Below are 445,701 nucleotides of genomic sequence, written 5' to 3' on the forward strand. Positions count from 1 at the left end.
GCGCGAACAGGTAGAGACCGAGTTTCATCTCGCCGGTCTCGCGCTCGGCGTAGGCGATCCCCTCTCGAACGGTCGTCTCGGTCATTCTGTCGCGGACGGGACAGTACGAGAATATGACGGTTCGTTCCCCTCGCGGGAGACCCGACGAGGGTCCGGCGACCGTCAAACCGTTTCGAGGAACGCCCGGAGCTCCTCGGTCGCGCGCTCGCGCTCGTCCCAGAGGACGCAGTGGCCGGCGCCATCGACGTGCTCCAGTCGTCCGTCCGGGAGGAAGGCGGCGATCTCCCGTTCCCGCTCGCGTTCCGCCTCGTCCGCGTCGGCTTTCAGGATCAGCGTCGGCGCCGTGATGTCGCCGTACGCCTCGGTCGGGTCGACGAACTCGGCATCGGACACGCGGCCGATCTCGGGCCGAAGCCGATGTCTGGCTTCGGCCACCCGGCGCGCGAGGTCGGGCTGTCCGCGCTCGGCGAGGTCGTTGAACATCGGATCCGCTTCGAGGAGTTCCTCGACGCTGTGGTCGCGCCACCACGCGATCTGCTCCTCGATACCGTCGCCCGGGTCCCCCTCGATCAGGTCGTCGTTGACCCCGTCGAGTATCCAGACGGGGTCTTCGAGGACGACTGCTCGCGATCGGTCCGGGCTGTCGGCCGCGGCCATCGTGACCGTGTCTGCGCCCATAGAGTGGCCGAACAGGATCGGGTCCTCGAGCGCGAGGGCGTCGAGCAGTCCGAGCAGGTCCGCCGCCCGCTCGGACGGACCGTACTCCCCGTCGGGGGCGTCGGACCGGCCGTGCCCGCGAGCGTCGTACAGCACGACGTCGAAATCGTCCGCGAGTTCGCGGGCGAGGTCGAGCCGACAGTACCCGTCGTCGGTGAAGCCGTGGGAGACGACGACGGGCGGCCCCGAGCCCCCGGTGCGACAGTAGTGCAACTCGATCCCGTTCGCTTCGACGGATCCCCGTTCCCAGTCCTCTGGGATCTGCGTTGGGACACTCATCTGATAGGACCTCCCGGCCGGGGGAGAAAAATCATGCGAGATTCCCCCGGCCGTGTGGCAGCGCGCCGTCGCCCGGTGTTCGACCGTGATGTCCGCGATTCCAGCGCGTTCAGGACTCGTAGACGAAGCGCTCGACGACCGCGTCCGCCTCGCACGTGGTCCCGTGCCCGGTGGCGTAGGGGCCGAGGAAGACGCCCGTGAACCCGGTGGCGACCTCCGTCGAGAGGTAGCGAGTCGCCGCCGACGCGAGTTCGTCGCCGTCGACGACGAAGCGGTAGTCGTCGGTGTCTGCCACGACGGCCAGGTCGGTCGACGCCCCGACCGGAGTCCGCCCGACCACGTCCGTCGCGTCGCCGATCCGAAGGCGGACGATGGCTTCTCGCCGGCCGTCCCGACGGGTCACGCCGAGTTGGTAGTGGTGGCGTTCGTTGGCGACCACCGCGAGGCCGGCCTCCTCGCCGTCAGCCGGGTCGAACGACAGCGTCGTCTCGGCCCGGCAGTCGAAGGCGGTCTGTCGCCGGCCGACGAAAGTCGACCCGGGTTCGTCGAGGGTCTCCGGACCCCCGCGGAGACGGAGCCCGTCCGCGCCCGTCCGATAGCGGTCGCGGTCGGGGTTGCGGCGGAACTGCCACTCGACGCCCAGCCCGTCCGCGAACTCGGTCTCGGTGTGTTCGATCGAGTTCGGTTCCGCCCGGCGCTCGCCGGGGAGCGGACCGCTCGTCTCGGCCCGGATCGGGTTCCCGTCGTTGACCACCGGCCAGCCGTCCTCCCAGGTGACGGGAGCCAGGAACGTCTCACGGCCGAGGTGGTGATACCGCGGCCACGGTCCGCGCTGGCGGATGCCGAGGCAGACGAGCCACCAGTTCCCGCTGTCGTCCGCTACGAGGTCGGCGTGGCCGACCGCGCGGATATCGGCCCGTGGACGCCCCCAGTGAGTGAGAACGGGGTTGTCCGGACACCCTTCGTAGGGGCCCGTGGGGTCGTCGGCGCGTGCAGAGACGACCATGTGCCCCGCGTGGGTCCCCCCTTCCGCGAGCAGCAGGTGATACGTTCCGTCCCGTTCGTAGATGTGCGGGGCCTCGACGTGGGGATCGCGGAATCCCGTCCAGATCGTCCGCGACTCGCCGAGTTCGCCGGTCTCGACGTCGATCTCGGCCTGTCGGATCGGGTTCTCGGTGTCCTCGTCGTGGTAGGTGAAATAGCAGGTGTCGCCCTCGAAGAACAGGTCGGGGTCGAACCCCGGCGCGTCCACCACCGTCGGGTCGGACCACTCCTCCGTCGGGTCGTCGGCGGTGACGACGACGTGGCCGTCGCCGTTGACGTTCGTGGTGACGAGGTAGAAGGTCCCGTCGTGGTGACGGAGCGTCGGTGCGAAGACCCCACCGGACGAGCCGACCGCTTCCAGAGCGAGCTGGGAATCGCGGGTGAACGCGTGTCCGATGGGGTCCCAGTCGACGAGGTTCCTGCTTCGATACAGCGGAACCCCGGGGAAGTACTCGAACGAACTCGTCGCGAGGTAGAAGGTGCCGTCGACCCGGCAGATCGTCGGGTCGGGATGAAATCCCGGCAGTATCGGGTTCTCGTACCGCATGGACGCCTCTTCTCGAAAAGCGGTATTCGTTCTGTCGGTTCTCCCGAACCGTCCCCGTCCGCTCCCGGACGCGCCGACTCGCACCGACGGCGCCACCGGGGCCGACGGCTTAAGTGGTGTCCGCCGCTCTGTAGGCCTATGACAGACTTGCTCGAACGCGCACGGGAGGCCCGCGAGGCCGCCTACGCGCCCTACTCCGAGTACGCGGTCGGCGCGGCGCTTCGGACCGCCGACGGGAGCGTCTACACGGGCTGTAACATCGAGAACGCCAACTACAGCAACAGCCTCCACGCCGAGGAGGTCGCGCTCGGGTCGGCCGTCCGCGACGGCCACCGCGAGTTCGACCGGTTGGCCGTCTCCTCGGCCGCCGAGGACGGCGTCACGCCCTGCGGGATGTGCCGCCAGTCGCTCGCGGAGTTCTGCGAGGCGTCGTTCGTCGTCGTCTGCGAGGGGCCCGACGACCCCGTCGAGTACGAACTCGGCGAGTTGCTGCCGGAGGCGATCTCCCGGGAGATGGTCGTCGATGAGTGACGAGGACTCGGCGGTCGAGGGGGATCCGGACACCCCCGCCAGCGAGGACCCCAACGACGACGAACAGTACCACCTCGAAGTCTCTGCCGGCGACGTGGCCGACAGCGTCCTCCTGCCCGGCAACCCCGAGCGCGTCGAGAAGATCACCGACGGCTGGGACGCTTCGGAAGTCGTGGCCGAACACCGCGAGTACCGCACCGCCACCGGGAGCTACGACGACACCCCGATCTCGGTCACGTCGACGGGGATCGGCTCGCCGTCGGCGGCCATCGCCGTCGAGGAGCTCGCCCGCGTCGGCGTCGACACGCTCCTCCGCGTGGGGTCCTGTGGCGCCATCCGCGAGGAGGCGTCGGTCGGCGACCTGGTCATCACCGCCGGCGCGGTCCGCCAGGAGGGCACCAGCGACGAGTACGTCCGCGAGGACTACCCCGCGAGCGCCGACGACCGCGTCGTGGGCGCGCTCGTGACCGCCGCCGAGCGGCTGGGCTACGACTACCACGTCGGGGTCACGGCCAGCACGGACAGCTTCTACGCCGGCCAGGGTCGCCCCGGGTTTCGCGGCTTCGAGGCCGCCGGCAGCGGCGACCTCGTGGAGAACCTGCGCGAGGCGAACGTTCTGAACTTCGAGATGGAAGCGGCCGCCATCCTGACGCTCGCGAACCTCTACGGGCTCCGTGCGGGCGCGGTCTGTACCGTCTACGCCAACCGCGTCACCGGCGAGTTCCGTACCGAGGGAGAACGGAAGGCCGCGAAGGTCGCCAGCGAGGCGGTCTCGATCCTCGCCGAGATGGACGACGCGGCCGAGGCCGCCGGCGTCGACCGGTGGCATCCCGGGCTCGGACTGGGCGGGTGAGTGGGCGGAGGGCCGGCGACGTGCGGCCGATCGGCGTCGCCGGTCACTCACCGGCGTCTTCGGCCGTCGACGAGTCGCGGCCGTCGGCGTCCCCGGCGTCGGTCTCGTCGGTGTCCTCGCTCCCCTCGACCGCTCGGGCCGCCACCTCGTCGATCCGGGCGCCGTCGACGGCCTCGACGGTGAACCGGTAGCCGTCGACGGTCACCTCGTCGCCGACCTCCGGGGCGCGGCCGAGCCTGTCGAGGACGAGCCCGCCGACCGTGCCCACGTCGTCGGTGTCGAACTCGGTGTCGAGGGCGTCCTCGGCCTCGGTGAGGACGACGCCGCCGTCGATGACGAAGGCGCCGTCGGCCCGCTCGTCGACCGACGGCTCGCGGTCGGCCACGTCGAAGTCGTCCCGCAGGTCGCCGACGACCTGCTCGACCACGTCCTCGACGGTCGCGAGCCCCTCGAAGGAGCCCCACTCGTCGATGACGGCGGCCATCTGTCGCTGCTCGGCCTGGAACTCGGCGAGCAGGTCGTCGACCGCCCCGGTCTCGGGGATCAGCGGCATCTCCCGGGCGAGGTCGGCGGCGGTCACGTCGTCGGTCATCGTCTCCTCGGCGCGGAGTACGTCCTTCACGTCGACGAAGCCGACCACCTGGTCCGGGTCGTCGGCGTCGAGCACCGGGTACCGCGTGTGGCCGGCGTCGAGGACGGTCTCGCGAAGTTCGGCCAGCGTGGCGTCGGCGGGGACCGTCGTCACGTCCGGCCGCGGGACCATCACCTCCCTGACCGAGAGGTCGTCGAGTTCGAACACGCGCTCGATCATCTCGACCTCCGAGGCGTCGACGTGGCCCTTCGTCCCCGACCGCGAGAGAACCGTCAGGATCTCCTCCTCGGAGAGGGTCTCCTCGGTCTCGGAGGCGGGCGGGACGCCGATCATGCGCGTGAAGTAGTTCGCCGTCCCGTTGAGGACGATCAGTCCCGGGACGAAGATGTAGTAGAAGAACTTCATCGGCGGGGAGACGAACAGGGCGATCTGCTCGGCCCGCGCGATGGCGATGGTCTTCGGCGCGAGCTCTCCGAACACGACGTGGAGGAACGTGATGATCGAGAACCCGATCCCGACGGCGATGAGATGGACGGGCGCGTTGGGGAACGCGGCGCCCAGGACCGGGTCGATCAGCGCCGCGATGGCCGGTTCGCCGATCCAGCCGAGCGAGAGCGACGCGAGCGTGATACCCAGTTGCGTCACCGCGAGGTAGTCGTCGAGGTTGTCGAGGGCGTTCCGCAACAGCTCCGCGCCGGTCCGCCCCTCCGCGACCATCTGGTCGACCGCGCTCGACCGGACGCGGACGTAGGCGAACTCCGACGCGACGAAAAAGCCGTTGAGCGCCACCAGCAAGAGCGCGGCGAGGAGCCGGCCCGTCGAGAACAACAGATCTACCATCGCTGCCACCGGACGGACGGCGAAGGGGTCATCTCTCTCATGGGCGATGTAGGAGCGGGAGCCGATTTAATCGTGGTGGCCGACCGCGGCGAGTCCGCGCGGGTACACCCGTCTGAGCGGAGCGGCGGACTCGGCGCTCGCCGCGTCACTCGGGTCGGCCGCCGTCCTCGACGGCGAGCGCGCCCGCCGTCCCGCTCCCCGGCCGACCCGCCCCGGCTTCGTCGACCTCGAAGCTCCGCAGCAGCGACTGCAGGCGTTCGGCGCGGTCGTTCAGCGCTCCGAGGTTCGTACTGACCTGCGAGACGGAGGCCGCCTGCTCCCGGGCGGCCGCCGACGCCTGCTCGCTCTCCGCCGCGGTCGACCGACCGATCTCGGCCACCTCCTCGACCTTCGACACCGCGGTCTCGGTGCTCGCGGCCTGGTCGTCCGTCGTCGCGCTGATCTCCCGGATGCCGCGGTCGGTCTCCTCGGCGTTCTCGGCGACCTGCGCGAAGGCGTCGACGACTTCGTCGACCACCTCGACGCTCTCCTGCATGTGACGCTCGGCACGGCGCGCCTCCTCGACCGTCGCCGTCGTCTGCTCCTGGGTCTCCCCGATGAGCTGTTCGATCTCCGTCGCCGACTCCCGGGTCTCCTCGGCCAGCTGTTTGACCTCGTCCGCGACGACCGCGAACCCGTCCCCGCCCGCGCCGCCGCCGCTCGCGCGGGCGGCCTCGATGTTGGCGTTCAGCGCCAGCATGTTCGTCTGCTCCGCGATGTCGCCGATGAGGTCGACGATCTCGCCGATCTCGGCCATCCGGTCGTCGAGCGCTTCCACGCGGTCGGCCGTCTCGTCGATCGCCGTTCGGCTCTCGCGAGTGTTCTCGATGGCCGTCCGCGCGGTCGTCTCCCCGTCCTCGGCGATCTCGGCGGTCTCACGGGAGGTCTCGGCGACCGTCTGCGCCGACGCCGCAACCTCTTCGACCGTCGCAGACAGGTCGCTCATCTCCCCGGAGACCGCCTCGAGCTTGTCGGACTGGTCGCTCGCACCGTCCGAGATCTCCCGGACCGACGCGCTCACCGCCTCGCTGGCCCGTTTGATCTCACCGGCGCTCGCGTCGGCCTCCTCGCTGGCGTCGGCGACCTCGGCGGCGAAGGTCTGGATCTCCGCCATCGCCGACTCCGTCTCCCCGATCATCTCGTTGAACGCCTCGGCGATCCGCGTCATCGCTTCGCTCTCGCTCTCGGCGTCCAGTCGGACGTGCAGCGCCCCGTCCGCGGCCCGCGACATCGTCGCGCTGTAGTCGTCGGCCTTCGTTTCGAGGTGGTCGTTCAACCGCTCGACCTCCCGGCGGCGCTCCTCGGCGCGCTCCTGGGCCGCCTCGGCCTCGGCCTTCGCCTCCTCGATCTCGGCCTGCTTCTCCTCCAGGTCCGTTACCTGCCGGGTCTTCTCCTCGGCCTCCCGGAGCCGCTCTTGGGCCTCCTCGCGGGAGCGCTCCGTCGAGTACCAGTGCGACATCAGCGCTGTGGCCAGCGCGAGGACGAACACGCCGTGGATGAGCCCCCAGGCCCACGGATTCGCGATCGCGGCCTCGTGGTTGTACACCCGGCTGGGATTGATCATCCCGAAGACGCCGTGGGTGAGGACCACCTTGCCGATCCCGAGCGCGAACGGGAACCAGTCCTCGTAGACCGCGACCACCGCCATCGCGACGAAGAAGTGAAAGTGCGCCTCGATGAAGCCGCCGGAGAACTGGACGAGGACGATCGACGCCGTCAACAGGCTGACCGTGCCGAGCGCGGTGCGAACCCGTCGAGGCAGCCGGGAGCGGCTCGCAACGGCGACCAGCCCGACCAGCAGGCCGAGTTCCAACAGGACGGTCCACAGGGGGATCGACGGGATGGTCGCCCCCGAGAACGTCGTCTCGGTCCCCTCGAAGACCCCCAGCAGGAACAGGAACGGGACGTGGGCGAGCACGACGAGGAGGATGTTACGGTGGCGCCGCCGCCACGCCTCGTCGGGAATCGTGTCCCCGCTCGGGATGTACTGGACGAAGGTTCGGATACTGGACCGCAGCCCCCGGTTCGCTGCGGCTGGTTCGGCGGCTCCCTCGGCTGGCATACCAAGATCCGGGGAGTAGCTCGGCAAAAGCGCACCGGCCCGAGTCTCAGCCGCTGAAACGCTCGGGCGAGTCCGGACGGTCAGGCGGTCGCGGCTCGCTTCAGGATCTGCGGCGTGACGACCAGGTCGAGCACGGCGACCGCATAGGCGACGAGCTGGGTCGTTCCCTCGAGGAAGAGATACGCGACGACGGCGATCACCAGCGCACCGGAGGCGCCGATGCCGTATCTGATAGCGGGGTTTGCCAGGGGGTTCTGTGACATCGGGCGAGATGTGTAGCGGTCGGTACAAATTCGTTTTGCTGTGGTCGTCGATCGGTGGCCGCCGACGGTCCCTCGCTCGCGCGACGAGCGCGCGAAGCGAACACAGATCCGCGAAACCGACGGGCGAGTCGATCCGGGCGGTCCCGCCGCGATCGAGGCTCGGACACGCAGTGTGAAATTGCCGTTCCGTCACACGGTTTCGAGGAGCGCACGGTACCGACCTCGTTCACCCGAGACGTGACACGACGGGGAGAAAACGGGCGGACAACCGGGTGACCCGGTGGCCTACATGTCGGGCCAGGCGTCGAGCGCGTTGCCGATAGAGGAGACGTCGGCGATCCAGCGGGCGGCGATGCCCTTCTTGAGGAGTTCGGCGGGCACGCCGCCGAAGGTGGAGATGGGGAGGAACTTCACGTCGTGGGCGACGGCCTCCTCGCCGACGGAGACGACGGTGCCCTTGTCGTCGTAGGTCCACTCGGTGAGCGGCTGGCCCTTGACGCGCCGGGCGAGGTTCTCGCCGGCGACCTCGGCGGCCTGCCAGGCGGCCTGGGCGGTCGGCGGCGCGGGGTCGTCGCCGGGCTGGTCGACGATGGCGGCGTCGCCGATAGCGAACACGCGGTCGTCGTCGGTCTCGAAGGTCATCTCGGAGAAGATGCGGTTCGAGCGGTCGTCCTTGTCGAGGTTCGCGTCGGCGACCGCTTCGCGGCCGGTGATGCCGCCGGTCCAGATCAGCACGTCGTAGTCCATCTCGGTGTCGTCGCCGATGTAGACGGTCTCCTCGTCCACCTCGCCGATGAACTCGCCGGTGTGGATGTTCACGTCGGCCGCTTCGAGGCGCTTGCGGAGCGCGCCCTGGAGTTCGGGGTCGCTGTTGGGGAGCACACGGTCGAGCCCCTCGACGAGTTCGATGTCGATGCTGGCGCCGTAGTCGTCGCGGTACTCGGCGATCTCGCCGGCGGTCTGGATGCCCGAGAGGCCCGCACCGCCGACGACCACGGTGGCGGGGTCGTCCCGGGTCGCGGCCGCGGCGGCCTCCGAGACCGCGTCGTGGATCGAGAGGGCGTCGTCGAGGCTCTTGAGCGTGTGGGCGTGCTCGCGGAGGCCGTCGATGCCGAAGAAGGCGGTGCGCGAGCCGATGCCGACGAGCAGGTAGTCGTAGGACACGTCCGACCCGTCTTCGAGTTCGACGACGCGGTCGTCGGTGTCGACGCCGTCGACGGTGGCCTGGCGGAAGGTCGTCGAGGGGGATTTGACCTCCTCGACGGGGATCGTGACCTTCTCGCGGACGCTGGGGTCCCGAATGCAGCGGTGGGACTCGTGGAGGACGAGGTGGTAGTCCACGTCGGAGATCCAGGTGACGTTGGCCCGACCGTCGAGATGGGATTCGAGACTCTTGACCGCACCCGCGCCCGCGTATCCGGACCCGAGCACGACGACGTTGTCGCTCATGCGGCCCACTCTGTAGCCGGGTGATACAAAGCCTACGAATCCGTCCCGAGGAGCCGACCGTTCGACCGCTGTCCATCACGAATATCAAGGATCGACGGCCGGGATCGGGTCAACGCGGGAGAACGACGAGCGATCGAGTGGGGCGGACGCCGCGATGGCGCCGCGATGGCGCCGCGATACTGCCGGGGCGTCACCGCGATCGGGTCAGTGTTCGGGTTCGCCGGCCGGCGCGCGCATGTCGTCGATCGTGAGGATCAGCTTGTTGTTCGTGTCGTCTTTGCCCTCGAGCGTGCCGATGATCTGGAGCTTCGAGAGCGGCGTCGGGCCGACGGTGATGGTGTCGCCCTCGTGGAAGTCGGCGATCGACCCCTGAAGCTTGATCTCGGCGCGACACTCCTCGGGGTGGTGGACGCTGGTGAGGTCGATCTCCTCGACGTTGGCGTCGGGGATGTCGCTGCCGTTGTGGGCGAGGGGCACGTCCGCGGCCTGGTCCATGTCCTGGATCTGGAGGGCGTCGTAGGCGGTGGCCGTCGGCTTGTAGCCGCCCTTCGGACCGGGGACGCCTTCGACCAGCTGGAGGGCCTTGAGACTCTGCATCTGGTTGCGGATCGTGCCCGGGTTCCGGTCGACCTTCTCGGCGATGTCTTCCCCTTTCACCGCGCTCTCGGACTCCCGATAGAGATTGACGAGCTCCTGCAGGATGTTTTTCTGGCTGGGCGTCAGTTCGATTGATGACATACAGAGGTATTGGTCATAGATTTTATTAAAGCCGGCGGTGGCCGACCGCCAGCCGGGCAACATTCGCCGCCTATCTCCCGCGAAATCGAGACAGTCAGTCACTCACACGGAGGATCCGTTCGCGGTCCGACGGTAAGGGTGCCATTTATTGTGTTCGATCGACCACTTCGGTTATGGACGGGAAGCGGGTGCTGGTGACGGGCGGTGCGGGATTCATCGGGTCGAACCTGGCGAACTCCCTCGCCGAGGACAACGAGGTAATCGCGCTGGACGACTGCTATCTGGGGACGCCCGACAACCTCGACGATTCGGTCGAGTTCGTCGAGGGGTCGGTGCTGGACGGGGACCTGCCGACGGACGTGGACGTCGTCTTCCACATCGCCGCACTCTCCTCGTACGCGATGCACGAGGACGACCCCACCCGGGGCGCCCGGGTCAACGTCGAGGGGTTCGTCAACACGGTCGATCAGGCGCGCCAGGACGGCTGTGACACGGTCGTCTACGCCTCCACGTCGTCGATCTACGGCGACCGGACGGACCCCTCTCCGGAGGACATGCCCGTCGCGGTGAACACGGGCTACGAGGCCTCCAAACTCGCCCGCGAGAAGTACGCCGAGTACTTCGGAAACCACTACGACATGTCGATGGCCGGCATGCGCTTCTTCTCGGTCTACCAGGGCATGGAAGACGGCGCCGAGGAACACAAGGGCGAGTACGCCAACCTCATCGCGCAGTTCGCCGACGACATCGCCAACGGGCGCAACCCCGAGATCTGGGGCGACGGCTCCCAGACCCGGGATTTCACCCACGTCGACGACATCGTCCGCGGGCTCGAACTCGCCGCCGACCACGAACTCGACGGCGTCTACAACCTCGGCACCGGCCAGCAGTACAGCTTCGACCACCTCGTCGACCGCCTCAACGAGGCACTCGGGACCGACGTCGAACCGGTCTACGCGGAGAATCCGATCCCCGAGGACGTGTACGTCCACGACACGATGGCCGACGCCACCAAGATGCGCGAGGCGACCGGCTGGGAACCCGAAATCTCCTTCGAGGAGGGCGTCGAACGCGTCTGTAGCCAGTACGACTGACCACTCGGACCGTCCGCGGTCCTGAAGCGGTCGGACGGTGATACCGCCGGCCGCCCCCGACGGTTTTGCCCGTCGCCCCCCTTGCGAGCGTATGGACCGACCAGTACGCGTCTTCGGCGTCCCGATGGACCTGGGCGCGGACAGGCGCGGCGTCGACATGGGGCCGTCGGCCATCCGCTACGCCGGCCTCGCCGCGGAGCTAGAATCGCTGGGGATCGACTGCGACGACGGCGGGAACGTCGCCGTCCCGAGTCCCGAACGGACCGAACCGGACGCCGGCCGCCCGCACGAAGGTCGGGCGAAGTACCTCGCCGCGACCGAACGGGTCTGTCGCGACCTCGCCGACGAGGTGGCCGACGCCGTCGCCGACGGCGCGGTGCCGCTCGTCCTCGGCGGCGACCACTCCATCGCCATCGGGACCGTCGGCGGCGCCGCGCGCGACCGCGACCTGGGCGTCGTCTGGTTCGACGCCCACGGCGACTTCAACACGCCGACCACCACGCCCAGCGGCAACGTCCACGGCATGTCCGTCGCCGCCATCCTCGGTCGCGGTTCCTTCGCCGGCAGCGACTGGGCGGCGGCCCCCACGGTCGATCCCGAGAACGTCGCCGTGGTCGGGCTCCGCGACTTGGACGACGCGGAGCGCGACGCGCTCCGGGAGAGCGACGTGACGGCGTTCTCGATGACCGACGTCGACCAGCGCGGGCTCCCCGAGGTGACCCGCGAGGCCGTCGGGGTTGCCACGGACGGCACCGACGGCGTCCACGTCAGCCTCGACATGGACTTCCTCGACCCGACGGAGGCCCCGGGGGTCGGCACGCCGGTCCGCGGCGGGGCCTCCTACCGCGAGGGGCACACCGCGATGGAGCTGGTCTCCCGGACCGCCGGCTCCGCGCTCGTGTCGCTGGAGATCGTGGAGGTCAACCCCATCCTCGACGACCACAACAGGACCGCGGAGCTCGCCGTCGAACTCGCCGCGAGCGCGCTCGGCAAACGGATCCTCTGACAGGCGGACCGAACCCGGCGTCGAACCGAACCCGCCCCCGCCGCGCTCGCCGACGCGCCACTCACTCCCGGCGCGAGAGCGCGAGCGCGCCGAACAGGACGGCCGCGACGATCACTGCCGGCAGGCCGAATCCGGGCCCGAGGCCGTCGGTCGCGCCGTCGGTGACCGTCGCGGTCCCGTTCGCCACAGTGCCGTTCGGGCCGACGGTCCCGTTCGGGGCGGTCGGCGCGACGGTCCCGTTCGGTGCGGTGGTCCCGGCCGGCGTCGCCGTCGGCGTGTCCGTCCCGCGCAACGTCGGCGGCGGGAGTTCCGTCGTCGTGACCGGTCCGTCCGAATCCGTCGCAGTCGGCGTCGGCGACGGGGTGGCAGTCGCCGTCGGTTCGTCCGTCGGCGTCGCCGTCGGGACCGGCGTCCCCGTGATCTCCTCGGCGGGCGGGAGCGTCACGCCGAGATACTGCGGGTCCCTGGGCGGCGTCGAGCCGTCGCCGTCGAGCAGCACCCGTCCCACGCCGTAGACGGGGTCGCCGCCGATCCGGTAGGGGCTGTCGTCGGCCGGGTAGTCGAAGCGACCGTCACCGTCGTCGTCCCGATGAGCCACGAGGACGACGTTCTGACTGTCCGTCAGCGGCCGGTCGAGCGACACCGTCGGGTCGTGGACACCGGGCTCGAGGTATCCCGAGCGGCCGATCAGGTTCTCGCGGGTCACCTGCTCGTTCGGCGGCACGAAGTAGACCGCCAGGAAGCCGCCGTCTTCGAGCGCGACGCGGGCGTTCTCGACCCGGTCGGCCTCGCTCGAACTCGCCGCCTCGTACTCCTCGAAGAGGACGGCCGTCGCCGCGGCCGACCCCGTCGTCAGCAGCGTCTGCGAGTTCGCGATCTGGGCGATCGAGGCGGTGAAACGGCTCTCGTTCGGTGCGTCGCTCAGGTCGACATCGACGCCGAACGTCCCGTCGTCGTCGACGGTCGTCCGCGCGCTCGTGTCGTAGTCGCGGTCCAGCCCGGCGACCTCGATCGTCAGGTTCGTCCCCGGCGCCAGGTTCGTCTCGCCGGCGACCCGCTGTCCGGATTCGGCCGACCGGACGAGGATGCCGCCGTCGGCGTCGTAGCCGTACTGCCGGTCGGCGACCGCGTAGTCCACCGCCGTCGTCGTGTTCGACTCGACGACGTGAGTCCGGGCATCGAAGGCGTACGTCGCCCGACCCGGACCGACGAATCCGCGGTCGAGGCCCTGCCGGACGGCGACCCGGCGGAGGTCAGCGGTCACGTACAGCGTCTCGTTGTTCGGGTCCGGGATCACGCGTGCGGTCCCGTCGTCGACGCTTCCCGGCACGTCGACGGCGGATTCGCAGTCGCCCGACGAAGTGATCGACAGGTCGACGGCGCCGTCGTCCGCCGCCGCCAGGAAGTTCGCCTCGCTCGTCGAACCGCCCTGGGCGGCCAGCAGGCCGTAGAAGCCGCTGGCGTTCAGCCGATAGACCATCGTGTCGCCGAGCGCCGCTTCCGGGCCGTCGTCGGTCGTCGGCGGTTCCGAGATCAGGCCCGAGGCTCGGGCCGCGGCGACGTCCTCGTCGGCGTCCAACTCGCCGAACCGGTCGCCGGGCGCGCGCAGGAGGGTCAGATCGCCGACCGCCGGCTCGTCGACGGTCAGTCGCTGCGTGGTCGTCCCGGACGCCGTCTCGACGGTCACGTCGTAGGCGCCGACCGGCATCGGCGCGCCGGTGACCGACTCCGTGTCGGCGACCGCCACGCGGTCGTTGTCGCCGGCGGTGTACGCGAGGTTCGCGACCGCCGTCTCGTTGCCCGCGAGGTAGGTGTTGACGTACAGGATCGCCGGCTTGCGCCCGTCGTTGTTCGCGAACGTCAGCGAGACGTTGAACTCGCCGTCGACCGACTCGATCCGAACGGTCCCGGTTCGGCCGTTGGCGATCCCCGTCTGGATGGCCGCGATATCACCCCGAGCTACGTCCGTCCGGGGCGCTTCCGGATAGCTCGCCAGCGAGTGGCCGCTCGCGTCCCGGGACGCGGCCGCGCCCTCGCTCGCGTCCGAACCGGTGGATCCGGCCGCCGCGACGCCGGCGGCCGGACACCCCGTCCCGCCGGCACCGACCCCGGCCGCCGCGGGCTGCGGTCCCGACCCAGCGACCGCGAACGCCGGTAGCACCGCCGTACCGGCGACCGCGAGCGCGAGGACGAACAGTACACCGAACGCCGAATCTGCGCGTCTACCGAGCATAGATGAGTCGTCGGGTTCCCCCGTCGCTGTCGGAAGTCCGCCCGACTCCGGCAAAGTTCTTGTGACCTTTCACGAGCGAACGACGACCTCGACGGAGAGAGCGGCGAAAACCGGACCGGGCGCGTGAGCCGCGTTACTGCTCGTCCGCGTCCTCGCCGTCGTCACCGGCCGCTTCGACGGACTCGGGCACCACGTCGACGCTGGCGACGCTGTCGCCGTCTTCCAGTTTCATCACGACGACGCCCTTGGTGTTCCGGCCGACCTCGCTCACGTCGCCGGCGCGGATGCGCATGATCTGGCCGCGCTCGCTCATGATCATGAGGTGGTCTCCCTCGCGGACGGCCTTGACCGTACTGACGGGACCGTTGCGCTCGTCGGTCTTGATGTCGATGAGGCCCTTCCCGTAGCGGGACTGGCGGCGGTACTCCGAGAGGCGGGTACGCTTGCCGTAGCCGTTGCGGGTGACCGTCAGCAGACACCGGTCGTCGTCCTCGTCGGTGGCGACCATGCCGGCGACGCGGTCGTCGCCCTGGAGGTCGATCCCGCCGACGCCGCGGGCGTTGCGGCCCATCTCGCGGGCCTCGCTCTCGTCGAAGCGGATGGTCATCCCCCGCTCGGTGGCGACGACCAGGTCCTTCGTCCGGTCTGTGACCTCCACGTCGACGAGCTCGTCGCCCTCCTCGAGGTCGGCGGCGATGATCCCCGTCGAGAGGATGTTCTCGAACTCCTCGGCGTTGGTCCGCTTGACGTAGCCGTTTCGCGTGACCATCGCGATGGACTCCTCGGGCTCGAAGTCGTCCGTGTTGACCACGGCCGTGATCTCCTCGTCGTCGTCCAGATCGATGAGGTTGATCGCGGATTTGCCGCGCGCCGTCCGGCTCATCTCCGGAATCTCGTAGGTCTTGAGCTTGTAGACCTGTCCCTGGTTGGTAAAGGAGAGGAGGTAGTCGTGGGTGTTGGCCCGGAACACCTTCGAGACGCGGTCCCCTTCCTTGGGGTCGGCGCCGATGATGCCCTTGCCGCCGCGACCCTGGGGGTCGAAGCGGTCGACGGGCATCCGCTTGATGTAGTCGTCCTCGGTGATGACGACGACCACGTCCTCCTCGGGGATCAGGTCCTCGTTGGTGATCTCGTCGCTCTCGACGAAGTTCGTCCGCCGCTCGTCGTCGTACTCGGCCTTCATCTCCTGGAGCTCCTCCTTGATGACCGCCAGGAGTTCGCTCTCGTCGTCGAGGATCGTCTCCAGGCGCTCGATCTCGGCTTGCAGGTCCTCGTACTCGCTCTCGATCTCCGCGGCCTCCAGCGAGGTGAGCGAGCCCAGTTGCATCCGGACGATGTGGTCGGCCTGGTCGCCCGAGAAGTCGAAGCCCGTCTGGGTGTCGAGGTGCTCGAACTCCGCGTCCAGTTCGTCGAGGTCGACCTCGCCCTGCAGGGCGGCCTTGGCCGCGTCGCGGTCCTCGGAGTTGCGGATGAGATCGACGACGGCGTCGACCTGATTTAAGGCCTTCAGCCGGCCTTCGAGGATGTGCGCGCGGTCTTCGGCCTCGGCGAGCTCGTACTGCGACCGCCGGCGGACGACCTCCTTTCGGTGGGCGAGGTACTCCTCGAGGGTCTCCTTGAGCGTGAGCACCCGGGGCTGGCCGTCGACCAGAGCGAGGTTGATGACGCCGAAGGTCGACTCGAAGTGATGTTTCTTCAGCTGGTTCTCGACCACGTCGATGTTGGCGCCGCGCTTGAGGTCGACGACGACGCGGACACCGTTGCGGTCGGACTCGTCGCGCAGGTCGGAGACGCCCTCGATCTTCCCCTCGTTGACGTCCTCGGCGATGCGCTCGACCATCCGCGCCTTGTTCTCCTGGAAGGGGATCTCCGTGAGGACGATCCGGCCCTCGTCGCGTTCGAGTTCGTACTTCGCGCGGACCGTCACACGACCACGCCCCGTCGCGTACGCGGAGTAGACGGCCTCTCGGCCGACGATCGTGCCGCCGGTCGGGAAGTCCGGCCCCTTGATCGGGCCGGCGGTGCCGTTGCCGCGGCTGTCGCGCGTGTCGACCAGGTCGTCCACGTCGCAATCGGGCTCGTCGATGATCTTGACGACGGCGTCGACGACCTCGCCGAAGTTGTGCGGGGGGATGTTCGTCGACATGCCCACCGCGATACCCGACGAGCCGTTGATCAGCAGGTTCGGCACCTTCGCGGGCAGGACCTCCGGTTCGGTCAACCGGTCGTCGTAGTTGGACTGGAAGTCGACGGTGTCCTTCTCGATGTCCGCGAGCATCTCCTCGGCGATGGGCGCCATCCGCGCCTCGGTGTAGCGCATGGCCGCGGCGGGGTCGCCGTCCATCGACCCGAAGTTGCCCTGGCCGTCGACCAGGGGGTAGCGCATCGAGAAGTCCTGAGCCATCCGGACCAGGGTGTCGTAGATGGGGCTGTCGCCGTGGGGGTGATAGTCACCCATCGTCTCGCCGACGATCGAGGAACACTTCCGGTGGGAGGTGTTGCTCGACACGCCCATCTCGTGCATCGCGTAGAGGATGCGCCGGTGGACGGGCTTGAGCCCGTCGCGCACGTCCGGCAGCGCCCGGCCCGCGATGACGCTCATCGCGTAGTCGATGTAGCTCTGCTCCATCTCGTTCTCGACGCGGACGCGGTCGACCTCCGCGGCCGGCGTCGCGTCGGAGTCGGGTACGTCTGAACTCATCGTGTCACCTCTCGTCGGTCGCTGTCGTCGCTGTCGTCGCTCCCGTCGGCGGTCATATGTCCACCCATTCGGCCTCGGGCGCGTGGTCCTTGATGAACTGCTTGCGGGGCTCGACGGCGTCGCCCATGAGCACGGAGAACATCTTGTCGGCCGCGGCGGCGTCCTCGATGGTGATCTGTTTCAGGATCCGCTGTTCGGGGTCCATGGTGGTGTCCCAGAGCTGCTGGGGGTTCATCTCGCCCAGGCCCTTGAATCGCTGGACCTGCGTGGGGTTGCCGTTACACTTTTCCTCGACGATGCGGTCGCGCTCGGCGTCGCTCATCGCGTCGTAGGTCTCCCCGTTGTAGCGGACGCGATAGAGTGGCGGCTGGGCGGCGTAGACGTAGCCGGCCTCCAGCAGCGGGCGCATGTGCCGGTAGAAGAAGGTGAGCAACAGCGTCCGGATGTGCGCGCCGTCCACATCGGCGTCGGTCATCAGGACGATCTTCTCGTAGCGGGCCTCGTCGATGTCGAACTCGTCGCCGATGCCGGTGCCGATGGCCGTGATCATCGCCCGGATCTCGTTGTTCTCGAGGATGCGGTCCAGCCGGTGTTTCTCGACGTTGAGGATCTTCCCGCGGATGGGGAGGATGGCCTGGAACTCGGGGTTGCGTCCCTGCTTGGCCGACCCGCCCGCCGAGTCCCCCTCGGTGATGAACAGCTCGGCCTCGTCGGGCTCGCGCGTCTGGCAGTCCGAGAGCTTTCCGGGCAGCGCCGTCGAGTCGAGCGCGGACTTGCGGCGGGTCAGCTCCTTTGCCTTCTTCGCGGCCTTGCGTGCCTTGGCGGCCTCGACGGCCTTCTGGACGATGACCTCGGCGGTGTCGGGGTGCTCCTCGAAGTAGGTCCCGAGCCCGTCGTGGACGGCCGACTCGACGATGCCACGCACTTCGCTGTTGCCGAGTTTCGTCTTGGTCTGGCCCTCGAACTGCGGGTCGGGGTGTTTGACGGAGATGACGGCGGTCAGCCCCTCGCGGATGTCGTCGCCCTTGAGGGTCCCGTCGATCTCGCCCAGAAGGTTGTTCTCCTCGGCGTAGTCGTTGACGATGCGGGTCAGCGCGGTCTTGAAGCCGGTGAGGTGGGTGCCGCCCTCGCGGGTGTTGATGTTGTTGGCGAAGGCGTGGATCGACCCCTGCAGTTCGCTGGTACCCTGCATCGCCACCTCGACGTGGATGTCCTGGTCCTCGTCCTCGAAGTAGACGACCTCGCCGTGGAGCGGCTCTTTGGTCTCGTTGAGGTACTCGACGAACTCGCGGATACCGCCCTCGTAGCGGAAGGTGTCGTCGGTGTCGTCGCGCTCGTCGGCCAGCGTGATCTCGACGCCGGAGTTGAGGAAGGCGAGTTCGCGCAGGCGTGATTCGAGGGTCGAGTAGTCGTACTCGTCGGCCTCGAAGATCTCCGTGTCGGGCCAGAAGCGGATCGTCGTGCCCGTCCCCTCGTCGGCGTCCATGTCGCGGACGCGTTCGAGCCCCCCCTGGGGGGCGCCCTGCTCGAAGTCCTCGCGGTAGACCGCGCCGTCGCGCTTGACCTCGACTTCCAGCCGCTCGGAGAGGGCGTTGACGACGGAGACGCCGACGCCGTGGAGCCCGCCCGAGACCTGGTAGGACTTGTTGTCGAACTTCCCGCCCGCGTGGAGGACGGTCATCACCACCTCGACGGCGGGCTTGTCGTACTTCTCGTGGGTGTCGACCGGGATCCCCCGGCCGTCGTCGGTGACGGAGACCGAGCCGTCGTCGTGGATGGTAACCGAGATGCTGTCGCAGTATCCGGCCAGCGCCTCGTCGATAGAGTTGTCCACGACCTCGTAGACCAGATGGTGCAAGCCCCTGTCGTCCGTGGACCCGATGTACATCGCCGGGCGTTTGCGCACGGCCTCCAGCCCCTCCAGGGCCTGGATCTGCTGTGCGCCGTACTCTTCAGGCTCCCGTGACATAGAATCTGTCTACCGGTAGTACAGCGGCACCCTTAAAGCTCTCGCACGCGCGCGAGCGCGAAAATCGACGGGGAAGAGCGCCGCTCGCCACACAGAACGCAGCGTCGAGCGCTGTCCGTCGTGACCGCTGGTCCGGTCGCCGGCGGAGTGTGTGAAAGCGTGTCGAACAGCCGCGGGCACGCCGGGGCGGAGCGATTTCACTTTCACCCCGCCGGCGAACGCCTTTTAACCTGCCCGCCAGTAGGGGGTTTCACGGATGACATCGCATCAGTCGCAACTCGGCGAGGGTGAGGGGATCGCCGAGGAGCTGGCAGAGAGCCAGCGGTCGATCTCCATCGCCGAGTTCTTCGAGAAGAACAAGCACATGCTCGGGTTCGACAGCGGGGCCCGGGGACTCGTGACCGCCGTGAAAGAGGCGGTCGACAACGCGCTGGACGCCTGCGAGGAGGCGGGCATCGCCCCCGACATCTACGTCGAGATCCAGGAAGCCGGGGACTACTACCGGCTCATCGTCGAGGACAACGGTCCCGGGATCACCAAAGAACAGATCCCCAAGGTCTTCGGGAAGCTGCTGTACGGGTCGCGCTTTCACGCCCGCGAGCAGTCCCGCGGCCAGCAGGGGATCGGCATCTCCGCCGCGGTGCTGTACTCCCAGCTCACCTCCGGCAAGCCCGCGAAGATCACCTCCCGAACGAAGGGCGGGGTCGACGCCGAGTACTTCGAGCTCATCATCGACACCGACACCAACGAGCCGGAGATCGACGTCGAGGAGACGACGACCTGGGAACGGCCCCACGGGACGCGCATCGAGATGGAGATGGAGGCGAACATGCGCGCCCGCAACCAGCTCCACGACTACATCAAACACACCGCGGTCGTCAACCCCCACGCCCGGATCGAACTCCGCGAGCCGAGCGAGCACATGAAATACGAGCGGGTGACCGACACGCTCCCCGCCGAGACCGAGGAGATCCGCCCCCACCCTCACGGGGTCGAACTCGGGACGCTCATCAAGATGCTCGACGCCACCGATTCGTACTCGGTGTCGGGCTTTTTGCAGAACGAGTTCACCCGCGTCGGCGGGAAGACCTCGGACTCGGTCATCGACAACTTCCGGGATCGGCACTTCGGCCGGGAGATGTCCTGGACGCCGCCCGAGTCCCACGAACCGGCCGACGTGGCCCGCGCGCTCGACGCCGCGGTCGCCAACAAGGGCGCCGACGCCACCGCCGAGTTCGCCGACCGCGTCGAAGACGCGCTGGACGGCTACGACCGGGTCGCCCACCACGAAGTCGCCGACCTGATCGACGACGTGGCCGACGACATCGAGGACAAATACGACGTGACCTTCGGCTCGACCGTTCGCGAGAACGCCGTCGAAGCCGGCTGGGCGGCTATCGTCGGGACGGGAGACCACGCCGAACTCGGCGGGGAAGACGCCGACGAGCACGAGCACCTCCGCTCGGATCTGTACGCCGTCGTCGACGAGGTGACGACCACCCAGAAGGACGACGCGACGATCCAGGGGGTCGCCGACCGGCTCGCCCCGAAGTTCGGCGACGCCGACGATTCGCGTCACCGGTTCACCCGCGACGAGGTCCGCGAGTTCGTCCGCCGCGCCGCCGACGCCACCGAGGAGTACGACGACGCGACCTTCGGCGAGACGGCCCGCGAGAACGTCGTCGAGGCACTCTGGGAGCGGGCGCGACGCGTCCCGGACGACCCGCCGAACGTGGCCGAGATCGCCGGCGACCGCGACGCGTCGTCCGAGCTGCTCGACGCCATGCGGGAGACGGACATCATCGCGCCGCCGACCGACTGCCTCTCGCCCATCGAGTCGGACCTCATCGAGGAGGGCCTGCGCAAGGAGTACGACGCGGACTTCTACGCGGCGTCGACCCGCGACGCGTCGGTCCACGGCGGCGACCCGTTCATCGTCGAGGCTGGCCTGGCCTACGGCGGCGACGTGGAGGCCGAAGGCAAGGCCGAGGTGATGCGTTTCGCCAACCGCGTCCCCCTCGTGTATCAGCGCGGCGCCTGTGCGACCACCGACGTGGTCAAGGACATCAACTGGCGCAACTACAACTTGGACCAGCCCGGCGGCTCGGGCATCCCGAACGGCCCGGTCGTCGTCATGGTCCACGTCGCCTCGACGAACGTTCCGTTCACCAGCGAGTCGAAAGACGCCGTCGCGAACGTCCCCGAACTGGAGTCGGAGATCGAACTCGCGATGCGCGAGGCCGCCCGCGAGCTGAAATCCTTCCTGAAGAAGCGCCGGTCGATGCAACAGCGCCGGGAGAAACAGGACAAGCTGGCGACGATCCTCCCGGAGATGGCCGAGAAGCTCTCGGCGGTCACCGACAACGACGACCTCGACATCGACGACACGCTCGCGCGGATCATGAACAACGTCTTGGTCGAGCGCAAGCGCGACGGCGACACGGTCCAGCTGGTGGTCGAGAACAACTCCGACCGGGCCGCGGACGTAGAGATCACGGACATCGTCGCCGGCAGCGAGCCCGTCCTCGCCAACGGCGACGCCAGCGTCGTCGAGATGGACGGCGAGTGGTTCGTCAAGTGGTCGACATCGGTGTCGGCCGGCGACGAGGCCACCCTGGAGTACGACGCGGGCGCCGACGCGGAGTTCGACATCTCCGTCGACGGCCTCGAAGAGGAGCGGGTCACTATCGACGCATAACAATGAGCGCAGACACAGACACAGACGCGGACGCGAGAGAACAGCTGATCGACCTGGCCGAGGAGTTCTACGAGCAGTTCGAGGGCGGCGACGTGCCCACGATGCGGATCCCCACTCGGACCAAGTCCAACATCGAGTACGACGAGGACAAGAACGTCTGGGTGTACGGGGACCGGGAGAGCACCCGCACCGCCAAGACCATCTCCGGCGCGGAGAAGCTGCTGAAGGCCACCTACACCATCGACTTCCTGGCCCGCCAGCTCGACCAGGACCGCTCGTCGACCCTGCGTGAACTGTACTACCTCAGCGAGTCGTGGGACGTCGACGAGGCGCAGTTCAACTCCCAGGACGAGTCGAACAACCTCATCGAGGACCTGGAGATCGTCTCGGAGGTCAAACGCGAGGACTTCCACATGCGCCCGGAGGAGTCCGGCGCGAAGGTGATGGGACCGCTCCTCCTCCGCGAGCAGACCAACCGCGGGGATCGGGAGATCCACTGCCAGGACGACGTGGGCCAGGGCGGCTACCAGATCCCCAACAACCCCGACACCATCGAGTTCCTCGACAACGACGCCGAGTTCGTCCTCTGCGTCGAGACCGGCGGCATGCGCGACCGCCTCGTCGAGAACGGCTTCGACGACGAACACGACGCCCTCGTCGTCCACCTCGGCGGTCAGCCCGCCCGGGCGACCCGGCGGCTGACCAAGCGGCTCCACGACGAACTCGACCTGCCGGTCACGGTCTTCACCGACGGCGACCCGTGGTCCTACCGCATCTTCGGGTCGGTCTCCTACGGCTCGATCAAGAGCGCGCACCTCTCGGAGTACCTCGCGACGCCGGAGGCGCAGTTCATCGGCGTCCAGCCCGAGGACATCGTCGAGTACGACCTCCCGACCGATCCCCTGAGCGACTCGGACGTGAACGCCCTGGAGAGCGAGCTGGAGGACCCGCGGTTCCAGACCGACTACTGGACCGAACAGATCGAACTCCAGCTGGAGATCGGCAAGAAGTCCGAACAGCAGAGCCTTGCGTCGTACGGTCTGGACTTCGTGACCGATACCTACCTGCCCGAGCGATTGGACGAGATGGGCGTGCTGTGACGACGACGAGGGCCACCGGCGGCCCTCGACGACGTTCGGTTCGGGTTGCGGGTTGATCACCGGTATCCGCGCCGAGCGGAGCGAGGCGCGGTTCACTGAACCCGAACGAAGTGAGGGTTCAGCCTTTTTCACCCATGTTTTTCGAGGAGCCCTCCCGCAGCGAGCGCAGCGAGCGAGGAAGGGCGACGATGAAAAAGATGGCTGTACTGAACACACCCAGGTACGGGCGTGTCGGGAGTTCCGTGTCGGCTCAGAACTTCGCGGCTCGGAGGGCGGTCTCGATGTGGTCGTAGGGGTCGTCGGAGACGCTGGGGCCGTGGCCGGTGTGCATCTCGGCGAGTTCTGGCGAGACGGTGTCGCGGAGGTACTCGATGCTGTCGATCAGGACCTCGCGGTCGCCCTCGGGGAGGTCCGTCCGGCCGAAACTCCCGTTGGCGAACACCAGGTCGCCGGCCAACAGGATCTCGGCGCTGGCGGCGTAGAGACAGAGATGGTCGTCCTTGTGGCCGGGGGTGTGCAGCGCCTCGTAGCTGTGGTCGCCCAGCTGGACGGCGTCGCCGTCGGCGATAGCGCGGTCGACCAGTTCGTGGTCGGGGTCGAATCCCCACACGTCGCAGTCGAAGGCGTCGACGAGCGCGGCGGTGTTGCCGACGTGGTCGGGGTGGGTGTGCGTGAGGACGACGGCGTCGAGGGCGGCGTCGCGGTCGCGGATCTCGCCGGGGGCGTCGAACTCGCTGCCGGCGTCGACGAGGACGGTGCGCTCGCCGGTGACGAGGAAGGCGTTGCTGGTGAAGACCTGCTGGCCACGGGCGACGTTTTCGATCACGGCCGTCGATAGTCGCGCCGGGGCGGTGAGGATATCGGTTCGCGACCGGTCGAAGCGGGTGGGGGTCCGTGTCGCGACCGCCGCGGTCGGCCCGGTCGAACGGGCGGTCCCGCGGCGTCGACGAGACGGACGAAACCCCGTCGCTTCCTGCTATCACGCGACCGACTCGGACCCACAGGGCTATGTGTGATGAACGATAACGACGCCGTAGAGAGCTGATGACAGGATCGCAAACGCCAGTCGTACTCATCGTCGAGGACGAGCCGGACGTCGCCGAGACGTACAACCTCTGGCTCGCCGACGACTACGAGGTCCGGATGGCCGGGAGCGGCGACGAGGGGCTGGCCGAACTCGACGACGAGGTCGACGTGGTCCTCCTCGACCGGATGATGCCCGGTCTCTCCGGCGACGAGGTGTTAGCGCGGATCCGCGAGCGTGGGTTGGACTGCCGGGTGGCGATGGTGACGGCGGTCGAACCGGACTTCGACATCCTCGAGATGGGGTTCGACGCGTACCTCTGCAAGCCGATTCGGAGCCAGCAGCTCCACGACACCGTCGAGAACCTGCTGGAGCGGTCGACCTACGACGACATGCTACAGGAGTACTACTCGCTGGTCGAGAAACAGGCGACGCTCGAAGCGACCAAGAGCAGCGCCGAACTCGCCGACAACGAGGAGTACCTCGACCTCCGCGAACGGGTCGACGATCTGAAGGAGGGCCTGTCGGACACGCTGGGTGGTATCGACGACGACGAGGACTTCATCGCTACGCTTCGAGGACTCAGCGATGTCGAGGAGTAGTGATTCCGAGACGATGTACGACCTGACCGACGTGCTCGACTTCGAGGCGCTGGAGGACGTTCGACCGGGGTCGAACATCCTCGTCTCCGGCCCCGCGATGAGCGGCAAGGAGGACCTGGCGCTGTCGGTGCTGGCCGACGGCGCCGGGCGCGACCAGGGGTCGCTCGTCGTCACGACCGGCGACCGCGCCGAGAACGTCCTCGAGGACTTCCTCGACCGCGCGCCCGACGCCGACGAGTCGAGGGTCAGCGTCGTCGACTGTCGCGGCGACGGCAGCCGCCGCGGCGAGGCCACCGCCTCCGGCAGCTACGTCTACCACGTCTCCTCGCCCGGCGACCTGACCGGCATCGGGATCGGGATCACCGAGTGCCTGGAGTACCTCCACAACAACGGCGCCGAGAACGGCCGCTTCGCGCTCACCTCGCTGTCGACGATGCTCACCTACACGGACCGAAAGACCGTCTTCAAGTTCTGCCACGTCCTCTCCTCGCGGTTCGACTCCGCCGGCTACCTCGGCCTGTTCACCATCGACTCCTCGGCCCACGACGACCAGACGCTGCAGGTCATCAAGCAGGCCTTCGACGGCATGATCGAGATCCGTGAGGAAGGCGGCCGCCGCGAGGCCCGCGTCCTCGGCCTCGCCGGCCAGCCGACCGACTGGCGAGAGTTCTGACCCCTTCCGGTCCGCCGGTTCTCAGCCGCACCGCTACCGCTCGAAGTCCGTCGTTCGCCCGTCTCTCGTGAACTCGCGCGACGAGGGGGAGCCTTCGTACTTCGGTCGGGGCTCGACCGAAACGACACCGATCAATCGATCGGATAGATCGTGTACGAATAATCGATATTAGGTCCCTCCGATCCCATTGTGGACAAGACTTATGCCCGAAAACGGAAAATGTGCAAGTGCAACGGTCGGAGTGAGAGAGCGTCCGACCGAGCACGTTCGAACCACCGGGGGACGACCCCGAACCAACGAGTATCGCGCGCAAACTAGCCACTGCCAGCCACTGCAGCCACCGACACCACTGGCCCACCACCGTGGTGCTGTCATCGGAGCGGCTACTCTGCCCCGAGTAGCGTTTTTCGACATCGCGACGGGGCGGCGGTCACCGCCGCCGTTCTCCCGTCGAGCGAACCGCCACCCGCCAGCGATGGCCGGGCTTTAATCCGACGAGTCGCGTAGTCGTCGAGCATGGGAACGAGCGACCGGCCGGAGTCCGACCCAGCGGGCGACCCGCGGGCGGACTACGACTACGCGGCCGACGCGGTGGCGCGACCGGGACTGGTCGCGGACCTCGACGAGCGGGTCTCGGGCGAGGTGCGGTTCGACGACTACTCGCGACAGCTGTACGCGACCGACGCGAGCATCTACGAGGTGACGCCCGTCGGCGTCGTCTACCCGGAGTCGACCGCCGACGTGGCGAGCGTCGTCTCCTACTGCGCCGAGCGGTCGATCCCGGTGCTCCCTCGGGGCGGCGGCACCTCCCTCGCGGGTCAGACCGTCAACGAGGCGGTCGTCCTCGATTTCACCCGCCACACGGACGCCGTCCTCTCGGTCGACCCCGAGGCGCGACGCGCCCGCGCCGAACCGGGCGCCATCCTCGGCGAGCTGAACGCCGAGCTGGCCGCACACGACCTGAAGTTCGCTCCCGACCCGGCGTGGGGCGACAAGTCCGCGCTCGGCGGTGCCATCGGGAACAACTCGACGGGCGCCCACTCGCTGCAGTACGGCAAGACCGACGCCTACGTCGAGGAGTGCGAAGTCGTCCTCGCCGACGGGACCGTCACCCGATTCGGCGAGGTGACGCTGGACGAACTGCGCGAGCGAGCCGACGCCGAGGGGGACCTGGAAGCCCGGATCTACGCCGAACTCGCCCGGGTCGTCGACGAGGAGATCGACGCCGTCGAGGCGGCCTTTCCCGAGCTCAAGCGCAACGTCTCCGGCTACAACCTCGACGCGTTCGTCGCCGAGGCCCGCGCGGCGCTGGACGCCGAGGGTGAGGACGGCGAACCGGGGACCGTCAACGTCGCCCGCCTGCTCGCGGGGAGCGAGGGCACCCTGGCCATCGTCACCGAGGCGACCGTCTCGCTGGAGCCGATCCCCGAGACGAAGGGGCTGGCGTTGCTCACCTACGAGAGTCTGTTCGACGCGCTGGAGGACGTCCGACCGATCCTCGAACACGACCCCGCCGCCGTCGAGGTGCTGGACGACGTGTTGCTGGACCTGGCCGAGGAGACCGAGGAGTTCGGCGACCTCGTCGACTCGGTGCTCCCCGAGGGGACGGGCTCGGTGCTGCTCGTGGAGTTCTACGCCGAGAGCGACCACGAGGGGCGCCAGCGGGTCGCCGACCTGATCGCCGACCGGGTGGGCGGCGACGGGGGCGCGAACGTCGTCGGCGCGTCGACGACCGAAGCCGATCCGGCCGAGGGCGCCGCCGAGGCGACCGACGCGCCGATCCGGGCGTCCGCGGCCCGCGAGGCCCACGGTGAGGCCGAGCGCGCCCGCTTCTGGAAGCTCCGCAAGAGCGGCCTGCCCATCCTCCTCTCGCGGACGACCGACGCGAAACACGGGAGTTTCATCGAGGACACGGCCGTCCCGCCGGAGAATCTGCCGGAGTTCGTCGCCGACTTCCAGGCGGTCCTCGACGACCACGACACCTACGCGAGCTTCTACGCCCACGCGGGACCGGGCTGTCTGCACATCCGCCCGCTGATCGACACCAAGACCGTCGACGGCGTGGCCGCCATGGAGTCCATCGCCGACGCGGTGACCGACCTCGTCGTCGAGTACGGCGGGAGCGTCTCGGGCGAGCACGGCGACGGCCGCGCGCGCACCCAGTGGAGCCGGAAACTGTACGGCGAGGACGTGTGGAACCTGTTCCGCGACATCAAGGCCTCCTTCGACCCCGACTGGCTGCTCAATCCGGGCCAGGTCGTCGGCGTCGACGGGGCGGCCGTCGAGGCGGGCGAGGCGCCCGACCGCGCTCGCACGGTCGACATGACCGAGGACCTCCGGTTCGACCCCGACTACACCTTCGACGCGGGGTTCGAGCCGGACCTGAACTGGGACAACGACAACGGCATGGCCGGGATGGTCGAGCTCTGTCACGGCTGCGGCGGCTGTCGCGGCGGTCAGGACACCACCGGCGGCGTGATGTGCCCGACCTACCGCGCCGCCGACGAGGAGGTCACCGCCACGCGGGGCCGGGCGAACATGCTCCGTCAGGCGATGAGCGGCGACCTCCCCGAGGACCCGACCGACGACGAGTTCGTCAGCGAGGTGATGGACCTCTGTATCGGCTGCAAGGGCTGCGCGAAGGACTGCCCGAGCGAGGTCGACATGGCGAAGCTCAAAGCCGAGGTCGAACACGCCCACCACGAGGAACACGGGACCAGCCTCCGCGAGCGCGTCTTCGCCAACGTCGACCGGCTGAGCGCGCTGGGCAGCGCCACCGCTCCCGTCTCGAACTGGCTGCAGAAACTCCCCGGGAGCGGTCTCGTCACCGAGCGCGTCCTCGGCATCGCGCGCGAGCGGACGCTCCCGACGTTCGAACGGGAGTCGTTCGTCGACTGGTTCGCCGGCCGGGACGCGGGCGTTCCCGAGAGCGAGGCCGAGCGGACGGCGCTCGTCTTCCCCGACACCTACACCAACTACAGCCACCCCGAAGCGGGGAAGGCGGCCGTCCGCGTCCTCGAAGCGGCGGGCGTCCACGTGGACGTGCCCGACGACGTGGCCGCCAGCGGCCGCGCGGCCCACTCGAAGGGCTTTCTCGACACCGCCCGCGAGCGCGCTGAGCGCAACGTCGACGAACTCGCGCCCCGCGTCGCCGACGGCTGGGATCTCGTCGTCGTCGAGCCCTCGGACGCGGTGATGTTCCAGCACGACTACCTCGACCTGCTCTCGGGCGCGGCAGCCGAGACGGTCGCGGCCAACGCCTACGGCGTCTGCGAGTATCTCGACCGGTTCCGCCTCGACGGGGACATCGACTTCGACGCTCCCGCCGAGTCGCTCACCTACCACGGCCACTGCCACCAGAAGGCCACCAAGAAGGACCACCACGCCGTCGGCGTCCTCCGCCGGGCCGGCTACGAGGTCGACGCGCTCGACTCGGGCTGTTGCGGCATGGCCGGCAGCTTCGGCTACGAGGCCGAACACTACTCGATGAGCAAGGCGATCGGGTCGATCCTCTACGACCAGGTGGCGGACAGCGACGGCGACCAGGTCGTCGCGCCCGGCGCCTCCTGCCGGTCGCAACTGGACGACCGCGACGGCGAGGAATCGCCGCCTCACCCCGTCGAGCGGCTGTCCGACGCGCTCGCCACCGGCCCGTGACGCGTGATACCGCCCCTCGTACCCGTCCGCCAGACTTTAATAGGGTCATCGCCTGTGGCTAGGTGCAATGGCGACCGGTACGGTTGACTTCTTCAACGACACTGGCGGTTACGGTTTCATCGACACTGACGACGCCGACGAGGACGTGTTCTTCCACATGGAGGACATCGGCGGTCCCGACCTGGAGGAAGGTCAGGAAGTCGAGTTCGACATCGTTCAGGCAGACAAAGGCCCGCGCGCCGAGAACCTGGAGCGACTCTAACCATGGCGAAAGGTAAGGTCGACTTCTTCAACGACACCGGCGGCTACGGCTTCATCGACACCGACGACGCGGACGAAGACGTCTTCTTCCACATGGAAGACATCGGCGGTCCGGATCTGGAAGAGGGGCAGGAAGTCGAGTTCGACATCGAGCAGGCCGACAAAGGCCCGCGCGCGACGAACCTCGAGCGCCTGTAACCGCGGATTCTGCCGCATTCGCGGCACGTCCGTCTCATCGGCGAGCGACTGCGCCGCTGGCGACGGGCGCGCGTCGGCGAACCCGCTGTCGGCCCGGCGCGCACCGCTCACCGTCCGAATATCTTCGGCGAGCGGCCGCGCTCGACCCGGTTCCCTCGGGCCGATACCGTGGGACACAAGAGCCAGCGCGTCGGAGTCCCGAGCAATGAGCGACGCAGACGCGGTCGACACCGACCTCTACCAGCGCGCCCAGGCACTCCTCGAACCCGGCGAGATCGAGCTCGTCGGCGTCATCGTCCACACCGATCTGTCGGGCGACCAGGAGCCGACGCTCCACGAGGCCACCCTGGAGATCGGCAACCACATCGCCGAGTCCGCCGGCATCGAGCCGACCGACACATACGTCTACTCCGGCAACGACGACGGCGAGTTCGGCGTCAACCAGCACCAGGGGCTGACGCTGGACGGCGACGAGTTCATCTGGGAGTGCCAGCAACTGCTCCGCGAGGGCACCTTCGACGTGGTGTTCTACTACGAGGCCGACATCGACCAAGAGGGGCTGGTCGAGGCGCTCCGCGAGGCGGGCTACGACGCCGTCGGGGTCGAGCCGGACTCCTGACCGGCGGATCCGGGCTCGGACGCGGGGGCCGCGACGGTCAGTCGTCGACCATCCGGCTGCCGCCCGGCGGGAGGAACTCCTGGATGCGGTCGGCGCTGGCGACCTTCCGGACGAACGAGTCGTCGACGAAGCGGCCCTTGAACTCCCGGTAGAGCCGCATCGCGATGTCGTTCTGGGCGAACTGTCCCGGCTCGACCTCGATTGTCGTCTCGGTCTTCGGCTCGATGGCCGCCGGCGGCCCGCCGATCACTCGCGTCTCGGGTTCGCAGGTGATCCCGACGGCGACGCCAACCTCCGTGGACTCGTAGTAGGTGCGGTCGCCGCGGATGGCGAACCCGCCCTTCTCCAGGAACTCGCCGCTCTCTGGCGTCTTCGACACCTGGTCGGAGCCGACCTCGTACACGTCGCCGGCGAACTTGCCGTCCTTCCAGATCGACGAGTACGAGACCGCGAACTGCGCGGCCTCGCGCTTGCTCGACTCGGGGATCTCTGCGTCGCCGTCGTACGACTCGCTCGGGCCGGTCGCCTTGAGGATCGTCGCCGGACCGCCGTGGGCCTGCGCGTGGAAAAAGCGGTCGCCGCGGTCGAGGTACTTCTTGACGAGGTCCTCGTTGTCGTCGGCGTCGCGGCCGCCGATGACGAGGAAGCCGTCGCTGGTGTGGAACCAGCGGTAGTCCTCGAACCAGTGCTCGGACTGGCGGACCGGGATCGACGGCTCTGCGAGCCAGTCCACGTCCTCGTCGTCGCCGTCCGATTCGCTATCGCTGCCGCCGCCTCCGCTCCCGCCCGCGTCACCGGCGTCGGCGGCCTCCCACTCTTCTTTCCGTTGCTCGACCGCTTCCAGCTCCGCCCGGGTCTGCGCGATCGCCTCCTCGGCGCCCTCCTTCTTGCCCTCGATGCGCTTGGCCTCCCGGTAGAGCCGGTCGGCGTTCTTCTCGACGCCCTCGCCCGCGTCGAGCGTGACCCGCTCGCCGTCGATCTCGATGGTCACGGTCCCCTCGCTGCCGTCGAGCGAGACGACCGCCTCCGCGGCGGGGATGCCCTGGTCGGCTCCCTCCGCGAAGCGTTCCTCGATGTCGTCCCACGAGCGGTCCTCGGCGCGCGCACCCTGGATCGTCGAGACGATGTCGTCGACCAGATCGTAGTTGGCGTACAGCGCCTCGGCGTTCGCCCGCTCGCGCTCGGCCTGGACCTCGAAGTCCTCGATGGCTCCCTGTTGCTGTTCGATGATCCGCTCGTGTTTGGCGATCTCCGACTCGAAGTCCGGGCGCCCGCGGTCGCCGCCCGTGCCGTCGGCCCCGCTGTCGTCGTCTTCGTCGCTGGCGAACGTGAAGTAGTCGTCCAGCGCCTCGTTGAACGAGTCGAACGGCTCGCCGTACCGCTCGTCGTATTCGGCCAGCGGGATGGGCGTCACGTCGACGCGCTGGCCCTCGATCTCCCCGTCGTCGTCGGTCGGGTCCTCGGCGCCGGGGTCGTCGAGCTCGTAGTACACCCGCGGGTCGAGGTCGCTGTCGGCCAGCCGGTCGTCCAGCCGCCGAACGGCGTCGTACAGCGCCTGCAACTGGTCGTCGGTCGCCTCCTCGATCGGGACGTTGTAGTCGACGCCCGCCAGCGTACACAGCTCCTCGCCGTAGAGCCCGCCGAAGTTGAGCTGCGTGGCCAGCGTCCTGACGAGGTCCGAGTCGGAGTCGCGCATCCGCGCCTCGAAGGCGTCGGAGTCGACGCCCAGCGGGTTGAACCGCGCGCTCGGGAACTCGTACTGGGCGCCCGGCGCGACCGTTCGCGACTTCAGCCGAACGGTCTCCAGACAGTCGATCACCTCGCCGGTCCCGTCGAGGATCGCGACGTTGCCGTCGCCGAACAGCTCCGCGACGATCGTCGTCGTCTCGTCGTCGCGCTCGAAGGTGAGTTCGAGGATCCGGTCGAACCCGTACTGGGACACGTCGAGTAGCTCGGCGCCCTGCATGCGATTGCGGAGCATCATCGCGAAGTTGGGCGGCCGCTCGGGCGCCTCCGGCACGTGGTCCGGGTCGGTCACGTTGACCCGCTTGTCCTCGCCGACCTCGACGAGCAGCTCCGTCCGCCCCAGGTCGTAGTGGCGCATCCGGAACCGCAGCAGGTCGCGGTCGGGGTAGAGGTAGACCTTCCCGACGCCCGCGCCCTCGTAGACCGATAGCTCGCCGGCGAGCGCCGCGAGGTCGACGCTCGTCAGTTCCCGCTTTCTGTCCATACAGGTGGGTCCGCCTTCGGGAGCAAAGGCCTGTCGCACCGCCCTCTTCGCGGACGGGGTCCCGCGCCGCCCCTACAGCCGAGCGGCACACTCCAGCAGCGCCCGCCGGCCGTCCCGAACGATCGGCGTTCCGTGGCCCATCGCGGCGACCTCGAACGGCGGGACGCGCTCGCTCAGGTCCCGGATGCTCTCGGTCAGCGCACGCATATCGTACGAATCGAGCCAGAACGGCGGCGTGAGCCGGCCGTCGTCCTCCCAGGTGAGGTCGCCGAGAAAGGCCGCCCCGGAGTCGTGGACGAAGACGGTGTGGCCGGGGTTGTGGCCCGGGGTGTGGTAGGCGGTGAACCGCCCGATCTCGTCGCCGTCCGCGACGCCGCGGATGTCCATGTGATCGGGCAGCGGATAGATCCGTCGGGCGATCCGGTGGAACAGTCCCTTGTGGTGGAGGATCTTCGGGTCGCTCTCGCCGCTCCCGAGCGCGAGGTCGTCGGCGCCGATGTACACCGCCCCGTCGAACGCGCCGTCGAGCGCCCGGAGCCCGCCGGTGTGGTCGATGTCGTAGTGGGTGAGGAAGACCCGGTCGATATCGCTCACCTCGTAGCCGATATCGCTCAGCTCCGACCCGAGCGACGGTCGGTTCCACGGGAGGCCGGGGTCGATCAGGGTGACGGTGCCGTCGTCGACCAGGTAGCCGTTGGTCGCGAACGGCGGCACCAGCCCGATATCGAGCAACCAGACCCCCTCGGCGAGTCGCTTCGGCATGTACACTCGTCGTTAGCGAGCGAGCGGCAAAACAGTGCTGGCCGCGACCGAGACCGGTTCGCGGACGCGGAAGGTCAAATCCCGGTTTGGGTCTGCACAAGACATTCATATCGCGTCCGCGACTACCCGGTATGAGACACCGGACCGCCCTCGCTCTCGCGCTCGTCGCCCTCCTCGCGGGCCTGAGCGGCTGTTCGGCCGAGGGTTCGCTGTCGCTGACCCCCGTCGACGACCGCGCGCTCGCCGAGGAGGCGAGCCACGCCCTGCCTACGGACGCGCCGCCGGACGAGGACGAGCGCGTGGTGCGGCGAGCGGTCGAGAACGGCACCGCCACGGCGGTCGGCGCGGACCCGCCGGTCGACGAGTCGCTCCCCTTCCGCCACGACGGGCGGTTCTACGCGGTCGACTACGCCGAGAACGGGACCGAACCGGGCTACGATGTCGGGATCCGCATCGACTTCAACGCCTCCTCGGTCGACGGTGCGGTCGTCGACTACGAGGAACTGCCGGCCGTCGACAGGGACACCCTGGAGTTCGTGCTCACCCAGCGGCCGCCCGACGAGGACGCGCTCGAACCGGGCTACGACTTCGGCGTCGGCGCCGTCTACACCGAGAGCGACGCCGAATCGTCGGTGCTGGTCCCGACGCAGGAGTACGACGCGGTCAGGTACGAAGGCGAGGTCTATCCCGTCGACGTGGAGGCCGAACGGACGGAGCTGACCGTCTACCGCTACGAGGCCGAACTGGTCGCCGAGAGCCACGAGGACTACGCCGACTCGCTCCGCGAGCGCTACGAGTTCGAACTCTCCGGGCTCTCCCAGGGGGAGCGTGACCTCGTGAACGGCTCTCTCAACGACACCTACTGGGTGGAGGACAGCGACAACGAAGCGTTCGACGCGCTGGTCGACCGCTTCCGCGCGCAGGAGCCCGTCGAGGAGACCGACTACGGCGGGTCCTACGTCGTCCGCTACGACGGCGAGCGCTACTGGGCCGAAATCGACTACGGGAGTTACGTCGACGAGGCGTAGCCGACCCGCGACCGATAGCCCCGCGCCCCTATCGCCGCTTGCTCACGTACGGACCAGGTCCCACCTTTTTTCCTCGGGGTCGCTTCGCGACCCGCTCGGCAAAAACGTGGGCGAAAAAACCGAGCGCTCACTCCGTTCACGCTCGGTTCGACAACCCGGACGCACTCACAACCGCTTGCTCACGTACGGGCCGTCCTGTCGATAGCCGAGTTTCTCGCGGTAGTACTGCCGGACACCGATGCCCGAGAGGACGGCCAGCTTGCCGTAGCCCGCGTCGGCGGCCAGCCGCTCGGCCTCGGCCAGCAGGCGCTTGCCGTAGCCGCGGTGCTGGTGGCTCCCCTCGTCCTCGCCCGCTGACTGTCCCACACCGACTTCGCTCCCGTAGACGTGGAGTTCGCGGACCACGGCGGCCCCCTGCAACTCGCGCCGGACGGGGTCGTTCGGGAACCGCAAGCGGCAGAATCCGACGAGGACCCCCTTCTCGCGGTCTTCGAAGCTGATGAAGTGCTCTTTCCCGCCAGCGACCTCGTAGGTGTCGGTGGCGAGCGTGACCTCCTCGGGTTCCTCGTCGTGGTGGCCGACCTCCCGACAGCGGATGCAGTCGCAGGACCAGCCGTGGTCGTCCATGCGCTGACGAGCGAGCTGCCGGAGGTTGGACTTCCAGACGCCGCCCTCGATGAAGTCGGCGGGGATGTCCCGCTGGACGCGCTGCAGGCGCGTGTACTCGGGGATCATCGACTTGATCTCGGCGACCAGCTCCGCGGCTTCCTCGTTTTCGAGCGGCTCGAACTCGTCGCGCTGGTACCAGTCGTAGGTGACCGTCCCCTCGACGACGAGGGTGGGGTAGATCTTCAGGAAGTCCGGGCGCCAGTCGGTGTTGTCGAAGATGCGCCGGAAGTCCTCCAGGCACATCTCCTTGGACATCCCCGGCTGGCCGGGCATCATGTGGAAGCCGACTTTGAACCCCGAGTCGCGCAGCCGGCGGTTGGCGTCGATGGCGTCCTGCGTGCCGTGGCCGCGGTGCATCTCCCGGTTGATGCGCTCGAAGGTGGTCTGCACCCCGACCTCGACCTTCGTCGCGCCCAGGTCGAGCATCCGGTCGATCTGCTCGGGGTCACACCAGTCGGGCTTGGTCTCGAACGTGGTCGCGATGTTGCGGACGTCGGCGGTCTCGTTCTCGGCGATCACGTCCTCGACGTAGCTGAACTCGCGCTCGTCGGGATCCTGCGCGAAGCTCTCGTCCTCGGCGGGCTCAGGGTTGCCTTCGGGGTCGTACTCGTTCATCGCCTCTAAGGCGCGCTTGACGAACCACTCCTGGTAGTCGTGGCTCCGGGCGGTCATCGTCCCGCCCATCAAGATCAGCTCCACTTTGTCGACGGGGTGACCGATCTGCCGGAGCTGTTCGAGCCGCAGGCGGACCTGCCCGTAGGGGTCGTAGTCGTTCTGCACGCCGCGGGCGGCCGCCGGCTCGTGGCCCGTGTAGGACTGCGCGGAGGAGAACTCCGAGTCCGGGCCGCCGGGGCAGTACAGACACTTCCCGTGGGGACAGCGCTTGGGCGAGGTCATGATCGCCACCGGCGAGACGCCCGATGCGGTGCGGACGGGCTTGCGCTGGAGTACCTCCTCCAGTTCCTCCCGGCGCTCGTCGGGGCCGAAGTCGATCAGGTCCGAATTTCGGGGGACCTTCGGCGAGGAGTACTTGCCGCAGACCTCCTTTTTCGCCGTCTCCACGTCCTCGCTCTCGATCTCGCCCGAGAGGATGCGGTCGACCAGTTCCCGGCAGGCTTTCAGGAACGCCTCGGGCTCGTCGGCGTCGAGGTCGGCCGCGTCCGGTATCTCGGTGCTCATCGCGTTGTCAGCGATCCGTCCCTGCCGCGAATAAGCGTGTCGCTCGCCCTCGCGGCCGCTGCCCCCGTGCGCCCGGTATGCACACCGCCGGTACCTTCTTATCCGACGAGTCCTGCGTCCCGAACATGACCGCGACCGCCGACGCCGGCGAATCGGACGAGGGTCCGGGCAGGCCACAGTTCCGCGGCTGCGTCTTCTGTTACTCCGCCGAGTGGGCGTACTACGGCGCGAAGAAGGGGATCCGCGCGGTCCGCGACTGACCTGCGGCCGTCCCGCTCGGCCACCGTCAACAGCGACCGAACCGGTTCGGCCCAGCGGCCTTTCCCCGCCGCGCCGTGGTCTAGACGATGCCAGCGACGGACTTCGACGCCGAACGGGCGTACAGCGACGACCAGTTCTCGGCCCGGGGCGTGTTCAAGAGCGACCACCTGAAAGCGGTCTGTGGCTACTTCGAGCCCGGACAGTTCATCCCGGTCCACGCGCCCGACAGCGACGTGGTCGTCCACGTCCGTTCGGGGACGGGCGTCGTCCGCGAGGGCGACACCGACCACGAAGTCGGCCCCGGCGACGTGGTGGTCGTCCCCGCCGGCGTCGACCGCGGCGTGAAAGCCGACGAGGGCGGCCGTCTGGAGGCGCTGCTGGTCACCGCGCCGCCGCCGACCGACGCCGAACACGATCCTGTCCGGGAGGGGTTGCGTCGGGGCGTGTTCGACCCGGAGGCGGCGAAAGCGGACGACTGACGCCTACTCGTCCCAGTAATCCACCTCGGTGTCCAGATCCACCGTTTGCGAGACGTACCGGTCGTCGTAGTTGCCGGGCGCGCCGCCCGCGAACAGCATCGCCGCGTCGCGCTCGACGAGGACAGACAGATCCGGCTCGTTCATCGTCGAGATCACCAGAAATCGGGCGGTCTCGTCGCCCCGAGCCTCGACCTCGTGGGCGTGGTCCGGCCCGCTCGGGAGCGCGACGTAGTCGCCGGGTTCGAGGACGTGTTCGGTCTCCTCGGCGCCGTCTCCCTCTCCGGTTCCGCCGTTCCCGAGGAACAGCGTCAGTTCGCCGCCGAGGACGTAGATCGCTTCTTCGTTGCCGGCGTGGTAGTGCCGGGGCCACGTGCGATTGCCCGATTCGAGTTCGTAGAGGCTGGTGCCCAGCTCCTCGCCGCCGGCCGCGACCCCTAATTGCTTCCGGCGGAACTGTCGCTCGCCGTGGTAGTACTCGTCCCAGTCCAGATCCGATTCGGAGACGACGCGGTCCGGATCACTTCCGTCGGTCATGGCTCGATCCACCGGCGCGACCGACAAAAGTCGTCCCTACAGCTCCAGCGCGACGAACTCGATGTCCTCCTCGATCATGTACTCCCGGAACTCGGCGACGATGGCGGGCAAGGTCGCCAAAATCCCGCGCTCGAAGGCCGCGACGGCGACGGTGTCGTCGATGAACCCCGTGAACAACACCTTGTCGTCGGCGACCTTGACGATCTGGTTGACGTTCGTCGCGTCCATCGCCTCCTCGTAGGACGCCTTCGCGGTGAGTTCGTGGAGTTCCTCCTCGACCTCTCGTTCGCGCGCGTCGGTCCAGACGAGTCCCTCGCGCCGGTGGTGGACGGTCACCTCCCGCGAGTCCGGTGGGACTTCCGCGAAGTATCGGAGCGATTCGCCGGCGTGTCGCTCGGTGATCTCCGCCATGTCGGCGACGACTGACATACCGTCACGAGCGAAATGAGCGGCAAAAAGCTTCGGCCGCGACTGTCGACTGTGATACTCGCGCTCAGGCGACTTCGTCGGCGACGACGTCGATGACCGTGTCGAGGACCGCCGAACGCTCGCCGGCGATGTACTCCAGCTTGCCGTCGCGGGCGGACGTGGCGGTCAGCCCGGCGTTGGGCACCCACTCGCGGGCGCGTTCGGCCACGTCGCGCACGTCGATGGCGTGGTCGCTGCGGATGTGGAGCTCGTCGTCGGAGACGCCGATGACCGCGCTCACGTCGTCGCGGTGGCGGCGGTGGAGTTCGTCCAGCAGGAGCGCGGTCGGCGGGAACTCGTAGCGGTGGGTGAAGGCGTCGGTGTCCAGCACCGCGACCGTCGTGTCGTCGAGCGTCTGCCTGTCGAGGTTGGCCTCCGCGGTCTCGATCTCGGCGTCGAGCTTCTCGCGGAACTGCTCGCTGACGTGACCGGCGAGCCCGCCGGGCCCGTCGCCCTCGCCGAACAGCAGGTCGGTGATCAGCTCGCGCTTGTCCTCGTAGGACTGATAGTACGCCTCCAGCGCGACGGCCTCGCGGACCTCGCGGGTGGCGTCGGCGTCGTAGCCCGCCTCGCTGGCGGCGTCGGCGTACGCCTCGGGGGTGTCCTCCCAGTAGCTCACTGCGGGGAGGTGCTGCAGGTCCTCGCGCACGTCGTCGTTGACGTGGGCGGCGACGTTGGCGGCCAGTGTCGCAGTCGTGGTCTCCTGAGCGCCGTCGGGCGCGACGGCGGCGTCGACCGCCTCTCCGATCTCGGGGTCGACCGCCACGTCGTCGACCAGCGCGCGGCCGGCGCCGTACAGATCGAGCAGTTCGAAGCCGTCGAGCGACTCGCGGGTCGCGCCGGCGGCGACGAAGACGAACAGCGGCAGCTTCTCGTCGTGGCGCTCGCGGGCCTCCAGCATGCGCGTCGCGTCTTTCGTCGCGTCGTCCATGTCGTAGACGCCCTCCTCCAGCGGGCGGCGGTCGAAGTAGTGGTACACCGCGTCGTGCTGGTCGTGCTGGTCGCGCACGAGCGGGAGCGTCGCCCGCTCCAGGGCGACGCCGGCGACGTAGCCGTCGGCGGTCGCCGCGTGGCGGACCACGACCGGTCGCTCTTCGAGCACCGCGCGGCGGACCGCCGTCGCCACGTCGCGCACGTCCCCGGTGAGCGCCTCGACCGTCTCGTCGGCGACGATGGGGTCGACCGCGTCGGGCTCGGCCTGCGCGGTGAGCGCGTCGGCCAGCCGGTCCTCGACGGTCGCCCGGTCGTCGTCCGCGAGCTTCACCAGCGCCTCGGTCTCGACCTGGAGCTCGCCGCGGCGTTCGCGGACCTCGCCGTCCAGGCGGACCACGTCGTCGGTGTCGATCTCGGGGTAGGCGCGGACGCCCGCCTCCTTGAACGCGGCGCACTCCACGCTGTCGGTCTCGTCGCGGATCTCGAAGACCGTCGGGCCGCTGGTCTGTCGTGCGCTCTCGACGACGCCTTCGAGCCGGACGGTCTCGCCGACCCGGTCGTCGAGCGTCTCGATGGCGACGTGACTCGGCTCCGACGGTTCGTCCGCTTCCTCCTCCGTCTCTTCCTCGGCGACCGCGGCGGCGGCGCCACCGCTCGCGGCGGCCGTTCCACCGTCGCTCGACCCGGCGTCGGTCTCGGTCGCAGCGGCGGGCGCCTCCGTCGCGGCGGCGTCGGCGGTCGAGGTCGGCTCGACCTGCTCGTCGCCCTCGTCCTCGTCGCTCTCGTCGGCGTCTTCGGTGGTCGCCGTCACGTCCGCGTCGTCGGTTTCCTCGCTGTCGTCGGGCGAGTCGGCAGCCGAACCGTCGTCGGCTGCCGCGTCCTCATTTCCCGACTCGTCCTCTTTGAGATACGGTGCGCCCTGGTCGGGGTCGTCGACGAGGGTCCCGCGGAACTCGTTTTCGGCCTGGCGGATCGACCAGCCCAGGTCCACGTTCCCGTTGTCTCGAACCTGCTGAACCTGCACGAAGACGGTGTCACCGGACTCCCAGTCGAGGCTCTCGAGCCGTCGGTCGAGCTCGCTTCGGTGGAGCAGTCCGGTGACGCTGTCGCCGATGTCGACGAACACGCCGAACTCGGCGTACCCGTCCACGGTTCCGCGGTAGTAGCGATCGACCGTCAGCTGGTCGGGCTGGTTCCCGCGGAACTCGAAGACGACGTCTTCCTCGTGGAGGTCGCAGATGCGACCGTCGACAGACTTCCCGCAGATGATACACGAACCCATTGGCAGGTAGAAATGCCCCGGGCCTAAAACGGTTGTCGAAACGCGTCCGTCACCCGTCCGCCCCGCTCTTCGTCCGATTTCGCCACGCAAACGCGTTCAGGAGCCGCTACGAGTCGATTCCGGACGCTCGCATTACTCGAACACGCGTCCGTCCTCTTCGAGCGCTTCGATCCCGCGGGCGACCTCCGTGGCCGCCTCCGGGAACAGCGCGACCTCCACTTCGTTGCCGTCCTCGTCCTCGAAGGCGAGCTTGACGCGCTCGTCGCCGAACTCCCGCACCTCCACGCCCTCCACGTCGTACAGTTTCGCCGTCGCGGACTTGTTCGACGGGCCGACGTGCTTGATCGCTCCGTCCTTCAACTCGAACGTGAACTCCGCCAGGTCAAGCGTGAACACACCGGCGATCCGACCGGCGCGCGCTTAAACGACCGTGGTCGGAAGGGCGGCGCGCCGTCCTCGCTCGGTTCGCGGTCGCGCCCGACTCAGGCGAGACTCGCGGCCACGTCGGCCCACGTCAGCCCGGTCACCTCGGAGAGCGCGGCGAACCCCCGGAAGCCGTAGCCGAAGGCGAGCGCCGCGGGCACGGCCGTCAGGACGGCGGCTTTCGGCAACGCCACGTCGTGTACGTCGCTGACACCGACGGCCAGCAGGACGCTGGCGTACGCGGTCGCGGCCACGCGGACGCCCGGATAGGGGAACCCAGCGAACACGCACGGCGCCGCGGCGTAGGCGATGACTTGCACCGTCTCGCTGACGCCCGCGCGGTCGGGAGCCGCCGCGATGAGGATCACCGTCTGGAGCGCGGCGGTCAGGTGCAACGCCGCGGGCGCGACGAGGACGACCGCCAGCGCCAGGAACAGCACCGTCGAGAGGGTCGGTTGGTCACTCAACACCGGGTAGGCGGCCGCGCCGGTCGCGATGCGCGTCAGTTCCTCGACGAGGACGACCGCCCCGGCGAACACCAGCCCCGGCGCCTGGTCGCCCGGCGCCACGCCCGACCGGAACAGTCGACGGGGCCTGACCAGCACCTCCATCCACGCGCGTGCGAGCGCCGCGGCCCCGCGGTCGCGCCCGCCCGACGGGTTCTCGACCCACTGTGTCACGTCACGAGCTACGGACCGGGCCGCAATCACGCTTACTCATCCGTCTCGCGGCGCGGCTCCCGCGCCCGCGACGGTCGCACGCTCAGTACAGGGGATAGAGTTTGCAGTTGGGGGTAGCGGTGCGGTCGGCGTGCGCTGGAGCGCGCTTTCATGCGCGCGACCGGAGCCGCGCGAGGGATGAGCGAGCCGAAAGCGAGCGAATCGGCTGGGGAGGCTCGTGGCCGGCTGCGGTCGCTGTGCGGGGCGGTTGCGGTCCTGGCGGATTGAAAGGGCGAGGCGCGCGTGGCGGCTTCTTGGCGCGGCTTCGCCGCGCCAACGGTCTGAGGGAGCTTCGCTCCCTCGCTATCGCCGCCACGGCTTGCGGCGGTCGGCGTAGCCGACCGCCCTGCTCGCGTTCGTGTAGTCGTCTGAGCGACCCCTATCCGCGCGGGCCGTGCCGAGAGCGCGGATATGTCGCTCAGCGACCGCGAGCGTGCCGAGGGCTTTCATCGCTTGCCACCGAGTGCCGTCGCTGCCGCTCGGTTTCATTTCACAGCACTAACAGCGGAAACAACTACTCCACTCGCAACCCGAACCGACCGTCGTCGATCGGTCGGGCGGAAGGCCTTTTCCGCACCGCCGCGAAGCGCCGTCTATGTCGCGAACCGTCGACCTCTCGGTCCCTCGATGGATTCGCATCCTGTTCGTGTTCTTCCTGCTCGGTGGCGCGTTCGTCACCGGCACCGCTGCCTTGCTGGACCTCGCCGTCCAGACGCTCGGGCTCGCCGAGAACGCCTACGTGCCGAGTCTCGCGCTGGCCGCGTTTGCCTACCTCGTCGTCTGCGCGGTCTGGTTCCGTCGGGCGACCGACGGCAACGGCGACTCCGTCTGGTCGGCGATCCCCGACTCGCAGTACACCGGCCGGCACGCCGAGAGCGGCGGCATCGCTCGGAAGGAACAGGAGGACGCGATCCGGGAGTTGCGGGACGCCGAGGAGTAGCGGTCGCGCTCAGTCGTCGTCGGCGGCGACTCCGGCGGCGCCCTCGGTGTCGACCGACGGACCGCCGGTGTCGGCGGTCGGGAAGTGCCCGATGGTCTCGGCGCGGAACGCCGCCTCGTCGAACGCGTAGTCGCCGTCGAGGAAGTCGACGACCGTCCGCGCGTCCCGCATCGCGTTCTTCAGACAGGTCGAGGCGCCCGGCGAGGGGGTGATGTTGAAGATGATGTCCTTGCCGACGATCTTCGCCTCGCCCATGTCGAGCGAGCGGTCGCTGGTGTCGACGATCTGCGGGCGGACGCCGCCGTACCCCTCGGCACGCTCGATGTCGTCGAGTTCGACGCTCGGGACGACCTTCTGGACGTGCGGGAGGAACTGCCGCGGGCCGACCTCCGGGAGGTCGTAGACGAGGTTTCGGAGGACGTACGGCAACAGCACCCTGTCGGAGAGGATGTTCGCGTAGCTGAGAAACGCCGCGGCGTTCAGCCCGAACACGTCGAGGAAGTCCGAGACCGTCGATATCCGGCCCCGTTCGAGCGTCGGGACGAGCTTGGCCGTCGGGCCGAACCGCGTGATCGACCCGTCGTGTACGTCGGCGTCGCCGTGGACCGCGGCGAACGGCAGCTTCTTCATCTGGAGGGTGTAGACCTTCCCGTTCAGCAGGTCGTCGGCGAGGAAGAAACTCCCCGCGACCGGCAGCAGCACCTTGTCCTGGCCGTAGCCCAGTTCCTTGGCGATCTGGAGGCTGTGGGAGCCGGCGGCGACGACGGCCGCCTCGCACTCGAAGTCGCCGTCCGACGTGGAGATCTCGTAGCCTTCCCGGGTCGGTTCGACGCTCGTGACCTCGGTGCCGGTGTAGACATCGACGCTGGCCTCCTCGGCCGCCCGCTCGACGAACGACTTCGTCGTCTGGCCGTAGTCGACGACGTAGCCGTCCGGCGTCTGGAGCGCGCGCATCGCCACGTCGGGGTCGCGGCCCTCGACGACCTTCGGTTCGAGGTCGGCGATCTCCTCGCGGTCGATGGGCCGGAGCTTCGGGAACAGCTCGCCGAAGCCCTCCTCGCCGTAGCGGCGGTCCAGCTGGGCGACCTCCTCCTCGCCCACGCCGAGGACCATCTTGCTCCGCTTGGCGTGCATCTCCCTGTCGGGGTCGTGGTGTTCGAGGTAACCCGCCAGCAGTTCCGCGCCCTCCTTGACTTCCTCGGCCTTCTCCAGCGTGTAGTTGGTCTCGATGTCGCCGAAGTGCAGCGTCTGGGAGTTGTTCGTCCGGTGTGAGTTGATCGCCGCGACGTCCGACTCCTTCTCGACCAGCGCGATGGAGTCGATGTCCGTGAACTTCGCCGTCGCGTACAGGAGCGATGCCCCACTGATACCGCCGCCGACGATGACGAGGTCGTATCTCTCTGACATTGGTACGTGGTCGCTATCTCCATCGCTGTGCTCCTCCCTGATAACTCGTCTTTTTTCCACCGCCGCTTCGTCGATCATCGAACCGGGATTCGACTCCCGAGCGACTCACGCAGTGATCGAGCCGGCCGGGACAAGTTCGGAGCGGTCGCTCGCCGTCCGGAGAGTACACGGTAGAACACGGTGGGACGGGGATTCGAACCCCGGAGTCCGTGAGGACAACTGCTCTCAAGGCAGTCGCGTTAGGCCACTTCGCTATCCCACCGCGCCCGGAGATTCCGCCCGTCGACCCTAAGACCTGTCGGTCGGTCAGTCCCGCGGGACGCAGGGCGCCCTGCGACCATCGTGACGGGTCCGTCGCCACCTAGTCCCGCGAGACCGAGAGCCCGTCGCCGTCGGCCGACGCGACCAGCCCGAGGTCCGCGACGACCGCGGCGGTGTGGGGCGGCACCCACAGGTCCGCCCGCTGGCGCGCTCGAACCTGCGAGACCAGCGTCGCGAATCCTCCCGGCGTCTCGGCCACGGGGAGCATCTCCAGGAAGTCCACGTCGAGGCCGGCGTCGCGCCCGCGGTCGGTCAGCGTCTCGACCGCCGGCTGGGCGAAGGCGTTCTCGAAGTCGACCGGTTCGGTGAACGCCGCGTAGGAGACGCGGCCGTCGGTCGCCGGGCCGAGGACGACCTCGGAACCGCGGAGCTTCATCGCGGCGCTGTCGACGATGCGGCGCTGGAGCATCGCCGCCGCGGGCCGGGCGACCGCGGCGCTCTGGACGCTCTCGCGGTCGAGCAGGTGCGTGACCGTGTTGCCGACGCGGGCCGACAGCGACGAGCCGACCTGCACCTCGTATCGGGGCGCGTCGGGGTCGTCGAGCGCGGGCGCGAGCATCGAGCGCACCGCTTCCAGCGACGCCTCGTCCGCGCCGGGTTCGGTCGGGTCCTCGGCCTCGACGGGTCGGTAGTTGACGAGCAGTTCGGCCCCGCTGGCCCGAACGGCGGCCGCCACGTCGCGGGCCATCGCGGCGTACAGATCCGTCGCTTCCGCGGCGGTCACCGCCCCGCTGTCGACGAGGTGTTCGAGGACGGTGCCGGGCTCGGCCGGCCTGACGAGCAGGGCGACTGTGGTCATACTCGAAGGGCGGGCCGACTGCACCTTGAAAGCGCCGCTACGACGCCGTCCGGTTCGCGCCGTCGGCCGGCGAGTCGGTCGCGTTCCCGACGGCGTCGTCCTCGACGACCGGCGTCGAGTACGGGTCGGTCGGGTCGGTCCCGAGGCGGAGTTCGGTGCCGTCGTCGACGCCGTCGGCGTCGGTGTCCGCGGCGAAGGGGTGGGTCCCGTTCGCGCGTTCGGCCGCGGCGGACAGCCCGTCGTCGTCGGCGTCGAACTCGCCGCCGGGAACGGTGTAGGCGTAGGGCGAGCCGGGCGGCGAGACGGGCGCGTCGCCGCGGACGTGGTCGTCCAGCCACTCGCGGTGGGTCTCGCCGCTGACGTTCGCGACGACCGAGGCGAACACGTCGTAGGTGACCAGCCCGTCGTGACGGTTCAGTCGGCGAAACACCGTCTGCAGCGACCGGTTACCGTCGGTCGCGTTCCGAATGCGCCCGTCGAGCGCGGCGAGGACGCGCCCGCCCTTCGCGTAGGGGACGTACGTCGTCGACCACGACGAGCGGTCGGTGAGCGTCGCGTTCGCGCCGCGCTCGTTCCCGAACGTCTCCCGGAGTCGCTCGAACTCGTCGGGTCGGTTCGGGGGGACTCGCACCGAGACGACCGCGGCGTAGTAGCTCGCACTCGCCTCGCGGAACCAGGTCATCTCCGAGCCGAGGACGAACGACTGGCGCGTGTGGACGTACTCGTGGATCCAGGTGTTGGGCGGCGTGCCCGCATCGGAGCCGGCCGACACCCAGAAGTCCTGGCGGTCGCCGTCCGCGAGCGCGGCGGTCCCGCCGTGGCGCAGCGGTCGCGGCCCCGCGAAGGCGTTGACCACCGAGTCGCGGGCGCCGACCCGGAGCTGGTCCGAGGCGACCGACAGCACCCGGAGCACGCGCGCGGAGTCGTCGGCCAGCTCCGCGCTCGCCGGCCGGACGAGCCGGATCCGCTGGCCGGTCGCGTCGGCCGTCGACGCCTCGAACCCGCCGAGGTAGACGATCGACGGGCCGGCGAACCCGCGCTGGTCGGCCCCGACGCGGGTCCGCCGGTCGATCCGCGCGTTCGCCTGCCAGGAGTACACCCACCGGTCGAGGCCCGCGTCGCGGTAGGCGAAGTCTGTCCGGGGGTTCGCGAGCGCCCAGTCCCCGGTGTCGACCCAGCGGAGCCCGCCGAACTGTCGGCTCGACCGATTGACCGCGAGCCGGAGGCTCACCGACGGGTCGGTCGTGTTCCCGTCCCAGGTCCAGCGGCCGTTCGGCCGGGCCGCGAACCCCGTCGCGTCGACCACCCGCCCCCGGGAGTAGTTGTAGACGACCAGCGCCGAGACGTTCTCCCGGACCCGGTAGCGCTGAGTCGCCAGGATCGTTCCCGACGCGTTCGGTGCCTGCCGGTAGGTCACGTTCTGGACGACCGCCGGCGCGGTCTCGTTGCCCGCCGCCGGGTCCGCGAGCCCCGACCCGACCGCCCACCGCGCGTCGTGACGGTCGGCGCTCGCTCGAACGCCACCGACCAGTCCCGGGAGGACGCTCGCGACCGCGAGCACCAGCACGACCCCGACGACCGATCGGGACGATGACACACTAGCGGTGTGTGACAGGCTGTCGCATAAGTCTGCTGGCGGCACGGTCCGGCCGCTCGACGCGGCCGACGACGCCCGTCTCAGGCGCCGAACTCCGACTCCGTGACGCGTTCGACGACCGTCTCCTCGACGTCCCGGAGGTCGTAGTCCGGAATGTCGTTCCCGGTCCGCGTGACGTACATCGGCTCGACGAGGCGCTTCGGTCCGGCGGGGTCGGCGCCGACGCCGCTCCCTGGCCCACCGTCGTGTTCGGCTCCCGTGGCGCCGTCGTTCGCGGAGTCGTCGGATTCACCGTCTGCGTCGGCGTGGGCGTCCGCGGCTTCGAGGCCGTAGACCTTGCAGAAGCGGGCGGCCTCGTCGGGGCCGACGGCGTCGTCGCGGACCGCGGCCGCGAGGTCGCGGGAGAGCCACTCGGTCTCGCTGACGCTCGGTTCGTGTACCATCGCCTCGTCGGCGAACCGGACGAGGTACCAGTTGAGGTCGTTCAGCAGCGCGACCGCGGCGCCGAGGCTGACGGTCTCCAGCCCCACCGAGTTCTCGAACGGTTCCCGCAGGTCGTAGGTGGCCAGGGCGTCGCGAGCCGTCTCTCGGGAGAGCAGCTCGTAGCGGAGGTTCACGTCGTCGGACCCGACCAGGCACACCCGCGTCATGGTGACCGAGAGACGCGGGCGCCCCTAAGCGGTTTCGCCTTCCGCGGGGTCCTCGGCAGCGCCGTCACCGCCGTCGGCGACTTCGAGGCGGTCGACCACCGCGCTCGCTCGCTCCGCCAGGCCGTCGGGCTCGCGCTCCTCGATCGCGCCGAGGCGCCCCCGAGTCTCGGGGTAGTCGGGCGCGAGCCGCTCGCAGCCGGCCGGGATCGTCGACTCGTGGAAGGTGCCGATCTCGTCTGCTCGCGCCGTGATGTCCGTCTTGTCGACGGTCAGCAGCGGCCGGTGGACGGGGAGGTCGACGGCGGCGCTCGTGACCGCGAGGTTGGCCGTCGTCTGGCTGGACTTCTGGCCGACGGCCTCGCCGGTGACGACGCCCACCGCACCGTGCTCCTCGGCGACGGCCGCGGCGACGCGGAACATGAACCGACGCAGGACGAGCATCCGCCCCACGTCGACCGCGTCGGCGATCGCCGCGACGGCGTCGCCGGCCGGCGCGATGCGCAGGCGCATGTCCCGGTCGGGAGCGTACCGGGCGAGCGTCCCCGTCGTCGAGACCGCCCGCGCCCGGTGGTCCACCCCGCCGTAGTCCCCCAGATCGACGTACAGCGGGACCACGGGCGCACCGCGTTTCATCAGCTCCCACGCCGCGACCGGCGAGTCGATGCCGCCGCTCATCAGCGCGACCACCGGATCCTGGGTCCCGAGCGGCAACCCGCCCGGACCGGCCCGCTTCTCAAGGAAGACCAGCGCGTCGTCCTCGCGGCAGTCGACGAAGAACTCGGTGTCCGGGTCGTCCAGATCCACCTCGGGGTCGACCCCCGCCGACTCGGCGGCGTCCCAGACGGCGCTGCCGCCCTCCCGTTCGATGTCGGTGCTGGAGAACGGATGGGCGGACTCCACGCCCGCTCGGCGGGCCGAGACGGCGAAGGTCCCGCCGTCGTAGCCCTCGCGGGCGGCGTCGGTCAGCCCCTCGCAGATGGCGTCGAGCGTCGGTTCGGCGCGAACGGCCGGGCTCGCCGAGACGACACCGAAGGTGTCGGCGGCCGCGGCGGTCGCGGCCTCGGGGTCGTCGGTGTGCAGTCGCAGGCGGAAGCGGCGCTGTTCGATCTCGGCGTCGACGCCGCGGTCGTCGAGGACGGCCGCGAGGTTCTCGCGGAGCCGTCGCTCCATCTTCGTGCCCACGTGTTCGCTCTTGGTCCCGATCTCGCCGTGGCGGACCACGACCACGTCGGCGCCCGGCGGGTGCATGGCTACCCGTTGACGACCCCGAATATAGAAAGGCTTCGTACGGCGGCCGCTCAGAACGTCGAGAGCTCGCCGTCGATGACCCGCCGGGTGACGTCGGTCACGTTCGCGAGTTCCTCGTCGATGGCGGCGACGACCTCGCTCTCGATATCGGCAACGGAGACGCCGTCCTCGGTGATCAGCGTCGCGTCGGCGACGTGTGGCTCGTCGATGGGGCTCCCGATCTGGCTCAGCAGGCGGATCTGGAGCTGGCGGATGCCGTCGACCTCCGCGACGACCGACTGGGCGATCTCCGTCGAGAGGAGGTTGTAGATCTTCCCGATGTGGTTGACGGGGTTCTTGCCGCTGGTGGCCTCCATGCTCATCGGCCGGTTGGGGGTGATGAGCCCGTTGGCGCGGTTGCCCCGCCCGACCGAGCCGTCGTCGCCCTGCTCGGCGGAGGTGCCCGTGGTCGTGAGGTAGATGGCGCCCTCGTCGTAGTCGTCGGCGGTGTTGACGTGGACCGTCACCTCGCGGTCGGTGTACTCGCCGGCGACCTCGCCGACGAACTCGCGGACGCCCGCGACGACCTCGCGGTACTCGTCCAGGCCGCCGACGTGGGCGTCGACCGCCGCCGCGGCGACGGTCACGTCGATCCGGTCGCCCTCGCGTTTGCCCATGACCTTGATGTCCTGGCCGACCGCGGGGTTGTCGTCGCTGTACTCGCCGTTGAGCCGGCGCTCGACGTTCAGGACGATCTGCTCGGTCTCGCTGAGCGGCGCGTGACCGACCCCGTAGCTCGTGTCGTTGGCCATCGGGACCGACCCCTCCTCGCCGAAGACCTCCTGCAGGTCGCCGCTGCCCTCGCCGAGGCGCACGTCGACGATCACGTCCGTCCCCACGTCCAGATGCGGGAAGTTCGCCTCCAGGTAGTCGCGCGCGGCCTCCAGCGCGATGGTCTCGGCGGGGATCTTCGTCCCCTCGTACTCCTTGGTCGCGCGGCCGACGATCAGCAGATAGATGGGTTCCTGCACCTCGCCGCCGCCGAACGCGGGCGCCGCGTTGCCCGCGACCAGCTGGGTCTCGTCGGTGTTGTAGTGCAGCACTTTCCCGACGCGGTCGAGATAGGTCTGCGCGAGCGCCTGGGAGACGGTCTCGGCGATCCCGTCGCAGATCGAGTCGGGATGGCCCAGACCCTTCCGCTCGACGATCTCCACTTCCTGGTCCTCGACGGCCCGCCCGGCCGCCGGCTGGACGCTAACGTTCCTGTTCGTCATTGTCTCCGCGTTGGATACCCCCACTCGTATAACTTGCGGAAACCGGAACGCCCGATCTAATTACTCTCATGCATCATCGTCGAGCAGCAGGCCGAGGTAGGAGGTGCGGATCTGGGCGTCAGGGTCGAGATTCAGTTCGGAGAGGACGGCACGGGCGCCCTCGCGCGCGGCCTCGATGTCGTCGTCCTCGGTCTCGGTCTCGACCTCGACGAACTCGCCGAGGCCGTCGACGCTGTCGAGCGTGACGGTGTAGCCGTCGAGGCGGTAGTGCGCCCGCTCCTTTCGCACCGTAGCGGCCGGCTCGAACCCGAGACCGTCGAAGATTCCCACGACCGCCTCGGCGTCGCCGACGGTCGTCTCGTATTCCTCGCGGGACTTCGACTCGGCCTCCAGCAGCGGGCCCTTGTAGGTGATCTTGGTCGTCTCGTCGGCGGACTCGTCGGTTCCGGTGTCCCGGCCGGGCGGGTGTTCTCGGCGGATTCGGAGCGCCTCGTCGGTCTCGGCGAAGTTCCGGTGGGGCGCGTCGTAGTAGGTGTCCGCCTGGACGACGCTGTCGACGAACTCGGCGTCCGCCGCCTCCAGGGCCGATTCGACCGCTTCGTGGTCCGCGCGGACCTTCATCTCGACCTCGTACATGAACGGCTGGACTCGTCTCGGCGGCAAAAGCGCGCCGCTCCCGGGTCGGCATCCATGTTCGATATTGAGGAAATACAGTACGCTCCGGTCGGAGGTCTGCGATCGAGTTTGTCTTCGACGACTTTCTCAACCTGTCTCGGAATCACGTAAACAGCGAGGAACAGAGCAAGGGTCACGACTAGGGGTCCGAGCGCGCCCCGAGTGAGGCTAAATACCGACACGAGATAGAACCCCGCCAGATGGAAAAAGGGGTACGCGGACCGCCGGGGAACGCCAGTGATGTCGGATCGCGCCGCCATCGATATCACACTTCTCTGACGGAGCTACGTATGGGGAATGGTCTTACAAAAAGTCTGTTGGACGAACAGTGTCACTTTCAGACACAAGAATATGTAAGATATAATAAAAACGGTATGCACTATCGAACTCTGTCCTCGTCTAAACACCTCGATCTAGAAACCCAAATCAATCCGAGTTGGTGCATATATATGCGGCACTAGGATAAAATAGTTCAATCACCCCTCCGATCAAGGGTAGAGTTTCAATTTCAGAGAGAACGGGAGAGACACCGAACATCACCTTGTGGTATCTGTTGTCAAACACGTCCGCTTCTTGTCTCAATTCGTCCTCGTACCGACTTTTGTGCTTGAATGTCCAGTATTCTACGAAATCGAAATGACGGTTCAGAAACCATCTAGCTTTTAATGGCGTCAGCATGAATTCACTTTCTCTATAGTATTTCGCAGTTTCCTCATCAAGGAGGTCATCTGATAGATAATGCCCTATTCTGTGGGGTAGATACGAATACCACCACGGTGGGAGGTGGGGACTTTTCGGTGCTAATCTGTTTGGAAAATTAAATATTGCCTCACCTTTCGGCTTGAGAACTCTCGAGATCTCTTTTACTATTCCCTCTGTATCTTTTATATGTTCAAGCACCTGGCTACACAGAACGAAATCGAACGAGTTGTCCTTGAAAGATAATAAAGTACCGTCCGCCAGTATGTAGTTCGTATCATAGTTCGTCTCTTGGAATTTTATATCAATAGATATTGTATCGCAAGAAAGTTTATTCATATCTCCCCCTGTCTTACTACCCACATCAAGAACAGTGTCTGATGCAGAGGCATTCTCAACGAGATAATGTATGCCGCCCATAGCACGCAGTATGGATTCTATCGTATAACTCTGTCGTCTAAAAGAGAATCTTCACACCCGTGTCATCTCGTGTCCAGCACCCCGTCGACCCGCGCCCCGAGCCCGTCGGCGATGGACTCCATCCCGGCGTCGCCCGGGTGGAGCAGGTCGGTGGTCAGTCCGTCGGCGGCCGATAGCGCGCGGCCGTCGACGACGGAGACGGTGCCCGACTCACACCCCGCCACGACCGATTCGAGCGCCTCGCGGTAGGCCCGCGCCCGTTCCCTGTCCTCGCTCTCGCGGAGGTCGGCGTGGTAGGGGAACAGCGTCGCGCAGACGACCGGTCGGTCGGGGTTCGCGCCCACCACCGTCTCGACGAGGTACTCGGCGCGCTCGCGGAACTGTTCGACGGTGAACCCGCGGTTGGCCATGTTGACCGACAGGGCGAGCGTCGCCACGTCCCAGTCGTCTCGTTCGGCGATGTAGTCGGCGACCGCCGGCTCGCAGTAGGCCGCCCCCGACATCCCGAGGTTCACCGGGTCGAGGTCGAGCGCGCGGGCCACTCGCGAGACGTAGTTCAGGTGCGTCGCAGAGGCCGCCGCGCCCTCCGTGATCGAGGTACCGTAGGCCAGGTATCGACGGTCGGGCGTCTCGCCGTCCTCGGGCGGTCGACACTCGCCGGTCACGTCGTGGACGGCGACGGGCGCCCAGGGTTCGAACCGGAGTCGGCAGACCCACGGGTCGAACGTGCCGGCGGCTTCGACCGCGGCGTCGGGGCGCAGGTCGGTCAGCGGCTCGGGGACCGACAGCTCGAACTCCGCGGGTTCCGGACCGAGTTCCAGCGCGTCCTGACCCTGGAAGCTCCCCCAGAACGGGCGAACGACCGACTCCGCCGCCGCCGAGAGCGTCAGCCGAACGGTCTCGGTCCCTCGGGGGACGAACCGTATCTCGCTCCCCGCGGGGTGGCGTATCCGCTCGCGCGCGGCCACGTTCACGTTCGCGGCGACGTCGTTCGGGACGCGCCGGAGTTCGTCGCCGCCCTCAGTCCAGTCGGGGTCGGCCAGTTCGGCCACGTCGTGCAACCGCACCGACGGGTAGTCGTCTCCCGGAGACATCTGTGGATACGCCACCTGTCGCCACCGGCGGGGAAACCGTTCCGGTCGCGGCGCGCCGTGCCGGGAGTCGCTCGGCTCCGCCCCGTCCTCTCGCGCGCGGACCGTTCGGATCGCCAACGGAAATCGGTTTCAGATTAGCCTCAAGTTGGTTGCGTCCTTGTCCGCTGTTGCATGTCGAACTACGAACTCGACCCGCTGCCGTACGACTACGACGCGCTGGAACCGCACGTCAGCGAACAGGTGCTCACGTGGCACCACGACACCCACCACCAGGGCTACGTCGACGGCTGGAACGCCGCCGAGGACACCCTCGCGGGGAACCGCGAGGACGGCGACACCGACGGGTCGGCCGCCGCCATCCGCTCGGTCACGCACAACTCCTCGGGTCACATCCTGCACTCGCTGTTCTGGCGGAACATGAGCCCCGAGGGCGGAGCGGAACCGGAGGGCGACCTCCGCGAGCGCATCGAGGCGGACTTCGGCTCCTACGGGGCCTGGAAGGCCGAGTTCGAGGCCGCCGCCGCCGACGCGTCGGGCTGGGCACTGCTCGTCTACGACAGCTTCAGCGAGCGCCTGCGCAACGTCGTCGTCGACAAGCACGACCAGGGCGCGATCTGGGGCGGCCACCCAATCCTCGCGCTGGACGTGTGGGAACACTCCTACTACTACGACTACGGCCCCGCCCGCGGCGACTTCGTCGACAACTTCTTCGAAGTCGTCGACTGGGACGAACCCGCCGACCGCTACGCCGAGGCCGTCGAGCGCTTCGAGTGAGAGCGTAGCCGCACCGACCGCGACCCCGCGAACCATTCCCGACGCCGCAAACTTCCCCGACCCCGGCCGGATCGGTGGGCATCGATCCCCAGACGCTCGGTTTCGGTCGCGTTCGACAGAGTCGACCCCGGCGATCAGGCGACGGCGTTCGCCGTGCGAGACCAGTCCGCACACGCGTTCGAGAGAGACGAGTTTTTATACCCCGAGTCCAATCTCCCGAGTACGACGTGGACGCGTCGTGGGCTCCGTTGGTGTAGTCCGGCCAATCATTTCGGCCTTTCGAGCCGATGACCTGGGTTCAAATCCCAGACGGAGCATCGAGCGACCGAGTTTTTCGAGGGTGCGAGACGCACACCGCTGGGATTTGAACTACGGCAGACAGACTGCAGGGAGGTCTGGCATCGAGTTCGAATCCCGGACGGCGCATCGAACCGGTACTTCGCTCGCGGAGACGCGTCTTCGGACCGATCCACCGACTGGGGAGCTCACGACGCGAGCGAGAACGTCGCTCGGAAACGTCCCGACCGTCTCCACTCGAAACTCGTGGACGGGTAACGCGACGCTACCGCTGTGAATCGCGGAGGATGAGCGGTCCGATAGCCAGCGTCCGTTTGGCGACGACGCCGATCCGAGTGATGTAGGCGACCAGCAACAGGAAGGGAACGAGCGAGACGGTGAACCCGGCGCCGACGACCCAGAGGACGTTCTCGATGCCCAGCGTCGTGCCGGGGATCGGTCCGCTTCCGGTGAACGCGAGCAGCGAGCCTGTGACGACCAGCGCCGGGACCGACGCGTAAATGATGTACTGCGAGAGGTCGACGAGCGCCCACTGGAAGTACAGCGTCTTGATGTGCTCGCGCGCGGGACCGAACATCGACAGCGTCGTCCGCAGGTCGGTGAGTCGGTCGTCGATCTCGTCGTCGATGGCCGATTCGTGGTCCGAGCCGATGCGTTCGACCTGGAATATCTTCCAGGCGTAGTTGAAGTTCAACGCGGCGAACAGCACCTCGAAGGTGCCGAAGGTGGCGCCGTCGAGCTGGTCGCGGACCGCGTCGGCGTTGCCGATCACGCTGTCGGTGAACTGGTCGACCTCGGTGCGCAGGTCCTCGTCGTCGCTGCCAGCGACGGCGTCCCGGAGCGCCTTCGCCCCGCGCTGGACCGCGTTCACGTGCTCGCGCAGGAACGCCGAGGGGTCGACCGGGACCGGCTCGTCGTACATGTCGCCGACGTACTCCCGGAAGTCCATCGTGTTGCTCATCCGCTGGTGCTGGTCGCCCAGCGGCCCGTTCTCCTGGGAGATGACGACCTGGCTGATCGTCACGACCAGGGTCGTCCCGGTGATGATGGCACCCAGCATGGTCGAGAACAGCGCTCCCTTCGTGTCGCCGCTCTGGAGCGTCGCGACGAAGCCGTCGACGCTGCTCCCGACCGCCACGAAGGTACAGAAGACGACGACCGCGAGCACCCCGGTGATGTGGAGGCGGTTCGCCTTCAGCAACAGCCACAGTTTGAGGGCGCTCTCGTCTGCCCGCTCGCGCATCGTGTCCGCGGTGGAGATCTCGGTGTCGCCCGGCGCGTCGATCTCGGTGTCGGACTCGGCGGGGTCCGCTCCGGAGTCGTCGCCCGTCGAGTCCGGCTCGACGCTCATGACCGGTCGACCGGGCGCTTGAAGACGAGGAACTTCGTCCCGCCGCCGACGTAATCGATGGTCTCGACGAGCTCCCACCCCTCCCCACCGAGGTCGTTCAGCTGGTCTTTCGGGTCGGTGGCTTCTTTCTTCGTCTCACCCCTAGGCGGTTCGAGCGTTTCGTACTCCCAGGTGTCCGGATCCGCGGCCATACCGTATTGTCGAGCGGCCGCGGCAAAAGCCCCGGCCCTGCAACCGCTCGCCGCTCGCGGTCGGGGTCGTCACCCCACCGACCCGGCTCAGGTGTCGCGATCGCACTCCACTTCGGCCCCCGGAGGACGAGCGGCCCGATCGGGAAGCGACACTGGACGTCGGGCCCGGATCGACGGTCGCGGGCCGGCACGGAGCGGTCGAGTCCGAACCGACGCTCAGGCGTGTTCGAGTCGGTACGGCCAGTAGTCGGCCTCGCGCAGGCCCGCGCCGACGGCCTTGTGGAAGTCGGGGAAGTCCTCGAACTCCGCCTGGTCGACGTGTTCGAATATCTCCGAGACGCTGACGACCGTCTCGTAGTCGATGCGGATCGGCTCGTCGCCGAACTCGGAGACGAACTCGGATTGGGAGAGCGGGAAGTCCTCGCCCTCGTCGATCTTCTTGGCGAGCACCGCTTGCCCGTATTTGCGGCGCCCCTCGCTGCCTTCGTCTCCGTCGGGGTCGTGCGGCCAGTCCATACCCGACACTGTGGCCGAATCGGCCAAAAGGATTTCTCTCTCCGCGCGACTCGCCGTGGCCGCCCGGGACAAGAGCCTTGTCGCCCGACCGCGACGCTCCGCCCATGCCAGGCGCACGCATCGCCAGCGGCGACCGCGTCACGCTCCGGACCGTCGAGGCCGAGGACGTGCCCTTCCTCCAACGGGCCGGTGCGAACCCCGAGATCCGCTCCCCACTGGGCAATCCGCTCCGGACTCGCGAGGACTTCGACCTCGGCGAGGACGACGACACCGACCGCTTCCTCGTCTGCCTCGACGACGACGGCGGTCCCGGCGGCGCCGACGGTGACGACCTGCGACGGATCGGCGTCGTGACCGCCGATTCGATGAGCTACCGCCGCCCCGAACTCGGCTACTGGCTGATCCCGGAGGTCCACGGCCAGGGCTACGGGAGGGAAGCCGTCGGCCTGGTCGTCGAGCACCTCTTTCGGTCGTACGACCGGCCCGCCGTGGGCGCGGGCGCGTTCGACCACAACGACGCTTCACAGGGGCTGCTGGAATCGCTCGGATTCACCGAAGAGGGGCGCCGCCGGCAGTTCATGTTCGTCGACGGCGCCTACCGCGACATGATCCAGTACGGATTGTTGCGCGAGGAGTGGGAAGACGGGTGAGCCGCTCGGTCGGCGACGACGGCTCTCGACCCCGCCGCCGCCACCCGGCGGTTGTCCTGCGACAACGCGCAATTTAATCGATCGAAGGGGACAGGGGAACACATGGACTCGATCCCGCTCTCGTGGCTCCCGCTGGTGGGGCTGCTCGCGGTCCCGTCGGCGCTGGCGTTCGCCCTCGGTCTCGAACCCGTCGCGGTGCTGGCGATACTCAACACCGTCCTCATCGTGGTCGCCGTGCGGATCATGTTCGGCTCGACCGACGAGCAGTACTTGCCGGCTCGCCTGACCGGCGACTGATGGCGCCGCTCCAGGTCGCCGCGTCGGTCGGGGGTGAGGCTGGGCTCGCCGTCTTCGCGCTGGTCGGCCTGCTCGGCGGCGCCCACTGTCTGGGGATGTGCGGACCGCTCGTGACGCTGTACGCCGACCGACTGGGCGGGGACGGTCCGGCCGACTTCTCGGCGATCCGCCAGCACCTGCTGTTCAACCTCGGTCGGACGGCCAGTTACGCGCTGATCGGTGCGCTGATGGGTGCGCTGGGGACCGTGCTGTACGACGCCGCCGGAGTCACGGCCGTCGCCGACGACGTGCGTGCGGTCGCCGGCGTGCTCGTCGGCGGGTTCATCCTGCTGACCGGCGCGACGTACGCGCTCACCGGGTCGACTGCCGGCGCCCTCGGCCACGGCTGGACGCCCTCGGCGTTCGAGCGGGTGAGCGGTGCGCTGATGGCCCGCGTCGACCGCTGGGTCCACGGGCCGCGCATCGCGGCGCTGGGCGCCGTTCACGGGCTCCTCCCGTGCCCGCTCCTGTACCCCGCGTTCCTCTACGCCTTCGCCACTGGGTCGCCCGCGTACGGCGCGCTCTCGCTCGCGACGCTGGGGCTGGCGACCGTCCCGGCGGTGTTCGCCTACGGCGTCGCGTTCGGGTCCGTCTCGCCGCGGGTCCAGGGACCGTTGCACCGCGCGCTCGGCGTCGCCTTCCTCCTCATGGGGTATCTGCCGCTCGCGCACGGCCTGATGCTACTGGGTATCCACCTGCCCCACCCACCGCTGCCCGCCTACCAGCCGCTGGGATGACCGTGACCGAGTGTACCCTCTGCGGGCTCCCGACACCCGACTCTCCCCACGCCGCCGACGACGTCGAGGGCGCGTTCTGCTGTCGCGGCTGTCTGGAGGTCGCGCGCACCCTCGACGGGGCGCCCGCCGAGGCCGACCCCGATGCGCTCGACGACGGCCCCGCGGTCGAGGAGGCCGACGGCGAGCGGGCCTACCTCGACGTGTCGGGGATGCACTGCGCCACCTGCGAGTCGTTCCTCGAAGCCACGGCGACCGACGCGACCGGCGTACGCGCGGCGGAAGCGAGCTACACCTCGGGGATGATGTGCGTCGTCTACGACGACGAGGTGACCGACGAAGGGGCCGTCGCCGACGATGTCTCCGACTACGGCTACGAGGCGGCGCCGACTGGGAACGAAGCCGACGGCGACGACCAGGAGGCGGTCGGGCGCCTGCTGGTCGGCGGCTTCTTCGGGATGATGGTCATGGCGTGGTACGTCCTCTTCCTCTACCCCGTCTACCTCGGCGTCGCCCCCGACTCGCTGCTGGTCGACCTCGACGGGCCGGCCGGCGGGTTCCTCCTCGCGAACGTCTGGGCGATGGCGACGGTCGTCCTCGGGTACACGGGCGCGCCCCTGCTCCGGGGCGCCGCAGTGAGCCTGCGGGTTCGCGAGCCGAACATGGATCTGCTGGTCGCCGTCGCGGCGGTCACCGCCTACACCTACAGCACGCTCGCGATGACTCTGGGCCACACGGATCTCTACTTCGACGTGGCCGTCGTCGTCGTGCTGGCAGTGACCGTCGGCGACTACTATCGCGACCGCGTCCGCCGGCGTGCGACCGGACGGCTCTCGGAGGCCGCCGAGGAGCGGGTCGACACGGCGCGGCGCCGGACGCCCGAGGGGACCGAGTCCGTCTCGCGCGACGCGGTGGCGGGCGGGGACGAACTCGTCGTCCGCGGGGGCGAGCGCGTCCCCGTCGACGGCACCGTCGCCGAGGGCACCGCCGCCGTCGACGAGTCGCTCGTCACCGGCGAGTCCCTGCCCGTCTCGAAGGAACCCGGCGACGAGGTGGTCGGCGGGGCCACCGTCACCGACGGCGGTCTGGTGGTCCGCGCCGACCCGGACCCGACGAGCACCGCCGACCGGCTCGTCGAGACGCTCTGGGCCGTCCAGAGCGGATCGCCGGGCGCCCAGCGACTCGTCGACCGTATCGCCGCCGCGTTCGTCCCGCTGGTCTTCGTCCTTGCGGTCGGCACGACCGCCGTCCACCTCGCGCTGGGGGCCGCACCGACGGCCGCGCTGCTGACCGGGCTGACCGTCCTCGTCGTCTCCTGTCCCTGCGCGCTCGGGTTGGCCACGCCGATGGCCGTCGCGGCCGGCATCCGCGACGCTCTCGCGGCGGGCGTCGTCATCACCGACAGCTCGGCGCTGGAGACGGCCCCCGAGGTCGAGACGGTCGCGTTCGACAAGACCGGGACGCTGACCACCGGGGCGATGACCGTCCGCGAGGTGGTCGGCGACGAGGAGACGCTCGCGCTCGCGGCCGCGGTCGAACAGTTCGCCACCCACCCCGTCGCCGAGGCGATAGTCGCGGCCGGGACGCTCCCCGACGACCCTGTCACCGACTTCGAGACCCACCCCGGACGGGGAGTCGAGGCGACCGTCGGTGACCGGACGGTCCTCGTCGGCGACGCCGCGCTGTTCGACGAGCGCGACTGGCCGGTCCCGGAGGACGTGGCCCTCGCCTACGAGGACGCGCCGGCCGACGCCGTCCCGAGTTACGTCGGCTGGGACGGCCGCGTCCGCGGCGCGGTCGTCGTCGGCGACGAGGTGCGCGACGACTGGGCGGCGGTCGTCGACGACCTGGCCGCCGACAGACGGGTGGTCGTGATCACCGGCGACGACCGGGCGGCCGCGCGGCGGTTCGAGACCCATTCGAACGTGGACGAGGTGTTCGCCGGCGTCCCGCCGGAGGCGAAGGCCGCGGTCGTCGACCGCCTCGCGGCCGATGGACCGGTCGCGATGGTCGGCGACGGGAGCAACGACGCGCCGGCGCTGGCCGCCGCCGACCTGGGGATCGCGATGGAACGCGGGACGCGCCTGGCCGTCGACGCCGCCGACGTGGTCGTCACCCGCGACTCGCTGGCCCCGCTCCCCGCCGCCTTCGCGACGACCGAGGGGACCCGCCGACGCGTCCGCGAGAACCTCGGCTGGGCGTTCCTGTACAACGCGGTCGCGCTCCCGCTGGCCGTCCTCGGCGTGCTCAACCCGCTCGTTGCCGCCGTCGCCATGGCGACCAGTAGCCTCCTCGTGGTTCTCAACTCGACGCGTCCGGTCGACGGCTAGCCGTCCCGCTCGCCCGACCCGGGTCGGCCGGTCTCGACGGGGACGCCGACCAGATTGCCCCACTCGGTCCACGAACCGTCGTAGTTGCGGACCGAGGGATAGTCCAGCAGCTCGGAGAGGACGAACCACGTCAGTGACGAGCGCTCGCCGATGCGGCAGTAGACGACGACGCTCCGGTCGGGGGTGACGCCGCGGTCGCGGTAGAGCGCCGCGAGTTCGGCTCGCGATTTGAACCGGCCGTCGGGCGCGACGTTCACCGACCAGACGACGTTGACCGCGCCGGGGACGTGCCCGCCGCGCTGGGCGAACTCGTCCATCCCGGGCGGTGCGACGACGGTCCCGTCGAACTCCTCGGGCAGTCGCACGTCGATCAGCGCCGTCCGGTCGTCGACCGCCCGCGCCACGTCGTCGCGGTACGCCCGGACGTGTTCGAAGGGGCCGGTCGGCTCGTACGTGCGGGCCGTGAACGACGGGACCTCGGTCGTTGTCGGTCGGTCCGACTCGACCCAGTGTTCGCGCCCGCCGTCGAGCAGGTACGCGTCGTCGTGGCCGTAGTAGGTCAACAGCCAGTAGAAGTGCGCGGCGAACCAGTTGGCGTTGTCGCCGTAGGCGACGACCGTCGTCCCTTCGGTGATACCGTGGTCGCCGAGGAGATCCGCGAACGCCCGCGCCGACGGCACGTCCCGCCGTCGGTCGTGTTGCAGGTCCGACCGCCAGTCGAGCCCGACCGCCCCCGGGAGGTGTCCCTCGTCGTAGAACCCGGTGTTCAGGTCCACCTCGACGAGTCGCAAGGACGGGTCGTCGGATCGCGCCTCCGGCAGTCGCTCGGCGACCCACTCCGGGGAGACGAGCGCGTCCGACCGATCGGTTCGTGTCGTGCGTCCGGTCATTGCTGTCGGGCGACCGCCGGGTGGTCCGCGCGCCAGCGGTCACGTGGTGTCCACTCCCGATGGACCTGCCGGGGATAAATACCGGCTTGTCCCGTGACAACCGCCGCCCGGGCCGCCCGCGGGTTGTCCTGCGACAAGACAGGTTACAACCGACCCGAGCCGAACGGCACCCAGTATGAAGGGTCTTGAAGTCGGCACCGCGCTCGCGACCGGAACGGGGGACGGGTCGCTCCTGGCCGCGACAGCCGTGAGCGGGCTCGTCACCGTGCTCGCGGCGGGCGCCGTGTACTTTTACGGGTGGCGGACGCCGCCGGAACCGTCGTTCGAGGGAGTGAGACGCGAAGAGCCCGCCGAGCCGGCGGTCGCCGGCGGTCGCGGCGGCCCGATGTACGAGTCCGAGGTGGCCGAGGCCGAGACCGAATCGGTCGACCACGACGCGTTCGACCCGGTCGGGACGGCGGCGATTTTGGCCGTCTACTTCCTGGTCATCACGCTAACGTGGCTGTTCATGTACTTCGTGGAGTTCCTCGGGAACGGACCGACGGTGGTGGGCTGAGATGCACGTCCACAGGTTCGAGCGGGTCTGGCTCGTCGCCGCGCTCGGCATGATCGTCCTGTTCGTCGGGACGGTCACCTACGGCGCCGTCGTCGCGGGCTACGGGATGGTCGACGCCGAGGGCGGCCAGGTCGACACGACGGATCCGGCCGCGAGCGAGGACTTCCGCGAGCCGGGCGTCTACGAGGGGAGCGAACCCGGTCACTACGACGTGTACGTCGAGACGCGACGGTTCGCGTTCGTCCCCGGGACCGCCGATCCGATCCGGGTGCCGGCCAACAGCACCGTGACGTTCCACGTCGCCAGCGTCGACGTGCTCCACGGCTTCGAGGTCGCGGGCACGAACATCAACACGATGGCGATCCCCGGCCAGAAGGCCGTCGTCACCGCCGAGTTCGACGAGCCCCGCGAGTACGGGCTCGTCTGTAACGAGTACTGCGGCGAGGGCCACCACGACATGGCCGGGACGCTCGAAGTGGTCCCCGAGCCGGAGTTCGACGCGAGCACGGAGGTGCAGTGACGATGGCCCACGCACACGACGAACGGACGGGCGAACCGACCGAACGGAGCGAACTGCCGACCGACGAGCGCCTCGCGTTCGTCGACGAGTACCCGTCGGCCGCACGGATCACCCGCCTCTGTTTCGGCGTCTCCTTCGGCGCCCTACTCGTCGGCGCACTACTGGGGATCGTCCAAGCGCTCCACCGGACCAACGTCTTCCGCGGCGTGATCGAGTCCAGTGACTACTACTCGGTGCTGACCGGCCACGGCGTCCTGCTCGCGCTGTTTTTCACGATCTTCTTCCTCTCGGGCGCGTTCACCTGGGGGACGACTCGGAGCCTCGGCCGGGACCTCCCGAACCCGCGGTTCTCGATGGCCTGGTTCGGTCTCCAACTCGGCGGCGCCGTCGCCGTCGCGACGGCCATCTTCGGCGGCTTCGTCGGCGAGATTCCCTTCGAGGCCGACGTGCTCTACACCTTCTACGCGCCGCTGCAGGCCCACCCGCTATTCTACGCGGGGCTGGCGGCGTGGCTCGTCGGCACCTGGCTCGCCGGCGCCGACTGGATCCGCTCGTATCTGCGCTGGCGGAGCGACAACCCCGGCGAGCGCGTCCCGCTGCAGACGTTCATGGTCCTGACGACGATGCTGATGTGGTACGTCTCGACGGTCGGCGTCGCCGTCGAGGTGCTGGTCTTCCTGCTGCCGCTGTCGCTGGGGCTCATCGACGCCGTCGACCCGCTGCTCACCCGGACGCTGTTCTGGTACTTCGGCCACCCGGTCGTCTACTTCTGGCTGATGCCGGCCTACTTCGCGTGGTACACCATCCTGCCGAAACTCGCCGGCGGCCGGCTCTTCAGCGACCCGCTCGCCAGAGTCGTGTTCGTCCTCTTCCTGATCCTCTCGACGCCCGTGGGCTTTCACCACCAGTACGCCGACCCCGGCATCGCGGAGGGCTTCAAGTTCGTCGCGATGACGAACACGATGTTCCTGCTGCTCCCGAGCTTCCTCACCGCCTTCACCGTCGTCGCGAGCATGGAGTACGGCGCCCGCCGGCGGGGCGGCAACGGCTACTTCGGGTGGATGAAGGCGCTCCCCTGGGCGAACCCGGCCTTCGCCGGGATGGCGCTCGCCGGGCTGATGTTCGCGGCGGGCGGCTTCTCCGGGATCGTCAACGCCGGGATGAACATCAACTCGCTGGTCCACAACACCCTCTGGGTGCCCGGCCACTTCCACCTCACCGTCGGCACCGCGAGCGCGCTGACGATGATGGCGGTCAGCTACTGGCTGTACCCGCAGGTCACCGGCAAACGCCTCCAGCTGTACGGCCTCGCGCAGGTCCAGCCGTACGTCTGGTTCATCGGCATGGCGCTGATGTCCAACGCGATGCACCGCGCCGGCCTCGCGGGCGTCCCGCGGCGCACCGCCGAGCCCCAGTACGACCAGTTCACCTTCGAGGCGGCGCTGGGGTCGATCCCGGAGATGCGCCTGCAGATCGCCGTCGGCGGGACGCTGCTGACGCTCGGTGCGGTACTGTTCGCCGCGGTGATGCTCGCGACCTGGTTCGCCGACCGGGGACGCGGGCGCCTCCGGGTCGACAGCCACCTCCCGGAGCCGGTCTCCGGCCCCGAGGACGCCCCGCGCGTGCTCGACAACTTCAAACTGTGGACGGCCGTCGCGGTCGTCCTCGTCGCCATCGCCTACGGATTCCCGGTCTTCTCGATGGTCGCCGACGGGCCGTTCGACCCCGCCGCGCCCCCCGTCCCCGTCGGCGTCGTCGACGCGGCCATCGGACTCCTCCCCGGCTGACCCATCGAGTCACGTTCCGGAGAGGAAGCTCGCCACGAGCGCCGCTTCGGCGCGCCTGAGCCGGTAGGAGACGGTCGAGCGCGGGCAGTCCAGTTCGGCAGCGAGGTCGTCGAGCGTCGTTTCCCGCGGCGTCTCGTAGTACCCCCGCTCGGCGGCCAGTTCGAGCACCCGCCGCTGTTCGGGCCGCAGCGACAGCGACGCGAACGGGTTCGACGGGGGCTCGGTCGCCTCCTCTAGGTGGTCGAACCGGAAGGCGATCCCCTCCCTGAGCGTCCCGCCGAGCGTGTCGTAGAGCATCCCGACCTTCTCGTCGCTCTCGGTGAGGACTCGCCAACGCTCCTCGGACTCGCGGCGGGTCACCGACGCGAGGACGCCGCCGGAGAGGTAGCGCCTGGCGATCAGCGAGACGGCGTCGCAGCGGGTCGCGTCGGAGACGCGCGTGTACACCACGGCCCGCCGCGCCGACGCCGAGAGCACGTCGCTGTGTCGACGCCCGGCGCAGCCGCGGTCGCTGACCGACAGCAGGTCCCGCTCCTCGTCGGCGACCAGCGCCGCCGCCCGCTCGACCGTCTGCGGGGGGCCGGTGACCGTGTCGAGCCGCCAGACCTCCGACTCGGAGACCGGACAGACCAGCGCCGTCGACCCCGCCTCCGGCGCCGCCGCGAGGGCGTCCATCAGCGGGTCTACACCCGTCTCGTAGGTCAGCGTGAAGGCGAACTCCCGCATCTACCCCGAACTCGTTCGGCCAGTAGCCAGTCAGTTTCGGTCGCGGCGGCGACCGGCCGACGCTGTCGCGTCCGCGTCGCCGTCGGCCGACTGACCGCTGTCGTTGTCGTGTGACAACGGTGGGTTGAGGGGACCGCCGAGAGTACTGGGTGTATGAGCGACACGCCCGCAACCGAACAGTCGATGCCGTGGTTCCTGAAGGCGGTCATCCTCGTCGCGGTTCTCGTCGTCCTCTTCATCGTCGCCGTGGATCTCCTGACCTTCGCGCAGTCGCTCTGAGCGCGGGCGGCACCCGCCCGGGCCCGGCTCAGACCACCTCCAGAACGGCGAGCGACAGGGCGATCTGGCCGAGGCCGGCGACGATCATCAGTACGGCCGCCGCCCGTTCGAGCGCGCCGGCGTACCGGCCGAGCGACCGCCAGGCGTCGACGCCCGCGCTCGCGAGCAGCGTCACCCCGACCAGCGGCGCCGTGGCCCCGATCGCGTATGCGGCCAGGACCGCCGCCGCGCCGGGCGCCGGGAACGCGAGCGCCTGTGCGACCACGCCGAGCAAGACCGGAACCACGCAGCCGGCGGCCGCGAGCGCGTACGCGCCGCCGAACAGACCGAACCCGACGACCGAGCCGGGACGGCCCGGCAGCGCGACGGTCGCCGGCCGCCGGTCCAGCAGCGTCGCCCCGCCGAACGCGACCAGCGCGACGCCTACCAGCGGCTCGAACGCCGGCAGGAGCGAGGTGATCCGTCGGCCGACTGCGTAGGCCGCCCCCGCGAGGACGACGAGCGCGCCGAGCGACCCGGCGGCGGCCGCCGCGGCGGCGGCGCCCGCCGAGTCGTCGCCGCCGCGTTCGAGGAAGTAGCCGACGTACCCCGGCAGCAACGGGAACGCGCAGGGCGCGAAGAACGTCGCGACGCCGGCGCCGACCGCGAACGCCACCGCACCGCTCAGCGGCCCGATCACCCCTCCAGCACCGCCTCGAACGCCGACCGCAGCCGCTCGCCCGACGCGAGCCCCGAGTGTCGCCACTGAACCGCACCGTCCGCGTCTACCAGCGCCAGGTACGGGAGCCCGTCGGCGCCCACGGCCGACATGACCGAGCTCTCGGGGTCGACGGCGACGGGCCAGTCCCCGTCGCGGCGCGCCCACCAGTCGGCGATGTCCGCCTCGGCGAGGCCGCCGCCGACGCGCTCGCTGGTCACGGACGCGAAGGCGATCGCGCCCTCGAACTCCGGATACAGCGCCGTCAACACCTCCATCTGCCGGTCACAGGGGGCGCACCACGTCGCGAAGCAGTCGACGAGCGTCGGCCGGTCCGGACGGGGGACCCGGAGCGGACCGTCCTCGGATCCCGGCGCGTCGATCCCCTCGACGCGGACCGGAAACCCGTCGCTGTCGGCGAACGGGGCGTCGCTCTGCAGGATCAGGGCGCTCCCGCCGGTGAGTCCCGCGCCCGCGATGGCCGCGAGCGCCCGACGCCGATTCATGCCTCTCGCACCGCCGCGAGGTCGTCGATCAGCCGGTCGCTATCGGGAGATTTCGTCCGGTACGCCCGCTCGACGTAGCCGTCGGCGTTGACGAGCGTCGTCATCGGGGTGTGGGTGAACATGTAGCCGTCCATCTCCGGCGCCGCGGTCCGTTCGAACGCGACGCCGAACGCCTCGGCGACGACCCGCTCGGCCCGCTCGGCGGAGGTCGGACGGAGGAACTGCCAGTTGCCCGCCCCGAGCGCGACGTTCCGTTCCCCGGCGTACGTCCGGAGGCGGTCGGCGTCGTCGCGAGCGGGGTCAAACGTCACCGGGTAGAACCGCGCCGCGTCGCCGTAGCCCCGGTTCAGCGCGTGCGTCTGGACGTTCCGGAGCGTCCCGACGAGCACGGGACAGACCGTCCTGCAGTGACTGTAGAAGAACGTCAGCAGCGCCGGCCGGCCGACCCCGCGGAGTCGGACCTCCCCCTCGGCGTGGACGGCCGGGAGGGTCACGTCGGGGACCCGCTCGCCCCACGCGGGGTACGGCAGGTCCGCGCTCTCGAACTGGCGGTCCGGTTCGGGCAGGACCACGTCGGGGTTCCCGCCGCCCGCACAGCCCGCGACTCCCCCGACCACCGCGGTCGACAGCCCGGCGAGGTACTCGCGTCGGTTCACGGATCGACGGGAGGAGCGGGACACCAATCAATGGGATGTTGTAGTCCTCCAACGGCGGCACAATACCGGGCGGAGAGCGACCCCTCCCGACCGGGTCACCGCCCGCCCGACGACCACGCGCCCAGCGTGGCGACGGCGAGGCCGACCGCGAGCCAGCCGGCGAGACCGACGACGCTGGCGGCGACGTTCGCGGCGGGCGGGCCGGTCGAGACGACCCCGCCGGTGGCCGTCGACAGGACCAGCCCGCGGAACGCGCCGGTGGGGCTCAACCCGAGCGCGACGCCGAGCGCGTCGGCGCCGACGAACCCCTCCGCGAGGCCGAGAATCACCAGCGCGTCGACGCCGACGACGGCCGCGAGCGCGACGACGGCGGCGGCCGCGACGGCGGCGCGCCGCGAGCGGGCGAGCGACGAGACGGCCATCGCGAGCGCGAGCGCGACCAGCGCGTAGGCGGCCGTCAGCGCGACGAACCGCGCGAGGTAGACCGGCGAGTCGACCGTGGCGTGGGAGACGAACACGGCCGTCGACGGCTCCCGGACGATCGGGACCGAGACGGCGAGCAGCAGGAGCGGCGCGAGAACCGCGGCGAGCAGCCCCACCGCCCGGCCGAGGAACGTCCCGAGGACGTACGTCGAGCGATCGACCGGGAAGGTCCGGATCGCGTCGAGTTCCCCGCTGGCCGCGTCCGCGAGGACGCTCCAGGTCCCGAACCCGAAAGCGACCAGCGGGACGAGGACCTCGACCGGCGTCGACAGGTCGAGCACGAGCGGGAGGTAGCCCCCGACTCCGCCGGCGAGCGGGAGCGCGACGACGACGAGTCCGTAGACGGCGGCCAGCGCGAGGTACGCGCGCGTCCGGACGACGGTGTCGAACGCCCGCTGGGCGACCGCCCGGAGCGCCCGTAGCCGGTCGCGGACCGTTCGGTCGCCCGCGTCCCCGCCGACGGCCGCCGCCGGCGACGAGCCGTCGGTCGCCGGGCGGTTCCCGACTTTCGACTCCTCACTCATCGGTCCCCTCCCAGGTCCCGGCGCGGACGGTCAGGTCGCCGTCCTCGCCGTGGATGTACTGGTTGACCGCGTGGGTGAGCGTCTCGGAGCCGGTCTCCCGGCGCAGCTCGTCGGGCGGGGCCGCGACCTGGATCGCCCCGTCGTCGAGGACGAGCACGGTGTCGCCGACGCGGTCGACGGTACCCAGCTCGTGGGTCGCGAGCAGGACCGTCCGGCCCTCGTCGGCCAGCCCTCGGACGACCGAGCCCACGTGCTCGGTCATCGTCGGGTCGAGGCCGCTGGAGGGCTCGTCGAGGACGAGCACCGGCGGGTCGCCGACCGTCGCCACCGCGATGCCGAACAGGCGGGTCATGCCGCCGGACAGCGCCCCGACGCGGCGGTCGGCGACCGCTTCGAGGCCGACCCGCTCCAGCACCGCCGCCGGCTCCGCGTCGACTCCGGCGAGGTCGCCGTAGAACGCCAGCGTCTCGGCGAGCGTGAACTGCGGGCGAAAGGCCGGCGTCTGGGCCAGGTACCCGACCGCCCGGTCGCCGCCGGCCGGGAGCGAGACGGACCCGGCGTCCGGCGCGAGCAGACCGGCCACCACGCGCAACAGCGTGGTCTTCCCGGAGCCGTTCGGACCGACCAGGCAGGCGACCGTCCCGCGCTGGGCGGCGAACGACACCGACGAGAGGACGCTCACGTCGCCGAACGACCGGGCGACGCCGTCGACGACGAGCGCCTCGTCGGCCCCGTCGGGGTCGCCCGCTTCCTCGACCGGTTCGTCGCCGTCCGCCTCCCGGTCGACCGGCGCGTCGGAGTCGCCGTCGTCCTCTCCGGGGGCTCGTTCGGTCGTCCCGTCGCCGCTCGATACCGTCTCCGTCGTCGGCCGGTCTCTGTCAGTCATGCGTTCCGTTTCGCACCTCCCGCAGTCGGTCCGGGCGGACGGGGTCGGTCCGCGGCGCGGTGTCGACGGCGCCGCCCCCGCGGAGGCCGGGCACGCTCCCGGCGACCGTCCGGAACAGGCCCAACGCCGGCGCCCGCGAGAGCGTCGGCCCCCCCGGAGCGCGACTGGCGACCACGTCGACGCGCCCCGTCGGGCGGAAGGGCCTGTCGACGGCCCCGTCGCGGTCGCGGTCGAGCCCCGGGACCGGTCCCCAGTAGTTGCCGCGGCCGTCGACCGTCCAGACGTGGACGGGACCGCCCGACGCCACCGCCGGCCGCTCGTTGCCGACCACGTCGTTGCCGACCACGTCGTTGGTCGGCAGCAGCGTCACCCCGCGGAACCCGATCCGGTTGTCCGCGACGGTGTTGTTCGTCACCAGCGAACGCGTGGACCCGAGGTTGAACCCGATCCGGTTGTCCGCCACCACGTTGTCGGCGAACAGCGACGCGTCGCCGACGGCGAGGATCCCCGCCCGGTTGTCGACCGCGCGGTTGTCCACGACGGCGTTGTTCGCCGGCCGGGTCATGAGGACGACCGCGCCCTCCGTCTCGCGGATCGTGTTGTTCGCCACGAGCAGGTCCGACGTGTACATCTCGTGGACGCCGTAGCGGCCGCCGACCATGCGGTTGTCACGGATCACGCTGCCGCGGGCGCGGTGGGTGTAGACGCCGTCGCGGCCGCCGCGGGTCTCCGTGTCCTCGACGACGACGCGCGACGAGATGGGCAACACCCCCATCGACCCCTCGGCGATGGTGTCCGCCCCCCGGACCGTGAGGTTCCGGACGACCGAGCGGTCGCTGTGGCGGAGAGTGACGCCCGTCGACGCGGTGTCGACGCGCACGTCGGCGACGAGCGACTCGTTGGACCCGACGAACGCGACCCCCGCGTCGCTCCGGGCGTAGACGAGGGTGGTCGCGAGGGGGCCGGTAGCGTCCTCCGGCGGCGAGCGGGACCCGACGGACCCGACGCCGGCGATCGACAGCGACGTGACCGCGACCCGGTCGGCGTCGACCCGCAGGACGGTGCCGTTCCCGCCGCCGTCGAGGACCGTCTCCGGTCCCGAGCCGCGGATCGTCACCGGCTTCTCGACGGTCAGGTTCGGGTCGTAGCGGCCCGGCGGCAGTCGAACCGTCGTGTTCGGCGGGGCGGCCGCGACGGCGGCCGACAGGTCGGGGGCGTCCTCACCGACGACGACCGAGACCGGCCGCTGGCGGAGCGCGCGCCGCGCCGCGACGGTGCGGTCGGCCCACGCCGAGCGGTTCCGGACCGACTCGCGGAACGACGCCTCGGTCGCGCGACCGGCCGAGTCGACGGCCTCGGGGAGCGCGTCCCACGACACCGGCCGACCGCCGTACTCGTCGGCGAACGCGCGGGCGTCCGAGCGGTCGGAGAACGGGACCGCGGTGGGGCCGGCCGACGTTCGCGCGCCGCTGTCGACGACGTAGACCGCGCCGTCGGCCCGCACCCAGCCGACGGCGGGGTCGGTGCTCACGTCGAGATGGCCGCCGTCGACGAGCGAGGGACCGGCTCCGGAGAAGTCGGTCACGAAGACGGCGAGCGGGTCGCCGAACTGGCGGCGGGCCGTCCCGCTCGAAAGCTGCGAGACGAGCGACTCGACGCCGTAGTAGCCGACGACGTACTCGTACTGGCCGTAGAAGACCTGCGCCCGCGGGATGTCGTAGCCGCGAGCCTCGGCGGTCCGCACGTCGACGCCGGTCATCCCCATCCGCAGCGTCTCCCCGAAGTCGACCGGTCGCACCTCGCCGCCGCCGGTCCCGACCAGGAACCCGGCGGCGCCGACCAGCACGACCGCGAGCACGACAGCCCCGGCGATCCGTGCGTCCATCGTCAGGCCCGGCCGAGCTGTGCGATGGTCTCGGGGGTCACGTCACCCAACGCGGCGAGCGATCCGCCGTGCTCGTCGGCGAAGGCCTCGGCGTCGCTCCCCTCCGAGAAGGCGATCAGGTCTCTGCCCATCGCCCCCTTGACCTCGGATCCGACGACGAAGGTGACCGACTCGGCGTCGGCGAACGCCCCCGCATCCGGGTGGGTGGAGACGACCGAGTCCCCGCCCTCCTCGGTGACCGAGTAGTCGACTTCGGAGTAGTCGGTGACGTAGAACGCCTCGCGGTCCCACCCCCGGTCGTTGCGCTCGAAGTCGTACTGGAACGCCTCCCAGGTGCTGTCGAACCGCGCCGGGTCGTCGTGGCCCGACGGTCGGTTGTCCGCGTAGAATATCTCGGCGCTCGGGCCCGGATGGTTCGGGATCACCATCCCGCACACGTCACACCGATCCTCGGTCGTCAGGTCGACGGGTTCGGGCGCGTCGCCCGAGTCGGAACTCCCACAGCCCGCGAGCGCCGCGAGCGCCGCCGCACCGCTGACGAGCAGCGGCCGGCGGCGGACCGAATCGACCGCGGCCGTCTCACCCCGATCCGTCTCCCGCCCGTCGCGGGCCTCCGGTCCGCGGGCACGCTCCTCTCCCGTCCGATGAGTGTGTCGGCACATACGTGGCTTCGACCGGCTTCCGTTCGGACGTTCGTCCCGGCGGCGGTTAACACCTCCCAAGTCCGCCCGCGACCGAGAATCGGAGATAGATTGATATTTCTCGAGGATCCCAATACCACGATGTCTCGACGGTCCCGTTGCGGCGGTCGCCGGCCGGGACCGGGGCGCTTAATCGGTTCAAACGCGTAGGGCGGGCGATGACAGACGCCGGAGCGGCCGGTGACGCGAGCGCCCCGGGCGAGTCGACGGGCGGGGACCCCGACGGGAGCGGCGCCGGCTCGGGCGACCCGGCGGCGTTCGCCGCCCTGGGGTCGGAGGTCCGGGACGCGCTCTCCGAACGGGGGTTCACGACGCCGACGGAGCCACAGCGCGAGGCCGTCCCGCCGCTGGTCGACGGCGAGAACGTCCTCGTCGTGGCCCCGACCGGGACCGGCAAGACCGAGACGGCGATGCTCCCCGTCCTCGACGCGCTGGAAGGGGAGGAGCGGTTCGGCATCGGCGCGCTCTACATCACGCCGCTCCGGGCGCTCAATCGCGACATGCGCGAGCGCCTGGAGTGGTGGGGCGAGCGGCTGGATCTCGACGTGCAGGTCCGCCACGGCGACACCACGGACTACCAGCGTCAGAAACAGGCCGACGACCCGCCGGACGTGCTCGTCACGACGCCCGAGACCCTGCAAGCGATGCTGACGGGGTCGAAACTCCGGACCGCGCTGGCCGACGTGGACCACGTCGTCGTCGACGAGGTCCACGAACTCGCCGTCTCCAAGCGCGGCGCGCAGATGACCGTCGGGCTCGAACGACTGGTCGAACTCGCCGACGACTTCCAGCGGATCGGTCTGTCGGCGACGGTGGGCGACCCCCGGGAAGTCGGCCGTTTCCTCACCGGCGACCGCGGCTGCTCGGTCGTCGAGATCGACGTGGGTAGCCGCCTCGACGTGCGCGTCCGCTCTCCGGAGATAACCGACGAGGACGAGCGGCTCGCCGGCGAGTTGATGACCGAACCGGAGTTCGCGAGTCACGTCCGACACATCACGGAGCTCGTCGACGAGTACGAGTCGTCGCTGATCTTCGTCAACACCCGACAGCTCGCGGAGGCGCTCGGTTCGCGGTTCAAGGAGCTCGACGCGAACATCGGCGTCCACCACGGCTCGCTCGCCAAGGAGTCCCGCATCGAGGTGGAAGACGACTTCAAGGCCGGCGAGCTGGACGGCCTGCTCTGTACCTCCTCGATGGAGCTGGGGATCGACGTGGGCCACGTCGACCACGTGATCCAGTACAACAGCCCGCGGCAGGTGACGCGCCTGCTCCAGCGGGTCGGGCGCGCGGGCCACCGCCGCGACCAGGTCTCGCGAGGGACCGTCGTCACGACCCACCCCGACGACACGCTGGAGGCGCTCGCTATCGCCCGGAAGGCCCGCTCGGGCGAGGTCGAGTCGGCCGACATCCACGACGGCAGCCTCGACACCGTCGCCAACCAGATCGCCGGCCTGGTCATGGACTTCGGCGAGATCCGGGCGATGCGCGCCTACGAGATCCTCACGAGAGCGCACCCGTTCCGGGATCTGGGCGAGCGAGAGTTCAAGTCGGTCGTCCGCGAGCTGGCGGGCAACGAGGTCGTCTGGCTCGAGGAGGACGTCGACGAGATCCAGAAGCGCCGCGGCACCTGGCAGTACTTCTATCACAACCTCTCGATGATCCCCGACGAGGCGACCTACAGCGTCGAGGACGTGGCCAGCGGCCGCGACGTGGGCACGCTCGACGAGCGGTTCGTCGTCAACTTCGCGACGCCCGGGGAGATCTTCATCCAGCGCGGCGAGATGTGGCGCATCACCGAGATCGACGAGGAGGAGGAGACCGTCACCGTCTCGCCCGTCGAGGACCCCGGCGGCGAGGTGCCCTCCTGGACCGGCTCCGAGATCCCGGTCCCCTACGCCGTCGCCCAGGAGGTCGGCGAGATGCGCGGGATCGCCGGCCGACAGTTCCGGTCGGGCGCGGACACCGACGCCGTCGCCCGGGAGTTCACCGCCCGCTACGACGGCGACGCCGACACGATAGCGGTGGGCCTCGAACAGCTCGCCGACCACGACCCCGACCATCCGGTCCCCACCGACGACACCGTCCTGATCGAGTTCCGCGGGCGCGAACTCGTCGTCAACGCCGCGTTCGGCCACAAGATCAACGAGACGCTCGGGCGACTCCTCTCTGCGCTGCTCGGTCAGGCCACCGGCTCGTCGGTGGGCATGGAGATCGACCCCTACCGGATCGAGCTGGAGGTGCCCCGGAACGCCTCGGCGACCGACGCGCTCGACGTGCTCGAAGACACCGACCCCGACCACGTCGCCGACCTCGTCGAGCTCTCGCTGAAGAACGCCGACTCGCTGAAGTTCAAGGTCGCACAGGTCGCGACGAAGTTCGGCGCGCTCAAGCGCTGGCGCGGCCGCGGGTCGAGCAATCGCTTCGGGCGCGACCGCCTCATGGACGCCCTCGAGGACACGCCCGTCTACGACGAGGCCGTCCGCGAGATCCTCCACGAGGAACTCGACGTGGAGGGTGCAGCCGAAGTCCTCGAACGCGTCCAGTCGGGCGACCTCTCGGTCGAGTTGCTCGGCGACCGGACGCCGATCGGTCTCGGCGGGCGCAGCGCCGGCCAGGAGCTGCTCTCGCCGGACCACGCCGACGCGAGCGTCATCCAGACCGTCAAGGAACGCATCCGGAGCGACCGGGTGATCCTCTTCTGTCTGCACTGCCGGGAGTACGAGCGCAAGCCCGTCAAGCGCGTGCGCGAGAACCCGGAGTGCCCCGACTGTGGCTCGACGCGAATCGCCGCACTGAACCCCTGGGCAGACGAGGTCGTCTCGGCCGTGAAGGCGACCGAAAAGGACGACGAGCAGGAGAAGATGACCGAGCGGGCCTACAAGTCCGCGAGTCTGGTGCAGGCCCACGGCAAGCGGGCGGTGATCGCACTGGCCGCCCGCGGCGTCGGCCCGCGCAACGCCGCCCGGATCATCAACAAGCTCCGGGAGGACGAGGAGGAGTTCTACCGCGACATCCTCCGGCGGGAACGGGAGTACGCCCGCACCCGGAGCTTCTGGGACTGAGGTGGGGGGTCCGCCGACCGACGACCGGCGGGGACCGTCCGGAACAAGCGGCGAGTCTGTGGCGGACCGCCCCCTTTTTGCACGGTGATGGCTAACAGGCGCGACAGTCAAACCCGTGAGCACAGACCAAGCGATAGATTCGGAGTACATCGAGCGACACCGCGAGGAGATAGACCACCCGCTGTGGCAGCTGTTCATGCGGTTCGGCCACGGCAACAGGCGGTGGTTCGTGGTCGGCGTCCTCGCGAGCATCGGGTCGCGGTTCCTCTCGCTGGTGCCCCCGGTTATCCTCGGGGTCGCCATCGACTCGATCTTCCGCGACACGACACCGTTCTCGCTGCCGTACGTTCCGGGCGGATGGCTGCCCGACACCACGATGGGACAGCTCTGGTTCTCCATCGGCCTCATGGGCGTCGCGATGGTCGGCCAGGCGCTGCTCATCTTCGTCCGCGCGTCCTCGCTGAACCTCTTCTCCCACCGCGTGAAACACGAGGCCCGGACCGCGACCTACCAGCAGATGCAACGGTTGGACATGGACTTCTTCAACGAGGTCCAGACGGGCGAGCTCATCTCGATCCTCTCGAACGACACCAACCGGCTGGAGCAGTTCCTCGACTCGATGATGGGCGAGATGATCCAGCTGATCGTCCTCATGCTCGGGACGGCCGTCATCCTCGCGGCCCTCAACATCGAGCTCGCCCTGGTGACGCTGACCGTCATCCCGTTCTCGGCGGTGTTCACCTACTGGTACATGCAACTCGCCGAGGAGCGCTACGCCGACATCCGCGAGTCGGTCGGCGACCTCAACAGCCGCCTGGAGAACAACCTCAACGGTATTCAGGTCATCAAGTCCTCCAACACGGAGGAGTACGAGGACGGGCGCGTCGAGGAACACTCCTACAAGTACTTCAGGCTCGACTGGCTCGCGCTCCGACTGGGCTTCGTCTACCGCCCGGGCCTGCGCGTGCTGACCTCGCTGGCGTTCATCGCGACGTTCATCGTCGGCGGGATCTGGCTCATCCAGGGACCGCCGGGGCCGTTCTCCAGCGAACTCACCGCCGGGACGCTCGTCACGTTCCTGCTGATGACCCAGCGGCTGGTCAACCCGCTCGCGCAGATGGGCAACATCATCGAGCGATACGAGGACGCCAAGGCCTCGACCAAGCGTATCCTCGGCCTCATGAGCCTGCCCGTCCGCATCCAGGACAAGCCCGACGCGACCGATCTGGGCGACGTCGACGGGCACGTCGAGTACGACGGTGTGACCTTCAGCTACGACGAGGACGAGGTCGTCCTCGACGACATCGACGTCGACGTGGAGCCGGGCGAGACGGTCGGGCTCGTCGGCCCGACGGGCGCGGGGAAGACGACCATCGTCAAACTGCTGCTACGCCTCTACGACGTGAACGAGGGGGAGGTCCGCGTCGACGGGACGGACGTGCGCGACGCGACCCTCGCCTCGCTCCGGGGATCGATGGGCTACGTCGGCCAGGACAACTTCCTGTTCGACGGCACCATCGCCGAGAACGTCAAGTACGGCCAGTTCGACGCCACCCGGGAGGAGGTCGTCGAGGCCTGCAAGCGCGCCGAGGCCCACGAGTTCATCACGAACCTCCCCGAGGGCTACGACCAGGACATCGGCGAGCGCGGCGTGAAACTGTCGGGCGGCCAGCGCCAGCGCGTCGCCGTCGCCCGGACGATCCTCCAGCACCCCGCGATCATGATCTTCGACGAGGCGACCTCGGCGGTCGACACGGAGACGGAGATGCTGATCCAGCGCTCCATCGACGAGCTCGCGGCCGACCGCACGACCTTCATCATCGCCCACCGGCTCTCGACGGTCCGGGACGCAGACACCATCCTCGTCCTCGACGAGGGCGAGATCGTCGAGCGGGGCACCCACGAGGACCTGCTGGAGGGCGACGGCCTCTACGCGAACCTCTGGCGCGTCCAGGCCGGCGAGATCGAGGACCTCCCCGAGGAGTTCGTCGAGCAGGCCAGCGAGCGGGTCGCCCAGCAGGCGCTCGACGCGGCCGAGGACGACTGACGCGATACAACCCGACTCGACCCAACGTTTTACTGACGTGACGCGGTACCTCCAGTTGATGAGCAAGGGCGTCGAACCGACGATCACACTCACCGACGAGGGCGACTGGTGGGTCGCCAGGGATACCGAGTCGGGCGTCACGTCGCAGGGGCGGACGAAAGAAGCCGCCCTGGAGAACCTCGACGAAGCGCTCGCGGGGTACCGCGGCGCGGGATCGGAGCCAACCGACGAGGAGCTTCGAGAGGCGGGGATCGATCCCGAGAACAACGAGTCCGGGTCCCTCGAAGACTCCGATATCTTCGAATGAGCGGTCCCGGCGGCTCGAGTCGTCGATGACGCGCGGTCCGTTCTCCGGGCGAGAGGTCGTGAAGGTGATGGTCAACAGCGGGATCTACGAGTGGGAGCGGACGAACGGTGACCACGCGATCCTCCGCTGGGAGCCGCCCGACGACCACGACTCGGCCGCACGGACGGTCCCAGTCCCGCTCCACGACGAGGTCGGGACCGGAACGCTCCGGGACATCGCCGAGCAGGCCGGTGCGCGGGACTTCGGGCGATTCTGCGAGTGGATCGACCGAAACCGATAGATTCGATGCCGACTCCGTTTCGGTTCGCTACTCCCCTTCGAACTCGGGCTCGCGGTCCTGCTGGAAGGCCGCCAGGCCCTCCCACACGTCGTCGGTGGTGAACAACTGGCCGAAGGCGGAGGCCTCGTACTCCAGGCCGGCGTCGGTGTCGTCGCGGCCGGCGAGCATCGCGCGCTTGGTGAGCTTCTGGGCGATAGGCGGCCCGCCGGCGAGGTCGCGAGCGAGCTCCCACTTGCGGTCGTCGTACTCGCCGGGGGTGACGACCTCGTTGACGAAGCCGTAGTCGGCCATCGTCTCCGGGTCGTAGTCGTTTTTCGCCATGAAGATGATCTCCTTCGCTCGGCCCTCGCCGACGATCTGGGAGAGGCGCTGGGTGCCGCCCCATCCCGGGAGCAGGCCGAGGTTGTGCTCGGGCTGGCCGAATTGGCCGCTCTCGCTGGCGATGCGCATGTCCGCCGCGGTGGCGAGTTCCATCCCGCCGCCGAGGCAGTAGCCGTCGATGGCCGCGACGACCGGCATCCCGACCTCTTCCAGGCGGCCGAACACGCGCTGGCCCTTGCGGGACATCTCGCTGGCTTCGAGGCCGCTGCCGGGCGCGGCGCTGGCGGCGTCGAACCCGGCGGAGAACGCCCGGTCACCGGCGCCTTCGAGGAGCACGGCGCGGATCTCGTCGTCCGCGTCGAACTGGTCGAGCGCGGCGTCGATCTCGTCGATCATGTCGACGGTGATCGTGTTCATCCGCGCGGGACGGTCGAGCCGGATGTGGCCGACCGCGCCGTCGGTCTCGACGACAATCTGCTCGTAGTCGACGGTCTCGCCGTCGTCGTCGTCGCCGTAGAAGCCGCCCTCGTCGGCGGCCGCGCGGAGGCCGTCCGAGACCTCGTAGCGGGCGGCGCCGGTCTCCTCGTGGGCCGATTCGAGCGTCTCGACGAGATCCGGGAGTCCGTAGGCGTCCGCGCGCTTGCCCGGTCCTTCCGGGAAGCCCGCGCCGAGCAGCATCGCCTCGTCGATGTCGGAGACGGGTGCCACGTCGTTCTCGACGAGCTTGCCGACCTCGTTGGCCATGACGGCCAGCAGACGGGCCTCCACGTCGTCGCGACCCTCGTCGGCCGGGATCTCGACGCCGCCGTCCTCGTAGTCGTAGAAGCCCTTGCCGGTCTTCTTGCCGAGTTCCTCCGCGTCGACCTTCTCTTCGAGGAGCGGGCAGGGCTCGTAGGCGTCGCCGAGCACCTCGTGGAGGTATTCGAGGACGTGCAGCGTCACGTCGTGACCGACCTGGTCGCCGAGTTCGAACGCGCCCATGGGCAGGCCCATGTCGAACGACGTGGTGGAGTCGACTTCCGCGACCGTCGCCACGTCGTCGTGGACGAGCCAGCAGGCCTCGTTCATCAGCGGGACCAGTACGCGGTTCACGATGAAGCCCGGCGAGTCCTTGCGGACGCGGACGGGTGTCTTGTCGAAGGCCTCGGCGAGTTCCTCGACCGCGTCGAGGGTCTCGTCGGCGGTGTGTTCGCCCGTGATGACCTCGACGAGCGCCATCCGGACGGGCGGATTGAAGAAGTGCATCCCGCAGAACTGCTCGGGGCGCTCGGTCACCTCCGACAGCTCCGTGATCGAGAGGCTCGAAGTGTTGGTGGCGAAGATGGCCTCGTCGGGCGCGTACGACTCCAGCTCGTCGTACACGTCCTTTTTGATGTCCATGCGCTCGGGGACGGCTTCGATGACCACGTCCGCCTCGGCGACGGCGGGCTCGAAGTCGACGAGCGGTTCGACCCGACCCAGGGCGGCGTCGGCCTCCTCGTCGCTGATCTGGCCGCTGTCGGCGAGCTTGCCGAGCGACCACTCGATGTTCTCGTAGCCGTCGTCGACGAACTCCTCCTTTATATCGCGCATCGTCACGTCGTAACCCGCCAGGGCCGCGACCTCGGCGATCCCGTGGCCCATGTTCCCCGCACCGAGTACCGCGACCTGTTCGATATCCTCGAAGTCCATGACGTGTGCAACCTGGCTCGGCTCCCGTTTCAAGGTTTCTCTCGGCCGTAAACGCTACGCGAGTTGATCGTTGATTACGAAGCGTTATGTGTGTTAGACGGTGACATTGATCGCATGGACTTCGCACTCTCAGACGAGCAACGGCAGGTCCGCGACGAAGTCCGTCGCTTCGCCGACAACGAGATCCGGCCGGTCGCCACCGAGTACGACACCGAGGAGACGTTCCCCCACGACCTCGTCGAGGAGGCCGCAGACCTGGGCCTGGTCGGGGCCAACGTGCCCCTCGAATACGGCGGCGTCGGCTACGACTACCTGACCAACATCGTCATCGTCGAGGAGCTGTTCGCCGCCGACCCGGGGATCGGTCTGTCCATCTCCTCGGCCGCGTTCGGCGCCGACGCCCTCGTCGAGTTCGGCACCGAGGAGCAAAAAGAGGAGTACCTGCGTCCCGTCGCCGAGGGCGAGGCCATCATGGGCTCGGCCATCAGCGAACCCGACGTGGGCTCGGACGTGTCCTCGGTCTCCACGAGCGCCGAGAAAGAGGGCGACGAGTGGGTGATCGACGGCGACAAGATGTGGATCACCAACGGCTCGGTCGGTGATTTCTTCGTCGTGCTCTGCGAGACCGACCCCGACGCCGAGGGCCGGTACAACGGCTTCTCGCAGATCATCGTCGAGTCCGACCGGGACGGCTTCGAGGCCGAGAAGATCACCGGAAAGCTCGGGATCCGGGCCTCCGACACCGCAGAACTGTTGTTCGACGGCGTGCGCGTCCCCGAGGAGAACCTGCTGGGGACCCGCGGCGCTGGCTTCCTGCAACTGATGCAGTTCTTCGACGAGACCCGCACGGCGGTGGCCGCCCAGGGCGTCGGCATCGCCAGGGGCGCCGCCGAGCGCGCCCTCGACTACGCCCAGGAGCGCGAGCAGTTCGACCGCCCCATCAGCGAGTTCCAGGCCATCCAGCACAAGCTCGCCGACATGCACACCGAGACCGAGGCCGCGCGGATGCTGACCTACAAATCCGCCTGGAGCGTCGACCACGCCGACGACCAGCTCACCCAGCTCGCCTCGATGGCCAAGGAGTACGCCTCGCGGGTCGCCGTCGACGTCGCCGACGAAGCCGTCCAGATCCACGGCGGCGCCGGCTACGTCAACGACTTCGACGTCGAGCGGTTCTACCGCGACGCCAAGATCACCCAGATCTACGAGGGCACCACCGAGATCCAGAAGAACATCGTCGCTCGGGAACTACTCGGCAAGGGGATGGTCTGACCCCTCGGACGGTTTCCAGATTCCGGTCGATCCGGACAAACTGAGCGGCGCGCGCTGTCGAGCGTGCCGAACAACAGTGAGGCCGCGAGGCGTAGCCGTGCGAGGGATGAGTGAGCGACCGCAGGGAGCGAACGAATCGGCTGGGGAGGTGTGTGGGCGGTGCCGTGCGGTCGCGGTGCCGTGCGGTCGCGGTGTGGTCCCTGGAGGGCTTTCATCGCTCACCGTCGAGTGCGGTCGCGGGAACCGTCATCGAGCAGACGTGAGACGCGCGAATCGGTACGACAACGGCGACCCGTTCCACTCCTAGAGAGGGTCGGATAATTTAAGCCGCTGGCCAATCGACATCGAATCATGCACTGCGGGCGCGAACGCTCGTCCGGTCGCACGGCCACCGACCAGTCGAACACTGTTCGGCGTTGCTGTTGTTGAGCGCCCGCTCTTTCTCGTCTGCATCGACCCGTTCGACACACCCGCGATCCGACGGACCGACGACCCGAGTTCACCCACAATGTTCGACAGACTCCGCGAGGACGTTCGCACAGCCCGGGAGACCGACCCCGCCGCCAAAAGCTCCGCTGAAGTACTGCTGTACGCCGGCCTCCACGCCGTCTGGGCCTACCGGCTGGCCCACTGGCTGTGGACCCGCGACTCGCACTTCGCCGCCCGACTCGTCTCCCAGTTCACCCGCTTTCTGACCGGCGTCGAGATCCACCCCGGTGCGGACCTCGGTCGCCGAGTCTTCGTCGACCACGGGATGGGCGTCGTCATCGGCGAGACGGCCGAAGTCGGTGACGACGTGGCGATGTACCACGGCGTGACGCTCGGCGGTGACGACCCGCGACCGGTGAAACGCCACCCGACCGTCGGCGACCGGGTGACGCTGGGCGCCAACGCGACGCTCGTGGGCGATATCACGATCGGCGACGACGCGTCCGTGGGTGCGGGGGCCGTCGTCGTCGACGACGTGCCGCCGGGCGCGACCGTCGTCGGGAACCCCGCCGAGGTCGTCGACGGCGACGAAACCGAAGCCGCCGAGACGGCCGACTCCGTGGACGAGGGTCGCGAACCCGAGCCGGTGGCGACCGATGTCGACGCGAGTGCGACGGCCGACGACGCGGATGGCGACGCGAACGACGACGACGAGGCGGCGGCGACGCCGCCCGAGCCGCCGGCCTGTTGTGGCGCTGCGGGCGCGAGCTGATCCGGCGCCACGACGCCACGACGACTTCCGAAACCCCCATGCCGTCCCGTCCCCGACTCCCGGGCGATGACAGCGGACCCGATCGAGGAACTCGCCGCCGACGAGGTGCTCGGGCCGGTCGTCGACGAGCACGGCCCCGTCTCGATAGAGCCGGCCGACGACCTCTTCGAGCGGCTGGTCGTCTCGCTGATCCGCCAGCAGGTGTCGATGGACGCCGCCGCGGCCATCCGCGAGCGCCTGTTCGAGACGGTCGAGGTCACCCCCGAGTCCATCGTCGAGGCCGACCACGCCGACCTCCACGACGCCGGCCTCTCGGAGGCGAAGGCCGACTACGTCGAGAGCGCCGCGAACGCCTTTCTCACTCGCGAGTGGGGCCGCGACGCGTTCGCCGGGATGAGCGACGACGCCGTTGAGGCCGAACTGACCGACATCCACGGCGTCGGCCCGTGGACCGCCGACATGTTCCTCATGTTCGGGCTCGGACGCGAGGACGTGTTCCCCGTCGGCGACCTGGGCATCCGCAAGGGGATGGACCGGCTGTTCGACGACGACATGACTCGCGCCGAGATGACCGACACAGCCGAGCGCTGGCGACCCTACCGCAGCTACGCCAGCCTCTACCTCTGGCGAGCCGTGGAGGGGTGAGCCGTGGGTGACGGCGCCACCGACGACGAGGGGTCACTCCGCGAGCGCGTCGAACGGCTCCACGCCGAACTCGAAGCGACCGAGGAACGGCCAGTCGACCGGACGGCCAGCCGATGGATCGGCGAGGCGCAGGCGGTCGCCGGCGACGCGGCGGATCTGGTCGCCGACGGAGTGGCCGACGAGTCGACCGAGTCGACGGTCCGCGAACGGGTCGGCCACGTCGCCGACCTGCTCGACAAGGTCGAGGGGACGGGCGACGAGGCGGCCGACGAGCGCGTCGCGGCGGCGCGGTCGCTCGCCGACGGGATAGCGGACGGCGGCGAACACTGAGAGCGACGGCGAGCCGACCGGCTACTCCTCGGACTCGATCTCGGGGTCGGACTCGCGGTCGGCCTGGCGAGACACGTCGACCTGGTAGTCGCCGAGGATGTCGCGGCCGAGGATGACGGGGTAGTTCATGTGGCTGCGGTCCTCGACGCTGGCGGTGACGGTGTGACGGGTGCCGCCGACGCCGACGACCACGTCGACGAGCGGTCGGCTCTTGGAGGACTTGTTCGAGCCCGAGCGGACCTTCGTGATCGACTTGATCGGGCCGGCGCCGATGTCCGCCGCCAGCCGCGTGTCGATGCTCGTCCGCGTCGCGCCGGTGTCGGACTTCGCGACGACCGACTCCGAACCCTTCGTCCCGCTGATCAGCACCTCCTCCGTGTAGCCGATGACCAGCGAGTCCGCGGCGCCGGAGGAGACCGACGGCGGTTTGCAGGCCGGCACGGAGTCGTCGAGGAAGCCCGACAGCTCCTCGACTCGCTCGCGGTCGACGCTGCCGCCGGCACGCTCGATGGCCCGCTGGGCGATGTAGGGCGCGGGGCTGGTCCCGGTCGCCTCGAACAGGCCCTTGAAGCCCGCGGTCGGGTTGACTTCGAGGACGTACCAGCCGTCGGATCCTTCCATCAGGTCGACGCCGGCGTAGTCCAGGCCGACGGCTTCGACGGCCTGTCTGGCGGTGTCGATGACCGCCTCGTCGACCTCGCCGGCGGCGTCCTCGACGCGACCGCCCAGGGCGACGTTGGTCCGCCACTCGTTGTCGGGCGCGTAGCGGAACATCGACCCGACGACCTCGCCGCCGACGACGTAGACGCGGAGGTCGCGAGTGGGCACGTCGCCCCGCTCCAGCAGCTTCTGGAGGAACGCGTAGCGGTTGCCGACGCGGGCGTTGACCCGCTCGGTCGCGTCGACCTTCCAGGTGCCGCCGCCGTTGGTCCCGATCGCCGTCTTGTACACCGCCTCCTCGCCGAACTGCTCGCGTTCGAGGTTCAGCCGGTCGGACGACAGCGCCAGCAGCGCGTCGGGGACCTGCACGTCGGCCTCGGAGAGCGCGACCGCCGAGGCCACCTTGTGCATCGACGTGAGCGTCTTCGCCGGCTCGTTGAGCATCGGACAGAGCTGTTCGAAGGTGTTTGCCAGCCCCATCTCCTCGCAGGGCTCGGTCGACTTCGACAGGAGGAGTCGGTTGGCGATCACGTCCACGTCCGGTTCGAGCACCGGCTCGGAGTCCTCCACGCGCAGCGTCGTGTTCTCGCGGCGCAGCCACTCGGGACGGTGGCCCAGCGCGTCGACGGCGTTGAGGATCGCCTTCGTCTCTTTGCTGTTGTGCAGGCTCAACACCCCCACCGAAACTGAGTCAGAAGTCGTCATATCGCTACGTCACCGGGCCGGCCGAAAGTACTAACGGTCCCGTATCGGGCCAGTGCGGCGATCTGACGGTGAAACTGAAAACCTCGGGCGGTCGAGGACCACCGCCGACGCGCGTCCTCGCGCCCCCGGGTCGCCACACGTTTCAACCCCCGGACGCTGGGGACGGTATGGACGAGGCCGAGCCGTTCACCTACGACGGCGGGCGGGTCGACCCGGGTGAGCGGGCCAACGTGCGCTACACCGTCAGCGAGACCTATCTCGGTGACCCCGTCAGGATCCCCGTGACGGTCGTCGTCGGCGAGGAGCCGGGGCCGACCGCCTTCCTCAGCGCCGCCGCCCACGGCGACGAGCTCAACGGCGTCGAGGTCGTCCGCGAGGTGGCCCACGAGTGGGACCTCTCGGACCTCCGGGGGACGCTCATCTGTCTCCCCGTGCTGAACGTCCCCGGCTTCATCGCCCAGGAACGCTATCTGCCGGTCTACGACCGCGACCTCAACCGCTCGTTCCCCGGCAAGGCCGGCTCGACCAGCGCCAAGCGGATGGCCCGGCGCATCTTCGACAACTTCGTCGAACCCTGCGACGTGGGACTCGACCTGCACACCTCCACCCGGGGTCGGACGAACATGCTCCACGCCCGCGCCGACATGGCCGACCCGGCGGTCGCCCGCGTCGCGAAGGCGTTCGCCTCCAACGTCATCATCGACGGCCAGGGACCGGACGGGACCCTCAGACGAGAAGCCAGCGAGCGCGGTACCGCCACGATCACCGTCGAGATGGGCGAGGCACACCGCTTCCAGCGGGAGTTCATCGACCGGGCCCTGGTCGGCGTCGAGAGCGTCCTCGCCGAGTTCGGACTGCTCCCCACCGAACGGGTGCGCTGGCCGGGCTGGCGGACGGTCGTCGAGGGGTCCGGCGACAAGACGTGGATCCGCGCCGACGCCGGCGGGCTGGTCGACATGCACGCCGCCCGCGGCGGCGTCGTCCGCGAGGGCGATACCATCTGCACCATCGCCAACCCGTTCAAGACCGAGCGGACCCACGTCGAGGCGCCCTTTACCGGCCTGCTCGTCGGGATCCTCGAGAATCCCGTCGTCTACCCCGGGAATCCGCTCTGTCACCTCGTCAAACTCGACGGTGACACGCTGGAGGCAATCGACCGCAGCGGCGGGCCGAACTCGCCTCGGGACCCGACCCCGGGGACCGCCGCGGAGTGACCGTCGCGCGCGAGCGGGCGTCGCCGGCCCGCGAGCGCGACCCCTGACAGCCGAGTGGTACGTCAATCGGTAGTGGCGGCGAAAATCCCCGGAACGACCACCGAACCCGACGACCTGTGGACGCGTGTGAACGTGTTCGGCGGCCGAGACGGGGCAGTGTAGAAACTACTATAGCCCCTGCTACCATTGCGCCCGTTGTATGAGCGGAACGTACGACCGCGGAGCGGTCGAGGATTTCGGCCGGTGGCGGGAGTTCCAGCCGGGCATGTGGGCCTGGATCTTCCACAAGTTCACCGGCTGGGTGCTCGTCGGCTACCTCTTTACGCATATCGCCGTGTTGAGCACCGCGACGGGTGGCGAGGTGCTGTACACGAACACGCTCCAGGGACTGGAAGAACTGCTGATCGTCCGGGTGCTGGAGGTCGGCCTCCTGTCGGTGGCCGTCTTCCACATCCTCAACGGGGTTCGGCTGCTGTTCGTCGACCTCGGGTTCGGACTCGAAAATCAGGACAAGAGCTTCTACGCGTCGCTCGTCGTGACGGCCGCAATCGTCGTCGCGAGCGTGCCGACGTTCCTCGCGGGGGTGTAACGCATGGCACAGCACTACTCATCGTTCGAGCGCGGCGGCGTCAAGTGGCTCTTCCAGCGACTGACTGCGGTCTTCCTGGTCGGCGTACTCGCCTTCCACTTCTTCCTCCTGCACTTCGTCAACCACGCCGCGGAGATCACCTTCGCCGGCACCCAGGCGCGGATGAGCCAGGTCGGCTACTTCGCGACGATGTGGCTGTTCCTTGTCACCGCGACGTTCCACGGCGTCAACGGCGTCTACAACGCGCTGGTCAACCAGGGGCTGAGCGGCACCCGCAAGAAAGCAGTCGGGGCCGTTTTGGCGCTGGCGAGCATAGCACTAATCGTTCAGGGAACCCGCGTCGCACTCGCGATGACCAACCTACTATGAGCACGCAAATCGAACAAGAGCAGACAGAGGAGCAGACCGAGGCCGAACCGGCCGAGGAGGCCGAACAGTCGCCACAGGACCGGCGACTCTCCGAGAAGAAGGCCCGCGCCGAGGCCCGCGAGCGCGAGGAGCAGGCCCGCGAGGAGGTCCGCGACGCCGACGACACCGTCCGGATCAAGGTGTTCCGCTACGACCCCGAGGTCGAGGGCAAGTCCGAACCGCGCTTCGACGACTTCTCGGTCCCCTTCTTCAAGGGGATGACCGTCCTCGACGCGCTGATCTACGCCCGGGACCACTACGACTCGTCGCTGACCTTCCGCCACTCCTGCCGGCAGGCGGTCTGTGGCTCCGACGCGCTGTTCGTCAACGGCCAGCAGCGACTCGGCTGCAAGACCCAGATGGCCGACCTCGAAGGGCCGGTCCGCATCGAACCGCTCCCCCACCAGGACGTGGTGAAGGACCTGGTCGTGGACATGGAGCACTTCTACGAGCAGATGGAGGCCGTCGAGCCGTACTTCCAGCCCGACGAGCTACCCGAGGGCGAACGCGAGGAACAGCGCCAGACCCCCGAAAACCGCGAGAAAGTGAAGATGTCGACGCGGTGTATCTGGTGTGGCGCCTGCATGTCCTCGTGTAACATCGCCGCGGGCGACAACGAGTACCTCGGCCCGGCGGCCATCAACAAGGCCTACCGGTTCGCGATGGACGAGCGCGAGGGCGAGATCCAGAAGGAGGACCGCCTGGAGATCATCGAGCAGGAACACGGCGTCTGGCGCTGTCAGACCCAGTTCTCCTGCACGGAGGTCTGTCCGAAGGACATCCCGCTGACCGAGCACATTCAGGAACTGAAACGCGAAGCGGTGAAGTCGAACCTCAAATTCTGGTAACAATGCACGAACACGACGTACTCGTCGTCGGCGCGGGCGGCGCAGGCCTGCGCGCGGCGATCGCGGCACACGAAGCGGGAGCGGACGTGGCGATGGTCACGAAGCTCCACCCCGTCCGGAGCCACACCGGGGCGGCCGAGGGCGGCATCAACGCCGCCCTCCACCCCGAGGACTCCTGGGAACTGCACGCCTACGACACGATGAAGGGCTCGGACTACCTCGGGGACGCCCCCGCGGTCGAGACCTTCGCCCAGGACGCGCCGGACGAGGTCATCCAACTCGAACACTGGGGGATGCCCTTCTCCCGCGAGGAGGACGGCACCGTCTCCCAGCGGCCGTTCGGCGGCCTCAGCCACCCCCGAACGACCTACGCCGGCGCCGAGACCGGCCACCACCTGCTCCACACGATGTACGAGCAGGTCGTCAAGCGCGGCATCACCGTCTACGAGGAACAGCAGGTGCTGGACCTCGCGGTGACCGACCACGACGACGTCGAGGACCGGGAGTGTCACGGCGTCGTCGCCTACGACATCGCCAGCGGCGAGATCCAGGGGTACCGCGCCACCAACGGCGTCATCCTCGCGACGGGCGGTCCCGGCCAGGTGTTCGACCACACCACCAACGCGGTCGCCAACACCGGCGACGGCTACGCGATGGCCTACCGCGCCGGCGTCCCGCTGGAGGACATGGAGTTCGTCCAGTTCCACCCCACGACGCTCCCGTCGACCGGCGTCCTCATCTCCGAGGGCGTCCGCGGCGAGGGCGGCATCCTCTACAACGACAACGAGGAGCGCCTGATGTTCGAGTACGGCTACGCGAACAACGACGGCGAACTCGCCTCCCGCGACGTGGTCTCGCGGGCGGAACTCACCGAGGTCAACGAGGGTCGCGGCATCGAGGACGAGTACGTCCACCTCGACATGCGCCACCTCGGCGAGGAGCGCATCCTCGACCGCCTGGAGAACATCCTCCACCTCGCGGAGGACTTCGAGGGGGTCGACGGCCTCGACGAGCCGATGCCGGTCAAGCCCGGCCAGCACTACCAGATGGGCGGCGTCGAGGTCGACGAGAACGGCCACACCTGCATCGACGGCCTCTACGCGGCCGGCGAGGTGGCCTGCGTCTCGCTGCACGGCGGCAACCGCCTCGGCGGCAACGCGCTGCCCGAACTGCTCGTGTTCGGCGCCCGCGCCGGCAAGCACGCCGCCGGCGGCGACATGAAGGAGGCGGAGATCCAGACCGGACCCAGCGCCGAGAGCGAAGCCGGTGAGATCCCCGACGGCGTCGATGTCGGAGCGGTCGACGCCGGCAGCGAGTCCGTCGCCGCCGACGGCGCCGCGGTCGACGCTGGGACCGTCGTCGAGAGCGAGGTCCAGCGCCAGCAGGAACGGGTCGACCACCTCCTCGAAGACGAGGGCGTCAACCACGCGCAGGTCCGCGACGACATCCAGCAGACGATGACGGCCAACGTCAACGTCTTCCGCCGCGAGGAGAACCTCAAGGACGCTCTCGGGGACATCCGCGAGGCCCGAGAGCGTTACCGCCACGTCGCCGCCTCGGACCCCTCGCGCACGTACAACACCGACCTGATGCACACGATGGAGACCCGCAACATCATCGACATCGCGGAGGCCATCACGGTCGGCGCCCTCGCTCGCGAGGAGTTCCGCGGCGCCCACTGGCGCGAGCAGTACCAGGAGCGCCGGGACGACGAGTGGCTCAAACACACCATGCTCGCCTGGTCGGACGGCAACCCCCGGCTGTACTACAAACCCGTCCTCCTCGAAGGCGAGAAAGAGTACGAGCCGAAGGAACGTAGCTACTAGAGACCGTCTTTCTCGCGGGCGGGTTTCCTCGTTGGCCTTCGCGAGCGGCGCCGACGAGAGGGCGGAGCGCTCGCGCTCCCGGCGCACTCGCGGCTGCTACGCTACCGTGAGAACCGCCGGAAAAACCGCGACCGCTCGCCGTTTAGGACTCGTCGCCGTCTGCGTCGGCCTCGTCGGTGGACCCGGATTCGTCCGCTTCGTCGTCGCTCTCGTCGACGACCCAGTCCTCGCGGACGCGCTTGGTCCCCGAGTCGGTCTCGATGATGAGGACGTTGTAGTCCTCCGTACCGGTCTTGACGCCGGTGACGGTCCCGCTGCTGGTACCGTAGACCGAGGAGTCGGGACCGGCCACGTGGAAGGTGACCTCCTCGCCGCGCTCGACGGACACGTCGCCGAACCCGACGGGCGAGCGCGGAACCGACTGCGCACCGCCGCGGTACAGCGGTTGTGTCCGCCCGCCGTCGTCGCTCGCGGCCGTCGCGTCGGCGGCGCCCTCCGCGTCGGCCTCGCCGACGCGACGGCCGAACCCGCACCGTTTCGTCTCCTCGACGACCACCTGGTCGATCGTCAGCGTGGGGTGAGACTGCTTCCACTCGCCGAGCGCGGTCTCCATCCGCTCGGCCGTCAGGTCGTCGCGCGCGGACACGTCGATCTCGAACGACCGCACCGACCGCTCGCCCGTCCGCGACTCGACGACCAGTTGCGCCTCGAAGACGCTCTCCGATCTGTTCTTCGCCTGTCGCTCGTACTCAAGTTCTGACCCGTCGACAGTTATCATTGGCATGTCGATAGCTCGACTGTTTGTATATTGGTGAGAAGTGAGTCATATATCTTTTCCAAGCCGTTTGGTAGAACCGAACGGTCGACGGGAGCGAACGCCGGATCGAGCGCGTACTCGCGAATCGATCGCTACCGGACTACACGTCGATTTCCGGGAAGGAGAGCGACCGAAAGTGGTTTTTGCCCGTTCTCGCTGGGTGATAGCATGACGTACACCGTCGCCGTCGTCGGAACGGGGCCAGACCCGGAGAACCCGACCGTCGAGGGGTTCGCGATGGGCTACCGCCACGCCGAGTCGTTCGAAAACGACGACCGCTGCGAGGTCGTCGCCTGCGCGGACATCGTCCCGGAGAACGCCGAGGCGTTCGGCCGGACGTTCGACCTGCCCGACGAGAACGTCTTCGAGGACTACGAGGCGATGCTCGACGCCGTCGAGCCCGACGTCGTGACCGTCGCGGTCCCGCCGGCGATCCACGAGGACGTGGTCGTCGACTGCGCCCGTAGCGGCGTCGTCTCGGCGATCCACGCCGAGAAGCCGATGGCACACACCTGGGGGTCGGCCCGGCGGATGGCACAGGCCTGCTGGCGTCGCGACGTGCAGCTGACCTTCAACCGTCAGCGACGGTTCGGGAAGCCGTTCAGGGAGGCGAAACGGCTGGTCGACGGCGGGGAGATCGGCGAGCTCCGCCGGATCGAGACCACGTGGAGCGACCTGTACGACACCGGCGCCCACACGATCGACCTGACCGGCATGTTCGCCGGCGAGGCCGAGCCCGAGTGGGTCATCGCCCAGATCGACTACCGCGAGGAAGACGTGCGCTTCGGGATGCACCAGGAGAATCAGGCGTGGGCGCTCTGGGAGTACGAGACCGGCGTCCAGGGCGTCATCTCGGGCGGGAAGGGCAGCGACTTCGCCGACGCCGCCCACGTGATCCGCGGGACCGAGGGCGAGATCCGCATCGACAGCGAGACGGGCAACATGCTGGAGATCCGCCGCGCCGGCGACGGGTCGTGGCAGGCCGTCGACGTGGACGGCGAGGACCTCCACGGCGCCAACGCCGAGGGTCGACAGTACGGCAGCGAGTACATCGACCGCGCGGCGGGCGAGGTCGTCGACGCGCTGGCGGAGGGTCGGGAGTCCGAACTCGGCGCGAAGAACGGGCTGAAGACCGCCGAGATCATCTTCGGCGCCTACGAGTCCGCCCGCAAGCGCGGCCGCGTCGAGTTCCCGCTGGACGCGGAGGACAACGCCTTCGCGGACCTCGTCGAGCGCGGCGAACTCGAATACGTCCCCGAGCGCGACGACGGTGCGGGGGCCGACGAAGCGACCGACGACTGAGTCCGGCGAAGCGCCCACCCGACCGGGGGCGCCTTTTTGTGGCCCCCTTGCGCAGTCCCCGTCCATGCAGTTCACGGAGTTCGGCGACGGCGACGAGCGCGTCCTGTTCGTCCTCGGGTGGGGAAACCGCACGCACCACGAGAACGTGCGCTGGCTGGTCGACGAACTGGTCGACGCCGGCTACACCGTCGACGTGGGGCAGATCCCCGACCACGGCAGCGACTTCGACGCCGAGTACGTCCGCCCGACCCGGCGACACCACGACGCGACCGAGCCCGACCGGATACTCTCGCACAGCACCGGCGGCCTGGTCGCCGCACACCTCGACTCGCCGGCGCCGCGGACCTATCTGAGCCCCTGGTGGGGGATGGCCGACGCGGGGCTCCTCGGGCGCCTCGTCGCCGCGCTGCCCACCGACCGCCCGGTCGTCCCGGTCCCCTTCGAGGAGGGTGCCCTCGGCGACCTCGCGACGGAACGCCAGCGCCGGGAGGGGCCCGACCGGATCGCCCCGGCGTTCCTGCGGACGGTCGCCGACGCGCAGTCGCGACTGCCCCCGTTCCGAGCGGACAGCGTGGTCTTCTGCTCGCTCCGCGATAGCGTGGTCGGCGTCGACGCCATCGGCGAACACGCCCCAGCCGAGCGGACGGTCCTCTACGACGGCGGCCACGAGTGTTTTTCGTCGTCGTCGCGCGACCGGGCCGTCGAGTGGATCCTGGCCGTGCTCGAGGAGGGGCCCGACGCCCTGGCGGGACCGGTTCGAGTCGGTCCCGAGTCGACCGCCGAGTGACTCAGAACAGCACGTACAGCATGAGGTAGACGACGATGCCCAGGGTAAAGGAGATCAGCCACAGCGCCGCCGCGACGCGGCCGACGGTCGGGTGGCGCGTCTCCCGTAGCTCCGGGACCGAACGCGTGAGCGCCAGCAGGAGGACGTAGATGACCAGCGGGACGCAGACGACGGCGAGGACGATGTGGACGGCGAGGATCCCCGGATAGATCACGCCTTCGACCAGCGGCGGTCCGGAGAAGTCGCTCGGTCCCAGCAGGGCGACGCGGTAGAGGTACGCGACGAGGAAGAGGGCGAACAGGCCGGTCGTCGACAGCATCGCCGCGCGGTGGCGCGCCACGTCGCCGCGGCGGATCGCCCGGACGCCGACGACGATGGTCCCGATCGCCGTCGCGCTCACGACGGCGTTGACGTGCGGGATGGCCGCCAACACGGCGTCGGGCGCTCGCGGCAGGAGGCTCTGGGGGATGGCCTGCAGCGCCGCCGCGAACACGAGCGCGAGCGCGACGACCGAGAGGACACCCGAGACCGCAGGGACGTGCTCGCTGACGTTCATCGGTCGAGGCTCGGGACCGGAGCGTCAATGCAGTTGCGCTTCGCGGCCGCCGGCGCCGCGACCCGCGACCGCGGGAACGCCGACCGCCGGCGCCGGCGACCGCAGGCGGTCAGGGCCAGAGCCCGCGGGCCTCGTGGGCCTCGGCGATCCGCGAGAGCGCGACCGCGTAGGCGGCGTCGCGCCAGGTGCCGTCGCTCGACTCGAACTCCTCGGCGACGGCCTCGAACGCGGCGAGCATCTCGGTCTCCAGTTCCTCGTTGACGCGCTCGGCGGACCACGAGCGGCGGTTGATGTCCTGCAGCCACTCGAAGTAGCTGACCGTGACGCCGCCGGCGTTCGCGAGGATGTCCGGGATCACCGGGACGCCCCGGTCGGCGAGGACCTCGTCCGCGGCGAACGACACCGGGCCGTTCGCGCCCTCGACGACGACGTCGGCGCGGACCTCGGAGACGTTGGCCTCGGTGATCGCGTTGCCGACCGCCGCGGGGACGAGCACGTCCACGTCGAGCCCCAGCAGTTCGTCGTTCGTGACGGTGCGGTCGGCGTGGGCCGCGACCGCCTCCGGCTGCTCCTCGTGAGAGGGGATCGAGCGGGTGTCGAGGCCGTCGGGGTCGTAGGCGGCGCCGGTCACGTCGCTGACGGCGACGACGGTCGCGCCCCAGTCGTCGAGCAGACGCGCGGCGTTCGCGCCGACGCTCCCGAACCCCTGAACGGCGACGGTCGCCTCCGAGAGCGGCGTGTCGTAGTACTCGGCGACCTCGCGGGTCACGATGGCGACGCTCCGCCCGGGCGCTTCCGCGCGGCCCTCGCTCCCGCCGATGACCGGCGGCTTCCCGGTGACGACGCCCGGGATGGTCTCGGCCTCCTGCATGCTGTAGGCGTCCATCATCCACGACATGGTCTCGGCGTCGGTCCCCATGTCCGGCGCGGGGATGTCCGCCGTCGGCCCGATGACGTCGCGGATCTCGTCGGTGAATCGGCGGGTGAGCCGCTCGCGTTCGTCGTCGCTCAGGTCCTTGGGGTCGACGACGACGCCGCCTTTCGCACCGCCGAAAGGGATGTCCATCACCGCGCACTTCCAGGTCATCCACATGGCGAGGCCGATCGACTCCTCGCGGGAGACCTCCGGGTGGAACCGTATCCCGCCCTTGTACGGCCCGCGGACGCTGTCGTGCTGGGCGCGGTAGCCGCGGAACACCTCGACGCTCCCGTCGTCGCGCTCGATCGGGACGGTCACCTCGTGGACCGCGTCCGGGTGGAGAAAGCGCGTGACGACGTTCGGGTCCACGTCGACCAGCGAGGCCGCTCTCCGTAGCTGGCGGCGGGCCGTCGCCAGCGCCGACTCCGGTTCGTCTTCGGGCGCCTCGATACTGTCGACTGTCGGCTGGTCGGTTGTGTCGGAAGACATGGGGGGACCGCTCACTCCAGCGACATCGCGCGGTTCTGGAACTCGCCGTCGCAGTCCGGGCAGTCGCCCGGATGGGTCTCGGCTTTCACGATCTTCCCGCAGACGAGACACTCGTAGGTCGACCTCGACGCCGCGTCGTCGGCGATGTCCTGATGGTGGGGCACGTTAGGGACCACGGCGCGGACTAATATAGTATTAAGTATTTAGAGTATATTAACACATATTAATACGCATAGCGCACGGTGCCGTCGCTCGCTGCCGGCGAGTGCGCGAAAAAATGCCGCCGCGAACGCGAGCGGTCAGTTCGTCCGCGGTTTCACTGGAAGGTGCGTCCGAGTTCGTCGGTGCCGGTCTCGGCCTCGGCGGTGTCGAAGCGCTCTTCGATCTCCTCGTACTGCTCGCGAGTGTCCGCGTCGACGCTGGGGCCGACCTCGCCGAGCGCGTGCTCGAAGTGCTCCATCGTGACCTTCACGTTGCCGACGGAGTCACCGATGTCCTCGGGGTCGACGCTCGCGAGGAACTCGCGGGTCGCGGCCATCGACGCCTCGCGGGTGACCGCCTCGATGTCGGCGCCGACGTAGCCGTCCGTGCGGGCCGCCAGGTCGTCCAGGTCGACGCCCTCGGCGAGCGGCTTGTCGCGGGTGTGGACCTCGAAGATCTTCCGGCGGGCCTCCTCGTCCGGGACGGGCACGTGGACGTGCCTGTCGAGGCGACCCGGTCGCAGCAGCGCGCTGTCGATGAGGTCCGGACGGTTCGTCGTCGCGATGACGACCACGTCCTCCAGCTCCTCCAGCCCGTCCAGCTCGGTCAGCAGCTGGGAGACGACCCGTTCGCCGACGCCCGAATCGGTGGTGTTGCCGCCGCGTTCGCCGGCGATAGAGTCGATCTCGTCGAAGAAGACGACGGTCGGTGCGTTCGAGCGAGCCTTCTCGAAGACCTCGCGGACGCCCTTCTCCGATTCGCCGACGAACTTGTTCAGCAGTTCGGGGCCCTTGATCGAGATGAAGTTCGACTGGGCCTCGTTGGCGATGGCCTTGGCGAGCAAGGTCTTCCCCGTGCCGGGCGGACCGTACATCAGCACGCCCTTGGCGGCCTGCATGTCCATGGCCTCGAACACCTCGGGGTAGTCCAGCGGCCACTGGATCGTCTCACGCAAGCGCTCTTTGGTGTCTTCGAGCCCGCCGACCTGGTCCCAGGTCACGTCGGGCACCTCGACGAACACCTCGCGCAGGGCCGAGGGTTCGATCCCCTTCAGCGCCTGCTTGAAGTCGTCTTCCGTGACTTCCAGGTGTTCGAGCACCTCGGCGTCGATCTCGTCCGATTCGAGGTCGAGTTCGGGGCGGATGCGCCGCAGCGCGTTCATCGCCGACTCCTTGGCGAGCGACTCCAGATCCGCGCCGACGAAGCCGTGCGTGCTCTCGGCGTACTGCTCCAGGTCGATGCCGTCGACGAGGGGCATCCCGCGGGTGTGGACCTGCAGGATCTCCTTGCGACCGTTCTTGTCCGGGACGCCGATCTCGATCTCGCGGTCGAAGCGACCGCCCCTGCGCAGCGCCGGGTCGACCGCGTCGACGCGGTTCGTGGCGCCGATGACGATGACCTGCCCGCGCGATTCGAGGCCGTCCATCAGCGAGAGCAGTTGCGCGACGACGCGGCGCTCCACGTCGCCCTGGGTCTCGCCCCGCTTGGGCGCGATGGAGTCGATCTCGTCGATGAAGACGATGGCGGGGGAGTTCTCCTCGGCCTCGTCGAAGATCTCGCGGAGCTGCTCTTCGGACTCCCCGTAGTACTTCGACATGATCTCCGGGCCGGAGATGTCGGTGAAGTACGCGTCGATCTCGTTGGCGACGGCCTTCGCCATGAGCGTCTTCCCGGTGCCGGGCGGGCCGTGCAGGAGCACGCCCTTCGGCGGCTCGATGCCGAGCGTCTCGAACAGCTCGGGGTGGCGCATCGGCAACTCGATCATCTCGCGGACCTGTTCGAGCTCGTCGTCCAGGCCCCCGATGTCCTCGTAGGTGATGTCGGGCGCGCCGCCTTCGGGCGCGCCGGGGGTTTCGCCGGTGATCTGCTCGGCGGGCTTCTCGGCCACGTCGACCTCCGTGGAGTCCGTCACGACGACGGTCCCGGTGGGTTCGGTGCCGGCGATCTTCAGCGGGATCTTCTGGCCGCTCATCGACGAGAGCGGGCCGAGCCCGAAGCTGACGGGCACGGTCTGGCCCTCGGTGATGGCCTGGCCGCTGAGGTTGTTGCGGATCATCGGGCCGACGTTGCCGCGAACCCGGAGGTTCTGCGGGAGGGCGACGCTGACGCTGGTCGCCGGCTTCACGTCGGCCTTCTCGACGTCGACGTTGTCGTCGATGCCCACGTCGGCCTCCTGGCGGAGCCGCCCGTCGATGCGGATGACGCCGCGGCCCTCGTCCTCGGGGTAGCCCGGCCAGACCCGCGCGACCGCGCGGGTACTCTCGCCGCCCTCGATGACGATGTAGTCGCCGTTCTCCAGGTCGAGCTCCGACATCGCCGCACGGTCGATCGCGGCGAGTCCGCGCCCCGCGTCCTTCTGCTTGAGGGGTTTGACAGTGAGTCTCATGCGTCCACCTCGATGGTGAGGACGCCGTTGCGGATAAACGCTCGCGCGTCATCCGAAAGCTCCAGGTCGTACTGCTCGCCGTCGACGACGACGATGACCGCGTCGTCGAGCACGTCGACCGACGCGTCCCGGCCCGGACCGAAGTCCGCCGCCAGCACCGTCTCCTCGTCGTCGTACTCGTAGCGCCGCAGGCCGACGTCGTCGGCCAGCTGTTGGGTTCCGGTCATACTAACTCATAGTTAGCGCGATAAGTATATAAATCTATCGGTGAATTACCCCCATACGGGGTGGGTTTCCCCCCGATCGGTGGAATTGCGGTTCACACTGACAGCGCTCTAGGAGGTCGGCCCGGCGCACGACCGTCAGGCGGCCACCGGGGCTTTGGTGAGGGCGGCCCAACGGTCGGTATGGAGACGGTTCGCCACCACGGCCGGGAGACGGCCTATCGGACCGCCGGCGATCCGAGTTCGGAGGCCGGCGCGGCGGTACTGTACGTCCACGGTAGCGGTGCGACCCATCGTCTGTGGGCCGCCCAGTACGGACCCGACGGCCCCGCTCGCCCCGCCGCCGCCCTCGATCTGAGCGGCCACGGCGACTCGGCGGACGTGGCCACCGACCCCGGCCCCGAGACCCTCGACGCGTACGCACGAGACGTGATCGCCGTCGCCGAGGAGACCGGCGCGGACGCGCTGGTCGGCAACTCCCTGGGCGGTGCCGTCGCCCTCCGCGTCGCGCTCGACACGGAGTTCGACCCCGGAGCGCTCGTGCTGGCCGGTACCGGCGCGAAACTCGCAGTCGACGGGGGCCTGCGGGAGTGGCTCGCCGGGGACTTCGACCGCGCCGTCGACTTCCTCCACGGGGAGAACCGACTGTTCCACGACGCCGACGAGCGGACGCTCGACCGGTCGAGGTCCCAGATGCGGGCCACCGGCCGGGCGGTCACCCGCCGGGACTTCCTGACCTGCCACGCCTTCGACGTTCGCGAGCGCCTCGGCGAGGTCGACGCCCCCGCGCTGGCCGTCGTCGGCGAGCGCGACTCGTTGACCCCACCCTCGTACCACGAGTTCCTCGCCGAGGAACTGCCGGACTGCGAGTACGTCGAAATTCCCGACGCCGCCCACCTCGCGATGGTCGAACGACCGGAAGCGTTCGGCCGCGCGGTCGGTCGGTTCCTCGACGGGCTCGGCGGCTGAGGCGCCGGGTCGAAGGCCGGGAGCCGACCCCGGGCGAAAACAGGGGACTCAAGACGGCGTCGCCGAAAGGCTCGTACATGCCGGCGCGCGTCGAGCGAACGGACCCGGACGGCGTCGACTACGGACGGGTCATGCAGCTCACCTTCGTCGCCACGATCGTCGCGGGAGCGCCGCTGGTGGCGATGCTCTCGCTCGCCGTCGAGCTGACGACGTGGACCGAACGCGCGCTGTTCGCCGTCCGCGTGGGCGCCGTCGTCTGGATCGTCACTGCCCTGTCCGTCTATCTCTACGAGCGCCGGGCCAACGGGTGAGAACGACTCAGACGCGGTCCTCGACCCACTGGAAGTCGAGCCCGGCGGCGCGGGCGGCTTCCCTGTCCGAGTCCGAGTCACCGACGAACAGCGCCGCGTCGGGCTCGGCCCCCAGCAGGTCCACGGCGTGGGCCAGCGGTTCGGGGTCGGGCTTGACCGTCTCGTGGGAGTCGCGGCCGACGACCGCGTCGATATGCCGGTCGATGCCGTGGAGTTCCAACGCGATCCGACAGGCCGCCGCGCAGTTGAGCGAACAGACGCCCACCGGGACCGAGTGGGGTAGCTCGTCGGCGAGGGCGAGCCGCCGGGCGCTCCGGGCGCCGTCGCGCTCGAACTCCGAGATGGCGTCGTCGACGCGGTCGAGCAGGCCGTCGGCCGCCGCGAGTTCGCGCATCTCCCAGATGTCCGCGTCCGACACGTCGTGGCCGCGCGCTCGCAGGATCGCCGCGCACCGCTCGGCGACCGCCCCCCAGTCCACGTCGAGGCGGACCAGCGTCCCGTCCAGGTCGTAGACGATGGCGTCGTACTCCGTCACGATCCACGGTAGGGATCGAGCCAGCAAATGCGTGTCGACCGGGGACCGGCCGTCGCGGTACCTCCGACGGGCGGGATACGGACGGCGGCGGCTACCCCCCAAGCAGGTCCCGGGCCACGATGTTCTGCTGGATCTGGCTGGTCCCCTCGTAGATAGTCGTCACCTTCGCGTCGCGGTAGAGCCGCTCGACCGGGAACTCCGACGTGTAGCCGTAGCCGCCGTGGATCTGGACGGCCTCGTTCGTCACGTCCACCGCCGCCTCGCTCGCGAAGTACTTCGCGACGCTCGCGGCCGTGCGGGCGCGCTCCCCGCGGTCCTGGGCGGCCGCGGCCTCGTGCGTCAGCGCCCGCGCGGCCCGTACGTCCGTCTCCATGTCCGCCAGCTTGTGGCGGATCGACTGGATGTCGGCGATCGGCCGGTCGAACTGCTCGCGCTCGCCGGCGTACGCGACCGCCTCGTCCAGGGCGGCTTGGGCCAGCCCGACCGACTGGGCCGCGATGCCGATCCGCCCGCCGGTCAGGATCGAGAACGCCGCCGCCAGCCCGCGACCGGGCTCGGTCAGCCGGTAGCGCGCCGGGACCTCGACGCCGTCGAAGACCAGGCCCGTCGTGTCGCTCGCTCGTAGGCCGAGTTTGTCCTCCTTCGGACCGACCGCCAGCCCGTCGGCCTCGGTCGGGACGAGGAACTGCGTCACCGACTCGGGGTCCTCGGCGTCGGTCTTGGCGAAGACGACGTAGACGCCGGCGCGCTCGCCGTTGGTGATCCACTGTTTCTCGCCGTCGAGGACGTACGCGTCGCCGCCGTCGACCGCCCGGGCGACCGTCGACATCTCGGCGGGGTTCGAGCCGGCCTCCGGTTCCGAGAGCGCGAACGCGCCGACGGGGCGGCCGTCGACCATCTCCGGCAGCCACTCCTCGCGGACCGACTCGTCGCCGAACTCCGCGATGCAAGAGGTGGCGAGGCAGTGGACCGACAGCGCCGTCGCGACGGCCAGCGACCCGTAGGCGACCGCTTCGTTGACGACCGCGTAGGTCAGCCGGTCGGCGTCGAACCCGTCGTACGCCTCGGGCACGGTCAACCCCGTCAGGTCCAGGTCGGCCAGCCCGTCCCACACGTCCTCGGGGAACTCGCTCTCGCGGTCCGCCTCGGCCGCGACCGGCCGGATCTCCGACTCGGCGAACTCCCGAACCGCCTCGCGGATCGCCGTCTGCGTCGCCGATAGTTCCATGGGACGCTATTGGAACAGCGGCGGCAAAAATTGCGCGGCCGGCGGAGCCCCGCTCCGACCGACCGACGTAGTGCCCCGAAGGGACCGGTGGTGTGGAGCGACCTTACTCCCCGTCGACCAGCCGAACGTCCAGCTCCGCTTCCAGAGCGCCGATGAGCGAGCCGCCGACGTTCGCCTGGGTCGCTCGGCCCTGTTCGACGGCCAGCACGTCCGACTCGTCGGCGCCGACGGCCTCGGCGAGCTCGGCCGTCTGTAGCCCGGCGTCCTGGCGGGCTTCGACGAGGACCTCCCCGTAGTCGCCGACGAGGTACGGGAGCTGGTCGTCGTCGTAGTCGGCGCCGTCCTCCCAGTGAGAGGCGTCGGCCTGCGCGGCGTCCTGCATGCGCGCCGCGTTCTGTGCCGCCTGTCGCTTCCGGTCGCTGCCATCGTCGCCGTCGTCGGACCCCCGGCTCGGCGTCTCGTCGTGCTGGGCGCACTCCGAGCAGACGCTGAGCGTCGCCCCCGCAACGCTCGCGGTCTGCAGATCCACGTTCTCCGCGCCGCAGAGTTCGCAACTGTCGCTGGCGCTGGAGCCGGCGCCACCGGTCGAGTACTTGGCCATGCTGGGGGGTAGTGGAGCCCCCCTATTTGAATGGCCCGTTTTCCCTCGTCGGGATGACCTGACAGACCGCCCGAAGCGTCGCGCCGGACCGCCCCCGGTCGAGCCCGGTCGGCCGGATCCCAGCGGCCCGTGCGGTCGACCCCCACTGAGCGGCGAAACCGACAGTGATTTTAATGCCCCTCGGGAATGAACGAATGCGGAAAACCGCAAGAGCAGACGAGTGCGTGGGTAGCCAAGCCAGGCCAACGGCGCAGCGTTGAGGGCGCTGTCCCGTAGGGGTCCGCCGGTTCAAATCCGGTCCCACGCACTACCAGTCCGCCCACGGCGGACGACAGTGCAGGTGCATCCCTCAGGGACTGCACCCACGCAAACTTCCGACCGAAGCAAACCGACGAGCCGCAGTTCTCGCGATAGTTCGTACGCTGTGGACGACAGTGTAGGTGCATCCCGCAGCGAGCGTGACGTCGATGGGCCGGTGAGCGAAGCGAATCCGGCCCATCGGAACTGCGCCCGCGGGAGCGTTATAGTAGAATTTGAAAGCCATCGCTCGGATGACCGCACGCTGTCGTGCGGTCGACCGTGCAAACGCTTTCAAATTCTACTATAGGCCGAAGCGCTCACCGAGCGACGGCTGGTTTCATCGCGGCGGAACCGGCGACGCGAGCCGGTCAGTAACTCGCGTCCTCGACGACGTTGAGATCGAAACTCTCGTCGGCGGGCTCGTCGTCGGGCGTGAGGTAGCCCTGGGCGAAGGCGGTGTAGACGGTCCCGCCGTCGAGGGACACGTCGTAGTCGGCGACGACGTCGCCGTCGTTGCTCTCGGTGTCGCCGCGGATCTGGACGGTGTAGTCGTTGGCCTCGACGGCGGTGTAGCCGGACTCGCCGAAGGCGACGCCGTCGAACAGCACCGCGTCGCCGCCGGCGGCCGTCACGTCGACCGCGGGCGCGTCGGGCGACCCGTGGACGACGCGCAGTCGCGCCGTGTTCCCGCCGGGGTCGCTGTTGTCGTCTTCGAGGACGAGCGGCTGGAACTCGGTGTCTTCGCCCGTCAGTTCACCGGCGGCGACGATGGTGTAGTCGCCCGTACCGACCGTGACGGGGCCTTCGAAGGCCACCGTGTCCGCGTCGCCCGCGGCGGTGATGGTGACAGTCCGCTCACCCGTGGGTACCGAGAGATAATCGCTGACGGCGCCGAAGGGCACGTCCGAGAGGGTCTCGCTGTCGTCGACGTACACGTCGACGTTCGGCGCGTCCGGGGACATGTGGGCGACCCGGACCGAGCCGGTCTCGACCAGGCCACCGCCGCCGGCGCCCGAGTCGACGGCGAACGTCAGGTCGAACGGCGCCTCGGCGTCCTCGTCGCCGGGCGTGAGGTAGCCGCCGGCGAAGCCGGTGTAGACGGTGCCGCCGGTGAGTTCGACGGTGTACTCCGCGACCACGTCGCCGTCGTTGGAGTCGGTGTCGCCGCGGACCCCGAGCGTGTAGGTCCCGGCGGGCACCTCGACGTAGCCGGACTCGCCGAAGGGCACGCCGTCGAACAGGACGGTCTCGCCGTCGCCGGCGGTCACGTCGACCGCGGGCGCGTCGGGTGACGCGTGGACGAGGCGGACCCGCGCCGTGTCCGAGCCGACCTCGCTGTTGTCGTCTTCGAGGATCAGCGGCCGGAACTCGCTGTCCTCGCTGGACAGCTCGCCGACCGCGGCGACCGTGTAGTCGGTGTCGGCCGCGACGGTCACCTCGCCCTCGAAGGCGACCGTATCGGCGTCGCCTGCGGCGGTGATCGTGACCGTGTGCGTGCCCGCTGGCAGTTCCATGTAGTCGCTGATCGCGCAGAACGGCACGTCCGAGAGGGTCTCGCTGTCGTTCACGTACACGTCGACGTTCGGCGCGTCCGGCGAGAAGTGGGCCACGCGGACGTTCGCGGTGCCTCCCATCCCCGAGTCGGTGGCGGTCTCCGTGTCGGTGTCCATCCCGCCGTCCATCGCGTCCGTCTCGGTGTCCATCCCGCCGTCCATCGCGTCCGTCTCGTCGGCGCCGTCGTCGGCTTCGGTGTCGGTGGATCCCCCGTCGGAGCCACAGCCTGCGAGACCGACCGCGGCCGATGCGCCGAGCGCTGCGAGCAGGTCGCGTCGCGTCTTGCGTGTCATCGCTAGGGTCGCAGGAAACGAGCGACGTGAAGGTTGTCCGACGTGACACCGTAGCCGGGCCCCGGACTCACCCAATTTCGTTCGGAGTCCGTGTCGAATCGCTGTCTGGGGAGGCGGCGGCCGGCGGTCCAGAGGGCGTCAGTCCCAGGTGACCCAGGCGAGAAAGAGGATAGCGGCGAGTTCGAGGATCTGGACGAACGTCATGGCGCGGCCGGCGACGGGGGCGGCCGAGCGCAACAGCGTCGCCACCTGCGGGTCGATCACGTAGTAGTAGACCGACAGGCAGTTCTCGGCGAGCAACAGGAGGCCGAAGACGAGCAGCCCCAGCGGATGCTTCGACCGGAACTCCAGATAGTTACGGGCCCAGATGCCGACGAGCGCGACCAGCAGGACGACGTTCAGGGTCGCGGCCGCGCTCGCGGCGTCCAGCCAGAGACTCATCCGTTCCTCCCTTGTCCGCGCCGCCGAATATACGTGTTCCTAATTTCGACCATACTCACTCGACCCGTTCGAAGATCCGCTCGACTGTCTCCCAGTTGGCCCGAACCCGGTCGGTCGGCAGGTAGACGGCCCCGTAGTCGTCGCCGCTCTTGTCGACGATGTCGTTGTCCAGCAACACGTCGAGGTGGTGCCTGACGGTCTTGTAGTCCAGATCGAGGTCGTCCGCCAGCTGGTGGGCGTTGCGGGGCCGCTCGTCGATCGCCTGGAGGATCCTGATCCGGTTTCGCCCCCCGCGCGTCCCGGTGAGCACGTACCACAGGGTCCCCTCCATTACCAGTCCGCTACGGAGCGGACGCCGTAAGCGTACCGGAGTCGGCGACGCTCGGGCGGTCCCGTCGCCGGTGTCGACGCGGACGGCACCCCGGTCGTCGCTCACTTCGGAACCGCGTCCGTCCCGCCGCTCTCGACGATGTCCGGCGTCTCGCCCCTGACGATCCCCTCCAGTCGCTCCGTCTCGATCCCGATCGACTCGCGCTCCGCCGCGAGGCGCTCCTCGACGCGACGGTAGGCCTCGCTGTCGGCGAGTTCCGCCTCGCCGTGGTTGGCCTCGAGCGTCGCCTTCTTCGAGGCGAGCGCGAGGAACCGCCTGAGCGCGTCGTCGTAGGTTGCCCGACGCCGCATCTCCTCGACGACGGCGACCAGCTCCGGCCGACCGACCGGCTTGACGACGTACTCGTCGAACGGCAGGTCGACGACGTCGACCGTCGGGTCGACCGCCGTCACCATCACGACCCGGCAGTCGAGGGCCCGCTCCTCGATCCGGGCGAGCACCTCGTCGCCGGACAGTCCGGGCATCCGCCGGTCGAGCAGGACCACCTCGACCGCGGGTCCGAGCGCGTCCAGCGCCGCCTCGCCGTCGTAGACGGCCTCGACCGCGTACTCGTCGGCCAGGAACGCCGCGTACGTGTCCGCGATGACCCGGTTGTCGTCGACGACCAGTACCGTCGGCTCCCCCGTCATCGCCGACTCCGCTCCCCGACCCCCATCGCTCCGCCCTCGCGCGGCTTCTCGGGTCTCATCGAGCGATCTTTCGCCAGTTCTCGCAAATAGGTTGTCCCCCCGTTCACAGAACTGATATCCGAAGCCGAGACCGAGACTCCGCCTAGAACGACCAGTGCCGGAACATCTGCGACCGCCCGGGAAATATATAATATTAAAAACCAACCAAAATCAATTTCGATATTTGCTGCGCAATCTTTATCATGCACCGGGGGCTATCAATAGGTGCGGCACCAGTTCGGTGCCAACCCACCCACCCACCCCCACACCCACCCCACCTTTCTGCGGGAGTTACCGGCCGAGCGACGGCACTGTCGACCTGTAACGACGGCACCGACGAGCGACGGCGCCTCGACGAGCGTCGCGCGCGGCCGCTCGGTGTTGTGTCGAAACCCCTGAGTAGCGAGTCGCTGTACGGGACGATATGGTATCGGCAGCCACCGCCGTTCTCGCCCTGCTGACCGGTTTTCTGACCGGTGCAGTCTTTCGATTTCTGAACGTCCCGATCCCCGCGCCCCCGAACGTGGCCGGTATCCTCGGGATCGTCGGGATCTACCTGGGGTACGTCGTCCTCGGCCACTTCGACGTGGGCGTCGACCTGCTCAGTTACATCTAACCGGAGCGAACGCGCGGCGACGAACGGAGACGGGGCGAGCGGTCAGTCGTCGGCCGAGGAGTGGCCGACCGCCGGCCGCTCGACCTCCCGGTCGGTCTGCTCGCCCTCGATGTCGTAGGGGTACTCCCCGGTGACACAGCCGAGACAGAGGTCGGAATCGGACTTGCCGAGCGCGGCGGCGACCGCCTCGATAGAGAGATACGACAGCGAGTCGGCCTGGATCTCCTCGCGGATATCGTCGACGGACCTGTCCGCCGCGATGAGCTCCTCGCGGCTCGCCATGTCGATGCCCATGTAGCAGGGCGCGACGATCGGCGGCGCGCCGATGCGGACGTGGACCTCCTCGGCGCCGGCCTCGTAGAGCAACTCGACCAGTTGCGAGGAGGTCGTCCCGCGGACGATGGAGTCGTCGATGACGGTGACGGTCTTGCCCTCGACGGTGGACTTGATCGGGTTGAGCTTCAGGCGGACGGCGCGCTCGCGCTCGTCCTGGGTCGGCATGATGAACGTTCGACCGACGTACCGATTCTTCATCAGCCCCTCGGCGAAGTCGACGCCCTCGGGAGCCGCGTCGGCGTAGCCCGAGGCGAACGCCCGCCCCGAGTCGGGAACGGGCATCACTACGTCGGTCTCGATGCCCGACTCCTCCCACAGCGCGCCGCCCAGGTCCCGCCGGACCTCGTAGACGAGTTCGTCGTCGATGACGGAATCCGGGCGGGCGAAGTAGACGTGCTCGAAGAAGCAGTGGGCGGTCTGCTCGGTCTCGACGAGCTGGTAGGTGTCGAAGCCGCTGCCGTCGTCGTGGAGGACGACCAGTTCGCCCGGTCGCACGTCGCGGACGAGTTCGCCGTCCAGCGTGTCGATGGCGGCGCTCTCCGAGGCGAGGACGTAGCCGTCGTCGAGTTCGCCGATACACAACGGCCGGTTCCCCTGTGGGTCGCGGACGCCCAGCACCGTCTCGTCGTGGGTGATCGTCAGCGAGTAGGAGCCGTGGATGCGGCTCATCGTTCGCTTGACCGCCCGGACCAGGTCCTCTTCGAGGAGGTTCCGGGCCAGATCGTGAGCGATGACCTCCGTGTCCCCGTCGGAGGTGAAGGCGTGACCCAGCGCGGCGAGTTCCTCGCGGATCTCGTCGGTGTTGATCAGGTTCCCGTTGTGCGCGAGCCCGAGCGACCCGCTCTTGAATGAGACCGAAAACGGCTGGGCACAGCAGTTGTTGACCGACCCCGACGTGGGGTAGCGGACGTGGCCGATGCCGTTGGAGCCGTTCAGCGAGTCTAAGTCGTCCTCGTCGAACGCGTCGCCCACCAGTCCCATCTCGACGTGCTCGTACTGCTGGAAGCCGTCGTGGGTGACGATCCCGGCCGACTCCTGGCCGCGGTGCTGGAGGGCGTAGAGCGAATAGTAGAGGGGGCGGGCGACGTCTCGGTCGGCGGTGGAGATGCCGACAACGCCGCACTTCTCGTGCATTCCTTACTCGCCCGCTTTGTCCTGCCAGGCGTAGTCCCGTCGCTTGGCCGACTTGCCGAACCCGCAGGACGCACAGACTTTGTTCTTCGAGTGATACGATTTCTCACCGCACCGGCGACACTTGACGTGTGTCGTGGTGTTTTTCTTCCCCTGACTCGGGGTTCCTGCACCAGTCATGGGTTGATCGAGACGACGTTGTCGCCGCGTATAATCGTTGTGTCTTGGTCGTCTTCGAGGACCAGATTCATGTGCTGGTCGTATCCCGAGAGGTCGCCGACGTACTCCTCGCCGCCCTTCAGACGAACCGTGACCTCCTCGCCGAGCGACGCCTCCAGCACGTCCAGCGGTCGTCCACTCATACCCGAACTGCCTGTCGTCGCGTGCATAAACGTACCGCTTGCCCAATCGCCCCACAGACCGGCCCACTCCGCAGTGCTGACCCGGCCCGCTCGGAGCGACACGCCCCCTTCAGAGCCCCACGTCGAACGGCGCGTGCGAGTCGGCCACGGCACCGACCGCGCCCAGGAGGTCCGCCATCGCGTCCAGGTCCTCGGCGTCGATCACCTCGACCGGCGTGTGCATGTACCGGTTGGGCAGCCCGAGGTTCAGCGCCGGCGTCCCGCCTCTGGCGGTGTAGAAGGCGTCCGCGTCGGTGCCCGTTCGGGACCCGGTCGCCTGAAGCTGCACGTCGATCCCCTCTCCGTCGGCCACTTCGCGCACGGCCGTGACCAGCGCCGGATGGTTCGCGCTCCCGCGTGCCACTACGGGACCCTCGCCGAGTTCGACGCCGGTCGACTTCTTCCCCGGGACGCCCGGCGAGTCCGTCGCGTGGGTCACGTCGCAGGCGATCACCGCGTCGGGGTCGAGATCGAACCCGACCATCTCCGCGCCCCGGAGCCCGACCTCCTCCTGGACCGTGCTGACCGCGTACACCGTCGCGTCGGCCCCCGCCTCGACCGCTCGCCGCAGCCCCTCGGCGGCCGCCCAGATCCCGACCCGATTGTCCATCCCGCGGGCGGTCAGCCGGCCGTCTTCTAACTCCCGGACCCGCTGTGCGAAGGTGACCGGGTCGCCCACCTCGACCAGTTCCTCGGCGTCTTCGCCCTCGGCGACCCCGATGTCGACGGACTGCTCGACGATGTCCGGCGCTTCGCCGTCGTCGCCGTCCCGGAGGTGGATCGCGGTCTGGCCGACGACGCCCTCGACCGGACCGTCGTCGGTGTGGACCGTGACGTGCTGGCCCTGGGTGACCGTCTTGTCCGACCCACCGACCCGGCCGATCGTCAGGAAGCCGTCGTCGGTGACCTCGCGGACGATGAACCCGATCTCGTCGCCGTGGCCCGCGAACGCGATCGACGCGTCGGCGTCGCCGCCCTCGTGGACCGCGACCGCGTTGCCGTACTCGTCGACGCGCACGTCGTCGGCGAACGATTCGACGTAGTCGACCCACACGCGCTGGCCCGGCACCTCGTAGCCCGACGGGCTCGCCGTCGCGAGCAGGTCGTCCAGGAACTGCCTGCGTTCGTGCTCCATGCGGAGGCGTTCGTGCGAACGTGCTTGAATCGTGCGCCTGACGACCGGACGGGCGAAACCTTTTCCCGCATAAATTCACTATAAATTCACATGAGCAGAACGTCGATCCCCGTCGATTCCGAGACGAAGGAACGGCTGGACGGGCTGAAGCGGGACGACGAGACCTGGGACGAGTTCCTCACGCGAGTCACGAGCGACGAGGAACCGATGACACCGGGAGTGTGGACGGACGAGCAGGCCGACGAGGCGATGGAGCGCCTCCGAGACGGACGGGACCGGACGGCCGAATGACGTTTCTCGACACCTCGGCGATCATCCAGTATCTGCGCGGCGACACGGCGGTTCGCGAGCACATCGAGGGGCGTGAACCGTGGCTCACCTCGACGATCTGTGTCTTCGAAGTCATCGACGGGCGCCTCGGGAGCGGATCCAGCGACATCGTCGACATCCGTCAGGACTTCGCGGGCGTTCAGGCGCTCGATCTGAACGAATCGATCGCGATCGAAGCGGCGCGACTGCAGGACGAACTGCTGAACGACGGCGACCGGCTCGCGACGGCCGACCTGTTGATCGCAGCGACAGCTCGTTCGACCGGTGACGAACTGGTGGTTGCCGACGGCGACTTCGAAACCGACGCCCTCGAAGACGTGATGCAGGTGACCAATCTGCGCCGCTGACGGGCCGAAATCAGCCGTCTCCTCCGCCCCTACCACGACGTGATCTCGGCGTCCCGCAGCGGGCGGTCGAGCGGGACCGACACCTGCCCGCCGGTGTAGTGCGAGAGGTAGAACCCGACGATGATCTCTAGCGAGCGAGTCGCCTCGCGCCCGGTCGAGCGGTTCTCGGCCGTCCCATCGAGCAGTTCTTCGACGTGGCGGGCGGCGTTGGGGAACGCCCGCTCGTAGTCGTCGTCCCAGGTCCAGGCGCCCTCGATGCCGTACTCGGCCAGGTTTGCCTCGACGTGGTCGCCACCTTCGAGCCGCCAGTAGCGCCACTCCCCGTCGTCGTTGTTGAGGTAGAGCTTCCCCTCGGTCCCGACGAACTGCATCGTCATCGACGAGTCGGCACGCGGGATCGTGCAGTCGACCGTGGCGAACGTGCCGTCGTCCAGCACGACGAAGCCGCCGCCGCCGGCGTCGTCGACGGCCGGGGGGCCGCCGCCGCTCCCGTCGTCCGCCTCCAGCGAGTCGACGGCCTCGTTCTCGCCGGTGATGTACCCCGAGACGCGTTCGGCGCGGGCGTCCAGCAGCGAGACGAGCATGTCCAGCAGGTGCGTCGAGTTCCGCAACAGCTCCATCCGGAACTGCATCGACACCGAGTGTACGTCCCCGAGGATCCCCTCCTCGGCCACGAGTTCGCGCAGCCGCTCCTGTTTTTCGGTGAACCGGAACGAGTGGTTGACGAGCAGTTCGGTGTCGCGCTCCTCGCACACCTCGACCATCTCCTCGGCGTCGGTCACCGAGGCGGCGACGGGTTTCTCGCACCAGATCACGTCCGGATCCGCCGCCGAGCGGGCCGCGTCGACGACGTGGTCGCGGTGGAGAAAGGAGGGCGTACACACCGAGACGGCGTCCAGGTCCTCGGCGTCGAGCATCGCCTCGTGGCCGACGTAGCGGCGCTCGGGGGGGATCTCCCAGGCGTCGCCGAACCGGTCAAGTTTGGCCTCGTCAACGTCGGCGACCGCGACGAGTTCGATATCGTCGGTCGCCGCGTAGCCGCCGGCGTGACTGGCCGTGAACTTCTTCTCACCGATGTCTTCCTCGTCGTGCATCCCGAGGATGCCGAGGCCGGCGATGCCCCCGGCCCCGACGATGCCAGCGCGATATGTCGCCATACCTACCGCATGAAGCGGGGGGGTCTTGGCTGTTGCCCGGCGACCCGTCGGCTCGACGCGCTGTCAACAGGAGTCGTCGTGGTCGGTCAGGTCCGACAGGGTCGTCGCGGCGTCGAGATCCCCGAGCGTACAGTACCACGCGCCGCGCAGCCCGCGCAGGTCGTTCTCGATCGGGTTCGCCAGCCGTTCGAGTTCCCCCAGTTCGAAGACGACGACTGCGTCGGTGTCGACGAACGGGTCGATCGTCGCCGTCCAGTCGCGGTCGGACAGCGGTCCGGGTTCACCCCGGCGCTGGTCGACCCGCTCGACCACGCCGGCGACGTGGGTCACCGCCGAGACGGGCGCGGTACGGTAGAAGGCCATGTAGTCGAACGGCTCGTCGGTCCGGTCGTACGACGCCGGTGCCGGGTAGAACCCCTCGCGACAGCGCTCGAACGTCGCCGGCCGCGTCGCGACGACGCAGACGCGGGCCTCGGGGTCGGCCCCCGCGAACACCGACCCCTCACCGTCGGTCATCGCTTCCCCAGCGCCCGCTCGAAGACCCGCTGGGCGCGCTCGTACCCCTCGTCCCGGTCGACGATCGGGTCGGGGTACTCGGCGGCGAGTCGCTCGCGTTCGTCGGCGGGCAGTGTCGGCCACTCGACGACCGTCCCGGCCGGCACGTCCCGCAGTTCCGGGACGTACCGCTTCACGAAGGTCGCTCCCTCGTCGTACTTGTCCATCTGTGCCACCGGGTCGAAGATGCGCACGTCCACCGAGTCGGTGCCCGTCGAGGCGATCCACTGCCAGTTGCCGGCGTTCGAGGCGGGGTCGTGGTCGACCAGTTGCTCGGCGAAGTGTCGTCGGCCCCGCCGCCAGTCGACCAGCAGGTGCTTCGTGAGGAAGGAAGCGACGACCTGGCGCGGCCGATTGTGGATGTACCCCTCCTCGCGGAGCTGGCGCATCCCCGCGTCGACCAGCGGATACCCCGTCTCGCCTCGTTTCCAGGCGTCGAAGTCGTCGGGATCGGTCCGCCACTCGATCCCGTTGGGGAACGACTTGTAGTTCGTCGATGGCAGGTCGGGCTGGTAGTACAGCAGGTGATAATTTCGCTCCCGCCAGGTGAGTTCGTCGAGGTACTTCCAGGCGTTGTCTCGCGTGTCGCCGGACGCGGACTCGTGGCGCTTGCTCGCGTCGCGGTACACCTCGCGGATCCCGATCATCCCGGCGGCGAGGTAGGGCGACATCCGCGAGACGGCGAGGGTCGGGTCGGCGACCGCCGCCGGGAGGTCGTCGCGGGTGTCGCGATAGCTGTCGATCCCCCCGTCGAGAAAGCCGTCGAACCGGTCGCGGCCGGCATCGTAGCCGGCCGCCGGGAGGTCGATGTCGACGACGGGGTCGTCCGGGATCGGTCCGGGGTCGACCCCGTCGAGGGCCGCGAGGTCGTCGGCGTCGAGTGCGGGCGCCGGCGGCTCCTTCGGGACTTCCTCCCAGGCGTCGCGGAACCGACCGTGGTTCGGGTACCGCTCGTCGAGACGGGCGGGGTCGACGAGCACGAGGTCAGTCTCGCTTGCCGTCTCGACACCGGCGTCGGCACAGGCAGCCTCGACGCGGTCCTCCCGCTCGCGCCGTTCCGGCCGGTAGTGGTCGTTGTAGACGACGGCGTCGGCGCCGACAGCGTCCGCCAGGGCCGGCAGCACCTCGCTCGGTCGCCCCTCGCGGACGATCAGGTCGCTCCCGCGCTCGCGATAGCCCTCGCGCAGCCGACGGACCCCGCGCAGGAAAAACGCCCGCTGTCGGTCCCCCACCCGGTCGAGCAGGTCGGGGTCGTGGACGAAGACGGGGACGACCGGACCGTCGGTGGCGGCGGTCGCCAGGCCCCGGTTGTCGCGAAGGCGCAGATCCCGCCGGTGCCACAACAGGCGCATAGCACCCGTTCAGGACGACGGCGGCTTAGTGGCTTCGACGGGAGCGCCGCGGGCGGGATCGGTCGAGTCCCGAGCGGGCAAAGCATTTGTCCGGTCGACGGAACGATCGGGGTGTGATCCGCGCGCTCGGGAGACGCGGTGCGCTCGCGGTGGCGCTCGTGGTCGTTGCGTCCGTCCTGCTCGGGTTCTGGCCGACGACCGTCCAGCCGGTCGACGACACCCTGAAGATCGACCACGCGCCCGACGACTTCGGCCCCGCCCACTACTACCCCGAGAACGACAGCGTCAGCTTCTGGACGAGCGCGAGCGGGAGCGAGCGCGCAGTCGAGCCGTTCGAAGAGTACGCCTGCCGGTACGGCGAGGACGCGGCGCTGGACCGACTGCGGGACCTCCTCGACAGCCGCTTCCGGACGGGCGACAGCGGCGTCCGGTGGGACACCTGGTCCGACCGGGTCGTCGTCCGCGACGCCCCGCTCCAGGGACCGACCCGGCGGGCGCTCCGACACAGCCTGCCCGGGCGTGTGAACGTCTCGGTCGAGATGTTCGACCGGACGGCTCACTGTTCGTTCCCCGTCGAGATCAGACGGCCGACGGGCGATCAACCACAGCCGGGCTAGCGACCTGCCGGACTACTCGTAGACGTGGACGCTCCCGGTCGCGTTGGCCTCGATGTCGTCCCGGTCGTCGATACCGGGAGCGGGGTCGCGAACTGTTCGGTGGAGTAACTGTTTTGTCCCTGTGTCGAACACTCTAAGACATGGGTAGCTCTATCAATTCGTCCTCTCCGTCTGGTCCTGCTGAGGAGGGGACATCGGATGAATCAGACGGGGAGGGATCGGAACTCGGTGATCTGCTGGCGGGGCGTCTGTCGGATATCGACGTCGACTCGGTCGCAGCGGTCCGCGATGAACGAGAGCGGCGATGAAGGTGTTCGTCGACTCGAACGTCTTCGTCGCCAGTGTAACGGACGAACCGCCTCGTGGCGATGTCGCGACAGCGCTGCTCAATCGTGACTTCGAGTTCTGTACGTCGATTCTGAACCTGATGGAGATCAGGTCGGTACTGACGAAGAAGAAACGAACGGAGCAGTCGGAAGTCGAAGACGTGCTGGAGGACATTTACGGAACGATAGACATCTACGCACCCGAGATCAGCGACCAGATCAGCGCGTACAGTATCCAGCGCGACTCGCTTCTCTATACGATGGACTGTGTATTACTCGCACTCGCCGACGATATCGAGGCGACGCTCGTCACGTTCGACGGCGAACTACTCGACAACGGCGCGGTCAGTCCTGACGAGTTACTCGAACAGGCCTGATTCGCGGTATAGACATCCGGAAGCCCTGAAAACTACTGTCTCTGCTACTCGTAGACGTGGACGCTCCCGGTCGCGTTGGCCTCGATGTAGTCCCAGTCGTAGTCGACGCCGAGACCGGGGCCGTCGGGGACGGGGACGGTCCCCTCGTCGTCGACGGTGTCGAGCTGGTCCTCGTAGTCGCCGGTGTACACCGGCGGGGTGGTGTTGGGCGCGTCGGGGTGGACCAGCGCCATCTCGTAGTAGTTGCTGTTGCGGACGGCGGCCATGCAGTGTCGCTGGGCGGGCCCGGGCGCGTGGAACTCCACGTCGAGGCCGTGGCCCTCTGCGACGCGGGCGCGTTTGATGGCGCCGGTGATCCCGCCGTCGTACTCGGGGTCTGCGCGGACGAAGTCGGTCGATTCGGCGTCGATGAAGTCCGTGAACGGCTCCAGCCCGCGGACGTGTTCGGTCTGGAGGATCGGCGTGTCGAGCTGCTGGCGGAGCTTGCGGTGGGCGTGCTGGGAGACGCCCCCGTCGCGGTAGGGGTCCTCGTACCAGAAGAACTCCTGCTCGTCGAGGGCGCGGCCGAGCTTCAGCGCGTCGGCCAGCGTCTCCAGTTCGCAAGCGGGGTCGTGCATCAGGTCCATCTCGTCGCCGACGCGGTCGCCGACGGCATGGACGGCGTCGAGTTCCCGCTCCAGGTCCCGCGAGCCGTCGCTGCCGCCCCAGCCGTGGATCTTGAAGCCGGGGTAGCCCAGGTCGAGACAGTGCTCGGCGAAGTCGGCGAAGTCCTCGGGGGTTTCGAGGCCGCCGTTCTCGTCACCGTGGTACGTCGAGGCGTATGCGGGGAGCCGCTCGCGGTAGGTCCCGAGCAGTTCGTGGATCGGCGCGTCGTGGTACTTGCCGGCGAAGTCCCACAGCGCGATGTCGACGGGGCCGATGCCCATGCGGTCGTACTTGCGCAGGGCGCGTTTGATCTCCGACCAGTGTTTCTCCCGTTCCAGGGGGTTCTTGCCGACGAGGTAGTCGGCGAAGGTGTTGATCTGGGCGGCGCCCGGGGAGTTGCCGCCGACGTACTCGCCGGTGATCCCCTCGTCGGTGTGGACGGTGACGGCGAACAGCTTGCGCTCGACGCTCTCGCCGGGCTCGTAGACGAGGTTGAACCCGTGCTGGTCGGTCCCCATCTCGGGGATCTCGTAGGCGAACTCGACGCTCTCTATCTTCGTGATCTCCGGGGCCATACGCTCGCCTCGGCGGCCGCCCCAATGAAGGGGCGGGATGCGGCGGGACGCACCGGGAGTCGGCGGCCGGGCGACCGCGGGTCGGCCCAGGGGCCGCAGTCGCCGGGGAAACTCCTTTCCGGTCGGTCGTCGAATCGTCGCCCATGGCGAAGTTCACTCTTCTGGAAGTCCACCTCGACGGCGCCGAGTTCACCGCGAACGCACCGTACAGCAGCGAGTCCGACGAGGACACCGACGGGCTCGGCGGCCTCCCGTTCGGCGAGGACGAGAGCGACCAAGCGACCGAGACGACCGACGACGGCGGGGCCAACCCTTTCGCTATCGTCCTCACCTTCGCGGGAATGATCCTCGGCGTCGTCGCGCTCCGCCGGATCCTCGGCGGGTCGGGCGAGCCGGTCCTCGACGAGCCGGCGACCGAGGAGGCCGACAGCGGCGGGCTGCGAGCGCGGTTCTGACCGCACCGGGGCGGGGAGAAGGCCTATCCCGTCGGCTGCCGTGGGTCAGGTATGGGAATCTACGAGAGCGTCCGGGCGGTCACGACGGCCTCCGGTGACGGCCCCGTCGACTGGGGCGCCGTCGCCGACGCCGCGAAGGCCTCGACCGACCCCGGGTCGATCGCGCTCACGCCCGAGGAGGAGGCCGCCTACGCCGCGGACGTGCGCGACGCTCGCGACCGCGTGCGGTCGGTCGGCGACGTGGCGTTCGACCTGCCGGAGGTCGTCGAGATCCAGACCCGCCACCACTGGATCGACGCCAACGTCGCCACCTTCGAGCGCGTCATGCGCCCGCTCGAGGAGCAGGTGACGATGTTCCCCGGCGCCAGCCGGGTCGTCAACACCGGGACGATGAGCGTCGCGCTCGCCTTCCTCGGCAACAACGTCCTCGGCCAGTACGACCCCCTCTTGCTCGCCGAGGGCGACGACCACGCGCTGTATTTCGTCCACCCGAACATCGAGAAAGTGGCCGACGCGCTGGAGGTCGACTTCGACCGCTTCCGCCGCTGGATCGCCTTCCACGAGGTCGCCCACGCCGCCGAGTTCGGCGCCGCTCCCTGGCTCTCCGACCACCTCGAATCGACGATGGAGGGCGCCGTCGCGGCGCTCGGCGAGGGGAGCCTCGACCGCGACGCCCTGCAGGACCTGGACACCACGATGACCGCCGTCGAGGGCTACGCCGAACTCGTCATGGACCGGGCGTTCGACGACGAGTACGCCGACCTCCGCGAGAAGGTCGAGGCCCGGCGCCGCGGCCGCGGCCCCGTCTCACAGCTGATGCGGCGCCTGCTCGGCCTCGGTATGAAACGGCGCCAGTACGAGCGCGGCAAGGCCTTCTTCGACGCCGTCGCCGACGAGCGCGGCGTCGCCGGCGCCTCGGCGGTCTGGGAGTCACCCGAGACTCTCCCCGCCGACGCCGAACTCGACGACCCGACGCTGTGGCTCGCTCGCGTGGCCGAGTGACCCCGCAGAACCGGTTTCCTCGCCGAGCGGCGAGCCGTCAGCGCCGGCCGTAGTCGCCGGAGCGCCGCGAGCCGTCTCCGTGTCCCGAGCCGTCTCCGTGTCCCGAGTCGTCCGGGTCAGTGTCGTCCGAACCGTCGCCGCCGTCGGTGAAGGGGTTCTCGCGGTCGATCCGCTCGCGCTGGCGGTCGGCCGGCGCCGGGCCGGTCGGGACGACGTACTTCGCGAGGGGGTAGCCGACGAGCAGTCCGAGGACGACCGCGCCGGCCGTCTGGACCGCCGTCGTCTCGATCTGCAGGGTAATCAACCCCGCCGAGAGGCCGACAAGCAGCGTCGTCCCGTAGACGACCCGGCGGTTGAACGCCGAGCGCTCCGCCGCGGAGACGGGGTCGACCATCAGCGCTCGCCCTCCGAACGCGGAGTCGTCCGGGCCATCAGAGATCCCTCGCGGTACTGACGTGCATCGCGACGAACTGCCAGCGGTCGCCGCGTCCGTCCGTCGCCGTCCCGTCGCCGTCGCGCCCGTCCTCGACCGGCGACTCGGGCTCCTCGCACAGTTCGAGCGTGCCGGTCCAGCGGGTGTCGAACTCGTAGCGGATGCGCCGCTCGGTGTTGGTCCACGACAGCGAGACGCGGTCGCCGAACCAGGCGTGGCGGTCGCGTTCGGTGACCCGCAGGTCGCGGCTCCCGACGCTCCAGTCGGTCGTCCGCTCGGTCTGGTCCGCCAATCCGTCGGCGACCGTCTCGCCGCCGACGAGCCGCTCGGAGATGCCGACCTTGACCGCGCCGTCGACCGGGGCGAAGAAGGGGGCCAGCGGCTCCCCGCCGCGGAGCGCATCGTAGTAAGCCCGGACCCGGTCGGCGGCGCCCATCACTGGAACCCTCTGTCGACGTTCTCGTCGATCAGGTCGTCCAGCTCGGAGTCGAGCAGCTGTTCGGCCTCCTCGAAAGTGTCCGCCAGATCCTCGACCCGGTCGGGGCGGCCGTACTGGTCGTACTCCATCGGCCCGTAGGCCGGCGAGTCGAGCGTGTCCATCACGTCCTCGAACAGCGCGTCGGGCGTCGTCGGCGCGTCGGCGTGGGCCTGCACGACCTCTTCCAGTTCGGTCGCAGCGTCCTCGGCCGCCGACTCGTCCTGCATCGGCTGCTGGACGCCGAACATCCCGCCGTCGCCCGGCTCTTCGGGGAACAGCGGGTCGAGGTCGTCGTCGATCTTGCGTGCGACCTCGGCGCCGACCCCCTGGACCTCGTAGGGGTTTCTCGCGTAGGTCTTGAGGTGGAACACCCCGACCGACGGGTGTCCGAAGTACAGGTCCTCCCCGATGCCGCTCGCGCGGTCGCCGCCGGCCGCGCGCCAGCCGCCGGGGTCGGCGTCGCTCTCCACGACGTCCTCCAGGATGTCCTGCCAGTCGCGCACGCGCATGTCGGTCGCGGGTAGGCGCCCCCCGTGAATGAAGGCATCGGTCGCGACCGTCGTTCCGCTCGGCGACCCTCCGACCCCGCGGTGACTCCGACGACCGGACGATTCATAATCGGGGGAACCTGACAGGTGTACGACTACCCGGCGACCGCGCCGACGGCGGCCGCGGAGCCGACCGAGGGGGCCACGACCGTGTCAGAGACCGAACCGACGGGCGAGACGGGCGAGACGGGCGGGGGAGCCGCGGGTGTCGACCGCCGGCAGGCCGCGCTCGTCGCGCTCTGTCTGCTCGGGCTCGTCGTCGCCGCGTTCGTCGCGCCGATCGCGCCCGACGCCGGCGGGTTCGGACCGGAGAGCGGTTCGGGCAGCGGCGACGGTGCCAGCGGTGAGGGCGGCGGTGGATCCGGCGACGACGGGTCCGGATCGGGCGGTGGCGGCGGTGAATCCGGGGAACGAGGCGGCGACGGTGCCGGAGGCGGCGGTGGGGGTGCGGGCGGTGCCGGGGACGGGCCGGGCGACGGCGGAGACGGCGTCATCGCCGAGGACGGCGACCCGATCCCGGTGCCCGGCGACGACGCGCCGCCGACCGAGCGGGGCTGCGGCGTCGTCGTCGAGAACGAACCGGTTCCGGGCGGGACCGTGCGGATCAGCGTCTACGACGACCTGAAACCGGCCGAGGCGGTCCCGGTCTGGTTCGGCGACCGCTTCGTCGGCCGGACCGACGCGACCGGCCGCGTCAGCGGCCGCGCGCCCTACACCCGAAACCTGAACGTCACCGTCCGGGTACCCGGCGAGGACTGCGAGTTCTTCCGGCGGCCGTACGACACCGGCGAGGGCGGCGACCGGAGCGAGCGGTCGAGCGTCCGCGACGCGGCGCTCGCGGGCGTCGGCCCCGATGCGGGAGCCGTCGGGACGAATCCGCGGACGCTCGACGGCGGACCGGCGGCGGCCGCGGGTTCGCAGGAGCGCGACGGGAACGACACCGCCACCTACGCGGTCGGCGGGGCCGTCGACCTCTCGGTCGTCGGCGACCCCTACCCCGGGACCGACGTGACGCTCCTCGCGGAGGTCGAGGACGTACCGATGCGCGAGGCGGCCGTCAGCGTCGACGGCGAGCGCGTCGGCCGAACGACCGCGAACGGGCGCTACGAACTCGCGGTCCCGACCGACGCGGCGGAACTGTCGGTGACGGTCGAGCGCGGCGACTTCTCGGGGTCGACGACGGTCGACGTGTGGGACCTCGACGCCGCGCTCGTCCCCCAGGAGGGGTTGCCCGTCCCCGGCGAGCCGGCGCTGGTGACCGCCGCCGCCGGGCCCGAGCCCGCGGCCGACGCCCGCGTCACCCTCGACGGATCGCGGCTGGGGCGCGCCGACGGGAACGGGACGGTCGGCTTCGCGCTCCCGGCGGACCCGCGCGGGACGGTCGCGGTCGAGACCGACCGGCAGTCGACGACGGTCCCGCTGTGGACCGCCTACGCGTCGACGATGGTCGCGAGCGCGCTCCTGCTGGTCGCCGGCGTCGTCGGGACCGGCGTCGCCGCGCGCCGCCGCGGTCGGAGCGCCGCCCGCCGGGTCGCGACGTGGTGGGCCGCGGTCGCCGTCCTGTTCGTCGGCCTCGCCGTCGGCGAGGGACTCGGACTGCTCGCGTCGGGCGCACTCCTGGCCGTCGTCGCGGCGGTCCGCCACCGACGGGCCGTCGCCTCCGGCGGTCGGACGGCCGCCGAACAGTCCCGCGGGTTCGTCGCCTGGATCCGCGGAACGGCGCTCGCGGTCGCCGACGGCGCGGCGGCCGGGATCGACCGGTTGGCGGCGCTGCTGGGCCGGCTCGCGAGCCGTATCGCCGCGCTCCCGCTGTCGGTCCGTGGGCTGGCGGCCCGACTGTGGGGCTGGCTCCGCGCGCTCCCCGGTCGAGCGCGACGGGCGCTCGCGGCTCGCCTCACCCTCCGCCGCGTCGCGGCCGCCGTCCTCGCGACCGCGGTGCTCGCGGCCCTCACCTATCGGTTCGGTGCGCTCGGGTTCCTCGGCGGTCTGGTCGGTCTCTGGGTCGCCGTCGTCGCCTACCGCCGGTGGACCCGCGACGACCTCGACACCGACGACGGGAGCGCGCGGGAGGACCGCTCGGCGGTCGCGACCGGTTCCGGGGCGACCGGGAGCGACGAGGACGGCCGAGAGCGGCGCACGATCCGGGCGCTGTGGCGGCGGTTCGCGAAGCGGGTCCGACCCCGGAGGTGGCGCCAGTCGACGCCGGGCGAGGTGTCGCGGGCGGCCGTCGAGCGCGGGCTACCCGAGCGGCCGGTGCGCGCGCTGACCGACGCCTTCCGCGAGGTCGAGTACGGCGACCGGGCGGCCGACGACCGGAGCGACCGCGCCCGTGAGGCCTTCGACTCCATCGAGCGCGAGCGGGAGGACGAGCCGTGAACCGCTGGCTCGCGGGGCTGGTCGGCGTCGCGGGGACGGTCGCCATCGGCGCGGGACTGCTGCTGGCGGTCGCGCTCACGCCGGTGACGGCCTCGGCGGCCGGATCCGGCGCGCTGTTCGTCGTCCTGACCGGACTGGCCGTCGCGGCGGTCAAGCTCTACCGGTCGGGCGCCGACGGGGAGGCGGTCGCGCCGCCGCCCTGGGACGAGGGCGGCGGGCTGGTCGACGGGACACCAGAGGAGACGGCCGACCCGGCGGACGTGACCGGTGACGAACTCGCGGCGCTCGTCGGCGACGCCCGCGAGCGCGCCAGGGACGCCGAGACCGTCGAGGAGGGGGTCGCGGTCGTCCGGCCGCCGCTCCGGGAGGCGCTGAATCGGGTGCTCGCGGCCGGCGGGGCCGACACCGACGACGTGGACGAGGCGCTGGCAACCGGCGCGTGGACCGACGACCGCGTCGCCGCGGCGGTCGTCGACGAGCGGGTCGACCTGCCGCGGGTGTCGCTCCGGGCGCGTCTGCGCGCCTGGCTGTTCCCCGAGCGGGTCGTCCGCCGAGGGACCGCTCGCGCGGTCGCGGCCATCGACGCCGCGGCCGAGCGTGAACTCCCGCCCGTGGTCGGGCAGGACGCCCCGCGGACGGCCCCGTCCCTCGCGCCCGCGCTCGGGAGCCTCCAGTGGGCCGCCGACGGACGGCTCCAGCGGGCGGGCGCGCCCGGACGACGCCGGGCCGACGAGGGGAGAGGGACGACCGACGGCGACGCGAACGGAGCACCGGACCGAGGGACCCCGGCTCCCGGGGCGGACGAGGGCGACGACGTCGGGACCGAGGACGACCCCACTCCCGCACCGGACACGGAGGACGGCGAGGACCTGATCGGGGAGGTGTGGGACGATGCGTAGGCGGCGGGTCCGCTGGCGCGGGGCGGTCGCGGCGGCGCTCGTCCTCGCCGTCGCGGGCGTCTGGAACCGCAGCGCCGCGCTCGTCCTCGGCGCCGCCATCCCGCTGGTGTTCGTCGCCTACGGCACGCTGTCGACGGTCGACTCCCCAGCGGACCTGGCCGTCTCCCGGACCGTCGAGCCGACGCCGGCGCCGCCGGGGCGACCGGTTACGGTCACGCTCACCGCGACCAACGAGGGCGACCGGACGCTGTCGGACCTGCGACTGGTCGACGGGGTGCCCGACGACCTGCAGGTCGTCGACGGGTCGCCGCGGGCGGGGACGACGCTCGACCCCGGCGAGTCGCGTACGGTCGAGTACACCGTCGTCGCCCGTCGCGGCGAGTACGACTTCGCGCCGCCCCGAGCCCGCCTGCGGTCGGGCGGCGTCGGGATGGTCGCGACCGCCGATCCCCGGCCGTCGGGCGACGAGCGGCTGGTCTGTCGGCTGGACGCCGACGCGCCGCCGCTGGCCGAGCGCGGCGACGACTTCGTCGGCCGGCTCACCGCCGACCGGCCGGGCCGGGGCGTGCAGTTCCACTCCACCCGGGAGTACCGCCACGGCGACGCCGCCGACCGCATCGACTGGCGCGGCTACGCCCAGCGGGGCGAACTCGCCACCGTCGAGTACGAACGCCGCGTCTCGACGACGGTCGTCGTCGTCCTCGACGCCCGCGAGCGCAACCGCGTCGCCGCCGGCCCCGGCCGTCCCACGGCCGTCGAGCGGTCGGCCTACGCGGCCGTGCGGACCGTCACCGCGCTCGTGCGCGCCGGCCACGACGTGGGGCTGGCCGTCGTCGGCCGGTCGGCGAGCGGCCCGGGCGGACTGGACTGGATCGAGCCCGGCGCGGGCTCGGACCACCGCTCGCGGCTGACGGCGGCCGTCGAGCGCGCCGTCGAGGTCGACGCGGACACACCGGTCGACGCGACCTACCAGTTCCGGAAGGTCGCGGAGCTGGCGGGGCCGCGAGCCCAGCTGCTGCTCGTCTCGCCGCTGCTGGACGGGCTGCCGGTCGAGGCCGTCGAGACGTGGGGGTCGCTGGGGCGGGCGCGGACCGTCGTCTCGCCGGACGTGGTGTCCGCGACGACCGTCGGCGGGCGACTCGACGGCGTCCGGCGGCGGACGCGGCTGGCGCGCTGTCAGTCGACCGGCGCGCGGACCGTCGACTGGCGCCGCGGCACGCCGCTGGCGCTCGCGCTCGAGTACGCCCTGGCGGTCGAGGCCAGGCGCTCGGCGGGCACCGCCGGAGGTGGCGCCTGATGCCGTTCGGTCCGCGCCTCGACCGGCCCACGGCGGTCGGCGACGAGGGACGCCCCCGCGAGACGAGCCTCGGCCTCGTCGCCGCGACGGTCGTCGCGCTCGCGCTGGCGACCGGGTTCGTCGTCGGCGAGCCCACGTTCCTGACGAGCCTGGGACTCGTCGCCGGGCTGGCGACCGCCGGGGTCGCGCTGCTCGACCGCGACACGCTCGGCGAGCGGGTCGTCGGGCACCTCCTCTTTCTCCCGGGCGCGACGCTCCTGGGACTGCTCGTCGCGCTGACTCCCGGGAACGCCTATCTCGTCGGCGGCTACGCGCTCGCCCTGCTCGGGACGGCGGCCGCCTGGGCGGACGTGGCCGACGACGAGGCGCTGGAGGGCGCGCTCTCGCAGGGCATCCTCTCGTACGTCTTCGGCCTGTGCTGGCTGTTCGGCGCCGCGATCGCGGCCGCCGCGGGGTTCCTCGGCTGGCGGCTCGTCGCCGGCACCGTCGCCGCGGCGGACCCGACGGTCGCCGCCATCGGCTTCCTGTTCGTCGTCGGCGCCGTCCTCGGGGCGGTCCGGCTCTCGCTGGGGCGGCTCCCGGTCGTCCAACTGACCGCCCGCACGCGACGCGACGCCGTCCGAGAGCGCCTCGAACGCGGCAAGCGGGCGCTCTCGCTGGCGGCCGCCGCCGCCGCCGGCGTCGGGCTCGTCTCGCTGGTCTTCACCGCGACCGACTCGCCCGCGCTGGCGCTCGTGCCCGGGGCGACGCCGGTCGTCGGAGCGCTCACGTCGGTGTTCGTCGTGGGGCCGCTGCTGGCCGTCGGCGGGCTCGCGCTGCTTTCGGCCGGCGTCGCCGCGGCCGCGCGGCAGGTGACCCAGCGCTACGACGAGCACAAGACGAAGACGGTCGCGGCCGGCGCGGCCGGCGGCGGCTACCTGGTCGTGGTGCTGTTCGGCGTCGTCCCGCAGGCGGCCGGGCTCTTCGTCTTCAGCCCGTTCCTGTTCCTCGCCGGCGTGTTGCTCGCGCCCCTCGGGGTGCTCGTCGGCGTCGGGCTCGCTCTCGTCGCCGTCCGGATCGACCTGTTCCCCGAACGCGCCGGCGGACCCGCGCTCGCCGCCGCCGGCCTGGTCCTGGCGGCGGTCGGCGCCGACTCGATGGGGCTGCCCGCGCCGCTCGTGTTCGCCACCGTCGCCGGCGCGCTGGTCGTCTGGGACGCCGGATCCTTCGGCCTCGGGCTGACCGCCGAACTCGGTCACCGGCCCGACACCAGACGCCTCGAACTGTATCACGGCGTCTTCGCCGTCGGGATCGGAGCGGTCGCCGTCCTCGGCGCGACCGCGCTGTACGCGGTTCGGACGACCACCGGCGGCGGCCACACCCTCGCGATGACCGCCGCCGTCGTCGGGACGCTGCTGCTCGGCGCGCTGTTGCGAGGGTGAACCGGAGACGGCGGCGGAACGCATAGCTTCTTGTCGGTGGGGTCACAGGCGTCGGTATGGCCGATCAGGAGCTGACCGTCGACGAGGCGACCGAGGTGTGTCTCGACGTGGTCGAGCGGGTCGAGGAGGCCGTCGTCGTCGAGCGGTCGGTGCTGTTCGAGACGCTCTCGGCCGTCGTCGCCAGGGGCCACGTCCTCGTCGAGGACGTACCGGGGACGGGGAAGACGGTCCTCGCGCGGGTGCTCGCCGAGTCGCTCGGGCTCGGGTTCACCCGCCTGCAGTTCACGCCGGATCTGCTCCCCGCGGACGTGACGGGCTCGAACGTCTACAACGAGCACGACCGGGAGTTCGAGTTCGCCGAGGGGCCGGTGTTCACGAACGTCGTCCTCGCCGACGAGATCAACCGCGCGCCGCCGAAGACCCAGGCCGCCCTCCTCGAATCGATGGAGGAGGGGCAGGTCAGCGTCGACGGGACGACCCACGACCTCCCCGAGCCGTTCGTCGTGATCGCGACCCAGAACCCCGTCGAGCAGGAGGGGACCTTCCGCCTGCCGGAGGCCCAGCGCGACCGCTTCGCGGTGAAGACCTCGATGGGCTATCCCGACGTGGACGGCGAGATGGACCTGCTGGACAAACGCGCCAGTCGCCGGTCGCTCGCGCCGAGCGTCGACCCCGTGGTCGAGCCCGACACCGTCCTCGCGCTGCAGGACCTCGCCGAGGACGTGCGCGTCGACGACAAGGTCAGGCGGTACATCATCGACATCGCGCGGGAGACACGCGAGGACGGCCGTACCGACATCGGCGTCTCCCCGAGAGGCGTCCAGCGCGTGTTCGAGGCCGTGCGGGCGGGCGCCGTGGTCGCCGGTCGCGACTACGCGACGCCCGACGACGTGAAGCGGCTCGCTCGCGCGACGATGGCCCACCGGCTCGTCATGACGACCGAGGCGACCGTCGAGGGCGTCGACCCCGAACGGGTGGTCGCCGACGCCCTCTCGGCGGTCGACGTGCCCGCCGTCTCGCCCGACGCGCCCGACCCCGGAGCGAGCGCGCCGCGAGGCCGGGACGGCGATGGCGACGCCGGCGAGCCGGACGAGCGGCCCGAACCGTCCCGCGTCGACGGCGGTGACGACGGTCGCGACCGCCGGGGCGGCGAAGCCGGCGACCGTCGCGACTCGGACCCCGGTGACCCCCTGTAACCGACAGCGTTTTTCCCGCGGCCCGCCCCAGAAGCGAGCGTGACTATCCGCGGCGTCGTCGTCGACGTGAGCGAGCCGAAGACCGTCTCGACGCAGTACGGCGAGAGCGAACTCGTCGAGGTGGACCTCCGGCCGGATCGGGGACGGGGCGAACCGACGACGGTGACGCTGTGGGACAAGTGGACCGAGACGGCGACGTACCTCGAACCCGGGATGGAACTCGCCGTCACGAACCCCGAGGAACGCGAGTACCGCGGGGAACAGCAGTTCTCGACGACCGGCGACTCGATGGTCGTCGTCGAGCCCGACTTCCTCGTGGACGTGACCGACGTGCGCTCGTGGGTGCAGTGCCCGCGGATGTACTACCTCAACAAGATCGGCGGCACGCCAAACGCCTACCCGGTCGTCAAGGGGACCATCGTCCACGAGGTGTTCGGCGACCTCCTCCGCGGGCGGGATCTCGACGAGTCCATCGACGAGCGCGTCGAGGAGGCCGGCCTCGAACTCGGGATGCTCGGCCGGAGCGCCGACGAAGTGCGGGAAGAGGTGCGCCAGAACGCCTCGGCCATCGAGGGGTGGCTCCAGCAGGGGACGCTCACCGAGGGCGACGAGTGGCGTTCGGAGATGACCCTGGTCAGCGAGACTTACGGACTGAAGGGGCGGGCCGACGCGGTGCGGCGCGGGATGCCCGTCGAGCTGAAGACGGGCAAGAACACCAAGCGCGAGCCGCGGTTCCACGACAAGGTGCAGGCGACCTGCTACGCGCTCATCCTCGGCGAACGCCGCGGCGAGCCGCCCGACACGGGCACCCTGCTGTACACCAAGAACGCGGCCGTCGAGCGCAACGAGGAGAGCGGCGACCTCTCGCCGGCCAAGGAGTTCTCCATCGGCTCGGGCTTCCTGAAGTTCGTCCTCCGCACGCGGAACGCCCTGGCGGCGATGGAACACGACGCCGACGTGCCGACGGGCTACGAGGCCGACGCCAAGTGCGAGTACTGCTTCGAGCAGGACACCTGCATGGCCGTCTCCGGCCGGCTCGGCCAGGAGTCGAAGGCCGGGGTGGTCGGCTCACCCGTCCCCGAGGAGGAGCGCGACTACTTCGACCGCGTCTACGAGTCGATCGAGCGCGAACGGCGGGCCGTCCACCGCGAGTACGCCAAGCTCTGGGAGCAGAGCCCCGCCGAGCGGGCCGACGACGACCGCGCGCTGGTGAACCTCGAACCGACCGAGCGGACCGAACTCGACGGCGGCCGCTGGGAGCTGCGCGCCCGCGGGACCGGCGCCGTCTCGAAGATCCGCGAGGGCGACCTCGTGCTGGCCAGCGACGGCGACCCAATCGCTGGCGAGGCCGAACTCGCCCGTGTGGAGCGATTAGGACCCGAAGTCGTCGTCACCGCCGACGAACCGGTCGAACTGCACCGCCTCGACGTGTACCCCTCCGAACTCTCCACCGATCGGATGCTCACCGCGTTGCACGACGCCGTCCTCACCCAGTCGCCCGAGGAGAAGGACGTGCTCTTCGGCCGGCGGGAGCCCGACTTTTCGGCCGTCGAGGAGACGTTCGTCCCGAACAACGACGCCCAGGACGAGGCCGTTTCCCTCGCCGTCGGCTGCGAGGACTGCGCGCTGATCCACGGGCCGCCCGGCACCGGCAAGACGTATACGCTGGCACACATCGTGCAAGCGCTGGTCAAGGACGGCGAGCGCGTCCTGCTGTCGGCCTTCACGAACCGCGCCGTGGACAACGCGCTCGAAGCGCTCGTCGACCAGGGGTTCGACGACTTCGTCCGCGTCGGCACCGAGAGCGGCGTCCGCGACGACATGCAGGAGTACCGGCTGGAGCGGGCGGGCGACCCCGACGAGCGCGTGGCGGAACTGCGGGACGCGCAGGTCGTCGCGGCCACGACCGCGACCTGCGGCTCGCGGATCATGCGCGAGCAGGCGTTCGACGCGGCCGTCGTCGACGAGGCGGGCCAGCTCACCGAACCCGGGACGCTGGCGGCGACGAACCTCGCCGAGCGGTTCGTCCTCGTCGGCGACCACCAGCAGCTCCCGCCGGTCGTCCAGGCCGACGAACCCGAGCCGTCGGACCTCCCGACCGACGAGGACGGGAATCCCGCGCCGGGCGCGACGCTCTCCCGGTCGCTGTTCCAGCGGCTCATCGAGCGCTACCCCGACGCCTCGGTGATGCTCGACCGCCAGTACCGGATGGCCCAGCGCATCCAGGCGTTCGCCTCGCGGGAGTTCTACGGCGGGCAGTTGCGCCCGGCGACCGGCGAGGTCGCCGGCCAGCACCTCCGCCAGCTCGACGTCGTCGACGTCGATGCACTGCCCGAGCGCCTCAGCGATCAGGTGGCGTTCGTCGACCCCGACGGCCGCGCCGAGGGCAACACCAATCCCATCGAGGCCGAAACGATCGCCGAGACGGTGGCGGCCTACCGCGAGGCCGGCGTCCCGGCCGAAGAGATCGGCGTCATCGCGCCGTTCCGGGCCCAGGTCGCCGAGATCGGCAAGCACGTCCCCGACGCGGTGGCCGTCGACACGGTCGACCGCTTCCAGGGGTCCAGCAAGGAGGTCATCGTCATCTCCTTCGTCGCCACAGGCTCGCTCGACTCCCCCATCTTCGAGGACTACCGCCGCATCAACGTCGCGCTGACCCGGGCGAAGAAAGCGCTCGTTCTCGTCGGCGACGCCGACGCGCTGGGTACCGACGACACCTACGGTCGCATGGTCGAGTGGGCGCGCTGACCGCCGGACCCCGATCTCACCGCTAGCGCCGCCCCATCGCCGATTTCCACTTCCGCCCCGTGGCTATCACTTTTGACTAGTGAATCGTCGCTCCACTTTCACCGTGTGGCCAGAATTTATATCTAGTTCCGTACCGTTTCAGTTTCACTCCGTGGCGAGGTTTTATTACTAGGGATCGGCGCTCGTCGCCCGCCACCGCCGGAGGGAAGCTATAAGCGGGCGGCGGGCCGCGGGTCGGGTATGTTCCGGCTGGTCGCGGCGAGCGAGGCGATCCGGGGCGCGATCCCGCCCGGGTTGGTGCCGCTGTTCGGGCTGCTCACGGTGCTGGGGAGCGCGAAGTTCCTGATGGTGGCGCTGTCGCTGGCGTACTGGAACGACCAGTCCCGGCGGCGGGAACTGCTGACGGTGGTCGGCGTCGCCTTCGTCGCGGTGTCGGTGACGCTGGCGCTGAAGTACTGGTTCGGACTGCCGAGGCCGCCGGCGGCCGTCCGACGGGTCGCGGTCGATCCCAGCCCCGTCGGGTTCCCGAGCGGCCACGCCATCGCGGCGACGACCGTCTACGGAGGCACGTTGGTCGCGCTCGACCGCTATCGAGACCCGAAACTCCTGGTAGGGACGGGCGCGCTGGTCGCGCTCGTGGGCCTCTCGCGGGTCGTCATCGGCGTCCACTACCTCGGCGACGTGCTGGCCGGCGTCGCCGTGGGGCTGGTGATGGTCGGCGTCGTCGCCGTCGCCGTCGATTACGGGCCGGCCGTCGACCGCGGTCCGGCCGTCGTCTTCGGCCTCGCGGTCGTCTGTTCGGTGCCCGCGGTGATTCTGACGACCGCGCCCGGCGACGCGGCGCTCGCCGCGGGCGGGAGCGTCGGCGGATTCGTGGGCGCGGCCTGGCGAACACGCGCCGAGCGGTTCCGCTCCCGGGTCGAGCGGGTCGCGGTCACCGTCGGTGGCGTCGCGTTCGTCGGCGTGGCCATCGCCGTCGTCGAGACGGTCGAACCGCTGCTTGTCCCTACCGCGGCCGTCAACGCCGCGCTGGTGTTCGGAATCGTCTCGCTCCCGTCGCTGGTCGGCCGGTTCGACGGGTTCGGCAGTTCGACGCCCGCCGACTGAGGCCGATCGGGGATCGTCGGGATCCGACCGGTAGGCTCTCGGCGGCGGCGATACTACGGGCGACCGTGCCAGTCGAACTCCCGCTGGGCGAGGGGACCGTCTCCGTCTCGCTCCCCGACTGCGACGTGACCGTCTGCCGGCCGCCGGGCGGCGAGGCCGTCGACCCGCGAGCGGCCGCCGAAGCCGCCGTCGACGACCCGCACGGCCCGTCGCTCGCCCGCCGCGTCGACCCCGACGACACGGTCGGGATCGTCGTCACCGACGTGACCCGAGCCACGCCCGACGACGCCCTGCTGGACGTGTTGCTCGACGAACTCCGAGCGGCGGGCGTCGCCCGCGAGCAGGTGACCGTGATCATCGGGCTCGGCCTGCACCGACCGATGGACGAGGCGGAGATCGAGGCCGCGCTCGGCGACCACGCCGACCTCGCGGTGAACCACGACCCCGAGGCGACCGTCGAAGTCGGCGCCGTCGACGGCGTCCCCATCGAGATCAACGAGCGACTCACTCGGGTCGACACCGTGCTCGCGACGGGGATGGTCGAGCCCCACCAGTACGCCGGTTTCTCCGGCGGCGCGAAGACCGTCGTCGTCGGCGCCGGCGGCGAGTCACAGATCGGCTACTCGCACGGCACGGAACTGCTCGCCCGCGAGGGCGTCAGGCTGGGACGGGTCGACGACAACCCCTTCCGCGCGTTCCTCGACGAGGCGGGCGACCTGGCGGGCGTCGAGTTCTCCCTGAACGTCACCCACGGCCCGAGCGGCATCCTCGGCGCCGCCGCGGGCGACCCGCGAGCGGTGGTCCGCGACCTCGCCGGGACAGCCCGCGACGCGCTCGCAGCGCCCGTCGCGGACGGCTACGACGCCGTCGTCGCCGGCGTCGGCGCGCCCAAAGACGCCAACCTCTACCAGACGACGCGGGCAGCGACGTACGTGACGCTGGGGGCGCACAATCCGCTGCGCGAGGTGCGAAGCACCTCGGAACGGCCGAGCGGGGAGCGGAGCGACCCGCGAGAGAGCGAGGGCGGCCGGGTCGTGATCCCGGCGGCGCTCCCCGAAGGCGCCGGCGACGGGACCGGCGAGCGGCGGTTCTACGACCGGCTCTCCGCCGCCGAGAGCCCCGAGGCGCTCTACGAGGAGATGCGCGAGGGCTACGAGCCCGGCGCCCAGCGCGCGTTCGTCGTCGCGCGGGCCCTGCGGGACCACGACATCTACGTCACGGACAGCGAACATCCCGAGGTCGTCGACGACTGTCTGATGCACGCTCGCGACTCCGTCGCCGACGCGGTCGACCCGGGCAGCGACGTGCTGGTCGTGCCCGACGCGCTCGACACGCTGCTGGTCTGACCGACCGCGTCCGCCGCTGGTCTCGCGGCGGAGGCCCCCGAATGTTGAACGGAGTTTGAACCCATTCCGACCGCGGACCGAACGGAGTTTGTCGGCCTTTCGATGGGAATTCGAAAATACCTTATCCGGCGTCCGGGCGCGGTCGCTGACGGAGCATGACAGAGCACACTCGACGCACGTTCGTTCGCGGAGCGCTCGCGACCGCCGCGGTCGGCGCGCTCGCCGGCTGCTCGAATCAGGGCGACGGGACGCCGACCGACGACTCCGGCGACTCGATGGACGACGGGTCCACCGACGCCATGGACGGGTCGATGGACGATACCCAGGGCATGGACGACGGCATGGGAACGACCGACACCGAGAGCGGCATGGGCGACGGGATGGGTATGTCCGAGACCGACGACGGCATGGGTGGAATGACCGAAACCGATAGCGGTATCGACGGGACGAGCGGAATGGCGGAGACGGACACCGGGACGGGCGCCATGGGCGGCAACGAGACGATGGGCGGCGGAACCGAGGCCGACGGCGGGATGTAACCGACCCCGGTAGTCACGCGAGTCCCCGTCGGTCAGTTCGCGCCGAGGCCGGGTTCGGCGCCCTCGTCGCCGATCTCCTCCATGACCCGCTCGTGAAACCGCTGGAGCACCTCGCTCTCGTCCTCGGCGAGCACCACGTCCGAGGCCATCAGCGTCGCGAGGCCGAAGGCGCGGGGCGACGGCGACCGGACGCGGCAGTGCTCGACGGCGACCTCGTCGCGGTCGATGGCCGCCAGCACGTCCTCGATGGCCCCGACGTTGAGCTTGTCTTCGAGGATCTCGCGGTAGGTCTCCTCGATCACGGCAAACCCCTCCAGGTCCTCTGCGAACCCGAGCAGCATCTCGGAGTTCATCTGCTGTTCGGCCGCGGACTTCTCGTAGCCCTTGTAGCGTTTGAGGATCATCAGCGCCCGCGTCGCGTCGATCCGGAAATAGCGCTGGAGCAGGTCGGTCCCCTCCAGGCTGGCGCGCAGGTCCGCGCGCACGTCGGCGGGGTGGATGTCGTCGACGACGCCGAGCACGTCGACCTTCCGGTTGAGCGGCATCGACAGGGAGAAGCCGTTGTCGGCGACGGCGACCTGGACGTTGGCGTTGGCCTCCTGTGCGATCCGGTAGGCCAGCAGCCGCGAGAGCCCGTCGTTGAACCGCCGGCCGTAGTTCGAGTGGACGTAGTACCGGCGCTCGTACTCCTCGCGGTCGAGTTCCTCCTCGACGACCAGCCGCTCGTCGGTGCTGACGCTCTCGAAACCGGCGTACTTCACCTGCTCCTCGAACATCCGCGCGACCGCGCGGACGCTGTTCTCGTCGAGCGGGTACTCCCGCAGCCAGTGGCGCACGGCGCCGACGCTCCCCCGTTCCATCTTGTCCAGCAGTTCCCGCTGGAAGGTCAGGATCTCGCGACCGAGGTCGTAGGAGAGGGGCAGCCGTTCGGAGAACCACGACGGGACGGTCGGGCGAGCGCTCGTCGGGTCGACGTACACCTTCGACCCGCGGCGGTAGCGGTACTCGAAGTTCTGGCCGCCGAGGACGAACACGTCGCCGGATTCGAGGGTGTCGAGGTACGACTCGTCCAGTTGCCCGACCCACTCGTCGCCCGAGCGGGTGAACACGTCGCAGGTAAACGAATCGGGGATGGTGCCGATGTTGGTCATGTAGATGACCCGCGCGAGCCGGCCGCGCTTGCCCATCAGGCGCTCGCCGACGGGGTACTCCTCGTAGTGGTGCTCGCCGTCGGGCGCGTCGTTGGTGTCGCGCCACACCTTCGCGTAGACGTTCTTGTCCGCCATCCCCTCGTAATCGGCGGTGAGATAGCGCATGAGCGACTCCCACTCCTCGTCGGTATACGTCCGATAGGGGTACGCTCGTTCGAGGATCCCGCGGATCTCCGCTTCGGGGCGGATCTCGGCGATGGCCATGCCGTAGACGTGCTGGGCGGCCACGTCCTGGGCCCGCTCGGGGACGAACACCCGGTCGACGAACCCCTCCTCGGCCTTCTTGAGCATCACCGCGCACTCGACGAGTTCGTCCCGGTCCAGGGCGACGACCCGTCCCGTCACCGTCTCGCCGAGCTGGTGGCCCGCCCGCCCCACCCGCTGGAGGAGGGACGCGACGGACTTCGGGGATCCGACCTGTACGACGAGGTCGATGTGGGGCATGTCGATCCCCAGCTCCAGGCTCGTCGAGGTCGTCACGACGTCGAGCTCGCCCGATTTGAGGGCGCGTTCGATCTCCTGGCGGCGCTCCTTCGAGAGGCTGCCGTGGTGACAGCCCGAGTTGTCCTCGTCGTAGTCGTCCGTTCGCTCGCGGAGGTTCTGCAGGACGCGCTCGGCGCCCGACCGGGTGTTGGTGAACACCAGCGTGTTGGTGTGGTCGCCGATCAGGTCGTGGAGGTCCCGATAGAAGCGGTCGTTGACGACGCCCGGCGGCGTGTTCACCAGATCGTCGGTCGGACACGTCAGTTCCACGTCGAACTCCCGGGCGAAGCGGGCGTCGACGAGTTCGTAGTCGCGCGGGTCGCCGCCGGGCGTCTCCTGTCCCACGAGGAACTCCGCCATCGCGTCGAGCGGTTCGACCGTCGCCGAGCAGCCGATGCGGGTCGGCGACCCGTCGGCGAGCGCCTCCAGCCGCTCCAGCGATACCGAGAGGTGGGTCCCGCGCTTGTTCTCGGCGAGGCTGTGGATCTCGTCGACGACGACGTACTCCACCGTCCGCAGTTTCTCCCGGAATTTGGGGCTGTTCAGGAGGATGGCGAGGGTCTCGGGCGTCGTATTGAGGATGTGGGGCGTCTCCCGAAGCATCTTCTGGCGTTCGCTGTCGCTCGTGTCGCCGTGACGGATCGCGTGGCGGATCTCGGCGTCCTCGCCGCGGTCGTCCAACTTCTCGGTGATCCCGTCGAGGGGCACTTCGAGGTTGCGGTGGATGTCGTTGGCGAGCGACTTCAGCGGGGAGACGTACAGGCAGTAGACGGAGTTTTCCAGCCCGTCGGCGCGCTCGCGGCGGAACAGCTCGTTGATCACCGCCGAGAAACTCGCCAGCGTCTTCCCCGAACCTGTCGGAGCGGCGATAAGTGCGTTCTCGCCCTCGTGGATGAGCGGGACGGCCTCCTTCTGGGGCGGCGTGAAGAAGCCGCCGTTCTCGGGGACGAACGCGCCGAACTGCTCGACCCACCACTCCCGGACCGGCGGTTCCAGCAGGTCGAGTACGTGGCCGTCGTCGATCTCGACACCGGCGGCGTCGACACCCACGTCTGCCGCGTCCAACAGCTCGCGTCCTCCCATCTCGTCGGCCGGTTAGGCCCGTGTCGGCAAGTGGGTTCCGACCGGAGGGCGGAAGTGAAAACGGCCGTCGAGAGCGTTCGAACAGGCGTTTCCGGGTTCGGTGTTCGCTCTGCGACGCCACGCTCTGCGACGCCGCGCTCTGCGAGCGAGCGCTAGCGCTCCTCGGTGTCTCTGCCGAATCGACATCGGAACGCGTGGACAGCGCCGCCGATCCCGGCGAGCGCGCCGACCACGCCGAATCCGGGACCGCTCCCGGCAGTCCCGTCGTCGGCGTCCGAGGCTGTGGGTCCGTCGCTCGCGGCGTCGGTTTCGGTTTCCGGGGCGGTCGCAGTTGCCGCTCCGCCGGTCGGTGTGTCGGGTCTGCCGGTGGCGGAGGCGGTGGTCGCTGCGCCGTCCGCAGTGGCGGTCCCGTCCGGAGTGGCGGAAGCGGTGGTGCCGTGGTCCGTCTCGGCGGTCCCGTCCTCGCGGACGCTCACGTCGCCGTCGCGGCCGACCGAGACGACCGTTTCAGCGCTGGACTCGGTCCCGTCGTCGGCGATCGCGACGAGCGCGACGCGGTACTCGCCGGGCTCCGCGAACTCGTGGGTGACCGTCTCCCCGAACGCCGTGTGGCCGTCGCCGAAGTCCCAGAGGAATCTGGTCAGTTCGGTGATGCCGCCGTCGCTCTGGCCGGCGTCGAACTCGACGGCGCCGCCCTCCGCGGACCCGACATCGAAGCCGATAGTGGCCACGAGCGTGTCGCCCACGTCGTCGATGTCCTCCCCTCGGACGCTCCGCCGGTGGACCTCGACGATGTCGTCCGTCGCGGGACGGGGCGTGTGTCCGACGCCCTCGTACACCCGAAACGCGGCGTCGATGCCGGCCTCGCGGTAGACCTCCTGGCAGGTCGGGAACCGCTCGGCGACCATGTCCTCGCCGTACACGTCGAGCGCCAGTTCGCGCAGGTCCTCGTCGGTCCACGCGTCGTCGTAGGGGATGGTGTCGTTGTCGTCTTCGGCCCCCATGTAGAGGAACTGGTTCACCTCGTCGAGCGCGTCGGGGTCGAACGGCTCGCCGGTAAGCGATTCGACGTTCGCGACGCCGACGTGATACGGGAGCTCGCGGCCCTCACGCTCGGCAGCGGGGAGGATCGCCATACCGTTCAGCCCGCCGGCGGTCACCGAGACGACCTCCCGGGGGTGGAGCACGGCGAACCGGTCGGCGAAGTTGCCCGACGCCGAGAAGCCGTTGAGCATGATCCCGTCGGCGACGGGGTAGTCCGCCGCCGCGAGTTCCGCTCGCGCGTCTTCGACCATCCGGAGGAGCTGCCGGTCGACCCGTTCGAGCGGGCCGCCGTCGATCCCCATCGTCGTGTCGTCGAGCTGGTGGACGTAGTGGGTCCAGTCGACCGGCTCCGCCTGCGGGCGCGGGAACACCGGGACCACCAGCGGCGCGTCGATCCGGTCGGCGAGCACCCCGGCGCCGCCCTCCGCGCGACCCCGGGCGCGTTCCAGGTGCCGATCGAAGTCGTCGGTCGACGTTCCCGTGTTGTTCGGCTCCACCAGGACCGGCGCGTCGGGCGCCGAACTCACGTGGTCCGGAGCGTACAGGAAATACGGATAGCTGAACCCCGCCTCCGGATCGGCCTCGACGAGTCGCGCGTCGAATCCCTCCGTTATCTCCGGGGCGTCCTCGACCCGTACCGTCGCGTCGTCGGTGGCGAGCGTGCCGCCGTTGGACTCCTGTAAGCGGGCCGTGAGCTCGTGGGTTCCCTCCGAGAGCACCCCGCTGTCGGGGTGGAGTTGCACGTCTTCGACGGTGTCGCCGGCGCCGAGTTCGATGCGGTTCGACGGGTCGCCGACGACGTCCGCGAACCCCTCTCGCCCGACGACCACGAACGCGTCCGCGTCGGTCGCGGCGTACGCGAGGATGAACGACGTCCCGTCCGACTCCTGGTCGTCGAAGCGGATCTCCGGCTCCGGGTCGGACGCGGCCGCGTGAGACGCGCCGAACAGGCTCACGCCGGCGACAGCGCCGCCGGCCAGCTTGAGTGTCGACCGGCGGTCGGTCGACGCCGGTTCCGAAGGCTCGCTCTCCTCGGCGGTCTCCTCGCCTGATATCACGCGACTACTCATCGCAGCAGGTAGCATAAGTTCACCGGTGACAGCGCACTCGAAACGGACAGCTGACAGTTATCCGGCGGCGTGACACAGTCTCGCGGGGTCGGTGGGCGACGGCCGGAGTCTGCCGCCTCACGACGACTGGTACCGCGCGACGGTCACCGCTATCGCGGCGACCGCGACCACGGCTCCGACCGCGAACAGGAGCGTACTATCGGTGTCGTAGCCGTATGGAACGGCCAGATCCGTCGTCCGGTCGAGGACGAACAGCGCGACGGCGAGGAGGGCGGCGCCGACGCCGACGGCTCGACCGATCGGGGACGAACTCGCTTTCCCGGGCATACTCGACCGTTCGGCCGGCCGAGGAAAAGCCGTTTCGGCGGCGGCCGCGTCGTCGGCAGTGAGCCGGTCTCGGCGCGGCCGCCGAGGTTTTGAGGCGCGCGCTCGTCCGGCCGAGTATGCGCGTGACCTTCCTCGGGACCGGGAGCGCCATGCCGACCGGCGACCGGTTCCAGACCGGCCTCCTGCTGGAGTCCGCCGGTGGGAATCTGCTCGTCGACTGCGGCGGCGGCGCCCTCCACGGTCTCCAGCGGACCGACGCGGGCTACGAGGGCGTCGACGCCGTCCTGTTGACCCACCACCACCTCGACCACGTCTCGGACCTCATGGCGCTGCTGAAGGCCCGATGGCTCGCTGGCGCGACCGAACTGACGATCGCCGGTCCGGCGGGCACCGAGGGTCTCGTGACCGACCTGCTCGACGTTCACGAGTATCTGCAGGACCGGCTGGATCTGTCCTTCCGGGAAGTGGGGCCGGAGTCGTTCTCGCTGGCCGGCTTCGACATCGCTGGGATGGAGGTCCGCCACTCGATGTACTGTCTGGCCTACCGGTTCGCGGAGGCGGAACCGACGGTGTCGGAGCCGCCGGCCGGCGACCGCCCGGCGTTCGTCTTCAGCGGCGACACCGAGGCGTTCCGCGGACTGATCGACTTCGCCGACGGCGCCGCCGTGCTCGCCCACGACTGCTCGTTCCCGGACAGCGTCGACGTGGACAACCATCCCACCCCGAGCGAGCTGGGTGCGGTGCTGGCCGAGGCCGACGGGGAAGTGGGCCGAGTGTACCTGACCCACCTCTACCCCCACACCGACGGCCACCACGACGAGATGCTGGATTCGATCGGCGACCACTACGACGGCGACGTTCGCTTCGCCTCCGACGGGCTCTCGGTCGACATAGAGTGACCCGTTCCGGGCCCGCGGTGGTTCACTCCCCCTCGCCCATCCGGTCGGAGAAGTCCCAGGTGTAGGCGCGGTCGACGTCGACGCGGATCCGGACCTCGTCGCGGTCGGGCGAGAGGAGTCTCCGGGCGAGTTTCGAGTCGGTGTCGCCGAGGTACCGCTCGACGAGGTCCCGGAGGACGGTCTTGTCCTCGTCGGGGGCGATATCGGCGGTGCCCGCGCCGCGGACGCCGCGGTAGGGCACGTCGTTGGTCGATATCTCGAAGGCGACCGCGGGGTTCTCCCGGAGGTACCGGACGACTTTGGCGTTCGCACCGGTGGCGCACTCCAGGTGGCCGTCGCGGTAGCGGTACCACAGCGAGAGCATCCAGAGGCCGCCTCCCGGTGTGTGGGTCGCGAGGCGCACCGGGATGGTCCGCTCGTCGAGGAACTGTTCGGTCCGGTCGCGGTCCCAGTCGCCGGTGACGGTCTCCATGCGGGTGTGCGATCATCCGGCCGCCAGCGGCATAAACCCGGGTCCGGGCGCCGGTCGGCCGGACCGCGGTGACGCGGCGACCGGCGGTCTCGTCGTCCGTCGAGCGCCGCTCCCCGCGCGGAGCTCCCGTGCGTCCGAGGTGGTGCGATTTCACCGTCGTAGTGATCCCCTTCTCGGAGACAGTCACCAGCTACGTGGGGCGTATTCTGGGCATAACGAAGGTTCACAGCACGTATCTCGGGCGTATGACGAACGACGACTCGGGCACCGGGATCGACAGACGAGGAGTGCTGAAGATGATCGGCGGGACGACGGCCGGAATCGGTCTCCTGTCGGGCACGGCCAGCGCCCACAGGTGGACGTTCGACGGCTGCGAGTCGGTCTGTACCGACACCGACGGCAACTACGCGGTCGTCGAAGCGGGCGTGAGATACGAGGGCCGGAAGCCCCAGGCCGCTCCCGAACGCGACGCGCCGTGGGGTCACGACAACACGTTCTGCTACACCGCGGCGGACGACGAGCGGGTCGTCGGCTTCATCGAGGAGGACGAGTACGGGAAAGGCGAGGGCTGCACCCTCCACGTGAACCCGAACGACTGCGTCAGCGTCGGGGCCGACGAGATACTGAGTCTGATAGACGGGACCACCATCGGCGCGTGCGACGACGTGCTCTATCCGGCCTGCGATCCGACGCTCCCCGAGGCCGACTGGGTCGACTTCGCCGGGACGTTCGAATCCGAACGGGACGCCAGCGCGCAGTCGCTGATCCGGACGACCGACGGCGGGTTCGCCCTCGTCGGGCGGCGGCTGACTGGGGACGGAGACATCGACGCTTCCCTGCTGGTGACGGACGGCGACGGGGACGTCGAGTTCGACCGGACCTACGGCGGCGACGAGACGGAGGTGACGTACGACGTCGTCGAGACGAGCGACGGGGGATTCGCCATGGCGGGGCTCACGGAGTCGTACGGGGACGGTTCTTCCAGCGGCTGGCTCGTGAAGACCGACGGCGAGGGGAACGTCGAGTTCACCGAGGCGTACGGCGACGGCCGGCGGGACAGAGCGTACGGCCTCGTCCAGACTGCGGACGGGGGCTTCGTGCTGGGCGGCGACACGACACCGCCCGATAGCCTCGACAGCGACTTCTGGCTCGTGAAGACCGACGAAGCGGGGACCGAGGAGTTCACCCGGACGTACGACGGTGGGACGGTGGAGGCGATGATACGGACGAGCGACGGCGGGTTCGCGCTGGCCGGGACGACGCGCTCGGACGACTCCTTCGAGAACTCCCCCCGGCTCCTCAAGACGGACGAGGAAGGCAACGAAGAGCTCTCGACGGTGATCGATAGCGAGGGAGTCGATCAGGCGAACGCGCTCGCACAGACCGCGGACGGCGGGTTCGCTCTCGCCGGCTCCGGCGTGGCCGAGGGCCGGGCCGGGGAGTGCTGGCTCGTGAAGACCGACGAAGCGGGGAACGAGGAGTTCACGAGGAGCTACGGCGGCGAGGCGCTCGACCTGGCGGACGGGGTCGTCCAGACCGACGACGGGGGGTTCGCGCTGGCGGGACTCACCGAGTCGTTCGACGCCGAGGGCTCGGACATCTACTTCGTCAGGACCGACGAAGCCGGCGAGGTGACGAGCGAGCGGGTCTACGGAAGCTGCGGGCACGACCGAGCGAGAGACCTCGTTCGGACGGCGGACGGGGGCTTCGCCCTCGCCGGCGACGTGGCCGGCTCGGAACGCATCCGTCCCACCGAGATGGCGCTCGTGAAGACCACGACCGACCTCGAGTGACGCCGGCGCCCGGGAGCGGGTCCCCGACCGGACCCGGAGGCGGTCTCAGACCCGTTCGAGGGTCACCCGGAAGTCCGCGCCGCCGGCGTCGCTCCCGCGGACGGCGACGGTCCCGCCGTAGGACTCTGTGAGCGCGCGGACGAACCCGAGCCCGAACCCGGTCCCCTCGCTGTCGGGGCCCTTGACGCCCATCTCGAAGATCTCCCCGCGCAGGTCGGGGTCGATACCGACCCCGTCGTCGGCCATTCCGACGACGAGGCGGTCGGGCGCGGGCGCCTCGGCGTACAGGTCGACGGTCACGTCGCCCTCGTTGTGGACGGCGGCGTTGGTGAGGACGTTGGTGAACACCGAATCGAGCAGGTCGCCGGCGTAGACGCGATAGTCGAAGTCGTCGGGGTCGAATTCGGCGGAGAGCGACTCGTACTGGTCGGTCACGTCGTCGACGGTGGCCTCGAGCAGCGGGCGCAGGTCCCGCGGTTCGGGCTCGCGCTGGGCTTCGAGCGTCGACATCAGGTCGCCCACCCGCTCGATGAGGTCCGCGGAGTTACTCGCGGCGCGTTCGATCTTGCTGACGTACTCGCCGGCCTGTTCGTCCTCGACCTTCTCCGCGACGGCGTCGGCGAACCCGGCGATGATCTGCAGGTCGTTGCCGATGTCGTGGCGCAGGAGCCGGTCGTACATCTCGATCATCTCCTTGCGGGTCTCGAGGTCCTGCCGGGCGCGTTCGAGGCGCTCGCGCGACCGGATGTTGCTGATCGCCGTCGCGGCGTGAGTGGCGAGGATCTCCATGGGTCGGACCACCTCGTCGCCGAACTCGTCGGGGCTCGACGAGCGGACGACGAGCACGCAGATCGGCTCGTCGACGATCCCCTCGGGGACGGCCAGCGTCGCCGCGGTGTCGGCGTCGTCGGCGATCCCCGCCGCCTCACCGGTGACGGTGACGGTCTCGCCGGTCTCGTGGGCGCGCCGGGCCACATCGCCGGGCGCCCCGCCGGCTGAGACCTCGGGGTTCGTGCTCCCGACGACGTGGAGGTCGCCGTCGCGGACCTCGACGACGGTCACGTCGGTCAGCTCGAAGAGGATGGTGACCGCCTCCAGCGTCAGCGAGACGACCTCGTCGACGGACTCGCACTGGTTCAGCGCCTGCCCGTACTTGTTGAGGTCGGCGACCTGCCGCGCGAAGTCCTGGCGTTGTTCGAATCCCATGACGGTCTCCGAGTGATTACGATGCCTTCGGAAACTCGCCGGTAAATCCTTTCGGCGCCGTTATCAGCTGTGAGACGGACGACGATCCGTGACACGGTCGCGACTCAGGCCCGGGCAAGGCGGGCTCGGACCGGTAGTCAGTCGATCCGGTAGCGCAGCAGCGCGGCGATGCCACCGAGGTTGCGCAGTTGCTGGCCGGGGTCGAACTCGCCGGAGAAGACGGTCACCTCGCCGCCCTTCTGCTCGGTGGTCTCGATGACGGCGTCGACGTCGATGTCCCACTCGCCCTCGTCGCCGCGCTCGGCGCGCAGCCGCTCGTCGAGGACGAGCAACTGCTCGATGGCGCCGAAGTCGGCCGCCTCGGCGACCTGCTCGGGCCCGTAGGCGACCTCCGATCCCGTGGCGATGCGCTCGGTCAGCTCGTCGACCAGGTCGGCCTCCGCGGAGATGCGCGTCTGGGTCTGGACCTCGTCGACGGCCCCCCGTTTGAGCACCTCGTGGACGCCGCGGTCGCCGACGCCGGTGGTGTCGACGGTCGTGATCCGGTCGGCCAGGTCCCGCTCGTTCTCCTGGATGTAGTCGAGCGCGTCCTGCTTCGTGAAGCCGGGACCGGCGAGGATGATCGCTTCCACGTCCATCCGGGCGAGGACCGTCCCCAGTTCCTCGAACAGCTCCTCGCGGGGCCGCGAGCCGTCGCCCCACGCGGCCTTGCCGGTCGGGCCGGTGATCGAGGCGCGCTCCTCGGTCCCGTACTGGGCGACGGTGTGGACGTGGGCCTCGCCCTCCTCGACGGTCGCGATCGCCACGTCCGGGTTCTCGGTCGCCTCGACCGCTTCGGAGAGCCGGTCGTCCTGGTCGGGCTTCCAGACCTTCTCGACCTCCAGCTCCTCGAACGGTTCGACGTTGAGCGTGTGGTGGAAATCGAGCTGGTCCTCCCGCGAACAGTCGACGATGACGCCGCCGACGCGCAGGCGGTTGGCGAACTTGGCGAACTCCACGTCGTCGACCTCCAGTTCGGCCCACATGTGTTCGCGCTCGCCGCCGGTGTCGCGCATGTCGTCGTCGTTGCGCTGGATGCGCCGCGTCGTGTCGCCGGAGACGAGATCGCCCGGCTCGACGATGTAGGTGAGGTGCCAGAGGTCGTCCAGGCTCTCCGGGACGAGGGTGACCCGCTCCCGACCCTCCGTCGTCGGGTGGCGGTCGTTGACCTGCATACTCGCATCTCTGCCTCCGGCGGCAAGTGTGCTGTTATTCCGCGGCGACGGCCGCCGACGTGGGGTCGCCCGCTACGTTCTTTGCCGTGGGCGCCCAACTATCACGGACCGTGACAGAACCTCCCTCCCCCACTGGCGGCGCGTCGCTCGGCCCGAACGACCCCGTCGAGGAAGCGGACGGCTACTCCCGGACGGTCTATCGGGAGTGTGACCTCTGCGAGTCGCTGACCGACCTCACGGAATCGCACGGCCTGTTCGTCTGCGGCGCCTGCGAAGAGCAACTGCTCCCCTGACCGGCCCGGTGCCCGCGAGCGAGGGGGAGTCGCCCGCGACTGTGTCGACTGTGTCGTCTGTCCCGGCCCTGTTTCCGGGACCTTCTTGCCTCCGGGTCGCGCCCGTTCGGGTATGACCGAGATCATCGACGGCAACGCGGTCGCCGAGGACGTGCGCGCCGACGTGAGCGACGCGGTGGACGATCTGGCCGAGTCGGACGTGACGCCCACGCTCGCGACGGTGCTGATGAGCGACGACCCCGCCAGCGAGACCTACGTCTCGATGAAGCAGAACGACTGCGAGGAGGTCGGCATCGACACCGTCGACGTGGAACTGGACTCCGACGCCGACGCCGCGGAGCTGTACGACACCATCGACGAACTCAACGCCGACGACGACGTGAACGGTATCCTCGTCCAGATGCCCGTTCCCGACCACGTCGACGACCGGCGCGTCCTCCGCAGCATCGACCCCGAGAAGGACGTGGACGGCCTCCACCCGGAGAACATCGGCCGGCTCGTCGCCGGTGACGCCCGCTACAAGCCCTGCACGCCCCACGGCATCCAGCGCCTGCTCGCGGCGGCCGAGGTCGAGACCGAGGGCAAGGAGGCCGTCGTCGTCGGTCGCTCGCGGCTGGTCGGCAAGCCGATGGCGAACCTGTTCATCCAGTACGGCGACGGCGGCAACGCGACCACCACCGTCTGCCACTCCCGGACGGAGGACCTCGCCGAGAAGACCCGGAGCGCGGACATCCTCGTCGCCGCCGCCGGCGTCCCGGAGATGATCGACGGCTCGATGGTCGGCGAGGGCGCGGTCGTGATCGACGTGGGCATCAATCAGGTCGACGCCGACACCGAGAAGGGCTACGAGCTGGTGGGTGACGTGGACTTCGAGAGCGCCGAGGAGAAGGCGTCGGCCATCACCCCCGTTCCGGGCGGCGTCGGTCCGATGACCCGCGCGATGCTCCTGTACAACACCGTCAACGCCGCCGCGCTGCAGTCCGGCGTCGACAGCACGCTGTAGCCGGTCTCGTCCGTTCGTTTCCGGTCAGAGGTCGATCTCGAACCCCTCGAGTCGGTTCTGGGCCTCGGCGAGAGCGGTCTCGTCGCCGTCGGCGAGCGCGCGGCCGACGGCGCGGACGACGTAGACGAGTTCGCCCGCGGTGCGCGGGGACACGTCGCCGTCGAGCGCCTCGATCCGCTTCTGGTGGTCCCGCAGGGTCGTCAGCAGCGACCGGACGGTCGCGTCGGGGTGGTCGTCGAGGTACCGGCGCAGGTCCGAGCGGTAGGCGTCGACCGCGCGGGCGTAGGCGAGGCCGCGGACCGCGCGCATCGACTCGGGCACCTCGTCGGCGGGCGGGCGTTCGCCCTCGTCGGCGCCCCGCAGCAGTTCGAGGAAGTAGTACTCCTCGTCGTCGGAGAGCCGCATCGCCCGGGCGACTTCCTCCCCGGCCAGGCGGAGTTCGACCGCCGCGAGGTAGGTGTCGTCGAGCGGGCGCAACTCGCCGCCGCTGACGAATCCGCACTGGCGGACGTACTCCCGACAGCGCTCGGCGGCCGCCTCGGCCACGTCCGCGAGCGACTGGTCGTCGACGAGGGCGCGGATCTCCGTCAGGTCCAGTCGGGCGTTGCCGGCGGTGTGCTCGGTGGGGTCGTCGAGCCCGACGCTCCGGATGCTGCCGCAGTCCGGGCAGACGACGCTCCCCGTCTCGTAGTACGACCAGCGAGCCCCGCACTCCTGACACTCGCGCTCGCCGCGGATCTTCATACGACGGTCTTGCGCCCGAACGCCTAAAGTCGACGCGGTCGAACCACCGAACCGACGCCCGTGACACCGCCCGACGCCACCCCCGGAAGACACCTTACTCGATCGTCAGACGGCGAAAGGCCCCTTGGTCGGTACTTTTAAGTTGTTCCCGGTCGGATGTACAGGTGACGCTTCGCTTGGAGGGCCGAAGCGTCAGCGGGGACCAATTCAGGGCGGCAAGCGTTCGCGTGGGCTTTTCGCCCACGCGGCGCTTTCCATTCCTTTCGTGACGACGATTCGCCAGCCGCCGGTGTTCGGTAGTTCGCAGCTACCGCCGCGGAGCTGTCGCTCTCGCGGACGGGCCCGGAAAATCAGCACCGCTCGGCGGTGAAAACACCCGTTCGAGCGAGCGCTACTGGATGGACAGCGAGTCACCGGCCGTCTCGGCGTCCTCGTCCCACTCGAGTTCGAGTTCCAGGCCGAGTTCGCCGGCCGCCTCGGCCGGCCCCTCGCGCTCGACTTTCACCTCGAACTCGACCTCGCGCGGCACGTCGACCGTGACGGAGTCCGCAGCGGTTTCGAGGGTCAGCGGCTCGCCGGTCTCCAGCCGGTCGGCGATGGTCCGGAGGTACGAGGCCACGTCCGTCCGGGTGAGTCGTCGCTCGTCTTCGAAGAGGACTGTTTCGACCATGCCTCCGGTAGGTGCTCCGCCGAGATAAGTATCCGCTCGCGCCGGCGGCCGGTTCACCCCCGGACGACCGCCGGGAGCGACGTTTCGATACCGATACCTGAAATCCATCGAATACGACCGCTACTCCGTTCACATCAACGGCGTTAACAATCAGAGAGCGAGTAACGCCGAAGTAATCCGGGCGTTCGAATATTCAGGAACGCTCATCAGTCGACATATTTATCAATATCCGACAGTAACTCACGTACGGACATTACCGATGTACGACCTGACAGGATTCCAGCGTGACTTGCTGTACGTCATCGCGGGGAAGGACGAGCCACACGGGCTGGCGATCAAGGAGGAACTCGAGGAGTACTACGAGAAGGAGATCCACCACGGTCGGCTGTATCCGAACCTGGACACGCTCGTCGACAAGGGACTCGTCGAGAAGGGCCAGCGCGACCGACGGACGAACTTCTACAGCCTCACCCGGCGCGGCCGACGCGAGATCGAGGCCCGCCGCGAGTGGGAAGAGCAGTACGTCGACCTCTAGCCGTCCGACGACCGGGGCCGGTCGGACGTGTCGTCGCCCGCGCCGGTATCGGCGCCTTCGCCGCCCGCGTCCGAGTCGGCCGCCGCGCCGCCCCCGCTCGTTCTCTTCGCTTCCGACTCCCCGAGCGCCGACTCCTCGTCACCGCCCGACGGCCCGGTCGCCGAACCGCCGTCGACGTCGCCGGCGTCCGGCGGTCGCTCCCGGCCGAGCAGGGCGGGGACGACGACCCGGCCGAAGTGCGTGACGAAGACGAGGATCATCGGGCCGAGGAACAGGCCGTACCAGCCGAACAGGAGCGGGCCGAGGATGTACGCGAACATGACGCTGCCCGTGTGGAGCGACCCGCCGGTGACGTACGGTCGGACCAGCAGGTCGGGGATCACGTCGACGACCACGAACGACACGACGGCGAAGGCGCCGACGAACACCCAGCCCGTCCCCTCCGAGAAGGCGGTCGCGGCGAGGGAGAGAGTGACGGGGACGTAGACGAGTTTCATCCCGACGACGGGGATCAGGCTGGCGATGCCGGTCAGCAGCCCCACCAGCGCGGCGTAGGGGACCGCGACCTCGGGGGGCGCGAAGACGTTGAGGACGCTGTAGGTGATCGCGCCGACGGTCGCCGTGACGACGGCGTTGAGGATGTTGCCGGCGAAGATCATCTCCAGGCTGTCGTCGACCTCGCGGGCGAACTCCTCGAAGACGGTCGGACCGTCGTCGTCGAACCCCGCCACCCAGTCGGCGAGCCTGCGGTCGTCGCGCAACAGGTAAAAGGCGACCGCGAAGATGACGAACAGGTGGAGGAGACCGGTCCCGAGGAAGCCCAGATAGCTGGTTCCCTGGCTCAGCACCGGCCCGACCAGGTCCATCCCGCCGGCGCCCTCGAAGACGCCCCGCGGGTTCTCGACGGCCTGCGTGACGTTCACGTACGGGTCGGCGATCGCGATGTACTCGCCCAGGTCGGTCGCGCCGGCGAACTCCTGGAGCTCCTGGACGCCGATGGCCGTGGCGTACAGCAGGAGCAACACCGCCGGCAGCGCGAGCGCGACCAGCGCCAGCGCGGCCGAGACGGACCGCTGGCCCACCCGGTCGCGAATCGCCCCGTGGACCCGTCGCGTGGAGTAGTAGATGAACAGCGCGAACACGAACGTGCCCACGAACGAGTAGAACACCCACAGCAGAGCGAGACCGAGGACCGCTCCCACGGCGGTCCAGCCGATCCGTCCCCAGTCAGGGTTGAACTCGAACTCCACCATCGTCCCGGCTATGCGTCGTAGGAGTTATAAAACGGCCAGGTCGGTCACGGATCCGACGGAGGTAACGGCACGCTATTTATAAGCGAGAACGGCATACGTCGGGCAGTGTTCGGAGTCGCGCAGTTCTCGTCGATCCCGCTGGACACGGAGGTCCTCCAGATCACGCTGGCGGGCGTGCTCGGCCTGTTCCTCGGGCTGGAACGGGAGTGGTCGCACAAGTCCGCCGGCGTGCGGACGTTCTCGCTGATCAGCATGCTCGGCGCGGCATTTACCGTGTTGGGGTCGACGCCGCTGGTGGTCGTCGGCGGTGTCCTCGTCATCGTCCAGGGAACGCTGCTGGCGGTGAGAGGACTGCTCGCCGACGAGGCGGAAGAGGAGGGTCTGTCGCTGACCACCTCGATGTCGATGCTGGTCGCCTACGCCGTCGGGACGCTCGTCGCCTCGGCCTACACCATCGAGGCGGTGACGGTGACGGTTTTCTCGGCGCTGTTGCTCGTGCTCAAGCGCGAGCTACACAGCCTCGCCTGGGGGATGAGCCGCACCGAACTCCGGTCGGCCGCGGAGTTCGCCATCCTCGCGTTCGTCATCTATCCGCTGCTGCCCGCCCGGAGCTACGAGGTCGGCGCCGGCGACCTGCTAGTCGAGGTCGAGCCTCGGGTCATCTGGCTGATGGTCGTCACCGTCGCCGCCATCGGCATCGTCAACTACGCCATCGTCCAGACCTACGGGAGCCGCGGCATCGCCGTCACCGGCTTCTTCGGCGGACTGGCCTCCTCGACGGCGGTCGTCGGCGCGATGCTCGACCACGTCGAGCAGCGCCCGGCGGTCAGCTCCTACGCCGTCGCGGCCATCCTGCTGGCCGACGCGGCCATGGCCGCCCGCAACCTCGTCATCGCCCTCGTGTTCACCTTCGAGACCGGGCTGTTGCTCGGCGCGGTCGTCCCGCTGGGGGCGGTGATCGTCGGGAGCGTCGCCATCGCCGGCTACACGGCCGACTGGACGGAGAATCTGGAGATGGACCTGGAGAGCCCCTTCTCGCTGCGGAACGTCCTGAGCTTCGGCGGTCTCTTCCTGGTCGTCATCGTCGCCGGCGGGCTGGCGGCCGCCGAGTTCGGCCGGCTGGGCTTCTACGTGACCGCCGCGCTGACCGGACTCGTCTCCAGCGCGGGCGCGACGACCTCCGCGGTGATCCTCTACCGCGGCGGCGGCCTCTCCGGCGAGGCCGCCGTCTTCGCCATCCTCCTCGCCACGGCCTCCAGCATCGTCGTCAAGGCCGGACTCACCTTCGCCGGCCCCGACCGGGAGTTCGCCGTCAGGACCGCGGTCGTCAGCACCGTCCTGCTGGTCGCCGCCGGAGCCGTCACGGCCGCGGCGACGATGTGAACGCGTCCGTTCGATCCGCAGAACCGCCGAGGACGGTCAGATCACTTAACTATCGACTGTGCTTCAGTGCCGGCATGGACAGGGACACGGCGGAACCCGAGGTGTCGTCGATCCCCGGCGAGCGCGCCCGGGAGTGGGTCGAGTACCACCACGAGTCGGCCGCCCCGAGCACCTACGTCTACGAGTTCGTCTGGGACTACACCGAACCCGCCGAAGGACCGTTCTGCACCGACGTCGACGGCAACGTCCTCATGGACTTCACCAGCCACGTCGCCGCCTCGCCGCTCGGATACAACAACCCGAAACTGATGGAACGCATGGAGGGGTTCGACCTCGTCGACCCCATGAAGATCGCCGGCCAGGACTTCTACGTCGCCAGCGGCGAGCTGGGCGACCACCCGTTCCCGACGCCCGCGGACCTGATGGACCGGCTGACCGACCGCAGCGACCACTACGGCATGGACACCGTCTTCCTCTCGAACTCGGGAGCGGAAGCCGTCGAGAACGCCATCAAGATCTCCTACGACCACACCGGCGCCGACTACGGGATCACCTTCCGCGGCGCCTTCCACGGCCGCACCCTCGGCGCGCTCTCGCTCAACCGCTCGAAGTCCGTCTACCGCCGCGAGTTCCCCGAGATCTCGAAAGTCCACGACGTGCCCTTCTGCGACGACCGGACCTGCGACGCCGACTCCTGTTCCTGCGGGTTCTTCACCGGCGAGGGCTCCCAGTTGCGGAAACTGCTCGACCCCGAGCGCGGCGCCGTCCACCCCGACGACGTGGCGTACCTCATCATAGAACCCGTCCAGGGCGAGGGGGGCTATCGCTTCCCGAGCGACGCGTTCGCCGCGGAGATCGCCGACCTGTGCGAGGAGCACGACCTGACGCTCGTCGCCGACGAGATCCAGTCCGGCGTGGGTCGCACCGGCGAGTTCTGGGCGTCGGACCACTACCCGTTCGACCCCGACGTGATCGCGAGCGCCAAGGGGCTGCGCGTCGGCGCGACCATCGCCAGCGAGGAGGTGTTCCCCGAGCAGACCAGCCGCCTGTCCTCGACGTGGGGCGCCGGCGACATCGTCTCGGCGCTGCAGGGCGCGCTCACGCTGGACGTGATCGACGACTACGACCTGATGGACAACGCCGTCGTCCGCGGCCGGCAGTTCACGGAAGCGATGCGCGACGCCGATCTGGACCCCGTAGTCGACGTGCGTGGCAAGGGCCTCCTGCTCGCCGTCGAGTTCGACTCGAAGGAGCGACGCGACGACGTGCAGGCGGCCGCGCTCCAGCACGGACTACTGACGCTCGGCTGTGGGCACAAGACGCTGCGCGTGCTCCCCCCGCTGGACGTGACCGACCGGGAAATCGGACTGGGCGTCGACCTGTTGACCGACGCGATCGGCGACGCGGCCTGACGCCGCTCGGAACCCGGGAAATCCACGGGTATCCCGAGTAACAGTATCTAAGATCTAATAGAATTGCGTACAGGAGCCAGACTGATTCGCTTTACAGCGATACCGGCCAGTTGGTGAATTCTCTAGAATTAGCATTCGTGCGAGCGGAGCGAGCGCGATTCACCGGCCGCGAACGAAGTGAGCGGCCGGCTTTTTCCCTAAGTTTTTGCTCCGGGGGTACCCGCAGTGCGCCGTAGGCGCACGAGGATACCCCCGGCAGGAAAAAGTGGGTCCTAGAACTGATACCGCCGGTCGTCGGGGTCGCCGGTGCCGGTCTGGGGGAGGTCGGCACCGCCGGCCATCTCCTCGAAGGTCATCCCCGAGAGGTACTCGTCGTAGGTCACGTCGTACTCGGTTCGGAGGTGGAAGTCCAGGTTCCCGGTCTCGACGGCGGACTGGAACAGCATGTGGACGCCCCTGCGGACGAGTTCGTCGGGGTCGTCGGTGTCCAGCGCGGCCAGCAGCATGGCGAGTTCGTTGCGGGTCTCGCGGTCGGTGCCGACCGACAGCTCCCCGTCGAGGTCGCTGTACTCGCCCTGCACGTCGTCCTGCAGATCGTCGAGGCTCATACTCGCTTCCAGGCGGGGCCGCCGCAAACACCTTACGCTCCGGGAAGCGAGGCGAGCGGGCGGCGGGGGCGGCGGGCGACGGGTCGGCGAGCGACGGGCGTCGCGACCCGGCCGTCAGGGGTAGACCTCGACGGCCTCGGGGCGGACGACGAACGTGTGGTCCCACAGGTCGGCGACGAGGGTGAACTCGCCGTCGGCGTCGCTCCGCCGGTGGTGCGAGAGGAGGCTGTCGAGCGCACCGGCGTCTATCTGGTCGTGCAACCGCTCGACCTCGTCGAGGTCGAGGTGGGCGCGCCGGGCGGCCCTGAACAGCGCGTCCGTGGCGGCTTCGTCGTCGTCGATACTGATGTGCGCGATCGGCGGCTCGTCCGGGACCCGGGTCGATGCGGTCACGACCGAGGGAGAGGGCGCCAGCCTCCTAAACCGGGATCGTCGCTAGCCCGATTTTGGCCGATTTCAGGCGGTTTTAATCGCCGGAGACCGTTCGAACGATCCCGACTCGGGGGTGTCAACCGTCGAGCGCGTGCTGGACGGTCTCGACGGCCTCGCGGAGGGCGTCGGTCGCGCGGTCCTGGGGAAGTTCGTACTCGATCACCAGCGGCGCGGTCAACTCGGCGTGGTCGTCGAGCAGGTCGACGAACGAGGCCACGTCGAGCCGCCCGGCGCCGGGTACGTCCTCGATCTCGGCCTCGGAGGTGTCCTTGAGGTGGCAGGCGACGATCCGGTCGCCCAAGTCGCGGACGACCTCGTCGGGGCGCACGTCCTCGACGAGGAAGTGACCGGTGTCGACGCAGAGGCCCAGGCGGTCGTGGTCGTAGCGGTCGAGGACGCCGCGGGCGTCGTCGATAGTCGAGAAGACCCGCGAGAGGTCGTCGTGGTGGACCGAGGAGTAGTTGTGGATGCCGATATCGAGGGCGAACGCCTCGGCCACCTGGATCAGTTCCTCGGTGATCGCATCGGCGGCGGGCGGGTAGTTGACCGTGAGGTAGTCCGCGCCGAGGCGGTCGGCGAAGGCGGCGTGCTCGCGGGCCTCGTCGGGCGATTCGAGGTCGACGACGCCGTAGCCACAGACCGACACGTCGGCGGCGTCGAGGGCGTCGAGTCCCGCCGCGACCGTCGCGTCGTCGTGGTCCGGCGCGAGGTGGTGGCCCCACAGTTCGAGGTGGGTCACGCCGGTCTCGTCGAGTTCTGCGAGCAGGTCGTCGAGCGAGAAGTCGCGGAAGACGACGCTCTGAACGCCGATATCGTAGTCGCGAGACATGGACCGGAGGACGTTCGACTCCGGCAAAAGCGTTCCGTCGGGGGAAGGACCGGCCGGGACGCGGCGGGTACGGCCAGTGACGACGAGACCGACGCGGCGGAGGCTTCCGCGAGGCGACGTTTTATCCGCACTGTCGCCATGGGTGGGCCATGGACGTTCTCATCATCGGCGGGACGGGACTGATAAGCACCGGCATCGCGCGCCAGGCGGTCGACGCGGGCCACGACGTGACCGCCTTCCACCGCGGAGAGACCGACGCCGACCTCCCCGAGGCGGTCGCGCACGTCCACGGGGACCGTAACGACGACGAGCGCCTCGCCGAGGTCGCCGAGGAAGTCGACCCCGAAGTCGTGATCGATATGGTGTGTTTCTCGCCGGAGCAGGCCGAGAGCGCCGTCGAGGCGTTCGCCGGCGTCGAGCAGTTCGTGTTCTGCTCGACGGTCGACGTGTACCACCGGCCGCTGGACGCCAACCCCGCGACGGAGGAGGCGGCCCGCCACCCGCCGGTCAGCGACTACGGCGCCGACAAGGCCGACTGCGAGGACATCTTCTTCGAGGCGGGCGGCGACGCCTTCGAGACGACCGTGATCCGCCCGTGGAGCACCTACGGCGAGGGCGGGCCGGTCATCCACACGATGGGCTGGGGCACCTACTACCTCGACCGCGTGCGGACGGGCGAGCCGATAATCGTCCACGGCGACGGCGCGACGCTGTGGGGCCCCTGTCACCGCGACGACGTGGCCGGAGCGTTCGTCGAGGCGATCGGCAACGAGACCGCCTACGGCGAGGCCTACCACGTCACCAGCGAGGAGGTCATCTCCTGGAACCAGTATCACGAGTACGTCGCCGAGGCCATGGACGCGCCCGAGCCCGAGCTGGTGTACATCCCGACGGACAAACTGGTCGAGGCCGTCCCCGACCGGACGGACCCGCTGGTCGACCACTTCCAGTACTCGACGGTGTTCGACAACAGCAAGGCCAAACGGGATCTGGACTTCGAGTACACGGTCAGCTTCCGCGAGGGCGTCGAGCGGACCATCGACGACCTGCGGCGGCGCGACGCCATCGACGACGCCGACAGCGAGAACGACGGCGAGATAATCGCGGCGTGGCGCGACGCGACCGAGTCGTTCGTCGAGGCGTTCGACGGCTGAGCGCGGGGCGGAGAAACGGGACCGATGGGTTTCGGTGGCCGGGCTTCGGCCGACCCGAGTCTCGGGTCGGTCGAGCGGTCAGTCGATGTCGTACCGGACGATGTCCTCGGAGCCGCAGGTCGCGCAGACGGACGTGTCGGCGTCGACGGTGGTGCCACAGCGCCGACACTCCGCGACGACGGTCTCGGGTTCGGCCCGCGTGACGAGGGAAGCGAACAGCCCCACGGCGCTCACTCCGGATGCACCGGGTCCTCGCAGTCGGGACACTCGGCGAAGAGCCTGGGCCAGTCGCCCTCCGATTCGTAGCGGATCAACAGGTTCGCCGGCGGGATCATCACGTCGCAGTTCGGGCACGTGCCGAGCGGTCCCCCCCGGAGTCCCCGGTCGTCGGTCCCGGCCATGCTCTCCCCTACCACACCCCGTTCCGTAGTTATTCTCCGTATAACGTCGATAATGGGGGGATTTATTCGAAGGGTCGCCGGCCGAACGGTCGACCGGCGGTCCGCGACGGACGGGCCGTCACTCGACGGCGACGACCTCGACCTCGAAGGTGAGCGCCTCGCCGGCGAGTTCGTGGTTGAAGTCGACGGTGACCGTCTCGTCGTCGGCGTCGACGACCTCGCCCGGCAGGCCCTCCTCGGTCTGGATCTCCAGCCCTTCCTCGACCTCGCGGCCGCCGAGCATCTCCGCGAACTCGTCGGCCTCGTACTCGACGACGCGGTCGTCGGTGCGCTCGCCGTAGGCCTGCTCGGGCTCGATCTCGACGGTGTCCTCCTCGCCGGCCTCCATGCCGACCAGGCCGTCCTCGAGGCCCTCGATGATGCGGCCCGAGCCGATCTCGACGGTGAGCGGCTGGTAGTCGCGGTCGGGCTGGTCCGCGGCGAGGCCCTCCGCTTCCGCGACGGACTCCAGCGACGTGTCGAAGACGCTGCCGTCGTCCAGTCGCCCTGTGTACTCGATCGTGACCGTGTCGCCTTGTGAGATAGCCATACCGTCCGAAACGGTGGCCGACGGATAAGCCTGCGGACTGGGACCCGCGCCCGCGTTCGGTACGGAGGTTGCAGTGAATCGTTGCGGTGGCGCGCGCTGTCGAGCGTGCCCGTCTCGTGGCGGGCCGCTCGAAATAGCCGCGCGAGGGATGACTGAGCGAGTGAAGCGAGCGAAGGAATCGGCTGGGGAGGCTCGTGGTCGTCTGTGGTGCTGTGTGGGTCGATCTGCTGTTTCATATCCGTCGCGGTTCTGGTGGACTGAAAGGGCGAGGCGCGCTCGCGCAGGGAGTCGTCTGAGCGGAACACGCGCACGGGTCGTTCCGCTCCCCGTGCGTGAGCGCGCCGAGGGCTTTGGACACCTGCCGTCGGGTGTGATTACCATCGCTCGACTTCGTTTCACAGAAACTCGAACTGAAACCACGGATGGACGAATAGCCAGTCTGAGAAGGATATTCGACGAGTCGTCTCATGTGGTGTAGATATGGTTCCACACCCAGAGGCGGAGTTGCCGGAGTGGACAAGACATATGTCAAATCGGAGAGGAGGTTTGTTTGTGTCTCGAATGACTGTGCTATACTCGGTCGGTATCGTAGCACTCGTTTCACTGTCTCCTCTTTCCACCGGGCTTGGTGTTGCTCAGCTAGCTTATCAGGGTCAGCCACTGTCGGCCGAGAACACTACTGAAACACTGACTCAGACCGATATCGAGACTAGGACAACGACAGCACTTCCGACAAGCACAACGGTGGACTCGCACGGCGGCCCTCCGTTCAGCCAGTTCGGTCTGATGTATCTGATGATCGGTCTTGGCTGTCTGATCTTTCTTGGCGGAGTAGTTGCGATACTTTGGAATGTATATCCGCGTTCAAGCACGGAGAACCGTTGATTCCGTCATTTCTACTCCCGTCGAAACTGAAACAGTTGCCTCCGTAGAGACTCTCCTCACTACACGCTATTTTGAGCGAATGCCCGACTGATCGCCCTGCGTGCTTTCGTGGAGTAGCCCCCCACGAAGGCAGAACGGTGTTGAACCGCTCTTTAGAGGTTCATCAAGAGGGAAAGGACGGCTATGACTACCCAGCACTGAGAAGCGTCCACCCAACATCTTACCACCAGTCCTCCGCCCGAAAGCGGTCAAAACGCAGACAATCCGGCCACGGCTGCCCTCAGGCGTTCGTCCGGTACAGGTCGCCCTCGTCGTCGTAGCGTGCCTCGAAGATGCGGTCGAACTGCTCGTCGGACAGTTCTACGTCGATAGCGCCGAGGTTCTCGTCGAGTTGCTCCACCGTTCGAGCGCCGACGATGGGCACGCAGTCGAAGTCGGGCTGGTCCATCAGCCACCGGAGCGCGACCTGCGCCGGTGATGCGTCCACTTCGTCGGCCACCTCGCGCACCGCGTCGAGGACGTGCCAGCCGCGCTCGGAGACGTACCAGTCCTCGAACATCGGGTCCAGATCCCCACGGGTCCCCTCGTCCGCGTCGAGGTCGTAGGTGCCGTCGCCGACGCGCTCGTACTTGCCGGTGAGAAAGCCGCCCGCCAGCGGCGAGTACGGGCAGACCGCGAGATTTTGATCGGCGCAGACGTCGAGATACTCGGCCACGTCCTCGTAGTAGGCGGCGTGAAAGAGCGGCTGGGTGACCGAGAAGGCCTCGTAGTTGTTCACGTCGGCCTGCCACAGGCCCTTCGTGAGCTTCCAGGCGTCACAGGTCGAGATACCGACGTAGTGGACTTTCCCCTCGCTGACGAGGTCGTCGACGGCGCGCAGGGTGTGTTCGATGGGCGTCTCGTCGTCGAAGCGGTGGAGATAGAGGATATCGAGGTAGTCGGTGCCCAGTCGGTCCAGCGAGCCCTCGACCTCCGCGCGGACGTTCTTCTTCGAGAGGTTCTCCTGGAATCTCGACACTGTCGACCAGAAGCACTTCGAGGCGATCACGTAGTCCTCGCGGTCCTCGTCTTCGAGCCACTCGCCGATCCAGCGTTCGGAGTCGCCGCCGCCGTAGCCGTTGGCGGTGTCGACGAAGTTGCCCCCGCGCTCGGCGTAGGCGTCGAGCAGTTCGTGGGCGTCCTCGCGGTCGGTCTCGACGACGCCGTCGTGGGCCTTGCCGAAGCGCCACGTGCCGAGACAGACCGGCGACACCTGCAGGCCGGTCGCTCCGAGTCGTCTGTACTCCATATCGACCGATCGGTCGCCGCTCGCTTAGAGGTTGGTTTCGCGGAAGCCGCTCCCGGTCGGCGGCGGAAACCGATCGGGTCCCACGGCCGAAAACGGGGCCGAAGACCCGCGCGAGCGCCGGCTATGGGCTTTTCAGGCGGCCGATCCAACGGCGACCATGCGGTTGCTTCAGCTGTCGGTGCCCGCCGAGCAGCGCGCGGCGATCCGGGAGGTCCTCGACGGGCACGACCTCGGCTACACCGTCGCCGAGGGCGACGGCGCGAAGGAGGGCCACGCCCTCGTCACCGTCGTGATCCCGGCCGACGCCGTCGAGCGCGTGCTGGACGACCTCCAGGAGGCCGGCTACGAACGGAGCACCTACACCGTCTCGACGGAGGCCGAGTTCGCGACCTTCGAGGGGATGGACGCGGTCCAGCGCCACTGGGCGGAGACGCCCAACCGGATCGCCCCCGAGACGCTCCGGGCGAAGGCCCGAGACATGCGCCCGAACACCCAGTCGTACGTCTGGCTGATGCTGCTCAGCACCGTCATCGCGACCGCCGGGCTGCTCATCGGATCGCCCGCCGTCCTCGTCGGGTCGATGGTGCTCGCGCCGCTGGTCGCGCCGATGCTCGCCGCGAGTATCGGCGCGGTCCGCAGCGACCGACCGATGGTCGCCGACAGCCTCCGCCAGCAGGCGGTCGGGCTGGGCGTCGCCGTCGTCGGCGCCGTCGCCGCGAGCCTCCTCATCCGGAACCTCGAGATCGTCTCGGTGACGCTCGACGTGACGACGGTCGACCTGTTCGCGGTGCGGCTCTCGCCGGGACTGCTCTCGGTCGTCGTCGGGCTCGCCGCCGGCGCGGCGGGCGCCTTCGGGCTGACGACGAAGGGCAACGTCAGCATCGTCGGCGTGATGGTCGCCGCCGCCCTGGTCCCGACGGCCGCAGTCGTCGGGATCGGCGTCGCCTGGGGCGCCGCGAGCGTCGCGCTCGGCGCGCTCGTGCTGCTCGGGCTGACCATCGTCGCCGTCAACGCCGGGGCCTATCTCATGTTGCGCTATCTCGGCTACCGCCCCGAGGAGGCCGGCGGGTCGTTCATCGACCTCGAGTCGACCGCCGAGAAGGCCCGGTTCGCCGCGACCGTCCTCGCGGTCGCGGCCGTCGTCGCCGTCGTCCTCGTCGGGTCGGCCCAGCACGTCCGCTTCGAGTACGCCGTCACGCAGGCGACCTCGGACGTAATCTCCGACGAGGAGTACGGCCCCCTCTCGCTCCGCGGCGTCACCGTCCAGTACGCCGGCGCCAGCCCCGTTCGGAACCCAACGACCGTCTCGGTCAGCCTCACGCGGCGGTCGGACGAGTCGTACCCGTCGCTCCCGAACGAACTCGCCCGACAGATATCGGACCGCACCGGCGAGGACGTGACCGTCCTCGTCACCTACACCGACTACGAGATATCGAACGCGACGGGGACCCGATCCGGAGCGGACGCGACGAGCCTCGCCCGCTCGGCGGCCCCCAGTTGACCCGCTACCCGCTCTCGTCGCTCTGGCCGTCGTCCTCCTCCGCTTCGGAGTCGTCGGCCATCCGTTCGTTTCGGGGCTCGGACTGAACAGTCGCCGACTCGCGATAGCCGGTCCGCCGAGCTACTTCGGTCGCCCTCCGGGCGATCGGTCTCGGCGTACTCGGCGCCGTCGGCGACCCGATCGGCTCGTTCCTGTCGGCGCGTTCGACCGATAGATTGATAGTCGATTACCGGTCCGGTACGACCAACGTACCCCGAGTAGATGACGCCTATCGAGATCGCCGCGGCCGTCGCCGTGCTCGTCCTCGCGGTCAGTCTCGGCCTCGTCGCGCACGAACTCGCCCACGCGGTCGTCCTGCGCGCCGCGGGCGTGGCCTACCGCATCGACTGGTTCCCCGGCGACGACACCGGGGTCCTCGGCGCCGGCCTCCGCGGACGCTGGGCCGCGGTCAGACCGCGCGCGACCGCGGAGACGCCCGCCTGGGTCCTGCGGTGCTCGGCGATGATGCCGCTCGCGCTCGCCGCCCCGCTCGCGCTCGTCCCGCTCGGCGTCGTCGCCGACCCGTTCGCGACCGACGGCCTCGTCGGCTTCGCCGCCGTCGGGTGGATGGCCTGCGCGCTGCCGAGCCCGCAGGACTTCTCCGTGCTGTGGTACGCCGACGCCGCCGTCGCCGCGACGGCCGACGACGCCTCGACCGATCAGCCGTCGGCGACGTGACCGCCCGCGAGAGCGCGGTAAGGTCGCGGTACTCCGCAGCTCCGGGGCGGCCTCCGGTCGGCGCCGCGCCGGCCCCGCGTCGTCCCCTCGATAGGGGCCTGTTTCCTTTCTCCGCGAGTTCCCTATTGGTCGGACCGATGCCAGATCCCGACAGCAACGCCGAGCCCGAATCCGCCACGGACCCGCGGTTCGACGACTGGCCGGTCAGGCGCTACGACGCCGCCGCCGACCTGACCGTCGAGCGAGCGACACCGGACGACGACGGCCGACAGCTCGACGACGTGGAGTGGGTCGGCGGCACCCGGGCCGGTTCCGGTGGCGCCGCCTACGTCTACGCGCCCGAGTCCGAGACGCTCCATCGCGGCCGCTACGACCACGAGAACGACCGGGTCGTCGTCGACGACGAGACCGCCGTCGAGCGGGAGACGCTTGGCGACCACCTCGTCGACGTCGGCGAGGACCACGGCTGGGGCTGGCTCTCCTCGTTCGCCCGCGAACACATGGACACGCCCGACCACGACCCCGACGACCCGACCGCCGAGCACCTCCTGCCGCCCGGGTTCGACCACGAGGCGACGGCGTTCCAGCGGCGCAATCTCGTCGACGACGCCGACGAGGACGCCGCCTTCTTCGGCTCGCACACCTTCGCCGACGACACCGACCGGGTCCACGTGCTCGAACGCGAGTTCGCCGTCACCGCCGCCGCGTCCGACGACCGCGCGGACGTACACGTCGAGGAGCGCTATCTCGTCGCCGAGGAGCCGCGCGAGGAGGACCGCGCCGGCGACGCCGACGTCGTCGAGGAGCGCGAGTACGACCTGGCGCTCGACGTGGACCGCGACGAGCGCTGGATACACGACGCCGAGGGGCTCCTGACGGAGTGGCACCGTCGACACCTCGCGCCGCCCGAGCGCGAGGAACACCGCCGCGTCGAACGCGGGACGGCCCCGCCCGACGACAGCGCCGACCGGCGCGGCGTCTGAGCGGCGACGAGAGCACGGCCGCGTCGCCCGTGGGAGTTTCCGGGCAGACCGCCGTGCCGGCGATGTCCGGCCGCACGTCCAAGTAGTGCCGGGCCCCAGAGGAGACGATGCCCGGCAGTGTCATCCTTCAGACGCTCGGCGACGCCGTCCGCGCGGCCATGCCATCGTGGCTCGTGCCCGTGTTCCACGGGATCACGCGGCTCGGCAACCTCGGCGTCTTCCTGGTCGCGTTCGCCCTCGACTACTGGTTCGTCGACCGCGAGCGCGGCGCTCACGCCATCGGCGTCGTCGTCGGCGGGATGGCGATGCTGACCGCGCTCAAGTACGCCTTCGCCGCGCCGCGGCCGCCGGCCTCGTCTCCCTGATCGCGCTCTCGCGGGTGGTCCTCGGCGTCCACTTCGTCCGCGACGTGCTCGCCGGGATCGTCTTCGGCGACGTCTTCCTCGTGGTCGCGTTCGGACTCACCGGTCGCGACCCCCGGCTCGCCTTCCTGCTCGCGATCGCCGTCGCTCTCCTCGCCGTGGCGGTCAGCGGCGCCGGCCGCGACGGGGTCGGCCTCCTCGGCCTCGCGGTCGGCGCCGCCGTCGCCTGGGAACTCGCCGGCGACGGGACGACCGTCGAGCGGCCGCTGTGGCGAGTGGCGCTCGTCGGCGGCCTCCTCCCGGTCCTCGCCGGGCTGGGCTGCGTCGCCCTGATCGCCGACCCCTCGCCGACGGCCGTGTTCGCACTCACCGTCGCGCTCGGCGCCGGACTGGTCGCCCCGCCCGCCTTCCTCGGCGGGCCGAACGCCTCGACTGCCACCGCCTGAGGCGACCGTCGCGAGTCCCAGCGATACGCGGCGGCGGGCGACACGTGGCGAATGCCGGCCGGTCGACTATCCGGCACGATGGCCTATCCGCCCGCCATGTCGGCGCTCGGCCGGGCGATCGACCTGTACGGGTACGTCTTCCACCCGATCACCGTCCTCGGCGTCGGGAGCCTGCTACTGATCTACCACGAGTGGCGCGAGCGGGGGGCCGACCGGACCGCCCTGTGGCGCCGCGTCGGCGCCTTCCTCGGCGCCGGCGCCCTCGCGCTCGTCCCGACGGCGGTCTTCTTCCTCGCGTTCCGCGGCGGGCTCGGCCGGGCGGTCGGCGGGAGCAGCTGGCGGCTCGACGAGATGGTCGCCGCCGGCGTGCTGATCGCCGCCGGCGTCACCTGGTTGCTCTGGCGCCGCTACGAGTGGGGGCCGATCGTCCCCCCGGCGATGGTGACGTTCGCGGCCGTCACGGTCCCCTACGCCGCCCTCGCGCCCGTCTGGGACATCTCCGGGCACGTCATCCTCGCGCTGGCGCCGACGCTGTACCTGACGCTCGTCGACCGCCGGTACGCGCCCCTGCTCGCCGTCCCGGTCCTGATGGTCCCGACGCGCGTCCTGGTCGAGGCCCACACGTGGGCCCAGTCGGTCGCCGGGTTCGCCGTCGCCGCGGCGATCACGGTCGGCCTCTACCGCGTACAGGCGGGATCGAGCGACCGCCGAGGGGCCGGGTCGACCGCGTCCTGACCGCGGCGGCCGCCCCCCGTCGCACCCGCCCGCTACTCCAGCGAGTAGGCGACCCGCTCGCCGGTGTCCAGGCCGTTCCGGAGCGCGGCGTGCAGGCGCGCCTCGCCGGCCACCCAGTCGCCGAGCGGGTAGAGATCCGCGTCCGCGACCCCGTCGACCGCGCCCTGCCGGACGCCCTCGTCCGGGAGCGCGTAGCGCCACCCCTGGTGGTCGGTCCACTCGGGGTCGGCCAGCCGCTCGTCGTCGAGCACGTCCGCGGTCAGTTGCGCCAGGTCGGCCACGTTCTCCGCCGGGTCGTCGTCGTAGCGCTCGACCGACCACTCGGGGTTGGCCTGCACCACCAGCACCGACTCGCCGTCGGGGACGTGGCCCGCCTTGCACTCCTCGCGGGCGATCCAGCCGATCTGGTGGTCCCGATCCGGGTTGACCAGCGCGTAGTAGGGCCGGTCGAGTTCGAACTCGTAGCCCAGTACCGCCGTCCAGATGGTGCGGTAGGGGACGGCCTCGGCCGCCTCGGTGAGGTCCCGCCGGGCCCGGCTCTCCCACTCGGCGTCGCGCAGGAGCTCGGCGCTCTGCGGTGCCGGCGGATTGAGCAGGAGCGCGTCGAACGGCCCCCACTCCCCGCCGTCGGTGTCGACGACGCGCCAGCGCTCGCCGTCGCGCACGAGCGTCTCGGCTCTGGTCGAGTTCGCCACGGTCGCGTCGGTCTCGCCGAGCAGTCGCTTGGCGATCTGGGTCAGGCCCGCGCGGTAGCTCCACTTGTGGTCGTCGGCGTCGCGACCCTCGGAGACCGCGCCCGCCGAATCGAAGGTGTAGACCGGCTCGGCCACGTCGACCAGCCCCTCCGAATCGAGCGTCTCGGTCAACAGTTCGACGACGCGGTCGTCGTCGCTCTTGACGTAGTTGGCGCCGTAATCGTAGGTCACGTCGTCCCGGCGGCGCGTCGCCGCGCGACCGCAGACGCCCCGGGACTTCTCCAGCACCGTCACCTCGGCCGACGGGACCGCCCCGTCGAGCACGTACGCCGCGGCCGCGGCCGCCGCGCCCGCGCCGACGACTCCGATCTCTGTCATAGCGGTCGTTCGGGCTCCTGTGACTAAACGGGTCGCATCTCCACCGGGGCGGTGTTCAGATAAGGATGAAGAGTGAGGCGGTACGTTTTCAAAGTGATCTATGCCCGAAAACGACCGCCTCGGTGGATGTTTGGACGAGATTGACTTAGAGTTTGTTGAACGCGAGGCGACACCGAAGCTGCTGATGAAGCTCAGTATTCAGCTGCATCTTGCTGGACTTTCGCTTTCAAATACTGTTTTGTTTATTGAAGTATTCGGTGTCGACCGGGCACGCTCCACCGTTCATAATTGGGTTCACAAGGCCGATCTACAGCCGGAGACTGGTCGCTCACCGGATCACGTTGCGGTCGACGAAACCGTGATCCAGATCGACGACCAGCAATACTGGCTGTACGCAGCGGTCGATCCCGAATCGAACGAATTACTCCATACGCGGCTTGAAACAACGAGAACAAACGCTCTCGCAGAACGGTTCTTCGGTGAGATTCGCCAGAAACACGACGTCGACGACGCCGTGTTTCTCGTCGATGGCGCTACCCCACTGAAAGAAGCCTGTCACCGACACGGCCTCGATTTCAGATACGAACGCCACGGAAATCGTAACAGTGTCGAACGTGTCTTTCGTGAAATAAAACGCCGTACCTCTTCGTTCTCAAACTGCTTCAGTCACGTCGATCCAGAAACTGCCGCCGACTGGCTCAGATCATTCGCTTTCGCATGGAATCGGCTTATCTGAACACTACCTCCACCGGCGGTCGAGCCGCCCGGTTAGCCGTTCGCCAGCGGGATCGACAGCCCTCGACCCTCGCGTTCGACGGTCGTCCCGAACTCCGCCGAGAGCGTCCGGACGCGCTCGCGGACCCACGCGGCCACGTCGCCGGTGGCCTCGCGGACCCGCTCGTCGGCGATCTCGACCGGGACGACCCGCAGGCGGTCGAGCCGCCCGTCCTCGACGGCGAGTTCGACGCGGACGCTCCGGTCGTTGTGCAGGTCCTCCTTGACGACGTAGTCGTCCACGTAGTCGCCCAGATCGTAGCAGATCGGTCGCCCGCGGTACACCTCGATCCCCTGGGGGACGTGGGCGCTGTGGCCGTGGACCACGTCGACGCCGCGGTCGACCAGCCACCGGGCGAACCGGCGCTGGGCCGCCGACGGGCGCACCTCCCAGTTTGGACCCCAGTGCAGCGACGCCACGACGAGGTCGGGGTCACGGCGGTAGACGGCTTCGAGCGCGGAGTCGACTCGATTCCCCGCGCCCGACCGCTCGGGGTCCAGTCGGATCCACGCGGTCCCCGCGCTGTCGGGGCCGGCGCGGTAGGACCGCGACTGGTCGGTCAGCGCGATCACGCCCACGTCCAGGCCGCCCGCCGACGCGACGGTCGGCTCGAACGCCGCAGCGCGGTCGCGACCGGCGCCCGCCGTCGCGATCCCCGCGCGTTCGAGGTGGGCGACCGTGTCGGCGAGCGCGGTCGGGCCGAAGTCGAGCAAGTGGTTGTTCGCCAGCGCCGCGAACGACGCGCCCGCCGCGTCCAGCGCCGGGAGCGTCCACGCGGGGTCGGCCCGGAAGTAGTAGCCCCGGTTCGGGGTCCGCTCGCCGCGCGTCGACACGCTGCACTCGAGGTTCAGGAAGAGTCCGTCGAGGCCGCGCAGCGCGGGGAGTGTCGACCCCCAGACGCCGGCGGGGTCGCGGGCCGCGCTCTCGGACTCGCTGCCCGCCCAGCGCTCGTCGACGCTCCGGCCCAGCATCGCGTCGCCGACGAACCCGAGCCAGGCGTCGGCGTCGCCGCGGACCGTCGCGGGCGTCCGGCGACGCGTCCGCCGCCGGGCGACTCCGCCGAACCCGGCCAGCGCCGCGACCGACGCGGCGGACCCGGCGAGGACGGCTCGACGGGACGGCGCCACGGTCAGTCGGTCCTCCCGGCAGGCATCTCAGTCGATGTGGATCGCGGGCTTTCCGGGCTCGGCCTTCCCGGCGAGGTCGTCGTCGGGGCTCGCGCGGCGCACCTCGATATCGGCGCCGAACTCGTCGGCGAACAGCCAGCTCGCGGCCTCCAGCACGGCCAGCTCGCGCTCGGCGTCGAGGACGGGTTCGAGCGCGCCGGCGCGGTCGGCCAGCTCCCCGAGGTACTCGGCGGCCCGGTCGCCCTGCTCGCCGACGGCGTCGTCGTCCAGCGCCGACCCGACGACCGCGTCGCCCGGGTCGGCCGCTCGGACGTGCTCGTAGGCGCGGTACTTCCACCCCTCGGCGGCGACGATCTCGATGGTCCCGGGGTCGTCGATGGCGACGACCTCGGTGATGTCGCGCACGTCGTCGAGCGTCCGGTCGACGAGCCGCCGCTCCAGCTCGTAGTCCTCGACCGCGTCATCGACGGCGGGCCACTCGGCCTCGACGACCATCCCGTCGGTGTCGAGCAGGTTCCACATCTCCTCGCCGAGGTAGGGGGCCATCGGCGCGACGAACCGCGTCAGCGCGCGGAGGCCCCGCTCGTACGTCCCCTCGTCGACCGGCCCGTACTCGGCGTAGCGCCGCAGCAGGCGAGCGAACCGCTGGGTCTCGCTGACGACGCGGTGGAAGCGAAAGCGCTCGTACTCCTCGGCGACGGCCGTGACCGTCCGGTCGATCTCGCGTTCGAGGTAGGCGTCCTGGGGCGCCGCCTCCTCGCGGGTCGCCACGTCGTCGCGGTCGGCGACCATCGAGTACAGCCGCTGCTGGAAGTCGTACACGTCGCCGACGGACTTGACGGTCCACTCGAAGTCCTGTGCGGGGTGGGCCGCAGACAGCAGGAACAGCCGGGTCGTCTCGGCGCCGTACTCGTGGGGCGCGATGGCGTTGCCCTTCGAGGAGGACATCTTCTCGCCGTCGTACAGCACCGTGCCCTGGTTGATCAGCCGCTCGACGGGTTCGCGCGTGTCGAGCAGTCCCAGATCCGCCAGCGCGCGGGTGAAAAAGCGGATGTACAGCAGGTGGAGGATGGCGTGTTCCTCGCCGCCGACGTACACGTCGACCGGGAGCCAGTCGTCGGCGCGGTCGGTGTCGAAGGGGGCGTCGCCGAGGTCGGGCGAGCAGAACCGCAGGAAGTACCACGACGAGTCGACGAAGGTGTCCATCGTGTCCGTCTCCCGCTCGGCGGGGCCGCCGCAGTCGGGGCACTCGACGGCCTTCCACTCCTCGCTCTCTTCGAGGGGGTTGCCAGCGGTGCGGACGTACGGCGGGAGTTCGACGGGCAGGTCCTCGTCGGGGACGGGGACGCGGCCGCAGTCCTCGCAGTGGATCATCGGGATAGGCGTGCCCCAGTAGCGCTGGCGGGAGATGAGCCAGTCGCGCAGTCGGTACTCGACGGCCGACTCGACGCCGTCGGCACCGAGCAGGCGTTCGCGGGCGGCCGAACTCGCCAGTCCGTCGTACTCGCCGCTGTCGGTCAGCATGCCGTCGTCGGTGTAGGGCGCGTCGGGCAGGTCGGTCCCGCTGCCGTCGACCGGTTCGACGGCCTGTTCGACCGGGAGGTCGTGAGCGTCGGCGAAGGCGTGGTCGCGCTCGTTGTGCGCGGGCACGCCCATCACGGCGCCCGTCCCCACGTCGTCGAGGACGTACGCCGCGACGTAGACCGGGAGCTCCTCGCCGGTGATCGGATGCGTGGCGGTCAGGTCCGTCTCGACGCCCGACGTTCCGCCGGCGTCGGCGCCCGCGCTCGTCACGTCCTCGACGTAGTCGGCCACCGCGTCGTCGGTCTCGGCGACCGCACGCGCGAGGTCGTGGCCCGGCGAGAGCGCGACGAAGGTGGCGCCGTGGACGGTATCGAGGCGGGTGGTGAACACGTCGACGCCCTCGGCGCCCGCCGACTCGCCGTCCCCGTCGAGAGCGTCACCCGCGATATCGAAGGTGACGTGGGCGCCCTCCTGGCGACCGATCCAGTTGCGCTGGATGTCGCGGACGCTGTCGGGCCACCCCTCCAGGTCGTCGAGGCCGGCGTCGAGCTCCTCGGCGTAGTCGGTGATCGTGAAGAACCACTGGTCGAGTTCGCGCCGTTCGACTGGCGTCTCGCAACGCCAGCAGACCCCCGCGGCGTGGGCGTGGTCGACGGCGCTCGCTTCGGCCTCGGCGTCGTCGGGGCGCTCGACCTGCGCGTCGGCCAGCACCGTCTCGCAGTCCGGGCACCAGTTGACGCGAGCGCCGGTGTACTCGACCAGATCCTCCTCGTGGAACCGCTTGAAGAGGTACTGGTTCCAGCGGTAGTACTCGGGGTCGCAGGTGGTGACCTCCCGCGACCAGTCGTAGCCGAAGCCCATCGTCTCCAGCTCCTCGCGCATCTGCTCGATACACGAGCGGGTCCACGACTCGGGGTCCGTGTCGCGCTCGTAGGCCGCGTTCTCCGCGGGGAGGCCGAACGCGTCCCACCCCATCGGCTGGAGCACCTCGTCGCCCCGTAGCGAGCGGTAGCGGGCGTACGCGTCGGTGATCGCGTAGTTGCGGACGTGACCCATGTGGAGCGTGCCGGAGGTGTAGGGGAACATCCCGAGGACGTACGTCGGGTCGGCGGCGTCGTCGGGCACCTCGTAGACGCCTTCGGCGTCCCAGACGTACTGCCAATACTCCTGCACCCTGGCGTGGTTGTACCGAGTCATCGACTGTTGGCGGACCTCCGTCCGCCGCCGTAATCACTGTTCCCCACGCGACGCGGTTTCGCGGGGTCGCGAGGGTGTCCCGGGACCGTCGCGAGACCGGGCGATGACTCGATCACCGCGTCCGTCGGCACTCACATCCGTCTCCGACCCCAGAGACCGGTATGGCGATCGATACCACGGCCCTCGTGATCGGCGGCGGGGCGACCGGCGCCGGAGTGGCACGCGACCTCGCGCTGCGCGGCTGTGACGTGACGCTCGTCGACCGCGGCGGCCTCGCCGACGGGACCAGCGGCCGCTCGCACGGACTGCTCCACAGCGGCGCCCGGTACGCCGAGGCCGACGAGGTCGGCGCCGAGGAGTGCATCGCGGAGAACCGAACGCTCAGAGACATCGCGGGCGCGGCCGTCGCGGACACCGGTGGCCTGTTCGTCCAGCTCGCCGAGGACGACCCCGACTACTTCGACGCCAAGCGCGACGCCTGTGAGGCGATCGGGATCCCCGTCGAGGTGGTCGACGGCGACGAGGCGCGGGCGGCCGTCCCCGAACTCTCCGAGGGCGTCGAGCGAGCGATGCGCGTCCCCGACGCCGTCGTCTCGCCCTCGCGGCTCGTCGCCGCCAACGCCCGGGACGCGGCCGACCGCGGCGCCGCCGTCCACTACGGCTCGCCCGTCGAGGGGATCCGGGTCGACGACGGCGAGGTGACCGGCGTCGCGGTGGGCGGCGCGCTCGACGAGACGGTCCGTCCGGAAGTCGTCGTCAACGCGACGGGTGCGTGGGCCGGCGAACTCGCCGCGATGGCCGGGGTCAGCGTGGAGATGCGGCCGACCCGCGGGCTGATGGTGTCGGTCGACTACCCCGGCCTCGGGACGGTCCTCAACAGGAGCCGCGAGCCGGGCGACGGCGACATCGTCGTGCCCCACGAGCGTGAGGCGGTGCTCGGGACCACGAGTGTCGCGGTCGACGACCCCGACGACTACGAGCGGGCCGACTGGGAACGCGAGCGGGTGCGCGAGGCGTGCGCCGCGATGTGTCCGGCGCTTTCCGACGCCACCCACGTCCGCGAGTGGTGGGGCGTCCGCCCGCTGTACGAGCCCGACGAGGCCGACCGCGGCGGCCGGGGCATCTCGCGGGGCTTCTTCCTGCTCGACGGCGCCGACGAGGGCGTCGGGAACTTCCTGTCGGTCGTCGGCGGGAAGCTGACCACCTACCGGTCGATGGCCGAGGCGACCGCCGACGCGGTCTGCGAGCGACTCGGCGTCGACGAGCCCTGTCGCACCGCGGAGACGGGACTGCCCGGTGCCGACGACCCCGCCGCTCTCGACGAGTTCGTCGCCGACCTCGGCGGGCCGGGCCCCTCCGACAGCGACACCGTCGGTCGGTGACCGGCCCGCCGACCGGTTGCCGTTCGCCGACCGGTCGGCGGTCGGTCGTGGAACCCGTCGCGGCCGCCGCCGGCTCAGTCCTCGTCCTCGAACCAGCGCGCGGTCGAGGCGAGGTACTCGTCGCGGGGGTGACCGGGCTCGAAGTTCGGCCGGAAGTACTCCCGGACCCGCTCGACACCGAACGCCGCGAGCCCGCCGACCGAGGCCAGAAAGAGCCAGCCGCCGACCGAGCCCGTGACCGCCGCGACCAGGTCCGCGTCGTAGTACGCGGCCATCACGGCCAGCCCGGCGCCGAACAGCACCGCGTAGACCACCGCGGCCATGACGAGCCACGGGCTGTTCGCTCGCAACTGCCGTCGAAAGCGTGTCCCCGCACGACCCATATCCGGGCCTTGGAGCACGTCCGAAAAAGCCTTTCTCTCCCGTGGTTCGCCTTCCCAGACCCCGCCGGACAGCTCCCAGCCGGGGCCGCCCGTCCGAAAGTGACATATATCGAATGAGTAAGCGCCGGTTGGACTCACGCGAAGCGGGGGGCTCCGGCGGCGGTGCGGCGCGAACCCCCGGACCCGTTCGGGCGAACAGTAGGCGAACTTTTTACTTGTGGAATGCTAAGGGGGTGTATCGGGAATGTCACGGAACCAGACCGAACAGATGTTTCAGGACGACCTCGACTACTGTTACGACGCCGTCCAGGAGGTATCGCGCACGTTCGCGTTGACGGTCGCGGAGCTCGACGAGCCGATGTCGCGCGACATCTGTGTCGGCTACCTCCTCTGTCGGATCGCGGATACCGTCGAGGACGCCGGGCACATCCCGCCGGCCGAGCAGCGAACGCTACTCGACCTGTACAACCGGGTGCTCGACCCCGACGACGACGCCACGATTGCGGAGTTCAGGGCCGCCGTCGACGAGTGGATCCCCGAGAGTCCGAACGACGACTGGGAGGTCGTCGCCCAGTCGCCGCGGGTGTTCCGCGCGTTCGAGGGCCTCGACGAGGACTCGCGGGCCGCGATCCGACCGCCGGTGCGCGAACTCGTCAGCGGCATGGCGATGTTCGTCGAGCGCTACGCCGAACAGGGCGGGCTGCGCCTGCAGACGTTCGGCGAGCTCGAGGAGTACTGCTGGTACGCCGCCGGGACCGTCGGGACGCTCGTGACCGGCCTGCTCTCGCGCAACGTCGACGACTCCGTCGGCGAGACGCTCCAGAACAACGCCCGCTCGTTCGCCATGCTCCTCCAGCTGGTCAACGTCTCGAAGGACGTTGCCACCGACTTCGAGGAGGAGAACAACGTCTACATCCCCCAGGAGCTGCTCGACGACCAGCAACTGGACACCGAGGACATCCGCGAGGAGGACGGCGAGGAGTTCGTCCCCGTCATCCGCCGGGTCGTCGACCGCGCCGAGGGCTACCTCGACGGCGCCCAGACCTGGCTCGAGACCATGCCGGAGATCCGCGGCAACACCCTCTCGGCGTGGGCGATCCCCTTCCTCCTGGCTGTCGGCACGCTGCGCGAACTCGAGGAGCGCCCCGAGGACGTCATCGAGGAGGGCGACGTGAAGGTCTCCCGCTCGGAGGTGACGACGCTGTTCGCGATGTTCTCCGGCGAGGACGACCCCTCGGTCGCCGAACTGCGCTCGAAGATACGTCAGCAGCCGCTCGACGAGTACTGACGGGCGGTCGTGGCGGTGACCGCAGTTGTCCTCTCTGACGCCGATTCTATACCCCGGAGCGGCTCTGTAACCGGAACGAATTAGTTCTCCTGTTCGAAATGCGGTGGACATGTCGCCTGTTGAACCTTTGGCCGCGGTAGGTGGTCGGTGACATGGGGACCGAATCGATTGACGCGGACGTGCGGGACCGCTACGACCACGGGGACCACTGGATCAGCGCCGCAGTCGAGCGGGGACTGCCGTTCGGGCTCGACAACAGACTGCTCACTGCCGTCGTCAAATTCAACCTGATCCCCGACGTTCTCGCGGCGCTCTACGTCGTCACCCAGTGGGGCGAGTGGTCGGTCCGGTTTCTGGCGGCCGCTGCACTGTTCACCGCGTGGGCCAACGTCGCCCCGTACCTGATCTGGTACTACGACAAGCGGGTACTGCCCTCGTTTTTCGACACGGTCTCGGAAATCGTCGTCGACACCGATCGGCTCGACGAACTTGCGGTCCGATACAACAAGTTCTACGAGGGATTCGACCTGCTGTCGGCACTATTATGGGGTGGGGGCTTCCTCGCCGCCGGTTACTTCGGTGCCGGCGTCTTCGAGGCCCAAGGGATGACCGGTGACGGCCGTCTGTTCCTGTGGACGACACTGGCCTACGGCGCCTACGTCGGCGGCGTGCTCGGCGAAGGCGGCTTCTCGGGGACCGTCACGACGCTGTTTCTCGTCCGCGAGGTCGCAGGTCTCGAGTTCGAGATCCAACCGCTCCACCCCGACGGCCTGGGCGGACTGAGTACTGTCGGCGAGTTTGCTATCCGGACGACGCTGCTGTGGTCCTCCGCGTCCCTGCTCATCCCCCTCGCCTTCCAACTCATCTCCGGAGCTGGATCGCTGAACGTCGTCATGGCGGCTGTGACCGCCGGATATATCGGGACAATCCTCGCGACGTTCCTCTACCCCACACTCGTCATCAACCGCCGGAGTGAGAGGCTGCGAACGGAGACGCTCGAAGCGATCCGCCGGGAGTACCTGGCGCTGCAGGAGCGGGTCGACGGATCGAGCGCGGACGGGGTGAGCGACGTAAACGACCGGCTGGAGATGCAGCGGTTGCGGAACCAGTACGACGACTATGCGACGGTGCGGCTGTATCCGCTACAGATCGAGATATTCGTCCGGCTGGCGGGGTCCGTCCTCTTCCCGCTGTTTTTCCTCCTGCTGGAGTACTACCTCCCGGCACTCGGCTGATCGCGGAGGCGACGCCTGATCCCGTTCCGGTATCTCCGGCCCGTTCGCCCGCCGGAACTTCGGAACGCATTAGACGGATCCACCCTCACCGGCGGGTGTGCCAGCGTACGATGTCGCCGTCGCCGGCGGAGGCCCCGCCGGCTTGCAGTTCGCGCGGTCGGTCGCGAGTCGCTCGGAGCACTCCGTCGTCGTCCTCGAAGCCAACGACTCGCTGGCCGACAACAACAAGTCCACCGGGGGCACCTTCGACGAGGCGATCCGGCAGTTCGATATCCCTGAGAGGCCGAGGGCGTGGCCTTCGAGGCGGGCGACTCGACCGGTCGCGTCCCCGTTCCCGCATACGTCCTCGATTTCCCGGGTCTGCTCTCGTTCCTCGGCGAGGAAGCCGTCGCACACGGCGCCGAAATCCGGACCGGAACCAGAGTGTCCGGGCCGATCACGGAAGGCGGGCGGGTGACCGGCGTCGAGTGTCGCGGCGGCGCCGACCGCGTGACGGCCGATGTGGTTGTCGACGCGACCGGCCCCGCGGCGGCGCTCGTCGACGATCTGGGGCTGTTCGATCCGAGCGGGGCAACCCGCGCTGTCGGGAAGGAATTCGAGGTTGAGGGCGCCCATGAGATCGACGATATGGTCTTCCGGTTCGACCACGACATCGCGCCGGGGGGCTACGCCTGGGCGTTCCCTGCCGGCGACGGCGTCCTGAAGGCCGGCGTCTGCTGGCTCGACGACTACTACGAGGTCGAGGCCACGGACCCGGGCGTGCCAATCGACGCGTACATCGACCGCTGGCTCGCGGCTGACGATCGGTGGACGGTCGACCGCCGGCGGGAGGCGCACGCCGGCAGCGCCTACATCGACAGTTCGCTCGGGCAACGAGTCGCCGATGGGCTAGTTGCCGTCGGCGACGCCGTCGCGAGCATCAACCCGCTGCTGGGCGAGGGGATCCGACCGGGCATGAAATCCGCCAAGATGGCCTCCGACGCCGTCATCGACGCGCTCGACGCCGACGACACTTCGCGGGACCGACTCGAAGCCTACGAGCGCCGCTGGAAGCGCGAGCGGGGGACTCACTGGCGCCGGCAGAACCTCGTCAGTCACCTGCTCTACGGCTTCGACGCCGACCAGCAGCGGCGCTTCGTCGAGAAGATGGACGCGCTGTCGTCCGCGCAGGTCGGCCGGTTCGAGACGTACGACCTGACGGTCCGGGACTACCTCTCGATCTACCCGTACTCAGTCCGGGACCTCCGCCGGATCCCCGACCTCCTCCGGCGGGTCTGAACCGTCGTCTCCCCGGCGTCCGACCCGTGCTGTCGGCCGCGTGTGAGACGTGGTAGCGCGATACTCAGGTGATTTAAACGTGCCGGGCCCGTACCGATCCTGTGAGCGAGAGCGACAACAGCGGGCGTCGGAACCTCCGGATGCCCTCGAACGACGAACTGTTCGCGGTGGTCACACAGCACAACGGCGGAAACCACGTGCGCGTCCAGTGCGAGGACGGCGTCGACCGCATGGGCCGGATCCCCGGCCGGATGAAGTACCGCACCTGGATCAGCGAGGGCGACGTGGTCCTCGTCGAACCGTGGGACTGGCAGGACGAGAAGGCAAACATCGAGTGGCGCTACTCCGAGCAGGACGCCGAGCAGCTCCGCGACGAAGGCCACATCGACTGATTTCTCTTCGAGTACGACCGCGCCGTAGCGGCGACCCCGTGTCGCGCCGTCGGTAGCTTCGGCCACGTTGGTACCTTCGGTCAGTGAGTCGCTCCGACCGCGTCGATAGCCTCCCGAGCGACCGGTACCGACGGCGTCGCGCGGCGAGCGACGGCGAGCGGCGGCACTCAGTTCGGGAGCGGCCGATACGGAGCGGGCACGCGTCGGGACCGTATCCGATCGGGCGCCGCAGTGAACTCGCAAGCAGCGTTATCACCGTCGGTAGAATCCACGCGCCCATGGAAGACGACTGCCGTACGACCGTGCTCTCGGTGCTCGAAACCGTCGCCGCCGCCGAACGGGTCGACCCCGTCGACCTCCCGCCGCTGTCGGAAACCCTCGATCCCGAGGCGCTGAACCGTCTGTTCGAGCCGCTGGCCGGCGACCGAGTCCCGGCGACGGTCGAGTTCGAGTACTGCGGGTACGAGGTCCGGGTGGACGGGTCGGGCGCCGTGACCGCCGAGTCGGTCGGGCCCGCCGCGGTCGCGGCCGCCACCGCGGCGTCGGCCGGTGCGGACACGAGCGAGGAACCGCTCGCCGATTGAGCGTCGCCGTGTCGGCCGAGCGACGCCGCCGTCCGCCCGAAGGGCAGTCCGCTACCGAAGCGTCGCCGCGGTGACGCCCGCGAGTTCGTCGGCCACCGCGGGGTCCAGTCGGTCGGCGGTGACCCGCCAGCGCCAGTTCCCCTCGGCGGTGCCGGGGACGTTGAACCGCGCCTCGCTCCCGAGTTCGAGCAGATCGGGGACAGTCGTCAGCGCCAGCGCCGCGTCGGAGTCCCAGACGGCCTCGATCAGGTCCCAGGCGATCCGCTCGCCGTCGGTCGCCAGCGCGTAGTGGAGACAGTCGCGCTGCTCGGCGGACAGCGACTCGTACCAGCCGACGGCCGTGTCGGTGTCGTGGGTCGAGGTGTATCCGACGGACTGGCGGGGATAGGTCGCAGGTTTGTACCGGTCGGTCTCGGCGCACCAGTCGGCGTAGTGGGGGACCCGCATCCCGGGGAACTCCAGGCGGTCCCGCAGTGCCACCACGCTCTCGTCGAGAAAGCCCAGGTCCTCGACGACGAACGGGAGCCCGCCCAGGTCCGCGCGCATCGCCTCGAAGAACCCGTCGGCCGGACCGGGCCGCCACTCGCCGGCGGCGGGGTCGTCGGCGTCGGCGGGGATCGCCCAGTACTCGTCGAACGCTTTGAAGTGGTCGATGCGGGCCAGGTCGACCAGGTCGAGCAGCCGCGAGAGCCGCCGGCGCCACCACTCGTAATCGGTCTCGCGCAGGCGGTCCCAGTCGTAGACGGGGTTCCCCCAGCGCTGGCCGTCGTCGCCCGGGTTCGGCGGGACGCCCGCGACGGCCGTCGGGCGGCCGTCGTCGTCGAGCTGGAAGGCGTCCTGGTCGGCCCACACGTCAGCGGAATCGAGCGCGACGTAGATGGGGAGGTCGCCGACGAGTTCGACTCCTCGGTCGGCCGCCGCCGCGCGCAGCTCGCGCCACTGGGCGTCGAAGACCCACTGGACGAACGCGTGGTACTCGACGGCTTCGGCGTGATTCTCGCGGGCGGCCGCCAGCGCGTCCGCGTCGCGGCGGGCCAGGTCGACGGGCCAGTCGGTCCACGCCGCGCCGCCGTGGGCCTCGCTCAGCGCCGCGTACAGCGCGTAGTCGGCCAGCCACGCCGACTCGCGCTCGCGGAACGCCGCGAAGTCCGCGCGCTCGTCCTCGGAGGCCGCCGCGGCGAAGCGCTCGTAGGCCGTCCGCAGTCGGTCGCGCACGAACGGCGCGACGACTTCGTAGTTCACGCTCCCGGCCTCGGCGCCCTCGGGACCGTCGAGGTCGGCGTCGTCGAGATACCCCCGGTCGGCGAGGTCGACCAGGTCGACCAGCAGCGGGTTGCCGGCGAACGCCGACGACGAGCCGTACGGCGAGTGCCCGTAGGCGGCCGAGGTCGGGCCGACCGGGCAGAACTGCCACAGCGACTGGTCGGCCCGGTCGAGGAAGTCGAGGAACTCCCGCGCCCCCGCACCGAGGTCGCCGACCCCGTGGGGACCCGGCAGCGAGGTGAGGTGCAGAAACACGCCGCTCCGGCGCTCCTGTTGCATGGACTCGCCTTGACTCCGCGACGATTTCAAACGTCCGGCTACGACCGGCCCCGTTCGGTCGTCCCGACGGACCCGCGTCCGCCCGTCGCCCGCGAACTACCGACCGGATCCCGACGGTACGTAGCACGACTGTCGGATCAGTACTAGGACGTATTAGAACACAATAGTCCATAAATCCTATACAATGTGAAATTTTATTATCCACTGGGGCGTAGAACTGGACATGAGTCGATACCCCCGTCGGGGTCGGAACGAGCGATTGAACTGCGCGTCCTGCGATTCGCCGGTCGTGAAGGCGGACAACGCGTACGTCTGCGTCGACTGCGGCGCCTCGCCCGACGAGTGACCGACTTCGCGGTCGGGAGAAGCAGTCGATAGACCGACGTGTCGACGCGGCAGGCGGTGTCGCGGCCGAACCGGTAAAGTGGAGGTGCTACGAAGGGGCTGTCAGATGGTACCACGCGTTCTCATGCTCGGGTGGGGGTTCCCGCCGAACGTCAGCGGCGGCCTCGACACGGCGGTCGGCGAACTCGTCGACAGGTTCGACGCCCGGGACGACGTCGAGGTCGAACTCGTCCTCCCGGCGGAGTACGCGCCGGAGGGCCGCGAGAACATCCACGGCGTCCCGACCGGCGACGGCGACGTAAGCACCAGGATCAACCGCCTCGCCGGCGAGTTCGTCGACTACGCCGCCGACGCCGACGTCGTCCACACCCACGACTGGTTCGGCTACGGCCCGGGGTCGCGCGCCCAGGCGACTCACGACGCCGAGTGGGTGACGACGTTCCACTCGCTGACGACCGACCGGAACCGCCAGCCGCCCGACCGCGAGGTCGAGACCGAACAGCGGATCGTCGACCGCGCGGACCACCTGGTCGCCGTCAGCGACCTCGTCCGCCGGAACATCGTCCACGAGTACGGCGGCGACGCCCGCGTCATCCACAACGGCTTCTCGTCGGTCGAACCCACCGGTCGCGACCTGAAGACCGAACTCGACATCGACGGCCCGATGCTCTTCTTCGTCGGTCGCCACACCGACCAGAAGGGGCTCTCCCACCTCGTCTACGCCCTGTCGAAGCTCCGCCGCCCGGACGCGACGCTCGTCCTCGGCGGCACGGGCCACCTCACCGACCAGCTGAAGGAGTTCGTCGACCTGCTCGGCCTCGGCGACCAGGTCGAGTTCGTCGGCTACGTCCCCGAGCCGGAGCTGGGCGACTACTACGCCTCCGCGGATCTGTTCGTCTCGCCGTCGCTGGCCGAACCGTTCGGGATCACGATCGTCGAGGCGCTGTCTGTCGGCACGCGCGTCGTCGCCAGCGAGTCCGGCGCCGCCGAGGTGCTCCCCGACGACTGCGTCGTCGAGGTCGAGACCGACTCCGACTCCATCGCCGACGGCATCGACGAGGCGCTGGCCGCCGACACGCCCCTGGAGTACGAGGCCCGGACCTGGGAGACGGTCGCCGACGAACACGTCGCATTCTACGAGGAGATCGTAGCGGAGTAGCGCTCGCCCCCGGTCGACCGACCTCGACTCACCGCAGCAGTCGCACGTCCGTCACCGGTTCGGGGTGGACGATGCGGAACCCGTCTGCGGTCGGCGACCGCCCGAGCGTCGCCGGCGCCCGGCGGCTGGACCCGTACGGGCTGTCGTCGGCGATGCCCTCGTAGGGGTTGTCGCCGCCGGTCGGTCGGTAGGGCGTCGCCTCGCCGTCGTCCTCGGAGGGTTCGGGCGGCAGATAGATCCGCTCGCCCGACGCCGACCGGACGACCGTCGCCACCCGGCGCTGGCCCGACACCTCGATGGTCGTCCGCCCGTCCTCGACGTCGATATCGACCGAGACCGGTCCCTCGGCGTTCGCCCCGCTCATGCCCCAATCGCGGGCCGAGAGCGACTTAACTGTTGGCGTCGGTGCGGAACCGGCGTTCGAGACGGGTGCGGGGACGGTGGTGACGACGCCAGCGGTGCGGTCGGCGCGCGCTGTCGCGGCCTCGTGGCGCGACGTAGTCGCGCGAGGGACGAGTAGCGCAGCGTGCGAGCAGCGAGGGACCGGAGCTCCCTCGGGCCATGCGGGCGACCCGAGCGTCGCCCGCAGACATCGCGAGAGGGGGGGAGGGACGAGGCCGTCTGCGGTCGCTGTGCGGAGCGGGTTCGGTCCTGGCGGACTGAACGGGCGAGCGGGCCGAGGGCGTTCAGCGTCCGTAGTCGAATGCGGTCGGTCCGGATCGGGGCGGTTCACACATCGTCGACAGAATCGCGCGCACCGCAAACCCGAAGGCACAGACGCGTGCAGGTAGGGGCATGCACCACCCGGGACCGCCGCGGTTCGTAGCCGTCGGCGACGAGGTCGAACTCGCGCCGCGCGATCCGGACCCGGCGGCGACCTACGCCTGGACGGTCGCGGCCGCGCCCGCGGACTCGACGGCGGCGCTGGGAGACGAGCCGGTCGAGTACTTCCACCCCGACGAACCGGGGCACTACGTCGTCGCGCTGGACGCGCCCGACGGGCGTCACGAACTGACCGTCCGCGCGTTCCCCGGCGGGCTCGCGCCCGCGTCGGAGGCCCCCTCGTACCCTCGGTCGGGCGCGACGGAGACGACGGCCGACGAGGCCGCCGCCGGCGCCAGCGGCGACGCCGACGACGGATCGGGCCGAGCGGACGAACGAGACGACGCGCCCGCCGACCCCGACGGCGGCGGCCGACCGCGACTCACCCTCTCGGCGACCGTCACCGAGGAGGCCGTCGTCGTCGAGGTCGACCCGCGGCCCCACCCCGACGGGAGCGAGACGGCCGCGGATCTGGACGTGGCGTTCCTGCTGGACGACCGCGACGATATCGACCGCGAGGACGTTCGGATCGCCGGCGGCGAGCTGGCGATTCCGCTCGCCGCCATCGCCGACCGCGCGAGGGTCCACGCCGTCGCCGTCGGTCGCCACGGCTACAGCGTCCCCGACGCGGTCGATATCCGTCGCGGGGACGACGACGCGCCGGCGAGCGGCGACGCGGACGCCGTCGAGATCCACCGCCCCTACGACCCGCCGGCGTGGGCCGAGGACGCGGTCATCTACGAGGTCTACGTGCGGACGTTCCCCGGGCAGGGAGACGACGCCGCGGCGGAGGGCGGGGTCTTCGACGCGATCCGCGAGCGACTCGACTACGTCGAGGGGCTGGGCGTCGACACGCTGTGGCTGACGCCGGTGCTGGCGAACGACGACGCGCCCCACGGCTACAACGTCACGGACTTCTTCGCGCTCGCGGCGGATCTGGGGACGCGCGAGGGGTACGAGCGGCTGGTCGAGGCGGCCCACGACCGGGGCATGCGCGTGCTGTTCGACCTGGTCTGCAACCACTCCGCGCGGGCCCACCCCTACTACCAGGCGGCGGTGTCGGACCCGGGGAGCGAGTATCGCGACTGGTACGAGTGGCGCGGCCCGGGCGACCCCGAGACGTACTTCGACTGGGAGCTGATCGCCAACTTCGACTTCTCGCACCTGCCGGTCCGCAGACATCTCCTCGACGCGGTCGACGAGTGGGCGCCGCTGGTCGACGGCTTCCGCTGCGACATGGCGTGGGCGGTCCCCGATTCGTTCTGGCGGGAGGTCCACGACCGGTTGAAGGCCCGCGACGCCGACTTCCTGCTGCTCGACGAGACCATCCCGTACATCCCCGACTACCAGGCGGGCCTGTTCGACGTCCACTTCGACTCGACGACCTACGCCGCGCTCCGGCGGGTGGGCAACGGCGAGCCGGCCGAGGCGGTGCTGGACGCCGTCGAGGACCGCGCCCGGTCGGGCTTTCCCGACCACGCCGGGTTCATGCTCTACGCCGAGAACCACGACGAGACGCGCTACCTCGTCGAGTGCGGCCGCCCCGCGGCGGAGGCGGCGCTGGGCGCGCTCTTTACCCTCCCCGGCGCGCCGCTGGTCTACGCGGGCCAGGAGTTCGGCCAGCGCGGCAAGCGCGACGACCTCGCCTGGGCCCACGCCGACGAGTCGCTGCGCGAGCACGTCCGCCGGCTGGCCGCGCTCCGGCGCGAGCGGCCCGCGCTGTCGAGCGCCGCGGCGCTCGACCGCGTCGACTACGACGTTCGGGAGGGGTGGGACGACCGGGTAGTCGCGTTCCGGCGGCGGGTCGACGCGCCGACGGGAGCAGCCGGGGGCGAGCAATCGGGCGATACCGTCGTCGTCCTGAACTTCGGCGCGGAGCCGGCGACGGTCGCCGTCGACGCCGCGGCGGGCGAGACCGACCTCCTGACCGGCGACCCGGTCGGGACGACCGAGGGGCTCCGGGTCGACAGCGTCGCCGTCCTGCCGGCGGACCGGTCGTGAACGCGGCGCTGGCGACCGGAGTCCGTTCGCCCGCCGTCCGGACGTGCCGGGGGCGGTCCGTGGCGTCGCGGTCCGTCGATCCCCGTCCCGTGTGAGCACGTGGCAACGCCTGCGGGCGAGGCGGGATTTATATGCGGAACGGGCGTGGTGACGGTATGCGGCTGACGACGGCGCTCGACGAGTACAAACGGGCACGCGGCGAGCGCTTCCCGGAGGAGACGAGGACGGTCGGCGGCGCCTTCTCGGGCCACGGCGACCGGCTGGTCCACGTGGACCCGAACGGGTCGCTGCGCGACTACTCCGCGCCGCTCTCGGGGTTACACGGGATCGACCGCTCGAAGCTGGGTGTCCGGACGCCCAAGGGGACCCACTGGTTCGCCGACCTGGAGACCATCCGCCAGCACTACTACCGCGACACGCGGCTCGTCGAGACCGAGTACGACGCCGGCTCGTTCACCGTCCACCAGTACGACCTGACGCTCGGCCGGGCCCACGTCACGCACGTCGAACTCAGGGGTGCGGTTCCGCAGGACGCGCGCCTCGTCGCCTTCCTCACGATGGCGCCGGAGGGCGAGGAAGCGGGGGTCGGCGCGCTGGTCCACGAGGACAGCGGACCCGCGGAGGCCAGCGTGCTGGAGGTCTTCCACCGGACGGAACACGACTACCTGACGGCCTCGACGGGTATCGGCGGGGTGCGCGGCCAGCGGCCCGAGCGCTTCGCCGAGATCCTCGACGACGACCCGGTCGACTTCCCGCGCGGGGAGGGCGAACGCGCCTACGACCAGACGCGGATGACCGGCGACTTCGTCGTGACCGCTCCGCTCGAACGGGAGGGTCGGAGCAACCGGACGACGCTCGTCACGCAGCTCTCGGACCACCGCGAGATCGACAGAGGCGGGGCACTGGCGGACCTGCGCGCCTGCGCGGAGGGCCACGCGAGCGCGGACGAACTGCGCGCCGCGGCCCGCGACCGGACGACCGTCGACGTGCCCGAGTCGACGCCGCGCTCGGAACTGGTGCGGGCGGACCTTCGGGTGGCGGACCTGCTCGAAGGGCCGACCGGCGCGCGGATCGCGGCCCCGGAGTTCGACCCGTTTCACGCCAACTCCGGCGGCTACGGCTACGTCTGGTTCCGCGACGACGCCGAGGTGGCCCGTCACGTCCTCGCCGCGGGCGACCGCCTCGACCTCCCCGTGGGCGGGCTCGTCGAACGGGCCGCTCGCTTCCACTGCGACGCCCAGCTACCCGACGGGACCTGGCCCCACCGCGTGTGGGCGAGCGACGGCTCGCTCGCGCCCGGGTGGGCCAACGCGAACGTCGAGCGCGACGACGACTCCGTCGAGTACCAGGCCGACCAGACCGCGTCGGTCACCGCCTTCCTCGCGACGCTGCTCCGCGAGCGCCGCGGCGGCCTCGACGACGACCTGACCGTCTCGATCCGCGAGACCGTCGCCGAGAGCGTCGACGCGCTCACCCGGACCGTCGGCGACGACGGCCTGCCCGACCCCTGCCAGAACGTCTGGGAGGACGCCACCGGCCGGTTCACCCACACCGCGGCGACGTACGTCCAGGCGTTCGCCGCGGTCGCGCGAGCGCCGGTCGGCCGCCAGCTCGCCGAGCGTGCGCTGGGGGCCGCCGAGGCGGTCCTCGACGGCCTCGACGAGGTCTACGACGCCGAGCGCGGCGCCTACCCGATGCGACTGGTCGACGGCGAGCCCGACGGCCGGCTCGACGCGGCGACGCTGTCGCTCGCCGAGGCGGTCGCGGCCTACGACGGGATTCCGGAGACGACGCTGGACGACGAGCGGCTCGACCGCGTGGCCGAGCACGTGGCGACGACGCTGGACGGGCTGTTCCGCAACCCGTCCGGGAGCGGACTCGCGGGGCTGGTCCGCTACGAGGGCGACGACTGGCGGACCGCCGACCAGGACCGCGAGAAGGTGTGGTCGGCGACGACGGGGATGGGCGCCGTCGCCGCCGCCGAGGTCGGCGTCCTCCTGAACGAGCGCGGCCGGTCGGGCGACGCGTACCTCGACCGCGCGGCGGACCTGTACGAGCTGCTCGGCGAGGACGGCCCGCTGACGACCGACGCGGGCTATCTCGCCGAGCAGGCGTTCGACGACGGCGACCTGGACTGCGCGACGCCGCTGGGCTGGTCGCACGCGCTGCGGCTGCGCGCGACCGCCACGCTGGACGCGGAGGCGGCGCTGCCCGCCCGCACCTCCGACATCGAGGGGCCGACCGACCGGATGCGGTGGACGACCGGCGAGAAGTACGGCCTCGGCACCGCCGCCGACCACGACGCCGCCGACCCCTCGCGGGTCTGGTTCACGCTCACCGAGGGCGCGATGACGGAGGTGCGGTTCCCGCAGGTCGACCTGATGAACCTCCGCACGCTCGATTTCCTCGTCAACGACCGCGCGGACGACGAGTACACGATCCGGACGCACAACGAGTCCCGGGTCAGCGACGACACCGTCGAGCGCCGTGTCGAGCCGGTGGCCGACGACGCGCTGCTCTTTCGGCACGTGTTCACGGAGGCGGGCGACGGTCGCGGTCACGAGTGGGAGCTCACCGTCGAGTACGCGGCCGACCCCGACCACGACGCGGTGCTGGCCGACGTGGCGTTCGCGGCCGCCGACGGCAACGACTACGAGGTGTTCGCCGTCGCGGACACGGCGCTGGTCAACAGCGCGAGGGCCGACCGCGGCCTGCGACTTGGCGAACCCGGCTCCCACCACCTCGTCGCCCGCGACCCGACGGCCTACACCGGCGACACGGAGGAGCCGTTCCTCGTCGACGAGGACGGCGAGGGCTACTCGGTCGCGATGGCGATGGCCGCCCGCGACCGCTTCGAGTGGGCGACCGTCGGCGCCGCCGGCAGCGAGCCGTTGCGCGCGCTGTTCACCGACGGCGTCCTCCCCGACCCGCGCGACGCCGTCGACAACCAGAGCGTCGTCCTCGTCGGCCGCCTCGGCACGGGCGGGGCCGTCGACTCCGAACTCGCGCTCGGGTTCGCCCGCGCGGCCGACACTGCCGCCGCGCTCGGCGAGGCCGACGGCGCCCTGGAGCGCGGGTTCGAGACCGTCCGGGCCGAGTACGCCGACACCTGGGCCGACTTCCTCGCCGACCGCTCGCTGCCCGAGGCGGTCGCCAACGACCGCGACCTGGCCGCCCAGTACCGAACCGCCCTGATGAGCCTCTACGCCGTCGAGGACAAGACCTACGCCGGCGCCTCTATCGCCTCCCCCTCGGTCCCGTGGGGCGAGGCGGTCTCCGCCGACGAGCCGAAGGGCTACGGCTACAACTTCGTCTGGTCCCGCGATCTGTACCAGGTGTTCACCGTCTTCGAAACCGTCGGCGAGCTGGACGTGGCCGCCGAACAGCTGGCGTACATCTACGAGTACCAGCAGGACGAGGACGGCTTCATCCCGCAGAACACCTACGTCAACGGCATCACCCGCTGGGGCGGCGAGCAGATGGACAACATCTCCTACCCTGCCGTGATGGCCTACCACCTCGCCGAGCGCGGCCTCGGCTTCGACGAGGTCGACTACGACTACGAGCACGTCCGCCGCTCGGCCGACTACGTCGCCCGCAACGGCCCCGAGAGCGCCCAGGAGCGCTGGGAGGAGGAGTCGGGCTACTCCCCCTCCTCGATCGCCGCCGAGATCGCCGGGCTGGCCTGCGCCGGCAAGCTCGCGGTCGACGCCGGTCACGAGGCCGACGCGCTGGTCTGGACGGCCCTGGCCGACCAGTGGGTCAACAACGTCGAGGACTGGACGGCCACCGAGACCGGCACCGAGCGCCACGAGCACACCCCCTACTACGTCCGGGTGACCCGCGACGGCGACCCCGAGGCCGGCCACCTGCGGACGCTCGCCAACGCCGGCCCGACGCTGGACGAACGGGACATCATCGACGGCGGCTTCCTCGATCTGGTCCGCCTGGGGATCAAACCCGCCGACGACGAGGTGATCCGCAACTCCGTCGCCGAGGTCGACGACACGATCAAGGTCGACGCCGGCGCCGCCCCGGGCTTCTACCGCTACAACGGCGACGGCTACGGCGAGCGCGAACGCGGCGACGTGGGCGGCCCGTGGTCGGTCGAACACAAGGGGAAGGGTCGGCTCTGGCCGCTGCTGACCGGCGAGCGCGGCGAGTACGAGTTGCACCTCGACGACCCCGATCCGGCGCCCGAGGACTGTCTGCGCGCGATGCAGGAGTTCGCCAACTCCGGGCGGATGATCGCAGAGCAGGTGTGGGACCGCGAGCACGCCACCGACTACGACTGGGCGTTCGGCGAGGGGACCGGCTCGGCGACGCCGCTGGCGTGGTCGATGGCTCAGTACGTCCGCCTCGCCCACGGCGTCAGCGCCGGCGAGCCGGTCGAGACGCCCGCCGTCGTCCGTGAGCGCTACCGCGACGAGCGGCTCCACGAACCCGACCGCAGCCCCGCGCTCCGGGTCGACACGGAGTTCCGCGGCGACCGGCTCGTCGTCTCCGGCGAGACGACCGGCGAACGCGTCGCCGTCAAGACCCCGGTCGAGGGGGTCGTCCTCGAACCAGAGGGCACCGAGTTCGAGACGACCGTCGGCATCGAGCGCGGCGAGAACCAGGTGATCGTCGCCGCCGGCGCCGCCGACGTGGAGACCTCGGGCACGACCGTCCGCCGGCTACAGCTGTAGCGGCCCGTCGGACTTTTCCCCCGTCCCCGGCATCGACGGTACATGAGCGACGAGCGCGACCCCGAGGCGACCCTCGACGAGTGGAAGGAGACGATGCGGGCCGAACACGCCGAGGCCATCGCGAACCCCGACCCCGACGAGGACCACCGCATCGAGGGCGTCACGCAGGTCTCCCACCGAGCCACCTTCGAGTACGACCCCGACGCCGACTCGCTGGAGCGCGACGGGATCGAGCAGGTCGACGAGCTGACCGAACCCGAACTGCTGTCGTGCGACTGCGGCGTCCGCGGGATGACGATCGAGGAGGCACGCGAACACGTGCGAGCGGCCCGCGAACAATCCGGCCAGGAGTGAGCGGCCGCTCGCGAACCCGCTCTCGGCGCGCGGGGACTGACTACTCCTCGTCCTCGAACCGGCCCTCGAAGACGATCTCGTCGAGGGGCCTGCGGCCCTTGGGAACCTCCCGGTCGCGGAGGTCCTCGGGCAGCGTCTCGGGGTCGGCGCGGTGGCCGACCGCGACCATCGCCTCCACCTCGAACTCGTCGGGCAGATCCACCAGCTCCGCGGCGGCCTCGTGGTCGAAGCCGCCGATGGGGTGGGTCGCCAGCCGCCGCCGGGTGGCCTCCAGCGCGAGGTTCTGCCAGGCCGCGCCCGTGTCGAACGAGTGGCTGCCGACCGGCTCGCCGTTGTAGTCGGACGTGGTCTTCGAGACGACGACCAGCAGCGCGCCCGCGTCGGCCGCCCACGTCCGGTTGCCCTCGGCCAGCAGGTCCAGGTAGGACTCCCACGCCTCGTCGTCGCGCTCCGCGTAGACGAACCGCCAGTGCTGGTTGTTTCGCGAGGAGGGGGCCCAGCGGGCGGCCTCAAACAGCGCGAGCAGGTCCGCCTCGGCCACCGGCTCGCCCGTCATCGCCCGCGGCGACCACCGGTTGACGAAGACGGGCGCCACGTCGTGGTCCGGGTCGCGATGCTCGGCGACCTCCGGCGTGAACTCGGTCAGCGGCGACCGCTCCGCGGCCACCGCCTCGCCGCCGTCCGCGGCTGTCTCCTCGCCGTCGATCCCGTCGGAACCGCTCGAAGCGTCGGTCATCTCGTCTGAACCGTCGTCCTGTGTCCGGATAAGTATCAGCTATCGGACGTGGAACCCCGTTGGACGGACCGAACCGAGTTACGAGTCGCATCCAGGTAACGATATGCAACCGATCGGCCGGCCGCGTTCCCGCGGCCGCTCGCCGGTCACCTCTCGTCGGACTCGTACTCCTGGTAGACGACGTGGCCACAGGCCTTGCAGTGGGAGGCGTCGGGGTCGTGGCCGGTGAGCCCGCAGTCGTGGCAGGTCGTCGGCACCTTGTCGTCGCTGGTCCACGCCCTGACGATCTTGCTGGCCTGCCAGGGGATGAGGATGATAGCCGCGAGGACGCTGATAACGGTCACCCAGCGGCCCGGACGCGTAACGGGAACGATGTCGCCGAAGCCGACCGTCGACAGGGTGATCACCACGTAGTAGAACGCGTCGCCGAAGTGTTCGACGCCCGGATTGGCGCGGGTCTCGGCGGCGTAGAACAGGCCAGCCGAGACGAACAGGACGACCAACACCGTCAGCAGGAGCTTCGTCGCCCGCAGCGCGCCGCCGGAGACGGAGCCGAAGAAAAACTCCTCGTCGCGGGTGAACCGGTAGAACCGCAACACTCGAACCACCCGGAGCACCCGAAGGAACCCGGCGTTCAGCGCGACTGCCGGCACCGGGTAGAGGATCACGAGGACGGTCGGGAGCACCGACAGCAGGTCGACGACCGTGTACGGGTTGAGGAACTCCGACAGGCGGTCGCGGGCCCCGTAGATCCGGAGGACGTACTCCATCGTGAACACCCCCGCGATGGCGACCTCCAGATCCCAGAGGCGCGCCCGCGTCGCTGGCTCCAGGGAGTACGTCTGGGCGACGAAGACGGCGATGAACACCAGATTCAGCGCGAGCAGTCCGATATCGATCGCCTTCCCCAGCGGCGTCCGATGGTCGAGCAGGTAGAAGCGGACCCGTTCGCGGGCGCCGTCGGGGACGCGAGCGCTCTGGCTGCTCATATCCGTCCCTGTCGCCGGTCGGTTAAGAAACACGCCGCTGCGCGACGAGAGAGCGGACCGCCGCGACGAGCGCAGTCGCTCAACGTGTGGTCGTCGGTAGAATCGAGATGCGTCCGGTCGCCGTCAGGCGACGGTACGAACCTCAGTTAGGCGCGGACGACGTTCGTCGCGCGCGGGCCCTTGGGGGCGTCCTCGATCTCGAAGTCTATCTCGGTCCCTTCCGTCAGATCCTCGCCGCCAACGTCCTCCATGTGGAAGAATACGTCGTCGTCAGAGTCCTCGGTGTCGATGAAACCGTAACCGCCAGTGTCGTTGAAGAAGTCAACCTTTCCGTTTGCCATTGCGAGTGAACGAACGCCGAGTACACGGTTAAGCATTCCGTATCTGTTTTCCAATTTCGCGATATAGTGGAATTTATCTCCCGTGAGTGGGAGAAATTGGACGAACTACCACAACCTCCGGATCGTGTTCGGATCGTGGCCGATACGACACAACACGGCCGGCTTTCTCCGGGATCCTCGGTTATCTCTGTGTGATACGTCCGCGTGGAGCGCTCTCACGCGGCGGAGACCGCCACGGAGTCGGGACGGACGGCCCGACGGGACTATACGTCCGGCGCCCGGCGTGTCCGTGTGGATTCTCACGACGTTCGGCGCCAGTGGGCCGACCGCACCGGCGAGTACTCGCCGGCGTACTACGCCCACTACGGCCCCGACGAGACGAGCGAGTCGGTCCGCGAGATCCTCCGCGACCGCGTCGGCCGCGACGCGGCCGTCCTGGAACTGGGCTGTAGCTCCGGGCGTCACCTCTCGCACCTGTTCGACGACGGCTTCACCGAACTCTCGGGGGTCGAACTCAACGAGGACGCCTTCGACGTGATGGCCGAACACTACCCCGACCTGTGGGAGGCGGGCACCTTCCACGCCGACGCCATCGAGGACGTGGTCGGCGACTTCGACGACGGCGCCTTCGACGCCGTCTACTCCGTCGAGACGCTCCAGCACGTCCACCCCGACGCCGAGTGGGTGTTCGAAGAGATCGCCCGGATCACCGACGACACCCTCGTCACCGCCGAGATCGAGGACGACGCCGCGGACGCCGAACGCGAGGAGCGCGAGGACGACCCCGACGTGAACTTCGTCCGCGACGAGTTCCCGCTGTACTACCGCGACTGGAGCGAAGTCTTCGGCGATCTGGGCTTCGAACAGGTCGAACGGCGCGACGTCAAGCGCGACACGATCCGGGCGTTCCGCGCCCGGTGAGGACAAATCGGGACACGATATCGGTCGCTCAGAGTACGGCCGTGAGTTCGCGGATCGATCCAGCGACGGCCCGCATCGTCTCCTCGTCGGCCTGTGCGACGCGTTTCCCGATCTCCGCGCCCGGAAAGACGTGCAGCGACCACGGGCTCACGTAACTCGGGTACGTCTTCAGTTCGCCTTCCGCGAGCGAGTCCTCCGTCAGTTCGACTGCCGCGTCCCGTTCGGTCGAGGTGACGACCGCGACGGTGTAGCGGTCGCCGAAGAACGGTCGGTTCCGATTCGAGACGACGAGTACGGCCGGACCCCGCTCTTGAACGTCGCCGGCGCGAGGACGACGCTGCCCTGCGCGTAGGCCATCCTACGCGTTTTCCCCGAGGTCGGGTACCTCGGCGGCCCACCCGTCGTCTTCGCCGTACGCGCCGTCGCCGTACTCCGTCTCGATCTCTCGGAGACTCACCGCGTTCGCTATCCGCGAAGCCGCGACATCGTCGGCGACCGCCCAGTGGGAATCGACCTTGCGGACGAGTCCGTCGTCAGCCAGGCGCGAGAGGGTCTTGTGGACGCTCGAATGGGGGACCTCCATGAGGTCCGCCAGCTCCTTCGGGCTGAATCCCATGTCCGGATGTTCCAGTAGCACCGACAGCAGTTCGTGAGCGTTCGTCCCGGGCTTGACGGGCGGAGCTCCGTCCCCGTCGTCTATCCTAATCGGCATCTTGTCCACGTATGTCGGGCTATATCTGTTCCCGTGTTAAATATTGCTTCGAGAACGGGTGTGGCTCCGTCGGGTAGAGTTCGTCGGGGTGACGGACGGACCATCGCTCGACGAATCGGATTCCCGGAAGGTCTCGGCCTCGTTACTCATGATTTCTTACTGTGGTACTACAGTTCCCACAATCCGCTATTGTATCTGAAAAACCTAGAATCTAATGGAAGCTGCTCCAAAGTGATTGAAATCTCTGTTAGATGGGGGGTTCTACACCTTGTTTCAAAATGAAAGTTACGCGCCGGTAGCTGCTGTATTGTCCGCAGATTCGAGTATGTATTCGTTTTGAAAGTTGTATTCTTCTAGGATTCTGTCGTTGGCGCTTGTCTGTTCGAATGTTTCCTGTATCTGTTCTACTGCTCCGTCCTGTACTTGTATATTTTCTACATTTTCCCCAATCTGTGTAGTTGTCCTGACATGCAGGGTGTGAAGTAAGCCCTCTTACGTTTTCGATAATGCTGGTCTTAGCTTCTTTTGTTGAGCCCTTCCATTCCAGGGTTTTGGAAGTCTCTGCCTAGGAAGAACCAGTACTTGTTGATTGCTGCATCCTTTGGCTGAGTTGGTCGAAGCTTGTCTGGTTGGCGGCCGATTCGATACCAGGGTGGTTCCTAACGGGTTTTCCGCTTCACTGTTGAGGAGTTGGAGGTCGCAGATAATTGCTCCACCTTCCTGGAGTTGGTCGAACTCGTCGAGCACAACCACGCTCGACGAATCAGTCGCCGCTGCAGATGCACTCGTGGCTCCGACTGGCGAGCTGGAGAATGTGGCGGTGAATTTGTTCGGCCAGATCGACCATCAGTCTCGCGTTTTCCTCCGTTCCGACGCCCTCTCTGTAGTACGTGCGGGAACGGTTGTTCTCCCACAACTGGACCAGTTTCTCCTTGAAGTCGGTGCCGTACAGCGCGGCGTTTTCACCGAGTTCGTAGACTTTCCTGTGGTCGACGAACTCGCCGTCCCGGATGTACCCGTTTTCGCGGAGGTAGAACTGGATACTGCGTTCGATCGAAGCAAACGAGGCCTCGATTATCACGGTGTAGTAGCCGTTCTGCTTTTGGAGAGAGCGTACGGTCTCCAGCATCCGACAGGACTTCCTGAGCTGTAGAAGCGCGGGATCGTCTACCTCCAGTCCGGTTTCGGGTCTGCCCGACCCGATCCGGAACTCCGCCAGTACGGCATCTAACGTGTCCTCTATCGAGCTATTATCCATCCAGAATCACCTGTCGTAGCTCCGCGAGTCGGTCGGTAGAGTAGAGGGTGACCGCCTCCGAAACGATCTCTTGGAGTTTCTCTCCGTACTGTTCGGCGGTTTCGACCGATTCGACCAGTACCTGAAACTCGTACCGCTCTCCACCGAACGTCGATCCCTCCACCTCCCGTTTCACGTCCTCTATCTCTCTGCGTGACTGCAGCAGGTCGTCCGCTACGATCACCTGGATGTCGATGTCGCTGGTTCGGTCTGCCTCTCCCCGGGCGACGCTTCCGAAAAGCAGGATGCCGACGAGATTGCCCCCTTGTTCCTCCGCTACCCTGTCAGTGAAGGCCTTTACCGGGTCCCGGAACTCTTCCTGCGGAATTTCCGCGATAGGATCGTCGGGTTTCCGGAGCCGGCCGCGGTTTATCGACGTGAGTCTCCTGTTGCCGTCTCTCCGGGTCCGGGTCAGGTCGAGTTGACCGAGCACATCGAGCGCCGTATCGACAGTTTGGGCACCGTGCCCGGTCAGTTCCCGAAGTTGGCGGACGCCGAACTCCTCGTGTGGATTCCGGTAGAGCAGTTCCAGGATGTCGTCAGTCGCCTGGTTCCGGAACACCCGCTCTTCGCCTAGTGGGACGGGTACCAGAACACCGGCCGCATTTCGGTCAACTTCGCTGTCCACGGTCAACATTACTGACCGATCTTCATATAGATTATCCTGAACCGAACCGTCCCCTCCTGTCCCGACTCCGCGACGGCTCGCCCGCTCCAAACGGCTTTGTTTCCGCAACTCACCGACCTAACACTCCGGATATGGACGTCCGATCGACAACTCTCACATATTTGGTCCGAAAAACGTGGCCTCGGCAGTCACGACTCACAACCTATCCATAGTGAATGTGATTAGCGCGCCTATAGAGTCCGTTTGTTCCGTTACTGCTCGTCCAACATCCGGATTCCGCGCTCCACGACTGCCTCGGTCACGAAGAGACTCGTCTCACGCTGGAGTGCTCGCATACGGGATGCCGAGTCGTCTCTATCGAGCAATCCGCGGCCGTAACCGAGCGCGATGACGCCGATAGAACCGCGTACTTCGACACCCGCGTCGGATGCCGCTTCTCAGGCGGCGAGGTCGTCGGTTAGGAGGACGATTCCCCGCTCGTCTGCAATCGCAAGCGCAGCGCGTTCTCCGGCATCCAGTTCTTCATCCCCGATTCGACTTTCGTCGACTTCGACAAGTTCGTACGAGAGGTCGGCCAACCCGTCCGGAATACCACCGGCGTCGACTTCCTCGTAAACCGTCTCTGGAATGAGGAGCGTATCAAACGTCGAGAAGAGTTCGAGCGAATCGATTTCAGTGAGGTGAATGAGCGGCCCCGCATCAGAAACAGCCGCGAGTGTCACGCGTTCAAGCCCCAGTCGACGTCTTCCTCGACGACCTCACGTTCCTGCTCTACCCGCTCGACCTTCGACCGACCGACACGTCCGATTGCGTCTTCGCGGTCGAGTTCGCCGTCGAGGTACCGCGCGAGAACGAGGTGTTCCCACAGGTCTTCGAGGCCGCGTTCGAGTGCCCGTTCGAACACTTCGGACTCCGGAAGGCCCCGAGCCTCGGCGATTTCTCGAACCCGGTCGGAAATTTCAGCGGCCATATCGTGTGATTGCTCGGCAACGTTCATAAATCCGTGTCTGCTCCTCGGTGGGCATCTGACCGGGGCCTATGTCTACCGTGGCCATAGCCAGATGGCCCAGAGACACCATCTACCGTCAAAAATGGAGGCCTCGGCACTCATAGGGGTCGTCACCGCCGGGTCGTCAGGCCGGCTCGGAACCGCGGGTCGTCATCGGCCGGCCGGACGTACGCGGTCACGCGGCAAGTCGGTTTCCACCGCGAGTTGAGCGGCCGTCGGTCCGTCATCGCGGAGTAACTGCGCGTTTCGACGCGTAAGACCGGCTTGTCTGGGCTACCCGGCGGCTAACTAAGCCCGTGCCGTCGCAAGGGAGTCTGCATGGAAACTCAAGACCAACAGCAGGAAGCGGTACGAGCCGCCGAAGACACCGGAACGGACCCGGCAGTGATCCTCGCGGCGGGGTCGGTCGTACTGTCGTGGTTCTTCTTCTACGCGCGCGGCGACAAGCAACAGGGCCTGTTCGTCGGGCTCTGGCCGCCGACGATCCTCGCGTTCGCGAGCTACTTCGAGCAGACGAAGATGAGCGACATGGTCGAGCGCGCGACCGGTCGCGACACCCTCGTCGGCCGCGTCGAGCGGATGGTCCAGAGCCGCGCGGAGTAGCGACCTCGCGGCGGAGCGGCCTCGAACCGACACCTCAGCCGACCGCCCCGGTACTGTCAGGCTTCCGGGCGGCCGACGTTTTTTCGAGGCCGGTCCGGCCGAGCGGTGCGACTGCTCGGCCGGTGTCCGGTCCGCATCCGGCGGCCGTCGAGCGCGACCACCGGGAGAGATTTACCGGACCGCGAGCTACCCCGGAGCATGCTGGAGGTCGACGGGAGCGACGGGGGCGGCCAGCTCGTCAGGACCGCGCTCACGCTGTCTGTACTCGACGACGAACCCGTCGAGATCGAACACGTCCGGGGGAACCGCTCGGAACCCGGACTGGGCGCCCAGCACCTCGCCGCGGTCGAGACGGCGGCGGCTGTCGCCGACGCCGAGGTCGAGGGCGCCGAGCGAGGGTCGGAGACGGTCACGTTCGAACCCGAAGCGGTCTCGGGCGGCCGCTACGAGGCCGATATCGGGACCGCCGGGAGCCTCACGCTGCTGTTCGACACGCTCCTCCCGCTGGCGGCGACGATCGATGAGCCGCTCACGGTCACGGCGACGGGCGGGACGGACGTGGCGTGGTCGCCGCCGCTGGCCTACTACCGCGCGGTCAAACTGCCGCTGCTCCGGCAGTTCGGGCTCGCGGCCGCCGTCGAACTCGACCGGGCCGGCTTCTATCCCGCGGGCGGCGGCCGCGCGACGCTGCACCTGTGGCCCTCCGACCTGTCACGGGTCGACCTCGCCGGGCCGCTGGAGCCGACGGCGGCCCGGGTCTACTCGAAGGCGGCGGCGGACCTTGCCGACGCCGAGGTGGCCGAGCGCCAGGCCGACGCCGCGACCGACGCGCTCCACGGGCTCGGGATCGAGACCGTCGAGCACCGGACCGGATACGTCGCGAGCGACAGCCCCGGTTCGGCCCTGGTCGTCCGGCTGGACGGGGCGCCGATGGGGACCGACGGGTCGGAGTCGGGTAGCGCCGGGTCGGGGCCGCGACGGCCGCTGGCCGGGCTCGACGCGTACGGTGCGCCGGGCAAACCGGCCGAGGAAGTCGCCGCCGAGGTCACCGACCAGGTGCGGCGCTTCCGCGGGGGCGGCGCCGCGGTCGACGCCCACCTCGCGGACCAACTGCTCGTCTTTCTCGCCGTCACCGGCGGCCGCGTCGCGGTCCCCGGGATCTCCGACCACGTCGCCACCGAGCGCGCGCTGCTGGAGACGTTCGACCGACCGGTCGGCGTCGACCGCTCCGGACCGGCCCCGGTCCTCACCGCTGATCGCTAACTGACAGGTGGCGTCGCGGGTCCGCGAGCCCGAAGCGGCCCGTGCGCGGGTCCCGGAGCGTCTCTCCGGTATCTGACCTATCGATCTTCCGTGATGCAAACGCTTTTGCGGGTCTATCGACAGTGGCGAGACGACCGAATGTCCGAGGGCACCACCGTCGCAGTGCAAGACCGTATCGACGAGGTAGAGGCGCCGCTCCGGCGGGTGTTCAGGGAGTACGGCCTGCCGCGGATCCACTGGTTCGCCGTCGCGGTGGCGATGAACCTGGTCGCGCGGCTGTCGGCGCTGGTGCCCGCGCTCGTCCTGGGGACGGCCATCGACGCGGTGTTCAACGAGACGGGCGCCTACGACCTACCGCTCGTCCCGGCGTCGTGGATCCCGAACCAGCCGGAGGCGCAGTTCTGGTTCTCCGTGTCCCTCATCGTCGCCGCGTTCGTCCTGACGGCGGTCTGCACCTGGGCGCAGGGGATCACGAGCGACGTCTTCGCCCACCGGTCGCTCCACGCCGTCCGCGTCGACACGTTCCGGCGGATGCAGGAACTGGACATGGCCTTCTTCGACGAGCAGGAGACCGGCGAGGCGATGTCCATCCTCAACCAGGACGCGACCAACCTGGAGCGCTTTCTCGACCAGGCGCTGAAGAACGGCACCCGCCTGATCATCATGGTGCTCGCCATCGGCGGGCTCCTGCTGTGGATCAACTGGCAACTCGCCTTGGTGACGCTGGTCGCCGTCCCCGTGATGGCGCTTTTCACCTGGTGGTTCAGCCGGACGGTCGCGCCGCGGTACGACGCGGTCCGTTCGAGCATCGGCGACCTGAACACCCGCCTGGAGAACTCTATCGGGGGGATGCAGCTCGTCAAGACCGCCAACACCGAGGAGTTCGAGACCGAGCGCGTCGAGGAGGCCTCCTGGAACTTCTACACCACCAACATCGACGTGCTGAAGATCGCCTTCGTCTATCGACCGGGGATGCGCATGCTCGCCGGCCTCTCCTTCGCGACGACGTTCATCGTCGGCGGCCTGTGGCTGTTCTCCGGCCCGCCGCTCTTTTTCTCCGGCGAGCTCACCGTCGGGAACTTCGTCGTGTTCATCTTCATGACCCAGCGGTTCATCGACCCGCTGGCCCAGATCTCGAACATCATCGACTGGACCGAGAACGCCCGCGCCTCCGGCAAGCGCATCTTCGGACTGATGGACACGCCGGTCCGCATCGAGGACGACCCGGACGCCGTCGAACTCGACGCCGTCGACGGCGAGGTCGCCTACGACGACGTGGCCTTCTCCTACGACGGCGAGGAGACCATCCTCCGGGACGTGAGTTTCGACGCCGACGCCGGCGACACGGTCGCCTACGTCGGGCCGACCGGCGCCGGCAAGTCCACGGCCGTCAAGCTCCTGATGCGGCTGTACGACGTGGACGAGGGCGCGATCAGCGTCGACGGCCACGACATCCGCGACGTGACCGTCGGGAGCCTCCGCGAGTCGATCGGGTACGTCAGCCAGGAGACGTACCTCTTCGACGGCACCGTCGCCGAGAACATCCGCTACGGCGAGTTCGACGCCTCCCGCGAGGAGATCGAAGAGGCCGCCAAAGCCGCCGAAGCCCACGAGTTCATCACCGACCTTTCCGACGGCTACGACACGCAGGTCGGCGAGCGCGGCGCCCGCCTCTCGGGCGGCCAGCGCCAGCGCATCTCCATCGCCCGCACCGTCCTGCAGGACCCGGACATCCTGATCCTCGACGAGGCGACCTCCGCCGTCGACACCGAGACGGAGGTCCTGATCCAGCGCTCGCTGGACCGCCTGGCCGCCGACCGCACGACCTTCGTCATCGCCCACCGCCTCTCGACGGTGACCGACGCCGAGACGATCCTCGTGCTGGAGGACGGTCGGGTCGTCGAACGGGGGACTCACCAGGAACTGCTGGAGGAAGACGGCCTCTACGCCAACCTCTGGGCCGTCCAGGCCGGAGAGATCGACGACCTCCCCGACGAGTTCGTCGACCGCGCCCGCGGCGACAGCTGACGGCCCCGAACCGGCGACGCCTGACAGCCCCGAACCGGCGACGCCTGACAGCCCCGAACCGGCGACGCCTGACAGCCCCAAACCGGCGACGCCTGACAGCCCCGTGTCACCGGTTTCGGTATCGAGAGCGTGACGCACGACTCGCGGAGACAGCCCTTCTGAGTCGAATTTCGACCGCAATTCGGGGGAATTTGGGTCCCAGGTCGGAAAACCGTCTTGTACGGATCGAGACCTGTTTTCGGACGGACGCCAGTCCGGGAACCCCTACCCATGCCAGTCTGTGCCCACTGCGACACGCACGTCTCGGAACAGTTCGCGCGCGTCTTCGCCGACGAGGGCGGCGACGTCCACGCCTGTCCGACCTGCTCGGCCAACAGCGGTATCGCCGAAGTCTCCAGGGAACGAGCGCAAGAAGTCTGATCCCCGCCGACGCTCGGCCGTCGCCGACCGCCCGGCGTCTCCCGTCGGCGACCGGCCCATCCTCCGAGCCCACCGAGTCCGCTTCCGTCCGTCGCTACCGACTCAGTAGACCGCGTTCCGGATCGCGTCGTCGAGGTCCTCGAACTCGGCGAGGTACTCCCGGCGCTCCTCTCGGAGCTCGGCTATCTGCTCGTCGGCGTCGTCGAGCGCGTCGCCCACGTCGAACCGGCTCACGTCCAGTTCCGGGACGGAGTCGGGGACGGTCAGGCCCGTGGTCGGGTCGTCGGTCCAGTCGACGCGCCCGCGACTGACTTCGCGGAGCAGGGTCACCGTGTCGTCGACGCTGACGTCGCGATCGCCGACGGACCCGGTGTTGAGCAGGTACGCGTCGGCGTCGAGGTCGGCGACGAGGTCGCGAAAGCGGTTGCCCTCCTCGCCCTCGCTGCCGACGATGAAGGGGTTGGTGCCGACGACGCGGATGGCCTCGCCCGCGCTGTCGGGGTCGCCGGCGCTCGTCTGGACGGACTCGCCGAGCATGAACGCCGCCGCGGCCTCCTCCGGCGAGAGCTTCGCCAGCGGCGGCATCGCGGGGTTGCGCGTGATGAAGAAGACCTGGTCGACCGACGGGAGGTCGATCTCCTCGTCGGCCGAGGGGAGCTGCTCGCGCAGGACGACCGCGCGACCGTTGGCGGTGTGAGCGTCGCTGTCGAAGTCGACCGTGCCGTCCTCGGCGACGTCGACGTTGTCCAGCACCGCCGACTCGTGGGTCGCGGCTTCGTAGAGGTCCGGCTGCTCGTCGTGGTCGAGACCGATGGTCTTGATGAACAGGCCCTCGCCCTCGCTGCCGGCCACGGTCCCGTCCTCACGCAGGGCGCAGACGTCGTCCTGGAGCATCGTCGCGTCTTCGGGCGCTTCGAGGCCCAGGTCGTGCGCGGTGAGCGTCGACTTGCCGGTCCCCGAGAGGCCGAGGAAGACCTGCCCGACCGTCTCCAGGTCGGCGTCGTCGGTCGCGGGCTCGTCGTCTTCGCTGCGCCGGATCCGGACCCGCTTGGTGCCGGCGTGGAGGCCGAGGCCGCCCTGGCGCTTGGCGTCGAACATGAACAGCCGCAGGAACGACTTCTTGGCCTCGCCGGTGTAGTCGGTGCCGAGGACCGCGGTGAACCCCTCTTCGGGGAGCACGCGGACGGCGACCTCGTCGGCGTCGGGGACCTGGACCGTCACGAAGTCGGGGTCGGCGTCGGCGGGGGCGGGTTCGAAGAGCTTCGCCCACGCCAGCGCGATGCGGCTGTACTCCGCCGGGACGTAGTAGCGACAGACGTAGGTGTTGTCGGGATGGCGGCCCAGTTGCCGGTCCAGACAGACCATCTCGCGGTCCGCGGCGGCGTCGACGGCCGTCTCGACGTGACCGTAGTCGGCGGGACCGAAGTCGCGGTCGAGCGCGTTCTCCGTCCGGTCGGCGTTGCGCGACCGGTGGTCGCTCACGTAGGAGGGAGAGCCGTACTCCGTCGTCGTCTCCAGGTCGACCGAGTTCTCGCGCAACGACGCGAACGACGGGTCGTACTCGACGTTGTCCGCCGATCGGGGGTCCGCGAGCGCCGCTGTCGGGGACTCCATGACCGTCCCGTGTTGTGACATCGTACCCGATCGATCACATCCGTCCGTGATAAAGATGCGATATCCTCCGTTCGTTTGCTAATCGAGCACATAGAATTAATTATTAAAACGCGAGTAAATCCTTCGAGCGCGGGCGAACGGGACGCGTGAGCGGCCGAGCGAGTGAGTAGCGGTCGTGTACCGATCGGGTGTGGGTCGCTTAGTGGTCGCCTTCGCCGCTCGCGACCCGCTCGCGCGCGGCGGCGACGACGAGCGGGAGCGTGATCGTCGCGTCGGCGTAGACGGAGGCGTTGCGGGCGGCCTTCTCCAACTTCCCCCACGAGCGCGCCTCGTCGAGCGTCGCGCCCGAGAGCCCGCCGGTCTCGGGGGAGTCCATCGTCAGCTGGACGGCGTAGTCGTAGGCGTCGGGCGCCACCAGCATCGTCTGGAGCGTGTAGTTCTTCGGGACGCCGCCGCCGACGACCATCGCGCCCGCCTTCTCGGCGTCGAACGCCTGGTCGGTGATGGTCGTCATGTCCGAGAGGGCGTCCAACGTGAACTCGCTCGTCTGGGAGTACATCCACGCCTGCAGCCCCAACACCGAATCCTGCACCGCCGGGCAGTATATCGGCACGTCGTTCTCGTAGGCCGCCGCGGCGACGCCCGCCCCCTCCTCGATGTCCTCGGCGTCGTTCACCTCGACGTTCGCCCGGCCGAGTTCCTCGGTGAACCGCTGGATGCTGACCGCACCCGTTCCGCCGTCCCCGGCGCGCTCCTCGCACTCGGCTTCGAGCGGCGGGAACACCTCGTCGCGGAGGTGGCCCTCGAACAGCGCGAAGTGCTCCTGGGGGAGGTAGACGTTGTAGATGCGGTCGACGCCCTCGTCGCGGAGGCGCTCGTCGTGCTCGCGCTCGGTCTTGCCCTCGGCGTGGACCTGCCCGTGGTGGTGTTTGCCGCCGATGGCCTCGATGGCGTCGTGGGTGAGGTTCGCGCCGGTCGTCACGAGCGCGTCGATGTGGCCGTCGCGGATGAGGTCGGCGACGATGCGGCGCATCCCGGTCGGCACCATCGCGCCCGCGAGGCCGAAGAAGTTGGTCACGTCGTCGTCGCCGAGCATCTCGGCGTACACGTCGACGGCCTCGTGGAGCGCGCTCGCGCCGATGCCGGCCGACCCGTACTCGTCGGCGAGTTCGCCGACCGTCATCCCCGCTCGGGCTTCCGCGTGGCCGATCGGGTCGTGCTCGAACGTCTCTCTGGGCGTCTCGTCGGTCATTGCTCCCCCGTCGGCCGCCCGCGCGCTTCAAGCCCGCGATCCGGAACGGTCCGTCGCGGTCCGGGGCCGTCCCCCCGGTCCGGAGGGTCGGACCGCAAGCCGGTGACGGCGGACGGCCACGAGGTCGCGGGGTCGCGGGAAACACCGAAATGGGTGGCCTCCTTGCTACCGGCATGGCTTCGTCGAAGGTCGGGTCGGTCCTGTCGGACGGTCGCCAGCGGCGCCTTCGGACGGGCGTCACGACGGTCGGCGACCGCGATTCGCTCGCTGTCCGCTCGCCGATCACCGGGGAGTCGGTCGGGTCCGTCCCGTCCTGTACCGCCGAGGACGCGGCCGCCGCGGTCGAACGAGCGAGGGAGACCCAGGCCGAGTGGGCCGCCCGACCGCTCGCCGAGCGCGCCGAAGTCCTCCGGCGGTTCGCGGACGCGGTGACCACGAACCGTTCGGACCTGCTCGATATCGTCCAGGTCGAGACGGGCAAGGCGCGGTTCGACGCCCTCGAAGAGGTGTTCGACCTCGTCGCCACCGCCGACTACTACGCCCGCGACGGGCCCGACCACCTCGAACCGACCCGGCGGACGGGCGCGGTCCCCGGGCTCACCCGCGCGGTCGAGTACGCCGACCCCGTCGGCGTCGTCGGCTGTATCTCGCCGTGGAACTACCCGCTCACGCTCGCGGTCTCGGACCTGTTGCCCGCGCTGCTGGCCGGCAACGGCGCCGTCCTCAAGCCCGCCGAGGCGACGCCGTTCTCGGCGCTCCGCGCGGTCGAACTACTCGAATCGGCGGGGCTACCCGAGGGGCTGCTCGGGGTCGTCACCGGCGACGGCGAGCGGCTGGGCGAACCGCTGATCTCCCGCGTGGATCACCTCCGGTTCACCGGCTCCACCGCGGTCGGCCGCGAGGTCGCGGCACTGGCCGGCGAGCACCTGATCGACGCCTCGCTCGAACTCGGCGGGAAGAACCCGGCCGTCGTCCTCGACGACGCCGACCTCTCGAAGGCGGTCCGCGGGCTCGTCAACGGCTCGTTCGCCAACGCCGGGCAACTGTGCATCGCGACCGAACGCGTCTACGTCGACCGCTCCCGGTTCGCCGAGTTCCGCGAGCGGTTCGTCGCCGCGAGCGAGCGTCAGTCCCTCGGCGTCGGCCTCGACTGGGGGCCCGACGTGGGGTCGCTGATCGGCGAGGCCCAACTCGACACCGTCGAATCGCACGTCGCCGACGCTCGCGAACGCGGTGCGACCGTCGAGACCGGCGGGCGTCGACGCGAGGACGTGGGCCCGTGGGTGTACGAGCCGACGGTGCTGACCGAACTCCCCGCCGACGCCACCGCGGCGAGCCGTGAGACGTTCGGGCCGGTCGTCTCGCTCGTCCCCGTCGACGGCGTCGACGAGGCGGTCGGACGGGCCAACGACACCGAGTACGGCCTCCACGCGAGCGTCTGGACCGGCGACCCCGCCCGCGGCGAACGGGTCGCTCGCCGGATCGAGGCCGGGACGGTCTCGGTCAACGACGGCTACCGGGCGATGTGGGCCTCGACGGACGCGCCGATGGGCGGCGTCGGCGACTCGGGCGTCGGTCGCCGCCACGGCCGCGAGGGGATCCGCGACTACACCGACTCGCGCACGGTCGTGACCCAGCGCGGCCATCCGCTGGCGTTCCCCGACGCGGTCCCGAACCGCCTCGCCGCCGCGGCCGCGACCGCGACGTTCGGCCCGCTGCGCTGGCTGCGCGACCGCTCGCTCCCCCGCCCGTGGAGGGAGTGACCGTGCGACTGGTGACCGGCTTCCCCGGCTTCCTCGGCTCCGCGCTCGTCGAGCGGCTGCTCGGACGGAGCGACGAGCCCGTCGCCTGTCTCGTCCAGACGCAGTACCGCGAGGCGGCCGCCCGGCGGGCCGCCACCCTGACCGACGACGCGGGGGTCCCACGGAACCGGATCCGGCTGGTCGAGGGCGACGTCACCGACCCCGAACTGGCCGTCGACGACTACGAGCGACTCCGCCGGGAGACGCGCGTCGTCTACCACCTCGCCGCAGTCTACGACCTGGGCGTCGCCCGCCCGCTGGCCGAGCGCGTCAACGTCGACGGGACCAGTCACGTCCTCGACCTCGCGGCTCGGGCCGACGCCGACCGCTTTCACTACGTCAGCACCTGCTACGTCAGCGGTCGCTACGACGGGACCTTCACCCATCGGGACCTGGCAGTGGGCCAGTCCTTCCACAATCACTACGAGGCCACCAAGTTCGAGGCCGAGCGGCTCGTCCAGGCCGCGATGACCGACGGGCTCCCCGCGACGGTCTACCGACCGGCCATCGCCGTCGGCGACAGTCGGACGGGCGAGACCCAGAAGTTCGACGGTCCGTACTACCTGCTGAAGCTGCTCCTCCGGCAGTGGCCCGTCGCCGCCGTCCCCGTGCCGCTGCGCCCGTCGGCGACGCGGCTGAACGTCGTCCCCCGCGACTTCGTGGTCGACGCGATGGCCGCCATCTCGGCCCGCGAGGAGTCGGTCGGGGAGGTCTACCAGCTCTGTAACCCCCATCCGCCGACGATACTGGAACTCGTCCGGGCGCTCGGGCGGGCGGCCGGGCGGCGAGTCCTGCCGGTCCGCGGGACGGCGAGGCTCGCCCGCGTCGCGACCGAGCGGGTGCCCGGCGTCGCCGACGCACTGGGGGTCGAACCGGCGGCGCTTCCCTACCTCTCCCAGCCCACTACGTACACCGACGAGAACACCCGTCGAGCGCTGGCCGACACGGACGTTCGCTGTCCGCTCTTCTCGTCGTACGCCGACCGGCTCGTCGCGTACGCCCGCGACCACCTCGACGAGGACACCGGCGCGATGGTTTAGAAGACTCACGAATCCGGGGAAAATGACATCTACTTCGATGTTGAACGGGCAATAACCGATGACGACTGCATGGGCTTGCGACCGGTGCTCTACGCTCCATACTAGCAATCCCAACCAATGCCGATCCTGTGGTCACAACATCATGGAACCGGTGTCGGAAGACGAACTTCGGCGTCGAAGCGACGGCATAGATGCCCCCGATACGCTCGATCTAGCTGAGATCGAGAGACCGACGTACGACGACGCTGGTGGCGACGATAGTCCGGATCTCAACCCAGACGGGTCGCTAAAAGCAGAATCCACGGAGGCAGATCAACGGGACATCCTCGATCGACTCCGATCGATCTTCCCGTGGTGAGTGCCGGCGCGGACTACTCGACCGCAAGCGCGGCGTCGCAACACGAGGACCGATACTCTTCGGCCCGTCGGACGAGTTTACAGTCGCGATAGCGGCGGGCGACCAGCGCGTCGCATGACTCACAGCGGAGGACGTACTTCGCCTCGGCAAAGCTCTCGCAGTGAATTTCGGTGTCGAGTTCGCGCGCTCGCTCCTCGAACGCCGACCCGTGCCCCGTCGTGCCGCAGCGCTGGTACTGTTCGAGGTGGACGAGTTCGTGCCGGAGCGTCGACTCCCACTCGGCGCGGTCGAAGGCGTCGAAGGCGTCCCACGTCAGCGAGAGCGTGGCCGGGAACGGACGCCCGTCGGCGACGCGACCGCCCGCGGCCTCGGCGGTCTCCCAGTCGATCGGCGTCCCGACCGCCGCCTCGGGGATATTCGGGCGCTTGAGCGCGGCGGCGCGCCGTTTCGCGCGGGTCGAGATCTCCCACTCCACGAGGTCGAAGCGCACGTCGACCAGCCACTCGCGGCGGACCTTCTTGCAATACGCGCGGGACCACGCCAGGAGGTCGTCGTGGGTGTCGATCCCGTCGTAGGGCGGCGCCGTCACGATAGCGGTGAGAACACGCGGGATCTATTCAATCGCTCGCTCCCCGGCGACCGCGCCGGGTCGCGCCGACGCGGGTCGCGGCCGGGTCAGTTCGTCGTCGTGATCTCGACCACGTCGCGGTGGTCCAGTTCGGTGTCGGCGGCGACCTGCCGACCGGAGCGGATGTCGGTCGCGTGGAGGAACCCCTCGCCGATGTCGGTGTGCAGGAAATAGGCGAAGTCCTCGGCGGTCGAGCCGTCCGGGAGGACGAAACAGTCCTGCAGGAAGGTGCCGTCCTCCTGGGGTTTCTCCGCGCCGGGGAAGACGGCGATGGCGTCGAGCACGTCGAACAGCGCGGTCTCCAGCGCGCGCTGGACGCCGGTGCCCTCGTACTCGGTGACGAACTCTCGGATCTGCTCGAGCCCCGCCTCCTGTTCGTCGCTCGGGTCGCCGACGATCTCGAACTCGGGGTCGCCCGGGCGGTAGTCGACGACGCCCTGCTCGTCGGCGGACTTGAGCGCCTTCTCGGCGTGGGCGGAGACGGGGACGAAGGTGAGGTGGTCGTACTCGTCCTCCGCGGTGATCTCGTCGAAGTTCTTCTGGGCGACCGGCTTATCCATCTTGTTCGCGGCGACGACCATCGGCTTCGTCCGCAGACGGATCTCGCGGGCGAGCGCCTCGCGGTCCGACTCCTCCCACTCGTCGGGGTCCAGTCCGAGCCCCAGCGAGAGGACGACCTGTTTGATCTCGTCCTCGTTGGTGCCGAAGGCGCTCATCTGCTCGGCGAGGTCGACCTCGATATCCCGATCCTCGCCCTGATAGCCCGACCGGTAGCGCTCGATGCCCTTCTCCAGGATATCGAGGTACCACATGTCCAGTTCCTCCTCCAGGAAGTCGATATCGTCGCGGGGGTCGTGGTCCTCGGTGGCCTCGCCCTCGATGTCGGTCTCGCCGGAGAAGTCGACGACGTGGACGAGCACGTCGGTCTCGTTGAGGTCCGAGAGGAACTGGTTGCCCAGCCCGCGCCCCTCGTGGGCGCCCGGGACCAGCCCCGCCACGTCGACGAGTTTCGTCGGGACGAACCGGGTTCCCTCCTCGCAGTAGCCCGTGTTGGGCGTACAGGAGTGCTCGAACTCCGGGGCGGCGCAGTCGACGCGGACGTACGCCTCGCCGACGCTCGGGTCGATCGTCGTGAACGGATACGCGCCCTCCGGCACGTCGTTCATCGTCGCGGCGTTGAACAGCGTCGACTTGCCCACCGAGGGCTTGCCGACGAGTCCGATGCGGTAACTCATTGCCCGCAGTATCCGAGCGGCGGGCTAAAGCGTTTCCAATCGGATACGTCCGATCCGCCGTTTTCGTCCGTTTCGAGCGTCGTGAGATAGTTTCACAATGTACGTATCGGGTGTGGGGTAGTACCACGGCGGCCCCAACGTGCGGGCCGAACCGGCCGGTGGCTCCCGGAAGCCTATACCGGTCGAGACGGAATCGGGGATATGCGCCGCAGAGCGGTCCTCGCCTCGCTGGGCGCCTCGACCGCGCTCGCCGGCTGTCGAGGCCCCGGTTCACCCGACCGGACGGCTACTCAGACCGAGACGCCGCCGACGTGTGCGGAGCCCGGACCGCGACGGGTCGAACTCGCGACGGCGGCGACGATACCCGATGAGATCGGGGTCTCGGCGACAGTCACGGCCGAGCGCGAGCGGTCGACGGCGGGGGCGCCGGCGCGGGTGGCCGTCGCGCTTCGCAACGACGGACCGGACCGCGAGATCGACGTGGCCGACGACGGTCGATGCCACCTCCTGAACCGGGACGCCGCCCGCAGCGACCCGAACGGCCTGTGGCTCTACCGAGCGAACGACACGCCGACCGACCGCGCGGGCGAGTGCTGGACTCGCGATCTGCCGCCGCGGGACGGCGTCGGGTTCGACGGCTACGGCTGCGGAAGGTATCCCTTCGGGTCCGGCGAGACGGTCGCGACGACCTACGAGGTCTGGGACGACTACACCGTCGACGGCTACCTGCGGCCGGGAACCTACCGGTTCGACGTGTCGGTCGCGCTGTGGACCGAACCCGCCGAGGAGGGCGGAACGAACTCGGACCCGACCGTGGTCGACTGGTGGTTCGAGCTGTCCGTCTCCGACGCCGACGGGTGACCGTCCGCGGCGACGACCTCGGCCCCGTCCGGCGAGGCCGCTCCGACGCGACTCGAGATGCGCGTTCAGAGGCCGGTCGGGTGGTCGACGTAGGTCGTCTCCAGACCCCACTCCGCGGCGAGGTCACGCAGGGCGCGGACACCGAAGGTCTCGGTGGCGTAGTGACCGGCGAGATATACGTTGAGCCCCGCCTCGCGGGCTTCGTGGTAGACGCGGTGTTTGCCCTCGCCGACGACGAACGCGTCGGCGTCGGTCTCGACGGCCTCGTCGAGCCAGTCTGCCCCGGCGCCGGTCACGACCGCCACGTCCTCGACGGTCTCGGGGCCGAAGTCGAGCACGGGGACGGGCCGCCCGCCGGTGTCGAGTTCGGCCGTCAGCGTCTCGGCGAGGTCGTCCCGGTCGACGGGGGATTCGAGTCGACCCCGCTGTCCGATCGTCACGGGGCCGAGTTCGCCGAACGGCTCGCGGTCGACGAGGCCGAGCGTGTCGGCGACGCCGGCGGCGTTGCCGAGGTCGGGGTGCCCGTCGAGCGGCAGGTGCGCGGCGTACAGCGCCACGTCGTGTTCGACCAGCGGCGCGACGCGGCCGTACTCGGTGCCGGTCACGCGCTCGATGCCGCCCCAGGACACCCCGTGGTGGACGACGAGCACGTCCGCGTCGCGCTCCGCGGCGACCTCGATCGTCGCCTCGACGGCGTCGACGGCGAACGCGACGGTCTCGACGGGTTTCTCGTCGGGGCCGACCTGCAGTCCGTTCGGGCTGGCGTCCACGTCGGCGTAGTCGTCGAGCGCCAGTCGCTCGCCGTACCGTTCGCACAGCGTCGAGAGGTCCATGGCTCGCGGTTCGCCGGACGGGACTGTAGTGGTTGCGGCTGCTCTCGACCGGCGAGACCCGGGGCCGGACGGGACCCGGCGACTCAGGCGTCGCCGGCGTAGAGCTGGCCGTTCTCCTCGCGCAGGAGGTCGTGCTCGACGGCCAGGTCGATCACCTTCTCGCAGTCGCTCTGGGAGACCTGGTAGGCGTTGGCCGCGACGGTGACGAACTCCGCCTTGTCGACGGGAAACTCCCGGTTCTCCAGCAGCCGCATCACCTTGGTGTTCTCCAGGCGGCTCATCGAGACGCGGTGCTCGCCGTCGCCGCCCGAACCCGACGCGTCACCGTCGTCGGCCCCGGTGCTCGACTGCTCGGCGGACCCGCCGTCCGACGCACTCCCGCTCGACTGCTCGGCGGACCCGCCGTCCGACGCACTCCCGCTCGACTGTCCGCCGGACCCGGACTCGTCGGCCCCGCCCCGGGCCGACTCGTCGGTCGAGCCGCCGGCCAGCGGGTCATCCGAGTCGTCGCCCGACGAGGCCGAGCCGCCGGCGGGAGCGTCCTCGTCGTCCTCGAACGCGCCGCCCGTGAGCGACCCCGTCTCGGAGGGGCCGTCGTCCTCCTTACGGAACCCCGCGCCGCGCGAGCGGGTGTACTTGCGCGCCTTCGACGGGCCGTCGCCGTCGTCCGACTCGTCCTCGGAATCGGGCTCCTCGCCGGCCGCGCGGTCGTCGCCGAACTCCATCTCCGAGGCCTCGGCGGCCTCCTCGGCGCTCGGCTCCTCGTCGCCCAGCGGCGTCAGGATCTCCTCGTCGTCGCCGAGCGTCGACTCGATGTCCCCCTGGGAGGTGTCCCCCGAAGCCGCCGAGTTTCCCGAACCCGCCGAGTCCCCCGAACCCGCCGACTCGTCCGGCCCGCTGGCGGCGGCCACGTCGCCGGCGTTCGCCTCGACGGCGTCGACGACGGTGTCGAGGACGGCGTCGAGCTTCCGCTGACAGGTACGACAGAGGACGACCGTCTTCTGGGCGTCGGTCCCGGGGTGGAGCGCCGACGGGACGACGGGGTGCTCTTCGAGCGTGGCGTCCAGCGCGGCGCCACAGAAGTAACATGACGAGAGTCGGTCCATGCCTCCACCCTGTATCTCGGCCGACGTAAAACAGTCGGTGCGACCCCCCGCCCCCTATCGATCCGCCGCGTGACTGTAGACGAACGCCCGCAGGAGTTTCGCCGCCAGCACCGCCGCCTGGCCGTCGTCGCGGTCGTTGACCTCGACCACGTCGAACCCCGCCGCGTGCGGGGCGACCTCGCGGACGACGCGCCGTCCCTCCCTCGGTTCGATCCCGAACGGCTCCTTGGTTCCGGTCCCGGGCGCGTAGGCCGGGTCGAACCCGTCGATGTCGACGCTGAGATAGGCCGACTCGTCGGCGTCGAAGTCGGGCTCCCAGTCGGCCACGTCCGCGGGGTCGACGACCGTCACGTCCGCCTCGCTCGCTCGCTCCCACTCGGCCTCGCTCCCGGTGCGCGCGCCGAGGACCACGGCCCGGTCGGCGACGTCGAGGGCGTGGCGGGTCACCGTCGCGTGGCTGAGCGGGTCACCGGCGTAGGACTCCCGCAGGTCGAGATGGGCGTCGAGACAGACGAACACGTCAGGGTCGGCGGCGCGGACGCCGGCGACGGTCACGGTGTGCTCGCCGCCGACGAGCAGCGGGACGGCCCCCTCCTCACGGAGGTCCCCGCAGGTCCCGCGGAGGTAGGTGAGATACTCCTCGGTGTCGGCGGTGGGACCGATGTCGCCGTGGTCGTAGACGCTCAGCTCGGAGAAGTGCCGGTCGGTACGGTGGTCGTAGTCGTCGAAGGCCTCGGCGTAGCGGCGGACGCGGTCCGGGCCGAACCTGGCGCCGGGCTCGAACGAGGTGGAGGCGTCGAGCGGTGCGCCGACGAGCGCGTACGCTGCGTCGGCCCGCGCGGCGGCCGCGCCGGGGAACATTCTACTCGGGCCTCAGACGATCTTGCGCTGGGACTCCATCTCGAGGTACTCGATCTCGTCGTCGGGTTCCATCGAGACGCCGTCGGGGAGCGCGAGCGTGAAGGTGTCGAACGTCTCCAGGTCCATGACCTGCGCCTCGTCGCCGCCGGAGGTCGAGACGACCTGCCCCTGCTTGCGGTTGATGATCGGGACGCGGATCTTCGCGTCGACCGGCTGCGAGAGGTTTCGCTTCTTGCCGTCGAAGACGCCCTCGGCCTCGACGCGGGCCTTCGCACTGCCGTGTTTGCCGGGTTTGGCCGTACTGTATGCGTTGATCGTGCAGGGCACGTCGTCGATCATGACGTAGCTGCCCTCGTCCAGATCGCGGACCTCGACCTGCTTCGTTGCCATACCGCGCCGTAAACGAGCGACCGGTATAAACGGTACGGAACGGCTCCGACCCGGAAATCCGGGCGGTTCGACCCCGCGGTAAAACCTCCGAGCCGTCGCTACCGCTCGCGGTCGCCCTCGCGCATGCTCTGTCGAGTGAACTGCGGCTGGGCGCGGATCCCCTCGCGGTCGCGGAAGGAGAGAAACAGGAGCAGCCCCACGAGGACCGTGAAGCCGACCGCGACGGCGGCGGCGACGAACTGCTCGAAGGCGACGAGGACCGCCGAGGAGAAGACGGCGCTGGCCAGCACCATCCCGTAGATGAGCCGCTTGGCGATCCGGTCGAGGAGCCTCTGTGAGTCCCGGATGTCGACCTCGACCCGCAGGTCCTCGTTGACGGCCTGGTCGAGCGCCTCCTCCAGTTTCGGCGGCGTCCGGACGGCCGATTTCGCGGCCTCCTGGACCTCGTCGGCGCGGTCCTGGACGTACTCGCGAGCCGTGTCGGCGAGGAAGCCCTGCTCGCGGAGATACCCCGTGGCCACGTCGATGAAGTCGAAGTCCGGGTCGAGCGTGACACAGACCCCTTCGACGACGGTCGCCACTCGGAGGACGAGCGCGAGGTTGGCCGGCAGGCGGAACGGGAAGTCGTAGATGGTGTCCTCGACCTGCTGGACGATCTGCTGGACGCGGTACTGCTCGATGTCCTCGCCGCGGGCGTCGGCGATGGCGAGTTCGAGCACGTCGGCCATCACCTTGCGGTCGGCCTCCGGACTGAGCGTCCCCATCTCGACGAGCGTGTCGAGGATCGCCTGGATGTCCTGGTCGGCGACGGCGATGTAGAAATCGACGATCTTGTCCTGGATGAACGGGTCGACGTAGCCGCTCATGCCGAAGTCGTAGAAGACGAGCGTCCCGTCGTCCTGCACCGCGAGGTTGCCGGGGTGGGGGTCGGCGTGGAAGACGCCGTCCTCGATGATCATCTGGAGGTACGCCTCCTGGAGGGTCTCGGCCAGCTCCGTCCGGTCGAGCCGGCGGTCGTCCAGCTCCTCGATGTCGGTGATCTTCGTCCCGGGGACGTACTCCATCGCGAGCACCCGCTTCGTCGAGCGGGTCTCGTCGACCTCTGGGATCCGGATCCGCGAGTCGTCGGCGAAGTTCTCGCGGATCTCGGTCAGCATCTCCGCCTCGCGGCCGTAGTCCATCTCCTCGCGGATCGTCTTGTCGAACTCGTCGGCGAGCGTCTGCAGGGAGAACGAGCGCGACTCGTCGACGAAGTACATCAGGATCGGCAGCGACCAGCGGATCACCCGCAGGTCCGACTCGATGAGGTCTTTCACCCCCGGCCGACGTACCTTCACCGCCACCTCGCCGTTCTCGGTCGTCGCGTAGTACACCTGGCCGAGGCTGGCCCCGCTGATGGCCTCGGTGTCGAACTCGTCGAAGGTCTCGTCGACCGGCCCGACTTCGTCCTCCAGCACCTCGCGGGCCCGCTCCCAGTCGGCCGGCGGGACGCGGTCCTGTAGCTCCTCGAGTTCCTCGATGTACTCCGGCGGGAGCACGTCCGGCCGCGTCGAGAGCAGCTGGCCGAGCTTGATGAACGTCGGCCCGAGCGTCAGGAGCGTGTCGAGGAGGACCCGCGCTCGCTCGCGACGGGTCTCGGCGGAGACCGTTCGGCTCCGGCCGAAGAGGAGGAACCGGTTGCGGTCCCGCGTGTACGCGACCAGGAGCGGCAGGAACTGCCACGTGACGACGACGAACCGCCAGTAGGCGCGTAGGTTCACGTGAAGTTCAGTCGTCGATCGGTATCTGCGTCTCCGGCGCGGCCTCCGCCTTCGGCAGTTCGAGTTCGAGGACGCCCCGGTCGATCGAACCGGAGGCGCCCGCGCCGGTCACGCCCGGCGGGAGCGGGAGTTCGACGTCGAGAAACAGCGACCGCTCCTCCGAGACGTAGTCGAACTCGGCGGGAACCGCCTTCTCGCGGCGTGCCTCGATGCGCAGGCGACTGCCCTCGACGGCCGCGTCGACCGTCTCGTCGGTCGCGCCCGGCAGGTCCAGTACCAGCAGGTACGCGTCGTCGCTCTCCAGCACGTCAGCGAACACCGCGTCGGGCAGGTCCCGGAGCGCATCACGCAACGTTGACATGAGCGGGGCTAAGGATGCGACGGCGTTAAACCCCGCGGTCGCACCCGCCCGACTGCGTCGGACCGCGACCCCGGGCGGGCGGTCGCGGGAGTCGGGCGGCCCGCTCGTCCGGCCGCCGAACGGCGACGCCCGACCGCTTATTGGCCGGGCGCCGAAACCACCGATATGGACGAACGACGCCGGTCGACGGCGGACCCGCCCGCGCTCGCGACGGTCCGCGAGCGCCTCGACGAACACCTCGCCCCGGTCGACCGGACCGAGACGCTGCCGGTCAGCACCGCGGTCGGCCGCACGCTCGCCGCGTCCGTCGCCGCCCGTCGTCCCGTCCCCGGCTTCGACGGGGCCGCCCGCGACGGCTTCGCGGTCCGCGCCGACGACACCGACGGCGCGACCGAGCGCGACCCCGCTGTGTTCGCCGTCGGGAGCGATATCGACGCGAACGCGGCCGTCCGCGTCGACGCCGGACGGCCGCTCCCCGACGGCGCGACGGCCGTGGTCGGGACCGAATCGGTCGCCGCTCCGGAGACGGACTCGGCGACCGCCGACGGCGCCGGCCTGTCGGTCACCGATCCGGTCGAACCCGGCGAGGGCGTCCGGTCGACCGGGGCGGACGTGGCGGCCAAGGAGACGGTGCTGAGAGCGGGCGACCGGATCGGTCCGTCGGACCCGGCGCTCTGCACCGCGGTCGGGCGAACGCGCGTCGAGGTCCGCCAGCGGCCGACGGTCGGGATCGTCCCGGTCGGCGGCGGCCTCACCGGTGGAGACCCCGGACCCGGCGAGGTCGTCGAGACCGACGGGACGACCGTCGCCGAGTTCGTCGAGCGGGCCGGCGGGAAGGTCGTCCTCCGCGACCCGGTCGAGCCGGAGCCCTACGCGCTCCGGCCGGCCGTCGAGCGCGACCTGACGAAGGACCTGCTCGTGACGGTCGGCGGGACCGGCGCCGGCGAGTCCGACCGGATCGTCGACGCGGTCGACGGGCTGGGCGAGGTGTTCGTCGACGGCGTCGCGGTCGAACCCGCGGAGACGGCGGCGCTGAGCGTCGTCCGCGAGCGCCCCGTCCTCTCGATCCCCGGCGACCCCGTCGCGGCGTTCGTCGCGACGACGCGGCTGGTCGCCCCCGCGGTCGCCCGACTGGCCGAGCGCGAACCGCCCGAGCCGCGGACCGTGGCCGCCGAACTCGCCGGTCCGGTCGAGAGCGAGTCCGGTGTCGAGTCGGTCGTCCCGGTCGCGCTCGACGGTGACGGCGGAGACGGGGCCGAAACCGCGGCTGCGGTCGCGTCCACGGTGAGGGACGAACCGCTGTCGACGCTCGCGCGGGCGGACGGCTGGGTCGCGGTCGCGCCCGAACGCGAACGGCTGGCCGCGGGCGAAACGGTTTCCGTCGAGCGCTGGGAGGCGTCGGTATGAGCGACCGCAAGGAGTTCCGCGACCTGGCCGACCCCGAGCGCGCCCGGGAGGTGGTCGCCTCGCTGGACCTGTCGGCGGGGAGCGAGCGCGTGGCCCTCGAAGACGCCCGCGGCCGGGTCCTCGCCGAGCGGGTCGACGCGGCGCTGGACGTGCCCGGATTCGACCGCGCCGCGATGGACGGCTACGCCGTGCGAGCGCCCGACACGTACGGCGCGAGCGAGGCGCGGCGCGCCTCGACGGCGAGCGGTGGAACCGCGAGCGACGCAGAGCCCGTCACCCTCCCGGTCGTCGGGAGCGTCCACGCCGGCGAGACGCCCGGCGTGGCACTCGACGAGGGTGAAGCCGCCGAGATATCGACCGGCGCCGTCATGCCCGAGGGCGCCGACGCCGTCGTGATCGTCGAGCGGACCGAGGAACTGACTGCCCCATCCGGTGGGGAGGGCGCCGACGGTGAGGAGAGCGACGAAACGGACCGCCGCGTCCGTATCGAGACGGCCGTCACCCCCGGCGAGAACGTCATGCTCGCCGGCGCGGACATCGCGGCGGGCGAGCGGGCGCTCGGTCCGGGCACGGAGTTGACCCCCCGCGAGATCGGTCTGCTGTCGGCCCTGGGCGTCGACGAGGTGCCGGTCCGGGCGACGCCGCGGGTCGCCATCGTCTCGACCGGCGACGAACTCGTCCGGCCCGGCGAGGACCTGGACCACCGGGCCGGCCAGATCCACGACGTGAACAGCTACGCCGTGGCGACCGCCGTCGAGGAGGCCGGCGGCGAGCCTGTCGTCTACCCCCACGTCGGCGACGACACGGACGCGATGGAGGAGACGCTCCTCGACGCGGCCGCCGACTGCGACCTCGTGTTGACCTCGGGGTCGACCAGCGCCAGCGCCGTCGACGTGGTGTATCGGGTCATCGAGGACCAGGGCGAACTGCTGTTGCACGGCGTCGCCATAAAGCCCGGCAAGCCGATGATCGTCGGTCGGATCGGTGGCGACCCCGGCGCCGGGAGCGACGCCGGGGACGGGAACGACGGCGCCGCCTACGTCGGTCTGCCGGGCTACCCGGTGTCGGCGCTGACCATCTTCCGCACGTTCGTCGCGCCGGCGATCCGGTCGTCCGCGGGGATCCCCGAGCCGCGAACCGCTCGCGTCGACGGGCGGATGGCGGTCACCGAGCGCACCGAGGAGGGTCGCCGACGCCTGCTCGCGGTCGGGCTGGTCGAGGACGAGGCGGGCGAGACGCTCGTCTACCCCGTCGACAAGGGCAGCGGCGCGACGACGACGCTCACCGCGGCCGACGGCGTCGTCGACGTGCCCGCGGACACGAACCGCCTCTCGGCCGGGGAGAAGGTGACCGTCGACCTGTTCTCGCCGGACGTGCGCCCGCCGACGCTGCTGGGCGTCGGCGAGGACGACCCGGCACTGTCGCGGCTGCTCGACCGACTGGAGCGGCCGCGGTATCTCGCTCGCGGCTCCCGCGGCGGACTGCGCGAGCTGCGCGATGGGCTCCCCGACGTGGCCGTCGTCGCCGGCCCCTTCGACGCCGACGAGGAGGGTATCGCGGACGCGGCGGAACTGGGCGGCTGGTCCCGCGAGTGGGGGCTGGTCGTCCCCGACGGGAACCCGGAGGGCGTGACGGGACTCGCGGATCTGGTCGACCGGGAGCTGTCGTTCGTCAACCGCGGGACCGAGTCGGGACTGCGGACGAGCCTCTCGAACGCGCTGGCCGACCTGGCCGACGGGCGCGGGGTCGACCGGCGGACGGTCACGGAGTCGATTTCGGGGTTCGACCGCGCCGCGCGAGCCTTCGAGAGCCCCGCCAGGTCGGTGGCCGCCGGCGACGCCGACGCGGGGCTGGGGTTGCGCGCGACGGCCGCGAAGCTCGGGCTCGGATTCGTCCCCGTCGGGTCCCAGCCCGTTCGGGTGCTGGCTAACCCCGACCGACTGGAGACGGCGAGCGTGCGGGAACTGGACGGGCTGCTGGCGGACGCGTCACCGGTGCTGGACGGACTCGACGGGTTCGATCGCCGGTGAGGGCGGTACACGAGAGCGGAAGCGGACGCATCACAGCGCATTTCTCCGCGGAGCCCGGACACCGGACCGTGACCGACGCACACAGACGCGTGGCGGTGGCCGAGCGGGCGGCGCGGGCGGGCGGCGCCGTCGCTCGGCAGGCGTTTCGCGGTGACCTGGCGGTCGAGACGAAAGCGGACAAGAACGACCTGGTGACCGAATCCGACCGGGACGCCCAGCGACAGGTCGTCTCGACGCTGCGCGCGGAGTTCCCGAACGACGCGATCGTCGGCGAAGAGGAGGCGGTGCCGATGGGGCCGGCCGGCGAGGAGACGGAGATCCTGTCGGACGTCCCCGAGAGCGGGGACACGTGGGTCGTCGACCCGATCGACGGGACGGCGAACTTCGCGCGCGGCCTGCGCACCTGGGGGACCGCGGTCGCGGCGGTGGCCGGCGGCGATCTGGCTGCGGCGGCCGTCTACCTGCCGGCGACCGAGGACATGTACGCCGCGGGGGCCGAGACGGGCACCCGCAACGGGTCGGCGCTGTCGGTCAGCGACCGGACCGACCCGGAGACGTTCGCGGTCGCGCCCGTCGGCCGCTTCGAGCGCGGGAGCGGCGACGAGCTGGGCGCCATCGCCGAGTCGGTCGTCGACGACCTGGGCGACTTCCGGCGGTTCGGCAGCATGCAGGCGACGCTGTCGTTCGTCGCGAGCGGCGAGCTCGACGCCGCCTTCTCGACGTACACGCCCGATCCGTGGGACTCGCTGGCCGGGATCCACCTCGTCCGGCGGGCCGGCGGGACGGTCACGGATCTGGCGGGCGAGCCGTGGACCCGGGACAGCGAGGGGATCGTCGCGAGCAACGGCGAGGCCCACGAGGCGGTTCGCGCGGTCGCGCGAGCGGCCGAGTCGGGGTAGCGAGCCGGCCGGCGGTCGTGTCGTCGGCTCGCCAACGCATCTCGCGGGTCACTTCGTTCCCCGCTCGTCAGTTCCGTGCCCTCCCTCCGTCTGCTCACGGGCGGCTTCGCCGCCCGTTCGCGTGGTACGAGGGACCTCCGGTCCCTCGCTGCTCGGCCACGCACCGGAAAGCTAAACAGCGTGACGCGCGGGATACCGGCCATGGAAAACGAGCGGGTCCTGACGGAGCGGACCTGGCTGGGTGCGTTCGTCGCGCTCGTGGCGGCGCTCGCGGTCGGGTCCGTCGTCGCCACCGAGCGCGTCTACGACCGGTTCATCTGGCGGTACTTCTGGGGGCCGATCTACTCGGACGCCAACAACGCCCGCTGTGCCGCCCTGTCCGGCGACGGGATCGAACTGCTGGGCACGGACGCGGCCTGCCGGGCGGCGACCGGCGTCGTCGCCGAGACCGGCTACACGACCGTCTCGACGTTCGGCTACATGGCCGTGCTGGTGTTCATGCTCGGCGGGGTCTACCTGTTGCTCGACCGGCTGGACGTGGGCGGGGACAAGCGTCTGTTCCTCTCGCTGGTCCCGTTCATGCTGTCCGGCGGGGCGGTCCGGGTCGTCGAGGACGCGACCGACGCCGCGGTCGCCGCGGGCGTCGAACCGGTCGTCAGCTACCCGCTGAACGTGCTGTTCATCAGCCCGATCATCTACGTGACGGTGTTCCTGATCACGCTGGCGGCCCTGCTGGCGAGCATGTGGCTCGAAGCCCGGGAGATGGTCCGGAACCGCTACCGGGCCCTGGCCGGGTTCGGGATCGGGGTCCTCGCGCTCACGCTGGCGTACCTCTTCTTCGTCGCCTTCACCCGCGAGTACGTCTCCGTCTACCCGCAGATCCTGCTCGTCGACGTGGGGCTGGCGTCCGTGCTCGCCTACCTCCTGTACGTCGGCGCCGACCGCTACGAGCCCGCGATCAACGCGGGGACTGGCATCGTCGGCCTGGGGATCCTCTGGGCGCACGCGATCGACGGCGTGGCCAACGTCGTCGCGGCCGACTGGCTGCCCGAGCTGGGCCACCCGATCGAGGCCTACGGCGCGAAACACGTCGCCAACCGGGCGATCATCGACGTCACCCAGGCGATCCAGCCGGCGTCGCTGTCCGCGGTGATCGGGACCTCCTGGCCGTTCCTGTTCGTGAAACTCGCCGTCGCGCTGGGGATCGTGTGGCTGTTCGACGAGCGGATCTTCGACGAGAGCCCGCGCTACGCCGTGCTCTTGCTCGTCGCGGCGGCGGCCGTCGGGCTCGGCCCGGGGACCCGGGACATCCTCCGGGTCACGTTCGCGATCTGAGCCCCGAACCGCCGAAGTCGCGACTCGTTGGCCCGCCGACGAGCGGGCGCGGTCGCTACCGATCCTATCGAAAACCGACGGAGAATCCCGGCCGTCAGACCGTTTCGAGCGCCGACTCGGGGTAGTAACGGCTCCCACACGTCGGGCACTCGGCCACGGTCACCTCGCCGCCCGTCGCGGGCGACGCCACGCTCGTTCGCACCAGTTTCTGGTCGCAGTCTGTACACGGGAGGTCGAACTCGGATACCATGATACGCTCCTCTGACGGTCCGCTTCGGGCCTGCAGAAGCGACGCCAGGTGCCGTGTGAACGATGCGCACCCGACGGCATAAATTCTCGCATTAGTCGGTTTCGTTGCATATTCCGCGCCGTCGGTGGGTTACAAAAATCGGGTCGGGCGATGGAGTCCGCGCGGGATCCGACCCGTCAGGGGTACGGGTGGTGGTCGCGGTCGAGGGCGGGTTCGAAGCCCATGTCGGCGGGGACCGAGCGGGCGCGCTCGCCGAAGTACGGGTCGCCGAAGAACAGAGGCTGGGCGGTCGGGACGACGACGCGGACGGCCTCGAAGCCGAGGCGCCCCACGTCGCGGGTCGTCGTCCGGGCGGCGTAGGCTGAACAGCCGGCGTCGACGACCCGGTCGAGGACGGCGTCGAGGTGAGCGCCGCCCTCGGGGACGGTCTCGGGGCCGACGGAGGCGGCGTCGACGGTCGTCTCGGGGCTGACGAACGCGTCGACGACCGGCGGGCGGTCGGCGTAGTGGCCGATGGCACCGTCGGTCTCGGCGGCGCCCTCGCGGCCCATCCCGTCGAGTTCGACCCAGTTCTGGACGGCCTCGGCCAGCGCGTCGCGGGCGGCCCGGCCGGCGTCGAGGTCGGCGGCCGTTCCGAGCGCGAGCGCCGGCCACTGCTCGCGGGTGACGGCGACCGCGACGACGGGCACGTCCACGTCCTGCGTGAGCAGGAGCGCGGTCGCCTCGAGCCCTTCCGCGCCGGCGCGGGCGGCCAGGCGCTCGTAGCCCGGGTCGGCCACGTCCAGTCCGAGCGGCTCGTACGTCGAGTACCAGGCGATGGTGGTCGCGTCGCGCTCGACGACCTCGTACAGCCCCGACAGCAGCGCCTCGACCGAGGAGTTCCCGAGACCGAGCCCGGTGGTGACGGCCGGCCGGATCGTCCGCTCGGGCGGCGGGTAGTGGACCGCCTCGGCGGGCAGGGAGACCGGCCGCTCCGTGACCAGGTCCGTCCCGGGGACCCACGGGCGCTCGGCCCGGTCGCCGCCGGCGTCGACGCCGCCGTCACCGTTCCCGACCCAGCTCTCGGGACGGACGAACTCGGAGGGGGCGACGGCGTCCGCGAGATCGGTCGCGGCGGCGGCTTTGAACTCCCGGCCGTGGTAGACGCCGGCGCAGTACCGTTCGTAGGCCTCGCCGAGCGCCTTCATGAACGCGGCGTCCCAGCCGGGGTCGACGCCGGCCGCCTGCCGCGAAGCGGTCGCGTCCGCGAACGCGCCGGTGTCGCAGATTTGGGCGAGGTAGTACGGCGCCGGGTAGGACTCGGCCTCGCCGACCTGCTGGACGACGCCGACGCGGTCGTCGAGCCCGCGTTCGGCCCGCGAGAGCGACCGCTCCACGTCGCGGTCGAGGTGACCGCGGTCGAGGACGCTGTCCCGGCCCTCGCCGCACTCACAGCCCGGCACCGGGAGGAACTCCCGCTCGGTGTGTGGGAGTTCGATCGCGGTTCCGAGCGGGTCGGCCTCGGCGGGGTCGAGCAACTGGACGGCCCGGCGGCCGGCGACGGCGCCGGCGAAGCGGACGGTCGCGTCGGCGGGCGCGGCCGTCGGGTCGGCGTCGGGGTCGGCGTTCGACTCGACGCGGGCGGCGAGACACCGGTAGCACGCGCCTTCCGGGTCGAACGCCGCGACGGCGGCGTCGACGACCGGTACGCCGCCGATCCCGCCGAGTTCGACCGCGACCCAGGGGACGCCCGCCTCGCGGGCGCGGCCGTTCGCTCGCTCGAACGTCGCCGCGCCGGCCCGGTCGACCACCACGGCCAGCCGCGTCCCGGGGTCGAACGCCGCGCTCTCGGGCCGATCGAGCGGTTCGTCCGCGTCGCCCAGCGCCGCCGCGACCGCGTCGGCGGCGGGGCCGGATCCGACGAGTTCGACTGTCATGCCAGCCCGGAGGGGGCGACGGGTAGAAAAGCCCGGGGACTCGTCCGGCCGCGCCGGTCCGCGGGCTGCCCCCGGGCCGGCGCGCTCGCGGCGACGCTCACTCGTCCAGTCGATTCTGGGCGACCGTCCCCAGTTCCGGCAGGTCGAGGTCGCGCACGTCCTCGGCCAGCCGGAGCCGCAGGCGCGGTCGGCCCACGTCGATGGGCACCTTCTCCGTGGTGACGAGGCCGCTGTCCTCGAGGCGGGTCTTCATCCGCGAGAAGGTGGCCTTGCTCGCCAGGCCCACGTCCTCGCCCCACTTGCTCATGTCGTAGAGCAACTGGCCGTTGCGCGCGGCGACCAGCAGTGCGATGGCGACCTCGCCCAGTCCCTCGCCGTCGCCCTTCGCGACCGTCAGCGAGTCGAGCAGGCCGTCGAAGTCCTCGGCGGTGTCGGCGCCGATGTCGGCCGCCAGCGTCTCGCGGACCGCCGACAGCGGGGGCGTCCGCAGCGAGTACGCCTCGGCGTCGGTCCACTCGCGCTCGTAGCGCCCGCGCATGTCCTCGACGAAGGCGTCGTCGGTGGTCGTCAGGCCGCCGACCCGGTCGCCGGCCTCGACCAGCGAGACGACCGCCGACTCGGTCACCAGCAGCGACGCCTCGGGGGCGTCCGCCAGCACCCGCAGCTCCAGGGTTCCGGCGTCGACGAGGTCGGCGGCGTGGCCGGCGACGATGAAGTCCGCGAGCACGTCCTTGATCGGGTCGCCGGGCGCGAGCAACCGAACGGTCGGCCGCGTCTCCACCTCGTGCAGCCCGAATATCAGCTCGGAGATAGTCTCCCGCGTCGGGTTGACCGCGTAGACGACGCCGCTACTGTCCCGAAAGACGCCCGCCAGAACGGCACCCACGTCGGCTTCGAGAAAGTTCGAACTCATCTGATAGCTATGGTATTTCGCATTATCACACTTAATTTTACCGCCAGAACTCGTTGAATCGACCCGAAGGGACTCCCAGGCCGACGATACGTCGCGGTCCCGTCCGGGAAGGAGTGAGGCCCGGGTTCGGGGCGTCCAGCGGGACCGCCGGCGCGGTCCCGGTCGCTCGCCGAAAAGGTAGATTATTGACGGGGCGTCGCCGACACTCATGTACCATGAACTACGACACGGTCCGATCGGTTGACCCGGCGGTCGCGGACGCACTGGAGGCGGAGGTCGACCGCCAGGGCGACACACTGGCGATGATCGCGAGCGAGAACCACGTCAGCGAGGCGGTGCTCGAAGCCCAGAGCTCGGTGCTGACGAACAAGTACGCCGAGGGCTACCCCGGTTCGCGCTACTACGGCGGCTGCGAGCACGCCGACACCGTCGAACAGCTCGCCATCGACCGCGCGAAGGAGCTGTGGGGCGCCGAGTACGTCAACGTCCAGCCCCACTCCGGTTCGCAGGCCAACATGGCCGTCTACACCGCCGTGCTCGAACCGGGCGACAAGATCCTCTCGCTGGACCTGACCCACGGCGGCCACCTCAGCCACGGCCACCCCAAGAACTTCGCCGGGCAGGTGTACGAGGTCGAGAACTACGAGGTCGACGAAGAGACCGGCCGCCTCGACTTCGAGGAGATCCGCGCCCACGCCGAGGAGTTCGAGCCGGACATGATCGTCTCGGGCTTCTCCGCGTACCCGCGCGAGGTCCAGTGGGACGAGTTCCAGGCCGTCGCCGACGACGTGGACGCCTACCACCTGGCCGACATCGCGCACATCACCGGGCTGGTCGCCGCCGGCGTCCACGACTCGCCGGTCGGCGTCGCCGACTTCGTCACCGGCTCGACGCACAAGACCATCCGCGCCGGCCGCGGCGGCATCGTCATGGCCGACGAGGAGTACGGCGACGCCGTCGACTCGGCGATCATCCCCGGCACGCAGGGCGGCCCGCTCATGCACAACATCGCCGGCAAGGCCGTCGGCTTCAAGGAGGCGCTCCAGCCCCACTTCGAGGAGTACGCCGAGCAGACCATCGCCAACGCGCAGGCGCTGGCCGACCACCTGCAGGAACACGGCTTCTCGCTGGTCTCGGGCGGCACCGACAACCACCTCGTGCTCGTCGACCTCCGCGACTCCCACCCCGACGTGACCGGTAAGGAGGCCGAGGAAGCGCTCGAAGACGTGGGCATCGTCCTCAACGCGAACACGGTCCCGGGCGAGACCCGCTCGCCGTTCGTGGCCTCGGGCATCCGCGCGGGCACGCCCGCGCTGACGACTCGCGGCTTCGACGAGGACGCCACCGAGACGGTCGGCCACTGCATCGCCGAGGTCATCGACAACCCCGACGACGAGGACGTCAAGGCGGAGGTCGCCGAGATCGTCGCCGGTCTCTGCGAGGAGTACCCGCTGTACGGCGAGGACAGCGACGGGCTCGTCTTCGAGTAGTCGACACAGCGGGCCTGTGATCCGGCCCCGCCAGAGCGCCGTATACTTTTCAGCGAGGCGACCGGACGAGCGACCATGAGCGACAGCGTCGACGACGCCCGCCGAACCGCCCTCCGCCTGACAGGACTCGTCGTCGCCGGCACCGGTCTCTCGGGCTGTCTCGACGACTCGGGAGGCTCCGGGAGCGCGGATACGACTGATGAGCCCGGCGGTCCGGCTGGCGGGTCGGACGGCGACGACGACGGAGCGGGCGGGACCGACGCAGTGGACGACGCGGAGGCGACCGAGGAGACGGAAACGAAGACGGGGACGGAGACGACCGATCGCAGTGGCGACACCGGAACGAGCGAGTCGGACCTCGACCTCCGGGAGGCCAACGTCACCGCCGCCGAGTTCGAGTCGTCGGACGGTGCCTATCGCTTCTCGGTCACGCTCTACCACGACGACGACGGCGAGGGCGGCTACGCGAACTGGTGGCAAGTCGAAGATCTGGACGGCGAGCGACTAGGTCGGCGGGATCTCGCACACCCCCACTCGACGGACCCGTTCACCCGTTCTGAGACTATCGAGGTTCCAGCGGGGGTCGCGTGCGTGGTCGTCCGCAGGCACGACCAGACCCACGAGTACGGCGGGCGGGCGATGGTCGTCGACCTCGATAGCGGCGAGACGCGTGCCGTCGATCAGGGGACGGACCCTGAATCGTTCGACGAGCGCGACTGTCCCTGACTGTCGGGTGCGAGCGGTCGTGGCGACCGGCGGCGGGCGTGCGTCACCGCTTCACCCGGGAACCTGCCGTAGACGGGCCGTTTATACGGATCCGTTCCCGAGTATCCGGTATGACCGATCTGGACGCGACCGACCGAGCGATCCTCAACGCCTATCAGGGCGGGTTCCCGGTCGTCGCGGACCCCTACGAGCCGGCGGCCGCCGCGCTGGCCGACCACGGCGTGGACGTGACTGCCGAGGAGTTACACGACCGTCTCTCCCGTCTCGACGAGGAGGGCGTCCTCACGCGCTTCGGCGCGCTGATAAACGCCGAAGCCATCGGCGGCACGGCGACGCTCGTCGCGATGCACGCGCCCGAGGAGCGCTTCGACGAAGTGGCCGAGCAGGTCAACGCTCACACCGAAGTCGCGCACAACTACGAGCGCGAACACCCGCACCTCAACATGTGGTTCGTCGTCAGCGTCGCCGACGAGGCCCGCGTCGACGAGGTGCTCGCCGAGATCGAGGACGAGACCGGCCAGGAGACGTACAACCTCCCCAAACAGCGGGAGTTCCACGTCGGCGCGAAGTTCCCCGTCGAGGGACCGCTCGAAGACAGCGACGGCGGGATCGACCTTTCGGACCTGGGCCCCGAGGTGGAACCGACCGACCGCGACAGCCTCACTCCTCGCGAGCGGGACCTCGTCGTCGAGATCCAGGGCGGCCTCCCGACGACGCGAACCCCCTACGGAGACGTGGCCGACGCGCTCGGCGAGGACGTCGAGTGGGTGCTCTCGACGGTCAAGCGCTTCGACGCCGAAGGGAAGGTCCGCCGCGTGGGCGCCGTTCCGAACCACTACTCGCTGGGCTACTCCGAGAACGGGATGACCGTCTGGGACGTGCCCGACGAGGTGGTCGACGAGGTCGGTGAGGAGATCGCCGCGTTCGACTTCGTGACCCACTGCTACCGGCGACCCCGCCACGAGGGGGTCTGGTCGTACAACTTCTTCGCGATGACCCACGGCCGCGGCGAGGCCGAAAGCGAGGCCCGCGTCGAGCAGGTCCGCGAGGCGATGGCCGACCACTGGGACGTGACCGACGAGGACTGGGACACCCTGTTCTCGACGGGGATCCTGAAGAAGACGGGCATCCGCATCGAGGAACGCGCCGACGCCAACACGGCCTGAGCGCCGCCAACCGATACGATACACCGAGACGAAACCCGTGATCCCACTGCTCCACGACTTCGACGGCGAGACGGTGCTGGTGTTCGGCGGCGGCCGCGTCGGCGCCCGCAAGGCGAGGCGCTTCGCCCGCGAGGCGCGCGTGGTCGTCGTGAGTCCGACCTTCGCCGAGGCGGACTTCGGCGACGCGGAACTGGTCCGCGAGGCGCCCGAGCCGGCGGACGTGCCCGACTGGTTCGACCGGACCGACCCCGCGCTGGCGGTCGCGGCGACCGACCGCGAGGCGCTGAACGAACGCGTCGAGCGAGCGGCGCGCGAGCGCGGGACGCTCGTGAACCGGGCCGACGAGCACGGCGAGCGCGACCCCGGAAGCGTCGTCGTTCCCGCGACGGTTCGGGACGACCCGGTGGTCGCGGCGGTGGCGACCGGCGGTGCGAGTCCGGCGCTGAGCCGCCTGTTGCGCCAGCGGATCGAGACCGAGATCGCCGACGCGGGCGCGATGGCGGAGCTGACCGGCGAGATCCGGGCGCAGTTGCAGGCCGAGGCGGTCGATCCGGCCCTCCGCAGGGAGGCGGTGCGGGCGGTCGTGCGGTCGGACGCGGTTTGGAAGGCTTTAGATAGTGGGACACCGAAGGCTCGACAAGTGGCAGCGGACGTGATCTCGGACGTGACAGGTGAGACAGCGTGACGGTCGGCACGGGCGTCATCTCGGGTGCCAGCGTCGACATCGACCGCGCGACGGTCGACGAACTCGAAGCGGCGACCGTCGAGAGCCAGCGCGCGGGCGTCGAGCGCCTGCTGTCGGTGCCCGCCGTCGAGGAGGCGTACGTCCTCCAGACGTGCAACCGCGTCGAGGCCTACGTCGTCACCGGCGACGGCCACGACGGCCGCGCGGCGCTGGCCGCCTTCTTCGAGGGCGTCCCCGGAGACGTGCTGGTCGAACTCGGCCACGAGGAGAGCCTGCGCCACCTCATGCGCGTGGCCGCGGGCCTCGAATCGCTGGTCGTCGGCGAGGACCAGATCCTCGGCCAGGTCGGCGACGCCTACGAGGACGCCCGCGCGGCCGGCGGCGTCGGTCGCCTACTCGAAGAGGGCGTCACCAAAGCGATCCACGTCGGCGAGCGCGCCCGCACCGAGACGGCCATCAACGAGGGGTCGGTCTCGCTGGCGAGCGCGGCCGTCACGCTCGCCGACGAGGAGGTCGGCGTCGACGACGCCGAGGCGCTTGTCGTCGGCGCGGGCGAGATGGGGCGGCTCGCCGCCCAGTCGCTCGCGACGCGAGTCGGCCACCTCTACGTCGCCAACCGCACCGTCGAACGGGCCGAACACCTCGCCGAGACGCTCGACGCCGACGCGACCGTCGTCGAACTGGGCGACCTCGACGAGACCGTCGAGCGCGCTGCGGTTGTCGTCACCGCCACCGGGAGCACCGACTACGTCTTCGAGAAGTCGACCGTCTCGGACACGGGCGAGACGTTCGTCGTCGACATCGCCCAGCCCCGCGACGTGCAGCCGACCGTCACCGAACTCCCCGACGTGACCGTCCGCGACCTCGACGCCCTGCAGACGGTCACCGACGAGAACCGCGCCCAGCGCGCGGAGGCGGCCACCGCCGTCGAGGAGATGATCGACGTGGAGTTCGAGCACTTGCTCGCCCAGTACAAGCGCAAGCGGGCCGACCGCGTCATCTCGGCGATGTACGAGAGCGCCGAGCGCGTCAAGGCCCAGGAGGTCGAGACCGCCCTCGACAAGGGCGACTTCGACGAGAGCCAGCGCGAGGTCATCGAGGCGATGGCCGACGCCGTCGTCAACCAGTTGCTCGCCGCGCCGACCAAGAGCCTGCGGGACGCCGCCGAGGAGGACGACTGGTCGACCATCAACACCGCGCTCCAGCTGTTCGACCCCGAGTTCGGCGGCGAGTCCGACAGTGAAACGGCCGACGGCGACGAGATCCCGAAACACCTCCGCGACCAGATGGCCGACGCCGTCTTCGACCAGCTGGGCGACGACTAGTAGTCAATTTTCGTCACGTCCGTGTCTCTGAGTACGAGGTCCGAGTTCAAACGACGGTATCGACCTCCCCCTCCTCGGCCGAACTTTCATGCGGGTACCGCCCCACCCTCTCCACATGGCAGACCTGCTATCCGACGAGGAGATCGAGGCGCAGCTACCCGACGAGTGGGAGCGCGACGGCGACGAGATCGTCCGGACATACGAGTTCGACGCCTACCTCGACGGCGTCGGCTTCGCCGCGGGCGCGGGCGGCGTCGCTCAGGACGCCTTCCACCACCCGGAGATGACCATCGGCTGGCGCGAGGTCGAGGTGCGGCTGACGACCCACGACGAGGGCGGTATCACGGACAAGGATGTCGAACTCGCCGAGCGGTTCGACGACCTGCGCTGAGATGGCCCGGGACGAGGGCGGGGCGACGGACTCGCCGGCCGCGGCCTACGTCTTCCGGGTGACGGTGCGGATCGACCCCGAGGTCGAGGGCGTCTGGACCGAACCGGACACCTTCGAGACGACGGTGGTCCGGGCGGCCGACTCGCCGGGAGATCCGGGGTGGCTGTACTTCCGGGACAATCTCTGGCGTGGCGAGTGCGGCGACGAGGCCCATATGCGCGCGGTCGCCGAAGACGCCCTCGGGATGCCGGTCGACGCGATCGACTTCCGGGAGCTGCGGACGACGCAGGCGTATCTGGACGACCTGCGGGCGGCGATGGCCGACGACCTGGTGGAGTTCAACGCCGAGACGGTCGACGCGGCGCTCTCGAAGTACCTCGGGAGTTCGATCCACGTCACCGACGACATCTGACCCGAGCACCGGCGGCTCGGCCTCAGACGAGTCCGAGCGCGCGACCGGCGAGCGCGGCCAACGTCCCGACGGCGTTGAGCGACGCGAGCGCGCCGGGGAGGGCGACGGCGACCGACGCCTGCCGGCGGGTGAGGTCGCGGCCGTACTTCGCCGCCAGAACCCACAGATACACCATCCAGAGGGTGAAGAACGGACGGACGGCGGTGGCGGCCAAACGGGTCGGGTGGCCGACGACTTCACCCCGGACCCACTCCTGCAGCGCGGCCTCGGTGGCGAACTCGGGGGCGTCGAGGAAGACGGCGGCCATCGTCACGGCCCGGAGCGCCGTCGGGACGAGCGTCGGGACGAACGTCCATCCGACGAACCCGAGGAGGCGACGGAACGAGCCTTCGCCGTCGAAGTACAGCGAGACGAGGTACGCGACGACGGCGACCGCGACCCACAGCGCGAAGTAGAGCGCGCCCGTGGCCCACAGCGAGAGGACGATGTCCCGCGGCGCGGAGACGCGCTGGCCGCCCGAGGCGTAGACGATCGACGCCGCGTCGCCGGCGGTCACCACGTCGCCGACCGCCTGCAGGATGACGACCGTCCCGGCCAGCGCCAGCAGCGCGTGGGCGACGACCACGGCGGCCGGCCCGGCCAGCGAGTCGTCGTCCTGCCGGGCGGCGAAGAAGCCGTCCGGGTCGGTCACCAGCGTCCGCAGACTCATCGTACGTGCCAGGTCTCGGGCCTCCGGGGCTTAAATCCGCCCGGTCCGTCTGCTACCTGGAGTCCGACTCGGTCCGGACGCCGTGGTGGGGCCGCCAGAAGGTACTTATCGCTCAGCGGCCTACGGGCGGGATCCCGATGGCCCGCGACCCTTACGATTTCTGGCTGTTCGACCTCGACGGCACCGTCGTCGACGTCGTCCCCGAATACCCCCGAGAGGTCGTCGCCGAGATCGGGGACCGACTGGGCCACGCCTTCACCGACCGCGAGGCCGAGCTGCTGTGGTACGGCGTCGGCGGCGCCCGCGAGGAGGTCTTCGCCGACCGCACGCTCACGCCCGACCGGTTCTGGGAGACCTTCCACGAGGTCGAGGACCCCCGCGCCCGCGCCGAGTCCTCCTTCGTCTACGACGACGCCGCCGCGTTCGTCGGCGAACTCGACCGCCCGACCGGCCTCGTCACCCACTGTCAGTCCTATCTCACCGAGCCGCTACTGGAGTACCACGACATCACAGACTGGTTCGACACCGTCGTCTGCTGCGACGACGAGGTCGGCTGGAAGCCCGACCCGACGCCCGTCGAACTCGCGATAACCCGTCTCGGTGTCGGACACGACGGCGACCGAGGCGCCCTGGTCGGCGACGACCCCGACGACGTGGGCGCCGCCTGGAACGCGGGCCTCGACGCCGTTCACGTCGAACGCGTCGACCCGTTCGAGCGCGGTCAGTGCGTCCTCGGCGACCAGCGGATCGACGGGTTCGACGAGCTGTAGCGGATTTTCGGCCCGACCGGCAGATGCGTAGCTCTCGCCGGCCGTCGGCTTTCCGTTCAGCGACCGCTCGATACCGGACCGCTACTCCGCTCCCTGGGCGTCGTCGGCCATCTCCAGGATCGACTCGGCGATATCGCGCGCCTCCTCGGGCGTGTACAGCGTCTGATCGCCCCACGACTGGTCGATGCGTACGTAGCCGTCCCTGGCGTCGATATCGAAGAAAGCGGTGTGTTCCAGCGGCGGCACGTCGAGTGGATTGGTAGCCCTGTCGTCCGTTGCCATACCACACTATCGGTACCGGATTCTCATAAACCTGCCCCCGACGGACGGATTTCTGGACAGACCGTGCGCTCGGACGGAGATCGCGTGAGAAGTTTGCGAGGGAAGACCGCTCCAGCTCGCGGCGACCGTCGTCGCCGGTCGCGTCGAGGCCGTCGGCCGACGGCCTCGCACCGCGGACTTCCGCACTGGCGAGGGACCGCGTGGGTCCGTGCAGTGCGAGGGAAGGGATTTGAACCACGGAAAGACGGTCGGGCTCACTGCGTTCGCCCGCTGCGACTTTCCTGCTTCGAATCCCTTCGTGCATTCCGTCGCAGCGCGGACTGCGCTGCGCCGGCATGCGAGGGAAGGGATTTGAACCCTTGGACCCCTACGGGAGCGGATCTTGAGTCCGCCGCCGTTTCCAGGCTTGGCTACCCTCGCACGCACGCCGAGATTCGATCGAGGCGCTTGAATAGGCTACGGTCTCGCCGTCCCGCGGACCGCCGGCGCGACCGCCGAGTTATCGACCGCCTATCGACTCCCGCGCGTCGATTCGGAAAGTAATCGCTCCCAACTCCGGTCGCAACCGGGATTTGACCGCGCCAACGGGACGAAACGATTCGGGGTGTCTTCCGGAGGGCGAAGCAACGCAGGGACGATGCAACGGACAACGACAGCGATACTCGTGACGGTCCTGCTCGTCGCAGGCAGCGTCGGCGGCGTGATGGCACTCGCCCCGGGAGCGGCCCCGGTGGGCGACGCTCGACAGGAACAGTCGACCTGTGACTACCAGTCGCTGTTCGACGAGACGATCGACTCGGTCGTCTCCGTTCGGACGGGTTCCGGACAGGGCTCCGGGTTCGTCTACGACGCCGAGCACGCGAGCGACGCGAACGCGACCGGCGACACCTACGTCGTGACCAACGCCCACGTCGTCAGCGGCGCCTCCGAAGTGGAAGTGGAGTTCGACGAAGGCGAGTTCCGGTCCGGGTCGGTCGTCGGCCGCAGCGCCTACGCCGACCTCGCCGTGGTGAACGTCTCCGACGCACCCGCCGGGTCGACCGCGCTCTCGCTCGCCGATGACGACCCACAGCGCGGCGAGCGTGTCGCGGCGCTGGGCAACCCGCTCGGGCTCGAAGAGACCATCACCCACGGGATCGTCAGCGGCCTGAACCGAACGCTGCCGACCCAGCTCGGCTTCGAGATCCCCAACGTCGTTCAGACCGACGCACCGATCAGTCCCGGTAACTCCGGCGGCCCGCTGGTGAACTGCGACGGTGATGTCGTCGGCGTCAACACCGCCGGGATCGCCCAGCAGGGCGCCGAGAACATCGGCTTCGCCGTCTCCTCGTCGGTCGTCGATCGCGTCGTCCCCGAACTCGTCGCCGACGGCGAGTTCGACTACCCCTTCATCGGCGTCCGGACGACCCCCGTCACGCCCGCGGTCGCCGACGCCAACGATCTCAACCGCACCGCCGGCCTCGCGGTCGTCTCCGTCCTGGAAGACGGCCCCTCGGCCGACGCGCTCCAGGGCGCGGCCGAAGTCGAGACCGCCGGCGACCGCCCCGTCCCCGTCGGCGGCGACGTGATCCTCGCTATCGACGGTCAGCAGCTGCGGAGTGGCGAAGCCCTCGGCACGTACCTCCTCACGGAGACCCAGCCCGGCGACACGGTGGATCTGACGATCCTCCGCGACGGCGAGGTCCGGCGCGTCCAGGTCACCGTCGGCGAGCGACCGGACCCGATAGCGGCCTGAACCGTCGGCGTTCGCCCGCGGGAGAGCCGCGCCAATGCCTATCCCTGTCGGAGACGTAGCTATCGACATGAAACACGACTCCGATCCGGAAGCGACCGGGGAACCCTCGACCGCCAGCGACGAAGCCGTCCGCGCCTGGCTCGTCGAACGCACCTACTCTGACGACGAACAGAACATCATCATCCTCGTCTACGCGACGCCGGACGGCCGACGCTACTTCCGCAAGGAGCGCGCGCTGACGAGTTTCACGAACGACGTGCGCGAGACGACCGCCGCCGTCGACGTGCCGCCGAACAACCTCGGCGAAGTTACCGACCCCGACGAGCGCGAGCGCTACGCCACCGAAGCCGCGCGGATGGCCGAGACGTACGACCCCGCCGACACCATCTGAACCGCGGTCGGCTCAGTCCGCCAGTCCCTCGAACTCGCGCACTCGCTCGCGCCAGCCCTCGGGAACCGGTCGCGACTCCCGCGTCTCCGGGTCGACGAACACTAGCGTCGTCTCTGCCTCTGCGACCAACCCGCCCTCCTGTCGGAGTTCGTACGCCATCGTGAAACTCGACTCGCCCATGCGGACGACCGATACCCCCACGTCGACCGTCGTCAGTTCCGTCACCGACGACCGGAAGTCGAGTTCCAGCGACGCGACGACGGCGGTGAACTCGTCGATCTCTTCCAGTCCGAGTACTTCCTCGACGTAGGCGACCCTCGCCTCCTCGCAGTAGGTGCCGTAGACGACGTTGTTGACGTGACCGTACGTGTCCAGATCGCGATAGCGAACGGGGACTTCGTGTTCGAACGAGGCGTCCATGACTCTCCGGTCGGGCGGTGGAGGGTTAACAACCGCGGGTACGTCCCCGAGTCGGATCCACCGCGCCCCGCGCAACCCTCGCCCGGACCGACGGGATTACACCGCGGTAGACCCAAACGGTCCACGATGGACGAACACACCCGGGACTACGGCGTCGGGCCGCCCACCTCGGGCGATCCCACCGGGTGGCGGGCCGACCGCGGCGCGTCCAACGGCTGGGAACACGGCACGCTCCGGCGGGCCGTCGTCCACGGCGTCGCCCTGTTCAACAGCGGCGAGTTCCACGAGTCCCACGACTGCTTCGAGGACGAGTGGTACAACTACGGCCGCGGCTCCGCCGAGAGCAAGTTCCTACACGGGATGGTCCAGGTCGCCGCCGGCGCGTACAAGCACTTCGACTTCGAGAACGACGACGGCATGCGCTCACTGTTCTCCACCGCCCTCCAGTATCTGGAAGGGGTCCCCGACGACTTCTACGGCGTCGACCTTGCCGACGTGCGTGCCACGCTCTCGGCCGCACTCTCCGACCCGACCGCGATCCACGGCTGGCGGATCGAACTCGACGGCGACTACCCAGAAGCGACCGAGCTCGACTTCGCGTACGCCGAAGGGTTGGAGTAACTCGTTCTCGAACGACCGCGACGATAGCCGTCGCTGTTCGGTACGAAAATACGGAACCCCCGACCAGTTGTGACTGGTCGAGGGTAATGAATCCGGCCGAATGTGGCCGGGGATGAGTGGAGGCGGCGAACCAGGTTTCCCAGAGACTCTCGTACTCCAGTACTCGCCGGAACGCAGGCGGGCTTAACGTCCGTGTTCGGGATGGGTACGGGTGTCGCCCCGCCGCTATGGCCGCCCTAACGCCGATCCGCGGAATCGAACCGCGTCCGAACACCGCGTTCGGATACCAGTATCGGTGGTCGATGCGACGACCGCGTGTACGTGCAATCCAGTTTACGCCCGGACCCGAATCATCGGGTACGTATATCAGATACGGAATGATTGGTGGCTTCGGTCGATTAGTTCTCGCGGGCTGAACACCTCGTTGCCTCGGTGCGTACACCCCGAGTCTATCGATCTCGTCTTCTACGAGTGACCTCGGTGGTATCTCTTTTCCAGGTGGGTTTCCGGCTTAGATGCGTTCAGCCGTTACCCCGTGTGGCGTGGCTGCTCGGCAGCGCCCTCTCGGACGACCGATACACCAGTGGCCACCATCCGTAGTTCCTCTCGTACTATACGGACGTTCCCGTCAGATACCAATGACACCCCCAATAGATAGCAGCCGACCTGTCTCGCGACGGTCTAAACCCAGCTCACGACCTCCTTTAATAGGCGAACAACCTCACCCTTGCCCGCTTCTGCACGGGCAGGATGGAGGGAACCGACATCGAGGTAGCAAGCCACTCGGTCGATATGTACTCTTGCGAGTGACGACTCTGTTATCCCTAAGGTAGCTTTTCTGTCAGCAATGGCCCGCATCGAGCGGGCGAATTGGTTCGCTAAACCACGCTTTCACGTCAGCGTTCCTCGTTGGGAAGAACACTGTCAGTCCATCTTTTGCTTTTGCACTCTTCGCCGCGTTTCCGACACGGCTGAGATGGACTTGGGGCGCGCTCGATATCTTTTCAAGCGCGTACCGCCCCAGTCAAACTGCCCGGCTACCGGTGTCCTCCGCCAGGAGTGAGGGTCGCAGTCACTACCGGGTAGTGTTTCATGGATGCCTCGGTGGCCCGCTAGCGCGGGTACCTGTGTAACAGCTCCTACCTACACTGCACAGTAGCGACCACGTCCCAGCGACAGCCTGCAGTAAAGCTCTATAGGGTCTTCGCTTCCCCTTGGGGGTCTCCAGACTCCGCACTGGAACGTACAGTTCACCGGGCTCAACGTTGGGACAGCGAGGCTCTGGTTGATCCATTCATGCGAGTCGCTACTGAAGCGACAAGGTACTACGCTACCTTAAGAGGGTCATAGTTACCCCCGCCGTTAACGGGTCCTTCGTCCTGTTGTACCAGGTGTTCAGATACCCGCACTGGGCAGGATTCAGTGACCGTACGAGTCCTTGCGGATTTGCGGTCACCTATGTTGTTACTAGACAGTCCGAGCCTCCAAGTCACTGCGACCTGCCTCTTTCCGAGGCAGGCATCCCTTCTTCCGAAGGTACGGGACTAGATTGCCGAATTCCCTAACGTCGATTGATCCCGACAGGCCTTGGCTTTCTCCGCCATGAGCACCTGTGTCGGTTCTCGGTACGGACACTGTCCTCGTCTTTTCACGGGCCCCAGGCTAGCCTGACTTTCGCTATCCTACCGTTCGTCCGCTTCGTGCCATTACGGCTTCCACGGAGTTGGACAGTTCGACCGGGCGATGGCCCGGCTCAGGTGAACCCAAGGCGTCGACTTTCAATTGACAGCGGCGCAGGAATATTAACCTGCTTCCCATTTCGTCTCATTCGAATTGCGGTGAGACTTAGGACCGGCTAACCCTCAGCTGACGAACAGTGCTGAGGAACCCTAGCTCTTTTGGCCGTCAGGATTCGCACCCGACTGTCGCTACTACTATGACCAGGATTTTCGTTTCTAATCGGTCCATACGAACTCTCGGCCGTACTTCCACCCGATCAGAACGCCGACCTACACAATCGCTCTGTAACGAGCGTGGTCAGGTATCGGTGGTGGACTTGAGCCCCGATCATTTTGGGCGCCTCAAACCTCGGCCGGTAAGCTGTTACGCTTTTCTTGGAGGGTAGCTGCTTCTAAGCTCACCTCCCGGCTGTCTAGGGCTTGAGACCACCTTCGATCGCACTTAGTCCACACTTGGGGACCTTAACCCGACTCTGGGTTGTCTCCCTCACGGTACACAGGCTTACCCCGCGCACCGAACTCCCCGCGTCAAAAGCGTTCGTAGGTTCGGAGTTTGACAGGACGGCCGACCTCTCTCGAGGGCGGTCCGCCCAATCAGTCTCTCTACCCCACGAACTACCTCGGCAGGGGTAATGCTTCGACATTTGTCGGTCGGAACCAGCTGTTGCCGAACTCGATGGGCCTTTCACCCCTACACGTAGGTCACGTGAGGGTGTTGTAAAACACCAACACTAGCAGACCTCCACGTGCCTTTCGGCACGCTTCGTCTTGCCCACGCGTAGATCGTCCGGTTTCGGGTCGTGTCAGTTTGACTCCCCGCGCTTGAACACGGCGGCCCTGGTGCAAAGCACTGCGGCCATGTCGGTTTCCCTGTGCCTTCCCGGATGAACCGGTTAGACTCGCCAAACGGACACACTCCCTGGTTCGTTTTTCAAAACGTACGACGGAACATCGGCTCCCGTTCGGTCCTACTGGAGGCTCGCGCCTCTATCGTTTTCGAACGGGCCTTTCATGCCCCGTCGCTCCATCGCCACTCGATTTCAGGCCCTGTTTCGCCTCCCTTCTGAGGGTACTTTTCAGCGTTCGCTCGCGCTACTTGTTCGCTATCGGTCTCGAGGAGTATTTAGCCTTGGCAGTAGATGCCTGCCATATTCACGAGGGATTTCCAACCCCCGCTACTCCGGAACCGGCTCACGTCGTACTAGACCTCGGTACGGGGCTTTCACCCTGTGTCGCGCTCCGTTCCAGGAGACTTCGCAAGGTCGTTCGGACGCTGATCGCCGGCCCAATACACCACATCGGCCGAAGCCTTCAGTTTGGGCTGTATCGCGTTCACTCGCGGTTACTGACGATATCTCACTTGATTTCTTTTCCGACCGGTACTAAGATGTTTCAATTCCCGGCGTTCCCCATTGCGCGAAGCAATTGCGGTGGGGATTCCCATTCGGATATCCTGCGTTCTTCGCTTCCATGCAGCTCCCGCAGGCTTATCGCAGCTTGGCACGTCCTTCGTCGGCACTCGAGCCGAGCCATTCACCGAGTGGCATAGTAGCCACTACGTCGGATACACGTATCCCGATGATACGGATCCAGTTGACGTCTGGATTGCACGTACACACGGTCGTCATCGTCCATCTCCGGCGGTCGTCGGAGACAGCATCGAACCCTTCCCAGCCGCGTTTTCACGGGCTGGTGCATCAGTTCGGCGGGCGCGATGCCCGCTTGTATTGACCGACTCGGAGTCGAACCGAGCCACCACGAAGGGTGGGCTGCCAGTCAGCGTCGGTCTTCCCTGTGAAGGGAAGAGCCTTGACAGTTCGGTGCCCGACCGGCGCGGTCGAGTGTCACCGGTGCCTGCCCCGTCAGGGCAGGACTTGTGGGCCGGGGCGACGCCCCGGTCCCGGTCAGTAGGAGGTGATCCAGCCGCAGATTCCTCTACGGCTACCTTGTTACGACTTAATCCCCCTTGCGGAGCCCAGATTCGACCATCGCATGATGGCCTCATCCGGACCCCACTCGGGTGATTTGACGGGCGGTGTGTGCAAGGAGCAGGGACGTATTCACCGCGCGCTTCTGACACGCGATTACTACCGAATCCAGCTTCATGAGGACGAGTTTCAGTCCTCAATCCGAACTACGACCCGGTTTAGGGGATTAACGTCACCTCTCGGTGTAGTTACCCATTGTCCAGGCCATTGTAGCCCGCGTGTTGCCCAGCACATTCGGGGCATGCTGACCTACCGTTGCCCGTTCCTTCCTCCACGTTAGCCGTGGCAGTCTCCGTAATGTACCCAGCCACCACAAGGGTGCTGCTGGCAATTACGGACGCGGGTCTCGCTCGTTGCCTGACTTAACAGGATGCCTCACGGTACGAGCTGACGGCGGCCATGCACCTCCTCTCAACGGCGTCGGGTAAGGTCATCAACCTGACCATCATTACCGTTGTCGGTGCTGGTGAGATGTCCGGCGTTGAGTCCAATTAAACCGCAGGCTCCTCCGGTTGTAGTGCTCCCCCGCCAATTCCTTTAAGTTTCATCCTTGCGGACGTACTTCCCAGGCGGCCCGCTTACGTCTTCACTGAGGCGCGGCACAGGCTCGTAGCCTGCGCCGAACCGAGCGGGCATCGTTAACAGCTAGGACTACCCGGGTATCTAATCCGGTTCGAGACCCTAGCTTTCGTCCCTCACTGTCGGATCCGTGCTCTCGAGGTGCTTTCGCCATCGGTGGTCCGTTCAGGATTACAGGATTTCACTCCTACCCCGAACGTACCCCTCGAGTCTTCCGGTCCCAAGCCGAGCAGTTTCCGCCGGAAGCCCAGAGGTTGAGCCACTGGATTTCCCGACGGACTTGCACGGCAAGCTACGGACGCTTTAGGCCCAATAAAATCGGCCATCACTTGTGCTGCCGGTATTACCGCGGCGGCTGGCACCGGTCTTGCCCAGCACTTGTTCCCGCACCACCTTACGGTGTGGAAAAGCGAGGGCTCTATGCCCTCGCACTCGGAGTTCCCCTATCGCACTGTCGTGCAGTGTAAAGGTTTCGCGCCTGCTGCGCCCCGTAGGGCCCGGAATCTTGTCTCAGATTCCGTCTCCAGGCTCTTGCTCTCACAACCTGTACCGATTATCGGCACGGTGGGCCGTTACCCCACCGTCTACCTAATCGGCCGCAGCCACATCCTACAGCGCCTGAACGTTTCGAACTCGCTGCTATTCCAGCGTGCGAGTCCTATTCGGAATTAGCCTCAGTTTCCCGAGGTTATTCCGATCTGTAGGACAGTTTGGCCACGTGTTACTGAGCTATTTGCCACGGGTCTGAACCCGTGCGACTAGCATGGCTAAGTCGAACTCCGATAGCAATGGCCTCCGGCAGGATCAACCGGAATGTTCCCGGCGAGGCCGGGATCTGGCGGAGACACGCTATCAACGTGTAGCACACGTGCGAACGTGTGCGTGTATGTCTGGTCCGTCAGTCGGCGACACCGTCTCGCACCGCGTCGGGTATCACCGAACTGTCAAGGCTCACATCAGATCCCATCTGTACGGCGGACCGCAGGGGTGGAATCCTCATCGGTCGGACGCCGGGTACCCAGGTGGGTCGCCCGCCGTCCCTCGTGCGGATATCATTGTAGTGGGTTACCCCACTTAATGGTTCCGAAAGACGCGCCCACCTTCGTCCGAAATCACACGACGGCACCGGAGTGACCATCGCGGCCACACCGGGTTTAAGTGTGAGTTCGGGCGTCAGGGGCCGTCCCCGTCACCGCATGTGTCGAGCGTGGCGGACCACGGGTGACCCCGCTTCCACCGCGCGTCGAACGTATTTCATTCGATGGGCGACCACTGTAAAACCCTTACGAAGCGAGGACCGCCATGTGAGGGAAAAACACGCGGTAGAAGCGCTCTCTACCGGGAACGAATGGACGGACTTATGTAGGAGGATCGGCCGAATGGGCGCCGTCAGTGACAGGTCGGTCCCGGAGCGGCGGATCCGATAGCTGTGTCGACAGGAACCGCCGGAGAACTGCCCGTCCGGGACCGGGGCGCGCGGCGCGCGCGCAAATCGCTCCCCCTGGGGACCGCTGGTGGGTCGCATACCCCGGCTTCGCACGGGCCCTCGCGTGCGCGTGGAGTGAGTGAAATCGGGCGACGGTTCGAGTGGGGTCGACGGTCCCGCGGTCGGGACGAAACGCACCACATAAACGGCCGAACCCGTAATATCCGAGCGAATGCGAGTCGAGACGCTGGGAGACGGTGAGCCCGAGATCGCGGTCGTCGGCGGGATCCACGGCGACGAGCCCGCGGGCGTCCGGGCGGTCGAGCACTTCGTGGACCGGCGACCCGGAGTCGCCGAGCCGGTGAAGCTCGTGATCGCCAACGAGGAGGCCATCGAGCGCGGTGAGCGCTACGTCGAAGCGGACCTGAACCGGTCGTTCCCCGGCCGCGCCGACGGGCGGAGCCACGAGATACGGCTGGCTCACGAACTCGGCGAGGAGCTCCGCGGCTGCGTGACGCTGTCGCTGCACACCACACAGTCCTACGGCGGGATGTTCGCGCTGGTCGACGAGGTCCGCGACCTCGCGCGCGAGATCTGTCCCCGCCTGTCGGTCGACGCGGTCGTCGAGACCGGCCACGCCGAGGGGCGGATCTTCGAAGTGGCGCCCGACACCGTCGAAGTCGAGTGCGGCTACCAGGGTACGGAGCAGGCCGCCGAGAACGCCAAACAGGTCGTCCGCGAGTTCCTCGCCGCCACCGGCGCACTCCCCGACGAGGAGACGCCACACCAGACCGACCTGCCGGTGTTTCGGCTGGGTGACTCCGTCCCGAAGACCGCCGCCGAGGAGTACGAGGTGTTCGTCGACAACTTCGAGGAGGTGCTGGCGGGCGAGCGGATCGCGGCCGCCGACGGCGAGGCCGTGGTCGCCGAGGAGGACTTCCACCCCGTCCTGCTGTCGGCGTACGGCTACGAAGACGTGTTCGGCTACACCGCCGAGCGCGTCGGCACGCTCTCCGGCTGAGGTGCGGTCGCCCCACGCTGGGCGAGGCGGTCCTCACGGTCGGTACTCTCGATATTCGTTCTCGTACCCGAGCAGTCACCCGACAGGTGCGGCGAGTTCGACCCCGAGTCGCTGGAGGCGCCCGGGCCCGCCCGCGGGATCGCGCGTCGTCACTCCTCGTGGGCCTCGAACTCGACGGTCGTCAGCTCCCGGTCCATCGCGCAGAAGTCGTGGGGCGGGTCGCCGACGACCGTCTCGATGTGGCGCTGTTCGTCGAAGTCGACCCCCGCGGGCTCGCACAGCTCGTGGCTCGGGCAGTCGGTGTGCGGACAGGGCCCTTCCAGCGAGACCTTGCTGCCGGCGTAGGCGCCCGCGCTCGCGACGTTCGCGCGCGCGGTCGCGGGGACGACATCGACGGCGACGACGCCCGAGTCGTGGACGCCGCAGTCGAGCGTGCTCCCGTTCTCGCGGACGGAGTCGACGCGGTAGCGCCGTCCCTCGGTGAGGGTGAGACACTGGTCGCGGTACGGACAGCCGTCGCAAGCGCTCGCCTCGCCGCGGTAGACGAACTCCCGGCCGGGTTCGGCCAGGCGGGACCCGACGAGCGTGAGTGTCGACATACGTGCGGATTGACGGCGACGCGGATTAAGTTTCCCGGCCGAGCGACGGCGAACGAATTCGGAGGTCGGAGCGGCCCGGCGGGCGGTTCGGCGGTCAGTCCGTGCGACCGGTCAGTTCGTCGAGTTTCGCGAAGTAGTCCTCGCGAGGGACCTGGTAGATGTCGCGGTAGTCGACGTCGCCCGCGGCGAAGCGCTCGGCCAGCCCGACGGCACCGGCCTCGGCGGCGTCGCGGGTCTCGAACTCGTCGGGCGAGCGGTTCACCTCGGGTTCGAGGTAGAGCGTGACGACCCACGGGTCGCTCGGTCGCGTCTGAGTCCCCGGGTGCCGACTGCGGCGGCCCTTGGTGAGATAGAGGGTAGGCAGACACGGCGCGGGGAACGCCGCACCGTCGAACACGTCCGGCCGGTAGGCCAGCACGACCTTCTCGCGCTCCTCGGACCAGACCACCCAGTCGTCGGCCAGCCCCTCGAATGCCATGTCCCCCGGTCGGCGCCCGCGACCCAAGAGTGTCGCGGTCGAACCGCGTCGCGGATCTCCGGCCGAGGACGCTGGAAGCGCCGAGGGTCGCACATCATTTATATATTCGCCCGGCCGCGCGTGGTTTCGAGTAACACGAACCGGACGCATTCGTGCTATTTTCGAGATAGACGTTTCGGAATTAACGGGGATAAACGTCCGAGTCGCGGAAAGGCTTATGCGTCGGCAGAACTCATATATTATTAGTATCGGTGGTTGCTCCACGGTACGCTGCCCGAGACGCCGTAGGGTCGCCCGCGCGATTCGCGGTCGGTAGGTGTTCACACGTGACAATAGACTCGCCCCGGCGGTTTCGACGGTCCCCAGTCGTCGAGCGGTGCCGGCCGGAGGGGAGTGGGCGGTCCCTGGAGCGATGCGCCGGACCACGAGCGGCCTTCGCCGGTCGCGACCGTCAGCACGAGCGCGCTGACGCAAGTACAGTTCGACGCGAACTGTCCGTGATAGCATGACACAGGAAACCCTCGAAGAGCTGAGTCGAGAGTACAGAGACACGATCCCCGCCGACCTGCGGGAGTACAGGTCGTTCGACGCGTACCTCGACCAACTCTACGACGAGCCCAAGATCGCCCGCAACGCCCACCAGCGCGTTGCCGACATGTTCGACTACTACGGCACCGAGTACGACGAGGACGCCGGCGTCGTCGAGTACGAACTCGCCTCGGAGGACCCACTCAACGACGGCGAGAACACCTTCTACGGACGGATCGTCCACGAGTCGATCCACGAGTTCGTCAACAAGGTGAAATCCGGCGCTCGCGGGCTCGGCCCACAGAAACGCATCAAGCTCCTGCTCGGCCCGGTCGGCTCCGGCAAGTCCGACTTCGACCGCCAGGTGCGTCGCTACTACGAGGACTACACCCGCTCGGACGCCGGGCGGATGTACACCTTCCGGTGGACCAACCTCTGCGACGTGATCGGTGACCAGGACCCGGCCGACGACACCGTCCGCTCCCCGATGGACCAGGACCCCCTCGTGCTCCTCCCACAGGAGCAGCGCGACCGGGTCATCGAGGACATCAACGAGGGGCTGGACGCCCCCTACACCATCCGCAACGAGCAGGCGCTCGATCCGGCCAGCGAGTTCTACATGGACCGACTGCTGGCCCACTACGACGACGATCTCCAGCAGGTGCTGGAGAATCACGTCGAGATCGTCCGGCTGGTCGCCGACGAGAACATGCGCCAGGCCATCGAGACGTTCGAGCCCAAGGACAAGAAAAACCAGGACGAGACCGAGCTCACGGGCGACGTGAACTACTCGAAGATCGCCGTCTACGGCGAATCGGACCCCCGGGCGTTCGACTACTCCGGGGCGTTCTGTAACGCCAACCGCGGCATCTTCTCCGGGGAGGAACTGCTCAAACTACAGCGGGAGTTCCTCTACGACTTCCTGCACGCCACCCAGGAACAGACGATCAAGCCGAAGAACAACCCCCGGATCGACATCGACCAGGTGATCGTCGGGCGGACGAACATGCCCGAGTACAAGGACAAGAAGGGCGACGAGAAGATGGAGGCGTTCAACGACCGCACCAAGCGGATCGACTTCCCGTACGTCCTCCAGTACGAGGAGGAGGCGAAGATCTACCGGAAGATGCTGAACAACGCCGATCTGCCCGACATCATCGTCGAGCCCCACACCCTCGAGATGGCCGGCCTGTTCGGCGTGCTCACCCGCATCGAGGAGCCCGACACCGGGACGGTCACGCTCGTCCAGAAGGCCAAGGCATACAACGGCGAGATCGACGAGGCCGAGGACATCGACGTGAAGAAACTGCGCGACGAGGCCGCCGAGAAGGCGGAGATCGGCGAGGGCATGGAGGGGGTCTCCCCGCGGTTCATCGGCGACGAGATCGCCGAGGCGATCATGGACTCGATGCACCGCTCGCGCGATTTCCTCTCGCCGCTGACCACCTTCAACCACCTCGAAGCCAACATCGAGAACCACGGCTCGATCCCCGAAGACCGGTTCGAGACCTACCACCGCTACCTCGAACTCGTCCGCGAGGAGTACAAGGAGCGGGCCATCGAGGACGTGCGCCATGCGCTGGCCTACGACGTCGACGAGATCCAGCGCCAGGGCGAGAAGTACATGGACCACGTGATGGCCTACATCGACGACGACACCGTCGAGGACGAGATCACGGGCCGCGAGCAGGAACCGGACGAGCAGTTCCTCCGGGGCGTCGAGGAGAAGCTCGACCTGCCCGAAGACAGGAAAGACGACTTCCGCCAGGAAGTGAGCAACTGGGTCTCGCGACGCGCGCGCGAAGGAGACACGTTCAATCCGCAGGACAACGACCGCCTGCGCCGCGCCCTCGAACGGAAGCTTTGGGAGGACAAGAAGCACAACATCAACTTCTCGGCGCTGGTCTCGTCCGGCGAGATGGACGACGACGAGCGCAACGAGTGGATCGACGCGCTCATCGAGCAGGGCTACTCCGAGGAGGGCGCGCGGGAGGTGCTAGAGTTCGCCGGTGCGGAGGTCGCAAAGAGCGAGATGGAGGAGTAGATGAGCGGCGAACAGTTCATCGATGAGGCCGACCGGTCGCTCGACCGCACCTACGAGGAGCCCCGGAGCCTCGCCGAGTACGTCGATCTGGTGTTCGAGCGACCGGGACTGGCCGCCCACGCCTCGAAGTACCTCCTCAGCGCCATCGAGGCCGCGGGCACCCGCACGGTCATCGAGGAGGGCGACCAGAAGGAGCGCTACCGCTTCTTCGACGACCCTCACAACGACGGCGAACACGCCATCCTCGGCAACACCGAGGTGCTCAACGCCTTCGTCGACGACCTGCGTTCGATCGCCGCAGGCCGCGGGAAAGACGAGAAGATCGTCTGGCTCGACGGGCCCACCGCCACGGGCAAGTCCGAGCTCAAGCGCTGTCTCATCAACGGGCTCCGGGAGTACTCGAAGACCGACGAGGGGCGGCGCTACACCGTCGAGTGGAACGTCGCTGGGGCCGGCAGCAGCGGCGCCGGCATCACGTACGCCGACGAGCCGGTGGCCGACGAGGACGACTGGTACGAGAGCCCCGTCCAGTCCCACCCGCTCTCGGTGTTCCCCGAGGACGTGCGCGAGGGCCTGGTCGCGCAGTTGAACGAGAACCTCGACGACCACATCCCCGTCCGCGTCGAGAGCGAACTCGACCCGTTCTGCCGGGAGGCCTACGACTACCTGGAGGAACATTACCGCCGTCAGGGCGTCGAGGCGCTGTTCTCGGCGATCACCGACCCCCAGCACCTCCGCGTGAAGAACTACGTCGTCGACGTGGGCCGGGGCATCGGCGTCCTCCACTCCGAGGACGAGGGGCCGCCCAAAGAGCGGCTGGTCGGCTCGTGGATGCGCGGCATGCTCCAGGAACTCGACTCCCGCGGCCGGAAGAACCCACAGGCGTTCTCCTACGACGGCGTCCTCTCGCAGGGCAACGGTCTCCTGACGGTGGTGGAAGACGCCGCCCAGCACGCCGACCTGCTCCAGAAGCTGCTCAACGTTCCCGACGAGAAGTCGGTGAAGCTGGACAAGGGCATCGGGATGGACATCGACACCCAGATGATCATCATCTCGAACCCCGACCTCGAAGCGCAACTGAACCAGCACGCCGACCGGGAGGGCCAGGACCCGCTGAAGGCCTTGAAGCGCCGGCTGGACAAACACGAGTTCACCTACCTCACCAACCTCTCGCTGGAGACCGAGCTCCTGCGTCGGGAGCTGACCGACGAGACGGAGGTGTGGGACGCCGACTCGTGGAGCGAGCTGGAGGAGTGGATCCAGGAGCCGCTGACGGTCCACGTCCGCGACGAGCACGACGAAGTCCACGCCAAGGAGCTCGCCCCCCACGCCCTGGAGGCCGCGGCGCTGTACGCGGTCGTCACCAGGCTCGACGTGAGCGACGTGCCGGGCGGTCACGACCTCGTGGACAAGGCCCTGTTGTTCGATCGGGGCTACCTCCAGGAGGGCGACGAGCGCGTCGACGCCGACGAGTTCGAGTTCACCGACCAGGGGACCGACGGCGACCACGGCATCCCGGTCACGTACACGCGCGACGAGATCGCCGACCTGTTCCACGCCGAGCAGGACCGCCACCACGCCGACCTCGACGTGGAGCATGTCGTCATGCCTCGCGACATCCTCAACGCGATGGCCGAGGACCTGTCGACGGCGCCCGTCTTCTCGAACGCCGAGGCGGCGGACTTCGAGGAGCGCGTGGTTCCGGTGAAAAACCACGTCTTCGGCGAGCAGGAGTCGGACGTGCTCGACGCGATGATGCGCGACAAGCGGGTCGACGAGGCCACTGTCGAGGAGTACATCGAGCACGTCTACGCGTGGTCGACCGACGAGCGGATCGAGAACGACCGCGGCGAGCACGTCGACCCGGACCCGCTGAAGATGAAGGTGTTCGAGATCGAGCACCTCGGCCGGTTCGACGACGACGACTACGCCGGCAACCGCCCCGGTGACGCCGTCGAGGCGTTCCGCGAGGACAAGATCATCACCGCCCTCAATCGCCACGCGTGGCAGCGCCGCGACGAGGAGTTCCGCGTCGCGGACGTCTCGCCAAAGGAGATACCGGTGATCCAGACCGTCCTCGGGAGCCACTCGTGGGACGACGTCAAGCGGACCTACGAGGACTTCGACCCCCGGCAGTGGGACGAGCCGCCGAGCGGCACGGAGACGGCCGACCTGAAGGCCGAGACCGTCCAGAACATGCAGGAGATGTACGACTACAGCGAGGCGTCGGCCGAGCTGACCAGCCGCCACGTCATGAGCCAGGTGAGTTACAAATGGGACTGAGAGACGACCTCGAACGCTACCGCGAGGTCGGCGAGGACCGCCGCCAGGACCTCTCGGAGTTCATCCAGTACGGCGACCTCGGACAGAGCCGCCCGGACTCGGTCCGGGTGCCGATCAAGATCGTCGACCTGCCGGAGTTCGCCTACGACCAACGGGACCAGGGCGGGGTCGGCCAGGGCGACGCCGAGGAGGGCGACCCCGTTGACGCCGAACCCCAACCGGGCGACGACGGCGACGACGACGGCGACCCCGGCGAAGAGGGCGGCGAGCACGAGTACTACGAGATGGACCCCGAGGAGTTCGCCCAGGAGTTGGACGAACAACTCGGCCTCGACCTCGACCCGAAGGGCAAGAAGGTGATCGAGGAGACCGAGGGCGACTTCACGGACATCACCCGGTCGGGCCCCACCTCGACGCTGGACTTCGAGCGGCTGTTCAAGCAGGGGCTCAAGCGCAAGCTCGCGATGGACTTCGACCGGGACTACGTCCGCGAGGCGCTGAAGATCGACGGCTGGGGGCCCGCGAAGGTCTTCGAGTGGGCCCGCGGCGAGAACATGCCCGTCTCCCGCGCCTGGATCGACGAGGCCTACGACGAGATCCACGGCGACGAGCGGACGACGTGGGCGAACCTGGAGGAGATGCAGGCCGAGACCGAACGGGTCGACACCGCCCAGCGCATCCGCCGGGAGGGTATCGACGAGGTGCCGTTCCGCCGGGAGGACGAGCGCTACCGCTACCCGGAGATCGTCGAGGAACGGGAGAAGAACGTCGTCGTCGTCAACATCCGCGACGTGTCGGGGTCGATGCGCCAGAAGAAACGGGAACTCGTCGAGCGAACCTTTACGCCGCTGGACTGGTACCTCCAGGGCAAATACGACAACGCCGAGTTCGTCTACATCGCCCACGACGCCGACGCCTGGGAGGTCGAGCGCGACGAGTTCTTCGGCATTCGGAGCGGCGGCGGCACGCGCATCTCCAGCGCGTACGAACTCGCCGCCGAACTGCTGGAGGAGTACCCCTGGAGCGAGTGGAACCGCTACGTCTTCGCCGCGGGCGACTCCGAGAACTCCAGCAACGACACCGAGGAACACGTCGTCCCGTTGATGGAACAGATCCCGGCGAACCTCCACGCCTACGTCGAGACCCAGCCGAGCGGGAACGCGATCAACGCGACCCACGCCGAGGAGGTCGAGCGGAGCTTCCGCGACGCCGACGACGTGGCCGTCGCCTACGTCTCCGGCCCGGACGACGTGGTCGATGCCATCTACGACATCCTCAGCACGGAGGACGACCAATGAGCGGACCGACCACGGAGAGATCACGATGAGCAGACCGATAGACGACCGGATCGAGGCCCAGCGGATCGCCGCCGACCTCGAGGAGCCGGTCGACGAGGCGAGCAATCTCGCCCGCAAGTTCGGGCTCGACCCCTACGAGGTGAACTACTGGATCGTCGACTACGACGAGATGAACGAGCTCATCGCCTACGGCGGGTTCCAGCAGCGCTACCCCCACTGGCGGTGGGGCATGCAGTACGACCGCCAGCAGAAACAGGGGCAGTTCCTCGGCGGCAAGGCCTTCGAGATCGTCAACAACGACGACCCCTCCCACGCCTTCCTCCAGGAGTCCAACACCCTCGCCGACCAGAAGGCGGTCATCACGCACGTCGAGGCCCACGCCGACTTCTTCGCCAACAACGAGTGGTTCGGCATGTTCGCGGGCTGGGCGTCCCAGGGGGACGCCGACGGCGCGGGCGGCGAACGCCGCACGCGGAGCCCCAACGCCGCGGCCATGCTCGCCAGGCACGCCGACGCCATCGAGTCGTTCATGACCGACCCGGAGATCGACCGCAGCGAGGTCGAGAAGTGGATCGACAATATCCTGACGCTGGAGGACAACATCGACCAGCACGCCCCCTACGAGCCCATCGACACGCGGATCGACCTCATCGACGAGCGCGACACCGCCGACGTGGCCGAGCAACTGGAGGAACTCGATCTGTCCGACGAGGTGAAAGGCCAGGTGTTCAGCGAGGAGTGGCTGGAGGCCCAGTCCGACGACGAGGAGGGCGCCACCTTCCCTGCCGAGCCCGACAAGGACGTGCTCGGGTTCCTCCGCAAACACGGCATGCAGTACCGTGAGGACGCCGCCAGAGCCGACGAGATGGCGGACTGGCAGAAGGAAGTCCTCGAGATGCTCCGCCGGGAAGCGTACTACTTCGCGCCCCAGAAGATGACGAAGGTGCTCAACGAGGGGTGGGCCAGTTACTGGGAATCCACCATGATGACCGGCGAGAACTTCGCGGGGGACGACGAGTTCGTTCTCTACGCCGACCACATGGCGAAGGTGCTGGGCTCGTCGGGGCTGAACCCCTACAAGCTCGGCCTCGAGATCTGGCAGTACGTCGAGAACACGACCAACCGCCGCGAGGTCGTCGAGCACCTGCTCCGCACTGAGGGAGTCACCTGGCGCAACTTCCACGACACCGTCGACTTCGAACGGGTTCTCGACCTGATCGAGCCCGACCCCGAAGTGGCCTCGGTGGTCGACCACCTCGACGAACTCGACCCCGACGACCCGCGGATCGACGCCGACGCGCTCGAAGCGGCCAGAGCCGGCGATATCGACGTCGAGACCTACCCGTGGAAGGTGCTCACCTACGAGGGGCTGGCCGAACGGCACTACTCGCTGACCAAGCCCCAGAACCGCGGCTTCGTCTCGCGGGTCAGCCAGGAGGAGCTCGAACGGGTGTCGCGGTACATGTTCGACGACTCGCGGTACGGCTCCGTCGGGGACGCGCTGGCGGACATCGACTACGCCCGCGGCTGGGACCGCATGCGCGAGATCCGCGAGTCCCACAACGACGTGACCTTCCTCGACGAGTTCCTCACCCAGGAGTTCGTCGACGAGAACGACTACTTCACCTACGAGTACACCCAGTCGACCGGCGACTACCGCGTCACCTCGACGGACTACACCGACGTGAAAAAGAAGCTGATGCTGCAGTTCACCAACTTCGGCAAGCCCACCGTCGTCGTCGAGGACGGCAACTACAACAACCGCAACGAGTTGCTACTGGCCCACCAGTACAACGGCGTCATGCTCGACCTCGGGCAGGCCGAGGACACGCTGCGGCGCGTGTTCGAACTCTGGGGTCGCCCGGTGAATCTGAAGACCATCGTCAAGGAGTTCGACGAGCACGACGTGGAGGTCGCCAAGCGCCGGGACCGCGAGCCCGAACCCGCGGAGGTGGGCCGGCTGATCCGCTACGACGGCGACGAGGTCACCGTCGAGGAACTGCCGTGGGACGCCGTCGACCACCTCGCGGCCGACGACATCGACTACGACACCAAGCCCGAAGAGTGGCTGGCCTGAGCGTCCGGCCGCCGTCCTTCGTTCTCGCGAACTGAGAACCGGCTATCAATCGCGACATTAGTGCGTTTTCACACCGAGAGAAAGCCACTAGGCTTTTATTTCCGTAGATGTAGTAGCGAGTTACAAGCCGATGCCAGGGTGGGTGGGCACCGATAGCCCCTGGGTCCCTGGCGGGTGATTCAGATGACAGACGAAGACAACAGCAAGACGATAGAGCTCAATCGACGGCGCGTTCTGGGTGGTATCATCACGGTCGGCGGCGCTGCGGCTGCCGCGGGTGCGGGGACGACCGCATTCTTCAGTGATAGCGAGTCCAGTGAGGACAACACGGTCACCGCCGGTACACTTGACCTGACGGTCAACGATGGCGATAGCTTCAGTTACTCGGTCGGTGATATCGCTCCAGGAGACCCTTTCGAAGTCACTGTCAACCTGTCGAAGTCGGGGATCGACGCCGACCGGATCGTCGTCGGAACGTCCACCGACCAAGGCGAAGCCGAAGTGAACCTGGCCGACCGGCTGGTCGTCGATGCCGTATCCTGGTCGGGTACCATCGAATCAGGCGGAACACCCGACAGCGTTCAGTCGATGGCGGATACAGACATCGTCCTCGACGCCTCCACGATCAACAATGGGTCAACGGGGGAACTGACCGTCTCCGGGACCTTCGACCAGAACGCGGGCAACGACTACCAGGGCGCCTCAGTCGACATCGACCACACGTTCACGCTGTATCAGGACAGCACCCAGGTCAACGGCTAACGACGGCCAATCGCAGTGACGTGGCCGCTTTCGGTAGCGAGTGAGATAATCGGACAGCACCACGCGAGCGGACGATCGCTCGATGCAAGACACAGAAATGGACTCACCACCGATAGACCAACTTGACCGTCGAAAGGTTCTACACGTTGGCGGCCTCGTCACCGGACTGATCATTGTTGGTGTGTTCCTCGCCATCGCGTTCCCGCAGGTTGCGGGCGCCGACGGGAGTTACGTCGTTACCTCAGACAGTATGTCGCCAGCGATCAACGCGGGTTCGGTCGTCTTCGTAGACGGGCTGCCGGCCGATGAACTGTCGGACGGTGACGTGATTACCTATCAAATTTCAGACGAACGAGTTACACACCGGGTAGTTGCGGTCCGCGAGACCGACGACGGTCGTGAGTTCAAGACAAAGGGCGATGCTAACGAACAGCCGGACCCAGGCTGGGTCCCGGCCGATCGCGTTATCGGCGTCGTCGCTTTCGCCGTCCCGCTGGTCGGCTACGTGGTGAGCTTTGCAAACTCGGATGCAGGACTACTCGCGCTCGTGGTGATCCCGGCGGTACTGCTCATCATCTCCGAGTTGTGGGACCTGTTCCGGGCGCCACCGAGCGAGTCTGAAGACGGTGTCGGGCCATGAAGTGGTCAGTCAGCCCACGGACTGTCACAATCACGGTGATCGCAGTGGCGGTACTCTCGGGAGGTATCGGATCCTCTGTGACTCATGCATACTTCACCAGCACAGAGACTGGCAGTGGAACGATTAGCGCGGCCGATTCGTTCGGGGGCAGTTCGCCTCCAAGCGATGATGTCGCTTGGGACGACGCCGACGGAGACGGGCAGTACGACGAGGGCGAGCGGACGTACTCGCCGAGCGAACTCGCTAACTTCGACAATCAGTCGTCGAACCTCGTTATCCCCGAATCGGTGGGTACCGTCGAGACATCCGGGAGCGAGAACATCCAAATAACGGCGAAGAGTATCACAAGCGAGGTGAAAATCGAGGCGAAAAACGGCGATGTCAACCTGAACGCGAAGAACGGTAACGTCGATCTATCCGGGTCAGTCGTGTCCAAGACGGGTTCCGTAGACATCGACGCTCAGTTCGGAGACGTCTACCTCGAAGGGGCGACGTTGGATTCGAAAAATCGGAACATCGATGTGACTGCCGGTGGCCTCCTCGATATCGACGGAGCGACGATCGATACCAACGCCCAGATCACTCTCCGTGCACAGCAGATCTCGGCACGGGACGCGACGATCTCCTCGAAAAACGGTAATATCGCGCTGAGAGCCACGGAGAACGGGGGTGGCGAACTTGACGCCACTGGGGCGACGATGGACACTAACGGGCAGATCACACTGCGCTCCGGGGCAGACCTGCGGCTCGAAGACGCGACGCTTTCGAGCAAGAACGGCGATGCGACGGCGGAGGTGGGTGCAAGCAGTGATACCCTCTACGTCGAGGGCGCCACGATTCAGGACAAAGACGATACGCTCCGGTACTCGCCGGGTGATACGACGGTAGACGGCACTCCCGCATCCGGATCGACTCAACCCAATTGAGGCTCGAACGGGAACGCGGCCGGACCCTGCATACCTGCAACTCGCCGACGTGTTTTTCGTTCCCACGTCCAATACCGACTCATATCAGAGCTTGGAATACAACGTGCATCCTGACCACGACCCTCCAGAAGCGCATCCGCCCTGCACCCCTAGCCAAAGATAGTATTACCGGCATTTGCGGTAGATCTCGATTCGAGATGTCCGGTATTCGTATCGTCGGATCCGTTTATTATCTATATCGATAATTTGGTGACGACCTATTTGTATTCGGATGGCAGACTAAGTTGTAATGGCAACAGCGGACGCGTCCTGGCTCGACTTCGACGGGGGCTTGTCAGACACTTCGCTGTTCGACGAGGTATCGTTCTCACGAATTTGGTTACTCGCGGTCGCGACGTACGGCGTCGGTGACGTGGTGACCACCATCGCGCTGGTGTACTTCAGCCCGCTGCACACCGAGGCGAACCCTGTCATCCGGCAGGCGATCATGGCCTTCGGCGGCGGCGGCTTCCTCGGGCTCAAACTGCTGGTCATCTACGCCTGTATCGGCATCAGCCTCTGGGCGGGCGTCGGCGACGACGACCGGCTCATGTTCTACGCGCCGCCGATACTGCTGGCGGTCGTCGGTCTCTACACCACCGTCCACAACCTCGGGATCCTCCTTCACTGAGACGGCGCGGTCCCGTCGACCGACCGGAGGGTGAACCCGATGTCGAAGGAGACCGAGTCGCTCTGCACTTCGTTGCCCGTCTCGGCCGGGAGCCGCCACTCCATGACGATCGTCACGTCTTCTCCGGCGGCGAGGCCGTCCCCGATCGTCCGGTTCCCGGCGTCGAGGCTCCCGAGCGGGACGAACCCCCCGTCCCCGTAGACCTCGACCGTCTCCCCGTCCGGGAACTCCGCGGAGACGCGGACTAGCAGGTGCTCGTCGAGTTCACCCACGCCGGGTGAGTCGTCGACCGGCGACTCCGGTGGGAGGATCCCGTTCTCGTCGCTCTCGACGTCGAGGTCGGTGACGCTGAGTTCACCGGCCGCGCCGCCGGTGTTTCGGAGTCGCAGACGGGAGACCCCTTCGTCACCGGGGACGACGCCGTCGGCGCGGAGCAGCGTCGCGTTCGCCACCGTCGTCAGCGAGACGTTCCCCGTGGCGTTCGGCGCGGGAGCCGGGGTCGCCGACGGAGTCCCCGGCCCCGGCGACCCGTCCGGGAAGCCGTCGAGGACGAACGTCCCCAGCCCGCCACCGACGAAGACGAGCAAAAGCAGTAGCAACAGCAGGAGGATTCGGCGCCGCGAACGGCCTTCATGCGACGGTGGATCGTCCCCGGTAGCGCCCGTGTCGGTCTCCGCTCCCGCCGGCTGTTCGCCGTCGGAAGCCGAGTCCGCCGGAGCCGAATCCCCCGACTGCGAGCCGTCCGGAGCGTTCTCCGGTCCGGGTTCCCCGGGCGTACGCTCCGGTGACGGCTCCACTGGGGTGCCGTCGGAGTCATCGGGTCCGTCAGCTGGCGCCATCGCCGTCACCTCCCGGCGGAGCGGCCGAGCAGTCGCTGCTTCGGCCGGCGCGCGCGACAGCTCGTACCGCACCCTGCATCGTTTCTGACACTCACCCGAACGCCGGGCCACCGCCCGTCGACCATCGGGTCCGGACCCACCCGCCCGACGATCGTGTCGCCCGAAGCGATCTGATACTGATCAGGTGAACGGAGCTTAAATGAATTGTGTCACTCGAACCGGCCGAGGGCGTATCCGGACACGTCGAAGTCGGTCCCGCCGTCGAGCGCGAGGTCGGCCAGGATCTCGCCGAGGACGGGCGCGAACTTGTAGCCCCGTCCGGACAGTCCGGCCGCGACCGCGACGCGCCCGTCGGCGAGCGTGTCGAGGAGGAACCGCCCGTCCGGCGAATCGGTGACCAGTCCGGTCGAGAGCCGCAGCGTCGACCCGGCGGCGCCGGGGACGTACTCGTCGGCGAACGCCCGCAGCGGCCGCTCGTCGGCCTGGGTCGGCTCGGAGAGCGCGTCCGGCGCGGTCGGTCTGAAGTCCGCTCGCCCGAACTTCATCCCCGGCAGATCCGGGCCGGGCAGGCCGTAGAAGTTCTCGCCGTCGACGGTCGCGACGAACGGCGGCAGGCGGTCGTCGGCGAGCGAGGCCGAGCGGTCGCCGCTCGGGGCGAACCAGGCGGTCGCGTGGCGGCAGGGTTCGAGCAGGCCGTCGAGGGCGTCGACCGCCTGTGCCGCCCAGGCGCCGGCGGTCACGACCAGCCGGTCGGCGCGGTAGGTGTCGCGGTCGGTGTCGACGCGGACGCCGCCGTCGACCGTGTCCCAGTCGACGACTCGCTCGCGCGCCCGGACCGTGGCGCCCGCGTCGAGCGCCGCGGCGACGTGGGCGACGACGCCGCGTTCCGACGCGACGACCGCGCCGTCGGGCTGGTAGAGCGCCTCTGCGTCCTCAGGGAAGTCGTAGCCGGGGAACCGTTCGGCGAGGTCGGCGCCCGACAGCGACTCGTGGTCGAGGCCGTGCCGTTCGCAGGCCCGACGGGCGCTCGCGACGGGGTCGTCGCCGCCGACGGCGACGGCCAGCGACCCCGTCTCGGTCAGCAGGTCGCGACCGGTCCGGGCTTCGAGCGCGCGCCACGAGTCGTGGGCGCGGTCGGCCAGCGCCATCGTCGTCGACTCGCCGTCGAGCAACCGCTGCAACAGTCGCGTCCGGCCGTGCGAGGAGCCCCGGCCGTGGGGCACGTCGAAGCGTTCGATGCCGAGAACCGAGGCGCCGCGGCGGGCGAGGTGATACGTCGCCGCGCTCCCGACGCCACCGACCCCCAGGACGATCGCGTCGTATCGCCCGCCGCTCGGTGTCATGTCGACTTCTGGGTGGCCATCAGGCAAAGCCATTACGTCATCCGGACGGCTCGCGGTCGGTCCCGGCACCGAACGGGACCGTCGGGGTCACTCGGCGGCCACGGTGGCGCGCTCCTCGTAGATCCGCTCGATCGCGTCGTCGTGGACGTGGCGAATGTTCCGACGCTTCTTCTTCATCGAGGGAGTCAGCAGGTCGTTCTCGGCGGTCCACTCCCAGGAGACGAGTTCGAACGCCTTGATCCGCTCGACGCGTTCCAGCTCGGCGTTGACCTCGTCGACGGCCTCCCCGACCCACTCGCGGACGCGCTCGTCGCGACAGACCGCCTCGTCGTCGTCGGGCAGGTCGATCCCCTCGCGGTCGGCCCATCGCCGGACCGCCTCGAAGTTCGGAACCACGACCGCCCCGATGAACTTGCGGTCGTCGCCGACCACCATCACCTGGTCGACGCGGTCGCTCGTCGCGAACCGGTCCTCGATGGGTTCCGGCGCGACGTTCTTCCCCGTCGAGAGGACGATCAGCTGTTTCAGCCGGTCCTTGTACCGGAGGTACCCTTCGGGCGTGATCTCGACGATGTCGCCGGTCAGGAAGTAGCCGTCCTCGGTGAAGGTCGCGTCCGTCTCGGCGGGCGCGTTCCAGTAGCCGTCGGTGACGTTCGGACCCGTCACTTCGAGTTCGCCGACCGTCCCCTCCGCCTCGGGGAACTGGTCGTCGCCGACCGCCGACTCGTCGAGGCGGGCGTCGACGTCGGTCACCGGCGGCCCCATCGTCCCCGGTCGGATGTCCTCGGTGGGGTTCACGGAGAGGACCGGCGCCGTCTCGGTCAGGCCGTAGCCCTCGACGACGGGGATCCCCATCCCGAGGAACATCTCCGCGAGTTCCCGACTGAGGCTGCCGCCGCCGCTGACGAGGAACTCCACCTCGCCGCCCATGCGCTCGCGGACCGTCGAGTAGACCAGCCGGTCGGCGGCCGCGCGCTTGGCCCGGAGAGCGACCCCGGGGTCGTCTGCGCGGGCGTAGTCGCGCGCGACGCCGACGGCCCACTCGAAGATCCGCTGTTTGGCCGCCGAGTCGCTGGCCTGCTCGCGCATGTTGTCGAAGATCCGCTCGTAGACGCGCGGAACGCTCGCGCCGGTCGTGGGGCTGAGCAACTGCAGGTCCTCGGGGAGCGTGTCGGGGCTCTCGGCGTACCCCACCGTCGCACCGGACGCGAACATCAGGAAGTGGCCGGCCAGCCGCTCGAAGACGTGCGCGAGCGGGAGGAACGAGATGGTCCGCGAGTTCTCGTCGAGGACCGGCGTCTCGCCCTTGTCGGGTCTGGGACCCATCCGCTTGCGGCACTGGTTGACGTTCGCACGGAAGTTGCGGTGGGTGAGCCTGACACCCTTCGGCTGGCCCGTCGTCCCCGAGGTGTAGATGATGCTCGCAAGGTCGTCGGGGTCGCGCTCGTCGATCCACTCCCGGTACGTGTCGGCGTCGAAGGCCTCGTCGCCGCGTTCGTACAGGGCCGCCATCGTCAGCGCGTCCTCGCGATCGGCGGCCGGGCCGTCCGGGGCGGTCTCGTCCATCACGACCGAGAAGGAGAGATCGAGGTCCTCGTCGACCTCGTGGACGCGTTCCAGCAGCGACTCGTCGCCGACGACGACGCCGGTCGCGTCGGGGTCGTCGATCAGGTACTTCACCTGCTTCGGCGAGGAGTCGGTGTAGACGGTCGTCACGACGCCGCCGGCGGCGAGGACGGCGAAGTCGGTCAGCGCCCACTCCATGCGGGTGTCGGCGAAGACGGCGACCCGGTCACCCGCTTCCAGCCCGAGCGCCCGGAAGCCGGCGGCCAGCCGCCGGACGACCGCGCGCATCTCCTCGTAGGAGATGTCGGTGAACTCGCCGTCCGGCGCCTCCGGGATCGCTTCGGGCGTCAGCGACCGCTCGTAGACGCCGCCCTTGTAGCGCTGGGCCGGCGCCGACCCGTACCGATCGGCGGCGGCCTCAAACATCGACGGCAGCGTGTCCGTCCCGACGACCTCGTCGGTGTAGGTCTGCTCCGCGGCCCACCACTGGCCCGCGGGCTCAGGAGAAGCCATGGCACGCCGTAGGTCTCGATGCATGATATATGTTATCGAACCCGGGACCGACTATCGCCCGTTGAACTATCACAAACGATCGAGATGTTCCCGGCGGGCGAGTAGCCGTCGACGCGGACGCGGCCCGGGCGTCGATACCGGCCGCCTCGATTGCCACCGCCCCCGTCGTCCCGGGCCAGGACGCTCGGTCCGATAGACAGCGTGTCCCGGGCGATTCCCGCGTCAGCCCGAACCGCTGCGGACGAGGAGGCACAACGGGAGGCGAGCGGTCGGTCGGTGCTCGGGCCGCTGCCGTGCCGGTCGAACCGAAATCTGCGGGCGGGCGTCTACCGCCTCGATCCCGTCCAATCGCCGTGTCAGTCAGTGCAGTCGCGGTGCCGGTCGGTGAAGTCGCGGTGCCAGTCAGGACGGTCGTCCGAGAAACCGCCGCCAGGGACGCGGACGGTGCGGCTGGAGACGGGACTGACGACCGTCGGGGAGCGCGGTTCCCGAGCGCGGAGCCGCGAGACGCGCTCGTCTATCCATGCACGCATTCCTGTCTCGGTTCGATCAGTTCGGCGACGCGCTCTTCGAGCGGCCAGCGCTCGCGGTCCCACGTCGCTCACAGTACAGCGGCAGTCGAGCGAGCGGCGCGATCGCAGTACCGCCGCCTCCCTCCACCGGGGCCAACAGTTCCGTGACGAGCAGTTCGTTCTCGCAGCCGACGGCGGGCGTTAGATGTCCCGGCGCTGGAACAGGACCTGGCTCGCGAGTAGCAACCCCAGGAAGACAGCGATCAGAATCCCGACGTCCATCGGTTCGTACGACCCGTCGAGGAGGATCGGCGTAGGCGAGTAGTAGTGGGTCGGACTCAGATTCTGTATCCACGCGAAGTCTTCCGCCGCACCGACGGCCGACTCGACGAGCCAGAGCACGAACACCAGTCCGATGGCCGCTCGTTCCGCGATCGCCGTCCGATCCACGAGAACGGAGAGAACAAGCCCGATCGCTGCGCAGACGAGGAGATACGGGATCGAGAGGAGGTGAGCCAACGCGAGGTGCATCGGGTCGATCGTCTCGCCGATCGCCAGGACGAGACCGTACGTGACGCCGCCCACGACCACGTTTAGCGAGATCAGCGGGAGGAGCAACGCTGCAAACTTCTCGGCGAGCAACCGGCTTCGAGAGACGGGGAACGAGAGCAATAGGTCCATCCGGTCGCTCTCGATGTCGCTCGCGATCACTCCCGCCGAGGCGTACGCGAAGTATATCCCGAGCCCCAGCAGCCACAGGAACGTATAGATCTGTCCGCCGAGCCAGCCCGCGATCGATCCGATCGACTGAATGCCGAACGCGTCTAACATCGCTGGCGGCAGCGACTCCGCGATCTGCGCGTATGCTGACGGGTCCAAGAGAGAGAAATACCAGACGATGAAGGCCACGTAGAGGCTGACGCCGACGGTCAGGACCGCTGTCCCGCGGACCCGGCGACTCATCTCGTAGGCGGTGGTCTCAAACATCGGAGCGCACCTCCCGGTCGGATTCGGCTGCGCCGTCCGCCCCGTAGTAGTGCATGAAGATGTCTTCGAGCGGCGGTTCGCTGATATCTATTTCGCGGACGTCGTGGGTCGCGAGCTCCCGGAGCAGCGCGTTGTACTCGCCGGTGTAGATGAACTGGATCCCCTCAGCGAACGCCTGCACGTCGATCACACCGTCGATCTCCGTGAGGGCCGCCCTGGCCTCGTCCGTCGTCTGGAGCTGGACCCGCTTTCCGCCCTGCCGAAGCAGCGTCTCGATATCTTCGAGGCCGACGAGCTCCCCCTCACGGAGGATGCCGACGCGGTCACACACGCGGCGGACTTCGCTCAGCACGTGCGACGAAAAGAACAGCGTCTTCCCTCGGTCGCGCTCGTTCCTGACGAACTCGTTAAACTCCTCTTGCTTGAGCGGGTCGAGGCCGGAGGTCGGCTCGTCCATAATCACGAGTTCGGGGTCGTGCATGAACGCCTGGACGATGCCGAGCATGCGCTTGTTCCCGGTCGAGTACTCGCGAATCGGCCGCTCGACCGGCGGTGTGAATATCTCGAGGAGCTCGTCCCGGCGGGACCCGCCTTTGACTGATTCGTGATAGTCGAGGACGTCTTCGCCCGTCGCTTCCTCGTCGAACCCGAGATTGGCGGGCAGGTATCCGATCCGCCGTTTCGCTTCGATGAGGGCGCCCTCGTCGTGGACATCCGCGCCGAGGACGGTCGCGCTGCCCGCCGTCGGTTCGAGTAACCCGAGAAGCGATCGGATCGTCGTCGTCTTGCCGGCGCCGTTCGGACCGAGAAAGCCGAATATCTCACCGCTCTCGACGGTGAACGAGATGGCGTCTACCGCGCGTACACTCCCGTAGTCTTTTGTCAGGGAGTCCACTTCGATCGTTGCCATACTCTACCGTGGCTCTATGACTAAATATCTATTTTGGTTATCGAGTAATAACTGAGAACCAGTTTAGTTATGAGTTTTCTATTCGTACGGAGGGCCATGCGAAAGTTCAGTGACGAGGAACGGGAACGGATACGGGAGAAACTCCTTGAAACTGCGCGCGAACTGTTGTTGAAGTTCGGGCCGACGAAGACCACGGTGAGGGATATTACCGAACCGGTGGGGATCGCCAAGCCGACGTTCTATCAGTTTTTCGACGCCAAGTCGGACCTCTACGTAGAGATATTCCAACAGGAGTTAGACGAGTTTGCGAAGACGCTGGAGTCGGAGCTGGCGGGGGTTGACGACCCCCAGGAACGGCTGGAGCAGTTTTTCCGCTGTTACGTCGAGTTCGGCGAGGGGAACGAGTTCATCCAGGAGGTGTTCATCAAACGGGACTACCGAGAGGTCCTCGGGGATGTCTCGTCTGATCAGCTTGCCGAGATAGAGCGCAAAGAGATGGAGGTCCTGGTCCCCCCTATCAGAGACATCCAGGCGCGGAGTGACGGGCCGGTCTCGGAGATGGAGCCGATGACCGTCCTCGGACTGATGGGATCGGCTCTCGGCCTCTCGATCCTCCACAAGGACGAGTACGACGAGATCAGTGCCACTCTCGACGAGATCCAGGACGGGATCTATCCTCACCTGCAGCGGGAGATGATAACGACCCTCGCGAGAGGACTCACCGTAGAGGGCTAGCGACCGGAGGACGGGACAGCTCAGAAAGGGAACCCGCTCGCCAGTGAAACCGGGGACGGGCGAGTCGGGAAGCGGCTCGCTGTTCGGCGCCGGCGTTCGACCCGGCCGGTCACCGGGGCGGCCGCTGGATGGGGCGACCGCACCGGAGTCCCGGTCGGAAGCGCCGCTCGCGCTGTCGGTCGGTGCCGCTGCGACCCGCGAGCGCCCCGCCGAGGCGGCGCGCGACTGAAGACTCTTCACCCCCCGTCGCTAACGGCCGGACATGCGCATTCACGCGGTCGTTCTCGTCGCGGCCCTGGCGCTCACCGCCGGGTGCGCCGCCATCGGGGGGCAGCCCCCCGACGCGACGGCGACCACCCCAGCGCCGACCGAGACGCGAACCGACGAGCCATGCCGGACCGACCTGCTACTGACGTCCGACGGAAACGACCACGTGACGCCGAAGCCGCTCCCCGAGGAGCGACCGGAACTGACCCCCGAAGCGGTCGCGCAGTCCGCTCGGGAGTACGAGCGGGCGTTCGCTCACAATCACGATCTCGGCGAGCGCGTACGCGAGGTGACCGTCGAGTTACAGGGAACGACCGTCAGATCGGTCGACGACGGGTTCCGCGTCCGCGTCCACGTCTGGACGCGGACGGTCGTGGACCCGCCGGCGGGGGCGACCGTCACCGAGGCGACGACCAGGGAGTCGTTTTACGACGCGCACTACTTCGTCTCCGGGGACGTCCTCCGCCGGGCCGAGACCGAGCGCCACGGGACGCTCCCGGACCCGGACCTCTCTCGGTCCGGCGTCACGCTGTCGTGCTGGGACGGGTAGGGCCGCGTGTTCGAGCCGCGGCCACACCGGCGTCCTTTTTTGGACCGGGCGGCGAACCCGCAGGCATGACCGAACACGCCGGGTGGTTCGCGGGGCTGGATCCCGGGGACACCGAAGCCGCCGCCGAGCGGGTCCGGGACGGGTCGGCGGAGTCGTCCGCCGACTGGCCGACCCTGGCCGTCGACGACGGGTTCGCCGCCGACGAGGCCGAGTACTACGAGCGCCTGCACGACGCGACGACGGCCGCCGCCCGGGCGGGCGTCCACGAGGCCGAGCGCGCGGACGACAAACAGCTCATCCACGCGGTCCGCGCGATGGACGACTGCGAGCGGACCGCAAACGAACTCGCCGAGCGGGTCGCCGAGTGGGCGGGCACCCGCTTCGAGGACGCCGACACCGGCGTCGAGTACGCCCGCGACCTGGCCGAGCGCGACGAGGAGCCCGCGGACCCGAGCGAGGCGCGACTGCTCGCGCTGGCCGAGCGGACCGCGGCGCTGGCCGACGAAGCCGACGAACTCCGGTCGTACGTCGAGGAGACGACGCCCTCGGTGGCGCCGAACCTCGCCGCGATGGCCGGCCCGGTGCTGGCGGCCCGACTGATCTCGCTGTCGGGCGGCCTCGATAGCCTGGCCAAACAGCCGTCCAGTACGGTGCAGGTCATCGGGGCCGAGGACGCGCTGTTCGCGCACCTCCGCGGGTCGGCGCCCTCTCCGAAACACGGCGTCATCTTCACCCACGAGTACGTCCGCGGCACGCGCCCGGAGAAACGCGGCTCGGCCGCGCGGGCGCTGGCGGGGAAGCTCACCATCGCCGCCCGCGTCGACCACTACAGCGGCGAGCGCAAGCCCGACCTCGACGCCGAACTCGACGAGCGCATCGCGACCGTTCGCGGGAACGCCGGGGACGGCGAGGACGACGGAGCCGCCGCGACCGGCGGAGGTGACGGCTCGTGAGCGACCTCCCGGCGGGCGTCGAGCGCCGCGCCTTCGAGGGGAGCGAGCGGCTGGCGACCCGCGGCGACCCCCACTACGGCGAACCGACCGACGGCGAGTGGCGCGCCTGGAACCCCGACCGCTCGAAGCTCGGCGCGATGCTCGAACTCGGGATGGACACCGGACTGGTCGGCGGCGAGACGGTCCTCTACCTGGGCGCGGCCTCCGGGACGACCGCGAGCCACGTCGCCGACTTCGGCGGCCCGACCTACGGCGTCGAGTTCGCAGCCCGACCCGTTCGGGACCTGCTCGACGCCGCCGAACCGCGGGGCAACCTCTTTCCCCTGCTGAAGGACGCGCGCAAGCCCGAGACGTACGCCCACGTCGTCGAGCCGGTCGACGCCATCGTGCAGGACGTGGCGACGCGAGGGCAGGCGAAGGTCGCGACGGCGAACGCGGAGTTCCTCCGGGAGGACGGCCGGCTCCTGCTCGCGGTCAAGGCCCGCAGCGAGGACGTGACCCGCGACCCCGCCGACGTGTTCGACGACGCCCTCGACGACCTCGAATCGGCCTACGAGGTGCTCGAAACGCGGCGGCTGACCCCGCACCACGACGACCACCTCGGCGTGGTCGCGACGCCGCGCTGAGCGGGCTGGCGAGCGGGTACCCCGGACGCCGACACCGGAGGTGTTATCCGTCGGGGAGGGGTTGGTTTCGGTAGACGGCACGGTCAGCGGCACCTTTCGGCTCGCGTGGTCTCCACGTGGGCTCACGCCGACTGCCCTAAACCGTCTCTCTAACACCGCCGAGCGGTTGCGCTGGCGGTGTTCGAGGGACGGACGCGCCGGCGCGGGCGTGCCGGGAAGGGAAATTTTTAGCGCCGTCGTCCCCTCGTACGGAGCGATGGACCGGGGCTCGCGCGAGGCGTTCAGTCGGATGGGGACGATCGGCATCGAAGAGGAGTACTACGTCGTCGACGAGGACGGCCGGCTCACCTCGGGCACCGACGAACTCGTCTACGAGTCCGACCCGCCCGAGATCCTGGAAGGCCGGCTCGACCACGAGCTGTTCAAGTGCGTCATCGAGTCCCAGACGCCGGTCATCGAGCGGCCGGCCGACGCCCGCGAGCACCTGCTTTCGGTCCGCGAGGCGCTCGTCGACCACGCCACCGCTCACGGTTTCGATATCGCCGCCGCCGGTCTCCACCCGCTCGCGAAGTGGCGCGAGCTCGAACACGCCGAGAAACCACGGTACCGGGCGCAACTCGACCGGATCCAGTACCCACAGCACCGCAACACGACGGCGGGACTGCACGTCCACGTCGGCGTCGACGACGCGGACAAGGCGGTGTGGATCGCCAACGAACTCCGCTGGCACCTCCCGGTGATGCTGGCGCTGTCGGCGAACTCGCCGTACTGGAACGGCTTCGACACCGGCCTCGAGTCCGCCCGGGCGAAGATCTTCGAGGCGCTCCCGAACACCGGGATGCCCACCGCATTCGACGACTACGACGCCTTCGACGACTACGAGCGGCGGATGCTGGAGACGAACAGCATCGACGACCGCGGAGAGCTCTGGTTCGACGTGCGTCCTCACTCCGGTCACGGCACCGTCGAAGTCCGAACGCCGGACGGCCAGGCCGACCCCGACGTAGTGCTCGCGTTCGTCGAGTACACCCACGCGCTCGTCGAGGACCTGGCCGCCCGCTACGAGGACGGCGAGTCCGGCACCGACGTTCGTCGGGAGCTGTACGACGAGCACAAGTGGCGCGCGATGCGTCACGGCCACGACGCCGCCCTGCTGGACCGGTCGTTCGAGTCGACGGTCGGTCTGGGCGAGGTCGTCGACCGCGAGGCCGAACGGCTCGGTATCTCGGGCATCCGCGAAGTCTACGACGCCGAGAGCGGCGCCGAGCGCCAGCGCCGCCTTCGCGAGGAGGCGGGCGTCGACGCGCTCTGTGACTCGCTGCGGCTGCGCTACGAGTGAGCGACGGAAAGCGGAGCGCTGTCCGGCGATTTCGCGCGTGTGAGAACGTCGGCAAGATTTTTACCCGGCTGGGGCTTTCGTCCTCGTAGAGGCGACGTATGTCTACAGACGATCCTACCGACGACAGCGAGGGGACCGACGAGCCCGACGTGGACCCACAAGAGGGTGGAAACGTCCGCGAACGGCTGGAACAGGAGGCCGACAAGGCGGTCACGGGCTTCGACGAGGGGATCGTGGACATGCTCTCGTGGGTGCTGGAGACCGAGACGCGGGCGCGCATCTACGTCTATCTCCGCCAGAACCCCGACAGCACCAGCGACGAGATCGCCGAGGGCACGGGGCTGTACCCGAGTACGGTCCGCGAAGCGCTCGCGGAGCTCCACGACGAGGGGAAAGTCACCAGGGGGAAACGCGAGAACGACGGCGCCGGCAACAACCCCTACGAGTACGCGGCGATGGCGCCGAGCGAACTCGTCGGCAACGTCGTCGACGACGTGCAGGAGGAACTCAACACGGTCTTCAACCTCGACGAGATCCTCGGCAGCGACGACGACCACCCGACCGTCGACTCCGAACCCGTGACCATCACCGTCGAGGACGACCCCGGAGCGGACGAGGGGAGTGACGCGGACGACGGCGCGGCCGACGAGTGGGGGTCCGCGGAGGACGACGACGCGGACGAACCGTCGGGCGACGCGGGCGACGACACGGACGAGTCGGTCGACGCGGGCGACGACGCGAGCGGTGACGAGTAAGACCGGGAGACCAGTTCTATCGCGTCGTAGCGGCGGGCACCGAAAGCCGAAGGCACTTTACCGGCCTGGCCCGACTGAGCCAGTATGAAGGTCGCGCTGGGTGGAACCTTCGACCCGGTCCACGACGGACACCGCGCGCTGTTCAGGCGCGCCTTCGAACTGGGCGACGCGACGGTCGGCCTGACGAGCGACGACCTGGCCCCGAAGACCCGTCGCGAGGACCGCTACGTCCGCCCGTACGACCGGCGCCACCGCGACCTCGACGCCGAACTCGCCCGGCTGGCCGACGAGTACGACCGCGACTACGAGATCCGAAAGATCGACGACCCGACGGGCTTCGCCCCCGAACCGCAGTTCGACGCCATCGTCGTCTCCCCCGAGACGGAGACCGGCGGCAAACGCATCAACGAGATCCGCCGCGACGACGGCGTCGAACCGCTCGACATCGAGGTCGTCGACCACGTCTACGCCGAGGACGGCGAGATCATCTCCAGCACCCGCATCGTCCGCGGCGAGATCGACGAACACGGCGAGCTCACCCCGGACCGCACCGGCCGCGACGCCCCCGGTGAGACCGAGATCGAGACCGCGAGCGACGCCGCCGACGCGTCGGCCGACGGCGGTCCGGAAGCCGAAGCCGACGACGCCTGATCCCGCGCCGAACTCCGACCGGATACCGCCGATCCCGAGCTACCAGCGCGGCGCGTCCAGCCCCTGGCTCTCCAGCATCTCCTCGTAGCGCTTGGAGATCGTGAGCCGGGACACGTCCGCGACCTCGGCGACGCGCTGCTGACTGCGGCTGTCACCCTCGACGAGGCCGGCGACGTAGACGCTCGTCGCGAGGACGGCCCGCTTCGATCGGTCGGTCTCGGGAACGTTCGAGAGGAAGAGGTCCGCGGCGCGCGACCGGGCGGCCTCCTCCATGTCGAGCCGCTCGGCCGTCGCCTCGACCTCGTCGAGCCACTCGCTGTTCTCCACCTGGTCGCGCGCGCTGTACATCACCACGGGGTACGGGTTCGGGATATATAAATACACGACGAGGCCGGGACCGATCGGTTCGGGTTGCGGGTTGATCACCGGTATCCGCGCCGAGCGGAGCGAGGCGCGGTTCACTGAACCCGAACGAAGTGAGGGTTCAGCCTTTTTCACCCATGTTTTTCGAGGAGCCCTCCCGCAGCGAGCGCAGCGAGCGAGGAAGGGCGACGATGAAAAAGATGGCTGCACTCAGCGCGATGGACCACACCCGGTCGTCACGCCGGCGATTCAGACCCGGCGGTAGTCGCCCAGTCGCGTGCCGTCGAGGAGGTACGCCTCGCCGTCGACGAGGGTCTCGGGGAGGAACGGGGCGAGGAAGTCCTGGCCGGCGACGTTGACCCAGGTGCCGCCCGACAGGTCGTTGAACCCCGGGCAGACGACGAGTTCGGCGCCCGCGTCGATATCGAGGCCGTCGCCGTGGAACTCGCGGAACGGTTCCGGACCGAGGTCGCCGCGGAGCCACACCCGCTCGACGCGCGCGCCGCCGACCTCGTCTTCGAGGCGGACGACCGGGTGTTCGTGGGCGACGCAGACGATATCGGCGGCGAGCACGTCCGGGCTCGGCCAGGTGTGGCCGTGGGCGAAGCCGACCTCGCCGATGCGGACGCCGTGGCCGGGCGTGACCGCGACGGACTGGTCGACCCGCTCCAGGACCGAGTCGGTGTCGCCGTCGTGGTTGCCCTTGACGAGCGTGACCGGCAGGTCGGCGGGGAGCGCGTCGAACAGCGCGAGGATCTCCGCGCGTTCCTCGCGGCCGGGGTCGCCGATGGCGTGGCCCAGATCCCCGAGGAAGAGGAGCCGGTCCGGCCGTTCTCGCTCGACGAGCGCGCGCAGCGACTCGCGGCGGTCGGGCGCGTGGTCCGGGAGTTCGACGCCGTCGCGGCGCAGGCCGGCCTCGATGCCGGCGTGGAAGTCGGCGACGACGAGTGCCCGCTCGCCGTCGCAGGTCGCGACCGCCGCGGGCTCGCCGGGGATCGGTTCGACGCCCATCAGATCGGCTTGTACACGTCGTCCTCGGGCTCGTAGCAGCGGCCGCCCATAAGCGCGTCCTGGATGGCCTCGCGCACTTCCTCGTCGGCGGCGCCGGTCCGGGCGGTCACCGCGTCGACGATCTCGTCGGCGTGGGCGCCGTCGCCGTCGTCGTGTTCGGCCATCGCGTCCATCACCGCGTCCTCGACATCCACGTCCTCGGCCGGTTCGGCGCCCTCGGCGGATTCGCCGGGTTCGGTCGCCGGCTCCGACTCGGACTCGACGGACCCGGTCTCCGAGCCGGACTCCGCGGACCCGGTCGCCGAGCCGGTGTCGGCCGGCTGCTCGGTCGGCTCCGGCTCCGGTTCGCTCGCTTCGCTCCCGGCGTCGGCCGCTGCACTCGCGGACCCGTCGGCTCCGGCCTCCGCTTCGGCCTCGGCCAGTTCCTCGGGGTCGGGCGTCTCGATGCCGGCCTCGCCGGGTTCGTCGACCTCGTTGCCGCTCGTGAAGCCGGTCCCGTACTCCTCCTCGATCTCCTCGCGCTCCTCGTCGTCGAGCTCGAACTCGCCGGGGTCGAAGTCGTCGAGGTCCTCGCCGCTCGCGGCGTCGGCGCCCGCGTCGGGCGAGTCCGCGCCAGTGTCGGGGGCGTCGGTCCCGGTACCGCCTTCGGCGGCGGTCGCGGCGGGTTCGGCCTCGACGGCCGCGGGCTCGTCCGACGCCGACTCCGACGGCTCTACGCCGGAGTCGGTCGCCGACTCTCCGGCGGTGGACTCGGTCTCCTCGGCCGACGGCTCGCTCGATGCCGCGGGTTCCGGTTCGCTCTGCTCAGCCGATTCCGGCGACGCCGACTCGGTGTCGGATTCGGATTCGGATTCGGATACGGATTCGGCCTCGGTCGCCGACCCGGTGTTCGCGTCGGCGGTCGCGGACCCGTCGGCCGCGGTCTCGGTCTCGGCGGTCGCGGTGTCGTCGCTCGCGGTCGCGCGGTCGTCGCTCCCGCCGCCGAGAGCGGTGGTCTCGCCGCCGACGCTCGCGGCCACGTCGAGGGCGGCCAGCGTCGCCGGGTCGGCGTCGCCGGGCGCGCCCGGCGACGCGGAGTGGGCGTCGACCTCCTCGCGCTCGCCCGCGACGACTTCCAGCGCCTGGACGGCCGTGTCCCGCACCGCGTCGAGATAGGCCGCGGTCGTGCCGTAGTGGCCGATGGCGAGCGGGATCCCCGCCGCCAGCCCGGTGTCGACGCCCTCGGCTTCCAGCGCGGCGCGGAGTTCGTCGCCCCGTTCCTCCCGAGAGAGGGCGCCGGCCATCGTCCGCACGCGGTCGAGCGTCTGCCGGGCGGTGCCGACCGTCCAGCGGTCTCGGGTCTCGGCGTCGACCTCGTTGACGTTCTCCGGCCGGATCGAGGTGTAGGTCACGTCCGAGTCGTCGGGCTGGAAGGTGCGGGCCTTCCCGGTGACTGCGACGAACATCGGCGGCTGGGCCTTGTCGAAGAAGGCCTGCGCCTCGGGCTGATACTGGCCGGCGTAGACGACGAACGCGCCCGTCGGATCGACGATGCGGGCGCGGAGCACGTCCTCGCTCGCGTTCTCGACCTCGGTGAGGACGCCGACGACGAACAGCCGGTTGACGCGGCCGCCCGTCGGCGAGACGACGTAGTTCGGGGCCCGTTCCTCGTCGCTCTCGGAGTAGGAGAAGTCGGCGTCCTCGAACTCCGCGGCAAACAGGCGGTAGGCGACCTCGCGCCGTCCCGCGCCGCCCTGGTCTTCCGATCCGCTCATGACCGGACCTCCGCGAGGAGGTCGCTGGCGCGACTCGCGGGGTCGTCGCCGGTCTCGTCGAACGAGCGGGCGTTGCAGTTGGCGCCGTACTCGTCGACCGACAGCGACCCGCGGACGCGGAACTCCCGACCGACGAGCGTCTCGCGGATGTCGTCGGCGACGGCCTCCTGGTCCATCTCCTCGCGGGCGTGCTCTTTGGCGGCCTCGATGCCGCCGCCGTAGATCCCCTCCGTGAGTTCGTCGTCGAGGATCGCGGTCACGGTTCCGGTGCCGTCGTCGAGGATGGCCTTGATACGCAGGTCGTCGACGCCGTCGACGGCGCCGTGGGTCCGACACTGGCCGTTCTGCACGACGCGGCCGCACTCGGGACAGCGCTCGATGAGGCCGGAGCCGTCCCGCACCGCGATGACGTTGCCGACCAGTTCCACGTCGAACAGGCCGCCCGATTCGATGGCGTCGCGGATCGCCAGGCGGGGCGCTTCGTCGGTCGCCTCGACGGTCCGGTCCAGCGGCGCGACGGTCGTGAACTCCGAGACGTTCACCGAGGGCGCGCCGCGGAACTCGCGGACGAACACGTCCTCCAGCCGGATCGAGGCGCCCTCGGTGATCCCCTCGTGGGGCTCCCAGTCGGTGAAGGGCAGCCGCGTCGTCTCGTCGGCGAGGATGCCGCTGAGGATCTCCGTCTCGCCGTCGCGGCCGTCGATGGTCTTGGTCTCGACCTCTAACACCGTGACCTCGACGTCGATCCCGCGGTCGCCGGGTTCGAGTTCCGCGAGGCCGGCGTCGCCGCCGACCGGATGGGACACGTCGAGGTCCTCGTCGGCCAGCCCGATGGTCGTGCTCTCGCCGAGGTTGAGTTCGGGCTCGCCCTCCCACTCGCGGATGCCCGCGTTGCCGGCGGTGATGGTCTGGCCGGCCTGCAGGCCGAAGTCGTCCCACGCGGTGTAGGAGATCTTGCCGGTCTCGTCGGCGATCTCCCCCTCGAAGATGACGTGGTCGGACCCCTGGTAGCGGATCGACCGTTTGCCCACGGTGAGGACCGTTCCGGTGACGGTCACGTTCGAATCGCCGGTGGTGATCTCGGCGATGGACTTCGTCGTGGGGCCGCCCCCGCCGCCGGAGTCGTCGCCGTACTTCCGCCGGAGGCTGTCTTTGGCCTCCTCGACGGGCACGCTGTACTCCACGAGGTTCTCCAGGTCGCTTTTGACCTCCGTTTTGTCGACGCCGAGGTCGGAGGCGAGGTCCTCGGCATGATCGTCTAAGCTCATCACCGGACCTTCGGCTGGCCCCGGTAAAAATCGTTCCCGTCGGGAAACCGGGCGGCCCCGCGGCGTCGCGACCGGGACCGCGACCGCGACCGACGCGAGCGCAGCGCGACCCACATCGAAAGCGGTTTTCCCGCGAGCGCGTAGCTACGGGGTATGTACGTCGTCGTCAACGCCGCCATGAGCGCCGACGGGAAGCTGTCGACCCGCGAGCGCGAACAGGTCGAGATCAGCGGTCCCGCCGACTTCGACCGCGTCGACGCGCTGCGCGCCGAGAGCGACGCCGTCATGGTCGGCGTCGGCACGGTGCTGGCCGACGACCCCTCGCTGACCGTCGACGGCGACGCCCGCCGCGAGCGCCGTCGCGACGCCGGCAAGCCCGAGAACCCCGCCCGCATCGTCGCCGACTCCCGGGTCCGCACGCCGACCGACGCCCGCGTCCTCGACGACCGCGCCGAGACCTACCTCCTGACCAGCGAGGCCGCCCCGCAGGACTTCGTCGCCGAGATCTCCGAGGCCGGCGCCGAGGTCGTCTCGGCCGGCGAACAGCAGGTCGACCTGCCCGAGGCGCTCGCACAGCTCGAAGACCGGGGCATCGAGCGGCTGATGGTCGAGGGCGGCGGCGAGCTCATCTTCTCGCTGTTCGCGGCCGACATGGTCGACGAGCTCTCGACGTTCGTCGGCCCCGCCGTCATCGGCGGCTGGAAGGCGCCCACGCTCGCCGACGGCGACGGCTTCGTCGACGACTTCCCGGAGCTGTCGCTTCGCGACGTGGAACGCGTCGACGACGGCGTCCTGATCCGCTGGGACGTTCCCTGAGCGGGCCGATGGAGTCGCCGTTCGTAACTACCGCGCGGAGCGTCGCCTCAGTGACTGTGGCCGGTCAGTTCCGCGAACGTGCGGCCGAAGCGCTCCTCGAACAGTTCGAGGGTGAGTTCCTCGGTGTCCGCGATCTCCTCGGCGGGCTCGCCCTCGCTGTGGTGGGCGGCGCTGTGGATGCGCTGGGCCAGGCCGAACATCGCGATGTCGCCGACGACCTCCGGTGGCGACTCGTCATCGCTCTCTGCGAGCATCCCGACGAGCGCGGTCGGCACTTCGAGTTCGTCCGTGGCGTCGCCGGCTTCGATCGTCAGCGTGACCGTCTCTGATTCTGCCATGGCCTCCGTAGGGACACCCGGCATATGGGTCTGATGGAAGCGTACGCACCCCGTCAAAACCGCCCCGGGAGACCGGCGACCGTTCAGTCGTCGGCTTCGGCGGCCGCTTCGGCCTCGCCCTCGGCGGGCGCCTCGCGTTCGAGGTAGTCGTCGGCGTCCATCGCGGCCTTGCAGCCCATGCCGCCGGCGGTGATCGCCTGCTGGTAGTGGTGGTCGACCACGTCGCCGGCGGCGAACAGCCCCTCGACGCCGGTCGCGGTCTGGTCGCCGCCCTCGCCGCCGCCCCGGCTGCCCCGCGTGTTCACGTAGCCTTCCTCGTCGAGTTCGACCCCGGTGTCGTCGAGGTAGTCCGTGTTGGGCGTGTGGCCGATGGCGACGAACACGGCGCCCACGTCGAAGTCGAAGGTCTCGGTCTCGGGGTCGTCGAGCTTCTCCGACGGGCGGCCGGACTCGTTCTCGGCGAGGGTGACGTGGTCGACGCCCGCTTCCTGGGAGCCGTGGACCTCCAGCAGTTCGGTGTTTCGCATGATCTCCACGTCGCCGTCGTCGACCTTGTCCATCAGACGGTCGACCCAGTAGTCCTCGGCGCGGAACTCCTCGCGTCGGTGGACCAGGTAGACGGTGTCGGCGAAGCGGGTGAGGAAGTCGGCCTCCTCGAAGGCCGCGTCGCCGCCGCCGACGACCACCATGTCCTCGCCGCGGAAGAAGGCGCCGTCGCAGGTGGCACACGTCGAGACGCCGAAGCCCATCAGGTCGTCCTCGCCGGGGACGCCCAGGGTGCGGGCGCTCGCGCCGCTGGCGGCGATAACGGCGTCGGCCGTGTAGGTGTCGCCGGTGTTGAGGTCGACCTCGAAGGGGCGGACCTCGTCGTTCACGTCGGTGACGACGCCGTGTTCGATCTCCGCGCCGAACTGCTTGGCCTGGGCTTTCATGTCGTTGACCAGCTCGGTGCCGCCGACGCCGTCGGGGAACCCGGGGTAGTTCTCCACGTCGGTCGTCAGCGTGAGCTGTCCGCCGGGCTCGTCGCCCTCCAGCACGAGCGGATCGAGGTTCGACCGCGCCGCGTAGATGGCGGCGGTCAGCCCCGCGATGCCCGATCCCGCGATGATCAGCCGTCGGTGGTCGGCCGTCTCGGAACTCATTGCTCACCGATAGCGGAGGACGGGGTATTTACCTTGCGCTGTCGCGCCGACCGCCCGCGACGGGCGGGTAGATCGCCGGATTCGCTCGATCCGGACCGGACTCGCGTCCGCGTCCGTCACTCCTCTTTCCACTCGCCCACCCGCTCGCCGTGGACCTCGCCCTTGGCCTGGCGCTCGATCGGCCAGAGCGCGAGCGCGACGATCGCGAGGTAGAACGCCCCGAGCGCGCCCGCGACGGCGACGCCGGGGATGCCCGGGAGCTCCGCCGCCTCGGTCCAGCGGTTCTCCGGCGTGAACAGGGTGACCTTCGCCGCCCACGCGACGCCGACGACAGCGAACAACAGCCCGTAGATCCGACGGAGCCGTCGCGAGAGCGCTTCGAGGGTAGACACCTTGAACGTCGGGTAGCGCAGGTCCCGGCTCAGCTCCTCGCGCCACTCGGAGTGTTCGGCGCCCTCCGGCGAGAGCGCGTTGGCGAAGACGTTCTCCTGGACGATTCGCACTCGCGACCGGTACATGTCGTAGAACCGGTAGCGGCGCACCTCGTAGGAGAGGAACGCGGCGAGCGCCGCGACGGCGATGAGCAACAGGTACGCCGGCATCTCCGGCCCGGCGAACACGAGCGACAGCAGCGCCGCCAGGAGGGTTATCGCCCAGTTGGTCGTGCGGTCGATCCGGTCCTGAGCGCTGTTGGCCTGGCTCACCTCGCCCCGATAGAAGTGCGGGAGCGCCCCGAGGAGCGCGTCGGTGTCGTCGGCGATCTCCGCGCCGACCTCCTCGTCGCCGCGGCCGAGTCGGCTGTCGCCGTGGTCGTCGTCCATGCACCCCTTTCGGCCTCGACGACCAATACCCCTCAGAGAACGTGACCATCCGGCGAGTTCCGCGCAGTCGAACGGTCTGATCCCGGAAATCGGCGCGCCGCGTGGCGCCGGCCGACGACCGAACGCTTAGGCCCACGCCGGCACTCGGGTCCGAGTATGCCCGCCGATCTGCAGGAGAAAACCGACCGCTACGAGGGGCTGCTGGCCGAGGCGCTCGACGCCGCCGAGGTGGCACCGCCCGAGGGGACGCCGATGGCCGAGGCCGCCGCCGAGTGCGAGGAGATGGCCCGCTCGTATCTGGAGGACGGCCGCCACTTCCGCGAGTCCGACGACCCCGTCAACGCGCTTGCCTCCTTTTCCTACGGCCACGCCTGGCTCGACGCCGGCGCGCGCATCGGCCTGTTCGACGTGCCCGAGGAGGGGCATCTGTTCACGGTGTAAGCCGCCCCCGCTCGCGAATTTCATCCGTGATTTCTAGAGGTTCGAGTTTAAGTGACTCGCGAGGGTACGTGAGGTAACGACCTTCCGGGGGTTTCCATGTCACGCGAAGCGACGAACGGATCGGGCACCGATGGGCGGCTCGCGGCCTTCCAGCAGTGGCTCTCGCGGGCCGCCGGCGCGCTCACCGGCTCGCGGATCCACGTCCCGAACTACGACCCGGCCCGGCACGGCCGGCTGGTCGCCGACGACCCGCCGTCCGGCGGTCGCGAGGTCGACCGCTACTGGCTCAACGCCCCCTTCGCCTACGTCTCCATCGCCTACGACGACGAGGAGAACGAACACCGCTACCGCGTCGTCGAACCGACCCTGGACGAGACCGAGCGCGACCTCCTCCACCGGGTGTTCGACGACATCCGCGACCCCCTGCTGTACCGCGACGACGTGAGCGACGACCCCGCCGACGCCCTGCGGGAGGAACTGCGCCAGCGCCTCGAAGAGTACGGCGTCGACGTGGCCACGGAGACGTTCTACCGCCTGTACTACTACCTCCACCGCTCCTTTCTGGGCTACGGCAAGCTCGACCCGGTGATGCACGACTCGCGCGTCGAGGACATCTCCTGCGACGGCGCCGGCCTCCCCGTGTTCGTCTACCACGAGGAGTACACCGACGTGGAGTCGACGGTCGCCTTCGAAAGGGACGAGCTCGACGACTACGTCATCCAGCTCGCCCAGCGCTCGGGCCGCCACGTCAGCGTCTCCGACCCGGTGGTCTCGACGACGCTACCGGACGGCTCCCGCATCGAACTCGCGCTCGGCGAGGAGGTGACCCCGCGCGGGTCGGCCTTTACCATCCGGAAGTACGCCGAGGAGCCGTTCACGCCGGTCGACCTGATGAACTACGGCACCTACGACGACCGGATGCTCGCCTTCCTCTGGCTCTGCATCGAGCACAACAAGAGCCTCATCTTCGCCGGCGGGACGGCGGCCGGCAAGACCACCTCGATGAACGCCGTCTCGATGTTCATCCCGCCCCGCTCGAAGGTGATCACCATCGAGGACACCCGCGAGCTCTCCCTCTATCACGAGAACTGGCTCTCGTCGGTCACCCGCGAGCGCATGGGCGACGGCGACATCACGATGTACGACCTGCTGCGGTCGTCGCTGCGCCACCGCCCCGAGTACATCGTCGTCGGCGAGGTCCGCGGCGAGGAGGCCATTACCCTCTTCCAGGCGATGAACACCGGCCACACGACGTTCTCGACGCTGCACGCCGACTCGGTGCAGACGGTCATCAATCGCTTAGAGAACGAGCCGATCAACGTCCCGCGGCCGATGGTCCAGTCGCTGGACGTGCTGAGCGTGCAGGTGCTGACCCGCTCGGGCGGCGAGCGGGTCCGCCGTGCCCGGACCATCGCCGAGATCGAGGGCATCGACCAGCGGACGGGCGAACTCGACTACTCGAACACCTACAGCTGGGACGGCACCGCCGACTCCTTTTCGCGCAACAACAGCGAACTCCTCGACGAGATCCGCCAGGAACAGGGCTGGTCCCGCGCCGAGTTGCTCCGCGAACTGCGCGACCGGCGGCGGTTCCTGATGTACCTCCAGGAGAACGGCATCACCGACTTCCGGCGGTTCACGGCGATGGTGAACAAGTACTACGCCGACCCCGAGGAGGTCGTCGCCATGATCGACGAGGCCGACGTGACCGTCGACGAGGGGACCGATCCGGCCGTCGGCGACGGGACCGACCCCGCGGTCGAGGACGGTTCCGAACCCCCGGTCGACGGTCAGTCATGAGTGCGGTCCTCGGGCTCGCGCCGCTGCTCGTCGCGCTGGCGCTGGTCGCGCTGATACCGCTGTCGTCGCTCAACGTCGGTCTCGACACCTGGGCCACCCGGACGGCGCGACGCTACTTCGGCCGGTACGTCCCCGAGGAGGCGCCCGACCGCCGGAACCGGCTCAAGGAGGCGTACGTCGATCGGACCTACCGCGCCTACGCCGCCGAGACCTACCTCGTGACGGTCGTCGCCGCGCTGGCCGGCGCCATCGTCGGCGTGTACGTCTTCGGCGGAATCTTGCTCGTGCTCCCGGCGGTCGGGGAGTTCATCCAGGCGCTGCCCGACGCGATGGCGAACACGCTCGGGCGGCCGGAACTCGAACCGGAACTGACCCCGAATCAGGTGTTCGCCGTGCTGACGGCCGGCGGCGCCGTCTCCGGGCTCGTCGGCGCCGGGTTCACCTACTGGTACCGCTGGGAGAGCCCGCGGAGCCACGCCGAGGTCCGACGCCGCGGCATCAACGAGGGGCTGCCGCGGACGGTCGCGTTCGTCTACGCCCTCTCGCGGGGCGGCGTGTCGACGCCGGGCGTGATGCGGACGCTCGCCGAGAACCGCGACGTGTACGGCCACGGCGCCGACGAGATCTCCGTCGCCGTCCGCGAGATGGATCTGTTCGGTCGGGACATCATCACCGCCGTCCGCAACGCCTCGAAACGGACGCCGAGCGAACAGTTCAAGACCTTCAGCGAGAACCTCGCGAGCGTCCTCCAGAGCGGGCAGAACCTCCCCGAGTTCCTGCGCGACCAGTACGAGCGCTACCGGGACGAGGCCGTCGACCGCCAGGAGGATATCCTCGAACTGCTGGCGACCATCGCCGAGGCCTACGTCACCGTCCTCGTCGCCGGGACCCTCTTTCTCATGACGATCCTGCTCGTCTTCGGGCTGACGACGACCCAGACGATCAACTTCCTGCGCCTGCTGGCCTACGTGATGATCCCCCTCGCCAACGTCCTGTTCATGGTCTACCTCGCCGGCAAACTCGACTTGCTCGGCGTCGCGAGCGGGAGCGAGACCGGCGCGCTCGCCGAGTCGATGCGGGGCAGTTCGGGCGTCCCCCAGGCGGGCCCGGAGGCGGCCGACGGAGGGTCGGCCGAGCGGACGGCGACCGGCGAGCCCGCCGACGGCCCCGTGGCCGACGGCGAGTACACGGCGTCGGCGACCCTCCGCGAGCAGCTCGCGGTGTACGACTCGTTCGGACGCGTCCGGGCACTGGTCGACCGGCCGTTCCAATGGCTCATGCGGCGGCCGACGGCGATCCTCTACGTCACCGTGCCGCTGGCCCTGCTGTCGGTGGCCCTCAGGGCGCCGGGTGCGATCACCGCGAACGGCATCCAGACCCGCGCTCTCGACGACGTGCTGATCCAGGCGGCGCTGCTGGTCGTCGGCTCGTTCGCGGTCGTCTGGGAGGTGTACACCCGGCGGATCCGCCGGCTGGAGACGGCGCTGCCGGAACTGCTCGAACGGCTCGCGAGCCTCAACGAGGCCGGGATGTCCGTCGTCGAGGGGTTCGAGCGCGTCCGCGAGAGCGACCTGGGTGTCCTCTCGGTCGAGGTCGACCGGATCTGCCGGGACCTGACCTACGGGGCGAACGTCGACGACGCGTTGCGGCGGTTCGGCCTCCGCGTCCGCACGACGGCGACCACCCGCGTCGTCACCCTCCTCACGAACGCCCTCCGGGCGAGCGGCAACCTCGCGCCGGTCCTGCGGATCGCCGGCGAGCAGGCCAGTGCCGAGCTCAAACTCCGGCGCAAGCGGCGCCAGCAGATGTTCACCTACCTGATCGTCATCTACATCTCCTTTCTGGTCTTCCTCGTCATCATCGTCGCCGTCCAGGAGGTGCTCGTGCCGAGCCTCCCGAACAACGTCCCGACGCCCGAGAACACCAACCAGCTCGCGGTCAACGTCGGCGCGTTCGCCCGCTTCGGCCAGGTGAACAAGGCCGCCTACACCCTCGTCTTCTTTCACACCGCGATCGTCCAGGCGGTCCTCTCGGGCTTTATCGCCGGCCAGCTCGGCGAGGGGTCGCTCAAACACGGCGCGAAACACGCGGCGATCATGCTCGCCGTCGCCTACGGCGCCTTCCTGCTGCTGTCCTCGCCGGTCGCGCAGGTCACCTTCGACGACCAGGCGATGACCGGCGAGACCGTCACCGTCGATTCCGTCTCGCTCTCGGAGGGCGGCTACGTCACCGTCCGCGCCCGCACCGCCGACGGCGAGGTCGTCGGCCACAGCGAGTACCTCGCCGCAGGGAGCCACGAGGACGTTCGGATCCGCCTCGAATCGACCTACAGCGACGAGATGGAGCTGTACGCGGTCCCGCACCTCGACACCGACGGCGACGAGCGGTTCGGCCACACCGGCGGCTCCGTCGACCGCACCTACCCCGAGGAACGCACCCGGATCTACGACGTGGCACAGGTCCAGCGGCCCGACCGGAGCGGGTCCCGGTCGCTCCGGGGCCTCGTCGGCCCGGCGGTCCCCGCGGGCGGACCGGTCCCGTCACGGGTCGGCAGCCTTTAGACCGGCGGGGGACCTACCGACGAGGCGATGGAGCTGGCCGCCTTCGCCGAGCGCGCCCGGGCGATCGAAGCCGAGAGCGCCGACACCGACATCGTCGAGCGGGTGACCGACCTGCTGGAGACGGCGGGCGCGGACCTGCCCGTCGTCGCCCGGTACGTGCAGGGGCGGGTGTTCCCCGCTCACGACTCGACGAAACTCGACATCGGCCCGGCGCTGTGCTACGAGGCCATCGCGAAGGCGGCCGGGCGGAACGTCACCGTCGACGACGTGGAGGAGCGGGTCGCCGACGTGGGCGACGTTGGCGAGGTGGCGGCGAGGTACGACTTCGGCGGCCAGCAGGGGCTGGCGGCGTTCGGCGCGGGCGCCGGAGCGGGAGATGGAGACGGGAACGGAGCGGGCGGCGCCGACGACCTCACCGTCGCCGAGGTGGACGCGCAACTGCGCGACCTCGCCGCGACCGAGGGGTCGGGCAGCCGTGACACCAAGCGGGACATCCTGTTCGGGCTGTTCAACCGGGCGGGTGACGACGAGGCGCGGTATCTCGCCCGGCTCGTCCTCTCGGAGATGCGCATCGGCGTCGGCGACGGCGCCGTCAGGGACGCGACCGCCGACGCCTTCGACGTGCCGGTCGGCGAGGTCGAGCGGGCGCTCCAGGTCACCAACGACCACGGCGAGGTGGCGGTGGTCGCCCGCGAGGAGGGACTCGACGGCCTCGAATCGCTCGGGCTGGAAGTCGGCCGGCCGGTCGGCGCGATGCTCGCCCAGGCCGGCACCGTCACCGAGGCGCTCGATGACTGGGAGGCGGCGGCCGTCGAGTGGAAGTTCGACGGTGCCAGGGTGCAGGTCCACTACGACGGCGAGGAGACGGCCCTCTTTTCGCGGAACATGGAAGCGGTGACCGATCCGCTCCCGGAGGTCGTCGAGTTCGTCGAAGACGCGCTCGACGCCCCCGCGATACTGGACGGCGAGGTCGTCGCCGTGGCGGACGACGGGTCGCCGCTCCCGTTTCAGGAGGTCCTGCGTCGGTTCCGCCGGAAACACGACGTGGCGAAGGCCCGCGAGGACGTTCTCGTCGAGTTCCGGGCGTTCGACTGCCTCCACGCCGACGGCGACGACCTGCTCGACCGGCCGCTGGTCGAGCGCCACAACCGGCTCGAAGCGGCGCTGGGCGACGCGGGCGCAGAGGCGCTCTCGGCCCTGACCGTCTCCGACGACCCCGACGGGATCGCCGATATCGAGGCCGAGGCGCTGGAGGCGGGCCACGAGGGGATCATGCTGAAAAACCCCGAGTCGGCCTACACCCCGGGCCGGCGCGGCAAGCAGTGGCTCAAGCGCAAGCCCGATGTGGAGACGCTGGATCTGGTCGTCACCGGCGCCGAGTGGGGCGAAGGGCGGCGGGCCGAACTACTGGGCACCTTCGAAGTCTCGGCCCGGACCGACGACGGGTTCGCCCCGCTCGGCAAGGTCGCGACGGGTATCACCGACGAGGAACTCGAAGCGCTGACCGAGTTGCTCGAACCGCACGTCCTGGGCGAGGACGGCGCCGACGTGGACCTCGACCCCGCCGTCGTCTTCGAGGTCGGCTACGAGGAGATTCAGACCTCACCCACCTACGCGGCCGGCTACGCGCTTCGGTTCCCGCGATTTCTCGGCGTCCGCGACGATATCGACCCCGCCGACGCCGACTCGCTGGAGCGCGTCGAGCGACTGGCCGAACGGCAGTGACGGCGTGTTTCAGTCGATATCGAGCCGCTCGTAGAACGTTCTGGGCGTGACGATATCGACACCACGGAACTCGTCGAGGTCCAACAGGTGCCGGTCGCCCGAGACCAGATACGTCACGTCACCCGCGATCGCCGCTTCGACGAACTTGTCGTCGTCCGGGTCCGCAGAGACGGCAGCGATGTCAGACCCCGGGTCGACGAACTCCGCGAAGTACCGGACCGTCTCGACTTCCCGGCGGATCTCCGAGTCGGACATCCCGAACCGGTCAGGGTACTTGCGGAGCGTCTCGCGGAACTCGGCGAGCGTTTCCGCCGACGCGACGATATCGTAGGTCCCGTCGAATCCGGCCACAAGAACGTCGTGGGGAACGCCGGTCGCGATCACTCCGGAGATGAGGACGTTCGTATCGAGAACCGCCCTCATTCGTCCTCGTCGCGCGCCTCGTGGACCAACCGGTTCACCTCGCTCGTCGAGAGATCGACCTCGTCGGCGCGGCGTTCGACCCGTTCGTGGAACTCCTCGACCGACGGGAGCTCGACTTTCTTCAGGACCAGCCCGTGGTCCGTCGGGACGACCATCAGTTTCGTTCCCTTCTCCAGCCCGAACTCCTCGCGGAGGCGGCTCGGGATCGTGACCTGCCCCTTCGACGTCACCGTCGTCAGTTCCGGGTCGTCCGTGCTCATCTCACGTAAGGATTCCTTACGCCGACGCATGAATCTGTCGTCGAGATAGCTCCCGGAGTCGTTCAGGTCCGAGAGGCGGAAGCCGCCACCCGAAGCCGAACCCTTAACCGCGTCTCGGCGGAACTCGGGAGTATGACTGTCCGACACGACGGCCTGACTGTCGACTGGCTCGGCTACGCCACCCTGCGGATCGAGGGCGACGACACCGTCGTCTACCTCGACCCCGGCCGCTACGGCACGCTCACCGGCGAGTGGGAGCCGGACACCCCCGGCGTCGGCCACCCGCCGGGACGGGACTACCGCGCCGAGGACGCCGACGTGGTCTGTGTCACGCACATCCACCACTACGACAGCGACGGCGTCGAACGCGTCTCGAACGAGGACACCACGGTCGTCGCCTTCGAAGGCATCGACGTGGGAGACACCGACCGCGAGTTGACGCCGGTCGAGGAACTCCCCTACGAGGTCGTCGAGGTCGGCATGGAGGACGAACTCGTCGTCGACGACGTGCCGATCGCGACCGTCCCCGCCTACAACGACCCCGACGGGAAGAACGTCGACGACGACGGCGAGCCGATCCACCCGAAGGGGATCGGCTGCGGCTTCGTCGTCACCGTCGACGACACCAACGTCTTCTGGACCGGCGACTCCGACGCCTTGGAGGGCCACGAGGCGCTCGACGTGTCGCTGTTCGTCCCGTCGATCGCCCGGTCGTTCACCATGGACCGCCACGACGCCGCCGACCTGGCCGAGGCGATGGACCCGGATCTGGTGCTCCCGATCCACTACAACACCTTCGAGGCGCTGGAAGCCGACAGCGGCGCCTTCGCCGAGGACGTCGCGAAGCGGGGCGTCCCGGTCGTCCTCGACGAGCGATAGACCGCCCGGACGGCACCGACTCCCGGGCGGCAAGCTCGAACCCGAGCCCGGAACGGACCACGCCGTCGAAGCCACGGTCGCCCGCGAGATCGAGGAGGAGGTCGGCGTCGAAGTCGGCGAAGTCGAGTACGTCTGTTCGGGCACGTTCGAGACCGATACCGGCCACCGGTGTCTGAACGTGGTCACGCTGTGCGAGTACGAGGGCGGCGAGGCCCGCGTCCGCGAGCCCGAGGAGGTCGCGGCGGTCCACTGGCTCGCGCTCGACGAACTCCGCGCTCGCGAGGACGTGCCCGAGTTCACCGGTACCTACGTCGAACGCGCCGCCGCGGTCCGCGGACCGGACTGAGTTGGCTCCCGGCGCGCTCGCTCACAGCCGGTCGCGGTCGACGCGTACCCGCTCGAACGCCTCGACGGCGAGCCAGCCGCCCCAGACGGCGAACGCGACCGACCCGAACAGCTCCGGGATGGCGATCCCGGGCGGGAACCACGGGAAGAGGAACCACCAGGCCCACGAGACGACGTGCAGGACGCCGAGCAGGACCAGCACGAGCCCGCGGAACTCCCGTCCGACGGCGTAGTCGCCCGCGCCCCACAGGAACACCGCGAGCGTCAGGAACAGGAAGAAGGGGACGGCGACCAGGCCGTGGAGCGGGTCGGGCAGCGGAAACACGCCCACGAGCGCCATGAACAGCATGGCGAGCAGACCGAAGAGACCGCCCGCTCGCCGGATCGGGTCGTCCGTGTCGGCGAGCACGGCGACGACGAAGCCGGCGCCGAGCGCGCCGCCGACGAGGAGGGCGCCGTTGAAGATCGGCGCCGTCGCGGCGCCGCGGGCGCCGAGGTCGGAGAGGGCGTAGTACAGCGGCGAGAACCACGGCGCCGCGAACATCGCGTAGACGACGCCGCCGAAGCCGACGGCGATGGCCGCGAGTCCGACTGCGGGCGGGACCAGCGGGCGAGCGGGATCGTACTCGGCCATATCGCGCCGTGGGTCCGCCCCGACGAAAAAAGACGGGGATGGCGTTCAGTTCGGCGTGCCCGCCGGACCGGTGGAACCACGAGGGCGCGCCAGCGCGCGCCGGTTCGGACGTTCCCGGTCGTCACAGGCTCGCGAGGTTCTGCCGGAGTTTGATGGTCGCGGTCATCAGGGCGGTGGCGGTCATGATGACGAAGACGATCTGGACGTGCATGACGACGACGCGGTCGAGGCCGGCGACGGTGGCCAGATCGACGGCGGGGACGAGCGTGGCGAAGGCGAGGACGGGCAGCAGGTGGCGGAGCAGCGAGTCGATCATCGTGCCCTGGACCATCGCGGCGGCGGTCTGGCGGCGGCCGAACCAGAAGCCGTAGCCGGCGAAGGCGAGCGCGCCGACGCCCTGGAGCGCCAGGAGCGGGCGTCGGAGGCCGACGAGGGCGACCCCGAAGACGACGGCGGCGACGACGCCGACGAAGGCGACTTCGACGAGGCGGCGACCGGGGAAGACGTCGTCGGCGCCGGTCGTCGAGAGCGCGGCGTTGAAGTAGATCTCTCGCACGGACAGCGCGAGCAGGAGGACGACCGCGAGCATGAGGCCGGTCTTGTAGGGGGTCCGGATCGAGGTGACGATCTCGAGGACGCCGACGACGCCGTAGCACGCGGCGACCAGCCCGACGTACAGCAGGTACTCCCAGAGGACCCGCTGGGCGTCGACGCCGGTGGCGCGCATGTTGAGGTAGGCGTAGGCGCCGAAGCGGGCGGCGATGACCGTCAGGAGGACGAGCCCGATGAAGACGATGAACGTCAGGTTGGGGTTGTCCGCGACGAGGTAGAGCCCGACCTTCACGTCACCGGCCATCGGGGTCGACCCCCCGAAGCTCCCGCCGGAACTGCCTGACCGTCTCGTACCTGGTGAGTTTCCCCGTCGCCGTCGCCTTGCGCACGACCTGGTCCAGCCCGCGGGGGAGGTCCGGGTCGACCTCGCTCGGCACGGGCGCCCGGTCGGAACACACCCCCGAGCGGATCTCCTCGCCGGTACCGCGATACGGTGGTTCGCCCGTCACGAGTCGGTAGAGCAGGGCGCCGAGGCCGTACACGTCGGTGGCGTGGTCGACGCTGCCGAACCGCTCCGAGTAGTGTTCGGGGGCGGCGAACCTGGGGTCGACGACGTTCGCGAGGCCCAGGTGGTCGGCGTAGACGCGCGCGAGGCCGAAAGCCGCCGCTCGCGGGCGCTGGCGCTCGCGCTCGGTGAGCGTGTCGCCGGGGTAGGCGACGGTCGCGGGGTCGAGCGCCCCGTGGACGACGCCGTGCTGGTGGGCGTGGGCGACGGCGTCGGCGACCTCGACTACGTTCGCGACGGCCTGGCGCACGTCGAGGGCCTCGTCTTCCCGGTCGGCCAGCGTGGTCCCCGTGTGCTCCAGCGCGGCCCACGGCCGCGGACGCAGGCCCCAGTCGTGGACCGACACCACCGAGTCGTGGCCGTCGACGCCGGCCCAGGCGTCGAGGGCGTCCCGGAGCGCGCCGGCGAACGCCGTCCGGTCGTCGTCGGGCACCCGGAAGACGGTCAGCGAGAGGGGGACCTCCGCGTCGTCGACCGTCCCGACGGCGCGGTAGCGGTCGCCGAACCGCCCTTCGGTGCGGTCCGAGAGGACGGACAGGTCGTCGAAGCGGCTCCGGTCGATCACCGCCGACAGGCGGCGCGTGACCAGCGCCAGTCGCCCGCGCGTCAGCTCCCGACGGCCGTCGTCGGCGCCCTCGCCGTCCGACTCGCTCTCGTCGGCTTCGGGGTCGCCCTCGTCGGCTTCGGGGTCGCCCTCGTCGGCTTCGGGGTCGCCCTCGCCTTTCGCCAGCGTCGACGGGTCGAGGTCGGCGCCGGGCGAGCGGTCGGTGTAGACGCGTTGACCGCCGGCCTCGCCGGTCTCGCCGCCCGCAACGCGTGCCCGGCCGACGCCGCGGTCGCCCGACGTGGGCGAGAGATACTCGCTGCGGGCGAACCCGCCGCCGGACTGGTAGAGGTGCTCGCGCGCCCGCAACTCCAGTTGCTCGTCCAGATCCGTGACCGCCTCGTCGACCGCCTTCGGCCGGCGGGCGGCGAGGTAGTCGAGCGCGTGCGGGACTTCGACGGGCGAGTCGTCGTCCAGCCGGTCGACCAGCCGGCGGACGACGGGGTCGAGCAGGTCCGGGTCGGCCTCGACGACGAGACAGAGCGCGAGCGCCGCCCGCAGTCGCTGCGGGCGGTCCTCGCCGTCGAGCGCGCCGAGCAGTTGCGGCATGCGTTCGTCACCGCGCTCGGGGTCGTCGAGGACGGTCACGACCGGGTCGTCGTCGCCGTCGCTCCCGCCGGCTTCCGTCCCGTCTCGGCTCGCCCCGTCGGTGTCCTCGGCCATTCTGGTCGGTCGCCGCGTCGCGGTGCGCGGCTCGTGTTCCGCATATTTCTCCGGTCATCTACCAAGACTGTTTGGGTCCGCGAGGCGTTCGGGAGTGGCACCCTCGTCGGGAAACTTAACCCTCAGCCGCGCCACCCCGGTGGTATGCCCGTTCAGACAGGCGCTCGCCGGACGGTCGGCGACGTCGCGGCGCCACCCCGTCCGGTTCGGCGGTGGTCCGCGTGCTGACGAAAGCCATCGAGTCCGTGAAGGTCTTCGCCGAGAACAACCCCTCACTGGCCGACCTCGCCCGCGGTCGGCGGCGTCGGTTCGACGACGCGGAGTGCGTCCTCCCCTCACGGGTCGTCACGACGGAGTCGCTGTCGGCCACCGTCTCGGTCTGGGACGAGTACCTCCGCCTGCTCCCCGACTACGACGGCACGCTCACCCTCGACAGCACCGACCCCGAGGCGATCTACCCCGAGGAGGTCGACTTCGGACTGACCGACGAGGCCGTGACGGAACTGGCGGGCGTCGCCTTCGAGACGCCCGGCGTCCAGTACCTGACGCTCACCGACGAGTCGGGGCGGCGGTTCACCAGCAACCCCGTCCAGGTGTTCGACTCCGAGCCCGACGAGCGCCTGTTCTGGGGGGACATCCACCTCCACTCGCAGTTCTCCGACGGCGCGGGGTCGATGAGCAAGGGCTTCGAGTTCGGCCGCGACGTGATGGACCTCGACGTGGTCGCCTACACCGACCACGACACGATGGGATTTTTCATCCCGCCGAAGCTCCAGCGCCGCCGGATGCACAACGGCTACTTCGAGGACATGAAGACCGTCACGAAGCACTTCCACGACCCCGGGGAGTTCGTGACGCTCTTTGGCTACGAGTGGACGAAACAGCCGAACATGGGCGGTCACATCAACGTCTACTTCGAGGGGGTCGACGAGGCCGAGCTGTTCGACTCGCTGGACACCGACACCAACCGCTACGAGAAGCTGTTCCGCCGCCTGCAGACGTGGCGCGAGGAGACCGGCAACGAGGTGCTGGCCATCCCCCACCACCCCGCCGAGGCGATGTACCCCCTCGATTTCTCGGCGATGGAGTACGACGACGACATCGCGCCGCTGGTCGAAGTGTACTCCCAGTGGGGCTCCAGCGAGCTGCCGGGCGAGGAGGGCAACCCCAAAGCGATCCGGATGGGCCAGGGCGAGATGGCCGACCCCGGCCACTACGTCCGGGACGCCCACGAACTGGGCTACCGCGTCGGCATGATGGGGTCGTCTGACTTCCACGCGCCGCGGCCGGGCCGGTCGCACATCCACCTGCCGCCCCATCTCCCCTCCCTGTCGGACATCTGGGAGGACGGGATCGGCTGGGGTCACATCTGGCGGGTCTGGGACGAGGGGAGCTACCCCGGCGGGCTGACCGGCTTCTACGCCGAGGACCTCTCGCGGGAGAGCATCTTCGAGAGCCTGCGTTCGCGGCGGGTGTACGCGACCAGCCAGCCTCATCGGATCCTCGCGGAGTTCGCCGTCGACGGGACGGCGGTCGGCGAGGACGACAGCACCGTCGTCGCCGACGGCGAGCGGACCGTCGAGTGGCTCGTCGCCGGGACCGCGCCGATCGAACGGGTCACGGTCGTCAAGAACAACGCCGACTGGCACGTCGTCGGCGGGACGGCCGACGAGTCGGCCGACCTGGACGCCTACACCGAGGCCGGCGAGGTCACCGACGACGAGCCCGTGACCGGGATGGCCTGGGACGACGAGCGCGGCAGCGACGCCGACGTGTACTACCTGCGGGTCGAACAGGCCGACGACGGGATGGCGTGGGCCGGCCCCCTCTGGGTCGAGCCCGAGGCCTGAGCGGACCGGTCGAACCCACCGGGATCCGCGGCGGTCGCGGCACGATTCTCCGCATCGACCGAGCGCGGCTATCACGGCTGAGAATCGCGCACGAACGCTTTACAGGGAGTACTCCTCGGTACCGAACGATGACATCGGATGCACCTTCTCTCTTGCCCGGGGTGATACGGCGGTCGTACGCCGCCCGCCTCGGCGCGGCGCTCGCGGTCGCGGTCGTGGTGATGGTCGGCTTCGGGGCCGTCATCAGCACGCAGGCCTCGGCGACGCTGCAGGACGACGTGGAGAACGACCTGCGGACGCTCTCGGAGACGCGGACGGCCGAACTCGACTCGTGGCTCGGGAGCGTCCAGCGGGAAGCCGCGCTCACGTCGCAGCTCTCGGCCGTCCGTTCGGGCGACGGCGCGGCGGTCGACGAGGCGCTGACCGCCCAGTTCGAGTCCGGGACCGTCCCGCCGGACGTGGTGGCGATCCACTACCTGAACACCGAGTCGATGGTGTTCACGGAGAGCACGAACGACGAGTTCGAGGGGCTCAGTCCCGCCGACCAGGGCGCGCCGTTCGCGACCGATCCGCCGGCGTTCGACGGGCCGGACGACACCTACGTGACGGAGCCGTTCGCGGTACCGGCGGTCGACCACCCGGTCGTCGCCGTCGTCACGCCCGTCCCGGGCGCCGAGGACCGCGCGCTCGTGTTCATGACCGACCTGGCCGCGCGGTCGTCGTCGCTCGCCGACGCGAACGCCGACACCTCGACGGTCGTCGTCAACGCCGCCGGGCGGTACGTCGCCCACCCCAACGAGAGCAAGATCCTCACGCCCCACGAGGGCCACGAGACGAACGCCTCGGCCGCGGCGGGCACGACGGCGTTCATGGACATGGGCGATACCCTCATGGCGAGCACGAAGATGGAGACCAAAGACTGGACCGTCATGATCCACTCCCCGAAGGACGTTGCCTACGCGCTCGGCTCGCAGATCAACTCCGACCTGGTGGGGCTGGTGCTGCTGGCGATCATCAACCTCGGGCTCGTCGGCGTCACCATCGGGAGCAACACGATCATCTCGCTGCGTCGCATCTCCGAGCGGGCGGAATCGATGGCCGACGGCGACCTGGCGGTCGACCTCGCGACGACCCGGGAAGACGAGATCGGCGCGCTCTACCGGTCGTTCCAGGACATGCGCGACTCGATACGCGAGCAGATCGCCGAGACCGACGAGGCTCGCGCCGAGGCCGAGGAGGCCCGCACCGAAGCCGAGGAGGCGCGCCAGCGCGCCGAGCGGGAGGCCGCCGAGATGGAGTCGATGACGACCCATCTGGAGGCCAAAGCGACCGAGTACGGCGACGTGCTCTCCGAGGCCGCCGACGGCGACCTGACCCGTCGGGTCGACCCGGCGAGTGACAACGCGTCGATGGCGTCGGTCGGCGAGAGCATCAACGAGACGCTCGACGCGCTGGAGGAGACCATCGCGCGGATGAAATCCTTCGCCGACGACGTGTCGGACGCCGGCGAACAGGTCGGGACCGGCGCCGAGCGAGTCGACCAGGCGAGCGAACAGGTGACCGCCTCGATCTCGGAGATCTTCGACGGGACGACCGAGCAGTCCGAGCGCCTGGAGACGGCCGCCGGCGAGATGGAGAACCTCTCGGCGACGGCCCAGCAGGTCGCCTCCTCGGCTCAGGAGGTGGCGACAACCTCCCAGCGAGCCGCCGAAGCCGGCGAGGAGGGCCGCGAGGCCGCCAAGCGCGCCATCGAGGAGATGGGCGCTATCGACGCCGAGACCGAGGAGACGGTCGCGGCCATCAACGACCTCGACGACGAGCTCGACGAGATCGGCCAGATCGTGAGCGTCATCACGGAGATCGTCGAGCAGACGAACATGCTGGCGCTGAACGCGAGCATCGAGGCGGCCCACGCCGACGGCGACGGCGCCGGCTTCGCGGTCGTCGCCGACGAGATCAAGGGGCTGGCCGAGGAGACCAAGGAGGCCGCCGGCGACATCGAGTCCCGCATCGACGGCATTCAGGCGCAGGCGGGCGAGACGGTCGAGCGGATGGAGTCGACGAGCGAGCGGGTCACCGACGGCGTCGGGACGGTCGAGGAGGCCGTCGACGCGCTGGAGACCATCGTCGAGCACACCGAGGAGGTCGACACCGGTATCCAGGAGATCGACGACGCCACGGAGGAACAGGCCCGGACCGCCCAGGAGGTGATGGGGACTATCGACGATCTGACGGCGATCAGCCAGCAGACGGCGACGGAGGCCGACACGGTGGCCGGGGCGGCAGACGACCAGTCCCAGTCGATCGACCGGGTCGCGGCCTCCGCCCGCGACCTGCGCCAGCGGGCCGAGGAACTGACGACGGCGCTGTCGCGCTTCGAGACGCGAAACGGCGCCGGGAACGCGGAAACGGCCGCGATCGCGGCCACGGAGGACTGACAATGCTGGGACTCACGACCTGGTTCACGATCGGTACGCTCGGAATGGTCGTCGGGATCGCGATGCTGGCCTACGGCACCCTGTTGGTCCCATCGGAACGCCGGCGACAGCTCGCGCTGGCGGCGCTCGTCCCCGGGATCGCGGCGGTCGCCTACGCGGTCATGGCGCTCGGGGTCGGCGGACTCGTGACCGCGGACGGCGGGACGGTCTTCGTCCCGCGCTACGTCGACTGGCTGTTGACGACGCCGATCCACGTCGCGCTCGTCGCGCTGATCGCCGGCGCGTCGACGCGCGCCATCGCTCGCCTCGCCGCGCTGCAGGCGGCGACCATCGTCTTCGGGTTCGTCGGCGCGACGCTCGCGGCCCCGCTGAACTGGGCGCTCTACCTCGTCGGTAGCGCCTGTTTCGTCGGCGTCGTCTACCTCCTGTTCACGGAGACGGCGGCGCTGGCCGACGAGAAGCCCGACGACGTGGCCGCCCTGTTCCGGAAGCTCCGGGCGTTCGTCGTCGTCCTGTGGCTGGTCTACCCGGTCATCTGGCTGGTCGGTCCCGCGGGCTTCGAGATCATGGACATCGAGACTACCGCGCTGGTCGTCACGTACATCGACGTGGTCGCGAAGGTCGGCTTCGGCCTCATCGCGATCAACGACTTCGTCAAGATGGCCGCCGCGACCGACGAAACCGCCGACGCGGACGCCGCCGTCGGCGACCCGCAGGCCGCCGACTGACGGCGGCGAACGGCGACGTTTTCGGCGGCGAACGGCGATGGGCGACAGCGACAGCTGCCGCTGGCGGGTCGAGCGCGCGGAGAAGGGGGGACGGCGTGGGGCCGTCGGTGCCGAACGAACTGGGCCGTCACCGGATCGGTCGGGCGCCGATCAGTGGATGCCCATCGCTTCGATCTGTTCCTGGTAGCGGTTTCGGATGGTGACCTCTGTCACCTGCGCCACGTCGGCGACTTCGCGCTGTGTCTTCTTCTCGTTGCACAGCAGGCTGGCCGCGTAGATGGCGGCGGCGGCGTAGCCGGTGGGCGATTTGCCCGAGAGCAGGCCCTTCTCGGCGGTCACGTCGATGATCTCGTTGGCCTTGGCCTGGACCTCCTCGGAGAGCTCCAGCTCGGAGACGAACCGGGGGACGTACTGCTTGGGGTCGACCGGCTCCATCTTCAGGCTGAGTTCCTGGGCGACGTAGCGGTAGGTGCGGCCGATCTCCTTCTGCTCGACGCGGGAGACCTCCGAGACCTCCTCGAGCGAGCGGGGGATGTCCTCCTGGCGGCAGGCGGCGTACAGACAGGCGGTGGCGACGCCCTCGATGGAGCGGCCGCGGATGAGGTCCTCGTCGAGCGCGCGACGATAGATGACCGACGCCACCTCTCGAACGGACCGAGGCACGCCCAGCGCGGAGGCCATGCGGTCGATCTCCGAGAGCGCGAACTGGAGGTTGCGCTCGCCGGCGTCTTTCGTTCGGATGCGCTCCTGCCACTTGCGCAGTCGGTGCATCTGCGAGCGCTTCTCCGACGACAGGGAGCGACCGTAGGCGTCCTTGTCCTTCCAGTCGATCTGGGTGGTCAGCCCCTTGTCGTGCATCGTCTGGGTCGTCGGCGCGCCGACCCGCGATTTCTCCTGTCGCTCGCTGTGGTTGAACGCCCGCCACTCCGGCCCGCGGTCGATGTTGCCCTCGTCGATGATCAGTCCGCAGTCCTCGCAGACGATCTCCCCGCCGTCGGCGCTCGTCACGAGCGCGGACGACTCACACTCCGGACACTGCTGCTGTTCGGCCTGCTCGTCCGTTTGTTCCTCCTGTTTTTCCTCGGACTTCACACGCTCGCGCTGGCGGCTCGGCCGTTCCATTGTTCTTATATAGACAAATTTTGGGAACATATAAACCCTTCGCCCGTCTTCCGTCGTATGTCAGACGACACAACGTCGGGAAGCGTACATATCCGGGGCTTCGGGTGTCGTACCGCGCGGAATCGAGTATCGGATCGGTTGCGGGACACGCGTCTGACATGCGGCTGACGACGGCGTTCGCGGCGCGCGGCGTGGGATTCCTGTCGTCGGGCCGATGAGTCGGGCGGGCGGCTCGATCGCCGGGTCGGGCGGTCTCGCCCTCACTCGCGGCGTTCGACGAGGAACTCCACGTCGCCGGCGTACACCGGCGCGGGGATGTCCAGGCAGTTCATCCCGAGGGAGGCGACGACGCGGCGTTCGAGGAAGCCACAGCGGTAGACGAACCCCGTCGCCAGGACGAAGGCCATCGACCTCCCGAACGCCTCGAAGTAGTGGGGGCTCGTAGCTGTACGTGATGTGGTATCTGTTGCCGTCTCGACCGCCGAACCTCCGAGGGCGGGGCAACGCGGAGCGGCGCGGGACGGGGAACAACGCTTAATCGGGTCGGCGCTCGCATGGGGAGTATGGACGTAGCCGTACTGGGCGCGGGCGCGACGGGGCGCGGGATCGCGCGGTGTTGCGCGGCGGCGGGCCACGCCGTGACCCTCCACGACGACGACGCCAACGTCGTCATGGACGGGATCGACGCGGTCGAGGCGGGCCTGGACGACGCGGTGGCCGCCGGCGACCTCGCCGCCGACGCACGCGAGTCGGCCGTCGGCAGCATCGAGGCGACCACCGGACTGGAGGGCGCGGTCGCCGACGCCGACATCGTGATCGAGACGACCGACGCCGAGCGCGACGAACGGCGGACGCTGTTCGCAGACGTCGAGGAGGCGGTCGACGAGGGGACGCTCGTCGCCACCAGCGGCGCGGCGGTGTCGGTGACGGCGGTCGCCGCCGGGCTCAGGAACCCCGGCCGCGCCGTCGGCCTGCACTTCGTCGACCCGCCGACCGCCCCGCTGGTCGAGGTGGTCGTCGCCGAGCAGACCACCGAACCCACGCGGGAGGCGGCCGTCTCGTTCGTGGACGGGCTCGGCCGGGAGTCGATCGTCGTCCGGGACACGCCCGGCTTCGCGGCGACGCGCCTGGGCCTGGCACTGGCCGTCGAGGCGATGACGATGGTCGACGAGCGCACCGCCGGCGTGGAAGCGATCGACCGGGCGACGACCGCCGGCCACGACCACCCCGTCGGACCGCTCGCCGCCGCGGACGAGCGCGGGCTCGACACCACGCTCGCCGCCCTCGAACACCTCCAGGGGGCGCTGGGCGAGCGGTTCGCGCCGCCGCCGGTCCTCCGCGCGAAGGTCGAGGCGGGCGACCTCGGTCGCAAGACCGGCGAGGGGTTCTACGTCTGGGAGGGCGGCGAGCCGGTCGAACCGAGCGAGCCCGACCCGACGCCGGACCTGCGCGCCGAGAGCCCGGTCGCCCCCGAGGACCAGCCCGCGCCGGGCGAGCCCGACGGCGGCGGCTCGGGCGGCGACGGCCCGAACGGTGGCGGTCTGGACGGCGGCGGCCCGAACGACGACGAACCGGACGGCGACTTCGACGGCGGTCCGGACGGCAACTTCGACGACTTCGGCGGTCCCACCGGCCCCGGTGACGGATGAGCGACCGACGGGGCCGACGCGGCGGCGACGGTGGTGACCGCGCCCCCGACTTCGACAATCCCGACGAGGACGACCCCGACATGGGGGACCTGTTCGACGAACTCGCCGAACTGGAGGACACCGTCGACTCCGAGGACGAGCGCGAGCAGGTCCGCGAGACGATGCGGGTGGCCCGGGAGGCCCAGGAGACGCCCGTCTTCGGTCGCGTTGTCTTCGGCTTCGACCGCAGCGACGCCGCCGAGGCGCTGCTTGGTTCGCTGCTCTTTGGCATCCCCATGTTCGTCGAGGGCGGCACGCACGAGGTCGGACTGTTCATCGCCGACCGGCCGCTGTACTTCCTGGCGACGAACGTCCTGACGCTCGTGCTCGCCGCGGGGATCCTCTACGTCGCGGACTTCCAGGACGTGCGCGTCTACAACCCGATTTTCGGCATCATCCCCCGGAAGTTCGTCGGCGTGCTCACCATCCCGCTGGTGACGGCGCTCGTCGTGATGACCGTCTGGGGTCGCGTCGACTGGGCCGAACCCTGGCTCGCCGTCTGTCAGGTGAGCGTCGCGCTCGTGCCGATGTCCATCGGCGCGGCGCTGGGCGACCTGCTTCCGGGGTAGCGGACCGGAGCGGGTCTGCGACGCACACCGGGTCGCGCGCCCGCTCAGTGCTCGACGAACTCGATCAGGACACCACCCGTCGACTCGGGGTGGAGAAAGGCGACCTCGTGGCCCCACGCGCCCGGTCGCGGCTCCTCGTCGACGAGGTCGACGCCCGCGGCGCGGGCGCGGTCGAGCGCGTCCCCGATGTCGTCCGTCCGCAGCGCGAGGTGGTGGACGCCCCCGCCGTGGCCGTCGAGGAAGTTCGGGATCGGCCCCTCGGCGTCGGCGGTCGGTTCGAGCAGCTCGAAGTAGCCGTTGCCCAGGTCGAGGAAGGCGACCCGTAGCTCCCCGAACCGTTCCTCGTGGGCCACCGAGGCGTTCAGGATCGCTTCGTACTGATCGATGAGCGCGTCGCGGTCGTCGGTCGCGATGCCCGCGTGGTCGAACTCCATAGCGGCCGTTCGCCCGTCCGCGGCTTAATCCCGGTGTCGCTCGTCTCGACACTCGGTTCGGTGTGCGAATCGAACAGCAGTCGTATAGTCGCCGGTCCCGAAGGGCGGCCCGGGGAACATGACCGACTGGCTCCAACGTCATCAGGTCGCTATCTACGCCGCCAGTGTGGCTCTCGCCGTCGGGTTCGGAACGGGGCTTCCCGCAGCGGCCCCGCTTTTCGAGCGGGTGATCACTCCCGTGCTTGCGGTCCTCCTGTACGTCACCTTTCTCGAGATCCCGTTCACGAAGTTCCGTCGCGCGTTCACCAACGTCCGATTTGTCGCCGCGGCACTCGGGATGAACTTCCTCGTCGTTCCGGTCGTCGTCTACGCCCTCACTCGATTCCTCCCACGAGAGCCGGCCATCCTCGTCGGGGTCTTCATGGTGCTGCTGACGCCGTGTATCGACTACGTCATCGCCTTCACCGAACTCGCGGGGGGCGACGCCGAGCAGGTCACCGCTACGACGCCGGTGCTGCTGGTCGCCCAGTTCCTGTTGCTTCCAGTGTACCTCTGGCTGTTCATCGGCGGGGAGGTCGCGGCTAGCATCGAAGCGGGACCGTTCGTCGAGGCGTTTCTGTTCCTCATCGCGCTCCCGTTGACGTTCGCGTGGCTCACCGCCGTCTGTGCCGTCCGCTCCGACGCGGGCCGCCGGTTGGAACGGGCGATGGGCCGACTCCCCGTGCCGATGATGGCCGCGACCCTCCTGGTCGTCATCGCCTCCCAGATCCCCCGAGTCGGAAATTCGATCGGGCGAATTGCCGCCGTCGTTCCCGTCTACGTCGCGTTCCTCGCCGTCATGCCGCTGTTGGGACGCCTCGCCGGCGGCGTAGCCAGGATGGGCGTCGGCGAGACCCGCGCGCTCGTGTTCACCTCGGTGACCAGGAACTCGCTCGTCGTCCTCCCGCTGGCGCTCGCGCTCCCGTCGAGCTACGACCTCGTGCCGGCCGTCGTGGTCACACAGACGCTGGTCGAACTCGCGGGAATGGTCGTTCTCACGCGGACGGTGCCCGCGTGGCTCGTCCGGACGCGACCCGAACCGCTCTCGATACCCGAAGTCACGAAGCGGGATTGAACCGGTACTGGCTCGGGTCCGCGAGTGATCTGTCTGACGCGTACGGAGCGCGCTCTCCGAGAGACGAACCGAAGAACCGGCGGTGCAACGAGTCGGCCCACCGCTCGCCTACATCGCGGCGCCGGGCTGGTACTCGCCGAACTCCTCGCGCAGCGCGTTACAGATCTCGCCGGTCGTCGCGTAGGTCTTCACGGCGTCGACGATGTACGGCATCAGGTTCTCCTCGCCGGCGGCGGCCTCACTCAGCGCCGCCAGCGCCGCCTCGACGGCCTCGTCGTCGCGCTCCTCCCGAACCGACTCCAGCCGTTCGATCTGCGAGCGCTCCTGCTCCTCGGAGACCTCCTCGACGTCGGGGTCCTGGGCGTCCTCCTCGACGGTGTACTCGTTGACGCCGACGATGACCCGCTCCCCGCTCTCGATCTCCTCCTGGCGCTCGTAGGCCACGTCCTGGATCTGGCGCTGGACCCAGCCGCTCTCGATGGCCTGTCCCATCCCGCCGCGGGCGTCGACCTCGTCGACGATCTCGCGGGCCTCGGCCTCGACCTCGTCGGTGAGGTGCTCGACGTAGTAGCTGCCGCCCAGCGGGTCGATGGTGTCGGCGACGCCGGACTCGTGGGCGAGGATCTGCTGGGTGCGCAGCGCCGTCCGGACGGACTGTTCGGTGGGCAGGGAGAGGGCCTCGTCCTTGCCGTTGGTGTGGAGGCTCTGGGTGCCGCCCAGCACCGCCGCGAGCGCCTGGTAGGCCACCCGGACGACGTTGTTCTCGATCTGCTGGGCGGTCAGCGTCGACCCCGCGGTCTGGGTGTGGAACTTCAGCTGCTTGGAGGCGTCGGCCTCGGCGTCGAACCGTTCCTCCATGATCGTCTTCCACATCCGCCGGGCCGCGCGGAACTTCGCGACCTCTTCGAGGATGTTGTTGTAGGAGGCGAAGAAAAAGGAGAGCTGCGGGGCGAACTCGTCGACGTCGAGCCCGGCGTCCCGGGCCGCTTCGACGTACTCGATGCCGTCGGCGAGGGTGAAGGCGATCTCCTGGGCCGCCGTCGAGCCGGCTTCGCGGATGTGATACCCCGAGATGGAGATGGTGTTGAAGCTGGGCACTTCCGCGGCGCAGTACTCGAAGATGTCCGTGATGATGCGCATCGACGGCTCCGGCGGGAAGATGTAGGTGTTGCGGGCGATGTACTCCTTGAGCACGTCGTTCTGGATGGTCCCGCGGAGCTCCTCCCGGGGGACGCCCTGCTGGTCGCCGATGGCGATGTACATCGCGAGCAGGACGCTGGCGGGGGCGTTGATCGTCATCGACGTGGACACCTCGTCCAGCGGGATGCCGTCGAAGACCGTCTCCATGTCCCGCAGCGAGTCGATGGCGACGCCCGCTTTCCCCACTTCCCCGGCGGCCATGGCCGCGTCGGAGTCGTAGCCCATCTGCGTGGGCAGGTCGAACGCCATCGAGAGCCCGGTCTGGCCCTCGTCCATGAGGTAGTGAAAGCGCTCGTTGGTCTCACTGGCGGTGCCCATGCCGGCGTACTGGCGCATCGTCCAGAGGCGCCCGCGGTACATCGTCGAGTAGACGCCGCGGGTGTACGGCTCCTCGCCGGGGAAACCCAGGTCCGCCTCGTAGTCCAGGTCGGCCACGTCGGCGGGCGTGTACAGCGGGTCGACTTCCTGACCGGCGGTGTCGGTCTCGAAGGGGTCCTCGCGCTCGCCGAAGCGGTCGACGGTGGGTCCCCGGGTCTCGGCCTCCCACTGCTCGCGGCCCTCGCGGATAGCCGCGAGGTCGTCGTCGTCGAACATACCCCCGTGTTCGTCCGGCGGCCCCTTAGCCGTTGGCGAGGGACCGAGAGACACCACCTGTACTGACCATGACCGGCCGCGTGCATCCCGGGAACCGGTCGCGTGGCGGGTAGTTTAACCGCGCACGGTCCGTCGATTCGGGCATGACTCCCGAGGAACTCCGCGCGGACGTGCCCGCGATGGACCGCGGCGTCTACCTCAACACCGGCGCGGGCGGGCCGAGTCCCCGCCGGGTCGTCGACGCGACCGAGGACGCCCTAGAGTACCACGAGTACGAGGCGCCGACCGGCGCCGGCACCTACGGCGCGCTGTTCGACGCGCTCGACGAGACGCGCGAGGTCGTCGCCGGCCACGTCGGCGTCGCTCCCGAGTCCGTCGCGCTCACCCAGTCCACCACCGACGGCATCGGCCGGATCGCCGCCGCGATGGACTGGCAGCCCGGCGACGTGGTCGTCCGCACCGACCAGGAGCACTCCGCGGGCATCCTCCCCTGGGAGCGCCTGCAGCAGACCCACGGCATCGAGGTCCGCGTCGTCGAGGCCGCCGGCGGGGGCGTCGACCGCGAGGAGTGGAAGGCCGCCGTCGACGGCGCGACACTCGCCGTGTTCAGCTCGCTGTGCTGGACCGACGGCTGTCGCCTGCCCGTCGCGGAACTCACCGACATCGCCCACGACGGCGGCGCGCGCGTCCTCGTCGACGCCGTCCAGTCGGTCGGCCAGCGCCCCGTCGACTTCGGCGCGTGGGGCGCCGACGCGGTCGCCGCCGCCGGTCACAAGTGGCTCATGGGGCCGACCGGTACCGGCTTCCTCCACGTCACCGACGAGTTCGCCGAGTCGCTCGAACCCGCGCAGGTCGGCTACATGGGCGTCGAGGACCCCGAGGCCGACGACTGGGGGCTCAAGCCCGACGCCCGCCGCTTCGAGGTCGGCAGCGTCTCGCCCGTCCCCTACGCCGGCCTCCGCGAGGGCATCGCAACCGTCGAGGACCTCGGGTTCGAGACCGTCACCGACCGTATCGAGCGCCTCACCGACCGACTGAAAGAGGGGCTGGGCGACCGTCTCGTCTCGCCGGAGCGCTTCGAGTCCGGACTGGTCGCCTTCGCGGCCGACGACCCCGAAGGGACCGCGGAGCGACTCGCCGACGCCGGGATCTACGTCCGCGACATTCCGCCGACGGGCACCGTGCGCGTCTCCGTCCACGTCTTCAACACCGCCGACGATATCGACGCCCTGCTCGACGCGCTCTGACTCAGGAGAGACAGCACTCCGGGAAGTCCGTGATCACGCCGTCGACGCCCGCCTCGCGGAGCCGCTCGGTCTCCTCGGGTTCGGTGACGGTCCAGGCGTTGACCCTCATTCCGGCGCCGTGTGCGCGCTCGACGAGCGAGGCGTCGCACGAACCCAGGTTCGGATGCACGAACGAACACCCGAGTCCCCGCGCTCGGGAGACCAGCCCCTCGCCCTCGAACTGGACGAGCGCGGTGGGCACCCCCTCGACCTCGGTGAGCGCCTGCGGGTCGAACGACGAGACGACGGCGTCGCAGCCGGTTTCGGCGACGACCCGCTCGACGGCCTCGCCGGTCCCGCGTTCTTTCAACTCGGCGTGGAGGGTCACGTCATCGGGAATCGTCGCGGCGACTTCCTCGAAGGTCGGCACGCCGAAATCGGACCCCTCGACCGACAGCGCCGCCAGTTCCGCGGCGGTGTGGGCCGAGACGGGGCCGCTCCCGTCAGTCGTCCGGTCGACCGTCTCGTCGTGGTGGACGACGAGTTCGCCGGAGCCGCAGACCCGCACGTCGACCTCGACGCCGTCGGCCCGGTCTGCCGCGTCGGCGACGGCCGCGACGGTGTTCTCCGGGTTGACGCCGGGGAAGCCACGATGGGCGATGCAGTCCATGCTCCGGCGTTCGCCCGGTCGGGGGGTAGGCCTTGCGCCCGCCGACTCACCTTTAACCGCCGCCGGTCCCAATCGACGACCATGTCAGTCGACTTCGACTTCGGGGACAGCGTGGTGCTCGTGACCGGCGCCGCCGGGACGCTCGGCAGCGCGGTCTGCGAGGCGTTCGCCGACGCGGGCGCGACCGTCTGCGGCGCCGACGTGGTCGGGCCCGACAGCGAGGACTTCGCGCTCGACACCGACCGCGACCGCGTCGACTTCTACCAGGGGGATTTCACCGACGAAGCGGCGGTGGCCGACACCCTCTCGACCGTCGTCGACGACCACGGCGGCCTCGACGCGCTCTGCAACGTCGCCGGCACCTGGCGCGGCGGCACGCCCATCGACGAGACCGAGGCGGACACCTTCGACTTCCTCGTGGACGTGAACCTCAAGACGATGTTCCTCGCCTCGAAGCACGCGATCCCCCATCTCCGGGAGTCGGGTCTGGCCGGCCAGGGCGCCATCGTCAGCGTCTCCGCCCGCTCGTCGCTGGAGGGCGGCGAGGGCGACGGCCCCTACCGGGCGTCGAAAGCGGGAGTCAGGATCCTCACCGAGACCATCGCCGAGGAGAATTCCGGCGACGTGCGGGCCAACGCTGTCATGCCGAGCGTCATCGACACGCCGATGAACCGCGAGATGATGCCCGACGCCGACCACGACAAGTGGGTCGACCCGTCGGACATCGCCGAGACGATCCTCTATCTCTGTTCGGACGCCGCCAGCGTCACCAGCGGCGCGGCGGTCCCGGTGTACGGGGAAGCGTAGCGGGCGGCCGAGACCGATTCAGCAGCCGCCCGCGCCGCCGGCCGCGCCGGCGCCCGCACAGCTGGCACCGGCGGCGCTCGCGCCGGCCATCGCGGCCGCCGAACCGGTCACGACCGCCGCATTGTCGTTCCTGCTGTAGTCGACGCACTCGCCCCAGGCCACGGGCGCGACGTGGTCGTCGATGTCGTCGGCCGCCAGCATCGCCTCCTCGAACGCCGCGGCGTCGAAGCCCGTCTCCGAGACGAGGCGGTCGGCGTACTCGGGCGTGACCGCCATCCGGCGACACTCCTCGGCCTCGAACAGGCCGTCTCCATCGAATGTGAACTGCACGTCGTAGTGGCGGACGAACACCTCGTCGAACGCGGGCTGCATCGCGCGGATCGCCTCGCTCGCGAGTTCCCATACGCGGTCGAAATCGGGCGATTCCACGTCCTCGCCCAGCGAGAACCGGGCGATGGGGACGGTGATCGGCTCCTCGTCCGGCCCCTCGTTGACGACGGCGACGCCGGTCACCGCGCAGTCGTCGATGCCGTAGGTCTCGGGGGTAACGCGGTTCTGCAGGGCGTCGTGGGCGTCGTCTTCGCGCTCTTGCAGGTCGACCCCTTCGTCGGTGTCGTCGTCGCCGAGCAGTCGGTCCAGTAGGGAGGGCATCGTGTTCGCCCGTCGCTCGCGCAGGACTTAGGTCTGTGGTCGTAGCCGTTTTCAGGGCCAGCGGTCGAAACGGGCCGTATGGTTGAACGCGAGACCTGGGCGACGCGGGTGGGGTTCCTCGTCGCCGCGATCGGCAGCGCAGTCGGCCTGGGGAACCTCTGGCAGTTCCCGTTCAAGACGGCCGCGAACGGCGGCGCCGCGTTCGTCGTCTTCTACCTGATCGCCGTGGTGTTGATCGGGTTCCCGGCGATGCTCGCGGAGTTCGTGATCGGACGGCGGACGAACCGCAACGTCGTCGACGCCTTCGACGAACTCGGCGGCCCCGGCTGGCGGATCCTCGGAGGACTCGCACTTCTCACCGGGTTCTGGGTCCTCTCGTACTACAACGTCGTCGGCGGCTGGGTGATGCGCTACGTCCTCGGAAGCGCGACCGGCGCGTACTTCGGCGATCCCGGCGGCTACTTCAACGCGATCGCGTCCGGTCCCGAAGCGATCGCCGCGCAGTTGCTGTTCCTGGGAATCTCCGTCGGCATCGTCGCACTGGGGATCGAGAACGGGATCGAGAAGGCGACGAAGGTGATGGTACCCGCCATCGTCGTCCTGATGATCGCGCTCGCGGTGTGGGCGTTCACGCTCGACGGCGCGATGGAAGGAGTCAGCTACTTCCTCTCGCCCGACATCGACTCACTGGTCTCGAATGCCGGAGCGGTCGTCCCTGACGCCGTCGGCCAGGCGTTCTTCACGCTCTCGCTCGGAATGGGGATCATGATCACCTACGCCTCGTACCTAGGAGAGGACGACAATCTCCCTCTGGACGGCGGCATCATCGTCGTCTCGAACACGCTGATCGGCGTTCTGGCGGGACTAGTCGTCTTTCCGCTCCTCTTCGCGAACAACGTCGACCCCGCGACTGGCGGCCCGGCCGCGCTGTTCGTCGCGGTCGCGTCGGCGTTCGCGAATCTCCCTGCAGGCCAGATACTCGGGGTCGTCTTCTTCGGTGTCGTGGCGCTCGCGGCGCTTTCCTCGGCAATCAGCCTCCTCGAAGTCACGGTGTCGTACGCGACCGACAACTTCGACGTCTCCCGGCCGGTGCTCTCTGTGAGCGCCGGAGTGCTGTTGTTCCTGCTCGGGCTCCCCTCGACGCTCGATACCGGTGATGCCGGAGGGCCGTCGGTCTGGTTCGGCTGGTTCGACGCCATGGCGTACAACCTGTTCCTGCCGCTGTCGGCGCTGTTCATCGTCGTCTTCGTCGGCTGGCTGCTCGCCCGAGAGGCGGTCTCGGAACTGCGAACGGGGAGCGAGTCGATCCCGTCCTTCGGGCCGATCTGGCTCTGGTCGCTCCGGACGGTCGTCCTCGTCGGTATCGTCGTGACCCTCGGGCTCGGCTTCCAGAGCCTGTTCCTGGCCGAGGACGCCACGTTCTTCGCGCCGTTCTGAGCGGGCTAAAGCATCGGTCCGCCGACCGCCTTCGAACTATCGGACCATGTACGGGTCGTCGTCGGGGAGGAACCGGCCCAGGTCCGCCCGGCGGACGTAGTCGCGCTGGCGTAACTCGACCAGCGACTCGACCAGCGCCTCTTCGTCGGCGTCGGACCACTGCGCGGGGTCTTTGAGCGGGACGACGAGCCAGCCGCTCCCGGGGATCTCGGTCGCGTGCTGCTCGTCGAGGGCGACCTCCTCGGGCGGCCGGGCGGTCATGTTGGCGAAGACGTGCCGCGTCGCGCGCTCGCCGACCGGCAGGAGGACGTGGGCGGTGATCGCCCGGATCTCGGAGTCGAAGATGTTCTCCAGGTCGGCGTACTCCCGCGCGCTCGGCACGCCCTCTGGGACGCAGGGGTACAGATACGAGAAGTACGTCTTCTCGACGACCGGGGGCGCTCCGGCCTCGGCGAGCAGACCGCCCTCGGCGAGCGCGCGCTGGAGGCGCTCGCTGGCTTCGAACTCGGTGAACGGGTAGCCTGATTCGGCTCCGCCGTGGACGCCGGGGTGGTCGCCGATCACGTGGAAGTCGGCGTTGGCGTCGCCGTACCCGGCGACGAACGGCTCACACGGCGGCGAGAAGCCGAACGGGTTCGACTGGCGTGCCGTGACGTTCTTCACAGCACTGGCCTGTCGCGGCGCGGTCAAAACTCCGCCGGTTCCCGTCGTACTCGCCGACCGCTCGCCGTCGGCACCCCTCGAAATCGGGAAACGCTTTTCTCCCGGAGTGCCGATGCCCCACCAATGACCGCACGGACCCGCGTCGGACGGCCGTTCGACCCGCTCGGAGGTGGCTCGACGTGACCCGCGAGGAGGACATCGAGGACCTCCGCGAGCGCAAGGAGTCGGCCCGCAAGGGCGGCGGCGACGAGCGCATCGAGGCCCAGCACGACCGGGGCAAGATGACCGCCCGCGAGCGGATCGACTACTTCCTCGACGACGACAGCTTCGTCGAGATCGACGCGCTCCGCGAGCACCGCTCGACGAAGTTCGACATGGAAGAGAAGGAGTTCCCCGGCGACGGAGTCGTCACCGGCTACGGGAAGGTCGACGGCCGCACCGTCTTCGTCTTCGCCCACGACTTCACGGTGCTGGGGGGCTCGCTCGGCGAGGCGTTCGCCCAGAAGGTCTGCAAGGTGATGGACAAGGCGATGGAGACGGGCGCGCCCATCGTCGGCCTCAACGACTCCGCCGGCGCCCGCATCCAAGAGGGCGTCGACGCGCTGGCCGGCTACGCCGACATCTTCCACCGCAATCAGCTTGCATCCGGCGTCGTCCCGCAGATTTCGGCCATCATGGGACCGTGCGCCGGCGGCGCCGTCTACTCCCCGGCCATCACCGACTTCATCTTCATGGTCGAGGAGACCAGCCACATGTTCATCACCGGCCCGGACGTCATCGAGACGGTCACCGGCGAGGAGGTGACCTTCGACGAACTCGGCGGCGCGGCGACCCACACCGGCGACTCGGGCGTCGCCCACTTCGCGCCCGCCGCCGAGGAGGAGGCCTTAGACGACATCCGCTATCTCCTCTCGTATCTCCCCGCCAACAACGCCGAGGACCCGCCGCGCGTCGAGCCCTGGGACGACCCCGACCGCGCCGACGAGGAACTCCGGGAGGTGGTTCCCCAGGCTCCCCAGAAGCCCTACGACATGCACGACGTGATCGACGGCGTCGTCGACGAGGACTCCTTCTTCGAAGTCGCCGAACGGTACGCCCGCAACCTCCTCACGGGGTTCGCCCGCCTCGACGGCCACGCCATCGGCGTCGTCGCCAACCAGCCCCGCGTCAACGCCGGGACGCTCGACATCGACTCCTCGCTGAAGGGCTCGCGGTTCGTCCGCTTCTGCGACGCGTTCAACATCCCCCTGCTCACCTTCGTCGACGTGCCCGGGTTCATGCCCGGCAAGGACCAGGAGAAAGGCGGCATCATCAAACACGGCGCGAAGTTGCTGTACGCCTACTCCGAGGCGACCGTCCCGCTGATGACCGTGATCACCCGAAAGGCCTACGGCGGCGCCTACGACGTGATGTCCTCGAAGCACGTCGGCAGCGACGTGAACTACGCCTGGCCCACCGCCGAAATCGCCGTCATGGGCCCGGAGGGCGCCGTGAACATCCTCTACGACGACGAACTCGACGCGGCCGAACAGGTCGAGGAGAAACGCCAGGAACTCATCGACGAGTACCGCGAGGAGTTCGCCAACCCCTACACCGCCGCCGAACGCGGGTTCGTCGACGACGTGCTCGAACCGCCCGAGACCCGCTCGCGGCTGATCGGCGATCTGGAGACGCTGCGCTCGAAGCGGAAAGACCACCCCGACCGAAAACACGGGAACATCCCGCTGTAGACGCGCGACGGGCGCCCCTACGCTTCTGCCGCCGCCGTCGTGAACCGCCACCCGATCACGCCACACAGCGCGAACCCGTAGGCGTTCAGCGAGCCGTGGAGCGTCACCATCCGACCGATACTCAGTCCCAACGGGTTCGTCCCGGAGAACGCGGCGATACCGTATCCGAGCGCCAGCACCATCGACGCCGGGAGCGCGAGCGCCGAGAGGCCGACCAGCGCGGCCGGGAGCGCGCCCAGCGAGGGAACGGCGCGGACGAGCGCCAGCAGGCCGAACGCCGCCACCGCCAGGGTGAACACGCCGACGGCGACGACCTCCACGAGCGGCGAAAAGGAGATGCCGATCGCGATGAGGGCGGGGCCGACGAGGAGCACGCCAGCCACGGCGCGGGTGGCTCCCTCGAAGCCGCCGATCCGGCGGCCCGTCACGCCCGCGAGGACGGGCAGTGCGAACCCGGCGAAGTGGAAGTGAACCGCGGTCAGCAGGATGATCGTCGGACCGAAACCGAAAGTGATCCCGAGATGAGAGAACACGAGCGCGACGGCGGCGACCGGCGCGTAGGCGAGCCCGGCGTCGACGAGCGCCGGCGCGAGCGCGACCGACTCGTCGGTCCCGCCGCTCCCGTCGGCCCCGCGGCCCCGACCACTCTCGCGCTCGACCGCCCGCGAGACGCCGGCGAGCGCGAGCAGACTCGTCACGAAGACCCACGGCGCGGCCAGCCCCGCGGCGACCGGCCCCGCGTCGACGACGAGCGAGAGGGCCATCAGCGACGCGCCGACCGGGAGGAGCGCGACGGCGGCGCCGAGCAGCCGGCCCGACAGCCCGGGGAAGGCACCACGGGCGGCCAGCCCGACGCCGAGCGGGACGACGACCAGCGGCGCCAGCGCGAGCGCGCGCTCGACCTGCGAGAGCCCGCCCGCGGCGGCGAGGACGACCCACAGGCCCGCGCCGAAGACGGCGCTCAGGTCGGCGAGCGAGACGCCGGCGACGAGGCGCGCGAACGGGTCGGGGTCGGGGTCGGCTCCCGGGCCTTCGGCGGTTGCCGTGTCTTCCCCGGCCTCCGCGCCGCTCATGGCGGCAGCGGGTCGATCCCCGTGACGGGCTTGAGGTCCTCGGGCACCCGTTCCATCTCCCGGCGCTCCTGGGTGAACGACCCGCGGTAGCCGAGGATGTGCCCCACCAGCCCGCTCTCGACCGTCGCGGTCACGTGAAACTGTTCCTCACTCTCGTCGTAGCGGTCCCGGACCGTCACGTCGACCCCGAGTGGGCCCGGCGTCGGCAGGTATCGGCCGCCGACGCGGGTCCACTGCTTGCCGCCCTCGACGACGAGGTCGCCGTCCTCGACGCGCGGGTGCAGTTCCGAGACGACGTGGCCGCCGGTGCCGAGGAAGTCGAACAGCCGTCCGCGGTCGCGGTCCCACACCGTTGTCGAGTCGAACTGCCGCACTTTGCCGTCGAAATCGAACTCGCGGCGAGTCGTCAGCGCCTCGTAGCCCGCGGGGTCGCGCCACCCGACGGTCGTCACCGAGAACGGCACGTCCTCGCCGGACTCGGGGAAGAGGAGGTTCCGCGCGGGCATCGCGTACAGCACCGGCAGCGCGACCGCGCCGCGCGTGATGTCCATCCGTCCGCGACCCACGGTCGCGAACGCGTCGTCGGGGCCGAGCGCGTACCGCTCGCGCACGTTCGGGTGGAGGTCCGCGGCCGCCTCGCCCAGCGCGTACTCGTAGACGCCCGTCACGCCATCACCGCCGACACCGTATCCATACGCGAACTGATGGGGCGGTACACAAAACGATTGGTGCCCGGCCGCCGCTGGCGGGACGATCCGACCGGAGAAGGGTGGAGAGGTCGCCGGGGCGGACTCAGGACGCCTGCTGGACCATGTCGCGGGCCTCGTCGTCGCTCAGGTCCATGTCGTGTTTCTCCTGAGCGTGTTCTTTGACGTGCTCGATGACCTCGTGCTCGTCCTCGGATTTGATCATGAAGTCGTCGTTCTGGCTACATTGGACTTGATACGCCATACGAGTGCCCACGGACCGAGTCGGTATTGCTATGCGGGAGCTTCCCACCGGTAGGCCGCTCCCCTCCGTCGGTAACCCGACGCATCGGCGAGTATCCTCGACCTTTCCACGTCACTCGTCGCGCAGCAGCGCGTCGTCGCCGTGGCGCTCGCGCAACGCCCGCAGGTACGCCTCGCTTTCCCGAACCCGCGCCGTCGGTTCCGCGTACGCATGCGCGAACCACTCCGACACGTCGGGCTCGTAGGCCTCCGCGGCCTCGACCAGCGCCGCGACCGCGTCGCGGTTGCGCTCCTCGATGGCGGCGACGCGCTCGTCGTCGAGCAGGCCGCGCTCGCGGAGGAACGTCTCCATCCGCGGGATCGGGTCCCGGTCGCGCCAGCGCGCGACCTCCTCGTCGGTCCGATACCGCGAGGGGTCGTCGGCGGTCGTGTGGGCGCCGAAGCGGTACATCTCCGCCTCGATCAGCGTCGGCCGCAACTGGTCGGCACCCGGGTCGCGGGCCTTCTCGACGGCTCCCTTCGTCACCTGGTAGACGGCCAGCGGGTCCATCCCGTCGACGCGGAGGCCCGCGAAGCCGTAGGCGTCGGCCTTCGCCGCGATGGTCGCGCTCGCCGTCTGGCGCTCGCGCGGGACGGAGATGGCGTACTGGTTGTTGTTACAGAAGAAGAGGGCGGGCGCGTCGAAGACGCCGGCGAAGTTGAGCGCCTCGTGGAAGTCCCCTTCGCTCGTGGCGCCGTCGCCGAAGTGACAGCAGACGATACGGTCGTCGCCCTGCAGGCGGGCGGCCCATGCCATCCCCGTCGCGTGGGGGAGGTGGCTCGCGATGGAGATGTTGAGGGGAAAGACGTGCTTGGAGGCGAGCCACTCGTTGCCGACCTCGTGGCCCATCCAGTACAGCAGGTACTCCGGTTCGAGGCCCCGCACCGCGACGGCACCGTGCTCGCGGTACTGGTCGACGATCCAGTCGTCGTCGCGCAACGCGTGGGTCGAGGCGACCTGCGCGGCCTCCTGGCCCGCCAACGGCGGGTAGGTGCCCATGCGCCCCTGGCGCTGCAGCGAGACGGCCCGCTCGTCGAGGTGGCGAGCGAGCGTCATCTCGCGGAACATCGCGACGAGTTCCTCGTCGGGGAGGTCCGGGACGGTCGCCCCCTCGCGAACCCGGCCGTCGGCGTCGAGCACCTGTGCCAGCCCGTCGTCGGTTCGGGCGACGCGTTCGCTGTCGCTCACCCGTGAACCGAGGCCCAGCAAGCGCATAACCGTTTTCCCGACCGGGCGGCTCCGGCGGTCGAGCGGTGGGGCGGCGTCAGCCGGTTACTCGAGCTGGTGGTAGTCCAGCTCGTAGCCGGCGTCGAGCGCCTCCCGGACCGCCTCGCTCGGCGTCCCGACGGGCGCCGTGTCGACGTGCATCGCGCCGACGCTGTCGCGGCCGAGCACGATCGAGCGGCGCCACTCGGAGTCGGTCTCGGGGTAGTCGGTGCGCACGTGGGCGCCGCGGGACTCCGCGCGTTCGAGCGCGCCGCGCAGTATCGCCTCGGCGACGGTCAGCGCGAAGCCCAGGTCGAGCGCGAACTCGAAGGAGCGGTCGGTCCGGCTCCCGACCGCGAGGTCACCCGCACGCTCGCGGAGGTCGTCCAGGTCGTCCAGTGCGGCGGCCAGCCCCTCGCCGTCGCGGAGGATCCCGGCGTGGGTCCAGAGCAGTTCGCGCACCTCGTCGAGCAGCGCCTCGGGGTCGTGAGTCCCGTCGCTCGCCGACAGCGCCGCGACGTCCGCGAAGTGCCTCCCGACGTGTTCGTGGAAGCCGGCCGCGCGGTCCTCGGCGGTCCCGGCCTCGCCGCCGCCGGCCGAGAGTCGCTCGGCGATCGCCTGGCCCGTCACCTCGCCGAAGGCGATCGTCTCGGCCAGGGAGTTGCCGCCGAGGCGGTTGGCACCGTGGACGCCCGCCATCGTCTCGCCGATGGCGTAGAGCCCGTCCACGGCCGTCTCGCCCACGTCGTCAACGACGACACCGCCCATGCCGTAGTGGGCGGTCGGCGCCACCTCGACGGGCTCCTCGGCCATGTCGACGCCCAGATCCGTGAACCGCTCGTACATCCGCGGGAGCCGCTCCTCGATGAACTCGCGCTCGCGGTGGGAGATGTCGAGGTAGACACCGCCGCTGTCGGTGCCGCGACCCTCTTCGATCTCCTGGGCGATCGCGCGGGCGACCACGTCGCGGGCGTCGAGCTCCATCTGGTCGGGCGAGTACCGCTCCATGAAGCGCTCGCCCTCCGAGTTGAACAGCCGTCCGCCCTCGCCGCGGACCGCCTCGGTGACGAGCCGGCCGTCCCAGTCGTCGCCGTAGCGGTCGCCGACCATCCCGGTCGGGTGGAACTGGACGAACTCCATATCCAGCAGGTCGGCGCCGGCGCGATAGGCCAGCGCCGGGCCGTCCCCGGTGTTCTCGTCGTCGCGCGAGGAGTGGCGCCTGTAGAGGCTGGTGTATCCGCCGGCGGCGAGCACGACGGTCTCGGCGTCGACGCCGACGAACTCGCCGGTGTCGATGTCGACGGCCGCGGCGCCGAGCACGCGGTCGCCGTCGGTGACGAGATCCGAGACGAACAGGTTCTCGCGATAGGGGGATCTTGAGGGCCTGCGCGCGGTCGACGAGCGTGTCGAGCAGCGACTCGCCGGTGTGGTCGCCGGCGAAGGCCGTCCGGCGGAACGACTGGGCGCCGAAGTAGCGCTGGTCGATCTCGCCGTCGTCGGTCCGGCTGAACGCCATCCCCCAGTCGTCGAGCTCCCGGAGGAGGTCCGGCATCCGTTTCGTCACGGTCTCGACCTTGTCGGGGTCGTTGACGTGGTGGCCCTCGTTGAGGGTGTCGGCGGCGTGGACCGTCCAGTCGTCCTCGGGGTCGTGGGTCCCGAGCGCGCCGTTGATCCCGCCGCGAGCCCACGTCGTGTGGGCGTCGCCGTGGCCGCGCTTGCCGACGACCAGCAGGTCCTCGGGGTCGACGCCCTGTTCGACCAACTCGATGGCCGTCCGGGCGCCCGCGGCCCCGGCACCGATCACCAGTACCCGCCGCTCGACCGTCTCGTACTCGTCGCGGTCGACACGTTCGCTGTCGGCCGGTTCGGGCGACTCACCGGCGGCTGTCCAGTTGGGACGTTCCATACCGGAACTCGGTGCCGGATCGACTTAACACCAACAAACCGATCCGCCGAAAACGTCCGAATCAGGCCGTGGACGGGCGAAATCATCCATTAACGATCGGGCTGGACCACTGCGACGGACCGACGGCGTCGCCGGTCGGTCGCGGTCGCGAACTCCGATCAAATTTAAAGGGTGACGCTCGGTACTGTGGGGTATGTTCGACAAGGTCCTCGTCGCGAACCGCGGCGAGATCGCCGTCCGCGTGATGCGAGCCTGCGAGGAGCTGGGCGTCGGGACGGTCGCCGTCTACAGCGAGGCCGACAAGCACGCCGGCTTCGTCCGCTACGCCGACGAGGCGTACAACGTCGGCCCCGCTCGCGCCGCCGACTCCTACAACGACGGTGAGGCGGTCATCGAGGCCGCGGAGCGGGCCGACGCCGACGCCATCCACCCCGGCTACGGGTTCATGGCCGAGAACGCCGACTTCGCCGCCCGCGTCGAGGAGACCGACGGGATCACCTGGATCGGCCCCGCCAGCGACGCGATGGAGCGCCTCGGCGAGAAGACCCATGCCCGCCAGGTGATGCGCGATGCAGACGTGCCGATCGTCCCCGGGACCACCGAGTCCGTCGAGGACCCCGAACAGGTGGTCGAGTTCGGCGAGGAACACGGGTTCCCGGTCCTGATCAAGGCCGAGGGCGGGGGCGGCGGGATGGGCCAGGAAGTCGTCGAGAGCGCCGAAGACGCCGAGGAGGCCCTCGATACCGCCCAGCGCGAGGGCGAGGCGTACTTCTCGAACGCCTCGGTCTACCTGGAGCGCTTTCTCGACAGCGCCCGCCACGTCGAGGTGCAGATCATCGCCGACAAACACGGCAACGTCCGCCACGTCGGCGAGCGCGACTGCTCGCTCCAGCGGCGCCAGCAGAAGGTCATCGAGGAGGGGCCGAGCCCCGCGCTGACCGACGAGTTGCGCGAGGACATCAGGGAGGCCGCCCGCCGGGGCGCCGACGCCGGCGACTACTACAACGCCGGCACCTTCGAGTTCCTCGTCGAGGACGACGGGCGCAACGAGGCGGGGCTGCTCGACGCCGACACGGACTTCTACTTCCTCGAAGTCAACACGCGCATCCAGGTCGAGCACACCGTCACGGAGGAGCTGACGGGTATCGACCTGGTGAAGTGGCAGATCCGCGTCGCCGCCGGCGAGGAACTGACCTTCGAGCAGGACGACGTGGAGCTCGAGGGGCATGCGATGGAGTTCCGTATCAACGCCGAGAACGCCGCGAACGACTTCGCGCCCGCGACGGGCGGCGAGATCGAAGTGTACGACACGCCCGGCGGTATCGGCGTCCGCGTCGACGACGCCCACCGCCAGGGCGACGAGCTGGTCACCGACTACGACTCGATGATCGCGAAGCTCGTCACGTGGGGCGAGGACCGCGCGGAGTGCATCGCCCGCGGCAAGCGCGCCCTGGCCGACTACACCATCGAGGGCTTCCCGACGATCATCCCGTTCCACCGCATGATGCTCACCGACGAGCCGTTCCTCGAGGGGCGCCACACCACGAAGTACCTCGACGACGACCTCGACCCCGAGCGCATCGAGGCCGCACAGGAGAAGTGGGGGACCGAGTCCGCGGGCACCGACGACGACGAGGAGGTCGTCGAGCGGGAGTTCACCGTCGAGGTCAACGGCAAGCGCTTCGAGGTCGAACTCGAGGAGCGCGGCGCGCCGGCCATCCCGACCGAGGCGGACGCTGCGACGGGGAACGGCGGGCAGGCCCAGCGTCCGCAGCCGGGCGGCGGGAGTTCGGGGGGCGACGACTCCGGCGGCGTCTCCGCCGAGGGCCAGGAAGTCACCGCCGAGATGCAGGGCACCATCCTCGAAGTCAACGTCGGCGAGGGCGACGAGGTAGCGGCGGGTGACGTGCTCTGCGTCCTCGAAGCGATGAAGATGGAGAACGACATCGTCGCCGAGAGCGCCGGGACAGTGACCGCCGTCGCCGTGAGCGAGGGCGACTCGGTCGACATGGGCGACACGATGTTCGTGCTGGACTGACCGACCTCGGTGCGGCGCGCGCGGACTGGAAGACTTTTGACAGTGCGTTTGGACGATCCGGTAGATGGTCCCCGACGGCTCCCTCTCCAGACGCCAGTTGCTCGCGAGCGGCGGCGTCGCGGGCACGCTGCTGGGCGGCGGCTACCTGGCGCGTCAGTACCTCCGGACGGCAGCGGGCGCGCAGACGGCGGTCGGCGGTGCGAGCGGCTGGCCGATGGCCGCTCGCGACCCCGGCGGCACGGCCTACGCGCCCGAAGCCGACCCGCCGATCGACGGCGTCAGCGTGCGCTGGCGGCGTGACATCCTCTCGGGATCCGAAGCGGACGAACGACCCGCGCCCGTCGTCGCCGACGGCGTCGTCTACGCCGTCGGTCCGTTCGGGTCCGAGAACGCGCCCGACAGCCCCGAACTGCTCGCCGCGTCGGCGAGCGACGGATCGATGATCGCGCGTGGTCGGCGGTCGACACGGACCGCGCCGGCGGTCGCGCCCGCTCGCGCCTACCGGGAGCCGACCGTCGCGACGCTGGAGACGCCGACGTTCGACGCCCATCGACTCGTCGGACTCCCGGCTCGCGGCGGTCGGTCGGGTTCGTGGCACGACGACGCGACGCGGTGGACGGCGTCGACCGACGCGGACGCGGACAGCTACAGCAGGGTCCACTTCGGCGGGAGCACGACCCCACCGCCCGTCGTGGCCGGGGACACGCTCCTGACGTACTTCCGCGGCACGCTCGCGGCGGTCGACGGGAGCAGCGGCGCGGTTCGGTGGACCAGCGACGAGGGGCACCCCGCCGTGCGTCCGGCGGTCCGTGACGGCACCGTCTACGTCGTCGGCCCCGAGGGCGGCGTTCGAGGCTACGACCTCGCGACCGGCGACCACACCACCGTCCGGCGGACGGTTCCCGCTTCACCGATGTACCTGACCGCGACGGCCGAGCGGCTGTTCGTCAGCGGCCAGGGCTGGATTCGGGCGCTCGACACCGACGGCGAGATAGACTGGGGCGCGACCTTCGAGGGCGAGGACGTGCCGGCCGGACCGCTCGCCGTCGGTGACGGGACGGTCTACGCTCGACGCCCGGCGGGTCGGGGCACCGAGTCGGAAGAAGGGACGGACACCGACGAATCGACCGACCCGACGGCGCGGCTCTGCGCGCTCGACGCCGCCGACGGCTCGGTCCGGTGGGTCGCCGACGGCGTCGCGGTCGAGACCGCTCCCTTCCTGCCGGCCGTCGCCGACGGGCTGGTCGCGGTGCCGACCGCCGACGGTGCGCTCGCGGGTGTCGACACCGCCGACGGGTCGGCCCGCTGGCGGTTCGCCCCCGGCGGGGAGCCGTGTTCGCCCGCCGCGGTCGTCGACGACGCCGTCTACGTCGTCGGGAACGCACGCCTCTACGCGCTGGAGGAACCATGAGCGGCGGAGACGAGACCAAGCCCGGCGAGACCGACGGCGGCTATCCGACCGCCGCCGACGTCCGGCGCACCGACCGGGCGCCGCTCACGGGAACCGGTCTGTTCCGGGACGGGCTCGCCCTCCTCCGGCGAAATCCGAGCGTCGTGCTCGCGGTGCTCCTGGCGGGGCTGGCCGTCGCCGTCGTCGACTGGGTCCGGCTGGCCGACCCCGTCCCGGTTACGGCCTTCGAGGGCCTCAGCGCCGGTCGCCTGTCGGTCCACTACGGCGTGATGGTGAGCGTCCCGGCTGGCGTCTCGTCGCCACTGTCGGCGCTGGCCGGGCTCGAGCCGGGGTGGCTGGTCTGGATCGCGGCGCTGGAGCTGTTCCGGGTCGCGGCGCTCGCGGCGGCCGGCCTCTACGCGTTCGCGACGCTGCTCGACACCGAGGTGACGCCTGCGGCGGCGGCCCGATACGGGCTCGTCTTCGGGGCGTTCGCGCTCCTCCGGGCGTTCGCGCCCGTGGCTGACGTGCCGGTGCTCGTCGGGCTCCCGTTCGTCGCGCTGTACCTCTACGTCGTCGCCCATCTGGTCGCGCTCCCGGCGCTGCTCGTCGAGGGGAGGGCGATCCCGGATGCCATCGGCCGAGCCTGGCGGCTGGCGACCGGCCACGGCTGGGCGCTGGCGGCCGTCGTGGTCGTCGTCGGCCTCGCGACCTTTCTGTCGGCGAGCGCGCCCATCGGCGGACCGGTACTCGCGGGCGCTGTCGCGGCGGTGCAGGTCGGGGCCGTCGCCGCGTTCGTCCGGCGTGTGCGGCGAGCCGACCGGTCGTCCGCGCCGTGACGGCCGGGACGGTCCATTCGGTCGCGCTGCGCTCCGGACCACTTACGGTCGCCGGGGACCGACCCGTTCGCATGCAGGAGACGCGCGAGCGGGTCCTCGACGCGCTGAGCGAGGGGCCGGTCACCGGGCCGGAACTGGCCGAGCGGCTGGACGTGTCGCGGGCGGCCGTCTGGAAGCACGTCGAGGCGCTGCGCGAGGCGGGGTTCGGTATCGCCAGCGAGGACGAGGGGTACGCGCTCGCCGAGGTCCCGGAGTTCGGCGGTGTCGCCGTCGAGTACGGGCTGGAGGCACCCTTCGACGTGGAGTACCACGAGTCGATCCCGAGTACGAACGCCCGCGCTCGCGACCTCGCGGACGAGGGGAAGTCGGACGTGGCCGTCCTCGCCGACGAACAGACCGGCGGCCGGGGGCGACTCGACCGCGAGTGGTCCTCGCCGAGCGGCGGGGTCTGGCTGAGCCTGCTCGTCCGCCCGGACGTGCCGCCCGCCCACGCGCCGGCGTTCACGCTCGCGGCCGCCGTCGCGGTCACGCGGGCCGCTCGCGAGGCCGGCGTCGACGCGCGGATCAAGTGGCCCAACGACGTTGTCGTGAGCGAAGCGAACGACAGCCCGTCAGAGCGGAGCTCTGACGACGTTGTGGTGAGCGGGGAGGACTCGGCGGGGCTCGCGGTCGAACGGAAGCTGGCGGGGATCCTCACGGAGATGGAGGGCGAGGCGGATCGGGTCTCGTGGGTCGTCGTCGGGATGGGTATCAACGCCAACGTCGACCCGGCGGATCTGCCGAGCGAGGCGCGGCCAGCGACGCTTTCGGCCGAGGCGGGCGCCGTCGACCGCCGGCTGTTCACCCAGCGAGTCCTCGAGGAGTTCGACGAGTTGCGGGGCGAGCCGCGAGCGGTGATCCCCGCCTGGCGCGAGCACGCGACGACGCTGGGCACACGGGTGCGGGTCGACACGCCCGGTGGCGAGGTCGTGGGCGACGCCGTCGACGTCGAGTTCCCGGGGACGCTCGTCGTCGATACGGGCGACGAGCGGGTACAGGTCACAGCGGGGGACTGCGAGCACCTGCGCCCGATCGTCGACTGAGCGCCGGCGCGGCCCGGGCGGACGGCCGAGCGGCCGGCGACCGCGTCAGGAACTCTCGACGCCGGCCGCGGGGTCGGCGTCGGCCTCGACGACCTCGTCGGAATCGACGGCGCCCTCGCTGACCGGAACGGTGACGACGGGCACCGCCGACTTCCGGACGACGCGCTCGGCGACGCTCCCCAGCAGCAGTCGGTCGATCCCACCGCGGCCGTGGGTGCCCATCACCACCACGTCGACCGGCTGCTCGCGCGTGTACCGGACAATCTCCGTACTGGGCGTCCCCTCGACCGTCGCGGCCTCGACGTGTACGTCGTCGGGCGCCAGCCGCTCGACCCCTTCCAGCGCCGTCTCCCCTTCCGACTCCAGCACCTGTCGGACCCCGTCCCAGGACGTCTCCATCGGTAACCCCGTAAAACTCGTCGCGTCGACGACGTACAGCGCTCGTACCGTCGCGTCGTGGACCCGCGCTAACTCCCCCGCGTGCTCGACGACCCGCTCGATGCCCGCCGAACCGTCCGTCGGGAGCAGGATCGTGTCGTACATATCCGTGGTTGTCAATACCACCCACGCCTGTATAACCCTTCGGCATGGCTGACGGACGGCTCGGATCGACCGCCCGGATCCGTCGGTGCGTTGTCGATACTGATACTCGGGGAGACACGTTTTCCATGCAGGATGTCCTCGACTCGACGCGATGGCACCGAGCTATCCGCAACTACCGATCGACGCGGACGACCGTGAGTCCTATATCGTTTGGGACCTTCGGGCGTGGGACGGCGACATCGAGACGATGAAACGCATAAACGAGCGGTGGGTTGAGGCGCACGAGCCCGCCGAGAAGGTGGGCACGATCAGCATCTTCCCCGAGGACGTCGTCGTCCACGGGGAGATACAGGAGTTCATCTCCGAGGGATGGAACGAAGCCTGCGAGGCCACCGACCTCCGGTATCTCGCGATCGTCGCCGAAGGCCTGCAGGCGATGGCGGTCGAGAACCAGATCGACGCGCCCGCGGTCGAGCTCTCGGCGTTCGACGACGAGGGAGAGGCCGTCGACTGGATGGACGAACGGGCGACCTGAACACGGGTCGTCGCTCACCCGCCGGCGAGGTACACGTCGGCCACGTCCGCGACGCCGGCCCGGCGGACGACCGCGCGGACGGCGTCCTGCGCGCCGGCGAGGTTGTCGGAGTCGCCGTCGAGGACGAGCAGTTTGGCGTCGCGACCGGGCTCGACCAGCCCGCAGTTCCGGTCGGCGATCTCGGCGCCGTTGACCGTCGCCATCCGCAACACGTCGCGGGCGCTCACGTCGGCGAGCTTCGCGGCGAACTCCATCTCGCGGAACATCGACGGGCTGTTGAGGAAGACGTTGTCCGTGCCGAGCGCGACGGTCGTCCGCTCCAGCAGCTCGGCGATCGGGGGAAAGCCCACGTCGGTGACGAGATTGGAACGCGGGCAGACGGCGACCGGGATCTCGCTGTCGGCGACGCGGTCCAGATGCAGTTCCTCGGCGTGGACCATGTGGACGAGGAAGTCGGGACCGAGGTCGAGCGCGGGGTTGATGTCCGAGGCGTCGACCTCGCCGGCGTGGATGCCGAAGGGCTTGCCGGCGCGGGCGGTGGCGTTGCGCTCCCGCGAGAAGTCGGCGTCGTTGGCGCCGCTGGCGCCGAACCCGTCGGCCGCCTCCATCGCCTCGACCGTCTCGCGACCCATGACCATCGGGTCGATGGGCAGGCCGTGGGCGGCCCGCTCGAAGGCCTCGACGCCGTCGACGCCGCCCTCGCGGAACTCGATGCAGGCCGCCGTCCCGGAATCGACCATGAACCGCAGCGAGCGGCGCATCGCCTCGACCTTCTCCTCGGTGCTGGCCGCCCGCAGGAGGCGGTGTTTCAGGCCGTCCGGCGGCGCGACCAGCTCTTCGAGCGAGAGCCCGCCGCCGGCCTCCTTGGCGATGGAGTCGCCGATGTGGGTGTGGGCGTTGACGAACGCGGGGAGGACGATGTCGTCGCTGTGGGTGGCCGCCTCCTCGACGGCCGTGATCGTGCCGTCCTCGACGACGACGCGACCCTCGACGGGCTCGAACTCGCGCCCGCGGAGGATCCGCCCCTCGAACGTGGTGGAACTCATTGTTGGGACTCTCCCGAGGCGTCAGTTAAAGCCGTCGGGGTGGATCCGCGGGCGAATCCGGTCAGTTGAACTCGTCGAGGGTCGCGTGGACCCCGGGTCGTACGTCCCGGACCCTGGTGTCGTCGAGATCGAGCCCGAGCGTCCGGACGGCGGCGTTGCCGACCCGTTCGGCGCTCTCGGCGGGCGCGTAGACGCCCAGCCGCCACTGGTCGCGCTGGGCGGCGCGCAAGGCGTTGACCAGCGTCGACTGCTCGCTCAGCCGGCGCACCTCGCCGTTGACCAGCACTCGGCTGGACGATTCCTTCATCGACGGACGGCCGGGCACGTCGAGGATCACGGCGTCGGGGTCGACGTTGGCCGCCTCGGCGACCGCCCGCTCGTGGTCGTGGATCGCCGCCTGGTCGGCGTCGATCAGCGCCTCGGGGACGGCCTCCATCTCCGCCCAGACGCCGCGCTTGTACAGGTCACGGCGGTCGAGCCGGTGGGCGAGGGCGGCGGTCGCCTCGCAGTCCCGGAGGGCCACGCGCAGCCCGCAGTCGTCCATCCGCCGGAGTTCCGCGGCGTCGACGTCCTTGCGGACGAGCAGTCGCTGGGTCGCCCGCCGGAGCATCGCCTTGGCGATGCGGGCGACGTGGTGGCTGTAGACGGTCGGGTTCATCAGCGCCCGAGCGAGCAGGAGGCTCTCGGCGGTCTGGACGTTGCCCTCGTCTAAGACGAGGTCGCCGTCGACGAACCGCAGCGCGCGCACCAGCCGCTCGGCGTCGATGGTGCCGTAGGGGACGCCCGTGTGGTGGGCGTCCCGGACGAGGTAGTCCATCCGGTCCACGTCGAGTTCGCCCGAGACGATCTGGCCGAGCTCGCCGTCGCCGGCGACGAGGTCGGCCACGGCCCCCGGATCGAGGTCGTGGTCCGCGAGGGCTCGGGCGACGGGACCGCTGTCGATCAGGTCGTGGACGTCGTCGTGGTACTTGCCGGTCCGGCGGTGGACGATGTCCTCGACGTTGTGGCTGTAGGGGGCGTGACCCACGTCGTGGAGCATCGCCGCCGCTCGCACTCGTTCGGCCTGACGCCCCTCGATACCCAGGTGGGCGAGCGCCTCGTTGGCGAGGTGGTAGACACCCAGCGAGTGCTCGAAGCGGGTGTGGTTGGCGGAGGGGTAGACGAAGGTGACCGTCCCGAGTTGCTTGATCCGCCGGAGTCGCTGGACGGGCGGCGTGTCGAGCAGCGCCGCCGCGACGCCCTCGACCGCGATGTGGTCGTGGACGCTGTCCTTGATCGTCGTCATCACCCGGTACTTGTGCGCCATCGAACATAAGGGTCCGCCCCGCCGGCGGGTGACGCTCTGTCGGCCGGTGGTACCCGGCACGTCGCGAACCGAGCGCACCGTCGGCGACTCAGCGTTCGATCAGAGCGTCCGAGAGCAGTTCGAACACGATCAACAGCGGCAGCAGGTACATTAGCAGGATCGCGACGATTCCGATGGCATCCAGTACCGGATTGTCGGCCGTTCCGGAGGCGGTCTGGAGGAAGGTCATCACGACGAACCAGAGGGTGAGCATCTGGACCAACTCAGATCTGTCCATCGTCGTCGCGGGGTTGACAGAGTAGAAACAAGTGACTACTGATCGGTGGACGGTCGCGGTGAAGCCGCCGGTTACTTTCCATTGTGCCGTCCGTTCGACGCCCGTCGACGCGCGAACGAGGCGCTACTCGCCGCGCGCTGGCGCGGTCCTCGTCGCGGCGGGCAGGCCGTCTCGGCGGTCGACCGCTCAGCGGACGACCGTGAGCAGGTCGCGCAGTTCCTGTTCGGAGGCGTTGCCCTCGCGGACGGGCTCGCGGGGCTGTCGACCCGTCTCTTCGACGGTTTCGATGGCCTCCTCGGGTTCGTAGTCGCGGTCGTGGGCGAGCCAGGCGGCGAGCACCTGGCCGGTGCGGCCCATCCCGTCGAGGCAGTGGACGACGACCCGTTCGTCGGCCTCGACGGCGTCGTCGAGGAACGGCAACACTTCCCGTTTCAGGAGGGCCGGACAGGCGAGTCGCCCGTCCGGGATCGGGGCGTGGAGCACGTTGTCCTGGCCGAACACGTCGGTGTACCCGTCGGTCTCGAGGTCGCCGGGCGACTGGTCCCCGGGGAGGAGCGAGCAGACGCGCTCGATGTCGTTGGCGCGGGCGACGGCGATCCAGTCGGCGAGGGCGTGGCTCCGGTCGGCGGCGCTGTGCCAGCCGGGGCTACAGGCACCGTAGACGCACTCCTCGTCCGGTGCGGCGGGGGCGAGCCGGTGTGCGTCCGCACCCGACTCTCGGTTGTGAACGTCTGGCATCTGGTCCTGGTCGTATCACTCGACGACCCCCCTTGAGTCACGCGGTGTAATTCTCATATCTGACAACTGCGTGCGCCGGCGTGGCACGGTCGCCGCCCGCGGCCGGCCGCGAGCGGAGTCAGTCGTCCTCGACGAGATAGCGGAACGCGCGGAGGGTATTGCGGCCGCTCTCGGTCAGGGAGACGCGGGTCGAGCGGCCGACTTCCTCCAGGGAGACGTAGCCGTTGTCCGACAGCGGGCCGAGGACGTGGCTGTCGAGCAGGCGATACTCGCTCTTGCGGTTGGCGGCGTCGCGTTCGGCGATGAACGGCAGCCCCTCGCTTTTCCCGAACTCGATGAGGTCGCGCTTGCGGGCGCCGTCCGCGCGGTCGAGGTGGTCCATCACCGCGACGTGCTGGGGTTCGGGGCTCTGCATCGGATAGGTAGGGAGTTCGGTGATCTCGCGGATGCCTTCGGCCACGTCGCCGTCGGTCTCGGCGGCGTAGTGCTGTGCGCGGACGTAGTACGGCGTCGCGCCGGTCGCCATGCAGGCGATCATGCCGCCGATGGCGGTGACCTTCGACCCCGAGGCGAGGTTGACGTACACCTCGTGGTCGGAAAAGCGGGTCGCCAGTTCCGCGACGGTCCCGATCGAGTCGTAGAAGTCGAAGATGTTGCACGACACCGTCTCGTGGTCGATCCCCGCCTCGTCGAGGCGCCCGCGGACGGTCTCGACGTAGGAGGGGTGGTCGGTCTCGTCCTCGTAGCGCAGGAGGACGACGCGGTCGGCGCGCAACTCGACCGCCGGCAGGACGATCCGGTCGTTCTCGTAGCCCACCGGGATCAGGTGGACCCGCTCGGCGACTTCCATACCCGAGTCTCTCGTCCCGCCCTCAAAACGATTGTCCCGACACAGTCGACATAGATACCAGTTACGCTCGGCGAGAACGCCCCGCGGGGTTTTTGACGGAGTCTCGCCTCCATCCGGTGTATGCCGGTCATGGCGAGCGACGACTTCTCGGTCCACACCGACGACTGCGACCGATTCGACGACGGGATGCCGATCTCGGACCTGCCGGACGAGGTGAGCTCTATCGACGATCTGGACTGCGAGTGCTGGAGCGGCTTCGACTCGCTGGCAGCGATCGAGTGAGAACGCCGCCCCCGGACCGTCGGAATCGGTATCGGACCCCGTCGAGCGGCGACGGTCAGTCGATCGCCCGGATGCGGTTCATGCGGCAGATCGGACAGCAGACCGCCGTCTCGCTCCGCGGGATGACGAACTGGACCTCACACGTCAGGCAGAGGTACGTCCGTCCGGGTGTCTCGGCCACGCCCGGTATCCCGGGTTGTCGTTGGTCGTCCCCGTCGGGCGATCGATTCGGGCGCCGTGCGTTCCAGTGAATTGGCATCGGTACTGCGTCCGGTCGACAGTCGGGTCGCCAGGGATATGCCGTTTGTTACCGGTTAGCTCGCGGTTCCTCCCGCCATACTCACTCGGGCGGTCGGGTCGCCGTCCCGCGTGGGCGGAGCACCGCGACGGCGTACCGCGACCGAGGTACCAACGACCAAATACCCCGGCCGACAACGCCCGCGGTATGGACGAACTCCGCGACCCGTCGACGCTCCACGGGGAACCCGGCGTCGAGTACACCGAGGCGACGACGACCGACGGCGACGACGCCTTCGAGTACTTCGCGGACGTGGAGGGACTCGTCGCGGTCGGCGTCACGAACGACGCCGACGCGGTCCTGCTGATGGACAGTCCCCACGGCTGGCGGCTGCCCTACGGCCACGTCCCGAGCGGTGCCGACTGGTTCGAACGCGCCGCCGAGATCGCCGAGACGCTGACCGGCGTCGACGCCGCGGCCGCCGAGGTCCTCCGGGTCAGCGCTATCACCCACGAGTTGCGGTCCGACACCGAGCGGACGGCCACGAGCTACGACCTCGTGGTGGGAATCGAGCCCGTCGCGGGCGAACCGGTCGCCGACGACCCGACGTTCGGCGAGTGGTCCGACCTCGACCTGGGGTGGTTCACCGACGTGCCCGACGACGCCTATCACGCCCACGGCGACGCCGTCGACGACATCGAGTACTTCCTGGAGTGACCGACCACACTCGTTGGCCGACCGTACTGTGTCGACTGTGTCGTCGGTCACGGTCTACGAAACGATGTCAGCATAGTAGCTAAGCCGGGGCCGTCAGTCGTTTCGGCTATGACGACGGATCTCACACCGGGCGACGCCGCGCTGGCGGACACCGTCGCCGACGTGCGCGACGCGGCCGACGACGACGCGCTCGCCGAGACAGTCCACGAGACCGTCTCCGGCTCGTACGAGCGAGGTCCCGTCCACGGCGACGCGACCGCCGCGTCGGTATGAGGATGGCCGGGTCGACCGACCTGACGATCCGCCGGTACCGCGCCGGTGACGGCGAGCGGGTCCGCGAGCTGAACCGCGAGGCGATGGCCGAGACGCCCGAGTGGGTGGTCGACGCGCCCGACACAGACCTCGAAGACGTGCGCGACCACTATCTCGACGCCGGCGGGGAGTTCCTCGTGGGCGAGGTCGACCGCAGGGAGGCCTCGAACGGTGAGCGGGGAGAGAGGACCCGCGAACCGGACAGTGAGATCGTCGCGACCGGCGCCGTCGAACCCCTCGACGGCTGGATGGCCGACCGCTTCGACGCCGCGGCGGGCACCGGCGAACTCTCCCGCGTCCGGGTCGATCCTGCGATGCAAGGTCGGGGGTTCGGCACCCGGATCGTCGAGGAGCTCGCCCGGCGTGCGCGTCGCCGGGGGTACCGCGCGCTGGTCCTGAACACCGGCGCGGACAACGAGCAGGCCCGCGGTTTCTACGAGTCGCTCGGCTACGCCTGCGTCCGCGAGGAGACCGTCGACTTCGACGACGTGACGCTCGACCTCGCGCTGTACTGGCGCCGCGTCGACGGGTGACCGACCGGGGCGTCACCGCGTGACGAACGGGCCGCCGGACGAGCGGGACCGCTCGACGCTCCCGGTGGGCTTTTCTCCCGACCCGCCCCACCCCGGGGTGTGCGCCGGACTCTCCGGTTCCTGGCGGGCGTCCTCGTCGGCGGCAGCGCCCTCGGCGGCTACCTCGCGTTCGTCGGCGTCGACGGCGTCGCCGCCCGCCTGTCGGTGGTCGCCCCCGGACTGCTCGCCGCGGTCGCGGTCCTCGTCGTCGCCGAGGGCGTCGTCGACGGGCTCGGCTTCTGGGCCTCGGTCCGGCCGCTCGGCGGCGGGATCTCCGGCGGTCGGAGCGTCCAGTTCGCGGTCGCCGGCGACTTCTTCGACGCGCTGAGCCCCGCCGGCCCGGTCAGCTCCGAGCCGATCATGGCGACGTTCGTCGAGACCGCGACGGGGACGACCTACAGCGAGGCGCTGGCCGTCCGCTCGGTCGCAAAGTACGTCAAGTCGGGCGCCCAGCTGGTCGTCTCGACCGCCGCCGCGCTCGTGGTCGTCCTCGGCGGCCCCGCGCCCGGCTACGTCCTGACGACCCTCGGCGGCGCCGTCGTCGGGCTGGCGGCCGCGGGCGCGTTGGTCGTCCGGTTTCGCGGCCCGATCAGCGGCGGCCTGGCCGTCGTCCTCGGCCCGGTCGTCCGGTGGGTCTCCTCGCTGTACCGCGAGACGCCCCACGATCGGTCGGTCGTCGACCGCGCGCTGGAGCGGTTCTGGACGCGGATCGTCAGGTTTCGGGGGCGACCGGGGTTGCTCGCACTGGTCGCCGTCGGCGGCGTGGCGGAGCAACTGCTCACGGCGGCCGCGCTGTGGGTCGCGCTCGTCGGCGTCGGCGCGGAGGTGGGCGTCCTCGCGGTGGTCCCGCTGGTCGTCGTCGTCCCGCTCCCGCAGGTCGCGAGCGTGGTCCCCATCCCGGCCAGCCTCGGTGCCTACGACGTGTTGCTCGGGGGCGCGATCGGCCTCGTCACCGCCGTCTCGCCGGCCACGGCCGCCGCCGGAGTGCTGGTCGTCCGGACCGCGACGCTGCTGTTCAGCGTCGTCGTCGGCGGCGTCGCCGTCGCCTTCCTGCGCGGGTGGCGGCTCCGGTGAGACGGTCGACCCGGTCGTCCAACAGATACCCCCGCGGTACCGTGTCGGACCCCTTTTGCCGATACCGGCCGAAGCGCCGCCATGGACGTGATCGGGGACCTCGTGGCTCGCGAGCGACGCACCGACGAGCTTGCAGTGCGGACCGACAGCCGCGCCGGCTCGTACAGCTACGAGAAGTACTGCACGAACGCCTGGAAGACGGGCAACATCCTGCGCCACTACGGCGTCCGCGGCGGCGCGACCGTCGCCGTCGACGCCGGCGACTCGCTGACGCCGCCGCCGCTGCTCGCGCTGTTCGGCGCGAGTCTCCTCGGGGCGGCGACCCATTTCGACCCCGGGGAGTCGCCGTCGGCAAAGGCGCTCGTCGTCCCCGCGGCCCGCGCCGACGCCTACGACCCCGGCCCGGGGACGAAGACGTTCGTCTACGGCGACGTGCCCGATACCCCCGAGTTCGCCCACTTCGAGGCGGAGATGTGGAGCGAGAACCCGACGAGTCCGCCCGACCGGGTGAGCCCGACCGACATCGCCCTCGCCACCGCCGAGGAGGAGTTCCCCCACGAGCGACTGCTGACGGTCGCCGAGCGGATCGTCGAGGAGTACGGCCTCGACGGCGACGACGAGGTCGCCGTGCGGGCGCCGCTGGCCGAACCGGGAACCGTCGCCGCGGGCGTGCTCGCGCCGCTACTCGCGGGCGGGACGGTGCTCGTCGACCGCGAGTCGACCGGGACCGTCGCCGTCGCGAGCGGCGACGGGGCGGGCGCCCTCCCGGAGCCGGTGGCTATCGACCCCGACGACGTGCTGTGACGACCGGTCAGAGAAGGGCGACCGCTACTCCCCGGTCGGGCGGATGAAGTCGGCGAGCGCGACGGTGGTGCCGAGCAGCCACCCGAGCGGGACGGAGATGCCGACCCAGATGAGGACGTAGGCGAACTCCGTCATGTCGAACCTGTCGACGACGTAGCTCCGGAGGCCGACCGGGCCGAGGGCCTCCTCGCGGACGAGTTCGGCGATCTGGTCCGCGTAGGCGATGCTGAACTGGGCCACGTCGTCGGAGACGAGCGCGGCGACCACCGGCGGCAGGAAGATGGCGGTCATCCCGAAGGGGTACGCGAAGACGACGGTCGTGATCCGCCCGCCGATCGCGCGGAAGGCCACGGCCAGTCCCGCCGAGACGATGGCGACGACGCTGGCGGCGATGATGGCGTTGGTCTCCTGGCCCGAGTAGTCCAGCCGGAACTCGACCAGCGCCGAGAGGCCCCCCCAGACTAGGACGGCGAGCAGTATCACGCCGACCGCGCCGAGTTTCTCCACCGACACGTCGATCTTTCGGGCGTGGAAGCGGACGACGACGCCGAACAGGGCGAGCGGGTACAGCACCGCGACGACGAGCGCCCCCAGCGCCGCCCACGCGGTGTAGGTGACCCGCTCGCGCGTGGTCTGCGGTTGCCACTTCCCGAGGACGGTGTCGCCCGCACCGCGCTGGCGCGGGTAGAGCAGTCCCATCCAGGTCTCGTGGAACTTGTTCAGGTCGAAGCGGATCGCTTCGACGACCCCCTGCCGGTTCCCGACTGACATGTTCCGGAATTTGGCAGCGCCCTGTATACCTCTTCTGTTGCCGGCCGCCGCCGGTCGCTATTCACGTCCGACAGGTCTTCTCGGCGACAGGATCGGCGGTTCTGAGAACTGGGTCGAACGCCAACGGACGAGGCCCGGCCGGCGGCCGGCGAGAGGGTCGGCGGGCCGCCGGTCGGCGAGCGACGAGTAGGTTGCGACTCCGGAGACGGCCGCCTCCTCACTCGCCGCTCTCGTCGTCGCTCGCGTCGCCGGGCTCGGACTCCCCGGCCGTGTCGCCCGCGTCCGCCGCATCGTCGGATTCGGCCTCCGTCCCGGAGTCCGAGGCGACGTCTCCGCCGGCTTCTTCGCCCGCGTCGTCGCCGGAGTTCTCGACGACGGTCTGGGCGGCCTGAACCTGTTCGGTCCCTTCGGTGTCGGGTTCGCTGGTCTCGACATCGCTGGCGGTGTCGCCGCCGTCACTGCCGTCGCCGCCACCGGTGTCGTCGGGCGGGGCGCCGCCGGCATCCCCGTCGGACCCGGCCGCGTCCTCGTCGTCGCCGAGGAACCGGTTGTAGAGCACGCCGGCGCTCCCGAGAGCGACGATGACCGCACCGACGCCGACGACCGCGGGCGAGAGGCCGCCGCCACCGCCACCGCCGCCGGTCGTCGTCGCTCCGCTCCCGCCGTCGTCGCCGCCCGGAGTCGTCGTCTCGGGACCGCCCGATTGCGTCGCCGTCGGCGTCGGCGCGGCGGTGGCGGTTCCGCCGCCCGTCGCGTCGGTACCACCCGGCTCGTCGGTCGGCGTCGGCGTGAACGTCGGGGTCGAGTCGTCCGACGCGGGCGTCGGCGACGGCGTGGGGCTCGGTGTCGGTGACTGCGTCGCCGCGGCGACCTCCGCCCCGCCCACTTTCACGCTCCAGCCGGCGGTGGTCCCGCCGGCCGAGTCCGCCGCGCTCCCGACACAGACCATCCCCCGGTCGTCGGTCAGGTGGAACGCGGAGAACTCGCTGGACCCCGACCCGTAACTGTGCTTCCACTTGGTGTCGCCGTCGATGCCGAGGTTGGTGGCGAACCCCCTGGCGTCGTCGCCGTTCCCGTTCGTGGCCGTCTCGCCGGCGGCGAAGTACTCCAGATCCCCGGCGGTGACGCTGTGCAACTCGGTGTAGGTGTCGGCCTCGATACCCTTTCCCCAGAGCTTGCCGCCGTTGACGTTGAACTCTATCGCCCAGCCCTGACGGTCGTTCGTCGCCGGGTCGAACGCGTTCGTACCGACGGCGACGAACCCGTTGCGCGTCTCCGCCACGTCGTGGAATACGTTGTAGTCGTCGTACGGGTTGGTCGCCGTGTCGGACCGCTTCTTGAACTGCTGAGAGAAGATCTGCGTGGCCTCGTCGTCGAGTTTGACCGCCCATCCCACGGTGTTGTCGTCCGTATCGTCGGTCTCCCCGACCGCGACGTACCCGCCTTCGGAGGCGGGGACGATCCCGTGAAGCCGGTTGTGGTCACCGGGCCCGTACCGCTTCGACCAGTCGATCGACTGGCCCGGTGTCAGCCGGGCGACCCACGCGTCCTGGAACCGACTCGTCCAGCCGGCGAAGACGTATCGCCCCTCCGAGTCGACGGACACGGCCCGCATCGTGTCGGTCGTGTCCGGGTTCGCGTTGAAGGTCCGCCGCCACTGTTCGGCCCCCTCGCCGTCGACCCGGACGGCGATCGCACTCTGCTCGCTCGACCCCTCCTCGTGGGTGTGTCCGGCGACGACGAACCCGTCCCCGGCCGCCGCCACGTCGAACCCCTCGGTGACGCCGCGCTCGGCGAAGGTCGTCTGCCACTCCAGCCGACCGGCGGCGTCGACCTTGTAGAGCCAGATCTCGCTCGCGGTGTCGCCGTCCGCGGGCTCGGCCGTCCCCGCGACGACGAACCCGCCGTCCGAGGCGGGCGCTACCCCGTTCGCTTCCGCGGTCGTCCCGCGGTCGTAGGTGCGGTCCCAGCGCGTCGGCGGCACCGCCTGTCGGCGGCTCGCCGTCGCGCCGCCGACCGAACCGCTGGCCGCGAGCGCCCCCGCGCCGGCGAGACAGCAGCCCCTGATGAATCGTCGCCTGCTCGGTTCCCGTTCCATGCCCGTGGACGCGACCCGGAGTGGTAAAATCCTGTCGGCCTTTCGATCGATAGCCGTTCGCGTCACGCCGCCCGGACGGCGGGCCTCAGCTCCCCAGGCGCTCGCGGGCGAACCGCGCGAGCAGGGGCAGGTCGTCGAGGTGGATCAGTTCCCGCATCGCCAGTCGGTTCCCGTTGTTGACCTTCGCGAGCGTGTCGCCGTCGGCCCGCCGCAGGTCGGCCATCAGCCGGTCGTAGCGGTCGTTGGGCGTGAGATACAGCAGCTCGGTCATCAGCAGGCGCGTGTTCATCTTCGGCGCCACGTCGCTGTGCCAGAGCGTATTGTAGATCTCCATCTGCTCGGCCGACGTGTCGACCGACCCGGTCAGCGCCCGGTCGGCCGTGGCCGCCGCCGCCCGCGCCGAGAGCATCCCCTTGTGGATGCCCTCGCCCCACAGCGGGTCGATCGTGGGGACGGTGTCGCCGATGGCGATGAAGCTGTCGGTGGTCATCCGCCCGGGCTCCTGAATGTGGGCCGACCCGCGGTGTTGCTTGCCGTCCAGACGGGTCGCGTTCTCGAAGCGGGGGTCGCTCTCCAGCCAGTACTCCAGGTAGTCGTCGATCCCCATGCCCTCTTTGGCGTACTCGCGGTGGCTGTCGTTCTGGATGTAACAGAGCCCGACCTTCGCCGTGTCCGCGCCCGTGTGGAACAGCCACGAGTAGCCGCCGGGGGCCAGATCGTGGTCGAGCCGGAGCATCATCGAGTCCGTGCAGTCGGCGAACTCGGGGTGGTCGGGCTCGACGCCCTCGAACTCGTACTCGACGCCGATGGCCTGGCGTTCGCGCTTCAGGTCGGTGACGCCCAGGTCCTTCGCCAGCGGCGCCGCCGGGCCCGTCGCGTCGACCACGACGTCGGCGTAGACCTCCGTCTGCCCGTCGTAGCGGACGCCGACCACGTCGCCATCCTCGGTGATCGGCTTCGAGACGCGCGAGTCGAAGCGGTACTCGGCGCCCGCCTCGCGCCCCTCGGCGACGAGCCAGCGCTTGAACTCGGCGAACTCCAGGACGGCACCGGGCTGGTCGCGGACGAAGTGGTCGTTGGGCGACTCCAGCACGACCGTCTCGGTGAAGTTCATCACGACCTCGTCCGGGACGTTGAACGACGCCATCATCGAAGGGAAGGTTCCGGCGGTCGACTTGTTGCTCTGACGCGGGAACTCGGCCTCGGGTTCGGTCTCGAGGACGAGCACCTCGTAATCTCTCGCCGCAAGATCGCGCGCACACTGCGCTCCGGCGGGCCCGGCACCCGCGATCACCACGTCAAAGCGGTCGCTCATAGACGTTGGTCCGGCGTCTCCGACATTAGTGTTGCTGAACGGTCCGAACCCGTGTGAACCGTTTCCGCCCGCCGCGGACGGCTCGCCGCCGACCCCGTCGCGTCGACGACGTGCAGGCCTACTCCCGCAACAGCCACGCCAGCACGACGCCGCCGAGCAACAGCGCGACGACGCCGAGCGAGCCGCCGCTGGGGACCGTCTCGAACAGGGCGTACCCCACGCCGGCGGTCAGGATCGCCACGACGACGCTCCCGACGGCGTGCAACAGCTCGACCCGCGTCGTCGCCACCGCCGGGTCGGCGTCGCGGTCGATCCCGAGCGCGAAAGTCCCGAGATCCGCCGCGATCACGGCGCCGAACCCGCCGACGAGGACCGGCCCCGCGGACGCGGGACCGACCGCCGCGAACACCGTCGCGGCGAACAGCGCCGCGCCACCGGCGACGACCGACGACTCCGAGCGCCGGACCAGCCCGGCGAGGACGGCTCCCGCCCCGGCGAGGCCGATCAGCGTCGCCATCACCGACCCGCGGATGGCGGCCACGACGGCGACGGACGCGAGGACGGCCAGCGCGTGACTGGCGCGGACGCGCCGCCGGTCGGTCGGGCTGCTCACCGCCACCGGCCGTCACCCCCGTCGGTCGCGACTCGCTCGCCCGAACCGGCCGCGCCACCGGTCGTCGCGTCCGCGCCGCCTCCCGCGTCGACCGATCTCGCCGACCCGCGGTCGACACCGCCCGTCCACTCGACGACGGGGATCCCGGACCGCCGACACGCGTCGAGACGGGTCCGCCGTTCGGTGGCCGCGAGGCGCCGATAGGGGGAGTCCTCGGCGGTCACGTCCGGGCTGGCGACGGTCACGTCGTGGCCCCGGGCGTCGAGCGCGCGGGCGACCTCGACGGGGCGGTCGTCGACGAACGGCGAGCAGACCACGACCTGCGTGTCGCCCGAGAGCTGCACCAGCAGGCGGCCGAAGCCGTCGCCGCCCGTATCGCTTCCACCCTCCGCTGGCGGCCGCCAGCCGAAGGCGTCGTCGGTGCTGAGCGCGTCGAGCAGTCGCTCGCGGTGGGTCCGTCCCGAGGCCGGGGGGAGCCAGCAGTCGCGGGGCGACAGCGCCGCCAGCCCGACGTGACAGTCCGCCTCCGCGAGACCGCCGACGAGCGCGCCCGCGGCGTGGACGCAGGCGTCGACGGCCGGACGGCCGTCGCCCGCGGTCACGTAGGCGGCGGCCCGCGCGTCGACCAGCAGGACGACTTTGACCGTCCGCGGCTGGTCGAAGCGCCTCGTCGCGAGCTCGCCGTCCTTGGCGAAGCGGTTCCAGTCGACGCTCCCGAGCGGGTCGCCCGTCCGGTACTCCCGCAGCGAGTGGAACGCCTGCCCCTCACCGGTCGCCGAGACGGGCTGGCTGCCGGTCAGCCGCGTCGCCAGGTCACCCAGCGGGACCGAACGGTCCTCGTAGGCCGGACGACAGACCACCGTCGAGCGGTCGGTCGCCCGCCGGCCGACGCGGCGACTCGCACCGCTCACGTCCCGTGTCACGACGGTGAGGCTGTCGAACTCGTGGCGGCCCCGGACGGCCTCGAACTCGTAGGCGATCGACGCCCGCTTGCCCGGTCGCAGCGCGGTCGTGTGCCGCGCGGCCCCGTCGACGACTTCCAGGCCGGCGGGCACGTCGTCGGCGAACCGCAGGTCCGGAAGCGTCGCCCCGCTCTCGTTCTCGACGGTGAGCGTCACCCGGACCGTCTCGCCCGGCGCGGGGTCGGTGTCGCTGACGTGGCGCTCGACCGCCAGCTCGGGCGCCGGCGCCTCGGCGGCCCGGCTGTACGCGGCGAACCCGACGCCGGCCAGTCCGACGAGGATCGCGACGGGCCTCCCGAGGAGGATGGCGACCGCCGTCGCCGCCAGCGCGAGCCCGTGGATCCCGGCCCAGCGGCCGGTCCGCTCGAGTCGCTCCTCCCCGCGGTCGAGCCCGGCACCGACGGCAGCCGTCTCAGTCATCGGCGACACCTCCCGAGCGGTCCCGCCCGCCGACTCGACCGCTGCTGTCCGGACCGCTCGCTTCGCCGCCGTCAGTTCGGTCCCGGAGCCGTGCGACGGCCGCCGCGGCGCGCTCGGCTCGCCGATCGAAGTCGGGCTCGACGCCCTCGTGGACGGACTCCTCGCCGTCGGCGAACAGCGCGGCCGCGTCGGGGTCGTCGGTCCACGAGCCCTCGGCGACCCGGCGCTCGGCATCCTCGGGCGCGAGACCCGCGAACCGTTCCAGCGCGCCGACGGCGGCGACGCGCAACCGCTCGCGGGCCCGGTCGCGTTCGGCCGCGTCGCGCCGACCGACGCCCGCGTCCGCGACCGCCGCGGCGAGGTCGTCGCCGGGGACCCCGTACGCCGGCCGTTCGCCCACCTGCGGGAGGCCACCGGACGGCGCGTCGCCGCCCTCGAACCGTTCGAGGGCCGCGAGCGCGACGCCGGCCAGCGCGACGAGCCAGACCCCGAGCGTCGCCAGCGTCGCCCAGTCGAACGCGACCAGCCCCGGCCGGAACGTCAGGACGACCCCGGCGACGACCGCCGCGATCCCGACCGTCAGCAGGGCTCGACGCCGGCGGTTCACGCGTTCTCACCGCCCTCGCTCCTGCCGTCACCGCCGGCGTCGAGCCTGTCGGCCAGCCGGCCGGCGCTGCGCTCCTGTTCGTCCGTCGGGGACCGGCGGCCGTACCGAACGGCCTCGAAACCGCGGGTCACGCTCTCGACGGCGTCGTCGGGGTAGCCGCGGTCGACGGCGGTCGCAGCCGTCTCCCCCGGTGTCGCCGACTCGTCGACGCCCTCGACGCGGTCGCGGAGCCGACGCCACGCACGGACGACGGCGCTGTCGGCGGGCGAGTCGTAGCTCGGGTCGACCGACGGCGTGGGGGGCTCGGACGGTCGGTCGCCGTCACCGTCGTCGTCTCGCGGCGGTGCGCGGGAGTCGTCGCCGGTCAGGAGCACGGCGAGGACGGCTGCGACGAGCAACCCGCCGACGAGGCCGGCGACGAGCAGCGTCGAGACGCCGCCGTCCTCACCGCTCTGGTCGGGTGGAACCGGTGTCTCCCCGTCGATCACGTCGCGCGAGTCGGTCGCGGTCGTCGCGTTCTCACCGCCGCTGCCGGCGGGGAGGGGGCCGGTCGGCATCGGCTCGGTCGGCGTCGTCCCGGAGTACAGCGTCGGCTGGTCGGGCCCGCCGAACGAGCCGGCGGCCGTCACGAGCGCGACCAGCGCGAAGAGGGCGATCAGGGCGGTCGCGAATCGTCTCACGAGCGAGAGTGTTCTCCCCAACTACAAGTTTTTACCGACCGTCGGTCGGGTCACAGTCACCCGGCTCGGAGCCCCTCGGGACGGACTCGGCCGCCGAATCGATTGCCTCGGCGGCCTCGGCAGCGGAACTCCGCTCGTCGTCGGCCGACTCTCCGCCGTATCGGACCGCGCGGAACCGGTCGGTGATCGTCGCGACCGCTTCGCTCGGCAGGCTGCGGTCGAGCGCCCGCGCCGCCACGTCGCCGGGGGTCGCCGTCCCGTCGGCGTCCGTCCGGTCGCGGAGGCGTCGCCACGCTCGCGTGACCGCGCTCTCGTCGGGCGATCCGTACGCGGGCGAGACGCCCGGCGTCGGATCCTCGCCGGCGGAATCGTCGTCGGGGACGGCGGGCGCCCGGTCGTCGTGGCCGGTCAGGAAAACGACGAGCAGGCCGGCCGCGAGCAGCGAGCCGCCGACGGCGGGGACGACGAACGGGGAGACGCCGCCGGAGTTGCCCGCCGCGGCCGTCGTCGGCGTCGCGGCCCGCTGGACCTCGGAGTCGGCCGCGTCGCCCGGTACCCCGGTCGGTGGCGGCTCCGCGGTGGGCGTCGCCGATCCCGTCGGCGTCTCGCCACCGGAGACGACGGGGCCGGTGACCGCGCCGAGCGTACCCGCGGCTCCCGCGAGCGCGACGAGCGCGAGGACAGCGATCAGGGCGGTACCGAGACGCTGCACGTCGAGCACTGAGACGGCGGTCGGACAAGTGATTTCCGGCTGAAAGGACTGGTAGCGGTGGCGGGTGCGGTGGCTGTGTAGTGTGGATGCGGTGGCGGGTGCGGATGCGGTGGCGGGTGCGGATGCGGTGGCGGGTGCGGATGCGGTGGCGGGTGCGGATGCGGTGGCGGGTGCGGATGCGGTGGCGGGTGCGGATGCGGTGGCGGGTGCGGTGGCTGTGTAGTGTGGATGCGGTGGCGGGTGCGGATGCGGTGGCGGCCGGCATCCGGCGCGTAGCGCCGGTTCACCGCATCGAGGCCGAAGGCCGAGATGCGGCTTTTTCACCCATGTTTTTGGCGACCGGGTTCCCGCAGGGAGCGAAGCGACCGAGGAAACCCGGTCACGAAAAAGATGGTAACTACTGGGTCTAGTAGAACTCGCGGACGAGGTCCATCGCGTCGTCGGGAGCGCCGTCGGGGATGTCGGACATGTCCTGGTCGATGCCCTCGCGTTTCTCCCACGGGACCGAGTCGTCGTCCTGGTAGATGACGCCCATGTACTCCTTGTCGCCCTCGAGGATCTTCTCCTTGGCGGCCTCGCGGTCGTGGGGGTCGTGGTCCTCCTCGGAGAGGTCGACGATGGAGTCGCGGAAGTAGTCGTAGGTGTCGACGTCGTTGAAGGTCACACAGGGCGAGTAGGTGTTGACGAACCCGAAGCCGTCGTGTTCGACGGCCTTCTGGATGATCTCGGCGTGCCGCTGCGCGTCCGAGGAGAACGACTGCGCGATGAAGGTCGCCCCGGAGGCGAGCGCGAGCGCGAGCGGGTTGACCGGGGGCATCTGCGGGCCATCGGGGGTCGTCGAGGTCTCGAAGTCCTGGCGGCTGGTCGGCGACGCCTGACCCTTGGTGAGGCCGTAGATGCGGTTGTCCATGACGACGTAGGACATGTCGACGTTGCGGCGGACCGCGTGGACGAAGTGACCGGCGCCGATGGAGTAGCCGTCGCCGTCGCCGCCCGCGACCATCACTTCGAGGTCGGGGTTGGCGAGTTTGACGCCGATGCCCACGGGCAGAGCGCGGCCGTGGACGCCGTGGAGCGCGTAGCTGTGCATGTAGGTGCCGATCTTGCCGGAACACCCGATGCCGGCGACCACGAACGTGTTGTCGGGGTCGTTGCCCGTCTCGGCGAGGGCTTTCATCATGCCGTTCATCGTCCCGAAGTCACCGCAGCCGGGACACCAGGTCGGTTGCTTGTCGGATTTGAAGTCCGTGAATCGAACGTCTGAGCTCATTCTGCCTCCACCTCCGCGGCGCCGGCGTCGGCACCGGAGAGTGTGTTCTCGATCTCCGTCGCGAGTTCGTCCGCCTTGAAGCGGACGCCGTTGTACTTGTTGACGCGCTGGACGCGTTCGAGCACGTCGTGCTCGATCACGTCGGCGAACTGCCCGGTTGCGTTACACTCGACGACGATCACGTCGTCGGCCGCCTCGATCTCTTCCGAGAGGTCGGGCCGCGGGAAGATGTAGGGCACCGAGATGAACCGCACGTCGTGGCCGCGCTCGTCGAGGAACCCGAGGGCTTCGCGCATCGCGCCCTCGTTGGAGCCCCAGGAGATGACGAGCGCGTCCGCGTCCTCGTCGCCGAACTCGCGGTAGTCCCAGTCTTCCTCTTCCTTCGCTGTCTCGACCTTCCGCTGGCGCTTCTCGACCTGTTCGAGGCGGACCTCCTCCTCCTCGGTCCGCCGGCCGAGCTCGTCGTGTTCGAGGCCGGTGGTCATGTGGGCGCCGTCGGTCGTGCCCGGGAACGCGCGGGGGCTGATACCGTCGGCGGCGGAGAAGTGCGCCTGGAAGCGGCCGCGCTCGTCGAGCCAGGAGTCGATCTCGTCCTCGTCGACGACCTTGCCGCGCTCGATCTCGACCTCGTCCATGTCGAACGCCTCCGGCGGGAACGTCTGTTCCGTCACGGCGAGCGCCAGGTCAGAGACGAGATAGACGGGCGTCTGGTACTTCTCGGCGTAGTTGAACGCCTCGACGGTCTTCCAGAAACACTCCGAGACCGACGTGGGCGCGACGACGAACCGCGGGATCTCGCCGTGGCCGCCGTACAGCGTCATGTTGAGGTCGCCCTGCTCCTGCTTGGTCGGCATCCCGGTCGAGGGACCCGAACGCATCACGTCGCAGATCACCAGGGGCGTCTCGGTGGTCGCGACGAGCCCGAACGTCTCGGTCATCAGGTCGATACCGGGACCCGAGGTAGCCGTCATCGCGCGTGCACCTGCGCGGGCGGCGCCCAGCGCCATGTTGATGGCCGAGAGTTCGTCCTCGGCCTGGACGACCTTGCCGCCGTACTGGTCGATGCGGCCGGTCAGGTACTCCATCACGTCCGTCGCGGGGGTGATGGGGTAGCCCGAGTAGAACCGACAGCCGGCGGCGATGGCGCCCATGCCGATGGCCTCGTCGCCGTTGAGGAGCACGTAGTCCTCGTCGGTGGTCTCGATGTCGTAGTCGAACTCGTGGTCGTACTCCTCTTGGACGTGCTGCTGGCCCAGGCGGGCGGCCTCCTTGTTGTTCTCGACGATGGCCTCGCCCTTGTCGCCGAAGCGTTTCTCCAGTGATTCGTCCAGGTTCTCGATGGGGAACTGCGCCACTTCGCAGGCCGCGCCCAGGGCGACGACGTTCGCCATGATGGCGCCGCCGGCGTCCTCGGCGAGCCGCTGCAGCGGCACGGACAGGCCGATCATCCCGTCGGGAACTTCGACGTCCTGCATCGTGGAGCGCTCACCGTCGTAGATGATGACGCTGCCCTCGTGCAGTTCGTCCATGTTCTCGTCGATGGTGCGCTCGGTGAGCGCGATCAGGATGTCGAGTCTGTCGACGACGCTCTCGACGCGGTCGACGGATGTCCGGACCTTGTAGGCGGTGTACCCGCCTCGGATCCGTGACGCGAAGTCCTTCGAGGTGAAGACGTGACGGCCGGCACGCGAGAGTGCCTGAGCGAAGATCTTCCCGGTAGAGTCGATCCCGTCACCGGCTTCACCGCCGATGGCCCAGTTCAGGTCCTCGGGCATACTGCATTGGAGTATCTCCCGCCCGGCAAAAAGACTTCTGTAATGGCCCCGGAATCAGACCCCCGTATCCGTCGCAAAAGTGGACAGACAGGCGAAAATCGGCGGTTTCGAACAACCGGTAACACTGTCCTCCAATAGTGAACGCCGGTCCCCGATAGCGGTGGCCGAGCGGTCGACGAGCCGGTCGGTCCGTCCGGGGGTTCGGGGACTCCGCGTCGGGGCCGTCGACGACCGGCCCGACGCGCCGGAACGAAAGGAACATGCGCCGCGGCCCCCGACACTGGGGCATGGACGATACCGAAGTCGCCGTCGTCGCGGTCGAGTCGGTCGGCGAGGACGCTATCGCCGTCGACTTCGAGACGCCCGACGGGTTCGACGCCCAGCCCGGGCAGTTCGTGAAGGTCGCCCTCGCCGGGGTCGAGGAGTCCCGGTTCTACACGATCTCTTCGCCCGACGTGGACGGGACGTTCGAGATCACGGTCGGTATCGATCCCGAGGGCGAGGTCGGGCCAGAACTTGCCGAGCTGACCGCCGGCGACACCGTGACGGTCTCGGGCCCGTACGGGGACGCCTACTACGAGGGCGAACAGCGGGTGCTGATCCTGGCCGGCGGCCCCGGCGTCGGCCCGGCGATCGGGATCGCCGAACGGGCGCTCGACGAGGGCGGCGAGGCCGCGATCGTCTACCGCGACGCCGCGCCGATCCACGACGAGCGGTTGACCGAACTGAACGAGCGCGGCGCGTCCGTCGCAGTCGTCGCCCCGTCGTCCCCCCTGGCGTCGTCGGTCGACGAGGTACTGACCGACGACACGCAGGTGTTCGTCTACGGCTTCGCGGAGTTCCTCGACGACGCGATCGCCGCCATCGAGACAGCTGGAGGCGACCCCGAGACCGCGAAAGTCGAGAACTTCGGGTAGCGCGGGTTCCGGACAGATCTGGGCGTCGGCCGGCGGCGCTAGCGCGGGCGCTCGACCGCGACTCAGCGGCGCCCAGCCGGCCGGCGCAGTTGGCAACGGTTAAAACCCGTGAGGAGGTACGGGGTGGTATGAGCGAGAGCCAACAGAAACGCCAGGAAAAGTGCGTTTCGTGCGGCATCAACATCGCCGGCACGAACGCCGCCGCGTTCAAGTGTCCCGACTGCGGCCAGCAGATCTACCGCTGCGCGAAGTGTCGCAAGCAGAGCAACCTCTACGAGTGCCCGGACTGCGGGTTCATGGGGCCGTAACGATGGGGAAAGTCGCCGCGCAGATCAAGGTCATGCCGCAGAACCCCGAGGTCGACCTCGACGCGCTCCAGGAGCGCCTGGAAGCGTCGCTGCCCGAGGGCGCGAAGATCAACGGCTTCGAGCGCGACGACGTGGCCTTCGGCCTCGTCGCCCTGCTCCCGACCGTCGTCGTCCCGGACGAGGCCGGCGGTACCGAGGCCGTCGAGGAAGCCTTCTCCGGCGTCGAAGGCGTCGAGAGCGTCGAAGTCGGCGACGTGGGTCGCCTCTGAGGCTGGACCGTTCTCGCGTTTCGGGACGACCCCGAGCGACGCGTCACGCTCCCGACGACCGGGCCGTCCGCGAGCCCAGCCGCCGCGGCGACCTGCCGTCGCCACGGTCACCGGGACCGGTCGGCGCTCTCACCCGATCGTAATCTGAATCGTGCTCGTCGTGGAGCCGAGTTTCGGCCACACATTGATTATCAACCGTGATACTCCGCAGGAAATCTTAACTCATGGTCGCGGGTCGGGGTAGGTATGGATCGTCGGATCTCGACGTACCTTCCCGACTCGATTCGGCGCAGTTACGTGCGCCAGTTCGCAGCGGCGGTCGTGCTGATCCTCCTCGTACTCATGATCGTCCTCGGCGGCGTCTACGCCGCCGAGCAACGGTCTCAGCGCGATTCCGTCCGGGAGTCGCTGCAGTCAACGACCGAGCGCAACGCCGACCAGGTCGGGGACTGGCACCGGCAGTACACCGCCTCGACGCGGCTCGTCTCCCAGTCGGGGAAGCTCCGCCCCGAGGATGGGCAGTCGCTGAACACCCACCTCCGCAGCGTCTCCCGGTCGATGCCCACCGAAGTCGTCGGCGTTCACTTCATCTCCTGGGACGAGAAGAGCGTCGTCGCCAGTTCGGAAGAGGTGAGCGAGAGCCCGGTCGACCGGTTCCCGTGGCTCGCCGACCTCGACCTCGAGCGCGCCGGCGTCACGTCCGTCCGGACGACCGACGCCTATCGGGTCGACAACGACACCCGAATCGCGTTCGTGAGCCAGACCCAGTACGGCATCGGCTACGCCGCCGCGGTCGAGCTGTCGGTCTCCGAGTCGTTCGACCTCGACGACGCGACGGCCGGGAGCCGAACGCACGTGCTCTACCGGAACGCGACCTACCTCCACGGGGACGCCCCCGACCGCTTCGGGACGGCCTACGACGGCCTCGGGGCGGAGAACCTGGCGAACCGGACGGAGTTCATCCCTTCGCTGGCGAGTCTGAGTCCCAACGAGGGGTACCGGAACGCGACGCTCGTCCAGCAGGACGGGTCGGTCGTCAGCTACGCCGGCGTCCCGGGTTCGCGGCTGGCGGTCGTGACGAGCGCGACGACGGACGCCTACGCCGTCCCGACGGGGACGAAGCTCTACCTCGCGCTCGTGTTCCTGTTCGTCGCGCTCAGCCTCGGGACCGTCGGCCTCGTCGTCGAGCGGCCGGTCGCCCGCTCGATCAGCGAGCTGGCCGACCGGACCGAGGCCATCGAGAACGGCGACCTCCAGGTCGACCTGGAGACCCACCGCCAGGACGAGATCGGGACGCTCTACGCGCGGTTCGCGTCGATGCGCGACTCGCTGGCCGACCGCATCGACCAGGTCGAGACGGCCCGCGAAGAGGCGCGCGCCGAAGCCGACACGGCCCGGCAGGAGGCCGAGCGCGAGCGCGAGGCCGCCGAGCAGTTCACGGAGCACCTCGAGGAGACCGCCGACGACTACGGCGAGACCATCCGTGCGTGCGCCGACGGCGACCTGACGCGGCGGCTCGACCCCGACGAGGAGAGCGACGCGATGGCCGAGATCGCGCGCTCGTTCAACGACATGATGAGCGACCTGCAGGACACCGTCGCGCGGGTGCGGTCGTTCACCGACGGCGTCGCCGACCGGACGGCCAACGCCACCGAGTCCACCCAGGAGGTCCGGGCGTCCAGTCGGGACGTGAGCGAGGCCGTCTCCGATATCGCGGACGACGCGAACGAACAGGACGAGTACCTCGGTGAGGTCACCGAGGAGATGAACGACCTCTCGGCCACCGTCGAGGAGGTCGCGGCGACGACCGACACCGTGGCGGACCTCGCGGACGAGACGGAGGATCTCGCAAGCGACGGCTCGTCCGCGGCGAGCGAGGCGATGTCCGAGATGGAGACTATCGAGTCGCGCACCGCGGAGACCGCCGAGGAGATCCGCGCGCTCGACGAGGAGGTCGAGCAGGTCGCGGAGATCGTCGACCTCATCGACGACATCGCGAGCCAGACGAACACGCTCGCACTGAACGCCTCCATCGAGGCCGCCCGCGCCGGCGAGTCCGGGCAGGGCTTCGCCGTCGTAGCGAGCGAGGTCAAGGAGCTCGCCGAGGAGACGAGCGAGGCGACCCAGGAGATCGACGAGCTGCTCACGCAGCTCTCCGAGCGGACCGGCGAGGCCGTGACCGACATCGAGTCGATGCGCTCGGACGTCGTCACCGGTGTCGAGACGACCGAGCATGCGCTCGACGCGCTCGACGAGATCGCCGAGCAGGTCCGGGAGACCAACGACGGCGTCCAGGAGATCAGCGACGCGACCGCCGACCAGGCCGACTCCGCCCAGGAGGTCGTCTCGCTCGCCGATCAGGTCGCCGAGATCAGCGCCCGGACCGCCACGAGCGCCGGGACAGCCGCCGAGCGGACGGACAAGCAGGTCGACGGCATCGACGAGGTGACCGAGACCGCCGAGGCGATCGAATCGCAGGTCGAGGAACTGCGGGACCTCCTCGATAGCTTCACCGTCCAAGTCGACGACGCCGTGGGCGCGGCCGACGACTCGGAGCCCCTCCCCGAACCGGTCGACGACGCCGACGGAACCGACGACACCGACGCCGCGACCGCCGAGGACGAGTGGTTCGGTCCCGACGAGGACTCGAACGCCGACGGGAACTCGGGCGCGGACGAGGACTCGAACGCCGAGACCGACGGGGACGGGATCCCGGCGGTCGACGAAGGCGGTGCCGGCCAGTCCGAGAGCGGCGATGGAGCCGGCGACGAGGGCGGTAACGCCGACGGCGAGGACGATGTCGCGACCGATAGCGACGACGTCGACGCCGCGGCGGACGACTGACCGGTCGCGTCGGCGGCGCCTCGACCGCGTAACGCACGTTTTATAAGCGTGACCGGATAACGGGACCGCACGAATGCCCAACTCCAACGGACCCCAGAAGAAGTCGCGCAAGAAGCTCCGAAACAAGCCCCGAGAGAGCGGGACCTCCCCGCCTCAGCGAGCGGTCACCGAGTTCGAGGACGGCGAGAAAGTCCACCTGAAGATCGACCCGAGCGTCCCGGACGGGCGCTACCACCCGCGCTTCGACGGCCGCACGGGCGAGGTCGTCGGCGAGCAGGGCGCCGCCTACAAGATCGCCGTCACCGACGGGAGCGTCGAGAAGACGCTGATCGTCAAGCCCGCCCACCTCCGCAGCCAGGCATGACGATATTCAAAGAGAAGGTCGACGAAGAGTACCTGACGGTCGCCGAGACCAAGGCGGTCCTCGAGGAGCTCGAACGCGAGCGGGCCGCCGACGAGGACCGGGAGATGCGCTACGAGCTCGCGCGGGCCATCGAGCACGTCAACCGCTTCGCCGTCCTCGACCCCGAGGAGTCCCGCGAGTTCGTCGCCGAACTCCGGGAGCTCGACAAGGTCGACGAGCCGACCGCCTACAAGATCGCGAACCTGCGTCCCCGAGACCGGGACGAGCTGCGGTCGATCTACGCTCAGGAGCGGTTCACTCTCTCGGGCGACGAACTCGACGCCATCCTCGAAGTCGTCGCGAAGTACGCCTGACCGGGCTCCGTTTCCCCAAGCGCCCGACTGCGGGGGTTTAAGTTCCGTCTCGCCCTACTCGTCTGTCATGAGCGACACCGAGCGCGGCGACGACGATCCGGGGGGCCCCACGGCGATCGTCCTCGACTTTCTCGCACACGGTCGGACAGAGGACGATCGCCCGCAGTACCAGAAACAACCCCTCGCCTACGCGCTCGGGCGCGAGGACTTCCGCCTGTTCGAGGTGGTCCTCGGGCCCGACGCCGACGTGTCGATCGGCGACGACCTGGTGATCGACCGGGCGGCCGACGCCATCGAGCGCACCGGCGAGGTCGAGTACGAGGACCTGCCCGGGGGCGCCCAGTCCGAACTCGACTACGCCGTCGAGGACCTGGTCGACGAGGAGGAACGCCGGTTCGTCGACTTCTACAACGACGCCCAGCCGATCACTCTCCGACTACATCAGTTGAACCTCCTGCCGGGCATCGGGAAGAAACTGCGCAACGCCATCCTCGACGAGCGCAAGCGCGGCCCCTTCGAGAGCTTCGCTGACCTCGAAGAGCGCGTCGAGGGGCTGCACAACCCCCGCGAGGTCGTCGTCGAGCGCATCCTCGAGGAGATCCGCGAGGACGACCTGAAGTACCAGACGTTCGCCCGCCGGGACGACGAGGAATGAACGGCGAGCGCACGCGGGGTGACGAGGGGGACAGCGACGGTGACCCCGACCGCGACGGCGCCGCGACGGTCGACAGCCCGGAGACGGGCACCCGCGACCCCGACGCCCTGCTCCGGCGGGCGGGCGTCCGCGGCGACCCGAACCGCGACCAGCACTTCCTGGTCGACGACCGGGTGCTGGACCGGCTGCCCGAGTACGCCGCGGAGGCCGACGTGGATCTCTCGCACGTCCTGGAGATCGGCGCCGGGACCGGCGCGCTGACCGACCGCCTGCTCGTCGCCGGCGACCGCGTGACCGCCATCGAGCGCGACCCCGACCTCGCCGCGTTCCTCCGCGAGGAGTTCGTCGCGGAGATCGAGGCCGGGGACCTCACCGTCGTCGAAGGCGACGCCCTCGAGGTCGAGCTCCCGGAGTTCACCGCCTCCATCTCGAATCTCCCCTACGGCCCCTCCAGCGAGCTGGCCTTCCGCCTGCTCCCGGAGGAGCGGCCGCTCGTGTTGATGTTCCAGCGGGAGTTCGCCGAGCGGATGGCCGCCGAGCCGGGGACGGACGACTACGGCCGCCTGTCGGTGACCGCGGGCCACTACGCCGACGCCGAGGTGGTCGAGCCCGTCCCCAAAGAGGCGTTCTCGCCGCCGCCCGCGGTCCAGAGCGCCGTGGTGCGGACGACGCCGCGGGACCCGGACTACGAAGTGGACGACGAGGAGTTCTTCATGGCGTTCCTGAAGGCCGTGTTCACCCAGCGCCGGAAGACGATGCGCAACGCCGTCCGCAACACCGCCCACATCTCCGGGCTGGGCGACCCCGACGCGGTGGTCGAGGCCGCGGACGAGGACCTGATGAGCGCCCGCGCAGGGAACGTGACCCCCGCGGAGTTCGCCGACCTGGCGACGCTGGCGTACGAGGTCGGCGAACCGGGCGAGCACCCCTCGGCATGACCGACGGGAGCGGAGCAGATTGGACTGAGGACGGCAGCGTGGATGGTGCCGACGGTAAGCCGAGCCTTACCGACCAGCGCGACGTGGAGCAGGTGTACCAGCCCGCGGAGGACTCGAAGCTGCTGGCCGACGCCGTGGTCGAGCGGGTCGAGGGCGGCGAGCGAGCGCTTGACGTAGGGACCGGGTCGGGATACGTCGCCGCGCGCATGCGGGAGGCGGGCGCCGACGCGGTCGGCGCGGACCTGAACCCGCACGCCTGTCGGCAGGCCGCCGAGTCGGGTATCCCGGTCGTTCGGGCCGACCTGACGGGTGCGTTCCGGGACGGCGCCTTCGACGTGGCGACGTTCAACCCGCCGTACCTCCCGACCGAATCCGAGCAGGAATGGGACGACTGGATGGAGCGCGCGCTCTCGGGCGGCGAGGACGGCCGCGCGGCCATCGACCCGTTCCTCGACGACGTGGCGCGCGTGCTCGCACCGGGGGGCGCCGCGTATCTGCTCGTGAGTTCGCTGACCGACCCGGACGCCGTGCGGGAGCGAGCACGGGCGAACGGACTGACGAGCGAGGAGGTCGACAGCGAGTCTCACCCCTTCGAAACGCTGCTGGTCTATCGGTTCGTACGCCGGGACGAGTGACCGAGGACGGGGTCGACCGAGTCGGAGCAGACTGACGAGTCGAGCGCGCCGCTCGCGGACTCACTCGACGAAGACGGTCCCGTCGGGCTCGACGTGTCCGTCGGTCCCGGTCGGGTACCACCGGTCGCGCTCCCGGTTCGCCGGCTGTCCGCCCCCGTTCCGCCCGATCGTGACGGTCGGGCCGCGGACCAGCAGTTCCCCGTCGTCGGTGTTGGCGATCTCGATCCCGCTCGTCGGACGCCCGGCCGCGCCGTCGACCGAGGTTTCGGGAGCGGCCAGCGCGCCGACGCCGGCGGTCCCGACCGTTCCGTAGAGGTTCCGGACCGGGACGCCGACCCCCGCGAACAGGTACAGGAGGTGGGCGTCCAGTCGGCCGGTCCCACAGAGGGCGTACTCCAGGTCCGCGAGCCCGAACGCCTCGCGGAGCGGCCCGTAGACGAGCCGGTCGGCGGCGGCGTACTTCAGCGGCGTCCCGCCGCCGTCGAGCCGGTCGCGGCCGTACGACGCGACGCGGCCGGCGACCTTCCGCTTCATCCAGTTCATCGACCCGATGCGGTCCTGCAGGGCGCCGTAGAGCCGCTGGTAGACCGCCGGAGCGCCGACGAGGACCGACGGGCTGGCGGCCGCGAGGCTATCGACGAACCCGTCGGACCCGGCGTAGGCGACGGCCCCGCCCGTCGACCAGAGGTAGTACGTCGCGACGCGCTGGTAGGCGTGCGCGAGCGGGAGGAAACACGTGCCGGTCGCGCCGGGGTCGAGCGGCAAGTCCGTCTCCAGCGTCGCCGCCCCGGCGAGGAGCGCGCGGTGGGTGAGCGCGCGCCCCGTGGGGTCCGTCGCGGCGGGGTCGAACACGACGGTCGCCACGTCGCGCCCGTCGGCTTCGAGCCCCGGCAGTTCGTCCGGTCGTGCGGTCGGGAGGGCGTCGATATCGAACCGAACGTCCACGCCGGACAGCTCCGCGTCGACGACTCCGTCCCCCGCCACGAGGCCCGACAGGTCGATGCGGTCGACGGCCCGACGGGTCTGCTCGGCGGTGAACGAGGGGTACAGCGGAACCGAGACGAGGCCGGCGAACTGGCAGGCGAGGTCGACGACCGACCACTCGTAGCTGGACGCCGCCGCGACGGCGACCCGGTCGCCCGGTGCGAGCCCCGATTCCAGCAGACCCGCGGCGACGCCGCGGGCGCGCACGGCGAGGTCCTCGAACGTCCGCTCGTCGTACCCCTCGGCCGTCGGGACGAGCGCGGCCGGGCGGTCGCCGTGGGCCGCCACGACCAACTCGAACCAGTCTGCGACGGACCCGTCGGGTACGTCGAGGGGCCCGCCGTCGGCGACCGGGCCCGCGGGCGAGACGTCCGCGGTGGGTTCGGTGTGGTCGGTGGTGGGTTCCCCGGTCGACCGGTCGGCCGCCGCGGAGCCCCGTTCCTGTCGGAGCGCGCCGGGGCTGTACTCGTAGCCGTCGGCGACCTCCGACTCGAAGTAGTCGGCGTAGTTCTGGTCCTCGTCGAGGGCGGCGATGTGGGCGTCGAGCCAGTCGCGGAGGAACGTCAGCACCTCCATCGTGACGTACTCGCCGTTCTCGTGTTTCTCGCGGAACTCGGCGACCCTGGCGGCGAACTCCTCGTGCATCTCGCGGTGGTCGTAGAAGCAGTCGGCGCAGTCCATCGCGTACCCGCAGTCCTGCATGAACTCCTCCTCGTCGCCGAAGTGGTACTCCGTGTAGCGTTCGAGTTCCCGGAGGATGTCGCCGATCTCCGCCTCGGAGTGGCCCTCCTCCATGGCCGTGTGGAGGTCGTTGAGCAGTCCGAACAGGCGCTTGTGTTGCTCGTCGAACCGCTCGATGTGCGTGCTGTAGCGCTCGTCGTCCCAGTCGGCGAACCGCTCGTCCGAGCCCGCTTGCATACCGGTCGTACCGACCAGGGTCCCTGAAAACCCGGGTCCCGTTCCCGGTCGCTGGGAACGGGACCCCACTCAAAACTCCGGGCCGGCGCTACGTCCGGACGGATGAACCGCCTCAGCGACGACGAAGTCACCGAACTGCTCGCCCGCAACGGCGTCGGCGTGATCGCGTTCCGCGGCGCCGAAGCGCCGTACCCGATCCCGGTCGCGTTCGGCTACGACCCCGACGCCGACGTGCTCGCCGTGCAGCTCGAAGGCGACGAGTCGAGCCGCAAGTACCGCAGTCTGGACCGGACGCGGGCCGTCGGCTTCACCGTCTACGAACACGACGAGAGCGAGCGGGTCTGGCGCAGCGTCGTCGCGATCGGCCGCCTGGTGGAGACGACCTACGACGACGCCGAACCGGCGTTCGCCGCGCTCGCGCGGAACAGCCGGTCGGCGCCCAACCCCGTCCGGTGGAGCGACGCGGGCGACGTGACACCGTTCGAACTCGCGGTCGACCGGTGGGACGGCCGCGCCTTCGGGGTCTGAGACCGCCGCGACCGGTCACTCCGAAGCGGGACCGACACCCGACGCGGGCGACGCACTTGAACTGTCGCCTCACGGGTCGCCATCCGGATAGTTCGCCACTACTTCTTCCAGACCGACGTGGGACTCTTTCGCGCAGATTACTACAGTGCATCAATCGATATAAGAAATATTATAGGGCGTCATTTCGTAGGGCGTTCCAATGACGCAGGTACTCTCCACGACGCCCGGCCTGTATCCGTTGCCGGACTGGGCGAAAGACGAACTCGCGAACCTGAAGGGACGACAGAAGGGCGGGCTGGTCTCGGGCGACGAGAGCGCCGAGATCGGCGACGCCTACGACCGAGCGCGGACGGAGGTCGTCGACCTCCAGACCGACGCCGGCCTCGACCTGGTCGTCGAGGGCCAGCTGCGGTGGGACGACATGCTCACTCACCCGCTCGCCGTCGCCGACGCCGTCGAGACCAAGGGGATCGTCCGCTACTTCGACAACAACAACTTCTACCGCGATCCGGTGGTGACTGGCGACCTCTCTGCCACGGGCGACGTGGCGACCGATCTCGAAGCGACCGTCGAGCTCACGGACGAGTCGCTCAACGCCGTCCTGCCGGGGCCGTACACCCTCTCGCAGCTCGCGACCGACGAGCACTACGGCGACGAGGCCGCCTTCCTCTCGGCGCTGGCCGAGTTCCTCGCGAGCGAGGCCGAGCAGTTCCCGGAAGTCGAGACGCTGTTCCTGCTGGAACCCTCGCTGCTGGAGTCGCCGCCCGGCGACGGCGCCGACGAGCGCGCCAGCGAGGCGATCGATACCGTGGCACAGGCCACCGAGGCCGACGTGGTCGCCCACACCTACTGGGAGTCCCACGGCGGCGACGGCGGCATCGACGAGAAGGTGTACGCCCACCTCATGGACGCCGACGTCGACGCGGTCGGTTTCGACTTCGTCGCCAACCACGAGGACAACGCCTACGTCCTCTCCGAGTACGGCGCCAAAGACGACATCGCGCTGGGCATCGTCGACGGGCAGAACACCCTCGTCGAGGAGGGCGAGGAGATCGCCGAGCGCGTCGAGTGGACGCTCGACAACGCCCACGGCGTCGACTTCGAGACCGCCTACGCGACGATCAACACGCCGACGTTCTACCTGCCCTCGGGCCGCTTCGAGGAGAAGCTCGCGGCGCTTGGCGCCGTCGAGCGCACGGAGGTGAAAGCATGACTGAGCGCCCCGCCGACAACCGCGAGCAGTTCCGCCCGGCCGACCACGATAACGACCACTTCCTGCTGACCTCGGTCGTCGGCAGCTACAAGAAGCCCAAGTGGCTCGACCGCGCCCGCGAGCTCTACGAGGACGACGAGGACAACTTCGGCGACACGGAGTGGGAGGAAGCGAAGGACGACGCCGCTCGCCTCATCACCGAGGAACACGAGCGCGCGGGCCTCGACACCGTCGTCGACGGCGAGATGCGCCGGACGGAGATGGTCGAGTACTTCGCCGAGCGCATCGAGGGCTACGAGTTCAACGGCCGCGTGAAGGTCTGGGGCCACAACTACTTCAACAAGCCCAGCGTCGCCGAAACCGTCGAGTACGGCGAGCAGTGGCTCGTCGACGAGTTCGAGTTCACCGACTCGGTGGCCGACCGCCCGGTCAAGGTGCCCATCACCGGCCCGTACACGCTGGCCAACTGGACGTTCAACGAGGCCTACGACGACGACGAAGCGCTGGCCTACGACCTGGCCGAGCTGGTCAACGAGGAGATCGAGCAGCTCGTCGACGCCGGCGCCCGCTACATCCAGATCGACGAGCCCGCGCTCGCCACGACGCCCGACGACCACGCCATCGTCGGCGAGTGTCTCGAACGCATCGTCGAGGACATCCCCGAGGAGGTCCGCATCGGTCTCCACGTCTGTTACGGCGACTACTCGCGGATCTACCCCGAGGTGCTCGACTACCCGGTCGACGAGCTCGACCTGGAGCTCACCAACGGTGACTACGAACAGATCGACGTGTTCACAGACCCCGAGTTCACCCTCGACCTCGCCCTGGGCGTCGTCGACAACCACACTGCCGACGTCGAGTCCGTCGAGGAGATCAAGGCCAACATCCAGCAGGGCCTGAAGGTCGTCCCGCCGGAACAGCTGACCATCTCCCCGGACTGCGGCCTGAAGCTCCTCCCGCGGGAAGTGGCCTACGAGAAAATGGAGAACATGGTCACCGCGGCCCGCGAGGTCGAGGCCGAACTCGACGCCGGCGAGATCGACGTGCCCGCGCTCGGGGAAACCGCCTCCGCCGACGACTGACCGCGACCCGAACGTTTCGGCCGGTTCCCTGCCGTCAGCGGACCCTGTTCACGAGCGAACCGCACGAGTGCGAGGGAGGGATCGCGCAAGAACGGCGCTAACGACCCCACATACTAGGTCTCTAGAGTCCCTCGAAGGAATAGGGCGGAAAGGGTTTTCAGAGGGCCACCCGAAAGATCAGTTAAGTGAGAGACACGATGACCACGAACACCAGCGACCAGCGGATCGAACTCTACCTCCGGGGGGACACGTACGGCAGCTACGACCGCCAGCAGCGGATTCTCGGGCGCGTCGAGGACCTGGAAGCCGAGGGGGTCGTCACCGACACGGAGGTCGACGCCTCCTGGCAGCGCATCCGGACGCCCGAGCAGGACAGCCGCGACGAGGCGCTGGCCACCTACGAGGAGTTCGGCGAGTGGGCGAGCGAGAACGGCTACCGGCTCGAACCGGCCTTCGAGCGGCGCCAGCGCTCGTACATCGGGACCGACGCCGTCCACGACGTGGTCGTGTTCCCGATGGCGTCGCTGGCGGTGTACGAGGGCAGCGACCTGCAGGCCGTCTTCCCCTGTGCCGACGAAACCGGCGCGATCAACTTCACCGTGCAGGACTGTCTGGACGCCTTCGAGGCGGGGGAGAGCGAGTGGTTCGAGCAGTTCGCGCCGGTGACCGTCGACCGCGCGAGCCCGCGGCTGACGGTCGACGCCGACTGACGCGGACGGAAAACCGAACGCGGCGACGATTTCTCAGCCCCGCAGCGCTTCGACGGGGCGTTCGTTGGCGGCCTTCCACGCCGGGTAGAGCCCGCTCAGGAGGCTCGTCCCGACGCCGAAGGCGAACGCGAGGCCGATGTAGAGGAAGTTCCCCGGGCGGAAGGCGAGCATGGCGTCGCCGACGACGAAGTGATTGATGACCATCCCGGCGACGATAGAGAAGGCGGCACCGGCGACGCCGCCGATGACCCCGAGCAGGACGGCCTCCGAGAGCATGATCTTCAGCACGTCGAGCTTCTGGAAGCCGACGGCGCGCAACACGCCGATCTCCTGGCGGCGCTCGACGGTGCTCATCAGCATGACGTTGAGGATGCTCACGCCGGCGACCAGAAGCGAGATGGAGCCGATGCCGATGAGGAAGAGGTTCAGCGCCTGGAACGTCTGGCCGATCTGGTCGGCGACGCCGGAGAAGTCCTGGACGGTAACGCGCTCGCGCCGGTCGTTCAACTGGGCACGGATCGCCATCGCGGTGGCGTTGGCGGCGGTGCTGTCGGTCTCGGTGACGGTGATGGTGTCGTAGCCGCGGCCGTCGAAGCTCCGCATCGGGAGGACGATCTGGTTGCTCGGGTCGGTGTACCCGAAGCCCTGGCTCGGCGCGAGGACGGCGACGACTCGCTCGGTCGAGCCGTTGACCGAGATGGTATCGCCGGGACCGAGGTCGCGCTGGTCCGCGAGATCGGGTCCGATCAGGGCGCCGCTCCGGTAGGGCTGGGGGATCGATCCGTCCCGAGCCTCGAACAGCTTGCCCGGTTGGTCGATCCCCATCACCCCCCTTGTCTCCGAGACTCCCCTGCCGTACGAAACCGTGGTGAACCGCTGGACCGCGGGCGCGACCGTGGCGCCGGAACCCGCGGCCGACTCGACCTGCCGGAGGTCCCGCTCGGTGAGCGCGTCGGGCGCCTCCGCCGAGTCGGCCGGCTGGACCATCACCTGGTTACCGATGCCGCCCAGGTTCTCGGTGAGCTGGTAGCGCAGCGTCAGCCCGAACATCCCCAGCGATGCGATGGCGATGACGCCGATGACGATGCCCAGCGCCGCCAGCACCGACCGGACCTTCGTCCGGCCGATGTTGCGCCGGGCCATCAGCAGGGCGGGGAACCGCCGCCGCAGCCAGCCCATCACGGTCGATCACTCCCCGAGCCGCCGTCGGGACCGGTGACCGGCTTCCCGTGGCCCCCGTCCGTCGGCACGTCCTCGCCCATGAGCCCGTCGACGAGCTCCACGGTCCGGTCGACGTACTCGTTGACGAGTTCGTCGTGCGTGACGGCGATGACGGCCACGTCGCGCCCGGTGATCTCGACGAACTCCTCGAGGATCTGCCGGCCGGTGTCCCGATCCAGGTTCCCCGTCGGCTCGTCGGCCAGCAGGAGCCGCGGCTCGTTGATGAGCGAGCGGGCGATGGCGACGCGCTGTTTCTGCCCGCCCGACAGCTCGTCGGGCTTGTGGTCGAGCCGATCCCCGAGGCCCATCCGTTCGAGCAGGTCGACCGACCGCTCCTCGACGCTCGGGTCGTGGTCGAACAGCGCGGGCACCTCGACGTTCTCCTTCGCCGTCAGCGTCGGGATGAGGTAGAAGTTCTGGAAGACGAACCCGATGGTGCGCTTGCGGGCACTGGTCTGCTCGCGGTCGGAGAGGCCGGTCACGTCCTCGCCGTCGAGCAGGACCTCGCCCTCGCTGGGGTCGTCGAGCAGGCCGAGCAGGTTGAGCAGCGTGGTCTTGCCGCTGCCGCTGGGGCCCATGATGGAGACGAACTCGCCGGGTTCGACGGCGAAGTCGATCCCCTTCAGCGCCTCCAGCGTCTGCCCGCCGGTCCGGTAGCGCTTGACGACGTTCCGGGTCTCAATCACCGCCACGGCTCGCCCTCCAGGCGCGGACGACCACCGCCAGCACGCCGACCACCACGACGGCGCCGATCGCCAGCGGGACGAGGAATCCGCCGCCGCCGGAGTTCGCGTCGATGTCCGGACCGGCGGCGAGCGCGCGGCTGGCGCTCGCGGCGTCGACCTCGACGGTTCGGGTGTGGCGCTGGCCGTCGACGAGGTACTCGACTTCCAGCGGGACCGACGAGACGTTACCCCGCGTGCTCGCGTACACGTCGAACGAGACGAAGTCGCTCGCGGGGACGGTGCCGACGAAATACTCGCGGTTGGGCGAGGTCGGCGTCACCGCCTCGGTGTCGACGACGCTGACGAGCACGCTCTGGGCGTCGGTCGTCCCGAGGTTGCTCGCGCTCCCCGAGATGCGGAGTCGTCCCCCCTCGGGCACGACCTCCAGTCCGGTCAGGCCGATGGTACCGGGCGTCTGGGTGAGCGCCGTCGACGCCGAGGCCTCGCCGCGCTGGCGGGCCACGTCGTAGGTGGCGACCACGTCGACCGCCGCGCGGTCGCCCGACAGCGTCGAGTTCAGGCGAACCGTCCGGGACTCGCCCGAGGCGACGCGGTCGACGAGCGCCTGCCCGACCGAGGCGTTGGGCGAACTGGCGCGGACGCTGACGTTCGAGATCGGCGCGTTGCCCCGGTTGAGCACCGACACCGTCACCGCCTGGGAGTTGCCGCCCTCGCGGGTACTCAGGTCCAGCGCGACGCTATCGCGAAGCGGGTCGGTCCCCACGGTGACCGTCTCGGTGACGGTGCGGGTCGCCCCGCCCGGCGTCGAGTACGAGAGGGTCGCGGTCACCTCGTGGTCGCCGGCCGCCGACGGTCGGAAGTCGAAGGCGGCCGTCGCCGACTCGCCGTCGGCGATGCGGGTGAACACCGAGCGGTCGTTGCGGACGGTGACGCCGTCGCCGGCGACCGTCAGTTCGGCGTTGGTCACCGCCGCGCCGAGACCGTTGGCGAGGGTGACGGTCCCGGACGACTCCAGCCCGGCGATGGAGGTGTTCGTGTCGATGTCGAGTTGCGGGCGCTCGGTCTCCGTCCGGACCGTCACCGTGTCGGTGACCGTGTCGGTCACGCCGCCGGCGGTCGTGTAGGTGAGCGTCGCCGTCACCCGGTGGCGGCCGGGGTCGTCCGCGCGGTAGTCGAACTCGACGGTTCGCGAGGCGTTGCTCCCGACCGTCGCGAGCACTTCCCGGCGGTTCGTGATGCTGACGTTCTCGCCGTCGACGGTCAGTTCGACGCTCTCGATGGGGCTCGACAGGCTGTTGGCGACGGTGACCGAACCGTCCGCGCGGACGCCGGCGACGGAGTCGTTGGCGTCGACGTCCAGTTGCGGATACCGCTCCTCGACGGTGAGCGAGACCGGGTAGCTCAGCCGCGTCAGGCCGCCCCCGTCGGTAGGGCGGCCGGAGACGTTGACCAGCAGGTCGTACGTGCCCGCCTCGTCGAACGACACCGACAGCGGGACGGTCCTGTCGGCCCCGGCCGGCACGGTTCCGATGTTTTTCACGCCGGCGTACTCCTTCGGATGGGGGCCGTCGTCGGCCCTGACGACCCGCACGCGGTCGACGAAGTAGCCCGTGGAGCTACTGTCGAAGTTCTCGATGGTCGGTTCGATCGTGATCTCGTCGCCGGGGACCGGTTCGGAGGGGCTCACGTCGACCGACGAGATGGTCACGTTCGCGTTGGTTGCGGCCGCGACGGCCGGAAGCGATGCGACTGCGATCAGGACCGCGAGTGCTACCGTCTTGGTTCGGTTCATTGGTCGGGGGAGGTGTGGCTCGTGACTGTCGACTCGATGCGGCGACGCGGGGAGCGAGCGCGGCGGGTCATCACAGGACTTCGAGGGCGACCAGGAGCGTCCGGAGCGAGAGCAACACCGCGATCAGGACCGGTACGGCGACTGTCAGCGCCGCCTGCCGGACGTCCAGTGTTCGGGCGTGTTTCAGCGCGAACGTCCAGAGGAACGCGCACCAGAGCGTGAAGACGATGCCGAGCGCCGCCGTCAGCGCCACCATCGGTCCGGTCTGTACCGCTCGGTTGAACTGCTGCATCGACTCCTGTGTGATCTCCGAGGGCACGTCGATCCCCCGGACGTTGAACCGGTAGTAGGTGATCGGGATGCCGACGGCCGACCCGAAAACGCTGGGGACGAACCCCCAGCCCACGAGAGCGAACGTCGTCGAGAAGTCGCCCTCGCCGCCGAACACCACGGAGATGGCGTGGAACAGCCCGGCGTACAGCAGCCAGATCACGAACGGCCCGGCGATGACGAACAGGTACGTGAACGCCTGGACGAACGCCACGAGGCCGCTACCGACGCCAGCGCCTTCGAACAGTTGCGACGTGAACCGCGACTGCAACACCGCCGCGACCACGTCGATCGCGACGACCGCGAGTATCACGACCAGCGGTCCTTTCAGTGACGGGTCGGACTCCTGCCGACGGAAGAACTCGTCCGGGTCGGTCAGCAGAGACAGTACGGAGGGCATCTCGCCGGGGAATCCGTAGAGCGGTAACTTAAAACTTCGTTACAGGAAACCAGTCTGGGTGAAAACAGGTTCGGCCGTGTCGGACCGGCGGGACCGCGGGTCCTCACCGCGGGAGTTCGCCCAGCAGGCGGTCGAACTGCTGGCGGTACTGGAACTCGGCGCGGGCCCGTCCCAGGTCGTCCTCGGCGAAGGCGTCGTCGAAGCCGGTCATCCGCCACAGTAGCGTCGACAGCTGGTAGATCGGCTTGCACCGCTCGTAGGCCTCGCCCGGGTCGAACTCCGTGTGGGTCCGGTACCCCTCGTAGAGCTGTTCGCGCAGGCGGTCGCGCACTTGCGGGTCGTCGAACGTCGAGTCGATGTAGAGGAACTCCGACTGGGCGAGCTGGTAGTCCCGATGGGCGGCCAGCGTGTCCTGCCAGTCCAGCACCGCGGTGACCGGGTCCGGTTCGTCGAGCATGCACAGCAGGTTCGTCGGTTGCATGTCGTCGTGGACGAGACGGGGCATCCCGTCCTCCGGCACCAGCGAGAGGGTGTCGTCGATGGCGTCGCGGGCCCGCGACTGCATCCCCTCGAAGGGCGTCCCGGCGAGCCGGTCGATGTGCGAGCGGGTCAGGTCGCCGAAGTACTCCCGCCAGTTGCCCCGCCAGTTGCGGATCGTGATCCGGTCGTCGTAGAGCATCAGCCGGCCGAACGCCTCGAAGGCGATCTCCGAGTGCAGGTCGCCCATGATCGACCCGACCTGCTCGATCACTCGCTCCCAGTGGCTCTGGTCCATCGCGCCGTACTGGTCGGCGAGGTTGTCCCCCCGGACCCGCTCGGTGACGAAGTAGGGCGGCACGTTGCGCTCCGGTTCCTGTTTGAACACGAGGATGCGAGGGATCGGGATGTCGGTTCGATCGGCGACGTAGTCGTGGAGCTTCGGCTCGACCGCGAACCGGTCGTCGTTCGGCGGCTGGAACTTGACGACGACCTCGTACTCGTTGCCCTGATAGACGAGCGTCACCATGTACACGTCCGCCCGCGTCCCACCGGTGGCCGCTTCGTAGCTGAACTCCTCGTAGTCCGGCCCGGACTCGTCGAGGACGGCTTCGATATCGGCGGCCGATGTCGTCTGCACGCCACCCTATTGATCAGGGGGTGAGAAAAATGTATCACCTGCGGCGAGCGCAGTGCCCCCGGTTCGAGTCACCGTGTTGACTATAGTAGAATTTGAAAGACATCGCTCGGCTGACCGCACGCAGTCGTGCGGTCGACCGTGCAAACGCTTTCAAATTCTACTATAGACGAGGCGCCGTCAACTGCGCCCGAACCCACGCGTCATATCGCGGCGGACTCGTCCAGATACGCCCGGAGACACCCGCGGTGGACCCATCGCTCGGTCATCACGCCCGCGGTCTCCGGGTCCGCGGCCCGCAGGACGGCGTACTCCTCGCCTGCGGGCGGGACCACTCCCGCATCGATCGGGATCGGCTCGCCACAGACCGAACAGTCCTCGTCGGAGTCGGGGGGCGTCGACAGCACGTCCTCGGCGATCTCGTCCATGGCGGACAGGTGCGGCCGACCGGGCAAAAAGCTACGCGGGAGAGTCGCCCCACCGCAACCCCGCTACGGCGGAGACAGTCGGGACTCGCGGTCGGAAAACGCGAAGTCGACCGGAGCCCGGTCGACGTGCGCAGCGACGGCCGAAAAGCGGGGACTCAGCGGCTCAGTGGTCTTCGTCTTCGTAGACCCAGGGCTCGTCCGAGCGCGAGTAGTCGACGAGTTCGTCCTCGTCGAAGAACAGCTCGATCTCGCGTTCGTTGGCGCCCTCGTCCTCGTGGTCCGAGCCGTGGATGATGTTCTGCCCGAGGTCGAGCCCGTAGTCGCCGCGGATGGTACCGGGTGCGGCGTCGGCGGGATCGGTCGCGCCCATCATCTGCCGGACCTGGCGGGTCGCGTCGGCGCCCTGCCAGACCATCGCCATCACCGGACCGCTGGTGATGAACTCGACCAGCTCGTCGAAGAAGGGCTTGTCGGAGTGCTCGCCGTAGTGCTGCTCGGCGAGCTCCTGGTCGATCTGCATGAACTTCGCGCCGACGAGCTTCAGCCCGCGCTCTTCGAGGCGGGTGACGATCTCGCCGGTGAGCCCGCGCTGGACGGCGTCGGGCTTGGCCATCACGAACGTGCGCTCGTCGTGGTGGCTCACTGCTCGGCCTCCGCTTCCTCGGCGTCGTCGGACTCGTCGTCCTCGGAGTCGGCGTCCGCCTCGTCGGCGTCCGAGGCGCCGGCCTCGACGGCCTCGTCAGGCTCGACGTCTTCGAGGTCCTCATCGGTGTCACCGGGCGCGTCGACGTCCTGGCCCTGGTCCTCGATGTCGGTCGGGCGCTGGTCGGCGGCCGGCTCGGACTCCTCGTCCTCGGTGGCCTCGGCGGCTTCCTCCTCGCCGGCCCACTCGAGGTCGCGCGATTCGCGACCGAGGTTGGCGTTCTTCTCGCACTTCGAGGAGCAGTAGTGGATGGTCGAGCCGTTGGTGCGGACGAACATGGTGCCCGTCCCGGGCTCGATATCGGTGCCGCAGTAGTCGCATTCGCGCGTTCGTGGCATTATTGGCCTCCGATCTGGTCGGCCTCGCGCGCGGTCTCGCGGAGCTGGAGCACGTCGCCCTCCCGGACCGGCCCGAGGACGTTTCGCGTGATGATGCGGCCCTGGTTCTCGCCGCCGCGGATCCGGCACTTGACCTGCATGGCCTCGCCGTGCATCCCCGTGCGGCCCACGACTTCGATGACTTCGGCGGCCGTGGAACCGCCGTCTCCGTCGGATTCTTCAGCAGACATCGAAGGTCACCTACCGGAGTTCCTCGACCTTGCCGGCGATGTCGTCGACGTCGTCCTGGGCGTCGCCCGCGTCGACGACGGCTGCCGCGGCGCTGCCGACTTCGAGACCGGCGGCGTGGCCGACCTCGTCCTGCGTGCCGATGAAGACGAACGGGATGTCCTTCTCGTCGGCCAGCTCCGGGAGGTGCATGACGATCTCCTCGGGCTGGACGTCCTCGGCGACGAAGACGAGCTCGGCGTTGCCGCGCTCGACGGCCTTGGTCGTCTCGTTGGTTCCTTTCTTCACGGTGCCTGTGTCTCGTGCGACCTCGAGGGCCTCGAGGGCGTCGTCCTCGAGGTCCGCGGGCACGTCGAAATCTACGTATACTGGCATTTGTGGATCACCTCCCGTGCGTGGGCTCGCGCTCCCCCGCCGGTCCGGGCCGAACCCGGGCGCCGCGCAAAATCGCGGCGGAATATCCTGAGAGGCTAGGAGCATCATCAACCCCGCACGGGCTGTACACCAATCTGGCAGAGGAGTACTAAAAGCCCTTTCGAAGACGCAACGGCGTGCGAGAGGCCTGCACACGTCGCGGACGGGGGCCTCGGGGTTCCTCGTCCGCGGTTACCGTCTCACCGCTCTCGGTCGCATTCGGCCGGCCCGCTCCCCCGTGTCCCGGCGCGCTCTCGCCGAGTCGACCGCCACTGCTGTGCCGGCCGCGGCTCGACCCACGGCAGTGCCAGCGAGCGCGACTTCGGCCGCACCGCCGGCGCGCTGACCGGCGTCGTATGGCAGATACTCGACACACGGTCGGACGGTCCAGCGCCGGGAGTGGACGGCCGCGGTCGCGGGTCGAGATCGGGACCGATCGGCGGTTCTTTGCCCCTCGGCGGCCGACCGAGAAGTATGTCCGTCGACCGCGTCGCGAGCGCGCTTCGCGCGGAGGCTCGCGCGACCGACGAGCGACGCCTGCTCGTCCTCGCCGGCGGGGAGACCGCGACCCGCGCGGCCGCCGAGCGCGCGCTCGACGCGGCCGACATCGACTGGCGGGACGTGACCTACCTCGGCGACGCCGAGGGGATGCCCTGGGAGCGAGTTCCGCCGGCCAGGGCCGGCGACCTACTCGGAACCACGCACGGCGCGCTCGTGGTCGACTGCCACGACGCGTGTCGCCCGAACGCCCTCGGTCGCGCCGTCGGCGCCGTCGACGGCGGTGGGCTGCTGGTACTCTGTACCCCGGCGCTCGATTCGTGGCCCGAGCGCCGCGACGCCTTCGACGAGAGCCTCGCCGTCCCGCCGTTCGAGGTGGGCGACGTGGCCGGCAACTTCCGGCGTCGGCTGGTGGCGTTGCTGCGCGCTCATCCCGGGATCGCCGTCGTCGACGTGGGCGACGGCTCGGTCGAACCGACCGTCGAGCGCGACGGGCTGACCGAACCCGCACCGCGTCGTCCGCCCGACCCGCCGGCGGTCCCCGACGACCCCGGCTTTCCCGCCGCCGTCTACGAGCGGTGTCGCACCGACGATCAAGTGACCGCCGTCGAGGCCCTCGAAGCGCTCGGCGACCCCGGCGACGCCGTCGTCGTCGAGGCCGACCGCGGCCGCGGCAAGTCCAGCGCCGCGGGGCTCGCAGCGGGCGCGCTCGCGCTGGCGGGCCGGGACGTGCTCGTCACCGCGCCACAGTACCGGGGCGCCGCCGAGGTGTTCGCCCGCGCCCGCGAGGTGCTGGTCGACGCCGACGCGCTCGCCGGCGACCCCGACGAGTCCGACCCGACCCTGCTCGAAGCTGCCCGGGGCCGCGTCCGCTTCGAGAAGCCGACCGCGGCGGCCGAGTTGCCCGGTGACCCCGACGCGGTCGTCGTCGACGAGGCCGCGGCGCTCCCGGTCCGGCTGCTCGAACGGTTCCTCGACGCCCCCGCGGCGGCGTTCGCGACCACCGTCCACGGCTACGAGGGCGCCGGCCGCGGGTTCTCCGTCCGATTCCGCGACCGCCTCGACGACGGCGACTTCGAGGTCGCCGACGTGTCGATGACCGACCCGATCCGCTACGCCGCCGGCGACCCCGTCGAGGTGTGGGCCTTCCGCGCGCTCCTGCTCGACGCCGGTCCCGCCGTCGACTCGCTGGTGGACGGCGTCGCCCTCGCCGGCGACCCGACCGACGAGTCCGCCACGGCCCTCGACTCGCTCGACTACCGCGCCTTCGGCCCCGCCGACCTGCTCGCCGACGAGCACCTGCTCCGGGAGGTGTTCGGACTGCTCGTCGCGGCCCACTACAGGACCGAGCCGAACGACCTGGCTCGCCTGCTCGACGCGCCGAACGTGACCGTCCGGGCGCTCACCCACGAGGGGCACGTCGTCTCGGTCGCGCTGCTGGCCCGCGAGGGGGCGCTTCCGGCGGACCTGCGGGCGCACATGTACGAGGGCGGCCGGGTGCGCGGGAACATGATCCCCGACGTGCTGACGAGCCAGCTGCGCGACGAGCGGGCGGGGATCCCCGAAGGGCTGCGCGTGCTACGGATCGCGACCCACCACGCCGTCCGCTCGCGCGGTCTGGGATCGCGCCTGCTCTCGGCGATCCGCGAGGAGGTCGCCGACGACGTGGACTGGCTCGGTACGGGCTACGGCGCGACCCCCGAACTCCTCCAGTTCTGGCGGGCCAACGGCTTTTCCACCGTGCATCTCTCGACGACGCGCAACGACGCCAGCGGGGAGTACTCCGCGGTGATGCTCGCCCCCACGAGCGACGCCGGCCGCGAGTTGGCCGAGCGCCACTCGCGGTGGTTCGTCGACCGCGTCGCGGCGATGCTGTCCGACCCGCTGGACGACGTTGACCCCGACGTGGTGCGCGCGGCGCTCCGGAGCGTCGACGCGACGCCCGAACTCGGTCTCTCCGAGTGGGAGTGGCGCCTGCTCGCCGGGATGACCGGCGGCGCCGGTATCTTCGACACCTCGCCGCGGCCGCTCCGGCGGTTGACCGTCCGGTACCTGACCGAGGCCGGGCCGCCCGACGACGAACCGCTGACTTCCCGCCAGGAGCGCCTGCTCGTTCGGAAGGCGCTGCAGGGCCACCCCTGGGGCGCGGTCGCCGCGGAGCTGAACTTTCACTCCCACGGCCAGTGCATGCGGGCGCTGGGGGAGGCGACCCGACCGCTGGTTTCACGGTTCGGCGGCCCGAAGGTCGGGGCGGAACTGGAGCGACTGAAATGATGCAACTCCCCGCGCTCGACGCCCTCCCCGTCGACCTGTTCGTGATCGTCGCGTTCGTCCTGCTGGTCGGCGGCGTCGTCGGCAGCGTCACCCCGCTGGTCCCCGGCGGGATCCTCTCGCTCGCCGGCGTCGTCGTCTACTGGTGGGCCAGCGGCTTCGCCGAACCGAACGTCTTCGTCCTCTCGGGGCTGCTGTTCGTCGCGCTGATCGCCGTCGCGACCGACTGGCTCGCCGGCGCCGTCTCCGCGAAGGCCGGCGGCGCCTCGACCCGGACGACCGTGATCGCCACCGTCGTCGGCCTGGTCGGCCTCGTGTGGGGCCCGCTGGGATTCCTCCTCGGCACCGCCGGCACCGTCTTCGTCCTCGAACTGGCCGACGGCGGCGAGATCGAGGGGAGCGCCCGCGCGGCCGGCGTGACGCTACTCGGGATGCTCACCTCCAGCGTCCTCCAGATACTGCTGACCGCCGGCGTCCTCGTCGCCATGGTCGGCGTCTTCCTGCTCTGAGTTCGCTTTCGTTCGGTTCGGGTTGCGAGTTGAGCAGTGGTTTCTGATTGAGTTGGTGTGGAAGGAAGTTGGGTAAGAGCGACCGCAGTCGACGCTAGGCGTTGAAAGCCCTCGGCGCGCTCGCGGTCGCTGAGGCGGGATATCCGCGCTCTCGGCACCGCCCGCGCGGATAGTGGCCCGCTCAGGCGACTAAAGTGAACGCGAGCCCACCTCGCCCTTTCAGTCCGCCAGGAAACCGCCCCGCACAGCACCGCAGACGGCCACGAACCTCCCCAGCCGATTCGTTCGCTTCGCTCACTCATCCCTCGCGCGGCTTCCGTCGCGCGCATGAAAGCGCGCGACAGCGCACGCCACCGCACCGCAACCGCTCACTCCACCACCTGTACTGAACACTCCGGGTGTAGCCACCAAAGACTACCCTCGCGGCGCTCGAAGCGGGGGTATGGTCGAGTGCGCGGAGGACGGGTGCGGGGCCGAGGCGGTCGTGGAGTTGCACGTCCCCTGGGGCGCTAACCGGCGGGTCTGCGCCGGGCACGCGCGGGTGATCGCCCGACAGGACGGCGTGGTCGCGGACCCGCTGGAGGGGCACGACGAGGAGTGGCCCTGAATCGCCGCGGGGGCGGAGTACCGCGGCGGTCGGGCGGTCAGTCCGACTTCGAGGAGCGGTGCATCCACTGGTCCGAGCGGTAGGACTGGGCCACGTCGAGACACCGCTCGACGAGCGGGTGGGAGTCGTAGCTGACCACGCCCTCCTCGCGGTCGAACTCGACGACCCCGGCGTCGTCGAGCTTCGGGAGGTGGCGGTGGTGGAGCGACGACGCGAGCGCGTCGGGGTCCGCCTCGCACTCCGTCGCGACGGCGTCGACGAGCGCCGGGAGTTCCAGCGCCCCGCGGGGCGCCGCGCGGAGGAACTCGACGACCGCTCTTCGCCGTCGGTCCGCGAGCAACTCGAACGCCGTATCGAGTTCGTCCTCGTCGTCGACCGTCATCGACTACGACTTTGTGAGAACGTCGTATAAAAGACTACCGTGGTGGACCCGGAAACCGTCGCCGAACGACCGTTTCGCTCCCGTGAGTTCCGAGCGGGCGGTCCCCGAACCGCGAGGGGCGTCGCCGAACCCCTCAGACGGTCGTCGCGAGCATCACCTCGTCGAGGTACTCGCCGTCGATCTTGTAGTGGTCCTCGCGGACCGCCTCGACCTCCCAGCCGTGGCCTTCGAGGAACTCGATGGCGCCCTCGTTGGCGTCGGGGACGCTGTTGTAGATCTTCTCGTAGCCGTTGTCGCTGGCCCACTCGACGCCGCGTTCGAGGAGTTCGCTGCCGATGCCGTGGCCGCGGTACTGGTCGAGGACGCCGACGGTGAGTTCGGCGGTGTGGTCGAGTTTCGCCGTCTCGTGGGTGTTGAGGTTGACCCAGCCGACGACCTCGCCGTCGACGGTGGCGACGAAGAACACGCGGGACTGCAGTTCGTTGTGCCGCAACAGCACCTCCTCGGACTCGACCACGTCGGCGACCGTCTCGGCGTCGACGTAGGTGCCGCCGCCGATGGCCTGGCGGATCACGCCCACCAGCCCCGTCAGGTCCTCCTCGCGGGCGCGGCGGATCGTCACCTGCACCCCGTCCGAACTGAACTCCTCCTCGAGTTCGTCCTCGTACGCGATCCGCAACTCCCCCTCCGACTCCAGCAGGACGCCGTCGCGCTTGAGGATAGCGACGTGGTGGCCGAACGCCCGCGGATCCATCTCCAGCGCCCGGCGAGCCTTCCGGGGCTCGACCGACCCGTGACGCTCGACGTAGTCGTAGATGTCGCGCCGGTCGTCGTGGTCGAACGAGAGCTCCGCTGTGAGTTCCATGCGTATCGGTACCACGCCGCGACACTTAGCATTTGTCACGGTCGATCGAGATAGAAGGAGCGCCGGCGGTGGGACAGACCGCACCGGAGTCACTCGCGGTCGCGGTCGGGGACGCCCGTCAGGATCCGGGCCACGTCGGCGACGTCGTGGGTGTCGAGCAGCGCCTCGGCCGCGGTCCGGACGGAGTGGTCTGCGTCGATGTCGACGCCGTAGCAGCGGGCGTACAGTTCCAGGTAGGTGTTCAGCGCCCGCTCCAGCCGGTCGAACTCCGCCTCGCCGAAGCGGTCCCACTCGCCCGAGCGGGCGTCGACGTAGACGGCGACGGCTTCGCCGACGCCCTCCCGGCAGACGGCCGTCGCGCGCTCCTTGTCCGGTGGGTCGACCGGCGGGACGAACGACTCCTCGGCGGCGGCCGCCTCGTCGGCCAACTCGTCGATGCGGTCGCGGTACTTCGATGGCATGGACGGGTGATTCGGTGTGAGCGGTCGAGTCCGTCAGCCCTGTTCGTACTCGACGCCCTTGCCGCCCCGGGGATGAGTCCAGTCGGTGTCGGCGACGACGGCGCAGGTGCCGCACTCGACGCAGGGCTGGGTGTCGAGGCTGACGACGTGCTCCTCGGAGCCGTTCGTCCCGACGTACTCGTCGCGGTAGCAGCCGCCGCCGAAGTCCTTCGCGCTGACCGGACAGGCCGTCACCGCCGTCCCGCTGGCGGCGAAGGAGTTGTCCCGCAGCTCGATGTGCGGGTTGCCCTCGTCGATGTCGTAGGTCAGGTCGCCGATCCGGTCGTCCAGCTCCGGCGGTTCGATCGTGTTGACGCCCTCGACCGGTGCGCCGAGTTCCTCGGCGATGACGGTCGGGACGGTGACGTAGCCCATCCGCGTGTCCGGGAGCATCCCCATGAGGAACGGGGAGTTGAACAGCGACTCCGCGCGGTCCCCGAGCGCCGAGATCGCGGCCCGGCCGAGCGCGGAGTCGGTCACGGCGTTCATCGCCGAGGCGACGGGGCCGACCTCGCCGAGCTTGCCCAGGGTCTTGTAGCGGGTGGGCCGGAGCTTGTCCATCACGCCCTCGTTCTCCAGTTTCGCCACGTAGCGCTCGCCGGCGGCGGACGTGTCGCCCCGGGACCTGGCGTCGACGAACGCCTCGGCGGCCAGGGCGCCCGCAGTGACGGCGTGGTTCATCCCCTTGATGATCGGCCCCTGGGCCTGCATCTGGCCGGCCGCGTCGCCCACGAGGAGGAGCCGGTCGCGGTACGGCGAGGGGTGGGCCACCTTCTTCGAGTCGGGGACGAGCTTCGCCGAGTACTCCAGTTCGTCGTACTCGTCGCCGAGCCAGTCCGCCAACAGCGGGTGCGTCAGCAGGTTGTCGAGCAACTGCTGGGGCTCCGCCCGCTCGTCGGCGATCGAGTCGAGGTGGAAGACCGTCCCGATCGAGAGGGACTGGTCGTTCGTGTAGAGGAACCCGCCCCCGCGGACGTTCCGGAACAGGTCGCCCGAGAACAGGTGGGCGACGCCCTCGTCCTCGTCGACGTTGAACCGGTCCTCGATGGCGCCCTCGGGCATGTCGACGACGGCCTTGACGCCCTGGAACCACTCCTCGGGCTCCTCCCAGTCCATCAGGCCGGCGTCCCGGGCCAGTTCGGAGTTGACGCCGTCGGCGGCGATGATCACGTCCGCTCTGATGGGATCGAGTTCGTCGCAGGTGACGCCGACGATCTCGGCGCCCTCTCGCAACAGCCCGTTCACCCGCACCTCCGTCAGGAGGCCGCCGCCGGTCTCGCGGGTCATCTCGTGGACCTCGCGGGCGAGCCAGGAGTCCATCTTCCGCCGGAGCACCGAGTCGGCCCACTCCGTGTCGTGGTGGTGCAGGTCGCCCAGGTCGAACGTCTTCACGTCGCGACCGGCGACGTTGTGGATGTAGTGTTCCGTGACCTCGCGGTCGCTGGCCTCGTCGCGGAAGCCGGGGAACAGCTCGTCGATCGTGTACGGCGAGGACTCCTCGGCGTAGAGCAGCCCGCCGGACACGTTCTTCGAGCCGGCGTCGACGCCCCGCTCTAGAACCAGCGTCTCGATACCGTTGCGCGCCAGCGTGGCGGCCGCCGCCGCGCCGCCGGGCCCGGCGCCGACGACGACCGCCTCGTAGTGTTCGTAGTCGTCCGTCATTGTCAGTCGTCGCTCGCCTCCGCGACCGCCGTCGCCAGTTCGCCCGCCTCGACCGCCTCGGTCAAGCGGGGGAGCACCTCGAAGAGGTCGCCCTCGATGTAGTAGTCGGAGAAGCCGCGGATGTCCGCGTCCGGGTCGGTGTTGATCGCGACGATGGTGTCCGACTCGTCCATCCCGACCTTGTGCTGGATCGCCCCGGAGATGCCCGCGGCGACGTACACGTCGGGTTCGACCACCTGGCCGGACTCGCCGATCTGGCGGTCCTCGCCGACGTAGCTCTCGACGTGGCCCTCGAAGTTGTACGAGGAGGTGATCACCCCCCGCGAGAGGCCGAACGCGGCGTCATCGAACGCGTCGACCAGATCGAGACCGAGTTCGATCCCCTCGGTGGGACTGTCGCCGATCCCCCGGCCCATCGCGACGACCACGTCGTGGCCGGTCAGGTCGATCCCCGAATCGAGCGTGTCGAACTCCGTCACCTCGACGCCGAACCAGTCGTCGTCGAGATCCATCTCGTACTCGACGATTTCGCCCTCCCGCTCGGGGTCGGCCTCGGGGATCTCGAAGCTACCCGGGATCACCGACGCGCCCTGCGGGTGGAAGTCGCGGAACGGCTTGTCGATACAGAGGATCGTCGAGTACTCGAACCCGGAGAAATCGGGGCGCTTCATGTGCAGGATGCGCTCGAACTCCTTGCTGTCGCCGGGCTTGCCGGTCTTCGCGGGGTTGGAGATCATCGCCTCCTCGATGTACAGGCCCGAACAGTCCGAGGCCAGCCCGGAGTCGAGTTCGCCCTGCACCAGCGCCGAGAGGTCCCGGCCGTTGTTCGTCGCCGGGAAGACCGTGTAGCGCGGTTCGTCGTAGTCCTTCCAGTCGACCGCGGCGTGGCCCCCGTCGGCCACCTGCCCGCCCGCGCGGGCCATCGAGCAGAAGACCTCCGTGTACGGCTTGTGCCGGAACCGCTCCAGCCGGTCGTCTTCCAGATAGACGACGCGGTCGGCACCGTACTCGATCACCTGCTCGGTGAGGGCGCTCACGGAGTCGCCGATCAGGACGGCGACCACGTCCTCGGGCTCGCCGTCCTCGTCCCCGCCGTAATGATCGTTGTAGTCGTCCATCAGCCGGCGCGCCTTGCCGAGCATCTCCCTCGACACGTCGATGAGTTCGCCGTGCTGGGTCTCGCAGTAGACCCACATGTCCCGATACTCGGCGTCCTCCAGGGACTCGACCCACTGCTTGTCTGCGGTCGGGTGGTCCAGATCGGGATGTTTCTCCTCGGGGGGCACGTACTCCAGCTGTTCGCCCTCCTCGTCGTCGCTGCCCTCGATGGACTCGATGCGGTCCTCGATCTGGCCCTTGGCGGTCTTGCGGTCCTGGCCGTCCCGCTCGCGCTCCAGCATGTCCCGGAGCACGTCGGCGTCGTCGACGTCGCGCACGAGGTTCGCGATATCCGCGACGGTCAGATCGGACAGGTCGACCGACTCGGGGTCGCCCTCCTTGTCGTCCGCTTCGAGCTTCTCGATCCGACTCTCGACGAGCGTCTTCACCGGCGCGCGGTCCTCGCCTTCTGCCTCCAGTTCGAGCATCTCGCGCAGCTCGTCGGCGTCGTCGATGTCCTTGATCTTCGGGCCCAGTTCGGCGATCTCGTGCTCTCTGGGGTCTATCTCCGGCACAGTCAGTCACCCCCCGCGTACGGCGCGAGTTCCTCAACGACGCCCTCCATGGCCGCGTCGTCGTCGGGGTCGACCACGGTGGCCTCGCGCTCGGAGGGGGCCTTCGGGATCGGGTCGACGCCGGCGACGATGGTGGGCGAACCGTCGAGGCCGATGTAGTCGGGGTCGAGGTTCAGCGCCTCGTGGTTCCACATCGTGAACCGGTCCCAGTCCGTGGGGTCGAGATCGGTGTCGTCGTCGAGGTACTCGCCGAACTCGTCGGCCCGGTCCCGTGTCGTCTCGCGCAGGTCCTTGTGCTTCAGCCGGTGGTCGGCCCGGCGGTAGGTCGGTTCGAACTCGGGGTCGGCGACGACGAACGCCGGCAGCGGCGCCTCGACCGTCTCGATCTCCTCCACGTCGCCCTCGACGAGACGCTTCGCCCTGAGCGTCTCCTCCGCCTCGTCGATGTCGAGCGAGATGACGTGAGTCAGCAGCGGCATGTCGAGACACCACTCGGTCTGGGGACCGGTGTGACCGGTCTCCCCGTCGGCGGTCTTGAAGCCCGCGAACACCAGGTCCGGCGGGTCGTCGAGCTTCTGGATGCCCGTGGCGACGGTCATCGCCGTCGCCCACGTGTCGGCGGCGCCCATCTCCCGGTCCGAGAGCAGATACAGGTCGTCGGCGTACACGTCCCGCATCCCCTCCTGCAGGACCTCCATGTAGCCCGGCGGCCCCATGCTCATCAGCGAGACGCTCCCCTCGTTGCGGACTTTCGTCTGCAGTGCCGCCCTGAGCGCGTGTCTGTCGTTCGGGTTCATCACCGTCGGCGTCTTCCCCCGCTCCAGGTGGCCGTCCTCGTCGAAGGAAACCTGGCCCTCCCTGAAGTCGGGGACGCCTTTCGTTAGTACGACGCTGTGCATGTGTATATCACACATTGGTAGCCGAAGGGACAATGGGTAAGTTTTTCGTCCATCGAAACCACCGGATCCGGTATGCGTCCCGGGATCGAGATCGGATCGCGGAGGCGCGACCGTTCGGGTCGCCTACCGGCGGGATCGACGCCGGAGTCGCGACTATGCGAAGAACGACCGGTAAAAACGCGGGACGTGACGGTGGCCGGCCACCGAACCGGGTCGCGTCAGATGCGGCCGGCGCGGCCGGGGTCGACGTCGATGGCGTCGACGGGGCAGACGTCGACACAGAGCATGCAGTCGATGCACTGGTCCTCGTGGGCGGGGTCGGCCTTGATCTCGCTCTCGGGGTGGTCGGGCGTGTCGACCCACTCGAAGACGTCGACGGGGCAGTCCTCCAGGCAGGCGCCGTCGGCCAGACAGATGTCGAAGTCGACGGCCACGTGCGTGCCGTGGATACCCAGCGTCTCCGGTTCCTCGACCGGTCCCCAGACGTTGTGCCCGTCGTGTTCCTCGGCGATATCGCGGTTGTTCTCGAACTCCGGATCGATGGCCATGGCTACCTAGGTTCACCGCCCGGGCCACCGTAAACCTTGCTCCCGTCGAACCGCACGACGCCGCCGGATTCGAGTGCGAGCGGCCCCGAACGGCGACTCGGAGGCGGTGTCCGCCACCGCGGCCCCCGGTCGGTCGCGTCCGACGGACCGCCGTCAGGTCTCGGGCGAGGTGAGGATGGTGTTGGTGACGAGCCTGACGATCGCTCGCCGGAGCCGTTCGGTGACCGCCTGGTCGGAGATACCGAGTTGCTCGGCCAGTTCGACCGTCGTGCAGTCGCGGGGGATGTCGTAGTACCCCTCCTCGACGGCGAGGACGATCGCCTCGCGCTGGCGCTCGGTCAGCCCGAACCAGGGGCCCAGATCGGGTTTGCTCGGGTTGTAGACGCGGATGACCTCGAAGCCGATGTCGCACTCGCGACAGCGCTCCTGAAAGGCCGACATCGCGTCGTGGGAGGGAAAGCGCAGCTCGAACCGCCAGGAGTCGCCGGTTCCGGTCGCGTTGAGGATGTAGGCGTTGACCGTCCGAACGGCCCGAAAGACGGCGTCGTTCTCGACCGACCACTCGAAGGTGTAGAGCACGCGGTCGTCGTAGGTGTCGATCTGGACGAGGTCGTCGACCGACGAGGCCGCGAAGACGGTCTCCTCGAACGCCTCGAAGTCAGCACCGTAGACCCAGAAGAAGGGGACCGCCCGCTCGCCGGTCGGGACGAGCGACTCCAGTTCGACCGTCCCCGAATCAGACACGTCCATGATACGTCCCAGCTCGAACTCCGTCGCGGGAATGCTAATCTCGGCGATGACGCTCATATAGACAACGCTTCCGTGTTACACGGCCCGCCCGAAAGCCAATGAGCATGACACATCATGCAGCGTTATCGTTTCTGAATACGCTCGTGTCTGTGGAAATAACTGACGGAGACATCGACCAAGACCGGGTCTCTGAAGACTGGGTCTCTGAATCGAACGTTTCCGCGGTGACCGCGGGCGGCGTCGGCCCCGCCGCCCGCTCGAACTCTCAGGAATGAGTGTAGTAGGCGACGGCGGGGTCGCTGTCGAGGTCGTCGAGACGGGCGAAGCCGACGCGCTCGAACTGGACCAGGTCGTCGGCCCCGTAGTCGAGGACGCCGGGCTCGGCGACGCCGGTCACGTCGCCGTCCATCGTCCGCAAGCGCAGTCGCGGCCCCGCTGCGGGCGCCCAGTGGACCACGTCAACGCCGCCCTCGCGGACCACGTCCAGGTCGTCGCCCGTCGCGACGAGCTCGTCGCCCTCGTAGCGGACGCAACCGTATCCCTTCAGCCAGACGCGCTCGCCGTCGGCCGGCAGGTCCGCCGTCTCGACCACCACGCCGCCCTCGACGGGGATCGAGCGCCGACCGCGGTCCTCGTGGTTGGGGTGGACGAGCGGCTCGCCCGCGTCGGGACCGCCCGAGACCGGTAGTTCGACGCTCCCCTCGGTTCCCGGCCCCTCGTCGCGGACGAAGAAGGCGCGGTCGGTCTCCTCGTCGACCAGCTCGCGGTTGTTCGCGTAGACCGACGACATCGCCAGGTCGACGTTCGACGAGGAGGTCCCGAGTTCGACCATCGCGTCGACGATGGCCTCGCCGCGGATCCCCCGTCGGCGCAGGCTCGCGATGGTGGGCGCCCGCGGGTCGTCCCACCCCGTCAGCTCGCCCGCTTCGATCCGCTCGATGATGGTCGAGGTGCTCATCGGCACGTCGTAGGCGTCGATCTGGACGTGGCCCCAGTGGACGACCTCGGGGTACTCCCAGCCGAAGTAGTCGTAGACGAACGCCTGCCGTTTCGCCGAGTCCTGCAGGTCGATCCCGCGGACGATGTGGGTGATACCCGTGAGGTGGTCGTCGATCCCGCTCTGGAAGTCCAGCATGGGCCAACAGCGGTACTCGGCGGCGTCCTCGCGCGGGTGTGGCGTGTCGATCATCCGGAAGGCGACGAAGTCCCGCAGCGCGGGGTTCTTGTGGTCGATGTCGGTCTTGACCCGCAGGACCATCTCCCCGCTGTCGAAGTCGCCATCGACCATCGCGTCGAACTCATCGTGGACCGTCTCGGGGTCCTTGTCGCGGTGGGGGCAGGGCTCCGCCGAGTTCTTCAGCTCAGAGAACTCCGCTCCGGGGCAGGAACAGGTGTAGGCCCCACCGAGGTCGATCAGTTCCCGCGCGTGGTCGTAGTAGACGTCGACCCGGTCGCTGGCCTTGATCACCTCGTCCGGTTCGAACCCGAGGTAGTCGACGGCGTCGAGGATCTCGTCGTAGGCGTCCAGATCGGGTCGCTTCGTCTCGGGGTCGGTGTCGTCGAATCGGCAGAGCATCCAGCCGTCGTAGATGTCCTTGTACGTCCCGATGACGGCGGGCATCCGGGCGCTCCCGAGATGCCACGGCCCGTTGGGGTTCGGGGCGAGGCGCATCCGCACCTCGTCGTACTCGTCGACGTTGGGCAGGTCCGGGAGGGCCTGGTCGTCCTCCTCGTCTTCCGCTTCCAGTTCCTCGACGCGCTCGGGGGCGAGTTCCGCGAGTCGCTCGCGTTTCTCGCCGGCGTCCATCCCGTTGACCCGCTCGACGACCGGCGCGACCACGCCGGCCATCTCGTCGCCGTGCTCGCGGAACTCGGGGTTCTGTCCCATCAGCGGCCCCATGATGGCGCCGACCTGCGCGTCGCTGTCGTGTTTCAGCGCGTTGTAGAGGGCATTGACCTCGGCGGCCTCCTCGGCCTGCTCGCGTACGTCGTCGTCCATTGGGAGTGGATTCAGGCCCCCGCGTAAAAACCGCGTTGGGTTCGACCCGGTCAGTACTCGCGCTCGATGAGGTAGTCGGCGATGTCCTCCAGCCGGGCGCGGGCCTCGTTGTCGGGGAGGACCCGGAGGTTGTCCTTCCCGCTGGCGATGAGGTCCCGGGCGGTCTCGCGGGCGTACCGGATCGATCCCGCCTCGCGCAGGCGGTCGACGGCGGCTTCGATCTCGGCCTCGTCGACGGCCTCGACGGAGTCGGTCTCGACGAGGTCGTCCACGTCGACGCCCTGTTCGCGAGCGTGAAGCGTGATCAGCGTCTGCTTGCCCTCGACCAGGTCCGAGCCGCGCTGTTTGCCCAGCTTCTCGCTGGGCGTCGTCAGGTCCAGCAGGTCGTCCTGAATCTGGAAGGCGCGGCCCACGTCGAGGCCGTAGCCGTGCAGCGAGTCGACGGCCTCGTCGTCGGCGCCGACGAGCATGGCCGGGATGGCCGCGCTGGCCGCGTACAGCACGGCGGTCTTGAGTTCGACCATCTCGAGGTACTCGTCGGTGGCGACGGCGTCGCGGGACTCGAAGTCGATGTCCAGCGACTGCCCCTCGCAGATCTGGGTGCAGGTGGTCGCCAGTTCCATGAGCGCGGCGTTGGTGCGCTCGGGGGCCGCGCCGGTCTCGACGAGGTACTGGAAGGCCTTGGAGTAGAGGGTGTCCCCGGCGAGGATCGCCGTCGAGAGGTCGTACTCGCGGTGGACCGAGGGGACGCCGCGGCGCAGGTCGTCGTCGTCCATGATGTCGTCGTGGATGAGGGTGAACGACTGGATGACCTCGACGCTGACCGCGGCCTTGAGCACGTCGACGCTCCCGCCCTCGGCGGGGAACGACCGGTAGTCGGCGGTCTCGGGGTCGGCGTCCACGTCGGCCAGCGACTCCGCGACCAGCAGGACGACGGTCGGACGGAGCCGCTTCCCGCCGGCGTCGAGCAGGTAGCGCGCCGCCTCGTAGAGCCGCTCGGGCTCGTCGACCGGCAACTCCTCGGGGACCGCCTGATTGACGCGCTCGCGGCGCGCGACGATGGCCCGCTCGACGGCCGCCTGGGACTGTCGGCTCATGCTACTCGACCAGCTGGATCAGGTTGCCGTTGCGCGTGACGTGCAGGTCCCGACCCAGCTTGTACCCCTCGCTCTCGGCCAGGTTGACGTAGTCCGAGAACCCGGCCATGTCCTGGTGGGCCGGGATGACGTGCTGAGGCTGGAGCGCGTCGAGCATCTCGTAGTGGCCCTCCTTGTTCAGGTGGCCCGAGACGTGGATGTCGTCGTAGATGCGCGCGCCCTGCATACCCAGCAGTTTCTCGCTCTGGTAGCGCTGGCCCTCGTTGGTCGGCTCCGGGATGACCCGAGCCGAGAAGATGACTTTGTCGCCGTCGTCGATCTCGTAGGGTGTCTCGCCGCGACCCATTCGGGTGAGCATCGCGCGCGGTTCGCCCTGGTGACCGGTGACGATGGGGAGGAAGTTCTCCTTGCCCTCGTTCATGATCCGCTTGAACGTCCGGTCGACGGACTTGCGGTGGCCGTACATCCCCAGGTCCTCCGGGAAGTCGACGAAGTCGAGTCGCTCGGCCGTGCCGGAGTACTTCTCCATCGAACGACCCAGCAGCACCGGCTGACGGCCGATGTCCTCGGCGAACTCGACCAGCGAGGTGACCCGCGCGATGTGGGAGCTGAAGGTCGTGGCGACGATGCCGCCGTCGTAGTCCTCCAGGGAGTACATCACGTCCTTGAGGTGCCGTCGCGCGACTGACTCGGAGGGCGTGCGACCCTTCTTGTTGGCGTTGGTACAGTCCTCGATGTAACAGAGGACGCCCTCGCCCTCGCGGCCGATCTCCCGGAACCGCTTCATGTCGATGGGGTCGCCGATGACCGGCGTGTGGTCCATGCGCTTGTCCAGCCCGTAGACGACGGCGCCCTCGGGCGTGTGCAGGACCGGGTTGATCGCGTCGATGATGGAGTGGGTGACGTTGACGAACTCCAGCTCGTTGCGCTCGCCGATGCTCATCGTCTCGCCGGCCTCCATCTTCTTCAGGTCGTTCTGGACGCCGAACTTCTCCTCGCTCTTGATCTGCTGTTTGACCAGCTCGATGGTGAACGGCGTCGCGACGATGGGCGCGTCGTAGCGGTGGGCCAGCTTGGAGATGGCACCGATGTGGTCAAGGTGGCCGTGTGTCGGCACGATGGCCTTCACGTCGCCCTCCAGGTCGGACATGATGCGGTCGTCGGGGATCGCACCCATGTCGATCAGGTCGAGGCTATGCATCCGTTCGGTCTCGACGTTGTCGTGGATGAGGACCTTCGAGAGGTTCAGGCCCATGTCGAACACCACGACGTCGTCGCCTGCGCGAACTGCCGTCATCTGGCGGCCGACTTCCTCGTAGCCGCCGATAGTTGCGATTTCGATTTCCATGGTTTGCACTCCGAGGGAGGCTCGCCCGCGACGGCGGTGCGACCGGCGAACAGTGGACGCTCGCGTAACTGCCCCGCTCCGGACCGTCCCGGTCGACCAACCCGCGAGCCATCGGGTGGTTCCGACGGCTCCCGCGTCACCGGCGCGGTCGGAGCGCAGTCCGCATCGGCGCCCGATGCGTCAGCCGGCCGCCCACTCCGCACCCGGGCGGCCGTATGCTCGGTTACCTCCACATATACGGCGAGGTTTTAAAAAGCGTGCGACTCGTCTCCGACAGCTGTCACTCCTCGCCGACGTGGCCCGGGCCCGTCGTCCAGTCGCCGTCCCCGTCGTCCGTCCCGGACCCGTCTCCATCGTCGTCGCCGGAACTGTCCCCATCGCCGTCCCCGTCGACGACGCCCGCACCCGGGGCACCACCGTCGTCGCCGCCGTCGCCGGCGTCGCTCTCGGCCGACGCCTCGCTCGCGTCGACCGCGTCCGGCTCGGCCTCCTCACCGGCTGCGGTCGGGTCACCGGACTGGTCGTCCGGCGCGGGTGCCAACGGGTCGTCGTCACCGCCCCCGAGCGGGTCGGCGCTCCCGCCTGGAGCCAGCGGGTCCCCGGACTCGCCCGGTGCGAGCGGGTCGTCGTTCCCGCCCTCGTCGTCGGGCGGGAACGGCTCCGGTTCCTCGCCCGGGTCGTCCGGGACCGCTGGCGGCGTCTCGTCACCGGGACCGTCCGGATCGCCGCCCTCCCCGTCGGCGAGGGACGCGACCGAACCGTCGGCGGGCTCAACCGTCGCGTCGTCGGACTCCGCCGGCTCCGAGTCGCCCTCTTCGGCCACCGTCGACGGGTCCGACCGCTCGTCTCCCTCGTCGCCGGATGCGAACAGGTCGTCGTCGGAACCCGGCGCGAGCGGGTCGTCCCCGTCCGTCTCCGGCGCCAACGGGTCGTCCGCCGGCTCGCCCGACGCGGCGTCCGAACCGGAGCCCCGTGTAACGTCGTCGCCGGACGCCGAACCGTCGCTCGGGTCCGTACCCGCGCTGTCTGTCGGATCGGTCCCGTCGTCGCCGTCCGACTCGTCTCCGCCCGCGTCCGAGCTATCGTCCGCGCCGGCGGCGTCTCCGGATCCCCGGGCCGGGCCGCCCGCCTGCCCGAATCCGAGTTCCTCGGCGATACCGCTCTCGTTGGCCACGTCTTCCGGCGACTCGCGGGGGTCCTCGGCGCCGTCGTCCGCCCCGTCCGCGTCGGCGGTCTCGGACTCCGGACCCGGTTGCGACGGGTCGTCGGTTCCCGACTCGTCGCCCATCGAGTCCCCAGCGTCGGGCTCGTCCGCGTCGTCGTTCTCCGACGGCTCGTCGCTCACGCTCGGCGACACCCACTCGTCGGCCGTCGTCCCGTCGGATTCGTCGCCGGCCGTCGGCCGACCGGCCCCCTCGCCCGCGGCCGTCGTCGGTTTCTCGGCGCCGACCGACGAGCCGTCGGCGGTCTCGGACGCGCCCGAGTCGTCGTCACCGGAGCCGGGCGGTCGCTCGTCGCCGCCGGTCGCTTCGGTGCCGGTCGGCTCGGCGGGTTCGGTCCCGTCGTCGTCGGCCGCCGCGGGGCCGGTCCGGGGCGCGGCGGCCCCTCGGTCCCGGGGTTCCGGCTTCGGCCGCTCGTCGGCGCTCCCGTCGCCGCCCAGCGGGTCGTCGGATCCGCCGGTCGGACTCGCGGCGGTCGCGCCGTCCTCGGCCGCCGACTCCGGCTCCGTGTCCGTCTCGTCGGCCGTATCGCTCCCGGCGTCGTCGGGCCGGCCCACGGCGCCGACGACCCCCGCCCGCGTGCCGTCGGCGACGAGCTTGTACGCGAGACCGGCCTGGCCGGCGCCGTAGACGAGGACGCCGAGGACGACCGCGAAGCCGCCGGCCGCGGCGGACGCGCCGTCCGCGCTCACGTCGAGCGTATCGACGTTCCCCTCGACGAGAAGCCAGGCGCCGCCGCCGACTGACGCGGCGCAGACGGCCACCAGTATCAGCCAGTACGAGAAGAGGTAGAATCCGTACCGAAACGCCGCTCGCCGGGGGACCGATGTCATATCACCTCCATTGCATAGCCCGGCCTAATAGGTTACGCCCGTCGAGCCTGCGACGCGTCTCGCACCCGGTCGACCTCGCGTCACTCCCCGCGGACGACGGTCCCCGGCGACCCGCCGGCGACGAACTCGTCGAGCCCCTCGGAGCCGAAGACGTGCGCCGGCGCGCCGAGCGCGAGCAGCTTCTCGACCTTGGCGGCCATCCCCCCGGTCACGTCGGTCGCGTCGCTGCCCCCCAGCGCGTCGGCGGCCTCGGCGAACCGCTCGATCCGCGCGATCACGTCGCCGTCCTCGTCGAGGACCCCGGGAACCGTCGAGCAGAGGCCGACCCGACCCACGTCGAGCGCGCCGTCGCCGGCCAGCGCGACGACGAGGTCGTCGCCGCTCGTGACCGTCACACCGGACCCCGACTGGACGACCCCGTCGCCGTGGAGCACCGGGACGAACCCCTCGGCCAGCATCGTCGCGACGCTCCCGGTCGGCAGGGAGAGGTCGCCGTCGGCGTCGCGGCTGGCGAGCGACAGGGGTCTCACCGGGAGCGCCTCGACGCCCGCCTCGTGGAGCGCGTCGAGGACGGCGGCGTTGAGCCGCCCCATCGCGTCGTGGATCGCCCGGGCGTCCGCCGCCGAGCGGGTACCCGAGTCGGCCGAAACACCGCGCTCGGCCGCGGCGTGGTGGCCGAAGCTCCCGCCCCCGTGGACGAGGACCAGGTCGCCGTCGAAGTCGGCCACCGCCTCGGCCGCCCGCGCGAGCGCCGCGTCGTCGACGGTCTCGGGTGAGTCCTTCTCGGTGACGACGCTCCCGCCGAGTTTCAGGACCGTCGTCATTCGACGCGGACTCCCTCGGTGGCCAGTTCCGCCTGGAACGTCTCCTCGCAGCCGGGGAGATAGCGCAGCGCCGTCTCCGTCTCCTCGGTCTCGTCGAGCGCGACGACGCAGCCGCCGCCGCCCGCGCCCGTCAGTTTCGCCCCGAGCGCGCCCGCGTCGCGGGCCGCCCACACCATCGCGTCCAGCGACCGCGAGGAGACCCCCAGCGCCGACAGCAGGCCGTGGTTGAAGTCCATCAGCTCCCCGAGTTCGGCGAGGTCGCCGGCCGCGAGCGCGTCCTCGCCGTTGCGCACCAGGTCGCCGACGGCCGCCACGGTGTCCGCGGCGAAGTCGTAGGAGTTCTTCAGCTCGCGCACGCCCGAGACGAGCGCGCCCGTATCGCCCGCGCCGCCGTCGAAGCCCACGACGAAGGGGAGCTCGGGCGCGTCGAGCGAGCGGCAGTCGTCGCCCTCCACGCGGACGGCGCCGCCCGTCGCCGAGCAGAACGTGTCCGCCCGGGAGGCGTTGCCCTCCTGGACGGCCAGCTCGGCCGAGTAGGCGCGCTCGGCGACCTCGTCGGTCGAGAGGTCGGCCCCCAGCTCTTCCGCGGCCGCGTAGATGCCCGCGGCGGTGACCGCCGCCGAGGAGCCGAGGCCGGCGCCCAGCGGGATCTCGCTCTCGATGGTGATATCGAAGCCGGCGTCGGGCGCGCCGGCGGCGTCGCGTGCCTGCTCGACCGCGGCGTCGACGTAGCCGGTCGCCGCCTCGACGAGCGACTGGGACACGTCCACGTCCGGGTCGCTACCGGTCGTCCCGCCGTACTCGACGGTGAACCCGTCGAGGCTGAGGTCCTCGGCGTGGACGCGGAGGTGGTCGTCGGCCCGTCGCTCGACCGTCACCCGCGCGCGGCGGTCGATAGCGCAGGGCACCGCCGGCTCGCCGTACACCACTGCGTGCTCCCCGAAGAGATACACCTTCCCGGGAGCGCTCGCGGTAACCATGCACGCCCGTCGCACCCGCGGGGAGGTAATGGTTTCCGAAGGGGCCGGGAGGCCGCCGCCGGCCGAGCGCCGCCGGTTCAGAGGTCGATGTCCGTGTCGTACTTGACGTAGTTGCCGATCCAGCCGCCCAGGGCGCTCAACCCGACGAAGTAGAGCACCAGAAACACGAAGAGGAAGAGAATGATGACCCCACCGATCGCGAAGCCCGCCGCCTCGCCGCTCCCGACGGCGATGAAGCCGAAGATACTGAAGATAACGAACGCGATCGCGGCGGACGGGAGCAACGCGATCGTACCCGACAGGGCACCGACTTTCAGCCCGTCCGAGCGCGTCCCGCCCTGGAAGTACCCCGCGAGCGCACCGCCGAACATCGGGGCGAACGGGAGGAAAAAGCCCGCGACCGTCGATACTACGGCACCGATCAGCGCGTTGACGAGCGTGTTGCCTTCGTCCATGCCACCCCGTTGACCCACCGGTGACTTAAAAGTGCCACTCGATCCGACAGGTCACACCGCCGACGCGCCCCACCGGCCGGTCACAGCGAGACGGTCACGGAGTGCCAGCCCGTCGACCCGCCGGGATGGGCGCCGGTCTCCTCGCGCGTCTGCAGGGCGCCCGTCCCGTCGGTGGCGCGGACGACCACGTCTTTCGGTCCCGAGTCCGGTAGCTCGGCGACGTGGCGGAAGCGCCGCCAGGCGTGCGGAGAGGGCGGGGCTTCGAGTTCGGCGTCGGCCCACGTGTCGCCGCCGTCGAGACTCACCTCGACGCCGTCGATCCCGCGGCGGCCGCCGTAGGCGACCCCGCCGACCGCGACGCGGTCGCCGCGGCGCTGGACCCCGCGGACGTACGAGAGCGTGTTGACGACGGCCTCCTCGACCCAGCCGCGGGCCTCCCAGTAGCTCTCGTGGTCGCCGGCGCTGACCTCGATGTCCTCGACCCACTTCGTCGACTTCATGCCGTAGCGTCCGGGGATCAGGAGCCGCGCCGGGAACCCGTGCTCTTTCGGCAGGGTCCGACCGTCCATTCCCACCGCGAGCACGACGTCCTCGCGCTCGCTCACCACGTCCCACGGGATCGCCTCGGTGTAGCCGTCCGCCGCCCGGGTCACCACGTCCTCGGCGGCGTCGGGGACGCCCGCGTCCGCCAGCAGCGCCCGCACCGGCACCGCCCGCCACTCCGCGGTACTGATCAGGTTCCCGCCGACGGAGTTGGAGATGCACGCCGTCGTGACGGTCATATCGCGGGCCTCGGGGTGGGTGACCAGCTCCGAGAAGGACAGGTCGTACGACTCCCGTACCGCCCCGCCGACCGACAGCGACCACCGCTCGGCGTCGACGCTCGGATTGGAGACGTTCTTGTCGACGACGTAGTGGTCGGCGGCCGTCCCGACCGCCGGGGTCATGCCCGCGAAACCGTAGCCGAAGACCGGGTCCGCGTCGGCCTCGGCGACCGAGACGACGACGTTCTCGGTGGTGCTGCGGGATTCGAGGATCTCGCCGGTCGCAGCGGTCGTCACCGTCCGCCCGGAGTCGGGCGTCGTCGTCCCCTCCGCGCGCTTCTCGACGACCGCGTCCAGCGACTCGCCGGGCTGGGGCCCGTCGCTGGAGGTCGCCGGCCGGCCGAGGCTCCGCGCGACCACGCCGCCGCCCGCCGCCAGCCCGACGGCGCCGCCGAGGTTTCGGAGCGTCCGGCGCCGTCCCACCGACGGGCGGTGCCCGCCGCTCGCCACGCGGAGGAGCCCGGGCGGTAGCAGCGCCAGCGCCGTCGCGAGCGTCCACCGCCAGAAGACGCCGTCGGCCGCCGCGCGAAAGCCCGCCGCCGTCAGGACGACGACCGCCACCGAGACGCCGGTCGCGAGGTATCGCTCCTGCGCGCGAGTCGTGCCGTACCCCTCCGCGAAGGCGGCGATCCCCGCTGCGGCGGCCACCGCCGCGACCGCAATCGCGACCATCAGCGCTGGCTGTGCGGCCGCGCCCAGCGTCTCGATAGCCAGCGTCGCCACGGTTCCGGGCGAGGCCTCGATCACGACCTGTGCGGCGACCGCCAGCGGGTGGCCGCCCACCAGCGGCGCGGCCGCGAGGATCCCGACCAGCCACACGACCGCCGTCGCGGCCCACCCGACGGCTACGCGCTCTCGTCCGTCCATGCCCCGCTCTCAGGACTGACGGCGGTAATACTTTGTGCGCGTCGCGACGGCTCGCGGCCGCCGAGCCGTCGGATCCCCCTAGAACGGGGGACCGGCGCGCACCTACGCCGGAGCGAGCTTCTCCTTGTAGGTCGCCGAGAGGTAGATCAGGACCGGCGTCCCGACGACGGTCGGCCCCAGCCATCGCGCGACGCTCGGGAGGAAGCCGAAGTTGACGGTCGCGAACGCCGTCACCGTCGCGATGTAGCCGGCTCCCATCCGGGTGACGTGTTCGGGCACCCAGGCGCCGCGGTCGCGCTCGCGCCGAAACTTCAGGGCGTCCGTGCCCGCGAAGATCGCACCGATCCCGCCGAACACCAGCGCCACCGGCGCGAACGAGTCACCACCGAGCACCATCACGCCGCCCATCGCGAGCAGGCCGACGCTCGCCGCCCCCACCAGCCCGACCGCCGCCCAGTCGACCGCCGCCGCGCCGTCCGCCGGACGCTTGCGCCCCAGCACCCGATACCCCGAGAACGCGAAGTAGAAACTGAACACGGCCACCAGCGCGAGGAACCGTCGGAGGTCGGTCGCCTCGAAGGCGAACAGCGCCAGCGCCGACCCGGAGACGAACGCCATCGCGTAGACGTACGCCCGCCCCAGCCGACGGTGTCGGCGCCCACCCTTCGTCGTGAGGAACGCGCCCAGCCCCGCAAAGAGCGCCACGAACCCCGCCGCGACGTGCGCCCACAGCGTCAGTTCCTCCGGAGTCATCCCCGCACACCCGCCAGCTCGTCCGTTGTCATACCTCGTCGTTACACGACCGCCAACTTAAATTTACTGAGTAAGCACTTACTTTGTTACGTCGAGCCCGAAGCGTCCCGTCGGGAATCGCTCCGCTGGTCGTCACGGGGGCCGACTCCGCGGCGGCGTCAGTCGGCGAGGATGCCGTCGACGTAGCTCGCCCAGCCGGTTCGGAGCGCGCCGCCCACGTCCATGCCGAGCGCGACGCAGATCCCGGTCGACCCGTCCCCGGCCGCGAGGAGAAAGGCGGCAGTCGCGTCGGGGTCGACCGGTCGGAAGGTCCCGTCTTCGACGCCCTCGCGGACCGTCTCGGCGAGCACATCGAGTTTCGCCGACTGGAGCGCGACGAGCGGATCCCGTAGCGTCTCGTTGTGCGGCGCGTGCGAGAGCAGTTCCATCACCGCGACGTGCAGGTCGGCGCCCTCCTCGCCCGGCGAGAGGAACATCCGCTCGCACGCGGCACGGAGCCGCGCTTCGGGACCGTCGGCCTCGATCGCGTCCAGTTCCTCGCCGAACCGACCGACCGCGAACTCCAGAAACGCCGCGATCATCTCGTCTTTGGCGTCGTAGTAGTAGTACAGTCCGGACTCGCTCTTGGGATAGGCCTCGGCGATCTTCGCCGTCGTCAACCGCTCGTACCCGTGCTCGGCCAGCGCGTCCCGCACCGCGAGCGCGACCTCCGCCCGCGCCTCGGCCGGCACTCCCTCGTCGCTCATACCGGTGAGTGAGCGCTCACTCGTGTTCAGGGTTGCGCTACGGCTCTTCGGCGTGTGGAGAACGGGTCGAAACGCGCCGAAAAACGGGTTAAATCTCGGTCTCGAAGTCGTCGAGACCGTAGGACGGCTCGGCGCCGCGGCGGTCGAGCGTCTCGTTGGCCAGCAGCCAGTAGACGACCGACAGGGCCTTGCGCCCCTTGTTGTTGGTCGGGACGACCAGGTCGACGTTGGAGGTCTGGTTGTTGGAGTCGCACATCGCGATGACCGGGATGCCGACGGTGATGGCCTCCTTGACGGCCTGGGCGTCGCCGATGGGGTCGGTGACGACCACGACGTCGGGCTCGATGTAGCCCTCGTAGTCGGGGTTGGTCAGGGTGCCCGGGATGAAGCGGCCGGTGCGGGCGCGGGCGCCCACGGCGTCGGCGAACTTCTCCGCGGGGAAGCGACCGTACTGGCGCGACGACGCCACGAGGATCTGCTCGGGGTCGTAGTTGGCCAGGAAGTCCGCCGCGGTCCGGATGCGCTTGTCCGTCATGCTCACGTCGAGCACGTACAGCCCGTCCGTCCGGACGCGGTGGATGAACCGCTCCATGTCCTTGGTCTTCTGCTGGGTACCGATGTGGACACCCGCGGCCAGGTAGTCCTCGACGGGGATGAGGAGGTCTGCCTCGTCGTCGGGCATGACGTCCTCGTCGAGGGCGGGCCCCTCGTCGGCCTCCTCGGCCGGCTCCTCGTCGGCCGCCTCGTCGGCGACCCGCTCGTCGGCCCCAGTGGCCGGTTCCTCAGTCTCTGTCTCGGCCGCCGCGTCCTCGTCGACCTCGGGGTCGACCTCGGAGTCGCTGGCGTCGAGACCGTCGTTTTCGTTTCCGCTCATACTGCGTTGTCCTCGATTCGGATGAGTTCGTTCAGCTTGGCAGTGCGCTCGCCCGCGACCGCGCCCGTCTTGATGAACGGCGCGTCCGTCGCGACTGCGAGGTGTGCGATGGTAGCGTCCTCGGTCTCGCCGCTGCGATGGGAGACCACGTGTCCGTAGGCGTTCTCGACCGCCAGCTCGATGGCGTCGAACGCGTCCGACAGCGTCCCGATCTGGTTGGGCTTGATCAGGATGCTGTTGGCCGCGCCCTGCTGGATGCCCTCGCCCAGCCGGTCCGTGTTGGTCACGAAGAGATCGTCGCCACAGACCAGCGTCCGGTCGCCGACCTTCTCGGTCAGGTCGGCGAAGCCCTCGTAGTCGTCCTCGTCGAGCGGGTCCTCGACGTACTTCAGATCGTACTCGGCGACGAGGTCGGCGATGTACTCGACCTGCTCCTCGGTGGAGCGCACTCGGTCGGAGTAGACGTAGCCGCCCTCCGCCTCGTCGTACATCTCCGCGGCGGCCACGTCCAGGCCGAAGCGGATCTCGAAGCCGACCTCGTCGGCGACGGTCGTCGTCGCCTCGTCCATGATCTCGAAGGCCTCCTCGTCGTCGATGGAGGGCGCCCACGCCCCCTCGTCGCCCTTGCCCGCGGGCTCGTCGCGCTCCATGAGGATGTCGTGGACCTCCCCGTGGACCGCGGCGTTGGCGAAGATGGCCTCCGACACGGACGGCGCCCCGACGGGCGCCGCGAGGAACTCCTGGATGTCCGTCGCGTCGGCGGCGTGCTCGCCGCCGCCGATGACGTTGCCCAGCGGGATCGGGTAGTTGTTCCCGCGGAAGGTCCCGCCGAGGTGCTGGTACAGCGGCGCGCCGGTCACGCTGGCGCCGGCCTTCGCGGCCGCCATCGAGATGGCGACCGCGCTGTTGGCGCCGATGCCCGAGAAGTCCTCGGTGCCGTCGGCGACGTGCAGGGCCCGGTCGACCTCGCGCTGGTTGCCCGCGTGGACCTCCCCGACGAGTCGGGGGACGGCGTCCTCGCGAGCCTTCGCGATGGCCTCGGCGGCCGGCAGCTCGATGGCCTCGTACTCGCCCGTGGAGGCGCCGCTCGGTGCGGCCGCGCGGCCGAAGCCGCCCTCCTCGGTCAGCACGTCGGCCTCGACGGTCGGGTTGCCCCGCGAGTCGAGCACGCGACGCAGCCGCACGTCGGTGACGAGGGTCACTGCTCACCCCGCCGGACGGTGAAGGGCAGCGCACCGGAGTCGTACTCCTCGGCGGCGATCAGGATGGGCTGGGTCTGCTCGGTGTCGACGAGCACGGGCGCCCCGTAGGCCACCTGCAGCGCTCGCGCGCCGATGATGCGGGCCTTCTCGTAGCGGTTGTACTGCTGGCTCATTGGTAGGGGGCGACGATGTCGACCAGGTCCTTGTGCGAGACGAGCATCCGCCGGCAGCAGTGCCGCTCGACGCCCAGCTCGTCGAGGACCTTCTCCGGGTCCTCGGGATCCTCGGCCTCGCGGGTGCGAGCCTTGAACTCCTCCCAGTGCTCGCCGACGACGGTACCGCACGTGAAACACCGGACCGGGACCATCATGGCGATATCACCGGTAGGACTTCTGGTAGCGGGCCCGTGCGCCGGGGCCGCCCCACTTCTTGGACTCGCTCTGGCGCACGTCGTTGACGAGCAACGAGCGGTCGAACTCCATGTATGCGTCCCGCAGCTCGGCGTCGTTCGTGTGCTGGACCAGCCCGCGGGCGATGGCGGTGCGGGCCGCGTCGGCCTGCCCCATCACGCCGCCGCCCTCCACGTCCACCTCGACGTCGACGCCCTCGCGGAGGTCGTCGTCGGCCAGGCGGAACGGTTCGAGCATCTTCAGCTGGGCCAGCTCCGGCTCGGTCAACTCGACTGGCTGTGCGTTGATACGCACGCGACCCTCGCCCTCGCGGATCGTCGCGCGGGCCACGGCCGTCTTCTTCTTTCCGGAGGTGTTCGTTACCATGTGTTGTTGGCTCCCAGTGCCTCGCTCACGTCGCCGAGCGAGACGAACTTGATGTTCGACAGTCGGTCCAGCGACGTGCCGTCGAGGACCTCGCCGTCGTCGTCGTAGGGGTTGCCCACGTAGACGCGGACGTTCTCGAAGGCGTCGCGACCGCGCGTCGTCTTGTAGGGCACCATCCCGCGGATCGACCGCTTGAAGATGCCGTCCGGTCGCTTCGGGTAGGCCGGCCCCTGGTCGGAGCCCAGCTCCCGGCGCGTCTCGAACGTGCCGATCACGTCGTCCTCGCTGCCGGTGACGACCGCCGCCTCGGCGTTGACCACCGCGACGCGCTCGCCGTCCATCGCCCGCTCGGCGACCTGCGAGGCGACGCGACCGAGGATGCAGTCACGCGCGTCGACGACCACGTCGGCCTCGAACTCGGCGAGGCTCATCGGATCACCCGCACGTTCGATCCCTCGGGGTTGTTCTCGAGTACCTGTTCTAGCGGTGCCGTCTCGCCGACCTGGTCGATCTTCTTCTCGGCGGTGCCGGAGAAGTCGACCGCGGCGACGGTCACGTCCTTCTGCAGGACGCCACTGCCGAGCACCTTGCCGGGCACGACCACTGTCTCGTCCTCCTGGGCGTATCGCTCGATGCGACCCAGGTTGACTTCCGCGTGGGTGCGCCGCGGACTCTCTAAGCGCTCGGCCACGTCGCCCCAGACGTCGCCGCCCGAGTTGCGGGCGGTCGTCTTGAGGTCAGCGATGAGGCTACTGAGTCTCGGATTGCTCTTACTCATACGTTTCTCCTAGAAAAGTGCAGGGAGCAGGATTTGAACCTGCGGACCCCTACGGGACAGCGCCCTGAACGCTGCGCCGTTGGCCTGACTTGGCTATCCCTGCTCGCAAACTGCTGTTTCGTGCCGCCCCTCAAACCGCTTTCGATCCGGCCGCCGTCTGCGACCGATCGGCGACTCGTCCGCGCGTTTCCAGCCGGACGAGCCCGGCGCTCGTGGCCGTCGGAACTGCCGCCCGACGACCGGATGCGAACGCCGTGGGTTCGAGGGGTGTCGTTCATCGTTACAGTTGGATCGATTCGCGCAGTTCGTCCGCGCGGTCGCGCAGCGAGCCGACCGCCCGTGTCACGAGTTCGTCGACCGTCAGCGACCCGTCGGTCTCGACGTGGAAGACGAAGGCGTTCGGCACGTCCTCGACTTCGATCTCCTTGCCGGGGTAGCGCTGGGTCAGGTCGTTGCCGAACTCGTCGGTGTGGACCAGCTCGCCGTCCTCCTCGATCACGCCGCGGAGGATGTGCGGTTCCTCGTCGGCGAACTCGCCCTTGTCGCCGACCACGTTCACGCGCTGGAGGTGGCGATAGCCGACGGCCACGCCGCCCTGGTGTTTGGCGTGGTCCCGACCGCGGTCGAGCACGGCGTCGGCCTCGACTTCGAGCCGCTGGCCGGCCTTGAGGTCGATGATCGGGATGTCGTCGTTGGCGGGCCGGACCATCTCGTCGCTGGAGACGATGTCGCCCGAGTAGGCCGTCACCGTCTCGGTCGTCTCCTCGCGGCTCGGCCCCTCTACGTCCAGCGCCAGCGTCACTTCGTCGCCGATCCCGAACTCACCCTCGGGCGTGGTCAGCGGGACCAGCCCGAGGCGGAGTCCGATCTGCTCGTCGAACATGACGCTGGAGTTCTCCACGACCCGAAGCTCGTCGATGGAGAAGGTCGGCACGTCCGCGATCATCGCGCGGCGGATACCGTTGGCGAACGCGGGGGTGATCCCCCGCACCAGGAACCGGGCCTCCCGGTCGCCGCGTTCGACGAACTCGACCTCGTAGTCCTCCATCGTTAGAATCCTGCGTTCTTGGGACCGCGGGTACCGTCGTGCGGGATCGGGGTCACGTCCTCGATGCGACCGATCTCCAGGCCGGCTCGCGCCAGCGCGCGGATGGTCGCCTGCGCGCCCGGACCGGGGTTGGTCTGCTGGTTACCACCCGGACCGCGCACGCGGACGTGAACGCCCTCGACGCCCTGTGCTCGGACCTCCTCGGCGACGACCTCGGCCATCTGCATGGCCGCGTACGGCGACGCCTCGTCGCGGTTCTGCTTGACGACGGTCCCGCCCGAGGATTTGGCGAGCGTCTCGGCGCCCGTCTCGTCGGTGATCGTGATGATCGTGTTGTTGAACGATGCGTGTACGTGGGCGATGCCCCACTTGTCGTCCTGGGTCTCGCTCATGTTATTGGTCCTCCGCGCGTTCGGGGTGGAGTTCGTCCGTCAGCGGGCTCGTCGAGTCGAACTCGACGCTCCCCTCCTCGCTCACGTCGACCTTCTTCGAGGGGCGCGTGACGCGCTGACCCTCGACGGTGACGTGACCGTGGGAGACGAACTGGCGGGCCTGGCTCGTCGTGTTGGCCAGCCCCTTCCGGTAGACGACCGTCTGGAGCCGCCGTTCGAGGATGTCCGTCACGTCCAGCGACAGGATGTCGTCCAGCGAGTCCGTCTCGTCGAGGACGCCGATGCGCTTCAGGCGCGCGAGGAACTCCTCGGTCTCCTTGGCGGCACCCTCGGCGTCGGTCTGGCCCAGCAGCTTCCGGGCCTCCCGGCGGTAGGCGCGCAGCTCGGACTGGGCGCGCCACAGCTCCTCCTTGTTCTTGAGGCCGTACTGGCCGGTGAGCGCCGACTCCTCACTGATGCGCTCGCCCTGGTAGGGATGGTTGGGCGTCTCGTAGAACTTGGTGTTGCTACCGAGCGCCATTATTCGTCATCCTCCTCGGCTTCGGCCGCCTCGGCCTGTTCTTCCTTGATGGCCTCGACGTTGACGCCGATTGTACCCTCCGAGCGGCCGGTGGACTTGGTACGCTGACCGCGGACCTTCTGTCCGCGCTTGTGCCGGGCGCCCTTGTAGGAGTCGATCATCTTCATGCGGTTGATGTCCTGGCGGCGAGACATCTCGAGGTCGGTCCCCGTCTCGTGGGTGGTGTCGCCGGCGAAGAAGTCGTTCCGGTGGTTCGTGAGCCACTCGGGCGCCTCCTCGGCGAAGCCCTCCACGAGCGAGACGATCTCGTCGATGTCCTCCTCGTCGAGTTTGCCGAAGACTGCCCGGCGGTCGATGCCGGCCTCCTCGGCGATGATGCGGGCCGCGCGATGGCCGATACCGTTCATGTCGGTGAGCGACCGCTCGACGGACTTCGTGCCGTCGAGGTCGGTCTGGCCGATTCGGACGAAGTAGCGGATGTCCTCTTCCTCCTCCGCTTCCTCGTCCGGGTCTTGGTCTTCTGCACTCATGTGTCTGTGATTCGGGTGTGAGCGTCGTGGCGGGGATTCGAACCCCGGAGGCTGTACGCCACAGAGTTAGCAACCCTGCGCCTTGGGCCAGGCTTGGCTACCACGACACGCACTTGCAGCGTGCGGTTGTATACTACCGCCCTCGCGTTCCGTGACCGGCTGTCACGTGCGGGACTCGGGGCCCGGCGCCCCTGCACGAGCGTACCTGAATTACCTCCCGGCCCCTATTTAAACATCACGAAGTGGGCGCCTCGCGTGAACCGCTGACACGGGGCCCGGCCGCGGACCGCCGGCGAACCTCGCCCGGCGCCCGCCGTCACCGCTTTCCCCGCCCGCCTCGTCGTGTCGATATGGCCGCTCCCGACACCGAATCCGTCGACCCAGCCGACGGCGAGGCCGTCCGGGACGCTCTCGAACGCTTCGCCGGGTCGAGCGCCGTCTCCGAGCGCGACGACGGGTCGGTCGTCGCCGACTTCCGCGGGACGACCCACGTCACGGTCCACCCCGGCGGGCGGATCGAGACCGGGATGCCCCTCCACGAGTTCTCCGGCGTCCCCGAGCGATTCGTCTTCGACCACGACGCCGGCGAACTCCGCGTCGAGCGCGACGGCGTCACCTACACCTTCAGACGACCGTAGGGCGTCCCGCTCGCGAGTCCCGAACCGGCCGACCGGCGGCCGCCGCGGTCGACCGAACCCTCACGATCGAATCGACGCAGGCGTTAACAGCCCGGCGGACGACCGTCGGGCGATGACGAACTTCGAGCCCGATTACTGCGGCTACTGCGGCCACGAGCTCCGTGATTCGGATCTCGCTCCCGGAGCGTCCGTCTGCGACGACTGCGAGCGGTACGTCTTCCACAGCCCGACGCCGGGCGCGAGCGTCACGGTCGTCGACGGGGACAGCGTCCTGCTCGTCCAGCGAGCAGTCGGCGACGACGCGGGTCAGTGGGGCACTCCTGCGGGGCACGTCGACTGGGGCGAGGCTCCTGACGCCGCGGCCGCGCGCGAACTCGAGGAGGAGACCGGGCTCGCGGTCGACCGCCGCGACCTGACGCTGGTCGCCGGCCGCGGGACCTGGCCGGTCGAGGGCAAACACATGGTCGCCTTCGAGTACGCCGTCCATCGCGGGGACACCCGCGGCTCGCTGTCGGCCGGCAGCGACGCGAAAGACGCCCGATTCTGGACGACCGAGGCGTGGGACGAAGCCGACGAACGGATGCGCGCCGTCACGAAGCGACGCTACGGCACGACCGACACGGGGGAGATCGCCGAGCGGACGCGGACCGAACTCGACTGATCGGACGCCCCGGCCCCGATGCCGGCCGCCGGGCGGGTCGGCTCTCGGGCCGGTCAGTCGTCGCTCCGCGCGGGCGCCTCGTCGGCGACGGCGTCGCGGTCGGCGTCCTCGACCGGGCCGCCGTCAGCCGGATCGACGCCGGTCGCGCCGTCGAGATACTTTTCGTTGACGACCCACTCGCCGTCCTCCTTGACCATGTACTCCCCGTAGAAGGGGACGCGGTTCGCGACCGTCTCGCGGAACGCATCGCGGATCTCGGTGCGGGTCATCTCGCCCATCGGTCGCAGGTCGTCGTTGCGGTTCAGGCACCCTTTTAGATACCCTTCGTGCGTGACGCGCACGCGATGGCAGTTCGCACAGAACGTCGGGTTCTCGACGGGGTCGACGATCTCGACCATCCCCGCCACGGACTCGTCGGTCGGGTCGTCGACGGACTCGCCGTCGGGGCTCACCCAGTAGCGCTTGCGGTCGTGCATCTCGCGGCGCTCGACGTGGTCGGCCTGCTCTTCCAGCCAGCCGTGGACGCGCTCGATGTCGATCGCCCACTCGGGGTGACCGGCGATCTCCGGCATGTACTCGATGAGTTGGAGCCGCAAGCCGTCGTTCTCGGCGACGTGTTCGACCATCTCCGGGACGTACCCCGCGGTCCGCTCGAAGACGACCATGTTGAGCTTCACGGGGGCGAGCCCCGCATCGAGCGCCGCGTCGACCCCGTCCATCACCGCGTCGTACGCGCCGGCCTGGGTCACCTGTTTGAACGTCTCCTCGTCGAGGGCGTCCTGCGAGACATTCACTCGTTCGAGGCCGGCGTCGACCAGATCCGCGGCCCGCCCGGGTAACATCGTCCCGTTGGTCGTCAGCGAGACCTCCATCTCCGCGGGCGTGCGGGCGACGATCTCCTCTAAGTCGTCGCGCAGGAGCGGTTCGCCGCCGGTGAACTTCACCGAGTCGACGCCGAACTCCGCGACGACCTCCAGAAAGCGGACCACGTCGTCGGTGGTCATCTCGTGCTCGCGGGGTGCCATGGGGCCGCGGGTGTCGCCCAGCCCCTCGTTGTGGCAGTAGACGCAGTCGAAGTTGCACCGGTCGGTGAGCGAGACGCGCACGCCCGACACCTCCCGACCGAACTCGTCCGCGAGCATACCAGCCCTTTCGGCCCGGCGGTAATAAGGCCGGTGCCCGTTGCAAGGTTTCTGCACACCCGCCCGCGCCGGCGCAGGGATCGCCTCCGACGACAGGTTGAAACCGCCGTGGCACGCAGTGCCGTGTCATGACCGACGGCCGGCGGGACGGTGGCGGAGACGGAGCGGCGGACACCGAGTCCGCGATCGCTACCGCGAGCGACGCCGAGACCCCCGGCGCGGCGGCGCCGAGCGACGCGTTCGGCGCGCTCGGCGGGGAGACGCGTCTCGCCGTCGTCCGCGCGCTCGACGCGGCGTCGCTGCGCACGTTCTCCGACCTCGTCGACGCGACCGGCGCGGACACCTCCGCCGGGTTCGCGTACCACCTCCGTCAGCTCACCGACCGGTTCGTCCGCCAGCGCGAGGACGAGCGCTACGAGCTGACCGACGCCGGTCGGTCCGTCGCCCGCGCCCTCCGCGCCGGCATCTACACCGCCAGCGTCGACCGCGAACCGGTCGACCTGCCGGACCCGTGCCCGATCTGCCGCGAGGACGGGCTCGTCGCCGCCGTCGCGGACAACGTCACCGAGGTCGGCTGCGAGCGCTGCGACGGAACGGTCCTCCGGCTCTCGCTCCCCCCGGGCGGCTACGCCGGCCGCGACTCCGACGAGTTCGCCGACGCCATCGACGCACACCACCGCCGCCGCATCGAATCGTTCGACGACGGCGTCTGCCCCGAGTGCGCCGGAGCCGTCTCGACCCGGATCGAACCGGTCGCCGACGGTGACCGCGGCGGGGACGGCGACGGCGACGGGCCCAGCGACCCCGACGGGGGCGGGGAGGACGACGAGCACGTCCCGGTCCAGACGGTCTACGACTGCGAGACCTGCGGCGCCGACCTGCGCTGTCCGGTCGCACTCACGCTGCTCGACCACCCGGCGGTCGTCGCGTTCTATCACGACCACGACCAGGACGTGCGCGACCGCCCTATCTGGAACGTCGGCAGCGAGTGGCGCGAGCGAGTCGTCTCCCGCGACCCGTGGTGCATCGTCGTCGGCGTCCGCCTCGACGGGGACGAACTCGTCTGCTACGTCGCGGGCGACGGCCGCGTCGTCGACCACCGCCGGGAGTCGCGCGACGACGCGCCGGCGGCGGAGAGCGCCACCGACGACACCGACGCGAACGCCGACGGCGACTCGACCGCGGTATCGACGGACGACACGGAGGGCCTGCGCGCGAACGACGGCGCCGCCGAGTCGGGCGCCGCCGAATCCTGAACGCGTCGGCTTCGGATTCGGGCCGCTGACTCGGGACCGGCCCCGACGGACACACCTCACTACCCCGAGAGGGTCACGTAGAGGACGACCGACCAGCCGAAGAGCGCACCGCCGAACCAGACGACGCTCCGTCGGTTCCTCCCGGACGATCCGACCGCGGTCTACGCCCATCTCGGGTTCTCTAGCCGTCCCGACAGGTAAGCCCCGTCCCGGTTACGACGCGCCGTCGAGCCCGGCGTCGGCCAGTGCGCTCGCTCGCCGGTCGCGGTCGAACGCGCCGAAGCCGTCCCGGTCCAGTACAGCCACGTCGATCTCCTCGGGGGTCGGCGCCTCGTCGACACCCTCTGCCAGCGCGGTGAGCGCGAGCGAGACGCCCGCACCGATGTCCAGCCCGGGGGAGTACTCGGCTTCGAGGCGCTCGCGGATGTCGTCGCTCCCGCGGCCGACCGCGGTCGCGCGCCACTCCGTCGGCGTCCCCGAGGGGTCGATCTCGTAGAGTCGCGGGTCGGGATCGGCCGCCTCACCGGCCACCTGAGACACCGCCGGGACGCCGCCCACCAGCAGCGCCGCCCCGAACGGTCGCGTCCCGCCGGTCTGAGTCGATTCCTGGATCTGAGCGGCGACCGCCTTCGCGAGCGGTTCGACGCCCGGCGGTTCACCGTAGCGCAACCGCTCGCGCTGGGCGAACTGCCGCCCGAAGTCGACGAGGCGGCGCGCGTCGGCGACGTGCCCCGCCGTCGCGACCCCGAGTCGGCCGTCGAGGTCGTGAACCTTCTCGATGCTATCGGCCTCCATCAGCGGCGACCGCGGTCGGGCGTGGGCAACGAACACAACCCCGTCGTCGGTCGCGACGCCCACCGCGGGACTACCGCGCTTGACCGCCTCGCGGGCGTACTCGACCTGATACAGTCGGCCGTCCGGCGAGAAGACCGTCACGCCGCGGTCGTACGCCCGCTGGTCGTTCGACTGCATCAGGCCACCTCCTCCCCCGGAGTGTCGGGGTCCGACGCGTCTCGGCCGTCGCCGACGCCCTCGATATCGACCCCGTCGGCAGTGACCGTCGCCACGGTCACGCCGTTGCCGCTGGCGGTGTCGCGCTCGCTCGCCGCTTCGACCGCGGCGACGGCCGCCCCGGTCGCCTCGTCGAGCGTAGCCTCGGGGTCGAACCGTCGTTCGAGCACGCCGTAGGCGACTTGCATCCCGCTCCCGCCCGCCGCGTAGTCGGTCGCCATCACGCTCCCGCCGCCGTCGAGTTCGTAGACGTGCCCGCCCCCGGCGTCGACGCCGCCGAGGATCGGCGCGACCGGTAGCCCGCGCACGAGGTGACCGGCCGTCTGCGAGAGCGCTCGCATGCTCATCGGTTCCTTCCGGCGGGATTCGTAGAGACTCGTCTCGGCCCGCAGCGACCGGATCAGGTTCTGCGCCGGCCCGACCGACCCCGATATCGCCAGCGCGCCCGTCGGGTGGACTCGCGAGATCTTCTCCGCGTTCTTGTTCGTCGTGAACCTCCCGCCGAGGCTCGCCCGCTGGTCGGCCGCCATCACCGCGCCGTCGTCGGTGGCGATCGCGACGATGGTCGTCCCAGTGTCGAACGTCGGCGCGTCGTGGTCGATCTGTCTGGATTCCGTGAGTTCGTCGTGGGGTAGTCGGTGTAGTCGGTCGTCGTCCGCGGGACTGTAGTTGGGTAGCGCCATCGGCAGGTTGTCGGGGCCGGGCAGGAATATATGTTAGCTAAAAAATATTTTAGTGGCGAGACGAGAATAAAGTACTGTAGCTCTGTAGTACGGTCAATCGGCCGTTTCGTTATAGAGTGTTTGATTACCTGTTCTCAGGTCCATATTATACACAAACTCTATCTCGTCAGAAGTCATGTTCCGCTCCGTACTCCAGTACTCTTCAGTGAACTCTACAGCGTTGATTTGGCCTGTATAGTACTCCCGTGCCAGAGAAGTGTTGACGATGAGAGTCTTCGGTGTAGCACCAGTATTGTTGACTTCAGCTATCCGAAGCCTATCTGTGATTTTTCCACCAATTTTCCCAGTATCGTGATGCGCTACAGCCTGTGCATATCCGCTAGTAACAAACGTGTTTACTTCCTTGACCCTCTTAGCATTGTTCTCAGAGTCCGCAGTCAAGTTTAGAATGACGATCAATGAATTTCCTTCCGCAACAGTCCATGCACGAACTCTGATTGGAATCTCAGTATCAACTTCTGCCTCCCCAAATACAGCACTCACAAATTCGTCATATTTTTCATTCGAAAACTTACTCGTTTGAGTCGGCGTTAATGTTGGAGATACGGTCGACAGGGGTGTTGAAGTCGGTGTGGGTGAAGAAGTTGGGGTTCGAATCGGAGAAGGTGTCGGTGTTTGGACTTGAGTTGGAGAACGCACTGTACTTGCGGTTGAACTCAATACTGCTTCCGGTGTGTTGGCTGAATTTTCTTCCACAGGGCTTGAGGTTAAAGTTGGGCCTCCCATATTCTCAGAGTGGCTATTAAGCGGTGGAATCAGACCAGAGTATGCGATGAAGAAGACGATTACGAACGAAATACCCAACAGAAGTGTTGCAGTTTTCATTTTCGTCATACATCTGTTGTCCATATTTAACATCATTGGTCTGTCAGAATTAGAACCCACCGCTGCTCCTACCAGGGGGTACGCGGCCAGTCCTTGTGTTTACGTTATTACTACTATCGGAATCTGTCTCTGATGAATTAGATCCGTTCATTTTGTTTATCCGTTCTGAGATTCTATCTGGGATATCTCTGGAAGCACCAGAATTCTCCGTCGGCGGGTCGGTAGACTGGTCGTTCTCACCCGTATCTCCTGATGTATCTGAAGAGTCTTCATCGCCTGTACTTGATGGATCGTCTGAGCTGCCCTGATTGAACGAGTTTTCATCAGTTCTGCCGTCCGTGACATCTGTAGTTTCCGAATTAACGTCCGCTTCCGGATTCACATTCACCGAATCTACCTCCAGCGCCTCTTTGTACGTTTCCTGGTCGTCAAATTCCACAACGCCGTCGGTCGAATCGTACGACACGCCTTCGTGGTTCTGAGCGAACTCCTCGTCGAGGGTCGCGCCCGCCCATCGAGCCGACCCGTCGTTGTCGGCGTCGGAGATCACGATTCCGTCGCTATCGAGCGTCATCCTGTCGTTGTTGCAGTACGTGTCGCCCGACCCGAATCGGGAGCATCTGTCCCTGTCGTCGTCGGTGCCGCCAGTCGAGTAGTCGCTCCCGGAGCCGCCGTCACCGATGCCGTTGTCGGGCGGCGACGGGTCGGTGACCGTCACGTTCCTCGTCGCGGTCCGCTCGCGGCCGAGTCGATCGACTGCGGTGGCGCTGAGCGTGATCGTCCCACCAGATCTGAACGCGTGGCGGTGTTCGACGGACGCGCTGTCCCCCGTGAGCACCGTTCGATTCACCCGTCGACCGTCCGCGCGCCAGACCACCCCCGCGAGGTCGTTCGCGCCGGCCGAAACCGACGCCGAGTACTCACCGATGCTGCCCTCTACGACGCTGTCCGGGCCCGATAGCGTCACCGACGGGCCGTTCGACGGTTCGACGTGGACGCGCAGCGTGTCGGTGCTGGTCGCACCGTCTCCGTCGGTGACCGTGACCGTCGCGTTGTAGGTGCCGGTCTCGCGCGGAACGAACTTCGTTCGCCCGCACGTCTCGCACGACGGCGTCGTATAGCTCCCGTCCGGCAGTTCGAGGCGCCACCGATACTGGCCGATCTCGCCATCGGGATCGCGCGACCCCGTCGCGTCCAGGTACACCGTCGTGTTGGCGCCGACGGTCTGGTCCAGCCCCGCCTCGGCCAGCGGCGACTCGTTTCCACCGGCGGCCGGACCGCTCGCGCCCGCCGCGACCGTTGCACTAACCACCGTAACTCCGGCGAACACCGCGCTGACTATCACGGCGCTCGCTACAGCCGTCGTCGTTCCCTGTCCCCAGCGTATCATACCGTTGCTCGGACATTCATTCCCTCTATCATAAAAGTGTTCGTAGTACTGGTAGACGGCGAGTTACTTTCGTCCAGCCGACCCTCCGGCGGGAGGACGCAGTCGGATACCGGTCGCTCCACAACTCTTTTCGCCGGGACCACCGGAGACGGTCGTATGGACGAAGACGACGTGCTCGACCTGCTCGGCACGGTCGAGGACCCGGACCTGGACGACGATATCGTCTCGCTCGGACTGGTCAACTCGGTGGAGATGGACGAGGAGGAAGTCCGTGTCTCACTGGCGCTGGGCGCGCCGTACTCCCCGATCGAGACCGACATCGCGGGGGCAGTCCGGGAGGCGCTGTCGGGCCTGGACCTGCGGGTCGAACTCGACGCCGAGGTCGACAGCGGGCTCGTCGCCGAGGGGTCGGTCCTGCCGGGCGTCGAGAACGTCATCGCCGTCGCCTCGGGGAAGGGCGGCGTCGGCAAGAGCACGATCGCCGTGAACCTCGCGGCGGGGCTGGCCCAGCTGGGCGCTCGCGTCGGACTGTTCGACGCCGACGTCTACGGGCCGAACGTGCCGCGGATGCTCGACGCCGACCAGCAGCCCCAGGCGACGCCCGACGAGACGCTCGTGCCGCCGGAACGGTACGGGATGAAGCTGATGAGCATGGACTTCCTCGTCGGGGAGGACGACCCCGTCATCTGGCGGGGACCGATGGTCCACAAGGTGCTCACCCAGCTCTGGGAGGACGTGGAGTGGGGTAGTCTCGACTACATGGTCGTCGACCTGCCGCCGGGGACCGGCGACACCCAGCTCACGCTCCTCCAGAGCGTCCCCGTCACCGGCGCGGTCATCGTTACGACGCCCCAGGAGGTCGCGATCGACGACGCGCGGAAGGGCCTCGAGATGTTCGGCGAGCACGAGACGCCCGTCCTGGGCATCGTCGAGAACATGAGTTCGTTCAGGTGTCCGGACTGCGGCGGCGAACACGCTATCTTCGGCGAGGGTGGCGGGGAAGCGTTCGCCGAAGAGACGCGGATGCCGTTCCTCGGCGAGATCCCGCTGGACCCGGCCGTCCGCGAGGGCGGCGACGCCGGGGAGCCGATGGTGCTAGACGAGGACAGCGAGACCGGCGAGGCGCTCCGATCGTTCGTACGGAACGCGGCGGACAACCAGGGGATCGTCCACCGGCGGCGCCACGCCGACTCGCACTGATCGGCGAGAGGGACGGGGCCGGCGTCGACGCGCCGTGGCCGTATCAACCGCTCTTTCCGGTGTACTGGAGCGCCTGTCGGTCGACCCGGTAGACGATCGCGCCGTCCCATCGTTTCTCGACCGTGACGCCGGCCATCGATTCGAAGACGGCCAGGTCGTCGCTCGCGTAGGCGTCGCGCTCGTTCGACCCGACGTAGACGTACTCGACATCGTAGACGTCGAGGTAGTAGGCCCGCTGTTCGGGTGACCCGGTGTAGATGGTGTTCACGTCGTCCACGCGGGCGCGATAGGACTCGCCGCCGCGATAGCCGACCTCGTGGGCCCACCCGGCCAGCGTCGGGACGCCCGTGAGACTCGAGACGGGGTTGGTCCACCGGTACATGTCCTGTCCCGGCGCCGAGGCGATGTTGGGCTGGCCCTCGAGGTCCTCGAACCAGCGGATGGCGGCGTACTCCTCGGGGTGGGTCTCGTTGATGTAGGTGAAGCCGTCGAGCGTGGGGTCGTCGGGGTGGTTGTACCGGCTGAAGTAGCCGTCGCCACCGAAGTGGCCGCCGAGGGCGAGCGCGCCGTACAGCGCGGTGGAGACGACCAGGACCACGGCGAGCGCGCGGAAGACCGACGCCCAGCGCTCGCCCGACAGCGCCAGTTCGGGCGAGTGGTTCTCGACGAGGTGGGCGAGGATGGCGCCGGCCGCGACCGCCCAGAGGATCCACACGTCCGCGTAGGTCTTGAACACGGTGTTCATCCGGCCCGGCCCTGCCTGTTCCTTGACGTAGACGAACTCGACGAGGACGACGATCCCCGCCCCCGCGACGATCAGGAGCGTCTCGAAACCGACCACGTCGCGGAGCCGTTCGGGGACTCCGGGGTCGGGATCGGTATCGGACCCCGAGGTCGTTCCGGCGGTCGCCGTCCCGCCGTCGGTGGCGACCCGGCGGGCGGTGTCGGCGGCCCGCGCGGTCGCGCGGTGGACCGCGTCGGCCTGCGTCCGGAGGAGGACCCAGGCGACGAGGATCATCGGACCGAATATCGCGAACGCGGCCGTCGAGCCGCCGATCCAGGCGACCAGCACGGCGACGGCGAGCATCACGACCGCTTCGCCGACGTGCTCGCGGCCGATCTCCGCGAGGGAGTGCCGGGCCAGGTGGATCGCGAACAGGAACGCGAACGCGCCGTGGGCGAACAGCAGCCCGCCGAGCGAACTCCGGTCGGGGAGGAAGGCGATCGACCGGCCGCTGGCGGTGCCGAGCCAGAACGGCAGCGACCAGAGGAGACCGAGCGCGACGACGGCGACGGCGCCGCCGAGCGCGACGCCGTGACGGGCGAGTTCGCGCCGCCAGCTCTCCCGCCGTGGTATCCGGTCGGAGAGCGGCGCCGGGAGCAGCGTCACCGGGTCGGCGGGCGCGAGCGCGAGTGCCAGGAACGCCAGCCCGCCAGCGGTCGGGAACGACCACGTGTTGACGACGGCGAGCATCCCGGCGAGCGGCGGCACGACGACGAACACGAGCAGTCGGCGGCGGGTCAGGTCGGTCTCGGGCGTCCGGTAGTAGCTGAAGAGCAGCGCCGCGGTGAAGAGGACGAACGGCGCGGACATCATGTGGGCGTGCAGGTCGCCGTTGAGCCAGGCGAACAGCGGGAACTCGTTGATCGTCCCCTCGATGACGCGGCTGGCGTCCCAGTAGCGGAACTCCGCCAGCCCGCCCGTACCGACCCGTCCCAGGCTCGTGCCGAACAGCCCGGCGAAGAAGGAGGCGATCCCGTCGGGGAGCAGCCAGGCGACGACGTACACCGGCGTCGAGATGTTGCTCGCGAAGCCGACGAAGAACGCGGCGAACGCGCCCGCTCGAACGCGGGAGACATCGCGGCTCGCCGCGATCGACCCCGCCAGCCCGTAGGCGGCCGTGACGAGCATCCCGTAGAAACCGGCGAGCGCGAGGTTGTAGGCGAACCGGGGCTCGGTCCCCGTGATCTTCGTCAGCAGCGCGACGATCAGGTGTCCGCCGTAGTAGTACTGGACCGGGCGGCCGGCGAACCACATGTCCTCGGGCGGGAGGCGGTCGGCGCGCAGCAGCGACTGCAGCATGCCGAAGTCGAGGAACTTCTCGCCGAGGAAGGGATGGACGCCGGCGTCGACGGCGCGGATCGCTATCATGAACAGGAAGGCGACGGTGAACACGGCGGCGGCCTCCGCGTAGCGCCGCCGGTCGAACAGCGGCTCCCCGTCCGTCTCGTTGGCGCGGTAGAGGGCGGCACCGGCGACGGTCGCGAGCGCGCCGAGGCCGACGAGCAGGCCGGCGGTCAGCGAGACGTGGCCGAGGAGATAGGCGACGACCCAGAGGACGGCCAGCGCCGTCGGGAGCGCGACGCCCGCCCCGCGGTCGGCGAGGCGGGGGAACAGGGCGGCCGCCAGCGGCATCCCCACGGCCAGCAGGGCGAGGTAGGCCACGAGCCACCAGATGACCAGACCGTACTCCATTACCAGTGTGGCCGTCTCCGGAGCCTATACCTCTTGTGGACCGATCGGAGTCGCGCGAGGAGTCGGCGACGTGGCCGGAACGTTCGCCGTTCCGAACGGTTTTTACTCGCCGCGGTGGTCACGGCAGACAATGAGCGCGTCCGTCGGTCTCGTGGTCCCCGCCTTCCGTCCCGACGTGGACCGACTCTCCGCCTACGTTCGCTCGCTCGACGAGGAGTTCGCCCCCGACGCGATCCGGATCGAACTGGACGACGCCGACGACCGGGTGGCCGCCGCCCTCTCGGACCTCCCGGCGACCGTCCACCGCTCGCCGTACCGCCGGGGCAAGGGCGCCGCCGTCACCGCCGGGTTCGAGGCGCTCGACACCGACGTGCTCGGGTTCGTCGACGCCGACGGCTCCACCGCGCCCGGCGAGTTCGCCGACGTGCTCGCCGCGGTCACCGACGGCGCCGCCGACGTGGCCGTCGGCTCCCGTCGCCATCCCGACTCGACGATCACCAGCCACCAGACGTTCGCCCGCCGGTTCCTCGGCGACGGCTTCGCCTGGCTCGCCCGCCGGATGTTAGACGCCGACCTCTACGACTACCAGTGCGGCGCGAAGGCGATCACCGCCGAGTCGTGGGAGGCCGTCCGCCAGCACCTCTACGAACCGGGGTTCGCCTGGGACGTGGAACTGGTCGCGATGGCCGGCGCGCTGGAGATGGACGTGGCCGAGGTCCCGATCACCTGGGAGGACAAGCCGGGCTCGACCGTCTCGCCGGTCCGGACGTCGGTGCGACTCGCCCGCGCGTTGCTCTCCTCGCGCCACCGCGCGAAACAGATCCGGGACAGCCGCGTCCACAACGCCATCGCGGCGACCCGCGAGGAGCCGACCGCACTGGTGGACAAGCATGACTGACGGCGAGCGGTCGGCCAGGGGGCGCCTGTCGTCGCTCGTTTCCGGGATCCGATTCGGCAAGTTCGTCTCCGTCGGGGTCGTCGGTGCGGCCTGCGACACGGCCGTGCTGGTCTTCCTCTCGGAGGTCGTCGGGGCGCACCCGACCGTCGCCTGGGCGGCCGGCGTCGAGACCGCGATTCTGGTGATGTTCCTGGTCAACGAGAACTGGACGTTCGCCGACCACGGCGGCGGCGACCGGGAGTCGTTACTCTCGCGTCTCAAACGTTCGCACGCCGTCCGCGCCGTCGGCGTGACGACGCAGTTCGTCATCTGGTGGAGTATCTACAACCCGCTGTTCGTCGATCTGTCCTTCGGCGACGTGGCGGTGCTGTCGAGCGCGGCCGGCGTCGTCGGGCTCGCGTCGGTGCTCTCGGGACTCGACCTCTGGCTGCTCGTCGCGAAGGGCTGTGGCATCGCCGTCGGGATGGTCGTCAACTACGTCTTCGAGAGCCTGTTCACCTGGCAGGTCCACGAGGCGTGACCGCGAGGGTAATTCACGGACGGCGAACGAATCACAACCCTTAATGGGTGGTCGCCGGTACAAACTGGTAGCGGGATGGGATAGCCAGGAGATTCCGGCGGGCTCATAACCCGCAGATCGGTAGTTCAAATCTACCTCCCGCTATTTCTCGTGACCTCACACACCCAGCGAGGCGTTTCATCGCCGAGCGCGTCATGAGGTCACGAAATCGTCAGTAGATTTGAAGTAGGCAAGTCGCGCGCAGCGGGTGCAACGAGCGAGCACGTCTTGACGTAGTTCAAATCTCCCTCCCGCTACGATTTTGCCGCGAACCACACGACGAGCACCGTCTCGCGTGTGCTCGCCACCGCGATCCGGAGACACCCATCAATGACCGAACACGTCTCTGAGCGAGGGCTTCACGGCCGACCGACGACAAGCGGAGGGTTCTTGAGGCGTCGGGACGGGAACACGTCACGTATGCGTCACCCGAGTCTCACCGCGCGGATGGCGGTCGTGGGGTCGATCCTGTTCGCGTTCTACGCCGTCGCCGCGGTCGTGGCGATGGGCGCGTTCAGCGTCCCGCTGTGGCTGGTACTGGTCGGCAGCGTCCTGTTCGTGGGCGTCCAGTACAAGGTCGGCAAGTGGGCGGCGATCCGGAGCGTCGGGGCCGAAGACATGCCCGAGGAGCAGTACCGGGAGATCCACCGCCAGGTCAAGACGCTCTCCGAGGAGATGGGCATCGACAAGCCCCGACTCATGATCGCCCGGATGGGCGTGCCCAACGCCTTCGCGGTCGGGCGGAAGGGCGCCGGGACGGTCGTCGTCTCGCGTGAGCTGCTCGCGACGCTCGACGCCGACGAGGTCGAGGGCGTCCTCGCTCACGAACTGGCCCACATCGCGAACCGCGACGTGGTGATGATGGTGCTCGGGCAGGGGATCGCCTCGATCGTCGCCATCGTCGCCCAGTGGGTCGTCCTACTGACCGGCGACAACGAGATCGCCGACCTCTTTCTGGCCATCGTCGTCGGTCAGATCGTCCAGATGCTCGTGATGCTGTTCGTGATGGCGATCTCGCGGTACCGCGAGTACGTCGCCGACAGCGACGCCGCGGGCGCCATCGGGTCGGGGGAACCGCTCGCACGCGCGCTGGAGAAGATCAGCAGCGGCAACGAGCGGGCGAGCGACTCGGCGATCGACGAGCAGGTCAACGCGCTGTGTATCTTCGGCGAGGAACGCGGGCTCGCGCGGCTGTTCGCGACGCACCCGCCGATGGAGAAACGCATCGAGAAGCTGCGGAGCTGAGATGGACTACCGAACGCTGCTGGCCGCGGTCCTCGGCGTCGGCCTCGGCGCGGTACTGATCGCGGCGCCGGAAGCGGTCGTCCGCACGCACACGGTCGGGCACGTCCCGGGCGACCGCGGTGGCGACTACGGGAGCGACGGCGGGCCGGACGACCGGATCCGACGGCTCGTGCAGGTCGTCGGCGCGGCGCTGATACTCGCGGGGCTGTACTTCGGTGCGGTCGCGGTCGGAGCGGTGTAGAACGGAGCTGGAGCCGTGGAAGGGTGCGAGAACCGGCTCAGTCGTCACCCTGGTCGTCCGTGATGACGACCTCGCCGTCCTCGACGACGACGTTGATGAGCGTCTTGGCGTCGTAGCCGGCGTCGGCGAGCTTGTTCGGGCCGTCGTCTTTCTTGATGACGCAGACGATGTCGACGATGTCGGCGCCGATCTCCTCGAGCGCGCCGGTGATGCCCGAGAGGGTGCCCCCCGTCGAAAGCACGTCGTCGAGCACGAGCACGCGGTCGCCCTCGTAGACGTCGTTGACGTACATCTCCGACTCGGAGTAGCCGGTCACCTGCGAGAGGGCGACCTCGCCGTCGAGGCCGTACTGGCGCTTGCGGACGACGACGATGGGGATGTCGGTCATCAGGGAGACGGCGGTGGAGATGTGGATGCCCATCGCGGCGGGCGTGACGATCTTGTCGACGTTCTCCAGTTCGGCCTTTCGGATGATCTTGATGACGATCTCCCGGAGCAGCTCCGGGTGGAGCATCGGCACGCCGTCGCTGATCGGGTGGACGAAGTAGTGGTACCCCTCCTTTTCGACGATCGGGGCGTCGAGCAGCGACTGCTTGAGGCGGTTCATGCCCGTGGAATGACCACGGGGGGCAAAAAGCCTGACTAGCTACGCCGACGCCAGCAGGTCGGCGAGCCAGTCGGCGGCGGGCAGGACGTACGGGCCGTACCGGAAGTACACGAACGCCGAGAGGACCGCGAGGTTCGTCCCGAGCGCGGCGGCGAGCCCGCCGGCGACCGCCGTCACCGAGTCGAACCGCTCGTCGAGGGCGCTCCCGACCGCCGATACGCCGAACGCGGCGCCGACGGCCAGACCGACGACGGCGTGCAGCTGGAACGCGCCGCCGCGGCCGAACGACCCGGCCGTGACGACGACGAAGACGAGCTGCGCGCCCAGCAGCACGCCGCCGAGGTAGCTCCACAGGGCCGCACGACCGTGTTCGGCGACGACGCGCCGGGCCCACCCCTGACGCGCCAGCGCGTAGACGGCCAGGACGTAGACCGGCAGGAGGTACCGGACGGTCACCTGGGCGAACAGCGGCAGGCGCGGGACGTAGACGAGCGTGAACAGCACGGCGACGAGGGCGACGAACGCGTCCGTCGCGGTGGCCGGCGACGCGCGGACCGCGCGGACCGACCGACGGACGCGCGCGCCGAACGCGGGACCGGCCCCGCGTCCGCGGACCGCGGCGGCCGCTCGACGGCCCCCGGTCGCGACGAGCGCGGCGACGCCCGCGAGGACCGGCGCCGATTCGAGGACCGAGAGGTTGATCGCCTGGTCGTTGTCGCGCTGGCCGATGTACCCGTCGTAGCCGGCGCGGACGAAGGTTCGGTACAGCGACTCGGGGTCGGAGACCGCGGACTTCGCGCCGGCGACGAACGGACCGAAGAGGAGCCCGAGCCGCTCGGCCGCCGTCGCGACGGCGATCCGAACGGGCGCCGGCAGGAGCGGCGCCGAGCCGCCACCGCTCGCGGCGCCACCGCTCGCGCCGCTACCACCGAACGCCCCGCGGTCGGTCGGGACGGCGAACTCCGAGAGCATCCGCGGCGGCCGGACCGGGTCGCCGGAGATGAGCGCGTTAGTCACGAAGAAGGGGACGAGCGACGCGGCGAAGGCGGCGCCGACGACGGCGAGGGTCCGTCGGTCGTTCGACGGCGCCGTCGGCAGGTCGACGGCGACGAGCGCGAGGAAGACGACGAACCCCTCGCCCGCGTGGACCCAGGTGCAGAGCCCGACGAGGACGTACGCCAGCGCGCGGAAGCCGGTCGGCGAGAGCAGCGCGTCTCCCCCGTCGGCGCTCCCGGTGGCCGACCGGCTGCGGTAGAACGCGTAGACGACGGTCACGAGGAGCGCCGTGACGGTGAGGTGGCGTTTGGGGATCGCCGCCCAGAAGGCGACGGGCGTTGCGAGGACCGACACCACGGCCGCGGCGACACCGACCCGCCGGTCGTGCATGCGGGCGAGCAGTCGGTAGACCGTGGTCGAGACGACGGTCGTCGCGAGAACCGTCCCGAGCTGGAGCGCCACCAGCGGCAGCAGACGCGCTGGGATCGGTTCCGCCAACGCGGCGTTGGTCCCGAACGTCGCGAGCGCGAGGACGGCGCCGGCCGTCGCACAGGGCGACTCCCGACCGGTGAGTCGTCCGACCTGGACGGCGAACGCGAGCAGGAGGAGCGACCACGCGGCCGCGAAGACGAGTCCGAGGTCGGCGACCGCCGTCGCGGCGCGCAGCGCCCACAGCAGCGGGACCGCGAGGGCCACCTGACCGTAGTTGCGACCGTAGAGTCGGCCGTCGTACACTTGGACGCCGGGCACTTCGAGCGAGCCGTACGCCGCCTCGTCGACGACGAGGCTCCCGTCGACGAGCGCGACCAGCGCGTTGGCCAGCGTGTAGTTGTCGTTGATGAACACGCCGACCCGCCAGGAGACACCGACCGCGAGGAGCGTGCCGAGACAGACCACGAGACCGAGGCGGTCGCCGACGAGCGCCCGGACGAGCGCCCTTCGCGCCGCCGCCAGGCGCTCGCGAACGTCGGCCGGGGCGAGCGTCCGGGCGCGTTCGGTGCTCATTCGCTCACCTCCACGGGGACCGTCCGGTTCGCGAGGACGGTCTTCCCGTCGCTATCGCGCAACACGAGCGACAGGGTCCCCTCGTACCCGTCGGCGACGACCGCGTCGTCGGCGAGCGTGTCCTCGCGCAGCGACAGCGAGGCCCAACCGGTGTCGCCGTCGCTCAGGAAGTGCGTCGTCGAGCGGGAGTACCCCAGCGCGGGGATGTCGATCCCGTAGGCCACGGTCGGTTTACCGTCGATAGCGGCGATGCGGATCCGCGCGTCCGGGACGGTGAGATAGTACGACTGGGACCGATACCCGCGGTCGATCGCGACCGACGACGGCAGTTCGATCTCGTCGACGGTCACGTCGCCCTCGCCGAGGCCGGACATGTCGTAGCGCGGCGTCGTCAGGTCGACGAGACCGATAGCGGGGCCGCTGATGACGGTCACGCCGACGATGACCGCGGCGGCGGCGTAGACGAGCGCCCGACCCCGATCCATTGGCGGATGACTGCGCCCGACCGAAATAAAGCCGACGGCCGCGGCTCCCGGTCGTTGAGCCCGCGAAACGGGACGAACGTGACGCGACTTCGGCGTCGGGTCCGTCCTGCTCGTCGTCCGCGAAGAGCCACACGCTGAGAGGTGCGTTCGGGATAGAAGTGACGGGGACTGTCCGACCCCTGCCGGCCGTGTCGCCGTCAGTCGAACCCGGTCGGGGGCGTGTCGCCGTTACCGGTCGAACTCGTCGGGGACGTACTCGTCGTCGCCGAGCTGCATGTCGGCGCCGCTGTAGGTGTGGTAGGCCGCGGAGACGGTGAACGTCGCGGCGATGACCGTCGCCCATTCGAGCGGCGTCAGGAGCGTGAGGGGGAAGAGCCCGGTCCACAGCGCGGCGACGACGGCGCAGCTGATCGACCCGAGCGAGAGGTAGAACTCCCGCCAGGGGAACTCCGATCCGGGGACGATCTCCAGATACACCGTCAGCTCCTCGGTGTAGGGCGTCCGCGCGACCGTGTTGTCCTCGGTGTCGTACTCGACGATGCCGGCCTCCTCCATCTTGCAGAGGTGGGTCTGCTGGAGGGTCGTGTAGACGCGTTTCTTCTGGTCGGTGGTCACGTCCTCGACCGGCGTCTGGTACTCCCAGGCGGCGACCTGCGTGGCCAGGTCGCTCAGCCCCACCGGTTCGTCGTAGCGCTTGAGATACTCGAGTACGTACCGACGACGCTGGTTCTGCAACACGTCGAATATCTCCCCTTTCGACAGCTCCTCCTCCCCGTCCGCGCCAGCCGGAAACCGTCTCGTCTCGTTGCTCATGATGTAGGACCCGTGTTCGCGAAGGGCGATCGGCCCGCCCGGTCGATGATATGTGATTCTATGGGCATGTGCTAAGAGCGTTTCGGAGCCGTCGAGTGCGACGGCGGGATCGATCCGTTGATTTCAGAATTCACGATCGAGATCTATCGATCGATATCAAAATCGAGGTCGAGAGGCCGTCCGTCAGAAAGACCGAACGGGGACAGCGCGACCGGTCAGGCCGTGGGGCCGGTCCACGTTTTCAGCGTGGTGGAACTCTCGCCGGTCGAGCTCTGCCAGACGAGACTGATCTCGCCGTCGGAGCCGACCTTGTCGATGTCGATGTTCATCCCTGCCTGAATCTCGGATGTCGCTCCGACGCCGCCGCCGTAATCGCTACTGTCCCAGGTCTGTCCGAGGTTCGCGTCGTCCGCCCCCCCGACGCTCCCGTCGCTCCCGCGGACATAGAGGTTCTGTGCCTGGATCGTATCGCCGCCATCGTGCGTGATGGTCAACGTGCCTTCCTCGCCGGAAGCGCCGTCCCACTCGAAGCTGAACGATGCCTGCGGGGAGGTGTTACTGACCTGGTCGCCGAGTCCGAGGACGAACGTCGCGATGACCGCCGCGAGGATGACCGTGATCGCGACCATCAGGATGACGCCGATCACCGGCGACACCGCGTCGTCGTCGTTGAGTAGTCGATTGAGTTTCATGGGTTATCGTCACGCCCGATGCGTGGGGGCGGTCCCCGAGGTCGCCACCGAGCCGAGCCATCCACGACGGGCCCGGCGGCGATCGGTGCGTGTCACCTGTGACTCGCCTAGCGCGGTACATAAGGGTCACTACCGTATTATCAAAATCGTAAATTCAATCTCTTCTTGCTACGTATCAAAAACTGATTTTGAACGGTCGGCCGGCTCGGTCGACCGGTCGCCGAGGCGGTGTCCGGGGCGGCGGGCCCGTCGAGAGTCGAGCGGCACGCCGGTGGCGGAGAACGAAAGAGATCGGCACGCTGTCGCCGGAGAAAGAAATCCTTTAACGAGTTCCGGATAAGAACCAACCGAACGATTGATGACACCTATCTTCGTCCGAACGGCGCCCGGCGGACCAGGGGGGTCGACGCAGTGAGCGGCTCCCGCCTGCTCGTGCCGGTTTCGGAGTCGCCGACGCTCCGGAACACCGTCGCGTACGCGGTCGGCGAGGCGCTCGACAGTGCCGAGGAGACGGGCGAGCGTGCCGCGATCCGGTTCGTCTATCCGGTCTCCGAGCGGTCGACCGCCGGCGAGGGCTCCGGCGAGAGCGAACGGGCACGGGACCTCCTGGAGAAGGTGGCGGTCTGGGCGGAGGAGGACCTCGGCGACGACCCCGACGCGGTGGCGGTCGGGACCGACCTGATCGGGACCCGCGAGTACCTGTTCAGCCCGAGCGACTACGCCGACGTGCTGACCCGGTACGCCCGCGAGCACGACCTCGACCGCGCGGTGTTCGACCCCGAGTTCAACCCCATGGGAACGACGCCGCTGCTCCCGCCGCTGGAGAGCGAGGTCCGCCGGGCCGGGCTCGACGTCGAGGAGGCGCCGGTCCAGCGCCAGCGGCGGAGCCCGCTGCTGGTCAAACGCGGCACGGTCGCGCAGTTCCTCGCGCTGTTCGGTGTCTCCTATCTCTTCTATCTCCTGCTGGCCGGGTCGCTGGCGACGTTCGAACTCGCCACCGGCGCGATCTCCGCCGGGATCGTCGCGGTCGCGCTGTGGGGCGTCTCGCTGACCGCGCCGGTCGAGCCCGTCCGGACGATCCAGCGGCTCGGGCGATTCCTGCTGTACGTGCCGTACCTGCTCTGGGAGATCGCCGTAGCGAACGTCAAGATCGCCTACGTCGTGCTCCACCCGGACCTGCCGATCGACCCGGAGATGGTCGAGTTCGACGCCGCGGTGTGGTCGCCGCTGTCGGTCACGACGCTGGCCAACAGCATCACGCTCACCCCGGGGACGCTGACCGTCGACGTGAACCGACGGCATTTCACCGTCCACACGCTGACGGGCGACTCCCGCGAAGACCTGTTCGGCGGCTCGCTGGAGCGGGCGGTCCGGTTCGTCTTCTACGGGCGAGCCGGCGCGCGTATCCCCTCGCCGAGCGAGCGCGCGACCGAGGAGGGCGAGGAGTCGTGACGTTCGTGGAGAACGTCCTGCTGGGTGCCGCCGCGGCGTTCGTCCTCACGTCGCTGGTCGCGCTCTACCGGATCGTCGACGGCCCCACGATGCCCGACCGCGTCATCGCGGTCAACGTCGTCGGTTCGAACGTCGTCATCGTCATCGCGCTGCTCGCGGCGGCGATCGGCGAGCCCGGCGCGCTCGACATCGCGCTGGTGTACGCGCTGTTGAACTTCCTGCTGAGCATCGCCATCTCGAAGTTCACCGTCGAGCGCGGGGGGGTGCTCTGATGACGCCCCGCGAGATCGCCGTGCTGGTGCTGTCCCTCGGCGGCGTGTTCTTCGCGATCGTCGCCGCGGTCGGACTGGTCCGCCTGCCGGACCTCTACACGCGCGCTCACAGCACCTCCAAGAGCGAGACGCTCGGCGCCGTGTTGACGCTCTCGGCCGTGGCGATCGCCTTCGGTACGAGCATGTCGACCGTGAAGGCCGTACTCCTGCTGGTATTCATGTTCCTGACGAACCCCACCGCCGCCCACGCCATCACGCGGGCGGCAGCCGAACAGGGCATCGAACCGTGGACGACGGAGGACGAGTCGTGACGGGCGCGCTGGAAGTCGGGCTGGTGGTGTTCGTCCTGGCCTGCGCCGTCGCGACGGCCATGCTTCGGGACGTGCTCGGGTCGATCATCGCCTTCGGCGCCTACAGCCTCGGCATCGCCGTCATCTGGGTGTTCCTGCGGGCGCCCGACGTGGGCCTCACGGAGGCCGCGGTCGGCGCCGGGATCATGACGATCCTCCTCCTGTTGACCATCGCGAAGACCGTCCGGCCGGTCGACGAGGAGGTCCTCGAATCGGTCGATCTGCGCGCGTTGGCCGTCTCGGTCGCGCTCGTCGCGGTGCTGTCGACGACGCTCGTCGCGCTCCCGGCGGTCGGCGACGCCGACTCCGCGGTGGCGGACGACAACGTGACCGACTACTACCTCGACAACGCCTACGAGGAGACCGAGGTGAAAAACGCGGTGACCGCCGTGCTCGCGGCCTACCGCGGGTTCGACACGCTCGGGGAGGCGGCGGTCGTCTACTCGGCGGGGATCGGTCTGCTGGTCGTCCTCGACAGGGAGGTGCTCGGATGAGCGACGCCGAAGAGACGCCCGTCGAGGACGAGGGCGCGGTCGAGAACGGGGAGGGGCTCTACGTCGAGAGCCCGATCATCATGACCACCGTCCGGGTGATCACGCCGTTCGTCTTCACGCTCGGGCTGTTCGTGATGTTCCACGGCGCCGACTCCTCGGGCGGCGGGTTCCAGGGCGGCGTCATCGTCGGGACCGTCGTGCTGATGCTCGGGATCGCCTTCGGCATCGAGACGACCCGCGACTGGGTCGGCCCCCGCCTGGCCGTCGCGCTCGTCGGACTGGGCGTGCTCGCGTTCCTCGTGATCGGACTCGGGTCGGTCGCCCTCGGCGGGGACTTCCTGGAGTACGAGGTGTACGGCATCTACCACGCCACCAAGTACGGCATCGAGCTCGTCGAGCTGGCGATCGGGTTGGTCGTCTCCGGGATCGTAACCGGCCTCTTTTTCGTCATCGCCGCGGGAGTGGCCGACGACGGGAGTGATCTCGCGTGATAGACCTACTCGCCGACCGCCTCTACTACGTCGTCGCGTTCCTGCTGCTCGGCGTGGGGACCTACACCCTGATCGGCAGCTCGAACGTCGTCAAGAAGGTGATCGGGATGAACGTCTTCCAGACCGGCATCTTCCTGTTTTTCATCACGTCGGCGTTCGTGACCGGCGCGAGTCCGCCCCTGCTGACCGCGCCCGCGCCGCACGTGAGTCCGCTGCCCCACGTCCTGATCCTCACCGCCATCGTCGTCGGCGTGAGCCTCACGGCCGTCGCGCTCGGGCTCGTCGTCCGCGTCTACGAGGAGTACGGCACGCTCAACGAGGAAGCCATCAGGCGGGTGAGCCACGATGAATGACCTTCCCGCCCTCGTCGTCGCGCTCCCGCTGCTTGGCTCGGTCGCGGTGTTGCTCGCCGGGCTCGTCCGTCCGCGGACCGGCTGGCCGATCACCGTCGCCACCGCCGTCACCCAGGTCGTCGCGGTCGGGGCGCTGGCGACCGGCGCGTTCGGCGACGAGCCGATCCGCTACGTCGTCGGCGGGTTCACCGCCCCCTTCGGGATCGAACTCGTCGTCGACGGCCTGTCGGCCTCGATGGCGCTGCTCGTCGCGGTCGTCTCGCTGGGCGTCCTCGCGTACGCGCGCACCGCGGGCCCGCGGTCGAACCCCTTCTACGCGACCTACCTCCTGCTGGTCGGCGGTCTGACCGGCATGAGCATCACCGGGGACGTATTCAACATGTACGTCTTCCTGGAGATCACGGGGCTGACCGCCTACGCGCTGGTCGCCAGCGGCGAGGGCGGTCGCTCGGCCCTGGCGGCGCTGAAGTACCTGCTCGTCGGCACGGTCGGCGCGTCGCTGTTCCTGCTCGGGATCGGTTACGCCTACGTCGCGACCGGGACGCTCAACATGGTCGACCTCTCCGCTCAACTGGCCGAGGTGGGCTACACGGACCCGCTCGTGCAGGCCGCCTTCGGCCTGCTCGTCGTCGGCCTGTTCGTCAAGGTCGCGGTCTTCCCGGTCCACACCTGGCAGCCGACCGCCTACGCCGGCGCGCCCGACTCCGTGAGCGCGTTCATCTCGGCGCTGGTCTCGACGGTCGCCGCCTACGCGCTGATCCGGATCGTCTTCACCGTCTTTACCGTCGACTTCCTGGCGGCGAACGGCGTCGCGCGGACGGTGCTGGTCGCGGCCGCCGTCGTCAGCATCGTCGTCGGCAGCGTCCTCGCGGTGACTCAGACGGAGATCAAGCGGATGCTCGCCTACTCGTCGGTGTCGCAGTTCGGGCTCGTCCTCGCCGCGATCGCCGTCGCCAACACCACCGCGTTGACCGGCGCGGCGATCCACCTCGTCGGCCACGCGATCATGAAGGGCGGCCTGTTCCTGACGAGCGGGCTGGTCGCGACCGAGACCGGCGCCCGCTCGATCGACGGCTACGACGGGCTGGCCGAGCGCCTGCCCGCCGGCGCGGGGGCCTTCGGCGTCCTCGCGCTCGCGATGGTGGGCGTCCCGCCCGCCGTCGGGTTCGTCGGCAAGTGGTACGTCGCGCTGGGCGCCGTCCGGGCCGAGGCCTGGCCGCTCGCGCTCGTCATCTTCGCGAGCACGCTCCTGACGCTCGCGTACTTCGCCCGGATCGTCGAGCGGATGTACTTCCGCGAGGCGCCCGAGCCCGCCGCCAGCGTCGAGTCCGCCGACGCCGAGACCGACGCGACGACGGCCGTCGTCACCGACGGTAACGGACCGACCGACGACGAGACCGCCGCCTCGGCCCCGCGCGTCTCTCTCGGGATGCGCGCGACGGTCGTCGGCGCGGCCGTCCTGGCTATCGTCCTCGGCGTCGCCGCCGTCCAGTACGGACAGCTCCTCGAACCCACCATCGAACGGCTCCTGTCATGACGGAACTCACATCGCTCAGACCGGTCGCCGCAGTGCTCGTATCGGCCGTCGCCATCGTCCCGATCCTCGCCTCCCGCGGGCGGCCGAACTTTCGGGAGTTCTGGACGGTGCTGGCGGCGCTCGCCAAGCTGGGGATCGTCGCCAGCATGGTCCCGGGCGTGCTCGCCGGCGACACCTACGTCACCGACTTCGGCACGTTCGTCCCCGGGATCCGGTTCGTCCTCCGAGCGGACTCGCTCGGGATCCTCTTCGCGTTGCTCGCGAGCCTGCTGTGGCTGGTGACCAGCTTCTACAGCATGGGCTACATGCGCGGGCTCGACGAGCACAGCCAGACCCGCTACTTCGCGGCGTTCGCCGGCAGCCTCGCGTCGGCGATCGGGATCGCCTTCGCCGGCAACCTGCTGGTGCTGTTCGTCTTCTACGAGCTGCTGACCGTCGCGACCTATCCCTTGGTCGCCCACGACGAGACCGACGAGGCCCGCGCCGCCGGCCGGAAGTACCTCACCTACACCTTCGGCGGCGGCGTCGCGGTGCTGGCCGGCACGGTGCTGGTCTACTGGCTGACCGGCACGACAGCCTTCGCCGCCGGCGGTATCGCCGACCTGGCGGCGGCCGACCCCCTCGTCGCCCGCGTCGCCTTCGCGCTGCTGATCACCGGCTTCGGCGTCAAGGCCGCGCTCATGCCGATCCACTCGTGGCTGCCCGACGCGATGGTCGCGCCGACGCCGGTCTCCGGCCTGTTGCACGCGGTCGCGGTCGTCAAGTCGGGCGTCTTCGGCATCGCCCGCGTCGTGCTGGACGTGTTCGGGCCCGACCTGATGACCGAGCTGGGGGTGGGGACGATACTGGCAGCCATCGCCGCGTTCACGCTCGTGACCTCCAGCGTCATCGCGCTCCGCCAGGACAACCTCAAGCGCCGGCTCGCCTACTCGACGGTGAGCCAGCTGTCGTACATCGTCCTCGGACTGGCGGTGTTGCACCCGTACTCGCTGGTCGGCGGACTCCTGCACATCCCCGCCCACGCGTTCATGAAGCTCACGCTGTTCTTCTGTGCGGGCGCGATCCACGTCGAGACCCACACCGACGACATCAGCAACATGGCGGGCATCGGCAAGCGTATGCCGCTGACGATGACCGCCTTCGGCGTCGCCGCGCTCGGGATGGCCGGGATCCCGCTGGTCGCCGGGTTCGTCAGCAAGTACTTCCTGCTCATCGGCACCGTCTCGGCCGGCGACGTGGTGTTCACGGGCGCGCTACTCGTCTCAGGTGTCCTCAACATCGCGTACTTCTGGCCGGTCGTCTACGCCGCCTTCTTCGAGTCGCCCGGCGAGGAGGACCCCAAACCACTCGTCGAGGCCGTCCTCGGCGGCCGCTTCGGCGAGAGTGACGTGGCCACCGACGGCGGGTCGCCGGACGATAGCCCCGAGGAAGCTCCCGACGACGGGGTCGACGACCACGGCTACGCGGACGACCACGAGGGCCAGGGATCGGTCGACGACGCCGAGGCCGCGGCCCACATCGAGCGCGACCATGGCCACGACGAGCGCCTCGCGTGGGAACACCGCCGGTGGACCGGCGAGGAGTCGACCTGGCTGATGCTCGGCCCCATCCTGTTCGCCGCGACCGGCTCCGTCGTGCTCGGGATCGTCCCCGACACCGCCGTCTTCCTGCGGATCGTGAGACTGATCGTCTCCGGCGTGACGGGGGTGAGCGTCTGATGGTCGACCCGCTCGTTCCGCCCTTCCTCCCGGTCGCGATCGCGGCGCTGTTGCTCCCGTTCCTCGGCCGCAGGGCCGGCCACGCGCTGGGCGCCCTCGCGTCGGCCGCCGTCGTCCCCTACGTCTGGCTGACCGACGCCGGGACCCATCTGGAGGTGCCGCTGTTCGGTTTCCGGACGGTGCTGTACAACGTCGACGGCTTCTCGACGCTGATGGGCCTGATCTTCGGGTTCATCGCCGCGGTGGCGGTGGTCTACTCCTACTACAGCGACGCCGACTCGATCCAGACGGCGTTCGCGCTGAGCTACGTCGCCGCCAGCCTCGGCGCCGTCTTCGGCGGCGACTGGCTCTCGCTCGTCTTCTTCTGGGAGCTGATGGCCGTCACCAGCACGCTGCTGGTCTGGTACTACGGCGGCCGGGCGGTCCGCGCGGGCTTCCGCTACGCCCTCCTGCACGGCGTCGGCGGGACGCTCCTGCTGGGCGCCGTCGTCTGGCACTACGACAAGGTCGGATCCTTCCTCTTCTCGGCCGCCGAGGCCGGGATGGCCGGCGAGGTCGCGCCCGTCCTCGCCGCGCTCGGCATCGGCGTCAACGTCGGGTTCGTCGGCCTGCACGCCTGGCTGCCCGACACCTACCCGCGCCCGCATATCGCGGCGAGCGTCTTCCTCTGCGTGTTCACCACGAAGACCGGTGTCTACGGCATGTACCGCGCGTTCCCGGACGGCCACGTCGCCATCGCCTACATGGGCGGTATCATGGCCGTCTTCGGCGCGACGTTCGCGCTGTTCCAGAACGACATGCGCCGGCTGCTGTCCTACCACATCCAGTCCCAGGTCGGCTACATGGTCGCCGGCGTCGGCATCGGCACCGCGCTCGGCCAGGCCGGCGCGATGGCCCACGTGTTCAACCACATCCTCTACAAGGGACTCCTCTTCATGACCGCCGGCGTCGTCATCTACCGGACCGGCAAGGAGAGCCTGAAGAAGCTCGGCGGCCTCGGCCGCGAGATGCCGATCACCGCCGTCTCCTTCGCCGTCGCGGCGCTGTCGATCGCCGGGTTCCCCCTCTTCAACGGCTTCGTCAGCAAGGGGATCGTCATCTCCGCGAGCCACTACGAGTTCCCGGAGGGACCGCTCGTCGTCGGCGACTTCCACACGCTGGAGCTGCTCCTCCTGATCGGTGGCGTCGGCACCTTCCTCTCCTTTATCAAATTCGGTTACTACGCGTTCCTCCACGGCGAGTACGACGGCAGCGTCGCCGACGCCAACCGCGGCCAGGCCGTCGCGATGGTCAGCGTCGCCGCGCTGTGTGTCTTCTACGGGATCGTCGACGGCGCGCTGTTCGCGATCCTCCCCTTCGACGTGACCAGCGACGCCGCCGTCGGCCACGTCTACGAGACCTACACCGTCGACCACGTCGTCGAGGGCGTCGCGCTGGCCGTTATCGGCCTCGTCGGGTTCGTCCTTATCAAGAAGCCCCTGTCGAAGGTCGGGCGGGTCCCCGACGTCGACAGCCTGTACAACCCCCTGGCGCTGTACGGCACCCGCGCGCTCGTCGTCGGCGTCACGGAGCTGTACGCCGCGGCCGACCGCGCCGTCGTCGGCCTCGCCCGGCGCTCGACGAAGGCGGTCACGCAACCGCAGGCGACCGTCGCGGACGCCACCGGTTCGGAGCCCGACTCGATGCGGGCCGGTATCGGCACCAGCGTCGTGCTCGTCGCGCTCGTCGCCGTCGCCGTGCTGTTCGTCCTGCTGATCTGACCGGGCGGGCTCCACCCCGGTCGCGGGCCAGTGCCGATCGCACGCGACCGGTTCGCACACCTCCGCGCCGCTTTTCACTCCGGCCGCCGACCCGCCGGTATGGCCCACTGGACCGACGAGGCCTTCCGCGAGAACTCCGGGGTGTTCCGCCGCCACCTCGAAGACCGCGTCGACGCCGCCGCCGAGGAGACCGACGACCTGCTCGCCCTGCTGGGCGACCGCGGGATCGAACCGGCGTCGGCGCTGGACGTGGCCTGCGGCATCGGCCGCCACGCGGTCGAACTCGGCGACCGCGACATCGCGGTCCGGGGGATCGACATCTCCGAACCCTATCTCGACCGGGCGCGCGAACGGGTCGCCGACCGCGGCGTCGGCGACGCGGTGACGCTCGAACGCGCCGATATGCGCGACCTCGCCGGGCGCGACGGCGAGTACGACCTCGTCTACAATCTCTGGACCTCCTTCGGCTACTACGATGAGGAGACCAACCGCGCAGTCCTCGCGGGGATGTACGAGCGGGTGGCCGACGGCGGCGCGCTGGTCCTCGAACTTGTCAACCGCGAGGGAGTACTCGCGGAGTTCCGGCCGGCCGCCGTCCCCGAGGTCGCCGACGCCCTCGTCGTCGAATCCGTCGAGTACGACCCCGAGACAGCCCGCATGGAGACGACCCGCCGCGTCTTCGCGGAGACCGACGGGGGCTACGACTACGAGGGGGAGATGGTGTACGACGTGCGGCTGTACGCGCCCGCCGAACTCGCGGCGCTGTGTCGCCGTGCGGGCTTCGAGTCCGTCTCGCTGTACGCCGGCCTCGGCGGCGAACCGCTCGAACGGGAGTCGACGCGGCTGGTCGTCGTCGCCGAGCCCTGAGCGCGGGCCGGTCCCCGACACCGACCGCCATTGGCGGCCGCCGAAACCGCCCGACTGCGGAGGATCAAAGAGCCATTTGATGGGTGAGAAGACACTCATACCGGCCGACAGTATCGGCGGATATGTCGCTGCTGACGCGGTTGTGGGCGCGCCGCCGCGAGCGCCCGGCGCTGGTCGCCGTCGCCGCCCTCCTGCTGGCGTCGCTGCTGGTCTACCCGGTCGTCGACTGGTGGCTGCGGGCGACGGTCGAGTTCGCGTCGGACTTCCGGTTCGGCGACTTCGGCGCCTACACCGGCGCCGTCGACCGCTGGCAGGACGGGTCGTCGCTCTACCGGCGGACCGACGACGGCGGGTTCTGGGGCACGTACCTCTACCCGCCGGTGGTCGTCTTGCTGTTCTGGCCCTTCGAGGCGCTGCTGGCGTTCCGCGACGGAGCGATGGCCTGGCTGCTCGCGAGCGGCGTCTTCCTGTGGGCGGGCCTGCAGGCGCTGGTCGCCGCGCTGGGCTACGACCTGCGGTGGCACGAACGGCTCGGGCTGGCGGCGCTGCTCGCCGGCTTCCACCCCGCGCTCTTGACCGCGAAGCTCGGCCAGACCGCGCTGTTCATGGGCGGGCTGCTCTCGTTCGCCGCCGCGGCGCTGGTCCGGGACGGGCGCGGAGCCGGCGGCGGCTCCGAAATCGGCACCCGCGGTGACGACGGCTCCCTCCGCGGCTCGCCCTGGCCGCTGCTCGCCGGCGCCGCCACCGCGGTCGTCGGCGTCGTCAAGTTCGCATACGCCCCGATCGGCGCGCACCTGCTCCACGACCGCCGGCGGCTGGTCGGCGCCCTGCTCGCGGTCCCGCCGGTCGTCTGGCTGTCGATACGCTTCTTCGGCGCCGAGGCGCACCTGACCTACCTCAACGTGCTCCGCTGGGGGGTCTCCCAGGGGAGCGGCGGCGCCCGCTCGCCGACGCTGTGGCTCGCGCCGTACTACAAACCGCTGGCGTGGCTCCCCGGGGCGCAGGCGTGCAGAGTCGCCGTCTCGTTCGGCGTCGCCGCCCTCGCCGTCCTCGCGCCGCCGCGGGCGCGGCGGACGGTGTTCGCGCTCGGCGTCGCGGCGTTCCCCCTCCTGACCCCCCAGACGTACACCTACTACTTCGTCGCGCTGCTGCCGGTCGCCGTCCTCTTGCTGGCCGAGGAACTCGACCGCGACGGCTACCCGGAACTGGTCCTGGTCGGCGTCCTCTGCCTCCACCTCCACGCCTACGGGCTGCGCTTCCTGGTCCTCACGGTCCCGAACACCGTCCCCGCGTTCGAGGCGCTCAGACCCGCGTATCTGCTCCTCCAGCCCGGGCTGTGGGGCAACGCCCTCCTCGTCGGCCTCGCGGCCGTCCGGGTGGTCCAGGCCGCGGACCCGTCGACGGACCTCCTCCCGGTCGGCGAGCCGTCGACCGCCGGAGCGACCGAGGGCGACTGACAACTGCGGTACGGAGACGAGCGGAGCCGGACCGCATCAGCCGAGTTCGGCCGCGAGTTCGTCGGCGACCCGGGCGCCCAGACCGCTCTTCTCGCCCTCGTACTCGCGTACGTCGTCGGCGCGGACGAGCAGGGCTCGCGTGCGGTCGCCGGCCATCACGCTCGCGTCGTTGCCGACGACGAAGGCCATCCCCGCCCGCTCCAGCAGCGACCGAGCCTGCGAGATGATGGCGTCGTCCTCGCCGCCGGTCTCGGCCTTGAAGCCGACGATCGGCAGGTCGGGGTGGTCCTCGCGAACGGTGTCGACGAGCTTCGGCGTCGGTTCGAGTTCGAGCGTCAGCGACTCCGCCCCCGACCGGATCTTCGAGTCGCGACGCTCGACGGTGTAGTCGGAGACGGCCGCCGCCGAGACGAGCGCGTCGGCGTCGGCGACCGCCTCCCGGGTGGCGTCGAGCATTTCCGCCGCCGATTCGACCGACTCGACGGCGGCGTACGGCAGACCCTCACCGTCGTGGACGACGGTCACGTCCGCGCCGCGGACGTAACAGGCGCGGGCGACGGCGCGGCCGGTCTTGCCCGACGCGCGGTTCGAGAGCGTCCGGATCGGGTCGATCGACTCCGTGGTCGCGCCGCTCGTGACGACGACGCGGCGGCCCGCGAGCGGGTCCGGGGTGGCGGCCCGCGCCGCGGCGAGCGCGATGGCGTCCTCGGTCGCGATTTTGGCCTTGCCCTCCTCGACGCGGGGGTCGACGAAGTCGACGCCCCACGACTCGACGCGGTCGATGGCGTCGAGCACGCCGGGGTGGTCGTACATCGGCTCGTGCATCGCCGGCGCGACCACGACGGGGACGCCCGCGCCCAGCGCCGTCGTCGCGCACGTGGTGACCGGCGTGTCGTCGACCGCCGCCGCGACCTTGCCGACGGTGTTGGCCGTCGCGGGCGCGACCAGTAGCACGTCGGCCCAGCCCTCGCGGCCGCAGAGTTCGACGTGTTCGACGGCGCCGGTGATCTCGGTGACGACCGGGTTCTCGGTGGCGAACTCCAGCGCCCAGGGGTGGACGATCCCCTCGGCGGCGTCGGTGGTGACGGCCCTGACGCTCGCGCCGCGGCGGCGCAGCTCGTGGGCGAGTTCGACCGTCTTCACCGCGGCGATCGAGCCGGTGACCCCCAGCGCGACGTTGACGCCGTCCAGCATCGCCCGCACCTTCTCGCCGTCGCGACTTATAAGGGGCGGCTCGCGGCGGCCGCGGCCGACGGGCGGTGAGACGGAGGGCGGGCTCGGCGAGCGAGCGCGTCGGACCGCGCCACCGCTGGCGGGGGCCGAGAGACGAGAAACGGGGACCGAGAGAGAGGGGAGAGCGGGTGTCCGATCCGATGGGGGATGCCTCTGACACCCATCGACTAGTCGTCGCGAGCGACCTATTCAGTGTTCCGTTCGTTCATCGGCCGCGCACGACCGTGATATCGTGCCACTCCGTCGATCCAGGGCTCCAGCGGCGGCAGATCGTCAGCCAGGTCCACTGCGGGCCGCGTCACTCCTCGTCGGCGACGCTCGGGTGCATCGTCGGCCCGTCGGGGTGGGGGTCGGCGACCGACTCCCGAATCGCCGCCCGGGACTCGTCCTCGCGACGGCGGCGTTCGCTCTCGTCGATCTCCTCGCAGCCCGGCGGGACCGCCCGGTCGCGGCCGGTGAAGTAGCCCTCCGGGACGACCCAGTCGTGGTAGAACGGCCGGTCGGAGTCCTCCAGGAGCGTGATCGCCACCTGCGCGCCGTGGCCGGCGGCGACGACGGCCTGGTGGTACTGCTTGGCCAGGCGACCGGCGGCGTACAGCCCGTCCACCTCGGTTCGTCCCAGGTCGTCGACGCCGACGAACTGTTTCGACCCGCGCTGGACCATCGAGACGTCCAGGTCGTCGAGATACGAGGGGTCCGACCACGACGCCGCGACGACGTAGGTGGCGGTCAGCGCGTCGCCGTCGTCGAGGGAGACGGCGAATCCCGACACCTCGTCGTCGGGACCGAGGTCGCCGTCCTCGGAGTACGGCGGGTCCTCGGGGTCGAGCGGGGCCACCCGCTCGACGCGGTCGTCGGTGAACTGTACCCCGTTGCGCTCGGCCTGCTCGCGGGTCGAGTCGAGCAGTAGCCTGGGGTTGACGCCGGCGGGGAACCCCGGGAAGTTCTCCAGGTGGGCGTTGCGCCGGAGGATCGGTTCGCCGGTCGAGACGACGCGGGTGTCGAGGTCGGCCCGGGCGGTGAACAGCGCCGCGGTCAATCCGGCCAGCCCGCCGCCGACCACGAGTACGTCTTCGTCGGTCATATCGGTCGGTTCCCCGGGCGCCTCGATAAGCGATGCGGCCGCGGCTACTCGCGCAGCGCGACCGCGAAGGCGACGACCGACACCATCACCAGCGCGAGCGCGACCGTCGCCCGGTCGTCGGGAACGCGGATCGGGACGGCGAAGTAGCCGACGAGGAGCGCGACGGCGACGGCGCCGGCCAGCACGGTCCCCGTCGCGGTCGCGTGGACGAGTTCGGTCCGCGTCGGCGGTCGGACGCCGCCCAGGTCCCGTTCGAACCCGACGGCGTGGACGCCCAGGTCCCAGACTGCGAGCGCGCCGGCCGCGGCCGTCACGACGACGAGCGTCGGGAGCGCGTCCGCGAGCAGCGCCGTCCCGACCAGCGCGAGGGCGGCGCCGACCGCGAAGCCCTCCGCCCGGCCGACGAACAGCTCCGTCACGCGGTACAGCGCGTGGACGAACGCCAACACTGCCAGAAGCCCACAGAGGGCGGCGACGAGCGCGGGCACGGCCACGGCGACCGGGGTCGGAATCGCGACGACGGTCGACAGGTCGAACGCGCGAGCGACCGTCGCGAGGGCGCCCCCGCCGAGGGCGACCGCCACCGCGACGAGCCCGCCCGCGCCGTAGGCGACCGTGTTCCCCGGCGACGGGCCGGTCCAGAAGACGATGGCGCGGTGGACCGCCGGCGCGACGGCCACGCACAGCGACAGCGCGATGACGACGCCGAGCGCGGCGTGGGCGACGCCGGTGAGCACCACCGCATCGACGACGCGACCGACGAGCGGTCGCGCGGCGAGCGCCGAGCCGACGGCATCGCGGACGACCGCCGCCGACCCGAACAGCAGCGCGACGACCAGCGTCGCCAGATACCACCGGGGAACCTCGTCGAGCGTCAGCCTGAACGACGCGGCCAGTCCCGAGTCCGGCGCGCCGCGCCCGGGCACCAGCGCGTCGAGCGCGCGGCCCGCACGCTCGGCCGCGAGGCCGGCGGCGAGGGCGGCCACCTGAAGCCAGACCGCCGCGACGACGGGCGAAGCGGTCGCCCCCGCGAAGGCCCAGGCGACCAGCCCGGGGACGAACCCGGTCCCGACCAGCAGGAACCACGCGACCGCGGCCGCGAGCGCCACGAGCGCGACGAACCCGGACTCGGAGACGGCGCGGGTCAGCCGGTCGGTCGTCTCGTCGGAGACGCCCGCGAGCGCCGCGAGCGCGACGGCCGCTGCCCCCGCGAGTACCACCGCGTGACCGGCTCGCCCCGCCGTCGTGGCGAGCCAGCCCGCCGCCGCCGCGAGCGCCGCGGTGCCGACCGCGACGGAGACGCTCCCGGCGGCGAGCCGGCGGGTCCGCGACGGGTCGAGCGCCCCGACACCCCAGCCGAACACGAGGGTACCCGCGACGCCGAGCAGCCCGACGGCGCCCGCGCCGGAGAACGCGAACACCGCCGTCGCGACGCACGCCGCGACCGCGAGGGCGCCCCGCGCCGACACGACGCCGGCCCGCGGGTGGTCGGCGCTCATCGCTCCCACCTCGCGGCCGCGCGGTCGACCGCGATCTGGAGCGGTTCGTCGGGCGACCAGTCGACGACGCGCGCCCGGCGGGCGCCGGTCACCGAGCGGACGCGAGCGGCTCGGCGGAGCCGGTCGACGACCGCGCCGACCGACTCCCGGCCGGTCAGGTCGGGGCTGACGACGGTCGTCGCGTGTTCGTGTGCGACCAGCCGCTCGACCGCGCGGACCGCGCCGTCGTCCAGCAGCGGCGAGACGAAGACGACCTGCGCGCCGGCGGGGACCTCGTCGGTCAGTCGGTGCCGGCCGTCGAGCAGCCCCCGGCCACCGCCGGACCGGCCGGAGCGGCCGGCCGCCTCGGCGTCGCCGGTCGCCACCGCGAACGAGCGCCCGACCGCCGTGCCCAGGTCGTCGACCGTGACGCCGAGTTTCGTGCGCAACAGCGCTCGCAGCCGCAGCGACTGCTCGGTCCCGGTCGCGGGTTCGAGCGCCCCGCGCGTCTCGAAGTAGCCGGCGCCGGCCGTCGAGAGCACCGACGCCCCGACCTGGGTCCCCTGGTCGAGGAGGTCGTCCGCGAGCCTGACCGCGGCGTACCCACAGAGGTCCCGCGCGTCCGGCTCGCCCGGTGCGGCCCGGCGCTGGAGTCGGCCGTCGACGACGAACACGACGGTCGCGGCCTTGGACTCGCGGTAGGTGACCGTCGTCAGCTCGCCCGTCGACGCGTAGCGGTTCCAGTCGACGCGGCTGGCGGAGTCACCCGGCGCGTAGTCGCGAGTAGCGTAGAACTCTACCCCCTCGCCGCCCGAATCCGTCTCGACGCGGCCCGCGCCGATCCCCGTCTGGGCGGCCAGCGGCAGCGAGTCGACCGCCGCGTGACAGACCATCGACTGGCCGGCCTCGAAGGTCGTCCGCCTGACCGCCTCGCCGGCGGCGCTGCGCGCGACGGCCGTCACGTCACCGAACTCGTGTTTGCCGCGGGAGGCGCCGAGTTCGTACTCGACCGCGAGATGGTCGCCGGGTTCGACCGTCCCCGCCCCACGGGCGTCGCCATCGACCACGTCGAGCTCCGCGGGCGGGTCGTCGGCGACGCGCACGTCCGCCAGCGGCACGTCCCCGGCGTTCTCGACCCGCACCGTCACCGCGACCCGGTCGCCCGGGGACGGGTCGGCCGGCTCGACGCGGCGCTTCGCGACCAGCGACGGCGACGGCGGCCGCGACAGCGACGCGTACGCCGCGTAGACGAGCCCGACGATCGATGCGAGGAAGAGACCGGTGTTCGACAGGAAGACCCCCAGCGCCACCGACGCCAGCGCGAAGACCACGCCGGCGACCCAGCGGTTCTCGACGCCCGTCGCGGTCGTCTCCGCGCCCGTCGTCGCCGCCAGCGTCACGCCCGACCCGTCGCCCGTGATCGACGGCTCCGTCTCCCCGTCGGCCTCGACCGCCGTGTCGGCCGCCGGTTCCGAGTCGGCGTCGACCGGGTCGGCGTCCGCATCGTCGATCCCGCCGGCGCCCGCATCGCCGGGCTCGTCGACATCCTCGGTCTCCGCGGCCGGTCCGTCGGTGTCGACGGCCGCATCGGACGGTTCCTGGCCGTCGGTCGCCTCAGTCGGGTCCTGACCGTCGGTCGCCTCAGCCGGGTCCTGACCGTCGGTCGCCTCGGCCGGGTCCCGCTCGTCGGTCGTCCCGGGACGCGTGTCGCTCACGGCTCGCCCACCTCCGCCTCGACGCCGGCGACGGCGGACAGCTCCGCGACGGTCGCCTCGACCCGCCGACGGTAGGGAGCGCCGCTGGCCCAGTCGGCGACTCGCACCCGGACCGACAACGGCACGTCGTCGCCGAGGTAGGCCGCCGCGCGCGGGTCGTCCGTCCACTCGCCGGTCTCCAGCGCGGCCTCGGCGTCGTCGGTTCCGGTCTCACGGAGCACCTCGACCGCCAAGTCGCGGATCCGGGCCTCCACGTCGCTGCGCCGCCACCCGCTGTCGGTGGTCTCCGGGTCGCCGAGCGCGTCGAGCACCTCGTCCACGGCGTCGCCGACCAGCCGGTCTTCGGACCCGTCGGCGTCGCCCCGGGCGGGGAGCGAAACGTCGGCCCCGTCGTCGGTCGAGCGGCCGCGCCACAGCGACCAGGCGCCGAGGACGAGCGCGAAGTGGGCGACGAAGTACACGAGCGGGCGAGCCGGCCAGACGACCGCGTCGACCGCGTCGGCGAAGCGCTGCCCGCCGGCGCCCGCGACCAGCGCGAGCGCCGTCGCGAACGCGAGGGCGCCGACCGCGGCCGCGGCCAGCCGGACCCGCCGCCCGCCGAGCACGCGGTCGGAGTCGATGTCCAGACTCCTCGGGCGAGGGTCGCGGTCCGGTCCGACCGACGGCGGCGCGTTCATTCCTCGTCCTCCCGCCGGGACAGCACTGTCCGTGCGGCCTCGACGGCGGCCCGCGTCCGGTCGTCGGTCGCCGGCGCGCCGCCGTAGCGTACGTCCCTGAACACGTCTCTGAGCCGCTCGACCGGGCCCGACGGGTCGCCCCGATCGATCGCCGTCCGCGCCAGCTCCCCGGGGGTCCGGGCCTCCGAGTCGCGGACCGGCAGCGGGTCGGCGAACGCCGCCCACGCCCCTTCGACCGTGCGGATCCGCGCTTCCCCCGGCTCCGGTTCCACGGGTGTGGCCGTCCGCGCGTCGGCGGTGGGCGCGCTCCCGCTCGAACCGCCCGACCCGCCGCTCGCCAGCCCGGACAGGATGCCCGTGACCGATAGCAACGATCCGCCCGACGAGAACAGCCCGCCGAGTCCGGAGAGCAGACCGCCCGTCGCCCGCGATCCCCCGACGACGACGGTCGCGAGCCCCGCGGCGGCGTCGCTCGCGACCGACCCCGCGGTCGACAGGACTCGGGCCGTCCCGGTCGACGCGCCGACGAGCGCGACCATGGTCGCCTGCGGGACCCGCTTGACCAGTCCCGCCGGCGAGACGCCGCCCCCGCCGAACGCCCAGCCGAACGAGAGCGGCCCGAGCGACGGCCCGTCGGGCGAGCCGCCGTCCCCCAGCCGCGACGACAGCCCGGCCAGCACTGAGACTGCGATCAGCAACGCCACTCCGCCGGCGAACAGCCAGATCAACGGCCCGATGGCGCCGCCACCGCCCGACGAACCGCCGCCGTCGTCCGGAGCGGGCGTCGCGGTCGCCGTCGGTGTCGCCTCCGGCGTCGGCGACGGCGTCGACGCGTCGCCCTCGGCGATAGTCGAGACGGGTGTCGGTCCGTCGGCGTCGGCCGTCTCCGGTTCGTCGGTCCCCGCCGACCCGGCTCCTCGAGCGTCCGTGTCGAGCCGGTCGGCCGGTTCGGCGGACGCGTCGGTGCCGATGAGGTCGGTCTCGGCGGCCGGTACCGACCCGAATCCGGAGGCCGGGAGGAGGGTACCGCCGAACGCGACCGCCAGGACGGCCAGCGCGACGAGCGTGACGCGGGGACCCGAACGCCTCACACCGGACAGTAGACGCTTCGCGATAAAACCTTTCTGCCCGAGACACAGTTCAGCGACCACACAGCTTTTCACCCGACGGGTAGTACGGGGGTCCGTGTCCCTCCGGAACGACCGCGGGCTCGCGGTTCGGATGGCGGCCGCGCTGGCCGTCGTCGTCGCCGCGAACGCGCTGTTCGTCGGCGTCCTCGTCACGCTGGCCGCGCCCCGGCTCGGTACCGCCGTCCGCCGAGCGGCCGATGCGGCGGGCGTCCCCGGGTCGGTCGCCGCGCTCTGGTGGCTCCCGCTCGCCGTCGCGCTCGTCGCCGTCAGCGTCTGGGCGCAGTTGCGCTACGTCCGCCGCGAGACGCTCGCGGCCGTCGACGCCGAGCCGGCCGACCCCGAGACCTACCCGGACCTCGACCGCCGCCTGACGCGGCTGGCCGCTCAGACCGCCGTCCCCACGCCCGACTGCTACGTCGTCGACAGCGAGACGCCCAACAGCTTCGCGCTCGACGGCGCCGGCCGACCGACCGTCGTCGTCAGCACCGGCCTGCTGGCTGCGCTCGACGGCGACCGACTGGACGCCGTCCTCGCCCACGAACTCGCCCACCTCCAGCACCGCGACGCCACCGTCATGACGCTGGCGTCGTTCCTCCCCGCCCTGACCGGCGACCGCTACTCCCTCCTCGACCACCTGGGCCCGTGGGCGCGGCACCGCGCCGTCTGGAGCGGCGCCGTCGCCGCGCTCTACGTCGTCGGTGCCGTCGCGACCGCCACGAGCCCGTTCGACCCCGGCTACGCGCTCGGGTTCGCCGGCGGGGCCCTCGCGGCGGTCGTCCTCGGCGGCGTCGCCCTGGGCGTCTTCGCGGTCGCGGCCACCGTCGCCGCCCGTCGGCTGTCCCAGTACCGCGAGTTCGCCGCCGACCGGGCCGCCGGCCGGCTCAGCGGCGACCCCGCCGCGCTCGCGGACGCGCTCGCGACGCTGGACGACGAGACGACGGCGGCCCCGACCGTCGACAAACGGCTCGCCTACGACGAGGTGCGCGGCCTCTGTCTCCTCCCCGCGGGGTTCGGAACCGACGAGGCGGCCGACCCCGACGAGTTCCACGTCGAGACGCGGTCGCACCCGCCCACCGACGAGCGGGTCGCGCGGCTCCGCGAGCTGATCGACCGACAGTGAGCGCGGCGGCCGGGAGCCCCGGTCGCGACGTCAGGAGAGGTCGAACTGCTCGGCGGCGGTCTCCATGTCCTTGTCGCCGCGGCCGCTGAGGTTGACGAGAATGGTCTCGTGGTCGGTCTCCTCGGCCACTCGCCTGGCCATCGCCAGCCCGTGCGCGGTCTCCAGCGCCGGGATGATCCCCTCCTCCTCGCTGAGCGCGCGGAACGCCGCCAGCGCCTCGTCGTCGGTGATCGCCCGGTACTCGGCGCGACCCATCTCGCGGAACATCGCGTGCTCGGGGCCGACGCCCGGGTAGTCAAGCCCCGCAGAGACGGAGTGGACCTCGGTGTCGTCGTCGATGACGCGGGTCTTCATGCCGTGGATCACGTCCTCGTGGCCGTCGTCGAGCGGCGCGGCGTGCCGATCGGAGTCCCCGCCGTCGCCGCCGCCCTCGCCGCCGTAGAAGGCCACGTCGTCGTCGCGGAACGCGTGGAAGAGTCCGATGGCGTTCGACCCGCCGCCGACGCAGGCGACCGCGGCGTCCGGGAGTTCGCCCGTCCGCTCGCGGAACTGCTCGCGGGCCTCGCGGCCGATGACCGACTGAAACTCCCGGACCATCCGCGGGAACGGGTCGGGTCCGACCACCGAACCGACGAGGTAGTGCGTGTCGTCGACGTTCTCGACGAAGTCCTCCAGCGCGGCGTCGACCGCCTCCGAGAGGCCCTGGCCCTCGCGTTCGACCTCGTTGACCTCCGCGCCCATCAGGCGCATCCGGAACACGTTCATCCGCTGGCGCTCGACGTCTTTGGCCCCCATGTAGATCTCGGTGTCCATGTCGAACAGCGCGCCGACCATCGCCGTCGCCGTGCCGTGCTGTCCGGCGCCGGTCTCGGCGATGAGCCGCGACTTGCCCGCCTTTTCGGCCAGCAGCGCCTGCCCGACGGCGTTGTTGATCTTGTGGGCGCCGCCGTGGAGCAGGTCCTCGCGCTTGAGGTAGATCTCCGCGCCGTAGCGCTCGCTGAGGTTCTGTGCGTGGTATATCGGCGTCGGCCGGCCGGCGAACTCCTCCAAGATCGCCCGCAGTTCCGCCCGGAACTCCTCGGTCTGAGCCACGGACTCGAACGCGTCGGCCAGCTGCGCGAGCGGTTCCTGCATCGGTTCCGGAACGTGTCGACCACCGAACTCACCGAACTCCTGGCTATCGCTCATGAACGCCCATGTCCGCACTCTCGACTATAGGTCTATCGGGCCCGTCGTCGCGTCCCCCCGTCCCGTTCTCAGTGAGGGAGAACGCACGGGAGCGATTATACCGTCGACCGCGAACCGTCGGGCATGCGCTACCTCGTCGCGACCGACGGATCGACAGTGAGCGACGCCGCGGTCGAACACGCCGCCCGCGAAGCGAGCGTCTGGGGCGCGGATCTGGAGGTCGTCCACGTGCTGACGCCCGAGACGAAACTGGTCGACGGCGACATCGTCATGCCGGGCGAGGACAGCGCCGTCGACCACGCCGAGGAGATACTCGACGCGGCGGCCGACGCCGCCGCGAGCGCCGCCGCCGAGGCGGACAGCGACGTGAGCGTCGAGACGCAACTGCTGACCGGCCGACCGGCCGAGGCGATCACGACCTACGCCGAGGACGCCGGCGTCGACGCGGTCTTCGTCGGCCACCGCGGCCGCTCCGAGCGCCGTCGCCGCGTCGGCAGCGTCGCCAAGACCGTCATCGACAAGGCGTCGGTCCCGGTGACCGTCACCCGGTGAGACCCGCGACACCGAACCGAGAGCCACGATATCCCGCCGGAGAGACGCTAGAGGAGGTAAAATAGTACATAGTGTTATCGTGTGAGCGAGCGTATACGTCTCTATAGCTACGATATCCGACTCGTTCGTCGACCGCCGCGAGGGCGACTTCTGGGTGAACGCGCTGATCGGCGCGGTCGTGATGGTGGTGCTGTCGTGGATCCCCTTCGCGACGGTGCTGGGGGGCGGCGTCGCGGGCTACCTCCAGCAGGGGACCCGGATGGGCGGGGCGAAGGTCGGCGCGGTCTCCGGCCTCGTCGCCGCGGTCCCCGTCTTCGCGGTGCTGGGTCTCGTGTTCAGTATCTTCAGCTTCGGCGCGATCGTCAGCGGCGAGGCGCTCGGCACGGCCGTCCTGGTGGCGCTCGCGCTGTTCGCGCTCGCGGTCACCGCCGTCGTCGTCGCCGGCACCGGCGCGGTCGGCGGGTACCTCGGCGTCTACCTCCGGGAACGAACCGACGAAGACGAGTACGACCACGGACCGGCCGCGACCGACCCGACCGTCGAGGTCGACCCCGAGACGGCGCCCTGAGCGGCGGTTCACGCCCGTTTTTTCGATTTCGTCGCCGGGACGGAGCGGTCCCGGCGGCGAGGCTATTAGTACCAGCGGGCCCCAGGGCGGGTGTGGACGAAGTCGAGGTCAGCACGGTCATCCACGTGCCGCCCGCGGAGGCGTACGACTTCATCGTCGACTTCCCGCGGTACGCCGACTACTCCGAGTACCTCCGGGAGGTCCGCCGCGACGGCGACGGCTCGCCCGGCACGCGCTACGCGCTGAAGTTCTCCTGGTGGAAACTCACCTACACCGCTCACACGAAAGTGGTCGACGCCGACCCGCCCGAGCGCCTCGACTGGCGAGTCATCAGGAACATCGACGCCGACGGCCACTGGCGCGTCGAGGGGGCGGCCGACGAGGCGCCCGAAGACGTCGAGACGGCCTCGCGCGTCTCGCTGCGCATCGAGTACGACCCCGGCTCGGTCAACGCCGGCAGCATCGACCTCCCGCGGTTCGTCTCGCTGTCGTGGGTCGTCGAGAAGGTCAAACCGCTGATCCAGAAGGAGGCCGAACGGGTCGTCGAGCGGATCGTCGCCGACATCGAGGGCCAGCCCCGCGAGGTGGACCTGACGGTCCACACCCGTCCGGACGCCATCTGAACCGCCGTCGAGGAACGAGTGCCGCGACGCCTACTCGTCGTACTCGCCGTAGTCGCCGCCGTACTTGATGAAGAAGTAGCCGAGCCCGAGCGTCGCCGCCATGCCGAAGCCGGTTGCGATGCCGAGCGATTTCGCCGCGCCGGGAACCTCCGGACGGGAACCGCCGCCACCCGGGGTCTCGATATCTTCGGTTTCCACGTCGCCGCCGACGGCGATCGCGCCCTTCATGCCCTGGCCCTCGTGGGGCGCGCAGTTGTACGTGTACATGCCGCCGGTCTCCAGTGTGGCCTCGTAGGTCTTGCCCTGAGCGATAGTGGCGAACTCCCCGCCCTCCGACCCGCTCAAGCCGCCGCCGTCGGGCTGGCTCTCGGGCTTGACGTTGTGCCCCGACGAGACGAACTCGAAGACGACCGTCGTCCCGGCGTCGATCCAGATGTTCGTGGGGGCGAACGCGAACCCGCCCGAGCCGGCGCCGACCTCCACGGTCACCTCGGAGCTACCGCGCATGTCCTGATAGCCGGGGCCGTTCGCGTCGCTGACGTAGGAGGGGAAGACCGGCTTGACGTTGCCGCCTCCCCCGCCGCCTTCTTCCTGGGCGGCCGCGGTGCCCGCACCGGCCGCGACTGCTGTGGCGCCTGCACCGGCGCGCAGGAACGCCCGCCGTGACACGTCCGCGCTCTGGTCGCTCATGCTCGGCCGTATGGACCCGCCCGTAGTGAATCCACCGGAACGACGCCGGACTCACGGCGAAATCCTGCGGCCCCGTTGCACACCCCGCGACCGGGTGCTGCAGCCCGTCCTCGGACCGAAATCCCCCGTCAGGCCTCCTCGAACTCCCCGTAGTCGCCGCCGTACTTGATGAAGAGGTACGTCAGTCCGAGCGTCGCGGCCATCGCGACGCCCGTCGCGACCCCCAGCGTGCGCGCCGCGTCGGGCACTTGCGGGATCCCGGGACCGTCCCCACCGCCGCCGGTGTCGACCGTCGGATAGTCCGTTCCCACGACGACCGCGCCTTTCATCCCGAGCTGCTCGTGGGGATCGCAGACGTACCGGTAGATACCGTCCTCCTCGAAGGTGTACTCGAAGGGGCTCACCTCCTCGCAACCCGGCTCGCCGGAGTCGAACACCTCCTCCTGCTCGACGACGTTGTGGGGGCACCCCTCGCCGGTCCACGTCCAGGTGAGCGTCGCCCCGTTCTCGACGTGGACCGCCGGCGGGCCGAACCCGAAGGCCCCGCCGTTGGCTTCCGTACCGACCGAGACCGTGGGGTCCGACTCGCCCCGCAGGTCGACGACCTCGCCGTTGTAGTTGCCCACGCCCTCGAACCAGGTACCGAAATCCGGCTGGCCACCCCCGCCACCGCCGGCCGTCCCGCCGCCCGCGGTCCCGCCGTCACCGCCGGTGGCGGTTCCACCGCCCCCGGCCGTCCCTCCCCCGGTCGCCGTGCCGCCTCCGTCGGCCCCGGTCTGCTGTGCGGCCGCGGTCGCGTTCGCCGCGCCGGCCGCCCCGGCGCCGAAGAGGCCGGTCACGAAGCCGCGTCGCGTGGTCTCTCGGGTCATACCTTCGATCGGTCGCCGAGGCGCGTGAGTCCCCGGCTTGCAACGCCAACCGCGCCGGTCGCACCCGGGTCTCGGTCCCGCCGGCGGCGGGAGCAGACCCGCGGGTCGGCGCGCCCGCGGTGCGGTGCCTTTTTGCCGAGTCACCGCCACGCTCCGGTGATGAGCGACAGTCCGGTCGTCGGCGTCGTGGGCGCCGACGCCGACGCGGTGGTCGCCGCCGTCGAGTCCGCCGGCGGCCGGGCGACCGCGGGGACGGCGAAACGCGTCGTCGACGAGAGCGAGGCCGTCGTCGCCGTCGGCGAGCCCGCGCTGCTCGCGGTCGCGCGCACCGGCACGGACGACCCCGTCCTCCCCGTCGCCGCCGGCGCCAGCGTCCGCTCGGTGCCGCGCGAGGCGGTCGCCACCGGCGTCGCGGACCTCGTGGCCGGCGACTACGAACGCGCGCCCCACCCGCTGGTCGACGTGCGCGTCGGCGACCGGACCCGCGCCACGGCGCTGTTCGACCTGATGCTGGTCAGCGCCGAACCCGCACAGATATCGGAGTACGCGGTCGAACGCGCCGACGACCGCGTCGCGCGGTTCCGCGCCGACGGCGTCGTCGTCGCCACTCCCGCGGGCTCGTCCGGCTACGCGAGCGACGCCGGCGGACCGGTCCTCGCCCCGGAGACCGACGCCGTCGCCGTCGTCCCGGTGGCCCCCTTCGAGACCGACATCGACCACTGGGTCCTCCCGCCCGAGGGCCTCAGCGTCTCCGTCGAGCGCGACGAGACCGCCGTCCACCTGCTGGCCGACGACAGGGTCGTCGGCCCGGTCGAACCCCACGAACCCGTCCGGGTGACGCCCGCGGGCTCGATCGCCGTCGCGGTGGTCGCGACCGGCCGGTCGCCGTTCCCACCCGCCTGACCGACCGCGGCCCCGGGTCCCCGGTAGCGCCACCGATCGCACGTGCCGATTCGACCGCGGAAACCGGGGCGAGACCGGGCCGGATTGGAAAAGCTCTAATGGGCGACGGACCGATCCATCGGGTATGGTTGCATACGAGCTGTTCGGACCGGTCGACGCGGTCCTCGACAGCCACATCACCGAGGAAGTGCTCGTCATCGAGGCGGTGCTCCTCGGTCTCGTGGTCCTGAACATCGCGGCGCGGGCGCTGGCGCATCGACGCCACCGCTCCCAGGCCGAGAGCGGCGACGCCGACGAACTCTCGCGACACCCCTTCCACGTCCTCACCAACGTCGCGCTCGTGCTCGGGTCGTTCTACTTCCTCACCGTCCACCACCACGCCGGCATGGTCACCGCCGTCATCGCCATCTTCGTCCTCATGACTGACATCTTCGAGTTCGAGTCCCGCAAGGTCGAGGTCCGCCGGGAGATCGACCTCGAGCGTCCCAAGGCCGCCATCGGCGCCTCCGTCGTCGCGCTGCTGTACGTCGGCTACGTCACGTTCTTCTACGGCCCACTCGGCCAGTTCCTGTAGGTCCGCTCCTGTGCGGGCCGGTCTTTCACAGCTCTCGGGCTCCCGGTCGGAGCCGGCCGGCGGCTCCGGATCGGTGGGAGTGCGGACGACGCGTGGCCGCCAGCTATCGCGGGAAGCGAGCCGCCGCTCTCGTTCTGCGAAACGTCGACGCTGACACTGGAAGCGAGTGACGGCGCCGGGTTGCCCGTCACGCTCCCCGACACGGAGTTCACCGCGTTCCGATTCCGGAACGCCGAGTGGTCGCCGACCCCGACGAACCGTTCGGACTCGTACCCGCCCCGGCGGACCCGCCCTCCGAACCGCTCCGTCGCGGGCGACGTTCCGATTCAGGTAGGCGATCGCGCGGAGCCACGGGAGGACAGGTGCGGAATCGAGGTCTTCGACGACAGCGGTCCCGACGCCAAGTCGTCGGTAGAGACCGTTTCGACCACGATCGACGGTTGGTTGTTCACCGCTCGGACGGTATACGCGCGGTGCGTCGACGCGGGAACCGCGGGAGCCACATCGCCAGGTCGACGAGACGCGGGCGACACAGGGTTCCGGCGCCGGCGCGGCCGCTACGCGGCGAGGAACGTACCGAGGGAGAAACCGGCGGCGGTCAGTTCGAGCGGTCCGCGTAGGCCGTCCGGAGTTCTTCGACGGCGGGGATGATCACCCAGAACGTCAGCGCGCCGAAGACCGCGAACCACGCCATCACGTCCATGATCGCGACGCCGAGCTCGCCGTAGACGGTGTTGACGCCCTCGACCGGGGCGACCAGCTGGACGCCGCTCCCCTCGAAGCTGGGCGTGCGGTACCAGCCGGCGAGAGTCAGCCACGCCAGCCCCGCGGCCGAGAAGACCGCCATCCCTTTCGCGAATTCGTCAGCCATTATCTGATATTTCGTCGGTTTCGTCTTTAGCGTTTCCCATTCCGTCGGCCCGAAAGCGCGTCGAGAACGCGTAGGTGACCGCACCGACGACGATCAGCCCCAGGCCCGCCAGCGCGACGAGCGGCTGGACCTCCGACAGCTCCGCCGTCGCCCTGTCGGTCGCCACGTCGAGCAACAGGAAGCCGCCGACGACCGCCGCCACGGCGAACAGCGTCGAGAAGACCGTCACCCGCTTGTAGACCGCGTCAGGGACGACCACGTCGCGTCCGCGCGCGCCCGTCGCCTCGCGCTCGCTATCGGAACGATCGGTATCGGCGTCGGGAGAACCGGCGTCGTCCGTCCCGTCGGCGGTCGCGTCGGCCGGGTCGCCCGAGCGGGACGGATCCGTCATCTACTTCGGTGGCCGCAGGCGGTAGTACCGGCGGTTGAGGTTGAACATGTACCCCTCCCGCATCGTCCGGAGGACGGCGTAGCTGAGGAACGCCGCCAGGATCGGGAGGATGAAGGTCAGGTCGAAGATGAGGTGAGAGTCCATCGGGATGAGGTTCTTGACCGACAGCGCGGCGATCGTGAAGGCGAAGACGACGCCGCTGACCCCGACGGCCGACCAGAACGGCTGTTCGACCGGGCGGCGGGCGCTCCCCTTGTTGAGGAACGGGACGATGGCGACGAAGCCGACGACGACGAGGTTCGCGATGACGCCGTAGGTGCGGTCGGCCATCAGCTTCTGGCTGCCGAGCAGGCTGATCTCGGGGTTGAGCGGGCCGAGCTTCAGCAGGCCGAACGACCAGTAGAGATACCAGTCGGGCAGGATGATCGCCGGCGTCGACGAGGAGTCGGCCGGCGGGCCGATGTGGGGCGGCAGCGCCGCCGAGAGGAAGATGATCATGCCGACGAAGAAGCTCGTCAGCGCGAGGTTGCGGATCATCTCGTGGGGCCACGTCGGGAACGCGAGCACGTCGCGTTCGACGTAGGAGGACTGCTGGCGCAGGTCCTGGTCCTCGCGGCGCGACCGCTCGAAGTACTCGTAGGTCAGCCGGGCGAGCCCCTGCTTGCGCGCCTTGCGCTCGCTCCACGTCGGGGTCTCGTCGTCCGGCGGGACGATACCCGTGCCGTCGGTGCGAACTTCCTCGGAGTTGTCGTTGTCGCTCATTGTATCAGTGGGGTTCGGCGATGCCCTGCATCCAGACGATACCGATGTGGACGGCGATGATCCCGGTCGTGACGAACGGGAGCACGAACACGTGCAAGATGTACATCCGCTGGACCGTCGACTGGCTCAGGGTGAACCCGCCGAACAGTAGCTGGGCCACCCACTCGCCGATGAGTGGTATCGACAGGCTCATCTCGACGCCGATCTGGCCGGCCCAGAAGGCCAGCTGGTCCCACGGGAGCAGGTACCCCGTGTACCCGAAGACCATCGTCAGCGAGATGAGCACGATGCCGATGATCCAGTTGAGTTCTCGGGGCTCCTTGTACGCGCCCGTGAAGTACACACGCAGCATGTGCAGGAACACGGCCGCGACCATCACCTGCGCCGACCACCGGTGTAGTGACCGGAGGAAGAAGCCGAAGTTCAACTCGGTCATGATGAAGGTGATGGAGTTGTACGCGAGATCCGGCGTCCCGTTGGAGGCCCCTGCGCCCGGCGCGTAGTAGAATCCCAGCAACGCGCCGGATATCGCCGCGACGACGTACGCGATCGTCGAGAACGACCCCAGCGCGTAGAGGGGATACCAGTACCAGAACTTGTTGTCCAGGTTGTACTGCTCGGTGTGGCTCTTGGGCATCTGGAAGTTGACCTTGTAGTACATGTTCTCAAGGATCTCCAGATAGTCGACGATTCGCAGGCGCCTGTCGAGCCACAGCAACACCGTGAGGTAAATCTCCTCGATAGCCGTGAGATCACGGCTCTCCATCCAGCCGTCGTGGTCGTGTTCGTCTTTGCGTTCGAGACTCATTGTTAGCTATCCGGTCGCGGGCGCGCGACGAATTGTACTTGTGTCGGGCTGAACGGGTCGTAGATCGACTGGTGGCACTGGCAGTACACGGCGTTCGACCCGCCGAAGTTCGCGCTCCCCGCCAACTGCTTGTACCCGGGGACACAGCAGAAGTGGGTACACTTGTTGATCCAGGCCATGAAGTCTTGGTCGGTCGCGGCGTCGATGAAGCTCCGGACGTTGCTCGGCAGGTTGCTGTACTCGCCCTCGCCGTTGGCCATCTTCGTAACCTCCGGCGAGCGCAGCACCTGCACCGGGAGCGTCTTCGCGCCCTCTGCCTGCGAGCGCCACGTGGCACTCGCGGGCTTGCCGAGGCCTGCCTGCCCGATCCCGTTGCCCCACTCCTCGTAGTCGTCGAACATGTCGACGGTGAAGATGGTGTCGCCATCGACATCCTGCTGCCACTCGTAGGCGGGCGGCGGGCTCTCCGACGCGCGCATGTAGTTGTCCGCTTCGGCCCCTGGCGTGACGCCCTGGTAGCCTTCGAGCCCGCAGTACTGGAACCACTGCGAGGAGTAGGTCGTCCCGCCCAGATCCATCTCCGCGACGGTCCGCTGGACGCCCTGAACCGTCTCGGTGCTGGCCTCGGGGAAGATCCCTTTGAGTTCGCCCGCGTCGTTCACTTCGACCGGGACGATCGGCATCCCCCGCGGCGCGGGGCCGTCCGTGTTCTCGATGGCCATGTACTGTGTCGGGCCACCGCCGCCGCCCGCCGCCGAGGTGACCGTGTTCACGGCGGCCGCGCCGCCGGTGCCCACGCTCGCCAGCGCGGCGCTGCCGACGACGCCTTTCACGAAGCGGCGTCGACCCGTCTCGCCCGGATACTTGTCTTCGTCGAGTGGCATTGTTATCGTTTGTAGTAGGGGTAGACAGCTCGTTTCACGCTCTCCAGCGGGTCGCCCTCCGCGAACGCCGTCCCGTCGACGTCCTCCTCGCGGATGTACAGGTCTTCCCACTTGCGGCGCCGTTTCTTGACGATCATCACGTCCGGCAGGAACTCCTTGCGGTAGACCATCAGGACGAACGCCAGGTCGACGAAGATGATAGCGAGGATACCGCCCAGATACATGTTCCCGAGCGGACTGTACCCCCAGCCGTTCACGAGACCGAACGTGAACAGGCCGACGAAGACGACCTCGACGATCGTCAACAGGACGATCGCGACCGCGGCCGCCGTGCTCTCGCGGGCCGGCTCGTATCGGTGGATGTCGCCGTAGGTGGATCCGGAGGAGGACATCAGTTGTTTCCTCCCTTGGCGTTGGGCGATTCACCGTACTTCAGCAGGAAGAACGTGAACAACAGCGAGACGACCATCATCACGATCGTCGAGATTCCGACGTAGTGCGGATGGAAGGGCACGCCCATGTGCTCGGGGTTGAGCGGCGTCTGCCCCCCGCCGCCGACCTCCTCGGTCTCGACGTCGCCGCCGACGGCGATCGCGCCTTTCATCCCCTGGCCCTCGTGGGGACCGCAGTAGTACGTGTACATCCCGTTGGTCTCCAGGGTGACCTCGTAGGTCTCGCCCGCGGCTATCGTCGCGAACTCGCCACCCTCGGTGCCGGCGAGACTGCCCCCGTCGGGCTGGCTGTTGGGCTTGACGTTGTGGCTCGATTCGACGAACTCGAAAATGACCGTCGTTCCGGGGTCGATCCAGGTCGTCGTCGGACCGTATCCGAAGCCGCTCGAACCGACGCCGACCTCGATAGTCACCTCAGAGTTCCCACGCAGGTCCTCGTATCCCGGGCCGTTCGCGTCGCTGACGTACGACGGCCACACGGGCTGGACGCTCCCGCCCCCGCCACCGCCCTCCTGTGCAGCGGCCGTTCCGGCCCCCGCGGCGACGGCGGACGCACCGCCCGCGGCACCGCCGGCGGTCCGCAGAAAGTCCCGTCTATTCATACAAACGATGGTCGGTACCGAATTTGTATAAACCCACCGAATACGCACGCAGGCGCGCGATTAGCCCGCCACAGCCGGGGATATTCGGGTCGTCGTCGTACCGACGCGCCCTGTCCGCGACCGTCCCCCTCGTCCGGCAGACGTTCGCCCGACGCGGTCGGCACGGGCGACGAGCGGTACCGCTCAGGAACCGTCGGTTCCGCCGTCGGCGCTCTCGGACGACCGCTCGTCCGGCCCATCGCCCGGGAGCCCGTCCGAGGCCTCGTCGGGGATCCCCGTCGCTCCCTCGGGAGTCGCTTCGTCGTCGGGGAGGAACTCCGGCCGCTCGCCCGGTTCGAGTTCCACCGCGCGGAGGCGGTTGCGGTACTCCTCGGCGCGGAACTTGTCCGACAGGCGGGCGTTGGCCACGACGCCGAACAGCAACACGCCGACCGCGAGGAAGACGACGCCGCCGAGCAGCATGGCGATGACGTTCAGCGAGCGCACCGACCCGCCCCCGGGCGGGGCGACCACGCCCAGACTGATCACGAGCCACCCGCCGATCAGCAGGAGGCCCGCGAGCACCTGGATCCCCGCGACGACCTGCAGCATCGTGTTGCCGAGTTCGCCGCTGCCCTCGGGCACCTCCTGCGGTTCGGGGAGCAGGTCCTCCGGCGGGGTCTCGGGCACGTCGTACGACTCCATCGACGCCAGCGCGACCGTCGGCTTCACGTCCCGGAGGACGGTGCCGTGGCCCTCGACGGACCCGTCGGCGTAGACGGTGGCGTACCCCTCGTCGGAGTAGGCGACCAGGCGGTCGTCCCGGCGCTCGACGCGGGCGAACACCTCGCGCTCGGCGACCCGCCGCTTGAGGTCGGCCTCGACGCGGTCGAGCAGCTCCCCGCCCGTGATCCACGACTCGTGGTCGAAGACCGCCTCCCACTCCTCGGAGGACATCGAGGCCATCTCGGCCGGGCCGAAGTCGTCGAAGTCGTACTCGGCTTCGACCCGCTCGCGCAGCGCCTCGATGGACTCGGCGTCCTCGCCGTCGGCACCCGACGCCTCGTCGGACCCGTCGACCCGTTCGTCGGCGGCGTCGCTCATTGCCGGAACTCGGTCCCCGAGGGGTAAAAGCGCCCCGACCCGCGGCCCGAGACGGTCTCGCAACCCCTCGTCGAACCGTCCGACCGTCATCGGGACCGTGTACGCCCGCACGTGCGAGAGACTCCGACGGTCACGGACGAACCGCGCAGCCCAGCTCCGAGAACGGGGGGACGAGGACCGGGCCGACCGCCCAATACAGTTGATTTTCTATTCAATAGTGTTTCTTCCGAGTGGCACGTCGCGAACTAGCATACTCATTAGAGACACCAAATCTGGACTATACACATCTCGACCGGAACAGTTAATTTACGTTTTGTTCAATCGACTAGCGATGGCACAAGCGACCGAACGGCTTCGCCGATACCTCGACGACGAGCTCGGCGAGTGCCGGAGCGAAGACGTCGAGCGGCGCCTCGACGAGCTCGGGACGCTCGAAGCGGCGCTCGGGACGGAACGGGTCGACGCCGAACTCGACGTGCTCTCGGCGCTCGCGAACGAGACGCGCTACACGCTCGTCCGCGTGCTCGTCGCCGCGGGCGAGGAGTTGTGCGTCTGCGAACTGAACGCGGTCGTCGACGTGAGCGAGAGCGGGCTCAGCCACGCCCTGTCGGCGCTGGTCGACGCGGGGCTCGTCGACGGCCGGAAGGACGGTCGCTGGAAGAAGTACCGCGCGACCAACCGCGCGGTCACGCTGGTCACGGTGCTGGAGGGGAGCGTGAGCGATGAGTAACGCCGAGGCCCACGCCCACGGCCCGGACTGCGACTGCGAGTCCTGTGGGGACCCGCGGTCGATGGACTTCCTCGACAAGTACCTCACCGTCTGGATCTTCGGCGCGATGGCCGTCGGCGTCGGACTGGGCTACGTCGCCCCGTCCGTGACCGGGCCGATCCAGGACCTGCACCTGGTCGAGATCGGGCTCGTCGCGATGATGTACCCGCCGCTGGCGAAGGCGGACTACTCGCGGCTCCCGACGGTGTTCCGCAACTGGCGGGTGCTGAGCCTGAGCCTCGTCCAGAACTGGCTGATCGGCCCGACGCTGATGTTCGGGCTCGCGGTCGTCTTCTTCGGCGGGCTCGTGCCGGGCCTGCCCGCGCGTCCGGACTTTTTCCTCGGGCTCGTGTTCATCGGGATGGCCCGCTGCATCGCGATGGTGCTCGTCTGGAACGAGCTCGCCGAGGGCTCGACCGAGTACGTCACCGGGCTGGTGGCGTTCAACAGCCTCTTCCAGATCGTCACCTACGGCGTGTACGTCTGGTTCTTCGCCCTGTTCCTGCCGCCGCTTTTGGGTATGGAGACGCTCGTCACCGGCATCTCGGCGTTCGACGTGACGCCGATGCAGGTGTTCGAGGCGATCGTCGTCTTCCTCGGGATCCCCTTCGCCGCCGGCTTCTGCACCCGATACGTCGGCACCCGAGCGAAGAGCGAGGCGTGGTACGAGGACCGCCTCGTCCCGCTGATCGACCCGTTGACGCTGATCGCGCTACTGTTCACCGTCGTCGTGATGTTCGCGACCCAGGGTGAGAACATCGTCGCCGCGCCCGCCGACGTGCTCCTCATCGCCGTCCCGCTGACGATCTACTTCGTCGTGATGTTCCTCGTCAGTTTCGCGATGGGCAAAGGGATCGGCGCCGACTACTCGACGACGACGGCGATCGGCTTCACCGCCGCGAGCAACAACTTCGAGCTGGCCATCGCGGTCGCCGTCGCCGTCTTCGGCGTCGGCTCCGGCGTGGCTTTCACGACAGTCGTGGGCCCGCTCATCGAAGTCCCGGTCCTGCTCGCCCTGGTCAACGTCGCACTGTACTTCCAGCGACGCCTCGACTGGGGAGCCGCCGCGACGGGAAGCACCGAACCGACCGACGACCGACCCGCGGCCAACGACTGACCGATGTCCACCGAACCAGACTCCACCGACCCGACCCGTATCGCATTCATGTGTGTCCAGAACGCCGGCCGCTCGCAGATGTCGACCGCGTTCGCCGAACGCGAGCGCGAGCGCCGCGGCCTCGACGACCGCGTCGAGATCCTGACCGGCGGCACCCACCCCGCCGAGCGCGTCCACGACGAAGTCGTCGACGTGATGGCCGAGGTCGGCTTTGACCTCTCCGACCGGACGCCACGGGAGATCACGACCGAGGAACTGCGCTCCTGTGACTACGTCGCCACCATGGGCTGTTCCACGCTCGACCTCGGCGACGCCGAGGACGACGTCGACGTGCGCGACTGGGCGCTCGACGACCCCGACGGCGAGGATCCAGAGCGCGTGCGGGAGATCCGCGACGAGATCGACGAGCGAGTCCGCGCGCTGTTCGACGAGGTCGACGCGAGCGAGTGACGGGTTTCGGCACGTTTTAGCGCGACTGGCCGAAAGCACCGATCATGGTCACGGACAGGGTGGTCGCGACGGTCGTACTGGTGGCCGTGACGGCGAGTTTCCCCTGTTTTTTCTACGGCGCCTGGTACATCATCGAGACCGAGCCGGTCACCTGGTCGGTGCTGATGCACCATCTGAAGTTCGTGGTGACGGGGCTGGTGTTGACGACGGTACCGATGCTGTTCTGGATGGCCCCGCGGCTGCTCGACCAGTTCGGGAGCTTCGCGATGGTCCACGCCTTCCTCGGTGCCCAGGCCTACGCCCTGCTCGCGTTCGGCTTCACGGGGATCGTCCGGATCTTCACCGCCAAGCGGCGCCACGACCTGTACAACGACTACGACGAGGACGTGCTGCTCGACGAGATCGGCGGCGACCGGATGAGCCACTGGCGCAGCCGCCTGCGGATCGGCGTGTTCGGCTACGTCATCTTCTGGGTGCTCGCCTACGGCGCCGGGCTCGCCCGCTACGTCCTCCGCTACGACGTGCTCGAACTCGTCGGGCTCTGAGACGGCAGCCGGTTTTTTGCCCGCAGCGGTCGATAGGGCGGACATGACAGCCGAGTCCACTCCCGACGCCCCCGAAGTGCTGGTGTTGCGACAGAACATCCACGGCATCCCGCCGAGCGAGTACGTCGACGCGCTGGCCGAGCGCCTGCCCGACCGCGAGGTGGGCTACGCCGCGACGCCCGACGAGGAGCGCGAACTGCTCCCGGGCGCCCGCGTCGTCGCCGGCTTCTCGATCGACGAGGCGGACCTCGACCGCGCGGAGAACCTGGAGCTGTTCGCCTGCTCGTTCGCCGGCGTCGACCACCTCCCCCTCGACGCCTTCCGCGAGCACGGCGTCGCCGTCACGAACGCCTCTGGCGTCCACGGCCCCAACATCGGCGAGTACGCCGTCGGCGCGATCCTCACGTTCACCCGCGAGTTCCTCGAATCGCGCCGGCGCCAGCGCCGGCGGGAGTGGCGCTCGCACCGAACGGGCGAACTCGCCGGGAGCACCGTCGCCGTCGTCGGGATGGGGCCCATCGGCGAGTCGGTCGTCCAGCGCCTCGGCGGGTTCGACGTCGACACCGTCGGCGTCCGATACACCCCCGAGAAGGGCGGGCCGACCGACGAGGTGTACGGCTACGAAGACATCGCCGAGGCGGTCGCCGACGCGGCCTACGTCGTGCTGGCCTGCCCGCTGACCGACGCGACCGAACACCTGATCGACGAGGCGGTGTTCGAGACGATGCCGACTGACGCCGTCCTCGTCAACGCCGCCCGCGGCGGCGTCGTCCACACCGGCGACCTGGTGGACGCGCTCCGGTCGAACTCGATCCGCGGCGCCGCGCTGGACGTGACCGACCCCGAGCCCCTCCCCGAGGACCACGAGCTGTGGACCTTCGAGAACGTCCTGATCACCCCGCACAACGCCGGCCACACCCCGAAGTACTTCCAGCGGCTGGCCGACATCGTCGCCGAGGCCGTGGCGAGCGCGGAGGAGCGCGGCGAGTGGAAAGGCCTGCCGAATCAGGTCGTCTGATCGGCTGTTTGGGCGAGCTAGAGGCCGTTTTCGGCCGTCGACTCGAGATAGCCGTCACGCGCTTCGACGACCAGATAGCCGAGCGCCACGGCGGCGGCGCCACCACGCAACACCGCGTCGGAGGTGACCGACCCGATCGATACCGGGTCGGTGAAGAAGGCGAGGGCGGCCAGCGACAGGACGGCCGCGACGGCGGCGACGAACCGCCACCGCGAGGCGACGGGGACCAGCCCGTCCTCGCCGCGCCAGGCGAGATACAGGTGCGCGCCCGCGAAGATAGCACCGTTGTAGGCGGCGAACGCGACGGCCATCACTGCAGGGTCGGCGGGCAGCCACAGCACCGCCGTCAGGCCGACCATCGCGAGGGCGACGACCGTCAGATGGACGGTCGTGTCTCTGGAGACCATACTCGCCCCTCGTTCGGCGGTCGAATAAACCTTGAGGGGATCGCGCGGCGTCGCCGACAGCGGGTCTCGGTCCCGCGACTACTCCCGTTCCTCGACCGGTTCGGACCTGCTGGCCCGCGCGTCGTCCCCTTCCTTGATGGCTCGCGCCTCCTCCTCCATCGCGTCGATATCGACCTGCGCTTCCTCGTCGATCTCCCCGATGATCTCGGCGATGTTGTCGAGACCGATAAGCTCGCGCGTCTCGGCGTCGAAGTCGAGGCTGTCGAGCGACCCGTCGCCGTCGACCGCGGTCGTCCCGCTCACGTCGCTGCCCGAGAGGTGCTTGCCGTACCGGCCGACGAGCGAAGTGAGCTCCTGGGGCATGACGAACGTCGTCGACTCGCCCTGGCCGATGTTCTCCAGGGTCTCCATCCCCTTGTCGACGATGGCGCGTTCGCCCATCGACTCGGCGGATTTCGCGCGCAGCACCGTCGAGATGGCGTCACCCTGCGCTTCGAGGATCTGCGACTGCTTGGCCCCCTGTGCGCGGACGATGTCGGACTGTTTCGCGCCCTGTGCCTGCTCGATGGCCGAGCGCCGCTCGCCCTGCGCTTCGAGGATCATCGCCCGGCGCTTGCGCTCGGCGGAGGTCTGCTGTTCCATCGCCTGTTTGACCCCCGCGGCGGGGTTGACCTCGCGGACCTCGACGCTCTCGACGCGGATCCCCCACTCGTCGGTGGGTTCGTCCAGTTCCTCGCGGATGCGCTCGTTTATCATCTCCCGCCGGGAGAGCGTGTCGTCCAGTTCCATGTCGCCCAGCACCGCCCGCAGCGTCGTCTGGGCGAGGTTCGAGACGGCCCGCTTGTACTCCTCGACCTCCAGAAATGCCTTCTTGGCGTCCATGACGCGGACGTAGATGACCGCGTCGGCGGTCACCGGCGAGTTGTCGCGGGTGATGGCCTCCTGCTGGGGTACGTCGATGGTCTGGGTCCGCAGATCGAAGGGGTACGTGCGGCTGACGAACGGCGGGATGACGTGGATCCCGGGCTCCAGCAGCTCCCGGAACTCGCCGAAGACCGTCAGCGCCTCCTTCTCGTAGGCCTCGACGATCTCGACCGCCGAGTACACCGCGGCGATGGCGATCAGGAGGAGCAGTCCGCCGACTATCGTCAGCGGCGAGAGGCCCGGCAGCGACTGGAGGGGCGGTGTGGACGAGCCCGCGAGGGCGGCCACCACGGACAGGATGCTCATACGCGTGCTAGGGCGTTGCAGACTGATAAGGTATCGCACCGGCGGGCGCTCGCGGCCCGCGCGCTCGCGCTCCACTCGGTCGCTCAGACCAGCGGTTCGTCGGGGCGGTCGCGCTCGTAGGTCTCCCGCATCGTCTCGGCGAAGCGCCCGGCCTTCGAGAGGGTGATCGTGACGACGGTGAACGCGCCGTCGACGGGGTCGAGGACGAACACCTCCCGCGATTCGGGCTCGTCCGGACCGTCGTTGACCCGGTCGACCAGCGGTTCGACCGGCCGAGCGCCGGTGCGGAACTCGTCGAATATCGAGGGCTGGCCCGAGTCGGCGAAGACGTAACAGACGCCGTTGACCGCGTTGTCGGTGTTGTAGGTCTGGGTGGCGTTCATGCCGTCGCCGGCCGCGCGCGTCTCCTCCCAGAGGCTCTCCGCGACCTCGAAGACGGGGTCGGCGTCGGCGACGTAGGTGTACAGCGTCGGCCGCTGGACCGAGAGCGTCCGGACCGCGGGCTCCTCGGATCCCCAGTCCAGCCCGGCGTCGACGAGGTAGCCGGGGTGCAGGTCCGCGACGGGCGCGTCGTGACCGTCGCGGCGGACGGCGACCGTCTCGTAGGTCTCGCGGTCGAGAAAGCGCCACGTCTCCTCGTCGCCGGGCAACACGCGGTAGGTCCCCTCGTCCATACAGACGATAGGTGAACGGACGGGAAAACGTCGTCTATCTTCGGCGGAGCGACGCCGGACGGAACCGGCGCCTTACAGGTAGCCGCTGTCGACCAGCAGTTCGCCGTTCAGCACGCTGGCGCCGGCGGCGCCGCGCAGGGTGTTGTGGGCGAGGCAGTTGAACTGCAGGCCGTGGGTGGTCTCCTGGACGCCGCCGACGGAGACGGTCATGCCGTCGCCGAGGTTGCGGTCCATGCGGGGCTGGGGTCGGTCGGGCTCGTCGAACACCTCGATGAGCTGGTCGGGCGAACTCGGGAGGTCGAGCGAGGGGTACGCTTCCAGGGCCTCCTCGGCTTCCGAGGGCGACAGCTCCTCCTCGGTGTCGGCCCAGACGTTCTCCAGGTGGCCGTCGATGGTCGGGATGCGGTTACAGGAGGCGGCCACGTCGGCGTCGTGCCAGTGGACCTCGGCGCCGTCGAACTCGCCGAGCAGCTTCCGGGACTCGGTCTCCATCTTCTTCTCCTCCTTGCCGATGTGGGGGATGGCGTTGTCGATGATCTCCATCGAGGAGACGCCGGAGTAGCCGGCGCCCGAGACCGCCTGCAGCGTGGCGACCTCGATGCGTTCGAGCGTGGCGGCCTCGTCGAGGGCGGCCAGCGGCGGCACCATCGTGATCGTCGAGCAGTTGGGGTTCTTGATGAGCGCGCCGTCCCAGCCGCGCTCGTCGCGCTGGACCTCGATGAGGTCCATGTGGTCGGCGTTGACCTCCGGGATGACCAGCGGCACGTCGTCGTCCGACCGGGCGTTCGAGGAGTTCGAGGAGACGATATAGCCCGCCTCGCAGAAGTCGGGTTCGACCGCCTCGCCGACGCTGGAGGGCAGCGACGAGAAGATCAGGTCCACGTCGTCCGGGACCACGTCGGGCTCGGTCGCGAGGACCTCCGTCTCGGCCACATCGTCGGGGATCGGCATGTCGATGCGCCACTTGCTCGCATCGCGGTAGCTCTTGCCGACGCTGGACTCGCTTGCGGTGAGCGCTTCGATCTCGAAGTCGGGGTTCGGGTCGATGAGCTGGATGAGTCGCTGTCCCACCGCGCCGGTCGCACCGAGGATGCCTACGCTGACAGTCATTGTTCCGGGATAGAGTCACGCCCATTCAAAACTGTTTGGATACGACTACCACGGTCAGGGTCTATCATCCGCAATCCCGGAGACGGCGCGGCCGTCGCTCGGGGACGTCGAAGACAGAACAGAGAGAACGGAGCGCCGCTTACGCCTCGACGGGCTGGCCCTGCTTGCGGGTGACGTAGCCGGCGATGCGGTTCCGGACGCCCTTCGACTCGACGTTCGTGAGTTCGGCGACGACTTCCTTGTTGTGCTCGAAGTCCTGGCCGAAGGCGTTCGGATACCGCTCCATCAGCAGCGTCCCGGTCTTCTTGACGTAGGCGGGTTTGATAGCCATACCGACCCGTTGTCCGGTCGCGCCCTAAAAGGATTCGAATCGTGGCGCTCCGGAACCGCCGGCAGGGCCGAAGTCGGATCAGCCGCCGACTTCGACTTCTTCGAGCACCGCGGGCGTGTCGTTGGCGGGGTCGTTGACCGCCGTCGAGACGGGATAGGTTCGCATGGCCTCGGCGGGATAGGGGTCCAGCAGGGCCTCGGCCGCGTCGGCGTCGCCGGTGAGCCATCGCTCCTCCTCGTCCAGGTCTAGGATCACCGCCATCCGGTGGTGCAGGTCGGCGATCGTCTCGTTCGGTTCGGTGGTGATCACGGTGAACGTCTCCACCGGGTCGGGGTCGCTGTCGGGCTCGGACCCGCCGCCGAAGTCGGCGAGTCCGGTCTGGGTCTGGGGCGGCGTCCAGCGCTCGTATAGCCCCGCCATCGCGAACAGTTCGTCGTCGCCGACGGTGACGCGGTACGGTTGCTTGCCGCTCGCCCCGCCCAGATCGGTCCACTCGTAGAACCCGTCGGCGGGGACGAGGCATCTGCGGGACTCGTAGGCGTCGGCGAAGCTGCGTTTCTCTCGTACTGTCTCCGCGCGTGCGTTGATGAACTCGAACTCCGAGCGGTCGTCGGCCCACGAGGGGACGAGTCCCCACTCCATGCGCTGGACGGTCTCGGGCTCGTCGCCCGTGATAACCGGGAGCGACTGGCTCGGCGCGGCGTTGTACCGCGGTTCGAACTCGAAGTCGAACGTCGCGCCGAAGCGTTCCTCGACGTCGTCGGGCGGCGCGAAGAGACTGTAGCGGCCACACATGGCACCCGCTACGAGCGCCACCGATAAAACGGCACAGTCACGCGGGTCCGGTCAGTCCTCGAACAGCGCTGCGGCGAGGATGTTGGCGTCGGCGACGACCTTGAACGCCGCGCCGACGACGCCGCCGAAGAAGAACGTCGCGCCGACGAGGACGATCCCCAGCCCGATGATCTGGCGGACGATCTCCGCGAGCCCGCCGATGAACTGCGGATTGACGAACATCGAGAGGCCGATCGGCAGCAGCAGCGTCCCGACGAGATAGAGGATGATGAGCCGACGCATCTCCGGGTGGAGCGCGTAGGCCACCGCGGAGTCGAAGTCGACGGGCGAGCGCGCGAGCGTGTCTTCCGGTTCTGCCATGGGCGGTCGTCGACTGGGTGCCGGATAGTTGTAGGGGGCCGTTCAGGGCGGTCGCGGTGCGGTGACGGTCGCGGTGCGGTGGCGGTCGCGGTGCGGTGGCGGTCGCGGTGCGGTGGCGGTCGCGGTGCAGGGCGGTGGCCGGGAGGCCGTCTCGTCGGCCGACCCGGGGACAGGCAGGTTCGCCACCGAGCATCCGCGCCGCAGGCGCGGTTCACCGGACGCGAGGGAGCGCAGCGACCGAGTCGTCCGGCCTGTCTCGTGAGCGGAGCGAACGAGACCTCGTCAGAGCTTGCTCTGACGGTGTTTTCCCCAAGTTTTTTCGGCGGAGGATCCCCGCAGCGCGCCTCCGGCGCGCGAGGAGCTCTCCGCCGAAAAAAGTGGGTCTCTAGATGGCGAGGAACTGCGTCACCAGCCACTTCGTCATGACGGCGGTGATCGAGCCGAGCCAGGTCAGGGCGACGAAGTGGACGTAAGTGTTGATCTTGTGGCCGCCGTCGACGGTGCGGACCATCAGCGCCGACAGCATGGCGCCGAACATGATGATGACGATCAGCAGGAACTCGATGAGCGGGATGTTGTACACCTCGGTGTTGATGAGGCTGCCCACGTCGAAGTTCTCGGTCCCGCTCTGGAGGTCGAGGCTCATCGAGGCGAGGATGTTGACGACCTGGAGGCCGATGAAGAAGGCGAACGTCGAGGCGGCGGTGATCCCGTAGAGGAGGCCGACGAGGGTGGTCGTGGCCTGGGTGCGACGCTGGCGGAGCTGCTGGACCTCCATCATGTTCTCGGAGATGAGCTCGCCCAACAGTTTGGGGTCGCCGCCCATCTCGCGGCCGATGAGGTACATCTCGGAGAACTTCTGGATGAGCGAGGAGCGACACTCGGCGGTGAAGTGGCGCCAGGCCTGGGTCGTCTCGATGCGCATGTTCAGCCGCTTGTAGAGGTTGTCCACGTCGTCGGTCAACGGCCCGAAGTCCTTCTTGCGGAGCGACTCCAGGACCGTCGAGGTGGTCGACTGCTTTGCGCCCTCGGTCGCGCCGAGCGCGCGGATGAAGCTGGGGTATTCCTCGTCTCTGGCCTTGATCTTCTTCTCCTCGGCGTTGACGACGAGGCCGGGGATCAGGAGAGGGAGGATCGGGATGGCGGCGTAGAACGGCAGCGGCAGCGGGTCCACGAAGAAGACCACGTCGTCCAGCGTGACCGGGGAGATGCCGAGCATGCCGACCAGCGAGAACGCCAGCAGGCCGCCAGAGAGGGCCGTACCGGCGATCGTGGCGTTGCGGATCTTGCCCTCGACGGGGGAGGGTTTGTCCTCGGGGTGGTACCACAGCGGGTCGTGGGGCGCCATCGAGCGGATGGCGAGGTAGAAGCCCGACTGGACGAACACGTAGAGGACGATGACGGCGCTGACGGTCATCGTCGGGTTGGTGCCGGTGAGCACCGGGAGGACGACGGCGAACACCAGCGCGAAGGTCATCGAGAGGATCATCGAGAGGTACAGGTCCTTCATGACCTCCAGGTTGTCGAGCGTCCCCTGGTAGACGGTCTTGTAGTTGGCGATGATCTGGTCCTGTTCGGAGACGAGGTAGTCGTCTAACGCCTGGCCGGCCCCGAGGGTGTAGCTGAGGCGGTCGAAGAAGTCGGAGACGGCGTCGCTGGGGACCTGTTTGGCGCGGCGGCGGCAGGCGTCGTCTAAGCTCAGGTTCCACGTGTCGACGAGTTCGACGACGCGGCCGATCTCGGCGGCCATCTCGCCGTACTGGTCCTGTTTCGCCAGCTGGCGGAACACCTCGATCCGGTCGATGTTCGTCGTCGCCAGCACCGTCATGTGGGTGACGACGAGGTGGAACTGGTTGTTGAGCTCGCTCTTGCGCTGGGAGAGCAGGATCTTCGGATAGAAGACGGCCGACGCGAGCATCAGGAAGCCCAGCAGCGGGATCGGCGCACGGATCATCAGCGCGACGTCGAGCAGGAGCGCGACGCCGACGGTGGCGACGAAGAAGACGGCCGACGGGGCGAGGATGACGCCGAGGTACCGGTTCAGCGGCATCGGCATCTGCTCGTAGGCGTCGACGAGCCCTGCGAGGGCGGAGGTGAGCGTGAGTTCGACGGTCCCGGCGGATTCGTCTGCCGACGCCATCACTCGGTCCTGTGGATGTCGAAGGGGAGGCCTTCCACGCCGTCGCGCTGGAAGTCCTCGATCAGCTCGTTGACCTCGTGGTACCCCAGGATACCCTCCTGGATGGCGCGCTCGATGACGCTCGCCCGGAAGTTGAGGTCGTCGTAGATGTCCCGGGTGTCCTCGTACCCCAGCAGGGTCGCGATCTGCTCCTCGAGGACGAACGAGTTGTTCATGCCCTGGAAGACGATATCGTCCTCGACGGGGTCCCAGTAGAAGCTCTGGCGGGTGACGACACCGTCCATCTCCTTGGAGTAGCCCTCGATCTCCTGGACCGAGGTGACCCGACGCAAGACATCGTCACCCTGCTTGACGCGGTTCTGGAACAGCGCCACGTCGGCCACGTCCATGAACGTCTCCGGGACGTTGATCGGTTCGCCGGTGAACCGCTGGATCATCGAGACGATGTCGCTCGCGTGGAAGGTCAGCATCACCGGGTGGCCGGTCTGGGCGGCCTGGAAGGCCATCCGCCCCTCCTCGCCGCGGACCTCACCGACGATGATGTAGTCGGGGCGCGAACGGAGCGCGGCCGCGACGAGGTCGAACATGTCGACGCTGGAGGCCTCGTCCTCGCCCTCTCTGGTCAGGAGCTTCTGCCAGGTGTCGTGGGGCGGCAGGACCTCGGCGGTGTCCTCCGCGGTGTAGATCTTGGCGTCGCGGGGGATGAACGCCATGATGGAATTGAGGGTGGTGGTCTTCCCCGACGCCGTCTCCCCGACGACGAAGACGGTCTGCTCGTTCTCCAGGCAGAGCCAGAGATAGGCGGCGAGCTGCGGGGAAAGCGTCCCCCACTTCGTAATCTGGAAGATCGACAGGGGTACGTCGTCGCCCTGACGGATGGTCAGCGAGGGGCCCTTGACGGACACGTCGTCGGAGTAGATGAGGTTCAGACGCGAGCCGTCCGGAAGCGTGGAGTCGACGATGGGGTCGCTGTCGGAGACGGGGTCGCCGATGCGCTCGCCCATGTTCTTGAGCCACTGGTCGTACTCCTCGGGGGTGCCGAAGTCGACGGTCGTCGAGAGCATCCCGTAGACGGAGTGGTCGACGTGGCACTCGTGGGGGCCGATGACGTGGATGTCCTCGTTGGCGGGGTCGCGCATCACCGGTTCGAGCGGGCCGAGCCCGACGATGTCCCGGTTCAGTCGGTAGAGGATGTTCTCGTAGGTCGACTCGGTGACCTCGACCTTCCCGAGGTTCGAGAGCTTGTTGAACCGCGAGAGGACGCCGCTCTCGTCGCTGGCGCCGCCCGTGACGTTGGTGGACTCCTGGAGCAGTTCCTCGATGCGGTCGTCGTACTCCGTGTCGCTGGTGGGGGCGGGCTTGTTGACGGACTTCTGGAGGAGCTTGTTGCGCACCTGCTCGAAGACGACCGACTCCTCGTCGTCGAGTTCCGGCTCGATGGCGTAGTACTTCATGTCCTGGCCGATGTCGCCGTAGATGTGACAGAAGATCGGCCCGCCGACGGGGTAGAGGACGTTCGGCCGATTGGACTCGTAGTCGTCGTCGGCCTCTTCGATGAACGTGGGGAACTCCCCCGTGATCTGCTTGAACTTCTTCAGGTGGTCCATCAGGTGCGGACGGCGCGATGCCACCTGTCTGAGTTCGTCCGAGGGCTTGGGTCGTCCGTGGTCTGTCATGGCTGTGCTTGTCTCCGTGGTGGGTCAGGCGACGCTGCGCGATTCGACCACGATGCCGGTACCCGACCGCACCGAGTACCCGATGGTGTCCCCGACCTGCTCGCCCATACCGGCGAACCGGAGGACGCTGATCTGGCGGCGCACGTCGTTGCCGACCTCGATCATCTCCAGTTCGAGGAACACGTCGGCGATGGCCCGGAAGGGGCCGATCGCCTCCTCGTCGAGCGTCGAGGGGTCGACGGTCAGCATGATGACCTTCCCCTGGGAGATGATGTCCCGGAAGAAGGAGATGATCTCCAGAGCGGCCTGGCGCTCGTCGTTCTGGCGGACCAGCGCCTCGAACTTTGGGTCGTTGCGGAGGATGGCGTCGAAGGTGTCGATGATGACGACTTCCGAGTCCCACATCACCTCGGCCTCCATCAGCCGCTTGAGCAGCTCCTTGCGGTCGCCCTCCTCCTCCTGGCCGGAGAAGGTGTTCCCGTCGCCGATGTCGGCGTGGAGGAACAGCATGTCCTCGTCGAGGAGGTGCTCGACCATGCCGTAGTCCAGCGAGTGCATCTGGTCGAGGAAGCTCCCGACCGTGAGCTCGGTCGAGAGCATCGTCACCGAGTGGTCCTCCTCGCAGAGGCCGTAGGCGAAGCGCTGGCTGATCGCGGACTTGCCTGCGCCGTAGTCGCCCTCGACGAGGACGATGCTGCCGGGCGGGATACCGCCGCCCAGCTCCTTGTTGATCCGGTCGCGCTCCTTCAGTCCCAGTGAGAACAGATCGTTGGTCGCGATGCTCATGTGCGGAACTCGAACACCTCCTCGTCGCCGTTGACGACCACCTTCACGCGGTGGTCGGTGTTCAGGTCGAGCGGGTCGTCGGTCCGGTCGATCACGACTTTCAGGACCGACCCGGGCCGCCAGTTGGGCCCCTCGCCGTACAGCGACACGTTCACGTCCGTCTCGAACTGCCCGTTGACGAAGACGTTGACCGCGCTCGGCTCGGCCGGTAACGTCTCCGAGCCCGTGTTCTTGACGTGAAGCGTGACGTTGTCCGTGACATCGTCGTAGACGTTCGCCGACCCGCTGTCGCTGATGATCTCCACGTCGGTGCGCACGTCCTGGCTCACCTGCAGTCCCTGGTCGTCGATGGCGTTGCTCAGCTGACCGACCGTGTCGGTGAACACGCCGGCGACGCTGGCGGCGACCAGCATCGACGCGATGAACAGGATCATGTGCGACACCGAGACGCTAGCCACGGTGGACCACCTCCGCGCGGGCGGCGCGGGTCGCCAGGCGGGCGCGGCCGGCCACGAGTGAATCGCTCACGAACACGCGGCGGTCACCCCCCGCGTGGCGGCGACGCCGGGGCCGGAGACGACCTTGACCGACCGCGGCGCCGCGTCGAGGCCGGACTCCTCGACGGTGAGCCGCTCGCCGGGGAGCCACAGGTCCGTCCCCGGTTCCGACCCGTTGGCCGCGCCGTCGACGACGGCTCCCTCGGCCCAGCCGGTCCGGTAGCCGTTCCCCAGCAGCAGGTCGGTGTCGCTCAACAGCAGCTTCGTCGACCCGGTGTTGTTGATCTCGACTCGGACGCCGCAGGACGGGGTCGAGAACACGCTCAGTCCCGTGATCTCGATGTCGGAGTCGGCGATCCGGTCGGCGCGGTCCTGGGCGGCGCTGCGCGCGTCGTGGAGGCGCTCGCCGGCGTTGGAGACGCTGCCGTAGTACGCCGACAGGGCGATGAACAGCCCCAGCAGGATCACGACCAGCGACCCGCTGACGGAGAAGCCCATCAGACGACCACCTCCGTGTCGGAGACGCCGGCCTCGGTCGCGAGTTTGACGCGACCGGGCGTTCCTTCCGGGGGGACCTCGATAGCGAGTCGCTCACCGGGGAGCCACAGGTACGTCCCCGCGTCGCCGTCGACGGTGGCGTTCGCTCGCCAGCCGGTCCGGTACTCGTTGTCGACCAGCAGATCCGTCTCGTTGAGCGACAGCGCCGTCGACCCGGTGTTGGTCGCCTCGACGGTCAGATCGCCCTCCGCGGTGGACGCCGAATCGATGTCGACCGCCGTGTTCTTCTGGTCGAGCAGTCCGTCCGACCGGTCGCTCTGGGCCTCCGAGACCCGTTCGAAGCTGTTGGCGGCGGCGGAGTGCCACATGCCGAACGCGATGAGCAGGCCGGCGAAGATCAACGCCGCGGACCCGCTAACGCTGAAGCCCATCGGCTCCACCTCCCCGAGATCCCGCGAGTTTCGAGAGCGCGACGGCCTCGGCGGCGTCGCCGTCGAGCTGGCTGATGTATCGCAGGCTCTGGGTGTGGTGGTCGATCGTCAGTCCGCCCTCCTCACCCGAGCCGTCGAACCCGCGCAGGTACGCCTGCAGGTCCTCGGCGACCGGCTCGGCCACCCAGTCGATCCGCTCGTAGTAGTCGATGGCCCGCGCCGTCTCGCGGACGCCCACCCGGTCGACGAGGTACTCCAGCCACTCGACGACCACGAGTTCGCTCGCGATCCCCTCCGGCATCGTCGTCAGGTACGGCTTGCCGTCGGTGTCCGCTCCGTCGGTCGAAGCGTCGGCCGCCGACCGGGCAGCCGCGTCGGCCGCCCCGTCCGCGGCGTCGGCCGCCGGCTCGGACTCGGGCTCCGGGTCCGGCCCGGTCGCGTCGTCCGCGGTCGGCTCCGGCTCCGCGTCGGGTTCGGTGTCCGTCTCGACCTCGTCACCGATCCCGTCCATCTCGTCGTCGATCCCGTCGTCCTCGATGACCTCGTCGAAGAGGTCGTCGTCGGCCATGTCGCCGCCGTCCTCGCTGTCGTCGAGGAGGTCGTCGTCGGCCATGTCGCCGCCGTCCTCGCTGTCGTCGAGGAGGTCGTCGGCGTCTCCCAGGTCGTCCTCGAGCGAGTCCTCGCCCGGATCGTCTCCGGGTTCGCCCTCCAGTTCGTCGGCCCACTCGGCGTCGCCGGACTCGTACTCGTCTTTCAGTTCCGCGAAGGACTTGCCGCCCTCCCCGTCGGATGCGTCGCTCATGTCGTCGTTTCCTCCGTCGTCCGCGTCGTCGAAGTCGTCGTCCAGGCCGTCCGTCTCGTCGTCGAGGTCGTCCATCCCGCCGAACTCGTCGTCGTCCAGCGCGTCGTCGTCGAACGTCCCGCCGTCGTCCTCGAACGGGTCCAGGTCGTCGCCGTCACCGCCCATCACGTCGTCGACGCCGTCATCGGAGGGGCCCTCGTCCTCGACGAGGTCTTCGTCGAAGAAGCCCTCCGCGTCGGCGTTGGCGATCTCGTCGTCCAGGTCCTCGTCGTCGTCGTCGCCGTCGTCGCCGTCGTCGAAGAGGCCGAAGTTCCCGCCGCCGCCGGCGCCGCCCATCCCGCCGGGCTCCATGTCGTCGGCGAAGGGGTTGACGCCGCGGGTGACCATCTCGTAGATGTCCAGCAGCTTCCGGACGTTCTCCTCGACATCGTCGACGGTCTCGGCGATCTGCTCGTTCTCGTTGCGGACGGTGTTGACCGTCGAGGAGAGGCTCCCGACCTCGGTCTCCAGCTCGTCGAGGCGGTGTTCGAGTTCGTCCGTGTCCGCGCCGCCGCCGCCGTCGTCCATGTCGCCGAACTCGTCGCCGCCGAACTCGCCGAACTCGTCGCCGCCGTCGTCGTCGTCGAGGCCGCCGAAGCCGCCCAGCTCGTCGTCGTCACCGTCCTCGGCCATCAGCCCGCCGTCGGCCATGCTCTCGTCGTCCTCGCCGTCCCCGTCGTCGTCGCCGAAGATGTCGATCATCTGTCGGATACTCATCCCGAGGACGCCGCTGGTCAACACGACCAACAGCGCGGGGAGCGCATCCGACGCGCCCGGCGCGACCGGGCCCAACGACTGAGCGACGGGACTCATTACGTCGGTAAGTCCGCTCTAACACCCTTCAATGTATCGTTTCTAGTATCATTACTGATAATAGATGGGTTAATTCGAGGCTACCGACGTTGAACTAACGACGAGCGAGCGGAAAGAAACGTCGGACGTAAATTTCGTCTCGAAAACGGTGAAATAAACGTATTCCCTGGAGACCCGACCGCGCGCCCGTCGGACGCGCGTCGGACGGACCGCTCCCTGTCCTGACAGCTACAGCGTGACCGGATCGCGATTCGCGCTCTTGACGATGAGATCGCCGGAGGTCGCTTCGAGGCGAAGCGAGCGGCCGTGGTCGCCGCCGACATCCTCGCCGACGACGGGGATGTCGAACTCGGCGAGCGTTCGGCGTCCCATCTCGACGTTGCGCACGCCGATCCCCGAGCCGTTCTCGGAGAAGTCGAGCATGTCGCTGCCGCCCGCGATCTTCGCCTCCATGCGCTCGCGGTCGGCGCCTCGCCGTTCCATGTCGGCGACGAGCGCCCGGATCCCCGAGTCGGCGAACTTCGCGTCGTTGCCGCCCTCCATCTCGTCGATCGAAGGGAGCATGACGTGGACGAGACCCGCGACCGACGCCGACCGGTCGTACACCGCCACGCCCAGACACGACCCGAGCCCGCTTGTCGTGAGCAGCGCGTCCTCGTCCGCGACCTTCGATTCGGCGATCCCGACTTTTACCCGCTCGGGCTGGCTCGCGGGCTCGCTCTCGGTCGTCGTCCCGTCGTAGACTTTCATGGTCAGAAGATCGTTTCCACGTCGGCCTCGGTCTGGTCGGCCCGTTCGACGAGCAACTCGTCGAGCGCCTGACGTAACTCCTTTTCGTTCGGCAGGGCGTGGATCTCGGCGCCGAACTGGATGTCGTCGGTCCGCATCTCCGAGTCGATGATGAAGGCGTGTTCCTGGTGTTGCCCGACCTGGGCGGCCAGCGGGTCGACGACCGCCCGACCCATGTCGTGGACCAGCCGCGGCGGCGTGTGTTCGACGGAGGTCTGGAGCACGTTCGCCCAGCCGTCGACGAACCCCGAGGTCATGATGTTGCCCAGCTCCTCGATAGCGGCCTTGTGCTGGTCGGTCAGCTCGTCGGCGTCCATCTCGACCGGCATCATCGCCTCGGCGATGTGGACCGCCGAGGCCTCGTCGAACAACACGAGCAGGAACCCGCTCGGGACGCCCGTGAACTCGACGACGGTCCCGACGTAGGTGTCGGTCCCGACCTGCTTGGGCACGTCCTCGATCGGCGCGAAACTGAGCCGGGTGACCTCCGCCTCGGTCTCGATCCCGGTCATCATCTCGACGTTGGCGGCGGCCTGCTGGGTGCCGTCCTTGGTCATCTCGTTGAAGACCTCGAGCTTGTCGATCGGGATGGCGTCGTCCTCGGTGTCGCCGGTCCGGGCCATCACGTCCGCGAGCGGGTCGTACTCGGGGAACATGTAGATGTAGAAGCTCACCGACTCGCCGATCCACTCGATCTCGCTCTTGAAGACGAACACCTGGTCGCGCTCGGCGTCCTCGGGGGGGTCCGGGAGCATCGCCGAGCCGTCGCCCGCCACGTACTCCGGCGGGGAGTGCTCGATGGTCGTCTCCAGGAAGTCCGCCCAGCCGTCGATGAACCCGCTCATCATGATGTTGCCGATCTCCTCGACGCTGGATCGAGCCATCGCCTCGTCGTCCGACCCGCCGGGGACCAGCGACTCGACGATCGTCTCGCTACCGGCCCGGTCGAACACGAGCACCGTGTCGCCCGCGAGCTCGCCGTCGAAGGCGAACTGGACGCCGACGTACTCCCCGTCGGTCAGCTGCTCGCCCACGTCCGCGCGGTCGACCAGCGTGATCTTCGTCACGTCGACGACGGCGTCCAGCCCGGTCATCTGGCACAGCGACTGGGTCGCCTGCTTGGCCCCCTCGTGAGCCAGACGGTTGAACGTCCCGAGCGACTGGACGTCGACTTTCATGACGGGACGACGTCCTCGATGGCTTCCATGACGCTCGGTTTCTGGAACGGTTTCGTGATGTAGCCGTCCGCGCCGGCCTTGACCGCCTCCTTCATCTTCTCCTCCTGGCCGACGCTGGTACACATGATGACGTTCGCCTCCGGATTGGAGGTCTTGATCTCGTCGGTCGCCTCGATCCCGTCGCGGATGGGCATCACGATGTCCATCATCACCAGGTCCGGCTCCGATTCCTTGTACGTCTCGACCGCCTCGACGCCGTTCTCCACCTCACCCACGATGTTGTGATCCTCCTCGAGGATCTCGCGTAGCAGGTTTCGCATGAACTCCGAGTCGTCGGCTATCAATACGTCTGACATGGGCCTATCACCTCTCACGTACTGTGAAAACCCAGATAAAGCCTTCCCGTAAATTATCGGGATTGATAGCACCCGACGGCGTTCGAACGGGCCGCGGGCGGGCGGTTCGGGGATCGACTCGACCCCGTCAGATCCGGAACCCGTCCTCGTCGCCGACGGCGGCGATGAGGTCGGCGATCGAGTCCTCGGGGGACAGCTCGGTCGATTCGAGCAGGCGTCGGAGGCTCGCCGGCGGGTAGCGGACCGGGACGTTGGCCTCCATCAGCAGGATACCCAGTACCTCCTCGACGGGCGTCTTGCCGTCGATCTGCTGGGCGTACCAGAGCACGAGGCTCTCGAAGATCGTCACCACGTCGTTCGAGACCATCTGTCGCTGCCGGATCGACCCGTCGAACGTCGCCGTGATGTCGAAGCCGTATCGCGAGCCCGAATCGGAGAACTGCGTCGCGAGGAACTCGTGGACGTCCGCCTCCGTCAGCTCCGGGGGCTCCGCCGCCGGTTCGGCGGCCGGTTCCGGCGGCGTCTCGGGGGGCCGGTCGGCCGCCGACGTGTGGTCGTCGACCGCCGGCGTGTCCCCGATGGGTTCGCCCGGCGAGACGACGTAGCGCCCGTCGTCGATCTCGGCGACGTGCTCGTCCTGCGTGATGTCGAGCTCGTCGGGCGAGAGGATGGGGCCGTCGTCTCCCTCGGTCGGCTCGTCGTCGCCTGTCACCATACGCTGTTGTCCGCGATAAAAGGGTTTAGTTCCGTCGAATAAAAGGAATCCGACAGGTTTAGAGCTGGACCGCGTTGGCGCCCGAGATCGTTTCGGGGACGGTCAGCTGTTCGTTCGTGGTCGCACCGGACTTGGTGGTGATCTGGACGTTGATGGACGCGCCTTCGGGGATCTGGTCGCCGAAGTAGGTCTGCCCGTCACCACTGCCGTCACCGGTCTGCCGGCCCGTCCGCGTATCGAGCGACATCTTGTCGTCGGAGACCACGTCGTCACGACCGAGGTCGAAGACCATCACCATACGGTCGTCGGGGTCGTTGAGTACCGGGTGGGAACCGTCGGAGTCCTTGAACGGCACGATACCGAAGTGCCCGTCCGAGCCGGACGCTTGGACGGTCGCGTTGACCAGGTTGTAGGTGCCCGAGGGGCCGACCCATTGGACAGTCGCGTTCTCGAGGTCGATATTACTCGCCCCCGGGGACTTCTTCAACGTGAGGTTCACGACGCCGACCGAGGACTCACTGAGGTTCGTCCCCGTCGCCGCCGAAACTTGCAGCCGGTTGGTGACCTGCTGTCCCGACTGTTGGCCCGTCTCTTCGGACTTCGTCTGCAGGAAGCCCGCCGTGTTGATTAGCACGCCTGCCGCGATCGCCGCCACCAGGACCATCGCGATGAACACGATGAGGGTCCCGATACCGACCTGCCCGCGGTCTCGTTCGTTGCGTTCGTTGTGTAGCATGGGATTCTCCGCCCGGGAACTTACGGTGCGCCCGGACTCTACTCCCAGAGTTCTACGCTTACGTATTAAGGGTGATCCCCCAA

Annotated in this window: 444 protein-coding genes, 7 tRNA genes, 3 rRNA genes and 4 pseudogenes (1 of these 458 cut by a window edge); 201 read left to right on the plus strand and 257 right to left on the minus strand. The window is 69.4% G+C overall.

Annotated features, from left to right (window positions below; all coding sequences use genetic code 11):
* From HZS55_RS17290 to HZS55_RS17300, 3 genes are all read right to left on the minus strand, one after another.
* Positions 1-85, minus strand: the start of a protein-coding gene (locus HZS55_RS17290) for a hypothetical protein (protein ID WP_179908818.1). Its footprint begins 290 nt before the window's first position; the window shows 85 of its 375 coding nt (coding positions 1-85); the start codon lies at positions 83-85; the stop codon falls past the left edge of the window.
* Positions 86-162: 77 nt separating this feature from the next.
* Positions 163-996, minus strand: coding sequence for an alpha/beta fold hydrolase (locus HZS55_RS17295; RefSeq protein ID WP_179908819.1), 834 nt, complete (start codon positions 994-996; stop codon positions 163-165).
* A 109-nt stretch (positions 997-1,105) separates the two neighbouring features.
* A complete protein-coding gene (locus tag HZS55_RS17300) occupies positions 1,106-2,587 on the minus strand; it encodes a glycoside hydrolase family 43 protein (protein ID WP_179908820.1) in 1,482 nt (493 codons plus the stop codon).
* A 138-nt stretch (positions 2,588-2,725) separates the two neighbouring features.
* Between HZS55_RS17300 and cdd the strand changes: the two genes are divergently transcribed.
* A complete protein-coding gene (gene cdd / locus HZS55_RS17305; protein ID WP_179908821.1) occupies positions 2,726-3,118 on the plus strand; it encodes a cytidine deaminase in 393 nt (130 codons plus the stop codon).
* Positions 3,111-3,971, plus strand: coding sequence for a nucleoside phosphorylase (locus tag HZS55_RS17310; protein WP_179908822.1), 861 nt, complete (start codon positions 3,111-3,113; stop codon positions 3,969-3,971). Before cdd ends, HZS55_RS17310 begins: the two co-directional genes overlap by 8 nt.
* Positions 3,972-4,014: 43 nt before the next feature.
* Here HZS55_RS17310 and HZS55_RS17315 read toward each other — a convergent pair whose 3' ends face one another.
* The 5 genes from HZS55_RS17315 to HZS55_RS17335 form a co-directional block, all read right to left on the minus strand.
* Complete coding sequence (locus tag HZS55_RS17315; RefSeq protein ID WP_179908823.1) at positions 4,015-5,403, minus strand: hemolysin family protein; 1,389 nt, start codon at positions 5,401-5,403, stop codon at positions 4,015-4,017.
* 145 nt (positions 5,404-5,548) lie between these two features.
* A complete protein-coding gene (locus HZS55_RS17320) occupies positions 5,549-7,504 on the minus strand; it encodes a methyl-accepting chemotaxis protein (RefSeq protein ID WP_179908824.1) in 1,956 nt (651 codons plus the stop codon).
* Positions 7,505-7,584: 80 nt separating this feature from the next.
* The gene (locus HZS55_RS17325; RefSeq protein ID WP_179908825.1) at positions 7,585-7,767 is read right to left on the minus strand and encodes a hypothetical protein; all 183 of its coding nucleotides are present in this window, start codon (positions 7,765-7,767) and stop codon (positions 7,585-7,587) included.
* A gap of 285 nt (positions 7,768-8,052) precedes the next feature.
* Entirely contained in the window at positions 8,053-9,216 is a 1,164-nt protein-coding gene (locus tag HZS55_RS17330) for an NAD(P)/FAD-dependent oxidoreductase (RefSeq protein ID WP_179908826.1), read from the minus strand.
* 204 nt (positions 9,217-9,420) lie between these two features.
* A complete protein-coding gene (locus tag HZS55_RS17335) occupies positions 9,421-9,954 on the minus strand; it encodes an HTH domain-containing protein (protein ID WP_179908827.1) in 534 nt (177 codons plus the stop codon).
* Positions 9,955-10,127: 173 nt separating this feature from the next.
* On the opposite strand from HZS55_RS17335, the gene HZS55_RS17340 reads away from it, so the two are divergent.
* Both HZS55_RS17340 and rocF read left to right on the plus strand, forming a co-directional pair.
* Complete coding sequence (locus HZS55_RS17340) at positions 10,128-11,048, plus strand: NAD-dependent epimerase/dehydratase family protein (protein ID WP_179908828.1); 921 nt, start codon at positions 10,128-10,130, stop codon at positions 11,046-11,048.
* 91 nt (positions 11,049-11,139) lie between these two features.
* Positions 11,140-12,054, plus strand: a complete 915-nt coding sequence (rocF, locus tag HZS55_RS17345; RefSeq protein ID WP_179908829.1) for an arginase — start codon at positions 11,140-11,142, stop codon at positions 12,052-12,054.
* A 61-nt stretch (positions 12,055-12,115) separates the two neighbouring features.
* On the opposite strand, the gene HZS55_RS17350 is transcribed toward rocF, so the two are convergent.
* The 3 genes from HZS55_RS17350 to gyrB all read right to left on the minus strand — a co-directional run bounded on the left by HZS55_RS17350 (position 12,116) and on the right by gyrB (position 18,957).
* Entirely contained in the window at positions 12,116-14,287 is a 2,172-nt protein-coding gene (locus HZS55_RS17350) for a DUF7282 domain-containing protein (protein ID WP_179908830.1), read from the minus strand.
* Positions 14,288-14,420: 133 nt separating this feature from the next.
* Complete coding sequence (gene gyrA / locus HZS55_RS17355) at positions 14,421-16,988, minus strand: DNA gyrase subunit A (RefSeq protein WP_179908831.1); 2,568 nt, start codon at positions 16,986-16,988, stop codon at positions 14,421-14,423.
* 52 nt (positions 16,989-17,040) lie between these two features.
* Positions 17,041-18,957 carry a DNA topoisomerase (ATP-hydrolyzing) subunit B gene (gene gyrB / locus HZS55_RS17360; protein WP_179908832.1) on the minus strand — a complete coding sequence of 639 codons (1,917 nt, stop codon included), beginning with the start codon at positions 18,955-18,957 and terminating at the stop codon, positions 17,041-17,043.
* 256 nt (positions 18,958-19,213) lie between these two features.
* Here gyrB and HZS55_RS17365 point away from each other — a divergent pair, with 256 nt between their 5' ends.
* Together HZS55_RS17365 and HZS55_RS17370 are read left to right on the plus strand one after the other, a co-directional pair.
* Positions 19,214-21,655 carry a DNA topoisomerase VI subunit B gene (locus tag HZS55_RS17365; RefSeq protein ID WP_179908833.1) on the plus strand — a complete coding sequence of 814 codons (2,442 nt, stop codon included), beginning with the start codon at positions 19,214-19,216 and terminating at the stop codon, positions 21,653-21,655.
* A gap of 2 nt (positions 21,656-21,657) precedes the next feature.
* A complete protein-coding gene (locus tag HZS55_RS17370) occupies positions 21,658-22,755 on the plus strand; it encodes a DNA topoisomerase IV subunit A (RefSeq protein ID WP_179908834.1) in 1,098 nt (365 codons plus the stop codon).
* 250 nt (positions 22,756-23,005) lie between these two features.
* Here the strand turns inward: HZS55_RS17370 and HZS55_RS17375 are convergent, their stop codons facing one another.
* Positions 23,006-23,581 (minus strand): MBL fold metallo-hydrolase, encoded by a 576-nt coding sequence (locus HZS55_RS17375; protein WP_179908835.1) that lies wholly within the window; start codon positions 23,579-23,581, stop codon positions 23,006-23,008.
* Positions 23,582-23,799: 218 nt separating this feature from the next.
* On the opposite strand from HZS55_RS17375, the gene HZS55_RS17380 reads away from it, so the two are divergent.
* The 6 genes from HZS55_RS17380 to HZS55_RS17405 all read left to right on the plus strand — a co-directional run bounded on the left by HZS55_RS17380 (position 23,800) and on the right by HZS55_RS17405 (position 29,789).
* Entirely contained in the window at positions 23,800-24,381 is a 582-nt protein-coding gene (locus HZS55_RS17380) for a HalX domain-containing protein (RefSeq protein ID WP_179908836.1), read from the plus strand.
* Complete coding sequence (locus HZS55_RS17385) at positions 24,368-25,054, plus strand: RAD55 family ATPase (protein WP_449405177.1); 687 nt, start codon at positions 24,368-24,370, stop codon at positions 25,052-25,054. Before HZS55_RS17380 ends, HZS55_RS17385 begins: the two co-directional genes overlap by 14 nt.
* 516 nt (positions 25,055-25,570) lie before the next feature.
* Complete coding sequence (locus HZS55_RS17390; RefSeq protein ID WP_179908837.1) at positions 25,571-28,711, plus strand: FAD-binding and (Fe-S)-binding domain-containing protein; 3,141 nt, start codon at positions 25,571-25,573, stop codon at positions 28,709-28,711.
* A gap of 67 nt (positions 28,712-28,778) precedes the next feature.
* Positions 28,779-28,973, plus strand: a complete 195-nt coding sequence (locus HZS55_RS17395) for a cold-shock protein (protein WP_006883802.1) — start codon at positions 28,779-28,781, stop codon at positions 28,971-28,973.
* A gap of 2 nt (positions 28,974-28,975) precedes the next feature.
* Positions 28,976-29,170: a cold-shock protein gene (locus HZS55_RS17400; RefSeq protein WP_179908838.1), complete on the plus strand. Its 195-nt coding sequence runs from the start codon at positions 28,976-28,978 to the stop codon at positions 29,168-29,170.
* Positions 29,171-29,375: 205 nt separating this feature from the next.
* Positions 29,376-29,789 (plus strand): DUF5778 family protein, encoded by a 414-nt coding sequence (locus HZS55_RS17405; RefSeq protein WP_179908839.1) that lies wholly within the window; start codon positions 29,376-29,378, stop codon positions 29,787-29,789.
* Between the two features lie 37 nt (positions 29,790-29,826).
* Here HZS55_RS17405 and rqcH read toward each other — a convergent pair whose 3' ends face one another.
* A complete protein-coding gene (gene rqcH / locus HZS55_RS17410) occupies positions 29,827-32,019 on the minus strand; it encodes a ribosome rescue protein RqcH (protein ID WP_179908840.1) in 2,193 nt (730 codons plus the stop codon).
* Positions 32,020-32,091: 72 nt separating this feature from the next.
* The gene (locus tag HZS55_RS17415) at positions 32,092-32,781 is read right to left on the minus strand and encodes an MBL fold metallo-hydrolase (RefSeq protein ID WP_179908841.1); all 690 of its coding nucleotides are present in this window, start codon (positions 32,779-32,781) and stop codon (positions 32,092-32,094) included.
* Between the two features lie 131 nt (positions 32,782-32,912).
* On the opposite strand from HZS55_RS17415, the gene HZS55_RS17420 reads away from it, so the two are divergent.
* Complete coding sequence (locus tag HZS55_RS17420) at positions 32,913-33,809, plus strand: hypothetical protein (RefSeq protein WP_179908842.1); 897 nt, start codon at positions 32,913-32,915, stop codon at positions 33,807-33,809.
* A gap of 165 nt (positions 33,810-33,974) precedes the next feature.
* Here HZS55_RS17420 and HZS55_RS17425 read toward each other — a convergent pair whose 3' ends face one another.
* The gene (locus HZS55_RS17425) at positions 33,975-35,657 is read right to left on the minus strand and encodes a tRNA uridine(34) 5-carboxymethylaminomethyl modification radical SAM/GNAT enzyme Elp3 (RefSeq protein WP_179908843.1); all 1,683 of its coding nucleotides are present in this window, start codon (positions 35,655-35,657) and stop codon (positions 33,975-33,977) included.
* Positions 35,658-35,782: 125 nt separating this feature from the next.
* Between HZS55_RS17425 and HZS55_RS22870 the strand changes: the two genes are divergently transcribed.
* Entirely contained in the window at positions 35,783-35,917 is a 135-nt protein-coding gene (locus tag HZS55_RS22870) for a hypothetical protein (protein WP_281372740.1), read from the plus strand.
* An 87-nt stretch (positions 35,918-36,004) separates the two neighbouring features.
* Positions 36,005-36,397 (plus strand): cupin domain-containing protein, encoded by a 393-nt coding sequence (locus HZS55_RS17430; protein ID WP_179908844.1) that lies wholly within the window; start codon positions 36,005-36,007, stop codon positions 36,395-36,397.
* A 3-nt stretch (positions 36,398-36,400) separates the two neighbouring features.
* On the opposite strand, the gene HZS55_RS17435 is transcribed toward HZS55_RS17430, so the two are convergent.
* The 5 genes from HZS55_RS17435 to HZS55_RS17455 form a co-directional block, all read right to left on the minus strand.
* Entirely contained in the window at positions 36,401-36,931 is a 531-nt protein-coding gene (locus HZS55_RS17435; protein ID WP_179908845.1) for a cupin domain-containing protein, read from the minus strand.
* Positions 36,932-36,967: 36 nt separating this feature from the next.
* Positions 36,968-37,360 (minus strand): hypothetical protein, encoded by a 393-nt coding sequence (locus HZS55_RS17440; RefSeq protein WP_179908846.1) that lies wholly within the window; start codon positions 37,358-37,360, stop codon positions 36,968-36,970.
* Between the two features lie 64 nt (positions 37,361-37,424).
* Entirely contained in the window at positions 37,425-39,614 is a 2,190-nt protein-coding gene (locus HZS55_RS17445) for a DHH family phosphoesterase (RefSeq protein WP_179908847.1), read from the minus strand.
* Between the two features lie 132 nt (positions 39,615-39,746).
* Positions 39,747-40,010 (minus strand): hypothetical protein, encoded by a 264-nt coding sequence (locus HZS55_RS17450; RefSeq protein WP_179908848.1) that lies wholly within the window; start codon positions 40,008-40,010, stop codon positions 39,747-39,749.
* Positions 40,011-40,096: 86 nt separating this feature from the next.
* Entirely contained in the window at positions 40,097-40,717 is a 621-nt protein-coding gene (locus HZS55_RS17455; protein WP_179908849.1) for a YIP1 family protein, read from the minus strand.
* Between the two features lie 634 nt (positions 40,718-41,351).
* Here HZS55_RS17455 and HZS55_RS17460 point away from each other — a divergent pair.
* Positions 41,352-41,696, plus strand: coding sequence for a hypothetical protein (locus tag HZS55_RS17460; protein WP_179908850.1), 345 nt, complete (start codon positions 41,352-41,354; stop codon positions 41,694-41,696).
* A 9-nt stretch (positions 41,697-41,705) separates the two neighbouring features.
* On the opposite strand, the gene HZS55_RS17465 is transcribed toward HZS55_RS17460, so the two are convergent.
* The 10 genes from HZS55_RS17465 to HZS55_RS17510 form a co-directional block, all read right to left on the minus strand.
* The gene (locus HZS55_RS17465; RefSeq protein WP_179908851.1) at positions 41,706-43,103 is read right to left on the minus strand and encodes an FAD-dependent oxidoreductase; all 1,398 of its coding nucleotides are present in this window, start codon (positions 43,101-43,103) and stop codon (positions 41,706-41,708) included.
* 178 nt (positions 43,104-43,281) lie between these two features.
* Positions 43,282-43,365 (minus strand) — tRNA-Ser (locus HZS55_RS17470).
* A gap of 99 nt (positions 43,366-43,464) precedes the next feature.
* Entirely contained in the window at positions 43,465-44,223 is a 759-nt protein-coding gene (locus HZS55_RS17475) for a hypothetical protein (RefSeq protein ID WP_179908852.1), read from the minus strand.
* Positions 44,224-44,260: 37 nt separating this feature from the next.
* On the minus strand, positions 44,261-45,820 hold the full coding sequence (locus HZS55_RS17480) for a hypothetical protein (RefSeq protein ID WP_179908853.1): 1,560 nt from the start codon (positions 45,818-45,820) through the stop codon (positions 44,261-44,263).
* Positions 45,821-45,900: 80 nt separating this feature from the next.
* Positions 45,901-46,470: a DUF5804 family protein gene (locus HZS55_RS17485; protein ID WP_179908854.1), complete on the minus strand. Its 570-nt coding sequence runs from the start codon at positions 46,468-46,470 to the stop codon at positions 45,901-45,903.
* Between the two features lie 24 nt (positions 46,471-46,494).
* Entirely contained in the window at positions 46,495-47,718 is a 1,224-nt protein-coding gene (locus tag HZS55_RS17490) for a tRNA sulfurtransferase (RefSeq protein ID WP_179908855.1), read from the minus strand.
* Positions 47,719-47,768: 50 nt separating this feature from the next.
* Complete coding sequence (locus HZS55_RS17495) at positions 47,769-48,971, minus strand: methionine adenosyltransferase (protein WP_179908856.1); 1,203 nt, start codon at positions 48,969-48,971, stop codon at positions 47,769-47,771.
* A 66-nt stretch (positions 48,972-49,037) separates the two neighbouring features.
* Positions 49,038-49,607: a class IV adenylate cyclase gene (cyaB, locus tag HZS55_RS17500; RefSeq protein WP_179908857.1), complete on the minus strand. Its 570-nt coding sequence runs from the start codon at positions 49,605-49,607 to the stop codon at positions 49,038-49,040.
* A gap of 465 nt (positions 49,608-50,072) precedes the next feature.
* Positions 50,073-50,765: a class I SAM-dependent methyltransferase gene (locus tag HZS55_RS17505; RefSeq protein ID WP_179908858.1), complete on the minus strand. Its 693-nt coding sequence runs from the start codon at positions 50,763-50,765 to the stop codon at positions 50,073-50,075.
* A gap of 62 nt (positions 50,766-50,827) precedes the next feature.
* Positions 50,828-51,859 carry a GDSL-type esterase/lipase family protein gene (locus HZS55_RS17510; RefSeq protein ID WP_179908859.1) on the minus strand — a complete coding sequence of 344 codons (1,032 nt, stop codon included), beginning with the start codon at positions 51,857-51,859 and terminating at the stop codon, positions 50,828-50,830.
* Between the two features lie 171 nt (positions 51,860-52,030).
* Between HZS55_RS17510 and sod the strand changes: the two genes are divergently transcribed.
* Positions 52,031-52,633 (plus strand): superoxide dismutase, encoded by a 603-nt coding sequence (sod, locus tag HZS55_RS17515; RefSeq protein ID WP_179908860.1) that lies wholly within the window; start codon positions 52,031-52,033, stop codon positions 52,631-52,633.
* A 242-nt stretch (positions 52,634-52,875) separates the two neighbouring features.
* A tRNA-Glu gene (locus tag HZS55_RS17520) sits at positions 52,876-52,950 on the plus strand.
* A gap of 245 nt (positions 52,951-53,195) precedes the next feature.
* Here the strand turns inward: HZS55_RS17520 and HZS55_RS17525 are convergent.
* From HZS55_RS17525 to HZS55_RS17535, 3 genes are all read right to left on the minus strand, one after another.
* Entirely contained in the window at positions 53,196-54,281 is a 1,086-nt protein-coding gene (locus HZS55_RS17525) for a hypothetical protein (protein WP_179908861.1), read from the minus strand.
* Complete coding sequence (locus HZS55_RS17530) at positions 54,278-54,472, minus strand: DUF4177 domain-containing protein (RefSeq protein ID WP_179908862.1); 195 nt, start codon at positions 54,470-54,472, stop codon at positions 54,278-54,280. Before HZS55_RS17530 ends, HZS55_RS17525 begins: the two co-directional genes overlap by 4 nt.
* Positions 54,473-54,688: 216 nt before the next feature.
* Positions 54,689-54,988: a DUF5785 family protein gene (locus HZS55_RS17535; protein ID WP_179908863.1), complete on the minus strand. Its 300-nt coding sequence runs from the start codon at positions 54,986-54,988 to the stop codon at positions 54,689-54,691.
* Between the two features lie 104 nt (positions 54,989-55,092).
* Here HZS55_RS17535 and HZS55_RS17540 point away from each other — a divergent pair, with 104 nt between their 5' ends.
* The 4 genes from HZS55_RS17540 to HZS55_RS17555 all read left to right on the plus strand — a co-directional run bounded on the left by HZS55_RS17540 (position 55,093) and on the right by HZS55_RS17555 (position 59,038).
* Positions 55,093-55,638, plus strand: a complete 546-nt coding sequence (locus HZS55_RS17540) for a GNAT family N-acetyltransferase (protein WP_179908864.1) — start codon at positions 55,093-55,095, stop codon at positions 55,636-55,638.
* Between the two features lie 102 nt (positions 55,639-55,740).
* Positions 55,741-55,935 (plus strand): hypothetical protein, encoded by a 195-nt coding sequence (locus HZS55_RS17545; RefSeq protein WP_179908865.1) that lies wholly within the window; start codon positions 55,741-55,743, stop codon positions 55,933-55,935.
* A complete protein-coding gene (locus HZS55_RS17550; protein WP_179908866.1) occupies positions 55,935-56,711 on the plus strand; it encodes a sulfite exporter TauE/SafE family protein in 777 nt (258 codons plus the stop codon). Before HZS55_RS17545 ends, HZS55_RS17550 begins: the two co-directional genes overlap by 1 nt.
* Positions 56,712-56,713: 2 nt before the next feature.
* Positions 56,714-59,038 (plus strand): heavy metal translocating P-type ATPase, encoded by a 2,325-nt coding sequence (locus HZS55_RS17555; RefSeq protein ID WP_179908867.1) that lies wholly within the window; start codon positions 56,714-56,716, stop codon positions 59,036-59,038.
* Here the strand turns inward: HZS55_RS17555 and HZS55_RS17560 are convergent.
* Positions 59,035-59,928 (minus strand): sulfurtransferase, encoded by an 894-nt coding sequence (locus HZS55_RS17560; protein WP_179908868.1) that lies wholly within the window; start codon positions 59,926-59,928, stop codon positions 59,035-59,037. The genes HZS55_RS17555 and HZS55_RS17560 overlap by 4 nt on opposite strands.
* 175 nt (positions 59,929-60,103) lie before the next feature.
* On the opposite strand from HZS55_RS17560, the gene HZS55_RS22455 reads away from it, so the two are divergent.
* The 3 genes from HZS55_RS22455 to HZS55_RS17575 are packed head-to-tail and all read left to right on the plus strand — an operon-like array spanning position 60,104 to position 62,791.
* On the plus strand, positions 60,104-60,484 hold the full coding sequence (locus tag HZS55_RS22455) for a halocyanin (RefSeq protein ID WP_246308290.1): 381 nt from the start codon (positions 60,104-60,106) through the stop codon (positions 60,482-60,484).
* Position 60,485: 1 nt separating this feature from the next.
* Entirely contained in the window at positions 60,486-61,004 is a 519-nt protein-coding gene (locus tag HZS55_RS17570) for a cupredoxin domain-containing protein (protein ID WP_179908869.1), read from the plus strand.
* Between the two features lie 2 nt (positions 61,005-61,006).
* Positions 61,007-62,791 (plus strand): b(o/a)3-type cytochrome-c oxidase subunit 1, encoded by a 1,785-nt coding sequence (locus tag HZS55_RS17575; RefSeq protein WP_179908870.1) that lies wholly within the window; start codon positions 61,007-61,009, stop codon positions 62,789-62,791.
* Between the two features lie 9 nt (positions 62,792-62,800).
* Here the strand turns inward: HZS55_RS17575 and HZS55_RS17580 are convergent, their stop codons facing one another.
* Positions 62,801-63,517, minus strand: a complete 717-nt coding sequence (locus tag HZS55_RS17580; protein ID WP_179908871.1) for a helix-turn-helix domain-containing protein — start codon at positions 63,515-63,517, stop codon at positions 62,801-62,803.
* A 153-nt stretch (positions 63,518-63,670) separates the two neighbouring features.
* Between HZS55_RS17580 and HZS55_RS22875 the strand changes: the two genes are divergently transcribed.
* Positions 63,671-63,796 (plus strand): hypothetical protein, encoded by a 126-nt coding sequence (locus tag HZS55_RS22875; RefSeq protein WP_281372742.1) that lies wholly within the window; start codon positions 63,671-63,673, stop codon positions 63,794-63,796.
* A 28-nt stretch (positions 63,797-63,824) separates the two neighbouring features.
* On the opposite strand, the gene HZS55_RS17585 is transcribed toward HZS55_RS22875, so the two are convergent.
* The 7 genes from HZS55_RS17585 to HZS55_RS17615 form a co-directional block, all read right to left on the minus strand.
* Positions 63,825-64,475, minus strand: coding sequence for a cytochrome c biogenesis protein CcdA (locus HZS55_RS17585; protein WP_394353540.1), 651 nt, complete (start codon positions 64,473-64,475; stop codon positions 63,825-63,827).
* Positions 64,472-64,999: a TlpA family protein disulfide reductase gene (locus HZS55_RS17590; protein ID WP_179908872.1), complete on the minus strand. Its 528-nt coding sequence runs from the start codon at positions 64,997-64,999 to the stop codon at positions 64,472-64,474. Before HZS55_RS17590 ends, HZS55_RS17585 begins: the two co-directional genes overlap by 4 nt.
* Positions 64,996-65,655 (minus strand): SCO family protein, encoded by a 660-nt coding sequence (locus tag HZS55_RS17595; RefSeq protein ID WP_179908873.1) that lies wholly within the window; start codon positions 65,653-65,655, stop codon positions 64,996-64,998. The genes HZS55_RS17590 and HZS55_RS17595 overlap by 4 nt, the downstream gene beginning before the upstream one ends.
* Before the next feature lie 95 nt (positions 65,656-65,750).
* Complete coding sequence (locus tag HZS55_RS17600) at positions 65,751-66,662, minus strand: ABC transporter permease subunit (RefSeq protein WP_179908874.1); 912 nt, start codon at positions 66,660-66,662, stop codon at positions 65,751-65,753.
* A complete protein-coding gene (locus tag HZS55_RS17605; protein WP_179908875.1) occupies positions 66,655-67,548 on the minus strand; it encodes an ABC transporter ATP-binding protein in 894 nt (297 codons plus the stop codon). Before HZS55_RS17605 ends, HZS55_RS17600 begins: the two co-directional genes overlap by 8 nt.
* Positions 67,541-69,433: a NosD domain-containing protein gene (locus tag HZS55_RS17610; RefSeq protein WP_179908876.1), complete on the minus strand. Its 1,893-nt coding sequence runs from the start codon at positions 69,431-69,433 to the stop codon at positions 67,541-67,543. Before HZS55_RS17610 ends, HZS55_RS17605 begins: the two co-directional genes overlap by 8 nt.
* A 2-nt stretch (positions 69,434-69,435) precedes the next feature.
* Entirely contained in the window at positions 69,436-70,095 is a 660-nt protein-coding gene (locus HZS55_RS17615; protein ID WP_179908877.1) for a nitrous oxide reductase accessory protein NosL, read from the minus strand.
* 197 nt (positions 70,096-70,292) lie between these two features.
* Between HZS55_RS17615 and HZS55_RS17620 the strand changes: the two genes are divergently transcribed.
* From HZS55_RS17620 to HZS55_RS17635, 4 genes are all read left to right on the plus strand, one after another.
* Complete coding sequence (locus HZS55_RS17620; RefSeq protein WP_246308291.1) at positions 70,293-73,196, plus strand: DEAD/DEAH box helicase; 2,904 nt, start codon at positions 70,293-70,295, stop codon at positions 73,194-73,196.
* A gap of 115 nt (positions 73,197-73,311) precedes the next feature.
* Positions 73,312-75,243 carry an ABC transporter ATP-binding protein gene (locus HZS55_RS17625; protein ID WP_179908878.1) on the plus strand — a complete coding sequence of 644 codons (1,932 nt, stop codon included), beginning with the start codon at positions 73,312-73,314 and terminating at the stop codon, positions 75,241-75,243.
* A 58-nt stretch (positions 75,244-75,301) separates the two neighbouring features.
* The gene (locus tag HZS55_RS17630; protein ID WP_179908879.1) at positions 75,302-75,550 is read left to right on the plus strand and encodes a type II toxin-antitoxin system HicB family antitoxin; all 249 of its coding nucleotides are present in this window, start codon (positions 75,302-75,304) and stop codon (positions 75,548-75,550) included.
* A 25-nt stretch (positions 75,551-75,575) separates the two neighbouring features.
* Entirely contained in the window at positions 75,576-75,830 is a 255-nt protein-coding gene (locus HZS55_RS17635) for a type II toxin-antitoxin system HicA family toxin (RefSeq protein WP_179908880.1), read from the plus strand.
* A gap of 27 nt (positions 75,831-75,857) precedes the next feature.
* Here the strand turns inward: HZS55_RS17635 and HZS55_RS17640 are convergent, their stop codons facing one another.
* Positions 75,858-77,822 (minus strand): 3-hydroxyacyl-CoA dehydrogenase/enoyl-CoA hydratase family protein, encoded by a 1,965-nt coding sequence (locus HZS55_RS17640; RefSeq protein ID WP_179908881.1) that lies wholly within the window; start codon positions 77,820-77,822, stop codon positions 75,858-75,860.
* Positions 77,823-77,936: 114 nt separating this feature from the next.
* Between HZS55_RS17640 and HZS55_RS17645 the strand changes: the two genes are divergently transcribed.
* The 4 genes and pseudogenes from HZS55_RS17645 (at position 77,937) to HZS55_RS17660 (ending at position 81,270) form a co-directional block, all read left to right on the plus strand.
* The gene (locus HZS55_RS17645) at positions 77,937-79,094 is read left to right on the plus strand and encodes an acyl-CoA dehydrogenase family protein (protein ID WP_179908882.1); all 1,158 of its coding nucleotides are present in this window, start codon (positions 77,937-77,939) and stop codon (positions 79,092-79,094) included.
* A gap of 508 nt (positions 79,095-79,602) precedes the next feature.
* Positions 79,603-80,103, plus strand: a pseudogene (gene cysE, locus HZS55_RS17650) (serine O-acetyltransferase); the annotation flags it as partial.
* A 258-nt stretch (positions 80,104-80,361) separates the two neighbouring features.
* The gene (locus tag HZS55_RS17655) at positions 80,362-80,940 is read left to right on the plus strand and encodes a DNA-3-methyladenine glycosylase family protein (RefSeq protein ID WP_179908884.1); all 579 of its coding nucleotides are present in this window, start codon (positions 80,362-80,364) and stop codon (positions 80,938-80,940) included.
* A 3-nt stretch (positions 80,941-80,943) separates the two neighbouring features.
* Positions 80,944-81,270, plus strand: coding sequence for a hypothetical protein (locus tag HZS55_RS17660; protein WP_179908885.1), 327 nt, complete (start codon positions 80,944-80,946; stop codon positions 81,268-81,270).
* Between the two features lie 21 nt (positions 81,271-81,291).
* Here the strand turns inward: HZS55_RS17660 and HZS55_RS17665 are convergent, their stop codons facing one another.
* Positions 81,292-82,635, minus strand: coding sequence for a putative ATP-dependent zinc protease (locus tag HZS55_RS17665; RefSeq protein ID WP_179908886.1), 1,344 nt, complete (start codon positions 82,633-82,635; stop codon positions 81,292-81,294).
* Positions 82,636-82,802: 167 nt separating this feature from the next.
* Between HZS55_RS17665 and HZS55_RS17670 the strand changes: the two genes are divergently transcribed.
* The 5 genes from HZS55_RS17670 to HZS55_RS17690 all read left to right on the plus strand — a co-directional run bounded on the left by HZS55_RS17670 (position 82,803) and on the right by HZS55_RS17690 (position 87,520).
* Complete coding sequence (locus HZS55_RS17670; RefSeq protein ID WP_179908887.1) at positions 82,803-83,849, plus strand: succinylglutamate desuccinylase/aspartoacylase family protein; 1,047 nt, start codon at positions 82,803-82,805, stop codon at positions 83,847-83,849.
* A gap of 199 nt (positions 83,850-84,048) precedes the next feature.
* Positions 84,049-84,438: a succinate dehydrogenase, cytochrome b556 subunit gene (sdhC, locus tag HZS55_RS17675; protein ID WP_179908888.1), complete on the plus strand. Its 390-nt coding sequence runs from the start codon at positions 84,049-84,051 to the stop codon at positions 84,436-84,438.
* A 3-nt stretch (positions 84,439-84,441) separates the two neighbouring features.
* Entirely contained in the window at positions 84,442-84,807 is a 366-nt protein-coding gene (locus HZS55_RS17680; RefSeq protein WP_179908889.1) for a succinate dehydrogenase hydrophobic membrane anchor subunit, read from the plus strand.
* A complete protein-coding gene (locus HZS55_RS17685) occupies positions 84,804-85,694 on the plus strand; it encodes a succinate dehydrogenase/fumarate reductase iron-sulfur subunit (protein ID WP_179908890.1) in 891 nt (296 codons plus the stop codon). Before HZS55_RS17680 ends, HZS55_RS17685 begins: the two co-directional genes overlap by 4 nt.
* Positions 85,695-85,696: 2 nt before the next feature.
* Entirely contained in the window at positions 85,697-87,520 is a 1,824-nt protein-coding gene (locus tag HZS55_RS17690) for an FAD-binding protein (protein WP_179908891.1), read from the plus strand.
* A 142-nt stretch (positions 87,521-87,662) separates the two neighbouring features.
* On the opposite strand, the gene HZS55_RS17695 is transcribed toward HZS55_RS17690, so the two are convergent.
* Entirely contained in the window at positions 87,663-88,304 is a 642-nt protein-coding gene (locus HZS55_RS17695) for a hypothetical protein (RefSeq protein ID WP_179908892.1), read from the minus strand.
* Positions 88,305-88,505: 201 nt separating this feature from the next.
* On the opposite strand from HZS55_RS17695, the gene HZS55_RS17700 reads away from it, so the two are divergent.
* The gene (locus HZS55_RS17700) at positions 88,506-89,639 is read left to right on the plus strand and encodes a Gfo/Idh/MocA family protein (protein ID WP_179908893.1); all 1,134 of its coding nucleotides are present in this window, start codon (positions 88,506-88,508) and stop codon (positions 89,637-89,639) included.
* 64 nt (positions 89,640-89,703) lie between these two features.
* Positions 89,704-90,426, plus strand: coding sequence for an alpha/beta hydrolase (locus tag HZS55_RS17705; RefSeq protein WP_179908894.1), 723 nt, complete (start codon positions 89,704-89,706; stop codon positions 90,424-90,426).
* A gap of 1 nt (position 90,427) precedes the next feature.
* On the opposite strand, the gene HZS55_RS17710 is transcribed toward HZS55_RS17705, so the two are convergent.
* The 5 genes from HZS55_RS17710 to HZS55_RS17730 all read right to left on the minus strand — a co-directional run bounded on the left by HZS55_RS17710 (position 90,428) and on the right by HZS55_RS17730 (position 95,204).
* The gene (locus HZS55_RS17710) at positions 90,428-90,982 is read right to left on the minus strand and encodes a DUF420 domain-containing protein (RefSeq protein WP_179908895.1); all 555 of its coding nucleotides are present in this window, start codon (positions 90,980-90,982) and stop codon (positions 90,428-90,430) included.
* 109 nt (positions 90,983-91,091) lie between these two features.
* On the minus strand, positions 91,092-92,390 hold the full coding sequence (gene gdhB, locus HZS55_RS17715; protein ID WP_179908896.1) for a glutamate dehydrogenase GdhB: 1,299 nt from the start codon (positions 92,388-92,390) through the stop codon (positions 91,092-91,094).
* Between the two features lie 11 nt (positions 92,391-92,401).
* A complete protein-coding gene (locus HZS55_RS17720) occupies positions 92,402-92,554 on the minus strand; it encodes a rubrerythrin-like domain-containing protein (protein WP_179908897.1) in 153 nt (50 codons plus the stop codon).
* Positions 92,555-92,706: 152 nt separating this feature from the next.
* A complete protein-coding gene (locus HZS55_RS17725; RefSeq protein ID WP_179908898.1) occupies positions 92,707-94,977 on the minus strand; it encodes a CDC48 family AAA ATPase in 2,271 nt (756 codons plus the stop codon).
* Positions 94,974-95,204: a DUF7127 family protein gene (locus tag HZS55_RS17730; RefSeq protein ID WP_179908899.1), complete on the minus strand. Its 231-nt coding sequence runs from the start codon at positions 95,202-95,204 to the stop codon at positions 94,974-94,976. The genes HZS55_RS17725 and HZS55_RS17730 overlap by 4 nt, the downstream gene beginning before the upstream one ends.
* A 180-nt stretch (positions 95,205-95,384) precedes the next feature.
* On the opposite strand from HZS55_RS17730, the gene HZS55_RS17735 reads away from it, so the two are divergent.
* Together HZS55_RS17735 and HZS55_RS17740 are read left to right on the plus strand one after the other, a co-directional pair.
* Positions 95,385-96,170: an alpha/beta fold hydrolase gene (locus HZS55_RS17735; RefSeq protein WP_179908900.1), complete on the plus strand. Its 786-nt coding sequence runs from the start codon at positions 95,385-95,387 to the stop codon at positions 96,168-96,170.
* Positions 96,171-96,247: 77 nt separating this feature from the next.
* Positions 96,248-96,481, plus strand: coding sequence for a DUF5822 domain-containing protein (locus HZS55_RS17740; protein ID WP_179908901.1), 234 nt, complete (start codon positions 96,248-96,250; stop codon positions 96,479-96,481).
* Between the two features lie 7 nt (positions 96,482-96,488).
* Here HZS55_RS17740 and HZS55_RS17745 read toward each other — a convergent pair whose 3' ends face one another.
* From HZS55_RS17745 to HZS55_RS17755, 3 genes are all read right to left on the minus strand, one after another.
* Complete coding sequence (locus tag HZS55_RS17745) at positions 96,489-97,016, minus strand: HAD family hydrolase (RefSeq protein ID WP_179908902.1); 528 nt, start codon at positions 97,014-97,016, stop codon at positions 96,489-96,491.
* Positions 97,017-97,107: 91 nt separating this feature from the next.
* Complete coding sequence (locus HZS55_RS17750; protein ID WP_179908903.1) at positions 97,108-98,244, minus strand: acyl-CoA dehydrogenase family protein; 1,137 nt, start codon at positions 98,242-98,244, stop codon at positions 97,108-97,110.
* 103 nt (positions 98,245-98,347) lie between these two features.
* Positions 98,348-98,845 (minus strand): helix-turn-helix domain-containing protein, encoded by a 498-nt coding sequence (locus tag HZS55_RS17755; protein ID WP_179908904.1) that lies wholly within the window; start codon positions 98,843-98,845, stop codon positions 98,348-98,350.
* 222 nt (positions 98,846-99,067) lie between these two features.
* On the opposite strand from HZS55_RS17755, the gene HZS55_RS17760 reads away from it, so the two are divergent.
* Positions 99,068-99,152: transfer RNA gene (locus HZS55_RS17760), tRNA-Leu, on the plus strand.
* 361 nt (positions 99,153-99,513) lie between these two features.
* Here HZS55_RS17760 and HZS55_RS17765 read toward each other — a convergent pair.
* The 4 genes from HZS55_RS17765 to HZS55_RS17780 all read right to left on the minus strand — a co-directional run bounded on the left by HZS55_RS17765 (position 99,514) and on the right by HZS55_RS17780 (position 102,453).
* Positions 99,514-100,992 (minus strand): DUF4397 domain-containing protein, encoded by a 1,479-nt coding sequence (locus HZS55_RS17765; protein ID WP_179908905.1) that lies wholly within the window; start codon positions 100,990-100,992, stop codon positions 99,514-99,516.
* A gap of 138 nt (positions 100,993-101,130) precedes the next feature.
* Complete coding sequence (locus HZS55_RS17770) at positions 101,131-101,433, minus strand: hypothetical protein (RefSeq protein WP_179908906.1); 303 nt, start codon at positions 101,431-101,433, stop codon at positions 101,131-101,133.
* Between the two features lie 55 nt (positions 101,434-101,488).
* Positions 101,489-101,764 (minus strand): ArsR/SmtB family transcription factor, encoded by a 276-nt coding sequence (locus tag HZS55_RS17775; protein WP_179908907.1) that lies wholly within the window; start codon positions 101,762-101,764, stop codon positions 101,489-101,491.
* A gap of 101 nt (positions 101,765-101,865) precedes the next feature.
* The gene (locus HZS55_RS17780) at positions 101,866-102,453 is read right to left on the minus strand and encodes a response regulator (protein WP_179908908.1); all 588 of its coding nucleotides are present in this window, start codon (positions 102,451-102,453) and stop codon (positions 101,866-101,868) included.
* 463 nt (positions 102,454-102,916) lie between these two features.
* On the opposite strand from HZS55_RS17780, the gene HZS55_RS17785 reads away from it, so the two are divergent.
* Positions 102,917-103,108 carry a XapX domain-containing protein gene (locus tag HZS55_RS17785; protein ID WP_179908909.1) on the plus strand — a complete coding sequence of 64 codons (192 nt, stop codon included), beginning with the start codon at positions 102,917-102,919 and terminating at the stop codon, positions 103,106-103,108.
* 42 nt (positions 103,109-103,150) lie between these two features.
* Here HZS55_RS17785 and purF read toward each other — a convergent pair whose 3' ends face one another.
* The 4 genes from purF to HZS55_RS17805 all read right to left on the minus strand — a co-directional run bounded on the left by purF (position 103,151) and on the right by HZS55_RS17805 (position 106,111).
* Positions 103,151-104,578 (minus strand): amidophosphoribosyltransferase, encoded by a 1,428-nt coding sequence (gene purF, locus HZS55_RS17790; protein ID WP_179908910.1) that lies wholly within the window; start codon positions 104,576-104,578, stop codon positions 103,151-103,153.
* A 3-nt stretch (positions 104,579-104,581) separates the two neighbouring features.
* The gene (locus HZS55_RS17795) at positions 104,582-104,755 is read right to left on the minus strand and encodes a 50S ribosomal protein L37e (protein WP_006884059.1); all 174 of its coding nucleotides are present in this window, start codon (positions 104,753-104,755) and stop codon (positions 104,582-104,584) included.
* A complete protein-coding gene (locus HZS55_RS17800) occupies positions 104,752-104,937 on the minus strand; it encodes an LSM domain-containing protein (RefSeq protein WP_006884058.1) in 186 nt (61 codons plus the stop codon). Before HZS55_RS17800 ends, HZS55_RS17795 begins: the two co-directional genes overlap by 4 nt.
* 109 nt (positions 104,938-105,046) lie before the next feature.
* Positions 105,047-106,111 (minus strand): M20/M25/M40 family metallo-hydrolase, encoded by a 1,065-nt coding sequence (locus HZS55_RS17805; RefSeq protein ID WP_179908911.1) that lies wholly within the window; start codon positions 106,109-106,111, stop codon positions 105,047-105,049.
* Positions 106,112-106,201: 90 nt separating this feature from the next.
* Here HZS55_RS17805 and HZS55_RS17810 point away from each other — a divergent pair, with 90 nt between their 5' ends.
* Positions 106,202-106,402, plus strand: coding sequence for a DUF7557 family protein (locus HZS55_RS17810; protein ID WP_179908912.1), 201 nt, complete (start codon positions 106,202-106,204; stop codon positions 106,400-106,402).
* A complete protein-coding gene (locus HZS55_RS17815) occupies positions 106,399-106,788 on the plus strand; it encodes a PIN domain-containing protein (RefSeq protein ID WP_179908913.1) in 390 nt (129 codons plus the stop codon). Before HZS55_RS17810 ends, HZS55_RS17815 begins: the two co-directional genes overlap by 4 nt.
* Before the next feature lie 29 nt (positions 106,789-106,817).
* Here HZS55_RS17815 and HZS55_RS17820 read toward each other — a convergent pair whose 3' ends face one another.
* The 3 genes from HZS55_RS17820 to HZS55_RS17830 all read right to left on the minus strand — a co-directional run bounded on the left by HZS55_RS17820 (position 106,818) and on the right by HZS55_RS17830 (position 109,852).
* Positions 106,818-107,945, minus strand: coding sequence for a Gfo/Idh/MocA family protein (locus tag HZS55_RS17820; RefSeq protein ID WP_179908914.1), 1,128 nt, complete (start codon positions 107,943-107,945; stop codon positions 106,818-106,820).
* 63 nt (positions 107,946-108,008) lie between these two features.
* Positions 108,009-108,461 (minus strand): hypothetical protein, encoded by a 453-nt coding sequence (locus HZS55_RS17825; RefSeq protein WP_179908915.1) that lies wholly within the window; start codon positions 108,459-108,461, stop codon positions 108,009-108,011.
* Positions 108,458-109,852, minus strand: a complete 1,395-nt coding sequence (locus HZS55_RS17830; protein WP_179908916.1) for a cryptochrome/photolyase family protein — start codon at positions 109,850-109,852, stop codon at positions 108,458-108,460. Before HZS55_RS17830 ends, HZS55_RS17825 begins: the two co-directional genes overlap by 4 nt.
* Positions 109,853-109,965: 113 nt before the next feature.
* Between HZS55_RS17830 and HZS55_RS17835 the strand changes: the two genes are divergently transcribed.
* Entirely contained in the window at positions 109,966-110,469 is a 504-nt protein-coding gene (locus HZS55_RS17835) for a hypothetical protein (protein WP_179908917.1), read from the plus strand.
* 304 nt (positions 110,470-110,773) lie between these two features.
* On the plus strand, positions 110,774-111,172 hold the full coding sequence (locus HZS55_RS17840) for a type II toxin-antitoxin system VapC family toxin (protein WP_179908918.1): 399 nt from the start codon (positions 110,774-110,776) through the stop codon (positions 111,170-111,172).
* 44 nt (positions 111,173-111,216) lie between these two features.
* On the opposite strand, the gene HZS55_RS17845 is transcribed toward HZS55_RS17840, so the two are convergent.
* Positions 111,217-112,392 carry an enolase C-terminal domain-like protein gene (locus tag HZS55_RS17845; RefSeq protein ID WP_179908919.1) on the minus strand — a complete coding sequence of 392 codons (1,176 nt, stop codon included), beginning with the start codon at positions 112,390-112,392 and terminating at the stop codon, positions 111,217-111,219.
* Between the two features lie 143 nt (positions 112,393-112,535).
* Here HZS55_RS17845 and HZS55_RS17850 point away from each other — a divergent pair, with 143 nt between their 5' ends.
* The gene (locus HZS55_RS17850; protein WP_179907692.1) at positions 112,536-112,847 is read left to right on the plus strand and encodes a hypothetical protein; all 312 of its coding nucleotides are present in this window, start codon (positions 112,536-112,538) and stop codon (positions 112,845-112,847) included.
* A 51-nt stretch (positions 112,848-112,898) separates the two neighbouring features.
* Positions 112,899-113,849, plus strand: a complete 951-nt coding sequence (locus HZS55_RS17855) for a zinc-dependent metalloprotease (RefSeq protein WP_179908920.1) — start codon at positions 112,899-112,901, stop codon at positions 113,847-113,849.
* 37 nt (positions 113,850-113,886) lie between these two features.
* On the opposite strand, the gene HZS55_RS17860 is transcribed toward HZS55_RS17855, so the two are convergent.
* From HZS55_RS17860 to HZS55_RS17870, 3 genes are read right to left on the minus strand one after another with little or no spacing between them, the layout of a single operon-like run.
* Positions 113,887-114,243 carry a hypothetical protein gene (locus tag HZS55_RS17860; RefSeq protein ID WP_179908921.1) on the minus strand — a complete coding sequence of 119 codons (357 nt, stop codon included), beginning with the start codon at positions 114,241-114,243 and terminating at the stop codon, positions 113,887-113,889.
* A gap of 37 nt (positions 114,244-114,280) precedes the next feature.
* A complete protein-coding gene (locus tag HZS55_RS17865) occupies positions 114,281-114,718 on the minus strand; it encodes a hypothetical protein (RefSeq protein WP_179908922.1) in 438 nt (145 codons plus the stop codon).
* Positions 114,718-115,269, minus strand: coding sequence for a hypothetical protein (locus HZS55_RS17870; RefSeq protein ID WP_179908923.1), 552 nt, complete (start codon positions 115,267-115,269; stop codon positions 114,718-114,720). The genes HZS55_RS17865 and HZS55_RS17870 overlap by 1 nt, the downstream gene beginning before the upstream one ends.
* Positions 115,270-115,395: 126 nt before the next feature.
* Here HZS55_RS17870 and HZS55_RS17875 point away from each other — a divergent pair, with 126 nt between their 5' ends.
* From HZS55_RS17875 to HZS55_RS17915, 9 genes are all read left to right on the plus strand, one after another.
* Positions 115,396-117,684: a DUF4129 domain-containing protein gene (locus HZS55_RS17875; RefSeq protein ID WP_179908924.1), complete on the plus strand. Its 2,289-nt coding sequence runs from the start codon at positions 115,396-115,398 to the stop codon at positions 117,682-117,684.
* Positions 117,681-118,583: a DUF7269 family protein gene (locus HZS55_RS17880; protein WP_179908925.1), complete on the plus strand. Its 903-nt coding sequence runs from the start codon at positions 117,681-117,683 to the stop codon at positions 118,581-118,583. The genes HZS55_RS17875 and HZS55_RS17880 overlap by 4 nt, the downstream gene beginning before the upstream one ends.
* Entirely contained in the window at positions 118,576-119,880 is a 1,305-nt protein-coding gene (locus HZS55_RS17885) for a DUF58 domain-containing protein (RefSeq protein ID WP_179908926.1), read from the plus strand. Before HZS55_RS17880 ends, HZS55_RS17885 begins: the two co-directional genes overlap by 8 nt.
* Positions 119,880-121,301: a DUF7519 family protein gene (locus tag HZS55_RS17890; protein ID WP_179908927.1), complete on the plus strand. Its 1,422-nt coding sequence runs from the start codon at positions 119,880-119,882 to the stop codon at positions 121,299-121,301. Before HZS55_RS17885 ends, HZS55_RS17890 begins: the two co-directional genes overlap by 1 nt.
* Positions 121,302-121,357: 56 nt before the next feature.
* Positions 121,358-122,497 (plus strand): AAA family ATPase, encoded by a 1,140-nt coding sequence (locus HZS55_RS17895; protein WP_246308292.1) that lies wholly within the window; start codon positions 121,358-121,360, stop codon positions 122,495-122,497.
* Positions 122,498-122,536: 39 nt separating this feature from the next.
* Positions 122,537-125,245: an AAA domain-containing protein gene (locus tag HZS55_RS17900; protein ID WP_179908928.1), complete on the plus strand. Its 2,709-nt coding sequence runs from the start codon at positions 122,537-122,539 to the stop codon at positions 125,243-125,245.
* 240 nt (positions 125,246-125,485) lie between these two features.
* Positions 125,486-126,352, plus strand: coding sequence for a phosphatase PAP2 family protein (locus tag HZS55_RS17905; protein WP_179908929.1), 867 nt, complete (start codon positions 125,486-125,488; stop codon positions 126,350-126,352).
* A gap of 65 nt (positions 126,353-126,417) precedes the next feature.
* Positions 126,418-127,698, plus strand: coding sequence for a lactate racemase domain-containing protein (locus HZS55_RS17910; RefSeq protein ID WP_179908930.1), 1,281 nt, complete (start codon positions 126,418-126,420; stop codon positions 127,696-127,698).
* A 155-nt stretch (positions 127,699-127,853) separates the two neighbouring features.
* On the plus strand, positions 127,854-128,237 hold the full coding sequence (locus HZS55_RS17915; RefSeq protein ID WP_179908931.1) for a twin-arginine translocation signal domain-containing protein: 384 nt from the start codon (positions 127,854-127,856) through the stop codon (positions 128,235-128,237).
* Positions 128,238-128,269: 32 nt separating this feature from the next.
* Here the strand turns inward: HZS55_RS17915 and HZS55_RS17920 are convergent, their stop codons facing one another.
* The 3 genes from HZS55_RS17920 to HZS55_RS17930 all read right to left on the minus strand — a co-directional run bounded on the left by HZS55_RS17920 (position 128,270) and on the right by HZS55_RS17930 (position 133,455).
* Positions 128,270-131,014: an ATP-dependent helicase gene (locus HZS55_RS17920; RefSeq protein ID WP_179908932.1), complete on the minus strand. Its 2,745-nt coding sequence runs from the start codon at positions 131,012-131,014 to the stop codon at positions 128,270-128,272.
* A 152-nt stretch (positions 131,015-131,166) separates the two neighbouring features.
* Positions 131,167-133,116: a PKD domain-containing protein gene (locus HZS55_RS17925; protein ID WP_179908933.1), complete on the minus strand. Its 1,950-nt coding sequence runs from the start codon at positions 133,114-133,116 to the stop codon at positions 131,167-131,169.
* Between the two features lie 129 nt (positions 133,117-133,245).
* Positions 133,246-133,455 (minus strand): hypothetical protein, encoded by a 210-nt coding sequence (locus HZS55_RS17930; protein ID WP_179908934.1) that lies wholly within the window; start codon positions 133,453-133,455, stop codon positions 133,246-133,248.
* 116 nt (positions 133,456-133,571) lie between these two features.
* Between HZS55_RS17930 and HZS55_RS17935 the strand changes: the two genes are divergently transcribed.
* Entirely contained in the window at positions 133,572-134,354 is a 783-nt protein-coding gene (locus tag HZS55_RS17935; protein ID WP_179908935.1) for an MBL fold metallo-hydrolase, read from the plus strand.
* A gap of 22 nt (positions 134,355-134,376) precedes the next feature.
* Here the strand turns inward: HZS55_RS17935 and HZS55_RS17940 are convergent, their stop codons facing one another.
* The gene (locus tag HZS55_RS17940; RefSeq protein WP_179908936.1) at positions 134,377-134,826 is read right to left on the minus strand and encodes a pyridoxamine 5'-phosphate oxidase family protein; all 450 of its coding nucleotides are present in this window, start codon (positions 134,824-134,826) and stop codon (positions 134,377-134,379) included.
* Positions 134,827-135,071: 245 nt separating this feature from the next.
* On the opposite strand from HZS55_RS17940, the gene HZS55_RS17945 reads away from it, so the two are divergent.
* Positions 135,072-136,619, plus strand: coding sequence for a hypothetical protein (locus HZS55_RS17945; protein ID WP_179908937.1), 1,548 nt, complete (start codon positions 135,072-135,074; stop codon positions 136,617-136,619).
* 45 nt (positions 136,620-136,664) lie between these two features.
* Here HZS55_RS17945 and HZS55_RS17950 read toward each other — a convergent pair whose 3' ends face one another.
* Positions 136,665-137,825, minus strand: a complete 1,161-nt coding sequence (locus HZS55_RS17950) for a sensor histidine kinase (RefSeq protein WP_179908938.1) — start codon at positions 137,823-137,825, stop codon at positions 136,665-136,667.
* Between the two features lie 137 nt (positions 137,826-137,962).
* The gene (locus tag HZS55_RS17955) at positions 137,963-139,039 is read right to left on the minus strand and encodes an mRNA surveillance protein pelota (protein ID WP_179908939.1); all 1,077 of its coding nucleotides are present in this window, start codon (positions 139,037-139,039) and stop codon (positions 137,963-137,965) included.
* 110 nt (positions 139,040-139,149) lie between these two features.
* Here HZS55_RS17955 and HZS55_RS17960 point away from each other — a divergent pair, with 110 nt between their 5' ends.
* Both HZS55_RS17960 and folD read left to right on the plus strand, forming a co-directional pair.
* On the plus strand, positions 139,150-139,332 hold the full coding sequence (locus tag HZS55_RS17960; RefSeq protein WP_179908940.1) for a hypothetical protein: 183 nt from the start codon (positions 139,150-139,152) through the stop codon (positions 139,330-139,332).
* A 112-nt stretch (positions 139,333-139,444) separates the two neighbouring features.
* Complete coding sequence (gene folD, locus HZS55_RS17965) at positions 139,445-140,335, plus strand: bifunctional methylenetetrahydrofolate dehydrogenase/methenyltetrahydrofolate cyclohydrolase FolD (RefSeq protein WP_179908941.1); 891 nt, start codon at positions 139,445-139,447, stop codon at positions 140,333-140,335.
* Between the two features lie 24 nt (positions 140,336-140,359).
* Here folD and HZS55_RS17970 read toward each other — a convergent pair whose 3' ends face one another.
* Positions 140,360-141,079: a DUF7117 family protein gene (locus HZS55_RS17970; RefSeq protein ID WP_179908942.1), complete on the minus strand. Its 720-nt coding sequence runs from the start codon at positions 141,077-141,079 to the stop codon at positions 140,360-140,362.
* Between the two features lie 391 nt (positions 141,080-141,470).
* Complete coding sequence (locus tag HZS55_RS17975; protein WP_179908943.1) at positions 141,471-141,749, minus strand: amphi-Trp domain-containing protein; 279 nt, start codon at positions 141,747-141,749, stop codon at positions 141,471-141,473.
* A 259-nt stretch (positions 141,750-142,008) separates the two neighbouring features.
* Here HZS55_RS17975 and HZS55_RS17980 point away from each other — a divergent pair, with 259 nt between their 5' ends.
* Positions 142,009-142,284 (plus strand): PadR family transcriptional regulator, encoded by a 276-nt coding sequence (locus HZS55_RS17980; RefSeq protein WP_006884027.1) that lies wholly within the window; start codon positions 142,009-142,011, stop codon positions 142,282-142,284.
* On the opposite strand, the gene HZS55_RS17985 is transcribed toward HZS55_RS17980, so the two are convergent.
* A complete protein-coding gene (locus HZS55_RS17985) occupies positions 142,281-143,537 on the minus strand; it encodes an AI-2E family transporter (protein WP_179908944.1) in 1,257 nt (418 codons plus the stop codon). The genes HZS55_RS17980 and HZS55_RS17985 overlap by 4 nt on opposite strands.
* Positions 143,538-143,642: 105 nt before the next feature.
* On the opposite strand from HZS55_RS17985, the gene HZS55_RS17990 reads away from it, so the two are divergent.
* Together HZS55_RS17990 and HZS55_RS17995 are read left to right on the plus strand one after the other, a co-directional pair.
* The gene (locus HZS55_RS17990) at positions 143,643-144,920 is read left to right on the plus strand and encodes an MgtC/SapB family protein (RefSeq protein ID WP_179908945.1); all 1,278 of its coding nucleotides are present in this window, start codon (positions 143,643-143,645) and stop codon (positions 144,918-144,920) included.
* A 74-nt stretch (positions 144,921-144,994) separates the two neighbouring features.
* A complete protein-coding gene (locus HZS55_RS17995) occupies positions 144,995-146,332 on the plus strand; it encodes a class-III pyridoxal-phosphate-dependent aminotransferase (RefSeq protein ID WP_179908946.1) in 1,338 nt (445 codons plus the stop codon).
* A gap of 272 nt (positions 146,333-146,604) precedes the next feature.
* On the opposite strand, the gene HZS55_RS18000 is transcribed toward HZS55_RS17995, so the two are convergent.
* From HZS55_RS18000 to HZS55_RS18010, 3 genes are all read right to left on the minus strand, one after another.
* Positions 146,605-146,940 (minus strand): hypothetical protein, encoded by a 336-nt coding sequence (locus tag HZS55_RS18000; RefSeq protein WP_179908947.1) that lies wholly within the window; start codon positions 146,938-146,940, stop codon positions 146,605-146,607.
* 114 nt (positions 146,941-147,054) lie between these two features.
* Complete coding sequence (locus tag HZS55_RS18005; RefSeq protein WP_179908948.1) at positions 147,055-147,333, minus strand: HalOD1 output domain-containing protein; 279 nt, start codon at positions 147,331-147,333, stop codon at positions 147,055-147,057.
* A gap of 115 nt (positions 147,334-147,448) precedes the next feature.
* Positions 147,449-148,201, minus strand: coding sequence for a sugar phosphate isomerase/epimerase family protein (locus HZS55_RS18010; protein WP_179908949.1), 753 nt, complete (start codon positions 148,199-148,201; stop codon positions 147,449-147,451).
* 149 nt (positions 148,202-148,350) lie between these two features.
* On the opposite strand from HZS55_RS18010, the gene HZS55_RS18015 reads away from it, so the two are divergent.
* Positions 148,351-149,355 (plus strand): NAD-dependent epimerase/dehydratase family protein, encoded by a 1,005-nt coding sequence (locus HZS55_RS18015; protein ID WP_179908950.1) that lies wholly within the window; start codon positions 148,351-148,353, stop codon positions 149,353-149,355.
* A gap of 78 nt (positions 149,356-149,433) precedes the next feature.
* On the opposite strand, the gene HZS55_RS18020 is transcribed toward HZS55_RS18015, so the two are convergent.
* The 4 genes from HZS55_RS18020 to HZS55_RS18035 form a co-directional block, all read right to left on the minus strand.
* A complete protein-coding gene (locus HZS55_RS18020; protein ID WP_179907694.1) occupies positions 149,434-149,580 on the minus strand; it encodes a hypothetical protein in 147 nt (48 codons plus the stop codon).
* Between the two features lie 5 nt (positions 149,581-149,585).
* Complete coding sequence (locus HZS55_RS18025) at positions 149,586-149,771, minus strand: DUF7837 family putative zinc-binding protein (RefSeq protein ID WP_179907695.1); 186 nt, start codon at positions 149,769-149,771, stop codon at positions 149,586-149,588.
* A gap of 103 nt (positions 149,772-149,874) precedes the next feature.
* The gene (locus tag HZS55_RS18030) at positions 149,875-150,345 is read right to left on the minus strand and encodes an FKBP-type peptidyl-prolyl cis-trans isomerase (protein WP_179908951.1); all 471 of its coding nucleotides are present in this window, start codon (positions 150,343-150,345) and stop codon (positions 149,875-149,877) included.
* Positions 150,346-151,510: 1,165 nt separating this feature from the next.
* A complete protein-coding gene (locus tag HZS55_RS18035) occupies positions 151,511-152,518 on the minus strand; it encodes an aldo/keto reductase (RefSeq protein ID WP_179908952.1) in 1,008 nt (335 codons plus the stop codon).
* Between the two features lie 157 nt (positions 152,519-152,675).
* Between HZS55_RS18035 and HZS55_RS18040 the strand changes: the two genes are divergently transcribed.
* The 5 genes from HZS55_RS18040 to HZS55_RS18060 all read left to right on the plus strand — a co-directional run bounded on the left by HZS55_RS18040 (position 152,676) and on the right by HZS55_RS18060 (position 157,262).
* Positions 152,676-154,019, plus strand: a complete 1,344-nt coding sequence (locus HZS55_RS18040; RefSeq protein ID WP_179908953.1) for a TIGR00341 family protein — start codon at positions 152,676-152,678, stop codon at positions 154,017-154,019.
* A 261-nt stretch (positions 154,020-154,280) separates the two neighbouring features.
* Positions 154,281-154,736, plus strand: coding sequence for a hypothetical protein (locus HZS55_RS18045; RefSeq protein WP_179908954.1), 456 nt, complete (start codon positions 154,281-154,283; stop codon positions 154,734-154,736).
* Between the two features lie 137 nt (positions 154,737-154,873).
* A complete protein-coding gene (locus HZS55_RS18050; RefSeq protein WP_179908955.1) occupies positions 154,874-155,719 on the plus strand; it encodes a hypothetical protein in 846 nt (281 codons plus the stop codon).
* Positions 155,720-155,885: 166 nt separating this feature from the next.
* Positions 155,886-156,527: a phosphatase PAP2 family protein gene (locus HZS55_RS18055; protein WP_179908956.1), complete on the plus strand. Its 642-nt coding sequence runs from the start codon at positions 155,886-155,888 to the stop codon at positions 156,525-156,527.
* A 78-nt stretch (positions 156,528-156,605) separates the two neighbouring features.
* A complete protein-coding gene (locus HZS55_RS18060) occupies positions 156,606-157,262 on the plus strand; it encodes a phosphoesterase (RefSeq protein WP_246308293.1) in 657 nt (218 codons plus the stop codon).
* 32 nt (positions 157,263-157,294) lie between these two features.
* Here HZS55_RS18060 and HZS55_RS18065 read toward each other — a convergent pair whose 3' ends face one another.
* Complete coding sequence (locus tag HZS55_RS18065) at positions 157,295-158,335, minus strand: NAD(P)/FAD-dependent oxidoreductase (RefSeq protein ID WP_179908957.1); 1,041 nt, start codon at positions 158,333-158,335, stop codon at positions 157,295-157,297.
* Positions 158,336-158,435: 100 nt separating this feature from the next.
* Between HZS55_RS18065 and HZS55_RS18070 the strand changes: the two genes are divergently transcribed.
* A complete protein-coding gene (locus HZS55_RS18070; protein WP_179908958.1) occupies positions 158,436-159,071 on the plus strand; it encodes an IS6 family transposase in 636 nt (211 codons plus the stop codon).
* A gap of 32 nt (positions 159,072-159,103) precedes the next feature.
* On the opposite strand, the gene HZS55_RS18075 is transcribed toward HZS55_RS18070, so the two are convergent.
* Together HZS55_RS18075 and leuS are read right to left on the minus strand one after the other, a co-directional pair.
* Positions 159,104-160,237 carry a CapA family protein gene (locus tag HZS55_RS18075; protein WP_179908959.1) on the minus strand — a complete coding sequence of 378 codons (1,134 nt, stop codon included), beginning with the start codon at positions 160,235-160,237 and terminating at the stop codon, positions 159,104-159,106.
* Between the two features lie 27 nt (positions 160,238-160,264).
* A complete protein-coding gene (gene leuS, locus HZS55_RS18080) occupies positions 160,265-162,958 on the minus strand; it encodes a leucine--tRNA ligase (RefSeq protein ID WP_179908960.1) in 2,694 nt (897 codons plus the stop codon).
* Positions 162,959-163,119: 161 nt separating this feature from the next.
* Between leuS and HZS55_RS18085 the strand changes: the two genes are divergently transcribed.
* The gene (locus HZS55_RS18085) at positions 163,120-164,340 is read left to right on the plus strand and encodes an FAD-dependent oxidoreductase (RefSeq protein ID WP_179908961.1); all 1,221 of its coding nucleotides are present in this window, start codon (positions 163,120-163,122) and stop codon (positions 164,338-164,340) included.
* A gap of 74 nt (positions 164,341-164,414) precedes the next feature.
* On the opposite strand, the gene HZS55_RS18090 is transcribed toward HZS55_RS18085, so the two are convergent.
* A complete protein-coding gene (locus HZS55_RS18090; protein ID WP_179908962.1) occupies positions 164,415-164,723 on the minus strand; it encodes a hypothetical protein in 309 nt (102 codons plus the stop codon).
* Between the two features lie 244 nt (positions 164,724-164,967).
* Here HZS55_RS18090 and HZS55_RS18095 point away from each other — a divergent pair, with 244 nt between their 5' ends.
* Together HZS55_RS18095 and HZS55_RS18100 are read left to right on the plus strand one after the other, a co-directional pair.
* Entirely contained in the window at positions 164,968-166,011 is a 1,044-nt protein-coding gene (locus tag HZS55_RS18095; protein ID WP_179908963.1) for a phytoene/squalene synthase family protein, read from the plus strand.
* Between the two features lie 152 nt (positions 166,012-166,163).
* Entirely contained in the window at positions 166,164-167,246 is a 1,083-nt protein-coding gene (locus HZS55_RS18100; RefSeq protein WP_179908964.1) for a hypothetical protein, read from the plus strand.
* 69 nt (positions 167,247-167,315) lie between these two features.
* Here HZS55_RS18100 and HZS55_RS22945 read toward each other — a convergent pair whose 3' ends face one another.
* A complete protein-coding gene (locus HZS55_RS22945; protein ID WP_343063160.1) occupies positions 167,316-167,642 on the minus strand; it encodes a hypothetical protein in 327 nt (108 codons plus the stop codon).
* On the opposite strand from HZS55_RS22945, the gene HZS55_RS18105 reads away from it, so the two are divergent.
* The 3 genes from HZS55_RS18105 (at position 167,538) to HZS55_RS18115 (ending at position 169,500) form a co-directional block, all read left to right on the plus strand.
* Entirely contained in the window at positions 167,538-168,524 is a 987-nt protein-coding gene (locus HZS55_RS18105) for an NAD(P)/FAD-dependent oxidoreductase (RefSeq protein ID WP_343063128.1), read from the plus strand. The two genes, HZS55_RS22945 and HZS55_RS18105, sit on opposite strands and share 105 nt — an antisense overlap.
* 101 nt (positions 168,525-168,625) lie before the next feature.
* Positions 168,626-168,916: a translation initiation factor eIF-1A gene (gene eif1A, locus HZS55_RS18110; RefSeq protein ID WP_006883989.1), complete on the plus strand. Its 291-nt coding sequence runs from the start codon at positions 168,626-168,628 to the stop codon at positions 168,914-168,916.
* Between the two features lie 278 nt (positions 168,917-169,194).
* Positions 169,195-169,500, plus strand: a complete 306-nt coding sequence (locus tag HZS55_RS18115; protein ID WP_179908965.1) for a HalOD1 output domain-containing protein — start codon at positions 169,195-169,197, stop codon at positions 169,498-169,500.
* Between the two features lie 51 nt (positions 169,501-169,551).
* Here HZS55_RS18115 and malQ read toward each other — a convergent pair whose 3' ends face one another.
* The gene (gene malQ, locus HZS55_RS18120; protein ID WP_179908966.1) at positions 169,552-171,042 is read right to left on the minus strand and encodes a 4-alpha-glucanotransferase; all 1,491 of its coding nucleotides are present in this window, start codon (positions 171,040-171,042) and stop codon (positions 169,552-169,554) included.
* A gap of 223 nt (positions 171,043-171,265) precedes the next feature.
* Here malQ and HZS55_RS22880 point away from each other — a divergent pair, with 223 nt between their 5' ends.
* Entirely contained in the window at positions 171,266-171,388 is a 123-nt protein-coding gene (locus HZS55_RS22880; protein WP_281372745.1) for a hypothetical protein, read from the plus strand.
* Between the two features lie 105 nt (positions 171,389-171,493).
* Positions 171,494-172,546: a glycosyltransferase family 4 protein gene (locus tag HZS55_RS18125; RefSeq protein WP_179908967.1), complete on the plus strand. Its 1,053-nt coding sequence runs from the start codon at positions 171,494-171,496 to the stop codon at positions 172,544-172,546.
* A gap of 28 nt (positions 172,547-172,574) precedes the next feature.
* Here HZS55_RS18125 and HZS55_RS18130 read toward each other — a convergent pair whose 3' ends face one another.
* Positions 172,575-172,910, minus strand: coding sequence for a DUF7510 family protein (locus tag HZS55_RS18130; protein ID WP_179908968.1), 336 nt, complete (start codon positions 172,908-172,910; stop codon positions 172,575-172,577).
* Positions 172,911-173,341: 431 nt separating this feature from the next.
* Here HZS55_RS18130 and malA point away from each other — a divergent pair, with 431 nt between their 5' ends.
* From malA to HZS55_RS18145, 3 genes are all read left to right on the plus strand, one after another.
* Positions 173,342-175,369 (plus strand): alpha-amylase MalA, encoded by a 2,028-nt coding sequence (gene malA, locus HZS55_RS18135; RefSeq protein WP_179908969.1) that lies wholly within the window; start codon positions 173,342-173,344, stop codon positions 175,367-175,369.
* A gap of 155 nt (positions 175,370-175,524) precedes the next feature.
* Positions 175,525-180,057 (plus strand): glycoside hydrolase family 15 protein, encoded by a 4,533-nt coding sequence (locus HZS55_RS18140; RefSeq protein ID WP_179908970.1) that lies wholly within the window; start codon positions 175,525-175,527, stop codon positions 180,055-180,057.
* 42 nt (positions 180,058-180,099) lie between these two features.
* On the plus strand, positions 180,100-180,411 hold the full coding sequence (locus tag HZS55_RS18145) for a hypothetical protein (RefSeq protein WP_179908971.1): 312 nt from the start codon (positions 180,100-180,102) through the stop codon (positions 180,409-180,411).
* A 40-nt stretch (positions 180,412-180,451) separates the two neighbouring features.
* Here the strand turns inward: HZS55_RS18145 and HZS55_RS18150 are convergent, their stop codons facing one another.
* The 3 genes from HZS55_RS18150 to HZS55_RS18160 all read right to left on the minus strand — a co-directional run bounded on the left by HZS55_RS18150 (position 180,452) and on the right by HZS55_RS18160 (position 182,477).
* Positions 180,452-181,147 (minus strand): nitroreductase family protein, encoded by a 696-nt coding sequence (locus tag HZS55_RS18150; protein WP_246308295.1) that lies wholly within the window; start codon positions 181,145-181,147, stop codon positions 180,452-180,454.
* A gap of 146 nt (positions 181,148-181,293) precedes the next feature.
* Positions 181,294-182,136, minus strand: coding sequence for a potassium channel family protein (locus tag HZS55_RS18155; RefSeq protein ID WP_179908972.1), 843 nt, complete (start codon positions 182,134-182,136; stop codon positions 181,294-181,296).
* A 146-nt stretch (positions 182,137-182,282) separates the two neighbouring features.
* Positions 182,283-182,477, minus strand: a complete 195-nt coding sequence (locus HZS55_RS18160; RefSeq protein WP_006883975.1) for a cold-shock protein — start codon at positions 182,475-182,477, stop codon at positions 182,283-182,285.
* A gap of 291 nt (positions 182,478-182,768) precedes the next feature.
* Here HZS55_RS18160 and HZS55_RS18165 point away from each other — a divergent pair, with 291 nt between their 5' ends.
* Complete coding sequence (locus HZS55_RS18165) at positions 182,769-183,398, plus strand: class I SAM-dependent methyltransferase (RefSeq protein WP_179908973.1); 630 nt, start codon at positions 182,769-182,771, stop codon at positions 183,396-183,398.
* A 28-nt stretch (positions 183,399-183,426) separates the two neighbouring features.
* Here HZS55_RS18165 and HZS55_RS18170 read toward each other — a convergent pair.
* From HZS55_RS18170 to HZS55_RS18195, 6 genes and pseudogenes are all read right to left on the minus strand, one after another.
* Positions 183,427-183,669 (minus strand): annotated as a pseudogene (locus HZS55_RS18170) (type II toxin-antitoxin system PemK/MazF family toxin); the annotation flags it as partial.
* An 87-nt stretch (positions 183,670-183,756) separates the two neighbouring features.
* Entirely contained in the window at positions 183,757-184,110 is a 354-nt protein-coding gene (locus HZS55_RS18175; protein WP_179908974.1) for a MarR family transcriptional regulator, read from the minus strand.
* A gap of 763 nt (positions 184,111-184,873) precedes the next feature.
* Positions 184,874-185,368: a hypothetical protein gene (locus HZS55_RS18180; protein ID WP_179908975.1), complete on the minus strand. Its 495-nt coding sequence runs from the start codon at positions 185,366-185,368 to the stop codon at positions 184,874-184,876.
* Positions 185,361-186,035 (minus strand): nucleotidyltransferase domain-containing protein, encoded by a 675-nt coding sequence (locus tag HZS55_RS18185; protein ID WP_179908976.1) that lies wholly within the window; start codon positions 186,033-186,035, stop codon positions 185,361-185,363. The genes HZS55_RS18180 and HZS55_RS18185 overlap by 8 nt, the downstream gene beginning before the upstream one ends.
* A 251-nt stretch (positions 186,036-186,286) precedes the next feature.
* Positions 186,287-186,757: pseudogene (locus HZS55_RS23055) on the minus strand (nucleic acid-binding protein).
* Positions 186,754-187,005, minus strand: coding sequence for a hypothetical protein (locus tag HZS55_RS18195; protein ID WP_179911919.1), 252 nt, complete (start codon positions 187,003-187,005; stop codon positions 186,754-186,756). The pseudogene HZS55_RS23055 and the gene HZS55_RS18195 overlap by 4 nt, the downstream one beginning before the upstream one ends.
* A gap of 357 nt (positions 187,006-187,362) precedes the next feature.
* Between HZS55_RS18195 and HZS55_RS18200 the strand changes: the two genes are divergently transcribed.
* The 4 genes from HZS55_RS18200 (at position 187,363) to HZS55_RS18215 (ending at position 191,358) form a co-directional block, all read left to right on the plus strand.
* Complete coding sequence (locus HZS55_RS18200) at positions 187,363-187,647, plus strand: hypothetical protein (protein ID WP_179908977.1); 285 nt, start codon at positions 187,363-187,365, stop codon at positions 187,645-187,647.
* Positions 187,648-187,845: 198 nt separating this feature from the next.
* Positions 187,846-188,910: an RNA 3'-terminal phosphate cyclase gene (gene rtcA / locus HZS55_RS18205; protein WP_179908978.1), complete on the plus strand. Its 1,065-nt coding sequence runs from the start codon at positions 187,846-187,848 to the stop codon at positions 188,908-188,910.
* A gap of 138 nt (positions 188,911-189,048) precedes the next feature.
* Positions 189,049-190,938, plus strand: coding sequence for an ABC transporter ATP-binding protein (locus HZS55_RS18210; RefSeq protein ID WP_179908979.1), 1,890 nt, complete (start codon positions 189,049-189,051; stop codon positions 190,936-190,938).
* Positions 190,939-191,208: 270 nt separating this feature from the next.
* Positions 191,209-191,358 (plus strand): DUF7563 family protein, encoded by a 150-nt coding sequence (locus tag HZS55_RS18215; protein ID WP_179908980.1) that lies wholly within the window; start codon positions 191,209-191,211, stop codon positions 191,356-191,358.
* Between the two features lie 102 nt (positions 191,359-191,460).
* On the opposite strand, the gene HZS55_RS18220 is transcribed toward HZS55_RS18215, so the two are convergent.
* Positions 191,461-192,993 (minus strand): phosphoenolpyruvate carboxykinase (ATP), encoded by a 1,533-nt coding sequence (locus HZS55_RS18220; protein WP_179908981.1) that lies wholly within the window; start codon positions 192,991-192,993, stop codon positions 191,461-191,463.
* A 178-nt stretch (positions 192,994-193,171) separates the two neighbouring features.
* Complete coding sequence (locus tag HZS55_RS18225) at positions 193,172-194,224, minus strand: deoxyhypusine synthase (protein ID WP_179908982.1); 1,053 nt, start codon at positions 194,222-194,224, stop codon at positions 193,172-193,174.
* Between the two features lie 173 nt (positions 194,225-194,397).
* Between HZS55_RS18225 and HZS55_RS18230 the strand changes: the two genes are divergently transcribed.
* The 3 genes from HZS55_RS18230 (at position 194,398) to HZS55_RS18240 (ending at position 197,424) form a co-directional block, all read left to right on the plus strand.
* Entirely contained in the window at positions 194,398-195,987 is a 1,590-nt protein-coding gene (locus HZS55_RS18230; protein ID WP_179908983.1) for a succinic semialdehyde dehydrogenase, read from the plus strand.
* 2 nt (positions 195,988-195,989) lie between these two features.
* Entirely contained in the window at positions 195,990-197,066 is a 1,077-nt protein-coding gene (locus tag HZS55_RS18235) for an SDR family oxidoreductase (protein ID WP_179908984.1), read from the plus strand.
* A 142-nt stretch (positions 197,067-197,208) separates the two neighbouring features.
* Positions 197,209-197,424 carry a hypothetical protein gene (locus tag HZS55_RS18240; protein WP_179908985.1) on the plus strand — a complete coding sequence of 72 codons (216 nt, stop codon included), beginning with the start codon at positions 197,209-197,211 and terminating at the stop codon, positions 197,422-197,424.
* Between the two features lie 13 nt (positions 197,425-197,437).
* Here HZS55_RS18240 and HZS55_RS18245 read toward each other — a convergent pair whose 3' ends face one another.
* Positions 197,438-198,013, minus strand: a complete 576-nt coding sequence (locus HZS55_RS18245) for a transcription elongation protein SprT (protein ID WP_179908986.1) — start codon at positions 198,011-198,013, stop codon at positions 197,438-197,440.
* An 86-nt stretch (positions 198,014-198,099) separates the two neighbouring features.
* Positions 198,100-199,287 carry a redox-regulated ATPase YchF gene (locus HZS55_RS18250; protein ID WP_179908987.1) on the minus strand — a complete coding sequence of 396 codons (1,188 nt, stop codon included), beginning with the start codon at positions 199,285-199,287 and terminating at the stop codon, positions 198,100-198,102.
* 201 nt (positions 199,288-199,488) lie between these two features.
* Here HZS55_RS18250 and HZS55_RS18255 point away from each other — a divergent pair, with 201 nt between their 5' ends.
* Positions 199,489-200,148 (plus strand): hypothetical protein, encoded by a 660-nt coding sequence (locus HZS55_RS18255; RefSeq protein WP_179908988.1) that lies wholly within the window; start codon positions 199,489-199,491, stop codon positions 200,146-200,148.
* Between the two features lie 65 nt (positions 200,149-200,213).
* Here the strand turns inward: HZS55_RS18255 and HZS55_RS18260 are convergent, their stop codons facing one another.
* The 6 genes from HZS55_RS18260 to HZS55_RS18285 all read right to left on the minus strand — a co-directional run bounded on the left by HZS55_RS18260 (position 200,214) and on the right by HZS55_RS18285 (position 205,459).
* A complete protein-coding gene (locus HZS55_RS18260) occupies positions 200,214-200,981 on the minus strand; it encodes a Nif3-like dinuclear metal center hexameric protein (protein ID WP_179908989.1) in 768 nt (255 codons plus the stop codon).
* An 83-nt stretch (positions 200,982-201,064) separates the two neighbouring features.
* Positions 201,065-202,087 carry a hypothetical protein gene (locus HZS55_RS18265; RefSeq protein WP_179908990.1) on the minus strand — a complete coding sequence of 341 codons (1,023 nt, stop codon included), beginning with the start codon at positions 202,085-202,087 and terminating at the stop codon, positions 201,065-201,067.
* 54 nt (positions 202,088-202,141) lie between these two features.
* Positions 202,142-202,948, minus strand: a complete 807-nt coding sequence (speB, locus tag HZS55_RS18270; RefSeq protein ID WP_179908991.1) for an agmatinase — start codon at positions 202,946-202,948, stop codon at positions 202,142-202,144.
* Between the two features lie 12 nt (positions 202,949-202,960).
* Positions 202,961-203,338 carry a translation initiation factor IF-5A gene (locus HZS55_RS18275; protein WP_179908992.1) on the minus strand — a complete coding sequence of 126 codons (378 nt, stop codon included), beginning with the start codon at positions 203,336-203,338 and terminating at the stop codon, positions 202,961-202,963.
* Between the two features lie 98 nt (positions 203,339-203,436).
* The gene (locus HZS55_RS18280; RefSeq protein ID WP_179908993.1) at positions 203,437-205,098 is read right to left on the minus strand and encodes an ABC1 kinase family protein; all 1,662 of its coding nucleotides are present in this window, start codon (positions 205,096-205,098) and stop codon (positions 203,437-203,439) included.
* Positions 205,099-205,105: 7 nt separating this feature from the next.
* Complete coding sequence (locus HZS55_RS18285) at positions 205,106-205,459, minus strand: Hsp20/alpha crystallin family protein (protein WP_179908994.1); 354 nt, start codon at positions 205,457-205,459, stop codon at positions 205,106-205,108.
* A 165-nt stretch (positions 205,460-205,624) separates the two neighbouring features.
* Here HZS55_RS18285 and HZS55_RS18290 point away from each other — a divergent pair, with 165 nt between their 5' ends.
* The 4 genes from HZS55_RS18290 to HZS55_RS18305 all read left to right on the plus strand — a co-directional run bounded on the left by HZS55_RS18290 (position 205,625) and on the right by HZS55_RS18305 (position 211,130).
* Positions 205,625-206,866, plus strand: coding sequence for a molybdopterin-binding protein (locus HZS55_RS18290; protein ID WP_179908995.1), 1,242 nt, complete (start codon positions 205,625-205,627; stop codon positions 206,864-206,866).
* On the plus strand, positions 206,863-208,896 hold the full coding sequence (locus HZS55_RS18295) for a molybdopterin biosynthesis protein (RefSeq protein ID WP_179908996.1): 2,034 nt from the start codon (positions 206,863-206,865) through the stop codon (positions 208,894-208,896). The genes HZS55_RS18290 and HZS55_RS18295 overlap by 4 nt, the downstream gene beginning before the upstream one ends.
* 68 nt (positions 208,897-208,964) lie before the next feature.
* Positions 208,965-209,795, plus strand: coding sequence for an inositol monophosphatase family protein (locus tag HZS55_RS18300; protein WP_179908997.1), 831 nt, complete (start codon positions 208,965-208,967; stop codon positions 209,793-209,795).
* 201 nt (positions 209,796-209,996) lie between these two features.
* On the plus strand, positions 209,997-211,130 hold the full coding sequence (locus HZS55_RS18305) for a DUF63 family protein (protein WP_179908998.1): 1,134 nt from the start codon (positions 209,997-209,999) through the stop codon (positions 211,128-211,130).
* Positions 211,131-211,224: 94 nt separating this feature from the next.
* Here HZS55_RS18305 and HZS55_RS18310 read toward each other — a convergent pair whose 3' ends face one another.
* The 3 genes from HZS55_RS18310 to tbsP form a co-directional block, all read right to left on the minus strand.
* Positions 211,225-211,380, minus strand: a complete 156-nt coding sequence (locus HZS55_RS18310) for a hypothetical protein (protein ID WP_179908999.1) — start codon at positions 211,378-211,380, stop codon at positions 211,225-211,227.
* Positions 211,381-211,556: 176 nt separating this feature from the next.
* On the minus strand, positions 211,557-213,296 hold the full coding sequence (locus tag HZS55_RS18315; protein ID WP_179909000.1) for a YcaO-like family protein: 1,740 nt from the start codon (positions 213,294-213,296) through the stop codon (positions 211,557-211,559).
* Between the two features lie 97 nt (positions 213,297-213,393).
* A complete protein-coding gene (tbsP, locus tag HZS55_RS18320; RefSeq protein ID WP_179909001.1) occupies positions 213,394-214,209 on the minus strand; it encodes a transcriptional regulator TbsP in 816 nt (271 codons plus the stop codon).
* Positions 214,210-214,424: 215 nt separating this feature from the next.
* On the opposite strand from tbsP, the gene glyA reads away from it, so the two are divergent.
* The 7 genes from glyA to lwrS all read left to right on the plus strand — a co-directional run bounded on the left by glyA (position 214,425) and on the right by lwrS (position 220,404).
* Positions 214,425-215,699: a serine hydroxymethyltransferase gene (gene glyA / locus HZS55_RS18325; RefSeq protein WP_179909002.1), complete on the plus strand. Its 1,275-nt coding sequence runs from the start codon at positions 214,425-214,427 to the stop codon at positions 215,697-215,699.
* Between the two features lie 75 nt (positions 215,700-215,774).
* A complete protein-coding gene (locus HZS55_RS18330; protein ID WP_179909003.1) occupies positions 215,775-216,425 on the plus strand; it encodes a hypothetical protein in 651 nt (216 codons plus the stop codon).
* A 110-nt stretch (positions 216,426-216,535) separates the two neighbouring features.
* Positions 216,536-217,591 carry a siroheme decarboxylase subunit beta gene (ahbB, locus tag HZS55_RS18335; RefSeq protein WP_179909004.1) on the plus strand — a complete coding sequence of 352 codons (1,056 nt, stop codon included), beginning with the start codon at positions 216,536-216,538 and terminating at the stop codon, positions 217,589-217,591.
* Positions 217,592-217,628: 37 nt separating this feature from the next.
* Positions 217,629-218,276 (plus strand): precorrin-2 dehydrogenase/sirohydrochlorin ferrochelatase family protein, encoded by a 648-nt coding sequence (locus HZS55_RS18340; RefSeq protein ID WP_179909005.1) that lies wholly within the window; start codon positions 217,629-217,631, stop codon positions 218,274-218,276.
* Positions 218,273-219,601 (plus strand): glutamyl-tRNA reductase, encoded by a 1,329-nt coding sequence (hemA, locus tag HZS55_RS18345; RefSeq protein WP_179909006.1) that lies wholly within the window; start codon positions 218,273-218,275, stop codon positions 219,599-219,601. The genes HZS55_RS18340 and hemA overlap by 4 nt, the downstream gene beginning before the upstream one ends.
* 115 nt (positions 219,602-219,716) lie before the next feature.
* Positions 219,717-219,992 (plus strand): 4a-hydroxytetrahydrobiopterin dehydratase, encoded by a 276-nt coding sequence (locus HZS55_RS18350; protein ID WP_006883938.1) that lies wholly within the window; start codon positions 219,717-219,719, stop codon positions 219,990-219,992.
* Between the two features lies 1 nt (position 219,993).
* Positions 219,994-220,404, plus strand: a complete 411-nt coding sequence (lwrS, locus tag HZS55_RS18355; RefSeq protein WP_179909007.1) for an LWR-salt protein — start codon at positions 219,994-219,996, stop codon at positions 220,402-220,404.
* A gap of 22 nt (positions 220,405-220,426) precedes the next feature.
* Here lwrS and HZS55_RS18360 read toward each other — a convergent pair whose 3' ends face one another.
* The gene (locus HZS55_RS18360; RefSeq protein WP_179909008.1) at positions 220,427-221,113 is read right to left on the minus strand and encodes a YIP1 family protein; all 687 of its coding nucleotides are present in this window, start codon (positions 221,111-221,113) and stop codon (positions 220,427-220,429) included.
* Positions 221,114-221,250: 137 nt separating this feature from the next.
* Between HZS55_RS18360 and HZS55_RS18365 the strand changes: the two genes are divergently transcribed.
* Complete coding sequence (locus tag HZS55_RS18365; RefSeq protein WP_179909009.1) at positions 221,251-221,883, plus strand: HAD family hydrolase; 633 nt, start codon at positions 221,251-221,253, stop codon at positions 221,881-221,883.
* A gap of 81 nt (positions 221,884-221,964) precedes the next feature.
* On the opposite strand, the gene HZS55_RS18370 is transcribed toward HZS55_RS18365, so the two are convergent.
* The gene (locus HZS55_RS18370; protein ID WP_179909010.1) at positions 221,965-222,165 is read right to left on the minus strand and encodes a hypothetical protein; all 201 of its coding nucleotides are present in this window, start codon (positions 222,163-222,165) and stop codon (positions 221,965-221,967) included.
* A 336-nt stretch (positions 222,166-222,501) separates the two neighbouring features.
* A tRNA-Leu gene (locus HZS55_RS18375) sits at positions 222,502-222,585 on the minus strand.
* Positions 222,586-222,802: 217 nt separating this feature from the next.
* Here HZS55_RS18375 and HZS55_RS18380 point away from each other — a divergent pair.
* Complete coding sequence (locus tag HZS55_RS18380) at positions 222,803-223,900, plus strand: S1C family serine protease (protein ID WP_246308298.1); 1,098 nt, start codon at positions 222,803-222,805, stop codon at positions 223,898-223,900.
* Positions 223,901-223,967: 67 nt separating this feature from the next.
* Positions 223,968-224,291, plus strand: coding sequence for a hypothetical protein (locus tag HZS55_RS18385; protein WP_179909011.1), 324 nt, complete (start codon positions 223,968-223,970; stop codon positions 224,289-224,291).
* A 12-nt stretch (positions 224,292-224,303) separates the two neighbouring features.
* On the opposite strand, the gene HZS55_RS18390 is transcribed toward HZS55_RS18385, so the two are convergent.
* Positions 224,304-224,711 carry an acyl-CoA thioesterase gene (locus HZS55_RS18390; protein ID WP_179909012.1) on the minus strand — a complete coding sequence of 136 codons (408 nt, stop codon included), beginning with the start codon at positions 224,709-224,711 and terminating at the stop codon, positions 224,304-224,306.
* 126 nt (positions 224,712-224,837) lie between these two features.
* On the opposite strand from HZS55_RS18390, the gene HZS55_RS18395 reads away from it, so the two are divergent.
* Entirely contained in the window at positions 224,838-225,332 is a 495-nt protein-coding gene (locus tag HZS55_RS18395) for a DUF309 domain-containing protein (RefSeq protein WP_179909013.1), read from the plus strand.
* 117 nt (positions 225,333-225,449) lie between these two features.
* On the opposite strand, the gene rrf is transcribed toward HZS55_RS18395, so the two are convergent.
* The 3 genes from rrf to HZS55_RS18410 all read right to left on the minus strand — a co-directional run bounded on the left by rrf (position 225,450) and on the right by HZS55_RS18410 (position 230,453).
* Positions 225,450-225,571, minus strand: a 5S ribosomal RNA gene (gene rrf / locus HZS55_RS18400).
* Between the two features lie 140 nt (positions 225,572-225,711).
* Positions 225,712-228,632: ribosomal RNA gene (locus HZS55_RS18405) — 23S ribosomal RNA — on the minus strand.
* A gap of 348 nt (positions 228,633-228,980) precedes the next feature.
* A 16S ribosomal RNA gene (locus HZS55_RS18410) occupies positions 228,981-230,453 on the minus strand.
* The 16S, 23S and 5S rRNA genes sit together here, the layout of an rRNA operon.
* Positions 230,454-231,296: 843 nt before the next feature.
* On the opposite strand from HZS55_RS18410, the gene HZS55_RS18415 reads away from it, so the two are divergent.
* Positions 231,297-232,085: a M14 family metallopeptidase gene (locus tag HZS55_RS18415; protein WP_179909014.1), complete on the plus strand. Its 789-nt coding sequence runs from the start codon at positions 231,297-231,299 to the stop codon at positions 232,083-232,085.
* A gap of 149 nt (positions 232,086-232,234) precedes the next feature.
* Here the strand turns inward: HZS55_RS18415 and HZS55_RS18420 are convergent, their stop codons facing one another.
* Both HZS55_RS18420 and HZS55_RS18425 read right to left on the minus strand, forming a co-directional pair.
* Entirely contained in the window at positions 232,235-232,684 is a 450-nt protein-coding gene (locus HZS55_RS18420; protein ID WP_179909015.1) for a UPF0179 family protein, read from the minus strand.
* A 94-nt stretch (positions 232,685-232,778) separates the two neighbouring features.
* Complete coding sequence (locus HZS55_RS18425; RefSeq protein ID WP_179909016.1) at positions 232,779-233,162, minus strand: DUF5820 family protein; 384 nt, start codon at positions 233,160-233,162, stop codon at positions 232,779-232,781.
* 505 nt (positions 233,163-233,667) lie between these two features.
* Here HZS55_RS18425 and HZS55_RS18430 point away from each other — a divergent pair.
* The 8 genes from HZS55_RS18430 (at position 233,668) to HZS55_RS18465 (ending at position 244,390) form a co-directional block, all read left to right on the plus strand.
* Positions 233,668-235,734 (plus strand): PrkA family serine protein kinase, encoded by a 2,067-nt coding sequence (locus HZS55_RS18430; protein WP_179909017.1) that lies wholly within the window; start codon positions 233,668-233,670, stop codon positions 235,732-235,734.
* Positions 235,735-238,017, plus strand: a complete 2,283-nt coding sequence (locus tag HZS55_RS18435; RefSeq protein ID WP_179909018.1) for a PrkA family serine protein kinase — start codon at positions 235,735-235,737, stop codon at positions 238,015-238,017. It abuts the gene before it with no gap.
* A complete protein-coding gene (locus HZS55_RS18440; RefSeq protein WP_179909019.1) occupies positions 238,008-239,315 on the plus strand; it encodes a YeaH/YhbH family protein in 1,308 nt (435 codons plus the stop codon). Before HZS55_RS18435 ends, HZS55_RS18440 begins: the two co-directional genes overlap by 10 nt.
* A 25-nt stretch (positions 239,316-239,340) precedes the next feature.
* The gene (locus HZS55_RS18445) at positions 239,341-241,392 is read left to right on the plus strand and encodes a SpoVR family protein (protein ID WP_179909020.1); all 2,052 of its coding nucleotides are present in this window, start codon (positions 239,341-239,343) and stop codon (positions 241,390-241,392) included.
* A 183-nt stretch (positions 241,393-241,575) separates the two neighbouring features.
* Complete coding sequence (locus HZS55_RS18450; protein WP_179909021.1) at positions 241,576-242,154, plus strand: TasA family protein; 579 nt, start codon at positions 241,576-241,578, stop codon at positions 242,152-242,154.
* 82 nt (positions 242,155-242,236) lie between these two features.
* Positions 242,237-242,794: a signal peptidase I gene (locus HZS55_RS18455; RefSeq protein ID WP_246308299.1), complete on the plus strand. Its 558-nt coding sequence runs from the start codon at positions 242,237-242,239 to the stop codon at positions 242,792-242,794.
* Positions 242,791-243,720: a SipW-dependent-type signal peptide-containing protein gene (locus tag HZS55_RS18460; RefSeq protein ID WP_179909022.1), complete on the plus strand. Its 930-nt coding sequence runs from the start codon at positions 242,791-242,793 to the stop codon at positions 243,718-243,720. The genes HZS55_RS18455 and HZS55_RS18460 overlap by 4 nt, the downstream gene beginning before the upstream one ends.
* Positions 243,721-244,009: 289 nt before the next feature.
* On the plus strand, positions 244,010-244,390 hold the full coding sequence (locus HZS55_RS18465) for a hypothetical protein (protein ID WP_246308300.1): 381 nt from the start codon (positions 244,010-244,012) through the stop codon (positions 244,388-244,390).
* On the opposite strand, the gene HZS55_RS18470 is transcribed toward HZS55_RS18465, so the two are convergent.
* The 5 genes from HZS55_RS18470 to HZS55_RS18490 all read right to left on the minus strand — a co-directional run bounded on the left by HZS55_RS18470 (position 244,384) and on the right by HZS55_RS18490 (position 251,060).
* The gene (locus HZS55_RS18470; protein WP_179909023.1) at positions 244,384-244,989 is read right to left on the minus strand and encodes a hypothetical protein; all 606 of its coding nucleotides are present in this window, start codon (positions 244,987-244,989) and stop codon (positions 244,384-244,386) included. The two genes, HZS55_RS18465 and HZS55_RS18470, sit on opposite strands and share 7 nt — an antisense overlap.
* A gap of 449 nt (positions 244,990-245,438) precedes the next feature.
* Positions 245,439-246,572, minus strand: a complete 1,134-nt coding sequence (solA, locus tag HZS55_RS18475; RefSeq protein WP_179909024.1) for an N-methyl-L-tryptophan oxidase — start codon at positions 246,570-246,572, stop codon at positions 245,439-245,441.
* Between the two features lie 87 nt (positions 246,573-246,659).
* The gene (locus HZS55_RS18480) at positions 246,660-248,651 is read right to left on the minus strand and encodes an AMP-dependent synthetase/ligase (RefSeq protein WP_179909025.1); all 1,992 of its coding nucleotides are present in this window, start codon (positions 248,649-248,651) and stop codon (positions 246,660-246,662) included.
* Between the two features lie 713 nt (positions 248,652-249,364).
* A complete protein-coding gene (locus HZS55_RS18485; RefSeq protein WP_179909026.1) occupies positions 249,365-250,150 on the minus strand; it encodes an ABC transporter permease subunit in 786 nt (261 codons plus the stop codon).
* Positions 250,143-251,060, minus strand: coding sequence for an ABC transporter ATP-binding protein (locus HZS55_RS18490; RefSeq protein WP_179909027.1), 918 nt, complete (start codon positions 251,058-251,060; stop codon positions 250,143-250,145). The genes HZS55_RS18485 and HZS55_RS18490 overlap by 8 nt, the downstream gene beginning before the upstream one ends.
* A gap of 96 nt (positions 251,061-251,156) precedes the next feature.
* Here HZS55_RS18490 and HZS55_RS18495 point away from each other — a divergent pair, with 96 nt between their 5' ends.
* From HZS55_RS18495 to HZS55_RS18525, 7 genes are all read left to right on the plus strand, one after another.
* Positions 251,157-251,795, plus strand: a complete 639-nt coding sequence (locus HZS55_RS18495) for a TetR/AcrR family transcriptional regulator (RefSeq protein ID WP_179909028.1) — start codon at positions 251,157-251,159, stop codon at positions 251,793-251,795.
* Positions 251,796-252,057: 262 nt separating this feature from the next.
* On the plus strand, positions 252,058-252,612 hold the full coding sequence (locus tag HZS55_RS18500; RefSeq protein ID WP_179909029.1) for a hypothetical protein: 555 nt from the start codon (positions 252,058-252,060) through the stop codon (positions 252,610-252,612).
* 65 nt (positions 252,613-252,677) lie between these two features.
* The gene (locus HZS55_RS18505; RefSeq protein ID WP_179909030.1) at positions 252,678-253,565 is read left to right on the plus strand and encodes an NOP5/NOP56 family protein; all 888 of its coding nucleotides are present in this window, start codon (positions 252,678-252,680) and stop codon (positions 253,563-253,565) included.
* Positions 253,562-254,191 (plus strand): fibrillarin-like rRNA/tRNA 2'-O-methyltransferase, encoded by a 630-nt coding sequence (locus HZS55_RS18510; protein WP_179909031.1) that lies wholly within the window; start codon positions 253,562-253,564, stop codon positions 254,189-254,191. The genes HZS55_RS18505 and HZS55_RS18510 overlap by 4 nt, the downstream gene beginning before the upstream one ends.
* A gap of 256 nt (positions 254,192-254,447) precedes the next feature.
* The gene (locus tag HZS55_RS18515; RefSeq protein ID WP_179909032.1) at positions 254,448-255,530 is read left to right on the plus strand and encodes a glutamate--cysteine ligase; all 1,083 of its coding nucleotides are present in this window, start codon (positions 254,448-254,450) and stop codon (positions 255,528-255,530) included.
* Positions 255,531-255,628: 98 nt separating this feature from the next.
* On the plus strand, positions 255,629-256,285 hold the full coding sequence (locus HZS55_RS18520; RefSeq protein WP_179909033.1) for a winged helix-turn-helix domain-containing protein: 657 nt from the start codon (positions 255,629-255,631) through the stop codon (positions 256,283-256,285).
* An 84-nt stretch (positions 256,286-256,369) separates the two neighbouring features.
* Positions 256,370-256,936, plus strand: a complete 567-nt coding sequence (locus HZS55_RS18525; RefSeq protein ID WP_179909034.1) for a phosphopantetheine adenylyltransferase — start codon at positions 256,370-256,372, stop codon at positions 256,934-256,936.
* Between the two features lie 39 nt (positions 256,937-256,975).
* On the opposite strand, the gene HZS55_RS18530 is transcribed toward HZS55_RS18525, so the two are convergent.
* The 4 genes from HZS55_RS18530 to HZS55_RS18545 form a co-directional block, all read right to left on the minus strand.
* Positions 256,976-257,284, minus strand: a complete 309-nt coding sequence (locus HZS55_RS18530; RefSeq protein WP_179909035.1) for a cyclin family protein — start codon at positions 257,282-257,284, stop codon at positions 256,976-256,978.
* Positions 257,285-257,548: 264 nt separating this feature from the next.
* Complete coding sequence (locus tag HZS55_RS18535; RefSeq protein WP_179909036.1) at positions 257,549-258,310, minus strand: metallophosphoesterase; 762 nt, start codon at positions 258,308-258,310, stop codon at positions 257,549-257,551.
* The gene (locus tag HZS55_RS18540; RefSeq protein ID WP_179909037.1) at positions 258,310-260,064 is read right to left on the minus strand and encodes a hypothetical protein; all 1,755 of its coding nucleotides are present in this window, start codon (positions 260,062-260,064) and stop codon (positions 258,310-258,312) included. Before HZS55_RS18540 ends, HZS55_RS18535 begins: the two co-directional genes overlap by 1 nt.
* Entirely contained in the window at positions 260,061-261,332 is a 1,272-nt protein-coding gene (locus HZS55_RS18545; RefSeq protein WP_179909038.1) for a Single-stranded DNA binding protein, read from the minus strand. Before HZS55_RS18545 ends, HZS55_RS18540 begins: the two co-directional genes overlap by 4 nt.
* A 153-nt stretch (positions 261,333-261,485) precedes the next feature.
* On the opposite strand from HZS55_RS18545, the gene HZS55_RS18550 reads away from it, so the two are divergent.
* On the plus strand, positions 261,486-262,148 hold the full coding sequence (locus HZS55_RS18550; protein ID WP_179909039.1) for a 2,5-diamino-6-(ribosylamino)-4(3H)-pyrimidinone 5'-phosphate reductase: 663 nt from the start codon (positions 261,486-261,488) through the stop codon (positions 262,146-262,148).
* Between the two features lie 47 nt (positions 262,149-262,195).
* On the opposite strand, the gene HZS55_RS18555 is transcribed toward HZS55_RS18550, so the two are convergent.
* The 3 genes from HZS55_RS18555 to HZS55_RS18565 all read right to left on the minus strand — a co-directional run bounded on the left by HZS55_RS18555 (position 262,196) and on the right by HZS55_RS18565 (position 264,449).
* Positions 262,196-262,486, minus strand: a complete 291-nt coding sequence (locus HZS55_RS18555) for a DUF7545 family protein (RefSeq protein ID WP_179909040.1) — start codon at positions 262,484-262,486, stop codon at positions 262,196-262,198.
* An 83-nt stretch (positions 262,487-262,569) separates the two neighbouring features.
* A complete protein-coding gene (locus HZS55_RS18560) occupies positions 262,570-263,628 on the minus strand; it encodes an NAD(P)/FAD-dependent oxidoreductase (RefSeq protein ID WP_179909041.1) in 1,059 nt (352 codons plus the stop codon).
* A 116-nt stretch (positions 263,629-263,744) separates the two neighbouring features.
* Positions 263,745-264,449, minus strand: coding sequence for a DUF2270 domain-containing protein (locus HZS55_RS18565; protein WP_179909042.1), 705 nt, complete (start codon positions 264,447-264,449; stop codon positions 263,745-263,747).
* Positions 264,450-264,605: 156 nt separating this feature from the next.
* Between HZS55_RS18565 and HZS55_RS18570 the strand changes: the two genes are divergently transcribed.
* The 4 genes from HZS55_RS18570 to ligA all read left to right on the plus strand — a co-directional run bounded on the left by HZS55_RS18570 (position 264,606) and on the right by ligA (position 270,976).
* Entirely contained in the window at positions 264,606-264,890 is a 285-nt protein-coding gene (locus tag HZS55_RS18570; RefSeq protein ID WP_179909043.1) for a DUF357 domain-containing protein, read from the plus strand.
* Between the two features lie 96 nt (positions 264,891-264,986).
* Positions 264,987-266,690 carry a type II/IV secretion system ATPase subunit gene (locus tag HZS55_RS18575; RefSeq protein WP_179909044.1) on the plus strand — a complete coding sequence of 568 codons (1,704 nt, stop codon included), beginning with the start codon at positions 264,987-264,989 and terminating at the stop codon, positions 266,688-266,690.
* Positions 266,687-269,251: a type II secretion system F family protein gene (locus HZS55_RS18580; protein ID WP_179909045.1), complete on the plus strand. Its 2,565-nt coding sequence runs from the start codon at positions 266,687-266,689 to the stop codon at positions 269,249-269,251. Before HZS55_RS18575 ends, HZS55_RS18580 begins: the two co-directional genes overlap by 4 nt.
* Positions 269,252-269,278: 27 nt before the next feature.
* On the plus strand, positions 269,279-270,976 hold the full coding sequence (ligA, locus tag HZS55_RS18585) for an ATP-dependent DNA ligase LigA (protein WP_179909046.1): 1,698 nt from the start codon (positions 269,279-269,281) through the stop codon (positions 270,974-270,976).
* A 9-nt stretch (positions 270,977-270,985) separates the two neighbouring features.
* Here the strand turns inward: ligA and HZS55_RS18590 are convergent, their stop codons facing one another.
* The gene (locus HZS55_RS18590; RefSeq protein ID WP_179909047.1) at positions 270,986-271,399 is read right to left on the minus strand and encodes a putative toxin-antitoxin system toxin component, PIN family; all 414 of its coding nucleotides are present in this window, start codon (positions 271,397-271,399) and stop codon (positions 270,986-270,988) included.
* Complete coding sequence (locus HZS55_RS18595; protein ID WP_179909048.1) at positions 271,396-271,659, minus strand: AbrB/MazE/SpoVT family DNA-binding domain-containing protein; 264 nt, start codon at positions 271,657-271,659, stop codon at positions 271,396-271,398. Before HZS55_RS18595 ends, HZS55_RS18590 begins: the two co-directional genes overlap by 4 nt.
* A gap of 132 nt (positions 271,660-271,791) precedes the next feature.
* Between HZS55_RS18595 and HZS55_RS18600 the strand changes: the two genes are divergently transcribed.
* The gene (locus HZS55_RS18600; protein ID WP_179909049.1) at positions 271,792-272,538 is read left to right on the plus strand and encodes an MBL fold metallo-hydrolase; all 747 of its coding nucleotides are present in this window, start codon (positions 271,792-271,794) and stop codon (positions 272,536-272,538) included.
* Positions 272,426-272,884 (plus strand): NUDIX domain-containing protein, encoded by a 459-nt coding sequence (locus HZS55_RS18605; protein ID WP_179911923.1) that lies wholly within the window; start codon positions 272,426-272,428, stop codon positions 272,882-272,884. The genes HZS55_RS18600 and HZS55_RS18605 overlap by 113 nt, the downstream gene beginning before the upstream one ends.
* Before the next feature lie 21 nt (positions 272,885-272,905).
* Here the strand turns inward: HZS55_RS18605 and HZS55_RS18610 are convergent, their stop codons facing one another.
* The 3 genes from HZS55_RS18610 to HZS55_RS18620 all read right to left on the minus strand — a co-directional run bounded on the left by HZS55_RS18610 (position 272,906) and on the right by HZS55_RS18620 (position 275,901).
* Positions 272,906-273,517 (minus strand): DUF998 domain-containing protein, encoded by a 612-nt coding sequence (locus tag HZS55_RS18610; protein ID WP_179909050.1) that lies wholly within the window; start codon positions 273,515-273,517, stop codon positions 272,906-272,908.
* Positions 273,518-273,638: 121 nt separating this feature from the next.
* A complete protein-coding gene (locus HZS55_RS18615; RefSeq protein ID WP_179909051.1) occupies positions 273,639-274,373 on the minus strand; it encodes a hypothetical protein in 735 nt (244 codons plus the stop codon).
* Complete coding sequence (locus HZS55_RS18620) at positions 274,363-275,901, minus strand: protein kinase domain-containing protein (protein WP_179909052.1); 1,539 nt, start codon at positions 275,899-275,901, stop codon at positions 274,363-274,365. The genes HZS55_RS18615 and HZS55_RS18620 overlap by 11 nt, the downstream gene beginning before the upstream one ends.
* 221 nt (positions 275,902-276,122) lie before the next feature.
* On the opposite strand from HZS55_RS18620, the gene HZS55_RS18625 reads away from it, so the two are divergent.
* The 3 genes from HZS55_RS18625 to HZS55_RS18635 all read left to right on the plus strand — a co-directional run bounded on the left by HZS55_RS18625 (position 276,123) and on the right by HZS55_RS18635 (position 280,917).
* Entirely contained in the window at positions 276,123-277,751 is a 1,629-nt protein-coding gene (locus tag HZS55_RS18625) for a DUF3604 domain-containing protein (protein WP_179909053.1), read from the plus strand.
* A gap of 128 nt (positions 277,752-277,879) precedes the next feature.
* Positions 277,880-280,189 (plus strand): methyl-accepting chemotaxis protein, encoded by a 2,310-nt coding sequence (locus tag HZS55_RS18630; protein ID WP_246308301.1) that lies wholly within the window; start codon positions 277,880-277,882, stop codon positions 280,187-280,189.
* Positions 280,190-280,191: 2 nt separating this feature from the next.
* On the plus strand, positions 280,192-280,917 hold the full coding sequence (locus HZS55_RS18635) for a bacteriorhodopsin (RefSeq protein WP_179909054.1): 726 nt from the start codon (positions 280,192-280,194) through the stop codon (positions 280,915-280,917).
* 150 nt (positions 280,918-281,067) lie between these two features.
* Here HZS55_RS18635 and HZS55_RS18640 read toward each other — a convergent pair whose 3' ends face one another.
* Positions 281,068-282,039, minus strand: coding sequence for a transcription initiation factor IIB (locus HZS55_RS18640; RefSeq protein ID WP_179909055.1), 972 nt, complete (start codon positions 282,037-282,039; stop codon positions 281,068-281,070).
* Positions 282,040-282,299: 260 nt separating this feature from the next.
* A complete protein-coding gene (locus HZS55_RS18645; RefSeq protein ID WP_246308302.1) occupies positions 282,300-282,446 on the minus strand; it encodes a hotdog family protein in 147 nt (48 codons plus the stop codon).
* A gap of 156 nt (positions 282,447-282,602) precedes the next feature.
* Between HZS55_RS18645 and HZS55_RS18650 the strand changes: the two genes are divergently transcribed.
* Both HZS55_RS18650 and HZS55_RS18655 read left to right on the plus strand, forming a co-directional pair.
* A complete protein-coding gene (locus HZS55_RS18650) occupies positions 282,603-283,688 on the plus strand; it encodes a 3-hydroxyacyl-CoA dehydrogenase family protein (protein ID WP_179909056.1) in 1,086 nt (361 codons plus the stop codon).
* The gene (locus HZS55_RS18655) at positions 283,685-284,296 is read left to right on the plus strand and encodes a DUF2391 family protein (protein WP_179909057.1); all 612 of its coding nucleotides are present in this window, start codon (positions 283,685-283,687) and stop codon (positions 284,294-284,296) included. The genes HZS55_RS18650 and HZS55_RS18655 overlap by 4 nt, the downstream gene beginning before the upstream one ends.
* A 44-nt stretch (positions 284,297-284,340) precedes the next feature.
* Here HZS55_RS18655 and mce read toward each other — a convergent pair whose 3' ends face one another.
* Positions 284,341-284,730: a methylmalonyl-CoA epimerase gene (mce, locus tag HZS55_RS18660; protein WP_179909058.1), complete on the minus strand. Its 390-nt coding sequence runs from the start codon at positions 284,728-284,730 to the stop codon at positions 284,341-284,343.
* Positions 284,731-284,848: 118 nt separating this feature from the next.
* On the opposite strand from mce, the gene HZS55_RS18665 reads away from it, so the two are divergent.
* Entirely contained in the window at positions 284,849-285,844 is a 996-nt protein-coding gene (locus HZS55_RS18665) for an arsenic resistance protein (RefSeq protein WP_179909059.1), read from the plus strand.
* Positions 285,845-285,952: 108 nt separating this feature from the next.
* On the opposite strand, the gene HZS55_RS18670 is transcribed toward HZS55_RS18665, so the two are convergent.
* Positions 285,953-287,638 (minus strand): acyl-CoA mutase large subunit family protein, encoded by a 1,686-nt coding sequence (locus tag HZS55_RS18670; protein ID WP_179909060.1) that lies wholly within the window; start codon positions 287,636-287,638, stop codon positions 285,953-285,955.
* A gap of 143 nt (positions 287,639-287,781) precedes the next feature.
* Here HZS55_RS18670 and HZS55_RS18675 point away from each other — a divergent pair, with 143 nt between their 5' ends.
* Positions 287,782-288,885, plus strand: a complete 1,104-nt coding sequence (locus HZS55_RS18675) for an aminotransferase class V-fold PLP-dependent enzyme (protein ID WP_179909061.1) — start codon at positions 287,782-287,784, stop codon at positions 288,883-288,885.
* Between the two features lies 1 nt (position 288,886).
* Here the strand turns inward: HZS55_RS18675 and HZS55_RS18680 are convergent, their stop codons facing one another.
* Positions 288,887-289,534 carry a glycerophosphodiester phosphodiesterase gene (locus HZS55_RS18680; RefSeq protein ID WP_179909062.1) on the minus strand — a complete coding sequence of 216 codons (648 nt, stop codon included), beginning with the start codon at positions 289,532-289,534 and terminating at the stop codon, positions 288,887-288,889.
* An 81-nt stretch (positions 289,535-289,615) separates the two neighbouring features.
* Here HZS55_RS18680 and HZS55_RS18685 point away from each other — a divergent pair, with 81 nt between their 5' ends.
* On the plus strand, positions 289,616-290,341 hold the full coding sequence (locus HZS55_RS18685; protein WP_179909063.1) for an SDR family oxidoreductase: 726 nt from the start codon (positions 289,616-289,618) through the stop codon (positions 290,339-290,341).
* A gap of 18 nt (positions 290,342-290,359) precedes the next feature.
* On the opposite strand, the gene HZS55_RS18690 is transcribed toward HZS55_RS18685, so the two are convergent.
* Positions 290,360-290,992 carry a hypothetical protein gene (locus HZS55_RS18690; protein ID WP_179909064.1) on the minus strand — a complete coding sequence of 211 codons (633 nt, stop codon included), beginning with the start codon at positions 290,990-290,992 and terminating at the stop codon, positions 290,360-290,362.
* Between the two features lie 78 nt (positions 290,993-291,070).
* Here HZS55_RS18690 and HZS55_RS18695 point away from each other — a divergent pair, with 78 nt between their 5' ends.
* Positions 291,071-292,429, plus strand: coding sequence for a sodium-dependent transporter (locus HZS55_RS18695; protein ID WP_179909065.1), 1,359 nt, complete (start codon positions 291,071-291,073; stop codon positions 292,427-292,429).
* Positions 292,430-292,465: 36 nt separating this feature from the next.
* Here the strand turns inward: HZS55_RS18695 and HZS55_RS18700 are convergent, their stop codons facing one another.
* Complete coding sequence (locus HZS55_RS18700; RefSeq protein ID WP_179909066.1) at positions 292,466-293,092, minus strand: uracil-DNA glycosylase family protein; 627 nt, start codon at positions 293,090-293,092, stop codon at positions 292,466-292,468.
* A 179-nt stretch (positions 293,093-293,271) separates the two neighbouring features.
* Here HZS55_RS18700 and HZS55_RS18705 point away from each other — a divergent pair, with 179 nt between their 5' ends.
* Entirely contained in the window at positions 293,272-294,822 is a 1,551-nt protein-coding gene (locus tag HZS55_RS18705; protein ID WP_179909067.1) for an acyl-CoA carboxylase subunit beta, read from the plus strand.
* A gap of 17 nt (positions 294,823-294,839) precedes the next feature.
* Here HZS55_RS18705 and HZS55_RS18710 read toward each other — a convergent pair whose 3' ends face one another.
* The 5 genes and pseudogenes from HZS55_RS18710 to HZS55_RS23060 all read right to left on the minus strand — a co-directional run bounded on the left by HZS55_RS18710 (position 294,840) and on the right by HZS55_RS23060 (position 299,997).
* Positions 294,840-295,895, minus strand: a complete 1,056-nt coding sequence (locus HZS55_RS18710) for a YndJ family protein (RefSeq protein WP_179909068.1) — start codon at positions 295,893-295,895, stop codon at positions 294,840-294,842.
* Positions 295,892-296,563, minus strand: coding sequence for a DUF4166 domain-containing protein (locus tag HZS55_RS18715; RefSeq protein ID WP_179909069.1), 672 nt, complete (start codon positions 296,561-296,563; stop codon positions 295,892-295,894). The genes HZS55_RS18710 and HZS55_RS18715 overlap by 4 nt, the downstream gene beginning before the upstream one ends.
* A gap of 124 nt (positions 296,564-296,687) precedes the next feature.
* Positions 296,688-296,846: a DUF1059 domain-containing protein gene (locus tag HZS55_RS18720; RefSeq protein ID WP_179909070.1), complete on the minus strand. Its 159-nt coding sequence runs from the start codon at positions 296,844-296,846 to the stop codon at positions 296,688-296,690.
* A 111-nt stretch (positions 296,847-296,957) separates the two neighbouring features.
* Positions 296,958-298,100 carry a pyruvate dehydrogenase (acetyl-transferring) E1 component subunit alpha gene (gene pdhA, locus HZS55_RS18725; RefSeq protein ID WP_246308303.1) on the minus strand — a complete coding sequence of 381 codons (1,143 nt, stop codon included), beginning with the start codon at positions 298,098-298,100 and terminating at the stop codon, positions 296,958-296,960.
* A gap of 57 nt (positions 298,101-298,157) precedes the next feature.
* Positions 298,158-299,997, minus strand: a pseudogene (locus tag HZS55_RS23060) (L-aspartate oxidase).
* A gap of 193 nt (positions 299,998-300,190) precedes the next feature.
* On the opposite strand from HZS55_RS23060, the gene HZS55_RS18735 reads away from it, so the two are divergent.
* The 4 genes from HZS55_RS18735 (at position 300,191) to HZS55_RS18750 (ending at position 305,346) form a co-directional block, all read left to right on the plus strand.
* On the plus strand, positions 300,191-302,035 hold the full coding sequence (locus HZS55_RS18735) for an ATP-binding protein (protein ID WP_179909071.1): 1,845 nt from the start codon (positions 300,191-300,193) through the stop codon (positions 302,033-302,035).
* 64 nt (positions 302,036-302,099) lie between these two features.
* Positions 302,100-303,446, plus strand: coding sequence for an outer membrane protein assembly factor BamB family protein (locus HZS55_RS18740; RefSeq protein ID WP_179909072.1), 1,347 nt, complete (start codon positions 302,100-302,102; stop codon positions 303,444-303,446).
* The gene (locus HZS55_RS18745; protein ID WP_179909073.1) at positions 303,443-304,264 is read left to right on the plus strand and encodes a hypothetical protein; all 822 of its coding nucleotides are present in this window, start codon (positions 303,443-303,445) and stop codon (positions 304,262-304,264) included. The genes HZS55_RS18740 and HZS55_RS18745 overlap by 4 nt, the downstream gene beginning before the upstream one ends.
* Before the next feature lie 71 nt (positions 304,265-304,335).
* Complete coding sequence (locus HZS55_RS18750; RefSeq protein ID WP_179909074.1) at positions 304,336-305,346, plus strand: biotin--[acetyl-CoA-carboxylase] ligase; 1,011 nt, start codon at positions 304,336-304,338, stop codon at positions 305,344-305,346.
* A 45-nt stretch (positions 305,347-305,391) separates the two neighbouring features.
* Here HZS55_RS18750 and HZS55_RS18755 read toward each other — a convergent pair whose 3' ends face one another.
* The gene (locus HZS55_RS18755) at positions 305,392-305,889 is read right to left on the minus strand and encodes a universal stress protein (RefSeq protein WP_179909075.1); all 498 of its coding nucleotides are present in this window, start codon (positions 305,887-305,889) and stop codon (positions 305,392-305,394) included.
* Between the two features lie 151 nt (positions 305,890-306,040).
* On the opposite strand from HZS55_RS18755, the gene HZS55_RS18760 reads away from it, so the two are divergent.
* On the plus strand, positions 306,041-306,424 hold the full coding sequence (locus HZS55_RS18760) for a hypothetical protein (RefSeq protein WP_179909076.1): 384 nt from the start codon (positions 306,041-306,043) through the stop codon (positions 306,422-306,424).
* A 14-nt stretch (positions 306,425-306,438) separates the two neighbouring features.
* Here HZS55_RS18760 and HZS55_RS18765 read toward each other — a convergent pair whose 3' ends face one another.
* The 5 genes from HZS55_RS18765 to HZS55_RS18785 form a co-directional block, all read right to left on the minus strand.
* Positions 306,439-307,470: an amidohydrolase family protein gene (locus tag HZS55_RS18765; protein ID WP_179909077.1), complete on the minus strand. Its 1,032-nt coding sequence runs from the start codon at positions 307,468-307,470 to the stop codon at positions 306,439-306,441.
* A gap of 61 nt (positions 307,471-307,531) precedes the next feature.
* Positions 307,532-308,755 (minus strand): HD domain-containing protein, encoded by a 1,224-nt coding sequence (locus tag HZS55_RS18770; protein WP_179909078.1) that lies wholly within the window; start codon positions 308,753-308,755, stop codon positions 307,532-307,534.
* A gap of 109 nt (positions 308,756-308,864) precedes the next feature.
* Complete coding sequence (locus HZS55_RS18775; RefSeq protein ID WP_179909079.1) at positions 308,865-309,053, minus strand: hypothetical protein; 189 nt, start codon at positions 309,051-309,053, stop codon at positions 308,865-308,867.
* A 186-nt stretch (positions 309,054-309,239) separates the two neighbouring features.
* Complete coding sequence (locus HZS55_RS18780) at positions 309,240-309,791, minus strand: protein-tyrosine phosphatase family protein (protein WP_179909080.1); 552 nt, start codon at positions 309,789-309,791, stop codon at positions 309,240-309,242.
* A gap of 118 nt (positions 309,792-309,909) precedes the next feature.
* Entirely contained in the window at positions 309,910-310,641 is a 732-nt protein-coding gene (locus HZS55_RS18785; protein WP_179909081.1) for an HFX_2341 family transcriptional regulator domain-containing protein, read from the minus strand.
* A 120-nt stretch (positions 310,642-310,761) separates the two neighbouring features.
* Here HZS55_RS18785 and HZS55_RS18790 point away from each other — a divergent pair, with 120 nt between their 5' ends.
* A complete protein-coding gene (locus HZS55_RS18790; protein ID WP_179909082.1) occupies positions 310,762-310,923 on the plus strand; it encodes a hypothetical protein in 162 nt (53 codons plus the stop codon).
* A 55-nt stretch (positions 310,924-310,978) separates the two neighbouring features.
* Here HZS55_RS18790 and HZS55_RS22885 read toward each other — a convergent pair whose 3' ends face one another.
* Complete coding sequence (locus HZS55_RS22885; RefSeq protein ID WP_281372750.1) at positions 310,979-311,104, minus strand: hypothetical protein; 126 nt, start codon at positions 311,102-311,104, stop codon at positions 310,979-310,981.
* Positions 311,105-311,368: 264 nt separating this feature from the next.
* Between HZS55_RS22885 and HZS55_RS18795 the strand changes: the two genes are divergently transcribed.
* The 5 genes from HZS55_RS18795 (at position 311,369) to HZS55_RS18815 (ending at position 314,640) form a co-directional block, all read left to right on the plus strand.
* Positions 311,369-311,878 (plus strand): hypothetical protein, encoded by a 510-nt coding sequence (locus HZS55_RS18795; RefSeq protein WP_179909083.1) that lies wholly within the window; start codon positions 311,369-311,371, stop codon positions 311,876-311,878.
* Between the two features lie 108 nt (positions 311,879-311,986).
* Positions 311,987-312,151 (plus strand): hypothetical protein, encoded by a 165-nt coding sequence (locus tag HZS55_RS18800; protein WP_179909084.1) that lies wholly within the window; start codon positions 311,987-311,989, stop codon positions 312,149-312,151.
* Between the two features lie 2 nt (positions 312,152-312,153).
* Positions 312,154-312,723 carry a GNAT family N-acetyltransferase gene (locus HZS55_RS18805; RefSeq protein ID WP_179909085.1) on the plus strand — a complete coding sequence of 190 codons (570 nt, stop codon included), beginning with the start codon at positions 312,154-312,156 and terminating at the stop codon, positions 312,721-312,723.
* Positions 312,724-312,822: 99 nt separating this feature from the next.
* Entirely contained in the window at positions 312,823-313,836 is a 1,014-nt protein-coding gene (locus HZS55_RS18810; RefSeq protein WP_179909086.1) for a lysylphosphatidylglycerol synthase domain-containing protein, read from the plus strand.
* A gap of 81 nt (positions 313,837-313,917) precedes the next feature.
* Positions 313,918-314,640: an acetyl-CoA synthetase gene (locus HZS55_RS18815; protein WP_179909087.1), complete on the plus strand. Its 723-nt coding sequence runs from the start codon at positions 313,918-313,920 to the stop codon at positions 314,638-314,640.
* Positions 314,641-314,664: 24 nt separating this feature from the next.
* On the opposite strand, the gene HZS55_RS18820 is transcribed toward HZS55_RS18815, so the two are convergent.
* The 10 genes from HZS55_RS18820 to HZS55_RS18865 form a co-directional block, all read right to left on the minus strand.
* A complete protein-coding gene (locus HZS55_RS18820) occupies positions 314,665-315,411 on the minus strand; it encodes a hypothetical protein (protein WP_179909088.1) in 747 nt (248 codons plus the stop codon).
* 217 nt (positions 315,412-315,628) lie between these two features.
* Entirely contained in the window at positions 315,629-317,509 is a 1,881-nt protein-coding gene (locus tag HZS55_RS18825; protein WP_179909089.1) for a hypothetical protein, read from the minus strand.
* A gap of 85 nt (positions 317,510-317,594) precedes the next feature.
* Positions 317,595-318,824 carry a digeranylgeranylglycerophospholipid reductase gene (locus HZS55_RS18830; protein WP_179909090.1) on the minus strand — a complete coding sequence of 410 codons (1,230 nt, stop codon included), beginning with the start codon at positions 318,822-318,824 and terminating at the stop codon, positions 317,595-317,597.
* 118 nt (positions 318,825-318,942) lie between these two features.
* A complete protein-coding gene (locus HZS55_RS18835; protein ID WP_179909091.1) occupies positions 318,943-319,437 on the minus strand; it encodes a DUF7519 family protein in 495 nt (164 codons plus the stop codon).
* Positions 319,434-320,819, minus strand: a complete 1,386-nt coding sequence (locus HZS55_RS18840; protein ID WP_179909092.1) for a DUF58 domain-containing protein — start codon at positions 320,817-320,819, stop codon at positions 319,434-319,436. Before HZS55_RS18840 ends, HZS55_RS18835 begins: the two co-directional genes overlap by 4 nt.
* Positions 320,812-321,426, minus strand: coding sequence for a DUF7269 family protein (locus HZS55_RS18845; RefSeq protein ID WP_179909093.1), 615 nt, complete (start codon positions 321,424-321,426; stop codon positions 320,812-320,814). The genes HZS55_RS18840 and HZS55_RS18845 overlap by 8 nt, the downstream gene beginning before the upstream one ends.
* Complete coding sequence (locus tag HZS55_RS18850) at positions 321,423-322,106, minus strand: DUF4129 domain-containing protein (protein ID WP_179909094.1); 684 nt, start codon at positions 322,104-322,106, stop codon at positions 321,423-321,425. The genes HZS55_RS18845 and HZS55_RS18850 overlap by 4 nt, the downstream gene beginning before the upstream one ends.
* A 31-nt stretch (positions 322,107-322,137) precedes the next feature.
* Positions 322,138-322,818, minus strand: a complete 681-nt coding sequence (locus HZS55_RS18855) for a DUF4129 domain-containing protein (protein ID WP_179909095.1) — start codon at positions 322,816-322,818, stop codon at positions 322,138-322,140.
* A 406-nt stretch (positions 322,819-323,224) separates the two neighbouring features.
* The gene (locus HZS55_RS18860) at positions 323,225-324,088 is read right to left on the minus strand and encodes a 2-oxoacid:ferredoxin oxidoreductase subunit beta (RefSeq protein ID WP_179909096.1); all 864 of its coding nucleotides are present in this window, start codon (positions 324,086-324,088) and stop codon (positions 323,225-323,227) included.
* The gene (locus tag HZS55_RS18865; RefSeq protein ID WP_179909097.1) at positions 324,085-325,863 is read right to left on the minus strand and encodes a 2-oxoacid:acceptor oxidoreductase subunit alpha; all 1,779 of its coding nucleotides are present in this window, start codon (positions 325,861-325,863) and stop codon (positions 324,085-324,087) included. Before HZS55_RS18865 ends, HZS55_RS18860 begins: the two co-directional genes overlap by 4 nt.
* Positions 325,864-326,150: 287 nt before the next feature.
* On the opposite strand from HZS55_RS18865, the gene HZS55_RS18870 reads away from it, so the two are divergent.
* From HZS55_RS18870 to HZS55_RS18910, 9 genes are all read left to right on the plus strand, one after another.
* Positions 326,151-326,780, plus strand: coding sequence for an FAD-dependent oxidoreductase (locus HZS55_RS18870; protein ID WP_179909098.1), 630 nt, complete (start codon positions 326,151-326,153; stop codon positions 326,778-326,780).
* 128 nt (positions 326,781-326,908) lie between these two features.
* Positions 326,909-327,088, plus strand: coding sequence for an HVO_2753 family zinc finger protein (locus tag HZS55_RS18875; RefSeq protein ID WP_179909099.1), 180 nt, complete (start codon positions 326,909-326,911; stop codon positions 327,086-327,088).
* A 2-nt stretch (positions 327,089-327,090) separates the two neighbouring features.
* Entirely contained in the window at positions 327,091-327,357 is a 267-nt protein-coding gene (locus HZS55_RS18880; RefSeq protein WP_006883772.1) for an elongation factor 1-beta, read from the plus strand.
* Between the two features lie 246 nt (positions 327,358-327,603).
* Positions 327,604-330,201, plus strand: a complete 2,598-nt coding sequence (locus tag HZS55_RS18885; RefSeq protein ID WP_179909100.1) for a methyl-accepting chemotaxis protein — start codon at positions 327,604-327,606, stop codon at positions 330,199-330,201.
* A gap of 73 nt (positions 330,202-330,274) precedes the next feature.
* Entirely contained in the window at positions 330,275-330,565 is a 291-nt protein-coding gene (locus HZS55_RS18890) for a 50S ribosomal protein L21e (protein ID WP_179909101.1), read from the plus strand.
* A complete protein-coding gene (locus HZS55_RS18895; protein WP_179909102.1) occupies positions 330,562-330,918 on the plus strand; it encodes an RNA polymerase Rpb4 family protein in 357 nt (118 codons plus the stop codon). The genes HZS55_RS18890 and HZS55_RS18895 overlap by 4 nt, the downstream gene beginning before the upstream one ends.
* Positions 330,919-330,985: 67 nt before the next feature.
* Positions 330,986-331,573, plus strand: a complete 588-nt coding sequence (locus HZS55_RS18900) for a DUF655 domain-containing protein (protein WP_179909103.1) — start codon at positions 330,986-330,988, stop codon at positions 331,571-331,573.
* The gene (locus HZS55_RS18905) at positions 331,570-332,511 is read left to right on the plus strand and encodes a 16S ribosomal RNA methyltransferase A (RefSeq protein ID WP_179909104.1); all 942 of its coding nucleotides are present in this window, start codon (positions 331,570-331,572) and stop codon (positions 332,509-332,511) included. The genes HZS55_RS18900 and HZS55_RS18905 overlap by 4 nt, the downstream gene beginning before the upstream one ends.
* Positions 332,508-333,146 carry a HemK2/MTQ2 family protein methyltransferase gene (locus HZS55_RS18910; RefSeq protein ID WP_179909105.1) on the plus strand — a complete coding sequence of 213 codons (639 nt, stop codon included), beginning with the start codon at positions 332,508-332,510 and terminating at the stop codon, positions 333,144-333,146. The genes HZS55_RS18905 and HZS55_RS18910 overlap by 4 nt, the downstream gene beginning before the upstream one ends.
* A gap of 60 nt (positions 333,147-333,206) precedes the next feature.
* On the opposite strand, the gene HZS55_RS18915 is transcribed toward HZS55_RS18910, so the two are convergent.
* Positions 333,207-335,048 (minus strand): bacteriohemerythrin, encoded by a 1,842-nt coding sequence (locus tag HZS55_RS18915; protein WP_179909106.1) that lies wholly within the window; start codon positions 335,046-335,048, stop codon positions 333,207-333,209.
* Positions 335,049-335,150: 102 nt separating this feature from the next.
* On the opposite strand from HZS55_RS18915, the gene HZS55_RS18920 reads away from it, so the two are divergent.
* The 4 genes from HZS55_RS18920 (at position 335,151) to HZS55_RS18935 (ending at position 338,581) form a co-directional block, all read left to right on the plus strand.
* Complete coding sequence (locus HZS55_RS18920) at positions 335,151-335,576, plus strand: pyridoxamine 5'-phosphate oxidase family protein (RefSeq protein WP_179909107.1); 426 nt, start codon at positions 335,151-335,153, stop codon at positions 335,574-335,576.
* 199 nt (positions 335,577-335,775) lie between these two features.
* Positions 335,776-336,789 (plus strand): 5-methyltetrahydropteroyltriglutamate--homocysteine methyltransferase, encoded by a 1,014-nt coding sequence (locus HZS55_RS18925; RefSeq protein ID WP_179909108.1) that lies wholly within the window; start codon positions 335,776-335,778, stop codon positions 336,787-336,789.
* Positions 336,786-337,871, plus strand: a complete 1,086-nt coding sequence (locus tag HZS55_RS18930) for a methionine synthase (RefSeq protein WP_179909109.1) — start codon at positions 336,786-336,788, stop codon at positions 337,869-337,871. Before HZS55_RS18925 ends, HZS55_RS18930 begins: the two co-directional genes overlap by 4 nt.
* Before the next feature lie 197 nt (positions 337,872-338,068).
* Positions 338,069-338,581, plus strand: a complete 513-nt coding sequence (locus tag HZS55_RS18935; RefSeq protein WP_179909110.1) for an HTH domain-containing protein — start codon at positions 338,069-338,071, stop codon at positions 338,579-338,581.
* 33 nt (positions 338,582-338,614) lie between these two features.
* Here the strand turns inward: HZS55_RS18935 and HZS55_RS18940 are convergent, their stop codons facing one another.
* The 10 genes from HZS55_RS18940 to rpl7ae form a co-directional block, all read right to left on the minus strand.
* Entirely contained in the window at positions 338,615-339,760 is a 1,146-nt protein-coding gene (locus HZS55_RS18940; RefSeq protein WP_179909111.1) for an ABC transporter permease, read from the minus strand.
* Positions 339,760-340,494: an ABC transporter ATP-binding protein gene (locus HZS55_RS18945; protein WP_179909112.1), complete on the minus strand. Its 735-nt coding sequence runs from the start codon at positions 340,492-340,494 to the stop codon at positions 339,760-339,762. The genes HZS55_RS18940 and HZS55_RS18945 overlap by 1 nt, the downstream gene beginning before the upstream one ends.
* On the minus strand, positions 340,481-342,280 hold the full coding sequence (locus HZS55_RS18950; RefSeq protein ID WP_179909113.1) for a COG1361 family protein: 1,800 nt from the start codon (positions 342,278-342,280) through the stop codon (positions 340,481-340,483). Before HZS55_RS18950 ends, HZS55_RS18945 begins: the two co-directional genes overlap by 14 nt.
* A gap of 70 nt (positions 342,281-342,350) precedes the next feature.
* The gene (locus tag HZS55_RS18955; RefSeq protein ID WP_179909114.1) at positions 342,351-343,010 is read right to left on the minus strand and encodes a YIP1 family protein; all 660 of its coding nucleotides are present in this window, start codon (positions 343,008-343,010) and stop codon (positions 342,351-342,353) included.
* 103 nt (positions 343,011-343,113) lie between these two features.
* Positions 343,114-344,127: a phosphotransferase family protein gene (locus HZS55_RS18960; protein ID WP_179909115.1), complete on the minus strand. Its 1,014-nt coding sequence runs from the start codon at positions 344,125-344,127 to the stop codon at positions 343,114-343,116.
* Between the two features lie 200 nt (positions 344,128-344,327).
* Positions 344,328-344,552, minus strand: a complete 225-nt coding sequence (locus HZS55_RS18965; protein WP_179909116.1) for a hypothetical protein — start codon at positions 344,550-344,552, stop codon at positions 344,328-344,330.
* Positions 344,553-344,715: 163 nt separating this feature from the next.
* Positions 344,716-345,195 (minus strand): nucleoside-diphosphate kinase, encoded by a 480-nt coding sequence (ndk, locus tag HZS55_RS18970; protein ID WP_179909117.1) that lies wholly within the window; start codon positions 345,193-345,195, stop codon positions 344,716-344,718.
* Positions 345,192-345,593 (minus strand): 50S ribosomal protein L24e, encoded by a 402-nt coding sequence (locus HZS55_RS18975; protein WP_179909118.1) that lies wholly within the window; start codon positions 345,591-345,593, stop codon positions 345,192-345,194. Before HZS55_RS18975 ends, ndk begins: the two co-directional genes overlap by 4 nt.
* Entirely contained in the window at positions 345,593-345,823 is a 231-nt protein-coding gene (locus HZS55_RS18980; RefSeq protein ID WP_135362901.1) for a 30S ribosomal protein S28e, read from the minus strand. Before HZS55_RS18980 ends, HZS55_RS18975 begins: the two co-directional genes overlap by 1 nt.
* Before the next feature lie 10 nt (positions 345,824-345,833).
* Positions 345,834-346,196, minus strand: a complete 363-nt coding sequence (rpl7ae, locus tag HZS55_RS18985; protein ID WP_179909119.1) for a 50S ribosomal protein L7Ae — start codon at positions 346,194-346,196, stop codon at positions 345,834-345,836.
* A 513-nt stretch (positions 346,197-346,709) separates the two neighbouring features.
* On the opposite strand from rpl7ae, the gene tmcA reads away from it, so the two are divergent.
* The 3 genes from tmcA (at position 346,710) to HZS55_RS19000 (ending at position 350,120) form a co-directional block, all read left to right on the plus strand.
* Positions 346,710-349,007, plus strand: a complete 2,298-nt coding sequence (gene tmcA, locus HZS55_RS18990) for a tRNA(Met) cytidine acetyltransferase TmcA (protein WP_179909120.1) — start codon at positions 346,710-346,712, stop codon at positions 349,005-349,007.
* Positions 349,007-349,513 (plus strand): DUF456 domain-containing protein, encoded by a 507-nt coding sequence (locus HZS55_RS18995; protein WP_179911926.1) that lies wholly within the window; start codon positions 349,007-349,009, stop codon positions 349,511-349,513. The genes tmcA and HZS55_RS18995 overlap by 1 nt, the downstream gene beginning before the upstream one ends.
* Before the next feature lie 442 nt (positions 349,514-349,955).
* Positions 349,956-350,120 carry a hypothetical protein gene (locus HZS55_RS19000; protein WP_179909121.1) on the plus strand — a complete coding sequence of 55 codons (165 nt, stop codon included), beginning with the start codon at positions 349,956-349,958 and terminating at the stop codon, positions 350,118-350,120.
* Positions 350,121-350,157: 37 nt separating this feature from the next.
* Here the strand turns inward: HZS55_RS19000 and HZS55_RS19005 are convergent, their stop codons facing one another.
* From HZS55_RS19005 to HZS55_RS19040, 8 genes are all read right to left on the minus strand, one after another.
* The gene (locus HZS55_RS19005; protein WP_179909122.1) at positions 350,158-350,502 is read right to left on the minus strand and encodes a DUF7344 domain-containing protein; all 345 of its coding nucleotides are present in this window, start codon (positions 350,500-350,502) and stop codon (positions 350,158-350,160) included.
* Between the two features lie 133 nt (positions 350,503-350,635).
* Entirely contained in the window at positions 350,636-351,367 is a 732-nt protein-coding gene (locus tag HZS55_RS19010; protein WP_179909123.1) for a GNAT family N-acetyltransferase, read from the minus strand.
* A gap of 89 nt (positions 351,368-351,456) precedes the next feature.
* Positions 351,457-351,828, minus strand: coding sequence for a hypothetical protein (locus tag HZS55_RS19015; RefSeq protein ID WP_179909124.1), 372 nt, complete (start codon positions 351,826-351,828; stop codon positions 351,457-351,459).
* A 33-nt stretch (positions 351,829-351,861) separates the two neighbouring features.
* On the minus strand, positions 351,862-353,529 hold the full coding sequence (locus tag HZS55_RS19020; protein ID WP_179909125.1) for an FAD-dependent monooxygenase: 1,668 nt from the start codon (positions 353,527-353,529) through the stop codon (positions 351,862-351,864).
* Positions 353,530-353,531: 2 nt separating this feature from the next.
* Positions 353,532-355,202: an electron transfer flavoprotein subunit alpha/FixB family protein gene (locus HZS55_RS19025; RefSeq protein ID WP_179909126.1), complete on the minus strand. Its 1,671-nt coding sequence runs from the start codon at positions 355,200-355,202 to the stop codon at positions 353,532-353,534.
* 2 nt (positions 355,203-355,204) lie between these two features.
* Positions 355,205-356,101, minus strand: coding sequence for an electron transfer flavoprotein subunit beta/FixA family protein (locus HZS55_RS19030; RefSeq protein WP_179909127.1), 897 nt, complete (start codon positions 356,099-356,101; stop codon positions 355,205-355,207).
* A gap of 218 nt (positions 356,102-356,319) precedes the next feature.
* Complete coding sequence (locus tag HZS55_RS19035; protein WP_179909128.1) at positions 356,320-356,649, minus strand: 4Fe-4S dicluster domain-containing protein; 330 nt, start codon at positions 356,647-356,649, stop codon at positions 356,320-356,322.
* Between the two features lie 153 nt (positions 356,650-356,802).
* Entirely contained in the window at positions 356,803-357,456 is a 654-nt protein-coding gene (locus tag HZS55_RS19040; protein WP_179909129.1) for a helix-turn-helix domain-containing protein, read from the minus strand.
* A gap of 41 nt (positions 357,457-357,497) precedes the next feature.
* On the opposite strand from HZS55_RS19040, the gene HZS55_RS19045 reads away from it, so the two are divergent.
* Positions 357,498-357,674 (plus strand): hypothetical protein, encoded by a 177-nt coding sequence (locus HZS55_RS19045; RefSeq protein ID WP_179909130.1) that lies wholly within the window; start codon positions 357,498-357,500, stop codon positions 357,672-357,674.
* Here HZS55_RS19045 and HZS55_RS19050 read toward each other — a convergent pair.
* The 23 genes from HZS55_RS19050 to HZS55_RS19160 all read right to left on the minus strand — a co-directional run bounded on the left by HZS55_RS19050 (position 357,665) and on the right by HZS55_RS19160 (position 375,572).
* Positions 357,665-359,398 (minus strand): glutamate--tRNA ligase, encoded by a 1,734-nt coding sequence (locus HZS55_RS19050; protein ID WP_179909131.1) that lies wholly within the window; start codon positions 359,396-359,398, stop codon positions 357,665-357,667. The two genes, HZS55_RS19045 and HZS55_RS19050, sit on opposite strands and share 10 nt — an antisense overlap.
* A gap of 50 nt (positions 359,399-359,448) precedes the next feature.
* The gene (gene idsA3, locus HZS55_RS19055; RefSeq protein WP_179909132.1) at positions 359,449-360,495 is read right to left on the minus strand and encodes a geranylfarnesyl diphosphate synthase; all 1,047 of its coding nucleotides are present in this window, start codon (positions 360,493-360,495) and stop codon (positions 359,449-359,451) included.
* 1 nt (position 360,496) lies between these two features.
* Positions 360,497-361,843: an RNase J family beta-CASP ribonuclease gene (locus HZS55_RS19060; RefSeq protein WP_179909133.1), complete on the minus strand. Its 1,347-nt coding sequence runs from the start codon at positions 361,841-361,843 to the stop codon at positions 360,497-360,499.
* Positions 361,844-362,123: 280 nt separating this feature from the next.
* Positions 362,124-363,896 (minus strand): hypothetical protein, encoded by a 1,773-nt coding sequence (locus HZS55_RS19065; RefSeq protein ID WP_179909134.1) that lies wholly within the window; start codon positions 363,894-363,896, stop codon positions 362,124-362,126.
* An 80-nt stretch (positions 363,897-363,976) separates the two neighbouring features.
* Positions 363,977-364,720 carry an isopentenyl phosphate kinase gene (locus HZS55_RS19070; RefSeq protein ID WP_179909135.1) on the minus strand — a complete coding sequence of 248 codons (744 nt, stop codon included), beginning with the start codon at positions 364,718-364,720 and terminating at the stop codon, positions 363,977-363,979.
* Positions 364,717-365,700: a mevalonate kinase gene (mvk, locus tag HZS55_RS19075; RefSeq protein WP_179909136.1), complete on the minus strand. Its 984-nt coding sequence runs from the start codon at positions 365,698-365,700 to the stop codon at positions 364,717-364,719. Before mvk ends, HZS55_RS19070 begins: the two co-directional genes overlap by 4 nt.
* A gap of 77 nt (positions 365,701-365,777) precedes the next feature.
* Entirely contained in the window at positions 365,778-366,155 is a 378-nt protein-coding gene (locus HZS55_RS19080; RefSeq protein ID WP_179909137.1) for a DUF5518 domain-containing protein, read from the minus strand.
* Between the two features lie 80 nt (positions 366,156-366,235).
* On the minus strand, positions 366,236-367,846 hold the full coding sequence (locus tag HZS55_RS19085; protein WP_179909138.1) for a molybdopterin-dependent oxidoreductase: 1,611 nt from the start codon (positions 367,844-367,846) through the stop codon (positions 366,236-366,238).
* A 102-nt stretch (positions 367,847-367,948) separates the two neighbouring features.
* Positions 367,949-368,599: a DUF2306 domain-containing protein gene (locus tag HZS55_RS19090; RefSeq protein WP_179909139.1), complete on the minus strand. Its 651-nt coding sequence runs from the start codon at positions 368,597-368,599 to the stop codon at positions 367,949-367,951.
* 158 nt (positions 368,600-368,757) lie between these two features.
* Complete coding sequence (locus tag HZS55_RS19095; RefSeq protein WP_179909140.1) at positions 368,758-369,345, minus strand: TetR/AcrR family transcriptional regulator; 588 nt, start codon at positions 369,343-369,345, stop codon at positions 368,758-368,760.
* A gap of 88 nt (positions 369,346-369,433) precedes the next feature.
* Positions 369,434-370,219 carry a 30S ribosomal protein S2 gene (gene rpsB, locus HZS55_RS19100; RefSeq protein WP_179909141.1) on the minus strand — a complete coding sequence of 262 codons (786 nt, stop codon included), beginning with the start codon at positions 370,217-370,219 and terminating at the stop codon, positions 369,434-369,436.
* On the minus strand, positions 370,216-371,421 hold the full coding sequence (eno, locus tag HZS55_RS19105; RefSeq protein ID WP_179909142.1) for a phosphopyruvate hydratase: 1,206 nt from the start codon (positions 371,419-371,421) through the stop codon (positions 370,216-370,218). The genes rpsB and eno overlap by 4 nt, the downstream gene beginning before the upstream one ends.
* Entirely contained in the window at positions 371,418-371,594 is a 177-nt protein-coding gene (locus HZS55_RS19110) for a DNA-directed RNA polymerase subunit K (protein ID WP_179909143.1), read from the minus strand. Before HZS55_RS19110 ends, eno begins: the two co-directional genes overlap by 4 nt.
* Positions 371,591-371,791 carry a DNA-directed RNA polymerase subunit N gene (locus HZS55_RS19115; RefSeq protein WP_179909144.1) on the minus strand — a complete coding sequence of 67 codons (201 nt, stop codon included), beginning with the start codon at positions 371,789-371,791 and terminating at the stop codon, positions 371,591-371,593. The genes HZS55_RS19110 and HZS55_RS19115 overlap by 4 nt, the downstream gene beginning before the upstream one ends.
* 7 nt (positions 371,792-371,798) lie before the next feature.
* Positions 371,799-372,197: a 30S ribosomal protein S9 gene (locus HZS55_RS19120; protein ID WP_179909145.1), complete on the minus strand. Its 399-nt coding sequence runs from the start codon at positions 372,195-372,197 to the stop codon at positions 371,799-371,801.
* Complete coding sequence (locus HZS55_RS19125) at positions 372,191-372,628, minus strand: 50S ribosomal protein L13 (protein WP_179909146.1); 438 nt, start codon at positions 372,626-372,628, stop codon at positions 372,191-372,193. Before HZS55_RS19125 ends, HZS55_RS19120 begins: the two co-directional genes overlap by 7 nt.
* Positions 372,625-372,975: a 50S ribosomal protein L18e gene (locus tag HZS55_RS19130; RefSeq protein ID WP_179909147.1), complete on the minus strand. Its 351-nt coding sequence runs from the start codon at positions 372,973-372,975 to the stop codon at positions 372,625-372,627. The genes HZS55_RS19125 and HZS55_RS19130 overlap by 4 nt, the downstream gene beginning before the upstream one ends.
* 18 nt (positions 372,976-372,993) lie before the next feature.
* A tRNA-Leu gene (locus HZS55_RS19135) sits at positions 372,994-373,078 on the minus strand.
* A 177-nt stretch (positions 373,079-373,255) separates the two neighbouring features.
* Positions 373,256-374,023, minus strand: coding sequence for a DNA-directed RNA polymerase subunit D (locus HZS55_RS19140; protein WP_179909148.1), 768 nt, complete (start codon positions 374,021-374,023; stop codon positions 373,256-373,258).
* Between the two features lie 2 nt (positions 374,024-374,025).
* Positions 374,026-374,415, minus strand: coding sequence for a 30S ribosomal protein S11 (locus HZS55_RS19145; RefSeq protein WP_006883726.1), 390 nt, complete (start codon positions 374,413-374,415; stop codon positions 374,026-374,028).
* Position 374,416: 1 nt separating this feature from the next.
* On the minus strand, positions 374,417-374,935 hold the full coding sequence (locus HZS55_RS19150; protein ID WP_179909149.1) for a 30S ribosomal protein S4: 519 nt from the start codon (positions 374,933-374,935) through the stop codon (positions 374,417-374,419).
* Positions 374,935-375,465, minus strand: a complete 531-nt coding sequence (locus HZS55_RS19155) for a 30S ribosomal protein S13 (protein WP_179909150.1) — start codon at positions 375,463-375,465, stop codon at positions 374,935-374,937. The genes HZS55_RS19150 and HZS55_RS19155 overlap by 1 nt, the downstream gene beginning before the upstream one ends.
* Positions 375,466-375,487: 22 nt before the next feature.
* Positions 375,488-375,572: transfer RNA gene (locus HZS55_RS19160), tRNA-Ser, on the minus strand.
* A gap of 243 nt (positions 375,573-375,815) precedes the next feature.
* On the opposite strand from HZS55_RS19160, the gene HZS55_RS19165 reads away from it, so the two are divergent.
* Together HZS55_RS19165 and HZS55_RS19170 are read left to right on the plus strand one after the other, a co-directional pair.
* Positions 375,816-376,103: a hypothetical protein gene (locus tag HZS55_RS19165; RefSeq protein ID WP_179909151.1), complete on the plus strand. Its 288-nt coding sequence runs from the start codon at positions 375,816-375,818 to the stop codon at positions 376,101-376,103.
* Between the two features lie 112 nt (positions 376,104-376,215).
* Complete coding sequence (locus HZS55_RS19170) at positions 376,216-376,764, plus strand: NUDIX domain-containing protein (protein WP_179909152.1); 549 nt, start codon at positions 376,216-376,218, stop codon at positions 376,762-376,764.
* Positions 376,765-376,817: 53 nt separating this feature from the next.
* Here the strand turns inward: HZS55_RS19170 and moaA are convergent, their stop codons facing one another.
* Entirely contained in the window at positions 376,818-377,906 is a 1,089-nt protein-coding gene (gene moaA, locus HZS55_RS19175; RefSeq protein ID WP_246308304.1) for a GTP 3',8-cyclase MoaA, read from the minus strand.
* A gap of 128 nt (positions 377,907-378,034) precedes the next feature.
* Here moaA and HZS55_RS19180 point away from each other — a divergent pair, with 128 nt between their 5' ends.
* Positions 378,035-379,162: an ArsR/SmtB family transcription factor gene (locus HZS55_RS19180; protein WP_179909153.1), complete on the plus strand. Its 1,128-nt coding sequence runs from the start codon at positions 378,035-378,037 to the stop codon at positions 379,160-379,162.
* Between the two features lie 213 nt (positions 379,163-379,375).
* Here the strand turns inward: HZS55_RS19180 and HZS55_RS19185 are convergent, their stop codons facing one another.
* The 4 genes from HZS55_RS19185 to HZS55_RS19200 form a co-directional block, all read right to left on the minus strand.
* Entirely contained in the window at positions 379,376-380,134 is a 759-nt protein-coding gene (locus HZS55_RS19185; protein WP_179909154.1) for an archaeal proteasome endopeptidase complex subunit alpha, read from the minus strand.
* Complete coding sequence (locus HZS55_RS19190; RefSeq protein WP_179909155.1) at positions 380,134-380,856, minus strand: Ntn hydrolase family protein; 723 nt, start codon at positions 380,854-380,856, stop codon at positions 380,134-380,136. The genes HZS55_RS19185 and HZS55_RS19190 overlap by 1 nt, the downstream gene beginning before the upstream one ends.
* A 93-nt stretch (positions 380,857-380,949) precedes the next feature.
* A complete protein-coding gene (locus HZS55_RS19195) occupies positions 380,950-381,765 on the minus strand; it encodes a hypothetical protein (protein ID WP_179909156.1) in 816 nt (271 codons plus the stop codon).
* A 25-nt stretch (positions 381,766-381,790) separates the two neighbouring features.
* Entirely contained in the window at positions 381,791-383,131 is a 1,341-nt protein-coding gene (locus tag HZS55_RS19200) for a PKD domain-containing protein (RefSeq protein WP_179909157.1), read from the minus strand.
* A gap of 156 nt (positions 383,132-383,287) precedes the next feature.
* On the opposite strand from HZS55_RS19200, the gene HZS55_RS19205 reads away from it, so the two are divergent.
* The gene (locus HZS55_RS19205) at positions 383,288-384,331 is read left to right on the plus strand and encodes an Mrp/NBP35 family ATP-binding protein (RefSeq protein WP_179909158.1); all 1,044 of its coding nucleotides are present in this window, start codon (positions 383,288-383,290) and stop codon (positions 384,329-384,331) included.
* A 43-nt stretch (positions 384,332-384,374) separates the two neighbouring features.
* Here the strand turns inward: HZS55_RS19205 and HZS55_RS19210 are convergent, their stop codons facing one another.
* Positions 384,375-386,807 (minus strand): DUF2298 domain-containing protein, encoded by a 2,433-nt coding sequence (locus HZS55_RS19210; protein WP_179909159.1) that lies wholly within the window; start codon positions 386,805-386,807, stop codon positions 384,375-384,377.
* Between the two features lie 130 nt (positions 386,808-386,937).
* On the opposite strand from HZS55_RS19210, the gene HZS55_RS19215 reads away from it, so the two are divergent.
* From HZS55_RS19215 to HZS55_RS19235, 5 genes are all read left to right on the plus strand, one after another.
* Positions 386,938-387,705, plus strand: coding sequence for a glycosyltransferase (locus HZS55_RS19215; RefSeq protein ID WP_179909160.1), 768 nt, complete (start codon positions 386,938-386,940; stop codon positions 387,703-387,705).
* Positions 387,698-388,225 (plus strand): GtrA family protein, encoded by a 528-nt coding sequence (locus HZS55_RS19220; protein WP_179909161.1) that lies wholly within the window; start codon positions 387,698-387,700, stop codon positions 388,223-388,225. The genes HZS55_RS19215 and HZS55_RS19220 overlap by 8 nt, the downstream gene beginning before the upstream one ends.
* A 69-nt stretch (positions 388,226-388,294) precedes the next feature.
* Positions 388,295-388,369 (plus strand) — tRNA-Met (locus tag HZS55_RS19225).
* A 315-nt stretch (positions 388,370-388,684) separates the two neighbouring features.
* A complete protein-coding gene (locus HZS55_RS19230) occupies positions 388,685-389,509 on the plus strand; it encodes a M48 family metallopeptidase (protein WP_218927242.1) in 825 nt (274 codons plus the stop codon).
* Between the two features lies 1 nt (position 389,510).
* A complete protein-coding gene (locus tag HZS55_RS19235; RefSeq protein ID WP_179909162.1) occupies positions 389,511-389,750 on the plus strand; it encodes a hypothetical protein in 240 nt (79 codons plus the stop codon).
* A gap of 37 nt (positions 389,751-389,787) precedes the next feature.
* Here HZS55_RS19235 and hpt read toward each other — a convergent pair whose 3' ends face one another.
* The 5 genes from hpt to HZS55_RS19260 form a co-directional block, all read right to left on the minus strand.
* On the minus strand, positions 389,788-390,357 hold the full coding sequence (gene hpt, locus HZS55_RS19240) for a hypoxanthine/guanine phosphoribosyltransferase (protein WP_179909163.1): 570 nt from the start codon (positions 390,355-390,357) through the stop codon (positions 389,788-389,790).
* A gap of 39 nt (positions 390,358-390,396) precedes the next feature.
* Complete coding sequence (locus tag HZS55_RS19245; protein ID WP_179909164.1) at positions 390,397-392,358, minus strand: hypothetical protein; 1,962 nt, start codon at positions 392,356-392,358, stop codon at positions 390,397-390,399.
* Positions 392,355-392,843: a hypothetical protein gene (locus tag HZS55_RS19250; RefSeq protein WP_179909165.1), complete on the minus strand. Its 489-nt coding sequence runs from the start codon at positions 392,841-392,843 to the stop codon at positions 392,355-392,357. Before HZS55_RS19250 ends, HZS55_RS19245 begins: the two co-directional genes overlap by 4 nt.
* A 228-nt stretch (positions 392,844-393,071) precedes the next feature.
* Entirely contained in the window at positions 393,072-393,656 is a 585-nt protein-coding gene (locus HZS55_RS19255; protein WP_179909166.1) for a DUF7344 domain-containing protein, read from the minus strand.
* Between the two features lie 215 nt (positions 393,657-393,871).
* On the minus strand, positions 393,872-394,348 hold the full coding sequence (locus tag HZS55_RS19260) for a type IV pilin (protein ID WP_179909167.1): 477 nt from the start codon (positions 394,346-394,348) through the stop codon (positions 393,872-393,874).
* Positions 394,349-394,759: 411 nt separating this feature from the next.
* On the opposite strand from HZS55_RS19260, the gene HZS55_RS19265 reads away from it, so the two are divergent.
* The 11 genes from HZS55_RS19265 (at position 394,760) to HZS55_RS19315 (ending at position 405,099) form a co-directional block, all read left to right on the plus strand.
* Positions 394,760-395,800 (plus strand): monovalent cation/H+ antiporter subunit E, encoded by a 1,041-nt coding sequence (locus tag HZS55_RS19265; RefSeq protein ID WP_179909168.1) that lies wholly within the window; start codon positions 394,760-394,762, stop codon positions 395,798-395,800.
* On the plus strand, positions 395,797-396,072 hold the full coding sequence (locus HZS55_RS19270; RefSeq protein ID WP_179909169.1) for a cation:proton antiporter: 276 nt from the start codon (positions 395,797-395,799) through the stop codon (positions 396,070-396,072). The genes HZS55_RS19265 and HZS55_RS19270 overlap by 4 nt, the downstream gene beginning before the upstream one ends.
* Entirely contained in the window at positions 396,072-396,383 is a 312-nt protein-coding gene (mnhG, locus tag HZS55_RS19275; protein WP_179909170.1) for a monovalent cation/H(+) antiporter subunit G, read from the plus strand. Before HZS55_RS19270 ends, mnhG begins: the two co-directional genes overlap by 1 nt.
* Entirely contained in the window at positions 396,380-396,916 is a 537-nt protein-coding gene (locus HZS55_RS19280; protein WP_179909171.1) for a DUF4040 domain-containing protein, read from the plus strand. The genes mnhG and HZS55_RS19280 overlap by 4 nt, the downstream gene beginning before the upstream one ends.
* Positions 396,913-397,407: an MnhB domain-containing protein gene (locus tag HZS55_RS19285; RefSeq protein ID WP_179909172.1), complete on the plus strand. Its 495-nt coding sequence runs from the start codon at positions 396,913-396,915 to the stop codon at positions 397,405-397,407. The genes HZS55_RS19280 and HZS55_RS19285 overlap by 4 nt, the downstream gene beginning before the upstream one ends.
* The gene (locus HZS55_RS19290; protein ID WP_179909173.1) at positions 397,404-397,760 is read left to right on the plus strand and encodes a cation:proton antiporter subunit C; all 357 of its coding nucleotides are present in this window, start codon (positions 397,404-397,406) and stop codon (positions 397,758-397,760) included. Before HZS55_RS19285 ends, HZS55_RS19290 begins: the two co-directional genes overlap by 4 nt.
* Positions 397,753-399,297, plus strand: a complete 1,545-nt coding sequence (locus tag HZS55_RS19295; RefSeq protein WP_179909174.1) for a monovalent cation/H+ antiporter subunit D family protein — start codon at positions 397,753-397,755, stop codon at positions 399,295-399,297. Before HZS55_RS19290 ends, HZS55_RS19295 begins: the two co-directional genes overlap by 8 nt.
* A complete protein-coding gene (locus HZS55_RS19300) occupies positions 399,294-401,015 on the plus strand; it encodes a cation:proton antiporter (protein WP_179909175.1) in 1,722 nt (573 codons plus the stop codon). The genes HZS55_RS19295 and HZS55_RS19300 overlap by 4 nt, the downstream gene beginning before the upstream one ends.
* Entirely contained in the window at positions 401,015-402,775 is a 1,761-nt protein-coding gene (locus HZS55_RS19305) for a Na(+)/H(+) antiporter subunit D (protein ID WP_179909176.1), read from the plus strand. Before HZS55_RS19300 ends, HZS55_RS19305 begins: the two co-directional genes overlap by 1 nt.
* A gap of 99 nt (positions 402,776-402,874) precedes the next feature.
* Positions 402,875-403,642: an SAM-dependent methyltransferase gene (locus HZS55_RS19310; protein WP_179909177.1), complete on the plus strand. Its 768-nt coding sequence runs from the start codon at positions 402,875-402,877 to the stop codon at positions 403,640-403,642.
* Positions 403,643-403,764: 122 nt separating this feature from the next.
* Complete coding sequence (locus HZS55_RS19315; RefSeq protein ID WP_179909178.1) at positions 403,765-405,099, plus strand: glycosyltransferase family 87 protein; 1,335 nt, start codon at positions 403,765-403,767, stop codon at positions 405,097-405,099.
* A gap of 36 nt (positions 405,100-405,135) precedes the next feature.
* Here HZS55_RS19315 and coaBC read toward each other — a convergent pair whose 3' ends face one another.
* From coaBC to HZS55_RS19345, 6 genes are all read right to left on the minus strand, one after another.
* Positions 405,136-406,293, minus strand: a complete 1,158-nt coding sequence (coaBC, locus tag HZS55_RS19320) for a bifunctional phosphopantothenoylcysteine decarboxylase/phosphopantothenate--cysteine ligase CoaBC (RefSeq protein ID WP_179909179.1) — start codon at positions 406,291-406,293, stop codon at positions 405,136-405,138.
* A gap of 337 nt (positions 406,294-406,630) precedes the next feature.
* Positions 406,631-407,416 carry an FAD-dependent oxidoreductase gene (locus HZS55_RS19325; protein ID WP_179909180.1) on the minus strand — a complete coding sequence of 262 codons (786 nt, stop codon included), beginning with the start codon at positions 407,414-407,416 and terminating at the stop codon, positions 406,631-406,633.
* Positions 407,417-407,460: 44 nt separating this feature from the next.
* Complete coding sequence (locus tag HZS55_RS19330; protein ID WP_179909181.1) at positions 407,461-408,915, minus strand: hypothetical protein; 1,455 nt, start codon at positions 408,913-408,915, stop codon at positions 407,461-407,463.
* Positions 408,912-410,609 carry a DUF58 domain-containing protein gene (locus HZS55_RS19335; protein ID WP_179909182.1) on the minus strand — a complete coding sequence of 566 codons (1,698 nt, stop codon included), beginning with the start codon at positions 410,607-410,609 and terminating at the stop codon, positions 408,912-408,914. The genes HZS55_RS19330 and HZS55_RS19335 overlap by 4 nt, the downstream gene beginning before the upstream one ends.
* Positions 410,606-411,286 (minus strand): DUF7269 family protein, encoded by a 681-nt coding sequence (locus HZS55_RS19340; protein ID WP_179909183.1) that lies wholly within the window; start codon positions 411,284-411,286, stop codon positions 410,606-410,608. The genes HZS55_RS19335 and HZS55_RS19340 overlap by 4 nt, the downstream gene beginning before the upstream one ends.
* Positions 411,283-412,377, minus strand: coding sequence for a DUF4129 domain-containing protein (locus HZS55_RS19345; RefSeq protein WP_179909184.1), 1,095 nt, complete (start codon positions 412,375-412,377; stop codon positions 411,283-411,285). Before HZS55_RS19345 ends, HZS55_RS19340 begins: the two co-directional genes overlap by 4 nt.
* Positions 412,378-412,471: 94 nt before the next feature.
* Between HZS55_RS19345 and HZS55_RS19350 the strand changes: the two genes are divergently transcribed.
* Positions 412,472-413,536, plus strand: coding sequence for a M48 family metalloprotease (locus HZS55_RS19350; RefSeq protein ID WP_179909185.1), 1,065 nt, complete (start codon positions 412,472-412,474; stop codon positions 413,534-413,536).
* A gap of 30 nt (positions 413,537-413,566) precedes the next feature.
* On the opposite strand, the gene trpB is transcribed toward HZS55_RS19350, so the two are convergent.
* Positions 413,567-414,724, minus strand: a complete 1,158-nt coding sequence (trpB, locus tag HZS55_RS19355; RefSeq protein WP_179909186.1) for a tryptophan synthase subunit beta — start codon at positions 414,722-414,724, stop codon at positions 413,567-413,569.
* Positions 414,725-414,847: 123 nt separating this feature from the next.
* Between trpB and HZS55_RS19360 the strand changes: the two genes are divergently transcribed.
* The 3 genes from HZS55_RS19360 (at position 414,848) to HZS55_RS19370 (ending at position 416,467) form a co-directional block, all read left to right on the plus strand.
* On the plus strand, positions 414,848-415,276 hold the full coding sequence (locus HZS55_RS19360; protein WP_179909187.1) for a universal stress protein: 429 nt from the start codon (positions 414,848-414,850) through the stop codon (positions 415,274-415,276).
* 154 nt (positions 415,277-415,430) lie between these two features.
* A complete protein-coding gene (locus HZS55_RS19365) occupies positions 415,431-415,844 on the plus strand; it encodes a DUF5518 domain-containing protein (protein WP_246308305.1) in 414 nt (137 codons plus the stop codon).
* A gap of 92 nt (positions 415,845-415,936) precedes the next feature.
* Positions 415,937-416,467, plus strand: coding sequence for an SRPBCC family protein (locus HZS55_RS19370; protein WP_179909188.1), 531 nt, complete (start codon positions 415,937-415,939; stop codon positions 416,465-416,467).
* Between the two features lie 30 nt (positions 416,468-416,497).
* Here the strand turns inward: HZS55_RS19370 and HZS55_RS19375 are convergent, their stop codons facing one another.
* Both HZS55_RS19375 and HZS55_RS19380 read right to left on the minus strand, forming a co-directional pair.
* On the minus strand, positions 416,498-417,157 hold the full coding sequence (locus HZS55_RS19375) for a plastocyanin/azurin family copper-binding protein (protein ID WP_179909189.1): 660 nt from the start codon (positions 417,155-417,157) through the stop codon (positions 416,498-416,500).
* A gap of 128 nt (positions 417,158-417,285) precedes the next feature.
* On the minus strand, positions 417,286-418,026 hold the full coding sequence (locus tag HZS55_RS19380; protein ID WP_179909190.1) for a halocyanin domain-containing protein: 741 nt from the start codon (positions 418,024-418,026) through the stop codon (positions 417,286-417,288).
* 159 nt (positions 418,027-418,185) lie between these two features.
* On the opposite strand from HZS55_RS19380, the gene HZS55_RS19385 reads away from it, so the two are divergent.
* Both HZS55_RS19385 and HZS55_RS19390 read left to right on the plus strand, forming a co-directional pair.
* Complete coding sequence (locus HZS55_RS19385) at positions 418,186-418,929, plus strand: NAD(+)/NADH kinase (RefSeq protein WP_246308306.1); 744 nt, start codon at positions 418,186-418,188, stop codon at positions 418,927-418,929.
* Between the two features lie 124 nt (positions 418,930-419,053).
* On the plus strand, positions 419,054-419,503 hold the full coding sequence (locus HZS55_RS19390) for a DUF7313 family protein (RefSeq protein WP_179909192.1): 450 nt from the start codon (positions 419,054-419,056) through the stop codon (positions 419,501-419,503).
* 598 nt (positions 419,504-420,101) lie between these two features.
* Here the strand turns inward: HZS55_RS19390 and HZS55_RS19395 are convergent.
* From HZS55_RS19395 to HZS55_RS19430, 8 genes are all read right to left on the minus strand, one after another.
* Positions 420,102-420,374, minus strand: a complete 273-nt coding sequence (locus HZS55_RS19395) for a DUF7314 family protein (protein ID WP_179909193.1) — start codon at positions 420,372-420,374, stop codon at positions 420,102-420,104.
* Positions 420,367-420,765 (minus strand): DUF7315 family membrane protein, encoded by a 399-nt coding sequence (locus HZS55_RS19400; protein ID WP_394353543.1) that lies wholly within the window; start codon positions 420,763-420,765, stop codon positions 420,367-420,369. The genes HZS55_RS19395 and HZS55_RS19400 overlap by 8 nt, the downstream gene beginning before the upstream one ends.
* Complete coding sequence (locus HZS55_RS19405) at positions 420,766-421,527, minus strand: cytochrome b family protein (RefSeq protein WP_179909194.1); 762 nt, start codon at positions 421,525-421,527, stop codon at positions 420,766-420,768. It lies immediately after the preceding gene.
* Positions 421,528-421,531: 4 nt separating this feature from the next.
* Positions 421,532-422,335, minus strand: coding sequence for a cytochrome b (locus HZS55_RS19410; protein ID WP_179909195.1), 804 nt, complete (start codon positions 422,333-422,335; stop codon positions 421,532-421,534).
* 2 nt (positions 422,336-422,337) lie between these two features.
* Positions 422,338-423,219 carry a ubiquinol-cytochrome c reductase iron-sulfur subunit gene (locus tag HZS55_RS19415; protein ID WP_179909196.1) on the minus strand — a complete coding sequence of 294 codons (882 nt, stop codon included), beginning with the start codon at positions 423,217-423,219 and terminating at the stop codon, positions 422,338-422,340.
* A gap of 2 nt (positions 423,220-423,221) precedes the next feature.
* Positions 423,222-423,611: a DUF7318 family protein gene (locus HZS55_RS19420; RefSeq protein ID WP_179909197.1), complete on the minus strand. Its 390-nt coding sequence runs from the start codon at positions 423,609-423,611 to the stop codon at positions 423,222-423,224.
* A complete protein-coding gene (locus tag HZS55_RS19425) occupies positions 423,611-424,273 on the minus strand; it encodes a plastocyanin/azurin family copper-binding protein (protein ID WP_179909198.1) in 663 nt (220 codons plus the stop codon). Before HZS55_RS19425 ends, HZS55_RS19420 begins: the two co-directional genes overlap by 1 nt.
* Positions 424,274-424,456: 183 nt before the next feature.
* Complete coding sequence (locus HZS55_RS19430) at positions 424,457-425,356, minus strand: DUF7319 domain-containing protein (RefSeq protein ID WP_179909199.1); 900 nt, start codon at positions 425,354-425,356, stop codon at positions 424,457-424,459.
* A 331-nt stretch (positions 425,357-425,687) separates the two neighbouring features.
* Here HZS55_RS19430 and HZS55_RS19435 point away from each other — a divergent pair, with 331 nt between their 5' ends.
* The 5 genes from HZS55_RS19435 to HZS55_RS19455 are packed head-to-tail and all read left to right on the plus strand — an operon-like array spanning position 425,688 to position 429,255.
* Positions 425,688-426,086: an ArsR/SmtB family transcription factor gene (locus HZS55_RS19435; protein WP_179909200.1), complete on the plus strand. Its 399-nt coding sequence runs from the start codon at positions 425,688-425,690 to the stop codon at positions 426,084-426,086.
* On the plus strand, positions 426,079-427,242 hold the full coding sequence (gene arsB, locus HZS55_RS19440) for an ACR3 family arsenite efflux transporter (RefSeq protein ID WP_179909201.1): 1,164 nt from the start codon (positions 426,079-426,081) through the stop codon (positions 427,240-427,242). Before HZS55_RS19435 ends, arsB begins: the two co-directional genes overlap by 8 nt.
* Before the next feature lie 3 nt (positions 427,243-427,245).
* A complete protein-coding gene (locus HZS55_RS19445) occupies positions 427,246-427,692 on the plus strand; it encodes a low molecular weight phosphatase family protein (RefSeq protein WP_179909202.1) in 447 nt (148 codons plus the stop codon).
* A gap of 44 nt (positions 427,693-427,736) precedes the next feature.
* On the plus strand, positions 427,737-428,237 hold the full coding sequence (locus tag HZS55_RS19450) for a DUF7321 family protein (protein ID WP_179909203.1): 501 nt from the start codon (positions 427,737-427,739) through the stop codon (positions 428,235-428,237).
* A 43-nt stretch (positions 428,238-428,280) separates the two neighbouring features.
* Positions 428,281-429,255 carry a D-2-hydroxyacid dehydrogenase gene (locus HZS55_RS19455; protein WP_179909204.1) on the plus strand — a complete coding sequence of 325 codons (975 nt, stop codon included), beginning with the start codon at positions 428,281-428,283 and terminating at the stop codon, positions 429,253-429,255.
* A gap of 17 nt (positions 429,256-429,272) precedes the next feature.
* Here HZS55_RS19455 and HZS55_RS19460 read toward each other — a convergent pair whose 3' ends face one another.
* The 19 genes from HZS55_RS19460 to HZS55_RS19550 form a co-directional block, all read right to left on the minus strand.
* Positions 429,273-429,662 carry a hypothetical protein gene (locus HZS55_RS19460; protein ID WP_179909205.1) on the minus strand — a complete coding sequence of 130 codons (390 nt, stop codon included), beginning with the start codon at positions 429,660-429,662 and terminating at the stop codon, positions 429,273-429,275.
* Between the two features lie 78 nt (positions 429,663-429,740).
* Complete coding sequence (locus HZS55_RS19465; RefSeq protein ID WP_179909206.1) at positions 429,741-430,892, minus strand: SPFH domain-containing protein; 1,152 nt, start codon at positions 430,890-430,892, stop codon at positions 429,741-429,743.
* A gap of 83 nt (positions 430,893-430,975) precedes the next feature.
* Complete coding sequence (locus tag HZS55_RS19470) at positions 430,976-431,566, minus strand: DUF6663 family protein (protein WP_179909207.1); 591 nt, start codon at positions 431,564-431,566, stop codon at positions 430,976-430,978.
* 72 nt (positions 431,567-431,638) lie between these two features.
* The gene (gene asd / locus HZS55_RS19475; RefSeq protein WP_179909208.1) at positions 431,639-432,676 is read right to left on the minus strand and encodes an aspartate-semialdehyde dehydrogenase; all 1,038 of its coding nucleotides are present in this window, start codon (positions 432,674-432,676) and stop codon (positions 431,639-431,641) included.
* A 139-nt stretch (positions 432,677-432,815) separates the two neighbouring features.
* Positions 432,816-433,007: a 30S ribosomal protein S17e gene (locus HZS55_RS19480; RefSeq protein WP_006883661.1), complete on the minus strand. Its 192-nt coding sequence runs from the start codon at positions 433,005-433,007 to the stop codon at positions 432,816-432,818.
* A 78-nt stretch (positions 433,008-433,085) separates the two neighbouring features.
* Complete coding sequence (locus tag HZS55_RS19485; RefSeq protein ID WP_179909209.1) at positions 433,086-433,802, minus strand: SOS response-associated peptidase; 717 nt, start codon at positions 433,800-433,802, stop codon at positions 433,086-433,088.
* 51 nt (positions 433,803-433,853) lie between these two features.
* Positions 433,854-434,162 (minus strand): hypothetical protein, encoded by a 309-nt coding sequence (locus HZS55_RS19490; RefSeq protein WP_179909210.1) that lies wholly within the window; start codon positions 434,160-434,162, stop codon positions 433,854-433,856.
* Positions 434,163-434,547: 385 nt separating this feature from the next.
* Positions 434,548-436,302 carry an archaellar assembly protein FlaJ gene (gene flaJ, locus HZS55_RS19495; protein ID WP_179909211.1) on the minus strand — a complete coding sequence of 585 codons (1,755 nt, stop codon included), beginning with the start codon at positions 436,300-436,302 and terminating at the stop codon, positions 434,548-434,550.
* Complete coding sequence (locus tag HZS55_RS19500; RefSeq protein ID WP_179909212.1) at positions 436,302-437,978, minus strand: type II/IV secretion system ATPase subunit; 1,677 nt, start codon at positions 437,976-437,978, stop codon at positions 436,302-436,304. Before HZS55_RS19500 ends, flaJ begins: the two co-directional genes overlap by 1 nt.
* A gap of 24 nt (positions 437,979-438,002) precedes the next feature.
* The gene (locus HZS55_RS19505; RefSeq protein ID WP_179909213.1) at positions 438,003-438,764 is read right to left on the minus strand and encodes an ATPase domain-containing protein; all 762 of its coding nucleotides are present in this window, start codon (positions 438,762-438,764) and stop codon (positions 438,003-438,005) included.
* A complete protein-coding gene (locus HZS55_RS19510) occupies positions 438,761-439,222 on the minus strand; it encodes a CARDB domain-containing protein (protein ID WP_179909214.1) in 462 nt (153 codons plus the stop codon). The genes HZS55_RS19505 and HZS55_RS19510 overlap by 4 nt, the downstream gene beginning before the upstream one ends.
* Before the next feature lie 66 nt (positions 439,223-439,288).
* Positions 439,289-439,759, minus strand: a complete 471-nt coding sequence (locus tag HZS55_RS19515) for a flagellin (RefSeq protein WP_179909215.1) — start codon at positions 439,757-439,759, stop codon at positions 439,289-439,291.
* A complete protein-coding gene (locus HZS55_RS19520) occupies positions 439,759-440,190 on the minus strand; it encodes a flagellin (RefSeq protein ID WP_179909216.1) in 432 nt (143 codons plus the stop codon). The genes HZS55_RS19515 and HZS55_RS19520 overlap by 1 nt, the downstream gene beginning before the upstream one ends.
* Complete coding sequence (locus HZS55_RS19525) at positions 440,174-441,844, minus strand: FlaD/FlaE family flagellar protein (protein WP_179909217.1); 1,671 nt, start codon at positions 441,842-441,844, stop codon at positions 440,174-440,176. The genes HZS55_RS19520 and HZS55_RS19525 overlap by 17 nt, the downstream gene beginning before the upstream one ends.
* 228 nt (positions 441,845-442,072) lie before the next feature.
* Positions 442,073-442,594: a chemotaxis protein CheD gene (locus HZS55_RS19530; protein WP_179909218.1), complete on the minus strand. Its 522-nt coding sequence runs from the start codon at positions 442,592-442,594 to the stop codon at positions 442,073-442,075.
* Between the two features lie 2 nt (positions 442,595-442,596).
* Entirely contained in the window at positions 442,597-443,811 is a 1,215-nt protein-coding gene (locus HZS55_RS19535) for a chemotaxis protein CheC (protein ID WP_179909219.1), read from the minus strand.
* Positions 443,808-444,167, minus strand: coding sequence for a chemotaxis protein CheY (gene cheY / locus HZS55_RS19540; RefSeq protein ID WP_179909220.1), 360 nt, complete (start codon positions 444,165-444,167; stop codon positions 443,808-443,810). Before cheY ends, HZS55_RS19535 begins: the two co-directional genes overlap by 4 nt.
* A gap of 127 nt (positions 444,168-444,294) precedes the next feature.
* A complete protein-coding gene (locus HZS55_RS19545; RefSeq protein ID WP_179909221.1) occupies positions 444,295-444,882 on the minus strand; it encodes a DUF7500 family protein in 588 nt (195 codons plus the stop codon).
* A 58-nt stretch (positions 444,883-444,940) separates the two neighbouring features.
* A complete protein-coding gene (locus HZS55_RS19550; protein WP_179909222.1) occupies positions 444,941-445,618 on the minus strand; it encodes an archaellin/type IV pilin N-terminal domain-containing protein in 678 nt (225 codons plus the stop codon).
* Positions 445,619-445,701: the final 83 nt, after the last annotated feature.

The organism is Halosimplex rubrum (assembly GCF_013415885.1).
In the GTDB taxonomy this organism is placed as follows: domain Archaea; phylum Halobacteriota; class Halobacteria; order Halobacteriales; family Haloarculaceae; genus Halosimplex; species Halosimplex rubrum.

Bases quoted from the DNA above. Each gene is read 5' to 3' on its own strand.
- HZS55_RS17295 (WP_179908819.1), bottom strand. From the start codon at position 996: ATGAGTGTCCCAACGCAGATCCCAGAGGACTGGGAACGGGGATCCGTC.
- HZS55_RS17300 (WP_179908820.1), bottom strand. From the start codon at position 2,587: ATGCGGTACGAGAACCCGATACTGCCGGGATTTCATCCCGACCCGACG.
- cdd (WP_179908821.1), top strand. From the start codon at position 2,726: ATGACAGACTTGCTCGAACGCGCACGGGAGGCCCGCGAGGCCGCCTAC.
- HZS55_RS17310 (WP_179908822.1), top strand. From the start codon at position 3,111: ATGAGTGACGAGGACTCGGCGGTCGAGGGGGATCCGGACACCCCCGCC.
- HZS55_RS17315 (WP_179908823.1), bottom strand. From the start codon at position 5,403: ATGGTAGATCTGTTGTTCTCGACGGGCCGGCTCCTCGCCGCGCTCTTG.
- HZS55_RS17320 (WP_179908824.1), bottom strand. From the start codon at position 7,504: ATGCCAGCCGAGGGAGCCGCCGAACCAGCCGCAGCGAACCGGGGGCTG.
- HZS55_RS17325 (WP_179908825.1), bottom strand. From the start codon at position 7,767: ATGTCACAGAACCCCCTGGCAAACCCCGCTATCAGATACGGCATCGGC.
- HZS55_RS17330 (WP_179908826.1), bottom strand. From the start codon at position 9,216: ATGAGCGACAACGTCGTCGTGCTCGGGTCCGGATACGCGGGCGCGGGT.
- HZS55_RS17335 (WP_179908827.1), bottom strand. From the start codon at position 9,954: ATGTCATCAATCGAACTGACGCCCAGCCAGAAAAACATCCTGCAGGAG.
- HZS55_RS17340 (WP_179908828.1), top strand. From the start codon at position 10,128: ATGGACGGGAAGCGGGTGCTGGTGACGGGCGGTGCGGGATTCATCGGG.
- rocF (WP_179908829.1), top strand. From the start codon at position 11,140: ATGGACCGACCAGTACGCGTCTTCGGCGTCCCGATGGACCTGGGCGCG.
- HZS55_RS17350 (WP_179908830.1), bottom strand. From the start codon at position 14,287: ATGCTCGGTAGACGCGCAGATTCGGCGTTCGGTGTACTGTTCGTCCTC.
- gyrA (WP_179908831.1), bottom strand. From the start codon at position 16,988: ATGAGTTCAGACGTACCCGACTCCGACGCGACGCCGGCCGCGGAGGTC.
- gyrB (WP_179908832.1), bottom strand. From the start codon at position 18,957: ATGTCACGGGAGCCTGAAGAGTACGGCGCACAGCAGATCCAGGCCCTG.
- HZS55_RS17365 (WP_179908833.1), top strand. From the start codon at position 19,214: ATGACATCGCATCAGTCGCAACTCGGCGAGGGTGAGGGGATCGCCGAG.
- HZS55_RS17370 (WP_179908834.1), top strand. From the start codon at position 21,658: ATGAGCGCAGACACAGACACAGACGCGGACGCGAGAGAACAGCTGATC.
- HZS55_RS17380 (WP_179908836.1), top strand. From the start codon at position 23,800: ATGACAGGATCGCAAACGCCAGTCGTACTCATCGTCGAGGACGAGCCG.
- HZS55_RS17385 (WP_449405177.1), top strand. From the start codon at position 24,368: ATGTCGAGGAGTAGTGATTCCGAGACGATGTACGACCTGACCGACGTG.
- HZS55_RS17390 (WP_179908837.1), top strand. From the start codon at position 25,571: ATGGGAACGAGCGACCGGCCGGAGTCCGACCCAGCGGGCGACCCGCGG.
- HZS55_RS17395 (WP_006883802.1), top strand. From the start codon at position 28,779: ATGGCGACCGGTACGGTTGACTTCTTCAACGACACTGGCGGTTACGGT.
- HZS55_RS17400 (WP_179908838.1), top strand. From the start codon at position 28,976: ATGGCGAAAGGTAAGGTCGACTTCTTCAACGACACCGGCGGCTACGGC.
- HZS55_RS17405 (WP_179908839.1), top strand. From the start codon at position 29,376: ATGAGCGACGCAGACGCGGTCGACACCGACCTCTACCAGCGCGCCCAG.
- rqcH (WP_179908840.1), bottom strand. From the start codon at position 32,019: ATGGACAGAAAGCGGGAACTGACGAGCGTCGACCTCGCGGCGCTCGCC.
- HZS55_RS17415 (WP_179908841.1), bottom strand. From the start codon at position 32,781: ATGCCGAAGCGACTCGCCGAGGGGGTCTGGTTGCTCGATATCGGGCTG.
- HZS55_RS17420 (WP_179908842.1), top strand. From the start codon at position 32,913: ATGAGACACCGGACCGCCCTCGCTCTCGCGCTCGTCGCCCTCCTCGCG.
- HZS55_RS17425 (WP_179908843.1), bottom strand. From the start codon at position 35,657: ATGAGCACCGAGATACCGGACGCGGCCGACCTCGACGCCGACGAGCCC.
- HZS55_RS22870 (WP_281372740.1), top strand. From the start codon at position 35,783: ATGACCGCGACCGCCGACGCCGGCGAATCGGACGAGGGTCCGGGCAGG.
- HZS55_RS17430 (WP_179908844.1), top strand. From the start codon at position 36,005: ATGCCAGCGACGGACTTCGACGCCGAACGGGCGTACAGCGACGACCAG.
- HZS55_RS17435 (WP_179908845.1), bottom strand. From the start codon at position 36,931: ATGACCGACGGAAGTGATCCGGACCGCGTCGTCTCCGAATCGGATCTG.
- HZS55_RS17440 (WP_179908846.1), bottom strand. From the start codon at position 37,360: ATGTCAGTCGTCGCCGACATGGCGGAGATCACCGAGCGACACGCCGGC.
- HZS55_RS17445 (WP_179908847.1), bottom strand. From the start codon at position 39,614: ATGGGTTCGTGTATCATCTGCGGGAAGTCTGTCGACGGTCGCATCTGC.
- HZS55_RS17460 (WP_179908850.1), top strand. From the start codon at position 41,352: ATGTCGCGAACCGTCGACCTCTCGGTCCCTCGATGGATTCGCATCCTG.
- HZS55_RS17465 (WP_179908851.1), bottom strand. From the start codon at position 43,103: ATGTCAGAGAGATACGACCTCGTCATCGTCGGCGGCGGTATCAGTGGG.
- HZS55_RS17475 (WP_179908852.1), bottom strand. From the start codon at position 44,223: ATGACCACAGTCGCCCTGCTCGTCAGGCCGGCCGAGCCCGGCACCGTC.
- HZS55_RS17485 (WP_179908854.1), bottom strand. From the start codon at position 46,470: ATGACGCGGGTGTGCCTGGTCGGGTCCGACGACGTGAACCTCCGCTAC.
- HZS55_RS17490 (WP_179908855.1), bottom strand. From the start codon at position 47,718: ATGCACCCGCCGGGCGCCGACGTGGTCGTGGTCCGCCACGGCGAGATC.
- HZS55_RS17495 (WP_179908856.1), bottom strand. From the start codon at position 48,971: ATGACGAACAGGAACGTTAGCGTCCAGCCGGCGGCCGGGCGGGCCGTC.
- cyaB (WP_179908857.1), bottom strand. From the start codon at position 49,607: ATGTACGAGGTCGAGATGAAGGTCCGCGCGGACCACGAAGCGGTCGAA.
- HZS55_RS17505 (WP_179908858.1), bottom strand. From the start codon at position 50,765: ATGGGCGGCATACATTATCTCGTTGAGAATGCCTCTGCATCAGACACT.
- HZS55_RS17510 (WP_179908859.1), bottom strand. From the start codon at position 51,859: ATGTCTCCGGGAGACGACTACCCGTCGGTGCGGTTGCACGACGTGGCC.
- sod (WP_179908860.1), top strand. From the start codon at position 52,031: ATGTCGAACTACGAACTCGACCCGCTGCCGTACGACTACGACGCGCTG.
- HZS55_RS17525 (WP_179908861.1), bottom strand. From the start codon at position 54,281: ATGAGCGTCGAGCCGGACTCGACGGGCGACGACTCCGGAGCGGACCCC.
- HZS55_RS17530 (WP_179908862.1), bottom strand. From the start codon at position 54,472: ATGGCCGCGGATCCGGACACCTGGGAGTACGAAACGCTCGAACCGCCT.
- HZS55_RS17535 (WP_179908863.1), bottom strand. From the start codon at position 54,988: ATGGACTGGCCGCACGACCCCGACGGAGACGAAGGCAGCGAGGGGCGC.
- HZS55_RS17540 (WP_179908864.1), top strand. From the start codon at position 55,093: ATGCCAGGCGCACGCATCGCCAGCGGCGACCGCGTCACGCTCCGGACC.
- HZS55_RS17545 (WP_179908865.1), top strand. From the start codon at position 55,741: ATGGACTCGATCCCGCTCTCGTGGCTCCCGCTGGTGGGGCTGCTCGCG.
- HZS55_RS17550 (WP_179908866.1), top strand. From the start codon at position 55,935: ATGGCGCCGCTCCAGGTCGCCGCGTCGGTCGGGGGTGAGGCTGGGCTC.
- HZS55_RS17560 (WP_179908868.1), bottom strand. From the start codon at position 59,928: ATGACCGGACGCACGACACGAACCGATCGGTCGGACGCGCTCGTCTCC.
- HZS55_RS22455 (WP_246308290.1), top strand. From the start codon at position 60,104: ATGAAGGGTCTTGAAGTCGGCACCGCGCTCGCGACCGGAACGGGGGAC.
- HZS55_RS17570 (WP_179908869.1), top strand. From the start codon at position 60,486: ATGCACGTCCACAGGTTCGAGCGGGTCTGGCTCGTCGCCGCGCTCGGC.
- HZS55_RS17575 (WP_179908870.1), top strand. From the start codon at position 61,007: ATGGCCCACGCACACGACGAACGGACGGGCGAACCGACCGAACGGAGC.
- HZS55_RS17580 (WP_179908871.1), bottom strand. From the start codon at position 63,517: ATGCGGGAGTTCGCCTTCACGCTGACCTACGAGACGGGTGTAGACCCG.
- HZS55_RS22875 (WP_281372742.1), top strand. From the start codon at position 63,671: ATGAGCGACACGCCCGCAACCGAACAGTCGATGCCGTGGTTCCTGAAG.
- HZS55_RS17590 (WP_179908872.1), bottom strand. From the start codon at position 64,999: ATGAATCGGCGTCGGGCGCTCGCGGCCATCGCGGGCGCGGGACTCACC.
- HZS55_RS17600 (WP_179908874.1), bottom strand. From the start codon at position 66,662: ATGAGTGAGGAGTCGAAAGTCGGGAACCGCCCGGCGACCGACGGCTCG.
- HZS55_RS17605 (WP_179908875.1), bottom strand. From the start codon at position 67,548: ATGACTGACAGAGACCGGCCGACGACGGAGACGGTATCGAGCGGCGAC.
- HZS55_RS17610 (WP_179908876.1), bottom strand. From the start codon at position 69,433: ATGGACGCACGGATCGCCGGGGCTGTCGTGCTCGCGGTCGTGCTGGTC.
- HZS55_RS17615 (WP_179908877.1), bottom strand. From the start codon at position 70,095: ATGTGCCGACACACTCATCGGACGGGAGAGGAGCGTGCCCGCGGACCG.
- HZS55_RS17620 (WP_246308291.1), top strand. From the start codon at position 70,293: ATGACAGACGCCGGAGCGGCCGGTGACGCGAGCGCCCCGGGCGAGTCG.
- HZS55_RS17630 (WP_179908879.1), top strand. From the start codon at position 75,302: ATGAGCAAGGGCGTCGAACCGACGATCACACTCACCGACGAGGGCGAC.
- HZS55_RS17635 (WP_179908880.1), top strand. From the start codon at position 75,576: ATGACGCGCGGTCCGTTCTCCGGGCGAGAGGTCGTGAAGGTGATGGTC.
- HZS55_RS17640 (WP_179908881.1), bottom strand. From the start codon at position 77,822: ATGGACTTCGAGGATATCGAACAGGTCGCGGTACTCGGTGCGGGGAAC.
- HZS55_RS17645 (WP_179908882.1), top strand. From the start codon at position 77,937: ATGGACTTCGCACTCTCAGACGAGCAACGGCAGGTCCGCGACGAAGTC.
- HZS55_RS17655 (WP_179908884.1), top strand. From the start codon at position 80,362: ATGACAGCGGACCCGATCGAGGAACTCGCCGCCGACGAGGTGCTCGGG.
- HZS55_RS17665 (WP_179908886.1), bottom strand. From the start codon at position 82,635: ATGACGACTTCTGACTCAGTTTCGGTGGGGGTGTTGAGCCTGCACAAC.
- HZS55_RS17670 (WP_179908887.1), top strand. From the start codon at position 82,803: ATGGACGAGGCCGAGCCGTTCACCTACGACGGCGGGCGGGTCGACCCG.
- sdhC (WP_179908888.1), top strand. From the start codon at position 84,049: ATGAGCGGAACGTACGACCGCGGAGCGGTCGAGGATTTCGGCCGGTGG.
- HZS55_RS17680 (WP_179908889.1), top strand. From the start codon at position 84,442: ATGGCACAGCACTACTCATCGTTCGAGCGCGGCGGCGTCAAGTGGCTC.
- HZS55_RS17685 (WP_179908890.1), top strand. From the start codon at position 84,804: ATGAGCACGCAAATCGAACAAGAGCAGACAGAGGAGCAGACCGAGGCC.
- HZS55_RS17690 (WP_179908891.1), top strand. From the start codon at position 85,697: ATGCACGAACACGACGTACTCGTCGTCGGCGCGGGCGGCGCAGGCCTG.
- HZS55_RS17695 (WP_179908892.1), bottom strand. From the start codon at position 88,304: ATGCCAATGATAACTGTCGACGGGTCAGAACTTGAGTACGAGCGACAG.
- HZS55_RS17700 (WP_179908893.1), top strand. From the start codon at position 88,506: ATGACGTACACCGTCGCCGTCGTCGGAACGGGGCCAGACCCGGAGAAC.
- HZS55_RS17705 (WP_179908894.1), top strand. From the start codon at position 89,704: ATGCAGTTCACGGAGTTCGGCGACGGCGACGAGCGCGTCCTGTTCGTC.
- HZS55_RS17710 (WP_179908895.1), bottom strand. From the start codon at position 90,982: ATGAACGTCAGCGAGCACGTCCCTGCGGTCTCGGGTGTCCTCTCGGTC.
- gdhB (WP_179908896.1), bottom strand. From the start codon at position 92,390: ATGTCTTCCGACACAACCGACCAGCCGACAGTCGACAGTATCGAGGCG.
- HZS55_RS17725 (WP_179908898.1), bottom strand. From the start codon at position 94,977: ATGAGACTCACTGTCAAACCCCTCAAGCAGAAGGACGCGGGGCGCGGA.
- HZS55_RS17730 (WP_179908899.1), bottom strand. From the start codon at position 95,204: ATGACCGGAACCCAACAGCTGGCCGACGACGTCGGCCTGCGGCGCTAC.
- HZS55_RS17735 (WP_179908900.1), top strand. From the start codon at position 95,385: ATGGAGACGGTTCGCCACCACGGCCGGGAGACGGCCTATCGGACCGCC.
- HZS55_RS17740 (WP_179908901.1), top strand. From the start codon at position 96,248: ATGCCGGCGCGCGTCGAGCGAACGGACCCGGACGGCGTCGACTACGGA.
- HZS55_RS17750 (WP_179908903.1), bottom strand. From the start codon at position 98,244: ATGGAACTATCGGCGACGCAGACGGCGATCCGCGAGGCGGTTCGGGAG.
- HZS55_RS17755 (WP_179908904.1), bottom strand. From the start codon at position 98,845: ATGGCCAAGTACTCGACCGGTGGCGCCGGCTCCAGCGCCAGCGACAGT.
- HZS55_RS17765 (WP_179908905.1), bottom strand. From the start codon at position 100,992: ATGACACGCAAGACGCGACGCGACCTGCTCGCAGCGCTCGGCGCATCG.
- HZS55_RS17770 (WP_179908906.1), bottom strand. From the start codon at position 101,433: ATGAGTCTCTGGCTGGACGCCGCGAGCGCGGCCGCGACCCTGAACGTC.
- HZS55_RS17775 (WP_179908907.1), bottom strand. From the start codon at position 101,764: ATGGAGGGGACCCTGTGGTACGTGCTCACCGGGACGCGCGGGGGGCGA.
- HZS55_RS17780 (WP_179908908.1), bottom strand. From the start codon at position 102,453: ATGACGGGGGAGCCGACGGTACTGGTCGTCGACGACAACCGGGTCATC.
- HZS55_RS17785 (WP_179908909.1), top strand. From the start codon at position 102,917: ATGGTATCGGCAGCCACCGCCGTTCTCGCCCTGCTGACCGGTTTTCTG.
- purF (WP_179908910.1), bottom strand. From the start codon at position 104,578: ATGCACGAGAAGTGCGGCGTTGTCGGCATCTCCACCGCCGACCGAGAC.
- HZS55_RS17795 (WP_006884059.1), bottom strand. From the start codon at position 104,755: ATGACTGGTGCAGGAACCCCGAGTCAGGGGAAGAAAAACACCACGACA.
- HZS55_RS17800 (WP_006884058.1), bottom strand. From the start codon at position 104,937: ATGAGTGGACGACCGCTGGACGTGCTGGAGGCGTCGCTCGGCGAGGAG.
- HZS55_RS17805 (WP_179908911.1), bottom strand. From the start codon at position 106,111: ATGGAGCACGAACGCAGGCAGTTCCTGGACGACCTGCTCGCGACGGCG.
- HZS55_RS17810 (WP_179908912.1), top strand. From the start codon at position 106,202: ATGAGCAGAACGTCGATCCCCGTCGATTCCGAGACGAAGGAACGGCTG.
- HZS55_RS17815 (WP_179908913.1), top strand. From the start codon at position 106,399: ATGACGTTTCTCGACACCTCGGCGATCATCCAGTATCTGCGCGGCGAC.
- HZS55_RS17820 (WP_179908914.1), bottom strand. From the start codon at position 107,945: ATGGCGACATATCGCGCTGGCATCGTCGGGGCCGGGGGCATCGCCGGC.
- HZS55_RS17825 (WP_179908915.1), bottom strand. From the start codon at position 108,461: ATGACCGACGGTGAGGGGTCGGTGTTCGCGGGGGCCGACCCCGAGGCC.
- HZS55_RS17830 (WP_179908916.1), bottom strand. From the start codon at position 109,852: ATGCGCCTGTTGTGGCACCGGCGGGATCTGCGCCTTCGCGACAACCGG.
- HZS55_RS17840 (WP_179908918.1), top strand. From the start codon at position 110,774: ATGAAGGTGTTCGTCGACTCGAACGTCTTCGTCGCCAGTGTAACGGAC.
- HZS55_RS17845 (WP_179908919.1), bottom strand. From the start codon at position 112,392: ATGGCCCCGGAGATCACGAAGATAGAGAGCGTCGAGTTCGCCTACGAG.
- HZS55_RS17850 (WP_179907692.1), top strand. From the start codon at position 112,536: ATGGCGAAGTTCACTCTTCTGGAAGTCCACCTCGACGGCGCCGAGTTC.
- HZS55_RS17855 (WP_179908920.1), top strand. From the start codon at position 112,899: ATGGGAATCTACGAGAGCGTCCGGGCGGTCACGACGGCCTCCGGTGAC.
- HZS55_RS17860 (WP_179908921.1), bottom strand. From the start codon at position 114,243: ATGGTCGACCCCGTCTCCGCGGCGGAGCGCTCGGCGTTCAACCGCCGG.
- HZS55_RS17865 (WP_179908922.1), bottom strand. From the start codon at position 114,718: ATGGGCGCCGCCGACCGGGTCCGGGCTTACTACGATGCGCTCCGCGGC.
- HZS55_RS17870 (WP_179908923.1), bottom strand. From the start codon at position 115,269: ATGCGCGTGCGCGACTGGCAGGACATCCTGGAGGACGTCGTGGAGAGC.
- HZS55_RS17885 (WP_179908926.1), top strand. From the start codon at position 118,576: ATGCGTAGGCGGCGGGTCCGCTGGCGCGGGGCGGTCGCGGCGGCGCTC.
- HZS55_RS17890 (WP_179908927.1), top strand. From the start codon at position 119,880: ATGCCGTTCGGTCCGCGCCTCGACCGGCCCACGGCGGTCGGCGACGAG.
- HZS55_RS17895 (WP_246308292.1), top strand. From the start codon at position 121,358: ATGGCCGATCAGGAGCTGACCGTCGACGAGGCGACCGAGGTGTGTCTC.
- HZS55_RS17905 (WP_179908929.1), top strand. From the start codon at position 125,486: ATGTTCCGGCTGGTCGCGGCGAGCGAGGCGATCCGGGGCGCGATCCCG.
- HZS55_RS17915 (WP_179908931.1), top strand. From the start codon at position 127,854: ATGACAGAGCACACTCGACGCACGTTCGTTCGCGGAGCGCTCGCGACC.
- HZS55_RS17920 (WP_179908932.1), bottom strand. From the start codon at position 131,014: ATGGGAGGACGCGAGCTGTTGGACGCGGCAGACGTGGGTGTCGACGCC.
- HZS55_RS17930 (WP_179908934.1), bottom strand. From the start codon at position 133,455: ATGCCCGGGAAAGCGAGTTCGTCCCCGATCGGTCGAGCCGTCGGCGTC.
- HZS55_RS17935 (WP_179908935.1), top strand. From the start codon at position 133,572: ATGCGCGTGACCTTCCTCGGGACCGGGAGCGCCATGCCGACCGGCGAC.
- HZS55_RS17940 (WP_179908936.1), bottom strand. From the start codon at position 134,826: ATGGAGACCGTCACCGGCGACTGGGACCGCGACCGGACCGAACAGTTC.
- HZS55_RS17945 (WP_179908937.1), top strand. From the start codon at position 135,072: ATGACGAACGACGACTCGGGCACCGGGATCGACAGACGAGGAGTGCTG.
- HZS55_RS17950 (WP_179908938.1), bottom strand. From the start codon at position 137,825: ATGGGATTCGAACAACGCCAGGACTTCGCGCGGCAGGTCGCCGACCTC.
- HZS55_RS17955 (WP_179908939.1), bottom strand. From the start codon at position 139,039: ATGCAGGTCAACGACCGCCACCCGACGACGGAGGGTCGGGAGCGGGTC.
- folD (WP_179908941.1), top strand. From the start codon at position 139,445: ATGACCGAGATCATCGACGGCAACGCGGTCGCCGAGGACGTGCGCGCC.
- HZS55_RS17970 (WP_179908942.1), bottom strand. From the start codon at position 141,079: ATGAAGATCCGCGGCGAGCGCGAGTGTCAGGAGTGCGGGGCTCGCTGG.
- HZS55_RS17975 (WP_179908943.1), bottom strand. From the start codon at position 141,749: ATGGTCGAAACAGTCCTCTTCGAAGACGAGCGACGACTCACCCGGACG.
- HZS55_RS17980 (WP_006884027.1), top strand. From the start codon at position 142,009: ATGTACGACCTGACAGGATTCCAGCGTGACTTGCTGTACGTCATCGCG.
- HZS55_RS17985 (WP_179908944.1), bottom strand. From the start codon at position 143,537: ATGGTGGAGTTCGAGTTCAACCCTGACTGGGGACGGATCGGCTGGACC.
- HZS55_RS17995 (WP_179908946.1), top strand. From the start codon at position 144,995: ATGGACAGGGACACGGCGGAACCCGAGGTGTCGTCGATCCCCGGCGAG.
- HZS55_RS18000 (WP_179908947.1), bottom strand. From the start codon at position 146,940: ATGAGCCTCGACGATCTGCAGGACGACGTGCAGGGCGAGTACAGCGAC.
- HZS55_RS18010 (WP_179908949.1), bottom strand. From the start codon at position 148,201: ATGTCTCGCGACTACGATATCGGCGTTCAGAGCGTCGTCTTCCGCGAC.
- HZS55_RS18015 (WP_179908950.1), top strand. From the start codon at position 148,351: ATGGACGTTCTCATCATCGGCGGGACGGGACTGATAAGCACCGGCATC.
- HZS55_RS18030 (WP_179908951.1), bottom strand. From the start codon at position 150,345: ATGGCTATCTCACAAGGCGACACGGTCACGATCGAGTACACAGGGCGA.
- HZS55_RS18035 (WP_179908952.1), bottom strand. From the start codon at position 152,518: ATGGAGTACAGACGACTCGGAGCGACCGGCCTGCAGGTGTCGCCGGTC.
- HZS55_RS18040 (WP_179908953.1), top strand. From the start codon at position 152,676: ATGCGGTTGCTTCAGCTGTCGGTGCCCGCCGAGCAGCGCGCGGCGATC.
- HZS55_RS18045 (WP_179908954.1), top strand. From the start codon at position 154,281: ATGACGCCTATCGAGATCGCCGCGGCCGTCGCCGTGCTCGTCCTCGCG.
- HZS55_RS18050 (WP_179908955.1), top strand. From the start codon at position 154,874: ATGCCAGATCCCGACAGCAACGCCGAGCCCGAATCCGCCACGGACCCG.
- HZS55_RS18060 (WP_246308293.1), top strand. From the start codon at position 156,606: ATGGCCTATCCGCCCGCCATGTCGGCGCTCGGCCGGGCGATCGACCTG.
- HZS55_RS18065 (WP_179908957.1), bottom strand. From the start codon at position 158,335: ATGACAGAGATCGGAGTCGTCGGCGCGGGCGCGGCGGCCGCGGCCGCG.
- HZS55_RS18070 (WP_179908958.1), top strand. From the start codon at position 158,436: ATGCCCGAAAACGACCGCCTCGGTGGATGTTTGGACGAGATTGACTTA.
- leuS (WP_179908960.1), bottom strand. From the start codon at position 162,958: ATGACTCGGTACAACCACGCCAGGGTGCAGGAGTATTGGCAGTACGTC.
- HZS55_RS18085 (WP_179908961.1), top strand. From the start codon at position 163,120: ATGGCGATCGATACCACGGCCCTCGTGATCGGCGGCGGGGCGACCGGC.
- HZS55_RS18090 (WP_179908962.1), bottom strand. From the start codon at position 164,723: ATGGGTCGTGCGGGGACACGCTTTCGACGGCAGTTGCGAGCGAACAGC.
- HZS55_RS18095 (WP_179908963.1), top strand. From the start codon at position 164,968: ATGTCACGGAACCAGACCGAACAGATGTTTCAGGACGACCTCGACTAC.
- HZS55_RS18100 (WP_179908964.1), top strand. From the start codon at position 166,164: ATGGGGACCGAATCGATTGACGCGGACGTGCGGGACCGCTACGACCAC.
- HZS55_RS18115 (WP_179908965.1), top strand. From the start codon at position 169,195: ATGGAAGACGACTGCCGTACGACCGTGCTCTCGGTGCTCGAAACCGTC.
- malQ (WP_179908966.1), bottom strand. From the start codon at position 171,042: ATGCAACAGGAGCGCCGGAGCGGCGTGTTTCTGCACCTCACCTCGCTG.
- HZS55_RS22880 (WP_281372745.1), top strand. From the start codon at position 171,266: ATGAGTCGATACCCCCGTCGGGGTCGGAACGAGCGATTGAACTGCGCG.
- HZS55_RS18125 (WP_179908967.1), top strand. From the start codon at position 171,494: ATGGTACCACGCGTTCTCATGCTCGGGTGGGGGTTCCCGCCGAACGTC.
- HZS55_RS18130 (WP_179908968.1), bottom strand. From the start codon at position 172,910: ATGAGCGGGGCGAACGCCGAGGGACCGGTCTCGGTCGATATCGACGTC.
- malA (WP_179908969.1), top strand. From the start codon at position 173,342: ATGCACCACCCGGGACCGCCGCGGTTCGTAGCCGTCGGCGACGAGGTC.
- HZS55_RS18140 (WP_179908970.1), top strand. From the start codon at position 175,525: ATGCGGCTGACGACGGCGCTCGACGAGTACAAACGGGCACGCGGCGAG.
- HZS55_RS18145 (WP_179908971.1), top strand. From the start codon at position 180,100: ATGAGCGACGAGCGCGACCCCGAGGCGACCCTCGACGAGTGGAAGGAG.
- HZS55_RS18150 (WP_246308295.1), bottom strand. From the start codon at position 181,147: ATGACCGACGCTTCGAGCGGTTCCGACGGGATCGACGGCGAGGAGACA.
- HZS55_RS18155 (WP_179908972.1), bottom strand. From the start codon at position 182,136: ATGAGCAGCCAGAGCGCTCGCGTCCCCGACGGCGCCCGCGAACGGGTC.
- HZS55_RS18160 (WP_006883975.1), bottom strand. From the start codon at position 182,477: ATGGCAAACGGAAAGGTTGACTTCTTCAACGACACTGGCGGTTACGGT.
- HZS55_RS18175 (WP_179908974.1), bottom strand. From the start codon at position 184,110: ATGCCGATTAGGATAGACGACGGGGACGGAGCTCCGCCCGTCAAGCCC.
- HZS55_RS18180 (WP_179908975.1), bottom strand. From the start codon at position 185,368: ATGGATAATAGCTCGATAGAGGACACGTTAGATGCCGTACTGGCGGAG.
- HZS55_RS18195 (WP_179911919.1), bottom strand. From the start codon at position 187,005: ATGGCCGCTGAAATTTCCGACCGGGTTCGAGAAATCGCCGAGGCTCGG.
- HZS55_RS18200 (WP_179908977.1), top strand. From the start codon at position 187,363: ATGGAAACTCAAGACCAACAGCAGGAAGCGGTACGAGCCGCCGAAGAC.
- rtcA (WP_179908978.1), top strand. From the start codon at position 187,846: ATGCTGGAGGTCGACGGGAGCGACGGGGGCGGCCAGCTCGTCAGGACC.
- HZS55_RS18210 (WP_179908979.1), top strand. From the start codon at position 189,049: ATGTCCGAGGGCACCACCGTCGCAGTGCAAGACCGTATCGACGAGGTA.
- HZS55_RS18215 (WP_179908980.1), top strand. From the start codon at position 191,209: ATGCCAGTCTGTGCCCACTGCGACACGCACGTCTCGGAACAGTTCGCG.
- HZS55_RS18220 (WP_179908981.1), bottom strand. From the start codon at position 192,993: ATGTCACAACACGGGACGGTCATGGAGTCCCCGACAGCGGCGCTCGCG.
- HZS55_RS18225 (WP_179908982.1), bottom strand. From the start codon at position 194,224: ATGACCGACGAGACGCCCAGAGAGACGTTCGAGCACGACCCGATCGGC.
- HZS55_RS18230 (WP_179908983.1), top strand. From the start codon at position 194,398: ATGGCTTCGTCGAAGGTCGGGTCGGTCCTGTCGGACGGTCGCCAGCGG.
- HZS55_RS18240 (WP_179908985.1), top strand. From the start codon at position 197,209: ATGGAACCGGTGTCGGAAGACGAACTTCGGCGTCGAAGCGACGGCATA.
- HZS55_RS18250 (WP_179908987.1), bottom strand. From the start codon at position 199,287: ATGAGTTACCGCATCGGACTCGTCGGCAAGCCCTCGGTGGGCAAGTCG.
- HZS55_RS18255 (WP_179908988.1), top strand. From the start codon at position 199,489: ATGCGCCGCAGAGCGGTCCTCGCCTCGCTGGGCGCCTCGACCGCGCTC.
- HZS55_RS18260 (WP_179908989.1), bottom strand. From the start codon at position 200,981: ATGGACCTCTCGACGCTGTGCGAACGGTACGGCGAGCGACTGGCGCTC.
- HZS55_RS18265 (WP_179908990.1), bottom strand. From the start codon at position 202,087: ATGGACCGACTCTCGTCATGTTACTTCTGTGGCGCCGCGCTGGACGCC.
- speB (WP_179908991.1), bottom strand. From the start codon at position 202,948: ATGTTCCCCGGCGCGGCCGCCGCGCGGGCCGACGCAGCGTACGCGCTC.
- HZS55_RS18275 (WP_179908992.1), bottom strand. From the start codon at position 203,338: ATGGCAACGAAGCAGGTCGAGGTCCGCGATCTGGACGAGGGCAGCTAC.
- HZS55_RS18285 (WP_179908994.1), bottom strand. From the start codon at position 205,459: ATGTCAACGTTGCGTGATGCGCTCCGGGACCTGCCCGACGCGGTGTTC.
- HZS55_RS18290 (WP_179908995.1), top strand. From the start codon at position 205,625: ATGGACGAACGACGCCGGTCGACGGCGGACCCGCCCGCGCTCGCGACG.
- HZS55_RS18295 (WP_179908996.1), top strand. From the start codon at position 206,863: ATGAGCGACCGCAAGGAGTTCCGCGACCTGGCCGACCCCGAGCGCGCC.
- HZS55_RS18305 (WP_179908998.1), top strand. From the start codon at position 209,997: ATGGAAAACGAGCGGGTCCTGACGGAGCGGACCTGGCTGGGTGCGTTC.
- HZS55_RS18310 (WP_179908999.1), bottom strand. From the start codon at position 211,380: ATGGTATCCGAGTTCGACCTCCCGTGTACAGACTGCGACCAGAAACTG.
- HZS55_RS18315 (WP_179909000.1), bottom strand. From the start codon at position 213,296: ATGACAGTCGAACTCGTCGGATCCGGCCCCGCCGCCGACGCGGTCGCG.
- tbsP (WP_179909001.1), bottom strand. From the start codon at position 214,209: ATGAGTTCGAACTTTCTCGAAGCCGACGTGGGTGCCGTTCTGGCGGGC.
- glyA (WP_179909002.1), top strand. From the start codon at position 214,425: ATGAACTACGACACGGTCCGATCGGTTGACCCGGCGGTCGCGGACGCA.
- HZS55_RS18330 (WP_179909003.1), top strand. From the start codon at position 215,775: ATGAGCGACAGCGTCGACGACGCCCGCCGAACCGCCCTCCGCCTGACA.
- ahbB (WP_179909004.1), top strand. From the start codon at position 216,536: ATGACCGATCTGGACGCGACCGACCGAGCGATCCTCAACGCCTATCAG.
- HZS55_RS18350 (WP_006883938.1), top strand. From the start codon at position 219,717: ATGGCAGACCTGCTATCCGACGAGGAGATCGAGGCGCAGCTACCCGAC.
- lwrS (WP_179909007.1), top strand. From the start codon at position 219,994: ATGGCCCGGGACGAGGGCGGGGCGACGGACTCGCCGGCCGCGGCCTAC.
- HZS55_RS18360 (WP_179909008.1), bottom strand. From the start codon at position 221,113: ATGAGTCTGCGGACGCTGGTGACCGACCCGGACGGCTTCTTCGCCGCC.
- HZS55_RS18365 (WP_179909009.1), top strand. From the start codon at position 221,251: ATGGCCCGCGACCCTTACGATTTCTGGCTGTTCGACCTCGACGGCACC.
- HZS55_RS18370 (WP_179909010.1), bottom strand. From the start codon at position 222,165: ATGGCAACGGACGACAGGGCTACCAATCCACTCGACGTGCCGCCGCTG.
- HZS55_RS18380 (WP_246308298.1), top strand. From the start codon at position 222,803: ATGCAACGGACAACGACAGCGATACTCGTGACGGTCCTGCTCGTCGCA.
- HZS55_RS18385 (WP_179909011.1), top strand. From the start codon at position 223,968: ATGAAACACGACTCCGATCCGGAAGCGACCGGGGAACCCTCGACCGCC.
- HZS55_RS18390 (WP_179909012.1), bottom strand. From the start codon at position 224,711: ATGGACGCCTCGTTCGAACACGAAGTCCCCGTTCGCTATCGCGATCTG.
- HZS55_RS18395 (WP_179909013.1), top strand. From the start codon at position 224,838: ATGGACGAACACACCCGGGACTACGGCGTCGGGCCGCCCACCTCGGGC.
- HZS55_RS18415 (WP_179909014.1), top strand. From the start codon at position 231,297: ATGCGAGTCGAGACGCTGGGAGACGGTGAGCCCGAGATCGCGGTCGTC.
- HZS55_RS18420 (WP_179909015.1), bottom strand. From the start codon at position 232,684: ATGTCGACACTCACGCTCGTCGGGTCCCGCCTGGCCGAACCCGGCCGG.
- HZS55_RS18425 (WP_179909016.1), bottom strand. From the start codon at position 233,162: ATGGCATTCGAGGGGCTGGCCGACGACTGGGTGGTCTGGTCCGAGGAG.
- HZS55_RS18430 (WP_179909017.1), top strand. From the start codon at position 233,668: ATGACACAGGAAACCCTCGAAGAGCTGAGTCGAGAGTACAGAGACACG.
- HZS55_RS18435 (WP_179909018.1), top strand. From the start codon at position 235,735: ATGAGCGGCGAACAGTTCATCGATGAGGCCGACCGGTCGCTCGACCGC.
- HZS55_RS18440 (WP_179909019.1), top strand. From the start codon at position 238,008: ATGGGACTGAGAGACGACCTCGAACGCTACCGCGAGGTCGGCGAGGAC.
- HZS55_RS18445 (WP_179909020.1), top strand. From the start codon at position 239,341: ATGAGCAGACCGATAGACGACCGGATCGAGGCCCAGCGGATCGCCGCC.
- HZS55_RS18450 (WP_179909021.1), top strand. From the start codon at position 241,576: ATGACAGACGAAGACAACAGCAAGACGATAGAGCTCAATCGACGGCGC.
- HZS55_RS18455 (WP_246308299.1), top strand. From the start codon at position 242,237: ATGCAAGACACAGAAATGGACTCACCACCGATAGACCAACTTGACCGT.
- HZS55_RS18460 (WP_179909022.1), top strand. From the start codon at position 242,791: ATGAAGTGGTCAGTCAGCCCACGGACTGTCACAATCACGGTGATCGCA.
- HZS55_RS18465 (WP_246308300.1), top strand. From the start codon at position 244,010: ATGGCAACAGCGGACGCGTCCTGGCTCGACTTCGACGGGGGCTTGTCA.
- solA (WP_179909024.1), bottom strand. From the start codon at position 246,572: ATGACACCGAGCGGCGGGCGATACGACGCGATCGTCCTGGGGGTCGGT.
- HZS55_RS18480 (WP_179909025.1), bottom strand. From the start codon at position 248,651: ATGGCTTCTCCTGAGCCCGCGGGCCAGTGGTGGGCCGCGGAGCAGACC.
- HZS55_RS18485 (WP_179909026.1), bottom strand. From the start codon at position 250,150: ATGTTTGAGACCACCGCCTACGAGATGAGTCGCCGGGTCCGCGGGACA.
- HZS55_RS18490 (WP_179909027.1), bottom strand. From the start codon at position 251,060: ATGGCAACGATCGAAGTGGACTCCCTGACAAAAGACTACGGGAGTGTA.
- HZS55_RS18495 (WP_179909028.1), top strand. From the start codon at position 251,157: ATGCGAAAGTTCAGTGACGAGGAACGGGAACGGATACGGGAGAAACTC.
- HZS55_RS18500 (WP_179909029.1), top strand. From the start codon at position 252,058: ATGCGCATTCACGCGGTCGTTCTCGTCGCGGCCCTGGCGCTCACCGCC.
- HZS55_RS18505 (WP_179909030.1), top strand. From the start codon at position 252,678: ATGACCGAACACGCCGGGTGGTTCGCGGGGCTGGATCCCGGGGACACC.
- HZS55_RS18515 (WP_179909032.1), top strand. From the start codon at position 254,448: ATGGACCGGGGCTCGCGCGAGGCGTTCAGTCGGATGGGGACGATCGGC.
- HZS55_RS18520 (WP_179909033.1), top strand. From the start codon at position 255,629: ATGTCTACAGACGATCCTACCGACGACAGCGAGGGGACCGACGAGCCC.
- HZS55_RS18525 (WP_179909034.1), top strand. From the start codon at position 256,370: ATGAAGGTCGCGCTGGGTGGAACCTTCGACCCGGTCCACGACGGACAC.
- HZS55_RS18530 (WP_179909035.1), bottom strand. From the start codon at position 257,284: ATGTACAGCGCGCGCGACCAGGTGGAGAACAGCGAGTGGCTCGACGAG.
- HZS55_RS18535 (WP_179909036.1), bottom strand. From the start codon at position 258,310: ATGGGCGTCGAACCGATCCCCGGCGAGCCCGCGGCGGTCGCGACCTGC.
- HZS55_RS18540 (WP_179909037.1), bottom strand. From the start codon at position 260,064: ATGAGCGGATCGGAAGACCAGGGCGGCGCGGGACGGCGCGAGGTCGCC.
- HZS55_RS18545 (WP_179909038.1), bottom strand. From the start codon at position 261,332: ATGAGCTTAGACGATCATGCCGAGGACCTCGCCTCCGACCTCGGCGTC.
- HZS55_RS18550 (WP_179909039.1), top strand. From the start codon at position 261,486: ATGTACGTCGTCGTCAACGCCGCCATGAGCGCCGACGGGAAGCTGTCG.
- HZS55_RS18555 (WP_179909040.1), bottom strand. From the start codon at position 262,486: ATGGCAGAATCAGAGACGGTCACGCTGACGATCGAAGCCGGCGACGCC.
- HZS55_RS18560 (WP_179909041.1), bottom strand. From the start codon at position 263,628: ATGAGTTCCGAGACGGCCGACCACCGACGGCTGATCATCGCGGGATCG.
- HZS55_RS18565 (WP_179909042.1), bottom strand. From the start codon at position 264,449: ATGGACGACGACCACGGCGACAGCCGACTCGGCCGCGGCGACGAGGAG.
- HZS55_RS18570 (WP_179909043.1), top strand. From the start codon at position 264,606: ATGCCCGCCGATCTGCAGGAGAAAACCGACCGCTACGAGGGGCTGCTG.
- HZS55_RS18575 (WP_179909044.1), top strand. From the start codon at position 264,987: ATGTCACGCGAAGCGACGAACGGATCGGGCACCGATGGGCGGCTCGCG.
- HZS55_RS18580 (WP_179909045.1), top strand. From the start codon at position 266,687: ATGAGTGCGGTCCTCGGGCTCGCGCCGCTGCTCGTCGCGCTGGCGCTG.
- ligA (WP_179909046.1), top strand. From the start codon at position 269,279: ATGGAGCTGGCCGCCTTCGCCGAGCGCGCCCGGGCGATCGAAGCCGAG.
- HZS55_RS18590 (WP_179909047.1), bottom strand. From the start codon at position 271,399: ATGAGGGCGGTTCTCGATACGAACGTCCTCATCTCCGGAGTGATCGCG.
- HZS55_RS18595 (WP_179909048.1), bottom strand. From the start codon at position 271,659: ATGAGCACGGACGACCCGGAACTGACGACGGTGACGTCGAAGGGGCAG.
- HZS55_RS18600 (WP_179909049.1), top strand. From the start codon at position 271,792: ATGACTGTCCGACACGACGGCCTGACTGTCGACTGGCTCGGCTACGCC.
- HZS55_RS18610 (WP_179909050.1), bottom strand. From the start codon at position 273,517: ATGGCCGAGTACGATCCCGCTCGCCCGCTGGTCCCGCCCGCAGTCGGA.
- HZS55_RS18615 (WP_179909051.1), bottom strand. From the start codon at position 274,373: ATGGCCGGTGACGTGAAGGTCGGGCTCTACCTCGTCGCGGACAACCCC.
- HZS55_RS18620 (WP_179909052.1), bottom strand. From the start codon at position 275,901: ATGGCCGAGGACACCGACGGGGCGAGCCGAGACGGGACGGAAGCCGGC.
- HZS55_RS18630 (WP_246308301.1), top strand. From the start codon at position 277,880: ATGACATCGGATGCACCTTCTCTCTTGCCCGGGGTGATACGGCGGTCG.
- HZS55_RS18635 (WP_179909054.1), top strand. From the start codon at position 280,192: ATGCTGGGACTCACGACCTGGTTCACGATCGGTACGCTCGGAATGGTC.
- HZS55_RS18640 (WP_179909055.1), bottom strand. From the start codon at position 282,039: ATGGAACGGCCGAGCCGCCAGCGCGAGCGTGTGAAGTCCGAGGAAAAA.
- HZS55_RS18645 (WP_246308302.1), bottom strand. From the start codon at position 282,446: ATGGCCTTCGTCCTGGCGACGGGGTTCGTCTACCGCTGTGGCTTCCTC.
- HZS55_RS18650 (WP_179909056.1), top strand. From the start codon at position 282,603: ATGGACGTAGCCGTACTGGGCGCGGGCGCGACGGGGCGCGGGATCGCG.
- HZS55_RS18655 (WP_179909057.1), top strand. From the start codon at position 283,685: ATGAGCGACCGACGGGGCCGACGCGGCGGCGACGGTGGTGACCGCGCC.
- mce (WP_179909058.1), bottom strand. From the start codon at position 284,730: ATGGAGTTCGACCACGCGGGCATCGCGACCGACGACCGCGACGCGCTC.
- HZS55_RS18665 (WP_179909059.1), top strand. From the start codon at position 284,849: ATGACCGACTGGCTCCAACGTCATCAGGTCGCTATCTACGCCGCCAGT.
- HZS55_RS18670 (WP_179909060.1), bottom strand. From the start codon at position 287,638: ATGTTCGACGACGACGACCTCGCGGCTATCCGCGAGGGCCGCGAGCAG.
- HZS55_RS18675 (WP_179909061.1), top strand. From the start codon at position 287,782: ATGACTCCCGAGGAACTCCGCGCGGACGTGCCCGCGATGGACCGCGGC.
- HZS55_RS18680 (WP_179909062.1), bottom strand. From the start codon at position 289,534: ATGGACTGCATCGCCCATCGTGGCTTCCCCGGCGTCAACCCGGAGAAC.
- HZS55_RS18685 (WP_179909063.1), top strand. From the start codon at position 289,616: ATGTCAGTCGACTTCGACTTCGGGGACAGCGTGGTGCTCGTGACCGGC.
- HZS55_RS18690 (WP_179909064.1), bottom strand. From the start codon at position 290,992: ATGCCCTCCCTACTGGACCGACTGCTCGGCGACGACGACACCGACGAA.
- HZS55_RS18695 (WP_179909065.1), top strand. From the start codon at position 291,071: ATGGTTGAACGCGAGACCTGGGCGACGCGGGTGGGGTTCCTCGTCGCC.
- HZS55_RS18710 (WP_179909068.1), bottom strand. From the start codon at position 295,895: ATGAGCGGCGCGGAGGCCGGGGAAGACACGGCAACCGCCGAAGGCCCG.
- HZS55_RS18720 (WP_179909070.1), bottom strand. From the start codon at position 296,846: ATGGCGTATCAAGTCCAATGTAGCCAGAACGACGACTTCATGATCAAA.
- pdhA (WP_246308303.1), bottom strand. From the start codon at position 298,100: ATGCGCTTGCTGGGCCTCGGTTCACGGGTGAGCGACAGCGAACGCGTC.
- HZS55_RS18735 (WP_179909071.1), top strand. From the start codon at position 300,191: ATGTTCGACAAGGTCCTCGTCGCGAACCGCGGCGAGATCGCCGTCCGC.
- HZS55_RS18740 (WP_179909072.1), top strand. From the start codon at position 302,100: ATGGTCCCCGACGGCTCCCTCTCCAGACGCCAGTTGCTCGCGAGCGGC.
- HZS55_RS18745 (WP_179909073.1), top strand. From the start codon at position 303,443: ATGAGCGGCGGAGACGAGACCAAGCCCGGCGAGACCGACGGCGGCTAT.
- HZS55_RS18750 (WP_179909074.1), top strand. From the start codon at position 304,336: ATGCAGGAGACGCGCGAGCGGGTCCTCGACGCGCTGAGCGAGGGGCCG.
- HZS55_RS18755 (WP_179909075.1), bottom strand. From the start codon at position 305,889: ATGTACGACACGATCCTGCTCCCGACGGACGGTTCGGCGGGCATCGAG.
- HZS55_RS18760 (WP_179909076.1), top strand. From the start codon at position 306,041: ATGGCACCGAGCTATCCGCAACTACCGATCGACGCGGACGACCGTGAG.
- HZS55_RS18765 (WP_179909077.1), bottom strand. From the start codon at position 307,470: ATGAGTTCCACCACGTTCGAGGGGCGGATCCTCCGCGGGCGCGAGTTC.
- HZS55_RS18770 (WP_179909078.1), bottom strand. From the start codon at position 308,755: ATGACGACGATCAAGGACAGCGTCCACGACCACATCGCGGTCGAGGGC.
- HZS55_RS18775 (WP_179909079.1), bottom strand. From the start codon at position 309,053: ATGGACAGATCTGAGTTGGTCCAGATGCTCACCCTCTGGTTCGTCGTG.
- HZS55_RS18780 (WP_179909080.1), bottom strand. From the start codon at position 309,791: ATGCCAGACGTTCACAACCGAGAGTCGGGTGCGGACGCACACCGGCTC.
- HZS55_RS18785 (WP_179909081.1), bottom strand. From the start codon at position 310,641: ATGGAAGTCGCCGAGCGGGTCCACCTGATCCCGGTGGGCTACGAGAAC.
- HZS55_RS18790 (WP_179909082.1), top strand. From the start codon at position 310,762: ATGCCGGTCATGGCGAGCGACGACTTCTCGGTCCACACCGACGACTGC.
- HZS55_RS18795 (WP_179909083.1), top strand. From the start codon at position 311,369: ATGGACGAACTCCGCGACCCGTCGACGCTCCACGGGGAACCCGGCGTC.
- HZS55_RS18800 (WP_179909084.1), top strand. From the start codon at position 311,987: ATGACGACGGATCTCACACCGGGCGACGCCGCGCTGGCGGACACCGTC.
- HZS55_RS18805 (WP_179909085.1), top strand. From the start codon at position 312,154: ATGGCCGGGTCGACCGACCTGACGATCCGCCGGTACCGCGCCGGTGAC.
- HZS55_RS18815 (WP_179909087.1), top strand. From the start codon at position 313,918: ATGGACGTGATCGGGGACCTCGTGGCTCGCGAGCGACGCACCGACGAG.
- HZS55_RS18820 (WP_179909088.1), bottom strand. From the start codon at position 315,411: ATGTCAGTCGGGAACCGGCAGGGGGTCGTCGAAGCGATCCGCTTCGAC.
- HZS55_RS18825 (WP_179909089.1), bottom strand. From the start codon at position 317,509: ATGGAACGGGAACCGAGCAGGCGACGATTCATCAGGGGCTGCTGTCTC.
- HZS55_RS18830 (WP_179909090.1), bottom strand. From the start codon at position 318,824: ATGAGCGACCGCTTTGACGTGGTGATCGCGGGTGCCGGGCCCGCCGGA.
- HZS55_RS18840 (WP_179909092.1), bottom strand. From the start codon at position 320,819: ATGACTGAGACGGCTGCCGTCGGTGCCGGGCTCGACCGCGGGGAGGAG.
- HZS55_RS18860 (WP_179909096.1), bottom strand. From the start codon at position 324,088: ATGAGCTCAGACGTTCGATTCACGGACTTCAAATCCGACAAGCAACCG.
- HZS55_RS18865 (WP_179909097.1), bottom strand. From the start codon at position 325,863: ATGCCCGAGGACCTGAACTGGGCCATCGGCGGTGAAGCCGGTGACGGG.
- HZS55_RS18870 (WP_179909098.1), top strand. From the start codon at position 326,151: ATGGACGATACCGAAGTCGCCGTCGTCGCGGTCGAGTCGGTCGGCGAG.
- HZS55_RS18875 (WP_179909099.1), top strand. From the start codon at position 326,909: ATGAGCGAGAGCCAACAGAAACGCCAGGAAAAGTGCGTTTCGTGCGGC.
- HZS55_RS18880 (WP_006883772.1), top strand. From the start codon at position 327,091: ATGGGGAAAGTCGCCGCGCAGATCAAGGTCATGCCGCAGAACCCCGAG.
- HZS55_RS18885 (WP_179909100.1), top strand. From the start codon at position 327,604: ATGGATCGTCGGATCTCGACGTACCTTCCCGACTCGATTCGGCGCAGT.
- HZS55_RS18890 (WP_179909101.1), top strand. From the start codon at position 330,275: ATGCCCAACTCCAACGGACCCCAGAAGAAGTCGCGCAAGAAGCTCCGA.
- HZS55_RS18895 (WP_179909102.1), top strand. From the start codon at position 330,562: ATGACGATATTCAAAGAGAAGGTCGACGAAGAGTACCTGACGGTCGCC.
- HZS55_RS18900 (WP_179909103.1), top strand. From the start codon at position 330,986: ATGAGCGACACCGAGCGCGGCGACGACGATCCGGGGGGCCCCACGGCG.
- HZS55_RS18905 (WP_179909104.1), top strand. From the start codon at position 331,570: ATGAACGGCGAGCGCACGCGGGGTGACGAGGGGGACAGCGACGGTGAC.
- HZS55_RS18910 (WP_179909105.1), top strand. From the start codon at position 332,508: ATGACCGACGGGAGCGGAGCAGATTGGACTGAGGACGGCAGCGTGGAT.
- HZS55_RS18915 (WP_179909106.1), bottom strand. From the start codon at position 335,048: ATGCAAGCGGGCTCGGACGAGCGGTTCGCCGACTGGGACGACGAGCGC.
- HZS55_RS18920 (WP_179909107.1), top strand. From the start codon at position 335,151: ATGAACCGCCTCAGCGACGACGAAGTCACCGAACTGCTCGCCCGCAAC.
- HZS55_RS18925 (WP_179909108.1), top strand. From the start codon at position 335,776: ATGACGCAGGTACTCTCCACGACGCCCGGCCTGTATCCGTTGCCGGAC.
- HZS55_RS18930 (WP_179909109.1), top strand. From the start codon at position 336,786: ATGACTGAGCGCCCCGCCGACAACCGCGAGCAGTTCCGCCCGGCCGAC.
- HZS55_RS18935 (WP_179909110.1), top strand. From the start codon at position 338,069: ATGACCACGAACACCAGCGACCAGCGGATCGAACTCTACCTCCGGGGG.
- HZS55_RS18940 (WP_179909111.1), bottom strand. From the start codon at position 339,760: ATGGGCTGGCTGCGGCGGCGGTTCCCCGCCCTGCTGATGGCCCGGCGC.
- HZS55_RS18950 (WP_179909113.1), bottom strand. From the start codon at position 342,280: ATGAACCGAACCAAGACGGTAGCACTCGCGGTCCTGATCGCAGTCGCA.
- HZS55_RS18955 (WP_179909114.1), bottom strand. From the start codon at position 343,010: ATGCCCTCCGTACTGTCTCTGCTGACCGACCCGGACGAGTTCTTCCGT.
- HZS55_RS18965 (WP_179909116.1), bottom strand. From the start codon at position 344,552: ATGGACGAGATCGCCGAGGACGTGCTGTCGACGCCCCCCGACTCCGAC.
- HZS55_RS18975 (WP_179909118.1), bottom strand. From the start codon at position 345,593: ATGCCACGAACGCGCGAATGCGACTACTGCGGCACCGATATCGAGCCC.
- HZS55_RS18980 (WP_135362901.1), bottom strand. From the start codon at position 345,823: ATGTCTGCTGAAGAATCCGACGGAGACGGCGGTTCCACGGCCGCCGAA.
- rpl7ae (WP_179909119.1), bottom strand. From the start codon at position 346,196: ATGCCAGTATACGTAGATTTCGACGTGCCCGCGGACCTCGAGGACGAC.
- tmcA (WP_179909120.1), top strand. From the start codon at position 346,710: ATGTCCGTCGACCGCGTCGCGAGCGCGCTTCGCGCGGAGGCTCGCGCG.
- HZS55_RS18995 (WP_179911926.1), top strand. From the start codon at position 349,007: ATGCAACTCCCCGCGCTCGACGCCCTCCCCGTCGACCTGTTCGTGATC.
- HZS55_RS19000 (WP_179909121.1), top strand. From the start codon at position 349,956: ATGGTCGAGTGCGCGGAGGACGGGTGCGGGGCCGAGGCGGTCGTGGAG.
- HZS55_RS19005 (WP_179909122.1), bottom strand. From the start codon at position 350,502: ATGACGGTCGACGACGAGGACGAACTCGATACGGCGTTCGAGTTGCTC.
- HZS55_RS19010 (WP_179909123.1), bottom strand. From the start codon at position 351,367: ATGGAACTCACAGCGGAGCTCTCGTTCGACCACGACGACCGGCGCGAC.
- HZS55_RS19015 (WP_179909124.1), bottom strand. From the start codon at position 351,828: ATGCCATCGAAGTACCGCGACCGCATCGACGAGTTGGCCGACGAGGCG.
- HZS55_RS19020 (WP_179909125.1), bottom strand. From the start codon at position 353,529: ATGACGGACGACTACGAACACTACGAGGCGGTCGTCGTCGGCGCCGGG.
- HZS55_RS19030 (WP_179909127.1), bottom strand. From the start codon at position 356,101: ATGCACAGCGTCGTACTAACGAAAGGCGTCCCCGACTTCAGGGAGGGC.
- HZS55_RS19035 (WP_179909128.1), bottom strand. From the start codon at position 356,649: ATGGCCATCGATCCGGAGTTCGAGAACAACCGCGATATCGCCGAGGAA.
- HZS55_RS19040 (WP_179909129.1), bottom strand. From the start codon at position 357,456: ATGAGCGTCATCGCCGAGATTAGCATTCCCGCGACGGAGTTCGAGCTG.
- HZS55_RS19045 (WP_179909130.1), top strand. From the start codon at position 357,498: ATGAGCATGACACATCATGCAGCGTTATCGTTTCTGAATACGCTCGTG.
- HZS55_RS19050 (WP_179909131.1), bottom strand. From the start codon at position 359,398: ATGGACGACGACGTACGCGAGCAGGCCGAGGAGGCCGCCGAGGTCAAT.
- idsA3 (WP_179909132.1), bottom strand. From the start codon at position 360,495: ATGAGCCGACAGTCCCAGGCGGCCGTCGAGCGGGCCATCGTCGCGCGC.
- HZS55_RS19060 (WP_179909133.1), bottom strand. From the start codon at position 361,843: ATGGAAATCGAAATCGCAACTATCGGCGGCTACGAGGAAGTCGGCCGC.
- HZS55_RS19065 (WP_179909134.1), bottom strand. From the start codon at position 363,896: ATGACATCGGTCCCCCGGCGAGCGGCGTTTCGGTACGGATTCTACCTC.
- HZS55_RS19070 (WP_179909135.1), bottom strand. From the start codon at position 364,720: ATGACGACGGTCCTGAAACTCGGCGGGAGCGTCGTCACCGAGAAGGAC.
- mvk (WP_179909136.1), bottom strand. From the start codon at position 365,700: ATGGTTACCGCGAGCGCTCCCGGGAAGGTGTATCTCTTCGGGGAGCAC.
- HZS55_RS19080 (WP_179909137.1), bottom strand. From the start codon at position 366,155: ATGGACGAAGGCAACACGCTCGTCAACGCGCTGATCGGTGCCGTAGTA.
- HZS55_RS19085 (WP_179909138.1), bottom strand. From the start codon at position 367,846: ATGGACGGACGAGAGCGCGTAGCCGTCGGGTGGGCCGCGACGGCGGTC.
- HZS55_RS19090 (WP_179909139.1), bottom strand. From the start codon at position 368,599: ATGACTCCGGAGGAACTGACGCTGTGGGCGCACGTCGCGGCGGGGTTC.
- HZS55_RS19095 (WP_179909140.1), bottom strand. From the start codon at position 369,345: ATGAGCGACGAGGGAGTGCCGGCCGAGGCGCGGGCGGAGGTCGCGCTC.
- rpsB (WP_179909141.1), bottom strand. From the start codon at position 370,219: ATGAGCGGAAACGAAAACGACGGTCTCGACGCCAGCGACTCCGAGGTC.
- HZS55_RS19110 (WP_179909143.1), bottom strand. From the start codon at position 371,594: ATGAGCCAGCAGTACAACCGCTACGAGAAGGCCCGCATCATCGGCGCG.
- HZS55_RS19115 (WP_179909144.1), bottom strand. From the start codon at position 371,791: ATGATGGTCCCGGTCCGGTGTTTCACGTGCGGTACCGTCGTCGGCGAG.
- HZS55_RS19120 (WP_179909145.1), bottom strand. From the start codon at position 372,197: ATGGTAACGAACACCTCCGGAAAGAAGAAGACGGCCGTGGCCCGCGCG.
- HZS55_RS19125 (WP_179909146.1), bottom strand. From the start codon at position 372,628: ATGAGCCTCGCCGAGTTCGAGGCCGACGTGGTCGTCGACGCGCGTGAC.
- HZS55_RS19130 (WP_179909147.1), bottom strand. From the start codon at position 372,975: ATGAGTAAGAGCAATCCGAGACTCAGTAGCCTCATCGCTGACCTCAAG.
- HZS55_RS19140 (WP_179909148.1), bottom strand. From the start codon at position 374,023: ATGGAGGACTACGAGGTCGAGTTCGTCGAACGCGGCGACCGGGAGGCC.
- HZS55_RS19145 (WP_006883726.1), bottom strand. From the start codon at position 374,415: ATGAGCGAGACCCAGGACGACAAGTGGGGCATCGCCCACGTACACGCA.
- HZS55_RS19150 (WP_179909149.1), bottom strand. From the start codon at position 374,935: ATGGCGCTCGGTAGCAACACCAAGTTCTACGAGACGCCCAACCATCCC.
- HZS55_RS19155 (WP_179909150.1), bottom strand. From the start codon at position 375,465: ATGAGTGCAGAAGACCAAGACCCGGACGAGGAAGCGGAGGAGGAAGAG.
- HZS55_RS19165 (WP_179909151.1), top strand. From the start codon at position 375,816: ATGGCCGCTCCCGACACCGAATCCGTCGACCCAGCCGACGGCGAGGCC.
- HZS55_RS19170 (WP_179909152.1), top strand. From the start codon at position 376,216: ATGACGAACTTCGAGCCCGATTACTGCGGCTACTGCGGCCACGAGCTC.
- moaA (WP_246308304.1), bottom strand. From the start codon at position 377,906: ATGCTCGCGGACGAGTTCGGTCGGGAGGTGTCGGGCGTGCGCGTCTCG.
- HZS55_RS19180 (WP_179909153.1), top strand. From the start codon at position 378,035: ATGACCGACGGCCGGCGGGACGGTGGCGGAGACGGAGCGGCGGACACC.
- HZS55_RS19185 (WP_179909154.1), bottom strand. From the start codon at position 380,134: ATGCAGTCGAACGACCAGCGGGCGTACGACCGCGGCGTGACGGTCTTC.
- HZS55_RS19190 (WP_179909155.1), bottom strand. From the start codon at position 380,856: ATGGCGCTACCCAACTACAGTCCCGCGGACGACGACCGACTACACCGA.
- HZS55_RS19195 (WP_179909156.1), bottom strand. From the start codon at position 381,765: ATGGACAACAGATGTATGACGAAAATGAAAACTGCAACACTTCTGTTG.
- HZS55_RS19200 (WP_179909157.1), bottom strand. From the start codon at position 383,131: ATGATACGCTGGGGACAGGGAACGACGACGGCTGTAGCGAGCGCCGTG.
- HZS55_RS19205 (WP_179909158.1), top strand. From the start codon at position 383,288: ATGGACGAAGACGACGTGCTCGACCTGCTCGGCACGGTCGAGGACCCG.
- HZS55_RS19210 (WP_179909159.1), bottom strand. From the start codon at position 386,807: ATGGAGTACGGTCTGGTCATCTGGTGGCTCGTGGCCTACCTCGCCCTG.
- HZS55_RS19215 (WP_179909160.1), top strand. From the start codon at position 386,938: ATGAGCGCGTCCGTCGGTCTCGTGGTCCCCGCCTTCCGTCCCGACGTG.
- HZS55_RS19220 (WP_179909161.1), top strand. From the start codon at position 387,698: ATGACTGACGGCGAGCGGTCGGCCAGGGGGCGCCTGTCGTCGCTCGTT.
- HZS55_RS19230 (WP_218927242.1), top strand. From the start codon at position 388,685: ATGCGTCACCCGAGTCTCACCGCGCGGATGGCGGTCGTGGGGTCGATC.
- HZS55_RS19235 (WP_179909162.1), top strand. From the start codon at position 389,511: ATGGACTACCGAACGCTGCTGGCCGCGGTCCTCGGCGTCGGCCTCGGC.
- hpt (WP_179909163.1), bottom strand. From the start codon at position 390,357: ATGAACCGCCTCAAGCAGTCGCTGCTCGACGCCCCGATCGTCGAAAAG.
- HZS55_RS19245 (WP_179909164.1), bottom strand. From the start codon at position 392,358: ATGAGCACCGAACGCGCCCGGACGCTCGCCCCGGCCGACGTTCGCGAG.
- HZS55_RS19250 (WP_179909165.1), bottom strand. From the start codon at position 392,843: ATGGATCGGGGTCGGGCGCTCGTCTACGCCGCCGCCGCGGTCATCGTC.
- HZS55_RS19255 (WP_179909166.1), bottom strand. From the start codon at position 393,656: ATGAGCAACGAGACGAGACGGTTTCCGGCTGGCGCGGACGGGGAGGAG.
- HZS55_RS19260 (WP_179909167.1), bottom strand. From the start codon at position 394,348: ATGAAACTCAATCGACTACTCAACGACGACGACGCGGTGTCGCCGGTG.
- mnhG (WP_179909170.1), top strand. From the start codon at position 396,072: ATGACGCCCCGCGAGATCGCCGTGCTGGTGCTGTCCCTCGGCGGCGTG.
- HZS55_RS19285 (WP_179909172.1), top strand. From the start codon at position 396,913: ATGAGCGACGCCGAAGAGACGCCCGTCGAGGACGAGGGCGCGGTCGAG.
- HZS55_RS19295 (WP_179909174.1), top strand. From the start codon at position 397,753: ATGAATGACCTTCCCGCCCTCGTCGTCGCGCTCCCGCTGCTTGGCTCG.
- HZS55_RS19300 (WP_179909175.1), top strand. From the start codon at position 399,294: ATGACGGAACTCACATCGCTCAGACCGGTCGCCGCAGTGCTCGTATCG.
- HZS55_RS19305 (WP_179909176.1), top strand. From the start codon at position 401,015: ATGGTCGACCCGCTCGTTCCGCCCTTCCTCCCGGTCGCGATCGCGGCG.
- HZS55_RS19310 (WP_179909177.1), top strand. From the start codon at position 402,875: ATGGCCCACTGGACCGACGAGGCCTTCCGCGAGAACTCCGGGGTGTTC.
- HZS55_RS19315 (WP_179909178.1), top strand. From the start codon at position 403,765: ATGTCGCTGCTGACGCGGTTGTGGGCGCGCCGCCGCGAGCGCCCGGCG.
- coaBC (WP_179909179.1), bottom strand. From the start codon at position 406,293: ATGCTGGACGGCGTCAACGTCGCGCTGGGGGTCACCGGCTCGATCGCC.
- HZS55_RS19325 (WP_179909180.1), bottom strand. From the start codon at position 407,416: ATGACCGACGAAGACGTACTCGTGGTCGGCGGCGGGCTGGCCGGATTG.
- HZS55_RS19330 (WP_179909181.1), bottom strand. From the start codon at position 408,915: ATGAGCGCCGACCACCCGCGGGCCGGCGTCGTGTCGGCGCGGGGCGCC.
- HZS55_RS19340 (WP_179909183.1), bottom strand. From the start codon at position 411,286: ATGAACGCGCCGCCGTCGGTCGGACCGGACCGCGACCCTCGCCCGAGG.
- trpB (WP_179909186.1), bottom strand. From the start codon at position 414,724: ATGAGCGATAGCCAGGAGTTCGGTGAGTTCGGTGGTCGACACGTTCCG.
- HZS55_RS19360 (WP_179909187.1), top strand. From the start codon at position 414,848: ATGCGCTACCTCGTCGCGACCGACGGATCGACAGTGAGCGACGCCGCG.
- HZS55_RS19375 (WP_179909189.1), bottom strand. From the start codon at position 417,157: ATGAGCGACCAGAGCGCGGACGTGTCACGGCGGGCGTTCCTGCGCGCC.
- HZS55_RS19380 (WP_179909190.1), bottom strand. From the start codon at position 418,026: ATGACCCGAGAGACCACGCGACGCGGCTTCGTGACCGGCCTCTTCGGC.
- HZS55_RS19385 (WP_246308306.1), top strand. From the start codon at position 418,186: ATGAGCGACAGTCCGGTCGTCGGCGTCGTGGGCGCCGACGCCGACGCG.
- HZS55_RS19390 (WP_179909192.1), top strand. From the start codon at position 419,054: ATGGTTGCATACGAGCTGTTCGGACCGGTCGACGCGGTCCTCGACAGC.
- HZS55_RS19395 (WP_179909193.1), bottom strand. From the start codon at position 420,374: ATGGCTGACGAATTCGCGAAAGGGATGGCGGTCTTCTCGGCCGCGGGG.
- HZS55_RS19400 (WP_394353543.1), bottom strand. From the start codon at position 420,765: ATGACGGATCCGTCCCGCTCGGGCGACCCGGCCGACGCGACCGCCGAC.
- HZS55_RS19405 (WP_179909194.1), bottom strand. From the start codon at position 421,527: ATGAGCGACAACGACAACTCCGAGGAAGTTCGCACCGACGGCACGGGT.
- HZS55_RS19410 (WP_179909195.1), bottom strand. From the start codon at position 422,335: ATGAGTCTCGAACGCAAAGACGAACACGACCACGACGGCTGGATGGAG.
- HZS55_RS19415 (WP_179909196.1), bottom strand. From the start codon at position 423,219: ATGCCACTCGACGAAGACAAGTATCCGGGCGAGACGGGTCGACGCCGC.
- HZS55_RS19420 (WP_179909197.1), bottom strand. From the start codon at position 423,611: ATGTCCTCCTCCGGATCCACCTACGGCGACATCCACCGATACGAGCCG.
- HZS55_RS19425 (WP_179909198.1), bottom strand. From the start codon at position 424,273: ATGAATAGACGGGACTTTCTGCGGACCGCCGGCGGTGCCGCGGGCGGT.
- HZS55_RS19430 (WP_179909199.1), bottom strand. From the start codon at position 425,356: ATGAGCGACGCCGCCGACGAACGGGTCGACGGGTCCGACGAGGCGTCG.
- HZS55_RS19435 (WP_179909200.1), top strand. From the start codon at position 425,688: ATGGCACAAGCGACCGAACGGCTTCGCCGATACCTCGACGACGAGCTC.
- arsB (WP_179909201.1), top strand. From the start codon at position 426,079: ATGAGTAACGCCGAGGCCCACGCCCACGGCCCGGACTGCGACTGCGAG.
- HZS55_RS19445 (WP_179909202.1), top strand. From the start codon at position 427,246: ATGTCCACCGAACCAGACTCCACCGACCCGACCCGTATCGCATTCATG.
- HZS55_RS19450 (WP_179909203.1), top strand. From the start codon at position 427,737: ATGGTCACGGACAGGGTGGTCGCGACGGTCGTACTGGTGGCCGTGACG.
- HZS55_RS19455 (WP_179909204.1), top strand. From the start codon at position 428,281: ATGACAGCCGAGTCCACTCCCGACGCCCCCGAAGTGCTGGTGTTGCGA.
- HZS55_RS19460 (WP_179909205.1), bottom strand. From the start codon at position 429,662: ATGGTCTCCAGAGACACGACCGTCCATCTGACGGTCGTCGCCCTCGCG.
- HZS55_RS19465 (WP_179909206.1), bottom strand. From the start codon at position 430,892: ATGAGCATCCTGTCCGTGGTGGCCGCCCTCGCGGGCTCGTCCACACCG.
- HZS55_RS19470 (WP_179909207.1), bottom strand. From the start codon at position 431,566: ATGGACGAGGGGACCTACCGCGTGTTGCCCGGCGACGAGGAGACGTGG.
- asd (WP_179909208.1), bottom strand. From the start codon at position 432,676: ATGACTGTCAGCGTAGGCATCCTCGGTGCGACCGGCGCGGTGGGACAG.
- HZS55_RS19480 (WP_006883661.1), bottom strand. From the start codon at position 433,007: ATGGCTATCAAACCCGCCTACGTCAAGAAGACCGGGACGCTGCTGATG.
- HZS55_RS19485 (WP_179909209.1), bottom strand. From the start codon at position 433,802: ATGTGTGGCCGCTACAGTCTCTTCGCGCCGCCCGACGACGTCGAGGAA.
- HZS55_RS19490 (WP_179909210.1), bottom strand. From the start codon at position 434,162: ATGGCAGAACCGGAAGACACGCTCGCGCGCTCGCCCGTCGACTTCGAC.
- flaJ (WP_179909211.1), bottom strand. From the start codon at position 436,302: ATGGCGTCGGCAGACGAATCCGCCGGGACCGTCGAACTCACGCTCACC.
- HZS55_RS19500 (WP_179909212.1), bottom strand. From the start codon at position 437,978: ATGACAGACCACGGACGACCCAAGCCCTCGGACGAACTCAGACAGGTG.
- HZS55_RS19505 (WP_179909213.1), bottom strand. From the start codon at position 438,764: ATGAGCATCGCGACCAACGATCTGTTCTCACTGGGACTGAAGGAGCGC.
- HZS55_RS19515 (WP_179909215.1), bottom strand. From the start codon at position 439,759: ATGGGCTTCTCCGTCAGCGGGTCGCTGGTCGTGATCCTGCTGGGGCTG.
- HZS55_RS19520 (WP_179909216.1), bottom strand. From the start codon at position 440,190: ATGGGCTTCAGCGTTAGCGGGTCCGCGGCGTTGATCTTCGCCGGCCTG.
- HZS55_RS19525 (WP_179909217.1), bottom strand. From the start codon at position 441,844: ATGAGTCCCGTCGCTCAGTCGTTGGGCCCGGTCGCGCCGGGCGCGTCG.
- HZS55_RS19530 (WP_179909218.1), bottom strand. From the start codon at position 442,594: ATGAAAGTCTACGACGGGACGACGACCGAGAGCGAGCCCGCGAGCCAG.
- HZS55_RS19535 (WP_179909219.1), bottom strand. From the start codon at position 443,811: ATGAAAGTCGACGTCCAGTCGCTCGGGACGTTCAACCGTCTGGCTCAC.
- cheY (WP_179909220.1), bottom strand. From the start codon at position 444,167: ATGTCAGACGTATTGATAGCCGACGACTCGGAGTTCATGCGAAACCTG.
- HZS55_RS19545 (WP_179909221.1), bottom strand. From the start codon at position 444,882: ATGGTGACAGGCGACGACGAGCCGACCGAGGGAGACGACGGCCCCATC.
- HZS55_RS19550 (WP_179909222.1), bottom strand. From the start codon at position 445,618: ATGCTACACAACGAACGCAACGAACGAGACCGCGGGCAGGTCGGTATC.